At 70.4% G+C, this 461,373-nt stretch carries 397 protein-coding genes, 1 tRNA gene, 24 pseudogenes and 2 riboswitches (2 of these 424 running past the window's edge); of the genes and pseudogenes, 261 read left to right on the top strand and 161 right to left on the bottom strand.

All coding sequences use genetic code 11. From position 1 onward, the window contains the following. Both snpA and OG758_RS08910 read right to left on the bottom strand, forming a co-directional pair. Positions 1–58, bottom strand: the 5' end (the start) of a protein-coding gene (gene snpA / locus OG758_RS08915; protein ID WP_326709482.1) for a snapalysin. 626 nt of this gene lie to the left of the window's left edge; 58 of the gene's 684 nt are visible here — the first part of the coding sequence; it begins with the start codon at positions 56–58; the stop codon falls past the left edge of the window. 892 nt (positions 59–950) lie between these two features. After that, positions 951–2,270, bottom strand: coding sequence for an RNA-guided endonuclease InsQ/TnpB family protein (locus OG758_RS08910; protein WP_326709481.1), 1,320 nt, complete (start codon positions 2,268–2,270; stop codon positions 951–953). Between the two features lie 26 nt (positions 2,271–2,296). On the opposite strand from OG758_RS08910, the gene tnpA (OG758_RS08905) reads away from it, so the two are divergent. After that, a complete protein-coding gene (tnpA, locus tag OG758_RS08905) occupies positions 2,297–2,728 on the top strand; it encodes an IS200/IS605 family transposase (protein WP_326715846.1) in 432 nt (143 codons plus the stop codon). Between the two features lie 530 nt (positions 2,729–3,258). Further along, a complete protein-coding gene (locus OG758_RS08900) occupies positions 3,259–3,663 on the top strand; it encodes a helix-turn-helix domain-containing protein (protein ID WP_326709480.1) in 405 nt (134 codons plus the stop codon). Between the two features lie 18 nt (positions 3,664–3,681). Here the strand turns inward: OG758_RS08900 and OG758_RS08895 are convergent, their stop codons facing one another. The 7 genes from OG758_RS08895 to OG758_RS08865 all read right to left on the bottom strand — a co-directional run bounded on the left by OG758_RS08895 (position 3,682) and on the right by OG758_RS08865 (position 7,790). Continuing rightward, the gene (locus OG758_RS08895) at positions 3,682–3,924 is read right to left on the bottom strand and encodes a hypothetical protein (RefSeq protein WP_326709479.1); all 243 of its coding nucleotides are present in this window, start codon (positions 3,922–3,924) and stop codon (positions 3,682–3,684) included. A gap of 13 nt (positions 3,925–3,937) precedes the next feature. Then, positions 3,938–4,207, bottom strand: a complete 270-nt coding sequence (locus OG758_RS08890) for an IS3 family transposase (RefSeq protein ID WP_326709478.1) — start codon at positions 4,205–4,207, stop codon at positions 3,938–3,940. A 20-nt stretch (positions 4,208–4,227) separates the two neighbouring features. Continuing rightward, positions 4,228–4,530: a helix-turn-helix domain-containing protein gene (locus tag OG758_RS08885; protein WP_326709477.1), complete on the bottom strand. Its 303-nt coding sequence runs from the start codon at positions 4,528–4,530 to the stop codon at positions 4,228–4,230. A 95-nt stretch (positions 4,531–4,625) separates the two neighbouring features. Then, on the bottom strand, positions 4,626–5,303 hold the full coding sequence (locus tag OG758_RS08880) for a hypothetical protein (protein ID WP_326709476.1): 678 nt from the start codon (positions 5,301–5,303) through the stop codon (positions 4,626–4,628). A 95-nt stretch (positions 5,304–5,398) separates the two neighbouring features. Continuing rightward, positions 5,399–7,264 (bottom strand): hypothetical protein, encoded by a 1,866-nt coding sequence (locus tag OG758_RS08875; protein WP_326709475.1) that lies wholly within the window; start codon positions 7,262–7,264, stop codon positions 5,399–5,401. A gap of 67 nt (positions 7,265–7,331) precedes the next feature. Continuing rightward, complete coding sequence (locus OG758_RS08870; RefSeq protein WP_266557025.1) at positions 7,332–7,544, bottom strand: hypothetical protein; 213 nt, start codon at positions 7,542–7,544, stop codon at positions 7,332–7,334. 30 nt (positions 7,545–7,574) lie between these two features. Continuing rightward, positions 7,575–7,790, bottom strand: a complete 216-nt coding sequence (locus OG758_RS08865) for a hypothetical protein (RefSeq protein ID WP_326709474.1) — start codon at positions 7,788–7,790, stop codon at positions 7,575–7,577. Between the two features lie 276 nt (positions 7,791–8,066). Here OG758_RS08865 and OG758_RS08860 point away from each other — a divergent pair, with 276 nt between their 5' ends. Beyond that, positions 8,067–8,390 carry a hypothetical protein gene (locus OG758_RS08860; RefSeq protein WP_326709473.1) on the top strand — a complete coding sequence of 108 codons (324 nt, stop codon included), beginning with the start codon at positions 8,067–8,069 and terminating at the stop codon, positions 8,388–8,390. Positions 8,391–8,785: 395 nt separating this feature from the next. Then, positions 8,786–9,103 (top strand): hypothetical protein, encoded by a 318-nt coding sequence (locus OG758_RS08855; RefSeq protein ID WP_326709472.1) that lies wholly within the window; start codon positions 8,786–8,788, stop codon positions 9,101–9,103. Between the two features lie 91 nt (positions 9,104–9,194). Here OG758_RS08855 and OG758_RS08850 read toward each other — a convergent pair whose 3' ends face one another. From OG758_RS08850 to OG758_RS08840, 3 genes are all read right to left on the bottom strand, one after another. Beyond that, positions 9,195–9,455, bottom strand: a complete 261-nt coding sequence (locus OG758_RS08850) for a hypothetical protein (protein WP_326709471.1) — start codon at positions 9,453–9,455, stop codon at positions 9,195–9,197. A 135-nt stretch (positions 9,456–9,590) separates the two neighbouring features. After that, positions 9,591–9,971 carry a helix-turn-helix domain-containing protein gene (locus tag OG758_RS08845; protein WP_326709470.1) on the bottom strand — a complete coding sequence of 127 codons (381 nt, stop codon included), beginning with the start codon at positions 9,969–9,971 and terminating at the stop codon, positions 9,591–9,593. Positions 9,972–10,335: 364 nt separating this feature from the next. Next, positions 10,336–10,497, bottom strand: a complete 162-nt coding sequence (locus tag OG758_RS08840; protein WP_326709469.1) for a hypothetical protein — start codon at positions 10,495–10,497, stop codon at positions 10,336–10,338. 920 nt (positions 10,498–11,417) lie between these two features. On the opposite strand from OG758_RS08840, the gene OG758_RS08835 reads away from it, so the two are divergent. Continuing rightward, entirely contained in the window at positions 11,418–13,571 is a 2,154-nt protein-coding gene (locus tag OG758_RS08835; RefSeq protein ID WP_326709468.1) for a SpoIIE family protein phosphatase, read from the top strand. A gap of 43 nt (positions 13,572–13,614) precedes the next feature. On the opposite strand, the gene OG758_RS08830 is transcribed toward OG758_RS08835, so the two are convergent. Continuing rightward, positions 13,615–14,208 (bottom strand): TetR/AcrR family transcriptional regulator, encoded by a 594-nt coding sequence (locus tag OG758_RS08830; RefSeq protein ID WP_326709467.1) that lies wholly within the window; start codon positions 14,206–14,208, stop codon positions 13,615–13,617. Positions 14,209–14,304: 96 nt separating this feature from the next. Between OG758_RS08830 and OG758_RS08825 the strand changes: the two genes are divergently transcribed. From OG758_RS08825 to OG758_RS08810, 4 genes and pseudogenes are all read left to right on the top strand, one after another. Next, positions 14,305–15,249, top strand: coding sequence for an alpha/beta fold hydrolase (locus OG758_RS08825; RefSeq protein WP_326709466.1), 945 nt, complete (start codon positions 14,305–14,307; stop codon positions 15,247–15,249). Positions 15,250–15,475: 226 nt separating this feature from the next. Further along, a pseudogene (locus tag OG758_RS08820) lies at positions 15,476–15,658 on the top strand (IS5/IS1182 family transposase); the annotation flags it as partial. A 98-nt stretch (positions 15,659–15,756) separates the two neighbouring features. After that, a complete protein-coding gene (locus tag OG758_RS08815) occupies positions 15,757–16,158 on the top strand; it encodes a VOC family protein (RefSeq protein WP_326709465.1) in 402 nt (133 codons plus the stop codon). A 155-nt stretch (positions 16,159–16,313) separates the two neighbouring features. Next, a pseudogene (locus OG758_RS08810) lies at positions 16,314–16,613 on the top strand (transposase); the annotation flags it as partial. A 101-nt stretch (positions 16,614–16,714) separates the two neighbouring features. Here the strand turns inward: OG758_RS08810 and OG758_RS08805 are convergent. Further along, a pseudogene (locus OG758_RS08805) lies at positions 16,715–17,062 on the bottom strand (IS982 family transposase); the annotation flags it as partial. A 191-nt stretch (positions 17,063–17,253) separates the two neighbouring features. Between OG758_RS08805 and OG758_RS08800 the strand changes: the two are divergent. From OG758_RS08800 to OG758_RS08780, 6 genes and pseudogenes are all read left to right on the top strand, one after another. Further along, a complete protein-coding gene (locus tag OG758_RS08800; RefSeq protein ID WP_326709464.1) occupies positions 17,254–18,576 on the top strand; it encodes an MFS transporter in 1,323 nt (440 codons plus the stop codon). A 68-nt stretch (positions 18,577–18,644) separates the two neighbouring features. Beyond that, positions 18,645–19,238: a TetR/AcrR family transcriptional regulator gene (locus tag OG758_RS08795; RefSeq protein ID WP_326709463.1), complete on the top strand. Its 594-nt coding sequence runs from the start codon at positions 18,645–18,647 to the stop codon at positions 19,236–19,238. Positions 19,239–19,494: 256 nt separating this feature from the next. After that, positions 19,495–19,593, top strand: a pseudogene (locus tag OG758_RS48870) (IS982 family transposase); the annotation flags it as partial. A gap of 284 nt (positions 19,594–19,877) precedes the next feature. After that, the gene (locus OG758_RS08790; protein ID WP_326709462.1) at positions 19,878–20,639 is read left to right on the top strand and encodes a DeoR/GlpR family DNA-binding transcription regulator; all 762 of its coding nucleotides are present in this window, start codon (positions 19,878–19,880) and stop codon (positions 20,637–20,639) included. An 89-nt stretch (positions 20,640–20,728) separates the two neighbouring features. Further along, positions 20,729–21,676, top strand: coding sequence for a 1-phosphofructokinase (gene pfkB / locus OG758_RS08785; RefSeq protein ID WP_326709461.1), 948 nt, complete (start codon positions 20,729–20,731; stop codon positions 21,674–21,676). Positions 21,677–21,824: 148 nt separating this feature from the next. After that, positions 21,825–23,888: a fructose-specific PTS transporter subunit EIIC gene (locus OG758_RS08780; protein ID WP_326709460.1), complete on the top strand. Its 2,064-nt coding sequence runs from the start codon at positions 21,825–21,827 to the stop codon at positions 23,886–23,888. A gap of 739 nt (positions 23,889–24,627) precedes the next feature. Here the strand turns inward: OG758_RS08780 and OG758_RS08775 are convergent. Continuing rightward, the gene (locus tag OG758_RS08775; RefSeq protein ID WP_326709459.1) at positions 24,628–25,203 is read right to left on the bottom strand and encodes a hypothetical protein; all 576 of its coding nucleotides are present in this window, start codon (positions 25,201–25,203) and stop codon (positions 24,628–24,630) included. A 206-nt stretch (positions 25,204–25,409) separates the two neighbouring features. Beyond that, positions 25,410–25,631 carry a hypothetical protein gene (locus OG758_RS08770; protein WP_326709458.1) on the bottom strand — a complete coding sequence of 74 codons (222 nt, stop codon included), beginning with the start codon at positions 25,629–25,631 and terminating at the stop codon, positions 25,410–25,412. Between the two features lie 347 nt (positions 25,632–25,978). Between OG758_RS08770 and OG758_RS08765 the strand changes: the two genes are divergently transcribed. Further along, positions 25,979–26,395, top strand: coding sequence for a hypothetical protein (locus OG758_RS08765; protein ID WP_326709457.1), 417 nt, complete (start codon positions 25,979–25,981; stop codon positions 26,393–26,395). 378 nt (positions 26,396–26,773) lie between these two features. On the opposite strand, the gene OG758_RS08760 is transcribed toward OG758_RS08765, so the two are convergent. Further along, on the bottom strand, positions 26,774–27,253 hold the full coding sequence (locus tag OG758_RS08760) for a hypothetical protein (RefSeq protein ID WP_326709456.1): 480 nt from the start codon (positions 27,251–27,253) through the stop codon (positions 26,774–26,776). 937 nt (positions 27,254–28,190) lie between these two features. Between OG758_RS08760 and OG758_RS08755 the strand changes: the two genes are divergently transcribed. Then, on the top strand, positions 28,191–28,751 hold the full coding sequence (locus OG758_RS08755; protein ID WP_326709455.1) for an SMI1/KNR4 family protein: 561 nt from the start codon (positions 28,191–28,193) through the stop codon (positions 28,749–28,751). Positions 28,752–29,075: 324 nt separating this feature from the next. Continuing rightward, the gene (locus OG758_RS08750) at positions 29,076–29,534 is read left to right on the top strand and encodes a hypothetical protein (protein ID WP_326709454.1); all 459 of its coding nucleotides are present in this window, start codon (positions 29,076–29,078) and stop codon (positions 29,532–29,534) included. A 544-nt stretch (positions 29,535–30,078) separates the two neighbouring features. On the opposite strand, the gene OG758_RS08745 is transcribed toward OG758_RS08750, so the two are convergent. Next, entirely contained in the window at positions 30,079–30,435 is a 357-nt protein-coding gene (locus OG758_RS08745) for a hypothetical protein (RefSeq protein WP_326709453.1), read from the bottom strand. Between the two features lie 296 nt (positions 30,436–30,731). Here OG758_RS08745 and OG758_RS08740 point away from each other — a divergent pair, with 296 nt between their 5' ends. The 10 genes and pseudogenes from OG758_RS08740 to OG758_RS08695 all read left to right on the top strand — a co-directional run bounded on the left by OG758_RS08740 (position 30,732) and on the right by OG758_RS08695 (position 43,577). Next, positions 30,732–31,187 (top strand): MarR family winged helix-turn-helix transcriptional regulator, encoded by a 456-nt coding sequence (locus tag OG758_RS08740; RefSeq protein ID WP_326709452.1) that lies wholly within the window; start codon positions 30,732–30,734, stop codon positions 31,185–31,187. Further along, on the top strand, positions 31,180–33,744 hold the full coding sequence (locus tag OG758_RS08735) for an MFS transporter (protein ID WP_326709451.1): 2,565 nt from the start codon (positions 31,180–31,182) through the stop codon (positions 33,742–33,744). The genes OG758_RS08740 and OG758_RS08735 overlap by 8 nt, the downstream gene beginning before the upstream one ends. A 458-nt stretch (positions 33,745–34,202) precedes the next feature. After that, entirely contained in the window at positions 34,203–34,742 is a 540-nt protein-coding gene (locus OG758_RS08730; RefSeq protein WP_326709450.1) for a GNAT family N-acetyltransferase, read from the top strand. A gap of 464 nt (positions 34,743–35,206) precedes the next feature. After that, the gene (locus OG758_RS08725) at positions 35,207–37,576 is read left to right on the top strand and encodes an ATP-binding SpoIIE family protein phosphatase (protein WP_326709449.1); all 2,370 of its coding nucleotides are present in this window, start codon (positions 35,207–35,209) and stop codon (positions 37,574–37,576) included. 833 nt (positions 37,577–38,409) lie between these two features. Continuing rightward, entirely contained in the window at positions 38,410–39,672 is a 1,263-nt protein-coding gene (locus OG758_RS08720; RefSeq protein ID WP_326709448.1) for an MFS transporter, read from the top strand. Beyond that, positions 39,660–39,845: a hypothetical protein gene (locus OG758_RS08715; protein ID WP_326709447.1), complete on the top strand. Its 186-nt coding sequence runs from the start codon at positions 39,660–39,662 to the stop codon at positions 39,843–39,845. The genes OG758_RS08720 and OG758_RS08715 overlap by 13 nt, the downstream gene beginning before the upstream one ends. Before the next feature lie 12 nt (positions 39,846–39,857). Further along, a pseudogene (locus OG758_RS08710) lies at positions 39,858–40,220 on the top strand (aromatic amino acid lyase); the annotation flags it as partial. 708 nt (positions 40,221–40,928) lie between these two features. Next, positions 40,929–41,264, top strand: coding sequence for a hypothetical protein (locus tag OG758_RS08705; RefSeq protein WP_326709446.1), 336 nt, complete (start codon positions 40,929–40,931; stop codon positions 41,262–41,264). Between the two features lie 496 nt (positions 41,265–41,760). Further along, positions 41,761–42,411: a peptidoglycan recognition protein family protein gene (locus OG758_RS08700; RefSeq protein WP_326709445.1), complete on the top strand. Its 651-nt coding sequence runs from the start codon at positions 41,761–41,763 to the stop codon at positions 42,409–42,411. A gap of 725 nt (positions 42,412–43,136) precedes the next feature. Further along, the gene (locus OG758_RS08695; RefSeq protein ID WP_078644858.1) at positions 43,137–43,577 is read left to right on the top strand and encodes a VOC family protein; all 441 of its coding nucleotides are present in this window, start codon (positions 43,137–43,139) and stop codon (positions 43,575–43,577) included. Positions 43,578–43,724: 147 nt separating this feature from the next. Here OG758_RS08695 and OG758_RS08690 read toward each other — a convergent pair whose 3' ends face one another. Together OG758_RS08690 and OG758_RS08685 are read right to left on the bottom strand one after the other, a co-directional pair. Continuing rightward, on the bottom strand, positions 43,725–44,168 hold the full coding sequence (locus tag OG758_RS08690) for a hypothetical protein (protein WP_326709444.1): 444 nt from the start codon (positions 44,166–44,168) through the stop codon (positions 43,725–43,727). Positions 44,169–44,227: 59 nt separating this feature from the next. Continuing rightward, positions 44,228–44,738, bottom strand: a pseudogene (locus tag OG758_RS08685) (DUF1152 domain-containing protein); the annotation flags it as partial. Between the two features lie 652 nt (positions 44,739–45,390). Here OG758_RS08685 and OG758_RS08680 point away from each other — a divergent pair. Next, positions 45,391–45,834 (top strand): hypothetical protein, encoded by a 444-nt coding sequence (locus OG758_RS08680; protein WP_326709443.1) that lies wholly within the window; start codon positions 45,391–45,393, stop codon positions 45,832–45,834. Between the two features lie 447 nt (positions 45,835–46,281). Here the strand turns inward: OG758_RS08680 and OG758_RS08675 are convergent, their stop codons facing one another. Beyond that, on the bottom strand, positions 46,282–46,911 hold the full coding sequence (locus tag OG758_RS08675; protein WP_326709442.1) for a DUF4291 domain-containing protein: 630 nt from the start codon (positions 46,909–46,911) through the stop codon (positions 46,282–46,284). 7 nt (positions 46,912–46,918) lie between these two features. Beyond that, positions 46,919–47,144 (bottom strand): annotated as a pseudogene (locus tag OG758_RS08670) (transposase); the annotation flags it as partial. A gap of 836 nt (positions 47,145–47,980) precedes the next feature. Here OG758_RS08670 and OG758_RS08665 point away from each other — a divergent pair. The 4 genes from OG758_RS08665 to OG758_RS08650 all read left to right on the top strand — a co-directional run bounded on the left by OG758_RS08665 (position 47,981) and on the right by OG758_RS08650 (position 53,739). Further along, positions 47,981–48,724, top strand: coding sequence for a CAP domain-containing protein (locus OG758_RS08665; RefSeq protein WP_326709441.1), 744 nt, complete (start codon positions 47,981–47,983; stop codon positions 48,722–48,724). A gap of 742 nt (positions 48,725–49,466) precedes the next feature. Then, positions 49,467–50,903 (top strand): hypothetical protein, encoded by a 1,437-nt coding sequence (locus tag OG758_RS08660; RefSeq protein ID WP_326709440.1) that lies wholly within the window; start codon positions 49,467–49,469, stop codon positions 50,901–50,903. Positions 50,904–51,041: 138 nt separating this feature from the next. Continuing rightward, positions 51,042–52,325, top strand: a complete 1,284-nt coding sequence (locus OG758_RS08655; protein WP_326709439.1) for an AAA family ATPase — start codon at positions 51,042–51,044, stop codon at positions 52,323–52,325. 109 nt (positions 52,326–52,434) lie between these two features. Then, on the top strand, positions 52,435–53,739 hold the full coding sequence (locus tag OG758_RS08650; RefSeq protein WP_326709438.1) for a vWA domain-containing protein: 1,305 nt from the start codon (positions 52,435–52,437) through the stop codon (positions 53,737–53,739). A gap of 148 nt (positions 53,740–53,887) precedes the next feature. Here the strand turns inward: OG758_RS08650 and OG758_RS08645 are convergent, their stop codons facing one another. After that, entirely contained in the window at positions 53,888–54,499 is a 612-nt protein-coding gene (locus OG758_RS08645) for a muconolactone Delta-isomerase family protein (protein WP_326709437.1), read from the bottom strand. Between the two features lie 915 nt (positions 54,500–55,414). On the opposite strand from OG758_RS08645, the gene OG758_RS08640 reads away from it, so the two are divergent. Next, the gene (locus OG758_RS08640) at positions 55,415–55,858 is read left to right on the top strand and encodes a VOC family protein (RefSeq protein WP_326709436.1); all 444 of its coding nucleotides are present in this window, start codon (positions 55,415–55,417) and stop codon (positions 55,856–55,858) included. A gap of 331 nt (positions 55,859–56,189) precedes the next feature. Here OG758_RS08640 and OG758_RS08635 read toward each other — a convergent pair whose 3' ends face one another. Further along, on the bottom strand, positions 56,190–57,422 hold the full coding sequence (locus OG758_RS08635; RefSeq protein WP_326709435.1) for an FAD-dependent oxidoreductase: 1,233 nt from the start codon (positions 57,420–57,422) through the stop codon (positions 56,190–56,192). Between the two features lie 105 nt (positions 57,423–57,527). Here OG758_RS08635 and OG758_RS08630 point away from each other — a divergent pair, with 105 nt between their 5' ends. Next, positions 57,528–58,754, top strand: a complete 1,227-nt coding sequence (locus OG758_RS08630; protein ID WP_326709434.1) for a cytochrome P450 family protein — start codon at positions 57,528–57,530, stop codon at positions 58,752–58,754. A 394-nt stretch (positions 58,755–59,148) separates the two neighbouring features. Here the strand turns inward: OG758_RS08630 and OG758_RS08625 are convergent, their stop codons facing one another. Continuing rightward, positions 59,149–59,319 carry a hypothetical protein gene (locus tag OG758_RS08625; protein WP_326709433.1) on the bottom strand — a complete coding sequence of 57 codons (171 nt, stop codon included), beginning with the start codon at positions 59,317–59,319 and terminating at the stop codon, positions 59,149–59,151. A 289-nt stretch (positions 59,320–59,608) separates the two neighbouring features. Beyond that, positions 59,609–60,700: a PP2C family protein-serine/threonine phosphatase gene (locus tag OG758_RS08620; protein ID WP_326709432.1), complete on the bottom strand. Its 1,092-nt coding sequence runs from the start codon at positions 60,698–60,700 to the stop codon at positions 59,609–59,611. Positions 60,701–61,099: 399 nt separating this feature from the next. On the opposite strand from OG758_RS08620, the gene OG758_RS08615 reads away from it, so the two are divergent. Together OG758_RS08615 and OG758_RS08610 are read left to right on the top strand one after the other, a co-directional pair. Then, positions 61,100–63,520, top strand: coding sequence for a SpoIIE family protein phosphatase (locus OG758_RS08615; protein WP_326709431.1), 2,421 nt, complete (start codon positions 61,100–61,102; stop codon positions 63,518–63,520). Between the two features lie 83 nt (positions 63,521–63,603). Further along, positions 63,604–63,830 (top strand): annotated as a pseudogene (locus OG758_RS08610) (zinc ribbon domain-containing protein); the annotation flags it as partial. Between the two features lie 39 nt (positions 63,831–63,869). Here OG758_RS08610 and OG758_RS08605 read toward each other — a convergent pair. Beyond that, positions 63,870–64,043: a hypothetical protein gene (locus tag OG758_RS08605; protein ID WP_326709430.1), complete on the bottom strand. Its 174-nt coding sequence runs from the start codon at positions 64,041–64,043 to the stop codon at positions 63,870–63,872. Positions 64,044–64,194: 151 nt separating this feature from the next. Between OG758_RS08605 and OG758_RS08600 the strand changes: the two genes are divergently transcribed. Next, on the top strand, positions 64,195–64,560 hold the full coding sequence (locus tag OG758_RS08600; protein ID WP_326709429.1) for an NAD(P)H-binding protein: 366 nt from the start codon (positions 64,195–64,197) through the stop codon (positions 64,558–64,560). 2 nt (positions 64,561–64,562) lie between these two features. Here OG758_RS08600 and OG758_RS08595 read toward each other — a convergent pair whose 3' ends face one another. Beyond that, a complete protein-coding gene (locus tag OG758_RS08595; protein WP_326708051.1) occupies positions 64,563–65,567 on the bottom strand; it encodes an IS3 family transposase in 1,005 nt (334 codons plus the stop codon). 20 nt (positions 65,568–65,587) lie between these two features. Further along, complete coding sequence (locus OG758_RS08590) at positions 65,588–65,971, bottom strand: hypothetical protein (RefSeq protein ID WP_326708052.1); 384 nt, start codon at positions 65,969–65,971, stop codon at positions 65,588–65,590. A gap of 151 nt (positions 65,972–66,122) precedes the next feature. Between OG758_RS08590 and OG758_RS08585 the strand changes: the two genes are divergently transcribed. The 3 genes from OG758_RS08585 to OG758_RS08575 all read left to right on the top strand — a co-directional run bounded on the left by OG758_RS08585 (position 66,123) and on the right by OG758_RS08575 (position 68,754). Continuing rightward, a complete protein-coding gene (locus tag OG758_RS08585; RefSeq protein WP_326709428.1) occupies positions 66,123–66,806 on the top strand; it encodes an NAD-dependent epimerase in 684 nt (227 codons plus the stop codon). Between the two features lie 158 nt (positions 66,807–66,964). Next, a complete protein-coding gene (locus tag OG758_RS48865; protein WP_442810413.1) occupies positions 66,965–67,414 on the top strand; it encodes an SMI1/KNR4 family protein in 450 nt (149 codons plus the stop codon). Positions 67,415–67,638: 224 nt separating this feature from the next. Beyond that, complete coding sequence (locus OG758_RS08575) at positions 67,639–68,754, top strand: PP2C family protein-serine/threonine phosphatase (RefSeq protein WP_326709426.1); 1,116 nt, start codon at positions 67,639–67,641, stop codon at positions 68,752–68,754. 130 nt (positions 68,755–68,884) lie between these two features. Here OG758_RS08575 and OG758_RS08570 read toward each other — a convergent pair. The 3 genes and pseudogenes from OG758_RS08570 to OG758_RS08560 form a co-directional block, all read right to left on the bottom strand. Further along, positions 68,885–69,016: pseudogene (locus tag OG758_RS08570) on the bottom strand (SDR family oxidoreductase); the annotation flags it as partial. Between the two features lie 168 nt (positions 69,017–69,184). Continuing rightward, positions 69,185–71,389 (bottom strand): FUSC family protein, encoded by a 2,205-nt coding sequence (locus tag OG758_RS08565; protein ID WP_326709425.1) that lies wholly within the window; start codon positions 71,387–71,389, stop codon positions 69,185–69,187. 45 nt (positions 71,390–71,434) lie between these two features. After that, positions 71,435–71,566 (bottom strand): hypothetical protein, encoded by a 132-nt coding sequence (locus tag OG758_RS08560; protein WP_326709424.1) that lies wholly within the window; start codon positions 71,564–71,566, stop codon positions 71,435–71,437. 490 nt (positions 71,567–72,056) lie between these two features. Here OG758_RS08560 and OG758_RS08555 point away from each other — a divergent pair, with 490 nt between their 5' ends. Further along, positions 72,057–72,554, top strand: a complete 498-nt coding sequence (locus OG758_RS08555) for a cupin domain-containing protein (RefSeq protein WP_227298589.1) — start codon at positions 72,057–72,059, stop codon at positions 72,552–72,554. 22 nt (positions 72,555–72,576) lie between these two features. On the opposite strand, the pseudogene OG758_RS08550 reads toward OG758_RS08555, so the two are convergent. Together OG758_RS08550 and OG758_RS08545 are read right to left on the bottom strand one after the other, a co-directional pair. Then, positions 72,577–73,014, bottom strand: a pseudogene (locus OG758_RS08550) (carbohydrate ABC transporter permease); the annotation flags it as partial. 156 nt (positions 73,015–73,170) lie between these two features. Beyond that, on the bottom strand, positions 73,171–73,944 hold the full coding sequence (locus tag OG758_RS08545) for a polysaccharide deacetylase family protein (RefSeq protein WP_326709423.1): 774 nt from the start codon (positions 73,942–73,944) through the stop codon (positions 73,171–73,173). A gap of 536 nt (positions 73,945–74,480) precedes the next feature. Between OG758_RS08545 and OG758_RS08540 the strand changes: the two genes are divergently transcribed. From OG758_RS08540 to OG758_RS08530, 3 genes are all read left to right on the top strand, one after another. Then, positions 74,481–75,803, top strand: a complete 1,323-nt coding sequence (locus OG758_RS08540) for an MFS transporter (protein ID WP_326709422.1) — start codon at positions 74,481–74,483, stop codon at positions 75,801–75,803. 762 nt (positions 75,804–76,565) lie between these two features. Next, positions 76,566–77,393 (top strand): hypothetical protein, encoded by an 828-nt coding sequence (locus tag OG758_RS08535; RefSeq protein ID WP_326709421.1) that lies wholly within the window; start codon positions 76,566–76,568, stop codon positions 77,391–77,393. 192 nt (positions 77,394–77,585) lie between these two features. Further along, complete coding sequence (locus OG758_RS08530) at positions 77,586–78,608, top strand: DNA-directed RNA polymerase subunit alpha (RefSeq protein WP_266556766.1); 1,023 nt, start codon at positions 77,586–77,588, stop codon at positions 78,606–78,608. Between the two features lie 530 nt (positions 78,609–79,138). On the opposite strand, the gene OG758_RS08525 is transcribed toward OG758_RS08530, so the two are convergent. Further along, positions 79,139–79,993: an alpha/beta fold hydrolase gene (locus OG758_RS08525; RefSeq protein ID WP_326709420.1), complete on the bottom strand. Its 855-nt coding sequence runs from the start codon at positions 79,991–79,993 to the stop codon at positions 79,139–79,141. A 425-nt stretch (positions 79,994–80,418) separates the two neighbouring features. Here OG758_RS08525 and OG758_RS08520 point away from each other — a divergent pair, with 425 nt between their 5' ends. Further along, positions 80,419–81,477 (top strand): zinc-dependent alcohol dehydrogenase family protein, encoded by a 1,059-nt coding sequence (locus OG758_RS08520; protein ID WP_326709419.1) that lies wholly within the window; start codon positions 80,419–80,421, stop codon positions 81,475–81,477. Positions 81,478–82,232: 755 nt separating this feature from the next. On the opposite strand, the gene OG758_RS08515 is transcribed toward OG758_RS08520, so the two are convergent. Further along, positions 82,233–82,592 (bottom strand): hypothetical protein, encoded by a 360-nt coding sequence (locus OG758_RS08515; RefSeq protein ID WP_326709418.1) that lies wholly within the window; start codon positions 82,590–82,592, stop codon positions 82,233–82,235. A gap of 111 nt (positions 82,593–82,703) precedes the next feature. Here OG758_RS08515 and OG758_RS08510 point away from each other — a divergent pair, with 111 nt between their 5' ends. The 6 genes from OG758_RS08510 (at position 82,704) to OG758_RS08485 (ending at position 87,988) form a co-directional block, all read left to right on the top strand. After that, the gene (locus OG758_RS08510) at positions 82,704–83,795 is read left to right on the top strand and encodes a PP2C family protein-serine/threonine phosphatase (RefSeq protein WP_326709417.1); all 1,092 of its coding nucleotides are present in this window, start codon (positions 82,704–82,706) and stop codon (positions 83,793–83,795) included. 72 nt (positions 83,796–83,867) lie between these two features. Continuing rightward, a complete protein-coding gene (locus OG758_RS08505) occupies positions 83,868–84,239 on the top strand; it encodes a YkvA family protein (RefSeq protein ID WP_326709416.1) in 372 nt (123 codons plus the stop codon). Then, the gene (locus OG758_RS08500) at positions 84,236–85,579 is read left to right on the top strand and encodes an NUDIX domain-containing protein (RefSeq protein WP_326709415.1); all 1,344 of its coding nucleotides are present in this window, start codon (positions 84,236–84,238) and stop codon (positions 85,577–85,579) included. Before OG758_RS08505 ends, OG758_RS08500 begins: the two co-directional genes overlap by 4 nt. A 28-nt stretch (positions 85,580–85,607) precedes the next feature. Next, a complete protein-coding gene (locus OG758_RS08495; RefSeq protein ID WP_326709414.1) occupies positions 85,608–86,816 on the top strand; it encodes a bifunctional class I SAM-dependent methyltransferase/NUDIX hydrolase in 1,209 nt (402 codons plus the stop codon). Beyond that, entirely contained in the window at positions 86,813–86,938 is a 126-nt protein-coding gene (locus OG758_RS08490) for a hypothetical protein (RefSeq protein ID WP_326709413.1), read from the top strand. Before OG758_RS08495 ends, OG758_RS08490 begins: the two co-directional genes overlap by 4 nt. Before the next feature lie 762 nt (positions 86,939–87,700). Next, entirely contained in the window at positions 87,701–87,988 is a 288-nt protein-coding gene (locus OG758_RS08485) for an enolase C-terminal domain-like protein (protein WP_326709412.1), read from the top strand. A 16-nt stretch (positions 87,989–88,004) separates the two neighbouring features. On the opposite strand, the gene OG758_RS08480 is transcribed toward OG758_RS08485, so the two are convergent. Continuing rightward, positions 88,005–88,889 (bottom strand): LysR family transcriptional regulator, encoded by an 885-nt coding sequence (locus tag OG758_RS08480; protein WP_326709411.1) that lies wholly within the window; start codon positions 88,887–88,889, stop codon positions 88,005–88,007. Positions 88,890–88,972: 83 nt separating this feature from the next. Between OG758_RS08480 and OG758_RS08475 the strand changes: the two genes are divergently transcribed. From OG758_RS08475 to OG758_RS08455, 5 genes and pseudogenes are all read left to right on the top strand, one after another. Further along, positions 88,973–90,178 (top strand): thiolase family protein, encoded by a 1,206-nt coding sequence (locus tag OG758_RS08475; RefSeq protein WP_326709410.1) that lies wholly within the window; start codon positions 88,973–88,975, stop codon positions 90,176–90,178. Further along, positions 90,175–90,846, top strand: a complete 672-nt coding sequence (locus OG758_RS08470) for a 3-oxoacid CoA-transferase subunit A (RefSeq protein WP_326709409.1) — start codon at positions 90,175–90,177, stop codon at positions 90,844–90,846. The genes OG758_RS08475 and OG758_RS08470 overlap by 4 nt, the downstream gene beginning before the upstream one ends. Then, the gene (locus OG758_RS08465) at positions 90,843–91,517 is read left to right on the top strand and encodes a 3-oxoacid CoA-transferase subunit B (protein WP_326709408.1); all 675 of its coding nucleotides are present in this window, start codon (positions 90,843–90,845) and stop codon (positions 91,515–91,517) included. Before OG758_RS08470 ends, OG758_RS08465 begins: the two co-directional genes overlap by 4 nt. After that, positions 91,489–91,839 (top strand): annotated as a pseudogene (locus OG758_RS08460) (aldehyde dehydrogenase family protein); the annotation flags it as partial. The gene OG758_RS08465 and the pseudogene OG758_RS08460, both read left to right, overlap by 29 nt. 59 nt (positions 91,840–91,898) lie before the next feature. Continuing rightward, positions 91,899–92,162 (top strand): hypothetical protein, encoded by a 264-nt coding sequence (locus tag OG758_RS08455; protein ID WP_326716293.1) that lies wholly within the window; start codon positions 91,899–91,901, stop codon positions 92,160–92,162. 203 nt (positions 92,163–92,365) lie between these two features. Here the strand turns inward: OG758_RS08455 and OG758_RS08450 are convergent, their stop codons facing one another. Next, positions 92,366–93,412 (bottom strand): NAD(P)-dependent alcohol dehydrogenase, encoded by a 1,047-nt coding sequence (locus OG758_RS08450; RefSeq protein WP_326709407.1) that lies wholly within the window; start codon positions 93,410–93,412, stop codon positions 92,366–92,368. Between the two features lie 100 nt (positions 93,413–93,512). Between OG758_RS08450 and OG758_RS08445 the strand changes: the two genes are divergently transcribed. The 7 genes from OG758_RS08445 to OG758_RS08410 all read left to right on the top strand — a co-directional run bounded on the left by OG758_RS08445 (position 93,513) and on the right by OG758_RS08410 (position 103,099). Next, positions 93,513–94,313 carry an SDR family NAD(P)-dependent oxidoreductase gene (locus tag OG758_RS08445; protein WP_326709406.1) on the top strand — a complete coding sequence of 267 codons (801 nt, stop codon included), beginning with the start codon at positions 93,513–93,515 and terminating at the stop codon, positions 94,311–94,313. A 161-nt stretch (positions 94,314–94,474) separates the two neighbouring features. After that, the gene (locus OG758_RS08440; RefSeq protein ID WP_326709405.1) at positions 94,475–95,401 is read left to right on the top strand and encodes a branched-chain amino acid ABC transporter permease; all 927 of its coding nucleotides are present in this window, start codon (positions 94,475–94,477) and stop codon (positions 95,399–95,401) included. 11 nt (positions 95,402–95,412) lie between these two features. Beyond that, positions 95,413–97,911, top strand: coding sequence for an ATP-binding cassette domain-containing protein (locus OG758_RS08435; RefSeq protein ID WP_326709404.1), 2,499 nt, complete (start codon positions 95,413–95,415; stop codon positions 97,909–97,911). Positions 97,912–97,953: 42 nt separating this feature from the next. Continuing rightward, positions 97,954–99,291, top strand: coding sequence for an FAD-dependent oxidoreductase (locus tag OG758_RS08430; RefSeq protein WP_326709403.1), 1,338 nt, complete (start codon positions 97,954–97,956; stop codon positions 99,289–99,291). A gap of 32 nt (positions 99,292–99,323) precedes the next feature. Then, entirely contained in the window at positions 99,324–99,944 is a 621-nt protein-coding gene (locus OG758_RS48860) for an aldehyde dehydrogenase family protein (protein ID WP_442810270.1), read from the top strand. A gap of 45 nt (positions 99,945–99,989) precedes the next feature. Then, positions 99,990–101,129, top strand: coding sequence for an acyl-CoA dehydrogenase family protein (locus OG758_RS08415; protein WP_326709402.1), 1,140 nt, complete (start codon positions 99,990–99,992; stop codon positions 101,127–101,129). Between the two features lie 17 nt (positions 101,130–101,146). Beyond that, positions 101,147–103,099 (top strand): oxidoreductase, encoded by a 1,953-nt coding sequence (locus OG758_RS08410; protein WP_326709401.1) that lies wholly within the window; start codon positions 101,147–101,149, stop codon positions 103,097–103,099. Positions 103,100–103,354: 255 nt separating this feature from the next. On the opposite strand, the gene OG758_RS08405 is transcribed toward OG758_RS08410, so the two are convergent. The 3 genes from OG758_RS08405 to icmF form a co-directional block, all read right to left on the bottom strand. Continuing rightward, positions 103,355–104,218, bottom strand: coding sequence for a 3-hydroxybutyryl-CoA dehydrogenase (locus OG758_RS08405; RefSeq protein WP_326709400.1), 864 nt, complete (start codon positions 104,216–104,218; stop codon positions 103,355–103,357). A gap of 35 nt (positions 104,219–104,253) precedes the next feature. Then, a complete protein-coding gene (locus tag OG758_RS08400; protein WP_326709399.1) occupies positions 104,254–105,936 on the bottom strand; it encodes an AMP-binding protein in 1,683 nt (560 codons plus the stop codon). Between the two features lie 82 nt (positions 105,937–106,018). Continuing rightward, a complete protein-coding gene (icmF, locus tag OG758_RS08395) occupies positions 106,019–109,246 on the bottom strand; it encodes a fused isobutyryl-CoA mutase/GTPase IcmF (protein WP_326709398.1) in 3,228 nt (1,075 codons plus the stop codon). A 175-nt stretch (positions 109,247–109,421) separates the two neighbouring features. Here icmF and OG758_RS08390 point away from each other — a divergent pair, with 175 nt between their 5' ends. The 18 genes from OG758_RS08390 (at position 109,422) to OG758_RS08305 (ending at position 125,978) form a co-directional block, all read left to right on the top strand. Continuing rightward, positions 109,422–110,477: an alcohol dehydrogenase catalytic domain-containing protein gene (locus OG758_RS08390; protein ID WP_326709397.1), complete on the top strand. Its 1,056-nt coding sequence runs from the start codon at positions 109,422–109,424 to the stop codon at positions 110,475–110,477. Between the two features lie 117 nt (positions 110,478–110,594). Continuing rightward, positions 110,595–111,383: an enoyl-CoA hydratase/isomerase family protein gene (locus OG758_RS08385; protein ID WP_326709396.1), complete on the top strand. Its 789-nt coding sequence runs from the start codon at positions 110,595–110,597 to the stop codon at positions 111,381–111,383. A gap of 5 nt (positions 111,384–111,388) precedes the next feature. Beyond that, positions 111,389–111,769 carry a Zn-ribbon domain-containing OB-fold protein gene (locus OG758_RS08380; RefSeq protein ID WP_326709395.1) on the top strand — a complete coding sequence of 127 codons (381 nt, stop codon included), beginning with the start codon at positions 111,389–111,391 and terminating at the stop codon, positions 111,767–111,769. Then, positions 111,766–112,911, top strand: coding sequence for a thiolase family protein (locus OG758_RS08375; RefSeq protein WP_326709394.1), 1,146 nt, complete (start codon positions 111,766–111,768; stop codon positions 112,909–112,911). The genes OG758_RS08380 and OG758_RS08375 overlap by 4 nt, the downstream gene beginning before the upstream one ends. Before the next feature lie 21 nt (positions 112,912–112,932). Continuing rightward, positions 112,933–114,135: an acyl-CoA dehydrogenase family protein gene (locus OG758_RS08370; protein WP_326709393.1), complete on the top strand. Its 1,203-nt coding sequence runs from the start codon at positions 112,933–112,935 to the stop codon at positions 114,133–114,135. After that, on the top strand, positions 114,132–115,106 hold the full coding sequence (locus tag OG758_RS08365) for a phosphotransferase family protein (RefSeq protein ID WP_326709392.1): 975 nt from the start codon (positions 114,132–114,134) through the stop codon (positions 115,104–115,106). Before OG758_RS08370 ends, OG758_RS08365 begins: the two co-directional genes overlap by 4 nt. Before the next feature lie 76 nt (positions 115,107–115,182). Beyond that, positions 115,183–116,424 (top strand): acyl-CoA dehydrogenase family protein, encoded by a 1,242-nt coding sequence (locus OG758_RS08360; protein ID WP_326709391.1) that lies wholly within the window; start codon positions 115,183–115,185, stop codon positions 116,422–116,424. Then, the gene (locus OG758_RS08355) at positions 116,421–117,197 is read left to right on the top strand and encodes an SDR family oxidoreductase (protein ID WP_326709390.1); all 777 of its coding nucleotides are present in this window, start codon (positions 116,421–116,423) and stop codon (positions 117,195–117,197) included. Before OG758_RS08360 ends, OG758_RS08355 begins: the two co-directional genes overlap by 4 nt. Then, a complete protein-coding gene (locus tag OG758_RS08350) occupies positions 117,194–117,967 on the top strand; it encodes an SDR family NAD(P)-dependent oxidoreductase (protein WP_326709389.1) in 774 nt (257 codons plus the stop codon). Before OG758_RS08355 ends, OG758_RS08350 begins: the two co-directional genes overlap by 4 nt. Next, positions 117,964–118,767: an enoyl-CoA hydratase-related protein gene (locus tag OG758_RS08345; RefSeq protein ID WP_326709388.1), complete on the top strand. Its 804-nt coding sequence runs from the start codon at positions 117,964–117,966 to the stop codon at positions 118,765–118,767. The genes OG758_RS08350 and OG758_RS08345 overlap by 4 nt, the downstream gene beginning before the upstream one ends. 29 nt (positions 118,768–118,796) lie before the next feature. Continuing rightward, positions 118,797–119,945: an acetyl-CoA C-acetyltransferase gene (locus OG758_RS08340; RefSeq protein ID WP_326709387.1), complete on the top strand. Its 1,149-nt coding sequence runs from the start codon at positions 118,797–118,799 to the stop codon at positions 119,943–119,945. A 78-nt stretch (positions 119,946–120,023) separates the two neighbouring features. Continuing rightward, on the top strand, positions 120,024–120,644 hold the full coding sequence (locus OG758_RS08335) for a TetR/AcrR family transcriptional regulator (RefSeq protein WP_326709386.1): 621 nt from the start codon (positions 120,024–120,026) through the stop codon (positions 120,642–120,644). A 177-nt stretch (positions 120,645–120,821) separates the two neighbouring features. Then, positions 120,822–122,012 (top strand): ABC transporter substrate-binding protein, encoded by a 1,191-nt coding sequence (locus tag OG758_RS08330; RefSeq protein ID WP_326709385.1) that lies wholly within the window; start codon positions 120,822–120,824, stop codon positions 122,010–122,012. Positions 122,013–122,067: 55 nt separating this feature from the next. Then, positions 122,068–122,427 carry a nuclear transport factor 2 family protein gene (locus tag OG758_RS08325; protein ID WP_326709384.1) on the top strand — a complete coding sequence of 120 codons (360 nt, stop codon included), beginning with the start codon at positions 122,068–122,070 and terminating at the stop codon, positions 122,425–122,427. 24 nt (positions 122,428–122,451) lie between these two features. Continuing rightward, positions 122,452–122,850, top strand: a complete 399-nt coding sequence (locus OG758_RS08320; protein WP_326709383.1) for a hypothetical protein — start codon at positions 122,452–122,454, stop codon at positions 122,848–122,850. A gap of 45 nt (positions 122,851–122,895) precedes the next feature. Further along, positions 122,896–123,216, top strand: coding sequence for an EthD family reductase (locus tag OG758_RS08315; protein WP_326709382.1), 321 nt, complete (start codon positions 122,896–122,898; stop codon positions 123,214–123,216). Positions 123,217–123,283: 67 nt separating this feature from the next. Beyond that, positions 123,284–124,771 carry a class I adenylate-forming enzyme family protein gene (locus tag OG758_RS08310; RefSeq protein WP_326709381.1) on the top strand — a complete coding sequence of 496 codons (1,488 nt, stop codon included), beginning with the start codon at positions 123,284–123,286 and terminating at the stop codon, positions 124,769–124,771. 166 nt (positions 124,772–124,937) lie between these two features. Continuing rightward, positions 124,938–125,978 (top strand): MBL fold metallo-hydrolase, encoded by a 1,041-nt coding sequence (locus tag OG758_RS08305; RefSeq protein ID WP_326709380.1) that lies wholly within the window; start codon positions 124,938–124,940, stop codon positions 125,976–125,978. 64 nt (positions 125,979–126,042) lie between these two features. On the opposite strand, the gene OG758_RS08300 is transcribed toward OG758_RS08305, so the two are convergent. Genes OG758_RS08300 through OG758_RS08290 form a run of 3 tightly spaced genes read right to left on the bottom strand, consistent with a single transcriptional unit; the run spans position 126,043 to position 129,061 of the window. Next, on the bottom strand, positions 126,043–126,801 hold the full coding sequence (locus OG758_RS08300; protein WP_326715845.1) for an SDR family NAD(P)-dependent oxidoreductase: 759 nt from the start codon (positions 126,799–126,801) through the stop codon (positions 126,043–126,045). A 29-nt stretch (positions 126,802–126,830) separates the two neighbouring features. Next, on the bottom strand, positions 126,831–127,859 hold the full coding sequence (locus tag OG758_RS08295; RefSeq protein WP_326709379.1) for a phosphotransferase family protein: 1,029 nt from the start codon (positions 127,857–127,859) through the stop codon (positions 126,831–126,833). Continuing rightward, entirely contained in the window at positions 127,856–129,061 is a 1,206-nt protein-coding gene (locus OG758_RS08290) for an acyl-CoA dehydrogenase family protein (RefSeq protein WP_326709378.1), read from the bottom strand. The genes OG758_RS08295 and OG758_RS08290 overlap by 4 nt, the downstream gene beginning before the upstream one ends. A gap of 138 nt (positions 129,062–129,199) precedes the next feature. On the opposite strand from OG758_RS08290, the gene OG758_RS08285 reads away from it, so the two are divergent. Next, the gene (locus OG758_RS08285) at positions 129,200–129,862 is read left to right on the top strand and encodes a TetR/AcrR family transcriptional regulator (protein WP_326709377.1); all 663 of its coding nucleotides are present in this window, start codon (positions 129,200–129,202) and stop codon (positions 129,860–129,862) included. Positions 129,863–129,896: 34 nt separating this feature from the next. Here OG758_RS08285 and OG758_RS08280 read toward each other — a convergent pair whose 3' ends face one another. Further along, positions 129,897–130,364 carry a winged helix-turn-helix transcriptional regulator gene (locus OG758_RS08280; protein WP_326709376.1) on the bottom strand — a complete coding sequence of 156 codons (468 nt, stop codon included), beginning with the start codon at positions 130,362–130,364 and terminating at the stop codon, positions 129,897–129,899. Positions 130,365–130,456: 92 nt separating this feature from the next. Between OG758_RS08280 and OG758_RS08275 the strand changes: the two genes are divergently transcribed. Beyond that, on the top strand, positions 130,457–130,951 hold the full coding sequence (locus OG758_RS08275) for a PaaI family thioesterase (protein WP_326709375.1): 495 nt from the start codon (positions 130,457–130,459) through the stop codon (positions 130,949–130,951). Between the two features lie 376 nt (positions 130,952–131,327). Here the strand turns inward: OG758_RS08275 and OG758_RS08270 are convergent, their stop codons facing one another. Beyond that, positions 131,328–131,831 (bottom strand): MarR family winged helix-turn-helix transcriptional regulator, encoded by a 504-nt coding sequence (locus OG758_RS08270; RefSeq protein ID WP_326709374.1) that lies wholly within the window; start codon positions 131,829–131,831, stop codon positions 131,328–131,330. A gap of 128 nt (positions 131,832–131,959) precedes the next feature. On the opposite strand from OG758_RS08270, the gene OG758_RS08265 reads away from it, so the two are divergent. Further along, positions 131,960–132,475: a YceI family protein gene (locus OG758_RS08265; protein WP_326709373.1), complete on the top strand. Its 516-nt coding sequence runs from the start codon at positions 131,960–131,962 to the stop codon at positions 132,473–132,475. 560 nt (positions 132,476–133,035) lie between these two features. Here OG758_RS08265 and OG758_RS08260 read toward each other — a convergent pair. The 4 genes and pseudogenes from OG758_RS08260 to OG758_RS08245 form a co-directional block, all read right to left on the bottom strand. Beyond that, the gene (locus tag OG758_RS08260) at positions 133,036–134,133 is read right to left on the bottom strand and encodes a hybrid-cluster NAD(P)-dependent oxidoreductase (protein WP_326709372.1); all 1,098 of its coding nucleotides are present in this window, start codon (positions 134,131–134,133) and stop codon (positions 133,036–133,038) included. Continuing rightward, positions 134,124–135,401: an aromatic ring-hydroxylating oxygenase subunit alpha gene (locus OG758_RS08255; protein WP_326709371.1), complete on the bottom strand. Its 1,278-nt coding sequence runs from the start codon at positions 135,399–135,401 to the stop codon at positions 134,124–134,126. The genes OG758_RS08260 and OG758_RS08255 overlap by 10 nt, the downstream gene beginning before the upstream one ends. Before the next feature lie 29 nt (positions 135,402–135,430). Next, on the bottom strand, positions 135,431–137,476 hold the full coding sequence (locus OG758_RS08250; protein WP_326709370.1) for an NADH:flavin oxidoreductase: 2,046 nt from the start codon (positions 137,474–137,476) through the stop codon (positions 135,431–135,433). A gap of 150 nt (positions 137,477–137,626) precedes the next feature. Then, positions 137,627–138,531: pseudogene (locus OG758_RS08245) on the bottom strand (LysR family transcriptional regulator). Positions 138,532–138,814: 283 nt separating this feature from the next. Here OG758_RS08245 and OG758_RS08240 point away from each other — a divergent pair. Next, the gene (locus tag OG758_RS08240; protein ID WP_326709369.1) at positions 138,815–139,798 is read left to right on the top strand and encodes a DUF1259 domain-containing protein; all 984 of its coding nucleotides are present in this window, start codon (positions 138,815–138,817) and stop codon (positions 139,796–139,798) included. Between the two features lie 156 nt (positions 139,799–139,954). Here the strand turns inward: OG758_RS08240 and OG758_RS08235 are convergent, their stop codons facing one another. From OG758_RS08235 to OG758_RS08225, 3 genes are all read right to left on the bottom strand, one after another. Continuing rightward, positions 139,955–140,770 carry an SAM-dependent methyltransferase gene (locus tag OG758_RS08235; protein ID WP_326709368.1) on the bottom strand — a complete coding sequence of 272 codons (816 nt, stop codon included), beginning with the start codon at positions 140,768–140,770 and terminating at the stop codon, positions 139,955–139,957. 85 nt (positions 140,771–140,855) lie between these two features. After that, the gene (locus OG758_RS08230; protein ID WP_372563290.1) at positions 140,856–141,074 is read right to left on the bottom strand and encodes a DUF397 domain-containing protein; all 219 of its coding nucleotides are present in this window, start codon (positions 141,072–141,074) and stop codon (positions 140,856–140,858) included. Positions 141,075–141,103: 29 nt separating this feature from the next. Next, entirely contained in the window at positions 141,104–141,970 is an 867-nt protein-coding gene (locus tag OG758_RS08225) for a helix-turn-helix domain-containing protein (RefSeq protein ID WP_326709367.1), read from the bottom strand. 369 nt (positions 141,971–142,339) lie between these two features. Between OG758_RS08225 and OG758_RS08220 the strand changes: the two genes are divergently transcribed. The 5 genes and pseudogenes from OG758_RS08220 (at position 142,340) to OG758_RS08200 (ending at position 147,099) form a co-directional block, all read left to right on the top strand. Then, the gene (locus tag OG758_RS08220) at positions 142,340–142,744 is read left to right on the top strand and encodes an ATP-binding protein (protein WP_326709366.1); all 405 of its coding nucleotides are present in this window, start codon (positions 142,340–142,342) and stop codon (positions 142,742–142,744) included. A gap of 205 nt (positions 142,745–142,949) precedes the next feature. Next, the gene (locus tag OG758_RS08215) at positions 142,950–143,333 is read left to right on the top strand and encodes a hypothetical protein (RefSeq protein WP_326709365.1); all 384 of its coding nucleotides are present in this window, start codon (positions 142,950–142,952) and stop codon (positions 143,331–143,333) included. A 27-nt stretch (positions 143,334–143,360) separates the two neighbouring features. Continuing rightward, a pseudogene (locus tag OG758_RS08210) lies at positions 143,361–143,492 on the top strand (IS5/IS1182 family transposase); the annotation flags it as partial. Between the two features lie 451 nt (positions 143,493–143,943). Next, entirely contained in the window at positions 143,944–145,494 is a 1,551-nt protein-coding gene (locus OG758_RS08205) for an alpha/beta fold hydrolase (RefSeq protein WP_326709364.1), read from the top strand. A 12-nt stretch (positions 145,495–145,506) separates the two neighbouring features. Further along, entirely contained in the window at positions 145,507–147,099 is a 1,593-nt protein-coding gene (locus OG758_RS08200) for an alpha/beta hydrolase (RefSeq protein ID WP_326709363.1), read from the top strand. Positions 147,100–147,279: 180 nt separating this feature from the next. Here OG758_RS08200 and OG758_RS08195 read toward each other — a convergent pair whose 3' ends face one another. Both OG758_RS08195 and OG758_RS08190 read right to left on the bottom strand, forming a co-directional pair. Continuing rightward, positions 147,280–148,911 (bottom strand): phosphodiester glycosidase family protein, encoded by a 1,632-nt coding sequence (locus OG758_RS08195; protein WP_326709362.1) that lies wholly within the window; start codon positions 148,909–148,911, stop codon positions 147,280–147,282. Between the two features lie 416 nt (positions 148,912–149,327). Next, on the bottom strand, positions 149,328–149,510 hold the full coding sequence (locus OG758_RS08190) for a hypothetical protein (protein WP_326709361.1): 183 nt from the start codon (positions 149,508–149,510) through the stop codon (positions 149,328–149,330). Positions 149,511–149,633: 123 nt separating this feature from the next. On the opposite strand from OG758_RS08190, the gene OG758_RS08185 reads away from it, so the two are divergent. After that, a complete protein-coding gene (locus OG758_RS08185) occupies positions 149,634–150,791 on the top strand; it encodes an RNA-guided endonuclease InsQ/TnpB family protein (RefSeq protein ID WP_382099626.1) in 1,158 nt (385 codons plus the stop codon). Between the two features lie 562 nt (positions 150,792–151,353). Continuing rightward, positions 151,354–152,721, top strand: coding sequence for a group II intron reverse transcriptase/maturase (ltrA, locus tag OG758_RS08180; RefSeq protein WP_326709360.1), 1,368 nt, complete (start codon positions 151,354–151,356; stop codon positions 152,719–152,721). Between the two features lie 76 nt (positions 152,722–152,797). Here ltrA and OG758_RS08175 read toward each other — a convergent pair whose 3' ends face one another. Both OG758_RS08175 and OG758_RS08170 read right to left on the bottom strand, forming a co-directional pair. Further along, positions 152,798–154,102 carry an ArsB/NhaD family transporter gene (locus tag OG758_RS08175; RefSeq protein ID WP_326709359.1) on the bottom strand — a complete coding sequence of 435 codons (1,305 nt, stop codon included), beginning with the start codon at positions 154,100–154,102 and terminating at the stop codon, positions 152,798–152,800. After that, positions 154,099–154,326, bottom strand: coding sequence for a hypothetical protein (locus OG758_RS08170; RefSeq protein WP_326709358.1), 228 nt, complete (start codon positions 154,324–154,326; stop codon positions 154,099–154,101). Before OG758_RS08170 ends, OG758_RS08175 begins: the two co-directional genes overlap by 4 nt. Before the next feature lie 695 nt (positions 154,327–155,021). Between OG758_RS08170 and OG758_RS08165 the strand changes: the two genes are divergently transcribed. The 4 genes from OG758_RS08165 to OG758_RS08150 all read left to right on the top strand — a co-directional run bounded on the left by OG758_RS08165 (position 155,022) and on the right by OG758_RS08150 (position 163,408). Next, a complete protein-coding gene (locus OG758_RS08165; protein WP_326709357.1) occupies positions 155,022–155,456 on the top strand; it encodes a hypothetical protein in 435 nt (144 codons plus the stop codon). 143 nt (positions 155,457–155,599) lie between these two features. Continuing rightward, positions 155,600–157,642, top strand: a complete 2,043-nt coding sequence (locus OG758_RS08160) for a flotillin family protein (protein WP_326709356.1) — start codon at positions 155,600–155,602, stop codon at positions 157,640–157,642. Between the two features lie 97 nt (positions 157,643–157,739). Next, entirely contained in the window at positions 157,740–162,593 is a 4,854-nt protein-coding gene (locus tag OG758_RS08155) for a DNA repair ATPase (RefSeq protein WP_326709355.1), read from the top strand. Between the two features lie 164 nt (positions 162,594–162,757). Beyond that, complete coding sequence (locus OG758_RS08150; RefSeq protein ID WP_326709354.1) at positions 162,758–163,408, top strand: DUF6226 family protein; 651 nt, start codon at positions 162,758–162,760, stop codon at positions 163,406–163,408. A 33-nt stretch (positions 163,409–163,441) separates the two neighbouring features. Here the strand turns inward: OG758_RS08150 and OG758_RS08145 are convergent, their stop codons facing one another. Further along, a complete protein-coding gene (locus OG758_RS08145) occupies positions 163,442–165,025 on the bottom strand; it encodes a long-chain-fatty-acid--CoA ligase (RefSeq protein ID WP_326709353.1) in 1,584 nt (527 codons plus the stop codon). Positions 165,026–165,248: 223 nt separating this feature from the next. Here OG758_RS08145 and OG758_RS08140 point away from each other — a divergent pair, with 223 nt between their 5' ends. Then, positions 165,249–166,412 carry a TetR/AcrR family transcriptional regulator gene (locus tag OG758_RS08140; protein ID WP_326709352.1) on the top strand — a complete coding sequence of 388 codons (1,164 nt, stop codon included), beginning with the start codon at positions 165,249–165,251 and terminating at the stop codon, positions 166,410–166,412. Between the two features lie 170 nt (positions 166,413–166,582). Here the strand turns inward: OG758_RS08140 and OG758_RS08135 are convergent, their stop codons facing one another. Next, positions 166,583–167,791, bottom strand: coding sequence for an oxygenase MpaB family protein (locus tag OG758_RS08135; protein ID WP_326709351.1), 1,209 nt, complete (start codon positions 167,789–167,791; stop codon positions 166,583–166,585). Between the two features lie 266 nt (positions 167,792–168,057). Here OG758_RS08135 and OG758_RS08130 point away from each other — a divergent pair, with 266 nt between their 5' ends. From OG758_RS08130 to OG758_RS08120, 3 genes are all read left to right on the top strand, one after another. Then, entirely contained in the window at positions 168,058–169,797 is a 1,740-nt protein-coding gene (locus tag OG758_RS08130; protein WP_382061897.1) for a succinic semialdehyde dehydrogenase, read from the top strand. Between the two features lie 152 nt (positions 169,798–169,949). Then, positions 169,950–171,113, top strand: a complete 1,164-nt coding sequence (locus tag OG758_RS08125) for an acyl-CoA dehydrogenase family protein (protein WP_326709349.1) — start codon at positions 169,950–169,952, stop codon at positions 171,111–171,113. 448 nt (positions 171,114–171,561) lie between these two features. Then, positions 171,562–172,506, top strand: a complete 945-nt coding sequence (locus tag OG758_RS08120; RefSeq protein ID WP_326709348.1) for a TauD/TfdA dioxygenase family protein — start codon at positions 171,562–171,564, stop codon at positions 172,504–172,506. A gap of 43 nt (positions 172,507–172,549) precedes the next feature. On the opposite strand, the gene OG758_RS08115 is transcribed toward OG758_RS08120, so the two are convergent. From OG758_RS08115 to OG758_RS08100, 4 genes are all read right to left on the bottom strand, one after another. Continuing rightward, the gene (locus OG758_RS08115; protein ID WP_326709347.1) at positions 172,550–173,983 is read right to left on the bottom strand and encodes an amino acid permease; all 1,434 of its coding nucleotides are present in this window, start codon (positions 173,981–173,983) and stop codon (positions 172,550–172,552) included. Positions 173,984–174,146: 163 nt separating this feature from the next. Then, complete coding sequence (locus OG758_RS08110) at positions 174,147–175,292, bottom strand: aminotransferase class V-fold PLP-dependent enzyme (protein WP_326709346.1); 1,146 nt, start codon at positions 175,290–175,292, stop codon at positions 174,147–174,149. Between the two features lie 145 nt (positions 175,293–175,437). Further along, the gene (locus OG758_RS08105; RefSeq protein WP_326709345.1) at positions 175,438–175,974 is read right to left on the bottom strand and encodes a helix-turn-helix domain-containing protein; all 537 of its coding nucleotides are present in this window, start codon (positions 175,972–175,974) and stop codon (positions 175,438–175,440) included. 92 nt (positions 175,975–176,066) lie between these two features. Beyond that, a complete protein-coding gene (locus OG758_RS08100) occupies positions 176,067–176,624 on the bottom strand; it encodes a TetR/AcrR family transcriptional regulator (RefSeq protein WP_326709344.1) in 558 nt (185 codons plus the stop codon). 89 nt (positions 176,625–176,713) lie between these two features. Here OG758_RS08100 and OG758_RS08095 point away from each other — a divergent pair, with 89 nt between their 5' ends. The 3 genes from OG758_RS08095 (at position 176,714) to OG758_RS08085 (ending at position 178,833) form a co-directional block, all read left to right on the top strand. Further along, positions 176,714–178,093, top strand: a complete 1,380-nt coding sequence (locus tag OG758_RS08095; protein ID WP_326709343.1) for a carboxypeptidase regulatory-like domain-containing protein — start codon at positions 176,714–176,716, stop codon at positions 178,091–178,093. A gap of 55 nt (positions 178,094–178,148) precedes the next feature. Continuing rightward, positions 178,149–178,496: a hypothetical protein gene (locus OG758_RS08090; protein ID WP_326709342.1), complete on the top strand. Its 348-nt coding sequence runs from the start codon at positions 178,149–178,151 to the stop codon at positions 178,494–178,496. 82 nt (positions 178,497–178,578) lie between these two features. Beyond that, the gene (locus OG758_RS08085) at positions 178,579–178,833 is read left to right on the top strand and encodes a LapA family protein (RefSeq protein ID WP_326709341.1); all 255 of its coding nucleotides are present in this window, start codon (positions 178,579–178,581) and stop codon (positions 178,831–178,833) included. A gap of 126 nt (positions 178,834–178,959) precedes the next feature. On the opposite strand, the gene OG758_RS08080 is transcribed toward OG758_RS08085, so the two are convergent. Then, on the bottom strand, positions 178,960–179,337 hold the full coding sequence (locus tag OG758_RS08080; RefSeq protein ID WP_326709340.1) for an amphi-Trp domain-containing protein: 378 nt from the start codon (positions 179,335–179,337) through the stop codon (positions 178,960–178,962). A 397-nt stretch (positions 179,338–179,734) separates the two neighbouring features. On the opposite strand from OG758_RS08080, the gene OG758_RS08075 reads away from it, so the two are divergent. The 6 genes and pseudogenes from OG758_RS08075 to OG758_RS08050 all read left to right on the top strand — a co-directional run bounded on the left by OG758_RS08075 (position 179,735) and on the right by OG758_RS08050 (position 184,906). Beyond that, complete coding sequence (locus OG758_RS08075) at positions 179,735–180,061, top strand: carboxymuconolactone decarboxylase family protein (protein WP_326709339.1); 327 nt, start codon at positions 179,735–179,737, stop codon at positions 180,059–180,061. Positions 180,062–180,218: 157 nt separating this feature from the next. Beyond that, positions 180,219–180,566 (top strand): annotated as a pseudogene (locus OG758_RS08070) (DUF2252 family protein); the annotation flags it as partial. Between the two features lie 641 nt (positions 180,567–181,207). Then, positions 181,208–182,542 (top strand): PP2C family protein-serine/threonine phosphatase, encoded by a 1,335-nt coding sequence (locus OG758_RS08065; protein ID WP_326709338.1) that lies wholly within the window; start codon positions 181,208–181,210, stop codon positions 182,540–182,542. 103 nt (positions 182,543–182,645) lie between these two features. After that, positions 182,646–183,701: an MASE1 domain-containing protein gene (locus OG758_RS08060; RefSeq protein WP_326709337.1), complete on the top strand. Its 1,056-nt coding sequence runs from the start codon at positions 182,646–182,648 to the stop codon at positions 183,699–183,701. A 246-nt stretch (positions 183,702–183,947) separates the two neighbouring features. Then, a complete protein-coding gene (locus OG758_RS08055; protein WP_326709336.1) occupies positions 183,948–184,610 on the top strand; it encodes a histidine phosphatase family protein in 663 nt (220 codons plus the stop codon). A gap of 35 nt (positions 184,611–184,645) precedes the next feature. Next, entirely contained in the window at positions 184,646–184,906 is a 261-nt protein-coding gene (locus OG758_RS08050; RefSeq protein ID WP_382061888.1) for a GMC oxidoreductase, read from the top strand. A 97-nt stretch (positions 184,907–185,003) separates the two neighbouring features. On the opposite strand, the gene OG758_RS08045 is transcribed toward OG758_RS08050, so the two are convergent. Further along, complete coding sequence (locus OG758_RS08045) at positions 185,004–185,345, bottom strand: hypothetical protein (protein WP_326709335.1); 342 nt, start codon at positions 185,343–185,345, stop codon at positions 185,004–185,006. Positions 185,346–185,904: 559 nt separating this feature from the next. Between OG758_RS08045 and OG758_RS08040 the strand changes: the two are divergent. Next, a pseudogene (locus OG758_RS08040) lies at positions 185,905–186,795 on the top strand (RNA-guided endonuclease InsQ/TnpB family protein); the annotation flags it as partial. Between the two features lie 31 nt (positions 186,796–186,826). On the opposite strand, the gene OG758_RS08035 reads toward OG758_RS08040, so the two are convergent. Then, a protein-coding gene (locus tag OG758_RS08035; protein ID WP_326709334.1) for an IS3 family transposase occupies positions 186,827–188,007 on the bottom strand; the annotation gives its coding sequence in 2 pieces (ribosomal slippage) (positions 186,827–187,740 and positions 187,740–188,007; 1,182 coding nt in all). A 43-nt stretch (positions 188,008–188,050) separates the two neighbouring features. Here OG758_RS08035 and OG758_RS08030 point away from each other — a divergent pair. The 7 genes from OG758_RS08030 (at position 188,051) to OG758_RS08000 (ending at position 195,183) form a co-directional block, all read left to right on the top strand. Beyond that, positions 188,051–188,383, top strand: a complete 333-nt coding sequence (locus OG758_RS08030; protein WP_326709333.1) for an RNA-guided endonuclease InsQ/TnpB family protein — start codon at positions 188,051–188,053, stop codon at positions 188,381–188,383. A gap of 29 nt (positions 188,384–188,412) precedes the next feature. Further along, complete coding sequence (locus OG758_RS08025) at positions 188,413–188,553, top strand: hypothetical protein (RefSeq protein WP_326709332.1); 141 nt, start codon at positions 188,413–188,415, stop codon at positions 188,551–188,553. Between the two features lie 215 nt (positions 188,554–188,768). Further along, on the top strand, positions 188,769–189,794 hold the full coding sequence (locus tag OG758_RS08020; RefSeq protein WP_382060510.1) for a LacI family DNA-binding transcriptional regulator: 1,026 nt from the start codon (positions 188,769–188,771) through the stop codon (positions 189,792–189,794). A 253-nt stretch (positions 189,795–190,047) separates the two neighbouring features. Further along, positions 190,048–191,382 carry an MFS transporter gene (locus tag OG758_RS08015; RefSeq protein WP_326709330.1) on the top strand — a complete coding sequence of 445 codons (1,335 nt, stop codon included), beginning with the start codon at positions 190,048–190,050 and terminating at the stop codon, positions 191,380–191,382. Between the two features lie 134 nt (positions 191,383–191,516). Further along, positions 191,517–193,301: a glycoside hydrolase family 3 protein gene (locus OG758_RS08010; RefSeq protein WP_326709329.1), complete on the top strand. Its 1,785-nt coding sequence runs from the start codon at positions 191,517–191,519 to the stop codon at positions 193,299–193,301. Between the two features lie 90 nt (positions 193,302–193,391). Beyond that, the gene (locus OG758_RS08005; protein WP_326709328.1) at positions 193,392–193,559 is read left to right on the top strand and encodes a hypothetical protein; all 168 of its coding nucleotides are present in this window, start codon (positions 193,392–193,394) and stop codon (positions 193,557–193,559) included. A gap of 58 nt (positions 193,560–193,617) precedes the next feature. Then, on the top strand, positions 193,618–195,183 hold the full coding sequence (locus tag OG758_RS08000) for a carboxylesterase/lipase family protein (RefSeq protein ID WP_326709327.1): 1,566 nt from the start codon (positions 193,618–193,620) through the stop codon (positions 195,181–195,183). Between the two features lie 60 nt (positions 195,184–195,243). Here the strand turns inward: OG758_RS08000 and OG758_RS07995 are convergent, their stop codons facing one another. Continuing rightward, entirely contained in the window at positions 195,244–195,393 is a 150-nt protein-coding gene (locus tag OG758_RS07995; protein WP_326709326.1) for a hypothetical protein, read from the bottom strand. On the opposite strand from OG758_RS07995, the gene OG758_RS07990 reads away from it, so the two are divergent. Together OG758_RS07990 and OG758_RS07985 are read left to right on the top strand one after the other, a co-directional pair. Next, positions 195,392–195,808, top strand: a complete 417-nt coding sequence (locus OG758_RS07990; protein ID WP_326709325.1) for a hypothetical protein — start codon at positions 195,392–195,394, stop codon at positions 195,806–195,808. The genes OG758_RS07995 and OG758_RS07990 overlap by 2 nt on opposite strands. After that, a complete protein-coding gene (locus OG758_RS07985) occupies positions 195,805–197,250 on the top strand; it encodes a glyceraldehyde-3-phosphate dehydrogenase (RefSeq protein ID WP_326709324.1) in 1,446 nt (481 codons plus the stop codon). The genes OG758_RS07990 and OG758_RS07985 overlap by 4 nt, the downstream gene beginning before the upstream one ends. A 75-nt stretch (positions 197,251–197,325) precedes the next feature. Here the strand turns inward: OG758_RS07985 and OG758_RS07980 are convergent, their stop codons facing one another. Further along, positions 197,326–198,684 carry an aminopeptidase P family protein gene (locus OG758_RS07980; protein WP_326715843.1) on the bottom strand — a complete coding sequence of 453 codons (1,359 nt, stop codon included), beginning with the start codon at positions 198,682–198,684 and terminating at the stop codon, positions 197,326–197,328. A gap of 236 nt (positions 198,685–198,920) precedes the next feature. On the opposite strand from OG758_RS07980, the gene OG758_RS07975 reads away from it, so the two are divergent. The 7 genes from OG758_RS07975 to OG758_RS07945 all read left to right on the top strand — a co-directional run bounded on the left by OG758_RS07975 (position 198,921) and on the right by OG758_RS07945 (position 205,576). Continuing rightward, positions 198,921–200,087: an NAD(P)/FAD-dependent oxidoreductase gene (locus OG758_RS07975; protein ID WP_326709323.1), complete on the top strand. Its 1,167-nt coding sequence runs from the start codon at positions 198,921–198,923 to the stop codon at positions 200,085–200,087. After that, complete coding sequence (locus OG758_RS07970; protein ID WP_326709322.1) at positions 200,084–200,416, top strand: (2Fe-2S)-binding protein; 333 nt, start codon at positions 200,084–200,086, stop codon at positions 200,414–200,416. Before OG758_RS07975 ends, OG758_RS07970 begins: the two co-directional genes overlap by 4 nt. After that, positions 200,413–201,849: an FAD-dependent oxidoreductase gene (locus tag OG758_RS07965; protein WP_326709321.1), complete on the top strand. Its 1,437-nt coding sequence runs from the start codon at positions 200,413–200,415 to the stop codon at positions 201,847–201,849. Before OG758_RS07970 ends, OG758_RS07965 begins: the two co-directional genes overlap by 4 nt. A 145-nt stretch (positions 201,850–201,994) precedes the next feature. Then, positions 201,995–202,891 (top strand): dihydrodipicolinate synthase family protein, encoded by an 897-nt coding sequence (locus OG758_RS07960; RefSeq protein WP_326709320.1) that lies wholly within the window; start codon positions 201,995–201,997, stop codon positions 202,889–202,891. A 59-nt stretch (positions 202,892–202,950) separates the two neighbouring features. Further along, on the top strand, positions 202,951–203,952 hold the full coding sequence (locus tag OG758_RS07955; protein ID WP_326709319.1) for a proline racemase family protein: 1,002 nt from the start codon (positions 202,951–202,953) through the stop codon (positions 203,950–203,952). A gap of 115 nt (positions 203,953–204,067) precedes the next feature. After that, positions 204,068–204,751 (top strand): GntR family transcriptional regulator, encoded by a 684-nt coding sequence (locus OG758_RS07950; RefSeq protein ID WP_326709318.1) that lies wholly within the window; start codon positions 204,068–204,070, stop codon positions 204,749–204,751. A gap of 141 nt (positions 204,752–204,892) precedes the next feature. Further along, positions 204,893–205,576 carry a DUF6629 family protein gene (locus OG758_RS07945; protein WP_326709317.1) on the top strand — a complete coding sequence of 228 codons (684 nt, stop codon included), beginning with the start codon at positions 204,893–204,895 and terminating at the stop codon, positions 205,574–205,576. On the opposite strand, the gene OG758_RS07940 is transcribed toward OG758_RS07945, so the two are convergent. Both OG758_RS07940 and OG758_RS07935 read right to left on the bottom strand, forming a co-directional pair. Beyond that, positions 205,518–207,314, bottom strand: a complete 1,797-nt coding sequence (locus OG758_RS07940) for an acyl-CoA dehydrogenase (RefSeq protein ID WP_326709316.1) — start codon at positions 207,312–207,314, stop codon at positions 205,518–205,520. The genes OG758_RS07945 and OG758_RS07940 overlap by 59 nt on opposite strands. 861 nt (positions 207,315–208,175) lie before the next feature. Beyond that, on the bottom strand, positions 208,176–209,027 hold the full coding sequence (locus OG758_RS07935) for a LysR family transcriptional regulator (protein WP_326709315.1): 852 nt from the start codon (positions 209,025–209,027) through the stop codon (positions 208,176–208,178). A 95-nt stretch (positions 209,028–209,122) separates the two neighbouring features. Between OG758_RS07935 and OG758_RS07930 the strand changes: the two genes are divergently transcribed. Beyond that, positions 209,123–209,854: an SDR family oxidoreductase gene (locus OG758_RS07930; RefSeq protein ID WP_326709314.1), complete on the top strand. Its 732-nt coding sequence runs from the start codon at positions 209,123–209,125 to the stop codon at positions 209,852–209,854. A gap of 251 nt (positions 209,855–210,105) precedes the next feature. On the opposite strand, the pseudogene OG758_RS48855 reads toward OG758_RS07930, so the two are convergent. Both OG758_RS48855 and OG758_RS07925 read right to left on the bottom strand, forming a co-directional pair. Further along, positions 210,106–210,369, bottom strand: a pseudogene (locus tag OG758_RS48855) (zinc finger domain-containing protein); the annotation flags it as partial. Positions 210,370–210,492: 123 nt separating this feature from the next. Further along, positions 210,493–211,535 (bottom strand): annotated as a pseudogene (locus OG758_RS07925) (NAD(P)-dependent alcohol dehydrogenase). Positions 211,536–211,630: 95 nt separating this feature from the next. On the opposite strand from OG758_RS07925, the gene OG758_RS07920 reads away from it, so the two are divergent. Then, the gene (locus tag OG758_RS07920) at positions 211,631–212,239 is read left to right on the top strand and encodes a TetR family transcriptional regulator (protein WP_326709313.1); all 609 of its coding nucleotides are present in this window, start codon (positions 211,631–211,633) and stop codon (positions 212,237–212,239) included. 69 nt (positions 212,240–212,308) lie between these two features. On the opposite strand, the gene OG758_RS07915 is transcribed toward OG758_RS07920, so the two are convergent. Together OG758_RS07915 and OG758_RS07910 are read right to left on the bottom strand one after the other, a co-directional pair. Continuing rightward, on the bottom strand, positions 212,309–212,608 hold the full coding sequence (locus OG758_RS07915) for a Tn3 family transposase (RefSeq protein WP_382060512.1): 300 nt from the start codon (positions 212,606–212,608) through the stop codon (positions 212,309–212,311). A gap of 122 nt (positions 212,609–212,730) precedes the next feature. Next, positions 212,731–213,273, bottom strand: coding sequence for a MarR family winged helix-turn-helix transcriptional regulator (locus tag OG758_RS07910; protein ID WP_326709311.1), 543 nt, complete (start codon positions 213,271–213,273; stop codon positions 212,731–212,733). A gap of 39 nt (positions 213,274–213,312) precedes the next feature. Here OG758_RS07910 and OG758_RS07905 point away from each other — a divergent pair, with 39 nt between their 5' ends. Beyond that, positions 213,313–214,227: a DMT family transporter gene (locus OG758_RS07905; protein WP_326709310.1), complete on the top strand. Its 915-nt coding sequence runs from the start codon at positions 213,313–213,315 to the stop codon at positions 214,225–214,227. A gap of 9 nt (positions 214,228–214,236) precedes the next feature. Here OG758_RS07905 and OG758_RS07900 read toward each other — a convergent pair whose 3' ends face one another. Both OG758_RS07900 and OG758_RS07895 read right to left on the bottom strand, forming a co-directional pair. Continuing rightward, entirely contained in the window at positions 214,237–214,713 is a 477-nt protein-coding gene (locus tag OG758_RS07900) for a thioesterase family protein (protein WP_326709309.1), read from the bottom strand. After that, entirely contained in the window at positions 214,710–215,678 is a 969-nt protein-coding gene (locus OG758_RS07895) for a 3-hydroxyacyl-CoA dehydrogenase NAD-binding domain-containing protein (protein ID WP_326709308.1), read from the bottom strand. The genes OG758_RS07900 and OG758_RS07895 overlap by 4 nt, the downstream gene beginning before the upstream one ends. Before the next feature lie 152 nt (positions 215,679–215,830). Between OG758_RS07895 and OG758_RS07890 the strand changes: the two genes are divergently transcribed. Next, positions 215,831–217,024 (top strand): RNA-guided endonuclease InsQ/TnpB family protein, encoded by a 1,194-nt coding sequence (locus tag OG758_RS07890; RefSeq protein ID WP_326708626.1) that lies wholly within the window; start codon positions 215,831–215,833, stop codon positions 217,022–217,024. 34 nt (positions 217,025–217,058) lie between these two features. Here the strand turns inward: OG758_RS07890 and OG758_RS07885 are convergent, their stop codons facing one another. The 4 genes from OG758_RS07885 to OG758_RS07870 form a co-directional block, all read right to left on the bottom strand. After that, the gene (locus OG758_RS07885; RefSeq protein ID WP_326709307.1) at positions 217,059–217,973 is read right to left on the bottom strand and encodes a 3-keto-5-aminohexanoate cleavage protein; all 915 of its coding nucleotides are present in this window, start codon (positions 217,971–217,973) and stop codon (positions 217,059–217,061) included. A 61-nt stretch (positions 217,974–218,034) separates the two neighbouring features. Beyond that, positions 218,035–218,892, bottom strand: a complete 858-nt coding sequence (locus OG758_RS07880; protein WP_326709306.1) for a TetR/AcrR family transcriptional regulator — start codon at positions 218,890–218,892, stop codon at positions 218,035–218,037. Positions 218,893–219,008: 116 nt separating this feature from the next. Next, positions 219,009–221,027 carry an endo-beta-N-acetylglucosaminidase gene (locus OG758_RS07875; protein ID WP_326709305.1) on the bottom strand — a complete coding sequence of 673 codons (2,019 nt, stop codon included), beginning with the start codon at positions 221,025–221,027 and terminating at the stop codon, positions 219,009–219,011. A gap of 47 nt (positions 221,028–221,074) precedes the next feature. Continuing rightward, positions 221,075–222,316 (bottom strand): glycoside hydrolase 5 family protein, encoded by a 1,242-nt coding sequence (locus OG758_RS07870; protein WP_326709304.1) that lies wholly within the window; start codon positions 222,314–222,316, stop codon positions 221,075–221,077. 198 nt (positions 222,317–222,514) lie between these two features. Here OG758_RS07870 and OG758_RS07865 point away from each other — a divergent pair, with 198 nt between their 5' ends. From OG758_RS07865 to OG758_RS07830, 8 genes are all read left to right on the top strand, one after another. Next, complete coding sequence (locus OG758_RS07865; RefSeq protein ID WP_326709303.1) at positions 222,515–223,564, top strand: LacI family DNA-binding transcriptional regulator; 1,050 nt, start codon at positions 222,515–222,517, stop codon at positions 223,562–223,564. A gap of 95 nt (positions 223,565–223,659) precedes the next feature. Then, the gene (locus OG758_RS07860) at positions 223,660–225,345 is read left to right on the top strand and encodes an ABC transporter substrate-binding protein (protein WP_326709302.1); all 1,686 of its coding nucleotides are present in this window, start codon (positions 223,660–223,662) and stop codon (positions 225,343–225,345) included. 7 nt (positions 225,346–225,352) lie between these two features. Then, complete coding sequence (locus OG758_RS07855; protein ID WP_326709301.1) at positions 225,353–226,429, top strand: ABC transporter permease; 1,077 nt, start codon at positions 225,353–225,355, stop codon at positions 226,427–226,429. Next, positions 226,426–227,418 (top strand): ABC transporter permease, encoded by a 993-nt coding sequence (locus OG758_RS07850; protein ID WP_326709300.1) that lies wholly within the window; start codon positions 226,426–226,428, stop codon positions 227,416–227,418. The genes OG758_RS07855 and OG758_RS07850 overlap by 4 nt, the downstream gene beginning before the upstream one ends. Beyond that, a complete protein-coding gene (locus OG758_RS07845; RefSeq protein ID WP_326709299.1) occupies positions 227,415–228,491 on the top strand; it encodes an ABC transporter ATP-binding protein in 1,077 nt (358 codons plus the stop codon). The genes OG758_RS07850 and OG758_RS07845 overlap by 4 nt, the downstream gene beginning before the upstream one ends. Continuing rightward, positions 228,475–229,494, top strand: a complete 1,020-nt coding sequence (locus OG758_RS07840) for an ABC transporter ATP-binding protein (protein ID WP_326709298.1) — start codon at positions 228,475–228,477, stop codon at positions 229,492–229,494. The genes OG758_RS07845 and OG758_RS07840 overlap by 17 nt, the downstream gene beginning before the upstream one ends. Further along, a complete protein-coding gene (locus tag OG758_RS07835) occupies positions 229,494–230,753 on the top strand; it encodes an alpha-L-fucosidase (protein ID WP_326715842.1) in 1,260 nt (419 codons plus the stop codon). The genes OG758_RS07840 and OG758_RS07835 overlap by 1 nt, the downstream gene beginning before the upstream one ends. 67 nt (positions 230,754–230,820) lie before the next feature. After that, positions 230,821–233,205 (top strand): beta-N-acetylglucosaminidase domain-containing protein, encoded by a 2,385-nt coding sequence (locus tag OG758_RS07830; RefSeq protein WP_326709297.1) that lies wholly within the window; start codon positions 230,821–230,823, stop codon positions 233,203–233,205. Between the two features lie 54 nt (positions 233,206–233,259). Here OG758_RS07830 and OG758_RS07825 read toward each other — a convergent pair whose 3' ends face one another. After that, positions 233,260–234,501 (bottom strand): RNA-guided endonuclease InsQ/TnpB family protein, encoded by a 1,242-nt coding sequence (locus tag OG758_RS07825; protein ID WP_382060506.1) that lies wholly within the window; start codon positions 234,499–234,501, stop codon positions 233,260–233,262. 77 nt (positions 234,502–234,578) lie between these two features. Next, the gene (locus OG758_RS07820; protein WP_326716292.1) at positions 234,579–234,812 is read right to left on the bottom strand and encodes a hypothetical protein; all 234 of its coding nucleotides are present in this window, start codon (positions 234,810–234,812) and stop codon (positions 234,579–234,581) included. Between OG758_RS07820 and OG758_RS07815 the strand changes: the two are divergent. Further along, positions 234,745–234,932: pseudogene (locus tag OG758_RS07815) on the top strand (IS200/IS605 family transposase); the annotation flags it as partial. The gene OG758_RS07820 and the pseudogene OG758_RS07815 overlap by 68 nt on opposite strands. A gap of 102 nt (positions 234,933–235,034) precedes the next feature. On the opposite strand, the gene OG758_RS07810 reads toward OG758_RS07815, so the two are convergent. Next, positions 235,035–237,983 (bottom strand): NACHT domain-containing protein, encoded by a 2,949-nt coding sequence (locus tag OG758_RS07810; RefSeq protein ID WP_326709295.1) that lies wholly within the window; start codon positions 237,981–237,983, stop codon positions 235,035–235,037. A gap of 158 nt (positions 237,984–238,141) precedes the next feature. On the opposite strand from OG758_RS07810, the gene OG758_RS07805 reads away from it, so the two are divergent. Beyond that, positions 238,142–239,896 (top strand): sensor histidine kinase, encoded by a 1,755-nt coding sequence (locus OG758_RS07805; protein WP_326709294.1) that lies wholly within the window; start codon positions 238,142–238,144, stop codon positions 239,894–239,896. Continuing rightward, positions 239,893–240,531: a response regulator gene (locus OG758_RS07800; RefSeq protein ID WP_425573593.1), complete on the top strand. Its 639-nt coding sequence runs from the start codon at positions 239,893–239,895 to the stop codon at positions 240,529–240,531. The genes OG758_RS07805 and OG758_RS07800 overlap by 4 nt, the downstream gene beginning before the upstream one ends. 215 nt (positions 240,532–240,746) lie before the next feature. On the opposite strand, the gene OG758_RS07795 is transcribed toward OG758_RS07800, so the two are convergent. After that, the gene (locus tag OG758_RS07795) at positions 240,747–241,859 is read right to left on the bottom strand and encodes a cobalt-precorrin-5B (C(1))-methyltransferase (protein WP_326709292.1); all 1,113 of its coding nucleotides are present in this window, start codon (positions 241,857–241,859) and stop codon (positions 240,747–240,749) included. A 17-nt stretch (positions 241,860–241,876) separates the two neighbouring features. Here OG758_RS07795 and OG758_RS07790 point away from each other — a divergent pair, with 17 nt between their 5' ends. Then, positions 241,877–242,638, top strand: a complete 762-nt coding sequence (locus tag OG758_RS07790) for a cobalt-precorrin-6A reductase (RefSeq protein WP_326709291.1) — start codon at positions 241,877–241,879, stop codon at positions 242,636–242,638. A gap of 63 nt (positions 242,639–242,701) precedes the next feature. Here OG758_RS07790 and OG758_RS07785 read toward each other — a convergent pair whose 3' ends face one another. Further along, positions 242,702–243,343: a precorrin-8X methylmutase gene (locus OG758_RS07785; protein WP_100592895.1), complete on the bottom strand. Its 642-nt coding sequence runs from the start codon at positions 243,341–243,343 to the stop codon at positions 242,702–242,704. A gap of 100 nt (positions 243,344–243,443) precedes the next feature. On the opposite strand from OG758_RS07785, the gene OG758_RS07780 reads away from it, so the two are divergent. The 3 genes from OG758_RS07780 (at position 243,444) to OG758_RS07770 (ending at position 247,072) form a co-directional block, all read left to right on the top strand. Then, positions 243,444–244,631, top strand: a complete 1,188-nt coding sequence (locus tag OG758_RS07780) for a thiolase family protein (protein ID WP_326709290.1) — start codon at positions 243,444–243,446, stop codon at positions 244,629–244,631. Positions 244,632–244,708: 77 nt separating this feature from the next. After that, the gene (locus OG758_RS07775; RefSeq protein WP_326709289.1) at positions 244,709–246,229 is read left to right on the top strand and encodes a long-chain-fatty-acid--CoA ligase; all 1,521 of its coding nucleotides are present in this window, start codon (positions 244,709–244,711) and stop codon (positions 246,227–246,229) included. 87 nt (positions 246,230–246,316) lie between these two features. After that, entirely contained in the window at positions 246,317–247,072 is a 756-nt protein-coding gene (locus OG758_RS07770; RefSeq protein WP_326709288.1) for a sulfite exporter TauE/SafE family protein, read from the top strand. Positions 247,073–247,079: 7 nt separating this feature from the next. On the opposite strand, the gene OG758_RS07765 is transcribed toward OG758_RS07770, so the two are convergent. Further along, positions 247,080–249,152: an MDR family MFS transporter gene (locus OG758_RS07765; protein WP_326709287.1), complete on the bottom strand. Its 2,073-nt coding sequence runs from the start codon at positions 249,150–249,152 to the stop codon at positions 247,080–247,082. Positions 249,153–249,361: 209 nt separating this feature from the next. After that, on the bottom strand, positions 249,362–249,871 hold the full coding sequence (locus tag OG758_RS07760) for a DUF309 domain-containing protein (protein WP_326709286.1): 510 nt from the start codon (positions 249,869–249,871) through the stop codon (positions 249,362–249,364). 147 nt (positions 249,872–250,018) lie between these two features. On the opposite strand from OG758_RS07760, the gene OG758_RS07755 reads away from it, so the two are divergent. Next, positions 250,019–250,092, top strand: a tRNA-Pro gene (locus OG758_RS07755). An 83-nt stretch (positions 250,093–250,175) separates the two neighbouring features. Here OG758_RS07755 and OG758_RS07750 read toward each other — a convergent pair. Beyond that, positions 250,176–251,696, bottom strand: a complete 1,521-nt coding sequence (locus OG758_RS07750) for an amino acid permease (RefSeq protein ID WP_326709285.1) — start codon at positions 251,694–251,696, stop codon at positions 250,176–250,178. A 131-nt stretch (positions 251,697–251,827) separates the two neighbouring features. Between OG758_RS07750 and OG758_RS07745 the strand changes: the two genes are divergently transcribed. From OG758_RS07745 to OG758_RS07725, 5 genes are all read left to right on the top strand, one after another. Continuing rightward, positions 251,828–253,300, top strand: a complete 1,473-nt coding sequence (locus OG758_RS07745; RefSeq protein WP_326709284.1) for an FGGY family carbohydrate kinase — start codon at positions 251,828–251,830, stop codon at positions 253,298–253,300. Further along, entirely contained in the window at positions 253,297–254,739 is a 1,443-nt protein-coding gene (locus tag OG758_RS07740; protein ID WP_326709283.1) for an FAD-dependent oxidoreductase, read from the top strand. Before OG758_RS07745 ends, OG758_RS07740 begins: the two co-directional genes overlap by 4 nt. Next, positions 254,736–255,995 (top strand): NAD(P)/FAD-dependent oxidoreductase, encoded by a 1,260-nt coding sequence (locus tag OG758_RS07735; RefSeq protein ID WP_326709282.1) that lies wholly within the window; start codon positions 254,736–254,738, stop codon positions 255,993–255,995. Before OG758_RS07740 ends, OG758_RS07735 begins: the two co-directional genes overlap by 4 nt. A 210-nt stretch (positions 255,996–256,205) precedes the next feature. Next, complete coding sequence (locus OG758_RS07730; RefSeq protein ID WP_326709281.1) at positions 256,206–257,288, top strand: LamG-like jellyroll fold domain-containing protein; 1,083 nt, start codon at positions 256,206–256,208, stop codon at positions 257,286–257,288. Positions 257,289–257,341: 53 nt separating this feature from the next. Further along, the gene (locus OG758_RS07725) at positions 257,342–259,465 is read left to right on the top strand and encodes a PQQ-dependent sugar dehydrogenase (protein ID WP_326709280.1); all 2,124 of its coding nucleotides are present in this window, start codon (positions 257,342–257,344) and stop codon (positions 259,463–259,465) included. A gap of 76 nt (positions 259,466–259,541) precedes the next feature. Here the strand turns inward: OG758_RS07725 and OG758_RS07720 are convergent, their stop codons facing one another. The 8 genes from OG758_RS07720 to OG758_RS07685 form a co-directional block, all read right to left on the bottom strand. Then, positions 259,542–260,615 carry a mechanosensitive ion channel family protein gene (locus OG758_RS07720; RefSeq protein ID WP_326709279.1) on the bottom strand — a complete coding sequence of 358 codons (1,074 nt, stop codon included), beginning with the start codon at positions 260,613–260,615 and terminating at the stop codon, positions 259,542–259,544. A gap of 234 nt (positions 260,616–260,849) precedes the next feature. Continuing rightward, positions 260,850–261,365, bottom strand: a complete 516-nt coding sequence (locus tag OG758_RS07715; RefSeq protein ID WP_326709278.1) for an NUDIX domain-containing protein — start codon at positions 261,363–261,365, stop codon at positions 260,850–260,852. 29 nt (positions 261,366–261,394) lie between these two features. After that, the gene (locus OG758_RS07710; RefSeq protein WP_326709277.1) at positions 261,395–262,405 is read right to left on the bottom strand and encodes a Gfo/Idh/MocA family protein; all 1,011 of its coding nucleotides are present in this window, start codon (positions 262,403–262,405) and stop codon (positions 261,395–261,397) included. Then, a complete protein-coding gene (locus OG758_RS07705; protein ID WP_326709276.1) occupies positions 262,402–263,418 on the bottom strand; it encodes a Gfo/Idh/MocA family protein in 1,017 nt (338 codons plus the stop codon). The genes OG758_RS07710 and OG758_RS07705 overlap by 4 nt, the downstream gene beginning before the upstream one ends. Before the next feature lie 42 nt (positions 263,419–263,460). Continuing rightward, complete coding sequence (locus OG758_RS07700; protein WP_326709275.1) at positions 263,461–264,294, bottom strand: carbohydrate ABC transporter permease; 834 nt, start codon at positions 264,292–264,294, stop codon at positions 263,461–263,463. Next, positions 264,287–265,255 carry a carbohydrate ABC transporter permease gene (locus tag OG758_RS07695; protein WP_326709274.1) on the bottom strand — a complete coding sequence of 323 codons (969 nt, stop codon included), beginning with the start codon at positions 265,253–265,255 and terminating at the stop codon, positions 264,287–264,289. The genes OG758_RS07700 and OG758_RS07695 overlap by 8 nt, the downstream gene beginning before the upstream one ends. Then, positions 265,255–266,526 (bottom strand): ABC transporter substrate-binding protein, encoded by a 1,272-nt coding sequence (locus OG758_RS07690; RefSeq protein ID WP_326709273.1) that lies wholly within the window; start codon positions 266,524–266,526, stop codon positions 265,255–265,257. Before OG758_RS07690 ends, OG758_RS07695 begins: the two co-directional genes overlap by 1 nt. A gap of 37 nt (positions 266,527–266,563) precedes the next feature. Then, positions 266,564–267,715 (bottom strand): ROK family transcriptional regulator, encoded by a 1,152-nt coding sequence (locus OG758_RS07685; protein WP_326709272.1) that lies wholly within the window; start codon positions 267,713–267,715, stop codon positions 266,564–266,566. 236 nt (positions 267,716–267,951) lie between these two features. Here OG758_RS07685 and OG758_RS07680 point away from each other — a divergent pair, with 236 nt between their 5' ends. Together OG758_RS07680 and OG758_RS07675 are read left to right on the top strand one after the other, a co-directional pair. Further along, positions 267,952–269,211 carry an aspartate aminotransferase family protein gene (locus tag OG758_RS07680; RefSeq protein ID WP_266556419.1) on the top strand — a complete coding sequence of 420 codons (1,260 nt, stop codon included), beginning with the start codon at positions 267,952–267,954 and terminating at the stop codon, positions 269,209–269,211. Positions 269,212–269,231: 20 nt separating this feature from the next. Further along, positions 269,232–270,707, top strand: coding sequence for an NAD-dependent succinate-semialdehyde dehydrogenase (locus OG758_RS07675; protein ID WP_326709271.1), 1,476 nt, complete (start codon positions 269,232–269,234; stop codon positions 270,705–270,707). Positions 270,708–270,731: 24 nt separating this feature from the next. On the opposite strand, the gene OG758_RS07670 is transcribed toward OG758_RS07675, so the two are convergent. Both OG758_RS07670 and OG758_RS07665 read right to left on the bottom strand, forming a co-directional pair. Next, positions 270,732–272,006, bottom strand: coding sequence for a hypothetical protein (locus OG758_RS07670; protein ID WP_326709270.1), 1,275 nt, complete (start codon positions 272,004–272,006; stop codon positions 270,732–270,734). Continuing rightward, entirely contained in the window at positions 272,003–273,193 is a 1,191-nt protein-coding gene (locus OG758_RS07665) for a hypothetical protein (RefSeq protein ID WP_326709269.1), read from the bottom strand. The genes OG758_RS07670 and OG758_RS07665 overlap by 4 nt, the downstream gene beginning before the upstream one ends. A 346-nt stretch (positions 273,194–273,539) precedes the next feature. On the opposite strand from OG758_RS07665, the gene OG758_RS07660 reads away from it, so the two are divergent. Next, complete coding sequence (locus tag OG758_RS07660; protein WP_326709268.1) at positions 273,540–274,451, top strand: YceI family protein; 912 nt, start codon at positions 273,540–273,542, stop codon at positions 274,449–274,451. A gap of 678 nt (positions 274,452–275,129) precedes the next feature. Next, complete coding sequence (locus OG758_RS07655; RefSeq protein ID WP_326709267.1) at positions 275,130–275,384, top strand: hypothetical protein; 255 nt, start codon at positions 275,130–275,132, stop codon at positions 275,382–275,384. 289 nt (positions 275,385–275,673) lie between these two features. On the opposite strand, the gene OG758_RS07650 is transcribed toward OG758_RS07655, so the two are convergent. The 5 genes from OG758_RS07650 to OG758_RS07630 form a co-directional block, all read right to left on the bottom strand. Beyond that, positions 275,674–276,111, bottom strand: coding sequence for a hypothetical protein (locus OG758_RS07650; protein ID WP_326709266.1), 438 nt, complete (start codon positions 276,109–276,111; stop codon positions 275,674–275,676). A 19-nt stretch (positions 276,112–276,130) separates the two neighbouring features. Further along, complete coding sequence (locus tag OG758_RS07645; protein ID WP_326709265.1) at positions 276,131–277,750, bottom strand: restriction endonuclease fold toxin-2 domain-containing protein; 1,620 nt, start codon at positions 277,748–277,750, stop codon at positions 276,131–276,133. A gap of 161 nt (positions 277,751–277,911) precedes the next feature. After that, positions 277,912–278,811 carry a hypothetical protein gene (locus OG758_RS07640; protein ID WP_326709264.1) on the bottom strand — a complete coding sequence of 300 codons (900 nt, stop codon included), beginning with the start codon at positions 278,809–278,811 and terminating at the stop codon, positions 277,912–277,914. Continuing rightward, positions 278,808–279,818, bottom strand: coding sequence for an SPFH domain-containing protein (locus OG758_RS07635; protein ID WP_326709263.1), 1,011 nt, complete (start codon positions 279,816–279,818; stop codon positions 278,808–278,810). The genes OG758_RS07640 and OG758_RS07635 overlap by 4 nt, the downstream gene beginning before the upstream one ends. 97 nt (positions 279,819–279,915) lie before the next feature. Then, on the bottom strand, positions 279,916–280,728 hold the full coding sequence (locus OG758_RS07630) for an SAM-dependent methyltransferase (RefSeq protein WP_326709262.1): 813 nt from the start codon (positions 280,726–280,728) through the stop codon (positions 279,916–279,918). A gap of 154 nt (positions 280,729–280,882) precedes the next feature. Here OG758_RS07630 and OG758_RS07625 point away from each other — a divergent pair, with 154 nt between their 5' ends. Both OG758_RS07625 and OG758_RS07620 read left to right on the top strand, forming a co-directional pair. After that, positions 280,883–281,803: a GNAT family N-acetyltransferase gene (locus OG758_RS07625; protein ID WP_326709261.1), complete on the top strand. Its 921-nt coding sequence runs from the start codon at positions 280,883–280,885 to the stop codon at positions 281,801–281,803. Between the two features lie 168 nt (positions 281,804–281,971). Beyond that, positions 281,972–283,027: a metallophosphoesterase family protein gene (locus tag OG758_RS07620; RefSeq protein WP_326709260.1), complete on the top strand. Its 1,056-nt coding sequence runs from the start codon at positions 281,972–281,974 to the stop codon at positions 283,025–283,027. 30 nt (positions 283,028–283,057) lie between these two features. Here OG758_RS07620 and OG758_RS07615 read toward each other — a convergent pair whose 3' ends face one another. After that, positions 283,058–283,822 (bottom strand): crotonase/enoyl-CoA hydratase family protein, encoded by a 765-nt coding sequence (locus OG758_RS07615; protein WP_326709259.1) that lies wholly within the window; start codon positions 283,820–283,822, stop codon positions 283,058–283,060. Positions 283,823–283,956: 134 nt separating this feature from the next. Here OG758_RS07615 and OG758_RS07610 point away from each other — a divergent pair, with 134 nt between their 5' ends. After that, the gene (locus tag OG758_RS07610) at positions 283,957–285,840 is read left to right on the top strand and encodes an ABC transporter ATP-binding protein (protein WP_326709258.1); all 1,884 of its coding nucleotides are present in this window, start codon (positions 283,957–283,959) and stop codon (positions 285,838–285,840) included. 78 nt (positions 285,841–285,918) lie between these two features. Here the strand turns inward: OG758_RS07610 and argG are convergent, their stop codons facing one another. After that, positions 285,919–287,367, bottom strand: a complete 1,449-nt coding sequence (gene argG / locus OG758_RS07605) for an argininosuccinate synthase (RefSeq protein WP_326709257.1) — start codon at positions 287,365–287,367, stop codon at positions 285,919–285,921. Positions 287,368–287,494: 127 nt separating this feature from the next. After that, complete coding sequence (locus OG758_RS07600) at positions 287,495–288,088, bottom strand: dihydrofolate reductase family protein (RefSeq protein WP_326709256.1); 594 nt, start codon at positions 288,086–288,088, stop codon at positions 287,495–287,497. A gap of 314 nt (positions 288,089–288,402) precedes the next feature. Here OG758_RS07600 and OG758_RS07595 point away from each other — a divergent pair, with 314 nt between their 5' ends. Then, complete coding sequence (locus OG758_RS07595) at positions 288,403–289,689, top strand: MFS transporter (protein WP_326715841.1); 1,287 nt, start codon at positions 288,403–288,405, stop codon at positions 289,687–289,689. A 69-nt stretch (positions 289,690–289,758) separates the two neighbouring features. Here OG758_RS07595 and OG758_RS07590 read toward each other — a convergent pair whose 3' ends face one another. Further along, a complete protein-coding gene (locus OG758_RS07590; RefSeq protein ID WP_326709255.1) occupies positions 289,759–292,476 on the bottom strand; it encodes a molybdopterin-dependent oxidoreductase in 2,718 nt (905 codons plus the stop codon). Beyond that, positions 292,473–293,300 (bottom strand): FAD binding domain-containing protein, encoded by an 828-nt coding sequence (locus OG758_RS07585; RefSeq protein ID WP_326709254.1) that lies wholly within the window; start codon positions 293,298–293,300, stop codon positions 292,473–292,475. The genes OG758_RS07590 and OG758_RS07585 overlap by 4 nt, the downstream gene beginning before the upstream one ends. Before the next feature lie 100 nt (positions 293,301–293,400). Between OG758_RS07585 and OG758_RS07580 the strand changes: the two genes are divergently transcribed. Next, a complete protein-coding gene (locus tag OG758_RS07580) occupies positions 293,401–294,366 on the top strand; it encodes an antibiotic biosynthesis monooxygenase (RefSeq protein ID WP_326709253.1) in 966 nt (321 codons plus the stop codon). Positions 294,367–294,413: 47 nt separating this feature from the next. Here the strand turns inward: OG758_RS07580 and OG758_RS07575 are convergent, their stop codons facing one another. Beyond that, positions 294,414–294,719 carry an acyl-CoA dehydrogenase family protein gene (locus tag OG758_RS07575; protein ID WP_326709252.1) on the bottom strand — a complete coding sequence of 102 codons (306 nt, stop codon included), beginning with the start codon at positions 294,717–294,719 and terminating at the stop codon, positions 294,414–294,416. A 20-nt stretch (positions 294,720–294,739) separates the two neighbouring features. On the opposite strand from OG758_RS07575, the gene OG758_RS07570 reads away from it, so the two are divergent. From OG758_RS07570 to OG758_RS07530, 9 genes are all read left to right on the top strand, one after another. Further along, complete coding sequence (locus OG758_RS07570; RefSeq protein WP_326709251.1) at positions 294,740–297,130, top strand: ATP-binding SpoIIE family protein phosphatase; 2,391 nt, start codon at positions 294,740–294,742, stop codon at positions 297,128–297,130. 393 nt (positions 297,131–297,523) lie between these two features. Next, the gene (locus OG758_RS07565; RefSeq protein WP_326709250.1) at positions 297,524–297,895 is read left to right on the top strand and encodes a hypothetical protein; all 372 of its coding nucleotides are present in this window, start codon (positions 297,524–297,526) and stop codon (positions 297,893–297,895) included. Between the two features lie 11 nt (positions 297,896–297,906). Continuing rightward, positions 297,907–299,490, top strand: a complete 1,584-nt coding sequence (locus tag OG758_RS07560; RefSeq protein WP_326709249.1) for a peptidoglycan-binding protein — start codon at positions 297,907–297,909, stop codon at positions 299,488–299,490. A gap of 13 nt (positions 299,491–299,503) precedes the next feature. Beyond that, a complete protein-coding gene (locus OG758_RS07555) occupies positions 299,504–299,992 on the top strand; it encodes a protease inhibitor I42 family protein (RefSeq protein ID WP_326709248.1) in 489 nt (162 codons plus the stop codon). A gap of 19 nt (positions 299,993–300,011) precedes the next feature. Continuing rightward, on the top strand, positions 300,012–300,452 hold the full coding sequence (locus tag OG758_RS07550; RefSeq protein WP_326709247.1) for a hypothetical protein: 441 nt from the start codon (positions 300,012–300,014) through the stop codon (positions 300,450–300,452). Positions 300,453–300,751: 299 nt separating this feature from the next. Next, on the top strand, positions 300,752–301,180 hold the full coding sequence (gene panD / locus OG758_RS07545) for an aspartate 1-decarboxylase (RefSeq protein WP_116506146.1): 429 nt from the start codon (positions 300,752–300,754) through the stop codon (positions 301,178–301,180). Positions 301,181–301,210: 30 nt separating this feature from the next. Then, positions 301,211–301,567: a GNAT family N-acetyltransferase gene (locus tag OG758_RS07540; RefSeq protein ID WP_326709246.1), complete on the top strand. Its 357-nt coding sequence runs from the start codon at positions 301,211–301,213 to the stop codon at positions 301,565–301,567. A 4-nt stretch (positions 301,568–301,571) separates the two neighbouring features. Beyond that, entirely contained in the window at positions 301,572–302,222 is a 651-nt protein-coding gene (locus OG758_RS07535) for an aspartate/glutamate racemase family protein (RefSeq protein WP_326709245.1), read from the top strand. A 48-nt stretch (positions 302,223–302,270) separates the two neighbouring features. Continuing rightward, positions 302,271–302,729, top strand: a complete 459-nt coding sequence (locus OG758_RS07530) for a nitroreductase family deazaflavin-dependent oxidoreductase (RefSeq protein WP_100592938.1) — start codon at positions 302,271–302,273, stop codon at positions 302,727–302,729. 346 nt (positions 302,730–303,075) lie between these two features. On the opposite strand, the gene gndA is transcribed toward OG758_RS07530, so the two are convergent. Then, positions 303,076–304,515, bottom strand: coding sequence for an NADP-dependent phosphogluconate dehydrogenase (gndA, locus tag OG758_RS07525; protein ID WP_326709244.1), 1,440 nt, complete (start codon positions 304,513–304,515; stop codon positions 303,076–303,078). A gap of 145 nt (positions 304,516–304,660) precedes the next feature. Between gndA and OG758_RS07520 the strand changes: the two genes are divergently transcribed. Together OG758_RS07520 and OG758_RS07515 are read left to right on the top strand one after the other, a co-directional pair. Continuing rightward, the gene (locus tag OG758_RS07520) at positions 304,661–305,632 is read left to right on the top strand and encodes an acetylxylan esterase (RefSeq protein ID WP_326709243.1); all 972 of its coding nucleotides are present in this window, start codon (positions 304,661–304,663) and stop codon (positions 305,630–305,632) included. A gap of 131 nt (positions 305,633–305,763) precedes the next feature. Next, positions 305,764–306,984 (top strand): transglycosylase family protein, encoded by a 1,221-nt coding sequence (locus OG758_RS07515; RefSeq protein WP_326709242.1) that lies wholly within the window; start codon positions 305,764–305,766, stop codon positions 306,982–306,984. On the opposite strand, the gene OG758_RS07510 is transcribed toward OG758_RS07515, so the two are convergent. Further along, positions 306,974–308,005, bottom strand: a complete 1,032-nt coding sequence (locus OG758_RS07510; RefSeq protein WP_326709241.1) for a DMT family transporter — start codon at positions 308,003–308,005, stop codon at positions 306,974–306,976. The two genes, OG758_RS07515 and OG758_RS07510, sit on opposite strands and share 11 nt — an antisense overlap. Before the next feature lie 221 nt (positions 308,006–308,226). Between OG758_RS07510 and OG758_RS07505 the strand changes: the two genes are divergently transcribed. Then, positions 308,227–308,967: a (2Fe-2S)-binding protein gene (locus tag OG758_RS07505; RefSeq protein WP_406428606.1), complete on the top strand. Its 741-nt coding sequence runs from the start codon at positions 308,227–308,229 to the stop codon at positions 308,965–308,967. A gap of 35 nt (positions 308,968–309,002) precedes the next feature. Here the strand turns inward: OG758_RS07505 and tnpB are convergent, their stop codons facing one another. Together tnpB and OG758_RS07490 are read right to left on the bottom strand one after the other, a co-directional pair. Then, positions 309,003–310,460 (bottom strand): IS607 family element RNA-guided endonuclease TnpB, encoded by a 1,458-nt coding sequence (gene tnpB, locus OG758_RS07500; RefSeq protein WP_326709240.1) that lies wholly within the window; start codon positions 310,458–310,460, stop codon positions 309,003–309,005. Continuing rightward, the gene (locus tag OG758_RS07490; protein ID WP_382746520.1) at positions 310,457–310,993 is read right to left on the bottom strand and encodes an RNA-guided endonuclease InsQ/TnpB family protein; all 537 of its coding nucleotides are present in this window, start codon (positions 310,991–310,993) and stop codon (positions 310,457–310,459) included. Before OG758_RS07490 ends, tnpB begins: the two co-directional genes overlap by 4 nt. Before the next feature lie 159 nt (positions 310,994–311,152). Between OG758_RS07490 and glgA the strand changes: the two genes are divergently transcribed. The 7 genes from glgA (at position 311,153) to OG758_RS07455 (ending at position 324,442) form a co-directional block, all read left to right on the top strand. After that, a complete protein-coding gene (glgA, locus tag OG758_RS07485; RefSeq protein ID WP_326709239.1) occupies positions 311,153–312,316 on the top strand; it encodes a glycogen synthase in 1,164 nt (387 codons plus the stop codon). Between the two features lie 69 nt (positions 312,317–312,385). After that, positions 312,386–313,606, top strand: coding sequence for a glucose-1-phosphate adenylyltransferase (gene glgC / locus OG758_RS07480; RefSeq protein ID WP_326709238.1), 1,221 nt, complete (start codon positions 312,386–312,388; stop codon positions 313,604–313,606). A gap of 153 nt (positions 313,607–313,759) precedes the next feature. Then, positions 313,760–316,105: a GH92 family glycosyl hydrolase gene (locus tag OG758_RS07475; RefSeq protein WP_326709237.1), complete on the top strand. Its 2,346-nt coding sequence runs from the start codon at positions 313,760–313,762 to the stop codon at positions 316,103–316,105. Between the two features lie 158 nt (positions 316,106–316,263). Further along, complete coding sequence (locus OG758_RS07470) at positions 316,264–317,670, top strand: wax ester/triacylglycerol synthase family O-acyltransferase (RefSeq protein ID WP_326709236.1); 1,407 nt, start codon at positions 316,264–316,266, stop codon at positions 317,668–317,670. A gap of 304 nt (positions 317,671–317,974) precedes the next feature. Further along, positions 317,975–321,634, top strand: coding sequence for a S8 family peptidase (locus tag OG758_RS07465; RefSeq protein ID WP_326709235.1), 3,660 nt, complete (start codon positions 317,975–317,977; stop codon positions 321,632–321,634). A 46-nt stretch (positions 321,635–321,680) separates the two neighbouring features. Beyond that, on the top strand, positions 321,681–322,640 hold the full coding sequence (locus OG758_RS07460; RefSeq protein ID WP_326709234.1) for a TrmB family transcriptional regulator: 960 nt from the start codon (positions 321,681–321,683) through the stop codon (positions 322,638–322,640). Between the two features lie 296 nt (positions 322,641–322,936). Next, positions 322,937–324,442, top strand: a complete 1,506-nt coding sequence (locus OG758_RS07455; RefSeq protein ID WP_326715839.1) for an SDR family NAD(P)-dependent oxidoreductase — start codon at positions 322,937–322,939, stop codon at positions 324,440–324,442. Positions 324,443–324,446: 4 nt separating this feature from the next. Here OG758_RS07455 and OG758_RS07450 read toward each other — a convergent pair whose 3' ends face one another. Together OG758_RS07450 and OG758_RS07445 are read right to left on the bottom strand one after the other, a co-directional pair. After that, positions 324,447–325,268, bottom strand: a complete 822-nt coding sequence (locus tag OG758_RS07450) for an SDR family oxidoreductase (RefSeq protein ID WP_326709233.1) — start codon at positions 325,266–325,268, stop codon at positions 324,447–324,449. A 39-nt stretch (positions 325,269–325,307) separates the two neighbouring features. Next, a complete protein-coding gene (locus OG758_RS07445) occupies positions 325,308–325,889 on the bottom strand; it encodes an inositol oxygenase family protein (protein WP_326709232.1) in 582 nt (193 codons plus the stop codon). 168 nt (positions 325,890–326,057) lie between these two features. Between OG758_RS07445 and crcB (OG758_RS07440) the strand changes: the two genes are divergently transcribed. The 10 genes from crcB (OG758_RS07440) to OG758_RS07395 all read left to right on the top strand — a co-directional run bounded on the left by crcB (OG758_RS07440) (position 326,058) and on the right by OG758_RS07395 (position 336,514). Continuing rightward, complete coding sequence (crcB, locus tag OG758_RS07440; RefSeq protein ID WP_326709231.1) at positions 326,058–326,543, top strand: fluoride efflux transporter CrcB; 486 nt, start codon at positions 326,058–326,060, stop codon at positions 326,541–326,543. Continuing rightward, positions 326,540–326,896 (top strand): DUF190 domain-containing protein, encoded by a 357-nt coding sequence (locus OG758_RS07435; RefSeq protein WP_326709230.1) that lies wholly within the window; start codon positions 326,540–326,542, stop codon positions 326,894–326,896. The genes crcB (OG758_RS07440) and OG758_RS07435 overlap by 4 nt, the downstream gene beginning before the upstream one ends. After that, positions 326,893–327,267: a fluoride efflux transporter CrcB gene (crcB, locus tag OG758_RS07430; RefSeq protein ID WP_326709229.1), complete on the top strand. Its 375-nt coding sequence runs from the start codon at positions 326,893–326,895 to the stop codon at positions 327,265–327,267. Before OG758_RS07435 ends, crcB (OG758_RS07430) begins: the two co-directional genes overlap by 4 nt. 114 nt (positions 327,268–327,381) lie before the next feature. Next, on the top strand, positions 327,382–328,158 hold the full coding sequence (locus OG758_RS07425) for a DUF4142 domain-containing protein (protein WP_326709228.1): 777 nt from the start codon (positions 327,382–327,384) through the stop codon (positions 328,156–328,158). Between the two features lie 321 nt (positions 328,159–328,479). Continuing rightward, complete coding sequence (locus OG758_RS07420; RefSeq protein ID WP_326709227.1) at positions 328,480–328,653, top strand: hypothetical protein; 174 nt, start codon at positions 328,480–328,482, stop codon at positions 328,651–328,653. Positions 328,654–328,768: 115 nt separating this feature from the next. Continuing rightward, positions 328,769–329,188 carry a GNAT family N-acetyltransferase gene (locus tag OG758_RS07415; protein ID WP_326715838.1) on the top strand — a complete coding sequence of 140 codons (420 nt, stop codon included), beginning with the start codon at positions 328,769–328,771 and terminating at the stop codon, positions 329,186–329,188. A gap of 246 nt (positions 329,189–329,434) precedes the next feature. Beyond that, the gene (locus OG758_RS07410; protein WP_326709226.1) at positions 329,435–331,798 is read left to right on the top strand and encodes an alpha-L-fucosidase; all 2,364 of its coding nucleotides are present in this window, start codon (positions 329,435–329,437) and stop codon (positions 331,796–331,798) included. 178 nt (positions 331,799–331,976) lie between these two features. Further along, positions 331,977–333,863: a family 20 glycosylhydrolase gene (locus tag OG758_RS07405; RefSeq protein ID WP_326709225.1), complete on the top strand. Its 1,887-nt coding sequence runs from the start codon at positions 331,977–331,979 to the stop codon at positions 333,861–333,863. A 33-nt stretch (positions 333,864–333,896) separates the two neighbouring features. Next, positions 333,897–335,462 carry an alpha-L-fucosidase gene (locus OG758_RS07400; protein WP_326709224.1) on the top strand — a complete coding sequence of 522 codons (1,566 nt, stop codon included), beginning with the start codon at positions 333,897–333,899 and terminating at the stop codon, positions 335,460–335,462. A gap of 98 nt (positions 335,463–335,560) precedes the next feature. Then, entirely contained in the window at positions 335,561–336,514 is a 954-nt protein-coding gene (locus OG758_RS07395; RefSeq protein ID WP_326709223.1) for a formylglycine-generating enzyme family protein, read from the top strand. Positions 336,515–336,521: 7 nt separating this feature from the next. Here the strand turns inward: OG758_RS07395 and OG758_RS07390 are convergent, their stop codons facing one another. Next, complete coding sequence (locus OG758_RS07390; protein ID WP_326709222.1) at positions 336,522–338,174, bottom strand: amidohydrolase; 1,653 nt, start codon at positions 338,172–338,174, stop codon at positions 336,522–336,524. 37 nt (positions 338,175–338,211) lie between these two features. Continuing rightward, entirely contained in the window at positions 338,212–339,690 is a 1,479-nt protein-coding gene (locus tag OG758_RS07385; protein WP_326709221.1) for an APC family permease, read from the bottom strand. 119 nt (positions 339,691–339,809) lie between these two features. Between OG758_RS07385 and OG758_RS07380 the strand changes: the two genes are divergently transcribed. Beyond that, a complete protein-coding gene (locus OG758_RS07380; protein WP_326709220.1) occupies positions 339,810–340,502 on the top strand; it encodes a TetR/AcrR family transcriptional regulator in 693 nt (230 codons plus the stop codon). A gap of 22 nt (positions 340,503–340,524) precedes the next feature. On the opposite strand, the gene OG758_RS07375 is transcribed toward OG758_RS07380, so the two are convergent. Then, on the bottom strand, positions 340,525–341,235 hold the full coding sequence (locus OG758_RS07375) for a FadR/GntR family transcriptional regulator (RefSeq protein WP_266677864.1): 711 nt from the start codon (positions 341,233–341,235) through the stop codon (positions 340,525–340,527). A 179-nt stretch (positions 341,236–341,414) separates the two neighbouring features. Here OG758_RS07375 and OG758_RS07370 point away from each other — a divergent pair, with 179 nt between their 5' ends. Genes OG758_RS07370 through OG758_RS07335 form a run of 8 tightly spaced genes read left to right on the top strand, consistent with a single transcriptional unit; the run spans position 341,415 to position 349,351 of the window. Continuing rightward, positions 341,415–342,491 carry a sugar ABC transporter substrate-binding protein gene (locus OG758_RS07370; protein ID WP_227298884.1) on the top strand — a complete coding sequence of 359 codons (1,077 nt, stop codon included), beginning with the start codon at positions 341,415–341,417 and terminating at the stop codon, positions 342,489–342,491. Further along, positions 342,488–344,017, top strand: coding sequence for a sugar ABC transporter ATP-binding protein (locus tag OG758_RS07365; RefSeq protein WP_326709219.1), 1,530 nt, complete (start codon positions 342,488–342,490; stop codon positions 344,015–344,017). The genes OG758_RS07370 and OG758_RS07365 overlap by 4 nt, the downstream gene beginning before the upstream one ends. Beyond that, the gene (locus OG758_RS07360; RefSeq protein WP_326709218.1) at positions 344,010–345,044 is read left to right on the top strand and encodes an ABC transporter permease; all 1,035 of its coding nucleotides are present in this window, start codon (positions 344,010–344,012) and stop codon (positions 345,042–345,044) included. The genes OG758_RS07365 and OG758_RS07360 overlap by 8 nt, the downstream gene beginning before the upstream one ends. Before the next feature lie 27 nt (positions 345,045–345,071). After that, a complete protein-coding gene (locus OG758_RS07355; protein WP_326709217.1) occupies positions 345,072–346,427 on the top strand; it encodes an L-fuconate dehydratase in 1,356 nt (451 codons plus the stop codon). 14 nt (positions 346,428–346,441) lie between these two features. Further along, the gene (locus tag OG758_RS07350; RefSeq protein ID WP_326715837.1) at positions 346,442–347,197 is read left to right on the top strand and encodes an SDR family NAD(P)-dependent oxidoreductase; all 756 of its coding nucleotides are present in this window, start codon (positions 346,442–346,444) and stop codon (positions 347,195–347,197) included. Between the two features lie 5 nt (positions 347,198–347,202). After that, the gene (locus tag OG758_RS07345; protein WP_326709216.1) at positions 347,203–348,198 is read left to right on the top strand and encodes an aldo/keto reductase; all 996 of its coding nucleotides are present in this window, start codon (positions 347,203–347,205) and stop codon (positions 348,196–348,198) included. Next, on the top strand, positions 348,195–348,506 hold the full coding sequence (locus OG758_RS07340; protein ID WP_326709215.1) for an L-rhamnose mutarotase: 312 nt from the start codon (positions 348,195–348,197) through the stop codon (positions 348,504–348,506). Before OG758_RS07345 ends, OG758_RS07340 begins: the two co-directional genes overlap by 4 nt. Continuing rightward, positions 348,506–349,351 carry an amidohydrolase family protein gene (locus tag OG758_RS07335; RefSeq protein ID WP_326709214.1) on the top strand — a complete coding sequence of 282 codons (846 nt, stop codon included), beginning with the start codon at positions 348,506–348,508 and terminating at the stop codon, positions 349,349–349,351. Before OG758_RS07340 ends, OG758_RS07335 begins: the two co-directional genes overlap by 1 nt. Here the strand turns inward: OG758_RS07335 and OG758_RS07330 are convergent. Next, positions 349,339–350,769 (bottom strand): lipase maturation factor family protein, encoded by a 1,431-nt coding sequence (locus tag OG758_RS07330; RefSeq protein WP_326709213.1) that lies wholly within the window; start codon positions 350,767–350,769, stop codon positions 349,339–349,341. The two genes, OG758_RS07335 and OG758_RS07330, sit on opposite strands and share 13 nt — an antisense overlap. Positions 350,770–350,887: 118 nt before the next feature. On the opposite strand from OG758_RS07330, the gene OG758_RS07325 reads away from it, so the two are divergent. The 3 genes from OG758_RS07325 (at position 350,888) to OG758_RS07315 (ending at position 355,157) form a co-directional block, all read left to right on the top strand. Further along, positions 350,888–352,015 carry a DUF6777 domain-containing protein gene (locus OG758_RS07325; protein ID WP_326709212.1) on the top strand — a complete coding sequence of 376 codons (1,128 nt, stop codon included), beginning with the start codon at positions 350,888–350,890 and terminating at the stop codon, positions 352,013–352,015. A gap of 126 nt (positions 352,016–352,141) precedes the next feature. After that, a complete protein-coding gene (locus OG758_RS07320) occupies positions 352,142–354,238 on the top strand; it encodes a SpoIIE family protein phosphatase (protein WP_326709211.1) in 2,097 nt (698 codons plus the stop codon). A 58-nt stretch (positions 354,239–354,296) separates the two neighbouring features. After that, positions 354,297–355,157, top strand: a complete 861-nt coding sequence (locus OG758_RS07315; RefSeq protein ID WP_326709210.1) for an Fpg/Nei family DNA glycosylase — start codon at positions 354,297–354,299, stop codon at positions 355,155–355,157. Between the two features lie 45 nt (positions 355,158–355,202). Here the strand turns inward: OG758_RS07315 and OG758_RS07310 are convergent, their stop codons facing one another. Continuing rightward, positions 355,203–355,853 (bottom strand): zf-HC2 domain-containing protein, encoded by a 651-nt coding sequence (locus tag OG758_RS07310; RefSeq protein WP_326709209.1) that lies wholly within the window; start codon positions 355,851–355,853, stop codon positions 355,203–355,205. A 139-nt stretch (positions 355,854–355,992) separates the two neighbouring features. Here OG758_RS07310 and OG758_RS07305 point away from each other — a divergent pair, with 139 nt between their 5' ends. The 4 genes from OG758_RS07305 to OG758_RS07290 all read left to right on the top strand — a co-directional run bounded on the left by OG758_RS07305 (position 355,993) and on the right by OG758_RS07290 (position 359,938). Then, entirely contained in the window at positions 355,993–356,742 is a 750-nt protein-coding gene (locus tag OG758_RS07305) for a LytR/AlgR family response regulator transcription factor (RefSeq protein ID WP_326709208.1), read from the top strand. 114 nt (positions 356,743–356,856) lie between these two features. Further along, positions 356,857–357,204: a hypothetical protein gene (locus OG758_RS07300; RefSeq protein ID WP_326715836.1), complete on the top strand. Its 348-nt coding sequence runs from the start codon at positions 356,857–356,859 to the stop codon at positions 357,202–357,204. After that, positions 357,201–358,736: a sodium/solute symporter gene (locus OG758_RS07295; protein ID WP_326709207.1), complete on the top strand. Its 1,536-nt coding sequence runs from the start codon at positions 357,201–357,203 to the stop codon at positions 358,734–358,736. Before OG758_RS07300 ends, OG758_RS07295 begins: the two co-directional genes overlap by 4 nt. Next, entirely contained in the window at positions 358,733–359,938 is a 1,206-nt protein-coding gene (locus OG758_RS07290) for a sensor histidine kinase (protein ID WP_326709206.1), read from the top strand. Before OG758_RS07295 ends, OG758_RS07290 begins: the two co-directional genes overlap by 4 nt. A gap of 23 nt (positions 359,939–359,961) precedes the next feature. Here OG758_RS07290 and OG758_RS07285 read toward each other — a convergent pair whose 3' ends face one another. After that, the gene (locus OG758_RS07285) at positions 359,962–360,480 is read right to left on the bottom strand and encodes a hypothetical protein (RefSeq protein WP_326709205.1); all 519 of its coding nucleotides are present in this window, start codon (positions 360,478–360,480) and stop codon (positions 359,962–359,964) included. 145 nt (positions 360,481–360,625) lie between these two features. Then, the gene (locus OG758_RS07280; protein WP_382607840.1) at positions 360,626–361,180 is read right to left on the bottom strand and encodes a sigma-70 family RNA polymerase sigma factor; all 555 of its coding nucleotides are present in this window, start codon (positions 361,178–361,180) and stop codon (positions 360,626–360,628) included. Between the two features lie 225 nt (positions 361,181–361,405). On the opposite strand from OG758_RS07280, the gene OG758_RS07275 reads away from it, so the two are divergent. Continuing rightward, the gene (locus tag OG758_RS07275) at positions 361,406–362,647 is read left to right on the top strand and encodes a CapA family protein (protein ID WP_326709204.1); all 1,242 of its coding nucleotides are present in this window, start codon (positions 361,406–361,408) and stop codon (positions 362,645–362,647) included. Between the two features lie 18 nt (positions 362,648–362,665). Here the strand turns inward: OG758_RS07275 and OG758_RS07270 are convergent, their stop codons facing one another. The 3 genes from OG758_RS07270 to OG758_RS07260 all read right to left on the bottom strand — a co-directional run bounded on the left by OG758_RS07270 (position 362,666) and on the right by OG758_RS07260 (position 364,958). Continuing rightward, positions 362,666–364,105 carry an amino acid permease gene (locus OG758_RS07270; protein WP_326709203.1) on the bottom strand — a complete coding sequence of 480 codons (1,440 nt, stop codon included), beginning with the start codon at positions 364,103–364,105 and terminating at the stop codon, positions 362,666–362,668. Between the two features lie 110 nt (positions 364,106–364,215). Continuing rightward, positions 364,216–364,677, bottom strand: a complete 462-nt coding sequence (locus OG758_RS07265; RefSeq protein ID WP_326709202.1) for a universal stress protein — start codon at positions 364,675–364,677, stop codon at positions 364,216–364,218. Further along, entirely contained in the window at positions 364,674–364,958 is a 285-nt protein-coding gene (locus OG758_RS07260) for a hypothetical protein (RefSeq protein WP_326709201.1), read from the bottom strand. The genes OG758_RS07265 and OG758_RS07260 overlap by 4 nt, the downstream gene beginning before the upstream one ends. 51 nt (positions 364,959–365,009) lie before the next feature. Here OG758_RS07260 and OG758_RS07255 point away from each other — a divergent pair. After that, positions 365,010–365,210, top strand: a pseudogene (locus tag OG758_RS07255) (polysaccharide deacetylase family protein); the annotation flags it as partial. 32 nt (positions 365,211–365,242) lie between these two features. Here OG758_RS07255 and OG758_RS07250 read toward each other — a convergent pair. Together OG758_RS07250 and OG758_RS07245 are read right to left on the bottom strand one after the other, a co-directional pair. Continuing rightward, positions 365,243–365,905 carry a class F sortase gene (locus OG758_RS07250; RefSeq protein WP_326709200.1) on the bottom strand — a complete coding sequence of 221 codons (663 nt, stop codon included), beginning with the start codon at positions 365,903–365,905 and terminating at the stop codon, positions 365,243–365,245. Between the two features lie 277 nt (positions 365,906–366,182). Next, positions 366,183–366,428 carry a hypothetical protein gene (locus OG758_RS07245; RefSeq protein ID WP_326709199.1) on the bottom strand — a complete coding sequence of 82 codons (246 nt, stop codon included), beginning with the start codon at positions 366,426–366,428 and terminating at the stop codon, positions 366,183–366,185. A 65-nt stretch (positions 366,429–366,493) separates the two neighbouring features. On the opposite strand from OG758_RS07245, the gene OG758_RS07240 reads away from it, so the two are divergent. After that, positions 366,494–366,706: a DNA-binding protein gene (locus tag OG758_RS07240; RefSeq protein WP_326709198.1), complete on the top strand. Its 213-nt coding sequence runs from the start codon at positions 366,494–366,496 to the stop codon at positions 366,704–366,706. Positions 366,707–366,733: 27 nt separating this feature from the next. Here OG758_RS07240 and OG758_RS07235 read toward each other — a convergent pair whose 3' ends face one another. Together OG758_RS07235 and OG758_RS07230 are read right to left on the bottom strand one after the other, a co-directional pair. Then, entirely contained in the window at positions 366,734–367,498 is a 765-nt protein-coding gene (locus tag OG758_RS07235; protein ID WP_326709197.1) for a bestrophin-like domain, read from the bottom strand. 16 nt (positions 367,499–367,514) lie between these two features. After that, entirely contained in the window at positions 367,515–368,036 is a 522-nt protein-coding gene (locus tag OG758_RS07230) for a hypothetical protein (protein ID WP_326709196.1), read from the bottom strand. Between the two features lie 261 nt (positions 368,037–368,297). Here OG758_RS07230 and OG758_RS07225 point away from each other — a divergent pair, with 261 nt between their 5' ends. The 4 genes from OG758_RS07225 (at position 368,298) to OG758_RS07210 (ending at position 373,193) form a co-directional block, all read left to right on the top strand. Then, entirely contained in the window at positions 368,298–369,251 is a 954-nt protein-coding gene (locus OG758_RS07225) for an SCO0930 family lipoprotein (RefSeq protein WP_326709195.1), read from the top strand. 255 nt (positions 369,252–369,506) lie between these two features. Next, positions 369,507–370,319, top strand: coding sequence for an SAM-dependent methyltransferase (locus OG758_RS07220; protein ID WP_326709194.1), 813 nt, complete (start codon positions 369,507–369,509; stop codon positions 370,317–370,319). Then, positions 370,316–372,460, top strand: a complete 2,145-nt coding sequence (locus tag OG758_RS07215; protein WP_326709193.1) for a putative bifunctional diguanylate cyclase/phosphodiesterase — start codon at positions 370,316–370,318, stop codon at positions 372,458–372,460. Before OG758_RS07220 ends, OG758_RS07215 begins: the two co-directional genes overlap by 4 nt. 7 nt (positions 372,461–372,467) lie before the next feature. Beyond that, positions 372,468–373,193, top strand: coding sequence for a VOC family protein (locus OG758_RS07210; protein ID WP_326709192.1), 726 nt, complete (start codon positions 372,468–372,470; stop codon positions 373,191–373,193). Positions 373,194–373,352: 159 nt separating this feature from the next. Here OG758_RS07210 and OG758_RS07205 read toward each other — a convergent pair whose 3' ends face one another. Continuing rightward, the gene (locus OG758_RS07205) at positions 373,353–374,234 is read right to left on the bottom strand and encodes a LysR family transcriptional regulator (RefSeq protein WP_116513166.1); all 882 of its coding nucleotides are present in this window, start codon (positions 374,232–374,234) and stop codon (positions 373,353–373,355) included. Between the two features lie 131 nt (positions 374,235–374,365). Between OG758_RS07205 and OG758_RS07200 the strand changes: the two genes are divergently transcribed. The 5 genes from OG758_RS07200 to OG758_RS07180 all read left to right on the top strand — a co-directional run bounded on the left by OG758_RS07200 (position 374,366) and on the right by OG758_RS07180 (position 379,508). After that, complete coding sequence (locus tag OG758_RS07200) at positions 374,366–375,037, top strand: succinate dehydrogenase (RefSeq protein WP_326709191.1); 672 nt, start codon at positions 374,366–374,368, stop codon at positions 375,035–375,037. A gap of 3 nt (positions 375,038–375,040) precedes the next feature. Continuing rightward, positions 375,041–376,999: a fumarate reductase/succinate dehydrogenase flavoprotein subunit gene (locus OG758_RS07195; RefSeq protein WP_326709190.1), complete on the top strand. Its 1,959-nt coding sequence runs from the start codon at positions 375,041–375,043 to the stop codon at positions 376,997–376,999. Further along, positions 376,996–377,742 (top strand): succinate dehydrogenase/fumarate reductase iron-sulfur subunit, encoded by a 747-nt coding sequence (locus OG758_RS07190; protein ID WP_116506030.1) that lies wholly within the window; start codon positions 376,996–376,998, stop codon positions 377,740–377,742. Before OG758_RS07195 ends, OG758_RS07190 begins: the two co-directional genes overlap by 4 nt. Positions 377,743–377,943: 201 nt before the next feature. After that, complete coding sequence (locus OG758_RS07185) at positions 377,944–378,717, top strand: GNAT family N-acetyltransferase (RefSeq protein ID WP_326709189.1); 774 nt, start codon at positions 377,944–377,946, stop codon at positions 378,715–378,717. Further along, positions 378,717–379,508 carry a lysophospholipid acyltransferase family protein gene (locus OG758_RS07180; protein ID WP_326709188.1) on the top strand — a complete coding sequence of 264 codons (792 nt, stop codon included), beginning with the start codon at positions 378,717–378,719 and terminating at the stop codon, positions 379,506–379,508. Before OG758_RS07185 ends, OG758_RS07180 begins: the two co-directional genes overlap by 1 nt. A gap of 76 nt (positions 379,509–379,584) precedes the next feature. Here the strand turns inward: OG758_RS07180 and OG758_RS07175 are convergent, their stop codons facing one another. Next, complete coding sequence (locus OG758_RS07175; protein ID WP_326709187.1) at positions 379,585–381,969, bottom strand: excinuclease ABC subunit UvrA; 2,385 nt, start codon at positions 381,967–381,969, stop codon at positions 379,585–379,587. Positions 381,970–382,039: 70 nt separating this feature from the next. Further along, on the bottom strand, positions 382,040–383,047 hold the full coding sequence (locus OG758_RS07170; protein ID WP_326709186.1) for an LLM class flavin-dependent oxidoreductase: 1,008 nt from the start codon (positions 383,045–383,047) through the stop codon (positions 382,040–382,042). A gap of 78 nt (positions 383,048–383,125) precedes the next feature. Here OG758_RS07170 and OG758_RS07165 point away from each other — a divergent pair, with 78 nt between their 5' ends. Next, the gene (locus OG758_RS07165; protein ID WP_326715834.1) at positions 383,126–383,614 is read left to right on the top strand and encodes a phosphatase domain-containing protein; all 489 of its coding nucleotides are present in this window, start codon (positions 383,126–383,128) and stop codon (positions 383,612–383,614) included. 54 nt (positions 383,615–383,668) lie between these two features. On the opposite strand, the gene OG758_RS07160 is transcribed toward OG758_RS07165, so the two are convergent. Then, positions 383,669–383,884: a dodecin gene (locus OG758_RS07160; RefSeq protein ID WP_326709185.1), complete on the bottom strand. Its 216-nt coding sequence runs from the start codon at positions 383,882–383,884 to the stop codon at positions 383,669–383,671. Positions 383,885–384,097: 213 nt separating this feature from the next. Here OG758_RS07160 and OG758_RS07155 point away from each other — a divergent pair, with 213 nt between their 5' ends. Further along, positions 384,098–385,402: an extracellular solute-binding protein gene (locus OG758_RS07155; RefSeq protein ID WP_326709184.1), complete on the top strand. Its 1,305-nt coding sequence runs from the start codon at positions 384,098–384,100 to the stop codon at positions 385,400–385,402. 27 nt (positions 385,403–385,429) lie between these two features. On the opposite strand, the gene egtD is transcribed toward OG758_RS07155, so the two are convergent. From egtD to egtA, 4 genes are read right to left on the bottom strand one after another with little or no spacing between them, the layout of a single operon-like run. Then, on the bottom strand, positions 385,430–386,392 hold the full coding sequence (gene egtD / locus OG758_RS07150) for an L-histidine N(alpha)-methyltransferase (protein WP_326709183.1): 963 nt from the start codon (positions 386,390–386,392) through the stop codon (positions 385,430–385,432). Next, positions 386,389–387,144 (bottom strand): ergothioneine biosynthesis protein EgtC, encoded by a 756-nt coding sequence (gene egtC, locus OG758_RS07145; protein WP_326709182.1) that lies wholly within the window; start codon positions 387,142–387,144, stop codon positions 386,389–386,391. Before egtC ends, egtD begins: the two co-directional genes overlap by 4 nt. Then, on the bottom strand, positions 387,144–388,478 hold the full coding sequence (gene egtB, locus OG758_RS07140) for an ergothioneine biosynthesis protein EgtB (RefSeq protein WP_326709181.1): 1,335 nt from the start codon (positions 388,476–388,478) through the stop codon (positions 387,144–387,146). Before egtB ends, egtC begins: the two co-directional genes overlap by 1 nt. Beyond that, positions 388,475–389,767: an ergothioneine biosynthesis glutamate--cysteine ligase EgtA gene (gene egtA, locus OG758_RS07135; RefSeq protein WP_326709180.1), complete on the bottom strand. Its 1,293-nt coding sequence runs from the start codon at positions 389,765–389,767 to the stop codon at positions 388,475–388,477. Before egtA ends, egtB begins: the two co-directional genes overlap by 4 nt. 216 nt (positions 389,768–389,983) lie before the next feature. Between egtA and OG758_RS07130 the strand changes: the two are divergent. After that, positions 389,984–390,355: pseudogene (locus OG758_RS07130) on the top strand (TIGR02452 family protein); the annotation flags it as partial. A gap of 110 nt (positions 390,356–390,465) precedes the next feature. On the opposite strand, the pseudogene tnpA (OG758_RS48850) reads toward OG758_RS07130, so the two are convergent. Then, positions 390,466–390,745, bottom strand: a pseudogene (gene tnpA / locus OG758_RS48850) (IS200/IS605 family transposase); the annotation flags it as partial. A gap of 48 nt (positions 390,746–390,793) precedes the next feature. On the opposite strand from tnpA (OG758_RS48850), the gene OG758_RS07120 reads away from it, so the two are divergent. Together OG758_RS07120 and OG758_RS07115 are read left to right on the top strand one after the other, a co-directional pair. After that, on the top strand, positions 390,794–392,113 hold the full coding sequence (locus OG758_RS07120) for an RNA-guided endonuclease InsQ/TnpB family protein (protein ID WP_326709178.1): 1,320 nt from the start codon (positions 390,794–390,796) through the stop codon (positions 392,111–392,113). 34 nt (positions 392,114–392,147) lie between these two features. After that, positions 392,148–392,633, top strand: a pseudogene (locus OG758_RS07115) (TIGR02452 family protein); the annotation flags it as partial. Here the strand turns inward: OG758_RS07115 and OG758_RS07110 are convergent. Together OG758_RS07110 and OG758_RS07105 are read right to left on the bottom strand one after the other, a co-directional pair. Beyond that, positions 392,608–393,066: a type II toxin-antitoxin system PemK/MazF family toxin gene (locus OG758_RS07110; RefSeq protein WP_326709177.1), complete on the bottom strand. Its 459-nt coding sequence runs from the start codon at positions 393,064–393,066 to the stop codon at positions 392,608–392,610. The pseudogene OG758_RS07115 and the gene OG758_RS07110 overlap by 26 nt on opposite strands. A gap of 519 nt (positions 393,067–393,585) precedes the next feature. Further along, a complete protein-coding gene (locus tag OG758_RS07105; protein WP_326709176.1) occupies positions 393,586–395,007 on the bottom strand; it encodes an amidase in 1,422 nt (473 codons plus the stop codon). A 146-nt stretch (positions 395,008–395,153) separates the two neighbouring features. Between OG758_RS07105 and OG758_RS07100 the strand changes: the two genes are divergently transcribed. Together OG758_RS07100 and OG758_RS07095 are read left to right on the top strand one after the other, a co-directional pair. Beyond that, entirely contained in the window at positions 395,154–396,197 is a 1,044-nt protein-coding gene (locus tag OG758_RS07100; RefSeq protein WP_326709175.1) for a LacI family DNA-binding transcriptional regulator, read from the top strand. A 113-nt stretch (positions 396,198–396,310) separates the two neighbouring features. Beyond that, complete coding sequence (locus OG758_RS07095; protein WP_326709174.1) at positions 396,311–397,747, top strand: aldehyde dehydrogenase family protein; 1,437 nt, start codon at positions 396,311–396,313, stop codon at positions 397,745–397,747. A 129-nt stretch (positions 397,748–397,876) separates the two neighbouring features. Here OG758_RS07095 and trxA read toward each other — a convergent pair whose 3' ends face one another. Next, positions 397,877–398,281: a thioredoxin gene (gene trxA, locus OG758_RS07090; RefSeq protein ID WP_326709173.1), complete on the bottom strand. Its 405-nt coding sequence runs from the start codon at positions 398,279–398,281 to the stop codon at positions 397,877–397,879. A gap of 127 nt (positions 398,282–398,408) precedes the next feature. Between trxA and OG758_RS07085 the strand changes: the two genes are divergently transcribed. Next, positions 398,409–399,833: a dihydrolipoyl dehydrogenase family protein gene (locus tag OG758_RS07085; protein ID WP_326709172.1), complete on the top strand. Its 1,425-nt coding sequence runs from the start codon at positions 398,409–398,411 to the stop codon at positions 399,831–399,833. Positions 399,834–399,906: 73 nt separating this feature from the next. Here OG758_RS07085 and metE read toward each other — a convergent pair whose 3' ends face one another. Further along, complete coding sequence (gene metE, locus OG758_RS07080) at positions 399,907–402,225, bottom strand: 5-methyltetrahydropteroyltriglutamate--homocysteine S-methyltransferase (protein ID WP_326709171.1); 2,319 nt, start codon at positions 402,223–402,225, stop codon at positions 399,907–399,909. Between the two features lie 166 nt (positions 402,226–402,391). Further along, positions 402,392–402,615, bottom strand: a riboswitch (cobalamin riboswitch). A 103-nt stretch (positions 402,616–402,718) separates the two neighbouring features. Then, positions 402,719–402,916, top strand: a riboswitch (cobalamin riboswitch). 146 nt (positions 402,917–403,062) lie between these two features. Here metE and OG758_RS07075 point away from each other — a divergent pair. The 6 genes from OG758_RS07075 (at position 403,063) to OG758_RS07050 (ending at position 407,720) form a co-directional block, all read left to right on the top strand. Next, a complete protein-coding gene (locus tag OG758_RS07075; RefSeq protein WP_326715833.1) occupies positions 403,063–404,058 on the top strand; it encodes an ABC transporter substrate-binding protein in 996 nt (331 codons plus the stop codon). Next, positions 404,055–405,149 carry a FecCD family ABC transporter permease gene (locus OG758_RS07070; protein WP_326709170.1) on the top strand — a complete coding sequence of 365 codons (1,095 nt, stop codon included), beginning with the start codon at positions 404,055–404,057 and terminating at the stop codon, positions 405,147–405,149. Before OG758_RS07075 ends, OG758_RS07070 begins: the two co-directional genes overlap by 4 nt. An 11-nt stretch (positions 405,150–405,160) precedes the next feature. After that, positions 405,161–405,955: an ABC transporter ATP-binding protein gene (locus OG758_RS07065; protein WP_326709169.1), complete on the top strand. Its 795-nt coding sequence runs from the start codon at positions 405,161–405,163 to the stop codon at positions 405,953–405,955. Positions 405,956–406,227: 272 nt separating this feature from the next. Next, positions 406,228–406,449: a CbtB domain-containing protein gene (locus tag OG758_RS07060; RefSeq protein WP_266677960.1), complete on the top strand. Its 222-nt coding sequence runs from the start codon at positions 406,228–406,230 to the stop codon at positions 406,447–406,449. A gap of 20 nt (positions 406,450–406,469) precedes the next feature. Then, positions 406,470–407,228 carry a CbtA family protein gene (locus OG758_RS07055; protein ID WP_326709168.1) on the top strand — a complete coding sequence of 253 codons (759 nt, stop codon included), beginning with the start codon at positions 406,470–406,472 and terminating at the stop codon, positions 407,226–407,228. Between the two features lie 99 nt (positions 407,229–407,327). Beyond that, positions 407,328–407,720 carry a hypothetical protein gene (locus OG758_RS07050; protein ID WP_326709167.1) on the top strand — a complete coding sequence of 131 codons (393 nt, stop codon included), beginning with the start codon at positions 407,328–407,330 and terminating at the stop codon, positions 407,718–407,720. 22 nt (positions 407,721–407,742) lie between these two features. Here the strand turns inward: OG758_RS07050 and OG758_RS07045 are convergent, their stop codons facing one another. The 3 genes from OG758_RS07045 to OG758_RS07035 all read right to left on the bottom strand — a co-directional run bounded on the left by OG758_RS07045 (position 407,743) and on the right by OG758_RS07035 (position 410,074). Further along, positions 407,743–408,333, bottom strand: coding sequence for a histidine phosphatase family protein (locus OG758_RS07045; protein WP_326709166.1), 591 nt, complete (start codon positions 408,331–408,333; stop codon positions 407,743–407,745). A 76-nt stretch (positions 408,334–408,409) separates the two neighbouring features. Beyond that, positions 408,410–409,594 carry a methyltransferase gene (locus OG758_RS07040; RefSeq protein ID WP_326709165.1) on the bottom strand — a complete coding sequence of 395 codons (1,185 nt, stop codon included), beginning with the start codon at positions 409,592–409,594 and terminating at the stop codon, positions 408,410–408,412. A 129-nt stretch (positions 409,595–409,723) separates the two neighbouring features. After that, positions 409,724–410,074, bottom strand: coding sequence for a tetratricopeptide repeat protein (locus tag OG758_RS07035; protein WP_266743169.1), 351 nt, complete (start codon positions 410,072–410,074; stop codon positions 409,724–409,726). A 124-nt stretch (positions 410,075–410,198) separates the two neighbouring features. Between OG758_RS07035 and OG758_RS07030 the strand changes: the two genes are divergently transcribed. After that, positions 410,199–411,164, top strand: a complete 966-nt coding sequence (locus OG758_RS07030; protein ID WP_326709164.1) for a pirin family protein — start codon at positions 410,199–410,201, stop codon at positions 411,162–411,164. Positions 411,165–411,233: 69 nt separating this feature from the next. Here OG758_RS07030 and OG758_RS07025 read toward each other — a convergent pair whose 3' ends face one another. Then, positions 411,234–411,407 carry a hypothetical protein gene (locus OG758_RS07025; protein ID WP_326709163.1) on the bottom strand — a complete coding sequence of 58 codons (174 nt, stop codon included), beginning with the start codon at positions 411,405–411,407 and terminating at the stop codon, positions 411,234–411,236. A gap of 75 nt (positions 411,408–411,482) precedes the next feature. On the opposite strand from OG758_RS07025, the gene OG758_RS07020 reads away from it, so the two are divergent. From OG758_RS07020 to OG758_RS07010, 3 genes are all read left to right on the top strand, one after another. Beyond that, a complete protein-coding gene (locus OG758_RS07020) occupies positions 411,483–412,334 on the top strand; it encodes an acyl-CoA thioesterase (protein ID WP_326709162.1) in 852 nt (283 codons plus the stop codon). A gap of 201 nt (positions 412,335–412,535) precedes the next feature. Beyond that, a complete protein-coding gene (locus OG758_RS07015) occupies positions 412,536–414,080 on the top strand; it encodes a long-chain-fatty-acid--CoA ligase (protein WP_326709161.1) in 1,545 nt (514 codons plus the stop codon). A gap of 182 nt (positions 414,081–414,262) precedes the next feature. Next, on the top strand, positions 414,263–416,317 hold the full coding sequence (locus OG758_RS07010; RefSeq protein ID WP_326709160.1) for a SpoIIE family protein phosphatase: 2,055 nt from the start codon (positions 414,263–414,265) through the stop codon (positions 416,315–416,317). Between the two features lie 22 nt (positions 416,318–416,339). Here the strand turns inward: OG758_RS07010 and OG758_RS07005 are convergent, their stop codons facing one another. Both OG758_RS07005 and OG758_RS07000 read right to left on the bottom strand, forming a co-directional pair. After that, a complete protein-coding gene (locus OG758_RS07005; RefSeq protein WP_326709159.1) occupies positions 416,340–417,038 on the bottom strand; it encodes a FadR/GntR family transcriptional regulator in 699 nt (232 codons plus the stop codon). A 64-nt stretch (positions 417,039–417,102) separates the two neighbouring features. Next, positions 417,103–419,070, bottom strand: coding sequence for a hypothetical protein (locus tag OG758_RS07000; protein WP_326709158.1), 1,968 nt, complete (start codon positions 419,068–419,070; stop codon positions 417,103–417,105). A 143-nt stretch (positions 419,071–419,213) separates the two neighbouring features. Here OG758_RS07000 and OG758_RS06995 point away from each other — a divergent pair, with 143 nt between their 5' ends. Then, positions 419,214–419,981, top strand: coding sequence for an SDR family NAD(P)-dependent oxidoreductase (locus OG758_RS06995; protein ID WP_326709157.1), 768 nt, complete (start codon positions 419,214–419,216; stop codon positions 419,979–419,981). A 41-nt stretch (positions 419,982–420,022) separates the two neighbouring features. Here the strand turns inward: OG758_RS06995 and OG758_RS06990 are convergent, their stop codons facing one another. Both OG758_RS06990 and OG758_RS06985 read right to left on the bottom strand, forming a co-directional pair. Then, positions 420,023–421,510: an arylsulfatase gene (locus tag OG758_RS06990; RefSeq protein WP_326709156.1), complete on the bottom strand. Its 1,488-nt coding sequence runs from the start codon at positions 421,508–421,510 to the stop codon at positions 420,023–420,025. 157 nt (positions 421,511–421,667) lie between these two features. Beyond that, positions 421,668–421,793, bottom strand: coding sequence for a hypothetical protein (locus OG758_RS06985; RefSeq protein WP_326709155.1), 126 nt, complete (start codon positions 421,791–421,793; stop codon positions 421,668–421,670). A gap of 85 nt (positions 421,794–421,878) precedes the next feature. On the opposite strand from OG758_RS06985, the gene OG758_RS06980 reads away from it, so the two are divergent. The 3 genes from OG758_RS06980 to sph all read left to right on the top strand — a co-directional run bounded on the left by OG758_RS06980 (position 421,879) and on the right by sph (position 425,013). Continuing rightward, positions 421,879–422,421 (top strand): FABP family protein, encoded by a 543-nt coding sequence (locus tag OG758_RS06980; protein ID WP_326709154.1) that lies wholly within the window; start codon positions 421,879–421,881, stop codon positions 422,419–422,421. A gap of 244 nt (positions 422,422–422,665) precedes the next feature. Next, positions 422,666–423,829, top strand: coding sequence for an RNA-guided endonuclease InsQ/TnpB family protein (locus OG758_RS06975; protein WP_326709153.1), 1,164 nt, complete (start codon positions 422,666–422,668; stop codon positions 423,827–423,829). A 197-nt stretch (positions 423,830–424,026) separates the two neighbouring features. Next, positions 424,027–425,013, top strand: coding sequence for a sphingomyelin phosphodiesterase (gene sph, locus OG758_RS06970; protein ID WP_326709152.1), 987 nt, complete (start codon positions 424,027–424,029; stop codon positions 425,011–425,013). A gap of 25 nt (positions 425,014–425,038) precedes the next feature. On the opposite strand, the gene OG758_RS06965 is transcribed toward sph, so the two are convergent. Beyond that, the gene (locus tag OG758_RS06965) at positions 425,039–425,407 is read right to left on the bottom strand and encodes a hypothetical protein (RefSeq protein WP_326709151.1); all 369 of its coding nucleotides are present in this window, start codon (positions 425,405–425,407) and stop codon (positions 425,039–425,041) included. 356 nt (positions 425,408–425,763) lie between these two features. Between OG758_RS06965 and OG758_RS06960 the strand changes: the two genes are divergently transcribed. The 4 genes from OG758_RS06960 to OG758_RS06945 all read left to right on the top strand — a co-directional run bounded on the left by OG758_RS06960 (position 425,764) and on the right by OG758_RS06945 (position 428,898). Continuing rightward, positions 425,764–426,468, top strand: a complete 705-nt coding sequence (locus tag OG758_RS06960; protein ID WP_326709150.1) for a CDGSH iron-sulfur domain-containing protein — start codon at positions 425,764–425,766, stop codon at positions 426,466–426,468. Positions 426,469–426,554: 86 nt separating this feature from the next. Next, positions 426,555–427,271: an ABC transporter permease gene (locus OG758_RS06955; protein ID WP_326709149.1), complete on the top strand. Its 717-nt coding sequence runs from the start codon at positions 426,555–426,557 to the stop codon at positions 427,269–427,271. Continuing rightward, a complete protein-coding gene (locus OG758_RS06950) occupies positions 427,268–427,939 on the top strand; it encodes an ABC transporter permease (RefSeq protein ID WP_326709148.1) in 672 nt (223 codons plus the stop codon). The genes OG758_RS06955 and OG758_RS06950 overlap by 4 nt, the downstream gene beginning before the upstream one ends. Further along, positions 427,939–428,898, top strand: a complete 960-nt coding sequence (locus OG758_RS06945) for an ABC transporter substrate-binding protein (protein ID WP_326709147.1) — start codon at positions 427,939–427,941, stop codon at positions 428,896–428,898. Before OG758_RS06950 ends, OG758_RS06945 begins: the two co-directional genes overlap by 1 nt. 23 nt (positions 428,899–428,921) lie before the next feature. Here OG758_RS06945 and OG758_RS06940 read toward each other — a convergent pair whose 3' ends face one another. The 9 genes from OG758_RS06940 to OG758_RS06900 all read right to left on the bottom strand — a co-directional run bounded on the left by OG758_RS06940 (position 428,922) and on the right by OG758_RS06900 (position 443,873). Continuing rightward, entirely contained in the window at positions 428,922–430,085 is a 1,164-nt protein-coding gene (locus OG758_RS06940) for an ABC transporter ATP-binding protein (protein ID WP_326709146.1), read from the bottom strand. 22 nt (positions 430,086–430,107) lie between these two features. Beyond that, positions 430,108–430,764, bottom strand: a complete 657-nt coding sequence (locus OG758_RS06935; protein ID WP_326709145.1) for a LutC/YkgG family protein — start codon at positions 430,762–430,764, stop codon at positions 430,108–430,110. After that, on the bottom strand, positions 430,761–432,239 hold the full coding sequence (locus OG758_RS06930) for a LutB/LldF family L-lactate oxidation iron-sulfur protein (RefSeq protein WP_326709144.1): 1,479 nt from the start codon (positions 432,237–432,239) through the stop codon (positions 430,761–430,763). Before OG758_RS06930 ends, OG758_RS06935 begins: the two co-directional genes overlap by 4 nt. Further along, on the bottom strand, positions 432,236–432,991 hold the full coding sequence (locus OG758_RS06925) for a (Fe-S)-binding protein (RefSeq protein ID WP_326709143.1): 756 nt from the start codon (positions 432,989–432,991) through the stop codon (positions 432,236–432,238). The genes OG758_RS06930 and OG758_RS06925 overlap by 4 nt, the downstream gene beginning before the upstream one ends. A gap of 74 nt (positions 432,992–433,065) precedes the next feature. Further along, positions 433,066–434,547, bottom strand: a complete 1,482-nt coding sequence (locus OG758_RS06920; RefSeq protein WP_326709142.1) for a rhamnulokinase — start codon at positions 434,545–434,547, stop codon at positions 433,066–433,068. Positions 434,548–434,555: 8 nt separating this feature from the next. Further along, positions 434,556–436,598, bottom strand: coding sequence for a bifunctional aldolase/short-chain dehydrogenase (locus tag OG758_RS06915; protein ID WP_326715832.1), 2,043 nt, complete (start codon positions 436,596–436,598; stop codon positions 434,556–434,558). Between the two features lie 5 nt (positions 436,599–436,603). Next, positions 436,604–437,803 carry an L-rhamnose isomerase gene (gene rhaI / locus OG758_RS06910; protein ID WP_326709141.1) on the bottom strand — a complete coding sequence of 400 codons (1,200 nt, stop codon included), beginning with the start codon at positions 437,801–437,803 and terminating at the stop codon, positions 436,604–436,606. A 139-nt stretch (positions 437,804–437,942) separates the two neighbouring features. After that, positions 437,943–440,573 carry an alpha-L-rhamnosidase-related protein gene (locus OG758_RS06905; protein ID WP_326709140.1) on the bottom strand — a complete coding sequence of 877 codons (2,631 nt, stop codon included), beginning with the start codon at positions 440,571–440,573 and terminating at the stop codon, positions 437,943–437,945. Positions 440,574–440,657: 84 nt separating this feature from the next. Next, on the bottom strand, positions 440,658–443,873 hold the full coding sequence (locus OG758_RS06900; protein WP_326709139.1) for an alpha-L-rhamnosidase: 3,216 nt from the start codon (positions 443,871–443,873) through the stop codon (positions 440,658–440,660). Positions 443,874–444,086: 213 nt separating this feature from the next. On the opposite strand from OG758_RS06900, the gene OG758_RS06895 reads away from it, so the two are divergent. The 8 genes from OG758_RS06895 (at position 444,087) to OG758_RS06860 (ending at position 453,020) form a co-directional block, all read left to right on the top strand. Beyond that, positions 444,087–445,583 (top strand): sugar ABC transporter ATP-binding protein, encoded by a 1,497-nt coding sequence (locus OG758_RS06895; protein WP_326709138.1) that lies wholly within the window; start codon positions 444,087–444,089, stop codon positions 445,581–445,583. A 40-nt stretch (positions 445,584–445,623) separates the two neighbouring features. Further along, entirely contained in the window at positions 445,624–446,664 is a 1,041-nt protein-coding gene (locus OG758_RS06890; RefSeq protein WP_326709137.1) for an ABC transporter permease, read from the top strand. After that, a complete protein-coding gene (locus OG758_RS06885; RefSeq protein ID WP_326709136.1) occupies positions 446,657–447,646 on the top strand; it encodes an ABC transporter permease in 990 nt (329 codons plus the stop codon). Before OG758_RS06890 ends, OG758_RS06885 begins: the two co-directional genes overlap by 8 nt. 28 nt (positions 447,647–447,674) lie before the next feature. Further along, positions 447,675–448,757, top strand: a complete 1,083-nt coding sequence (gene rhaS / locus OG758_RS06880) for a rhamnose ABC transporter substrate-binding protein (protein ID WP_326709135.1) — start codon at positions 447,675–447,677, stop codon at positions 448,755–448,757. 101 nt (positions 448,758–448,858) lie between these two features. Beyond that, a complete protein-coding gene (locus OG758_RS06875) occupies positions 448,859–449,881 on the top strand; it encodes a LacI family DNA-binding transcriptional regulator (RefSeq protein WP_326709134.1) in 1,023 nt (340 codons plus the stop codon). A 59-nt stretch (positions 449,882–449,940) separates the two neighbouring features. Next, positions 449,941–451,245: an alpha/beta fold hydrolase gene (locus tag OG758_RS06870; protein ID WP_326709133.1), complete on the top strand. Its 1,305-nt coding sequence runs from the start codon at positions 449,941–449,943 to the stop codon at positions 451,243–451,245. An 86-nt stretch (positions 451,246–451,331) separates the two neighbouring features. Continuing rightward, on the top strand, positions 451,332–452,090 hold the full coding sequence (locus OG758_RS06865; RefSeq protein WP_326709132.1) for a PIG-L deacetylase family protein: 759 nt from the start codon (positions 451,332–451,334) through the stop codon (positions 452,088–452,090). A 60-nt stretch (positions 452,091–452,150) separates the two neighbouring features. Beyond that, a complete protein-coding gene (locus OG758_RS06860) occupies positions 452,151–453,020 on the top strand; it encodes an enoyl-CoA hydratase/isomerase family protein (protein WP_326709131.1) in 870 nt (289 codons plus the stop codon). Positions 453,021–453,113: 93 nt separating this feature from the next. Here OG758_RS06860 and OG758_RS06855 read toward each other — a convergent pair whose 3' ends face one another. Then, positions 453,114–454,049, bottom strand: a complete 936-nt coding sequence (locus OG758_RS06855) for an SDR family oxidoreductase (protein WP_326709130.1) — start codon at positions 454,047–454,049, stop codon at positions 453,114–453,116. A gap of 183 nt (positions 454,050–454,232) precedes the next feature. Here OG758_RS06855 and OG758_RS06850 point away from each other — a divergent pair, with 183 nt between their 5' ends. The 9 genes and pseudogenes from OG758_RS06850 to galE all read left to right on the top strand — a co-directional run. Beyond that, complete coding sequence (locus OG758_RS06850) at positions 454,233–455,207, top strand: NADPH:quinone oxidoreductase family protein (protein ID WP_326709129.1); 975 nt, start codon at positions 454,233–454,235, stop codon at positions 455,205–455,207. Further along, positions 455,204–456,391 (top strand): acyl-CoA dehydrogenase family protein, encoded by a 1,188-nt coding sequence (locus tag OG758_RS06845; RefSeq protein WP_326709128.1) that lies wholly within the window; start codon positions 455,204–455,206, stop codon positions 456,389–456,391. Before OG758_RS06850 ends, OG758_RS06845 begins: the two co-directional genes overlap by 4 nt. Beyond that, entirely contained in the window at positions 456,388–457,479 is a 1,092-nt protein-coding gene (locus OG758_RS06840; RefSeq protein WP_326709127.1) for an acyl-CoA dehydrogenase family protein, read from the top strand. The genes OG758_RS06845 and OG758_RS06840 overlap by 4 nt, the downstream gene beginning before the upstream one ends. 105 nt (positions 457,480–457,584) lie before the next feature. After that, positions 457,585–457,866, top strand: a pseudogene (locus OG758_RS06835) (ABC transporter substrate-binding protein); the annotation flags it as partial. Between the two features lie 227 nt (positions 457,867–458,093). Next, a pseudogene (locus OG758_RS06830) lies at positions 458,094–458,213 on the top strand (ABC transporter ATP-binding protein); the annotation flags it as partial. A gap of 164 nt (positions 458,214–458,377) precedes the next feature. Further along, positions 458,378–459,235 carry a phosphatidylinositol-specific phospholipase C/glycerophosphodiester phosphodiesterase family protein gene (locus tag OG758_RS06825; RefSeq protein ID WP_326709126.1) on the top strand — a complete coding sequence of 286 codons (858 nt, stop codon included), beginning with the start codon at positions 458,378–458,380 and terminating at the stop codon, positions 459,233–459,235. Between the two features lie 116 nt (positions 459,236–459,351). After that, positions 459,352–459,546 carry a hypothetical protein gene (locus OG758_RS06820; protein ID WP_266556035.1) on the top strand — a complete coding sequence of 65 codons (195 nt, stop codon included), beginning with the start codon at positions 459,352–459,354 and terminating at the stop codon, positions 459,544–459,546. Between the two features lie 100 nt (positions 459,547–459,646). After that, positions 459,647–461,218 carry a hypothetical protein gene (locus OG758_RS06815; RefSeq protein WP_326709125.1) on the top strand — a complete coding sequence of 524 codons (1,572 nt, stop codon included), beginning with the start codon at positions 459,647–459,649 and terminating at the stop codon, positions 461,216–461,218. An 80-nt stretch (positions 461,219–461,298) separates the two neighbouring features. Then, positions 461,299–461,373, top strand: partial view of a UDP-glucose 4-epimerase GalE gene (gene galE / locus OG758_RS06810; protein WP_326709124.1) — the start only. It continues 921 nt past the right edge of the window; the window shows 75 of its 996 coding nt (coding positions 1–75); it begins with the start codon at positions 461,299–461,301; its stop codon lies off the right edge, out of view.

Here is a 461,373-nt window from a genome sequence, read left to right as displayed (position 1 = left end):
CCAGACCCAGGCCGAGAGCGAGGGCGACGAACCTCGCGGATGTTCGAGACGACTTCATACGGGGGGGCTCCTACTCGCTCGGTGACGCCGAGCGCCCGGTGCGTGGTCGACTCTGCGTGAACACGGGTTCCGAACTGCGGCGACGTCCTGTGGGTCGTCATTCTTAGAACGGCTCGACAGGGCGCACAAGGGGTCCCGCCACTACGTCGCCTCGTAGGTCCCGGGACCTCGCCAGGGCTGTGTGCGGGTGTTCGGTGCGCATATGGCGGCGAGAGGGGAAGCTGTCGCGGCGTCAGAAGCGTTACGCCATGGGGCAACGGGCGTGCGGGACGGCCAGGCGGAATCCCGGGACGCGCGGCGGGATCCAAATTGGTGTCAATACGGACAAATGCACAGATGCCCCTCATGCCACATCTACTATGCGTGCCGGTTGGCTGGCGGAGCTCTGTGACTGATGTCATAGATTGTGGGCTTCCGTTTCTTTCGCGCCCCATCGGCCCCGGGGCACCCCCAGAGAGTCACCCTCGGCGCTGGGCGGCGTCCCTCACCGCTGAGCCGCCGCCGGCGTTCCTCGACCTCGCCGCCCTCTGCTGCGTCTCGCACCGAATGACATCCCATTGACACCCCACACAGGCGTGCGCGTCGCCGCGGCGGGGAGAGCCAGGTGGGCAGACATCCAAATGAGTGGGGATGCCTCGTGTTCGCATGGGAGAAGTAGGCCGGAGCACTGGCCAGGCGCGCCGAAAGTCGTACAGGCGACGGTCAGTTGACGGACGCGGTTGGAGGGGGCCTTGCGGCCGTTGCCTGCGCAGTGCTGCGGGGCGGATTCAGTGCTGCCCGGGGCCCGCGCGTCTGGTTGAGCACTCGCTGAACCTCGTGCACCGGTATTCCGTACCCAAGGGCATTGAAGTGCTCTCCTCCCTTCGCAGGCTCAGGAAGGAGATTCCTGCTTACCTTGCGGCAGCGGGCTTGACGCCACGGGTGCGCCTGACGACTGCCCTCCCGGCAGCCGGGATCGTCACGAGGCCGATCCGGTACAGGTGCAAGACGTTCCGGGCCGCGTTCCAGTCGGCATTCGCCGACCATCCGCAGTCCGGGTTCTTGCATACGAACGTGGCCTGGTCTTCGCGGCTGCCGGGCGTGATGAATCCGCACGCGGAGCAGCGCAGGGAGGTGTTCGGGGCGGGGACCTTGACCAGGGTTCCGCCGTTTCGGGCGGTTTTGTACGTCAGCAGTGTCACGGTGCGGCCCCACGCCTCTTGGCTGATGGAACGGTTCAGGCCGGACTTCTGCGCGACGTTCTTCCCCGGGTTCTCGATGGTTCCCTTGGCGGACTTGACCATGTTCGTGATCTGCAACTGCTCCACCACGACCGTGCCGTACTGCTTGGCGATGGCGGTGGTGGTCTTGTGCTGCCAGTCGGTTGCTCGGCGCGTGGCTCTTGCGCGGAGCTGCTTGATCTGGTCGTAGGTGGCGTGCAGCCGGTTGGAGCTGCGCTCTTTCGGCTTGCGGAAGCTCTTGCGGTGCGCGGCGCGCTGTTCCAGGCGGAGCAGTTTGGCCTTCTCATCCGGGTTCAGCCACTTGTCCCGGTCGGCGGTGCCGTCCGGGAGTCGGGGCGGCCGGTCGTGGTCCTGGTGGTTGCCGTCGGACAGCGCAAGCGGCAGGTTCACCCCGGCGTCGATACCGACCTCGGGACCCTGGTGGGGCTCCGGCTTGGACTCAAGGGTCTGGATACGGAAGGCGATGTGCCATCCGAGCCCGTCTTTGACCAGCCGTGCCCCGGTGATCCGGTTCTCCTTGTTGGCGAGCTTGCCGACGGGGAGATCCTTGGTCCAGCGGAACCGGACACGGCCCACCTTGGGGATGTTGACCATGCCCCACCGTCGGTGTACTCGCTTGATCTGCAAGTCCCGGCCCTGCGGGATGTCCACCGACAATGCCGTGCGGAAGCGGGCCTTGAAGTTCGGCTCGTCCGCACGCCCGTCCCAGCAGTTCCGCCACGCCTGGAAGTACGTCTTGAGTACCGCCTGCGCGGCCTGCGCGGGCAGCACCGCGTACCAGTCGATCTCCTTGCGGGCCTGCCGCAACGCCTGATCCATGCGCGTCAGAGCGCGCTGACACTTCGGCGTCATCTGCCACAGGTCGTGGAGCTGATTCCACATCGCGCGTGCCGCGTGCGCCTGGTCATCCATGAGCCGGACCTGTGCAGGCGTCAGCGCCAGCCGGGCGCGGTGCCCGAACTGCCGCTTCTCCCACACGAGTTCACCCATGACAATCACCCTACTACAGTTGGCTTATTTCACCACGATGGAACCCGAATCCTGACGTGCGCACCGGCCGTCACGTCGTCTACAACCTGCACGTCCACTTGGTATTCGTCACCAAGTATCGGCGTAAGGCATTCACCGACGCCATGCTGACGCGCACCGAGGAGATCATGCGCGACGTCTGCACCGACTTCGAGGCCGAACTCAAGCAGTTCAACGGCGAGCAGGACCATGTGCATCTGCTCGTGCACTATCCGCCCAAGGTCCAGCTCTCCAAACTGGTCAACTCCCTCAAGGGCGTCAGCTCCCGCAGGCTCCGCCAGGAATACGACAGCCACGTCCGCCGCTACCTGTGGGGCGGACACTTCTGGTCCGGCTCCTACTTCGCCGGATCCTGCGGCGGCGCACCGCTGACCCTCGTCAAGCAGTACATCGAAAACCAGCAGCGCCCCACCAGCTGAGGACAACACTGCGGACCCGTGCGAACGTGCGGGTCAGAGCAGCCCTGAGATGACCTTCACCCCCGCCGTAAACGGCGGAGCACTGGCCAAGATCAAAGGTAGAGGCAAAGAAGTGGCGCAGACAGTGCGGGGTGTGCAGGGGGTGCCGTCGGGATGGACGAGCCCTGCGTCCCTGAGCGCTTTACGGAAGTGCCAGGCGTACGTCGTGGTCCAGGGAAGTGGTGTTCGGGTTCGATCTGATCCGGGGGTCTGCTCCGGCGTCGGGAAGATGCTGTGCGGCTCGTACTGTCCAGGGTGAAAAAATCAGTGACGCGGAGTCAGCCCGGATCGCCGTCCACCAGCCCTACGTCTCTCTGCAGGAACCCCACCCCTGGTCTGTGGCTTTGACCCGGTGCGCTGCCTGGGAGCGGCTCACATCGCTTCCCGGTTCACGGATATACCTCTCTCGCGTGATCGTCCCCACACGCACCGACATAGACTCGATCTCGCGCGAACGTGTCAGCTTGTCGCTAGCAGGAAGAATCGATGTCGTGGCCAACGCACTACAGGAATTGGTGAAGAGCCGGCTGGAGCAGCAGGGCTGGTCCTACGGCGACGTGGCCCGGCGCGGCGGCATCCCGCGATCCACCGTCCACCACCTGGCGACCGTCACGCACGTGGCCCGTATGCCGCAGCAAGCCACCCTCGAAGGCCTGGCCCGGGGACTGGAACTGCCCCTGGACTCGGTACGCAGAGCCGCCGCCGAGGCCTGCGGTATCCATCTCTACTTCGAGGACCCCGCCGACACGGCGTCCGACCCGGAGATCGCCACCCTCATCGCCAGCGTCCAGCGCCTGTCCGATGCCGACCGCCGCCACGTCACCGCACTCGTCGAGTCCCTCCTGCGTAGCACCCCTGACCCCGATGCCCCGGCAGACTCCGGCTCCGGCGACTGATGGGCGGTGTCGGGCCGTTCACCGCCCGGCTCCGAGGATCCGCAGCCATCTGATCACGGTGGCCACCGTCTGGTAGTCGAGCTCGGCGATCCGGGTGACGGCGGGGAGGTCGGTCATCCGTACCGTGAGACAGGCTGCGTCCAGGGCACAGTGCAGCATCACCTGGTGCGCCTGAGTGGCCGGCAGGTCCCCTTCCATGCGCATCTGGGGGCGCAGCAGCGAGGAGATGGGCAGCGGGGGCGTGGGGTGTTCCAGTGTCATGTTCCGGTTCCTTTCAGGAAGGGGTGCCGTCGCCGGCGCGCCCCCGGATACCGGCCCGGCGTATGAGGAGTTCTACCGTCCCGTGGCTGACGGCGATTCCGTATGTCTGGGTGAGTTCGTGGTGGATGCGCCGGTATCCGTGGGTGGCGCCGGAGGCTGCGTGGAGGGTGGTGATGATTTCGGTGAGCCAGGTGTGACGGATCGAGCGGGCGGAGGGACGGCGGGCGCGCCAGGTGAAGTAGCCGGACTCGGTCACTCCGAGAGCCCGGGTGGCGGTGCGCACGGGCAGCCCTTCGCCGGCCATCACGTGAACTGCCTCGAATCGCCTTTTGGGGACACCACATCGCACAGCAGCTCGGTCGCGCGCCGGAGGGCGGCGAGCTCGGACTCCAGTTCGGCGATTCGCCGGCGTGCGGCCCTGAGGTCCATGCCCGTGGAGGGCTTGGGCCCTCCTCTGCTGAGGTGCGGCAGGTACCGGCGCCGCCACTGGTAGACCGTCTGGTCGCTGAGGCCGAGAGCGACGGCGACCTTCTTCACGGGCTCGCCGTCGGCTAGTAGATCCAGGGCCTTGCGGCGCAGTTCGGGCGGGTATCGCATGGGTTGCATGGGTGTCATCCGTGGGGGGGGTCGGCCCCCGGGTCCGGGAGAGCAGGCCCGGGCCCGGGGAGGCGGTGGGCTCCGTGGGTACGGAGCGCGGGGGGCTAGTCGATGTGACGCCGGAGGGTGACGGTGGGCCGCAAGCCCAGCGAGTTGACGGTCTCGCCGCGCGGCGCGGCCGCCACCGCCTGCTGGAGAAGGTTCACGACCTCGGCGGCCAGGGCGTCGGAGTGGCTCTTGACGACGTCGATCGGCTCGCGACTGCGTTCCAGCGCGGCCAGCCGCCCTTCGTACCCGGCGAGTTTGTTTCTGGTCGACGAGCTCAGAGTGAACCGGTACGGGGTCGAGACGATGAACTGGTAGGCGCCGGCGAAGGTCTCGCAGCCCTCGCAGTGGTCGTTGATGGCCTTGCTGGTGTTCGAGGCGTTGAGGCCCGCGACCCCGTTCGTGGTGACGACCTGGAAGGACAGTGCGATCGACCGGCAGGGCGCGTCGATCGAGCAACCGACGGAGCGGGCGATCGCCCGGTTGCGTACGCCGGCGCCCACGACCGTGCCCAGCTGATGGATCGTGAACTCCTCGTCGTGGTCGACGCGGTGTCTGGGGTTGGCCAGGGACCGTGCCTCGTCCACGGCGATGCCGACGCCACTGGTAATGCGGGATCCGGTTGCCGCACCCGCTGGGGTCACGGTCGCGAGGCCGGTCAGGCAGACGGTGGTCAGCATGCCTAGGCGCATGGCCGTGCGGCTGACTGTGCCGGTGCGTGGCTTACGGTGGCTCACTGAAGTTCTCCTTTTGCGGGTGTATGGGCGGCACGGGGGCCGGGGAGGTTCACCGGGGTTCACGGCTGTTCATCGGGGGTTCTGGGTTCCCGGGATCACCAGGTGGAGGGGTCGGGGAAGCTCTCGGTGGGCAGCGGCGGGGAGGGGTTTGTCGAGGGCGGGGCTGACGGCGAGGTGCTCGGCGTACCGGCCGAGGGGCTGGGGCCGGACGGCGTCGGACTCTGCCTGCGGGTCGGGGGCGGGCTCGACGTGGTCTTCTTGGGTGTCGGGGCGGCCGTTTTGGTCTCGTCCTCGGCTGAGGGGGAACCGCTCGCCGTGCCGGCCTCGTCGGACGGACTGGCATCGGGTGTCGGCGAGAGCAGGCTCGTCTCCGGCGACGGGTCGGTGAGGACGGGGGAGTCCGGCCGGGTGTCGTCCTGCGGCGCCTCGTCCGAGGCCGACGGCGTTGCCGCCGCGCGGAGCGTGGGCACGCCGGGCTGGAGGATGGGGATGATGGGCGGCCGCGGCGGCAGCGGCTTGGGCGTCACCCCGCCCATCCATGCCGCGCCGAGCGCGGTGGCCGCGGCCAGTACGCCGGCGCAGATGACGAAGCGCAGCCGAAGGTTTCCCTCGGTGGCGCGGAGGGTTGCCCGCACGAGCCGCCCGGTCAGGCGCACGGTGAGATACCCCGCGCCGGCCAGGGGGCACAGGATCATGAACCCTCCGACGACGCCGACGAGTCCGGCCGCGATCTGTCCGTCGGCGAAGGCGAACCACGTTCCGGTCGCCTGCTCGACCAGCGAACGCAGCCCGGTTTCGAGCAGGCGCGGGAGGTTCCACAGGACGTAACCGAGCTCGGCGATGATCAGCGGCACCATGGTCAGCACCCAGACGGTCACGATGACCCGTGCGGAGCGCTTGAGGCCGGCCACCTCCGGGGTGACCGGCCGGCCCGGCAGCATGCTCAGGAGGATGGGTTTGATCTTGCCGTAGAGGTCGGGGATTCCTGCGAGGTCACCGAGGATGTAGTAGCCGTCCAGCCGGACCGCCGGCATCAGCTGTTCGAGGATCTCGAAGTGCACCAGGTAGACCGCGCCGAGGAAGAAGGGCTGGCCGGTGAGGAGGTAGGCGCCGGCCAGCCCTAGTAGGAAGACGACGTTGAAATAGACCCCGCCCAGGTCGGTGCGGATCCGGCCGGCCCGGTTGATGCGGTAGACGTCGGTGACGTCGGTGTACATGGAGGGCCAGATCAGGAAGAGGCCGAACCCGATGCTTCCGGGTCGCGCGCCCCCGTACCGGCAGGCCGAGGCGTGACCGAACTCGTGGAACACGAGCGAGGCTACGATCAGCGCGAAGACGGCCAGCATCAGGATGGGTTGCTCGAGCACCTGGAGCACCGGCTGCATTGCTCCGTGGAAGCCGAACAGCCAGACGTCCAGCACGATGACGGCCGCCAGTACCAGGGCCACCACCGCGGGCCGGTGAAGCCAGGCCAGTGCCTTGGCGATACGGGCGACCTGCCGCTCACGGAAGATCACCCGGTGGCCCTTGAGGACCAGGAGGAGGTCGGACCGGGGACCGGCGACGACCTGCTCGTCCGCCTGCCCGAACGGGACGGTGAGGCCGAGCGGTTGGAGCTTGTGCTCCACGAGGTAGTGGATGTTGTCGGCGCTGAGCTCGCGCCCGAAGCGGCCGCTGACCCGGTGGGAGATGCTCTCGGTGTCGCGTACGCCGTCGATGGCTTCGACGACGAGATAGAGCAGCGGGGAGAGCTGGATCACCTGTCCGTCCTCCCGGCGGACCAGATACTTGCGCTCCGTGAAGCCGGATCCCTGGTACTCGCCCAGGCGTTGAAGCCCTGCGCCGAGTCGCGGGACGGGGAAGCGCGGTTCCTCGTACACGTCCCCGGGAAACGTTTTGTCTGCGTCCCGGACCACCGTCCCCATGGGAGCGGGGTCATGGGCCCCCTGACCCTTGGCCATCGTCCTGCCCTCCCTCCCCGGTGCGGACCGCGTCGCCACGACCACGGTCCGCACGCGTCGGGTGCCGCTACTGGCTGATGTTGATGGTCTGGTTGGCCTCGGAGGCGGCGATGGCCTCGGGGGAGTTGAGGTTCGCCGCGAGCGAGTTGTTGTGGGCGTCGACGTAGGCGACGTGCCGCGTCACGTTGGTCGTCTTGACGAAGTTGAACTTCAGCCGGCCCAGGGCCTCACGGCCGGGCAGCAGTTCCGCGGACTCATCGTTGAGCTGTTCGTTGTTCATGGTGAAACCTCTTTCGGGATAAGGGGTGGGTTACTGGTGGACGTTGATGGTCTGGTTGCCCGCGGACTGGGCGATGGCCTCGGGGGAGCAGGCGTTCAGCGCGTACGAGTTGTTCTGGGCCTGGACGTAGGCGACGTGCCGCGTCACGTTCGTCGTCTTGACGAAGTTGAACTTCAGCCGGCCCAGGGCCTCACGGCCGGGCAGCAGCTCTGCGGATTCCGCGTCCAGCTCACGCATGCCGAGCATGGTGGTTCCTTTACTGAATGGGCATGGACGGTCACATACGATCTCGGACGTCCATCCATGCCGGACGATCTGTCTGACGAGATTGGACAGTAGACCGTTCAAGAACCTCGGACAACCACTTCCCGCACATCGCCCCCCACCGGACACATCGCCTATCAAGGGAAACGGCAGGCGGGAGGGCATATGACCGGATACAAACCCCACCCGACACGCGTCGAGCTCGTCACCCGATTGGCTCAACTCGGGGCCATTCGGCCCATGTTGCACCGCCCCACCATGACTATCCTCTCGACCCTCAAGACGGGTGAACCGCCCGAAACCTCCGCGAGAGGGGTGCACGTGCTTGTCGTCCAAGGAGTGTCCGCGACCGCCGTCGTACGGGGCAGGACGGGGGAACCGGTGGTCCTGCTCTCCGGCGAACTCCCCGAGGCCCTCACCCCTGCCGCCCTCGACGAACTGTTGAACCTGGCCGCTGCGGTGCTCGATGCGGAGGAACTACGGCTGTTCCGGAGCTGCCTGTCCGCACTGCACTGCGGCGAGAAACTCGACGAACGCCGTATCGAGGTCAGCGGAGCCGTCCTCACCGTCTACCGAAGCTGACCGCGCTGAACCGACTGCGCACAACGCGGGGCGAATACCCTGCGTCAGATTTCCGTTTCCGCAGGGCAGAACTCCCCGCTCATGAAAACGACAGAGAATTCTTCAATGCATACCCCGGGGCGGTCCAGGAGACTTTTTGATATTTCACGGCGGCTCGCAACACGACCACGACACACGGGAGTTGCTTCACCCTGAAGAGTGCTTCAGGCCGCCGCGGAAGCGAGACCGGAAATACCCGGTAAGCAAAGCTCAGAGCACGTTTTGGACGCCACGAAACCCTGCGCAGATTGTGCTCCGGCAAGTCGTCCATAGCCGGTTGGATGAATGGGTGAGGGCCGTTGCCGAGTAATGTCTGGCACGCCATCCGGCAATTCATCGAAACAAGGAGAAACACGGTGAGAAAACTGGCACGCGCCACCGCGACGGCCGCCCTGACCATCGCAGCGGTTGCCATCCCCCTGACGGGCACGGCCATGGCCTCCACCGCGACGGCCGCCCCGGCCCAAGCCCACCGGCTCCTGCACAAGGCGGCCTCCCACAACAACGGCTGGTGTGGGGACTACCGGTACAACAACCGGCACCACCGCGGGCACTACTGGAGCCGGTGGGACGACAACTGCGGCTACCGCAACGACTGGAGGGGCTACCGCCACGTCAACTACCGCGGCTACAGCGACTACAACGACTACAGGAACTGTGACCGCGACTTCTGATCCGGTCTGATCGGGCGGCACCCGATGTGGGGTGCACCCAATGCGGGGCTCCCGGGAGCAACTCCCGGGAGCCCCGCGGCCGTGTCCGGAATCAACTCCGGTAGACGGTCAGGACGGCTCCGCCCACCTCGATACGGCGTTCGTCGAGTTTCTCGCCGCAGTGCAGCGCGGACAGGCAGCTCCGGAACAGCCGCAGTTCCTCCGCATCGAGCACCGCGGCTGCCAGGTTCAGCAGTTCGTCGAGGGCGGCACGGGTGAGGGCCTCGGGGAGTTCGCCGGAGAGCAGGACCACCGGTTCCCCCGTCCTGCCCCGTACGACGGCGGTCGCGGACACCCCACGGACGACAAGCACGTAGACCCCCTCTCCCTCCCTGGAGGATTCGGGCGGTTCAACGCGGCCCGTGCGACGAGAGGATAGCCCCAATGGAACGATTTTTACGGCGATCTGACGGTTCGGCACGCAATGGACGCCCGTGCGGCGAAACCCCTAGCGGGGGCCGCCGGGGGTGCTGCGCAGGAGGGACTCGACGAGTGCGGTGACGTGGCGGCGGTCGGCATCGGACAGGCGCTGGACGCTGGCGATGAGGGTGGCGATCTCCGGGTCGGACGCCGTGTCGGCGGGGTCCTCGAAGTAGAGATGGATACCGCAGGCCTCGGCGGCGGCTCTGCGTACCGAGTCCAGGGGCAGTTCCAGTCCCCGGGCCAGGCCTTCGAGGGTGGCTTGCTGCGGCATGCGGGCCACGTGCGTGACGGTCGCCAGGTGGTGGACGGTGGATCGCGGGATGCCGCCGCGCCGGGCCACGTCGCCGTAGGACCAGCCCTGCTGCTCCAGCCGGCTCTTCACCAATTCCTGTAGTGCGTTGGCCACGACATCGATTCTTCCTGCTAGCAAGGCGGTTGAGCAAACACTCTTGAACGGCTTGCCATCAGGTGCTACGGGGACTGTGTCCAATCTCGTTGGACACTGCCCGGAGGCACCACGACCGCTGGGTTCAACGCTTCGCGGCCTGCTCCGTCACGCCCGACGCCCTCGCTTCGCTGCCGGCCGCGTCATGTCCGTCGCCCCCGCAGCAGTCCCTGCCTCACCCGCTCTTGGTACTTCCTCCCGCAACGCCAGCCGCATCCGCCCCGGTCAACCGCCGATACGCCGGCGCGCCCGAGAATCGGGCCGCGGCCCGGCGCCGCGCCGCGCGCGAAGGTCGCCCACTCCCGCACCGGAGTCCGGTCTTCGATCAGGACTGCGGCACCGCCCGCCCCGTGACGCGCCGGACATCGCCCAGCAGGACGAGCCAGACGACCTCCGCCGGGCGAGCCGGCCGGAAGGGGACCGACGAGGCCATCTGCGCCTCGATCTGTGCGGCCTTCTCCCGCGCCCGGGCCAGATCCGATGTCACTGACCGGAGACGGCTTCAGACCGAGAGAGTCGGACAGTTCGCCGAGCGCACCGAAACGCAGACCGCGTGCGACCATCCCGCGACCGCCCTTGGACTCACGGAGAGGAGCGTGTCGATGAGGGGCCAGGGGCCGACGCTCCTTCAGCCCGGTGGGGTACGGCGGTGCGCGCCGGCGTGGATCACCGGGGTAGTTGGCGGCGGTGGTGACGGCGACACCGGCCTTCGGGAAGTGGATCGCCGAGAGTGAAGGGCGGTCGTTCCTCGATATCGAGCGCGAGGTGTTGGGCGAGCTCGTGGCGATGGCCGCCGGTGCGACGTGATCAGCGCAGAGATGGATCAACCCGGTGACGCCGCTCGCGGCACTGGCGGCGGATGCGGCGGGCGAGGACCGGGGCGGCCCGGGCGAGCCGGACGTTGAGCTGCCCTGTGCGGCATGCTCCGGCTGGTCCCCCTGTGTGCTGGGGCGGCGGCGGTCCGTGATGTGGCGACTTCGAGTGCCTCTACAGCATGACGGGCGTATTGTCCACATATGTGCGACGTTCGGTATGGCTGGCGCGACACACCATCGGTACCGGCAGGTCGTGGCCGACGTTCGTGCCAGGTACATCGGCGGGTGGCCTGGCCGGCGCGGCGCCGTTGGAGGAAGGGTGCAGAGGCCCGGCAGGCGGTGGGGCTCGGTGGTGCGGAGTTGCCGGAACGGGTACACGTCGTCGCGCAGCGGGGGAGTGACCTTCTCTCGGCGGGCGGCTGCCATTGCGTAGCTGTGCCGGGGAGACCTGGGCCGATCGGGCTGCTCGTGCGCGGGGCGGTGACCGGCCGACGGGCGGGCCGGGGCGGCCGGGCACGGTTCGGTGCGGGCGTCGGCATCAGCGCTGACGCCGCCCGGAATCGTGACGAGTGCGTGAGGGGACCTCGCTGCGGTGTCATCGAGGGAGGGTGAGAACGTGCGGGAGGCGGCGTTCACCCCCGAGGCCGGCTCCGGCCTGGAATTGCTGGAGCCCGCTCTGGTCCGGGTCGTGCAGGAGACCGGTGCGTCTGTGGGCGCGGTGTATTTGCTGCCGTCGGGCGAGACGGTACTGCGGATGGCATTGCTGACGGGGATTCCGCTGCAGATCGTCGCGCCGTGGGCAGAGGTGAGGCTGGCCGCCCAGATCCCGGTGGCTGATGCCGTACGCGAGCGGCGCGTGGTGTGGGTCGGTAGCAGTGAAGAGATGGCGCGCCGCTACCCGAGGCCCGCGCTCGTGTTGCCGTACCACTTTGCGGCAGCGGCGGCCCCGGTCACTACAGGCGATACCGATCGGGGTGGACTGGTGCTGCTCTGGCCCGGTTCACATCCGCCGGAGCTGTCCCAGGGCGAGCGTGATGCGATCGGTGTCTTCTGCCGTCACGCCGCTCTGCTCCTGCAGCGGGCCGCCGACAGTGGCCGCCCGGTGCTGCCCGGAGCCGAGCCGCGGGTGCTGCCGCCGCACCGCTCCTACGCTCCTTGTCCGGGCGAGGCAATGGCCGCGGTCGACTTTGCCGAGCGTCTCCCCGGGGGCTGCTGCGCGCTGGACCTGGAAGGCCGGATCTCCTTCGTCACCACTGCCGCTGCAGAACTGGTCGGAGCGGATATCCCCGATCTGCTGGGCGCGCTCCCCTCACAGGCGCTGCCCTGGCTGGATGACCCGGTCTTCGAAGACTGTTACCGATCCGCGGTGTTCAGCCGCCGGACCGCGTCCTTCACCGCCCGGCGCCCGCCGGATCGGTGGCTGTCCTTCCAGCTCCATCCGAATGCCTCCGGCGTCAGCGTCCGTATCACTCCTGCCCCCACAGCCCCTGCCGAGGACACCCCGGATACGCAGCTCGCCGCGTCGCCGGCCACGCCAAGCCGAGCACGGGAGCTCTACCACCTGCTGCACCTGGCCGCCATGCTCACCGAAGCCGTCGGCGTGCAGGACGTCGTCGACCGGGTCCCCCGCCAGATCATGCCCGCCTTCGGTGTCCAGGCCCTCGCGCTGATGACCGCGCAGGAGGGCCGCCTGCAGATCATCGGCCACCGCGGCTACACCACCGAACTCATGGACCGCTTCGACCTCGCCCCCCTGACCTCACACACCCCCGCGGTACGCGTCCTGGTGACGGGTGTTCCTGCCTTCTTCGCCACCTTCGCGGACCTGAAACGCGCCTATCCCCCCGCCGTGCTCCAGGACGGCATGGCTGCCTGGGCGTTCCTGCCTTTGACTGCCTCCGGGCGCACCGTCGGCTCGATGGTGCTCGCCTACGACCGGCCTCACTCCTTCACCACAGAGGAACGCGCCATCCTCACCTCAATCGCCGGGCTGGTCGCCCAGGCCCTGGAACGCGCCCGCCTCTACGACGCCCAGTACCAACTCGCCCACAGCCTGCAGGCCGCCCTGCTGCCCCACGACCTGCCCCCGATCCCCGGCCTGGACCTGGCCGCCCGCTATCTCCCGACCACGCACGGCGTGGACATCGGCGGCGACTTCTACGACCTCATCCGCCTCGACGAAACGAACGCCGCCGCTGCCATCGGCGACGTCCAGGGCCACAACGTCAATGCCGCCGCCCTTATGGGCCAGGTTCGCACCGCAGTCCACGCCACCGCCGGCGCATCCCCCGGCGACGTCCTCGCCCGCACCAACCGCCTGCTCACTGACCTCGACCCGGGCATGTTCACCAGCTGCCTCTACATCCACCTCGACCTGGCACACCACCGTGCCCGCCTGGCCACCGCCGGTCACCCCCCACCACTCCTGCTCCACCCCGACGGGCACACCGAGGTCCTCGACCTGCCGCCCGGGCTCGTACTCGGCATCGATCCAACCGCCGACTACGAGACCGCCGAGATCCCCTTGCCACCCGGCACCGTGCTTGCTCTCTACACCGACGGACTCGTCGAAACCTCCGGCGTGGACATCGAGGACGCCATCGCTGACCTCGCCGTGCATCTCGCACGAGCCCCGGGCGAAACCGCGGAGACCCTCGCCGACAACCTCGTCCACTACGCCACGCAGTGCGCACCCCGCAACGACGACATCGCACTGCTCGTCATCAACGTGCAACAGACCGGCTGATGACACAAAACAGCCCACTGCCCTCTTCTACGCAGCGATACCCCTAGACCCGGGGAGCGCGCAACGCCTGCGAGAGCGCGCTCATGCTGATGTCGACGATCGTGTGGAGCTGCTTCTGACTCGCCCCGGCCCTGCTCATCACGGCCAGTGACTGGTTGACCGCCGCGATGTGAACGGCGAAGTTGTCGGCGTCGCTGTCAGTCAACTTCGCGGCGATCAAGGCGGTCCGCAGCCGCGCACGCTGAAGGCCCAGGGCTTCGATCGCGCGCGTGGCAATGTCGGGGCTCAGTACCGGTAGCGCCATCGCGGTTTGGGCGACCAGGCATCCGTCCGGCACGTCGGGGTCGGCGATGCGCCTCAGTGTGACTTCGAAGAACGCCTGTACTGCCCGCAGTGGATCTTCGGACGCACCTGCAAGGGCCTGGTCGTACCTGTCTCCGTACCGCCTGGCGTAGCGGTCCAGGCAACGAGAGAAAAGCGATTCCTTGTCGCCGAGTGAGGAGTAAATGGAGCTGCGGTTCAGTCCGGTCGCCCTGGAGAGATCGTCGAGAGATGTGTCGGCGTATCCGGCTCGCCAGAACTGGACCATCGCCGCATCGAGCGCGACGTCCACGTCGAACTGCTTCTTCCCGGCCATCGCGCACGCACCTCGTTCTTGAGCTTGAGTCAAGCCGTTGTGGCCTCGCTCATCATATCTTGAACTGAATGGTTCAAGATGCGTTAGGGTTCAGGCATGACTGACGCTGCGACCGCCGCGAACCGCTCTTCGGGCCAGAATCCAATCTCCGGGTTGCCGCTGCACGACCTTGCGGGCTTCACTCACCGCTGGGTCGACGCAGACGGCATCCGACTTCATGCCGTGGAAGGCGGTCAGCCGACCGGCCCTACCGTCGTCCTGCTCGCCGGATTCCCGCAGACCTGGTGGGCTTGGCGCAAGGCTGCGCCGGCCCTTGCCGAGCGATTCCACGTGATCGCAATCGACCTGCCAGGACAAGGCCACTCCGACCGCCCACAAGACAGCTACGACACGCATACCGTCGCTTCGCGCATCCAGGCCGCGGTCACTGCGCTCAACGTGCAGAAGTACTGGCTCGTCGCCCACGACATCGGGGCCTGGGTCGCCTTCTCGCTAGCTCTGAACTACGAAGAGCGCCTGCACGGTGTCGCTCTGCTTGACGCCGGCATTCCCGGCATCAGCCTCCCGGACGCCATCCCGACGGATCCCGACCGGGCATGGAAGACCTGGCACTTCGCGTTCCACCTGGTGCCAGATCTTCCCGAGACGCTGCTCGCCGGTCGTGAGCGTGACTACGTTGACTGGTTTTTGAAGGTCAAAGCACTGTCCCCGAACACATTCGACAGTGCCGAGATCGACCATTACGCCGCCGCTGTCGCTGCAGAAGGCGGTCTCCGAGCGTCTCTCGCCTACTACCGCGACGCCGCGGAATCAGCACGCAAGAATCATGACGCTCTCGGACGACAGCACTTGACCGTCCCGGTCCTGGGAATCTCCAGCTCTCACGGCTCGATCCCCGACATGGCCGCTTCCATCAGCCCGTGGGCAGACAACGCGACCGGTGTCGTCATCCCACATTCGGGACACTTCATTCCTGACGAGCAACCCGCCGCATTTGTGGACGCGTTGACTGCGTTCATCGCTCACGAGCGTCTCGGGTAGTTCGAGCTTCACCATCACCAGATCCTCGGCACCCACCACAGGCCGCCAACGAACCGACATCGAACTCTCCGCGCTGACCGGGCAATGTCTCGACCGCCGGATCGTCGACCGCGACATCCTCAACACCGAACTCTCGGCCTGGAAGAACGCCACCAACGCCGGCCAACGTCAGGTGGACCGAGGCAGGTGCCCGTTCCAACTGTTGACCCGTCACGTCATTCAGAGGGAGGAGTCCGGCGCGAAGGCCACCGTCGGCGAGACCATGACGACAGCCGACGGCGGCTATCCAGGCGCGGGGCTCGTGATGCCCCACCGCCGCAAAGGCGAAGACCCGCCCGTCTGGAAACAGGCCCACAACAAGACCCACAAACAGGTCCGCGCCCGCGTCGGGCACGTCTTCGCCCGCTTGCACAACCTGTCCCTCACCGGATAGGCCCCGGTCCGCTCGCGAGGAGATCCCTACCGCCCCCTATGCAGGGCGCAACCACTCGTAGATTCTTTGTAGCCGTGACCCACACGACAAGCGAAACCACGTGGCCCGGAAAGATCAGTGCCATCACCCTGTTCGTAGAGGACCTGGAGGCCACGAAGCGGTTCTACCGTGACGTGTTCCGCCTGCCGGTGACCTTCGAGAACGACAACTCGGCCGTGTTCAGCTTCGGGAACACCATCATCAACCTGCTGCAATCCACCGCGGCACACGAACTGATCGGCCCCGCGCGCGTCGCCAACCCGGACGCCGGCTCCCGTCTGCAGCTCACCCTCCCCGTGGACGACGTGGACGCGATGTGCAAGGACCTGACCGCCCGCGGCGTGACGCTGCTGAACGGTCCGATGGACCGACCCTGGGGGATACGGACTGCCAGCTTCTGCGATCCGGGCGGCCACATCTGGGAGATCGCGCATTGACCGCGACAGCGGACACTGAGATCTAGGCACTCCTGACCTCTCTGGACACACAGCGCCGCCCTGCCCTCGGCAGACTCGACGGCTCGACACGGAGGCACTGCGGCGGTCCGTGCTGCCGTCCGGATGGAGCTGCCTGGGGCTCGTCCAGCACCTCGATGGCTGGTGGGAGCCGCAACGACGTCACGCAGTTGCTGCCCCTGCTCGACAAGATCCCCGCCATCGGCCGGCCACGGCATCGGCCCGAGCTGCTCTTCGCCGACCGCGGCTACGACCACGGCACATACCGGCGCCTGGTGCGGGCACGTGGCATCCGCCCCGTGATCGCCGAACGCGGTCAGCCGCACGGCACCGGTCTGGGAGTCTTCCGCTGGGGCGTCGAGCGGGCGATCTCCTGGCTGCACGGCTTCCGCCGCCTGCGCATCCGCTGGGAACGACGCGACGACATCCACGAGGCCCTTCCTCAGCCTCGCCACCTGCCTCATCACCCACCGCCACGTCCAACGCCTTTGTCAGGTCCTCTTCGCCGGCTGGCTCAGGAACACCGGAGCGATCCAGGGTTCAGCGGAGTCTCGCGCTCGCCTGCCTTGGCGCCGGTCGGCGCGAACGCGACGGGAAGCCCCTGGAGGGTGCACACCAGGTGCGGCCGCAGCCCCCAAGAGAACCGGCTGTGACTGGCGCAGTACCCGTACTCGGCCCACCCGGCCAGGTCGGAGCGTTTCGCGGTCCCGGGGGAGCGGCCGCATTCGGCCGGTGTGGAGTCGACGATCCACACGTCGTCGTTCCGCACCGAGGTGTCGGCGGCCGGCAGTCGGGTGACCCGGCGGAGCAGTTCGGCGCTCTTGCGCAGCCGCTTGTTGTAGCCGGGCTGCTTGGGCAGGTACGGGACGAGATGCCGCAGGTGGGAACGCGGCTCACCTGGGCGGCTTCGGAGCGGTAGGCCCGGCCTCGCGGGCCCGAAGCCCGCCGTGAGCCCGCGAGCCCGTGAACCCGCCCCGAGCGACGCTCACCTCTCCCGCTTGACGTGAGTAGACCTGTCTGTCTAATCTAATCGCAATTAGACAGACAGGTCTACTCGTGCTTCGGACGGGAATGGTCATGACGAATCTCTCGGTCGTCCCGGTGTCCAATCCGGCGCGTACCTCGGATGCGGCGCCCGCCGGAGTCGGATCCGCTTCCGGATCCGACTCCGCTGCCGTATCCGCGCGGGGCCGGCGGCTGCCGCCGACCGTGGCGCTGTACGTGCTCGCCTCGATCACCATCTCGTTCCTGGCGGCCTCCAGCGCGCCCACCCCGCTCTATGCGGTCTACCAGGCCGAATGGGGCTTCGACCCGATCGCCACCACCGTGGTCTTCGGCGTCTACGCGGTGGCCGTGCTGCTCGGGCTGCTCACCATGGGCAAGCTCTCCGACCACGTCGGCAGGCGGCCGGTGCTGTTGGCCGCACTGGCGGCGCAGGCCACCTCGATGGTCGTGTTCGCCACCGCCGACGGCGTGTCGGGGCTGATGGTCGCCCGGATCGTCCAGGGACTGTCGACCGGCGCCGCGCTCGGCGCGATCGGGGCGGGGATGATGGACATCGACCGGCCGCGCGGCACGATCACCAACGCGGTCGTCCCGGGCATCGGCACGGCGACCGGCGCGCTGGTCTCCGGCCTCGTCGTCCAGTTCCTGCCCGCCCCCACGCATCTGGTCTTCCTCGGGCTGATGGCGGTCTTCGTCCTCCAGGCCGTCGCCGTCGCACTGATGGCGGAGACGGTGACCCGCAAGCCGGGGGCGCTGGCCAGCCTGGCGCCGGAGATCAAGCTGCCGCGCGCCGTACGCCGCCCGATGCTGGTGGCCGCACCGGTGCTGTTCGCCGTCTGGGCGCTGGCCGGGCTGTACGGGTCGCTCGGCCCGTCCCTCGCGCGGGAGTTGACCGGTTCCAGGTCCGAAGTCCTCGGCGGACTGAGCCTGTTCGTGCTCGCCGGGGTCGCCGCCGTCTCGGTGCTGGTCCTGCGGAAAGCGGCCACCCGGACGGTGATGCTCACCGGCATCCTCGCGCTGATCGCCGGGGTGGCCCTCACCCTCGTCTCGATCCGTGACTCCTCCTCCACCGGCTTCTTCGTCGGCACCGCCATCGCGGGCGTCGGCTTCGGCAGCGGGTTCCAGGGCGGCATCCGTACGGTGATGCCGCTGGCCCGGCCGCACGAGAGTTCCGGGGTGCTGTCGCTGCTCTTCGTCGTCTCCTACCTGGGCATGGGGGTGCCCGCAGTGATCGCCGGGTTCCTCGTCGTCCACGCGGGCGGACTGACCGCCACCGCGCAGGAGTACGGCGTCGCCGTGATCGTCCTCGCGGCGTTCGCGCTGATCGGGCTGCTGCGCGGCGGCCGGGACGGGGCGGCGGTCCTGCCGGTCGAGCGGGTCGGCGCCAACGCCTGAGGGGTGGCCTCCGGCCGGGACTCGGCCGGAGCATAATGTAGACAGATCTGTCTGAAGGAGTGACCGTCATGGCGAGTGTCCAGAGCACCGCGAAGCCGTCGGCGCGTGAGCGCCTGCTCGCCGCCGCGAACGAGCTGTTCTACGCCGAGGGCGTGCAGAGCGTCGGGATCGACCGGGTCATCGAGCACGCGGGCGTGGCCAAGGCGTCGCTGTACAACACCTTCGGCGGCAAGGAGCAGCTCGTCCGGGCCTACCTCGACCACCGGCACGCGGCCACCGCCGACCGGATCACGCGGGCCGTCGCGGAGCGCGACACGCCCCGCGAGCAGATGCTGGCGGTCTTCGAGTCCCAGGGGCGGCAGTTCGACCGGCCCGACTTCCGCGGCTGCGCCTTCATCCGCGCCGGCGCCGAGGCCAGCCCCGACGGGCTGGTCCATGAAGCGGCGGACACCTTCCGCGGCTGGATGCGCGAACTCTTCACCCGCCTCGCCGCCGAGGCCGGCGCCGCTGACCCCGACGCCCTGGGCCGCCAGCTCCAACTCCTCTACGACGGCGCCGGCATCTCCGCCCTGATGGACCACGACTCCACGGTGGCCGCGACCTCCCGCGCGGCGGCGACCGCCCTGATCGCGGCGGCGACGGGCGCATCCGTAGAGGCATGAGCGGCGCTTGGAACGCACACGGGCCGGGGCGGCGAGCGTGAACCACGCAGTGCGCCAGGGCTACTGACGCGGCGACGGGAGAGCGACCCGGGCCAACGCACCGGGACGCCGGCTCCGGTCGGGCCCGATCCGCGGACGGTACGCCGCAGCCCGCTCGGCCGACGTCTGACCACTGGTTTCCCGACGCAGCACCACTAGATGATCGATACCAATGGATCGGCCGCGCGCGTGGGGCGAGGGCGGTCAACGTCACTGTGTGAAGACGGAGTTGGGCAATCTCGCGACCGCACTCCATGCGAAGACGGATGACCCGCTGAAGGCGTCTCCGCATCTCGCGCCCTGGCGGCCGGTCGTGTCAGCCGCTACCTCGCCGGCCTCCGACGCGCATCGCTCATCCTCTGGCTGCGTGAACCGTGATCGTTTTGGCAGACACGCCCTGGGAGGCCGGGCCCTTCGCCGTACCTCCTCGCGGAGATCCGCCTGTCGGGCCGCGGAGAACCGCCTGTCGCACCCGTGATCAAAGTCCGATTGTGTCTGCGACATGCCCGAACCTGTTCACTTTCTGGAAATCCAGCCGTAGCCTCAGATTGAAACCACAGACTCGGGCACAACCGGGTGAGACGTCGGAGGCAGACGGACATGTACGCACCAGAGCGGCAGCAGGAGATCCTCCGTCTCGCGCGTGATGGCGGACGCGTGGACGTGCTGTCACTCGCCGAGGAGTTCCAGGTCACCGCGGAGACCATCCGCCGCGACCTCAAGACCCTGGACAGGGCCGGTCTCGTACGGCGGGTGCACGGCGGTGCCATACCGGCCGGGCGGCTCGACTTCGAGCCCGACGTCGCCGAGCGCGAGGGCACCGCGGCCGACGAGAAGGACCGCATCGCCCGGCTCGCGCTCGCCGAGCTCCCCGAGGACGGCACCGTGATCCTCGACGCGGGCACCACCGTCGCCCGCCTCGCCGCGGCGCTGCCCCTGGAGGCCACGCTCACCGTCGTCACCCACGGCCTGCCCGTCGCGGCCCGCCTCGCCGACCACCCCGGCATCCAGCTGCACCTCGTCGGGGGCCGCGTCCGCCACCGCACTCGCGCCGCCGTCGACGCCTGGGCCCTGCGCGCGTACGGGGAGATTCGCGCGGACGTCCTCTTCCTCGCGGCCAACGGGTTCTCCGCCGAACACGGCCTGACCACCCCCGACCTCGCCGAGGCCGCCGTGAAGCGTGCGGCCGTCGGCGCCGCCCGCCGGGTCGTGCTGCTCGCCGACTCCGCCAAGTACGGGCAGGAGCACTTCGCCCGCTTCGGCGACCTGGGCGATGTGGACGTGCTGATCACCGACAGCGGCCTCAGCGACGGAGACGCGGCCGCGATCGAGAAGGGCGGCACGGAAGTGGTCCGCGCATGAGCCCCACGACACCGGCCCCGGAAGCGGCCACGACACCGGCCCCGGCCCCGGCACCCCCCACGCAAGCCACCACGGAAGACGCACGCGGCATGATCCTCACCGTTACCCCCAACCCTTCCCTGGACCGCACCTACGAGGTCCCCGCGCTCGACCGGGGCGAGGTCCTGCGCGCCACCGGCGAGCGCATGGACCCGGGCGGCAAGGGCGTCAACGTCTCGCGGGCCGTCGCCGCCGCCGGCGCCCCCACGCTCGCCGTGCTTCCGCTGGGCGGCGCGCCCGGCGCCCTCGTGGCCGAGCTCCTCGACGCCCAGGGGATCAGCGTCGACCCCGTCCCCGTAGCCGGACAGACCCGGTCCAACATCGCGCTCGCCGAGCCGGACGGAACGCTGACGAAGATCAACGCGCCCGGCCCCGAACTCACCCCGGAAGAAGCCGAGTCACTGCTCACCGTCGTCGGCGAGCGCTCCACGGGCGCCGACTGGATCGCCTGCTGCGGCAGCCTCCCGCGCGGCCTCGCCCCGTCCTGGTACGCCGAGCTGGTCGCCCGCGCCCACGCGGCCGGCGCCCGGATCGCGCTCGATACCTCCGGCCCGGCCCTCCTCGCGGCCCTGCGCGAACGGCCCGACGTCGTCAAGCCGAACGCGGAGGAGCTCGCCGAGGCAGTCGGCCGTCCGCTCGTCACCGTCGGCGACGCGGTCAAGGCGGCCGAGGAGCTGCGGGACCTCGGCGCACGCGCCGTCCTCGCCTCCCTCGGCGCGGACGGGCAGCTGCTCGTGGACGGCTCGGGCGCCTGGTTCGCCACCGCCCCGGTCGATACCGTCCGCAGCAATGTCGGCGCGGGCGACTCGTCCCTGGCCGGCTTCCTCATCGCGGGCGGCACCGGCCCGCGGGCGCTGGCCTCGGCCGTCGCCCACGGCGCCGCTGCGGTCCAGCTCCCGGGCAGCGCGATGCCGACCCCGGCCGACCTGGACCCGGACGCGGTGACCCTCACGGCGGACGTCCCGCTGGACCGCGTCCTGAAGGAGCCCGCGCCATGACGGCCTGCGCCCCACCCCTCAATACGCCCCATCCGGTCGCCTCTGACCTGATCACTCCCCACGCTCCCTTCCGGAGCCGCCGTCCCCGCGGCGAAACCCCCGTCCCCACCCCCGCCGCCAAGGCGATACGAGTGCGAAGGAACCCGCGATGAGCGAGATGATCACCGCGGACCTGGTCGATCTCGACCTGTCCGCCAGCACCAAAGAGGCGGCGGCCCGCGCCCTCGCCGAAAGGATGATCGCCCAGGGCCGGGTGACCGACCTGGCCGGCTTCCTGGCCGACGTCGCGGCCCGCGAGGCGCAGATGCCGACCGGCCTCGACGGCGGCATCGGCATCCCGCACTGCCGCAGCGAGCACGTCACCGAGCCGACCCTCGCCTTCGGCCGCAGCGCCGTCGGGATCGACTTCGGGGCGCCGGACGGCCCGGCCGACCTGATCTTCCTCATCGCCGCGCCCGCCGGAGCGGACGACGCCCACCTCACCATCCTGTCCTCGCTGGCACGGCAGTTGATGGACGAGGACTTCAAGGCGGCGCTGCGCACGGCGACCGACGCGGGGGCCACGGCGGCGCTGATCCGCGGGGACGAACCCGAGCCCACGCCCGAGTCCACCACTGAGCCGGAGTCCACGCCCGAGCCCACCACCGAGCCGGAGTCCACTACCGAGCCGGAGCCCAGGCCCGAGCCCGAGACCGCTCCAGCGGCCCCCGCCGCGAAGTTCAAGATCGTCGCCGTCACCTCCTGCCCCACCGGCATCGCCCACACCTACATGGCGGCCGAGTCCTTGGAGAAGGCGGGCCGGGACGTGGGCGACGTGGAAGTGCTGGTCGAGACACAGGGCTCGGCCGGGTTCACCCGCCTCGCCCCAGAAGCCATCGCGGGAGCGGACGGCGTGATCTTCGCGCACGACGTGCCCGTACGGGAGAAGGACCGCTTCGCCGGGAAGCCCACCGTCGACGTCGGCGTGAAGGCCGGCATCAACCGGCCCGCCGAACTCATCGGCGAGGTACGCGAGAAGGCCGCCCGCGGCGAGACGACCTCGGGCGCAGCGTCCACCACCCCCGTTGACCGGGCCGGTGACGCCGGCGACGGCTACGGCACCAAGCTGCGCAAGTGGCTGATGAGCGGCGTCAGTTACATGGTCCCCTTCGTCGCGGCCGGCGGTCTCCTCATCGCCCTCGGCTTCGCGATCGGCGGCTACACCATCAACAAGGCGCCGTCCGTCGCCGAGCACTTCGTGTGGACCCAGACCGACAGCTGGGCCGCGCTGCTCTTCCAGGTCGGCTCCGTCGCCTTCGCGTTCCTCGTCCCGGTCCTCGCGGGCTTCATCGCGTACGGGATGGCCGACCGGCCGGGGCTCGTGCCCGGGTTCGTCGGCGGTTCGATCGCGCTCACCATCAACGCCGGCTTCCTCGGCGGCCTCGCCGCCGGTCTCATCGCCGGCGGCGTCGTGATGGCGATCCAGAAGGTGAACGTACCCCCCGTGCTGCGCGGGATCATGCCGGTGGTCGTCATCCCGCTGATCTCCTCCGCGGTGGTCGGCTTCCTGATGTTCCTCGTCATCGGCAAGCCCATCGCCTCCCTCCAGCGCGCCCTGACGGACTGGCTGAACTCCCTGTCCGGCGCCAACGCGATCATCCTCGGCGTCATCCTCGGCCTGATGATGTGCTTCGACCTGGGCGGCCCACTGAACAAGGTCGCGTACGCCTTCGCGGTCGGCGGCCTCGCGAACCCCACCGAGGGCTCGCTCAAGGTCATGGCCGCGGTGATGGCTGCCGGCATGGTCCCGCCCCTGGCCATGGCCCTCGCGACGACCGTGCGCGGCCGGCTCTTCACCAAGACCGAGCGCGAGAACGGCAAGGCGGCCTGGGTTCTGGGCGCCTCGTTCATCACGGAGGGCGCGATCCCGTTCGCCGCGGCGGACCCGCTGCGCGTCATCCCCGCTTCGATGGCGGGCGGCGCGGTCACCGGCGCCCTGTCGATGGCCTTCGGCTGTACCCTGCGCGCCCCGCACGGCGGCATCTTCGTGGTCCCGCTGATCGGCAACCCGTTCCTCTACCTCATCGCGATCGCCGCCGGTGTCTGTGTGTCGACGGCTCTGGTCGTGATCCTGAAGGGGATGCGGAAGCCCGCCCCCGAGGGCGGGGCGGACGGGGCGGGCGACGTGCCGGCGCAGAAGGGTGAGGAGCCGAAGATACCGGTGGCCGCCTGACAGGAGATTCCGGTGACCATCTGAGCAGATGCTGGTGGCCACCTGACAGTTCGGCGCTGAGCTGGCCTTCCCCGTGGAAGGTCAGCTCAGGAAGGTGAAGCGGCCACCGCGCGTAGACCGTCCGGCACGTAAGCGGCACGGCGGCGCCGAAGGAGGCCGAGAACGACCAAGGCCCAGGTTTCCCGGATTCGCCCGGTCGACCTGGCCCTCAGTCGTGGCGAGCGCGGACGGTTTCGAACCGCCGACATCTATCTTGTAAGGGCGGACGTGATCCGAAGCGAATGCCCCCAGGTCACTCCGGCTGTAACGGCAGCCCAGGTGAACGGCGCGTCTCGACTGTGCCGAGCCGCCATTGACCGTGGCTGACCGCACGATGTGGCACGGCTGTGGCACGGGGACTTCTTCGTCCCGAAGCAACTGGGACAGCCTGCCGACCTTGGTCCGGTGCTTGTCTGACCTGCTGCGGTGGTACGTACGTGTTCGTGCTCGTCCGCCGCTGTCTGCCTGCGTTGTCACGCAGTTAGACACTCAACGCTGTCGCTCACGTTGAACGCAATCATCTCGTCGCTGGCCTCGTCCAGTGGTCTCGGCTCTGGGTTGCGTCCGAACCATCGTGAACGGGGCTGAATGAGACGGAAACTGAGACGGGCTAGGCCCGAGGACCGAGGCACCCAACGAGCAAGGATGAGGTCTGGTCGGCCGACTGGCGGCCTGGAGCGGTCGCCTGAAGCACCGATCCTCAGAACTTGCCTCCCACCAGGACCGTGCGATGGTCACCCAGCACGCGTGCGAAGCGTTCGAGGAAGCCGGGGCTGAACTCGGGCCAGTCCCAGAACTCGAATCCCAGATAGCCGAACGCGTAGTAGTCGTTGTCCCAGGTCCACGCGGTCAGGTCACCAGCTCGACTACAGCGTGGACAGGTGACGGCAGCTTGGCCCGAGTCGCGCCAGGTGCCGATGGCCTTGTTGAAGGGATCCCAGGCGTCCTCGATCGCGTCCCACTCATCGGTATACAGATCCACGCGGGCGGCGCAGTGAGGGCAGGCGGCGTACATGGCATCGCCCTGCCCGCCGTGGAAGACGGTTCGGCCTGTCTCGACCTTGAGTCCGTCGCTCGGCTCCCAGTCGACTTGCTCGACCGCCTTGGCCCAGAGCGGACCCGGTGGGTGTCCGAGCGGGGCGCCGAGAACGCAGTCGGTGCGCTCGGCGCGGACTATCCCTTCCGCGACGAGCCAGTCAAGGCCGCGGGCTGCCAGTGCCGTTGCGTCGGCCGGCGTGGCCTGGAGGTCGACGATGGTTTGGAAGTAGTTTCCCATGAGGAGGGAGAGTACGAGGCGCCACCGACAGCCAGCAGTTGAAGGCCTGAGCGGACATCTGAGGACCTGAGCTTGAGAAGCTCGGGTGATCTAGGGGCATTTGGCCGCTGAACTGCGACGGAGCAGCCTGGGCGCCCTCGGCGCGATGTCTGATTGTCCGCGACTCCCCGGGGCTTCCTGCCTAACCTGGCACGGGTCTGGCACGTTCAGTGCTGGTCCAGCCACTCGTCGAGAATAGTGAACCAGTCCTTGCCGCTTACCTCGGCGGCGGCATCCATGTCCTCAACGCCGTATCTGGCGCGCAACCAATCGCGCCTGCGTTGGTCGAGGAGTTCGCGTCGGGCTCGTTCTTGCCGTGCGTTCGCTTCTTCCGTCTGTCGCCTTGGTTCAGCGTCCCGCGCCTTCGATCGGACGGTGCTTTGGCTCATTCTCGTCAGCACTCCAGCACAGTCTGCGCCGAAGTAGGAAAGGTGCCCCTGAGGCTTACCGTCTAGGTCAGGCGAAGCCAAGATGATCGCTTCCTTGAGCGTCGCTCCGCACCTGTCACAGGTGGCCTCATGGTTTGGCGAAGCCCTTGATGTGGTACTCCGTCATGTCCCGCCCTGTCTCGTGCTGTTGACCGAGGCCAGTGTGCCGGGCGTGGAAGGCACTGGCTAGTGAAGCAGGTGCCGCGTAGAGACGTGCGCACACGAGGTCGGCGGAGTATCAATGGGCGAGTCAACACCCTAGTGCCGCATCAGGCAACGTTCGCCCTGCCGATGGCTACTCTGACGATGTGGCCGATGAAGAGGACAGTGGGAGCGGCTCGATCCGACGTCCCTCGTGGGACCACCCGGTAGTGGCCACCGTCGCGGCGGAACTGGGCGGCCTTGCTGTCTCCGGGTTGGTCGCTCTGGTGGGGTGGCCGTTCGGGTGGCTGCCCGACACTGGTTTCGTCCTCATCGTGACGGGCTTTATCGCGTTCGAGCCTGCGGCTGAGTTGTACCGCGGGGCGGGCCCGCCGCGTCGGCTTGCTGTTGTCGCCGCTCTCCTTGCGCTGGCAACGGTGAGCCTGCTCGTGGCTGCAGCAGTGAACTGGGCCTTTCCTGCGCTGGCTGATCCGGGCGTCGGTATCCTCGTCGGCTACCTTGTTGCGTTGCCCATCGCCGTGGCTGTGTTGGCTTGGTTCCTCACCAGGGCGAACAATGCCTGATGCGGCACTAGCTATCTTGAAAACCGTCGTGACGCGAGCCACCGTGGGTTCAAATCCCACACCCACCGCAGTGATCGAAGGCCCTGATCAGCATCATCGGTCGGGGCCTTCATCGTGCCTACTGTCCGCCGGTGACCGTGATTCCCCGTGAGTTCCCGGTCTATCGGGCAGGGAAGGCACGGCCGCTCGCAGGCTTTGAGGTTGGTCCGCATCCTTATCAGGTCGATCACGAGGGGCTGAGGACATCCAACCGGGTCTGCCGCCTTGAGCGATCGTCCAGTGAGGTCCGGCCCCGATCGCCGCTGTTCGCGCTTGTTGGTGTCAACCGCTGGTGTCAGCCACCGTATGCGGTCTTGACAAGCTGCGCGGCGGTGAGGCTCAGTCCCCGGAAGCGCCGAAGAAGCCGACGTGGGTAGGTTGGCTGTCGGTGTAAAGGACCACATAGACGCCGGTCCAGCGCATCCGGTGTTCGCCGAGCAAGGTCGTGTCCTCGTCCACGGGACGCCTGGTGGACATGGCCTCATACGCCTGAGCCATCGCGTCTTCGTACTGCTGCACGGTCGGGCGCTCCGTGCCGAAGTGGTGTACAAGTCGGGCAGTGGGCAGCGGGCGGAGCGTGAAGTAGTCCGTCTCCCGCTGCTGCGGGGGCTCGGTCGTCTCGACTAGGCGCTGCACGTCCAGAATCGAATGAGTACCCTCCTCACCCATGAACTCCTCATCGGCATAGAGCTCCTCACGGCTCCCGTACTCGTCGCCGTCGCCGTACAACTCCTCAAAGGCCTCGTCGTGCAGGGCCTCTAGCGTCGCTTCGAGGCTTCCTCTGTAGGGAGTGACGTAGCCCCACCCGCTGGCACCCATGACTCGCCCCTTTTTCTGTAGCCGTCGCCTAGTGGGGCCTCACGGTAGCGCCCAGCTCTGACAGTCGATCGGCAACGCGGGCGATCCGCCAGCCCATCACCCTCCCCCGGCTCCCATCCCGTCCGCCTTCGGCCCACACACTGTGGAGCGGGCGTGGTTCATGGCGTCCAGGTGGAGCGTGCCACTGTACGAACGACCTTGACGTCCTGGGCCGCGACTGCTCGGCTCTGCTTGGGGCGATGGCGGTCGGGATGGGAGCCCACGACGCTCGCCACGACCCGGTCGGCACTCGCGAACGGCGCCCCATCCATCCCGGAGTCTGAGCGCCCCCGCCGGAGGCACATCTTTGGCCCGCGGCTGACTTTCTACCTGCGCCCGCTTGCACGCAGCGCGCCGCCGGGCGCGGCCAGCTGGGGCGAAGACAGGAGGCAGGCCGTGCCGCAGAGACGGCACGCGCCCGCGCCGTGCGCGGACCTTGATGAAGTAGAGAAAGTTCCACCGCGCCACCGGTTCGCAGACCCCGGCCAGGTATCTAGCAGGCCTAGCCGTCGATCGAGGACTGCCGGTGCCGATCGCGTTCCGAACCTGGTGGGCGCGGACGGTTTCGAACCGCCGACATCTGCCTTGTAAGGGCAGGGGTGAGTGAGGAGCCTGGTGCGCAGGCCACCCCGGCTCCGGAGAGCCCGCGGGTCGTCGCCCCATCTCCGCTGAGGCGAACCGTGATTGACCGCTCCATGTGGCACGACTGTGGCACGCACTGTGCGACCAGGCGCTTAGGACGGGCTGGGGGCTTCGAGAGAGGCCCGTCTCTTGTTCCCCGTTCGATCTGGTGCCGATGTGGTGCGGTGCTGGTGCGCCCCTCGGCGGCACTGTCAGTGCGCGTCACTAAGGTCACCGTCACTGACAACTGAGCAGAGAACCACCAGGGGGAACTTTCATGGCAAACGAGATCGCGGCGGATGTTGTGGGCGCGTGGGATGAGATCGAACGGTGGTACGAGGCCCAGGGTGCTGCGCATCTGATCCTGCCTCCGGCTTCCGGCGAGCAGATCGCCGCCCTTGAGGCCACGCTCGGTGTCGAGCTACCGGGGGCGGTCACGGCCTCGCTGCGGCGACACAACGGATCGACGGACGGGGGCTGGCCCACGGGCACGCTGTTGTCCTGTGACGGCATCCTGCAAGAAGTGAGTGTGTGGCGAGACCTCCTGACCAGCGGCGACTTTGACGACCTCAAGGACTTCGTTGCGGACGGCGAGGCGCTTAAGGTCGGTTGGTGGCAGATCGGTTGGGTCTCGCTCGATGCAGACGGCGGGGGAAACGGCGCGGTGCTGGACCTGTCGCCGGGGCCTGGTGGAAGGATCGGCCAGGTCATCGACATGGACCACGAAGCAGGGCCGAGCGGGCCCATAGCGAGTGACTTCGTCGGATACCTGACAGGTGTGGCGGCTCGGTTGGACGACTTCTCAGTGATCGACGGACAGTACGTCGAGGAACAGTAGACGGCGCGCCCTATGCACCTTGGCCCAGCCCTGGCGCGGGATGACCTCGTGAACTCTGCTGTACTGCCTCATCTTTATCAGGTCGATCACAGAAGACCGTCGACGTCGGTCAACCGAGCCTGCGCCTCGGCCGATCGTCCACTGATGTCCGGCGTCGACCGCTGCTTTTCATGTTTGTTGGTGTCAGCCTCTGGTGTCAGCCGCAGCACGCAGCCTTGACAAGCACGGCCATTCTCTCGGGCGGGCCTGGAGCACCAGTTTGGGAGTCTATTGGTTGAGGGCCCCGGAGCTCAGCATGTCTGCCTTGGCTGACAGCATGGCGACATGGAGATCATCCCCGGCCGTGGTGTCGACCTCGTCAAGATCGGCGACCACCGCTCGCACGTCGAAGAGCGCACCGGACTGCCACATCACGGACCCGGCGGCGAGCGCGCGGTCTACAACACCACGCCGATGCTGGTGATCACCTATGCGGCAGACAGCACAGTCGAGCTCGTTGAAATCAAGTACAGCGGCGAGGGAGGGAATGCCGAAGCCCAGCTCGACGGGTTCCAGCTGACCCATCGTTTTCTCGATGACGTCGTATCCGATCTCCATGCTCGGGGGTACACCAGCACCCCCTCCGACATCGGTCACGACTTCCACGCCGGCTTCAGCGTGTGGTCCATGCACTCCCTGTGGGCACCCGACCTCGATCCAGCGGCCAGCGAGGACGATGAGCGCGCCGTCGCAGAAGGTGTCTCCGTGGCGCCGTACGCCTACTTCTGTGGGGAGAAGGAGTGAACCCAGATAGCTGCAGGTGCCGCTGAACGGGGTAGTTGGCGATCACGCGATTGAACACCTCAACCCACTACCCTCCCCAGCTCCCATCCCGTCCGCCGTCGACCCACACACCGTGGAGCGGGCGTGGTTGATGGCGTCCAGGTGGAGCGCGTCACTGTACGAACGACTGTGAGGATCGGTCATGGCACCGTTCGGCAGCCTGACCCACCGAACGATTGACGCTTCGGGCTGTCCTTTCCAGGAATCGTCGGCGGTCTGGGCGGTGCCGCTCTGCACGCGGCCGGTCGAGCGCCTGTGACCTCATAGCGCCCGGCCAAAGCTCCCATCACAGTCTTGTCCTGACGCCCGACCGGCCCGTGCGATCCCTCGCGCATCGCACGGAAGCGTGGAGGAGGCGATCCGGGCGGTGCATGAGCAGTGTCTGCGCCGGTCGCGGATCGCCATGGCCTCGCGGGAGCGGTTGATCCACCAGTACGTGCGGGAGGGGTTCGCGGAACGGGAGGTGATCGGGTTCGCGGCCTAGCCGAAGCCCGTCAGTCGTCCGTCATTCGAAGCCCGCCAGCAGGAGTCCGTCGGTCAGGACGCGGGCCAGCGCGCCCGGGGTGGAGTCGGGTGCGGGGGCGACGGAGACCTCCGCTGCGATGGTGCCGATGACCGCGCCGTAGCTGTGCACGAGGACCGTGCACAGCGTCGACAGCTGCCGCGCACGGTGCACGCCCGTGGCCGAGTCGGGCGTGAACCGGGCGCTCAGATCGGCGACGAGGACATCGGGCAGCAGTACCTTGGCCCTGGCGAGCGCGAGCGCGCTGTCGTGCGGGTGCGAGACCACACGGGCCTCCGCCACGCTCTCGGCCTGGGCTGTGAGTGCGGGAGTCCGGTCGGGGGAGTCGAGTACGAGCACGGTCAGCGGCAGACCATGATCGCCTCCAACGGAGAGCTTCTCGAGTCGGCCCCTTCGCTCCCGGCGCATGAGGCCGCCACATGCGCCGGGTCGTGCATCCGAAGCCCCGTACCGGACGCCGTTCCGGGCCCTCTACACTCACTTGGTAGCTACAAGCAATAAAATGTGAGCGGAAGAAGGGGCGGGCAATGGGCAAGGGGACGGTCCATGACCGCGCAGCGGGGGAGCACAGGGCAACCGGGGACACCGGGGTCGCGAGTGCCGAGGAGGCGGGGGCAGGACTGGGGAGCCAGATTGTGCGCTTCACCCGGCTGGTCGCGGCACGCAGGAACCAGGCCAAGCTGGAGCAGGGCGCGGGTGAGCGCGTCCTGCTGGCCCGGCTCCTGCGGGACGGGGAGCAGCGGGCCACCGATCTGGCCGCCGAGACCTTCCTCGATCTGTCGACGGTCAGCCGTCAGGTCCGCTCGATGGTGGAGCGCGGCCTGATCGAGCGGCGGCCCGATCCGGAGGACCGGCGCGGCACGCTGCTGTACGCGACCGAGTCCGGCAGGGCGGTGTATGAGAAGTACCGGCAGCAGCGCGACGAGCAGCTGGCGGAGCTCCTCGGCCCCTGGCCCCCCGAGGACCGGTATCAGCTGATCCGGCTGATGACACGCCTGAACGACGACCTGGTAGCGAATCAACAGAAACGCCACGGCGACGGGACGCAGCCCGAAGCCGGGGCGCAGCAGGGAGCAAGCAAGCATGAGTGAGGCCGTGTCGGCGCCGCGCCGAGACACCGCAAAGCACACGGAGGCGACACCCGCCTCCTCCGGCGGTGGCCTGAGCCATCGTCAGATCCTGACCATTCTGAGCGGTCTGATGCTGGGCATGTTCCTGGCCGCGCTCGACCAGACCATCGTCTCCACCTCGATCCGCACCATCGCGGACGACCTGCACGGCCTCAGCCAGCAGGCGTGGGCGACGACGGCGTACCTGATCACCTCGACGATCGCGACGCCTCTCTACGGCAAGCTGTCCGACCTGCACGGCCGCAAGCCCTACTTCCTGGGCGCGATCACCGTCTTCATCGTCGGCTCGGCGGCGTGCACGTTCTCGACGTCGATGACCGAACTCGCCGCGTTCCGAGCCTTGCAGGGCATCGGCGCCGGCGGCCTGATGTCCCTCGCCCTGGCGATCATCGGCGACATCGTGCCGCCCCGCGAACGGGCCCGCTACCAGGGCTACATGCTCGCCACCTTCGCCACCTCCAGCGTCGCGGGGCCGCTCATCGGCGGCTTCCTCGCCGGCCAGGACAGCATCCTGGGCGTCGTCGGCTGGCGCTGGGTGTTCCTGGTGAACGTGCCGATCGGCATCATCGCGCTGTTCGTCGTCGCCAAGGTCCTCAACATCCCGCACACCCGCCGCGACCGGCGGATCGACTGGTGGGGCGCGTTCACCATCGCGCTCGGCGTCGTGCCGCTGCTCCTGGTGGCCGAGCAGGGCCGCGAGTGGGGCTGGGACTCGACGAAGTCCCTTTCCTGCTACGGCATCGGCGTCGTCGGCATCATCTCCTGGATCCTCGTCGAGCGCCGGATGGGCGACGACGCGCTGATCCCGATGCGCCTGTTCCGCAACGCGATCTTCAGCAAGACCAGCCTGCTGTCCGTCCTCATCGGCGCGGGCATGTTCGGCGGGATGCTGATGATCCCGCAGTACCTGCAGATCGTGAAGGGCGCGAGCCCCACCAAGTCCGGTCTCGAGATGCTGCCGCTGATGCTCGGCATGATCATCGCGTCCATCGTCTCCGGCCAGATCACCGCGAAGACCGGCCGGTACAAGATCTTCCCGACCATCGGCACCGTCCTCATGGTCACGGCGCTGCTGCTCTTCCACTTCAAGGTCCAGTGGGACACCCCGCTGTGGCAGAGCATGATCTACATGCTCGTCTTCGGCCTCGGCCTCGGCGGCTGCATGCAGACCCTGGTGCTCGCCGTGCAGAACGCCGTGCCGCCGCAGGACATGGGCGTGGCCACCGCGTCGTCCACGTTCTTCCGGCAGATGGGCGCCACCGCCGGTACGGCCATCTTCCTGTCGGTGCTGTTCTCGAACGTCGGCGACAAGATCTCCTCGGCGTTCAAGTCGGCCGCGGGGACGCCTCAGTTCCAGGCCGCGCTGCACGACCCGGCGGTTCTGTCCGACCCGGCCAACAAGCCGGTCCTCGACATGCTGCAGCACCCCGGCGCGGGCGGCGGCTCGGACGTACTGAGCGACTCGTCGTTCATCCAGCACCTGGACCCGCGCCTGTCGGAGCCCTTCAAGCAGGGCTTCGCCGACTCCATGCACGTGGTGTTCCTGATCGCGGCGGGTGTGATCGCGGTCGCGTTCCTCATGGTCCTGTGGACCAAGGAGGTCCCGCTGCGCAAGATGTCGGGCCTGGAGGCGCGGGCGGCCGAGGAGAACGGCACCGCTTCGGATGCCGCCGCCGAGACGCCCGTGACGGCGATGGCCGACACGGCGGAGGCAGTGGAGGCGGCCCCGGTCGCCTCGCTCGCCACCGCTCTCGCGGACGAACTTGCCTCGGGTGTCCGCGGCCACATCCGCGACGTCGTGGGATCGCCCGTGGCGGGCGCCGTGGTCACGCTGATCGACCTGCGCGGCAGCCAGCTCGGCCGTACGACGACGCAGGCGGACGGCCGTTACGCGGTCGCCGCGCCCGCCGAGGGAACGTACGTCCTGATCGCCTCCGGCGGCGCCCGGCAGCCGCAGGCCACCACCATCACGGTGGCCGACGGTCCGGTCGACTTCGACCTGGTGCTCTCCGGCGGGGCCGGCCTGACCGGCACGGTCCTGGCCACCCCCGGCGACCGGCCGCTGCCCGGCGCCCTGGTCATCGCGACCGACGTGCGCGGCGAGGTCGTCGCCTCCGCAGCGGCCGACCACACGGGCGAGTTCGGCATCGTCGACCTGACCCCCGGCGGCTACACCCTCGTGGTCAGCGCACCCGGACACCGCCCGGCGGCCCTGCCGGCCGCGGTGGCTGGCGGCGCCGCCAACCGCTACGAGATCCGCCTCGCCCCTGGCGCCCACGTCCACGGCACCGTCCGTAACCGCGCGGGCCACCCGGTCGACGACGCCCGGGTCACGCTCCTCGACGCGGCGGGCAACACGGTCGCCACGACGGTCACCGGAGCACACGGCGCCTACGCGTTCAACGACCTGGACACCGGCGACTACACCGTGATCGCCAGCGGGTACGCGCCCCAGGCCGTGCCGCTGCTGGTGAGCGGCGAGGGCGAGAAGGAGGCGGACGTGAATCTGGGGCACTGACCGACGCAGGTGTCCCTGAAAGCCCAAGAGGCAGTAGGGCCTGGGGCCCGCCGTCCTGCGGCGTCGAGAATCGCGAGGTCGGTCCTCCCGCCCGGCACCGCCCACTCTCGGGCAACCACGTGGCCGGACAGCTGACGTCCAGTACCCAGGAGAGACGGGATTCTGGCGGTGGCGGTGGCGGTGGCGGTGGCGGTGGCGGTGGCGGTGGCGGGGCCGATGCCGGGCAGCGCGGCGAGCGGTTGCGGTCGTAGGTGGGAGGCCACCGCGCCTTCGGGGGCGATCAGGCTGCGGAAAGCGGTCCTTGATCACCAAAATGCGGATCTTGGCCGTTCCTGGTGATTGGCGGATGGATCGGATCGGGCCTGCACGGCCCCGTTGGTGTGTGTGGGGCCCGGGCCGGTGGGTTGATCGGTCCGCGAGCCTTGATCGCTGCCGAGCCTGCTGATTGGGTGACCGGTATGACTGAGCTCGGAGACGTCGCCTGGCCGCCTGCCCCGATCAGGACCGAGCGGCTCGTGCTCCGTGAGCCCGAGGCCCGGGACCGTGCGGCGTTCATCGAGCTGCTCGCCTCGCCAGAGGTGCACACCTACCTCGGCGGCCCCCGGCCGCGTGACGAGCTCGAACGCGAGATGTCCGGGGTGCCCGCACGGTGGCCCGGGAGCTTCGTCGTTGATCTCGACGGGTCGATGATCGGCCAGATCCTGCTCAGGAGAGCAACGGAGCACCGTCGCCCGGCTGCCGCGGGGAAGGCCGATCTCGGCTACCTGTTCCTGCCGCGGGCGTGGGGATCCGGGTACGCCGCCGAGGCGTGCGCGGCGGCACTCGACTGGTTCGACGGCGTCCTTCCCGGCGAGCCGGTGGTGCTCACCACCCAGACCGCCAACGTCGGCTCGATGCGTCTCGCGGCAAAGCTGGGATTCACCGAGGTGGAGCGGTTCCAGGCCTGGGACGCCGAGCAGTGGCTCGGCATGCGGTCACCGGGCACGCCGTCCGCTTGAGCTCGTGCTCGACAGTGCAGATCCGCAACTCGACGGCACTGCCAGGACGGAGCCCAGCGCTGTCGACACTCGTGGACGAAGCCGCGTTGTGACCCCGCCGACCGGCAGGTTCGGCGGGATTGCGTCCATGGAGATGGGTACGGGTTCGACCTGTCCAGGCATGCCAGGACGATGCTAGGGAGACTCTGGCGCACATGTAGGTGACCCGGTGAGCTGCGGCCCACGAGCTCGCTGACGCAGTATTTCGTGGTCACGAAGCGCAACCCGCCGGAGTTCCCGGCGGACGCGATTGCGCTGTACCGGTCGCGCTCGGGGGCAATGATCAGGGCGGTTGCGGCTTCACCGCCGCAGCATTCTCCGGCCCCCGATGCGACAATGTGTGCGTAGGTCGTGCCCGTGGATGGGATGACGCTATGGGCTTCAGGAGTGAAGCGGGCGGCGGAGATCCGCTCAGACCATTCGACATGGCAACTGCGGCTTTGCTGATGGTGGACAGCCACGGCGTCATCGCGGGCTGGAACCAGGCCGCTCAGGATCTCCTCGGGTACACCGCGGCCGACGTGCTGGGGCACTCCGTGACAACCCTGCTCGTCGACGAGGGCGATGTGCCTGCCGTGCAGTCATGGCTGCTGGGGGCGGAGAACGGCTGGGAGGGCCTCCTCGCAGCCCTCCACCGCGAGGGGCGTCCCGTAGAACTCGCGGTTCGTGCATGCCGGCTTCACGCGCTCGGTGGGCATCGCGAGTGGCTCGTCGCCTTGCGGGACGCCGCAGCGCTGCGCGACAACGAGTGGCGTGAGGATGTCGCGTGGAGCCTGCTGCAGCAGTCCCCGCTGGGTGTCGCCGTGCTCGACACGAACCTCCGGTACGAGTGGGTGAACCTCGCGATGGCTCACCTGGACGAGGAGGTGAGCGGTGCCGCCACCAGTCCGGCCGCCGGTGCGGAACCATCGCCGATCGTCGCACGCCAGGCCAAGCAGGTACTGAAGTCAGGGCAGGCACCGGTGGCTCTGGAGAACATAGCGCCGGTCCGGCTGGCCGGCCGGGAAGACGGCGGTCATGTCAGGCTCCGCTCCTCCTTTCCCTTGAGCGGCGCTGACGGCGACCTGCTCGGGGTCTGCCACGCCGTCCTCGATTTCCAGGGTCAGGACCCGGCGCGCGAACGGCTGACACTGCTCAACACGGCCAGTGAGCACATCGGCACCACCCTGGACTTGGACCGTACGGTGCGCGAACTTGCCGAGGTCGTGGTGCCCAACGTCGCGGACTTCGTGGCAGTTGACCTGCTCGAAAGTGTCCATACACCGATGGATCTCACTCCGAGATCCGCCGAGTGCTCTGACACCCTGTGCCGGGTGGCCCACCTCTCGATCCAGGAAGATCTCCCAGAAGTGAGTGTCGGGATCGGCACGACGCCCAATTACCCCAAGGAGTCACCCCAACGACGCTCCCTGGCCAATGGACAGCCAATCCGCGAGGAGGTTCGCCCGTCGACGCCTTGGCTCGCGAAAGACCCACTGCGCTGGACAAGGCTGATCCGGCTGGGCGTGCACACGCAGCTGGTGGTGCCGGTGCGGGCACGCGGCATCAATATGGGCGTCATCACCCTGCTGCGCTGGAAGAATCCCCGCCCGTTCGACGAGGACGACCTCCTCCTCGTCGAAGACCTGGTGGGCCGGGCCGCCTTGTGCGTCGACAACGCCAGGCGTTACACACGCCAGCAGCAGGCAGCGCTGACCTTGCAGAAGAGCCTGCTGCCGCAGGACCTGCCCGATCTCACCGCCGTCGAAGCCGCCTACCGGTACCTGCCGGCTGACGCCGAAGTGGGCGTCGGCGGTGACTGGTTCGATGTCATTCCGCTCTCCGGTGCCCGAGTGGCGCTCGTGGTCGGCGATGTCGTCGGACACGGCATCCACGCCGCGGCCAGCATGGCACGCCTCCGGGCGGCCGTTCAGACCCTCGCGGACCTTGATCTTCCCCCGGACGAGCTGCTGACCAAAGTCGACGACCTCGTGGTGCGTCTCTCCGACGAGGCGGAAGCCACATCCGACGGGCCCGTCGTTATCGGCGCGAGCTGTGTCTATGCCATCTACGACCCGATCGCCCGCACCGTCACCATGGCCCGTGCCGGACATCCCACCCCCGCGATCGCGCACCTCGACGCGCCGGTCGAGTTCCCCGACGTCCCCGCAGGGCCGCCGCTGGGGCTGGGTGGCTTGCCCTTCGAGTCGGCAGAGATCCCGGTCGAGGAGGGAAGCATCATCGCGCTGTACACCGACGGGCTGATCGAAGCGAGCGACCGCGATATCGATGTCGGATTCGAGCGCCTGTGCTTCGCCCTTGCTCACCCTGACCGACCGTTGGACGAGATCTGCGACACCATGGTCAGAATCCTGCTGCCCGATCGTCCCTCTGACGACGTTGCCTTCCTCATTGCACGTACCCGCGCACTGAGTTCTGACTGCGTTGCCGCTTGGGACGTGCCCGCCGAGCCGTCCGCCGTCCACGAGGCGCGTGAGAGGTCTGTCAGTCAACTGCAGGTCTGGGGCATGCAAGCGGCCGCCTTCACCACCGAGCTGATCGTCAGCGAACTCGTCACCAACGCCATCAGGCACGCCTCCGGCCCCATCAGCCTGCGGCTCATCCGCGAACACACTTTGATCTGTGAGGTATCGGACACCAGCAGCACGTCTCCGCACATGCGGCGCGCTTCGATCACGGAGGAGGGAGGCCGCGGACTGTTCCTGGTCGCGGGGGTGGCCCAGCGCTGGGGGACCCGCTACACAGCCGATGGCAAGACGATATGGGCCGAACAGCCGCTGCCCGCCTCTGTCTGAAAGCCGCGATGCGAGCGCCCGTCTTCTGAGGTCTGGGTGTGTCAGGCATCGTGTGGGGCTTGTAAAGTCATCGCCGCAGGTCGGGACGGTGGAGCGTTCTCGGCTCGGACCATGTCCGGCTACTGCCGCTCGCACTCCCGTCTCTGCTGGGGCCTGAATCCGGACCTCGTGTGCACCCGGCCGGCCCGTCACCTGGGTGCCAGCTGGCAATCACCCGCTACGGCACCCGGGCCGAAGGTCCAGGAAGTCGACGCGTAGCCAGCCTCCCGGCCGCGCCTCACACTCCTCGGGGGGAAGGCCACGAAACCGCGGTCTGCGAGCATGGTCAGAATGGGATACGCCGACGACCTGGGGATCCCTCGGCCGGGGCTGATCGTCGCGGGCGGGCACCGGGCCGGGGCGGGCGGCGAGGCGGAGCAGGATGTCGATGGCCCCGGCGCCCACCGCCGGCCAAGGACTGGAACCGGAACAAGGGCCCGGTGTCGTTGCCGTCATCACTCGGTCTGACCTGCCCCGGGGCGGGGCGGGGCGGGGCGGGGCGGGGCGGCGCGTATCGCGAACCGTGCACAGGAATCGGAGCGGAGCTTCGGGACGTGCGGGAGGCGTGCGTGTCCTTGCAGTTTCTTTTCATTCAACCATTGATTCATTGAAATTAATCATTCATTCTGACGTCTGGCGTCGCTTCGGATCTCCGTCATCGCCGCCGCGCACCGTGCCTCCCACCACCCCAGGAGACAGCCTTGAGCTCTGCCGTGCACACTCCGCCCTCTGGCGGGATGCAGACGCCCCAGCGAGAACGCGCCGCGGAACCGTTCACCAGGTTCCACCTCCGAGTGACCGCCACCACCTTCGGCGCCAACTTCTCGGACGGCTACGCCTTGGGCGTCATCGGCGCGGCCCTGCCGATCCTGGACACCACGATGGGCCTGTCCGGCGCGTGGTCAGGGCTGCTCGGCGCCTCCGCGCTGATCGGACTCTTCCTGGGAAGCGTCCTGCTCGGCAGCGTGGCTGACAGGATCGGCCGACAGCGGCTCTACCTGTACAACTTCATCCTCATCACGATCGCTTCGGCGCTCCAGATGTGGACCACCGATCCGGCCGCGCTGTTCGCGCTGCGCCTGCTCATCGGCTTCGGCCTCGGCGCCGACTACGCGGTCGGCCCGACCCTGCTCTCGGAGTTCGCGCCGCAGCGACTGCGCGGACTACTGCTCGGCTCGCTCACTGTTCTGTGGACCGTGGGCTACGTGGCCGCCAACATCTTCGGCGCCCTGATCCCCGCCACCGACCAAGCCGCGCATCTGTTGCTCGCCAGCGGTTCACTGCCCGCGCTCCTGGTCCTGGTGCTGCGCATCGGCATCCCCGAGTCACCGAGCTGGCTGGCCACCCAGGGCCGGTACACCGAGGCCGCCGAGATCCGCCGCAGGTTCCTCAAGCAGGACATCGACCCGCAGGCCGCGCCGCCCACCCCGGCGGAGCCCACCCCCACCGTCCGCTACCGGGAGCTGTTCGCCCCAGGACAGGCCACCAAAACCTGGTTCGGGATCATCTTCTACAGCGCCCAGGTGCTGCCCTACTTCGCGATCTACACCTTCACCGCGCAGATCCTCGGCACCCTCAACATCGGCGACACGACCGCGCAGAACATCGTCATCGACGTGGCCCTGCTCCTCGGCGGTGTCCTCGGCCTGTGGCCGATGTTGCGCATGGGCCGGCGCCCGTTCACCGTGCACAGCTTCCTGGTCCTGGCCGTCGCGCTCGGCGCCATGGCGGTACTCAGCGACGCCGGCAGCTGGGCCCTGATGATCCCGTTCGTCGCCTACACGTTCGTGATGGCAGGTGCCTCCAACATCACCCAGGTGTACCCGGCCGAGCTGTTCCCGACTGCGCTGCGCGCCTCCGGCGTCGGTCTGCTCAATGGCAGCAGCCGGATCGCCTCCGCACTCGGCACCTTCCTGCTCCCGGTCAGCCTGGACGCCCTCGGGATCGGCTGGACCATGGGCTGGATGACGCTTGTCCTCCTCGTCGGCTGGGCGGTGAGCCTCGCCTGGGCGCCGGAGACCCGAGACACCCTGACCGCCGAGGAATGGCACCACTGACGGACCGCACCACCCTGCTCGTCCTGGAGGGCACCGGCCTTACTGTCGCCGATGTCACCACGGTCGCCCACGGCCGGGCCGGCGTCACCGTCGCCCGGCCGGCCCGGGACCGGGTCGCCGCGGCCCGCGAGAGCGCCCAGCGGATCGCCGCCCGCAGGCCCGTCCACGGCTAGACAACCGGCGTCCGCGCCAACCAGACGGCCGCTGTCCCCACGGGCGCGGGCGAGGACACCTTCGGCATGCGCCTGCTCCGCAGCCACAGCGGCGCCCTCGGCCCGCTCGCCCCGGACGACGAAGTGCGGGCCATGCTCAGGGTCCGCCTCAACCAACTGCTCGCCGGTGGCACCGCGATCGACGCTGCCGCCCTTGAAGCCCTCGCCCAGGCGCTGTCCGGCGGCCACATCCCGACGGTGCACGAACTCGGCGCCCTCGCACCGGTGACCTCAGCGCCCTCGCCGAACTGGGTCTGCCCCTCGCCGGCGAGCTGCCCTGGTGCGGGCCGGGACCGGCCCGACCCGGCCCCGGCGCCCCTCACTCTGACCCGCTGAGACGCCCTCCCTCTCATCTCCAGCAGCGCCCTGACCATCGGCCGGTCGGCGCTTGCCGCCACCCGCCTGGCCACGTCTTTGACCAGGTGCCGCTGATCGCGGCGCTCACCCTGACCGCGCTTCAGGGCTCGCGTGAGCCGTACGCCGCCGTGGTCAGTCCGCATCCAGCGTGCCGGCGCCCAGCTCGCGTTGCTCCCTCCCTATGCCCTTGCACCAACCAGTCGGGGTCTTTCGCTCATGGGCGGACCGTGCAGCTGGCCACCGACAGGGCTGCTCCGCGATCGCGCACGACTCCGGAGGCTCTTTGGGTCTGTGGCGTCGCTGCTGGTCACAGGGTCGTTTCTGCGTACTCGATGGCTGCCTGTCCGCGGATAGTCCGCGGGCACTGATGTCTGCCTGCATGTGCCGGACCGGTGCTGTGGGGCGAGTCGGGGCTGCTGCTGGTGGTGGAGGTGCTCGCGGAGAGGCGGGTCGTCTGGGAGCGCGAACTCGGCCAGATCGTGAGGTGCAAGGTCACCCTGGTGGACGGGGGCCACCCGTACGCGCGCGTGACGCCGACACGCCCGCGTCGGTTCCCGTTTCAACGATTTTTCGCTACATAAGGCGCCTTTGATGGCGAGTCGGACGTAACGGTGAATTGCGGGCGTGAACATGAAGGTGTCCGACCCAGGCAGGCGCATCAGGTACCTGCCGTGAAAGGAGCATGGAATGCAAGTTTCCCGTTTGGCCGCCGCGCTGGGCATCGCGGGCGCCATTTTGGTGGGCGGCGCCACTGGCGCCAGCGCCGCCGCCGCGCCTTCGGTGGTTTCTCAGGCCACGCACGACCGTGGAAACGACCACGGTGACGACTACGGGCGCGGCGACCACGACGGCCGTTGGGGTCACCACCGCGGCGACCACGACGGCCGTTGGGGTCACCACCGTGACGGCCGCTGGGGTCACCACCGCGACAGCCGCTGGGGTCACCACCGCGACAGCCGCTGGGGTCACCACCGCGGCGACCGTGACGACCGCTGGGGTCACGACCGCTACGACCACCGCTGACCGTCCTTCCCGGGGTGCCCTTCCGCTGTTGGGGGAGGGCACCCCTTCCGCGTCCTCCGCATGCCTTCGGCCGCATCGACACCCGCGGCTGGCCGAGATCCACAATCCCTGGTGGATCAGCGCGTGGCGTCAGATGCGGTGCTGAGCGTCGAAACGCTCGCTCGACTGCCGTAACCCGGCGCGCGCAGCGGACCTTCGCCCGCAAAGCTGTTGGGCGTACGTGCTCCATCCGTCCTGTCGGGGAGACAAAGAAGGTTTTCCTGTGCGTCTGCATCGAATAGCACTGTGGGTCATGGTCCCCATGGCAGTTCCTCTCGTGGTGGCACCGGCCGGAATGACGAAGGCCGCCGCCATCAGTGGAACGAAGTCGGAATCCCTTCCATCGGCGCGGCGGGCCGAAGCGGTTACGGAGCCGGCTGGCACTTTCGCTCGGACCTTCCCGTCCCTCGGGGCGGCGCCCGTGCTATTCCCTCACACAGCACATCGACCCGTCATCGTGTCGCGTTCGCAGTGGGGGGCCGACGAGACCAAGCGCGACCCCCATGCCCACTACGCGCAAGGGGTTGCAGCGATCTTCATCCACCACACCGACACCCCCAACAACTACAGGTGCGCGGACGTCCCGCGTACTTTGCGCAATCTGTACACGGGCCAGACCCGTGACAGGAATTGGGGAGACCTCGGCTACAACTTCCTCGTCGACAAATGCGGCAACATCTACGAAGGCCGCGCCGGCGGTACCGACCGCCCGGTCATCGGCTCCCACGCCATCGGGTTCAACCAGGGCACCGTGGGGATCGCGGCGATCGGCACATTCGGACCAGGGACGCCGGTGCCGGCCGCCATGGAACGCGGGATCGCGGCCCTCGCCGCCTGGAAACTCGGCTTGCGCGGCGTCGACCCCACCAGCAAGGTGCGGCTGACATCCACGAATGACAAGAGCCGTTACACCAAGGGAACTTCGGCCACATTCAACGCGATCTCCGGCCATCGCGACGGCTTTGCCACCGACTGCCCCGGGGAGGCGTTGTTCGCCCGGCTCCCCGCGATCCGCCACCTCGCCGCCCATCTCCAGGGCAGGTCTGCACGGACACCCTTCGGTGCCGACCCCGCCGGTGACCTTGCGGGCCCTGCATCAGGGCAGTAGTTGACCGCCGGGCGCATCCTGTGCCGGGGCGGTGCCACGTCCCCTACTCCCCGGCCACACCACAAAGGGTCCGGCATCGAGCGGCCGGACCTTTGAGTGGGGTTGCCGGCGGTTCTGGCCCTGGCCGCGTCGTTCACCCTGGCCGCGTCGTGTCGAAGAAGTGGTGACCCGGCCTGGTGGCCTGCGCCTTTCCGGCGGAGCACGGCTCTGACCTGCTGTTGAGGAGCCGTGGGTAGTTGTCATCGTTAGTCATCGCTGAGCACCCTTCCACGGCCCGGAGACGGCCCCGCCGGCACCTTCAAATCCCTCCTCAACCCACCACCCTCCCCGGCTCCCATCCCGTCCGCCGTCGACCCACATACCGTGGAGCGGGCGTGGTTGATGGCGTCCAGGTGGAGCGCGCCACTGCACGAACGACCGCGACGCCAGGGGCCGCGTCTACTCGGTTCTGCCTGGGTCGACGGTGGACGGGACGGGAGACGGAGCCCAGGTGGGCATGCTTGATCTGATCGATACCTCGCACAGCGCAGCAACCACGGCGTGGGCCTTCGTGGGTGTCATTCTCATCGTGCTGGCGGAGGGTTGGTACATCCGGATGAAGCTCACCTGAGGCGCGATGACTTTCGAAGTTCGGCGGTCTGTGGATGTCGAGAACGTGTCACCGGCTCCGTCCCAGGCACGTCAGCGGCCACCACCGGCCGCACGAGGAAGAAGGAGAAACCAGCATGGCGATTCAGCGGATGGACAACGTCGGCATCGTCGTCGAGGACATGGATGCCGCCATCGCGTTCTTCGTGGAACTCGGTATGGAGCTGGAGGGCAGGGCGGAGGTCGAGGGCCTCGTCGCCGACCAGTGCACCGGACTCGACGGCGTCCGCTGTGACATCGCGATGGTCCGGACCCCGGACGGTCACAGCCGGCTCGAGCTGGCGAAGTACCGCAGCCCCGCGGTGATCAGCGCCGGGCCGCGCAACCGGCCGCACAACATTCTGGGCACGCACCGCGTCATGTTCGCCGTCGACGACATCGAGGACACCGTTGCCCGTCTGCGCCCTCACGGCGCCGAACTCGTCGGCGAGATCGCCCGGTTCGAGGACAGCTATCTGCTCTGCTACCTCCGCGGCCCGGAGGGCATCATCGTCGGACTGGCCGAGCAACTGCGCTGAGAAAGAGGAACCGATCCTGGATGAGAAAACGATCCGTATCTTCCACGGCCAAGAGCTGATCACCACCGTCCCGCGAGTCACCTGGAAGGAGGTGTTCGTCCGCAAGTCCGGCGAACACAACCGCCGGAAGATCGTGTGATTGCCGCGTCAGCAAGGCTCGGAGGTCTGCGGGTACAGCCAGTTGGCCAGCCGAGCGCGGGCTTCCTGCGCGATGACCGGCCACCGGTCATCGACCAATCGCGCCACCGCCGACCGCGGCGAGTGGGGATGGCCTGCCACGAGCCTCCGCACGGCGTCATGCGGATCGTCGGCCAACTGTTCGAGCAGCTCGGGCGGGCAGCGGCGCTTGCTGGCCACCCGGTCTCGGACCCGCCAGTCCGGATCCTTGATCAGCTCGGCCAGGATCTCCGACGGCACCGTCCTGTTATGCGCGGCCCAGAAACGCATGTCGGGATGGTTGCGCACCAGGTCCCACCAGACGTGCAGCGGGAGAGTCGCCCACGCCGAGCGGTTGTACTCCTCCGGGTCCTCGCTTTCCCGCAGCCGGATGAACTCCTCCACGGAGGTGATCTCAGAAAAACGGTCCGCCATGGCAGCCAGTAAGCCACGATGTTCAGGCCAGACGTCAAGCATCACCTGATGCCGAACCGTCAAGCCTCACCCGAGACCCCGAGACCCGACACTTCGGCTGGGATGCGCCGCAGCGGGGCTTCGTACTGCTCCGGTCGGCTGCTGAGCAGTAGGGCTCTGAGGTCCTGGCGCTGCTTGCCGTTGAGGCCGAAAGCTTCGGTGAGTCTGCGGAATGTCGTGTGGGCGATGCCGCGGGCGCGGGCCTGAACCTCGAACTGGTCGAGTTGACGGAACACGGCTTCCGGGTCGAGCTTCTGTTCTGCTTGGCTGCTGAGCCAACTGGCCTTGTTGCGTTCGTAGTCGATCTCCGAGTATCCGCAGACTTCCCGGCTGTGTTGCTCTGCCTCGGTGGGTCTCCGTTGCGAGGACGGCGCGTGCGCGCTCGTTGCGGTTGAGAGCCTCGTCCAGGTCCGCTTCGTGGACGGTGGGGCCTTCGTCGGTGAGTGAGACTGGAAGGCCGGCGTCTCTGACCTCGCAGCGGCCGCGTACTCCGCTGGTGCTCGGCGTGCTGTCGGCTGTAGTTGCAGCCGGAGGCGCTCTTGGCTGGGGCGCGCGGGGCAGTCGGTCTGGAGGGCGGGGGGTGGACTTCCTCGACGCGGTCGCGCTTGGTGTACATGTCCCAGTAGAGCGCGGCGGGGTCGGCCGGGTCGACGACCGGGAACGCGGCCGTCGACTCCGATGCGCCAGCCGTCTCTGCCGCCTCGCTGCCACCGATGAACTCCTGGCGAGGTCGCCCGCGGCCTCACAACAAGAGAGGCAGCGCGGCCGTCCCGCGTGGCGGGTCGGCAGGGGCGGGGTACTTCTCAGTACCAGTCTGTGGCGGCTGTGAACCAACCGGCTGCCCCCAGACCTCTAGTTGTTTCCAGCTGTCGCGAGAAGCTTCCCGTCGAACTATCGAGCCCCTGTGTCCGGACGGCAGGTTGTACGCGAGGGGGTAAGCGCAGGATTGAATTCCTCGAGTCGGTGTCACCAGTGTCCCAAGTGTCCATGATGGGGATATTGGCGCCGCGTGTATTCCGCATCCCGGTAACCGAAGCTCACGTTCTCCTCAGGCCGCCAACCGCATCAAGGGGGTTAAGCACAGCGCGACGCTGTACACCCCCAACCGAATCGGCTGGTACATCTGGGAGACCTACTGATGCCCCGGCGGCTCCTCGCGAGGCTGGCCCTTCTGCCTGCAGTCATGCTGCCGCTCGTAGTTGCCTGCTCGCCCGACCACCAAGATTCCGGTGAAACCTCTGAACCGGCTGCCCCCAGCAAGTCCGAATCCGCCACGCCCGCACGGGAATCGGTGAAGTCCCCGCCCGAGTTGGACGGGACCGAGACTGTCGCCGGCCGCCAAAGCGGGACTCGTGGAGGACGGATCCTCGAGTACCGAAAGGGTCAGAAGGGGCAAGACCTCATCGATGCCGTGCGATGCCAAGGCAAGGGGGAGATCAAGGTCTCCCTGAATCCGGTGAAGGTCGGCTTCTCGCTGAAGTGCGTCGATGGTGAAGTCACCACCAACTACAACCAGGTTGGTGTCACCGGAGTGGAGAAGAAGGGCACGGTCTCGGTCCAAGCACCGTCAACGGTGCGCTGGGCACTGACAATTGGTCGCGGTGAGCCGCCGGAAGGCGCGAGGTAGGGCAGCCTGCCCTAGCAGAGCAAGTGACGAGATTCTGGCGCGATCACCGTCCTGCCTCATCCCAGGGATCGGGCGGGCGGTGATCAGCATGCTCGGGTGCCGGCGACCGTGGCGTGCCGTGTGGCCCTCATAGCCTGAGGACCCGCCGCCAGGAGGGCCTGGGGGAAGCTGCTCTGCCTGCGGCCGGCGTGCTCGTGACGACGTGCAGCACGTTGCGTCACCTCCGGCGTGGGCCCCTCAGACGTCGAAGGGCGGGGTGCCGCTGCCCCTGATGCCGAGAACACCTCGGATCCGTTGGTGACGATGAAGTCGCCTTCGCGTGCGTCCTCGGTCCGAAGTGCGAGGCATTCCGCCAGCCTGATCATCCACAGCAGCAGATTCCTTCACGCAGAGCCGCACCTGATGGAGGTAGACAGTCAAAGAGGACATTTCAACCGGTGATTGGACTCAGTGGCGTAGGTGATCCAGGAGTCCGTCGGGCACGGGGTAGGGGGGTTCGTGGGGAAGAAGTTGCTGGGCGGTGTCCAGATCGCCGCCCCGAACATGCCCATGGATCTCGTGCGCGAGGCCAGTTATGTCGGTGATGGAAACCGTCCACTCGTCTGCGTAGCGGTGTGCGGCTTCGCCGACGAGGCCGAGCTGCAGCGCGCGGTAGGGGAGGGGCTGCAGATGCACATCGCGCTCGGGGTCCCATTGGACACGAGCCGACGCCCGCTTCAACTGGCGCTTCCAGGTTGCCCGGTCGGAGTGCAGTCCGCGCTCGTAGTGGGAGAGGCACGCGTGCTCCAGCGCCCATTCGAAGCCTTCGCGGGTGATCTCGACTGCGAGTACGGTTTCCTGCCCTTCCTTGGCTCCCCATCCGCAGCGGTACATCATCCAGAGGGAGGACGGCTTGATCCACGTCATCCGATCTCGCTGCCAGGCCGTCGGGAAGCGGCCCTCTCGGGCTGCGGGCAGGCCGAGCTCTGGCCTGTATGCCTGGTAGACGGTGACTGTGGAGTCGGTGTAGTGGGCGCGGATCCGGTGCTTGAGTTCTGCCACGGTGACAGCGTGCGGACACTGCTCGATGCGCGCCATCGAATTACCTGGGCACCGGGTCGACGTCGATGCCGAGAGCGGCGCCGTGGTCGATTGCTTTGGTGCGGTAGCCGGAGTCGGCCCATGCCTTGGTCGCGCGGGGGTTGGTGGTGGCGATGTGAGACGTCAGGTGTACGCGCCGACGTTGTCGGAGACGCTCGCCGCGGTGACCCAGACGGCCAGGAGCAGGCCGAGGGGGTGTCCACCCCGATATGGCGCTTGCGGCCTGCGAGCGCGACGGCGTCCCGCACGCTGCGCACGGCCGACGCGGCGGCCGTGGCACGGGAAGTCGATGATGCCGGTGGCCTGGCTCGACCGCTGCCGGTCCTGTTTCCTCGTCACCGCCAAACCTGGTGGTGGGAGGCGGATCGGAAACGCCGGGCAAGGCAGCGCGCTGTGCTGGGCAGATCTGTGGTCCGCCGGTGACGCCGCTGTGGTGTACCGAGTCATGGTGGTATGTAAGGATTCACGGCGACGTCGCAGAGCCGCCGCCGCGCTACCACCGCCAGGCGTTGAAGTCCTGGGCCCCGTCGCATCTTCGACACCTGCCCCGACAAGAACGATGTGTATGTGTGCTTCAACCGGAACTCGGCGGAGCGGCCATCGTGGACTCCGCGGGATTCGCGCCGGTGGCAGTCGCGTCGGGCCGGACGGTGAGCACCCGGCGTCCCGTGACATAAGCCACACACTGTTTTGGCTCTCGGGTCGTCGAATAGTAGATCGAGGCTTGACGGCATAGCACGTTTTATCCGTCTTGATGCAGGAATACCCCGAGCCAGATCGAGCGGCATCCGACCCGCTCAACACATTCGCCCGTTCGAGGCGCGAACAACGGCTTCTGACGGACCAACGGACCTTTTCGCCATTCCGGGGGCCGGACCAGCACGCCTGCGCGCCCGTTTCAAGAGCCCTCCATGGCTACGGGCCGAGGTAGTACTGCCGCTTGTTGCCGCACCCCGACAGCAGTTCTAAGAATGTCGGCCGCAAGGCGTCTCCGCGGCCCAGGTGCAGGGACTGGGCAGAGCCGGACCCTCTGGGGGCGCTCCGCGATCACCGAGCGAGGTCACGCATGAGGAAGCACCGCAGGAAGTCGCACCACCGGCCGATAGCCATCGCTGTCATCGCCATAGGAGCCGTGGGTGTGCCCTCCGCCGCCATGGCCTGCATGGACACTCAGGTTGATGCGGGCGGTCGCCCCTCCGGCCACTGGGAGCACGTGAGCTCCCACCAGCGGTGGACGGGCTCGTCCTGGGGTCATGGGCCGACTGCGGGAGCGTCGAAGAGCCCCACTGCGACTACCAGCGCACCGAAGACCACCGCGTCCCCCAGCGCACCGAAGACCACCGCGTCCCCCAGCGCACCGAAGACCACCGCGTCCCCCAGCGCACCGAAGACCACCGCGTCCCCCAGCGCACCTGCTACGACCGCATCGGCATCCGGGGACACGGCCCGCGTACTGACGCTCGTCAACAACGAGCGCAGCAAGGCCGGATGTTCCCCGCTGACCATGAACGCGAAGCTGACCAAGGCCGCTCAGGACCACAGCAAGGACATGGCATCCCACCGGAACATGTCCCACACGGGGTCCGACGGGTCGTCGCCCGGCGACCGGATCACGCGTGCCGGTTACACCTGGAGCTCCTACGGCGAGAACGTCGCCTACGGCTACTCCACGCCCGAGAAGGTCATGGCGGGCTGGATGTCCAGCCCTGGCCACAAGCGCAACATCCTCGACTGTTCGTTCAAGGAGATCGGCATCGGCCTCGCGGGCCCCAACAGCTACTGGACTCAGGACTTCGGCACGGCCCGATAGGGACGGACACTGCGGGGATGGTGCGCATCCTCCATCGGGGTGAGGCCCCGACGGTTCGCCGGCCGGGGCCTTCACTATTGGCGCAATTCCATGCGGGTGGGCGACCGTCGCCGCTTGTCATGGCGCAGATGGGCCGGGCAACCTGGCGGCCCAGCAGCGGGGCTCCCCGGGTCGGCGTCAGGAGGCGCCGCTCGGGCCCCGGGGCGAGCGGCCGCTGGAGGCTCTGGAGCCGCAACTCAAGCGGGAATACCGGGCGTTGATGCGGCGTCTCGACATGGAGAGCGCCTAGTCGGAGCGCGCCGACGCAGCCGTAGTGGCCGCCGCCGAATCGTGATCGAGAGGGCGGCCTTCAATGTTCCCTGGGGCGTGGTGGTCGCAGTGTGGTTGCACGTCGTCCATGGGGCCGGCCGGCGGCGGTGCTGAAGGCGAGCAGGGCGGGGTTGCACAGTCGGTGGAGGGTTTCGCGGAGACTGTTGATGTGATCGCGTGGTGGTTGCGGCCATGCCGGCCGACGCGGACGATCTTTGAACTTCTCGGCGCTGGTGAAGGTGCGATCGATGGAGTCATCCGCTTCGCGGGCCTCGCTCTGTGTGCGGCGCTCGGTACGTATGTAGAGGGCCGGACCGCGGACGGGCGGTTCGAAAGGGGACTGACAGATGGTCGTCGGTGTGGTTACGATGCCCGCGATGAACACCTTCTTCTCATTGAGATCGGGGGAATCGTCCGCGCAAGGTGAGTGCTGATGGCACATCACTTCACGCAGGAGATTCCGGCCCACCTGTTGATGTGGCAGCGCGTACGCGAGTACGCCGTGCCACCGTCCATGATCGAGACCGCGACCGCGCGCCGTGCGGCCGGTGACTGGGCGGGGGCCTGTGCCGCCGCCCGGATCGACGTCGACCTCGATCTGCGCGCCGTGCGCGACCGCCACGGCACCGATATCGCCACCCGCATCCGTGCGGATCTGCGCAGGCTCGCGCCCGATCTGCTCCGATGGCACATGCCCAGGATCGCCCCCGACGGGCGCCTGAGGCCCGGCCTCACCATCTCCTTGGCCCGTTACGGGAGGTGCGGCGAAACGCCGCCGCACCTCGTGGTGCGGACACCGCCCGCCCACGCGGACGCCGGACAGCGGATGTCGCTGGACGTGTGGGAGGGGCCGGCGAACGACCGTCCCGCGAACCCTCCGTACCTCCATCCGCATCCAGACCGGCGATTCCGGCTCGATCTGCACCGGCATCTCTGGGATTCGGGACGGAGCGGCGAACTGGCGCGGCGCCAAGGTGCGCCGTCCGCGGCGCCTCCCGGCTGGCCACATAACTCCTCCTGGGCGGTGGGCAGTTGGGTCGCGGAGGCGGAGTTGCTGTTGCGGGCCGAGGGGCGCTCTCGTGGGGCCTTCACCGTACGGCTCGGTGCGCGCAGTCGTGCCGTGCTCGAACTCGTCGCCCCCGACGACAGCCACGCGCCGACGTTCCGGCCGCTGCGGGAGACACTGCCCCCGCAGGAAGTCGCGGTGCTGCCCATGCTGCCTGAGGCGGCGGCCAGGGTTCTTCCGGATCTGGAACTGCTGCGTGCCGGGCTGATCGCCGTCGGGCGGCTGCATCCGCTCGTGGCCCCGGCGGTGGAGGGAGACGGCCCAGAGACCGTGAATGGCCGCGCCCCCGAGCCCGGCGACCCGCACCGGGTGGAGTGCCGGGGCGAGGTCCACCGCATCGCGCTGCGCGACGGAGTGCTGAGCGCGGTCGATCACGACCCGGACCAACTCCGCCGAGAGGAGTTGCTGGTGGCGCTCGGCGGTCCGGCGCTGCCCTGCCTGCGTGCCATCGACGCGGTGCACCGCAACCCTGAGGCACTTCCCGCCGTACGGGAACGGCTCCGCCACGGTGACGTCACCGGTGCGCTCGCCGTGGTCGAGGGGCTGCTCGGTCCCGGTGCGGTGCTGCGCGACGGGCCGCTCAGAGAGGAACTGGAGTCGGCCGCGGTCCGCCGCATCGACCACGGGCTCTTCCGCGCGGGGCTGGCCGACGTACCCGCCGGCCCCGGCGAACCACGGGGCGGGCACGCCTCGGGCGCGCGACACACGGAAGCGGGCCACCGACCCCGGCTCGGCCGCGATACATCCCTTGCGGTGCGCCGCAAGCGTGACAGCCGGGGCCGGCCTCGCACCGGTCAGATCTGACCGCTCTCACTCGTCAGCCGACTCGTCGACGTCCCTTTCCCACACGGCGCGTTGCGCCCCGCACGCCCGCACGCCCGCACGCCCGCACGCCATCCGGAACCGGCACGCCCGTTCCCCTCTCACACCCAGGTGATGCCCATGACTTCCAGCACGCTCCTGCCCACCTTTGCTCCCGCCCTCGCACCCTCCGATACTGATACGGACCTGGCCATCGCCGGCCATCTCCTGTCCCTCCTGCGGACGACCACCACCGAGCCGCGCCCCGACGAACAGCTCGAAGCACTCACCCTGGCCGTCGCCGCCGACCTGCCCGTGCTGCTCTGGGGCGAGCCGGGCATCGGCAAGACCGCGGCCCTGACGCAGCTCGCCACCTCGCTCGACCTGCCGCTCACGACGGTGATCGCCAGCGTCCACGAGCCGTCCGACTTCTCCGGGCTGCCCATCGTCGGCGACGACCCGGCCGTGCAGGGCGTGCCGATGGCGCCACCGCAGTGGGCCGTCGAACTCGTACGCGCCGGTCGGGGGCTGCTCTTCCTGGACGAACTCTCCACCGCCACCCCAGCCGTCCAGGCCGCACTGCTCCGCGTAGTCCTGGAACGGCGGGTCGGAGCGCTCCAACTCCCGCCAGACGTACGGATCGTGGCCGCCGCCAACCCGCGCGCCTCGGCAGCGGACGGGTGGGAGCTGAGCCCGCCGCTCGCCAACCGTTTCGTGCACCTGAACTGGGTGCACGACCGGGACGTGGTGGTACGCGGCCTCGGCGGGGTCTGGCCCCGGGCGGAGCTGCCCCGGCTCGCACCGGAGCGGCTGCCGGAGTCCGTGGCCTTCGCCCGGCACGCGGTCTGCGGATTCCTGAAGGCCCGGCCGACGCTGATCCACCGGCTGCCGACCTCCGAGACGCGGCGCGGCGGTGCGTGGCCGTCGCCCCGGAGCTGGGAGGCCGCCCTGACCCTGCTCGCCTTCGGTACGGCGGCCTCCGTCTCCCGCGACGTCCTCGCGCTGCTGGTGCGGGGCGCGGTGGGGGACGGGCCTGGGCTCGAACTCCTCGCCCACCTCGACCGGATGGACCTGCCGGACCCGGAGTCGCTGCTCGCCGACCCGGCCGCCGCTGAGCTGCCGGAGCGGGGCGATCTGCGGCAGGCGGCGCTGGAAGCGGTGGTGGCCGCCGTCGGGGCACGGCCGGAGCGGCACCGGTGGGAGGCGGGCTGGGCCGTGCTGGTCAGGGCCATGGAGACCGGAGCCCCGGACCTCCTGGTCGCCCCGGCGACGGCGCTGGCCGGGCTGCGACGAGACGACTGGGAGGTGCCGGAGGCGGTGGAACGGCTGGCCGGCGTTGTCGGACTCGCCCGCACTGCGGACCGTTCGGTGGAACGGGTCGCGGCAGCGGCCGACGCCCGCCGCGCGACGGGGGCGCGCCGATGACGGGGGCGCGCCGATGACGGCTGCCGCGAACCACCCCGGACCGCGCCCGCTTCCCCGACCGGCGACGGCTGCCGCGCAGCGCCCGGGACCACGCCCACTGCCGCGCCCCATGTCCTCGCCTGCGCCCCCGCGCCCGGTGCGGGCGGCACCGCCGGAGCGACCGGACCGCCACGGAGGGTCCGGCGACCGGCGCAAACTTCCTCTGGACTGGGAGAAGTTGCTGGCCGCCCGGCTGCACGCGGTGAAGGTCCGCCCCTACCTGGCCGACGCGCTTTTCGCGCTGCATGTGGTGGAGGACCGTGCGGTGCCGACGATGGCGGTCGACGCGCACTGGCGCTGCTACGTGTCGCCGGGATTCGTGGCCCGCACACCGCTGGAGGAACTGGCGGGCGTCTGGGTGCACGAGGTCTCCCATCTGCTCCGTGACCACCACGGGCGCGGCGAGCGGTATGCGCGGGAGCACGAGGAGACCGGGCCGGGCGAGCGGCTGCGTCGGAACATCGCCGCCGACTTCGAGATCAACGACGACATCTACGGCGACGGACTGCCCCGGCCCTTCGGGGCGGTCGTGCCGTCGCTGTTGCGACTGCCTGACGGTCTGCTGATGGAGGAGTACCTGCGGACGGCCTCGATGTCCGGCCTCGCCGCGGAACTGGCCTGGCTGGACTGCGGCAGTGGTGCCGACGGGCACGACCGGTCGTGGGAGCTGGGGCCTGACGGGGCGAACGGACTCACCCGGCAGCAGCGGGACGCGGTTCGCTTCCGGGTCGCGGAGGGCATCAAGGGCCGGCCCGGTGACGCGCCGGAAGGGTGGCGGCGGTGGGCGGACGAGGCGTTCCAACCGCCGCAGCCGTGGCGGCAGTTGCTGGGCGCGGCGGTCCGTTCGGCGGCGGGTGCGCCCGGAGTGGGGGAGAACCACAGCTACCGGCGTCCGTCCCGCCGCTCGTCGAGCGTCCCCGGCGTGGTGCTGCCGAGCCTTCGCCGTACGCCGCCCCGCGTCTGCGTCGTCATCGACACCTCCGGGTCGGTGAGCGACGCCGAGCTGGGCAGCGCGCTCCTCGAGGTCGCGGCGATCTCGCGGGCCGTCGGCGGGCGGCGCGACCTGGTGTCGGTGATCTCCTGCGACGCGGCGGCCGGCGTCGCCGTCCCGCTCTGCCGTGCCGAGAGCCTCGAGCTGCTCGGCGGCGGCGGAACCGATCTGCGCTCCGGTTTCGCCCGGGCGCTGCGCTCCCGGCCCCGCCCCGACGTGATCGTCGCCCTGACCGACGGGCAGACGGCGTGGCCCTCCGGGCAGCCGACCTGCCGCACGGTCGTCGGTCTGTTCCCCCGACCCGCCCGCGCCACGCGCGAGGACGACCCCGACTACGTCCCGGACACTCCGCCGTCCTGGGCGCGCGTCGTCACCCTCGGTTGAGGAAGGCCGCAGGCGCCTGGCCCAGGCCCGGCCTTGCGCTGACCTTTCGAGGAGTACGACCCGGCCGGAGTGTGACCGACCGAGCTGGTAGCCCTGTGGGAGAACTGCCTGTCGCTCCTTTCCGCACGCCGAAGGGACACGACGGTCATCAGCTCCTGACCAGCCCTGACCCCGGATCATTCGGGTGTTCGCTCAGCGGCGTCGTCTCCATCGAGAGCCAGGGTGCCAAGGGCAGCGAATCCAGGACCGACTGCATCTCGGCGGGGTCCCGGGCGCGCCACAGGCCAAGCGCACGGCCCTCGCCGGGCGTCTGCCACAGCCGCACCAGGTGCCCTTTCCCGGCCAGTTCCTTCGCCCGGACTGCCTCCGCCGCGGTGGCGTCCGCCGGCGCCTGGGACGAGGCGCCCTGGCGCGCAGCCGGGGCGAAGGTGACCAGGAACTCCCTGGCGGCGCCCGATTCGCCGGTCGAGGCCGGTCCCGGATCGTTCGGGTGCTGCGTCAGGGGTGTGACCTCGTCACTGCGCCAGACGCGCAGCGGCATGGAAGCGAGGACATCCTCCAGCCTTTCGGCGTCCAATGCGGCGAACAGGCCGAGGGTGCGCCACTCACCGGGCTGCAGGGGCGGGCGCCACAACCGGAGCAGCTGCCCCTTCTCGGCGAGCCTGCGGGAGTTCGCGGCCTCGCGAGTGCGGATGTCGTCGACTTCCTCCTGTGCGGTTCCCTCAGGGACGTGGGTGGTCATCGTGACGAGGTATTCCATGGCGGATGCTCCACTCAGCCGGTGCTGCGGTGCGAGTCGGACGGTGGCTGGTACGGATAGTGCTGGGAACGGTCACCGGCGTCCCAGGCAGCGCGCAGACAAGGACCGTCCGGATCTCAGTTGGGGCGGATCTCGCGGGTGACCTGGCGCAGGTCACGTCGCAGCTCTTCGATCGGAGGTTCTCCCCGGCACGAGTTGCCGTTGTCGACCAGTCCGGCTTGAGCACGAGGGCTGTGCGGGACCATCGAGTCGTGATGGGTTCGGGGTGCTCCTCCATCTCCAGATCCTCGAGTTTTATGTCCACCATCGACCGCTCCGCCGTCCCGGGCCCGTTCCGGCTCGCATCCGGCGCCGCAGCACCACGGAACCGCCGCCTGAATCCACCGTCCCGCACCAGGCGGTCGATCGCATCCCGTTGCAAGCTCCGGTCACCGTCCCTGGCGAGCACGGCGCCGTCGTCTTCGGACGCTCGCACCGGATCAGGCACACGGGGTCGGGGCGGACGAGGAGCATGTCATCGGCCAGGAGGGCACCAACGGGGCAAAGGGATCGACTTGCCGTTCGGACCGCTGACCACGGTGGACCCCAGGGCCGGGTACGCCTGACGTTGCTTTGAGGCAAGAGTGGCACTGCTGTGGCGGAGCAGTATCGTGGAGGAGTCTCTGCGGTGCGCCGTCTCCGCCGGTTTGGTGCGAAAACCGTGCGTCGGTGGCGGCCGACCCGCATTTGTCCCGGGCACGGTTGAGCACGTGAAGCCTCTTGTCCATCCCGTGGCAGGGCTTCACAACGACACTGCTGCGGTGTTCGAACAACCCTCACCAGGTGTTGCACAGGCGGACCCCCTGCGCGCCAGAGCGCGGAAGTCGTGGTGACCGGCGGCGTGCACAACTGCCAGAAGGGCAGGAGGGCTCCACCATGGACATGAAACTCGAAGTCGTAGTGATCCCGGTCTCCGATGTCGACCGGTCAAAGGGCTTCTACACGTCGCTGGGTTGGCGGCTGGATGCCGACTTCGTTGCCGGTGACGGCTTCCGCGTGGTGCAACTGACACCGCCGGGGTCTCCCTGCTCGGTGATCTTCGGCAACGAGGTCAGCTCGGCCGTGCCGGGCTCTGCCGAGGGCCTCTATCTCGTGGTCTCGGACGTCGAGGAGGCACGAGCGGAGCTGGCACGGAACGGGGTTGAGGTAAGTGAGGTCTTCCACGACTCGGGCGGAGTGTTCCACCATGCAGGCAGCGAGGACCGGGTGCCCGGTCCGGATCCCGAGCGGCGCAGTTACGCGTCGTTCGCCTCGTTCACGGACCCGGACGGCAACGGCTGGATGCTGCAGGAAATCACCGAGCGGCTTCCCGGCCGGTGATGCCGTCTTGTTTGCCGCTGGCCGGCATCTGACGGGAGAGAAGCCGATGCCCGTGACATGCGCTTCGGCGGACGAACTGGCCCAGGCCCTCGTGCGTGCGGAACAGGCACCCGGGCGGTACGAGGAGGGGATCGGGCACGGTGATCTGAACTGGCGGTTTGAGGTTCCCCAGTTGCTCGGGAGTTGCTGATTGGGCTGCACCCCCGGACAACCGACCGCCAAGTGCACCGGCCCGTCCCCGCCCGGCTGGTGGCACGCTGCCGCTGAGCGCAATGCCCACTAACACCTCAGAAGATCACTCCTGGAACCGGCCCTAGCAGTGCGCCGCAGCTCACCGCACGGACTCGACGGGCGGACGCTCGCGCACGGCGCCGTAGCCGATGAAGTACGCCGGAACGCGCTTGAGCCACGCTGAGGTGGTGAGCAGGTCGCTCATCCGCTCCGCCCGCCTGGCATTGCCGAAAGGCGGGCGTCCCGCGAGTACGGGCGCGATGACCCTCGCGTGAGCGAACCGCTGCAGTGCCTGCGTCGCCGCCGTGGTCGGCCACCGGCGCCGCTGGACGCCGCGTACGTCCCGCAGGCCGACCACACCCCTGCTCAGCGGTTCGACGAGATACCGCGCGGCGGCCACTGCGTCCTCGACGGCGAGGTTGATGCCGATGCCGAAGACAGGTGACATCGCGTGCGCCGCGTCGCCGATGCACAGCAGTCCCGGGCGGTGCCAGCGCCGGAGACGGTCGAGCCGCACGTCGAGCATCTTCACCTCGTCCCATGACCGCAGCGCATGTGCCCGGTTCGCGATCCAGGGTACGGCGGCCGAGAAGTCGGCCATGAACCGCTCGAGACCGGCGGCGCGGCGCTCGGCATCGGTCCCCTTGGGGATCAGCGCGGCGCACTGCCAGTACTCCCCGCGGTCGATCATCGCGGTGAGGAGCCGGTCGCCGGCGCCTCCCACGAGCCCGTGCGGGTCGCCTTCCCGCCGTGGCAGCCGGAACCACCAGGCGTCCATGGGGCAGGTGAACTGCCGGAGCCGAAGTTCGGGCCGGGAGCGGGCCAGCGAGCCCCGACCGTCGCAGGCCACCGTGAGGGTGGCACGCAGTTCGCCGGTTCGGCCGTCGGGCGTGCGGTACCGCACCCCGGTGATCCGTCCGTGCTCCACCACGAACGACGTCGCCTCGGTGTTCATCCGCACGGAGAAGGACGGCTCTTTTCGGGCCTCGTCGGCGAGGAGGTTCAGCAGGTCCCATTGCGGCACCATCGCCACGTAGTTGTACGGGCCCGGCAGCGCGCTGATGTCCGAGACGGTGATCAGCGAACCGTCCGTGCCGAGCGGCAGCTGGACCGTGGTCACCCGGCGTTGCTGCAGACGGGCGAAGCGTTCGGCGAGACCGAGATCGTCCAGCAGCGCCAGGGTCGAGGGATGCACGGTGTCGCCGCGGAAATCGCGCAGAAAGTCCCCGTGTTTCTCCAGGACCGTGACGTCCACGCCGGCGCGGGCCAGCAGCAGGCCGAGGACCATTCCCGCGGGGCCGCCGCCCACCACGCAGCACGTTGTCCGCTCCATCGCAGCCCTTCCCTTCGGTGACATCCACGATCTGACTCAATGGGGCATATACCCTCAAAAATGACAACTTTGCCGTATGGGTTCGTGACGCCCCCTGGAGGCCTGATGAGCCAGCAGCCGGTCCTTTTGCCTTATGCCGATCCGGCCTTCACGGCGGATCCCTTCCCGCTCTACCGGCAGCTGCGCGAGGACGGCCCGGTACGGCGCGCCGTCCTCGCCGGTGGCCTCGAGGCATGGCTGGTCACACGCTATGAAGACTGCCTCGCAGCCCTCTCCGACTCACGGCTGAGCAGCGACGTCCGCGATGCCTCGGACCCCCGGCTCCTCGAGCGGCTGCCCGCCACGGAGCGCGAGTCGATGCTGCGCACCATGCTCCGCTCCGATCCGCCCGACCACACCCGCCTGCGCCGCCTGGTCTCCAAGGCGTTCACCGCCCGCAGGGTGGCCGAGCTGCGGCCACGCGTCCAGGAGATCACCGACGGGTTGCTCGACGCGATCGTGCCCGCAGGCAAGGCCGAACTCGTCGAGGACTTCGCGCTGCCGCTCCCCGTCACCGTGATCAGCGAACTGCTCGGAGTGCCCGTCGCCGACCGGGACGACTTCCAGCGGTGGACCGACGACATGGTCCTTCGAGGGGCCGAGCCGCCGGACCCGGTCCGGATCGACCGAGCGTGGCGGCAGATGCGCTCGTACCTGACCGGACTCCTTCAGGACAAGCGAGCCCGGCCCGGAGACGACCTGCTCAGCGCGCTGATCGCCACCCGGGACGAGGAACATCGGCTGGACGAGGACGAGCTGATCGCCATGGCTTTCCTGCTGCTGGTCGCCGGATACATCACCACGGTCAACCTGATCGGCAGCGGTATCGCCGCGCTGCTCGCCCACCCTGACCAGCTGCAGATACTGCGCGACGATCCGGAACTGCTGCCCGGTGCCATCGAGGAGTTCCTGCGCTACGACGGACCGGTCAACCCCGGCATCGCCCGGTTCGCGCGCGAGGACGTCGCCATCGCGGGAGTGGCGATCCCGCGGGGCGCGACCGTACTGGTCGCCTCCGCCATCGCCGACCGCGACCCGGCGCAGTTCCCGGACTCCGACCGCCTGGACATCACCCGGCAGGACAACGCGCACCTCGCCTTCGGGCACGGCATCCACTACTGCCTGGGGGCGCCACTGGCCCGGCTCGAGGGCCAGATCGCCCTGGGAACCGCACTGCGTCGCCTGCCTCACCTCAGCCTGGCCGTGCCGCCCAGCGAACTGAGATGGCGCTCGGGTGGTCTGCGCGGCCCCCAACAGCTGCCCGTCACGTTCACCCCTGACGCCTCCAGCTGACTGCACCACACGGTGGTCTTCGTGTCCCACCGATCACGGCAGATGGCTGCTCGTTACACATGTGTTCTGCGCCCGCCCAGTCGCTTATGCGGCCACCGAGAGGGGGCATCTCGCATCTCGCGGAGCGCCGCGCACATGCGGGTGTGCCATGGCGGGCGGGGGGACGCCGCCCTTGCGGCCGCAGACTGCCATCGCCGCCACACTGCACTCGGCGGCAAGGCCCCCGTCGGCCGTGTGAACACCCCTGCGGGACTCTGCACCCAGGAGTCCGGCGAACAGCGGCAGAACGAGCGCCACAGCCGAAGCCGCCGCGACAGGCGGCGTCTTCGGGACGGCCGTCCGGGCAGAGCTGCAGTTTGCCGGGCCCGGCAACGCCCAGCCCGGCAGGCTGGGGTCAAGTGTTCTTGATGTCGTCCACGCGCTCGCCCTCCGCCTGGGACGGCTCGGTCCTGGGGACGTCCGGGTGCTGGGCTGCACGTTCAGCCAGCTCGTCGCGCTCGCCCTCGGCTTGGGAGGGCGTGTGAGAGTACAGCCAGGTGTCGTAATCCGAGGCTTCGGACTTCATGGCGGGCCTCCCTTGGTCGCTCATCTCCCATGCTCCTCCGTCGACCCCAGCAGGGCGAGACCAGCCAGTACTGCATCTCGCGTCCCGAGCCGATGAAGCTGCCGGATGCGCAGCCCAGCCGATCCCCGGTGGTGCTGAAATTCGCCGAACGGCGCACATTCCTCACCGGGCACTCCGGCCCGGTCTTTTTGCGGGTGCTCCGCATCGGATGCGATTCCTCCCGGGGTTCCTCGCAAGAGCACGCTGAACCTTGAGTGCTGCCGTCGGCCGTTGGTTCGGCCTCCGTGGCTCAGGGGTTACCCAGGCGTACGGCGAGGGCGGCGATGTCGTCGTCAAGGCGTCCTTTGCTGTGGCGGAGGAGGTCGTGGTGAAGAGCCGTGAGCAGTTGGCGTGGCGGTGTCGGGGGCTGTCGGCGCATCCAGGCTGCCAGCGGGAAGAACTCGCCGTCGCGGGCGCGGGCCTCGGCGATCCCGTCCGTATAGAGGAGCAGCAGGTCACCGGGGGCGAAGTCGAAGGTGTCGATGGTGTAGTGATCGCCGATCAGCTCCGCGAGGTTGAGCAGTGGCGAGGGGGTGGCGGATTCGAGGACACGGAGATTCCTGGGGTTCAGGAGCAGCGGCGGGGGGTGTCCGCAGTTGAGGATGTCGATACGTCTGCCCTCGTGCGGGATCTCGGCGAGAAGGGCGGTGGCGAAGCGCTCCATCGGCCCGTCGGGGGGAAAGGCGGCGCTGTAACGGGTGCAGCTGGCGTCCAGTCTGCGGGCGACGTCGACCATGTCGGTCTCTGCGTAGGCCGCTTCCCGGAAGGCGTTGACGATCGCCGCGGCCGCCCCTACTGCCTGCAAGCCCTTGCCCCGGACGTCCCCGATGAGCAGCCTGATTCCGTTAGGCGTGTCGACCACCTCGTAGAAGTCGCCGCCGATGCTGGCCTCCGCCGCGGCCGCGAGGTACAGCGACTCGATCTCGACGTTCCCGAAGCGGCGTGGCATAGGGCTCAGCACCACCTGTTGCGCCACGTCGGCGACGAGCCGTACCTGGAGGAGGGTGCGCTCCCGCTGGAGCCGGACATGGCTTCCGTACGCGGCGGCCACGGTGACCGCGATGATCCCTGCGGCCGTCCACCACGTTCCCAGATCGGGGAAGACAAGGCTGAGGCCGATCATCAGAAAGAGGCAGACCGTCCCGAGCAGGACGGTGGGAAGGACCGGCCACATGGCGGCGGCCAGGGCTGGCGCCGCGGGCAGGAGGCGGCTGAAGGCCAATTGCGGCGGAGTGGTGTAGGCCAGGCTGGCGATGACGACGGTCAGGATGACCGGCGACAGCCGCACAAGCCTCCCCCGGCCGTAGCGCCGACGGAGCCGCAGGCGTCCAGAGTCGATCACACATCCAAGACTATCTGCACAATAAGGGCATAGCGCTCCTGTCCCTCCTACACGACAGTCGATGAGCGCCCCCATGGCCCGCGCCACTCAACCTTTGCTGTCACTGATCAGCCTTTGCCGGCAATCACGCCGTCTGCCGGTGCAGGCAGGCTGACGAGATCAGGACCTTCGGAAAGAAGCCGAAGCAGTCACGCACGGTGTTGGGCCGGATCGCGGCGTCCTACATGATCTCGGCAGCTGCACTCGCGCAGCGAACCACCGCAGGAGCAACGACGCGCGACAGCCAACGTCGGCCGTGACCCGCTTCTCGGGGCGTGTGCGTGGTGCCATCCGCGCCAACTGTGGCATGTGTGGCATGCGTGTCGTCCGGCCCTGTGGCAGCGTGGAAAGCGACCAGCCATGGACGTACAGGAACGGCCCGCATGGACGGACGGACCGGCGTGGCGCCGTCCGCTCGGGCTCGTGCGCTCGCGGCTGCGGGTGCACAGCATCGCGGGGCAGGTATTCCTGCTGCAGGTCGCAGTCGTGGTGCTCCTGATCGCCGCGGCGCTGTCGGCGCTCGTCCTCCAGGCCCGGTCCTACAGCACAACCGACGCCGGGCACCGCACCCGTACCGCGGCCATTGCGCTCGCGGGGTCTCCAGGTATGGCGAAAGCCCTGGCCGGCCCCCATCCGACGGCGACGCTGCAGCCCATCGCCGAACGGACCCGCAAGATCGCGGGCTTCGACTACGTCGTGATCACCGACCCGCACGGGATCCGATACACCTCGCCCATCCCGGGCCTCATCGGCAAGCACATCTACGGCCCGTACCAGCGAGCCCGGAACGGCCCGTACACCAGCAGCTTCACCAACCCTCTGGCGCACATCGTGGACACCACCGCGCCCGTCCGCAGCCCGGGCGGCCAGATCGCCGGGTACGTCTCGGTGGGCATCACCGTCGCGCGGGTGAACCAGGGGGTGATCGGCCAGCTCCCGGTCGTGTTCGGTGGCGCGGCGGTCGCACTCTGCCTGGGCATGGGCGGAGCAGTGCTGGTCCGGCGGCGACTGCACCGCCAGACGCACGGCCTGGGCCCGGCCGGGATGACGCACATGTACGAAGAGGCCGACCGGGCGCGGGCCCGCCTGCAGCTCCTGTACGACGCCGGCGGGCGGGTCGGCACCACGCTGGACGTGAAACGGACCGTGCAGGAGCTGGCGGACGTGGCCGTCCCCCGCTTCGCGGATTTCGTCACCGTCGAGCTGGCCGACCCCGTACTGAACGGCGACGAGCCGTCCCCGGGCACGGGCACGGCCAGGGGCCCGGCGCTCCGCCGCGCCGCGGTGAGCGGCGTCCGGGGCGACGCGCCGCTCTACCCGATGGGATCGGTGGTCAGTTTCCTGCCGACCACACCCGAAGGCATGGGCCTGGTGACCGGCCATCCCGCCCTCGCCGCCGATCTACGCCAGGCCCGCGCCTGGCACGAGCGCGACCCGGAAAACTCCGACAAGGTCCTCGCCTACGGCATCCACTCGCTGCTTTCCGCGCCCCTGCGTGCGCGCGGCCTGAACCTCGGCATTGTCAACTTCTGGCGCGCTGGATCCTCCGAGCCGTTCGGGGACGACGACCTCTCCTTCGCCGAGGAGGTGGTCGCCCGCGCCGGAATCTCCGTGGACAACGCCCGCCGCTACACCCGCGAGCACACGATGGCCGAGGAGCTCCAGCGCAGCCTGCTGCCACGCGGCCTGCCCGAACAGAGCGCCCTGGACGCGGCCTCCCGCTACTGCCCGGTATGGCAGGGAGTGGGCGGGGACTGGTTCGACGTCATCCCGCTCCCCGGGTTCCGGGTCGCGCTGGTCGTCGGTGACGTCGTCGGCCACGGGCTGCACGCGGCGGCCACCATGGGCCGCCTGCGGACCGCGGTCCACAACTTCTCCACCCTCGACCTGGCACCCGACGAGCTGATCGCTCGCCTAGACGACCTCGTCACCAGCCTCGACCAGCCAGGTACGAACGACGAGCAGGCCACAGAAGTCACCGGAGCCACCTGCCTCTACGCGATCTACGATCCGGTCTCCGGGCGCTGCACCATGGCACGAGCGGGCCACCCCGCGCCCGCTCTCGTGCGCCCTGACGGCGGCGTGGACTTCGCCGACCTGCCCGCGGGGCCGCCACTCGGCGTGAGCGGTCTGCCGTTCGAGGCGGTGGAACTGCAACTGGAGGCCGGAACCGGACTCGTCCTCTACACCAACGGGCTCATCTACAACCGCGAGCGCGACGTAGAAGAAGGGCTCGCCGCCCTGCGCGCCACTCTGCGGGACGCGACCGGCGACTCTCCGGAAGGCATGTGTGACGCGGTCTTTCATGCGCTGGTTCCACCGCGGCCGAGGGACGACGTCGCCCTTCTCATCGGGCGCACGCGCCTGTTCGCGTCCGACCAGGTCGCCGAGTGGGAGGTTCCCAGCGATCCGTCCGCCGTCTCGCAAATCCGGTCCGAGTGCGTCGGGCAGCTCTCGGACTGGGGGCTGGAGAGCCTCGCCTTCACCACCGAGCTGATCCTCAGCGAGCTCATCACCAACGCGATTCGCCACGGCAGCCCGCCGGTCCGCGTCCGCATGCTGCGCGACGGGGGCCTGGTCTGCGAGGTCTCCGATCACAGCAGCACCTCACCGCACCTGCGGTACGCCGCCACGACGGACGAGGGCGGCCGCGGGCTGTTCCTGGTCGCTCAACTGGCCAAGCGGTGGGGGACCAGGTACACGGCCCTGGACAAGGTCATCTGGGCCGAGCAGTCGCTCACCGTCACGCCCGACCAGCTGCGGGACGCACTGATCTCTTGACTTGCACCTCCGGCTGAAGCCCGAGAATTCTGGCCTTCTCGATCGTGGCTGTGCCGCTACGCGGCACGGGGTTCGGTCGAGAATCCGTGAAACTGAGCTCCTCCTGCGGCACCTTGGCTGACAAGATGCCGCTCAGCGTCCGTATGTGGACATGTGGCTGCGGTACGAGGCATGACCGGGCCGCGAACGCAGCGAAGAACCTTCTGGCCGCGGGGCGGTTGCAGCCTGCGGAGCTGGTGCAAGACCTCAACGGAGTCCTCCGGGCGAGCAGTCGGCGATGAAACAGGAAATCTCACGGCGCGAGCCGTAAGACTTCCCTCCCTTCAGGGAAGGGAGGGTCATGAGTTTGTCAGCGCTTGAAGGAGTCCTTGGTCCCCTCCTTCGCGCCCCGCATCTTGCCCCGCGCTTCGAGGGCGGCACCCTTTGCAGCGAGGGCATCCTTGTGCACCGCGTGGGCTGCCTTTCGTACGGCCTTTCCGACAACCTGTTCGGCCTTTGCCTTGGCTTTCTCTCCGGCACTCATCTCAGCCTCCGCACTCACTGGTTGAGTGCCCCCTGGTCGGCCGGACCAGTCACGCGGAAGCCATGGATCACTACCGGTCACACCCCGACCGCGTACTCGACCTGCCCACGGCCGCAAGCTGAGACCGCTCACACCCTGCTAGGCAAGTTCGTTGCATGATGAAAACCTTGCGGTCATGAAGATCCTTTTTATCGGTGGAACCGTCTTCCTGGGCCGTGCGCTCGTCGACGAGGCGCTGCGACGTGGTCACGAGGTGACGTTGTTCAACCGCGGACGGGCGGGCCCGACGCCTTCGGGCGCGGAGGCGGTCCAGGGCGACCGAGGGGACGAAGCCGCCCTGCGCGCGCTGGCGGAAGGGCGGACCTGGGACTGTGTGATCGACACCTGCGGGTTTGAGCCCCGTGTCGTGCAGCGTTCGGTCCGGGCGCTGACCGGCCACGTGGACGTGTATGCCTTCGTCTCGTCCTTCCATGCCTACTCGGACCGGAAGATTTCAAGTCCAGTGAGACGGTCGTGACGCTATGAGGTTTGTGGTGCGGGTTCCTGGCGTTTGGCCGGGTCGTTGATCCAGGCGGTCTGGGGTATCTCGGGTGGTCGGGGGCGGCGGCCGAAGCGTTCGGGGTGGCGGGCGTATGCCTCGGCGAGGGTGACCGCGCGCTGGTCGCGGACCTCTTCGGCGGTTCCGAAGTGGACGGAGGCGGGGGTGTGCCAGCCGATGCCCGAGTGCCGGTGCTCGTGGTTGTAGTACGCGATGAACGCGTCGAACCACTCGCGGGCGTGGGCCAGCGAATCGAACCGTTCGGGGTAGTCCGCCATGTACTTCGTGGTCTTGAACTGGGCTTCGCTGTAAGGGTTGTCGTTGGAGACCTTCGGCCGCGAGTGCGACCGCGTCACGCCCAGATCGATCAGCAGCTGGGAGACCTTCTTGCTCGTCATCGAGGTGCCGCGGTCCGCGTGCACGGTCTGGGGCACGATGCCGTTGCGGGCGATGGTCTCGCGGATCAACTCCTCGGCCCGCACGGCCGATTCGGCCCGCTCGACGGTGTGGCCGACGATGTACCGGCTGAAGATGTCGATGATCACGTAGGCGTGATACCAGATGCCCTTGACCGGTCCGGACGCCTTGGTGATGTCCCAGGTGAACACCTGCGAGGGCCCGGTGGCGACCAGCTCGGGCACTGCCTTGGCGGGATGGGTGGCCTGTCTTCGGCGCTCGCCGGACTGATCCTGCTCGCGCAGGATCCGGTACATCGTCGAGACGGAGCAGTGATAGCGCCCGGCATCCAGCTCGCGGGCCCAGATCTGCGCGGGCGCCAGCTCGGCGTACTCGTCGCCGTTCATCAACTCCAGTACCGCGGCCCGCTCTTGGGCCGTCAGGGCCGACGGCTGCACCTGCGGGGCGCGTGCTCTGCGTGGTGGCGGGGGCCGGAGCCGGCGGTAGTGCGTGGCGCGGGAGCGGCCGGTCAGCCGACAGGTGGCCGTGATGCCCAGCTGAGCCTCGACGCCGGTGAACGCCTCGTCCACGACAGGGTCGGCGGCGGGCTTCAGTCCGCGCTCTCGGAGAGCATGTCCAAGAGCGCGGAAGCTTTTCCCATGACTTCCAGCGCGGCCTTGTTCCGGGCCAGTTCCTTCTCCAGCCGTTCCACCTGGCGGCGCAGCTTCTCGTTGTCTGCCTCGGCGGCCGACTTCTTCGGACGGGCCGGGCTGGTGCGCTTGTCGACCAGCTTTTCCAGGGCCCCGGCGTCCCGCGCAGCCCGCCATTCCTTGACATGCGAGTGGTACAGGCGCTCGCGGCGCAGGACCGCGCCCTTCTCGTTCCTGGGTGCGGCGTCGTACTCGGCCACGATCCGCAGCTTGTACTCCGGGCTGAAGGAACGGCGCTTTGGCCTGGGAGCCGGGTCGGATCCGGCGGGCTTGGTGCTGGTCATGAGGGGGTGGTTCTCCTGTCGTGCCCTCTCAGGCTAACCCGCCGAAGCGGAACGTCTCACCCAAGGCTGACAGAGAGGGGACTGGCCGGCCACAGGGGTGGACGAGTCCTCGCCTCGCCACGCCTGCGCTTCGGACGCCTCGCCGGACGACGTGCCCTATAACGCGCTCAAGGCCGGATGCGAACGGGCGGTCGAGGAGGGCTTCCCCGCACGTGCCCTGATCGTCAATCCCGGGATCATCTTCGGTCCCGGAGAGAACGTCGGGCGCCTGCCGTGGTGGCTGGAGACCGTCGCGCATGGTGGCCGTGTGCTGGCTCCGGGGTCCCCGGACCGCGCGGTGCAGCTGATCGACGCCCGTGACATCGCCGACTTCATGCTCGACCGGCTCGCCGAGGGTGGCACCGGCCGATATCTGACCACCGGTGTCCGGGGGAACACCACCATGGGTGAACTGCTGGGTGCCTGTGTCGATGCCACCGGTGCCGGGACCGAACTCGTCTGGGCGGACGAGCAGTTCCTCGAGGATCATGGCGTGGCCCCGTGGACCGAGGTACCACTGTGGGCCCCTGACATTCCCGAGATGGCCGGCATCTGGGCCTCTTCTTCGGCCAAGGCCCTGGCCGAAGGTCTGCGCTGCCGCCCGGTCGCCGAGACCGTGGCGGACACCTGGCGAGCGCTCAGCGAGGGCGGCTGTCCGCGGCCCAAGTACCTGCAGGGGAAGACTCCTGTCGGTTTGTCCGAGGACAAGCACGATACTGTCCTCGCCGCGTGGGACGACCGCAGGTCGCAGGCCACGGCGCAACAACGGCTTCCAGATGCGTCTGCACGGCAGTGACGGCGATGGAACCAACATCTTCACCATCTGGAACCGCAGGCGGTGGCGGAAGGCCTGACAGATGACTCCCGACCTGACCCGGCTCACCGAGCTGCTGCCGCGGCCTCAGGACAGCGGCCAGGTTCCGGACTGGAACGCCGCCGAAAGCACCCTGCAGACTGCGCTGCCCACGGGACTACAAGCGGCTCATCGAAACCTATGGAGGCGGCGGCTTCATCGACGGCTACCTGCTGCTCCTGGAGCCGGGGTGCCGCAATGACGTCTACGACCTGATCAAGATCACGGCGGAACGCGAGGAGGCCAACGACTCCCTGTGGCAGTACGAAGACAAGCCGGCCGGCCTTGAGGCCGAGGACAGCCGCCTGATCTGCTGGGCAACCACGGACAACGGCGAGTACCTGTACTGGCTCGTGCAGCAGGGCGACGACCCCGACACCCGCCCCGTTCTGGTCAACGACGAGTCCGGCGAGGACTGGGAACGATACGACGTGACCGTGACCCGCTTCCTTTTCGGCGAACTCGGCGGACAGATCCGCTCACAGATCCTGTGGGATCAGTTCCCGCAGCCTGAACACGGGTTCCGCACCGCCCGGGAGATGGCGGGCTGACGGCCGCGGACCTGAGGCGGAGGAACTGGCCGGGATGCTCACCGCTGTGCTTGCCGGAAACCCCATCCATGCAGCTCACGTCGCATGGTTGCCGGTGTTGTCGCCGATGGCGACGACCTCGGGCGCGTGTGCGTGTCAGTCTGCCTCCGCAGAGCGACCGGCACGTGATCGCGCCGTCGATGTCCGCTGATGCGAACGGGGCGGGCGCGGTGTAGAGAGGAGTCATGGCGCAGCGATCTGAAGGGCTTCGCCGGCCGGAGCGTACGAGCCGGGCGCTGGTCGCCATCCCGGTCGCGTGGATCGTCGCGGTGTCCGTGATCGACATACTCGCGCCGCCCGACATTCATCTGGGGCCGCTGCTCGTCGCAGCCCCGGCAATCACTCCGTCGTTCGGCGGTCCCCGGACCGTGGGACTGGTGGCGGCACTGGCGGTGATCGCGCAGACGGTCATCGGGCTGCTGCGCGATTCCGACACGTTGCTCTCGTCCAACCACCAGGCACAGATCATCGCCCTGATCCTGGTGGGAATTTGCCTCGTCATCTTCTGCGTGGTGCGGGACCGCCGGGCGAAAGAGCTGATGCAGGTGCGGTACGTGTCCGAGACCGCCCAGCGTGTGGTCCTGCCTGCGCTGCCCGGGCAGCTCGGACCGCTGCGGGCCGCCTCCCTCTATCTCGCCGCGGAGGCCGAGGCCCGGATCGGCGGAGATCTGTTCGCGGCGGCACGTACCACCTCCGGTACGCGGCTGATGATCGGCGACGTGCGGGGGAAGGGGCTGACCGCGGTCAATGACGCAGCCCTGCTGCTCGGAGCGTTCCGCGGCGCTGCTCACCGCCAGGCGAGCCTGGGCGAGCTGGTGTACTACCTCGACCGGAGCGTGTGCTGGGACCTGATGGAGCCGGGCGAGACGAGCCGCTACGGAGAAACGTTCATCACCGCCACGATCCTGGACATTCCCGACCATGGCGGCCGGGTCCAGATGATCTCCTGCGGTCACCCGCCGCCGATCGTCCTCCGTGCCGGCCGGCCGACGACCATGGACGCCAGCCGTCCCGCACCCCCCTTGGGCCTCGGCGAACTGTCGCGTTCGCGCTACCGCGTCGACAGTTTTCCGTTCGAGCCGGGAGATTTTCTGCTGCTGTACACGGACGGCGTCACCGAGGCCCGCGACTCCACCGGCACCTTCTACCCGCTCGCCGAGCGCATCACAGGCTGGACCGGGAACGACCCCGACGCCTTCCTCAACCGCCTCCGCCGCGACCTGCTGCGCTACGTCGGCGGACGGCTGAACGACGACGCCGCCATGATCGCCATTGAACGCCCTGCCGAACCCCGTGCCTGATCACTGGGTGCCTTCGACTCACGGCTGCACGCTCGGGGAGCGCGGTTCGGCCCCGGCGGGCGGTCACCGTGCGGCCTCGATGCCCAGGGCGCGGCGCCGCTCGCCGGTCTCGGAGCTGGTGTGACCCGTGTCAGGCGAGGAACCCGCCGTCGACTGCCAGGTGGGCGCCGGTGACGTACAAGGCGTCGTCGGAGGGCAGGAAGGCGACTGCCGTGGCGATCTCCTCGGCGGCGCCGATCCGGCCGAGGGGGATCCCCGTCGCCGTGACCTGGCCACGCCGGTTGGCGAGGTTGGAACCAGACGGGTTACGGGCGCCCCCCCCGGCCGGGAGTCCTTGGCGGAAGAGGGCCTGGTGCTTGTCGAGGACGCCGGAGGTGCCAACACGACGACCAGGATTTCAACGTGCCACCGCCAACCCTGCACGAGTTCGTCAGGGGCCGGGGGACGCGGTTGTGGCCTCCCCAGTGATCCGCTCCAGATCTGTCATCAGTGCGTCCAGCCACGAGACGGCCGCGTAGTACACCCGCGGCGCGCCCGGCGGCTCCACCTCGAAATCGTCGAGGTCGGGGTCCCGCAGCGGCACCGGGTCCTGCGGGGTGTCGCCGCTCGGATCGAGCCGCGCCGACACCAGCAGCATCCGCCCGGCCACCCGGTCCCCGAGGCGGGACACGGCCGCCGTCGGCCCCAGCTCCAGGGGCGGTGCGACGGTCCGCTCGGGCGGCACCAGAAGCCGGTCGGCTCCCCACAGGGTGTGGTGGGCGGCCATCAAGGTCGCCTGCCAGTCCTGCGGGCTGTCCTGGCCGGCGGGTTCATGGGGGCCTGTCGAGCCCTGCGGATCCTGGCCGGGGTGACCGGCGGCCAGGCCCCTCGGCTCGCTCTGGAACTGCGCGTACGCCGCCTCCGCCATGACCAGCGAGTGCATCAGCGAGCGGTGGCCCGGCGCGGCGGTCACCGGCGCCCGCACCCCGCCGGCGGCCAGCTGGGCGGTGGTCGCCACCACGTTCTCCGCCGCACCGCGCAGCAGTACCGCCATCGACCGCCGCAGTTCGTCCTGGGCACCCCGCGGCCAGGCGAGCAGCCCGAAGACAGCGCCGATCGCGCTGCCGGTCAGCACGGCCAGCAGCCGGAACTCGGCAAGCTGCCAGGTCGCGGGCGCCAGCTGGGCGAACGCCAGGGCGACCACCAGCGTGAACAGCGCCTGGGCCCAGCCCACGCCCTTGACGGGCCCCAGCGTGAACGCGAACAGCATCAGCGGCGGCAGCACCGCCGCGTACACGGCGATATTGGTCCCGACCAGCGTGAACAGCCCGGCCACGATCAGCGCGCCGATCAGGGTCCCGGTCAGTGCCACCCGCACCGTCGACCGGGTCTGCCGCACGGTGGTCCGGGTCAGAGTCAAGGTCGCGAGCAGTACCCAGAAGCCGTGCGGCAGCGTGTCCACCCCCGCGATCACCCGGGCCGCGGCGAGGGCCATGCTGATCCGTACCGCGTTCTGGAAGCACACCGACCGGGCGCTCGCGTGCCCCGCCATCCGCCTCCACCACAGCTGCGGCGCGCGCTTTTGGGCGTACCAGAACCGGCCCGGGGCCGCCTGTGCCGCGCCTGCCCGGCCCCGTACGGCGATGGCTGCCGCCGTCGACATCGCCAGTGCCGCGTCCGCGAGCTCCAGCATCGCCGCGTGCCGCCGCAGCGCGGCCGGCGAGGCGCCCGCGTCCGGACCGGCCGCCATGGCGGTACGGGCCCGCAGCAACTCGGCGTGCGCGTCCCCGGCGTCGGGAGCCCGGCCCCGCAGGCGGTCTGCCGTCTCGAGGGCCGTGTCCCGCACCGCGCGCAGTACGGCGGGCCCGAGCCCGGACTCGGCCGGCCCGGGATTCGGCTGCGGGGGAGCGGTCAGCCTCGCGAGCAGGGTGCGGGTGGCCAGGCCGGTGTGCGTCAGGCCCCGGTCCCGCACGCTCGGCCCGGCCGGCCGCTCGGCCTCGGGCACCTGCGAGGACCGCAGCGCGGTACTGGCGGCCTGGGCCTCCTGCAGCGTCCGGTCGGTGATCGCGTACGGAGGTTCGGTCAGCTCCTCGGCACACCGGCGGGCGCAGTCGGCGGCCCGCGCGGCCAGCTCCCGATAGGGGACGGTGGGCGGGTCCGGCAGCAGGAACCTCTCCGCGAGCACGAGGAACACGATGCCCACCGCGGCCCCGGCCAGCCGGGAGCCGAGCGAGCCGGGGTCGTAGGGCGGGAACGAAGGCAGGATGTACATCAGCTGGAGCCCGGGCGCGGCCCCCGCGGGGCGCGGGCCGCCCACAGCGGAGAAGGCCAGCGCGAAGCCGATCACCAGCATCCCCGTCGTGGCGGTCCAGGTCTGCACGGACAGGTAGGTGCCGATGGTGATCAGCACCAGGCTGACCGGCAGCAGCCGCGCCACCACCGCGGCACGCTGCCGGCCTGTACCGGGGATGTGGGACAGTCCCGCGAGTGACACCGCGGCGAACAGCGCGTAGATCGCCGCCTCGGCCGAGCCGAAGCCGTACAGGAACAGGTAGAAGCCGGCGCCGGCGGCCACAGTGACCCGCGCGGAGCGGCGGGCCGCCGCCCGGTAGGCGGCGGGCAGTCGGACCCGGGGAACGCCACCGGTACCACCCATGCCACCAGGATCACCCCGAGCCGTGCGGGCCGCCTGCCCGGGAGGTCAGTCGACCTGGAACTCGCCCATCCGGCTCGAGCCGTCGGCGCTCTCGATCGTCGTCCTGACGATGTCGGGCGTACGGCTGACGAGCGGCCGCATCGTCTGCAGGGCGGCCCGGGCGCGCTCGCCCGGCACCTGTCAGCGCAGTTGCGCCGCCACCGGCTGGTGACCCCGGGCTCCCCTCTTGGCCTGGCACCGGCGTCTCGTTCTGTGGACGTTGCGGCAGAAGCCGGCGCGGACCGGTCGGCCTTCCATGTCCCGAGTTGATCCTGTGCCTTGTCCGGGAGAACCCGGCCTGGGGGTCCACGCGCGTCCAGGGCGGGCTGCGCCGCCTCGGGTAGCGGGTCGGTGCCTCGGCGCCGGGCCCGGGCCGATGGCCTCCTGGCCGTGGAACCGGGCCCATCGACGCGGTGACCCGGCGGGAGAGTGCGGCCACGGAAACGCCGGTGTCGACCGGCGAGGGTGAAACGCCCGGTGAGCATTGCCCAGCCCATGAACGCGGCCGATTGACCCATGAATTGGGCCACGAAATGCACCTCATGACAGGTCTATCTGCTCAATAAAGTTGTGTTCACAAGGCGCCGGGAGAGCCCGAAGCCGCAGCTCAAAGGCAGGAACAACCATCATGAACGCGCAGACCGCACCCAAGGCCGTTCTCACCCGTGCCGCCACCGCCGAGACCACTGCGGACCCCAGCAGCGTGATGACACTGCTCGCGGACCACGGCACGGACGGCAGCGCCCTCACCAGCTACCGCTCCACCTTCGCCAAGGGCGCGGTCGGTGCTCCCGCGCACTTTCACACCAAGGCGTCCGAGCTGTTCTTTGTCCTGGACGGCGCCTTGCGCGTGCTGATCGATGACGAGGTCAAGGTTTTGGAGAAGGGCGACTTCCTCCTGGTGCCGCCGCACACTCCGCACGCCTTCGCTGCGGCCCCGGGCCGCGAGGCGGATGTGCTGTTCGTCTTCAGCCCGGGCATGCCGCGCTTCGACTACCTGCGCCTGCTGGGCCGTGTGATGCGCGGCGAGGCCGGTTTCGAGGAGATCAAGAACTCTTCGGAGCTGTACGACAACCACTACGTCGACAGCCCTGTCTGGCAGGCCGCCCTTCAGGACGCCAAGTAACTCTGCGCGGCTGCTCAGCCCTTCAGGCCCGACGACGTGATCCCTCCCGAAGCGGCCGCTGCCCGATCCCGAACACCGCCGCTGCCACCGCCGGGATCATCGACAGTACAACTCCCGTGAGGACTAGGGAGATTGACCCGGTCCGAGGTCGCCCTGCAGGGAGCCAGGCCCAGCGGCATCGGGAGGTTCTGGCTGCTCGTCTCCAGGACGAGCAGCCGGAAGAAGTCGTTCCAGTGGTGGTTGAAGGCCCGCACTCCGACGATCCCGAGGCCCGGTGTCGCCGGCGGCGCGTGGACCGAGCGGAGGATCCGCCAAGACCCGGCCCCGTCGATCATCGAGTCCTCGCTCAGTTCCTTCGGCATCGTCATGAAGCACTGCCGCATCAGGGACGTGCCGAACCGGTCGGCACCGCGGGCACGATCAGCGCGAGGAGGGTGTCGGTCAGGCCCACACCCTTCAGGAATGCCAGAGGGTCATCACCGCGGTCCGGGTCGCGTCGCCCGGCCCTGCCCTTGCCGAGAACCCCATGGGCTTCTCCGGGGGATGACGTCGGCGGCGTTGCCACTGCCGACTGCGTGCGGACATCGCCCGGGGCGCGCCGAGCCAGGGTCGAGGCTCAGCGCACTGGGAAGCCGAAGGAGTAGCCCTGTTCCTTGAGCCGGGGGAGAGCGCGGCGCAGGGCCTCGACGGTCTGGGCGCGGTCGCCGCCCGCGTCGTGGAAGAGGATCGTCGGTCCGTTGGGCAGTTCCCGCTCGACGGTGGCGACGATGGTGTCCGTACCCGGACGCTCGAAGTCCTTGCTGTCCACGTTCCAGCCCAGCGGGCGCATGCCCCGGGAAGCGGCGAGCTTGCGGCTGTAGGGGGTGAAGGCTCCACCGGGTGCCCGGTAGTACATCGGCCGTACGCCCCCGGAGGCCTTGGTGATCATGCGTTCGGCGTCGAGGATCTGCTGCGACTGGTAGGCCTCGGACTTCTTGTCCATGGCGGTGTCGTGCGACACCGAGTGGTCGCACAACCGGTGCCCGGCCGCGACGACCTTCTTCACGAGGTCCGGGTGCGCCTGGGCCTGCGGGCCCACCATGCAGAATGTGGCCTTCACCTCGTACTCCCGCAGTACGTCGAGCACTTGAGGGGTCCACTCGGGGTCGGGACCGTCGTCGATGGTGATGTTGATGCCGCGGGTCCCCGCGTCCGAGGCGTGTGCGATGGTCACCGCGGTCGGTCTCACGTCACTGCCCGGTGTGGCCGGGGCCGTCGCCTCCGGTGACGAGCCGTCCGCCTCACCGGCCTGTGCGGTCCACACCGAGGCACCGGTGGCGAGCAGCGTCACCCCGAGCGCGGCCCCGACCAATTTGCTGTTCCAGCCCCGCCCGTTACCCCGCCGCGCCATGTCCGTCCCCTTCACGCAGTGCCCCACCGGTCCCGATCACCTTGCGATCACTGGGCAGGACGAGACACACGGGCGCACGGATGCATCCGTTACCGATCACGGACAAGTCCGGGAAGGTTCGCGGACAACTCCTGCGGCCCGGCAGCAAAACAGGAAGCCACAGCACCGGCGGCGTCATTGCGTCGTTTGTGTTGTGTTCTTTGGAGGGGGTCCGCCTCAACGGGCCTGTCGGGTCGCACCAGTTGAGCGTTCCGCACCCTCCGACGTGTAGCCGATCGAGATGGGCGCCTCGCACTTCACTCCGGGGGATCTGACGGCGTCCGCCACGACTGCCGGCTCGTCCCGCGTGACGAGGTCGAGCTGCGGGTGAACCACCGTCAGATGGGCGTCGGCGGCGACCGCAGGCCGACCGGGGAGAGGCAGGGCAGTAACGGGAACGTCCGCTTCCTTGACATGCCCCTGACTCAAGAGCACTCTCGCGGAAGCCTCCCCCGCCCCGCACAGGTCGGCTCGACCGCAGAAGACAGGAATTCGCCGTGGGCACGAGCACCGGACAGACGGCTGCCACGCGCAGCCACCGCAACCGCGCTGTCGTCGCCAGCACGGTGGGCACCGCCATCGAGTGGTACGACTTCTTTCTCTACGGGACGGCCGCGGCGCTCGTCTTCCCGCACCTGTTCTTCCCTGGCCAGTCCGACTACACCGGCGTTCTCGCCTCCTTCGCCACGCAGTTCGTCGGCTTCGCCGCCCGCCCCGTCGGCGCCGCGATCTTCGGACACTTCGGCGACCGGGTCGGCCGCAAGTCCACTCTCGTCATCACCCTCCTGCTGATGGGCGTGAGCACCGTTCTCATCGGCTGCCTGCCCACGTACGACTCGATCGGCCTCGCCGCGCCGATCCTGCTCGTCGTCCTGCGCGTCGTGCAGGGCATCGGCGTCGGCGGCGAGTGGGGCGGCTCGGTGCTGCTCGCCATGGAGTGGGGTCCGAGGAAACGCCGTGGCCTGATGGCCAGTTGGCCGCAGATGGGCGTGCCGCTCGGGCTGCTCGCCTCGACCGGCATGGTCCGCTGGATGACCTCGGCGACCGGCGGCGACTTCGAGACCTGGGGCTGGCGGATCCCCTTCCTGGCCAGCGCCGTCCTCATTGCGATCGGCCTGTACGTACGGCTGCGGGTCGTGGAGAGCCCCGACTTCAGCGCGGTCAAGAACGCGCAGGCCGTGGTCCGCCTGCCGGTGTGGGACGTGCTGCGCCACCAGTGGCGCGAGGTCCTCACTGCGGCGTTCGTACGCCTCTCCGAGCAGGCCCCGTTCTACCTCTTCATCACCTTCGTGCTCGCCTACGGGACCGAACACCTCGGCCTCGCCCGCAGCGACCTGCTCGACGACACGCTCGTCGCGGCCGCCGTCGGGCTCGTCTCCATCCCGCTCTTCGGCCATCTCTCCGACCGGATCGGGCGCCGCCTCGTGTACGGGATCGGGATCGCCTGCGTCGCCGCGTTCGCGTTCCCGTACTTCGCGCTGCTGAACACCGGTTCGTCGGGGCTGGTGCTGTTGGCGATCGTGCTGTCTCTCGTCTTCCACGATGTGCAGTACGGCCCTCAGGCCGCGCTCATCGCGGAGGGCTTCGGCACGCAGGTCCGCTACAGCGGCGCCGGCCTCGGCTACCAGCTCGCTTCGGTCATCGCAGGCGGACCGGCACCGCTGATCGCCGCGGCGATCCTGGAGGACACCGGGTCGAGCGTCGGCATCAGCGTCTACATCGTGGCCTGCTGCGTGCTCTCCTTCGTGGCGCTGCTGTTCATACCGCGGCGCGCGGACTCCGACCTGACGGTGGGGGAGCCGGCGCGGCAGGAGGTGTGACCCGCGGGCCCGGCGCACCGCGCCGCGGAGCCGCGGTCTCGGAAAGGTGGCACTCCCGCGGTAGGCGGGTGGGAGCAATTGCTCAGCACGCAGGTCCTCGTCATGGGACAAGCGCGGGCGCGACAGGTCCTGGGCCGTTTACCAGCTCCACCACGACCAGCGCCGGCCCCATCAGGCCCGCAATCAACTACCGCCCGACGCTCAGCAACAGCCCGCCGTAGTGCACAGCCTCGGTACCGCAGACTGCTGCGCAAACGGATCCTCGGCGGCCTCATCAACGAGTACAGCTACGCGGCCTGACCTGCGCCGACGACCCTTCGAGCGGCACAGCGGTGATCAGCAGGCCGAACCAGGCGTACGAAGGTACTGTGAGGAATACGCCCGCGACGCCCAGAGCGGCGGCGCGCGGCAGTGCCGGTGCGGTAGACGAGCACCGCCAGGGGCAGGCCTACCCCTACCGCGAGGCCGAGTCCTTCGAGGACGAGCACGGCATGATCCACCGTGACATCCCGAACATTCGGCCCGTTTCCGGACAGGAAGTCAAGAAGTCCACGGCGCGTTCTAACCGCCGAACGGACGTCCGAACGTCACGTATTGGTCAGTCCTGACGGGACACAACATTCTGCACGGGTTGTGAGTGGGTGACCTCGCGCCCTCGCTACCCCGTGGCAAGTGCCCGCTGCGAGGTCTCCCGAGCGGTGCAACCGGTCCGGCATAGGCTTTTGTGCAGCCACCCGTCCTGATTCCGCGGAGGTACGCCCCATGGTCGCAGGCCCTGGCAGTGCCACATCGGGCAAGACCCGATTCGACGACATCTACAACGAGCCCGATCCTCGCGCCTACGTCCGCCGACTCGCCCCGTTGGAGTACGAGATACCGCACCATGGCCAGGATGTCTTCCGGCGCACCCGCACCGACCGGTCCGCGGCCGGCGGCACCGACGACCCCGTCACCGTCCTCGACCTCTGCTGCTCGTACGGCTTCAACGCCGCTCTTCTCAACCACGACGTCACGCTGGCCGAGTTGTACGCGCACTACACCAGCCCCGAGGTCGACGCCTTTACGCCCACCGAACTCATCGAACACGACAAGAAGTTCTACGCCTCACGGCGCCGCGTGGACGCGTCCCCGGTCATCGGGCTCGACTCCGCCGACAATGCCGTCCAGTACGCCCTGGCCGTCGGTCTGCTCGACGAGGCCTATGGCGAGAACCTGGAACACCACCCGCCCAGCCCGCGGTTGCGGCGCGCCGTGGCGGACACCGGACTGATCACGGTCACCGGAGGTGTCGGCTACATCACACGCCGCACCTTCCGGGCGCTGCTGGGGTGCCGGCAGGAGCCGATCTGGGTCAGCGCGTTCGTCCTGCGCACCGTCCCCTACCGGCCCGTGATCCCGGAATTGGAAGCCCACGGCCTGACCACCACGACCGACTCCGCACGAAGTTACCCTCAGCGGCTGTTCACGAGCGCGGCGGAACAGCGTTGCGCCGTCGAGCAGGTGCTCCGTGCCGGCGACGATCCCACTGGACTGGAAGCAGAAGGCCGGTACTACACCCGGCTGTACGAGTCCCGGCCGCCCTCCGTATGAGTGATGCCCTGGAGTAGGAGCAGCTGATTGTCGGACTCCACTCCCGTGAGGATGGGCCCGCCGACTGGCCTGCAGACGGGCGGAGTCGGGCGGTTCGGTGTCTTCGGAGGCCGTATGGCTCGTATCGCCCGTACTCTTCGTGGTGTCCACGGTGTCACATAGCGGGCGCCAAACCACTGGAGGCAATACCTCGTGCTGATTGCTCAGCGTCCGTCCCTGACCGAAGAGGTCGTCGACGAGTTCCGTTCCCGGTTCGTGATCGAGCCGCTGGAGCCGGGCTTCGGTTATACCCTCGGCAACTCCCTGCGCCGGACCCTTCTCTCCTCGATCCCGGGTGCGGCGGTCACGTCCATCCGTATCGACGGTGTCCTGCACGAGTTCACCACCGTGCCGGGCGTCAAGGAAGACGTCACCGATCTCATCCTGAACATCAAGCAGCTGGTCGTCTCCTCGGAGCAGGACGAGCCGGTCGTGATGTACCTGCGCAAGCAGGGCCCGGGTCTGGTCACCGCCGCCGACATCGCGCCTCCGGCCGGTGTCGAGGTGCACAACCCCGACCTCGTCCTGGCCACGCTCAACGGCAAGGGCAAGCTGGAGATGGAGCTGACCGTCGAGCGCGGTCGCGGCTACGTCTCCGCCGTCCAGAACAAGCAGGTCGGTCAGGAGATCGGGCGCATCCCGGTCGACTCGATCTACTCGCCGGTCCTGAAGGTCACGTACAAGGTCGAGGCGACCCGTGTCGAGCAGCGCACCGACTTCGACAAGCTGATCGTCGACGTCGAGACGAAGCAGGCCATGCGTCCGCGTGACGCCATGGCGTCGGCCGGTAAGACCCTGGTGGAGCTGTTCGGTCTCGCCCGCGAGCTGAACATCGACGCCGAGGGCATCGACATGGGCCCGTCCCCCACGGACGCCGCCCTGGCCGCCGATCTGGTACTGCCGATCGAGGAGCTCGACCTCACCGTCCGTTCGTACAACTGCCTGAAGCGCGAGGGAGTCCACTCCGTGGGTGAGCTCGTCGCCCGCTCTGAGGCGGACCTCCTGGACATTCGTAACTTCGGTGCGAAGTCGATCGACGAGGTCAAGGCGAAGCTGGCCGGCATGGGTCTGGGCCTCAAGGACAGCCCGCCCGGATTCGACCCGACCGCCGCTGCCGACGCCTACGGCGCGGAGGACGACGGGGACGCCGGATTCGTGGAGACCGAGCAGTACTGAACACTGCGCTGGGCAGGTCACGGGGGAGCCGGGAGGGTAGAGGAGCCGGGTGAGCGGTGCGGCGGTGTCCGCGGGCCCGGCGCCTTGGGACATCGCGTGCTGCGCGATCCCTAGGGCACCCGGGCAGTTCACTGCAGACCTCACCGGCTCGCCCTGCTCGAGGCGGCCGTGGGTCCGTTGACTCTGTGGCAACGGACCCACGGCGGGCCGTCCTACGGCAGCGAGCCCGATCGGCCAGGACCTCAGTCCTGCGGATGCCGCAGCGGCACGACCCCCCACTCCGGCCGCTGCGATCGAGGAGACGGCCCATGTGCTCGACCGTGCGCAGGAACCACCGGCCGGTCGGCGACCGTCAGACGCCGGAACCTGCGCGAGAGATGGGCGTCGAAGGCGATGCGCTTCGTGCAGGGTGCGCAGCCAGACGTGAGCCGGATCGTCGGTGCGCGGGACCTTGACCGGGGGCCGGCTGCACGGCCGGAGTGTCGATGCGGCCCCCGCCCGCGCGATCCGCATGCTCTGCGGCGCGCTGCCTAGCCGGCGAGGAAGTCGCGAAGCGCCGCCGCGATCTCCTCGGCATGGGTTTCCAGGGCGAAGTGACCGGTGTCGAGGAAACGAACGTCGGCCTCGGGGATGTCGCGGGTGAAGGCTTCGGCCCCGGCCGGCAGGAAGAACGGATCGTTTTTGCCCCACACCGCGAGCAGTCGCGGTTTACTCGTCCGGAAGTACTCCTGGAACGTGGGGTACAGGGCGACGTTGCTCGCGTAGTCGAGGAACAGGTCGAGCTGGATCTCGTGCGCGCCCTCGCGTGCGAGGTAGTAGTTGTCCAGGCCGTAGCCGTCCGGGCTTACGCGCGTCTCGTCGGGAACGCCGTGCTGGTACTGCCAGACCGTCGTCTCCGGCTGTACGAGCATCCGGATCGCCTCCCGGTTGGCTGCCGAGGGCTCCTTCCAGTACGCCTGCACCGGATTCCAGGCCTCGCTCAGTCCGTCCTCGTAGGCGTTGCCGTTCTGCGAGACGATCGCGCTGATCCGCTCGGGGTGGCGGGTGGCGATCCGGAATCCGACCGGTGCGCCGTAGTCGAACACGTACAGCGCGAAGCGATCGAGGCCCAGTACCTCCGTCAGACGGTCGATGACATCGGTGATGTGTTCGAAGGTGTAGTCGAAGTCGTCTCCCGCGGGCATGTCCGACCTGCCGAAACCGGGCAGGTCAGGAGCGACGATGTGGAATTGGTCGGCGAGCAGGGGGATCAGCTCGCGGAACATGTGACTCGACGACGGGAAGCCGTGCAGCAGGAGCAACGTCGGTGCGTCCGCAGCGCCCGCTTCCCGGTAGAACACATTGAGGCCGTCCACGTCGGCCGTGCGGTAGGCAATGTCAACCATGACCTTCACCCTTCTCTTCCGAGGCGTCCGACGGGGCGTCAGTATCCGCCGCAGCCTCTTGGATCAATTCGATGCGTAACTGCACGTCACCGTGCCGCTATCGCAAGATTCGCTTGACCACCGGCCTGAAGTCCGGTGCACTGCGAATGAATACCGTCAGCTGACCCTTTCATTGAAAGCCCGGCGCGTCGGTGCAGCTCGTCTGACCTCGCGAGCCTCGGGTCGAGGGCAAGCCTGCTTCCGACATGACAGCCCTCGCGAAGGAGCGCAGGCTAGGGGAGTGGAGGGGTGACACCTGGCGATCGATCAGGCGAGGCGAGCCGTGCATATGGCGTCGAGACCCGCCGGAGGTTGCGTCGTTCCTGCCCAGAACGGCCGCCGAGTTCGTCGGGTGCTGAGAGAAAAGGTCACTCATGCCGCAATCCATGCGCGCGCTCGTAGCCGGAGAGGTCGGCGAGCCGAACGATGTCCTTCGGCTGGAATCCCGGCCTGTTCCCACGCCAGAAAGCGGCCAGGCGTTGATCCGTGTGAAGGCGACTCCGATTCACGCCAGCGATCTGCACGTGTTGCGTGGTCGCTACGGATTCTCCGCCGAGTTTCCCACTGTCGGGGGTCACATGGAATGCGTGGGCCGTATTGAGGCCCTGGGTCCGGATACCGAGGGACTGGAGATCGGCGAGCGTGTGGTGGTCGTTGCTGTCCCGGCCGTACCCGGGCCGCGTGTGGCCGGCACCTGGCAGGAATACCTTGTTGCCGATGTACATAGACTTCTGTCGGTCCCTGATCGTCTGAGCGACTCCAGCGCCTGTCAACTCACTGTCAATCCGTTCACTGCGCTGCTCCTGGTGACTCGCGAACTCGATGTACAGCCGGGCGAGTGGCTGTTGCAGACGGCGGCGGGCTCCACCGTCGGCCGACTCGTCATTCAGCTGGCCAGGCATCTGGGTATTCGCACAATCAATGTGGTGCGGCGGCGCGATGCCGTCGAGGAGATCAAGGCGCTTGGTGGCGACGAGGTCATTTGCACTGAGGACGAGGACCTGGTGCAGCGTGTGACTGAGATTGCAGGACCGGCCGGCGTGCGCAAGGCCATCGACTGTGTCGCGGGACACGTAGGTGCCCAGGTGTCCCAGGCATTGGCTCCGGGAGGAGAGGTCGTGGTCTACGGCGCGCTCTCCACCCATCGGCAGACTGACCCGGCGGCGCTGACGATTCCGCTGCAGGCGCGCTCGGTCATCTACGAGACCAAAGTGGTCCGTGGCTTCTGGCTGAACCGCTGGTTCGGCACTGTCTCACCTACGGATGCGTTGCGTGCGCTGTCCGAGGTTCGCAGCCTCGTCGCTGATGAAGTGCTGAGCATCCCCCAAGGCAAGCCGTTCCCGTTCGAACGCTTCGCTGAAGCCGTCTCGTTCGCCGAAACACCCGCTCATGGCGCCAAACCGCTCCTCGTCTTCGAAGACGGCCGGGACCAAGACGACGAGTAGGACGCGGTATTTGGATAGCCATAGCCTGCGGCGGAGGTGCAGAGGAGCGTCTGATCCGTACCTCCAACAGGAAGGGTCAACGCGAGCCACACCGGGCCGCTGCGAGGCCCCTCAAGGGCGTCACCGGACGAGTGACGGGTGACGGGTGACGGTTGTTGGGGTTTGCGGTACGGCACTGCTGCACAAGTGGTGGGGCCGTCCTTCAGCGGGATGTCGCTCTTTCCTGCTTGTCTATCGCGGCGGCAAGTGCAAGGAGCGCCTCAACCTGGGCCATCCGTACGCGGGTCTCGGCGGAGAGCCGCCCCCTCTCCCCTCGCTCAGCTGCTTCGAGCAACTCCTGAGCCTTGTGCGCATGCGCGGCATAGTCGGCCACGAGAGACCCCCTTCTCGTCGAGACGTCCACCGTAGCGATCACTCCGGGGCGTTGGAATCTCATGGCCCGAGTTGAGTCAAACGGTCACTTCGACGAGGGGAGGCTCACTGGCCTGGCCGCGGGATCTGAACCTGTGGCCTCATCCTCAGCATGTCGATCGCAGGGATCCCCCGACCTCCAGCAACTTCCGTCGTGACCTGCTGCGCCCGCCGCTGAGGTTCGGCGCTGATCGGGCCCCGTTCACGCTTGCCGGGTGTCAGCGGCTGATGTCAGGAACCGGGGCGCCCCTGACAGACGCGGCCACCATCGAACGCCGGCCTTCCTGCCCGATCCGGTGAAGGCGCGGCGGCAGAGGCCGCTCCAGGTCGCAAGGTCTCGTGCGTCAGGCGATGGCCTGTTCGACGAGGGTCACGGTGGCTCGCGGGTCGGCGGTCTCAAAGACCAGGCGGCTGTACGGGGCGCCCTCGGCGAGTTCGATGACGACCGCGTCGGCCGGCTTTCGCACCGCCCAAAAGGCAAGGTCACCGTGTCGGCGGAATCGCCCGGCCGTGACGATGCCAGGCACATGGGTGCCTCCGATCTTGGCCCCCTTGCGCTCATGGGCGATACCCGGGTCGTGTGTGGCGCCCCGTACCTGGGTGAGCGGCACTTCCATCCGGCTCTTGAGGGCCCACAGTTTGTCGAGGCCCGTCAGTTCGACCGTCAGCATGCGGCGTGCGCAGTCGACGGTGATCAGAGCCATGCCGACTCGACGCCGCCCGTGTGACCGCCCCGCCCCGGCGTTCTCGTCGCATGAGCTCTCCGCCGCGCCCGCCGGGATGCGGCGCGCGCCCGCTGCCGCCAACGTGGGGGAGTGGTGCAGCAGAACAAGGCTCAGTGGATTCCCGTCGGCGTGATCGCGCTGGCCGTAGTGATCGACCTGGTGACCCCGACCGAGGTGACATCGGCCCCGCTCATCATGGCGGCACCCGTCGCCGCCGCCCCGCTCCTGACGCTGCCCGGCATCATCTGGGTGGGCCTCACATCGATGGCCGCCCATGCGGGACTGGCCTGGGTGGACGGTACCTTCGGCTGGCACCGAGGTCTGGCCAACCAGTTCACCCTGTTGGCCGTGACCCTGCTGGCCATCTTCATCAACCGCACGCTGAAGAGCCAGAACGTCCGGACACGGCGCGCTCAGCACGTCGCGGCCGTCGCCCAGCGCGCTGTGCTGCCCAGACCGCCGGCGCGCCTGGGCGACCTGCACATTGCCGCCCGGTATGTGCCCGCCGAGGACGAGGCCATGATCGGCGGCGATCTGTACGTCGTACAGGACACCCCGTACGGCACACGAGTCCTCGTCGGTGACGTACGGGGCAAGGGCCTGGGCGCCGTGAGCGCGGTCTGCGTCGATCTCGGCGCGTTCAGGCACGCCGCGGACGAGGCCGAGGACCTCACACAGCTAGTGCGCTCGCTGGAGCAGGCACTGCTGCGTGAGGGAGGGCGGCGCGGCGGCCTCGAACAGGAGGAGGGATTCACCACCGCCCTGATCGCGGAGTTCCCCGCAGACCTCAGCGCCGTACGCATCGTCAACCGAGGCCATCCGCCGCCCCTGCTCCTCGACGCACAGGGCTCGGCCACCGTCCTCGAACCGTCTCAGGAAGTGCCTCCGCTGGGGATGGGGGCGCTGGGCAGCTGGTCCGCACCGGTCGACACCTTTTCGTTCCCGCCCGGCGCGACACTCCTGTGCTACACGGACGGCATCACCGAGTCACGGGACGCCGAAGGCACCTTCTACGACGCTGCGGCGCGCCTGCCCGTTCTGCTCCGCCACCGCGCCCGGTCCGGCGAGCACCCCACACCGGCGCAGGTCCTCGACATGCTGATCCACGACGTACGGCGCCACACGGGCGGCCGGCCCCAGGACGACCAGGCGCTCCTTGCACTGCGCCGCTCAGCGCTCTGACCGCATCCCCGCATCAGGGAGAGAGCTTTCCGTGCCCTGTGGCGCGCCCGCTCAGCGGGTACACGATGAGGCATGGACACCAAAGCCTGGCTCATCCTCGCCGCAGCCGTCGTGCTGCTCACCATGGGCGTCGCCGCAGTTCTCCTGGTGCGAGTGATCCGGGCGAGGAGACTGCTCCTCGACGCGAGAATCCCACTCGGCAACAAGGCGCTGGTCTGGGCCGCCGTGATCTACACGGTGTCACCGATCGACCTGCTGCCGGACCCCGTCTACCTCGACGACATTGGATTCCTGCTGCTGGCCCTGCGCTCCGTGCACGTCGCGGCGCGAAACGCATACCCGCTGGTGGCAGGTCGGCCTGCGGTGCGACACCTGGCAGGCCGCCAAGCGTTTGGCCATCAACCACCTGGCGCCGCTGCTGGTCGCGGCCGAGGAGAGAGGTGACGTCGACCGGCGAACTTGCCGCACATCTGTCCTCATCCGGCTACACCGTGGACGCCGTCGACTGGTCCGAAACCGCCCTGGTCGAGGCCCGCACCCGCCACGGTGACGCTGCTCGTTGGCTCCGTCTCGACATCGAGGGCGACCACGCAGCCTCGCTGAGCGCCGACGGCTATGACCTGATCACCCTGCGATTCGTCGCTCCGTTCCTCACCTACCGCGACCGCACCCTGGACGTGCTGGGCCATCGGCTGCGGCCGGGCGGTGCCCTCGTGCTCATCACTCCGCTCGCCGCCGACACCCCCGCTGAGCGGCGCGGGATCGCCCTGGCCGAAGACGAGCTTGCACGCCTGCGGAGTCGCTGGGCGGCTGCGGAGCGGCACGATGCCGACGGGCTGGTCTTCCTCGTCCTGCGCGGGCCGCGCCAGGACGAGGCCGCACCGCACGCCGCGGCACAGCGCAACCCGTCGTGTGCGTACAACGGAGAAGAAGCAGCCGCCCGGCGCGAGCATCACTTCCACCTCACGGACCGGTACTACGGGCAGGTGGAGTCGGGACGCAAGACGATCGAGGTTCGCGTCGCCACCCCGCAGAAGGCGGCCGCCAAGGTCGGGGACACCATCGTCTTCCACGACCGGGACAACGAGCGGGAAGTCGACGTCATCGTGAAGCGAATCACCTCCTACGCCTCGTTCGAGGACCTGCTCGGCGCGGAGGATGCCGACCGCATCGACCCGGACGGTCCGCGCGAGGAACTCCTGCTCACCCTTCGCGCCATCTACCCGTCGGCCAAGGAAGTGCTCGGTCCCCTCGCCTTCGAATTCGACCACAGCCCCGCGCGGCCCGGCCGCCCCATGCCGATGACACCCACGCAGTACGCGCAGACCGTCCCCCACCACACGGTGTACGGCTGCCTGTACGTCCGCGACGAACACGACCGTCCAGTACAGCTGCGCTCGGTCTACGGATCCCGGCTCTGGCAGTTCCCGGGCGGCAACCTCGACGCGCAAGGCGAAGACCCGCTCCAGACCGCCCGGCGCGAAGCCGTCGAAGAGACCGGTCTCGAGATCGGCCTGGAGGCGCCGAGGCTGCTCCTCACGCACTTTCTGCCCGCCGGACCGCGCATGCCACTGAACAAGGTGGGTCTCATCTTCGACGGAGGCCGGCTGACCGCGGACCAGCTTCGCCGGATCCGCCTCGACCCCGCCGAACACGACATGTGGGCCGCCCACGACCTCGCCGATTGGCAGGAGTTGATGGCGCCACGGGACTTCGCCCGTCTCGACGCCGTCGAACATGCCAGGCGCGGAGAGGGCCCCGCCTACCTCATCACACACACCTGACCCGCATCCCGCCCACCGAGGAGGCACCGTGCCCAGCGAGGACATCAACGCCCAAGCCTGGAAGATCTATGGCCAGCGCCAACTGACCCGCGCCTACACACCACCCGTCCCCGTCCAGATGTCCTGGACGCCCTGGCCCTGGGAGGGGGTCGGACCAGGGGCTGAAGTCCTCGGCGACATCACCGGCCGCCGCGTCCTGGACATCGGCTCCGGGGCCGGCCACCACGCTGTGCATCTCGCGAGAGCCCACGGCGCTCGCGTCACCGGAATCGAGCTGTCCCCGACCCAGCACGAACGCGCCGTCTCCACCCACGCGGACGTTCAGGACGTGGAATTCACACAGGGAGACGTGGCCGCATACCTCGCCGAGGCCGAGCCGTTCGACGCGGCGTACGCCATCGGCACCCTGGCCTACATCGACCCACACAGGGCACTGCCCGCCCTGCGCAACGGACTGCGTGCCGGTGCGCCACTGATCCTCTCGCTCCTGCACACCGACTTGCACGGACGCGGCCCGTCCACGCAGGTGGCACCGCGCGAGCAGATGATCCTTTTGCGCGACGACCCGCCCCTGCCGACCCAGATGTGGGTCCTGGCGCCGCAGCTGTGGGAGGACCTGCTCACCGAGTACGGCTTCAGGGTCGAGTCCATCGACCTGCTGCACCATCCTGACGACAACGCCCTGGTCATCCAGCAGCTCATCCGCGCCCGCCGCCTGCCCGCCCGGCCGACGCAGAGTTCCAGCCGCCCCCGGAGCAGCAGACCTCCGGTGGCGCACGCGGCCGTCGGTGTCGGAGCCATCCTCCTCAGCGAGCAGGGAATCCTGCTGGGCCGCCACCGTCGCGGCACCGTGGAACTGCCCGGTGGAACCGTCGAGGCCGGCGAGTCCTTCGAAGCCGCCGTGGTCCGCGAACTCGGCGAGGAAACCGGTCTGATTGCCCGCCCTGGTGACGTCACGCTCCTGGGCAGCCTCCTCGACCACGTCGACGGCGTCCTGCGGGTCACCGTCGGCGCACTCGTCCTCACGTGGCGGGGACAGCCGGCCACGCAGCCGAACGAAAGCGTCGGTGACTGGGCCTGGCACCCTCTTGATCGGCTTCCTGACGGCCTTTTCGTGTGCAGCGCCCAGATCCTCACAGCCTGGCGTCCTGACCTGCCCATCGACCACACACACGCGCACTTCACGCCTTTCGCCCACGACACACCGGCCACGACAACGGTGGACGGCCCGGCGTGAGAGCAGTTGCAGACTCCAGTCTGTGGCGCCACCGCGACTTCCGCCTCTACTGGACGAGCCAGGCCGGCGACGTGCTGGGCTCCTCACTCAGCTCGGTCGCCGTCCCCTGGTCGCGATCGTGACTCTGCACGCCACGACGTGGGAGGCCGCCGTCCTCGCGGCCGTGCAGAAGACGCCGCCCCTGCTGTTCTCGCTGCCGGCCGGTGCCTGGCGCGATCGCGTGCGCGTCTGCACATCACCAGTGTCACCGCGCATCCGACGCGGGAGTGGACCTTGCCCATGGCGGATATCGGGGGCATGCGCGGCAACGGGCAGCCAGGGCAACCTCACCCGTGCCTTCCGCCGGTGGCACCGCCAGACGCCCAGCCGGTGGGGCCGGGAGGAACTCGCCAAACAGCTGCCGTCTCCTGGATGCGAGTAGTGGTGCGTAATCCGGGTGCCGTCAATCAGCCGTCACGATTACAGTGAGCGTCGTTCAGGTGCGCAGGTTGCGGCTACTTCTCCTGTCACGAGAGCAACGCGGGTTCGAATCCCGTCGCCGGCCCCGACCGGTGTCGTCTAGCGGCCCAAGACACTACGTCGCCGCCACCGACCTTGATCTCTGAACACCTACGACGCGAGCCGTCCGCGACGGGGGAACCAGGCGGGCGGCTCGCGTCGCGTCACGGCTGGTCACCCGAACTTGACGGGCTCCGTCAGGCCGTAGCCCCTGCCGGCATGCCGTATCCCGGCACGTGTGGAGCCGCGGGTCCGCGCCGTCCATGACGACGCCGACATGGACGGCCTCGAGGGGTGGCGGGCTGTCGTGCTCGGCCAAGTGACGGGCGTAGCCGGTGTGCAGCAGGAGGATGTCGCCGGGTTCGACGTGCGCGCGGTCGGCGTCCATGACGGCGGCGGGCGTGCTGGACCAGTGCGAGGCGCTGGGCGCGGAGGCGGTGATCGGCAATCAGATCGATGGCCAGGTCGGCACCTTGTGCGCGGTCGCCTTCGGTGCCGCTCACCGAGCCACGACCCGCAGGGCAGGCGAGCTCTCCAACTACCTGGACGTGGCCCACGACTTGCTCGCTGAGCCTCTGGTGATCGAGGGCGGCACGCTGCGCGTGCGGGAAGGTGCGGGCCCTGGTTTGGTCATCGATCCCGCAAAGCTCGAGCACTACCGTCTGGACCGCTGATGCGGCGTCCCCATCTTCAGCCCGCCACGCACTGTTCGATCACCGAGGCGACCTGCTCGGCGGCGGGGGAGTTGCGGTGGGCCCGACGGGCCAGGGCGAGGGTGACGGACTCCGGTTCCGCAAGCGGCACGTAGGTCACGCCGTCGAGGCTGAGACTCTGCACCGACTGCGGCACCAGGGCGACACCGTGCCCGGCCGCGACGAACACGACCAGTGTGGCCGTCTCGCCGACCTCGACGAGTGAGGCGGGCTGGAAACCGGCCCGCTCGCACGCGGACAGCACCCGGTCGTACATCGAGGACCGGGACTGCGAGGGGTGGATGACGAACGGTTCGTCGGCCAGGGCCGCCAGAGCGACGCGTGGGCGGCCCGCCAGTGGGTGGTGCGAGGGCAGCACGGCCACCAAGGGCTCGGACCGCAGCGGTGTGATGCGGAGGTCCGCGTCGGCGACCGCGCCCCGGACGACCGCGAGGTCGTACGTTCCGGATTTGAGGCCCTCGACGAGTTCAGGGGTGAGGAGCTCGCCGCGCAGGTCCATGGTGACCCCGGGCAACTGTGCCCGCACCGTGCGGGCGACCCGCGGCAGCACGTCGTAGGTGGCCGTGCCGATGAAGCCCACGCAGACCCGCCCCGCGTGGCCGGTCGCCAGCTCCCGCATGTGGACGCGGGCGCGCTCCTCCTCCGCGACGAGGGCGCGCGCGTAGTCGGTGAGCTGCCGGCCGGCCTCCGTCGGTTCGACGCGGCGGGTGGAGCGGTTGAACAAGGGGATGCCCAGTTCGCGCTCCAGCTGCTTGATCTGCTGGGACAGGGCCGGCTGCGCCACGTGCAGCCGGGCTGCCGCGCGCCCGAAGTGACACTCCTCGGTCAGCGCGAGGAAGTACCGGAGCTGACGAAGTTCCATGACGACATCTTATAAAGACGCCTTATCAATCCATGCTTACTAGGTCTTGGACGTGATGAACCAGCCGGTCCTACCGTGAGTGCGTGACCGACAGTTACCTGTATGCAGCAGCGAGAACCCCCTTCGGACGGTTCTCGGGGGCCCTCGCGAACGTCCGGCCCGACGACCTCGCGGCGCTGGCCATCAGCGGGACCCTGGCCAAGACACCCGCGCTCGACCCGGCGGAGATCGGCGACGTGGTCTGGGGGAACGCCAACGGCGCCGGTGAGGACAACCGGAATGTCGGAAGGATGGCCGTACTCCTGGCGGGACTGCCGACGACGGTGCCTGCCACGACCGTGAACCGTCTGTGCGGGTCCTCCCTGGACGCCGCCATCATCGCCTCCCGCGCCATCGAGACCGGCGACGCCGACATCGTGCTCACCGGCGGGGTCGAGTCGATGACCCGGGCCCCCTGGGTCCTGCCAAAGACCACGCGGGCGTTCCCCGCCGGTGACGTGACGGCCGTGTCCACCACGCTCGGCTGGCGACTGGTCAACGAGCGCATGCCCAAGGAGTGGACCGTCTCCCTGGGCGAGGCGAACGAACAGCTCGCCGACCGCTTCGACGTCGCCCGCGAGCGCCAGGACGCCTTCGCCGCCCGCTCCCACAACCTCGCCGACGACGCCTGGAACGCGGGTTTCTACGACGAGCTGGTCGTGCCCGTCGCCGTGGACGCCAAGGGCACCACCCTCGACCGGGACGAGGGCATCCGCCCCGGCTCCACGGCCGAGAAGCTCGCCGGGCTCAAGCCCGTCTTCCGCCCCGACGGTGTCATCACGGCCGGCAACGCCTCCCCGTTGAGTGACGGCGCCTCGGCCGTCCTGCTGGGCTCGGGTGCCGCCGCCGCACGGATCGGCACCGACCCGGTCGCCCGTGTCGCCGGACGAGGAGTGTCCGCACTCGACCCGCAGCTGTTCGGATACGCCCCCGTGGAGGCGGCGAACCGGGCGCTGAAGAGCGCGGGGATCGCATGGTCCGACGTCGCCGCCGTCGAGCTGAACGAGGCGTTCGCCGTGCAGTCGCTGGCGTGCGTGGACGCCTGGGAGGTGGACCCGGACATCGTCAACGCCAAGGGCGGCGCGATCGCCCTGGGCCATCCTTTGGGCGCGTCCGGCGGACGCCTCCTCGGCACCCTGGCCCACCGGCTGCGCGAGTCCGGCGAGCGGTGGGGCGTCGCGGCCATCTGCATCGGAGTCGGCCAGGCGCTCGCCGTGGTCCTGGAGAACGTCACGGGGAGTAGCCGATGACCACGCAGATGTGTGCCGACGCGGACGAGGCGGTGGCAGGGATCGAGGATGGCTCCACCGTGCTGGTCGGCGGGTTCGGCATGGCCGGGATGCCGGTCGACCTGATCGACGCTCTTATCCGCCAGGGGGCCAAGGGCCTCACCGTGGTCTCCAACAACGCCGGCAACGGCGACACCGGGCTCGCCGCGCTGCTGGCCAAGGGACGGGTCCGCAAGGTGATCTGTTCCTTCCCGCGCCAGTCGGACTCATGGGTGTTCGACGAGCTGTACCGCGCGGGCAGGATCGAGCTGGAGGTGGTCCCGCAGGGCAACCTCGCGGAGCGCATGAGGGCGGCGGGGGCCGGCATCGGCGCCTTCTTCTGCCCCACAGGTGTCGGCACCCTGCTCGCCGAGGGCAAGGAGACCCGTGAGATCGACGGCCGCACCCATGTGCTGGAGTACCCGATCAAGGGCGACGTCGCGCTGATCGGCGCCTATCGCGCCGACCGGATGGGCAACCTTGTCTACCGCAAGACCGCCCGCAACTTCGGGCCGGTCATGGCCACTGCGGCGACCACGGTGATCGCTCAGGTCCGCGAGATCGTGGACACCGGCGCGCTCGATCCCGAAACCGTCGTGACCCCGAGCATCTTTGTCGACCGAGTGGTGCAGGAGGCGGGGCGCGCATGAACCCGACGAGCCGAGTACTGAAGAACGAGCAAGGCCCGCTGAGCAAGCACGACATCGCCGCCCTCATCGCGCGCGACATCCCCCAGGGCGCCTTCGTCAACCTGGGCATCGGCCAGCCGACCCTCGTCGCCGACCATCTGTCCGCCGACTCCGGCGTGGTGCTCCACACCGAGAACGGCATGCTCAACATGGGACCCGCCGCGCAGCAGGGTCAGGCCGACCCCGACCTGACCAACGCGGGCAAGGTACCCGTCACCGAGCTGCCCGGGGCCGCGTACTTCCACCACGCCGACTCCTTCGCCATGATGCGCGGCGGCCATCTGGACATCTGCGTCCTCGGCGCGTTCCAGGTCTCCGCCGGTGGCGACCTGGCCAACTGGCACACGGGCGCACCCGACGCCATCCCCGCCGTCGGCGGGGCCATGGACCTGGCGATCGGGGCCAAGAAGGTGTGCGTGATGATGACGCTCTTCACCAAGGACGGCACGCCCAAGCTGGTGCCCGAGTGCAGCTACCCGCTCACCGGCCTCGGCTGCGTCGACCGCGTCTACACCGACCTCGCGGTGTTCGACATCTCCCCGCAAGGAGTCCGCGTCGCCCGGACCTTCGGCATCACTCACGACGAACTCGCCGCTCGCCTGGATGTACCCCTGCTCGCCGCCGAGCAGTGAGGCCAGAGGGCGGGCATCACGGAACGGCGACCAGCACATGTTCGCGTCGACCCGGTCATGGGCTTGGGCGATGTCCTGCAGCTCGCGCGCCGGGGGACCGCTGGCCGAGCACATACAGATACAGCTGGTCCACTTCACCGGATCCGTCGAAGCCGGCCGGAACGTCGGCGCAGGCACCGGCGAGCGACTGCACCGAGCAGTGCTCGAACTCGGCGGCAAGGACCCCGTCGTCGTCGATGCGGGCGTCGACCCCCGGGCGGCAGCGGCAGCCGTCGCGTTCGGCGCCTTCATCAACACCGGTCAGATCTGTACGTCCATGGAGCGCATCTACGCCGCCGCCCTCCTCCGCCGGTGTTCCGGTAGGCCCCCGACTACGCCGACATGCGCCCCGACCGCGGGATGCTCGCGCTGTACCGGGCCAACGCCGAAGCCCTCGGCCGCACCTTCCCCGACCTGCCGGGCGGCGGGGTGGTCGGGGCAGCCACCGACATGGGCAACGTCTCCCACATCGTGCCCACCATCCATCCCATGCTCGGCCTCGACTGCGCACCCGCGGTCAACCACCAGCCCGAGTTCACCGCCGCGTGCGTCACTACGGCCGCCGACCTCGCGGCCGCGACTGGAGGAGGACTGTCGGCGCCGTGAAGTGGCGTTGACAGTCCTCCAGACCGAACAGGAACTGATCGACTTCACCCGGGAGGATCTCGCCTCGTACAAGAAGCCCCGCCGGGTCCACTTCGTCGATGTCTTCCGCTGTAGCCCCAGCGGGAAGATCCTCACGCGCGAACTCGGACTCCGAGCCGCCGTCAGGAAAACCTCAAAGATCCGCAGCTGCGCCGAACGAGCTGTCAGCCGGACATCACCAGCACCGCCCTCCCCCTGATCAGCCCGCGCCGAAGCCGGACCATGGCCTCGGGCGCCGAGCGCAGCGGGAGTTGTTCCGTTTCCACGTGCAGGGCGCCCGCGCGGGCCAGGGCGATGACCTCGACCAGTTCCTGGCGCGTGCCCCAGAACGGGAGTGAGAGGCGGACGCCCGGCGGCAGGAAGCCCGGTTTGCGGACGGTGAGCTGACCGCCGCCGCTGCCCACGATCGCCAACTCACCGCCGGGGCGCAGGACTTGGGTGGCAAGTTCCAGCGTCGGCTGTGCCCCCGCGAAGTCGAGCACGGCGTCCACGCCGACCCCGCCGGTCGCCTTCCGCAGTGCGGCGGCGGTGTCGGAGTCCATCGGGATGCTCAGGTGCGCGCCGGAGCGGTCCGCGAGAGCGAGGGCCTCGGGGCGTAGGTCGACGGCGAGGACGCGGCTCGGGGTGGTCGCGCGCAGGATCTGGACGGCCAGGTGCCCGAGCCCGCCGACTCCGATGACTACGGCCGTGGTGCCCGCGCCGAGCGCGTTCCGCACGCCGGCGACGGCGTGATAGGAGGTCAGGCCGGCGTCGGAGAGCGGCGCGGCCTGGTCGGCCGGAAGGTCGCCGATCGGCACCAGGTGGCGGGCGGTGGGGACGAGTACGTACTCGGCCATTCCTCCGTCGCGGCCGAGTCCCGCCCCGTGCCAGTCGAGACTGCCGCGCCGGTCGCAGTAGTTGTCCTGCCCGGCGGCGCATCGCGTACAGGTGCCGCAGCCCCACGGGCCGTGGACCACGACGCGCTCGCCCGGTGCCGGGCCGCCGCCCGCGCCGGGGCCGAGGGCCGCGACATGTCCGGCGATCTCATGACCGAGCGTGAACGGCACCCGGTACGGGAGCGTGCCCGGGGCGGCGTCGAGGACATGGATGTCGGAGTGGCAGAGCCCCGCGGCCTCCACCCGTACCAGGACCTCTCCCGCTCCGGGTACCGGGCGGTCGACCTCGGTGAGTTCCGGTTCCCGTCCCCAGGCCTTCAGCCGTAGCGCCTTCATCTTCACCGTCCAGGGTCTTGTCAGCTCGGTGGCCGTGACGATAACAGAGATGAAGTCAGTTCAGTAGCGATCGATGGTTGACGTGAGGAAGGGTCGGATTATGAGCGAGGTTGTGCGGCAGGGGCGGTTCACGGACAAGGTGGCCTTGGTGACAGGGGCCGGTTCGGGCATGGGGGCCGCGATCGCGCGGCAGCTGGCGGCGGAGGGGGCGCGGTACGTGGTGGTGGCCGACCTGAACGGCGAGGCCGTCAAGGCCGTCGCCGCCGAACTGCCCGCCGCGGCGGCGGTCGGGCTCGACGTGGCCGACGCGGCCGCGGTCGACGGCGCCGTCGCGGACGTGGTGCGCGAACACGGTCGGCTCGACGTGGTCGTGCACGCCGCCGGGGTCGACGACCCGCAGGCCAAACAGCTCATCGCGGACGCACTGGTCGAGGGGCGTCCGCCAGAGGTCACCGATCGGCTGGACGACGCCTCCTGGCGGCGCGTCATGCGGGTCAACCTCGACGGGACGTTCCATGTGTTGCGTGCCTCGGTGCGGGCGATGCGGCCGGCCGGATCCGGCGCCATCGTCGTCATCGGGTCGTCGTCGGCCTTCGATGCCCCGGTCGGCTACCCCCACTACGCCGCGTCCAAGGCGGGGGTGCACGCACTGAGCCAGGCCGTGGCCAAGGAGGTCATCGCCTCCGGGATCCGGGTCAACGTGGTCGCGCCGGGCCCGACCGAGACGGGCATGGCCGCGCGCACGCCGAAGGCGCTGCGCAACGGCTTCGCCGATCCGCGGGTGCGCCCCTACGCGACGCCCGAGGAGATCGGCGACATCGCCCTGTTCCTGGCGAGTGACGCCTCGGCGAACCTGGTCGGGGCGGTGCTGCTCGCCAACGGCGGCCGCTTCACAGCCTGATCGCCGTTCCGTCGCATCCGGGACCGACCCGTCTCTGGGGCCGGTCCCGGACGCGGGTACGGGGCGTCCGGACGTCCGGCGCGCGCGAAATCAAATCGTGCACGGGTCTTGCCCGGCCGCGGCTGAATGTTTACGGTCCATGAATTGAGTTCAGTTCGTACTTGCTCGTTGGTGCTGAGGCGCCGGACACGGGCGTATGGCACGAGGAGACGGTCGACGTGGATCAGTTCCTGCTCGTCCTGGTGAGCGGTCTCGCCAGTGGCGCGGTGTACGGCCTGATGGGGCTCGGTCTTGTGATCATCTATCGGGCGACGGACGTGGTGAACTTCGCCCTCGCCAGCCTGGCGACGATCGGGCTGTACGCGGCGCTGACCCTGTACGACAGGGGACTGCCGCTCATCCTGGCCGCCGGAGCGGCGATCGCCGTCACGGCGGCGGTCGGCCTGGCCGCCCGCGAGACGGTCATCAGGCCACTGGCCCACGGGGAGCTGCTCTCGGCGCTGGTGATGACCATGGCGGTCTCCCTCATCGCGGAGAGCGTCATCAGCACGATCTGGGGCGACCAGCCACAGCTCTTCCCGAGCCTGGTGGACGGGTCCGTCTCGTTCGGCGACGCGGCGATTCCGACGCAGAGCCTGCTGACCATCGGCGTGGCGGCCGTCGCCATGGCGCTCGTGGCGTACCTCTTCGGACGGACCACCATCGGCTCAGCCATGCGGGCCGTCGCCGAGTCCGCCGACACCGCGCAGATCCTCGGCCTCGGCACACAGCGCATCGCCCGAGTCGCCTGGGCGCTGGGCCTCGGGCTCGGTGCGCTGGCCGCGATCCTCTACGCACCCCGCGCCGGCCTGCTGCCCACGGTGCTCAGCGCCCCTCTGTTCCGCGCCTTCGCCGGAATCTTCCTCGGTGGCCTGACCAGCATGTACGGCGCCGTCATCGGCGGGCTGACCGTCGGGGTTCTCGACAACCTGGCCGCGAGCTATGTGTCGGCCGGCTACCGGGACACGTTCGTGTTCTCGTTCACCATCGTCGTGCTGCTGATCCGCCCGCAGGGGCTGTTCGGCGTGCGCGCGTTCCAGCGGGTCTGAGGGAGCGCTCCATGTCCGTCTTCAGTCGTTCCAACCTCTTCAGGGCGGGGCTCGGGCCACTCGCCGCGGCCGCCCTCATCCTCGTCCTGCACAGCGGGGCCATCCCGCCCTACCAGGCCTACTCCGTGGGGCTCGCCGGTGTCTACACGATCCTCGTGCTCTCGGTGAACCTGCTCGCCGGCTGGGCCGGTATCTGGTCGATCGCCCATCCGGCCTTCTTCGCCCTGGGCGCCTACTTCGCCGCGTACGGCAGCTCGCACGGCTGGTCGCTGGAGGTCGTCGTGCTCGGGGCAGCCGGGTGCGCCGCGGCTTTCGGGGCCTTCCTCGGAGGCGCGGGCGCACGGTTCTCCATGCTGTATCTGGCCCTGCTGACCCTCGCGTTCACCATGGTGTCGCTGGAGGTGATGGGCCAGTGGACCGGCGTCACCGGCGGCGACCAGGGCATCCCGATGGAGAAGCTGCACAGTGCCCTGGGGCTCGGCACGCTCGCCAGCGCCGGGACGCAGGCCCAGTACATCGCCGTGGGCGCGGCCGGAGTCGCCCTCGCCGTCGGCGCCCTGGCCCGGCCGAGCGCCCTGCGGATGCGCCTGGTCGCCGCCAAGTCCCATCCATTGGCCGCCCGTTCCGTCGGCATCGCCCCCGAGGCCCAGTCGGCGCTGGCCTTCGGCGTCAGCGCCGTGTTCGCCGCACTGGCGGGCGTGCTGCTTGCCCTGGTCGTCGGGTTCGTCAGCCCCGAACCCTTCTCGCTGGCCCTGGCGATCTCGCTGATCGCCGCGTGCGTCCTCGGCGGCGCGGGGGCGCTGCTCGGCGCGGTGGTCGGCGGCGCGTATCTGACCTGGGCGCCCACCGCCGCCGAGAGCGTCGGCGTCCCCCAGCCGATCCTTCAGGGGGTCGTGCTCATCGCGGCCCTGCTGTTCCTGCCCGGCGGGGTGGTGCCCTTCCTCGGGCGCGCACTGCGGCGGCTGTCGGCGCGCACTACCGCGCAGCCGCCCACTCCCGTCGAGGCGACCGAAGAGGCGCCGTCCGTGCCCGCACCCGCGCCGACCGCCCCCGAGCTGCTGCGTGTCGACGACGTGGGGGTCTCCTTCGGCGGCGTGAAGGCACTCGAAGGCGCGTCGATGACCGTGCGGGCCGGAGAGACCGTCGCCATCATCGGTCCCAACGGCGCGGGTAAGACAACACTGTTGAACGTCCTGTCCGGGCTCGTCGGCGGCGGCCGGGTCACAGGTGACGCGCAGTACGCGGGCAAGCCCCTGCTCAACAGCCGGTCCACGGCGCGGCGCGGCCTCGGCATAGGACGGACCTTCCAGCACGCCGAGACCTTCCCGGAACTGACCGTCGCCGAGAACATCCTGTGCACCCACCGCCGCGTCACCGCGCAGCACCGGGCCAAGGCCGCCGAACTCCTGCAGAGCGTCGGACTCGCTCCCTTCGCCGACCGCCGCCCCGCCGAGCTGCCGTTCGGACTGCACAAGCGCCTCGACCTGGCCAGAGCCCTCGCCGAGGAACCCGAACTGCTGGTCCTCGACGAGCCGTTCGGCGGGCTCGACGCCGCAGAACGCACCTTGCTCGCCAGGCAGATCGTGCGCCAGCAGCAGCGCGGCACCGCTGTCGTGATCATCGACCACGTCCTCGACGACCTGTTCGCCGTCGCCCACCGGGTCGTCGCCTTCGACTTCGGCCGCCCCGTCGGCGAGGGCCTGCCCGGCACGATCCTGGACGACCCCCGGGTCCGCTCCTCCTACCTCGGCGAAGGCGGCGACCGGGTCGAACTCCCACGCCGCGACAGCCTCAAGCGGACCGCCGTACACCTCACCGCAATCGACCACTCCTACGGCGGCGTCACCGCGCTGCGCGGCATCGACCTGGCTGTCGCCCAAGGCGCCGTGCTCGGCGTCGTCGGCGCCAACGGCGCGGGCAAGAGCACCCTGGGCCAGATCCTGCACGGCACGCTCGCCCCCACCGAAGGCCGGCGCACGGTCGACGGGGAGCTGCGCAGCGCGCTCGTGCCGGAGGGCCGCGCCCTGTTCAAGACACTCTCGCTGCGGGAGAACCTGGAGGTCGCCGCCTACGCCGCGGGCATCAAGGGCGCGGATCTGCGCACCCGCCTCGAGCAGACCGGCGAATGGCTGCCACCCCGGCTGCGCGAGCGCATGGGGATGCCCGCCGCCGGACTGTCCGGCGGCGAACAGCAGATCCTCGCCATCGCCCGCGCCCTGATGGCGCGCCCCGACCTGCTGATCGTCGACGAGCCGGCGCTCGGCCTGTCACCGGCCATGGTCACCGAGGTGTACGCCCGCCTCGGCCGTCTCGCCCACGAGGGCATGACGGTCGTCCTGCTGGAACAGTCCCTCACCCGCGCCGTGTCCGCCTCCCACGAGGTCGTCGTCCTGCACGACGGCCGCGTCGCCGCCCAGGGCGAGCCCGCCGACCCCGAGTTCCTCGCCCAGGCCGAACAGGCCTACTTCGACGGCGAGGAGGACGCCCCCATGGCCGCCGCGCAGGGCTGAACCGAACGAGCGCCAACAGATTTCCTGACGAGGAGAACCACCGTGCAACCTCAAGGTGTCGACCTGCTCGTGATCGGAGCGGGCATGGCCGGACTGACCGCCGCCGCCCGAGCGGTCCGCGACGGTCTGTCCGTCGCCGTCGTCGAGATCGCCACGGACGTCGGCGGCTCCGCGCGCTTCGCGGGCTACGCCTGGACCGCCCCCGACCACGCGACCATGGACCAACACAATCCGCGCGGCGACCACGCGCTCAAGCGCGCCCTCGTGGACCGGTTCGCCGACGGCATCGAATGGATCAGGTCCATCGGCGTCGAGGCCAAGGACGCCCAGCCCATCCTCAGCTTCGGCCGCGGCCACCAGTTCGACACCAACCACTACGTCGACACCTGCCGCCGGCTGATCGTGGACGGCGGCGGCACCCTGCTCCTGGAGACGGAGACCGAGCAACTCCTCGTCAAGGACGGGTCCGTGGTCGGCGCGGACGTGCGCGGCGCCGACGGTGAGCACCGCCGTATACGTGCCACGACCACCCTCGTCGCCACCGGCGGCCACCAGGGCGACACGGACCTGCGCACCGCGCATGTGCACCCGCACGCCGACCGTATGCAACTGCGCTCCAACCCCCACAGCCGGGGCGGCGGCCACCGGCTCGCGACCGGGATCGGCGCGGCCACCGGCGGCGAGAACGCCGGGTTCTACGGGCACCTCATCCCGAGCGGCATCCCCTTCGCCGACCCGGCCGACTTCGTCGACATGTCGCTCTACTACAGCGAGCACGCCCTCCTGCTCAATCTACGCAGCGAGCGGTTCGCCGACGAGACGCTCGGCGACCACCTCACCGCCATGGCCCTCCTCGACCAGCCCGAGAGCCGCGGACTCCTCATCGCCGACGCCCGGGTGTTCCGCGACTGGATCGTCGGCTCGTACGTCGAAGGCGCGGTCGCCGTCGACAAGTTCGCCCTCGCGAGCAGGCGCGGCGGACGCGTCGGACTCGCCGGGGACCTCGACGAACTCGCCTACCTGCCCGAGGAGTGGGGCTACGACGGCGAGGCCGTCCGCAACGCCGTCAAGCTCTTCAACGAGCAGGTCACGGCGGAGCCGGGGCCCACGCCGGGCCGTGAACTCGACCGACTTCCGCTCGCCGAGCCGCCGTACTACGTCATCGAGACCGTGCCGGCCATCACCTTCCCCTTCCACGGCCTGCGCATCGACGACCACGCCCGCGTCCTGGGTGAGGACGGCCTCCCACTGCGCGGACTGCTCGCCGCCGGATCGGACACCGGCGGCCTGTGGCACCGCGCCTACGCGGGCGGCCTCGCCTCGGCCCTCGTCTTCGGACTCACGGCCGCGCGGACCGCCGCCGGGTCGGCACACCACTGATCGACCGGACTCCATCCGCGCGGGAGGGCAGCATGAGCACCAGTGGAACCACCACCACCATCGACCACAATGCCTTCTTCATCGACGGCTCGTGGCGGCCCGCCGACGGCACCGACCACTTCGACGTGATCCCGCCGCGTTCCGAGCGGCGCGTCGGACGGGTCCCCGCCGCGTCCGAGGCCGACATAGACGCGGCGCTCGCGGCGGCCCGGCGGGCGTTCGACAAAGGGGAATGGCCCCGGCCGACCCCGGCGCAGCGGGCCCACCACCTCACCCGCCTCGCCGACGGCATCGAGCGCCGCGCCGAACTCGCCGAGCCGATCAACGACGCCGTGCGCATCGCCAACGACAGCGAACTGGGCCTGGACCGTTCCGTGTTCACGGCAGACGCGGCGAACACAGCGCACGGCTTCGAGGTCGCCCGGCGCGTACGCACCGGCACGTTCTCCGTCAACACCTTCGCGGCGGACCTGGGCTGGCCCTTCGGCGGCTTCAAGAAGTCGGGGCTCGGCAGGGAGCACGACCCCGGCGCCGTCGAGGAGTTCCTGCTGACGAAGACGGTCTCGACCGATCCGGGTGCGGGGCTGTCTGCCGAGGTCACCCAGGGCGTTTCCCTCGGAACCGGCCCCGGCACCTACGGCCCCGTCAAGTGAGCCGCGTCCACTGAGCCCCGCCCACACGAGCACGCTGGAGACCCCATGCACCATCTGCACCCCGACATCGACCCCCGGCTCCTGTCCGAGACCGAGGAGCAACGGGAACTGCGCACTGTTCTGCGCGCCTTCTTCACCGAGGTCAGCGGACCCGAGGACGTCCGCAAGCACATGACAGGGCCGCGCGGACACGACGAGACGCTGTGGGCGCGGCTCGCGGGCGAGATCGGCGTCCAGGGCCTCGCGATCCCCGAGGAGTACGGCGGATCGGGCTTCACCTTCGCCGAACTCGCCGTCGCCATGGAGGAGTCCGGGCGCGCCCTGTGCAGCACACCGCTGCTGCCCACGGTGGGCCTCGCCGCGCCCGCCCTGCTCGCGAGCGGTGACCGGCAGGCATGTGAGCGCTATCTGCCGCACATCGCGAACGGCACCCTCACCGCGACCGTCGCCGGCCTCCACGACGACGAGCCCGGCATCGTCGCCGGGCCCGCGCGCGAGGGCACGGTGCTGCGCGGCGCGGCGGACTTCGTGCTCGACGGCGCGGGCGCGGACCTCGTTCTCGTACGGGCTCAAACACCCGACGGGCCACGGCTGTTCGCCGTCGAACCGGACCCCGACACGTGCGTGCGCACCCCGCACCGCGTCCTTGACGAGACGCGCCGCCAGGCGCGGGTGGAGTTCCGGGGCGCGCCCGCGACGCCGGTGGGGGAGTCCGACGAAGCGGCGGCGTTCCTCGACACGGGGCGGGCAGCCCTCGCCGCCGAACAGGTCGGCGGCAGCGGCCACGCACTGGACGCCACCGTCGAATTCGTCGCGCAGCGCCACCAGTTCGGGCGGCCCATCGGGTCGTTCCAGGCCGTCAAGCACCGGCTGGCCGATGTGCTGGTCGCCCTGGAGGCGGCCCGCTCGGCGTCCGCGTACGCGACCGCCTGCGTCGCCCTCGGCTCACACCGGCTGCCGGTGGCCGCCGCTGCCGCCGCCACGGTCTGCTCCGAGACCTTCCGCCTGGCCACGGCCGAGTACGTCCAGCTGCACGGCGGGATCGGCTTCACGTGGGAGCACAACGCGCACCTGTACGTGCGTCGCGCACGCAGCGGCGCCGTGCTGCTGGGCACGCCCGCCGGACACCGCGCACGCCTCGCCGCGCTCATCGGCCTCGCCCCGAACACCGCCACCGCCGCCTGAGCCGAGGGGAGAGACACGTGACCGCACCGCACACCCCTGCCCTCGCCACGCCCTTCACGCTCGGCGGGCACACCCTGCGCAACCGCCTCGTCGCCACCGCCCATGCCACCGCGGCCGTCGCCGATGGCGCTCCGACCGAAGCCGACGCGGCCTACTGGCGGCGCCTCGCACAAGGCGGCGCCTCCATGGTCATCACCGGCGGCACCGCCGTAGCCCCGGAGTCGACCCTGCCGCAGCGCTATCTCACCGAGGCCTGGCGCCCCGAGATCAAGGAAGCCGTGCGCCGCCGCGCCGAGGCCATCATCGAAGGCGGCGCCGTAGCCATCGCCCAACTCGTCCATCTGGGCCGCGAGACCCTCGGCGCGGGGACGTACTACGCGCCGGTCTCCGCCGCCGCCGTCCGCTCCCCGCGCGAGGCGAGCGCCCCCCACGCGCTGAGCACCGAGGAAGTACGCCGTGTCGTCGACGCCTTCCGTGTCTCCGCCGGCAACAGCGTGCAGGCCGGCTTCCACGGCGTCGAACTGCACGCCGGACACGGCTATCTGCTCGCCCAGTTCCTCTCCCGCGTCAACAACACCCGCGACGACGAGTACGGTGACCCGATCGCCCTCCTCGCCCAGGTGATCGACGCCATCCGCACCGAGATCGGCGAACACCCCATCGGCGTACGGGTGTCGGTGGAGCCCGGCGCGGACTCCGGGCTCGGTCTCGACGACCTCGTCGAGCTGCTGCCGCGCCTGAGCGCCGCCGTGCCGTTCACCTACGTCAATGTCACCACAGGCGTCCGCAACACCTACGTGCCCGGCATGGCCACCACCCGCCCGCCGCTGCTCGAGTCCGTGGCCCGGCTGCGCGCCGCGGTCGGGGTGCCGCTGCTGGTCAGCCAGGGCTTCCGGTCCGCGGTGGACATCGAGCGGGCGCTCGGCTCGGGCGCCGATCTGGTCGGCTCGGCCCGGCCGTTCATGGCCGACCCCGACTTCGCCCGCAAAGTCGTTGCCGGGGACGAGCGCTCGGTGCGCCCCTGCACGGGCTGCAACGAGGGCTGCCGGACCTTCGAGCCCACCGGATCGTGCTCGGTCAACCCCGCGCTCGGCCCACCGGAATCCGCGACCCGCCGCCCGGCCGTACCCCTTCTGCTCACCCGGCCCGGCTCGCGCCGCGGCCCCGTCGCCGTCCTCGGCGCGGGCCCCGCCGGCATGGAGTGCGCGATGACGCTCGCACGCGGCGGCGCCGAGGTAGTCCTCCACGACCCGGCCCGGGAGCCCGGAGGGCAGGCACGCCTGGCCGCCCTCGGCGCGCACCGCACCGGCTGGCAGAAAATCGTCGACCACCAGCGCGACCAGCTCGCCGACCTCGGCGTCCGCGTCCTGCTGGGGACCACCCTGACCCCCGCCGACCTGGCCGGGTACTCCCGGATCGTGCTCGCCACCGGCGCCCGAGAGGCGCCCGTGCCCGTACCGGGGGAGCTGCGGATCCTCAGCAGCACCGACTTCCTCCACCGGCACGCGGACGTGGTGCCGCAGGCGCCCAGGGTCGCCGTCCTCGACGACGGATTCGGCTGGTGGCAGGGGATCAGCGCCGCGGAGAGCGCGCTGGCGGCCGGGGCCCGCGAGGTCACGGTCATCACGCCCGGCAACGGCTTCGCCACCGGCCTGTCGCCCGAGAACCGCACCCAGTTGATGAACCGGCTCACCGGAGCGCCGCTGCGCGTCGTCCCCCTGACCGCCGTCACGGCCACGACGCCCGACGGAGTGCGGCTGCGGAACGTGATGGACGGCCACGAGTCGCGTCTCGCCGCGGACGTTCTCGTGACCGTCGGCGAAAGGCTCCCGTACCGCCCGGACATCACCCCGGCCGACGGCCAGAGCGTCCACGCGGTCGGCGACTGCGTCGTACCGCGTCGCATCGCCCACGCCATCGCGGAGGGCCGCGCCGTGGCCGAGGAGCTCGCGGCGGCTGTGTCCGCCTGAACAGAACCGCGCTCAGGACCGCAAAGACGACCGCACAGACACCCTCAAGAAGAGAAGAGGCTGCCTGCGCGGCAAGGTCATCGGCGGCTGCTCGTCCGGCAACGGGGAAGTGCCGGACATCCCGGCGGAGCCGACCAACACCACTGTGATGATGACGCCGAGGGCGCCGCGGACGAACTGGGCGCAGGGCCTGACCGTTGACACATGCGAGAGGGTCGGCCGCTGGAATCCAGTGGCCGGCCCTCTCCCGCGGACTCAGCCCTCGTACACGTAGAACCCGCGCCCGCTCTTACGCCCCAGGTGTCCCGCCGCCACCATCCGCCGCAGCAGCGGGGGAGCCGCGTACAGCGGCTCCTTGAACTCCCCGTACAGCGACTCCGCGACGGCCTGCGCCGTGTCAAGACCGATCAGGTCGAGCAGCCGCAGCGGCCCCATCGGATGGGCGCAGCCCAGCTCCATGCCGCGGTCGACGTCCTCGGCGCGGGCCGTGCCGGACTCCACCATGCGGATCGCGGCGAGCAGGTACGGCACAAGGAGGGCGTTCACCACGAAGCCCGAACGGTCGGGCGCCTGGATGACTTCCTTCCCCAGTCCCTCGACGGCGAAGTCGCGGGCACGCGCCACGGTGCCGGCGTCGGTGGTCAGCGCGGGCACGACTTCGACCAACTGCTGCACGGGGACGGGGTTGAAGAAGTGCAGCCCCACGACATGGGAGGCCCGGCCGGTGGCCACGGCGAGGTCGACGACGGGAATCGAGGAGGTGTTCGTGGCGAGAACGGCGTCGGGGTCGACGAGCACCTTGTCCAGCTGCCGGAACACCTCGGTCTTCACCTCCCGGTTCTCGGCGACGACCTCGATGACGAACTGACGGTCGGCCAGCTCGCCGAGGTCGTGGGTGAACGACAGCCGGTCCAGGGCCTGTTCGCGCTCGGCCTCCGTGAGCTTGCCGCGGCGCAGTCCGCGGTCCAGGGACGCGACGACACGGGCGCGGCCCGCGGCGGCGAGCTCGGGGCTCGACTCGGCGACGGTCACGTCGAGACCGCGCAGTGCTGCGACCTCGGCAATGCCGGAGCCCATGAGGCCGCAGCCGACGACGCCGAGACGGGAGACGACAGACATGAGGGTCCTTTCTGGAGGGGATGGGGAGGCGGCCGTCACCGTTCGTGGACGGCGAGGACGGTCATGTCCGCCACGGCACGCGCGGGTTGAGTGCGGTCGCGCAGCCACTCCCGGAGGGCGAACTTCTTGATCTTTCCGCTCGTCGTGTACGGCAGGGCGTCGACGAGGAACAGGCTCTCGGGGATCTTCTGCGCGGCCACCTCACCGGCGGTCAGGTGCTCGCCGATGTCCTTGAGCGTCAGCTCCTGTCCCTCGCCCGTCGTCACGACGAACGCGCAGGCCCGCTCGCCCGTGCGGGCATCGGGGCCGGCGACGACGGCGACCTCGGCGACGGCGGGATGCTCCGCCATGAGACTCTCCACCTCACGCACGCTGATCTTCTCGCCGGAGCGGTTGACGACATCCTTGATACGGCCCTCGATGTGGAGGGCGCCGTGCTCGTCGAACCGCGCCAGATCGCCGCTGCGGAACCAGCCGTCCGGGGTGAACGCGTCCTCGTTCAGCCGGTCGTCGAGGTAGCCGAGGCAGGTGTCGGGGCCGCGCCAGTGCACCTCGCCGAGGACGCCCTGCGGCGCCGGGGCGTCCGAGCCGTCCGCGACCACGACCTCGGTAGGGGCGAGGGGCACACCGTCGGTGCGGGTGCGGATCCCGGCCGGGGCCCACCGGTTGGCCGCGGTCACGGACGGGCCCTCGGTCGCCCCGTACATCCGGGTCACGACGCCGAGCCGGGCCGCGGCCCGGCGGGCCAGTTCGTCGGGGATGTCCGCGCCGCCGCAGACGAGGTAGCGGATCGTCGGTGCCGTCACGTCCGCGGCCTCGGCGGCGTCGAGCAGATCGGTGAGGAAGGGCGTGGAGAAGATCGCGAAGCTCGCCCCCTCGCCGGTGATCCGGCGCAGTGCCGACGCCGGGTCCCACCGGTCCTGGAGGACCACGGGGGCACCGAGCAGGAAGGGCAGCACCAGGGCGCAGTTCACCCCGGTGACATGGGTGACCGGGGACGGGTTGAAGATCACGTCGCGTTCGTTCAGCGCGAACCTGTCGATCAGCGCGGAGTTCTCGAAGACCACGGTGTTGTGGCTGTGCAGGACGCCCTTGGGAGCCGCGGTCGTCCCTGAGGTGTACAGCAGCAGACAGACCTGATCGGGATCCGGTTCGGACAGTGCGCCCACCGTCGCTTCGGGGTCGGGCCCGGCCGAGCCCATGAAGGTCTCCCAGGAGATCGCGGCCGGTTCCTCTGTGCCGTCCCCGCCCACGACCACCACGTCCCGCAGCTCGGGGAGGTCGTCGCGCAGGCGCCGGTAGAGGTCCGGATAGTCGAAGCCCCGGTAGCGGCCGGGCACGAACGCGATCCTGGTCCGCGCCTGGCCGAGGATGAAGCGGAGCTCGCTGCCCCGGTAGATGGGCACGATCGGATTGGCGACGGCGCCCACCTTCATGACCGCCTGGAAGAGCACCACGGCCTCGGCCCGGTTGGGCAGCTGGAACGACACGACGTCGTCCTGGCCGATTCCGCGCGCGTGCAGGGCGGCGGCCAGCGCCGTCGCCTGCCGGTCGACGTCGGCGAACGTCATGCGGTGCGCACCGTCGACCACGGCGAGCGCGTCCGGCCACAGGGCGGCGGCCCGGCGCAGATACCGGGCTACCGGGCGGTCTCGCCATGCCCCGACCGCACGGTAGTGGGCGGCGCGCTCGGCCGTGGGCGGATAGGTGGGCCACATCGGGAGGTCTCCTCGGCTGTCGCTGGTCGCTGGTCGCTGGTCGCTGGTCGCTGGTCGCTGGTTCGTTGTCGGCCGGCGGGTGTCAGACATTGCGCCGGTAGGCGCCGCCGACCTCGAAGAACGCCTCGGTGATCTGCTGGAGCGAGCACACCCGCGCCGCGTCCATCAGGACGGCGAAGACGTTCTCGCCGCTGGTCGCCGTGTACCTCAGGGCAGCGAGCGCCTCGCGGGCGGCGTCCTCGTGGCGGGCCTGGAAGTCGTGGACCCGGGCGAGCTGGGAGCGCTTCTCCTGCTCGGTGGCGCGGGCCAGTTCGACGACGGCCGCCGCCTGCCCTTCCCCGTCGGCATGCGGAGGACGGAAGGTGTTCACACCGATGATCGGCAGTGAACCGTCGTGCTTTCGCTCCTCGTACAGCATCGACTCGTCCTGGATACGGCCCCGTTGATAGCCCGTCTCCATCGCGCCGAGGACCCCGCCGCGCTCGCTGATCCGCTCGAACTCGATCAGCACGGCCTCCTCGAGGAGGTCGGTCAGCTCGTCGATGACGTACGAGCCCTGGAGCGGGTTCTCGTTCATCGCGAGGCCCCACTCGCGGTTGATGATCAGCTGGATGGCGAGCGCGCGCCGCACCGACTCCTCTGAGGGGGTGGTGACCGCCTCGTCGTAGGCGTTGGTGTGCAGGCTGTTGCAGTTGTCGTAGAGCGCGATGAGCGCCTGCAGTGTGGTGCGGATGTCGTTGAAGTCCATCTCCTGGGCGTGCAGCGAGCGGCCCGAGGTCTGTACGTGGTACTTCAGTTTCTGGCTGCGCTCGTTCGCTCCGTACCGGTCGCGCATCGCCACCGCCCAGATGCGGCGGGCCACCCGGCCGAGCACCGAGTACTCCGGGTCCATGCCGTTGGAGAAGAAGAACGACAGGTTCGGCGCGAAGTCGTCCACGTCCATGCCGCGCGCCAGATACGACTCGACGTAGGTGAACCCGTTGGCGAGCGTGAACGCGAGCTGGCTGATGGAGTTCGCCCCCGCCTCCGCGATGTGGTAGCCGGAGATGGAGACCGAGTAGAAGTTCCGCACGTCCTGCTCGATGAACCACTCCTGGATGTCGCCCATCATGCGCAGGCTGAACTCCGTGGAGAACAGGCAGGTGTTCTGTCCCTGGTCCTCCTTGAGGATGTCGGCCTGGACGGTGCCGCGCACCTGGCTCAGCACCTCGGCCCGGATCTCCCGCGCCTGCCCGTCGTCGGGCGCGCGGCCGTGCTCGGCGGCGAAGGCGTCGAGCCTCTGGTCGATCGCGGTGTTGAGGAAGAAGGCGAGGATCGTCGGCGCGGGACCGTTGATCGTCATGGACACCGAGGTGGTCGGCTCGGTCAGGTCGAAGCCGTCGTACAGCGCCTTCATGTCCTCCAGCGTCGCCACCGAGACACCGGACGTGCCGACCTTGCCGTAGATGTCGGGGCGCAGGCCGGGGTCGCGCCCGTAGAGAGTGACCGAGTCGAAGGCCGTGGAAAGGCGGGTCGCCGCGCCGCCCTGGGAGAGCAGCTTGAAACGGCGGTTGGTACGGAAGGGATCTCCCTCGCCCGCGAACATCCGGGCCGGGTCCTCGCCGTCGCGCTTGAAGGGGAACACACCGGCCGTGAACGGGAACGAGCCCGGCAGGTTCTCCTCGCGCAGAAACCGCACCAGCTCCCCGTGATCGGTCGTCCGCGGCAGCGCCACCCGGGGAATGCGGCTGCCCGACAGCGATTCGCGGACCAGCGGGGTACGTATCTCACGCCCGCGCACGGTGAACGCCAACTCGTCCCCGGAATACGCCTGTACGGTCTGCGGCCACTGCTCAAGGGCCTGCCGCACGTCGTCGCCGAGCGCCCCGCACGCCTCGACGAGCAGCCGCTCCACCGCGTCGGCCGGTGCAGGCAGGGCCGCCAACTCATCGCGGACAGCTGTCAGTTGCTGGACCCGGCGGGCGGCCCGCGCCTGGTCGTCGGTGCCCGCATGGTACGTACGCACCGACTCGGCGATGTCGGCCAGATAGCGCGCCCGGGAAGGCGGCACGATCTGCGCGGCCCCGCTGGAATGCCGTACCGACACCTCGGGCAGCACCCCCGGGCGCAGCGCCAGGCCGTGCTCCCCGAGCAGGCCCCGCAGGTGCTGGTACAGCGCCGTGACCCCGTCGTCGTGGAACGTCGCGGCGCTGGTGCCGAACACCGGCATCTCCTCGGGCCGCGAACCGAACGCCTCGCGGTTGCGGACGAGCTGGCGGCCCACGTCACGCAGCGCGTCGGCCGCGCCCCGGCGCTCGAACTTGTTGATGGCGACGACGTCCGCGAAGTCGAGCATGTCGATCTTCTCCAGCTGCGACGCCGCCCCGAACTCCGGCGTCATCACGTACAAGGACACATCCGCGAAGGGCACGATCGCGGCGTCACCCTGCCCGATGCCGGGCGTCTCGACCACGATCAGGTCGTATCCGGCAGCCTTGCAGGCGGTGATCGACTCGCCGAGCCCCTCGGGCAGTTCGCTCGTGCCGCGGGTGGCGAGGGAGCGGAAGAAGACGCGGTCGCCGTCGAGGGAGTTCATCCGGATGCGGTCGCCGAGCAGGGCCCCGCCGCCGCGCCGCCGCGTCGGGTCCACGGCCAGCACCGCCACGCGCGGCGCATCGCCCTGGTCGATACGGATCCTGCGGACCAGCTCGTCGGTGAGTGAGGACTTGCCCGAGCCGCCGGTGCCGGTGATGCCCAGGACCGGTACCTGGCGCGCCGAGGCCGCCTTCTCCAGACGGCGCAGCTCGGGGGCCGGCAGCGTCCCGGCCGCGGCGGAGGACAACACGCGTGCCAGAGCCGGGCGTTCACCCTCAAGAACCCGCACGATGTCTGCGGGCTCCTCCAGCCACGGAGCGCGGTCGCAGTCCTCGATCATCGACCGGATCATGCCGACGAGGCCGAGGCGCTGACCGTCCTGCGGCGAGAAGATGCGCACGCCGGCCGCCGCGAGCCGTTCGATCTCCTGCGGCACGATCACGCCTCCGCCGCCGCCGAACACCCGCACGTGCCCGGCGCCGCGCTCCCGCAACAGCTCGACCAGATACTCGAAGTACTCGATGTGGCCGCCCTGGTAGGAGCTGACGGCGACGCCCTGGGCGTCCTCCTCGAGCGCGGCGTCCACCACCTCGCTCACCGAGCGGTTGTGTCCGAGGTGGATCACCTCCGCGCCCTGGGCCTGAAGGATGCGCCGCATGATGTTGATCGAGGCGTCGTGCCCGTCGAAGAGGCTGGAAGCGGTCACGAAGCGGACGGGATGCTGAGCGCGGGGCATGTGCACTCCTGACTGCCCCCGGTCCGCGGGGGCTGGGGCGGGTACTCGCAGAGACCTCCCCATACTGAACTGAAGTAGGTACCGGACTCAAGACAATCATTGAAGTCAGTTCAGTTCAGTGACACTCTCGGGTGGTCGCAACGAGGCGATTCCAGCGTGATCCCCGGGAGGAACGATGCTCGCCGCCAGGCTGTACGGAACCAAGGACCTGCGGATCGAGGAGATGCCCGAACCCGAGCCGGGACCCGGCGAGGTGAAGATCCGCGTGGCGTACGCGGGCATCTGCGGCACCGACGTGCACGAGTACTTCGAGATGCCGCGCGCCACGCACGAACCCAACCCGCTGACCGGCGCAACCCTGCCGCAGACGCTCGGTCACGAGTTCGCCGGGACGGTCGTCGGGTGCGGCGCGGACGTGGACCGCGTCGCGGCGGGCGACCGTGTCTGTGTACGGCCGATCCGCACGTGCGGGGTGTGCCCGCGCTGCACGTCAGGGCTGTCCCACCTGTGCACCGCCCTCGCGGCGATCGGCGTGACCTCGCCCGGCGGCGGACTCGCCGAGTACGTGGTCGTGCCGGCAGCTTCCGCGCACCGGCTGCCCGACGCCGTCCCGCTGGAACAGGGTGCCCTGGTCGAACCGATGGCCGTGGGGCTGAACGCGATCGAGCGGGCCGGTGTCCGCGCCGGTGGCAGCGCTCTGGTCATGGGGGCCGGCGCGGTCGGTATGGGCGCTCTGTTCGCGCTCAAGGCGCACGGCGTCGACGACGTGCTCGTGGCGGAGCCCTCGGCGTCGCGCCGCGCGGCGGCCGCCCGGCACGGCGCCCGCGTGCTCGATCCCGGCGTGGACGACGTGGTCGAGGCGGTGATGGCCCACACCGGAGGCAAGGGAGTGGACGCCGCCATCGAATGCGCGGGGCGGCCGGAGGTGCTGGACGCCGCCATCCGCTCGGTGGCCGCCCGGGCGCCGGTCGTGCTGGTCGCCCTCTACTCGGGCCCGGTCGCCATCGACGCCTCCGTCGTGCGCCTGGCCGAACTCGCCCTGCTCGGCTGCGAGGCGTACCCCGACGGTGTCTTCGAGCGCGTCATCGAACACATGGCCGCCGGGCACTACCCGACGGACGGCTGGATCGACCACATCCCCCTCGCTGACGCCGTCGAGGGGCTGCACGACGTGCGGGACGCGCGGCGGGTCAAGGTTCTCGTCGACATCCCGGCGGACGGCGGGAGCTGACCCGCGGACGGCTTGGCCGGCATCCGCTGAACCAATCTCGAAGTAGGGCTTGACAGTGGATCAACGGCTCACCAGACTCGTAATGAATTCAGTTCAGTTTGAAGCGGAGGAACAGAGATGGCAGTGGAAGACGAGATCCAGTTCGAGCGTGACGGCCATGTCGCTCGCGTCTGGCTCAACCGCCCGTGGAAGAAGAACTGCGTCACGGTGCCGATCCTCGACCGGCTGGACGAGATCATCACCGAGGTCGACGAGGACCCCGAGCTGCGGGTCCTGGTCTTCCGCGGGCGCGGCGGCACCTTCTGCTCGGGCTTCGACCTCGACAGCCTCAAGGCCGACTTCGTCGGCAAGTCGAACGCCATCGACGTCGCGGTCAAGTCCGCGAAGGTGTGCGACCGGCTCTACTCGATGAAGACCCCCTCGGTCGCGGTCCTGGAGGGCCATGTCACCGCCGGCGGTTTCGAGATCATGATCTCCTGCGACTTCGCGATCGCCGCCGACGACGCCAAGATCGGCGACTTCCACATCCGCCGCGCGCTGTTCGGCGGAGCGGGCCCGATCTACCGCGTGCCGCGCATGATCGGCATCCGCAAGACCAAGGAGCTGATGCTCACCGGCAAGCTGCTCTCCGGCGTCGAGGCCACCGAGTTCGGCCTGATCAACGACCACGCGCCGGCCGAGAAGCTGGACGAGACGGTCGAGGAGTTCATCTCCCACCTCACCGACAAGAGCCCGTTCACGATGTGGCTCACCAAGATGACGATCGACCGCAGCCTCGACGCCGACACCCAGTCGCTGATGGTGATGGAGCACCTCGCCGTGGGCGTCGCCCTCAACTCCGAGGACGCCAACGAAGGGGTCTCGGCGTTCCTGGAGAAGCGCGAGCCCAAGTGGCAGGGGCGCTGAGCCGGATGACCACGCATCCGCGGAGTCCGGCCACCGGGCTCCAAGGCGCACGCTGCCGCGGCTGCTCGGTCGCGGTCTACCCCGCGGACGCGGCGTGCCCGCGCTGCGGGGGACCGGCCGAGCCGGCCGTCCTCAAGAGCGCGGGCACGCTGTGGACCTGGACCGTGCAGCGGTACGCGCCCAAGTCCCCGCCCTACCAGCCCCCGCCCGGCGGCTTCGAGCCGTTCGCGGTCGGCTACGTCGAACTGGACGAAGGCGTCCGCGTGGCCGCCGTACTGGAGGTCGACGACCTCGACGCGATCCGGATCGGCATGCCGCTCACGCTGCGTGCCGGTGACGGCGTGCCACGGGCCCGGCCCACGACAGCAGCGGAGGAGAGCTCATGACCGCGGACGTGCTGATCTGCGGAGCCGCACGGACCGCGTTCGGCCGGTCGGAGTCGAGCGGCCGGCAGCTGGCCGTCAGCGCGGTGAAGTCCGCGCTGCGGGACGCCGGAATCGAATGGCCTCGGGTGCGCGCCGCGTTCGGCGGTAGCGACAGCGCCGGGCTCGCCGACACCCTGGTGGCCCAACTCGGCCTGATCGGCGTCCCGTTCGTGAACGTCAAGAACGGCTGCGCCACCGGAGGCAGCGCGCTGATCTCCGCCGTGAACGCCATCCGCTCCGGCATGGCCGACGTCGTCCTCGCCGTCGGCTTCGACAAGCACCCGCGCGGCGCCTTCGACCCGAGGCCCGAGGACTGGGGCCTGGGCGCGGAGTACGGCAGCGACGGACTGATGGTCACCACGCAGTTCTTCGGCATGAAGATCCGCCGCTACATGCACGACCACGGCATCACCCCGCACACCCTCGCCAGGGTGGCCGAAAAGGCCTACAGGAATGGTGAGCTGACCCCGGAGGCGTGGCGCCGCAAACAGGTGTCCGCCGCGGAGATCCTCGACTCCGGCATGGTCAGCGACCCCCTGACCCGCTACATGTTCTGCTCCCCGGGAGCGGGCGCCGCCGCACTCGTGCTGTGCTCGCCCGAGGTCGCCCGCACCCTTGAGGGCCCGTCCGTCGGCCTGCGTGCGGCGGCCCTGCGCACCCGGCAGTTCGGCTCGTTCGAGGTGTTCAGCCCGTCGGTCGCCGGGGGCGAGCCGACCAGCGTCAGTCGCGCCGCCTCGGCCGCCGCCTTCGAGGAGGCCGGGATCGGCCCCGGTGACATCGACGTATGCCAGTTGCAGGACACCGAGAGCGGCGCCGAGGTCATGCACATGGCCGAGTGCGGGCTGTGCGAGGACGGCGAGCAGGAACGCCTGATCGCCGAAGGTGCCACCGAGATCGGCGGCGCGCTGCCGGTCAACACCGACGGCGGCTGCATCGCCAACGGGGAACCCATCGGGGCGTCCGGCCTTCGCCAGGTCTACGAGGTCGTCCAGCAACTGCGCGGCCGGGCCGGTGACCGTCAGGTACCCGGCGAACCCCGCACCGGCTTCACCCATGTGTACGGCGCGCCGGGCGTCAGCGCCTGCACGGTCCTGTCCCGCTGATCGCAGGAGGTGCACGAAAAGATGAACGGCATCCCGGAACCGGAGGAGTTCCGCGCCGACGCCCGGCGCTGGCTCGCCGGCGTCGCCGCGCCGCGCGCCGCCGCCGGGGAGTGGGGCAGCGGCCCCGACTCCGTGGCGGTCTTCGAGAACTGGACCGAGGAGCAGGAGCGCGCGCACACCCGCCGCACCCAGGAGTGGGAGCGGACCCGCTACGACCAGGGCTGGGGCGCCCTCAACTGGCAGGCAGCGTACGGGGGTCGGGGCCTGCCCGCGTACTACGACCAGCTCTACCGCGCCGAGGAAGCCGCCTTCGACGTACCCCACCGCACCGAGATCTTCCCCGTGACGCAGCAGCTCGTCGCCCCCGCGATCGGCATCTGGGGCACCGAGGAACAGAAGGCCCGCTGGCTGCGGCCCATGCTGCGCACCGACGAACTGGCCTGCCAGCTCTTCTCCGAGACCGAGGCAGGCTCCGACCTCGCCGGGGTGCGCACGAAGGCGGTGCGCGACGGCGAGAACTGGGTGCTGACCGGACACAAGGTGTGGACCTCCGGCGCCACCGTCGCGACCTGGGGCGTCGCCGTGTGCCGCACCGACCCCGACGTACGCAAGCACGCCGGCATCACCGTCTTCCTGGTCCGCATGGACGCGCCCGGCGTGACCGTACGGCCCATCCGGCAGATGACCGGCGGCGCCAGCTTCAACGAGGTCTACCTCGACGGTGTGACCGTCCCGGACACCGACCGGCTCGGACCGGTCGGCGAGGGCTGGCGGGTCACTCTCAGCGTCCTTGCCGCCGAACGCCTCGACTCCGGCAACCTCGGCCTGGACAACGCCGACCGCGCGGTCGAACTGGCCGGGCATCTGCCCCGCCCGCTCACCGGCGCCGAACAGGAGCGGGCCGCCGACCTCTGCCTCCGCGCACTCGTGCAGCGGCTCATTGGGCTGCGCGTCACCGGCGCCCTCGCCGCCGGACGCGAACCCGGCGCGGAGGCCTCGGTCGGCAAGCTGTACGCCACCGAGACCATGCGGCGCACCAGCGACCTCGTCTCCGAACTGCTCGGCCCGTCCCTCGTCGCGGACACCGGGGAGTGGGGAACGTACGCCTGGACCGAGCATCTGCTGGGCGCGCCCGGCTACAGCATCGCGGGCGGCACCGACGAGATCCAGCACAACATCCTCGCCGAGCGCGTGCTCGGCCTGCCCAAGGAGCCCGTCCGATGAGCACGTCCATCCAGGAGACGGAGCTGGCCCACCGAGTCGCCGCCGCGCTCACCGGAATCCAACCCGGAGTGGCTGTAGGGGAGTTGAGGACCCTTCCGGGCGGACACTCCGGGCTGACGTACTCGGTCACGGCCGGGGACGGGAGGTACGTCGTCAAGGCGGTGCCACCGGGGCAGCGGGCCGTCGGCCGCAACGACGTGCTGCGCCAGGCGCGGGTCCTGTCCGCGCTCGCCGGGTCCCCGGTGCCCGTGCCGGGAGTCGCCGCCGTGGACGAGGCCCAACCCGCCTGGTTCGCCATGGACTTCGCCGCGGGAGAGGCGCTGGAGCCCGTACTCGACGACCCGGAGGTGCCCCCGGCGACCGCGCGCGCCCGCATGCTGGAGATCGCCCACGTACTGCGGCGCCTGCACGAAACCGACGTCGACGCACCTGGCCTCGACGCGCCGCCGCCGCTCGGCGCCGCAGGAGAGCTCGAGCGGTGGAGCCGCACCCTGCATGCCGTACCCGCCGAACTGCGGTCAGGCGGCGAAGAGTTGCTCGCCCGCCTCACCGAGGACGTGCCCGCCGATCTGCCGTCCGTGCTGCTGCACGGCGACTTCCGGCTCGGCAATGTGCTGTGCGTCGAGGAACGCGCGGTCGCCGTCGTGGACTGGGAGATCTGGAGCGTCGGCGATCCCCGTATCGACCTCGGGTGGTTCCTGCTCTTCGCCGACCACCGCAACTTCCCCGACCTGGGGCGAGCCGTCACAGGACTGCCCACCGAGGACGAGCTGCTCGCCGCCTACCTCGACGGCGCACCGGCGCTGCCCGCCATGGGCTGGTTCCGTGCCCTCGGCCGCATGAAGATGGCCGCGATCATGGGCCACAACCTGCGCCGGCACCGCGAGGGCAAGCACCACGACCCGGACCAGGAGCGACTGCCGCCCACCATCGCCGCGATGATCAGCACCGCGCGCGACCTCCTCGGCTGAGCCGCCCCGGCCGCCGACCACACACGTCACGACACCGGTGCCCACGCCGACCAGGCACCGGTGGACAGGAGCCATCGTGGATTTCGGATTCTCGCCCCGCGCGAGTGAACTCCAGCACCGCATGCGGTCGTTCATGCAGGAGCACGTACTCCCCGCCGAGGCCGTCTACGACCGGCAGATCGCCGAGGCCGGCGACCCGCACGCGCTGCCGCCGGTGATGACGCAGCTGAAGGAGAAGGCCCGCGCCGAGGGCCTGTGGAACCTCTTCATGGCGCACGGCGACTGGGGCGCCGGACTCACCAACCTCGAATACGCGCCGCTCATGGAACTGGCGGGCCGCTCCATCATGGGCCCCGAGGTGTTCAACTGCTCGGCACCCGACACCGGCAACATGGAACTCCTCGCGCTGTACGGCACGCCCGAACAGCAGGAGCGGTGGCTCAGGCCCCTGTTGGAGGCCGAGATCCGGTCGTGCTTCGCCATGACCGAACCCGAGGTCGCCAGCTCCGACGCACGCAACATCCGTACGCGCATCACCCGCGACGGCGACCACTACGTCGTCAACGGCCGCAAGTGGTACACCTCCGGGATCCTCGACCCCGACTGCCGGCTCATCATCCTGATGGGCAAGTCCGACCCCGACGCGCCCACCTACCGCCAGCAGAGCATGGTGCTCATCCCGCGCGACACCCCGGGCGTGACCGTCGTGCGCGACCTGCCCATGTTCGGCTACACCGACCGGTGCGGACACGGCGAGGTGCTCTTCGAGAACGTCCGCGTGCCCGCCGACCACATCCTCGGCGGCGAGGGCGAAGGCTTCGCCCTCGCCCAAGGACGCCTCGGTCCCGGACGCATGCACTACGCGATGCGCGCCGTGGGCTTCGCCGAGCGCGCCCTCCAGCTCATGTGCGAGCGGACCACCGAACGCATCGCCTTCGGCGGACCGCTCGCCGGCCAGGGCGTGGTGCGCGAGTGGATCGCCCGCAGCCGCATCGAGATCGAGCAACTGCGCCTCCTTGTCCTCAAGTCGGCGTGGCTGATGGACACCGTCGGCAACGCCGCCGCCCGCATGGAAGTCGCCGCGATCAAGGTCGCGGCCCTTGAGGTCGCCCACAAGGTCGTCGACCGGGCCGTCCAGGCGCACGGCGCCGCCGGCGTCAGCGACGACACCGTGCTCGCCCGGCTGTACGCCATCACGCGGGCGCTGCGCATCGCCGACGGCCCCGACGAAGTACACCTGCGGACCGTCGCACGGCAGGAACTCGCCAAGTACCGGAAGACCGACCAGAAGACCGACACGAAGGCAGGAGCGGCGTGAGCACCGACATCCTCGACGGCAGGGTCGCCGTCATCACCGGCGGATCCCGCGGTATCGGCCTGGGCATCGCCACCGCCTACCGGACGGCGGGCGCCCACGTCGTGATCGCGGCCCGCAAGGCCGCCGGACTCGCCGAGGCGCGCGAGGAGTTGCTGCGCGTGAAGGGCGACGGCGACGTCCACACCGTCGTCGCCAACGCGGGCGAACCCGACCAGGCCGAGGCCTGCGTCGACGAGACCATGACGCGCTTCGGCCGCCTGGACATCCTGGTCAACAACGCGGCGACCAACCCGTACAACGGAGACCTGCTCGACCTGGACCTGCCGCGCGCGGAGAAGACCGTACGCGTCAACCAGTACGGCATGATCGCCTGGACCCGGGCCGCGTGGCGCGCCTGGATCGCCGAGCACGGGGGAGCGGTGATCAACATCGCCTCCGTCGGCGGGCTCATCGTCGATCCCCACATCGGCTACTACAACGCCACCAAGGCCGCCATGCTCCACATGACGCGGCAGCTCGCCTACGAACTCGGCCCGCGGGCCCGCGTGAACGCCATCGCCCCCGGACTGATCAAGACCGAACTGGCGCGCGCCGTATGGGAGGTGCGCGAGCCGATCCTCACCGCCAGGCTGCCCATGCGCCGCCTCGGCACGGTCGAGGACGTGGCGAACGCGGCGCTGTTCCTGGCGTCCGACGCCTCCTCGTGGATGACCGGCCAGACGCTGGTGCTCGACGGCGGCGCCACCGCCCTGCCCATCGGGGTGGACGAGTGAGCACGCCGCGGCCCGCCGCCGAACTGTTCTCCCTGGAAGGCCGGACGGCGATCGTCACCGGCGCCTCCGCCGGGCTCGGCGCACGCTTCGCCGCTGTCCTCGCGCAGGCCGGCGCCACCGTGTTCGCCGCCGCCCGCCGCATCGACCGGCTCAAGGAACTCGCCGACACCGACGCCCGTATCCACCCCGTCGCCTGCGACGTCGCGACGGAGGCCGACCGCGAGCGGCTGGCCGAGACCGCTCTGGCCGCCACCGGCCGCATCGACATCCTGGTCAACAACGCGGCCGTCTCCGGCGAGACACGTGCCGAGGACGAGTCCCCGGACGCCTTCGCCGACGTGCTGGGCGTCAACCTCACCGCGCCGTTCCACCTGTCCCGGCTCACCGCCGAAGCACCCGGCCCGCCCGGTGGCCGGAGCATCATCAACGTCTCCTCGATCCTCGGTCTGGTCTCCGCCTCGCCCCTCGGCGGGGCGAGCTACTCGGCCTCCAAGGCCGGACTCATCGGCCTGACCCGCGAGTTGGCCGGTCAGTGGGGCAGCGGCGGGACCCGCGTCAACGCGCTCGCCCCCGGCTGGTTCCGCACCGAGATGACCGCGGAACTCTTCGCGGACGAGCGCTCGAGCCGCTGGGTCGGGCGCAACACCCTGCTGGGCCGCGGCGGCGACGGCCATGAACTCGACGGCGCACTCCTGTTCCTCGCCTCGGACGCCTCCACGTACTGCACCGGGCAGGTCCTGACCGTCGACGGCGGATGGACGGCACGATGAGCGTCGGAATCGACATCAGCGACGACGGACTCGCCCGCGTCACCCTGCGGCGCGGCGACGCGGGCAACGCCATCGGCCTGGCGACGGCACGGGGACTGCTGGACGCCGCACTGGCCTGCCAACGGGTCGCAGTGCGGGCCGTGTTGCTGACGGGAGAGGGCAGGTCCTTCTGCGTCGGCGGCGATCTCCGGGAGTTCGCGCGGCTCGACGGCGCGGCGCTGGAGGAGCACCTCATCGCGGTGACGGACGCGCTGCACGAGGCACTGCGGATCTTCGCCCGCCTCGACGCGCCCATGGTGGCCGCCGTGCAGGGCGCCGTCGCGGGCGCGGGCATCGGGCTCGCCGCCGCCGCGGATGTGACGCTCGCCGCGGACAACGCCTCGTTCACCGCCGCGTACACCGGCATCGGGTACTCGCCGGACGCCGGGGTCAGCTGGTTCCTGCCGCGCCTCGTCGGGCCCAAGCGCGCGCTCGACCTGCTGCTGACGAACCGCCGGATACCGGCAGCCGAAGCCGAGGCGATCGGGCTCGTCAGCCGCACCGTCGCTGCCGATCTGCTGACCGAGGAGGCGGCGCGCACCGCCGAGGCCCTGCACCGCGGACCCACCGCAGCGTTCGGCGCCACCCGCCGGCTCGTCGCCGCCGGGCTGACCTCGGACCTCGGCCCTCATCTGGACCGCGAGGCCGGTGCGCTCGCCGCCGCGGCCGCCTCGGCCGAGGGCCGTGAGGGCGTCGCCGCCTTCCTCGGCAAGCGGGCGCCGGACTTCGCCCGCGCCCCGTCCCTGACCTCCGGAACCTGATCCCGTCCCCCAACCCCATGGAGCCCACCATGTCGGAAGCCTTCATCGTCGGAGCCGTCCGTACCCCCGTCGGCCGCCGCAAGGGCGCGCTCAGCGGCGTCCACCCCGCCGACCTCGGCGCCCATGTGCTGCGCGCGCTCCTGGAGCGGACCGGCGTCGACCCGGGAGCGGTCGACGACGTGTACTTCGGCTGCGTCGGCCAGATCGGCGCCCAGACCGGAAACGTCGCACGCACCGCGTGGCTCTCTGCGGGGCTGCCGCAGCACGTCCCCGGCACCACCATCGACCGCCAGTGCGGTTCCTCCCAGCAGGCCGTTCACTTCGCCGCCCAGGCGGTCGGCTCCGGCGCCGCCGACCTGGTGGTCGCGGGCGGGGTGGAAGTCATGAGCCTCGTGCCCATCGCCAGTCCGATGTTCGTCGGTGAACAGGCCGGTATGGGCAGCCCGTACGCGGGCAACGGCTGGCGCGAACACTTCGGCGAGCAGGAGGTGTCGCAGTTCCGCGGGGCCGAGCTGATAGCCGAGAAGTGGGGGATCTCCCGCGACGACATGGAGCAGTTCGCCCTCCACAGCCATCAGCGGGCACTGGCCTCGCAGGCGGCCGGGGACTTCGACGACGAGATCACCCCGGCCTTCGGGCTCACCGCGGACGAGGGCCCGCGCGCCGACACCACGCTGGAAAAGATGGCGGGCCTGAAGACCCTGACCGAGGACGGCCGGCTCACCGCGGCCGTCTCCAGCCAGATCTCCGACGGGGCCGCCGCCCTGCTGATCGCCTCCGAGGAGGCCGTAGAGCGCCACGGCCTGACGCCGCTCGCACGGGTGCACAGCATGGCCGTGGTCGGCTCCGACCCGATCCACATGCTGACCGGCCCGATCCCCGCCACCGAGAAGGTCCTGGACAAGGCGGGCCTTGCGATGGACCGGATCGACCTGGTCGAGATCAACGAGGCCTTCGCCTCCGTGGTCCTCGCCTGGCAGAAGGAACTCGGCGCCGCGCACGAGCAGATCAACGCCTTCGGCGGGGCGATCGCCCTCGGCCATCCCCTCGGTGCCACCGGCGCCCGGCTCATGACGACACTCGTCCACCAGCTGCGCAGGACCGGCGGCCGCTATGGTCTGCAGACGATGTGCGAGGGCGGCGGCATGGCCAATGCGACCGTCCTCGAACGCATCTAGGCATTCGGTTGGCAACTGAGTTCAACTTGGGTTTACTCTCGGTACGGACACGCTGAGTGACGGCCAGGAGAGAGAGTCATGACCAGGATCCTTGAACCGGAGGCGGGACCGCGGTCCAAGCGCGCGGCCATCCTCGCGGCGGCCGTGGACTGTTTCGGCGAGACGGGTTTCGAGGCCACGAAGTGGTCGACCGTGGCGGAGCGGGTCGGCATCGGCCAGACCGCGCTCTACCACTACTTCGAGTCGAAGACGCACTGCCTGCTCACCATCATGCGGCTCGAGCTGCAGCGCTCCCACGACCGGTTCGTCGACGCGACCGAGAGCACGGACGACCCGGTGGAGGCGCTGCGCGCCGGCGTCCGTGCCGCGTACGACGTCTCGGAGCACGAGGTGCTGCAGATGCGCATCCTGCAGAACCACATGGATCTCCTGTCCGGGGCCCGCAAGTCCAAGCGCGAGGAGGCGGAGCGGATCGCCGCCCGCCAGCTCGTCCAGGTCGTCGAACGGGACTGGACCAACCTGCTGGTGCGGGGGATGTCCCAGGGTGCCTTCCCGCTGCGGGACGCCCAGTTGCTCGGGGCGAGCGTGCTCGGCCTGATCGTCAGCGTGTGGCGGTGGTACCGGCCGGCCGGGCCGACGCCGCTGTCGGAGATCGGCGAGTTGATCGAGGGTGCCTGCGTGCGGATGATCGCCTCCTGACGGATCGATCCGCCGCGCACACATCCAGTGACCGATCCCCTGACGGGTCTCCCGTCAGGGGATCTTTTCGTGCCCGGCCCCGTGACAGCGGTGACAGACCATTGCCAGGCGTGTTTCCGCAGCATTAAAATCAACTTGAACTGAACTCAGGTTGAGTTTTTGAGTTGAGGAGGGGTCATGCGACGACGCGCGACACGCACGTTCATCGCCGCACTCGCCGCCGTGCTCGCCCTGACGGCGAACGCCTGCGGCACCAAGAGCCCCTCGGCAGGGGACGACAAGGTCATCAAAATAGGCGCCTGGTACCCGCTCACGGGCGCCCTGGCCTCGTTCGGAATCCCCGAACGGGCGGGCGCCGACGCATACTTCAAGTCGGTCAACGCACGCGGCGGGATCAACGGGCGCACCATCGACTGGGTCGTCAAGGACAACGCCAACGATCCGCAGCAGACCGTCCAGATCGCCCGCCGGCTCGTGGACCAGGACGGGGTCGTGGCGATCGTCGCGACCAACGGCACCTCCCAGACCCAGGCCACCTTCCCCTTCGTGCTCGAGCAGAAGAAGGTGCCGGTCCTCAACACACTGGGCGGCGATGCCTCCTGGTACGAGCCCGCCCGCGACGGGCTGTTCGGTCTGCAGACGCTGTACGAGGACCAGGCGGCCGCGCTCGGGGACTGGGTGACGCGGGACGGGGCGAAAAAGGTACTCGTCGTGCACAGTGACCCGGCAGCGTTCGTGAACGTGGCCAAGGTGATCGGCCCCGCCGCCCGCAAGACCGATCCGTCGGTCCAGGTGAAGCGGCTGTCGGTGAAATACCAGACCACCGACTACAGCCCGGTGATCAGCAAGGTCAAGGCCGCGAAGCCCGACGCCGTCGTCGTGATCCTGACCGCCGCCGAGACCGCCTCCTACCTCAAAGAGGCGAGGCTGCAGGGCGTCACCGCCCCCGTGTACGGCTACGCGCCCGTGGCGGCACAGGCCACGCTCACGCTGGGGGGCAGGGCGACCGAAGGCCTCAAAGCGCTCCAGCTGGTCAAGTCACCGAACGACGACGACCCGGCCATCAAGGAGTTCCGTACGGCGATGCAGAAGTACGAGCGAGGGCAGCCCGCCGACTTCATCACCCTGTGGGGCTGGGAAGCGGCCAAGGCCTTCGTCGAGATCGCCAAGACCATCGACGGGCCCGTCACCAGCGCGTCACTGACGCGGGCCTACCGCACCGCACGCCACGTCGACACGGGCGTGGGCCCGGTCCTCAACTACGGCGCCGGTCGGCACCTCGGCACACGAGACCTGCAGAAGGTCGTCGTCAGGAACGGCCGCTGGGAGTCGCAGGGCGACTTCTTCACCCCGCCCACCCGGGATTGACCGCCGCCCGCGCGGAGCGCGTCGTCCACACCTCTCATCCCCGTGAAAGGACACCATGACCAGCGTCTTGCCCACCTACATGGCACGTATGGACAGTGACGACCCCGCGCGGGCGCTCGAACTCCTCGTACCGGAATTCCGCTTTCACATCGCCTTGCCGGGCCGCGAGGCGACGGGACGGTCCAAGGACGAATTCGCCGCCTACATCGCGGGCCGCAACGCCGTCGAACGGGTGCACAAGATTCTCCGGCACAGCTGTGACGGCGATCTGGAGACCGTGTACGGCATGGTGATCGAGTCCGGGAAGGCGGTCGGTTCCTTCCTGTCGGCCGCCGTGGTCACGCCCGACGGGCACATGGCCCGCTACCAGTCGTACTTCACCACCACGTACGACCTCATCGATCTGCCGGAATAGACAGCAGCACAAAGGGAAGCGCACATGACCGAGACCTCCACAGCCGCCGGGACCACCGCGGCCCCCGCCCCCTTCCTCACCGCCTGGTTCGAGATCCTCGACAGCGACGAGCCCCACCGGATTCTCGACCTGATCAGCGACGATTTCTCCCTGTCCATCCTGTTCTCCACCGGCGACGGCAACGCCACGGACTTCGCGGGCGACCGCGCCGCCCTGGTCGGCTATCTGCAGCAGCGGGAGCGGGGTACGCGCACCCACCACCGGCTCTCCGCGACCACCCTCGGCCAGGACGAGCTCTTCCTCGGCGAGGTGCGGCGCGGCGAGGTTCCCGAGGCGAGCTTCGTCGCCGCCGGTCGGGTGAACACGGACGGCCGGCTGGAGCGGCTGCTGATCGGCCGGTCCTCGCAGATCCGTTTCGAGTAGCCACAAACCGTTTCCGATGTCACCGGCCTTGTACGAAGGAGCGTCATGTACAACCTCGTCCTGCTGGCAGCGAAGCCCCCGGAGTGGACGCACGACCAGTTCATCGACTGGTGGCGCGGCGACCACGCGGAGCTGACGTACAAGCTGCCCGGTCTGCGCTCCTGGCGGCACACCGACATCGACCAGGCGCTGGAGAAGCGCTCCGAGGGCTGGGACGGGATGTCCGTCCTCGGATTCGACTCCCCGGAGGACGTGAAGAGGGCCCTCGCCAGCCCCGAATGGGCGGACGCCGTCGCGCAGGTCGGGGACATGAAGGGCCGGCGCATCGCGGTGATGGGGTTCGAGAAGGAGTTGTTCACCGGCTGAGGCCCCACCGGCCTTGCGCACAGCAACGTTCGACACCGGGTTCGGCACAGCGTAGCGAGGAAGCGGGATGCGACAGGTAGTGCGGGAGTTCCGACAGAGGGCCGAGCAGGCCGACTTCTTGGCCGTCGTCGATGACGAAGGCAGGCACACGGCACGTGAGTTGCTCGCCGAGGCGGACCGGCTCAGCCGCGCGATGTCCGCCGACGGGGCGGGCGGCACGGTCATGCTCCAGGCCGACAACTCATGGCGCACCGTGGCCGGCGCCCTCGCGGTGGGCCTGAGCGGCGGCGTCCTCGCGCTGGTCAACCGGCACACGACGACGGCCGAGTTCGCGGCGGCCTTCGAGGACATCCGGCCGGACGCCGTCGTCGCCGAGCCGTCGGCGCGGGCCGACTGGGCGGTGGCCGAACTGATGCCGGGTGCCGGCGACACGGTGCTCGACGGCTGGAGAGTGCACCGCTCCGGTGAACGGCCCGACGCCTCACGCTGGTCGGGCGGTGTCCTGATCGGACTGACCTCCGGGTCGACCGGGCGGCCCAAGGGCGTCGTGCAGTCCGAGAAGGCCCTGACCTACGCGGCCGCCAGCACCATCGAGATCAACGGGCTGCGGCCCGGCGACGCGGTGGCCGCGATCGTGCCGCTGTCATCAACAGCCGCCTACTGCTTCGGCGTTCATCTCTCCCTGGTCCTGGGCGGCCCGCTCGTTCTCACCGCCAGGTGGGACCGGGCTCTCGCGCTGCGGCGGATGGCCGAGAACGGTGTCCGCTGGACCATGTGCGTGCCGACGATGGCCCTGCAGATGGGCGCCGAGGCCGCGGGGTCCGGCATCCTCTCGGGAGTCCGCGCGATCACCGTCGGCGGCGGGCCGATGGACCGCGGTGCGCTGGCCCGCGCCGAGAAGTCCCTGGGCACGAAGATCCTTCGCGTCTTCGGGATGTCCGAGTGCCTCGGGCACACCTCGCCGAGGCCGGACGACCCCGAGGAGACACGGCTCGGCAGGGACGGGCGCCCGTTCCCCGGCACGGACCTGCGCGCGCTCACTCCCGAGGGCGCCGAGGCCGGACCGGAGACGGCCGGCCGGGCGCAGGTGCGCGGCCCCTCCCTCTTCGTCGGGTACGCGCGCGCCGGCCGGGTCGAACCGCCGACGCTGACGCAGGACGGCTACTTCCCCACCGGTGACCTGCTGATGACCCACGAGGACGGCACCGTCACCATCATGGGCCGCGAGAAGGACATCATCATCCGCGGTGGCCGCAACATCGACATCACCGAGATCGAACGGGCGGTCGCGGGCTACCCGCGCGTGGCCAGAGCCTGCGTGGCGGCCGTGCCCGACGAGGTGCTCGGTGAACGCATCGCGCTGCTCGTCGTCACCGAGGACGGCGGCGGCATCGACCTCGCCGAGGTGACCGGCCACCTGGAGAGCATCGGGCTCGCCAAGACCAAGTGGCCCGAATTCGTCTACGGCATCGAGGAGTTGCCCCAGACCAAGGTCGGCAAGCTCGACCGGTCGGCGGCCGGACGCCTGGCACAGCGCCTTCGCGCGGACACCTGACCGGGGCCACCGGTCGTACGCGGCCACGCGGTTCCGTACGGCCGACCGGCCTGACACGCCCAACCCGCTGTACCTGGCCAACGGGCCTCACGCGGCCGAGCGGGCCTCACGCGGCCGATCGGCCGCCCGATCCACAGCGGTACACCAGCCAGCGAGGGAGAGCACCATGACAGCGCGGTTCGATCAGGGCCCGTGGGCCGCGGCCGGAGTTCAGACCGTCCAGCCCGGAGTGCACCGCGTTCCGCTGCCGTTGCCCAACGACGGACTCCACGCCGTCAACGTGTATCTGCTGGAGAACCTGGCCGAGGACGACGGCATCGTCATGATCGACGGCGGCTGGGCGATCCCCGAGGCCCGCAAGGCGCTCGAGGAGGCCATGGCCGCCATCGGCCGTGACGTCACCGACATCAGCCACATCCTCGTCACCCACATTCACCGCGACCACTACACCAACGCCGTGGAGCTCCGCCGCCTGCTGGGTTCGCGCGTCTATCTGGGTGCGGGCGAACGCCCCGGTCTGGAGATGCTAGACCGGCTGCGCAGCGATGTGCCGGCCGGCTCGCTGCGGACCCTGCGCGACGCGGGTGCCGGTGAACTCGCCGACCGTATCGAGAAGTTGGACCACGGCGGCTACGACCCCGCCGTCTGGGAGTCCCCCGACCGCTGGCTGGGCGCCGAGACCGTCGGCTTCGGCGCGGGGGAACTGCGGGTCGTGCCGACCCCCGGACACACCCAGGGACACGTGGTCTTCCTGGACGAACAGCGTGGGCTGCTGTTCTCCGGCGACCACGTCCTGCCGCACATCACCCCGTCCATCGGCTTCGAACTCACCGAGCCGGGCGGCCGTCCGCTCGCCGACTACCTGGACTCGCTGCGGCTGATGACGCGGTACGCGGACGCCCGCCTGCTCCCCGCGCACGGGCCGGTCACCGACAGCGCGCACACCCGCGTCGCCGAACTGCTCACCCACCACGACAACCGCCTCGCACAGAGCCTCAAGGCGCTCGGCGACACCACGCTCGACGCGCACGCCGTGGCCCGCGAACTGGGCTGGACGCGCAGGGAGGTGCCATTCGGCGAACTGAGCGACTTCAACCAGATGCTCGCGATCAACGAGACGGCGGCGCATCTGGACGTCCTGGTGCTGCGGGGACGGATCACCGTGGCGACCGTCGGCGGCGTTCAGCAGTACACGCGCGTGAACTGAGATCCGGTCGGACACAACGAGCGGGGGGCGCGGCAACTGCCGTGCCCCCCATCGCCGTTGACTCTCAGCGAGCCGTCCACCCGCCGTCGACGTACAGCTCGGAACCGGTGACGAAACTCGCGTCGTCCGAAGCGAGGAACGCCACCGCCCCACAGACCTCCTCGGGCCTGCCGAGCCGGCCCATCGGTGTGCCTTCGACCATCGCGGTGTACCGGGGCGTGCCCTGCCACAACTCGCGGGAGTGCGGCGTCTCGATGAACCCGGGGTGGATCGAGTTCACCCGCACCCCGCGCGTCGCCCAGTGCAGCGCGGCGTTCTTCGTCATCAGCCGGACCGCGCCCTTCGCGGCGTGGTACGAGAACTGGCTGCCGAAGCCGCCGACCGTGCCGAAGATCGACGCGATGTTCACGACCGAGCCGCCGCCGGCCCGCTCGATCGCTGGGCCGGCGTGCTTCATACCGAGCCACACACCGGTCTGGGTGACCGCGATGACCTTCTCCCAGGACTCCTGGGTCTCCGTCTCCACGGTGCGCATCGCGGCGATGCCCGCGTTGTTGACGAGCACGGACAGGCCGCCCAGCTCGTCGACCACCTGCGCGACCGTGCCGCGCCACGCCTCTTCGTCGGTGACGTCGAGGGCGAGGCCGAGCGCCCGGGCGCCACCGGCAGTCAGCTCCTTCGCCAGTTCCGCACAGCGTTCGGCGTCCACATCGGTCACCACCACTGCGGCGCCCTCGGCGGCCAGCCGGCGCGCCACGGCGGTGCCGATGCCGCCCGTGGCACCGGTGATCAGGCAGACCCGTCCGGACAGTCGGCTCGACACATGAACTCCTTGGTTGCGTTCGACGGCGGTCATGACAGCAGCTCCGCGCCCGAGCGCAGCAGCGCCGGCACCGCCGAGCCGACGCGCTCGAACCCCGTGCCGACGGTCTGTCCCGCCAGATAGCGGGCGTGGATGCCCTCCGCGATCACGGCGAGTTTGAAGCACCCGAGCGCCTGGTACCAGGCGATGGAGGCGACGTCCCGGCCTGACCGTGCGGCGTACCGCTCGGCCAGTTCGCGGCCGGTGGGGAAGCCGGGGTTGGCGCTCGGGACATGGCTCGTACCGAGGACGGGTTCGCAGACCGGATCCCAGTACATGAGGAGCATCCCGAGGTCGGCGAGCGGGTCGCCGAGCGTGGCCATCTCCCAGTCGACGACCGCCGCGATCCGCCCGAAGTCGCCGGGCGCCAGGATCGTGTTGTCCAGACGGAAGTCGCCGTGTACGACGGCCGGGGCGCCGCTCGCCGGAAGGGAGGCGGCGAGCCGGTCGTGCAGCGCGCCGAGGCCGGGCAGTTCGCGCGTGGCGACCTTGGCCCACTGCCCGCGCCACCGGCGCAGCTGGCGCTCCAGATACCCCTCGGGCCGGCCGAAGTCGCCGAGCCCGGCCTCGGCGGCGTCCACCGCATGCAGCTCCACCAGGGCGTCGACGAGCGCGTCCCCCGCGCGGCGGGCGTCGGCGGCGGGCAGTGCGGCGGCTTCGTCGCCGTCGCGCAGCACGGTGCCCTCGACGAAGTCGACGACGCAGAACGGCGCGCCGATGACCTCGGCGTCCGTGCACGACAGCACCGCGCGGGCGACCGGCACCCCGGTCCCGCCGAGCGCCGCGACGACCCGGTACTCGCGGTGCATGTCGTGCGCGGTCGGCGTCAGCACGCCCAGCGGCGGCCGGCGCAGCACCCAGCGGTGCGTCCCGTCCGTCACCTCGTACGTGAGGTTGGAGCGACCACCGTGCATCAGGCTCAGGCTCAACTCGCCCGCGCACTGGGGCACATGACGCTCGAAGTAGCGCTGCAGGGCGGGCACGTCCACGCCGACCACCGCGGCGCGCGCCGGGCTCAACGAGCGTCCCGCTGCTCGGCCGCGGCCCGCACCGCCCGCTTGGCGATCGCCCAGCGGTGGGTCTCGGACGGGCCGTCGTAGATACGGAAGGGACGCACCTCCCGGTACAGCCGGGACAGTGGGGTGTCCCCCGAGATGCCGAGTGCGCCGCACACCTGCACGGCGCGGTCGACGACGCGGTTGACCGCCTCGGAGACGTACGTCTTGGCGATGGAGGTGTGCTGGGCGGCCGAGCGGCCCTGGTCCAGCTCCCAGCAGGCCCGCCACAGCACGGCGCGGCTGGTCTCGATGTCGATCTCGGAGTCGGCCAACAACTGCTGCACCATGCCGAGTTCGGCCAGGCGGCCGCCGAAGGCCGAGCGCTCCGCAGCCCGCTCTAGGGCGATGTCCTGCGCCCGGCGGGCCACCCCGAGCCAGCGCATGCAGTGCGTCATGCGGGCGGGGCCGAGCCGCACCTGTGCGTACCGGAAGCCTTCGTCCACCGCGCCGAGCACGGCAGTGTCCGGCACTTCGCAGCCTTCGAAGACGACCTCGCTGTGCCCGCCGAAAAGGCCGTGGTCCAGTGTGTCGATGTTCCGGACGATCTTCAGCCCCGGGGTGTCGGCATCGACGAGGAACATCGTCGCGCCGCCCGCGTCGCCCGGGGCGCCGCTGGTGCGGGCCATGCAGATGGCGAACGCCGCCCCGTCGGCGCCGCTGATGAACCACTTGCGGCCGTCGATCCGCCAGCCGCCGTCCGTACGCGTCGCCGTGGTGGCCAGTGCGCGCGGATCGGATCCGGCCCCCGGCGCCGGCTCGGTCATGGCGAAGCAGGAACGCACGTCGCCCGCGGCGAGTGGACGCAGGTACCGCTCCTTCTGCTCCTGGGTGGCCACCACCTCGAGCAGATGCATGTTGCCCTCGTCGGGCGCCGCGCAGTTCAACGCGAGGGGACCCAGCAGCGACCGGCCCGCGGCCTCGAACACGACGGCCTGATCGCGCAGATCGAGCCCGAGGCCGCCGAACTCCTCGCCGACGTGCGGGGCGAACACCCCCGCCGCCCGCGCGGCCTCCTGAAGCCGCCGCCGCAGCGGTTCGGGCCCGGCGTGCACGTCACCGCCACCGCATGTCTGTTCCTCGGGTATCACCACGTCGCGGACGAACTCCGTGGTGCGCCGTGCGATCGCGGCGACCCGCTCGTCGATCTCGAAGCTGATGGACACATCTCACCCCTGATCTTGGCTACTGACCATTAGCCATCAGATGGCCGAACCGGGCGTGATGTCAAGAGAGCGAGCTATAGTGACTGCTCAGCAAGAGCGTCAAGGTCGGCTAACAATCAATAGCTTCATGGGGGTCAAGTGAGCGGATCGCCAGGCGAGACGTACGAGCGTCCGCACCGGCCGCCGCGCCCGGAGGGCGCACCCGCGGCCGACCGCCGGTCGGGGATCCGCGAGGCCGCGTTGCGACTCTTCGCCACCCAGAGCTACCGGTCCACGACCATGACCGACATCGGCGCCGTCGTCGGCATGCGCGGCCCGAGCCTCTACAAGCACGTGGCGTCCAAGCACGAACTGCTGGCCGAGATCATGATCGGCACGATGGAGCAGCTCATCGCCGACAACACGGCGGCCGTCGCGGGCACCGACGACGTACGGGAGCAACTGCGCCGCTCCGTGGAGGCGCACATCCGCTACCACGCCCGCCACCGCCTGGAGGCGTTCGTCGGCAACCGCGAGATCGGCAGCCTCGAACAGCCCGACCAGGACCGGGTGCTCGCCCGCCGCAGCGACTACGAGCGCCGCTTCCGCGAACTGATCGAGCGAGGCATGGCCGAGCGCGCGTTCGGGGTGCAGTCGGCCAGGATCGCCTCGTACTCGATCCTCGACATGGGCATCGGCGTGGCCAGTTGGTTCCGCGAGGGTGGGGAGTTCACCGTCGATCAACTCGCTTACCAGTACGGCGACATCGCACTGCGCATCGTGGGCGTGCGCACCCCGGACGTGCCGGGCGGCGACCAGTAGTACGTCGTCGGGCGGGGGAGTCCGCTGGTGGGCGTCAGGCGCGAGGGCGGGCCGCCGGGCCCGGCCGTGCGGTGACGTCGGCGGGGGACAGGGCGGCGTGCCCCTGCTCGCACTCGACCGCCACGCGCACCGGGGCTCCGCACTCCGCGTGCCGCAGGTCGATGACCGGCCCCTGCCCCTCACTCGTGTATGCCTCGCCCCACTGCTTCAATGCCACCAGGACCGGCCACAGGTCCCAGCCCTTGCGGGTCACCCGGTACTCGTTGCGGGAGCGGCTGCCGGGTTCCTGGTACGGCTCGGCCCTCAGGATGCCGGCGGCGGTCAGCTTCCGCAGACGGTCGCTGAGGAGCGCCTCCGACAGGCCGATGTGGCGGCGGAAGTCGTCGAAGCGGCGGACACCGTTGCAGGCGTCGCGCAGGATCAGCAGCGTCCACTTCTCGCCGACCACGTCGAGCGTGAGCTGGACCGGACAGTTCTCCGTGCTCGTCTCAAGCCACTCCATCCCCCCATCCTAGGACCCTGACTTCATGATTGACAGCCAGATGGTCCGGGGCTAACTTCAAGTTACGAAGTCAGATCGGGAGGAGCGGGGCTGTGGGACGGACGCGTACGTATGAGTGGGAGGACCCCGCGCTCACGGCAGCCGCCGTGGGGCAGTCCTCCGGCCTGGACTTCCTGCGCGAGATGCAGGCAGGACGGCTGCCCGCGGCGCCGGTGAGCGCGACCGTGGACTTCCGCCTCGAAGAGGTGGAGAAGGGGCGAGCGGTGTTCTCGCTGGTCCCCGGGGAGGAGCACTACAACCCCATCGGCAGCGTGCACGGCGGGATCTACGCGACGCTGCTCGACTCGGCGGCCGGCTGCGCCGTCCAGTCGACGCTGCCCCAGGGCGTCGCGTACACCTCGCTCGACCTGACCGTGAAGTTCCTGCGGCGGATCACCGTGGACACCGGCAGGGTTCGCGCCATCGGCACGGTCGTGAGCAGCGGCCGCCAAACCGCCCTCGCGCAGGCCCAGTTGGTCGACGCGACGGACCGCGTACTCGCCCACGCCACGAGTACGTGCATGCTGTTCCCGCTGCCGGCCGCGTGAACCGGGTCGCCTGAGCGTTGCGCCTGAGAGCAGGCGCCAGAGCATGACGTGCGTCGGTTCGGGGAGATGGTTCGAGTCACCACGCGCCCCTCGAGGGCGAGCCTCGTCGAGGCTTGGGTAGGGAGGAACTGCCGCCCTGTCGTGTTGGTGCGTGTTTCGGGTGCAGGAGGTGTCCTTCGGCGTTTGAGGGTCCTGCGGATCGTCGAAGCGCCACGCGGTAGCCGGTCTTGGGGATCAGGCTGATGCGTGAGGCGCTTGAATTCCCTTCGCTGCCCCGTTCAACGTCCTCGAGCCCGCTACGGCGTCTCGGCACGAGACCGGCATGTTGGCACCACGTAACCGACCGGCGGACCCACTCCCGACCCGGCGACCCGTCCTACGGTTCCTCCGGCCGACCGGCGAGGTCCGGCAGCAGGCCGGACATCGCTTTGTGCTGGTCCGGCCCCATGACGTGGGACAGGGCCCGGGTGACCGTCGCGGCGAGGGTGTCCGAGGCCTCCTCCAGGAGGCGGCGGGCCTTGTCGGTGAGGGCAACCTCGATGCCGCGTTTGTCGCCACAGACCGAGCTGCGGGTGACGAGACCGGCGTGCTGGAGGCAGGCGATCTGGTAGGTGAGCCGGGTCTTGGGGCGGCCGAGGAGTTCCGCGATGCGCGTCATGCGTAGGCCCGCCCGGGGCTGTTCGGCGAGCAGGCACAGGATCAGGAACTCGTCGTGAGAGACGTCCAGCCGCTCCTTCACAACCGTGCGCAGTTCCTGCTCCACCGAGCCCATCGCCGCCAGCATCACCATCCAGGCGCGCAGCTCCTTGGGCAGCAGCCCGCCACCCTGCGCGGACGGGCATTCGGGCAGGTCGATGCGGTGCGCCTCGGGGTCGGCCATGGATTCGAGTGTACCTGTCGTTCAATTTTGGACGAGACTGTTGTTCAAAATTGGATGATGAGCTAGCGTGCAGTCATCCAATTTTGAATTACTCGTCCTCGACAAACCCCCGCTCACTGGAGAAGATCATGACCGTCGCCGTCGAAACCGGTGTGTGGCAGCTCGACGCCGCAGCCTCCACCGTCGCCCTGCGTCACAAGACGATGTGGAACCTGGTCACCGTGAAGGGCACCTTCGGTGTCGTCGGCGGCCGCGGGGAGGTGAGTTCCGACGGCTCCGCCATCGGCACGATCACCCTCGACGCCGCCTCCCTCGACACCAAGAACAACAAGCGTGACGAGCATCTGCGCTCGGCAGACTTCTTCGACGCCGCCAACCACCCCGAGATCACCTTCGCTGTTCACAGTGCGAAGGTCCGTACCGCTGACTCCGTCGAGGTGTCCGGTCAGTTGACGGTGCGCGGCATCAGTCGCGCGCAGACCCTCACCGCGCGCCTGGTCGCGGCGGACGGTGAGGCGGTCACGCTGGAGACGGAGTTCACTGTGGACCGCGGCGAGTTCGGCCTCAACTGGAACCAGATGGGCATGATGCGCGGCCTGGCGACGGTCTCCGCCACACTCCGCTTCGTCCACGCGGCGAACTGACGGACCGGCATCTGATCTGTTGGGCTCGCGCGTCGGCACTGTCTGCCGTCAGGTACGAGGCGCAGCCTGCGCCTGCCTCAGGGGAGGTGCTTCTGGCTGTGCGCCTGTGGAGTGTCGCTCTCGGTCAAAGTGCCCCATGTGAGCTTTTCGGGTCGGCTGTACTGTCCAGACCTGTGCCCGAGCGGGCATGACGGACGTGGAGTGGGCGGCGTCCCCGTCCGCGGTCTGGCAGATCCTGCACGCCGCGCGCGTCGACGCCGCCCCGCAATGGTCCGGCCCGATGTGGCGCCGGTTCCTCACCGTCCAGGCCCACGACATCCTCGCAGTCGCCTTCCTCCACCTCGACACCGTCTTGCTCAAGCGTCTGTACGTGCTGGTCTTCATCGAGCACGGCACGAGGCGCGTCCACATCGCCGGCGTCACCCACCCACCCCGCCGCCCAGCGGACCGTCCAGCAGGCCAAGAACCTCGCGATCCGGGAAAGAGAGGTGGGCACCCTGCCCACCCAGCGCAACAGCAACTTCCCGATCACGCCCTTGCGGGGGGGGGGGGGGCGTCGTTCAGGCATCAACCGCCAGATCCTCAAGGGGCGTTGAGCAGCAGAGAAGGATCTTGTTCTGTGCTCTGTCGCGCGGGGAGATGCCGCCGTTGTGCTGCATCTCGACTGCCCCCTTGACCAGCGTGGCCATGCAGGAGCCGCACATTCCCTGGCCGCAGGAGGACGGCAGGGTGATGCCCGATCGCGATGCCGCTTCCAGGAGTGGAGTGGCGGCGTCGCACTCGATGGTCAGCCCGCTGCGGGTGAGTTCCACCGCGAAGGTCGGAGTGTCTGCGGCGGGTGGCGTGCCGGTTGGGGGCGGTGCTTCGAAGGTCTCCTGGTGGTGGTGTTCCGTGGGGAAGCCCGCGTCCGTGAGCATCCGGCGGACGGCGTCCATGTAGGGCGGCGGACCGCAGGTGAAGACTTCCCGGTCGCGGAAGTCGGGGGCGATCTGCCTCAGCACGTCGAGGGTCAGGCGGCCCCGGTGGCCGTTCCAGTGTTCCGTCGGGGCCTCGGCCTCGCAGATATGGGTGACCCGGATGTTCTTTGAGGTGGCCGTGATCCGTTCCAACTCCCGCCGGAAGATGATGTCTTCGGGGGAGTGGGCGCTGTTCACGAAGATGACGTCAGCCGGATCGGCCAGGTCGTAGAGCGTTCTGGTCATTGACATGGCAGGTGTGATGCCGCTTCCGGCGGAGAGGAAGAGGTACTTGTCGGCCGGGTGGCTGTGCATCGAGAACTCGCCGAGTGGGCCCCTGGAGTGGAGTGCCGTACCCGGAGTCAGGTGGTCGTGCAGCCAGTTGGAGACCGTCCCGCCGGGAACGCGCTTGACGGTGATCGAGGCGGTGTGCGGACGGGTCGGCGGGGACGCGATCGTGTAGCAGCGGTGGAACTCGGCTCCGCCGATCTCGAACGTGAACGTGAGGTACTGCCCCGGGGCGTGGCGCAGCGGACGGGGCCCGGCAGGGCCGACAGGCTCGAACGTGAAGGTTTTGACGTCGTGTGTCGTGCTCTCGACCCCTGTGCAGAGCAGTAGTTGTTCCGTGGGCCCGTCTCCTGACGTACGGAGGATTTCGTCCCGCGCTGAGGGGAGGACGTTGTCCGGCTGCTTCACCGCCACAGGTGCTCCCGGAGTCGGGTGACGTACCAGTTGCAGAACGCCTCGACCTGGTACTCCGTCGGGGCGTACGGGCCCGGCTCGTACGCCGGACTGCCCACGCCCTGCTGGGTTCGGGCGACGAGGCGGGCATCCTGCTCGTTCGTCGCCCTCCAGACCTTCATCAGCGTGCCCAGGTCGTAGTCCACGCCTTCCTCGGCGTCCGGATGGACGAGCCACGTCGTGCGAAGGGCCGTCTTGCCGGGGGCGACGGGCAGCACCGAGAAGGTGACCGCGTGGTCGCTGAGGACGTGGAACCAGGCGTTGGGCTGCAGATGCAGCGACAGATGTCCGAGGCGGGCCGTGGGCAGGTCGCCCAGGAGACGCCGGCAGGCGGCCGTGCCGTCCGGGGTGAACGACTCACCGGCGAGGTCGAGCGCGTCGCGCTGGATCCGGAATCCGGAGACACGTGTGTCCAGCTCCTCGATGAGTGCGAACGGGAGGCCGAGCCGGTCGTACGTCGCCCGCAGTTCGGCGTCGGCTCGCAGGTAGCGCTCGTGCGCGGAACGGAGCTGAGGGGGAACGTCGGCCTCGGTGCAGCCGTAGGTGGGGAAGAACGAGCGCAGCAGTTCGGGGTGGCTGTCGCAGTGGTAGCACTCGCGGTTGTTCTCCATGACGAGCTTCCAGTTGCCGTCCTCGACGAGGTCGACCCGCGCCGCCACCTTGGCCTCGCGCAGCCGGTGCGGCAGCAGGTACGGCTCGATGAGGGCGGCGACCTCCGCGAAGTCGGCCGGCGGCTCCTCGGCGACACAGACGAACACGAGTCCGCCGACGCTGCGCATGTGGACCGGTTTCAGCCCGAAGCATCCGGGGTCGAAGTCGGGTGGCTGGGAGGGCGCGTGGCGCAGCGCGCCGTCCGTGCCGTACGTCCACTTGTGGTAGCCGCAGACGAGGTTCCCGACCGACCCTCGCTCCTGGTCGAGAAGGCGGGCGCCTCGGTGTCGGCAGACGTTGTGAAAGGCCCTGAGGTCATCTCCGCCGTGGCGTACGAGAAGGATCGAGTACGGTCCGACGTCCAGGGTGAGGTAGTCGCCGGGTTCGGGCAGCTCGGCGTCCGTCGCCACGAAGAGCCAGTGCTTGGCGAAGACCGCTTCGATGTCGAGGCCGAAGAACTCCTGGCCGGTGTAGAACGCGCCCTCGAGGCTGTGACCTGTGGTCCGTCGGGCCACCAGGTTGTGCGCGGTGCTGTCCTGTGTGGTGCTGCCCTGTGTGGTGGTGACCTGTGCGGTCATGAGCAATCCCCTCTCCGCTGTTGGTTGCTTCACATCGGTAGACACAGCCGCAGGGCGTCCAGGACGGCGGCGTGGATGTTGCGGCTGGTGACGGCATCGCCGATCCGGAAGAGCTGGTAGCTCCCCTCGGGATTGCGTACGACCCGCTGCGGTGCGGTCGCCAGTAGCGCCCGGTGGTTCACCTCGCCGAGGTTGCTCGACCCGGGAAGCAGCTCCCGGTAGAGGTCGTCGTTGGGCAGAGTGCCGTGTTCCACCACCACGTGGTCCACGACGCGTTCCGTCTCGTGCGCGGCGTACTCGCTGCGTAGCGTCGCGGTCAGCCGCCCGTCCTCGGTGCGGCGGACGGACCGCAGTCGGTGGGCCAGTGTGCTGGTCACTCCGTGTTCGGCGAAGACCTGAAGGTAGGCCGGTGCGTTCATGCTTCCGACGTCGGGAGCGAGGGTGCGCTCCGGTGTCACGTACTCCACGGAGATCCCGCGCCGTGCCATCACCTCCACCGCGTCCAGGGCCGGATAGGCGCCGTTGTCGTCGTAGACCAGTACGCGGCCCTGGGGCCGTAGCGCGCCGCTGAGCACGTCCCACGTATCGGAGACCACATCGGCGCCCTCGGGGAGGAAGGTGGTGTTGGGCATGCCGCCGGTGGCGATGAGGACGAGGTCGGGGTGTTCCGCGTGGATGTCCCGCGCTTCGGCGAGCACCCCGCAGCGCAGGTCGACGCCGAGCACCTTGCATTCGGTGACGCGCCAGTCGACGATGCCCAGGAGGTCGCGTCGGCGGGGGTTCGCGGCGGCGATGCGCAGCTGCCCGCCCGGCAGGTCGCCCGCCTCGAACAGGACGACCTCGTGTCCGCGTTCGCCGAGCACCCGCGCCGCTTCCAGGCCCGCGGGGCCGCCCCCGACGACCACTGCCTTCTTGCGGTCGGCCGCGGGCGCGATGGTGTGTGGGAGGTTCAGCTCCCGGCCCGTGGCGGGATTGTGCACGCACTTGGCGTCACCGGAATCGTAGATCGCGTCGAGGCAGTAACTCGCCCCTACGCAGGGGCGGATGCGATCCTCCGTCCCTGCGGCCACCTTGGCGACCAGGTGGGGGTCCGCTATCTGGGCCCGGGTCATGCCGACCAGGTCGAGCAGGCCCTCCCGTACGGCGTGTCGTGCCGTGGCGACGTCGGCGATGCGTCCGGCGTGCATCACGGGGACATCGAGCCTGCGCTTGACCTCGGCGGTGAAGTCCAGGAACGGCGCCGAGGGCGTCCCCATGGACGGGATCGCCTTCGCCAGGGAAGCGTCGCTCTCGATGGTGCCCCGGATGGTGCTGATGAAGTCGATGCCGTCGTCGATGTACAGGCGGGCCGCCGCCAACGCCTCCTCGAAGGTGAGTCCGCCGGGTCGGTCCTCCTCCAGCGACATGCGGATGCCGACGATGAAGTGCGGCCCGACCGCGGCGCGGACCGCGCGAATCACGCGGCGGGGGATAGCAGTTCGGTTCGCCAGGCTTCCCCCGAGGTCGTCCCGCCGCTGGTTCGTCGCAGGCGACAGAAAGCTGTCCAGGAAGTGCCCGTACGCCTGGATCTCCACGCCGTCGAGTCCGCCGTCCTCGCAGCGGGCCGCCGCGTCGGCGTAGTCCCTCACGACGCGGTCCAGGTCCCACGGCTCGGCCTCCTTGGGGAAGGCGCGGTGGGCGGGTTCGCGGAGCGGTGAGGCGGAGAGGACGGGCAGCCAGTCGCCGGCGTAGTTGCTCGTGCGCCGGCCGAGATGGGTGATCTGGCACATGACCGCCGCGCCCGCGTTGTGGACGTCGTCGGTCAGGCGGCGCAGCCACGGCACCACGCCGTCGCGGTAGAGCAGCAGATTGCCGAAGGAGGGCGGGCTGTCCGGCGAGACGACGGCGGAACCGCCGATCATCGTCAGTCCGACGCCGCCCCTGGCCTTCTCCAGGTGATACATCCGATAGCGGTCGCGGGGCAGGCCGTCCTCGGCGAAGGCCGGTTCGTGCGAGGTGCTGACCACCCTGTTGCGCAAGGTGAGTTGCTTGAGGGTGAAGGGCTGGAGCAGGGGGTCCGTTGTCCGCGTGCGCATGGCGCTCCTCGTGAGTAGCGGTGGACACCCCCAGAGTGCAGCGGACGCTGTTCACGGACAATCAAAGGAATACGCGGCTGATCGTGCAAAGTTCTTGCACGGTTGATGGGCGGCCCGAGGTTTACGGCCCCGGCGCCGGGTGGGGCGCGGTCACGGCCGCGGCAGCAGCCCCGCGGCCGTGTCGGTGATGGTCTCCACGGCGCGTCTGAGGACGGGGATGTCCCGGGCCCCGAGGCGGGTGACGGCCATGATGCGGCGGGCCGGTGCCGGCTCACCCTGCAACGGGATGCGTGCCACCGGCCAGTCGTCACGCAGTTGCGCGAGCCGCGGGACCAGGATCACTCCCAGTCCGTGCGTGACCAGCGCGGTTCCGGTGTCCCACTCGTCCGCGTAGTGGGCGATGTCGGGGGTGAAGCCCGCGCTGAGGCAGGCCGCCAGCACCAGCTGGTGGTACGTGGTGCCGGGGTTGCCCAGGATCCACGGTTCCAGAGCCGCGTCGGCGAGCGTGACCCGCTTCTGGTCCACGAGCGGATGGCCCTCCTGGACCACCAGGTCCAACGGGTCGTCCAGCAACGGACGTTGATCGAACCGCTGGTCGGTCATGGGCGGCGAGTCCGCCGTGACCACCAGGAGCGCCAGATCGGCCTCCTCCGAGAGCAACAGGTCGAAGCAGCGGTCGGGCTCGGCCTCGATGATGCGTACCGACAGATGGGGATGGGCGTCGCGCAGAGCGGCGGCAGCAGACGGCTCGCGGCGGTGGAGAATCCGCACAGCGTGATCTGCCCCGTGGGCTCGGTACCGAGGGCGGCCAGCTCGGCCCGGGCCTCCTCCCACTGCGCCCGGAGGCGTTCGGCGTGACGCAGCAGCGTGCGAGCCGCGCTCGTCAGCCGGATCCCCCGGCCCTGCTGGACCACCAGTTCCACGCCCACGTCGGCGGAGAGCTGGCGCAGCTGGTACGAGACGGCCGAAGGCGTGTAATGCAGGACCTGCGCCGCCGCGGTCACCGTGCCGTGCTCGGCGACCATCTGAAGGATGCGGAGCCGGGAGTCAATCATGGGAACAGTCTGCGCGACACGCCTCGGAGTGGTGTCATTCCGCTGCGCTTGACGGAACTGTCCCCAACGCCCCGGACCCCCAAAGGGAGGCTGCGGTCGCTCGGGGCCGCGGTCGCCGCGGGCGCTGACCTCGCTACTGGCTGGGCCCCGTGGCCGCGACCAGCTGGCACCACTCGACGTGCCGTTCGATGATAGTTCGAAAAGCCCATCTGGCCTATATGGGCCCAGTCAATGCCAATAGCACACATTTCTCATGGTTTCATCTCGCCATGGAGGAGATCAGATGATGACTGGAGACAAACAGGCGGTCACTTCCCGGCGACGCGTGCTGGCCGCTGCGGCACTGGCGCCGGTGCTGGCCGGGGCGGGGCCGGCCAGCGCTCGTACAGCGTCCGACGGGACGATGGTCAAGCCGGTGATCACCACCGAGTCGGACTGGGCGCCCGTAGCGAACGTGCTGGGCCGCAGCGGCAACCTGCTGCGAGGGATGACGTACCACACCCCCTACCCCCGCGACGATCTACGCGTCGTCGTCGAGGGCGGCATCGTCATCAAGCCGGAGCTCGCGCTGGGTGCGCACGTGGCCTTCGTCCGCTACGCCGACGGCGGCACGATGTGCATGGGCGATGTGGCGGTCACCGAGAAGGAACTGCAGGGGGTGATCGATGTCTGGCAGGCGAATGGAATCGCGGTGACCGCGCTCCACAAGCATCTGCCCGCCCATCGCCCCGACATGTGGTGGGTCCACGTCCACGGACACGGCCAGGACGAAAAAGAAGAACTGGCCCTGGCGAAGGGCCTGCGCGCGGGATTCGACCGCACCGGCATCCCGCCGGCAACACCGTCCGGCCCGCCGAGCCCCGTCGCCCTGGACGCTGCCGGAATCGACGCCGCGCTGGGCGCCAAGGGTTCCAGCGACGGCGTGGTCTACAAGGCCGTCTTCGCCCGCCGCGAGACGATCTTCGACGGCCATCTGGTCCTGCCCTCCGGTCTGGGCGCGACCAGCGCCTTCATCTTCCAGCCGCTGGGAAACGGCAGGGCAGCGCTCAGCGGCGACTGCGTCATGCTCGCCGAGGAGGTCCAGAACGTACTGGGAGCCCTGCGGCGGGGCGGGATCAAGCTCGTCGAGCTGCACAACCACCACCTGACGGAGAGCCCTCGCCTGTTCTTCACCCACTTCTGGGCCGTGGGCGACGCCGTCGAACTCGCCAAAGCGCTACGCCCCGCAGTGGATGCCACCAACGTGGTACCGACCAGCGGCGTATGACGAGCAGACGGCGGATCGCTGCCCCCACGGCATCCCCGCAGGCCGACTCTCACGATCCACGACCTGCGACAACCCTGTGAGTCCCGAGCTTCCCCGGGTCAACTGCGCTGCGGACGCAGGCGCCCGGCCGACCGGACCGACGGGGCCCGACCCCGGTCAGCGCTTGATGCCTACGCCCGCCAACAGGCTGATCTGGGCGTCCGCGGGCTCCGTCCCGTCGGCGGGAGCGGCGGGACGCCAGCGGTGGCAGCAGACGATGCCGGGTTCGATCAGGTCGAGCCCGTCGAAGAAACGGCGGACGTCGTCGTGCGATCGGAACTGCACCGGAGACCCGGACTTGGTGTAGACCTCCGCGACCTTGTTCCAGGTGACGGGGTCGAAGTCGGGCGTGCAGTGGTTCATGGCGAGGGCGCTGCCGGCCGGGAGCGGGTCGAGCAGCCGGCGGATGATGGCGTACGGGTCGTGCGGGTCGGTGATGAAGTGCATGAGCGCGTTGAGGGAGAGGGCGATGGGCTGGTCGAAGTCCAGGACCCCCGAGGCTTCCACGGCGCTCATGAGCGCATCGGGGTCGGTGGCGTCGGCCTCGATGTAGGCCGTGCGTCCCTGCGTCGTACTGCGCATGAGGCGTTCGGCGTACTTGAGGACGAGGGGGTCGTTGTCGGCGTACACGACGCGGGCATCGACCGCGACGGACTGGGCGACCTGGTGCAGGTTGGGCTCGGTCGGGATGCCCGTGCCGATGTCCAGCCACTGGCGGATGCCGTGCTCCTGCGCCAGCACACGGGTGGCCCGGTGCATGAACGCCCGGTTCTCACGGGCGGTCACGTAGATGCCGGGGTGGGCCTGGGCGGCGACCAGGGCCGCCTCCTTGTCGATCTCGAAGTGGTCCTTGCCGCCGAGGAAGTAGTCGTACATCCGGGCCGAGTGCGCCTTGCTCGTGTCGAGATCCCGGCCGGCCTGCCTGGTGGTCATGCTCTCCCCTTCGGGTGTGTGTCTGTCGGCCCGCAGGCCAAGGACGGGACCGGTGTCGTCGTCCCTACTGCTGCCCGCCGCCGGTTCACCCGGCGGCCAAGTGATCGGCCAGGCCCTCTTTGACCCCACGGACGAACGCGGCGATCTCGTCCGGCGTGTAGATCAGGGCCGGCCCGGCCGGGTCGGTGGACTGCCGAACGGCCACGCGGCCGTCGGCAAGTTGTTTCGTCTCGACGCACTGGCCGCCGTTCGGCCCGCTCCAGGGACGCTCCCAGCCCTGTTCCCCGAGATCGCGGGCCGGCATCCCGTTGTATACGCCCTCGTCGGTGATCGTCACGAGTACTCCTTGCGCATGCGGTTCAAGAGCGCCCTGCTGTCCTCGGAAGATGTCGCCAGCGCCATACGGGAATGCGCCTCGAGATGGGCGACCACGTCCGCGCGCTGGTCCAAGTAGACGGAGGCGGACAGGAGTTCGCTGTAGACGATGTCAGGCAGCTCGGGCTCCTCGAACCGGAAATACGTGAACGGTGCACACGCCCCGACATGCGCACCCGCGGTGAAGGGCACGATGTCGACGCTGATGTGGGCGAGCTCGGACACGTCCAGGAGCCGCTCGATCTGCTCCCGCATCACGTCAGGGCTGCCCACCGTCCGGTGCAGGACGGCTTCCTCCATGACCACCCACAACGTGGGGGCGTCCTCACGATCCAGCAGGCTCTGGCGGTGCAGCCGCAGCTCCACGCGGCGCACGAGCTCCTCCTCGCTGCCGTTCGGCAACCCGCCGCGCAGTACGGCGCGCGCGTAGCCGGGAGTCTGCAGAAGGCCGGTGACGTACTGGGGCTCATAGGTGCGCAGGGTCTTGGCGCCGGTCTCCAGGCTGACGTAGGCGGTGAACCAACTGGGGACGACGTCGCGGTAGGAGTGCCACCAGCCGGGCTCGTTGGCCTGCTCGGCCAGGTCGACGAACTCGTCTATCTCCTGGCGGTCTGCGCCGTAGGTCTCCAGGAGCTTCTCCACGTAGAGAGGCTTCAGCGCGACCTCGGCCTTTTCCAGCCGGCGGATGGTCAGGGTCTTCACGCGAAGTGCTCTTGCCGCGTCCTCCAGCGAGGCACCGGCGCCGAGCCGCATGTCCTGCAGCCGGCGGCCGAGGATCATGCGCAGGACTGTCGGCGCGCTCGTGCTGGAACGGGCTTCACTCACGCCCAACCTCCTGAAGGATCATCAACAACGCCATTCTGGCAGTGACTTGAAGACGACGCCAGGGTGATACTCGACTGCTGAAATTATCAGCGAGTCGGTTGCAGCGTGAACACGATCACGCGCATAGTTGACATGTGAGCGGTCAAGTCACAGCTCTGACGCAGCATCCGGCCCGGACGGGAGACGTGATGCTGATGCCGTCGTCGGCGCCCCACCGCAGGGCGCCTGCCTCGGCGCATGCCTCACACCGCTCGAGCTGCAGCCCGCATCCCCACACCACGCCTGCCCCCCGGAAGGCACTGGAAGGCGACATCCGTGACCCTGCCCACGTCCCCAGCCCCGGCTTTGACCCCCGCCTTAGCCACGACCGTGCCTCGTCGGGAGTACTGGTTCGGCCTGCCTGCCCTGCGCACCAGCGCGAGATCCGCCCGCGACACCGTGCGCGACCGGCTCCGTGCCTGGAAAGTGCCCGGAGACGCACTGTGCGACGCGGTGCTCCTGGTCTCCGAGCTGACCACGAACGCCGTACTCCACACCGACAGCGGTCATGTCCTGTGTGGCCTCACGCTGACCGGCGACGAGCGGTGCCTGCGTATCGAACTCCACGACGACGGCCGCACCCCGGTCCGCCCGCCCGAGCACCGCGCCGGCCCCGGCGACGAGAGCGGGCGAGGGCTGTTTCTCGTCCAGCAACTCGCGGACCGCTGGGGCTCCGCACGCTCGACGCGGGCCGAAGGCAAGGTCGTCTGGGCAGAGTTGACGGCTCACCCCTGACGCCATGGGCGCCGGCCGGCGCCGAATGTGGCGCCCGCCCCGGCAGTGACAGCCCGGATGCAGCGTGGCCAGGCCCGGCCTGCTGCGCGCCGGACGAGTTCCCCGGTCCAACGGCAGAGACCGCGGTCGGCACGGCACGGCCCCGCTACGTCCCCTTCACGCGGCGAGGAACCCCTTCTCCTCGATCCACCTACAGAAGGCGCCCATGACCCCCCACAGCGAAACCGCTCCTTCTGTCGTGCTGTACGTATGCGCCGACCGAGCCCGGGGTGCGCCCGGGTCGGCCACGCAGTGCGCGCAGACAGAAGGCCGCGCGTTCGCCCAGGAGCGCGGACTGGCGATCGCCGAGGTCGTCACCGACACGTACGGTGAGCCCGACCCGGTCCAGCGCAGCGGGTGGCGGCGTGTGAGACAGCTGGCACAGACAGGCCACGTCACCGCGGTACTCGTCCGCTGGCCCAGCGCCATCGCCCCGGAGTGCGCGCACGAACTCCGGCACCGTGAGACCGCCTGGCTCCACGACCACGGCGTGCGCGTCCAGTACACCTGGGCACCCTTGTCTTCGAGGAGCGGCGACGAGGCCCGGTGATCCCGCTCGGCGATGTCCAGATCTTTGATGCACCTGGTCAGTGACAGCAGTCGCCGTCCACTGGCGGTTCTGATAAACCCCGGACAGTGGGGTGACGCCCCACAGCTGATCACGGCCGTGAATCGCATCCGTGTTCCCCGTCCAGCTGGTGGCCGCCCGTGTCACCCCGTGGGGGCTGGCAGAGCTCCTTCGCAAAACCACCGAGGCGGCTTTCAGGATCTCGTTCGCCCGCTTCATTTCGGCCATTCCTCTGCGGAGTTGGTTCAGTACGGTCCACTCGTCGGCACTCCCTCGATCTCGGGCCCACGACGAGCGTCACAGAGGACGGGCTGCCCATCGGTGTCATGTTCCTCCGGCCGCCCCGGCGGTGAGCTGGCGGAAACTGCTGGAGGGCGCGTTCAAGCTGGAAGCCGACCGCCCGTTCCGGCGTATCCGGGACCTCTGACACCGCCGCCGTCCGCCAGGTGATTGCCTCCCGCACGTAGTCGGCGGCTGCCGGAGTGCGCGAGTCCGCACCCCGCGATACCGTCGAAATGCGTGTGTTCCGCCCACACCGCTGCGGCGCTGCCCGGCCGGGCAGCCTTCGACAACGGCAGAGGAACGGAATCCCATGAGACAGCACCGCCTCCACGCGGCGGCTGCCGGGGCCGCTCTGGCCTGTCTGGCGGCGTTCGGCCCGACACAGAGCAATGCCGCCCCACCACTCGCTCACACGGCCGGGCCCAGCCCGGCGGGTCCGGCACGGTTCGTGCCCGGTCCCTGCCCGAAGACGCCCGAGCCGATCGATGCCCTGAGCACGGCACGGTGCGGGCACCTGGAGGTCCCCGAGAACCGCGGCCGACCCGGCGGCCGGACCATCAAGCTGGCCGTGGCGGTCATCAAGGCCGCCTCGGCCAAGCCCTCCGCGGACCCGGTGGTGTTCATGGCGGGCGGCCCCGGCGGCGACACCTTCGACGACATTCCCATCCTGGTCGACTCCGGTCTGAACAAGGACCGCGACTTGATCATCATGGCCCAGCGCGGGAACCTCTACGACCAGCCGAACCTGGCCTGCCCTGAGATCGACCGCTTCAACGCGAAGGCCGTCGGGCTGGGCTACGACTCGGCGTCGGCGCAGCGGCTCATGCTGGACGCGGTGAAGAAATGCCGGGACCGCCTGAAGGGCGACGGGGTCGACCTGAGCTCCTACAACACCACCGAGAACGCCGCGGACTTCGCCGACCTGCGTACGGCACTGGGCATCTCCCGGTGGAACGTCTACGGGTACTCCTACGGATCCGACCTGGCCCTCACCTACCTGCGCCTGCATCCCAAGGGGATCCGCGCGGTGGCGATCGACTCGGTCACACCTCCACAGAGCGCGATCCTGCCGTGGGGCTGGAGCAGCGCCCGTGAGGGGATCGACAACATCCTGGAGGCGTGCGCGGCCGAGCCCCGTTGCAAGAGCCGCTACCCGGACCTCGCCACCACCCTGACGGAGCAGGTACGCAGGCTGGAGGCGAAGCCGCTGACGCTGAATGCCAAGCCGCCGAGCGGGGGAAACCCGGTGAAGGTCGTCCTCGACGGGGGCGCGGTGCTGAACCTGCTGGTCGCCAATGCCGTCAAGGCCAAGGACGTCCCGGCGGCGATCGACGAACTCAGCCACGGACGTCCGGACCGCTTCGCGCGAGCCCGCGCGGCCGACTCGGTCCAGGCCGTCGGCGTGACCGCGCACGGGCTGACGGAATCGGTGGCGTGCGGCGAATGGGCGCCAGGCTCTTCGGAATCCGACGTGCTGAAAGCGGGGCGCCGGGCCTTCCCCGGCTGGCCTGACACGGTCCTGGCCCAGGTGCCGCAGCTGCCCTTCCAGTACGACGTGTGCCGGCTCTGGGATGTTCCGGACCGCGCCGCCGTCCAGCGGGTTGCCACTACCAGCGCGGTGCCGACGCTCCTCGTCTCCGGGACGTTCGACGCTAAGACCGGGGCGAGTTGGGCGAAGGGAGCGGCCCGTACGCTGTCCCGCTCGACCTCCGTGCTCATCCCCGGAATCACTCACTGGGTGGTCCCCCAGTCGCCCTGCGCGCAAAGCGTGCTGGCCTCGTTCCTCGCGCGTCCGACCGCGCCCGACACCGGTTGCGTGGCCGGTCTCACGCCGCAACCGTTCACGATCACCCCGAAGTGACCGGGAGGACAGATGGCTTCCCCTCAGGCGCCCAGCCGTCGGCGCACCGTACGACGGATCCACGCCACCGTGGCCGGTGCGGCGACGGGGCTCCTCGTCACCGGCCTGCTCGCCGCGCCCGCCCATGCGCGGGACGACACCGGAGGGCCGATCGGAACGACCGCCGGCAAGGCGGGCGACGCCCGCTACGAGCCGGGCCCGTGCCCGAAGACGCCCGAACCGATCCCCGAGCTCAAGGGGGCCCGTTGCGGAACGCTCACCGTGCCCGAGAACCGCGCCAAGCCGAACGGTCGACAGATCAAGCTCGGCGTCGCGATCGTGCCGGCGTTGGCCGCCAAGCCCAAAGCCGACCCGATCGTGTGGTTGGCCGGCGGACCCGGCGATGACGCGGTCGGAGAGGCGAAGATGGCCGTCGACGGCGGCCTGAACCGCGACCGGGACGTGATTTTCATGTCCCAGCGGGGCACGTACTCGGCCACCCCGAGGCTCACCTGCCCGAACATCGACAAGTTCAACGCGCGTGCGGTCGGCCTCGTCTACGACGCGCCGTCCACCGAGCGTCTGCACGTCGAGGCCACGAAGGCCTGCCACGACCAACTTGCGGCCCGCGGGAACGACCTCAGCGCCTACAACGACACCGAGAGCGCGGCCGACTACGCGGACCTGCGAGCCGCACTCCGCATCAAGCAGTGGAACCTGTACGGCATCTCGTACGGCACCGACCTGGCGCTCATCTACATGCGCCTGCACCCGGAGGGACTTCGGTCGGTCGGCATCGACGGCATTCTGCCGCCGTCCAAGGCAGGATCGGCCGCTACCTGGAGCAGCGCCCGGCAGGGCTTCGACGGCCTGTTCAAGGCCTGCGCCGACCAGCCCGCGTGCAACCACCGCTATCCGAACCTGCCGGCCACCTTCGACCGCCTCGTGCGTCAGCTGGAGGCCAAGCCGGTCACGACCACCGTCACCGTCCCCGGCCACGCGAAGCCGGTGAAGGTTGTACTGGACGGCGGAGCTCTGGTGAACTGGATGACCTCCGCCACCCACGTGGCACCCCAGGTCCCCCTGGCCCTCGACGAGCTGGCCCACGGCAAGCCGCAGCGGATCGCCCAGCAGTGGGCGGGCGGCAAGCTCAGTCCCCAGGCCGTCGGAAGGGTTGCCCACGGGCTCTCCTACGGCGTCTTCTGCAGCGAGTGGACGCCGTACGAGAGTCAGGAAGCGGCGCTCCGGGGCGGGCAGGAAGCGTTCCCGTCGTTCCCCCACTCGGTACAGGCCCAGGCCCCGCAGCTCACCTTCCTGCGCCCGGACTGCGACGTCTGGAACGTCCCGGCGGCGCCGCGCTCGATCCGGGACGTCACACGCAGCGACATTCCCACGCTCGCTCTCTCGGGCGGGTTCGACTCCCAGACCGGCGCGGACAACGGGCCGTACGTCGCCCGCACACTGAGCAAGGCCAAGGTCGTCACCGTCCCCTACGAACCCCACGTCGTGTTCGCCACGTCGAAGTGTGCGCAGCAGATCACCGTCTCGTTCTTCGACGCCCCGACCGCCCCGAATACCGCATGCCTCAAGGACCTCAAGCCACCCCGGTTCGAGATCGGCCGCTGAAGGCCGAGGGCCGCGCCGTGGTGTCCGGCTCCTCGCCCGGCCTGCTCAGCCGCTGGGATGTGCTTCGGCGTCAGGGTGTGGGCAAGGAGCCGGAGGCGTCGCGGAGTTCGTGCAGCAGGTGGGTGCCGTCCTGTGCCTTCTCTGCCACGGCGATCAGGGGGCAGCTCGTGTGAGCGGCGGTCAGTCGTCGGCCGGAAGGACCTGGATGGTGTCTCCGACCGCGCGTTCGCCGGTGGAGTCCGAGGGCTGGTTGACCACCGAGCCGTTGACGGCCATCGCAGTGGAGCCGCCGCCGTCGAGGTTCAGCGCCTGCACGGCACCGAGCGACTTCATGAACGCGGCGGCCTCCTGGAGCGTGAAGCCCTCGCTGCCGCCCTTCTGCCGCCCGTCGACCGTCACCAGAAGCAGCCTGCCCCGCTTGTCGATACCTGCCATGGTGCGGGGCTGGCGGACGTTGGCCCACGCGTACCCGAACGACGGGTACTCCGGGTCGATGACCCCTTCGGTGGCTGCGTCGATGGCGATGCGCCCGTGCTGAACCAGCGTCGGGGCCGCACTGACGAGGGAGTCGCCACGGTGGAGCTCGACGCGCCTGCCCAGGCTGTCGCGAATGGCCTCGGTCACCTTGATCCGGTGGCCCGGTTCGGCGTGTTCGGTCAGCCAGTCCGCCGCGCGACCGGTGCCCTGCAGCACGTGTGCGTCCGCGGGCACGTGTCCGCCACGTGCGCCGACCGAGGCGACCCGGCCGGACGCGTCGAGTACGACCTGGACACCGGGTCCGGTCGGCAGATCGGCCTGGAAGGCCGGGGTGAACTGCACCATGTCGTCGCCCAGTTGACAGGTCACGTCCTGCCAGGGCAGCTCGCTCGGGGTGGTGCCGGGACGGCCGCAGTCGCGCACCGTGCCGGGCCTGCGATTGATGCCTTGGATCTGGTACGAGTCGTTGCCCGCCCGGGCCGTGACGGTACTGGTCAGGTCGGCGATCCGGGCGCTGCGGCCTCCGTCGCGGATGAGCAGCGCGGCCCGTGAGCCGACCGCCATCGACTCCAGTTCACCCTGGTAGGCGCCGATGCCGGACATGGTGCCCGGCACGCCGTCGGCCGATCCGATCACGAAGAAGCCGCCGTTGACGCCGACCAGCGACTTGAGCTTGGCGGCCACCGACGAGGTGGTCGCGCGGTGTGTGACATTGCCGTCGTGGGTGGCCTCGACGGTTCCGGTGAAGGTCTTCGGGTCGATCACCGCGACGTGGACGTTCTCCCGGTCGGCCGGTTCCTGACTGTCGGCGCCGGTCCAGGAGAGCGTCGGCTGGAAGCCGGCCGCGGTGACCGCCGACGACGTGCTCTTCGCCTCGTTCTGCGTGGCGAAGTTCCCGACCCGGACGCGGTACCCCATCAGCCCGTGGGGACTGTCGGTGTAAGCGGGCCACTGAACGCTCTCCACGCGGGGCCGCAGGCCGGCCGCGGTGAGTTTCTGTGCCGTGCTGTCGGCCCAGTCCCGGGTGGAGACCTCCGCCCAGCTCGCGGGTGCGTCCGGATCGTTCGAGGACCACCGGGTGGACACCGGGGCCTGGACGGTGACCGTCCACGAGTGCGTGACGCCGGGGTGCTGGACGACGCCGGTGCGGACCTCGACCCCGGGAGCGGGAGTCTGCGTCGACCACTGTTCGGTCGCCTTGGTGGGCACGGTGTCGGCCTCCGCGACACCGGGCAGCGGGGACGGGCCCACCACGGCGAGTACGGCGGCCGCAGCGAGTCCGGCGCGGACACGTGAGGAGCGCAGGGCGGCGCCTCGGGCAAGTGCGTGACGCATGAAAATCCACCTCATGACGGGGACGGGGGCGACCGGCATGGGGGAGGGCGTCTCAGCCGCCGGGTGCGCGGGATCGCAATGGTCTACTCCACTTGTCGTGGGTGTCAACGACCGTGCGGTGGACAGTTGATGGCCGATGTCTGCCCTGAATCGAGAACCTGCGTGGGGGAGAGCGCGTCGGGCCCGTAAAGGCCGATGGAGGGCATGCCGGCCGGAGCTGCCCGGCAATCACCGAGGGTGCCCTCCATCACCCTCGACCGGCAGGAACTCACGACAACGCCCCTGCGGGGCCTGACCAGCGGGCAGGGCACGAGGTACTGACACCTGCACCGTTCCCACCCCCACGGCGGCGGAGCGGCCATCCACGCCGCGGGAGCCGTGACCTTGTGGCCGCGGCTCCCGCGGAGCAATGGTGCCTACTTGAGGCTGTAGGCGCGCACCACGGTCTGGTTGACCGTGTTGCCCGCGTCGTCCTTCGCGGTGGCGCGGAGCGACACATGCTCGGCCGACTTCGGCGCCTTGACGTCCACGGTCCACGTGCCGTCAGCCGTCCGGCGCAGGCCGGCCGGGATCCAGCGCGAGCCGCCGTCGTACGACACCTGCAGGGTCGCCCCGTCGACCTTCCCGGCGCCGGTCGTGGAGGGTGTGGACGATCGTGCGGCCCCTACGAATATGGGGGTTTGGCTCCCAGCGTGGTGACATACATCGATACGATCACCCTTGTGAAGGTCGTCGTGCAAGTGAAGCTGATGCCGCAGGCCGAGCAGGCCGCCGCGTTGTCGGTGACGCTGCGCACGGTCAACGAGGCCGCGAACTGGGTGTCGGCGGTGGCGTTCGAGCACGGTGTCCCGCGTGAGTACGAGCTGCGCAAGCACACCTATGGCGAACTGCGGTCGCGAGGGCTGGGGGCGCAGGCCGCCCAGCACATCATCAAGAAGACCCGCGATGCCTACACGACGCTCAGGGCCAACATCCGCGCCGGGAATCTCGGCAAGCCTGGATCGAAGCGCCGTACCAAGGCGGAGTCCAAGCCCATCGCCTTTAGGCCCGAGGCTGCGCAGCCGTATGACGACCGGTGTTTGAGCTGGCAGTACGACGCGCAGACGGTGAGCATCTGGACAACCGCCGGGCGCATCAAGAACGTCCGCTTCGCCTGCTCGCCCGACGCTCTCAAGACGCTTCGGGACCACCGGCAGGGCGAATCGGACCTGATCGAACGCGACGGCGTGTTCTACCTGCTGGCGACGTGCGACGTTCCCGAGGCCGAGCAGTACGAGCCCGGCCATTTCATCGGGGTGGACCTTGGAATCGCCAACATCGCCACCACATCCACCGGCCACAAATCCGCCGGGCGTGGCCTGAACCGTCACCGTAAGCGGCAACTCGACCTGCGTAGGAAACTTCAGGCCAAGGGCACCAAGTCCGCCAAGCGGTTGTTGAAGAAGCGCAACCGGCGTGAACAGCGCCACGCGAAGAACCAGAACCACATCATCGCCAAGACGATCGTGACCGAGGCTGAACGCACCTCGGCCGGAATCTCCCTGGAAGAACTCAGGGGAATCCGGCAGAGGGTACGGCTCCGCAAGCCCCAACGGGTCGCACTGCACTCCTGGGCCTTTGCCCAGCTCGCAGACTTCATCGTCTACAAGGCCCGCAGGGCCGGCGTCCCCGTGGTCTTCGTCGATCCCGCCTGCACCTCGCAGCAGTGCTGCGAGTGCGGCCACATCGACAAGAAGAACCGGGCAAGCCAGGCCCGCTTCACCTGCCGGAACTGCGGGGTCGTTGCCCACGCAGACCGGAACGCTTCCCACAACATCGCCCGCAAGGGCGTAGCTGTGTGGACTGCGGGGCGTGAGTCACGCGTCCCTGCCACCCCATAAGGGTGTCTGGACGGAGGAGCCCACCCAACAGCCAGTCGGGCGCTACCTCCAAGCCCGGTCGTTTCACGACCGGGTAGTTGAGTACGCCGGACATGTCCGGTTGCTAATGGGTGAAAGTCCCTACGAGGAGAGGTGAGACTAACTCGCTAGCCAAAGGCAAGGGCGTCACCGCGAGGTGGGGTCCGGAGGAAGCTGGAGGCAAAACCGGGCACCGATGTACAAGAACCGCGTAGAGGCGGGATGGACTGGGTAAGGCGGCTCAGCACGTCAAAGCCCGTACTCACCAAGAAGGCCATCACGTAGACGCGGCGACGGTCCGGGGAAAGCAACCGTACTTATTCCGGGAGGTCTGTCCGGGTGTCACCTGTAACCGTGCAGCGGCGGAGATCGCGACGACCGGTAGGAGCAATCCCATCGGTTTGCCGGACAGAAGTCAGCAGAGGTCGTAGTACCGAGACGGGTAGGCAGTAGGCCGACAAGGACTCGAGAAGGACCGAACGTTTAGTGGATTGAAGGAAGGGTGCCTGCTCGATCAGGTCACGATGACCGCTGCAAGCCTGCCTTGGCAGATCCCCAGAAAGAAACGCCGGTGCATACGGCTGCCCTGTCTGAGGAGCGCAGTGTCCAGACGGCGCACCACCGGACCGACAATTACCGCGAGCCGCCCCTCTGGGAAACGGTGTTCTCGAAAGAGAACCTGCTCGCGGCGCTCAGGCGCGTTGAAGCGAACCGGGGTGCTCCCGGCATTGATGGGATGACCACGGAGGAGTTGCGGCCGTGGATCGCCCTGAACTGGCCCAAGGTGTGGGCTGAGCTTGACGCGGGGACATACAGGCCCGCTCCCGTTCGTCGGGTGACCATCCCTAAGCCGAACGGCGGGGAGCGGATGCTGGGTGTCCCTCGTGTGTTGGATCGCTTGATCCAGCAGGCAATTGCGCAGGCCCTCGTGCCCGTCTTCGACCCCCACTTCTCCGGGGCGTCGTTCGGGTTCCGTCCGGGCCGCTCGGCACACCAGGCTGTAAAGGTCGGACGCCGAGCGATCGAAGACGGAAATCGTTGGGCAGTGGACCTGGACCTGGACAAGTTCTTCGACCGGGTGAATCACGACGCGCTCATGGCGCGGGTGGCCCGCCGGGTGGAGGACAAGAAGGTCCTGAAGCTGATTCGCCGATACCTGGAGGCCGGAATCATGGCCGAAGGGGAGGTCGTGGCATCGGAGGAAGGGACGCCGCAGGGCTCCCCGCTCTCTCCTTTGCTCTCCAACGTCATGCTGGACGACCTTGACCGCGAACTCTTCGAGCGCGGCCTCCGTTTCCTAAGGTATGCGGACGATGTGATGGTCTTCGTCCGGTCGGAGCGGGCGGCAAACCGCGTCCTCGGGTCGGTCACGACCTTCATCGAGAAGCGGCTGAAGCTGAAGGTGAACCGGGAGAAGTCCAAGGTCTCCTCGGTGTTCAAGGTCTCCCTCCTCGGGTTCGGTTACTACCGGCCTGGCGGCAAAGGCCCGGTGAAGATCCGGATCGACCGGAAGGCGCTCCGCCGTCTGAAGAAGGAAGTCCGGAGGTTCACTTCCAGGTCTTGGGGAGTGTCCATGGAACACCGACTGGAGAAACTGGAAAGGTTCATGACCGGCTGGGTCTCATACTTCAAGCTCGCGGACTCCTCATGGACATTCAGGCAGCTCGACGAATGGACCCGCCGGAGGCTTCGTCAGGTCAGATGGGTCGAGTGGAAGAACGCCAACAACCGAAACCGAATGGTGCGGAAACTTGGATATGTGATCCCGAATGAGATCCGGATCATTGCGGGACGCCGTAAGTGGAAGGCGTCCCGAACCCTCGCGATGTCCATCGCCCTGGATAACGCCTACTGGGACGCTCAGGGCTACAAGTCCTTCAACGGGTTGTGGCAGCGTCTCGGGACCGCCTGAGATCAGCTAGACGAACCGCCGGATGCGGGCCCGCATGTCCGGTGGTGTGGGGGGCGGGCCGGGAGAACCGGTCCGCCTACCCGATCGCGAGTGCGAAGTGGCGCAGCCACACGTATGCCGCGGAGATGGCCACTGTGACGGCGGTGACGATCAGGCCGTACTTGGTGAACTGCCAGAAGGAGATCGGCTGCCGGTTGCGTTCGGCGATGCCGAGGACGACGACGTTGGCGCTCGCGCCGATGGCCGTGGCGTTGCCGCCGAGGTCGGCGCCGAGGGCCAGGGCCCACCACATGACGTGGCCGCCGGAGCCGCCCATGGAGTGGACGAGGTCGGCGGTGATCGGGGCCATGGTGGCGACGTAGGGGATGTTGTCGACGATGCCGGAGAGGACGGCGGAGGAGCCGAGCAGGACCATGGAGCCGCTGAGTTCGTTGCCGCCGATGACGTGGGCCAGGGCCTTGGAGATCTCGCCGATGACGCCGGTCTCGATCAGGCTGCCGATCATGATGAACAGGCCCGCGAAGAAGGCGAGGGTGGGCCACTCGACCTCGGCGAGCACCTCTCCGGTCTCCACCGTGGAAATGGCGACGAGCAGTCCGGCGCCGAGCAGGGCGACGATGCTGGGTTCGTAGTGCAGCACGGGGTGCAGGACGAATCCGGCGACGACGAGCACGAGGACGATCAATCCGTGGACGAGCAGGCGCGGGTTCTTGATGGCTTCGCGTTCCTCCAGGGTCATGATCTCGGCGGCGCGTTCCTCGTCGTAGAGGAAGGACTTCCGGAACATCACGCGGCACACCAGGACGAGGACCACCGTCAGTGCGGCGGAGAGTGGGGCGAGTTGAGTCAGGAAGTCGTTGAAGGTCAGGCCCGCGCGGCTGGCGATGATGATGTTCGGAGGATCGCCGACCAGGGTCGCGGTGCCGCCGATGTTGGAGGCGAAGACCTCGGCGGTCAGGAACGGGGCGGCGGGCAGCGCGAGCCGCTCGCACACCAGGAGCGTGACCGGGGCGATCAGAAGGACCGTGGTGACGTTGTCGAGCAGGGCCGAGGTGAGCGCGGTGATGACGATCAGCATCACCATGACCCGGAAGGGTTTCGCCCGGGCCTTCTTCACGGCCCAGATGGCCAGGTACTCGAACATGCCGGTCTTCTTGAGCACGCCGACGATCATCATCATGCCCATGAGCAGGAAGATGACGTTCCAGTCGATGCCGGATCCGGTCGAGTAGAACGCCGACTTGTCGTCGGTCGCGCCGATCGCCAGCATGACCGCCGCGCCGCCGAGCGCGGCGGCGACCCGATGGATCTTCTCGCTGATGATGAGCGTGTAGGCGCCGATGAAGACGGCGATCGCTGCCCAGCTGTGCCAGTCGTTCACGATCCTCCGATGAGTCGTTCCATCAGGCGGGCCGTCTTGCCGGCGCCCACCGTCGACAGGTCGTCGAGCAGATGCGGGGTGAGCGGCGCGCCGGACACCAACAGGGCGGCGATATCGGCGAGTTCAGCCGGTGACTCGCCCAACGGCTCGGACGTCTCCGTCGCCTGCGGGGGCGTGCGCCGAGCAGGGTGCCCGCAGAGGAGGCCGCGAGGCAGGGGTTGCATGTCGGCAGGGTCGTGCGGGCGGCGGGACCCGACAGGAGGACCGCGATGAGTTGTGCGTCCGAATACCGCGGCCAAAACCATGGCCGGTGCCCCCGATCAGCGAAGAGACTTGTCCCATATCGCCGACCAGACTTCCCGGCACACCGGGCGGAACCTTACAGGTCCTTGACGCGGCACTGACAGTCTCCTGGCGTGCAGTGCAAGGGGGCTTGTGCCTGCCGGGGTCCGGCAGGACCGCAGATGTGGCGGGACCCATCTGCGGTCCGGGGTGAGGTGCGCCATCGAGGACGACGACCCCGAGGTACGGACGCTCTGCACGCTGCGCGAGGGGCATCGCTGACGTGGGATCCGGACGGGTCTGGTGCGCCAGGACCGGCCGGGGCGATCGCGCTGGAAGGGTGGCCGGGGGAGTGGTCGAGGCGCTGGAGGCGCGGTCGCCTCCGTGTACGTGACGGTGCCGTCCTGGGTGGCGTTGCCGCCGGAGCGGCTCAGCCGGGTGGTACCGGGGCGTCGGGTATGTCGGTCACCGGCACTAAAGAGTCGTAAAGACTGCCGGTGTACGGCAATGCGCCGGGCGTCGCGGACGCCTCAGGATGGGTGTGGCAGGAACGGGGGCCAAGCCCTGGTGCCGGGCTTCGCAAGCGAGGCCTGGCGCCAGGGTGGAGCCAAGGGGCGTACCGAACGGGGGTCGGGGGATGGGGGAGTTCCTCGCTGCGGTGGTTGGTTTCCCGGGGCTGCTCTTCACCTCTGCGCTCGTTGTCTCCTGCGGGTTCTGGGTGTTGGTCGCGTCGGGCAGGGTCGAGGCCGGGGCGTTCGACGCGGATGTCGAGCTGGACGCATGGGGGCTCGGGGGAGTGCCCGTTGCCGGCGCAGTGTCGTCGGTGATCGTCGTCGCGTGGCTCGCGACGGTGACCGGTTCGATGCCGGCCGAGCTGGTCGCTCCGGGGGGAATGACGCATGCCGCGCTCGAAGCGGTGCTGCTGATCGGCTCGCCCGTGGTCGGCCGGCGGCTGGCCCGCCGCCTTATGGGCCCGCCTGCCGAGCTGCTGATGAACCCGGCTCGCTCCGACGTGGTGCCGGGGCCACGGCCGGTGGTCGCGAGGGCCCCCTCCATGGCGGCAGGGCCCTGACGGAACAGGGCCGCTGAAGTGCCGGGCGCGGCCCGCCCCACTGTCCTGTTCCGACCCTGGCGGTGCCGCACCGCTGCCCCGGCATGTCTGTCGCCTTCTTCATCCAGGGGCGCCAACCGCCCCTGAAGCCAAAGGACTTCATCATGGATGCCACCACCGTGGGCATCGGCGTGTCCGTCGTCGTTGTCCTGATCGTCCTCGCCGCGCTGCTGCTCGTGTTCACCCGGCTGTTCCGCAAGGTGGAGCAGGGCAAGGCTTTGATCGTCTCGAAGATCCGCAAGGTGGATGTGACGTTCACCGGGCAGGTCGTGCTGCCGGTGCTGCACAAGGCCGAGGTGATGGACATCTCGGTGAAGGCCATCGAGATCACCCGGACCGGCCGGGACGGGCTGATCTGCCAGGACAACATCCGTGCCGACATCCGCATCTCGTTCTTCGTGAAGGTCAACAAGACGGTCGAGGACGTCATCAAGGTCGCTCAGGCCGTGGGCACCCAGCGGGCGAGCGACCAGAAGACGCTGCAGGAGCTGTTCCACGCGAAGTTCTCCGAGGCGCTCAAGACGGTCGGCAAGCAACTGGACTTCACCGATCTGTACACCAAGCGCGAGGAGCTGCGGTTCCGCATCATCGAGGTCATCGGTGTCGACCTGAACGGCTACCACCTCGAAGACGCGGCGATCGACTACCTGGAGCAGACGCCGCTGGCTCAGCTCGACCCGAACAACGTCCTCGACGCGCAGGGCATCCGGAAGATCACCGAGCTGACGACCATCGAGCACGTACGCACGAACGAGTTCCAGCGGACGGAGGAGAAGGAGATCACGCGGCAGAACGTCGATGCCCGCGAGACCATCCTGGAGCTGGAGCGCCGCCAGGCCGACGCCGAGATCAAGCAGAAGCGGGAGATCGACACCGTTCGGGCGCGTGAGGAGGCCGAGACGGCGCGGGTCGTGGAGGAGGAGCGGCTGCGCTCGCAGGGTGCGTTCCTCGTCACGGAGGAGAAGCTCGGTGTACAGCGTGAGAACCAGGCCCGTGAGGTCGCCGTGGCGCAGAAGAACCGCGAGCGGGTCATCGCCGTCGAGAACGAGCGCATAGAGAAGGACCGCCTGCTGGAGGTCATCGCGCGGGAGCGGGAGACGCAGCTGACGAAGATCGCCGCCGACAAGGAGGTCGAGGCGGAGAAGCGGGAGATCGCCGAGGTGGTGCGTGAGCGGGTCGCCGTGGACCGCACGGTGGCCGAGCAGGAGGAGTCGATCAAGAAGCTGCGCGCGGTCGAGGAGGCCGAGCGCGGGCGGCAGGCCGTCATCATCGCGGCGGAGGCCGAGGCGCAGGAGAAGCTCGTCAAGGACATCAAGGCCGCTGAGGCGGCCGAGCAGGCTGCCACCCACCGTGCGGCCGAACAACTCACCCTCGCCGAGGCCGAGTTGAAGTCCGCCGATCTGCAGGCACAGGCCAAGCTCAAGCGTGCCGCGGGCATTCAGGCGGAGAGCGCGGCCGCCGGGCTCGCCGAGGTGCAGGTACGCGGCAAGGAGGCCGAGGTCATCGAGAAGGCCGGCCGTGCCGAGGCGGAGGCCACCGAGGCCAGGATGCGCGCGGAGGCGGAGGGGGCTCGCGCGATGGCGCTGGCCGAGGCGACCGCCATCGCGGAGAAACTGAAGGCGGAGGCAGAGGGCATCAATCAGAAAGCCGTCGCGATGGCCGCCCTGGACGAGGCCTCGCGCGGGCACGAGGAGTACCGGCTGCGCCTGCAGGCCGAGAAGGAGATCCGGCTCGCGGGCCTGGACGTGCAGCGGCAGGTCGCCGAGGCCCAGGCAACGGTGCTTGCGACCGGCCTGGAGAACGCGGACATCAACATCGTCGGCGGCGAGTCCGTCTTCTTCGACCGGCTCGTGTCCTCGATCGCGCTGGGCAAGGGCGTCGACGCCTTCGTCCAGCACTCCGAGACCGCGCAGGCGCTGGCCAAGCCGTGGCTTGACGGTACCGAGAGCTTCACCGAGGACGTATCGAAGATCCTCGGCTCGCTCTCTTCGCCCGTGCAGAACCTCACCGTCTCCGCGCTGCTGATGAAGCTCATGAAGGGCGGTGGCGAGCAGGCCGGGCAGGTGGGTGAACTCCTCGACAAGGCAAACCAGTTGGGCATCGCGAATGTGCCGCTCGCCGACTTGAACGGATCGCGCAGGAACTGATCCGCCCATTGAATCGCGCCCGGGCCCGCGGTACGGGGGTCCGGGCGCGCCCAACCACCCGCACACGTAGCGGCAGAGCCGGAAACGGAGACCGGGCATGGCCACCGGAACGGAACCGCGGACCGGTCTGGACGCGGGCACGTACGAAGTCCTGCGCGACCGACTCGCCCTACAGGCTCGGGAGTTGACCGACCGTGCCGCGGCGCTCAACGACCGCCGCGTCGCCGCGTTCGGCTCCACCGATCTGACGCTCGCCGCGAGCGAGGCCGTGCGCACCGACGAGCCGCGGGTCGCACGCGACGTCGTCGCCGTGGGGGACGTCCTGCTGCTCGGTCTGCGCACCTCGCCCGGCACCCGCACGCCCGACATCGGCGACGTCTTCACCCTGCACGACCGCGACCTGGCCCGGCTGCCCGACGGCGCCGTCGCGGGCCTCCTCGACGACCCCGCGTTCGTGGCGGAGTTCGCCGCTCTCTTCCGCTATTACCGCCAGGCACGCCTCCTTCAACTCCGGGATGTCGACGGCAAGTTGCTCGCCGTATTCCAGGTCGGCGAGAAGCCCGACGACATCCGCGTGCTGCGCTGGGAACACGACGGCCGGGGCGGCGTGCGCTTCCTCGACGCGCGCGGCGAGCGTGATGACGTGCTGCCGCCCGCGCACGGCGTCATCTGGCGGGACGCGACCCGCGAGGACCACGTTCCAGGGCGTCACCCGCACGTCTCCATCGGCGGCGAGGTGTATGTGTCCACGGTCGGCGGCGCCCTGACCGTCAAGGCCGAGGACGACACCGAGACCGGTGACAGTATCCATTCCGAACCGGTCGACGAGCCGCTGCAGTCCCTCGCGGACGCCGACATCGCGCACGCCCGCGTCGGCCCCCTGCTCCTGCTGCGCATCCGCCCGTACAAGGAGGACGCCTGGCGCCACCTGGTCTTCAGCACCCTCACCAAGACCGTCGCACGCCTCGACGGCATCGGCCAGGGCTGCCGTGTCCTCCCCGACGACCAGGGCATCCTCTTTCCCGGCGGCTACTGCCTGGCCACCGGCACGCACAAGACGTTCGACGCGCTCGACACCACGGGCCTGGCCTACGACAGGACGGTGCGCTCGCCGAACGGCGAGGACGTCCTGTACGTCTTCCGCGCCCGGGCCGCGGGCCGCACGCTGCTGCTCCCTTACAACGTGATCCGCAAAGAGGTCGCCGCCCCGCTCACCTGTCGCGGCCACGCCGTCTTCGACGACGGTACCCTCATGCTGCTCCGGTCCGACGAATCCGAAGAGCCGGCACGCGTGCACCCGGTCCAGACGTGGCGCACCCCGTTCACGGCCGACACCTACGCTGCCGAAGCGCCGGGTGACGACGAGACGTTGACCCGCATAGGCAACGCCGATCTCGTGCGGGGCATCTCCGACTGCCTGTCCGTCGCCCGCGCCGTCGCCGGGACCGCGCACGCCCCCACCGCGAACGCCTACGAGGCGCTGGCCGCGTCCTGCGAGCGCGCAGCCGACTCCTACCACTGGCTCGCCGACCCCGAACTCGGGGCCCTGGACGGCCCGTTGGATGCCATGCGGGCCACGGCGCGGCAGGTCCTGACCGAGTACGAGACGGTCCGGACGCTGACCCGGCAGGCCGGCGACGCACTCGCCGACGCGGCCTCGCACATCGCGGGCCTGGTACGCAGGATCCGCGGGGAGGTGCCGCGAAGTGCCCACGAGTGGGTCGGCCGCATCACCGAACTGCGCCGGGCGCAGGGCCGGTTGCTCACCCTCAAGGAGCTCAGGTATGCGGACGTCGACCGCATCGACACCCTCGCCGACGACCTCGCGGGGGATATCGCCGCGGCCGCCACCCGCGCCGTCACCTTCCTCGCGCGCCCGGACGCCTTCGCCGCCCACCATGCCGACATCGAGGAGCTCACCGCCGAGGCCGCTCAGCTGCAGACGGCCGCCGAGGCGACCCCGCTCGCCGCCCGCGTCGCCGACCTCGCCGAGCAGCTGCAGACGGTGACCGACATCGTCTCAGGCCTCGACGTCGGCGAAGCGACCGTGCGCACCGGCATCCTGGAGCGCATCGCCGAAGTCCTCGCCGGCGTCAACCGGGCCCGCGCCACACTCGACGCACGTCGCCGCGAACTGACCGCAAACGAGGGACGCGCCGAGTTCGCCGCCGAGTTCTCGCTGCTCGGCCAGGCCGTCAGCGGCGCCCTCGCCGTCGCCGACACACCGCAGTCCTGCGACGACCACATCGCCCGCCTGCTCCTCCAACTGGAGGGACTGGAAGGCCGGTTCGCCGACTCCGACGACTTCCTCGCCGGCCTCGACGCCAAGCGCACCGAGATCCACGAGGCGTTCGCCGCCCGCAAACAGACCCTCGCCGACGCCCGCGCCCGGCACACCGAACGCCTCGCGGTCTCCGCGCACCGCGTCATGGAGACCGTCACCCGCCGTCTGGCCGCCCTCGCCTCACCCGACGACATCACCACATACCTGGCGTCCGACCCGATGGTCGCCAAGGTCCGCCGCACCATCGACGAACTGCGCGCCCTCGACGACCAGGTCCGCGCCGAAGAACTCGACGGCCGCCTGGCCGTCGCCCGCCGGCACGCCCTGCGCACCCTGCGCGACCGCACCGACCTCTACACCGACGGCGGCAGCACCATCCGCCTCGGCCGTCACCGCTTCCCGGTCAACACCCAGCCGCAGGAACTGACCCTCGTCCCTCACGGGGACGGCATGGCCATCGCCCTGGGCGGCAGCGACTACCGAGCGCCCGTCACCGACCCAGGCTTCGCCGAACTGCGCCCCTACTGGACCCAGTTGCTCCCCTCGGAGAATGACACGGTCTACCGTGCCGAGCACCTCGCCGCCCGCCTGCTCGCCGACCACGGCGCGGACACGCTCCTGGCCGCCGACGACCTGCGGGCCCTGGTGCGGACCGCGGCCGAGAAGTCGTACGACGAAGGCTACGAACGCGGCGTCCACGACCACGACACGACCCTGATCCTCACCGCCCTGCTGCGCCTGCGCTCCGGCGCCGGACTGCTGCGCCACACACCCGCCGCCCGCGCCGCCGCCCAGCAGTTCTGGGCGCTCGGGGCGGACGAGGGCGAGCGCGAGCAGTGGACCCGCCGCGCCGTCTCACTCGCCCGCGCCCGCGACACCTTCGGCCTCGCCCCGGCCATCGCCGACTGGTGTGCCGAACTCGCCGCCCGCATCGGAGACGCCCCGGCCGCCGACTACCTCTTCGAGGAGCTGACGTCCGCACCCGATGGCTTCGTCACCTCGGCCGCCACCCGTACGTTCCTCGACAAGTTCCGCCGTGCCGTGGACAGTCCGGCCTACGAGGCCGACCTCGCCGGTGTCACCGACATCACCGCCCGCCGCTCCCTGGCCGAGGCCTGGCTGTCCTCGTACGCCGCCTCGACAGGAGAGGGGGACACCGACCTCCCCGAGGCCGTCGCCGTCGAGCTCTGCCCCGGCCTCGTCCGCTACGACAACGACGCTCCGCTCACCGCGACCGTCGACGGGCTCCTCGGCACCCACCCGCGCCTGGACGGCCGCCGCCTCACCCTCCGCCTCGACGAACTCCTCGCCCGCACCCGCCAGTTCCGTGAGCAGGTCGTCCCCGGCTTCCGCACCTACCAGTCTCGCCGGGCCGCCCTCGTCGCCGCGGAGCGCGCCGCGCTGTGCCTGGACGAGCACCGCCCGCACGTCCCGCCGTCCTTCGTCCGCAGCCGACTCATCGACGAGGTGTACCTGCCGCTGATCGGCGACAACCTCACCCGTCAACTCGGCACCGCAGGTGGTCTGTTGCTGCTCCTCTCGCCGCCCGGGTACGGCAAGACGACCCTCGTCGAGTACGTCGCCGAACGCCTCGGCATGCTCCTGGTGAAGGTCAACGGACCGGCCCTCGGCCACCAGGTCACCTCCCTCGACCCCGCCCAGGCCCCGAACGCAACGGCACGCCAGGAGGTCGAGAAGATCAACTTCGCCCTCGAGGCCGGCAACAACGTCCTTCTCCACCTCGACGACATCCAGCACACCTCGCCCGAACTCCTCCAGAAGTTCATCGCGCTCTGCGACGCCCAACGCCGCATGGACGGCGTCCGAAACGGCGCATCACGTACGTACGACCTGCGCGGCAAGCGGTTCGCCGTCTGCATGTCCGGCAACCCCTACACCGAGTCCGGTGCCCTCTTCCGCATCCCCGACATGCTCGCCAACCGCGCCGACGTGTGGAACCTCGGCGATGTCCTGACCGGCAGGCAGGACGCTTTCGCCGTCAGCTTCGTCGAGAACGCGCTCACCGCGAACGACCACCTGGCGCCGCTCACCGGCCGCGACCGCGCCGACCTCGACGCCCTCCTCCGCCTCGCCGCCGAAGATCTGTCCTCGGGCTCTCGATCCGGCGCGCGCAGGGGAGGAGGCCCCATCGCCCGCACCGACCGGCTCAGCCGCCCGTTCGCCCCGGCCGAGGCCGAGCGGATCGTCGCTGTGCTGCGCCACCTGCTCACCGCCCGCACGACCGTCTTGACGGTGAACGCCGCCTACATCGCCTCGGCCGCGCAGTCCGAAGACGCCCGCACCGAACCGCCCTTCCAACTCCAGGGCTCCTACCGCGACATGAACAGGATCGCGGCCCGAATCGACCCGGCGATGAACGACGCCGAACTCTCCGCCGTCCTCGACGACCACTACGCGGCCCAGGCCCAGACGCTGACCACGGGCGCCGAGGCCAACCTCCTCAAGCTCGCCGAACTGCGCGGCACCCTCACACCCCGACAGACCGAACGCTGGTCGGAGCTGAAGGCCGCCCACGTCCGAGCCCGCACGCTCGGGGGCGCCGACGGCGACCCTGCCGTCCGCGCGGTCGCCGCGCTGGGACTGGTGGCCGACCGCATCGCTGCCGTCGAGTCCGCGATCACTCGCGTCACCGCTCCCCGTGAGTAGGTTGCCTGCTGTTCTTCGCAGTTCAGCGCCGTACCGGCCGTTTCGCCGAAGGATCTGGCGAGGTCCGTGCTGTCCGGGGGAGGTGTGGTGTCGCGCTCGCCGCTGTCGATGTACCCCAGGTCGGTGGCGACGACCGTCCCGGCTCCGCGCCGTAGGGTGCCGGTATGGATCTGGTGGGGCTTGGCCGGGCTGTCGACGAGGCATTCGCCGTTACCGGGGTGGACACCCCTCCCTGGCCCGATCCACATCCTGATGGCGAAGTGCGGGACGAGGAGTACTCGCGGTGTCCGGCGCCGGAGAAGTACCGCGTTCTCGCTGCCCGGGCCGACGCCTGGACACGGGCGCTGTCCCGGCTCGGGCTGGCCGAGGTGGAGGCGGTCACGGATCCGGCGGCGATCTGGCGGCGACGGCCGGGCGTGGCCGTCAGCGGCGCTGTCCGGCTGCGCCCCGTACGCGCAGACGCCGTATCTCTCGTGTTCGGGTTCTCGGCCATCGACGAGGTTCCCGGGACGGTACTCGTGGTGGGGGCGGGGGAGCCCGCTGTGAGTCTCGAGCAACTTCCGGACTGTGGCTGCGATGCCTGCGACAGCGGTTCCGCCGACCTCCTCGAGGCGGTGGACGACGTAGTGATCGCCGTGGTCACCGGCACGTTCGTGCACGTCGACGCCGGGGAGGGGCGGGAGATCGTGTGTACGGGGGACAGCTGGTCGGCGAGCAACTGGGATGCGTTCGGGACACCGGTCGAGGAGGCGCTTGCCACGGCGCGGGCCGGTCGGTCGCCGTACCGCGTCGTGCGGGGACAAGCCTGGGAGTGATCACCCGCGCGAGGTCACGTCACGCGAAATCGATCACCGTTCACTGACGCCGGCCGCCTCCGCGTCCCGGGTGCGGAGCGAGGACTTGACCACCTTGCCGCCCGCGTTACGGGGAAGCTCCGCCACCAGCACGAGGTCCTTCGGCCACTTGAAAGACGCGAGCTTTCCTTCGAGGAACTCCGTCAGCTCGCGCAGCGACAGGCCGGTTCCCGGGGTGACGGTGACGTAGGCGACCGGCACCTGGCCCCAGCGTTCGTCGGACCTGCCGATCACGGCGACCTCCCGTACGGAAGGGTGCGCGGCGACGGCGTTCTCCAGCTCGGCACAGTAGATGTTCTCGCCGCCGCTGATGATCATGTCCTTCTTGCGGTCGACCACCCAGACGAAGCCCTCGTCGTCCCGCTTGACCAGGTCACCGGAGTGGAACCACCCTCCGTCGAAAGCCTCTGCGGTCTCCTGCGGCTTCCTCCAGTACCCCTGGGTCACCGTGGGCCCGCGGTAGACGATCTCACCGACCTCGCCCACGGCGACGTCGTTCATGTCCGCGTCGACGATGCGGTACTGGATGCCCGGGATCGGCCGACCGACCGAGCCGAGCTTGCGCAGCGCATCCTCCCCGCGGAGCACGCAGGTGATGGGCGAGGTCTCCGTCTGGCCGAACACCGCCACGTTGAGCGCGGCGGGAAACTTCTCGCCCATGGCGCGCAGGGTCGCGTCGCTCGCGGGGGCGGCACCCCAGCTGATGATCCGCAGTTTCAGGTCACGCTTGTCGATGTCGGGCTGGGCGCAGATCAGGTCCCACTGCTGCGGAACGTTGAACACGACGGTGGCGGCTTCGAGTTCATAGGCGTCGAGCACCGCCCGCGGGTCGAAGGCGCCCAGCGGATGGATCACGACCGTGCTTCCGGCCACGAAGTTGGCCACGATCGAACCCAGGCCCGCGATGTGGAAGAAGGGCGCCGTCAGGAAACCGACATCGGAGTCGTCGAACATCTCCATCGCGCGGATGCACGTGATCGCCTGTACCTGCATGTTGCGGTGGGACAGCATCACCCCCTTCGGCCGGCCGGTGGTGCCCGAGGTGTACATGATCAGCGCGGTCGACTCCTCGCTGATGTCGGGCAGTTCCATCGGCTCGTGCGCCGACAGGAACTCCTCGTACGCGGTGCGGCCTTCGGCCTGGACCTCTCCCGATTCGCCGATGACGACGACCGTGCCGATCGACGTGGCGTTGGGCACGGCCTGGAGCAGCGGCAGGAGATGTGCGTCGACGACGATCGCCGAAGGAGCGCAGTCGGTGAGGATGTAGTCGAGTTCCAGCGGCGCGAGCCGGAAGCTGAGCGGCACGGCCATGGCCCCCAGGCTGTTCGCCGCGAACACGCTTTCCACGAACCACGGATGGTTCAGGGTGAGCATGGCCACGCGGTCACCCGCGGCGACGCCTCGGTCGGCGAGCGCGGCGGCCAGTTGCAGCGAACGCCGCGACAACTGCGCCCAGGTCGTGGTCTCCCCGAGATGGCGCAGCGCGGGCTTGTCGGGTCGCATCATCGCGTGGGTGGCCGCCTGGGACATCCAGTGGTGCCGGAAGGACCAGGCGGGCGCCGTGTCGGTCGGCATGGGTGACTCCTCGGGTGTCGTATCGATCGGTGGCCGCTGCGGCATTGTGCCGTTCAATGCCGCGGTCCGAGAAGCGTCGTGACGCATTTTGTTAATGGAAAATCACATGGGTGGCGTCTGTGGACCGCATGTCGCACGGTCCGCACGCGGGTGGCCCCAGCACCTGCTCGACGTGTGATTGACTGGGCCGTATGGCCCCGTCTCCGCATGTGTGTGTGCGTTCATGACCGCCGAGCCGAGCGCGGCAACTCGCCCCCGCAACCGCAGGCAGCTCATCGTCGAGGCGGCAGGCCGGCTCTTCAGTGAGCGCGGCTACCACGCGGCGTCCATGGAGGAGATCGCCGCCGGTGTGGGCATCACCGCCACGGCCCTGTACCGGCACTTCCCGAACAAGTACGCACTGTTCGCCGAGTGCGCGCACGCCATGGTGGACCGGCTCGTCGGCGCGCTCGACGAGATGCCGCCCGAGGCGGCCCCGGCAGACGTGCTCACCGCCCTCATCCGGGTCACCCTCGCGCATCGCGCGTCGGGCGGCGTGTACCGATGGGAGGCCAGGTACCTCGACCGCGAGGATCGCCGGCTCCTCAGAGCGAAGTTCGCGTACGTCGTCGGGCGGGTCACCGAGGCGGTGCGGCGCGAGGAACCGCGGTCCGATGAGCAGTTGCGGGTCGCGGCGGCTCTCGGCGCGATCGGGTCCATCACGATGCATCGCACCTCCATCGCTCAACGTCGGGTCGAGGAACTGCTGTCGGCGTGCGCCCTGCGCGTGATCGCGACCGACCCCGTACCGGCCGTGGGGAGCAGGCGCTCCGTCGAGCTGCCGGCCCTGCCGGTGCCGCGCTCACGGCGCGCGGAGATCCTCGCCGCCGCCGTCCCGCTGTTCGCCCGGGACGGATTCGCCAACGTCACGAACGGTCAGATCGCACAGGCGGTGGGGCTGGCCCCGTCCGCGCTCTACCGCCACTACCCGGGCAAGGTCGACATCCTGGCGGCGGCATGCCTGCAGGCGGCTGGGCTGCTGGCGCAGGCGGTGGACCGGAGCCTGCAGAAAGTGGCCGATCCGCATGACGCCGTCGCGGCGCTGGCGGCGACCTATGTGGCCTACAGCTTCGAGCACACCGCTCTCACGAGCGTCGCCGAAGCCGAGTTCGTCGGCCTGCCGGCCGACCTGCAGCGCCCCTTGGTCCTCGCGCAGCGTGAGCACATCGCCGTCTGGGAGCAGCAGCTGCGAGCGGCGCGTCCGGAGCTGGACCCGCGTCAGGCCCGGGTGCTGGTGCACGCCGGGTTCGGCGTGGTGGTCGAGGCCGGGCGGAGACTGCGATGGCAGGACAGCCCTGACCACCGGGCCGCCGTGACCAGCCTGGTCGCGGGCGCCCTGGGTCTCTGAACAGAAGCCTGGGTCTTTGGGCATAAGCCTGGCTCTCGGGGCCGAGCCTGGGTCTTTCAGCAGAGCCTGGTCTCTGAGCAGAGCCTGGGTTTCTGGGCGGAGGGCGCGCAGGCGCCCGTCCTGTGGCAGGTGTGCCGCGGGACGGGCCTGCGCGCGATCGGTCCCCGTACTCAGGAGCCCGCTCTGTTCCCCGTCGGGATCACGATGGGGGTGGTCGTCCCCGAAGTGCCCTTGTTGAGGAACAGCATGGCCAAGGCGCGTACGAACTGGTCGAAGACGTAGAAGGCGCCGGGCGCGACGGGCGTCAGCCCCTCGCGGAACAGGATGAAGGCCGGCCATGCGGTGCGGATCAGCGCCGCCGAGGCGTAGTCGCGCTTGAGCCCCAGCCAGTCGCCGATCTCGTCGCTGAGGACGTAGCGTACGAACTCGTTGAGGAATCCGCGTGTGACGCCCAGGTCGACCTGTGCGGTCAACCCGAGCAGGTCCTCGGCCAGTTCGATGCCCTCGGTCGTCGGGGCGAGGATCGGTGTGAGCACCTGCCCCGACTGTGCTTCCGCGTCGGCCCACGACTTGGGGATGTACTCGTCCCGCACGCCGAGCAGGTGCAGGGCGACCTGCCAGCTGTGCAGGAAGGCGTCCTGGTCCTGGGCCGAGAACGGAACCTTCCAGTCGAGCAGCTTCCTGCGCACGAAGGTGCCCAGGCTGTGGAAGGTGACCAGGATGTCGGCGTTGCTGATCGGGATGCGCTCGTCCGTGACCGCAGTCCAATGGGGCGACTGCGGCAGCAGGTGACGCACCGCGGCGTGCACCACACGCGTCTTGTTGGCCGTGACCACGAACTGGCCCGTCGGCTCGAAGCCCTTCAGCTGGGCCAGGTCGTAGCCGAACGTGAACGTCTTGGCCGCGCGGTCCTGCATGTTGGCACCGCCCGCGGACCAGTAGACGCTCCTGGCCTCCCTCGGGATCACAGTGCTCATGATCCCGCTGCCGAGCCCGTACAGCAGGAACAGGTACGTGTCCTTGCGCCGGTTGAAGTCGGCGGCGCGAGCCAGCTTGGCGGGGTCCGCCCAGGAGGGAAGCTTGTTGACCTTCTGCAGGTATGCGGTGAGGTCGGCCGGCAGGCCACTGGGCAGCGGGTCGTTGTTGTTCACCCACGACGCCATCGCGGTGTTGACCGCCGGGACATGGCCGTTGTCGATGAGCGAGGCCACCAGCTGGTCCACCTCGTCGTCCCATACGTATTCCGGATCGGTGCCCGTGCCGGTTCCGGCGACCGAACCCGTCGGCGACCACGCCCACGCATGGGTGGTGCTCGTCGCGCTCACGAGGCCCAGCGCGGCACCGAGGGACAGGACTCTTCTGCGGCTGAGATTGTGCATTGACTTGCTCGCCTTCCTGGTAGGACGTGCGGCCCATCTCACCTTGTCTGGCGTGGAGTTGGCGTTGCCAGCACGTTTCAGAGCTTGTTCCAGGATGTGATTTCTGATTAACATAGCGAGGTGCGCTGCCGTCGACAAGGGCATCGACGTGACCGACGAGCCGTCGCCGGCTCAGGCCCCCGGCCCGCCGGATCCGCACCGGGCGGGCCGGACGCGGGGCCACGGCATTCCGGCTCGAACCAGTCCCGTACGACCGAGGAGCCCGCATGACCACGGAGCAGGACCAGATCCCCGCGCCTGACAGTCCAGCGCCCGACAGCTCAGCGCCTGACGGTTCAGCGCCTGACGGTTCAGCGCCTGACGGTCCAGCGCCTGACAGGCCCGTGCCCAACAGTCCCGCGTCTCCCAGCCCTGTGGCGACGAGCTCCCGACCCGCGTGGGTGACGGACGAGTTGATCACGCAGTGGTGCGCGTGGGTGCGTCGCCGGGACGCGTCGCGTCGCGGGCCCGACAGAGCCGAGCCCGTGACCGCGGTCGCACCGTTCGACCTGGCGCCGATCGCGGCCGTTCCCGCATGCGCCCCGGAGGACGTCACGGCGGCTGTGGCCGGTGCCCGGGCGGACCAGCCGGAGTGGGCGGGGACGCCGCTGAGGCGCCGCGGAGATGTGCTACTCGCCTTCCACGACCTGCTGTTGGAACGGCAGGACCAGGTGATCGACCTGATCCAGTGGGAGACAGGCAAGGCGCGGTATCACGCCTGGCAGGAGGTGGCCCAGGTCGCGGCGATCGCCAGACACTACGCGCGGCGTGCCCGGCACTACCTGGCCCCCCACCACGTGCGCGGGATGGTGCCCGGCCTGACGAAGGTCAAGGAGGTGCGGGTGCCGAAGGGTGTCGTCGGCGTCATCTCTCCGTGGAACTACCCCCTCTACCTCGGTGTCGGGGATGTGCTGCCGGCCCTGATGGCCGGCAACGCCGTGGTCTCCAAGGCGGATTCCCAGACCGCGCTGACCATGTTGTGGACTCGTGCCCTGATGGCGGATGCCGGGCTGCCGACCGGTCTGTGGCAGATCGTGGCCGGTCCCGGGGCCGAGGTGGGGACCGCCTTGGTCGACGCCGTCGACTTCGTCTGCTTCACCGGGTCGACCGCCACAGGACGCACCGTCGCGGAGCGCGCCGCGAGGCGACTGGTCGGCGCCTCCCTCGAACTCGGCGGCAAGAACCCGCTGATCGTGCGTGAGGACGCGGACGTGGCCGCCGCGGCGGCCGGCACGGTGGTGGCGGCCTTCGCCAACACCGGCCAGATGTGCATCCATATCGAACGCGTCTATGTGCACGAGAAGGTCTACGACGCCTTCCGTGCCGAGCTCGTCCGGGCGACGCGGGCGCTTCGGCTCGGACAGTCCTACGACTACTCGGTGGACATCGGGTCACTGACGTCGGCCGCGCAGCTCGCGGCCGTCGAGGCACATGTCGACGGCGCGGTGGCCGAGGGAGCGACCGTACTCGCGGGTGGCCGGGCGCGTCCCGACATAGGCCCGCTCTTCTACGAACCGACCGTCCTCGAAGGCGTCACGCCCGGGATGGCCGTGTGCGACGAGGAGACGTTCGGCCCGGTGCTCTCGCTCTACGCCTACGGAGCGGACAGCGAGGCTGTGGGCCTGGCCAATCAAGGAACCTACGGACTGTCGGCGTCGATCTGGTCGAGGGACTCCCGCGAAGCCGGCCGGATGGCGGTGCGGATCCGCGCCGGTTCGGTCAACATCAACGACGGTGCCGCCGCGGCGGCCGGCAGCATCGAGGCCGGGATGGGCGGCATGGGCGAGAGCGGACTCGGCAGGCGCCACGGAGCCGAGGGAATCCTCAAGTACACCGAGAGCCAGACGATCGCCGCACAGCGGCTCCTGCCGCTCGGACCGCCGAAGCCCGGGCAGAGCGCCGTGGAGCGTTTCGTTCGCCGCACCAACGGTCAGCTGGCCCTGCTGCGTCGGCTCGGTCTGCGATGAGCGGCGACACGACGCCCGTGGGGCCGGCCGGGCGCTGAAGCCCGTGCTGGGTCCGACCCGCTGACCGTTCTCCTCACTTCTTCCTTCTTCCGTCCTCGTTCCCCTGCTCTCTTCGTGCCGCATGTACGAGATCAGTTCAGATCGGAGTACTGATGACCAGTGCGATCTTCGGTGAACGGTCGCTCTACGACGACGACCACGAACTCCTGCGAGGAACGGTTCGCGCGTTCGTCGACAAGCACGCCGCGCCGCACGCCGAGCGGTGGAGGGCCGAGGGCAAGGTCGACCGCGAACTCTTCGAGGAGGCTGCCCGGGCCGGCATTCTCGGCTTCAACATCCCTGAGGAGTACGGCGGCGGCGGGATCACCGACTTCCGCTTCAACGCGGTGATCGGCGAGGAGTTCTCCCGCCATCCCGTGTCGGACGGCCTCGCCGGGGTGGGTCTATCCAGCGACATCGTCGTGCCTTACTTCACCGACCTGACCGACGACGAGCAGAAGACCCGCTGGTTGCCGGGCATCGCTGCCGGGACGCTCATCGTCGCGGTTGCGATGACCGAGCCGGGAACCGGGAGCGACCTGGCCGGCATCGCCACCACCGCCGTCCGAGACGGCGACGACTATGTGGTCAACGGCAGCAAGGTCTTCATCTCCAACGGCCAGAACGCCGACCTGGTCGTCACCGCCGTGCGGACCGGCCCGGACCGCCACGGAGGGATCAGCCTGCTGGTCATCGAGGCGGATCGGCCGGGCTTCTCGCGGGGGCGCAACCTGGAGAAGGTCGGCCTGCACGCGCAGGACACCAGCGAGTTGTTCTTCCAGGACCTTCGCGTGCCGGCCGCCAACCTGCTCGGCGAGGAAGGCTCCGGCTTCAAGGCCCTGATGCGCAATCTTCCCCAGGAGCGGATCTCGATCGCCGCCAACGCCGTGGCTTCCATCGAAGGCGTCCTGGAGCGGACCGTGGAGTATGTCAGGGAGCGCAAGGCGTTCGGCCGGTCCATCGGCTCCTTCCAGAACACCCGCTTCCAACTGGCCGACATGGTCACCACCGCCCGCGTGGGCCGCGCCTACATCGACGATCTGCTCACCAGGCACTCCCGCGGCGAACTCGGCGCCGTGGACGCCGCGTCGGCGAAATTCGGGGCCACGGAGAGTTACGTCGACATCGTCGGGCGCTGCCTGCAACTGCACGGCGCCTACGGCTACATGCTCGAGTACCGCATCGCACACGACTACCTCGACTCGCGCATCAGCACCATCTACGGCGGTACTACGGAGATCATGAAGGAGATCGTCGCCCGAGACCTAGGCCTGTAGGATCCGGCGGCCCTTTTCCGAATCCGGCCTGACTCCCCGGGGAGTCAGGCCGCGGGCTCGTGCCGTGCGAGCCAATGAACGCGAAGCCGAGCACTTACTCACGTTCGTGTGCGCAGCGATGCCTTTCTCTTGCGCGGATCTCCCATCATGGACGCGTGGTGTCGGCACGCAGGTCTCTGCGTTAGGGTGACCGACATGCAGACGCACTCGAACTTCCGTGAGGATGAGCCGCAGCACAGCGGCCCCCGCGGTGAGTGCGCGCCTCGCGGATACGGCTTTCTGCGCCGCCGCGGCCGGGTGGGTTCGCCCCCGGCGTCTTCCTGTCGCTGAATCCGCCGTAGGCCGTAGGCCCGCGTATTAGGGCCTGAGCATTCCCGTACCGGTTCCCGGAAACGTCGCGTCGCGCCGTCCGCCGCCGGCCCCTTTTTGAGCTTCGAAGGAGTTCGCCATGTCGCTCACGCATGACGTCGCCCCCGTATCAGCCCTGCGCGACCACCGTATTCCCGCCGACGGCCTGTACGAGGGCACGCGCATCCTGAATCGCCTGCCGGACGGTGTGCGGGAGCGGCCGTACGAGCGTTTCGAACTCGTTCCGCAGGGCCGCGTCATCGGGGCGGAGATCCGCGGCCTCGACCTCTCGCGGCCCTTGTCCATCACGGTGCGGGAGGAGCTGAACCGCGCGTTCCTCGAATGGAAGGTGCTCTTCTTCCGCGGCCAGCACCTGACGTCCGACGCGCAGCGTCAATTCGCCCGTAACTGGGGTGAGTTGGAGACCAATCCGCTGCTCGCCCAAGGTGATGCCGACGACGTGGTCCGCTTCGACAAGTCGGCCGGTGCCGTTCCCACCTACGAGAACGTCTGGCACACGGACGTAACCTTCCGTGAACGCCCGGCCCTGGGTGCCGTGTTGCAGTTGCGGGAGGTGCCGCCGGTGGGAGGCGACACGATGTGGGCGGACATGGCGGCCGCGTACGACAACCTGCCGGTCGGGGTGCGTGAGCGGATCGACGGTGCGAGTGCCGTCCACGACTTCCTTCCGGGCTTCGCGCGCTTCTACCCGCCGGAGCAACTGGCCCCGTTCCAGGAGCAGTTCCCGCCCGTCCAGCACCCCGTGGTGCGTCGTCACCCGGAGACCGGACGCCGGATGCTGTTCGTCAACACCTCCTTCACCACCCGGATCATCGGCCTTGAGCGTCCGGAGAGCGACCACCTGCTCAGGCTGCTCTTCCAGCAGGCTCACGTCCCGGAGTTCCAGGTGCGGTTCCGCTGGCAGGCGGGCGACGTCGCCTTCTGGGACAACCGCGCGACCCAGCACTACGCCGTCAACGACTACGCGCCGTACCCCCGGGTCGCCGAACGCGTGGCGATCGCCGGGGACCGTCCGTTCGCCTGAGCAGGAGTGGAGAGCCGGGTTGCTGACGCTGCCGCGCGAGGCGTCAGCTCGGCCCCGCCTCCGTACCGGACGGCCCATCGGTGAGCAGCGCCTCGTCGTGAGTGCCAGGTGGGCGGGCGTCGGAACTCTCTGGTGGCAGAGTGCTGTCCGGCAGTGGTTCCGCCGTCTCGTAGCGCCGAGCGCCGAAGCGGTACACGACGATGAGCAGCGCGAAGAACGGAAGGCCGGCCTTCCAGGAGTCCTCCAGGCCCTCGATGAACGCGGTGGAGACCAGGATCGCGGCCAGCGCGAGCGCCGCCGCGACGGTGGTGAAGGGAGCGCCGCGCAGCCGGGCCGGGGAGGAGGGGAGGTCGTGGCGGGCGCGGTGGCGGCGGAACATCAGGTGCGTGGCGAGGATGAGGATCCACACGACCAGCGCCCCGAACACCGAGATGCCGAAGAGCAGGACGTACGCCGTGTTCTCGGAGTGGACCGAGAGGATGGCGGCGGCGCCGAGGCCGAGCCCGGAGACGGCAAGCGCCCGGTGAGGGACTCCGCCGCGGCCGACCCGTGCGAACGTCCGTGGCGCGTGCCGGTCCACCGCCAGGGAGTGGATCATGCGGGTGGCCAGGTAGGTGTTGGCGTTGGCGCTGGAGAGCGCCGCGGTCAGGACCACGAAGTTCATGACGCCCGCGGCGGCCGGGATCCCGGCGACGTCGAAGAGCTGGACGAAGGGGCTCGCCGTGACGTCCCCGCCCGCCGCCGTGCGCGACCACGGCACCACGGTGACCACCACCGCCATGGCCAGAACGTAGAAGAGCGCGAGTCGCACGACCATCCGCCGGGCGGCACGCGGGATGTCCCGCACCGGGTTCTCGGACTCGGCGGCGGTCACCGCGATGATCTCGGTGCCGATGTAGCTGAAGATCACGAAGACGAAGGCGGTGCCGAGGCCGTTCAGGCCGTGCGGAAGGAGACCGCCGGGACCTGAGAGGTTCGAGGTGCCGACCGCGGCGTGGCCGGGCAGGCCGAGGAAGACGTAGGCGCAGCCGAGCAGGACGAAGACGCCGATCGCCGTGATCTTGATGCTGGAGAACCAGTACTCCAGGCGGCCGAACACCCCGACGGTCAGCGCGTTCGCCGCCAGGAGCAGCAGTGAGGACGCCACCACCGGTGCCCACAGCGGCAGTTCGGGCCACCAGAAACGGACGTAGATGCCGACGGCGATGACCTCGCCGCCGATCGCGATCACCTGGATCGTCCAGTACGTCCAGCGGATCACGAAGCCGGCCAGCGGGCCGAGATAGTGGCGGCCGATGGTGCCGAACGAGCCGGTCGCCGGGTGTACGGCGGTCATCTCTGCCAGCGCCCAGCCGATCACCAGGGCGATCAACGCGCAGAGCACGTACGCGATCACGGCGGCGGGCCCCGCAGCGGAGATGGCGAGACCCGAACCGAGGAACAGGCCGGTTCCGATGGCGCCGCCCAGACCCATCATGCTGAGCTGACGCCCCGTCAAGGACCGTCTCAGGCCCCGGTCTTGGCCGTCGGCACCGGGGCTTCGATGCGGGCCAGTGGTGGGGGAGGGAGCGGCCGTTGGGCTGCTTCCGGCATCGTCGGGCATGTCACTCGCTCCGTGGGGTGCGGTGTTCCTGGACGTGCTACTGGGCGCGTATCTCGCCGAGCGCGTCGATCAGTGCGTCGACGTCGGACGGGGTGTTGTAGTAGTGGAAGGAGATGCGGAGCAGGGTGCCGCGCGGGCTGGTGACGATGCGGCGCTCGGCGAGCTCGGCAGCGAGCGCGTCCGGGGCGGGGTCGGTGATCGCCACCTGTGGGCCGCGCAGCTCCGGGTCGGCGGGCGAGGCCGGCGTCTCGCCGATCTCGGTCAGGCGTGTGTGGGCGTACGTGGTGAGCGCGCCGACGTGCGCCTCGATGTCCTTCGGGTCGACGTCGGCGAGGGTGCGGAGTCCGGCCGCGGCCGCGTACGCGGAGGGGATCGACGGGGTGCCGGTCTCGAAGCGGCGCGCGGTGTCCGGGAAGTCGAGGGAGCGCGGGTCGAAGCCGAAGGGGTCAACTCGCCCGAACCAGCCGGTGAGTTGAGGGTCCACGTCGTCGCGCAGGCCGCCGCGCACGTAGAGGAACGCGATGCCGGGGACGCCGAGCAGATACTTCAGCGCACCGCACACCAGGTAGTCGCAGTCCAACTCCCGTACGTCCACCGGGAGTACGCCCAGTCCCTGGTACGCGTCGACAAACACCCGCGCGCCGACCGCATGTGCCGCGCGAACCGTCTCGGCCACCGGCAGCCGGGCGCCGTTGCGGTAGGAGACCAGCGGAACGGAGACCAGGTTGGTCGAGTCGTCGATCGCGGCGGTGTAGTCCTCCGCGGGGACGATCCCTTCCCGCTCCGGGACATGGCGCACCCGGGCGCCGCGTCGCTCCTGCGCCAGCCAGACGTGGGCGATGGACGGGAACTCCATGTCCGTGGTGACCAGGCCGGGGCGGCGCGACCAGTCCAGCGTGGACGCCACCTGGTAAGCGCCTTCGGAGGCGCAGCCGACCACCGCGATCTCGTCCGGCTGCGCGCCGATGTGGGCGGCGAACGCGGCGCGGGCGGCGTCCACTTGGGCCATCCATGCGCCCCAGGGCGCGCCCTGGCTGCGCATGGACCACTGGAACTCCTGTAGCGCCGTCAGTACGTGCTCGGAGGCTGCACCCTGGCTGCAACTGGCCAGGTGGACCGTGTCCCTGAGGGAGGGGAATCGGGCACGGAAACGCTCGGTGGCGTCGAGGGGCGCGATGGACACGGGCGGCTCGCATTTCAATCACGGTGAAATTGTTCAGTGCCGGTGATCGAAGCAGCCGAGTCAGGTGCCCGTCAATGGGTGGGTGGCCGGCCATCGATTTGGGGACGGCCGTCAACTTGTGAGGATCACCTGCTCGTTGTGAGGGTCACCGGCTCGGCGGTGTCACGCTCACCAGGAACCGTGCGGGCTCGCTGCCCTCATTGACGTAGCGGTGCGGGACGCGGGAGTCGAAGGTGCAGCTGTCCCCGGGCCCCAGTTCGTGACGGCTCTCGCCTGCCTCGACGACCAGGCTGCCGCTCAGCACCACCACGCACTCCTCCGAGGGGTGGCTGTAGCGCTCCTCCGAGGACGCCCCGCCCGGCTCCAGTGCGCCCTCAAGTACTTCGAGGCGTGCTGAGCCGGCCGAGACACGTGTGTACTCGACCCCGCCCTGCGGCGAACGCACCAGGATCCGGCGGTCGCGCCGCACCAGGGCGACGTCGTCCGGATCGTCCTGCCGGAACAGGTCGAAGAGGGGGAGCCCGAGGGCGCTGGAGAGCCTGCGCAGCGTCTCCAGGCTGGGATCGGTCAGGCCGCGTTCGACCTGACTGACCAGACCGGTCGACACCCCGGCGTGCGAGGCCAGGTCCCGTACGGTCATCTTGCGGGACTGGCGCAGCTCGCGTATCCGGTTGCCGATCACGCGGTGAGGGTAGCCCAGGCGCGTTCTCGCGGGCGGAACGGTGCCTCGCCCTCCCGATTCTCCCGCGGTCCGCGCCACGATGGTGCTCCGGTTCACCGCCTCGGCTCGACCACCGACTCGATGAGATGGAAGGCCGCGGCGTCGGTGCGGGCCGCGTCATCCGTCACCAGGCGGTCCTGGCACAGGCCTCGTAGGCCGGAGACGAGGAGAGTCGCCCGTTCGCGGGCCACCTTTCTCGGGTGGCCCAGGCGCCCGACGGCGTCCGCGATCGGGCCGATCATGACCTCGACGGTCTCGCGGGCCAGCTCTCCGTACTCGTCCGGGTCGGTCGCGGCCAGACTCAGGAGCTGGAGCAGTATCCGGATGGGTCCGGCCTGCTCGCCCACTGTGATCGCCTTCCACAGTGCCCGGGCCGACCGGCGCAGGTCCGCCGCGTCCTCGACCGTGTCGAACATCGCGTGGGCATCGGGTCGGCTGGCCGCCAGGGCCCGGGCCAGCAGATTCCCCCGGCTGCCGAAGTAGTAGAGCAGCATGCGCTTCGTCGTGCCGATCTCCTCGGCGAGCGGGCTCAGCGACAGGTCCGCGAGACCGTGGCGCTGCACGTACTCCACCACTTGACCGAGGAGTTCGGCGCGCTTCTCGGTGTTCATAGGACGGGACACATTTTGAACGTACCGCACGGTACATGTATCGTCCAATCGTTGTTTGTGTGCCGATCGGTACATCTATGGATGCGGGAATGGAGCGCGACACGGTGGAGAACGGCACACGACCGCGCGGGGCGGTGGCGAAGGCCCTGGCCGAGGCGGCCTGGTTCCCCGCGGTCCTCTTCCTGGGCGTGATCTTCTTCTTCGCGCCCGCCCTGCACGCCCCCGGGCCGCACCACGTGAAGGTGGTCGTGGCCGGAGGCGCCGAGGCGCACCGGGTCGAAGCGAAGCTGCGCGCGCAGACCGCCGGCGGATTCGACGTCACGGCCGTGACAGATCGACAGCGGGCGCGGCAGGCCGTCCTGGACCGGGATGCCTTCGCGGGCTACGCCGTCGACGGGAGGCACCCGGTGCTCTACGTCGCGAAGGCCAACGGCGCGTCGCTGGAACAGACGATGATCACGTCCTTCAGCAAGGTCGCCGGCACGGCACAGCCGCTCACGGTTCGCGACGTCGCTCCGACCACGGCCAAGGACCCGATGGGCTCGACCGTGCTCTACTTCGGCATCGCATGGAACATCCCCGCCTACATCCTCGCCACGACGTTGCTGCGCGCGGTCACCCTCAACCGTCGCCGCAAGCTGCTGGCCCTGACGGTCGTCGCCGCGGTGTTCAGCACCGTCGGCTACGCGGTGGGGGTCGGCCTGGGCTACCTGAACCCCGAACCGTCCGTGATGGCGGTCGCCTTCCTTCTCACCACGGCGGTGGCCACGACCGCCTCCGGACTCGCGCCCTTCACCGGCCGGTTCCTGCCCGCGGTCGGCATGACGCTCTTCATCGTCATGTCCATCCCCACGAGCGGAGGCGCGGTGCCCGCTCCACTGCTGCCGGAGTTCTATCAGGACGTGCACGCCGTCATGCCCTTGGCGAACGCCATCGACGCGCTGCGCGGCATCTTGTACTTCGGCGGCGCGGGCGTACTCAAGCCGGTCCTCGTGCTGTGCGGCTGGATCGCCGGAGGTGCAGCGCTCCTCGCGCTCGACGCTGGGCGCCACAAGCGTGCCGCGCTTGCGGAAGCGGTCACCGAGCCGCCTGCGGACGACCCCGCTCTCGAGACGCCCGTACCCACCGCACTCCCGGTGCACCGGCACCACTTCGGCGAACCGGTGCCCGCGCTGGCCGGCACGGTCCGCGACGTCGACCAAGAACCGGTGCGCGGCGCGGTGGTGGTCGTTCTGGACAGCAGGGGGCGGCAACTGGTCAGCACTGTCACGGACGAACAGGGACGCTACGCCGTCGCGGGTCTACCCGAAGGGCACCTTGGCATCGTGGCGTCGGCGCCCGGGCGGCACCCTCTGGCCTTCCGCAAGTTGTTGCGGGCGGGCGAGACGGTGGACGCGGACTTCACGCTGCGGGGGCGCGAGGAAGGTGCGGTCGACGCGGAACCCGGCAGGCTCACCGTCTCCGGCTGACTCTCCCGCTGACTGCGAGTGCTCGGAGCGGAGTGAACTGCTTCCCTTGACCTGCATGGTCACTGCGACGCCGGACTCGATCAGCGGGTCGTACCGGCCGCCGGCCCAAGGGCGCACGGAGCGTACGGAAACGGTCCGGTCTTCATCCGGCGCCCCCGTCCGACAGGGATTCCACGCGGGTGATGATGCCGAGGGCGAGCTCGGTGGCCCGGGCCGCGTCGTGGTGCTCGATCGCGGTGTGGCCGAGGCGCGCAAGACCGGGATCTACCGCTCTCTCACCGCAGGCGTGGACATGACCGGGGAGCTGCCGGAGCTCGAGGACAGTACCTATGACATCAGCGTTTCCTGCGGGGTGTGCGGGGTGTTCACGCTGGGACACGTCCCTCCCTCCGGGCTGCGCTGACGGCCGGGAACGGCATCGGCCTGTGATGACACGGCATCGGCCACAAGTCGACCGATCAGCCCAACCATAAGAAAATGAGGTCATGACTCATAGCTCCGCGCAGGGGCATGGCCCGTCAACCGTGACGGTCAAAGGGCGCGCCATGCGGTTGCGCACCATTGGTTTCGTCGTCCTCGCCGCACTGGCCATTTGGTTCATCGCGGCCAATACGGGATCTGTCACGATCAGGTTGTGGATCCCGAACATGACGCTCCCTCTCTGGAGTGTCCTTACCGTCACCCTCATCGTGGGCCTGCTGCTCGGTCTGTACATCGCGCGCCGTCGCGCCCGTCGCTGACGCGGATCCCGCGGACTCGCTCGAAGGAACCGGCGCCGGGAGCGGCCGGCACCGGGTAGCGGCAGCAGAGTGGTGCCGGCCCACCGCGGTAGGAGAGGGATGCCGGAAGGCGGTGCTCGGCACGGCTCAGGACGTTTTCGCAGCCCTCTTGGCAGACCGCTTCGCCCTCTCTCCTCTGTTGGCGCCGGTAGTAATGCGCCTTGATCTGGCGGGCGTGCTCTTTTGCCCTGGGGTCTCCCGTGTGGTCGAGGCCGTCCGCGATGACGCTTTGCGGGCCGACGCGGTCGGCCACTTGAACTCGATCTCCAGCTCGATCTCCCCGTCACCGACCTCGACCTCGATCTCACTGCGGAGGTCGTCGGGGATCCGCAGGCTCAGCGTTCCGGCGCCGAGTTCCAGTTCGGCATCCCCGCCCCTTCTCAGCGCGTCTGCGAATGCGGTGAGCTGGTCAGCCGCCTCGAGGCGTGACAGCGTGCGCTTCTGCTCGAACTTGAGATCTCTCATACGTGTCTCCGATCCCGGCACAGCCCGGAGGCCGGGCTGCATCGCGAGGCGAGAGCGGTGATCACCATCGCCGGCTCCCTCGTGTCGCGGACCCCGCACAACCGCGCGGTCACGCTCGGCTCATCGGGCTCCTTCCAATCTCGGCCCACCCCGATCGCTTCGCACCTCGGGGTGGGCGGCCGGCGGCGCTCGATGGGTAGCTCACGTACGATCTGGGCAGGTCAGAATGGGCACACCGGTCAGGCGTGACGACAAGCGATGGGCCCCGTGCACGGGACCTGCAAGGGTTTTAGAGTTGAGGTGAGCCTGACGCTCCCGGACTCCGTTCGTTCCGCCTCATATCTCCCTCGGGCTCGTGTCTCCCTCCGGCTCGGAACTCACCAGGAGGTCATGCGGTATGTCCACTGCATCCGACACCCCTGTCATGGACACCCTCGCCGCCATGACGGCCGACTCGATCGACCGTTGCGGGCTGGCGCCGGACATGCTCCTTCTCGCGCGTATCGCGGCGCTCGCCGCCTCGGACGCCCCGCCCATCTCCTATGCGGCCCATATCGACCCCGCGCTCAAGACCGGCCTCACCGCAGACCAGGTGCAGGACGTCCTGGTCGCCATCGCGCCCATCGTGGGCACCGCCCGTGTCATGACGGCAGCGGGCAACATCGCCACGGCGCTCGGCATCGCCATCGCCGTCGCGGACGCCGAGACCGGCGCCCTGGGCTGAGAGCAGACGCTCACCCGGGATCGATCGTCCGCGCGAACCGGCATCGGGCGGAAAGCGACGAGTTCGCCCTTCCGCCCGATGCGCCCTGTGTCGGGCGTTCCCACGGCCGCAGGGCCACGCAGGAGGGTCTCCGACGTCCCGGAGCGCGACCACGGCGATGCGTGCGTCATCCCACCTCACCCCCGAAGAACGCGCGGTCCTCGGCAAGGAGGCGCGTCGCCGCTCTCCACGGTCGAGTCACGCCGTGTACAGGCCGTCTCCTGACCGGCTGGACCCGCTGGCGATCCTGGAGGACCAGTCGGCGCCACGGGTTCCTGAACTCGTCCCGATCCGCTACGGCCGCATGATGGAGTCGCCGTTCCGCTTCCACCGGGGCGCCGCCGCGATCAGGGAGTCCGACCTTGCCGACAGCCCGCGCGCGGGACTCACGGCCCAACTGTGCGGGGATGCCCACCTCCTGAACTTCCGTCTTCTCGCCTCATCGGAACGGAAGTTGATCTTTGACTCCACAAGCGCGGTCGGAAGAAGCCGGCCCGCGCGATGAGGAAAGCCCGTACCCGTGACAGCGTCTCTAGAATTCTGTGTTTGCCTGAGTGTTCCGGGCTTTTCGGGCACGGCGTGGCCGTGTGCGGTCGCCTTGGTGGGGTCCGAACCTCGGGGTGAGGGGGTGGTGGGTGGACCTGGGTGGCATGCACGTGGTGGTAGCCGGTCCGCTCGGCATTGCGCGTGCGGTGCCGACAGATTCTGTGTGAGAGCCGCCTTCGGCCGACCGGAAGGCGAGTTCTTTCCTTTGTCAGGGATGCCGCTGCGGAAGGTCCGCGGTGGGCGGTGCGTCTTCAACCTCTGTGATCACGCTTCCGGCGGACCGGTGACACCGGTGGGGACCTGCTCGACCCTGCCCTCAGCCGTACAGCTGTACAGCCGGCACCTGCGTGATGACGCACCGGCGACGCCGTCCTCACGCATTTGAAATAATGACCTCATTGCCCTTTCTGTCACGCAATGCGATGAACTCGACTGCCTAGGGTCCTGCCGGGAGGCCGAAATGCACTCCTCGATCATGTTGGCGGACCAGGCAGCGGTGCGGCGTGACTGCTGCAGCCGGAAGGCGACCGAGACCAGCCGTGCCGTCCCCGGGCGCTCGTGATGGCGAGGATCGAGGGACACGCCCACAGGAGGCAGCCGCATGCGCCCGACCTGCACGCGCGTCTGCGTGCCGAGCTCGGCCGGATCGATGAGCAGTTGCGGTCGCTGCTGGACGCCATGGACCGCATTCAGGGCCTGCTGGACGCCGTGGTGTCCATCAGCCGGGAGGTGGAGCTGCCCGCGGTGCTGAACCGTATCGTCACCACCGCCATGGACCTGGTGGGTGCCCGCTACGGGGCGCTGGGCGTGCTCGACGAGTCCGGGGACCATCTGGAACAGTTCATCGCCGTCGGCCTGTCCGAACAGGAACGCGCTGATCTGGCCGAGACCGGCTTCCCTCGCGGTAAAGGGGTCCTCGGGCACCTGATACGCCACCCGGAGCCCTTGCGCCTGGAGGGCATCCTGTCTCATCCGTCGTCCACCGGGTTCCCGCCCGGTCACCCGCGTATGCGTACCCTGCTCGGTGTCGCGATCAACGTCCGCGGCGAGATCTACGGTGATCTCTACCTCTCCGAGCGGCGTGACGGACAGCCTTTCGACACTCACGACGAGAACGTCGTCGTCGCCCTGGCCGGCGCCGCCGGGATCGCGATCGAGAACGTCCGTCTCTTCGAGCACGTACGGGTCGGAGCCGAGCAGTTCCAGCGGCTTCTCCTGCCGACACTTCCCGACCTGCGGCCATTCACCGCGGCCGCGATCTACCGTCCCGCGGCCGAGCCCAGTCAGCTCGGCGGTGACTGGTACGACGCCATCCCGCTACCCGGCAATGTCCTGGCGGTCGTCATCGGTGACGTGGTCGGGCACGATCTGCGGGCCGCGGCCTCCATGGCCTCCACCCGCAACATGCTGCGCGCTCTGTTGTTCGAACAGAGCAATGCACCCGGTGCAGTCCTCACCCAGCTCGACCGCACTCTGCAAGCCATGACAAGCAGCCCCATCACCACCACGACGCTGGCGCGCATCGAACCGGCCGGACCGGGCTGGCGCCTCCACTGGAGCACCGCCGGCCACGTCCCGCCCCTGCTCATCGTCCCTGGGCGTCGTGCGGAATCCCTGTTCGCCGAGCCGGGTGTGCCCCTCGGGGTCGACACCGAACAACCCCGCCCCGATCACTCCCGGTACCTGCCCCCCGACTCCACGGTCGTCTTCTTCACGGACGGACTGGTCGAACACCCTGCCCACTCCATCGAGGAGAGCCTCGACGAGCTCGCCAGCCTCGCCACCCTGTACGTCGCCCTGCCCCTGCCGGAATTCGTTCAGGCACTGGCCGATCACCACCCCAGCGACGGTCACGACGACATGGCCGTCCTCGCCCTGCGCACCCCGCCCGCCTGACATCGAGACTGCGCCCGACGTCCGGCTCGACAGTGCCGTGGAGGATCCTGGGGAAGCGGCGGATGATGGATCACGGAGGGATGTCGAAGCGGAGGCCGCCCCCATGACTGTCGCCCGGCAGGAACGGCTCCGGCGCGGCGCTGCGGCCGCCCTGGAGATATGCGTCGTGGCCGCCGTCTACTACGGCTCGGCCAAGCTGGGACTGCTGCAGCAACTGGTGCGCGGCCAGGTCACGCCTCTCTGGCCGCCGACCGGAATCGCCGTGGCCAGCCTGCTCCTCCGCGGCCCGCGGGTCTGGCCCGGGATCACGCTCGGTGCGCTCCTGGTCAACGCCACCCTCGGGCCGTCGCTGCCGGCCGTGCTCGCCATCGTGGCGGGCAACACGCTCGCGCCCGTCTGCTCGTACGCACTGCTCCGTCGTGCGGGATTCCGCATCGGACTGTCCCGTTTGAGTGATGTGCTCGCACTGATCTTTCTCGGCGCGATCACCGGGATGCTGGTCAGCGCGACGATCGGCAGCGGGACCCTGGCCCTCGCCGGAGTGGTGGGCGCCCACGGGTTCTGGCCGACATGGTCGGTCTGGTGGACCGGCGACGCGATGGGCGTCCTGGTGGTGACGCCGGTCCTGCTCGTTCTCCGCTCGGCACGCTGGCCGAGGGACGCTCCGCCGTCCCGCTGGGCGGAGGGCTTCCTGCTCCTCGTGGCCACAGCCTGCGTCGGACTCCTCGGGAGCGGCAGCACGCCCCTCATGTTCCTGGGCTTCCCACTGCTGATCTGGGCGGCCTTCCGCTTCCAGCTGGCCGGGGCCGCACCCTGCGCCCTGGCCGTGTCCACCTTCGCGATCGTCGCCGCCGCCCGGGGGTCCGGCCCGTTCGCCGGTCACGATCTGCTCACCAACATGATCACCCTGCAGGCTTTCAACGCTTCCTCCGCGCTGACCGCCCTGCTCGTCGCGGCGGCCGTCAGTGAACGCAACCAGGCCCAGGAGGAGATCTCGCGAGCCTGCGGGTATCTCGCCGGGATGGTGGACAAGATCTCCGCGGGCCGCTACCAGGCGACACTCCCCCTCCGCTACGCCGACGAGAACACGTCGGCAACGAGGACGAGCGGGAAGGGCTCGGCGGACGAACCAGAGGTCCGGCGTGATCAGCCGGGATAGGGAGCACATCACCCAGCAGCTACTGTCCCCACTCGACAAGAGCCACCCCTCGCCCGCGTCGTCGGGCCGACCGTGCGGGACCCCTGGCATGCTCTTCGCCCACCGGGGCTACGACCTCGACCGGGACAGAGTCATCTCCGAAGGCGGCTCGGAGCGTGGGCGTGGGACAGCTTCCCCCTACGGTCGGTCGCAGGTTCAGGTGGGAGGGTGGTGGGACGTGTTCCGTTCCGAGGAGGTAGTTCCCGCATGCGCCTGCTGCTCATACGCCATGGCCAGACCCCGTCCAATCTCAAGCATCTGCTGGACACGGCGGCGCCGGGCCCGGGACTGACGCCTTTGGGGCAGGACCAAGCGGCCGCACTGCCGCAGGCGTTGGCGGGGGAGACGATCGATGCCCTGTACGTGTCCACGCTGCTGCGCACCCAGCTGACGGCCGCCCCTCTGGCCGCCGCGACGGGGCTGGAGGTCCAGGTTCGGGACGGTATCCGGGAGCTGGTTGCCGGAGAGCTGGAGATGCGGGGCGACGACGAGGCTGCCGCCCTGTACCTCTCCACCGCGTTCGCCTGGTCCGCAGGCGACGTGGAACGCCGGATGCCCGGAGGCGAAAACGGCGTGGAGGCCCTGGGGCGCTTCGATTCCGTGGTTGCGGAGGCCGCCAGGTCCGGGGCGGAGACGGTGGCGATGGTCAGCCACGGTGCCGCGATCCGGATGTGGGTGGCCGCGCGGGCGGCCAACGTGGACGTGGCATACGCGTCGAGCCGCGCGCTGGGCAACACAGCCGTCGTCGTCCTGTCCGGCTCGCCCGACCGGGGCTGGCAGACGCTTGTGTGGGAAGGCCGGCCGCTCGGGCCCGAGGGAACCTCACCGCAGGACGGCGGCCCGGCAGGGGAGGCAGTCCCGACAGCCTGAATGAAGGGCCGGGCGGCGGGGTCGGGCCCAAGCACATGACGGGAACCGTCCGGATGGGAGCCGACAACGACGGCACCAGTGTCTGCGACCCGGACGCTCGCGTCTGGGACTTCACCAACCTCTACCTCGCCGGATGCGGTGTCGTCCCGACCGCCCTCGTCTGCAACTCCACGCTCACCGGCGTCGTCACCGCCGTCCGTCCGTGCGGCCCGCGCCGCGGTCGGAAACCTGACCAGCCACTGACGCAGGCGCCGTCTCAGAGCCCCGCTGCGTCCGCCGGACAGTCCCTGTCGTGATCGATGGCGGTTCTGCGGGCCGAGATCCGAGTCGCGTGAAGGCCGGGCCCCCAGCGCTTGCGCCGGGCCCGGCCTTGGCCGCGTCGTGTGGTGGGTGTCAGGTGTGCTCGGCGAGGTCAGTGGTCCGGTCGGGCCGTTGTGCGGGTGCCTGGCCCGGATTCCCGGTGGTGCGCTGCCGGAGTGGTTTGAGCCGGTAGGTGAGCAGGTACAGCACCGTCCCTGCCGCGGCCGCCACGAACATGCTCAGATCGCCCGCACCGGGAAACGCCACCGAGAACGGACCGGTGTAGAGGGTGGACTGCCAGAAGGGTACGGAGGCGGCGACGCCGCCCGCCCAGGCGACGAACCCCCCCCAGTCGAGGATTCTGGAGCGGTCGTAGAGTTCGGCGATCCGGCGCGGGTGGCTGCGTCCTCCCAGGTAGAAGTCGAGCAGCAGCACCGTCGCGAACGGGGCGATGAAGTATGCGGTCAGGTTGAGGAAGACCTTGAACTTGTCCTCGACTCCCGATGCACCCCACAGGCTGATGGCGAACCAGCTCGCCTACGCCCGCCTGGTCCGCACCACACTCGCTCAGCCGGGCCGCATCAGAGAGTCGGACCACGAACACCACCAGGTCCTCGACCTCATCCATCAAGGTGCGGTAGTGCGCTCCCAGTTTGCCGTTGTCGGCGCCGGTGATGATCAGCTCGTGGAACTCGTGGACGAGCTGACCGTAGCGTTCCGCGTCGCCGGCCTGTGCCGCCTCGTCGGCTTCGGTCATGACGGACTTCAGGCCGGTCCGTCTCGGGCACCCGGCCGCGCAGCGCGAGCAGGCGGGCAGCGGCGCCTTCGAGCAGTTCCTTCATCGGGTTCCTCCGTGGATACCCCTGCCTTCAGGCAGGGGAGGAAACGGACTCCTGCGGAGCAGGGCAAGGTGCGGTCATTCGCCCCCAGGGCGAAAGACCGTGCTCTGACCCGCGGGTTTGGACTTGTGCGGCGGTCACACTAGTTTGTGAGCGTGGCCACGACGTGTGTGAAGCGGGCGTTCAAGTACCGCTTCTATCCGACCGATGCGCAGGCGGCCGAGCTATCGCGCACGTTCGGCTGCGTGCGCAAGGTCTACAACCTTGCGCTTGCCGCCCGCACCGAAGCGTGGGCGCGCCAGGAGCGGGTCAACTACAACGCCACGTCGGCCATGTTGACCGCATGGAAGAAGACCGGGGAACTGGCGTTCCTCAACGACGTGTCCTCCGTGCCGCTCCAGCAGTGTCTGCGGCACTTGCAGACAGCGTTCAGTAACTTCTTCGCCAAGCGGGCCAGGTATCCGCGCTTCAAGTCGCGGAAGAAGTCGCGGAAATCTGCCGAGTACACCAGCAGCGGTTTCCGCTTCCGTGACGGTGGCCTGACTCTGGCGAAGATGAACGAACCGCTGGACATCGTGTGGTCGCGCCCGCTGCCCGAGGGGGTGTCCCCGTCCACGGTGACCGTGTCGCAGGACGGCGCGGGGCGCTGGTTCGTCTCCTTGCTGTGCGAGGACCCGGCCGTCAAGCCACTTGCCGCTGCTGATTCGGCCGTGGGAATCGACGTCGGTCTGGATCACCTGCTGACCCTGTCCACCGGGGAGAAGATCGCCAATCCCCGGCACGAACGCAAGGACCGTGCCGCCCTCGCCCAGGCTCAGCGCCGCATGGCGAAGAAGGAGCAGGGTAGTGCGAACCGGGCCAGGGCCCGGCGCAAGGTCGCCAAGATCTACGCGAGGATCACCGACCGTCGCCGAGACCACCTGCACAAACTGACCACTCGTCTCGTTCGTGACAACCAAACGATCGTGATCGAGGATCTGACCGTGCGCAACATGGTCAAGAACCGGAAACTTGCCCGCGCCATCTCGGATGCGGCGTGGTCGGAGGGGCCTTCCCCGTGATCGTGGACACCGGTTGTCATGCGGCGGTGGCCAGCGTAGTTGATCGCTGCTCGTAGGTGATCGGGCTGATCTGGCCGAGGCGGGAGTGCCGTCGGCGGGTGTTGTAGCGGGTCGCCCAGCGGAAGACCGCGAGGCGGGCCTCACGCGCCCCGTTCCACCGCTTCCGCCCCTGTAGCGTCTCGCGCTTCATGGTCGCGTTCAGACTCTCCGCGGCGGCGTTGTCCGCACTCGTGCCGACCGCGCCGCGCGATCTGGTCACGCCCAGCTCCGAGCAGACCTGGGCGAACTCCTTCGACACATATTGCGCCCCGTTGTCGCTGTGAAATATCGCCCCGCGCAGACCGTCCCCGCCGCGGGCCCTCGCTGCGGCCCTGAGCGCGTCGGTGACCAGCGAGGTCCGCATGTGGTCGGCGATCGACCAGCCCGCCAGGCGTTTCGAGCACAGGTCCAACACCGTTGCCAGATAAAGAAATTGGCCGTTGCCGATCGGGAGATAGGTTATGTCGCCCACGTACTTGGTGTTCGGCACCTGGGCAGCAAAGTCCCGCTGGAGCAGGTCCGGCACCGGTGTCGCCGACGGCTCGGGAATGGTGGTGCGGACCTTCTTGCGCAGGTGCAGCCCGACGATGTGGAACTTGCGCATGACGCGCTCGACCCGCTTGTGATTGACCGGCCTCCCGGCATCCTTCAGCTCGGCGGTGACGCGCGGAACCCCATAGGTGCCGTCCGATTCCTGATGGATCCGGTTGATGTGCTCGGCGAGCTCGGCATCCGCCCTCGCCCGGCCGGCCCGCGCCGATGCGCCAGCCAGCCACCGGTAGAAGCCGGACCGCGAGACCGCGAGTATCCGGCACAGCCGCTTGACGCCGAAGGCGTCACGGTGATCCTCGACGAACTGGAAGCGGCTGCTCACCAGCTGGTCTCGGCCGCAAAATACTTCGCGGCCCTCCGCAGGATCTCCCGCTCGAGCTCGAGTTCCTTCACCCGCGCCCGCAGCTGCCGGTTCTCCTTCTCCATCGCGGTGGCCTCCACCGCCCCGGGCCGGGCGGCCTGCCCGGCATCCCGCACCCACGTGCGCAGCGTCTCGTGGTTAACGCCCAGGTCCTTGGCCACCGACGCGTATGTCCCACCCGGGCTCGAGTGGTACAGCGCGACGGCATCGGCCCGGAACTCAGGCGAGTACTTCGACGTCCCCAACGGGAACTCCTGTCCTATGGATCATCACGATCCAATGATCAGGGTGTCCACGCTCAAGGGGAAACGCCCGGACTTCCGGAGCATGCTGGAGTACAAGGCCGCTTGGTACGGGCGGGAAGTGATCGCGGTCGACCGCTTCTTCCCCTCGTCCAAGTTGTGCTCCCACTGCGGCACCTTGCAGGGCACGATGCCGCTCGATGTCCGTACCTGGACGTGTGACTGCGGCACGACCCACGACCGGGACGTGAATGCAGCACGCAATCTTCTGGCCGCCGGGCTGGCGGTGACCGTCTGTGGAGCTGGTGTAAGACCTCAACGGAGTTCTCCGGGCGGGCAGTCGGCGACGAAGCAGAAAACCCCACGGCGCGAGCCGTAGGAATCCCCCTTCTTTTCAGGAGGGGGAGCATGTCAACTGGAAGAGTTCGGCGACCTCCCGGTGGGAGGCTCGCCGAGGACGGCAACGGCGCCGAACGCATGATGCGCGAACACGTCCGCCGCAGCCACCAGGCCCTCCTTTCCGGCTGGGACGCCGCAGAGGAAGCCTGACCGGGACCGTCCGCGCCGCACAGGAGCCGGCGACAGGACGCGGGCGGCGGCTGTTGCTGACACCACGGCGCGGTTCGTCGCCGGGGCCCGATCGAGCGCGGCTCCGGCGGTGTTGAGCGCGGAGGGCGGTGGTCGCCCCGGTGCCGCGTGAGGTGATGTCAGGCGGGATCGATCACCGTCACTGACACCTGTCCCTTCTGCGATGATGGGTAATCATGGCCTCGATGTCCGCGCAGAGCACGGCCGGTACCCCGCCCACGAGCGAGGACGTGGCACGCGCCGCGGGAGTCTCGCGGGCCACCGTCTCGTATGTCCTGAACAACACCCGGGGCGGACGCGTCAGTGAGGCGACCCGGGAGCGGGTGAGGGAAGCGGCCCGGCAGCTGGGTTACGTCCCGCACGCCGTGGCGCGGGCGCTGCGCGCGGGGCGGAGCGGGGTCGTCCTGCTCACCGCCCCCGCTGTGACCGCGGGGCCGTTGTTCGCCCAGTTCTTCGCCGAGCTGCAGTCGGCCCTCTCCGAACTCGGTTACACGGCCGTCCTCTACGGCCCGACGGGGCACCGGGGCGCGGAGGCCGCACGGCGATGGGCCGAGCTGCGGCCCGACGCGGTGCTGTCGCTGATGGACGACAGCCTGGATGAGTACGCTGTCGATGTGCTGCACCGGGCCGGGATCGGGGTCGTGGTCAGCGCCGGGCCGGCGCCTGTGGCCGGCGCGCACGCGCTGGTGGCGGACCAGGTGCAGGTCGGTGCGATGGCCGTGGAGCACCTGGTGGCGGTCGGACGCAGGAACATCGGTGTGATCGTGCCCGCCGACGTGTCGCTGCGCGGGTTCGCCGAGCCCAGGTTCTCCGGTGCTGAGACCGCCGCGCGAGCACACCCTCCCGTCACCGTCGTACGGCAGGAACTCTCTCTCGACGAGGGGGCGGCGGCCCAGTGGGCCGAGCTGGTCGTCGAGACGAGGGCCGACGGGTTGTTCGCCTACAACGACGAGTACGCGTCCGTCGCCGTGCGCGCCCTGCAGGACGCCGGGCTGCGTGTCCCGGAGGACGTCGCGGTGGTGGGTGCGGACGATCTGCTGATCGGCAGACTCCTCCGCCCGAAGCTGACGACCGTCCGCATGGACTTCACGCCCGCACGGGAGATCGCGGCGATGCTGGACCGCCTGATCGGCGCCCCCGACACGCCTGCGGAGACCCGCTCGTACCTCCGAACCGGTCTGGTGATCCGGGAATCCGCCTAGCCAGGGCGGTCGGCAGGGTGACGTGACAGCAGCGTCGCCGCACGCGGCGACCGCGTCGTGGCTGACGGAGACGTTGCTCCGGGTCGATCACTGGCTTCAACTTTTCAACACTTGAGTAGTCCGGAGTCGATGACGAACACAACTCGTGCCGTCAGACCTCTTCCGCTGATTACACGTGTCACCTACTGTCCTCCTCAACGCGCGCCCCCACCGCGTCCGCATTCATCGGCATCGCTCTTCAAGGGGCCTCACCATGACCCATTCACTTCCTGAAAACGCGACGGCGGCCGCCGTCGTCGGCGTCGACACCGAAGCCGCCGCACCCGCGCCTCCCCGGCGCCTCTCGCGGCTCTACGTCACGCTCCCGGCCGCCAACATCGCGCTCTACCTGTTGTGGCTCGGCGTGGGCGGATTCCTGCTGCCCATCCAGGTCGCCCAGATCACCGGCACGAACGACACATCCGCCCTGTCCACCGCCAGCACCACGGGGGCGGTTCTCGCGACGATCGGCAACCCGGTCTTCGGGCAACTTTCCGATCGCACGCGGTCCCGCTTCGGCCGCCGGGCGCCGTGGATCCTTCTCTGTGCGCTGCTCGGCGCACTGGCCCTGACCGCCCAGGCGCACGCGACGAGCATCGCGACGCTCGGCCTGAGCTGGGGTGTCGTGCAGTTCATCATGAACGGTTACCAAGCCGCCCTCACCGCCGCCATGCCCGATCGCGTCCCGGTCGCCCGGTACGGAACCTTCTCCGCGCTGGTCGGTCTGGGAGTGCCCCTCGGTACGATCGCCGCGGCACTGATCATCGGCGGGGTGCCCGGCACGAAGTTCGGCCTGGACGGTGTCATCGGCGGATTCGGCGGCCGGTTCGCCGGTGAGAACGGCTACTACCTGATAGCCGCCGTCATCGTCGTCGCGGCACTCGTGTTCGTCGTCCTGTCCCCGGACCGCGACGCCCGTGACCTGCCGCGCGAGCCGTTCTCACTGAGGGAGTTCCTCGGCGGCTTCTGGGTCAGCCCCCGCCGGCACCCGGACTTCGGCTGGGCCTTCGTCTCCCGACTCGGGGTCATGCTGGGCTACTTCATCGTCCTCACCTACAACCTGTACCTGCTCGCCGACTACATCAAGGTCCCACCCCAGGATCTGCTGCCGACCGTCGGCTTCCTGATGGTCGTCAACGCGCTGTGCACGGTCGCCGCCACCGTCCTGCTCGGACCCCTCGCCGACAGGGTGGGCAGGGTGAAGCCGTTCGTGTTCGCCTCCGGCATCGTCGCGGCACTGGCCCTGTCGCTCCCGATGCTGTGGCCCACACAGGGCGGCATGCTCACGTACAACATCGTCGGCGGCCTTGCGTTCGGCGCCTACATGGCCGTCGACATGGCCCTGATCACCAAGGTCCTGCCGCGCGCGGCCGATGTCGGCAAGGACATGGGCGTCATCAACATCGCCAACGCCGGACCACAGATCCTCGCCCCCACCCTCGCCGGCTGGATCGTCGCTGCCGGCGGCTACGAGGCCTTGTTCCCGGTCGCCGCGGCCGTCTCCCTCGTGGGCGCGCTGGGGGTACTACGCGTCCGGGGCGTTCGCTGAGCCGTCCGGCCCGCAGCGCCGCCCCTTCCGCGTCCGCGCGGTGACCACCGTCCCGGGGCGCCGGCCGCGTGTCCCGATCCGCACCGTGCGCCGAACAACCCCCGGACTCCGTCCCCTTCGCTCTGGAGCCACCCATGACCACCACCGCACCCGCGCCCCGTAACGACGGCCACCCCTATCAGGACCCGTCCCGCCCCGTCGACGAGCGTGTCGAGGACCTCCTGGCCCGCATGACCCTCGCCGAGAAGGCCGGACAGATCTTCCACACCATGCTCCCCCTCCATCCGGACGGACGCCCGGTCGAGCACGGCGACGAGGCGATGGTGCCCACGGACACCACCGGACTGATCCGGACACGTCTCATCAGCCACTTCAACGTCCTGGGCGCAGCGGGCGCCCGGCAGATGGCCGAATGGCACAACGCCCTTCAGGAGATCGCCGCCGGCACCCGCCTCGGCATACCGGTCACGCTCTCCACCGACCCGCGGCACGCCTTCACCGACAACCCGGGTGCGTCCTTCACCGCAGGACCGTTCTCCGCGTGGCCCGAGCCGCTGGGCCTGGCCGCGACCCGCGATCCCGAACTGGTGCATCAGTTCGCCGACACCGTCCGACGCGAGTACCTGGCCGTCGGCCTGCGCGTGGCACTCCACCCGCAGATCGACCTGGCCACCGAGCCGCGCTGGTCCCGCCAGACGGGCACCTTCGGCTCGGACGCCGCCCTGACCGCCGAACTGGTGCAGGCGTACGTCCACGGGCTGCAGGGGGAAGAGGTGGGCGGCCACTCCGTCAGCGCCATGGTCAAGCACTTCCCGGGCGGCGGCCCCCAGAAGGACGGTGAGGACCCGCACTTCCCGCACGGCAAGGAGCAGGTCTATCCCGGCGGAATGCGGGACCACCACCTCCTGCCCTTCCGCGCCGCCATCGCCGCGGGGTGCGCGCAGATCATGCCGTACTACGGCCAGCCGATCGGCACGGACTGGGAAGAGGTGGGCTTCGGCTTCAACCACGGTGTCGTCACCGGGCTGTTGCGCGAGCAGCTGGGTTTCACCGGCATCGTGTGCACCGACTGGGGGCTGCTGACCGACGCCCCGATCCTCGGCGAACTGCACCAGGCGCGCGCCTGGGGAGTGGAACACCTCGGTGTCGCCGAGAGGGCGGCGAAGGCCCTCGACGCCGGAGCCGACCAGTTCGGCGGTGAAGCCTGCCCGGAGGTGATCGTGGAACTGGTCCGCTCGGGCCGCGTCCGTGAGTCCCGCATTGACGCCTCGGTGCGGCGCCTGCTGCGCGACAAGTTCCGTCTGGGACTGTTCGACAGCCCCTTCGTCGATCCCGGGACGGCCGAGGAAACAGTCGGCAACAGTGAGTTCCGCGCGGCCGGCGAGGCCGCACAGCGCCGCTCCCTGACCGTACTGACCAACCACGAGCGGACACTCCCGGTCACCGGGACCCGGCCGAAGCTCTACGTCCGAGGAGTCTCGTCGGACGCGGCGGCCGCCTACGGCGAGGTGGTCGCCGACCCCGCCGCCGCCGAACTGGCGATCCTGCGGCTACGCACGCCGTACGAGCCGCGAGAAGGCAGGTTCGAGGCGTTCTTCCACTCCGGGCGACTCGACTTCCCCGAGGAGGAACTGAGCGACATCGTGCGCCTCTTGGAGTCCGTGCCGACCCTTGTCTGCATCAACTTGGAGCGGCCGGCCGTCATCCCGGAGATCGCCGAGAAGGCGTCCGCGCTGATCGCCGACTACGGCGCGAGTGACACCGCACTGCTGGACGTCGCCTTCGGCCGGGCCGCCGGCCAGGGGCGCCTGCCGTTCGAGCTGCCCCGCTCCATGGCCGCCGTCGCGGCCTCGCGCCCGGACGTACCCAATGACACCCCCGACCCCGTCTTCCCGCACGGACACGGACTGCCCCTCTGACTCCCGGAATCGTTCGGGACCCGCAGACACTCGGTGGCCGGCAACCGCGCCGGCCACCGCCTCCGACGTGAACAAAGGGACACGCCCACCATGCCCACCACCTCCCGCTCCCGCATCGTGCTCGCCACCGCCGCCGGACTCGCGAGCCTCACCGCGACGGCCTACACCCTGCCGCAGGCCACCGGGGCCGCCGTCGACGACGGGAAGAACCTGCGCAAGCTGAAGCACTACGTCGAGCAGGATGCCCCGCGCCCGTAAGCCGGGGCAGATCCCGACTCCTCCACCCCGACGCCGTACAAGACACCAGGAGCAACCGGTGACCGACCACCCCGCGGAGCAGCCCGTCGTCCGCACCGCCCACGGCCCCGTGCGCGGTGAGCGCCGTGAGAGCGGCGTCCGATTCCTCAGCATCCCCTACGCCCGACCCCCCGTCGGTGAACTCCGGTTCGCCGCGCCCGTTCCTCCCGAGCCGTGGGCCGGCGTCCTGGACGCCACCGCCTACGGACCGACCGCACAGCGCCGCCCCCTGGCAGAGGTCACCTTCATCCCTGAGCCGAGCATTCCGGGCGACGGGACGCTCAATCTCAACGTGTTCACCCCGGACCCCTCTTTGGACGCCGGGCTGCCGGTGATGGTGTGGATCCACGGGGGTGGCTTCCTCGCCGGTTCCCAGGCGAGTCCCTGGTACGACGGCGCCGCCTTCAACCGCGACGGGGTGGTCGTCGTCTCGATCGGCTACCGGCTCGGCTTCGACGGCTTCGGATGGATCTCCGACGCACCGCACAACCGCGCCGTCCGCGACTGGTTGCTGGCCCTCGAATGGGTGCGGGACAACATCCGGCGCTTCGGCGGGGACCCCGACCGGGTCACCATCGCCGGTCAGTCGGCGGGCGGCGCGGCCGTACTGACCTTGCTGGGAATGCCCCGGGCGCAGCACCTGTTCCAGCGCGTGCACTGCCTGTCCGGCCCGGTTTCGCAGCTGTCGACGGCCGGGGCGGAACGTGTCGGCCGAAAGGTGGCCGAACTGGGCGGCGTAGAGCCGACCCGATCCGGACTGTCCCAGCTGAGCGAGGAACAGATCCTCGATCTGCAGAAGCAGGTGTCATCCCTGTCAGCGGACACCGACACCGACACCGACACGGATACGGATACGGATACGGATACGGATACGGGCACGGGCGCGGAAGATGCTCTGGCCGGGCTCGCCAGCCTGATCAGCAAAAGCCTGCCCTTTGCTCCGATGGTCGATGGCGACTTGATCCCCCAGGCCCCCCTGGACGCCCTCGCCGCGGGTGTGGGCGCCGACAAGGAGCTCGTACTCGGCGCCACCGACCACGAGTTCACGATGGCGCTGCATCCCATGCGGGACCGACTCGCCACGGCGGCACCGGCCGGGATCCTCACCAGGTGCGGCGTGGACGAGGCCGTCGCCACCGCGTACGTCGCCGATCACCCGGACCTGGACACGGCAGACCTCGTCGGCCAGTACGTCACGGACCACGTCTTCCGTACCGCCGTGGCCCGGGTCGCCCGGGCTCGTGGCACCGCCCCCACCTGGCTGTACCGCTTCGCCTGGCGCTCGCCCGTCCTCGGCCTTGCCACGCACTGCCTCGACGTGCCGTTCCACTTCGACTGCGTCGACGCCGAAGGGGTCACCGCCGTAGCCGGTGCCGAGCCGCCCAAGACGCTTGCCACGGATGTCCACGGCGCGGCGGTCGCGTTCATCCGCGACGGCAGGCCGGGATGGACGCCCCACACCTGCGGCGCCCCCGTCACCCGGGTCTTCGACACCCGGTCTTCCGACACGGGCGACGGCTACGCCGACGTAAGTGCCCTGCTCACTGCCCCCGCGCCAAAGTCCGACGACGCCCGGCTGAAGTAAGTGCGCGCCTGGCTCACCGGGATCCTGGGCGGCGCGGCGGGTGACCGCCGGGCTCCGCGGTCACGGAGAGCAGGCGGAGGCCGGGTGGACACCGGCGCCGGACCAGCCGGACGCGCAGGTGAGCGGTCGGCGGGCAGCCGGGACAACGCCCGAGCGGGCGGCGGACGCGGACGGCACGACGACGCCGGTGGCGCCCTTGGGGCGCCGCATGGTGGTGATCGAGGCGGCAGTGGATGGACTGCCCCGCCGAGCTGCGCACCGCCGCCGAACGCGGAGTGCGAAGCTCTTCCCGGCTCACATCGGGGGCGTCGCCCATCTCAAGTCGCTGCTCGCCGTACTGCCCGGCGCGCGGATCGTGGCGACCGGCGCGGTCACCGTGGAGAACACGGCCGAGTGGCTCGGCGCCGACGCCTTCACCGCCAGCAAGGGTGGCGACATAAGGGGCAAAGCCAACGGGTTGCGCACGCTCCTCGACGGCTGGGCGGCGTCGAGGAGCGTGCCGGGTGCGAGGGGGCTTTCGCTGGGCGGGACCGTCCGAACGATCAACCCGGGGGACCGTTTGAACGATCAAAATGGGGGCGGGTTAGCATATGAGCGCCGCCTAGCTCGAAAGATAAACCTGTGACTGTCAAAGATGACTCGTTCACCAACTGGAAGAACCGCGAGGAGATCGCGGAGTCGATGATCCCGATCATCGGGAAGATGCACAGGGAGAGGGACGTCACCGTCCTGCTCCACAGCCGCTCCTTGGTGAACAAGTCGGTGGTGAGCATCCTCAAGACCCACCGCTTCGCCCGCCAGATCGCCGGCGAGGAACTGTCGGTCACCGAGACGATGCCGTTCCTGCAGGCGCTGGCCGCGCTCGACCTCGGCCCGTCGCAGATCGACATCGGCCTCCTCGCCGAGGCGCACCGGGCCGACGACCGGGGTCTCTCGGTCGAGGAGTTCACCGCCGAGGCCGTCTCCGGCGCCACGGGTGAGAACAAGATCGAGCGCCGCCAGGCGCGTGACGTCGTCCTCTACGGCTTCGGCCGCATCGGCCGCCTCGTCGCCCGCCTGCTCATCGAGAAGGCCGGCTCCGGCAACGGACTGCGGCTGCGCGCCATCGTCGTCCGCGGCGGTGGCGACCAGGACCTCGTGAAGCGTGCCTCGCTGCTGCGCCGCGACTCCATCCACGGCCAGTTCAACGGCACGATCACGGTCGACGAGGCGAACAGCACGATCGTCGCCAACGGCAACGAGATCAAGGTCATCTACGCCAACGACCCGTCCGAGGTCGACTACACGGCGTACGGCATCAACGACGCCATCCTGATCGACAACACCGGCAAGTGGCGTGACCGCGAGGGTCTGTCGAAGCACCTCCGTCCCGGCATCGAGAAGGTCGTCCTGACCGCTCCGGGCAAGGGCGACGTCCCGAACATCGTGCACGGCGTCAACCACGACATGATCAAGCCGGACGAGCAGATCCTGTCCTGCGCGTCCTGCACCACCAACGCGATCGTCCCGCCGCTGAAGGCGATGGACGACGAGTACGGTGTACTGCGCGGCCACGTGGAGACCGTCCACTCGTTCACCAACGACCAGAACCTGCTGGACAATTACCACAAGGCCGACCGTCGCGGCCGTTCCGCACCGCTCAACATGGTCATCACCGAGACCGGCGCCGCCTCCGCCGTCGCCAAGGCGCTGCCCGACCTCAAGGCGCCGATCACCGGCAGCTCGATCCGCGTGCCCGTGCCGGACGTCTCGATCGCGATCCTCAGCCTGCGCCTCGGCCGCGAGACCACCCGCGAGGAAGTCCTCGACTACCTCCGCGACGTCTCGCTGAACTCGCCGCTCAAGCGCCAGATCGACTTCACCACCGCCCCCGACGCGGTCTCCATGGACTTCGTCGGCTCGCGCCACGCCTCCATCGTGGACGCCGGTGCGACCAAGGTCGACGGCGACAACGCGATCCTCTACCTCTGGTACGACAACGAGTTCGGCTACTCGTGCCAGGTCATCCGCGTCGTCCAGCACGTCTCCGGGGTGGAGTACCCGACCTACCCGGTCCCGACCGCGTAAGCCTTGACAGCCCGAGGGGGCCCGGCCGTTTTGACGGCCGGGCCCCCTCGGGCTGTTGTCGCAGCGGCGGGGCCCCTACTGGTCGCCCGCGAGCGTGCGCATCCACGCCTCGACCTCGTCCGCCGACCGCGGCAGACCCGCCGAGAGGTTCTCCGTGCCGTCGGCCGTGACCAGGAGGTCGTCCTCGATCCGCACGCCGATGCCGCGGTACTCCTCCGGCACCGACAGGTCGTCCGGCTGGAAGTACAGGCCGGGCTCGACCGTCAGCACCATGCCGGGCTCCAGCGGACCGCCCACGTACGACTCCGTGCGCGCGGCAGCGCAGTCGTGGACGTCGAGGCCGAGCATGTGGCCGGTGCCCGCCATGGTGAAGCGCCGCTGGAGACCGAGTTCGAAGACCCGCTCCGGGTCACCCTCCAGCAGGCCCCACTCCACGAGCTTGCCCGCCATGTGACGCTGCGCCGCGTCGTGGAAGTCGCGGTAGGCCGCACCCGGCTTCACGGCGGCGATGCCCGCCTCCTGGGCCTCGTACACCGCGTCGTAGATCTTGCGCTGGAGCGGCGTGAAAGTGCCGCTGATCGGGAGCGTGCGCGTCACGTCCGCGGTGTACAGCGTGTGGGTCTCCACGCCCGCGTCGAGGAGCAGGAGTTCACCGGGGCGTACCGGGCCGTCGTTCTGCTCCCAGTGCATGATCGTGGCGTGCTCGCCGGCCGCGCAGATCGAGCCGTAGCCGACGGCGTTGCCCTCCAGGCGGGCGCGGCGGAAGAAGGTGCCCTCGATCCAGCGCTCCGAGGTAGCGATCGCCGTGGCCAGTTCCCGTACGACATCGGTGAATCCGCGCACCGTGGAGTCGACGGCCTTGCGCAGCTCGCCGATCTCCCACTCGTCCTTGACCAGGCGCAGCTCGGACAGCGCCTCCTCCAGTGCGGCGTCGCGCTCCGCCTCCGTCGTCACGGCGGCCTCGAGTGCCGGGTCGTGGCCGCGGACGATACGGGTCGGCGCCTCGGGCGCGGCCGACAGCTCGGTGGCGGCGTCGCGGATGTCGCGGCAGGGCAGGCCGAGGACCAGTTCCGACTCGGCGAGGCTGCGGCGCCGGCCCATCCACAGCTCGGACGTCATGCCGGTCCAGAACTCGTCGCTGTCACGGCTGTCGCGGGGGAGCAGACAGAGGTGGATGTCGTGCCCGTCGCCCTCGCGCGGCTCGAACACGATGGCACTGTCCCGCGCCTGATCGCCCGTCAGATGCACATACGCCGAGTACGGACGGAAGGGGTAGTAGCTGTCGTTCGAGCGGATCTTGAGCTTGCCGGACGGGATCACCAGCCGCTCGCCCGGGAATCGCGCGGACAGGGCGGCGCGGCGACGGGCGGCGTACGGCGCCTGCTGGTCCGGGCGCAGGTCGCGCTGCTCGGTGTCGGCCCAGCCCGTCCGCATCAGGGCGGAGAGCTCGTCGGAGAGGCCCGCGTAGAGGCCGTTCTTGCGCCCCGCGGGCCGGGGTTGGGCCTGGGGCTGAGTCGTGGGCTGTGACGTCGCCTGAGTCGTGGGCTGTGGCCTGGGCTCGGAGGAGGACACGGTGCACCCTTCTGCAGTGTTCCGTAGTGGTTTCGGCTGAGCTGCCTGTCAGCCTAGTGACCCTTGGCGCACTTGGGAACATGTGACATAGTACTGCCGTGACTACGCGGCTGACCTGCGATGTTGTAGTGGTCGGCGCCGGAATGGTGGGCGCCGCCTGCGCCCTCTACGCGGCGCGGGCGGGGCATTCCGTCGCCCTGGTGGACCGGGGCCCCGTGGCCGGAGGCACCACCGGCGCGGGCGAGGGAAACCTGCTCGTCTCCGACAAGGAACCCGGCCCCGAGCTCGAACTCGCCCTGCTTTCCTCCCGATTGTGGTCCGAACTCGCGGCCGAGCCGGGGGTGGCCGAGGCCGTCGAGTTCGAGGCCAAGGGCGGAGTCGTCGTGGCGTCGTCCGCCGAAGGCCTCGCGGCACTGGAGAAGTTCGCAGTGCAGCAGCGCGACGCCGGTGTCGACGCGCGCGCCGTCACGGCCGACGAGCTCTACGGTCTCGAACCGGAACTCGCCCCCGGAATGCCGGGCGGCGTCCACTACCCGCAGGACGCCCAGGTGATGCCCACACTGGCCGCAGCACACCTCGTACGGCTTGCGCGCGCGGCGGGAGCACGGCTGCTGACCGGCGCGCCCGTCACCGAGGTGCTCCGGTCGGCGGACGGTTCCGTACGAGGCGTCCGCACCGGCCGGGGTGAGATCCACGCCCCCGCCGTCGTGAACGCGGCCGGAACCTGGAGCGGCGAGCTGGCCGCACTCGCCGGGGTGCGGCTGCCGGTGCTGCCGCGGCGAGGCTTCGTCCTCGTCACCGAGCCGCTGCCGCGCCTGGTCCGGCACAAGGTCTACGCCGCCGACTACGTGGCCGACGTGGCGAGCGACTCCGCCGCACTGCAGACCTCACCGGTCGTCGAGGGCACCGCGGCCGGTCCCGTGCTGATCGGCGCGAGCCGCGAACGCGTCGGCTTCGACCGCACGTTCTCGTTGCCCGTCGTACGGTCACTCGCGGCGGGGGCGGCACGGCTGTTCCCCTTCCTGGAGAGCGTCCGCGTGATGCGGTCCTACCTGGGATTCCGCCCGTACATGCCGGATCATCTGCCGGCGATCGGCCCGGACGCGCGCGTGCCCGGCCTCTTCCACGCCTGCGGGCACGAGGGCGCCGGCATCGGACTCGCCACGGGTACAGGGCACTTGATCGCCGCAGCGCTCGACGGGGGACGGCCGGACCCCACGCTCGCGCCGTTCCGCCCGGACCGGTTCCCCGAGGAGGCGTCTTGAACAGTAAGCGCACACCCCTGCATCTCGTGAGGGCCGAGCCCGGGCCCGCGTACACCGCCACGTTCGACGGCGCGCAGATCGCGGTGCTGCCCGGGCAGACCGTCGCAGCGGCGCTGTGGTCGGCGGGCGTCACCGCCTGGCGCACCACGCGCGGCACGGGCGAGCCGCGCGGAGTCTTCTGCGGCATCGGAGTCTGCTTCGACTGCCTCGTGACCGTCAACGGCCTCCCCAACCAAAGGGCTTGCCTCGTACGGGCAGAACCCGGCGACGACATCCGCACCCAGCACGGCACGGGCCACGAGCACGTGGCGGGCGAGGAGAAGCTATGAGCCGTAGCCCTTATGAAGGCACCGATGAAGGCGCGGCGGGCTCGCTGGCGGTGATCGGGGCCGGGCCCGCCGGGCTCGCCGCCGCACTCGCCGCGGCCGTCCGCGGGAGCCGCGTGACGCTGATCGACACGGGCGCGCAGGCCGGCGGCCAGTTCTACCGCCAGCCCGCCGAGGAACTCGGCGCCCGCCGCCCGCAGGCCCTCCACCATCAGTGGCGGACCTGGGAGCGGCTGCGGGACGGCCTGGCCGCACAGATCACGACGGGCCGCATCACTCACCTGACGGACCATCATGTGTGGTGCGTGGAACGGCTCGACGAGACATCCGGCTTTCTCGTCCACGCGCTGCACGGCCTGGCCCAGGAAGAGCCGTCCGTGGTGCGTGCGGACGCCGTCATCCTGGCGACCGGCGCCTACGAGAAGGTGCTGCCCTTCCCGGGCTGGACCCTGCCGGGCGTGATCACCGCGGGCGGCGCGCAGGCCATGCTCAAGGGCGGACTCGTGCTCCAGGGGCGTACGGCCGTCGTGGCGGGCACGGGGCCGCTGCTGCTGCCGGTCGCCGCCGGACTGGCCGCGGCCGGTGCGGAGGTCGCCGCGCTCGTCGAGTCGGCCGGGGCGCAGGACGTCGCCCGGCACGCGAGGACGTTCGCCGCCCACCCGGACAAGGTTGTCGAAGCGGCCGGGTACGGGGCTGAACTGATGCGCCGCCGCGTACGGCTGAAGACCCGGCACACCATCGTGGCAGCGCATGGCGACGGTGTGCTCGAAGCCGTCACCGTTGCCGCGCTCGACCGCGACGGACGCGTCGCGGCGGGCTCCGAGCAGGTCATCCGCTGCGACACTCTCGCCGTCGGCCACGGCCTGCTGCCGCACACCGACCTCGCCGAGACGCTCGGCTGCCGTCTCGAAGGGACGGCCGTGGCCGTGGACGACGAGCAGCGCACTGACGTCCACGGAGTGTGGGCCGCGGGCGAGGCCACCGGCGTGGGCGGCGCCGCCCTCTCGCTCGCCGAGGGCCATGTCGCGGGGTGCTCCGCCGCGGCACGCCTCGCGGGGCGCGAACCCGACCCGCGCGCGTGGGAGGCCGCCGCCACGTCCCGTGCGAAGAGCAGGGAGTTCAGCGCCGCCCTCGACGCCGCGTTCGCGCCGCGTGCGCACTGGGCCGAGCAGGTCACCGACGACACCGTCGTATGCCGCTGCGAGGAGGTGCCGGCCTCCGCGATCCGTGAGGCGGTCGGCGAGCTCGGGGCCACGGACGCGCGCACCGTGAAACTGCTGACCCGAGCCGGTATGGGCTGGTGCCAGGGCCGCATGTGCGGACCGGCTGTCGCCGGGCTCACGGGATGCGAACCGGTCCCGTCCAGAAGGCCGTTCGCCCGACCCGTACCGCTCGGAGTGCTCGCTCGGGCGGGGGAGGGCCTGCCCGACGAGTGAGCCCGGACGCCCCTCCGGCGACCGTATCCATCAGGCCGGACATCCATCAGACCGGACATCCATCAGGCCGGACATTCATCAGACCTCGGACCGGACATCCGGATCCATCAGTGCCATGTCACACGCCACAGAGGAGACTCAGCCCATGACCACGTCACAGCGCAGCCCCTGGCACGGCGTCCTCGTAGCCACACCGCTTCCGCTGAACGACGACCTCTCCGTCAACTACGCCAAATTCGCCGAGCATTGTGCCTGGCTCGTCGAGAACGGCTGCGACGGGGTCGTGCCCAACGGCTCGCTCGGCGAGTACCAGGTGCTCACGCCGGAGGAGCGCGCCAAGGTCGTCGAGACGGCCGTCGCCGCGATCGGCGGGCAGCGCGTAATGCCCGGCGTCGCCGCCTACGGCTCCGCCGAGGCCAGTCGCTGGGCCGAGCAGGCCAAGGACGCCGGCTGCGCCTCCGTGATGCTGCTCCCGCCCAACGCCTACCGCGCCGACGAGCGTTCCGTCCTCGCCCACTACGAGGCGGTCGCCGCGGTGGGCCTCCCCGTCGTCGCTTACAACAACCCCATCGACACCAAGGTCGACCTGGTGCCGGAACTGCTCGCGAAACTGCACCACGAGGGGTTCGTCCGCGGGGTCAAGGAGTTCTCGGGAGACGTGCGGAGGGCGTACCGCATCGCCGAACTCGCCCCAGAACTCGACCTGTTGATCGGCGCCGACGACGTCCTGCTCGAACTGGCCCTGGCCGGCGCCAAGGGCTGGGTCGCCGGGTACCCGAACATGCTGCCCGCCGCGTCCGTCGAGCTGTACCGCGCCGCCGTGTCCGGCGACCTCGCCACCGCGACCTCCCTCTACCGGCAGCTCCACCCGCTCCTGCGCTGGGACTCGCGCCCCGAGTTCGTTCAGGCCATCAAGCTGTCCATGGACATGATCGGCCGCCACGGAGGCCCCTGCCGCCCGCCGCGCATGCCTCTTCTGCCGGACCAGGAGAAGGCCGTGCGCGCCGCCACCGAACAGGCGGTCGCCGCTGGCCTCGTCTGAACCACGCGACCGCACTCGCACACGTCCACCGCATCCACTTCCAGGGAGCAGCTTCCGACATGCGCAGCAAACTCGTCCTGCACGCGGTCGACTCGCACACCGAGGGCATGCCGACACGGGTCATCACCGGCGGCATCGGAACCGTCCCCGGCGCCACGATGAACGAACGCCGCCTGTACTTCCGCGAGCACCGCGACGACATCAAACAGCTCCTGATGAACGAGCCGCGGGGGCACGCCGCGATGAGCGGAGCGATCCTCCAGCCGCCGACCAGGCCCGACTGCGACTACGGCGTCATCTACATCGAGGTCTCCGGATACCTCCCGATGTGCGGGCACGGGGCGATCGGCGTCGCCACCGTCCTCGTGGAGACGGGCATGGTCGAGGTCGTCGAACCGGTCACCACCATCCGCCTCGACACACCCGCCGGGCTCGTCGTCGCCGATGTCGCCGTGGAGAACGGCGCGGCGAAGTCCGTCACTCTGCGGAACGTGCCGTCGTTCTCCGTCGGCCTCGACCGCGAGATCACCCTCGCCGACGGACGCACGATCACGTACGACCTGGCCTACGGCGGCAACTTCTACGCGATCCTGCCGCTCGACCGGTTGGGTCTGCCCTTCGAGCGCGCACGCAAGGACGACATCCTCGCGGCGGGTCTCGCGCTGATGGACGCGATCAACGCCAAGGACGAGCCCGTACACCCCGAGGACCCGTCCATCCGCGGCTGCCATCACGTCCACCTGTACGCGCCCGGGGCCACCGCCCGGTACTCCCGGCACGCGATGGCGATCCACCCCGGCTGGTTCGACCGCTCGCCCTGCGGTACGGGAACGAGCGCGCGCATGGCCCAGCTGCACGCCCGCGGTGAACTGCCGTTGCACACGGAGTTCGTGAACGAGTCGTTCATCGGCACACAGTTCACCGGACGGCTGCTCGACACCACCGACGTGGCCGGGATCCCGGCGGTGCTGCCCAGCTTCACGGGCCGCGCGTGGGTGACCGGGACGGCCCAGTATCTGCTCGATCCGGACGACCCCTTTCCGGCGGGATTCGTCCTTTAGCGCCAGTCCCGCAACCCTTGTCCCGCAACACCAGCCCCGTAGCACCCGTCCCGCAGCACTCCACCCGCCACGGGATACTTGTGGAACGTGACATGTCACCTAGGAGGACCACCCCATGGCCGACCGGCGCAGCGCCCCGTCCGCCGCTCCCGCCCTGCCCAGCCTCGGCGGGACGCGCAGCAGCTACCGCGAGCGGGTCGCCGACGCGCTGCGCGCCGCGCTGATCGCCGGTGAGCTGCGGGCGGGCGAGGTGTACTCGGCGCCGACCCTCGCCGTCCGCTTCGGGGTGTCCGCGACCCCGGTGCGCGAGGCCATGCTCGACCTCGCGAAGGAAGGTCTCGTCGACGCGGTGCCGAACAAGGGTTTCCGGGTCACGGCCGTCTCCGAGAAGCAGCTCGACGAGTACAAGCACATCCGCTCGCTGATCGAGGTCCCGACCACGGCGGAACTCGCCACCACCGCCGACCTCGCGGCACTGGAGGCGCTGCGGCCGGTCGCGCGGGAGATCGTCGACGCGGCGGTCGCCGGCGACCTCATCGCGTACGTCGAGGCGGACATCCGCTTCCACCTGGGGCTGCTCGCCCTCTCCGGCAACGAGCACCTGGTCGAGGTGGTCGGCGACCTGCGCAAGCGGTCCCGGCTCTACGGGCTGAACGCGCTGGTCGAGGCGGGCCGCCTGGAGGCGTCGGCCGAGGAGCACCTGGAGATCCTCGACGCCCTGGTCGCCCGCGACGAGGAGGCGGTGCGCGCCGTGATGACCCGCCACCTCGGGCACGTGCGAGGGCTCTGGGCGCAGTAGACCCCGCCGAAGTGATCGGCCGCGTGAGTCCGGCGCTCCCGTGTCGGCGCGGCGGGCTGCGGCCCGTGGCGTCGTAGCGTGGCCGCACTGCGGACGGCGACGGGCGTCGGCGCGCACGACCCGGAACCGTGGTGATGTGGCATGTGCTGGAGCGCGACGGCCGATCTCGTGGCGGGCACCGCGATCGCCGCCGTGGGAGCCGTCTGCGTCGTACGGACGGTCCGCGCGCGACGGCCCCGCGACCTGCCGCTCGCGGCTCTGCCGCTGCTGCTCGGCGCCCATCAGATCGTCGAGTCCGTCCTGTGGCGGTCCGGTGGCGGGACGGGTTCGGCCACCCTCGCCTGGGCCGTGATCGCCCTCCCGGTCCTGGCCTTGTGGGTGCCCGCCGGGGTGGTGTGCGCGGCGCCCCGGCGGGCCCGCGGGCGGCTGCTGATCCCGCTCGCGGCCGGGGCCGTGACCGCGGCGGGACTCGCGTACGCGCTGGCGACCCGCACCGTGACCGCCGAGATCCGCGGGCACACCGTCGGGTACGCCCTTGGCCTGCCGCACGCCGAACTCCTGGTCGCCGGGTACCTCCTGGCCACGGTCGGCTCCCTGCTCCTGTCCGCCGACCGCGGCCTCGTACTCCTCGGTGTGCTGGTCGCGGCGGGCGCGGCGGTGTGTGTCGTGCTGTGGCGGTGGGAGTTCATCTCGACGTGGTGCGCGTTTGCGGCCGTCTGCTCCGTCGCCCTGCTGTGGTGGACGGGCCGGAGCGCCGATCAGCCGGTCAGAAGGCGTCCTCCGCGAGATCGACGGCCGTCCGGTCCAGGGACTCCAGAAGGCTGAACTGCGCATCCGTCTTGGGCAGTTCATGCCGGAAGAAGTATCGGCACGCGCCGCGCTTGCCCTCGTGGACGGCTTCCGTGCCGGACGCCGCCGCGAGCAGCTGCTCCAGCCACATCCAGGCGACGACGACGTGCCCGACGGCTTCGAGGTAGACGCTCGCGTTGGCCAGGGCGGTCTCCGGGTCACCGGTCGACCACAGGCGCTGGGTCACGGCGACCGCACGGCGTACGGCGGTGTCGAGCCGGGCGCCGTACTCGGCAGCTTCTCCGCCCGCTCCGGCCGCGCGGGCGGTCGTCGCGGTGACGCGCTGCACGAGGAGGCGGAGCCCGGCCCCGCCGTCCATGACGACCTTGCGGCCGAGCAGATCGAGTCCGTGGATGCCGTGCGTGCCCTCGTGGATGGGGTTGAGACGGTTGTCGCGGTAGAACTGCTCGACGTTGTACTCGCGTGTGTAGCCGTAGCCCCCGTGGACCTGGATCGCGAGGCTGTTGGCCTCCAGGCACCACTGCGAGGGCCAGCTCTTGGCGATCGGGGTGAGCACGTCGAGCAGCAGCTTGGCCTCCGCGCGGACCTCGGGCGTGGCGCCGGTGTGCTGCTCGTCGAGGAGCCGGCCGCAGTACAGGGTGAGCGCCAACGCCCCCTCCACGTAGGCCTTCTGGGCGAGGAGCATCTTGCGGACGTCGGCGTGCGCGAGGATCGGGACCTGCGGCGCGGCCGGGTCCTTGCCCGCGAGGGGGCGGCCCTGCGGGCGCGTGCGGGCGTAGTCGAGAGCGTGCAGATAGCCCGTGTAGCCGAGGGCGGTGGCGCCCAGGCCGACGCCGATCCGGGCCTCGTTCATCATGTGGAACATGTAGGAGAGCCCGCGGTTCTCCTCGCCGACGAGGTACCCGACGGCGCCCGGCGCGCCGCCCGGCCGGTGGGCGCCCTCACCGAAGTTGAGGAGGGTGTTCGTGGTGCCCCGGTAGCCCATCTTGTGGTTGAGGCCCGCCAGGACCACGTCGTTGCGCTCGCCCGGCGCACCGTCCTCGCGTACCAGGACCTTGGGGACGATGAACAGCGACAGGCCCTTCACACCGGCCGGCCCGTCCGGGGTCCTGGCGAGGACGAGGTGCACGATGTTCTCCGACAGCTCGTGCTCGCCGCCGGAGATCCACATCTTGTTCCCGAAGAGGCGGTACGTCCCGTCCTCCTGCCGCTCGGCCCGCGTGCGCACATCGGCGAGCGACGATCCCGCCTGCGGCTCCGAGAGGCACATCGTGCCCAGGAAGCGGCCCTCCACCATGGGGCGCACGTAGGTGTCGATCTGCTCCTTCGAGCCGTGCGCGAGGACGAGGTTGGCGTTGCCCATCGTGAGGAACGGGTACGCGGCCGTGCCGACGTTCGCGGCCTGGAACCAGGCGAAGCACGCGTCGGCGACCACCGACGGCAGCTGTCCGCCGCCCACCTCGTGGTCCATGGTGCTCGCGATGAGCCCCGACTCCCCGAAGACCCGGAGCGCCTCCTTCACCTCGGGGATGATGTGAACCCGCTCCCCGTCGAAGGTGGGCTCCTGCGTGTCGTTCTTCTTGTTGTGCGGGGCGAAGTGCCGCGTCGCGATCTGCTCGCTCAGCTCGAGCGCCGCGTCGAAGGTCTCTCGGGAGTGGTCCGCGTACCGCTCGCGGGACGTGAGCGCGCAGACATCGAGCCACTCGTACAGCAGGAACTCGAGATCGCGGCGGGACAGCAGCAGGGATGCCATGCGTTTACTCCAGGCGCACTGGTGGTGACGGGCGGTGCCGAACCACGGGGCCGACGGGCCCCGCCCCATCAGCGTACTAAGCAGTCGCTTATTCGGCCAGTGAGTGACGGGGTAACGGCGCCGTGCTGCCCTCGGCAGGGTCCCGCCCGAAGGGGGAATGCCGTCACAGGGGAACCTGCGAGCCGGACAGTTCTGGACGACGGGCAGATCAGGCACCTCGAATTGATCCAGACCGTCGCCGCGCGGATGGGCAACAACTCGTTCCTGATCAAGGGCTGGGCGCTGACCCTGATGGGTGCGCTGCTCGCCTTCGCCGCCGGGAACGAGAGCCGGACGGTGGCGGCCACGGCCTTCGTCCCCATCGTGACGTTCTGCTGCTCGACGGGTATTTCCTGTACAGGGAGTGGCTGTTCAGGAGGCTCTACGGCAAGGTGCGGCGGCCGGGCGGCGGCCTTGAGCCGTTCAGCCTCGAGGCCGGGAGAGGCGCGAGGGTCCGGCGCGAGGGAGGGTGCGGGGGTGTGCTCCGCCTGCTCGGGGGGCGCCGGAACCGGTTCAGGCCCCGCCTTTTAGGGAGGGGAGGATTCAAGGCCCCTGCTCCCTTGTCTCTCGGTCATCTGCAGGGCGTCAGTGCAGCGAGGATGCCGCATGAGGCACTCCATGACGTCAAGTATTCAGGTTTCGCGCGGAGTTGGCTGATCTGTGGCGGGAGCGGCTTGCTGCTGTCGTCGGCCCTGTTCTCGTATAGCTACGGCCAGGTGGCGTGTAGCGCTGAGCAACTACTTGGGGCTGCGGTCTCGCTGTTGAAGGGCGGCGAAGTTGAGCCGGGCCGCGATAGGTGGAAACCAGCCAGGCATGTTGGAACTACTGGAGACGTGGCGCAGCGCGGACAAGGTCGGCGACGGCTCTGGACCGGCTGCGCGGGGGCCAGGCGATGACGGTGGTGACTTTCGGCGCGTCCAGCACGGGCACGGCGGCGAGGTCACCGTGCAGTTGGGCTCGGCACGACTCCGGTGAGACCGCGCAGGCCCGGCCGAGCGCGACGAGCTGCAGCAACTGTGCGTGGTCGCGGACCTGCGGGCCGGGGCCGGGCGGACAGGTGCCGTCGGGGTCGGGCCAGCGTGGCAGAGGCAGGCCCGGCAGCCCGGTGATGTCGGCCATGAGTACATGGGTCCGGACCGTGAGCGGATGCCCGGCCGGCAGGACCACCACCTGGCCCTCCGTGCTGAGCTCCTCGGTGTGGAACCCGGCCGTCGAGTCGAACGGCCGGTGCAGCAGCGCTACGTCGGCCCGGCCCTCGCGCAGGAGTCGTTCCTGCTCGGCCGGGCCGCACAGGATGACATCGACGGGGACTGCGCCGGGTTCGGCGGCGTACGCGTCGAGCAGTTTCGCCAGCAGTTCGCGGGACGCGCTGGCTTTCGCCACCAGGACCAGGCCGGGACGGCCGGTCGCGGAAAGGGCGGCGCGGCGGGTCCGACGCTCGGCGGCGCCGACCGCAGCGAGGGCCGCCCGGCCCTCGACCAACAGCACTGAGCCGGCCTCGGTCAGTTTGACGGTGCGGCTGGTCCGATCCAGCAGCGCTGCCCCGAGCCGGCGTTCGAGTTGCTGGATGGCCCGTGACAAGGGCGGCTGCGCGATCCCGAGTCGCTGCGCTGCGCGCCCGAAGTGCAGCTCTTCGGCGACGGCGACGAAATACCGCAGTTCCCGGGTCTCCATGCAGTCACGCTACCCCGGTTCAATACCCTGTCGGTATCGTTGACCATCGGATCGGTCTTGGACCCCCGGCGGGGTCGGAGGACAGCATGGTCCCTATGAGCGAACGAACGATTGCACTGGTCACCGGTGCGAACAAGGGAATTGGCTACGAGATCGCCGTGGGCTTGGGCGCCCTCGGCTGGAGCGTTGGCGTCGGTGCCCGAGATGATCGGCGCCGTGAGGCAGCGGTGGAGCAACTGCGCGCGGTCGGCGTCGACGCGTTCGACGTACCACTGGACGTGACCGACGACGCGAGCGTGACCGCCGCCGCGCGGCTGATCGAGGAACAGGCGGGGCGCCTCGACGTGCTCGTCAACAACGCGGGTATCGCCGGCGGGATGCCGCAGGAGCCCACCCGGGTCGATCCCGCCACCATCCGGACGGTCGTGGAGACCAACGTGATCGGCGTCATCCGCGTCACCAACGCGATGATGCCTTTGCTGCGCCGCTCTGCCTCGCCGCGGATCGTGAACATGTCCAGCAGTGTCGGCTCCCTCACCCGGCAGTCAGGAACCGCCGCTGAGCTGACGGCTGGTCCGGTGGCCGTGGCGTACGCGCCGTCGAAGACGTTCCTGAATGCCGTCACCCTGCAGTACGCCCGGGAGTTGAGCGGCACGAACATCCTGATCAACATGGGATGCCCCGGCTACGTCGCGACCGAACTCAACGGCTTCCGCGGCGTGCGCACCCCCGAACAGGGCGCGGCGATCGCCATCAAGCTGGCGACCCTGCCCGACGACGGCCCGACCGGCAAGTTCTTCGAAGACGCCGGCGTAGTGCCCTGGTGAAGTTGAAGTGCACGGCGGTCAACTCGCACTCGGGTGCTGATCTTCTCGCTGAAGATCTTGTCCCTGAGGATGTCGTGCTTGCTGAGCGCGTCGAGCTGGGAGCCGAGTTCCTGGCCGAGGGTCGAGCAGCGGGCGTAGCCGATGCGGATGTCCGCGCTCGGCAGGTCCGGGTCGACTGCGGCGGGTACCGGCGTGCCGGGCCGCCACGGCTTTCCGGGACGGCGGTCCGCCGGGGTCGGCACCCGCAGCACCTTCGACAAGCGGGGCACTTTGGTGAACCGGCGGGTGTGGTGGGCGGAGGCGACCGCACCGCCGCGCGAGCGGCAGGGCGAGCCCGGCTGCGCAGCACACATCGGACAGGCGTGCTGCTCGACATCGTCCGCGTCCGACCGCTCGGTCGGGGAAGGCTCTTGAGGGTCCGTTATGACCCCGAATCTTCGCACAATGCAAGTCTCAGAAGGGGATCCGTCCCGCTTTTGGGTGAGAACGGGTTCTGAGCACCGAGCGGAGATCATCGAGGGCCCGGCGGCCCGTTTTCGATCTTGCTCCGACAAAGGGTCGTTTGTGAGAGGGCGGAGTGCCGGGCCATGCTCGGGCCATTGTCCGGCCTGCACGCCATGACTCGGCCAACTGTCTCCTCAGTCCAGGTCGGACATGTCGAGCACGAAGCGGTAGCGGACGTCGTTTCGCCGGAGGCGGTCGAGTGCCGTGTCCACCTGTGACGACGGGAGTACTTCGATGTCGGCGGCGATGCTGTTGTCAGCGCAGAATTGGAGCATCTCGGCTGTCGCCGGGCGGCCTCCGCTGCCCGCGGAGCTGAGCTTCTTGCGGCCGATGAGCAGGTCCGTGGCCTCGACGGTGACGGGGCCCAGGTACCCGAGGAGGCTGAGGGTGCCGTCCATCGCCACCAGCTTCAGATACGGGGCGAGGTCGTGAGGGGCGGAGATGGTGTCGATGACGACGTCGAAGGTGTCGCGTGCCGTGGCCATCTGCTGGGTGTCGGTGGAGGCGATGAGGTCGTGAGCGCCGAGCTTGCGGGCGTCGTCGCGCTTGTCCTGGGTGCGGCTGATGACGGTCGTGGTGGCGCCGAGTGCCACGGCCATCTTGACTGCGAGGTGACCCAGGCCGCCGAGGCCGGCCACGGCGACGCGACTGCCGGGGCCCACGCCGAGGGAGCGCAGGGGTTCCCAGACGGTGACGCCGGCGCACATCAGCGGGGCGGCTGCGGCCGGGTCGAGGCCGGAGGGGAGCGGGTAGGCGAAGGCTTCGCGCACGACGTACTCGCGGGAGTAGCCGCCCAGGGTGGTCGACCCGTCCTGCCGGTCGGTGCCGCCGTAGGTCAGAGTCGGGAAGGAGTGGCAGAAATTCTCCTGTCCGGCTTCACACATGGCGCACACGCCGCAGGAGTCGACGATGTTGCCCACCGCGACGTGGTCGCCGACCGAGAAGGTGGTCACCTCGGGGCCGGTCCCGGTCACCACGCCAGTGAATTCATGACCCCGGGTATCAGGGGCGCTTTCGTGTGCCGGTCGTAGGCGTGCAGGGCGTGCAGGTCGGTGTGGCACACGCCGCAGTAGTCGACCTGCACCGCGATGTCATCCGGGCGCAGGTCACGGCGCTCCAGCGACGCGCGCCGCAGCTCCGTCGGGCCGGCCGCCTGCCATCCGGTGGTCGCTCGCATACGTGACTCCTTAAACAGACTGTTCTGTCTATTGCAGCCTAAACGCGACCGCCCCCCAAAGGCAAACCAACTGTTCTGTTTGGTAGGGTGCGGGCATGCCGGAACAGCCCCAGACCTCGCGAGGCGCCGCGACCTACCAGCGCATCCTGGACGCCGCCACCGAAGAGTTCGCCCAGCACGGCATCGCCGGGGCGCGCATCGAACGCATCGTGACGGCAGCGCGCACCAACAAGGCGCAGCTCTACGCCTACTTCGGCGACAAGGAACGACTTTTCGACGCGATCTTCCTCAGCTCGCTGGAGCGCATCACCAACGTCGTGCCCATCGACGCCGACGATCTCGCGGACTGGGCCGTTCGTCTCTACGACGAATACCTGCGCCGCCCCGACCTCATCCGACTGGCGACCTGGACACGACTGGAGCGTCGGCCTGCCGGACACCTCGTCGAGACCCACCAGCACTACGACGACCGCAAGCTCACGTCCATCGCCGAGGCCCAGGCCGCCGGGCGGGTTCGCGCAGGTGACCCGTTCGACATCATGGCCATGGTCATCGCCATGTCCATGGCCTGGTCACCGGTCAGCAACGTATATGCAGCCAGCAGCCAAGAACCCGATGACGTACATGACCAGCGCCGCGCCCTGCTCCGCGACTGCGTCCAAAGCGCCACCGCGGCCGGCAGAGGCGACGCATCCCCCTCATGACTGCCACCAACACCCCTGGTGACGCTCACGCACGTTGCCTGGGCTCCGGCCAGGACCGGAGCCCAGGTCTCACGCCGGAACTGCGGCTGCTTCCCCCTGCGGGGCGCGCGGGCCGGGTACCGTCGCCCGGGTGGACAGGTCCGGGTCGAGGCGGCTGTTCATATCCAGCTCGAATCTGCCGTACGGATTCACGTGGGTCCAGAACAACGGCGACAGCGCCCGGCGGTCCGCGTCGGTGAGCTTGTCCGCCCATTTCGGATCGGCCAGGACCTCCTGCATCAGCAGCGTGTTGACGTGCACCGGAGCGGACTGGAGCAGGTGTAGCGCGACCATGCTGACCTCCTGGGATTCCCTGTCCGCACCGGCCAGGTCGCCGTCCTTGCAACGAGACGGCCAGGGCCGGGAAACGAGTCAACGGCACTTACGCAGCGCTACACGCCACCTGGCCGTAGCTATACGAGAAACAGGGCCTTGTCGGTGCGGCTCCGATGTCATGCGCCGCGCGGCGGTTCCACGCGGGCCAGCCACGAGGTGAGCAGGGACTCCAGGTGCTCGGTCTCGTCCCGGCCGAGGGCGGCCAAGAGGCGGCGTTCGTTGGCCATGTGCTCGCTGAACGCGTCGTCGATCAGGTCCCGGCCCGCGGGCGTGAGCGCCACCACCCGGCCCCGGCCGTCCCCTGCCGCGCGGCGGCGCGTGACGAGGCCGCCGCGTTCGAGGCGGTCGATCCGCTTCGTCATCGCTCCGGTCGTGACCATGGTGTGCGCGGCCAGCTCGCCGGGGGCCCGCTCGAAGGGCTCGCCGGCGCGGCGCAGCGCGGCCAGGACGTCGAACTCGCCTTCGCTCAGGCCGTATCGCCGGTAGACGAGGCACAACTGCTCGGTGAGCAGCGCGCCCAGGCGGTGCAGGCGGCCGATGACTCCCTGGGGGGTGACGTCGACGTCCGGCCGCTCGCGGGCCCACTCGGCCTGGATGCGGGCGATGTGGTCGAGGGGGCGACCGGGGCGGTGGGGCCCGTGGGACTGTTCCGGGGGCATGACTTCACTATAGCTTCCATGGAAGACATAATCTCTTCCATGGAAGCTACCTTGCGGTGGACGATGGTCACGGCGATCGCGCCCGTGACGTGGGGGACGACCTACTTCGTCACCCACGCCTACCTGCCCGCCGGGAACCCGCTCTACGGGGCCGTGCTCAGAGCCCTCCCGGCCGGGCTGCTGCTCCTGGCGGTCCGGCGCGAGCTGCCCCGCGGATCGTGGTGGTGGAAGTCCCTCGTCCTCGGCGCCCTCAACATGGGCGCCTTCTTCGCCCTGGTCTACGTCGCGGCACAACTCCTGCCGACGAGCACCGCCTCGACGATCATGGCGACGTCCCCGGTGGTCATGATGGCCATCGCCTGGCCGCTGCTCGCCGAACGTCCCAGCCCGACGCACCTCGTGGGTGCCGCCGTCGGGATCGTCGGCGTCTGTCTGATGCTGCTGACCGGGGCCGCGTCGGCCGACCCCCTCGGAGTGCTCGCCTCCGTCGCGGCGATGGGCATGTCGTCCCTCGGCTACATCCTCGCCAAGCGCTGGAGCCACGCGTCCGACGTGCTCGCGTCCACGTCCTGGCAGCTGATCGCCGGAGGCCTCCTGCTGCTGCCGTTCGCCGTGATGGTGGAGGGGGCACCGCCGTCGCTCGACGCGCCGGCCGTCCTGGGCTTCGGCTACGTCACCGTCGTGGCGACGGCGCTCGCGTTCGCCGCCTGGTTCGCGGGCTTGCGCCATCTGCCCGCCGCGACGGTCGGACTCGTCGGGCTGCTCAACCCGGTGACCGGGGTACTCCTGGGCACGCTGGTCGCGGGGGAGTCACTCACCGCGCGCCAGGTCTGCGGCCTGCTGCTGGTCCTCGCCGGCATCCTCATCGGCCGGCGGGCACGCCGCGCCCCGAGAATCCGCGGCGCGGTGACGGTGCCCGCCCCCGCTCCGGAGGTCGGGCACCGTCATGAGTGAACTGCGGACCTACACCTCCGCGATGGACCGACCCGCCCAGTCCGGGGCGGGCTCGGTCAGCTCGGTGAAGCGCTCGCGGACCTCGTCGGGGAACGGCGCCGCGCGCCCCGCCTTCTGGTCGACATGCACGGCGAGCAGCTCCGTCGTGGCGACCGGCCGAGCATCCTCGGCCGGTTCCGTGCCCGGGGCCGCGACGACGTACATCTCGTGGGTGAAGCGGGCCTTCTTGGCGGCGGCGCCCAGGACCCGGCTGCGGACGGCGAGTGTCGCTCCCTCCGGGACGTCGCGCAGATAGCGCAGGTGCGACTCGACCGTGTACAGGGAGCAGCCGGTGGACTCGCGGTACCCGGAGTGCAGGCCCGTCTCGATCATCAGCGCGTCGGTGGCGTGCCCGAAGACGAGGACGTAGAACGCCTCGCTCATATGGCCGTTGTAATCGATCCACTCGGCGCGCACGGTGCTGTGCAGCAGAGGCAGCGGCGTCACTTGCCGGACTCCTTCCCGGCGCCCGGCAGGCGGCCCGTCGCACGCAGCACGTCGATGACGCCCTGGTCGCGTTCGGCCACGAGGTCGGCGATGGTCCGCCCGGCCGCCGCGTCGTCGCAGCCGGCGACCACGGAGTCGTACAGCGCCTTGTCAAGCGCGGGGGCTTCGAGGCGGGTCCACGGCGACTTCAGCGAGGGGCCGAAGTGGTCCAGCATGTGCGCCATGCCGCCCTCGCCGCCCGCGAGCGCGAACGTCAGCATCGGGCCCATGAAGGCCCAGCGCAGGCCGGGACCCTCGGTGATGGAGTCGTCGATCTCCTTCACCGTGGCCTCGCCGTTGGCGACCATGTGCAGGGCCTCGCGCCACAGTGCCTCCTGGAGGCGGTTGGCGATGAAGCCGGGCACCTCGCGGTCCATCGTGATGACGGACTTGCCCGCCACCTCGTAGAAGCGGGAGGCCCACGCCACCGCCTCCGCCGAGGTCCGCTCGCCGCCGACCACCTCGACCAGCGGGATGAGGTACGGCGGGTTGAACGGGTGCCCCACGACGAGGCGGCCCGCACCCTGAGCGTCAGTCTGCATGTCCGTCATCGGATAGCCCGACGTGGACGAGGCGACGACGACTCCGGGCGGAGTCGCGGCGTCCAGGCGGGCCAGCAGATCGCGCTTGAGGTCCAGCTTCTCCGGGGCGCTCTCCTGTACGAACTGGGCGTCCGCCACGGCCTCTTCGAGGGTGACGGTCACCGTGAGGCGGTCCGTGGACGCCCCGTCGGCGAGGCCGAGCTGCGTGAGCGCGGGCCACGCGGCGTCGACGAGGCGGCGCAGCCGCAGCTCCGCGTCGGGCGCCGGGTCCCAGGCCGTGACGTCGTAGCCGCGGGCCAGGAAGTGGGCGACCCAGCCGCCACCGATTACCCCGGCGCCCACACAGGCGACGCGGCGTACATTTTCGGGTTCGGTCGACGTCATCGGGTACCTCCGTGGATGCTCCGCCCTTCGGGGCGGTAAGGAATCGGACTCCTGCGGGGCAGGGCAGCGGGCTGGGATGCGCTGCCAGGGCGGAGCGCAGTGTTCTGACCCGCGGGTTTGAACGTCTCGTGTGGCGACGGTAGTTTGCGAGTGTGACCACGAGCCATGTGAAGCGGGCGTTCAAGTACCGCTTTTATCCGACGGATGCGCAGGCAGCGGAGCTGTCGCGCACGTTCGGATGTGTGCGGAAGGTCTACAACTTGGCGCTTGCCGCTCGGACCGAGGCGTGGGCGCGGCAGGAGCGGGTCAACTACAACCAGAGTTCCGCGATGTTGACGGCGTGGAAGAAGACCGAGGAACTGGCGTATCTGAACGAGGTGTCGTCGGTTCCGCTCCAGCAGGCCTTGCGGCACCTGCAGGTGGCGTTCACGAACTTCTTCGGCAAGCGGGCCAGATACCCGCGCTTCAAGAGCCGGAAGAAGTCGCGGAAGTCCGCCGAGTACACCGCCTCGGCGTTCCGTTTCAGGGACGGTGAGCTGAGTCTCGCGAAGATGAGCGAGTCTCTGCGCATCGTGTGGTCGAGACCGCTGCCGGACGGCGTGAGTCCTTCCACGGTGACCGTGTCGCAGGACGCGGCCGGACGCTGGTTTGTCTCCCTGTTGTGCGACGACCCCGGCATCAAGCACCTGCCGACCACTGATGCCGCCATCGGCATCGATGCCGGTCTCGACCACCTCCTGACCTTCTCGACGGGCGAGAAGATCGCCAACCCCAGGCACGAGCGCCGCGACCGGGTCGCACTTGCGAAAGCTCAGCGCAGGCTGGCGAAGAAGGCCAAAGACTCGGTGAACCGGGCCAAGGCCCGGCGCAAAGTGGCCAAGATCCATGCCCGGATCGCAGACCGCCGACGCGATGCCCTGCACAAGATCACCACTCGGCTCGTGCGTGACAACCAAACGCTCGTGATCGAGGACCTGACCGTGCGCAACATGGTCAAGAACCGGAAACTGGCCCGCGCCATCAGCGATGCCGCGTGGTCTCAGTTCCGGAGCATGCTGGAGTACAAAGCCGCCTGGTACGGGCGTGAGGTGATCGCCATCGACCGGTGGTTCCCCTCCTCGAAACTGTGCTCCTCCTGCGGCGCCTTGGCTGACGAGATGCCACTCAACGTCCGCACGTGGACGTGTGACTGCGGCACAACCCACGACCGGGACGTGAACGCAGCGAAGAACCTTCTGGCCGCCGGGCAGGCGGTTACAGCCTGCGGAGCTGGTGTAAGACCTCAACGGAGTTCTCCGGGCGGGCAGTCGGCGATGAAACAGGAAACCTCACGGCGCGAGCCGTAAGGATCCCCTCCCTTCAGGGAGGGGAACGTCAAGATCAGGCGGTTCCTTCTACGGATCGGCCGCGGGGCTTGAGGCCGAGCTTCTGGCGGGCTTCGTCCGGGGTGGCGACGCGGGCGCCCATCGCCTCGACGATCGTCACGGCGCGCTCGACGAGCTGCGCGTTGGTGGCCTTGACGCCCTTGCCGAGATAGAGGTTGTCCTCCAGGCCGACGCGGACGTGCCCGCCGAGCACGACGGACTGCGCGACCCACGGCATCTGCATCCGGCCCAGTGCGAAGCTCGCCCACTGCGCGCCCTCGGGCAGCATGTTGACCATCGACTGGAGCACGCCCGGGTCGGCGGGCGCGCCCCACGGGATGCCCATGCAGAGTTGGAACACGGTCGGGTCGTCAAGGAGGCCTTCGGCGAGCAGTTGCTTGGCGAACCAGAGGTGACCCGTGTCGAAGATCTCCAACTCGGGCCGTACGCCCAGCTCCTGGATGCGCCGGGCGCCCGCGCGGAGCATGTCCGGGGTGGAGACGTAGAGGTTGCTGCCGTCGCCGAAGTTGAGGGAGCCGCAGTCCAGGGTGCAGATGTCGGGGAGCAGGTCCTCGACGTGCGGGAGCCTTTCGAGGCCGCCGACGAGGTCGGTGCCCGGCAGCTGCCTGAGCGGCTCGTCCGGGTCGATGGCCAGGTCACCGCCCATTCCGGCGGTGAGGTTGATGACGACGTCGGTACCGGTCTCCTTGATGCGCTCGACGACCTCGCGGTACAGCCGTGGGTCGCGCGAGGGCGTTCCGGTCTCGGGGTCGCGTACGTGGATGTGGACCTCGGCGGCGCCCGCGTCCGCGGCCTCCACCGCGGAGCGGGCTATCTGCTCGGGGGTGACCGGTACGTGGGGGCTCTTGCGGACAGTGTCGCCGGCGCCGGTGAGGGCGGCCGTGATGATGACGTCCTGGTTCATGGGCATGCGACATCGCTCCTTGGGCCCGAAGGCCGTTGGGGGCAGGGGGATGTGAGGGAAAGCCAGTTCATCGGGGGGTGGGCGCGGTCAGGGTGCTGTCGACGTACGCGAGCAGCGTCGTGTGCATCGCCTCGGCGTCGGTGCCGGGGGCGCCGGGAGCCGTGGCGAGCACCTGGGTGGCCAGGCCGTCGATCAGGGCGGTGAGGGCGAGTGCTGCCGCCTCCGGGTCGACGGGTCTGAACGAACCCTGTGCGACGCCGCGCCGCACCACGTCGGCGACGGTCTCGCGCCATTGTCGGTAGTACTCGGCGTGTAGTCCGCCGACCGTCGTGGAGCGGGCCGCCTCGGCCCACAGGTCCAGCCACACCGCCCACTGCCTGCGCTGCTGCGCAGTGCGCGGTGTCTGGAGCGCGATGAGCTGGCGCAGCTCGTCGGCGGGGTCCGCCGCGTCGGCGGTGCGCGCCGCCCGATGGGCGGTGTCCTCGTCCATGCACCACCGCACGGCGGCCTCGAGGAGTTCCGCGCGGCCGGGGAAGTGGTAGTGGATGGCGGCCGTGCTGGTCGCGCAGGCCTCGGCGATGTCGGAGACCCGTACGGCGTGGAAGCCGCGCTCGGCGATCAGGCGGACCGTCTCGCGCACGATCTGCGAGGGGCGGCCGCCCTCGACGGGGACGGCGGCGCCCGCCGGTCGGGCCGGGGGCCGGTGCCGCGCGCCGAGCAGCCTGCCCGCGTCCACCTGCCCCTCGTCGGCGATCCGGGCCAGCTCGGCCGCGGTGAAGCGGCGCGTGCCGCTCAGGGACCGGGACAGCTTGGAGGGGTCCATGACGATCCGCCGGGCGAACTCGCGCTGGCTCACCCCGGCGGTGGTGATCACCTCCCGCACTCGGGCGGCGATCTCGTCTCGGTTCTCGTCTCCGTGCTCCACGGTCGACGACTCTAATCACGTGTTGAGCAGATCTCAACGTGTGCCAGAACATCAGTACAGATCAGTCGACGTATTGAGCTGCTGACTGGCTCATCAGTCAACAGCTCAATACGCGCTCAACGGGACCAGTGGGCCTCCGTCGTAGCGGGCGCGCTCCGGGACCCGTCCGGCGCGACCGCCACGAGCCGTAGCCGCGTGACGGTCTCCGACGTGACGGTCTCGGACGTGGCGGGCGCGGGAAGACTCAGGCAGTACACGTCGTCGTAGATCCGGCCGAGCCAGCTCCCGTCGTCGTCGCGCAGCAGGTCGTAGTGGCGGACCCCCTGCCCGGCGAGGCGCCAGGACAGGAAGACATGGACCGACTCCCCGTCCGTGAGCACCTCGTCGACCGTGAAGTCCTCAGGCGGGGCGGGCGGTGTGAACTCGTGGCCGAGCAGGGCCAGTTCACCGATCCGTATCGCGCACCGGGTCGGCCGACGGGACGACACGCGCAGGCCGACGGCCGCGATCGTCCGTCCCCGGAAGGTGCCGAGGCCGTGCGTCGTCGTGTGCCAGTCGGCCGCCGACCCGGCCGCGAGCCAGACGAAGGCGTCGGGCGCGTCCTGGAACAGCAGCCCCACCTCCAGATCGGCGCCGTCCGTGCCGTGCGCGGTCACGGCGAGGCGCTCGGCCCCGGTGACGGTCAGCGCCGTCTTGTAGAGGCGCACCGTCGTCGCGCCGTCCGGCCCGAGCGGACCCGACACGAGCAGCGAGGACCCGCCGTCGTACGCGAGCTCGTGGTCGAAGCCGACCGACAGGGGGGCACCTGCACCCTCTGGACCCGTGCCTTCTGCACCCGTACGTTCCGCACCCGTACGTTCCGCCCGTGTCCAGAACTGCCAGGTCGGCAGCACGTCCTGGACGGAGGCGTTGTGCCAGTCGCCGTCCGCGGCCTGCCGTCCGTCGAGGAAGAAGGCGCGTCCGTGACCGGTGTTGAAGCGGGTGACGAACGGGAACGAGCCGATGACCGACCGCTCGGTGATGTGGTGCGCCACGCCGTCCCACGCCCGGTGGTCGTCCCGGTCGCGTGGCGTCTGCCGGTCGTGGGGGAGGAGGCGGCCGCTGCGGGTGGGGTCCTCGTGCGGCCCCGACCAGTAGCGGCGCTCGCGCCGGAACACCTCGTCCTGGGCGTCCGGGTCGTCGTGGCGAGGGGCCAGCTCCTTCACGAAGTGCGAACCGAACAGCGCCCAGCTCGTGCGCGCCGCTTCCCCCGGCGGGAACAGCAGCCGCGGGTCGTACTCGGGGTCGAAGCCGAACTGCTCGTTCTCCGTGCCGTGGAAGACCGTCGCGTAGGGGTCCCGGCCCAGCTTCAGGGCCGTCGCACGCGACGTCTCGACGCCCTCGGGTGTCATCCAGTAGTTCGCGAAGAAGCTGTCGGACACGTCGAGCCAGGGGGCGTTGTCCGCGTTGAGGTGGTTGAGGTAGTCGAGGTGCCCGTCCGGCGTGATCGTGTCGTACCACTGGAGGTGGAACCCCTCCGGGGCGCGCTCCCGCAGTGAGCGCAGCAGGTCGTGGAGCCGCGTCGCCTGGCCGGGCGGTGTCTCGGCCTCGTGGTTGATGAAGTAGCCGTCGAAGCCGAAGTACGCGGCCATCTCGATCAGCTTGTCCGCCACGGGGAACGAGCCGTCGGGGCGCTGCTCCAGATAGTCCTCGAAGTCGCCGGAGCGCGGCCAGAACCAGCAGCCCAGGCTGCGCACGCCGTTGCGGTGGGCCGCGTCCGTGTAGGCGGGGTGGGGCAGGTTGACCAGGCCGTGCGCGGGGTCGTCCGCGGGTGAGCCGTCGACGGGCAGCCCGTGCCAGGAGCCGTAGAAGTCGGAGTACTGCCAAAAGCGCAGGAGGCGGCGAGCGAACGCGTCGCCGTACTTGCGGGCCGTGAAGAAGGCGTCGTCGTAGTCGTAGGTCAGGTTCATGAGCCGCGGGCCCGTGGCGAGGTCCGGGTGCGCCTGTGTGGCGGGGAAGGGGGCGATGCGTGGTGCGAGCGGGACGCGCGAGCGGAAGTGACGTGCCCAGCGGTCGGTCCCGGGGCTCCAGCTCTTGAGCGCGGCGGCGTCGTAGCCGTGCATGTACGGGCGCACGGAGGAGTGGTCGTCATCCATGAGGCAACTCCAGTGAGGCGGGGAGGGGTTCAAGGGCGGTGCGGGGATCAGGCAACGTTGTCAACGGTCACGACCTCGGTGATCCCGCGCGCCGCGAGATGCCCCGCGTCGTCCGCGAGGTCCGCCAGGACCGTCGTCGGGCGCGCCCCGTCCGCCGTCAGACGTGTGAACGCCTCGAAGACGGGCCCGCCCGGCGCGCACACCGAGCGGTGCGGGGCCCGGTCCTCGTCGCCGGCGTCCACGATCAGGGCCGTCGTGCGCGGAGCGGGCGCGTGCTCGCGCCCCCGCCACTGGGCGGCGATCGCGGACACGGACTTGCCGGCCGGTTTCACCTCGCCGTCGTTCGTCAACAGGCCCAGGGAGTACTCGAGTTCGGGGAAGTCGGCGAGGTCACGGCTGACGTCGTGCGAGCACCACCACGTGACGCCCCACAGATCCGGGCAGTCCAGCGCGGCCTCGACGGTGGCCTCCGTGAACTCGGCCGCGTACTCGGCCGGGATCAGTGGCTGCGGCGCGCCCACCTCCTGGAGCCACACCGGCCGCCGCGCGTCGATCGCCCACGCCTTCGACAGCTCGACCAGATACGCGGCATGCCCGGAGGTCGCCGTGCCGCTGCGGCCGTGGCGCTGCGCGGTGCCGTTGAACACCCACGAGTGCACCGCCGTCATCGCGCCGAGCCGCGCCGCGTGCGCCGGGGTGAACGGCTGGTCGTCCTGGTACCAGGAGGCGTCGTACTCGGCGTGCAGATGCGGCAGCCCCGGCGCCCCCTCCTCGCACGCGGCAAGCACCCGTTCCAGCCAACTCCCGGCCTGCTCGGGGGTGATGCGGTCCGGGTCCGGATGCGGAGGGCCCGCCGCGAACTGCGCGATCTCGTTGCCGATCGTCATTCCCAGGAAGTTCGGCCGGTCGGCGAGCGCGGAGGCGAGCGTCCGGAGATAGTCCTCCTGGGCCGAGACGACGTCCGGATCGGTGAAGATATTGCGGCGGTGCCAGGTCCGCGTCCAGGCGGGCAGGAAGTCGAAACTCGACAGGTGCCCCTGGAGCCCGTCCACGTTGACGTCGAGGCCGCGCTCGCCGGCCGCGTCCGCGAGCGCCACCAGCTGCTCGACCGCCCGCGGTCTGATCAGGGAGCGATTCGGCTGGAAGACGGGCCAGAGCGGGAACACGCGCACATGGTCGAGGCCCAGCGCGGCGATCGCGTCCAGGTCCGCGCGCACGGCGTCGAGGTCGAAGTCGAGCCAGTGGTGGAACCACCCCTGGCTGGGCGTGTAGTTGGCGCCGAAACGCATCGCGGACTCCCGGCTATCGGAATCGAATCCCGGGCAGTCTGCCCTCAACTCCTGGCTCGCATCCACCCTTTGCACAGTTCCAGGAGATTTTTTACGGGCCCCCTTGCCGAGGCGGCTTTAGCGCTTTAGTCTCCACCGAACTCAAGCGCTTTAGCCAGCCGTGCGAACCGTCCGGCGAAGCGGATCCAGGAGCCAGCCATGCGGCGTACCCCCGCCAGACGCCCCACCATCAAGGACATCGCGCTGCGCTCGGGCGTGTCCGAGAGCGCCGTCTCCTTCGCGCTCAACGGCAGGCCCGGCGTCTCGGAAGCCACCCGGGACCGGGTCCGCCGCGTCGCCGACCAGCTGGGCTGGCGGCCCAGCGCCGCGGCCCGCGCCCTGTCGGGCGAGGGCGCGGCCACGGTCGGCCTCGTGCTGGCCCGCCCGGCCAGCACGCTCGGCATCGAGTCGTTCTTCCTCCAGCTCGTCTCCGGCATCCAGGAGGTGCTCGCCAGGCGCCGCCTCGGCCTGCTCTTCCAGGTCGTCGAGGACCTGTCCGCTGAGTGCGACGCGTACCGGCGCTGGTGGGCGGAGCGCCGCGTGGACGGCGTCCTCGTCGTCGACCCTCGTGCGGACGACCCCCGGCCGCCGCTCCTCGACGAACTCGGCCTGCCGGCCGTCGTCATCGGCTCCCTGCCGCCCGGCGACGACGGCACCGGACACCCCGGCATCTCCAACCTGTGGGCCGACGACGCCCGCGCCATGGCGTCCATCGTGAGTCATCTGCACGACCTCGGACACCGCAGGATCGTGCACATCGCGGGCCTGCCCGACCTCGCCCACACCCGGCGTCGCATCCAGTCGCTGCGCACCGAGGCGGAGCGGCGCGGCCTCACCGACGTCCGGTCGATCACCACGGACTACTCGGACACCGAGGGTGCCGAGGTCACCCGCCGGGTCCTCGACTCCGACGCTCCGCCGACGGCGATCGTCTACGACAGCGACGTCCTGGCCGTAGCCGGACTCGCCGTCGCCGCCGGGCGCGGCATCCCCGTACCGGACCGGCTCTCCCTCGTGGCCTGGGACGACTCCGTCCTGTGCCGCACCACGCACCCCGCGCTGACCGCGCTCGTCCGCGACACGACGGCGTTCGGCCGCCGGGCCGCGGAGGAGCTGCTCGCCCTGCTCGACGGCGGACCGGCCCTGCGCGTCGAGGACGAACTGCCCCATCTCGAACAGCGCGGCAGCACCGCCGCCGCGTCGCCCTGAACCGGACCCACCGTTTGCGCCGCCCCCCACACGCAACGCGCACGGACAACGATGTCAACCTTTCGTCCCGGAGGTTTCAGGTCCCCATGAACCCCATGAACCGCACGAACGCCACCGCCCCCACGCCCCGGTCCCGCACCCGCGCGATCAGAACCGGCACCCTCGCGGCCCTCGCCCTCGCCCTCGCGCTCGCCGCGACCGGCTGCTCGGCCACACCGACCGCGTCCGGAGGGGCGGGCGCCTCGTCCCTCACCGCGAACCTGGGCTTCTCGGGCACCACCATCACCAGGAACTTCAACCCCTTCTCCCTGACGGCGTCACAGGGCACCTTCGGCTTCCAGTACGAGGCGCTCTTCGGCTTCAACATCCTCAAGGGTGGCGAGTTCAAGCCGTGGCTCGGCACCAAGTACACGTGGTCCGACGGCGGCAGGAAGATCACCATCGACCTCGACAAGCGCGCCAACTGGTCGGACGGCTCCAAGCTCACCGCCGCCGACGTGGTCTTCACCATGGACTACGTACGGGACAACAAGCTGCCCCCGAGCTGGGCCTTCGACTACAAGAAGGCGACGGCGGCCGACGACCACACGCTCGAGATCACCTTCGACAAGCCCGCCTACTCGAAACTCGACTCCATCGGCGGGATCACCCCCGTACCGAAGAAGGAGTGGCAGGGCAGGAACGGCAAGACGTACACCAACCCGAACCCGGTCGGCTCGGGCCCGTACAAGCTCAGGCAGTACAGCGCCCAGCAGCTCACCTTCCAGGCCCGCGACAACTACTGGAAGCAGAAGAACATCCCGGTCAAGACGGTCAAGGCGCCCGTCATCACCCAGGCCGCCGAGGTGCCCAAGCTGCTCAGCGGTGAGCTGGAGTGGAGCGGCGGGGTCGTGCCCGACGTGCAGAAGCAGTACATCTCCAAGGACCCGAAGAACCACCACGCCTGGTACCCCACCTATGGCGGGCAGTACATGTTCTTCAACCACACGAAGAAGCCGTTCACCGATGTGCATGTACGCCGGGCCCTCTCCCTGGCTGTCGACCGCACTCAGCTGCTCGGCATCACCAACCCGGGCATGTTCAACACGCTCAACCTGACCGGCCTGGACTCCAGGACCCAGGGCAAGTGGATCGACGCCAAGTACAAGGACGCCGAGCAGCCCAAGGCCGAACTCGCCAAGTCTCTGGCCGAGTTCGAGAAGGCCGGTTACACGAGGAAGAACGGCAAGCTGGTCGACGGCAGCGGCAAGCAGCTCTCTTTCACCATCATCGAGGTCTCCACCTGGGGCGACGCCGTCCAGTTCGACAAGGTCGTGGCCAGCCAGCTGGAGAAGGCGGGTGTGAACGTGTCGGTCAAGCCGACCGACGCCTCGCAGCTCGACGTCAAGCGCAAGAAGGGCGACTTCGACGTCGTGATCGGCGGCGCGGTCTACTACTCCACCCCGTACAACTACTTCAAGGACATGCTCTGGAGCGGAAACGCGGGCGTGTGGACCAACTACGGCCACTACAAGAGCGCGAAGGCCGACGCGCTCATCAAGGAGATGGGCGAGACCGGCGACCCGGCCGAGATCAAGAAGATCTCCGCCGAACTCGAGGGAATGATGGTCGACGACGTGCCCGCCGCACCGCTGATCACCATCGGTGTCTCCAGCGAGTACAACAGCAAGAACTGGACCGGCTGGCCGACCGCGAAGAACCCGTACGCGCAGCCCGCGCCCTGGGCCGGCGGGATCGACTCCATGAGCATTCTGCTCAACCTGCGCCCCGCGAAGGGCTGACGACGCCATGACCGTTCCCGCCCTCGGCTCGGTGGACGCCACCGCCGTCGAGCTCCGGCCCGGCCGCCGCCTCAGGAGCGCCAGGCTCGGCACCGCCCGCTACTTCCTGCGGCGACTGGGCTTCTACGCCGTGGCCGCCGCCCTGGCCGTCACCCTCAACTTCCTCATCCCACGCCTGATGCCGGGCGACCCCGCCTCCGCCCTCATCGCGCAGATGCAGCAGAAGCAGACGCTCTCCGGCGACCAGGTGCACGCCATCTACCGGCTGTTCGGGACGCCGGGGGAGCCACTCTGGGACCAGTACGTCACCTATCTGAACCAGGTCCTGCACTTCAACTTCGGTATATCCGTGGCCTATTACCCCACTCCCGTGTGGGAAGTGATCCGCACCGGGCTGCCCTGGACGGTCGGCCTGGTCGGCCTCACCTCCGTCCTGTCCTTCGTCCTCGGCACCGCCGCCGGCGTCGTGTCGGGCTCCCGCGTGGGGTCGCGTTTCGACTCGTTCATGACGCCCGCGTCCATGTTCATGGGGTCGCTGCCGTTCTTCTGGGTCGCCCTCATCCTCGTCCTCGTCTTCGGGGTGCAGCTCAGCTGGCTGCCGACCAGCGGCGGGTACGACGGCGACATGCTGCCCGGCTTCAACGGGCCGTTCCTGGCCAGCGTCCTGCAGCACGGCATCCTTCCGGCGCTCACGATGGTCATGGCATCGGTCGGGGGCTGGCTCGTCGGCATGCGGAACATGATGGTCACGACCGTCTCCGAGGACTATGTGCTGCTCGCCCGCGCCAAGGGACTGTCCAAGGCGCGCGTGATGTTCCAGTACGCCGCCCGCAACGCCGTCCTGCCGAGCGTCGCCGGGTTCGCGCTCACCATCGGGACCGTCGTCAGCGGGCAACTCCTCGTGGAGATCGTCTTCGCCTATCCAGGTGTCGGATACCTCCTCTACCAGGCGGTCTCCAGTGTCGACTACCCGCTGATGCAGGCCCTGTTCCTGATCGTCTCGCTCTCCGTCCTCGCCGCGAACTTCGTCGCGGACTCCGTGTACGGGCTCATCGACCCGCGTGCGAGGGAGACCCGCTCATGAGCGCATCGGTCCGCGGGAGGCACAGCCTGCGCCGCCTGAAACTGCCCCCGAACCCCAAGGTCCGCGTCGGGATCGCGATCTTCGTCTTCTTCGCGCTCCTCGCCCTGCTCGGCCCGTTCGTCGTGCAGAACGTGATGGGTCTCTCGCCCAGCGACGTCGACACCACACGGGCCATGGAACTCCCCTCGGCAGAGCATCTGTTGGGGACCACGGCCACCGGCGAGGACGTCTTCGCGCAGCTCGTCGTCGGCAGCAGGATCTCGCTGCTCGTCGGGCTCGTGGCGGGCGTCATCACCACCACGCTCTCCGTCCTCGTCGGGGTCGCAGGGGGATATCTCGGCGGGCGCGCCGACTCCTTCCTGACCGCCGCCACCAACGTCTGCCTCGTCATCCCCGGCATGCCGCTGCTGATCATCGTGGCGAGCTATGTGCAGGGGCGCGGCGGCTGGCTCACCGTGGCCCTGGTCATCGGGCTCACGGCCTGGCCGTGGGGTGCGCGGCAGAAGCGGGCGCAGACACTGTCGCTCCGCCACCGGGACTTCGTGTCCGCGGCCGAGATGACGGGGGAGAGCAGGTGGGGCGTCATCACCCGCGAGCTGATCCCCTCGCTCGCGCCGATCATCTCCGTGAGCTTCCTGGGCGCGGTCGTCGGCTCGATGTTCGCCGACGCCGGCCTCTCCTTCATGGGGCTCGGCAACATCAACATCACGAGCTGGGGCTCGATGCTGTACTGGGCGCAGAACGCGGGTGCCCTGACCCGGGGCGCCTGGTGGTGGTTCGTGCCACCGGGCGCGTGCATCGCCCTGATCGGGGTCGCCGCGGGCCTGATCAACTTCGGAATCGACGAAATATCCAATCCCCGGCTCCGCAAGCCCTCCAAGGAGGTACGCGCCCGGGCCCGCGCCGCCCGGCTGCAGGCGGCCGCCGGCGGCCCCGCGGCCAAGGCCACGGCCGGGAAGCCCACGCCCGTTCAGGAGGCCGCGTCATGAGCAGCAGCGGCACGCCGCACTCATCGCTCTCGAAGCAGGACACCGTTCGTCGAAGCGAGGACCGCACCCCCCTGCTGACCGTCCGTGGCCTCCACGTCGACTACTTCGACAAGGCGGACCCCGTACACGCCGTGAGCGGCGTCGACCTCGACCTGCGCCGCGGCGAGACCCTCGGCATCGTCGGGGAGAGCGGCTGCGGCAAGTCCACCCTCGTCACCGCCATCACCCGGCTCCAGCGGCCCCCCGCGGTCACGACCGCCGGCTCGGTCGTCTTCCACGGCCACGACGGCACCGAGAGCGTCGACGTCCTGCGCCTGACCGAACGTCAACTGGCCGATCTGCGCTGGGAGAACATCGCGGTCGTCTTCCAGAGTGCGATGAACGCCCTCAACCCCGTCCTGCGCCTGGGCAGTCAGTTCGCCGATGTCCTCCGCCGCCACAGCCGCCTGTCCAAGCGAGAGGCCTGGGAGCGGGCAGGAGAACTGCTCGCCATGGTCGGCATCCCCGCCGACCGGCTGCGCTCGTACGCCCACGAACTGTCCGGCGGCATGCGCCAGCGCGCCACGATCGCCCTCGCCCTCGCCTGCGAGCCCGACCTCGTCGTCATGGACGAGCCGACCACCGCCGTCGACGTCGTCATGCAGCGCCAGATCCTGCGCCAAGTCTCCCGCCTCAAACGGGAGCTGGGCTTCTCGGTCATCTTCATCACGCACGACCTGTCCCTGCTCATCGAGATCGCCGACCGGATCGCCGTCATGTACGCGGGCAAGGTCGTCGAGACGGGACCCGCGCGACAGCTCTACACCGACCCGCAGCACCCGTACACCGAGGCGCTCCGGGGCGCCTTCCCGCCTCTGCACGGGCCGCGCCGCGAGATCACGGGCATCCCCGGCTCCCCGCCCGGCCTGCGCACCCTGCCCGCAGGATGCGCCTTCCACCCGCGCTGCGCCCGCCGCTTCGAACCCTGCGACAAGACGACCCCACCACTCCTCGCCCTCGGCGCCGGCGAGGCCGCCTGTCATCTGCACCAGACCGTACGCGGCGAGGAGGACCACCATGCCCGCACCCGCTGAACCCGTCCTCGAAGCACGAGACGTCGTCAAGAGGTTCCCGCTGCACGGGCCCGGCGGGCACGGCAAGGAGGTGCACGCCGTCGAGCCGACCAGCCTCGCCCTGCACGCCGGCCGCATCACCGCACTCGTCGGCGAGAGCGGCAGCGGCAAGTCCACGCTCGCCCGCATGCTCGCCCTCGCCTACCCGCCCACCGAGGGCGAGATCCGCCTCGACGGCGCCCCCGTCAAGCAGGCCCGCACGGCCCGCGGCAAACGCGCGTACTACCGCCAGGTCCAGATGATCTTCCAGGACCCCTTCTCCTCGCTCAGCCCCGTGCACCGCCTGCGCTACATCCTCAGCCGTCCCCTCCAGCTGCACGGCCACGCCTCCGGGCGCGCGGAGCTCGAACGGCAGATCCTCGACCTCCTCAACCGCGTCAACCTCACCCCCGCCGACCAGTTCATCGACAAGTTCCCGCACGAGTTGTCCGGCGGCCAGCGCCAGCGCGTCGCCATCGCCCGGGCCCTGGCCGCCCGCCCCAAGGTCCTCCTCGGCGACGAGCCCGTCTCGATGCTCGACGTGTCGATCCGCCTCGACATCCTGAACCTCCTCGGCACGCTCCGCGACGACGAGGGCCTCGCGATCCTGTACATCACCCACGACATCGCGGGTGCCCGCTACTTCGCCGACGAGATCAAGGTCCTCTACGCGGGCCAGCTCGTGGAGTCGGGGTCCGCCGACGCCGTCGTGGAACAGCCCCGGCACCCGTACACCCGGCTCCTCCTGGAGTCCGCGCCCGACCCCGAGCGCGACGGAGGGCTGCTGGACGAGCCCGAGGTCGTCGACGACGAGGAGACCCTCGGCGAACCGCCGAGCCTCGTCGATCCGCCGGCGGGCTGCCGCTTCCACCCGCGCTGCCCGCTCGCGAAACCCGTCTGCGCCACGGCGTTCCCGCCGCGCACACATTTCGACGACGGACAGTGGGTGCACTGCTGGAGCTACGACGAGGAGAACTACCGATGATGCAGCCCTGGTTCACGGACGGAAAGCTCGGCATCTTCCTGCACTGGGGGATCTACAGCGTCGACGGCGTCGCCGAGTCCTGGTCCTTCTTCAACGGGCAGGTCCCGTACGACACCTACATGGCACAGCTCGACGGGTTCGAAGCCCAGAAGTGGGACCCCGACGCCTGGGCCGACCTGTTCGTCGAGGCGGGCGCCGCGTACGCGGTCCTCACCGCCAAGCACCACGACGGGGTCGCCCTCTGGGACACGCAGGCGGCCGACCTGTCCGTCGTCAAGCGCACCCCGGCCGCACGCGACCTCATCACCCCCTACGTGGACGCGCTGCGCCGCCGCGGTCTCAAGGTCGGCCTCTACTACTCGCACCTCGACTGGTCCCACCCGGACTACGCCACGGTCCGGCCGGACGGGCAGGACCCCGACGACCGGGGCAACCCCTACTCGATGCCCGCCGTCGGCGAGGAGTCCCCGGAGCGCTGGGACGCCTTCCTCGCCTTCCACCGCGCCCAGGTCCGCGAGCTCCTCGGGCTCTTCCAGCCGGACCTGCTCTGGTTCGACGGCGAGTGGGAGCGCAGCCCCGAACAGTGGCGCATGGCGGAACTCGCCGCACTCATCAAGGAGTTGAGCCCGCACACCGTCGTCAACGGACGCCTCACCGGACACGGCGACTACGCGACACCCGAACAGGGCGTGCCCGTCGAACCGCCGAAGGGCCCCTGGGAGCTCTGCCTCACCGTCAACGACTCCTGGGGCTACCAGCCCCAGGACGACCACCACAAGTCGCCCCGTCAACTGGTCCGCGTCTTCGCCGAGACCGTCGGCGGGGGAGGCAACCTCCTGCTCGCCGTGGGCCCGAAGGCCGACGGCACGATCCCGCCCGAGCAGGCCGAGCGCCTCGAAGCGCTCGGCGAGTGGATCGCCGGACACCGGCCCGCCGTCCGCGACACCGTGCGCGGTCTGCCCCACGGCCACTTCTACGGCCCCTCCACCCTCTCCGCCGACCGACGCACCCTGTACCTGTTCCTCTTCGACCGGCCCAACGAGTACGTCGTCCTGCGCGGCGTGCGCAACACCGTCCGCTCGGCGCGAGTCCTCGGGAGCGGCACGGACGTCCGCCACGAGCGCGTCGGCGGGCTCGGCGAGGTCCCCGGCTGGGAGTACCTGTACGTCGACGACGACCAGCTCGACCCCCTGTGCACGGTCGTCGCCCTCGAACTCGACGGCGAACTCGACCTGTACCGCGAACACACCCGCGACTGACACCCCCGCACTCCACCCCCCTCGACCGACCGACCGACACAGACACCGATCTCGGAGGCAGAGCCCCATGGCAGCCCGAAGAGCCCTGCACGCCTGTTCCGTCGCCACCCTGCTCGTCGCCGCGTCCGCCGCGGCGGTCCAGCCCGTATCGGCGCACGCGACGGACCGGCCCCTGCCCGTCGTCTCGCCGACCCCGCAGCACATGACCCGCGCCGGAGCCGACATCGCCCTCCCTTCGCGCGCCGAACTCGTCGTGGACGACACCACCGACAAGCCGGCCCGCGACCTCCTCACCGCCACCCTGCGCGCCCACGGAGTCCGCCACGTCGACGTCCGCACCAAGGCGTCGGGGCACGCCCCTCTGACCGTGCTCCTCGGCCCGGCCACCCGACCCGACGTGACCAAGGCCCTGCGCGGCACCGACGTCCCCACCCAGGACGAGGGCTACGCCGTGCGCGTGGCGGGACGCACCGTGGCGCTCGGCGGCACCGACGCGACCGGCCAGTTCTACGCGGCCCAGACGTTCAGGCAGCTCGTCACGAAGGGGAAGATCGCCGGGGCGTCCGTCTCCGACTTCCCGTCCATGCGGCTGCGCGGCTCCATCGAGGGCTTCTACGGACCGCCCTGGACGGAGACGGAGCGCCTGGACCAGATGGACTTCCTCGGCGAGGTCAAGTCCAACACCTATGTGTACGCGCCCAAGGACGACCCGTACCACCGCGACAAGTGGCGCGAGCCGTACCCGGCGGACAAGCTCGCCCAGCTCGGCACGCTCGTCGACCGGGCCCGCGCCAACCACGTCCGCTTCACCTTCGCCGTGTCGCCCGGCGGCTCGGTCTGCTACTCGGACCCCGCCGACGTGAAGGCCCTCACCGCGAAACTCCAGGCGCTCTACGACCTGGGCGTGCGCTCCTTCTCGGTGCCGCTCGACGACATCAGCTACACCAAGTGGAACTGCGACGCCGACCAGCAGAAGTTCGGCGCCCCCGGGCGCGGCCCCGCCGCGAAGGCCCAGGTCGGTCTGCTCAACACCGTCCAGCAGGACTTCATCGCCACCCACGACGGCGCCAACCCGCTCCAGATGGTGCCCACCGAGTACGGCGACCTCACCGACACCGCGTACAAGCAGGAGCTCCGCGGGAACCTCGACAAGAACATCGAGGTGATGTGGACCGGCACCGACGTCGTCCCGCCGGAGATCACCAACGACCAGGCGCAGAAGGCGTCCGAGCTGTTCGGGCGCAAGGTGTTCGTCTGGGACAACTACCCGGTCAACGACTTCGGCCGGACCGCGGGACGCCTCCTGCTCGCCCCCTACGACAAGCGCGAGCCCGGCCTGTCCGAGCACCTCAGCGGCCTCGTCTCCAACCCGATGAACCAGGAGGCGGCGAGCAAGCTCGCCGTCTTCACCATGTCCGACTTCTCGTGGAACGACCGCGGCTACGACCGCACCCGCTCCGCCCGTCAGTCCGCGCTGCACCTGGCCGGCGGGGACCCGCGCGTCGCCGACGCCGTACAGACCTTCGTCGACCTCAACCACATGGCACCGACGTTCGGCGCCAAGCCGTGGCAGCCGCAGTCGCCGATACTCAGCGCACAGCTCGAGAAGTTCTGGAAGGCGTACGAGAGCGACCCGAAGGCCGCGATCCGCTCCTTCACGCCGACCGCGACGAACATCGGGCACACCCCGGCCGTCCTCCGCGCCGGCGTGCCCGACCAGCAGTTCCTGCACGACGCCGGGCCCTGGCTGGACTCCACGGCGCTGTGGGGCAAGGCACTCGGGCACGGTCTCGCCGCGCTGAAGGCCATCGACGCCCATGACGCGGACCAGGCGGCCGCCGAGCGCGCCGCGATGGAGAAGGCGGCCGACGCCGCCTCACACATCACCATCGACCCGGCCGAGCACCACCAGCCCGGCCCCGTGAAGATCGCCGACCCGTTCCTCGGCGACTTCGTCAGCCAGGTCCAGGACCTGCACGACGCCTCGAAGGGCCTCAAGCCGCTGCGGCAGCTCGCCCTGAACAAGGACGCCAAGCAGAGCTCGGACTACACCTCGGGCGGCCAGTTCCCGTACGGCGCTGCCAAGGCGGCCGACGGCGACCGCTTCAACTTCTCGACCACCAGCGGCAAGGAGGCACAGCCCTGGTGGCAGGTCGACCTCGGCTCCGTCGCCGACCTGGAGCGCGTCGACGTCTACAACCGCAGCGACTGCTGCGCGGACCGCACCCAGGACTACTACGTCCTGATCTCCGACGAGCCCTTCACCGGCACCCTCGCCGACCAGCTGACCAAACCCGGCGTGTGGTCCCACCACGAGACCGCGCAGGCCGGCGGCCCGACGGCGATCCCGGTGACGGCACACGGCCGCTATGTGCGGGTGTGGCTGGCGAGCGAGAAGCCCGTCGAGCTGAACATGGCGGAGGTCGAGGTGTACGGCAGGGCGCGGACCTGACCTACCGCGTGAACGATTGAAGTGCTCTCCCTCGTAAACAAGGGAGATTCCTGCCTACCTTGCGGTGGCGGGCTTGACGCCGCGAGAACGCCTGACGACTGCCCTCCCGGCAGCCGGGATGAGCCCATGGCCCATCCGGTACAGGTGCAAGACGTTCCGGGCCGCGTTCCAGTCGGCGTTGCCGGACCATCCGCAGCCTACGTTCTTGCACACGAACGTGGCCTGGTCCTCCCGGCTGCCCGGTGTGGTGAACCCACATGCTGAGCAGCGCAGGGAGGTACCAGGCGCGGGAACCTTCTGCAGGGTGCCGCCATAGCGGCCGGACTTGTACGTCAGCATCGTCACGGTGCGGCCCCATGCCTCCTGGCTGATGGAGCGGTTCAGGCCGGACTTCTGTGCGACGTTCTTCCCTGGTTCCTGGATGGTGCCCTTGGCGGACTTGACCATGTTCGTGATGGTGAGTGCTTCGACCACGACGGTGCCGTACTGCCTGGCGATGGTGGTGGTGGTCTTGTGCTGCCAGTCAACAGCGCGGCGCGTGGCTGTTGCGCGCAGCTGCTTGATCTGGTCGTAGGTGTGTTGCAAGCGGCGAGAAGTCTTCGCTCCGCGCCCCCGGTGCTGCTTACGCTGGGCGGCGCGTCGTTCCAGGCCAAGCAGTTTGGACTTCTCCTGCGGGTTTAGCCATTTGTCCCGGTCGGCCTTCCCGCTGGGGAGGCGGGGCGGGCGACCATGGTTTTGGTGGTTGCCGTCGGACAGGGCCAGGGGCAGGTTCACTCCTGCGTCGATCCCGATCTCCGGCCCCTGGTGGGGCTCAGGCTTGGCCTGGCGGGTCTGGACGCGGAAGGCGATGTGCCAGCCGAGCGCGTCCTTGACCAGCCGCGCCCCCGTGATCCGGTTCTCGCTGTCGGCCTGCTTGCCGACCGGGAGGTCTTTGGTCCAGCGGAATCGGACCCGACCGGCCCTGGGGATGTTGACCATGCCCCATCGGCGGTGCACGCGGCGGATGTTCAGGTCCCGGCCCTGGGGAATGTCCACCGACATCACCGTGCGCAAACGGGCCTTGAATTTCGGGGGGTCGGCGCGACCGTCCCAGCAGTTCTTCCACGCCTGGACGTACGTCTTCAGTACCGCCTGCGCGGCCTGGGCAGGGAGCACTCCGAGCCAGTCGATCTCCTTGCGGGCCTGGCGGATCGCCGCATCAGCGGCAGCAAGGGAACGCTTGTCCTTGGGGAGCATCGTCCACCAGTCGTGCAGGCAGTTCCACATGGTGCGGGCCGCGTGCGCCTGGCCGTCCATCAGCCGGATCTGTGCAGGTGTCAGCGCCAGCCGGGCACAATGCCCGAACTGCCGCTTCTCTTCCGCACGTTCCGTAGTCACATGGTCACCATAACCTTGGACCTCGTGTCGCCGAGATGGAACCAGAATCTCGATGTGCGTTCTGGCGTCACGTCATCCACAATCTGCACGTCCATTTGGCCTTTGTCGCCTAGCACCGGCACGGAGCGTTCACGGACGAGCCGGCAAGGTGTGAGGAGACCATCCAAGCTGGTGAACTCCCTCAAGGCCACGTCCTCCAGGTACACCTGTGCGAGGAATTCGACGCGCACGTCCGCCGGTACCTATGGTGCGGCCACTTCTGGGCCGGGTCATACTTCGCCGGAAGCTGCGGCGGGGCACCGCTGACCGTCGTACCCCAGTACATCGAGAACCAACAGCGCCCCGTATGACCAGGCCGGGGCCAACAGCGCAGATCCAGGTTCTCAACTGAGGCCAGAACAGTACTGAGATGCGCTTCACCTACTTCGTAAACGCGGGAGCACTGTGCAAGATCAGAGGTCGATCTCGCGCCGCAGGTCCGCCGGCAGCCGCGCGTCGTCCCGTGCCGCGGCGGTGGCGAGCAGCGCCGTGACGCGATGGACGTGGCTGCCCGGCAGGGCCTCCATGCCGCGCAGCACCCGGCGGTACGTCAACTCCAGCTCGGCGTCGGTCAGTTCCACGCCGCCGCTGAGCAGGAGGTGCAGCAGGTCGTGCGCGAGCGAGGTGGCCGGCTCCCCTTCCGTGGCCACGAACGTGGTCACGGAAGGGCCGAGCCACGCGAACACCGGGTCCATGACGTGCCGCACGAGGGAGTCGTTCGTCCCGCCCGACACCTCCATCTTGTGCCAGATCTCGTCCCAGTAGGGCCGGGACCAGCCGGGCCCGCCGTGCCCGCGCGGGTAGCGGTAGAGCCAGTTCGCGTCGACCGGGTCCGGCGGCGCGGGCGCGCCGTACCGCGGCGCGACGTCGAGCGTGCGGCGGCCGTCGGCGTCCCAGGACCGGCGCAGGGTCATGGAGAGCGCGAAGTCCGTCCACTGCTCCTCGTTGAGCGCCGAGCGCCACAGCAGGGCGTGCCGGTGCCAGGCGCTGACCGGGTTCGCCGAGCCGGGGAACAGCTCGGCGGCCGTGGTGCCGCCCGTCAGCAGCAGGATGACCAGGACGAGGTTGGCGCCGTAGAGGCCGTGCCGCGACGCGACCCTCAGTGTCGCGGGCCGGTAGGCGGGGTGCTGGTCACCGGTGCGGGTCTCGTGCTGGTCGAGTACGCGGATCAGGACACGGCTGAGCCTGTGCCGCTCCGCCGGCTCCATCCGCGCCGCCATCGCGCCGGCGAACCGCAGCATCTGACGCCCGGACAGGGGCGCGTACGAGAGCAGCGCATAGGCCAGGTCGTCGTCCACGCGCTGGTCGCCGAGGGCGAGGGCGGGCCGGTTCTGCACGAGCGCGCTCAGCACGTGCAGCGCGAGCCGCACCGCCAGGTACTCGCCGAACGTGGCGTGCAGGAATTCGTACGTCGCGAGGACGTGGCCGTCGCGCACCGACTGGGCGCGTTGCACGAAGTAGAACCTGCCGAGCGCGACCTCGGCGGCGCCGAGCGGCGTGCGGAAACCGGAGGCCCCGGCGGACGAGCGGCCCAGGAGCGCGGCCAGGTCCTCGTCGAGCTCGGCCGCCGAGACCCACTGACGGCGCCGGTTGAGCAGGGCGAACGCGACCAGGGACAGGCGTTGCATCTCCAGCTCGGCGCGCTCGCGCAGGAGGTCGTCGGACGCCATGTCCCCGCTCGTCTTGCCGACTTCACGGCGCGCGAAGGAGAACAGGAGCTCCTCGTACAGATCGGCCTCGTCCAGCGGCTCCCCGCCGTCGCTCTGCAGGCCGTTGTCCGCCACGTCGTACAGGGCCAGCATCATCAGGAGCAGCGGCTGCGCCGCGAGCGCCGCGTGCCGCGACACCACCTCCCACGACAGCGGGCGCAGGCCCCTTGCCGCGAACCCGGCCGCGTTGGCGTCGTTCCACACCGCGAGCCACTGCTGGATCTGCGCGGCCCGGAACGGTTCGAGGCGCAGCGCCACCATGCCGTCGGGGTAGCGCGCGCGGTCGGCGACGGACGTGCGGCTGGTCACCAGGGCCAGCAGCGGACGGCCCTGTTCCGCCTCGCGCTCCTGGAAGCGGGCCACCCGGACCAGGAAGTCGTTGTGGTGCACGCCGGTCGTCTGCAGCAACTCGTCGAACCCGTCGAGCAGAAGCACCGGGACCGCGCCGCCGGCCGAGCGGACCAGATCGGGCCACGTGACGCGCTCGCCGGTCGCGGCCCGCACCGCCTGCTCGATCTGCTCCTGGAGATCGTCCTCGGCGCGTACGTCGCGCAGCGGCACCCGCACCGGCAGGAATCCGGCCGCGGGGAGCCGCGCCGCGAGCACCCGGGTCAGGACGGACTTGCCCGCGCCGGGCTGCCCGAGCACCAGCAGCGGAGTCCGCTCCTGCCCGGCCGAGGTCAGTGCCCCGGCGAGGTACCGGGTCAGGTCCTCGCGCACCGGGGCCCGCTCCCACCACGCCTCGTCCGCCGGCCCGTGCTGCCCGGCCACCGGCCGCACCCGGAAGTCCGGGTCCAGATACATCTCCTCCAGGGCCGGTACGCGGATGCCGTCGGGCGCCGACGCCGCGTCCAGGACCGGACGGGAGAGTGCCGCCTCGTGGGAGCGGGCCAGGGCGGCCGCGACATCCACGGGCGGCCGCGTGTGCGACGCCGTACCGGCCAGCAGCGCCTCGATTCCCGCGAGGGCCCGCTGCACACCGGCCCGTGTCGCCCGGTGTTCGGTCAGCGTGGCCCAGAACCCGAACTCGGGTGCCTGCTGAGCGAGTTGGACGTACAGGCTGTCGTAGTGGACGCACGCCGCACCCGGCAGGGCACCCGTCAGGGCCCGCTCCGCCGCGTCCCGCCCCGCCGGTGTGAGCGTGTCCCACACCGCGAGGCCCGCCACGAACCGCAGGAAGCGCCCGGACAGAGCCGAGTACCAGTCGAGGAGTTCCCGCGCCGCGTCCTCCGGCGCGAGGTGCGGAGCGGGGAACGGCGCGTCCACCGCGGCGAGGGCCCGCGCGAAACCGGCGTCCGTCTCCCCGGCCCCGACCAGCGACAACTGGTCGCCACGGGTGATGCGCACCGCGTCGAGGGAGAACGGAAGGTCCTGCTCCGTGAGCGCTTCGAACCAGCCGAGGACCACGACGACCGTGTGCGCGGCCCGCAGCAACTCGCCCCGCTCGACCCGCCCGTCCGCCGCCCCGAGCCGCGCCCCGACCCCGCGCACCGCGTCACGGCCGAGCCCCAGGATCCGGCCCCGCGCGTCCGCGATACGGAGGAGTCCGTCGCTCACGCCGCCCGTCGCCACGGCCAGCACCCCGCCGAGCGACCGGTCGAGCGCCGCCAGGCGCGGTGGATCCGCGCCGAGCAGCACCAACGCGTCCGACAACGACAGCAGCCTGCGCGAACCCACCCGAACCCCCCATGGATCATGTGCGGACGACGGCCACTCTGCCAGGACACGAGGTCGGGGTCCATCGACCACGGTGCGTAAGCTGGGCGACACCGCGTGCGCGCTGTTCCCCCGAATGGCTTACCGTGTGGGCCGTGGACAGGCAGGGGAAGCGTGCGGTTCGGCTGCGCCTGACCGGGGCCGCGGCGCTGGCCGCCGTATCGGGATTGGCGGGCTCGTGGGCGTACCTGCGGGCCGGTGGGTCCGCGGGCGACGTGGTGCGGGACCTCTCCGTGGGCTGGGCGTACGCGGCCGCGGGGCTCGTGGCCTGGCGGCGCAGGCCCGCCAACCGGACCGGCCCCCTGATGGTCGCCGAGGGCGTCACCTGGTTCCTCGGAAACCTCCAAGGCACCTCCGTACCCGCCCTGTTCGCGTTCGGCGCCTGGTGGGAGGCGCTGAACATGGCGATCCTCCTGCACCTCATCCTCTGCTTCCCCGAGGGCCGTCTCACCACGGTCCTGACCCGGCGTCTGGTCCAGTTCGCCTACGGTCTCGTCGCGGTCGGCGGTCTGCTGCGCACGCTCCTGTTCGACCCGGGACAGGCCACCGGCGCCACGTACCTCGACTGCGCCGGCTGCGGCCCGAATGCCCTGTTCATCCCGGGTACCCACGACCTCTTCGGCCCCGTCGACACCGTCTACCACGCGCTCGGCTGGGTCATCTCCGCCGGCGCCGCGGTCGCCATCGTGCAGCGCTGGCGGCACGCGTCCGCCGCTCGCAGGCAGGCGTTGCTCCCGGCGTGGATCGGCATCGGCGTCGCCGTCGTGTTCCTGATGTGGGACATGCTCTTCTACGTCGTGCCGTGGTTCGGTGACGCCGGCGACACCGGTGAACAGGCCGTCTATCTGCTCTCCGACCTCGCGCAGGTCGCCGTGCCGTTCGCGTTCCTCGCCGGACTGCTGCGCATGCACCTCCAGCGCGCCGAGGTGAGCGGCCTCGTCATCGAGGTCGGCACCGACCCCGACCCGGCCCGGCTGCGCGAGGCGCTGGCCCGCGTCCTGGGCGACCCGACGCTGCGGCTCGGCCTGTGGCGCGAGGAGCGGCGCGCCTACGTCGACGGCTCGGGGCGCGAGGTGACGGCGGACGGCACCGGCCGCACCCCCGTCGGGGCGGCGGACGGCCGGCCGCTCGCGCTGCTGCACCACGACCCCGCCCTCATGGACGACCCGGAACTCCTCGCGTCCGTCGCCGCCGCGCTGCGCCTTGCCCTCGAGAACGTCTGGCTGCGCTCCCGCGCCAGGGACGTGAGCACGCGGATCGTGGAGGCGGCCGACTCCGAACGCAAGCGCCTGGAGCGGGATCTGCACGACGGGGCGCAGGCCAGGCTGGTCTTCGCCCTGATGGCCCTGCGCCGTGTCGAACGCGGCCTCGCCGACCATCCCGATGCCGCCCTGCGCGAGTCCGTGACCGAGGCGGAGTCGAGCCTCAGGCTCGCCATCGAGGAGTTGCGCGGCCTCGCCCACGGTCTGCATCCGGCGGTCCTCACGCGCGAGGGCCTCGGACCCGCGCTGACGGCGCTGGCCAGGGAGGCGACCCTGCCGGTCGTCGTGGCGGCCGAACCCCGGCGCTACGACGCGGTCGTCGAGTCGACCGCCTACTTCACGGTGTGCGAGGCCCTGTCGAACGCGGCCAAACACGCCGGTGCTCGCGCCGTCAGCGTCTCCGCGACGCACCAGGACGGGCGGCTCGTCATCGAGACCGTCGACGACGGAGTCGGGGGAGCGGACAGCATGCGCGGCAGTGGCCTGCGCGGCCTCGCGGACCGGCTGGCCGCCGTCGACGGAGTGTTGCATGTACACAGTCCCGCCGGTGGCGGGACCAGAATCAGGGCGGAGCTTCCGTGCGGGTGATCGTTGTCGAGGATTCGGCGCTGCTGCGGCAGGGGATCGTACGACTGCTGTCGGACGAGGGTTTCGAGGTGTCAGCGGAGTGCTCCGACACGGTGCCGCTCCTCGCGCTCGTCGCTGAGCACCGACCGGACGCCGTGCTCCTCGACATCCGCATGCCGCCGACGCACACCGACGAGGGTCTGGTCGCCGCGGCCGCGATCCGCGCGGCGCACCCCGGAACGGGCGTGCTGCTGCTGTCCCAGTACGTCGAGACGACCGACACCGTACGGGCCTTGGCGGAGCAGCCCGAGGGCTTCGGCTATCTCCTCAAGGAGCGCGTCGCCGACGTCGACGAACTCGGCGGGGCCCTCAAGCGCGTGGCGTCCGGCGAGACGGTCCTCGACCCGCTCGTCGTGGCCAAGCTCATGAACACCCCCCGCCCCAGAAGTCCGCTCGACGAACTCACCGGCAGAGAGCGGGACGTGCTGGCGCTGATGGCCGAGGGCCACTCGAACGAGGCGATAGCCCAGCGTCTCGTCATCGGCGGCAAAACGGTGGAGACGCACGTACGGAACATCTTCGGCAAGCTGCGCCTGGAGCAGGATCTGCTCGAACACCGGCGCGTGCGCGCGGTGCTGACCTATCTGCGCGCCTGACCCCGCCCGTGCGCGCGGAGTGAAGAGGTCCCGGCTGACCGCTCCGAAGGCGACGTCGTCCCCCGATTTGCCCCCGTGGCTCCCCCGTACGTCGACTGCGGAGCGGTGCCGGTGAACGCAACTCTAGGCAGCTCGCGCGCCCGGGACATCAGGGCCAGCCCTGAGATCCGGAGTAGTTGCTACCGGAACCGGGCCACGGGGGCCGAAGTGTGAGCTCAACGGGGTGCGCAGCGCCCGACCACCGCACCCGCTCGGTCGATGCAGAGTACATCGACCTGAACGGGTGCGCCCCGCAACACCCGCAACGCCTCGTCGCGGGCGGTCGCGGCGACCAGGTCGCCGAGCGGCGGCCACAACTGCAGTGCCGCGAGGCCCGTGTTGGCGTCCGCCACCTCCGCCGCGACCTCCGCACCCGCGCCCGCCTCAGCCGCGAGGCCGGCCAGGAACGACTTGTCGACCTGCGAGCGCGCCGAGTGCAGATCCAGGTGCCCGGCCGCGAGCTTCGACAGCTTGGCGAACCCGCCGCAGATCGTCAGCCGGCCGACGGGATGACGCCGCACGTACTTGAGGACCGCGCCCGCGAAGTCACCCATGTCGAGGAGCGCGTCCTCGGGCAACCCGTACTCGGCGACGACGGTCTTCTCGGACGTCGACCCGGTGCAGCCCGCCACATGCGTGCGCCCGGCGGCCCGCGCCACGTCCACGCCCCGCCGGATCGAGTCGATCCACGCGGAGCAGGAGTACGGCACCACGATGCCCGTCGTCCCCAGTATGGACAGCCCGCCGAGGATCCCGAGCCGCGGATTCCAGGTCGACCGGGCGATCTCCTCACCGTGGTCGACGGACACGGTGATCTCGACGTCACCGCTCCCGCCGTGGCGCTCGGCGACGGCCGCGACGTGGTCCCGCATCATCTGCCGCGGCACGGGGTTGATCGCGGGTTCCCCGACGGCGAGGGGCAGCCCCGGAAGGGTCACCGTGCCGACGCCCGGCCCGGCCCGGAACACGACGCCGGACCCGGCGGGCAGCAGCCGCACCGACGCCCGTACCAGCGCGCCGTGCGTGACGTCCGGGTCGTCGCCCGCGTCCTTCACGATGCCCGCCATGGCGTGCTCGCCGGCCAGCTCCTCGGCCGCCAGCGCGAACGCGGGCGTCTGCCCCTTCGGCAGCGTGATCGTCACCGGGTCGGGGAAGTCCCCGGTCAGGAGCGCGGTGTACGCGGCGGTGGTCGCCCCTGTCGCACAGGCACCGGTCGTCCAGCCGGGCCGCAGACCGGTGTGCTTGAGTTGGGCCCCGCGTCCGCCCTTGGCTCCGCCCGCGTCACTCATGGAGGGACCCCGCACCCGTGCACGTACTGATCCTCGGCGGCACGACCGAGGCCCGGCGCCTCGCGCAGGCCCTGACCGCCGGCCACCCCGGGTGGCGCGTGACGAGCTCGCTGGCCGGCCGCGTCGCCCGGCCCCTGCTGCCCGAGGGCGAGGTGCGGACCGGCGGTTTCGGGGGAGCCGATGGCCTGGCCCGCGCGCTGCGCGAGCTCCAGGTGGACGCGCTCATCGACGCCACCCATCCTTTCGCCGGGACGATCAGTTTCCACGCGGCACAGGCCGCGGCCACCGCCCATGTTCCCCTGCTGGCACTGCGGCGCCCCGGCTGGGTCCCTGTACAGGACGACGACTGGCACCACGTGAACTCCCTGGAGGAGGCGGCGAGGCGTCTGCCGACGCTGGGCCGACGCGCGTTCCTGACGGCCGGCCGCCTGGGTCTGTCGGCCTTTGCGGGCGTCGATGACGTGTTCTGCGTCGTGCGCTCCGTGGATGCTCCTGAGCCGCCTCTGCCGCCCCGGTCGCAAGTGCTGCTCGCCCGTGGGCCGTTCACGCTGGAGGGCGAGCGGGCGGCACTGAGGGAGTACCGCATCGACGTACTGGTGACGAAGGACAGCGGGGGAGAGGCGACGGCCCCGAAACTTGTCGCGGCGCGAGAGGCGCGGATCCCGGTCCTGGTGGTACGACGGCCGGAGGTGCCCGCGGGAGTGACAGTGGTGGGTTCGGTGGCGGAGGCGGTGGAGTGGGCGGGGAGCCCGGGCATATCAAGCCTGTCCGGCGATTGAGGACGAGCCCGAAGGGCGACAGCGAGGGCCCGGGGGCGCCGCCCCCGGGATGTGCGCCCGGACCTATTCCACGGCACAGGCAACCGCGTTGACCGCCGCGGCGGCCATCGCACTGCCACCCCGCCGCCCCCGCACCACCAAGTACTCCAGCCCCAATTCCCCCGCGTGCTCCACCAGCGCGTCCTTCGACTCGACCGCGCCCACGAACCCGACCGGAACCCCGATCACCGCGGCGGGCGGTGCCGCGCCCTCCCGCACCAGTTCCAGGAGCCGGAAGAGCGCAGTGGGCGCATTGCCCACAGCGACGACCGCCCCGCCCATCCGCTCCCGCCACAGTTCCAGCGCCGCGGCGGAGCGTGTCGTGCCGAGCCGTTCGGCGAGCGCGGGGACCGACGGGTCGGACAGCGTGCACACCACGTCGTTGTCCGCGGGCAGCCGCTTCCGGGTGATCCCGCTGGCGACCATGGACACGTCGCACAGGACGGGCGCGCCTCCGCGCAGCGCCTCGCGGGCGCGGACCGCGACGTCCGGCGAGTACGCGAGGTCGCCCGCCAGGTCGACCATCCCGCACGCGTGGATCATCCGGACCGCGACCTGGGCCACCTCCGCGGGCAGCCCGCCCAGATCGGCCTCGGCGCGGATGGTGGCGAAGGACCGGCGGTAGATCTCCGCCCCGGACTTCTCGTACTCGAACGCAGTGCTCACGGCGGGGAGCCTATCCAGCGGTGCCCACTTCACAGGGCGCGGGGCCCGGGTCTATAGTCCAAAACTAGCAGTGCTAATTAACTTCCCTCAGGAGCCGCACGTGCGTCCCGTCCACTTCGCCGCCGCCCGCCGCACCCCGATCGGAAAGCTGCGCGGGTCCCTGTCCACCGTGCGCCCGGACGACCTCGCGGCCGGTGTCATCCGCGGTCTGCTCGCCGGTGTGCCGGACCTCGACCCGGCCCGGATCGACGACGTCTACTGGGGCGCCGCGAACCAGGCCGGCGAGGACAACCGCAACACCGCGCGCATGGCCGCCCTTCTCGCGGGCCTGCCCGAGTCCGTACCCGGCGCGACCGTGAACCGCCTGTGCGCCTCCGGGCTCGAAGCCGTCACCACCGCCGCCCGCACCATCGCCTCCGGCGAGGCCGACGTCGTCCTCGCGGGCGGCTCCGAGTCGATGAGCCGCGCCCCCTTCGTGCTCCAGCGCCCCGACGAGGCGCTCCCGCACAAGATGGAGACGTACGACACACGCCTGGGCTGGCGACTGGTCAACCCGAAGATGAAGGAGCTGCACGGCGTCCTCGCCATGGGGGAGACCGCCGAGGAGGTCGCCGACCGCTACGACGTGCCACGCGAGCGCCAGGACGCCTTCGCGCTGCGCAGCCACCACAACGCCGCCGAGGCCCGCAAGAACGGCCTCTTCGACGCCGAGATCCTCCCTGTCACGCGCCCGGACGGCGTCGTCGTCGAGCAGGACGAGTGCATCCGCCCCGACACCTCCCTGGAGAAGCTCGGCACGCTCAAGCCGGTGTTCCGCAAGGGCGGCACCGTCACCGCGGGCAACGCCTCACCCATGAACGACGGCGCCGCGGGCCTGCTCCTGGTCAGCGAGGACGCTCTGCACGACCTCGGCCTCGAATCCCTCGGCCGGTACGTCGCCGGAGCCTCGGCCGGTGTGCACCCGGACGTCATGGGCATCGGCCCCGTCCCCGCCACGCAGAAGGCGCTCGCCCGCGTCGGCTGGTCCATCGGCGACGTCCAGGAGGCGGAGTTCAACGAGGCGTTCGCCGCCCAGGCCCTCGCCTGCGTCGACGCGCTCGGCATCGACCCGGAACTGGTGAACCCGACGGGCGGCGCCATCGCACTCGGCCACCCGCTCGGCTGCTCCGGCGCCCGCATCCTCACCACCCTGCTCCACCGCATGCGCCGCACCGGCGGCTCGCGCGGCCTCGCCACCATGTGCGTCGGCGTCGGCCAGGGCTCCGCCGTCCTCGTCGAGCGCTCCTGAACGTCCGCTGACGTCCCGCTGAGCTGTACCTGGTCCGGAGCCGCACCAGAAGTCAGTACGAACGGAGCACCACCCTCATGGCAACCCTGTCCCTCGCCGCGATCCTCGCCGAGTCCGCCCGCCGTCACCCGGACAAGGCCGGGCTCGTCGAAGGTGAACTGCGCATCACCTTCAAGGAGTTGTGGCTCCAGGCCCGCAAGCAGGCCGCCGCGCTCATCGCCGTCGGCGTGCGCCCGGGGGACAAGGTGGCGCTGATGGCGCCCAACGTGGCCGAGTTCCCGCGCGCGTACTACGCGGCGCTCGCCGCGGGCGCCGTCGTCGTCCCCGTACACCTGCTCCTGTCCGCCGGGGAGGTCGAGCACGTCCTGCGCGACAGCGGCGCCACGCTGCTCCTGTGTCACCCGGGTCAGGCGAAGACCGGCGGGGCGGCGGCCGGGGCGACCGGCGTGCGCATGCTGACCCTCGGCGAGGGCGGCGACCTGGAGCGGCTCACGCACGACGCCGAACCCCTGCCCACGTACCTCACCCGCGACGCGGACGACCCCGCCGTCGTGTTCTACACCAGCGGCACCACCGGCGTCCCCAAGGGCGCCGTCCTCAGCCACTTCAACCTCGTGATGAACGCGACGGTCAGCGCTTTCGACGGCCACGACGTGCGCTCCGACGACATCGCGCTCGGCGCGCTGCCGCTGTTCCACGCCTTCGGGCAGACCGTCTCCATGAACGCGACGTGGCGCGCCGGCGCCACCCTCGTCCTCCTCCCGCGCTTCGACGCGGCCAAGGCCATCGACCTGATGGTCGCCGAGGGCGTGAACACCTTCCACGGCGTGCCCACCATGTACGTGAAGCTGGTCGCCGCGGCGGCAACTGCCGAGACGCTCCCCATCCTCAAGGTCTGTGTCTCGGGCGGCGCTTCGCTGCCCGTCGCCGTCCTCGAAAGCTTCCAGGACGCCTACGGCGCCACCATCTACGAGGGCTACGGGCTCTCCGAGACCTCCCCGGCCGCCGCCACCAACCAACCGGTCTTCGGCGCGCGCCCGGGCACGATCGGGCACCCCATGTGGGGCGTCGACGTGGAGATCGCCCGCGCCGAGGTCGAGGACCGCGTGGAGCTGCTCCCCGAGGGCGAGCTCGGTGAGGTCGTCGTGCGCGGGCACTGCGTCTTCACCGGGTACCTGGGGCGCCCCGAGGCCACCGCGGAGGCACTCGTCGACGGCTGGTTCCGCACGGGCGACCTCGGCACCAAGGACGAGGACGGTTATCTGCGCATCGTCGACCGCAAGAAGGACGTCATCATCCGCGGCGGCTACAACGTGTACCCGCGCGAGGTCGAGGAGGTCCTGATGCGCCACCCCGGCGTCGCCCAGGTCGCCGTGATCGGCCTGCCCGACCCCGTGCACGGCGAGGAGGTCTGCGCGGTGATCATCCGCAACGAGACCGACGGGAGCACGGCCGGCGCCGACGAGATCGCCGAGTGGTCCAAGGAGCACCTGGGCCGCCACAAGTACCCCCGTCGCATCGAGTTCGCCGACGAGCTGCCGCTCGGCCCGAGCATGAAGGTCCTCAAGCGGGAACTGCGCTCCCAGTACTCCGGCTGACCCCGGGAGCACGCGCGGGGGAGCCGTCCCAGCATGCGGCGCCCCCTGCCGCCGGCCCGATAGATGGGTCTAGCATCTGTCCCCGGTATGTACTCCATAACCCTCTGGGAATTCGCCGCGCTCGCCGCCGCGGCCGTGCTCGTCGGATTCTCGAAAACGGCAGTCAGTGGCGCCAACACGGTCAGCCTCGCCATCTTCGCGGCTGTCCTGCCCGCCCGTGAGTCCACCGGCATCCTGCTGCCCGTCCTCATCGCCGGCGACATCCTCGCCGTACTGACCTACCGCAGACACGCGCACTGGCCCACCCTGTGGCGCCTCTTCCCGGCCGTGGCCGCGGGAGTGGTGCTCGGCACGCTCTTCATGGTGTGGGCCGACGACGCCACGGTGCGTACGTCGATCGGGGCGATCCTGCTCCTGATGGCCGCCGTCACGGTGTGGCGCAGACGCCGGGAGGCCGCTCCGGAGGTCGAGGAGACCGCGAGCCGCGCCGGCCGCGCGAAGGCGCGCTCCTACGGCGTGCTGGGCGGCTTCACCACCATGGTCGCCAACGCCGGTGGGCCCGTCATGTCGATGTACCTGCTGTCGGCGGGCTTCCGGAAGCTCGGCTTCCTGGGCACCTCCGCGTGGTTCTTCCTCATCGTCAACTCGGCCAAGGTGCCGTTCAGCGTGGGCCTCGGCCTGATCAACGGGCGCTCGCTGCTCCTCGACGCGGCACTCGTCCTGTTCGTCGTACCTGGCGCGTTCATCGGCAAGGCCTGCGTGCACCGCATCAACCAGCGGCTGTTCGAGCGGCTTGTGATCGCGGCGACGGTGGTCGGCGGGGTGCAGCTCCTGCTGCGCTGAGCCACCGTCACGACGCGGACAGGACCTTGTCCCTGCTGCGGGACGGCAGGCCGTGCTCCAGGTCCTCGACGAGCAGCCGCTTCGCGATCGCGTCCACGGCGGCCCGCAGGTCCTTGCCCGGTGGCCTGCCGAGGTCGGCCTCCACCTGCCGGCTCATCCAAGCGCCCCATGCGTGACTGATCACGTCCGCCTCGCGCTGCCCCGCCGCCGTCTGCGAGAAGTAGTAGCCGGTGTGCGTCAGATAGCCCTCCTCGACCATGCGGTCGAAGACAGGCACGAGCACCTCGGGCGGCATGCGGCGGCTGGCCGCGATCATGCCGAGGCTCGCGTGCCCCACCATCCGGGTGAAGAACTCCACCTGCATCACGGCCCACGCCCCCGCGGTGTCGAGCCGCGTGTCCGACTCGTCCAGGATGCGCCGGGCGGTGTCCAGGTCCGCCGACTTGACGATGTTGCCGACGGCCCGTTCGAGCAGGATCGCCGAGTCCCCGCCCTGCGGCGACGCGAAGCCCTCGCCCATGTCGGACGACCCCATCCGCGCGCTGTCCCGCAGCTGAACCTGCTTCAGGAACAGCGCCACGACGAAGCCGAGCAGCGCGACCGGGACCGTCCAGAGAAACACGGTGTGCAGCGTGGAGGCGTACGCCTCCACGATCGGCTGACGCGCCGGCGCGGGCAGCCGGTGCAGCCCCTCCGGACTCTGCGCCGCCTTGGCGATCACCGCGGGCCGCGCGGCCCCGGTCGCCGCCGCGGCGGCGACCCCGTCGGCGAGGTTCGTCTTGAGCGTGTTGGCGTAGATGGTGCCGAACACGGCCGTACCGAAGGAGCTGCCGAGCGTACGGAAGAAGGTGACGCCCGAGGTGGCCGTGCCCAGATCCGCGTACTCGACGGTGTTCTGCACGGCGATCGTCAGGACCTGCATGCACAGGCCGATGCCGACGCCGAGCACGAACATGTACAGCGACGCGAGCCAGGCGCTCGTCGAACTGTCCATCAGCGACAGCAAGTACAGCCCTACCGCCATGACCAAGGAGCCCACGATGGGGAACAGCCGGTAGTGGCCGGTCTTGCTGACGACGTTGCCGCTGAACACGGACGCGATGAGCAGACCGATCACCATCGGCAGGGTGCGGACGCCGGAGACCGTGGCCGAGTCGCCGTCGACGTACTGGAGATAGGTCGGCAGGAACGTCAGCGCGCCGAGCATCGCGAAACCCACGATGAAGCTGAGCACGGAGCACACCGTGAACACCGGGTTGCCGAACAGCCGCATCGGCAGCATGGGTTCCTCGGCGCGGGTCTCCGCCCAGCAGAACCCGGCGAGCGCGACAAGGCCCCCCGCGAACAGCCCGATGATGGTGCCCGAACCCCACGCGTACTCGTTCCCGCCCCAGCTCGTCGCCAGGATGAGCGCGCTCGCGCCGACCGCGACGAGCGCGATGCCGAGGTAGTCGATGACAGGACGGACCGCCGACTTCACGACGGGGATCGTGCGGGCCGCGGCGATCACGACGAGGATCGCGATCGGTACGTTGACGTAGAACGCCCAGCGCCAGGTGAGGTGGTCCGTGAACAGGCCGCCGAGCAGCGGACCGATCACGGTCGCGACCCCGAAGACGGCACCGATGGCACCCTGGTACTTGCCCCGCTCCCGCAGCGGGATGACATCGGCGATCAGCGCCATCGCCGTCACCATCAGGCCACCCGCGCCGATGCCCTGTACCGCGCGCCACGCGATGAGCAGCGTCATGTTCGTGGCGAGTCCGCACAGGAACGAACCCGTGATGAAGACGATCGCCGAGACCTGGAAGAGCACCTTGCGCCCGAACAGGTCACCGAACTTGCCGACCAGCACCGTGGCGACGGTCTCCGCGAGGAGGTACGCCGTCACGACCCACGACATGTGCGCGGCGCCGCCCAGATCCGACACGATCGTGGGCAGCGCCGTGCCGACGATCGTCTGGTCGAGCGCGGCGAGCAGCATGCCCAGCATGATCGTCACGAAGACGACGTTGCGGCGCCGCCGGTCGAGTACGGGCGGCTGCGCCGGGGGCTGCACGGTCTCCGTTGTGGTGGTCACCCGGACAGCGTCACATCGGGAACGGGTGCGTGCGTGATCCTGCGGAGCTTTACGGGTGACGGTGGGCGGCGCCGCGTGGGTGTATTGCGGGTCGCGCCCCGCGCCCCGCCGTGCCAGGGGCGGGGGGTGCCGTTTGGCTGCGGGTCGTGGGGGTTGGGCGCGCAGTTCCCCGTGCCCCTTGTGGGGGCCTGGGCGAGAGGCTGTAGGGCCTATGGGTGCAGGCGGGGGGCGTTTGTTGCTGCGTCAATCGTGGGGGCGTTCTGTCGCTCCACCTCTTTGGCCAGTGTTGTTGCCCAGGTTTCCAGGGAAGCCACGTCCATTCCGTACGGTGCGAGCCTGTCCGAGGCCTCGCGCCACGCCGTGAGGCCCGTCGCGCCGCGGCGCAGGAGGCGGGCGCCGCCCGCCGTGTTGCCTCGGGCCGCGTGTGTCAGGCCCACCGCCAGCTGCGCCAGCGCGCGCCACAGGCCGCGTTCCTCGTCGGGACCCGACTTCCACGCGTCCTCGAACACCTCGTGCGCGTGGAACGGCCGGCCCGCGTCGAGCAGCGCCTGCGCCTCCGTGACTGTCTCCTCGGGGGACCGCACCACCCCCTCCGGCTGCCGAGCGACCCCCTCCGCGCCGTACGGCAGCGGACGGCCGAGGCCGTCGCGGGGGCGCGCGTTCCGGGCCCGCCCCTCTTCGTCACGGTCGCGGTCCCGGCCACTGCTCACGTCACTCATGCCTCGATTGTCCCGCGCCGGCACCCGGCCGTCCCGACGCGGTCCAGCCGCCGCCCTCCGGCCCTCGCACCGGCGACGGACCACCCCTGAGCTTGGGGTATTGTTCTTTCTGCGCCGCCAAGCGAAACACCCGCCGGGCGGCGCGACCGGGACGTGGCGCAGCTTGGTAGCGCACTTGACTGGGGGTCAAGGGGTCGCAGGTTCAAATCCTGTCGTCCCGACTTTTCGAAGTCGCAGATCAGGGGCCGTGTCAGAGAAATCTGACACGGCCCCTCGGTCGTTCCCGGGACTCCCCGAACTCCTGTTATCCCGGGGTGTCTTCCTCCGCCGGCGGCGTCCCGTACTTGTCGCGCGCCGCGTACCACCACACCGTCGCCAGGATCAGCACCACGACCAGGGCCGCCGACGCGTAGTTCATCGAGTCGACCGTCACCGGTGACGCCTGTGGCAGGCAGAACAGGATCGTCACGAACGCCACCCACGTCACCGCGATCCAGCCGACCGGTCTGCTCCAGCGTCCCAGGTTCCAGGGGCCGGGAGTGAAGCGGTCGCCCGCCCTCCGGCGCAGCAGGATCGGGATGGCGTACGCGGGCGTGATCCCGATGACGTTGATGGCCGTCACCGCTCCGTACGCCGTCGTGGAGTAGAGGGACGGCAGCGCGATCACGGCGGCGAGGCCCACCGACAGCCATACGGCGGGCACGGGGGTGCGGGTGCGGGCGCTCACCTTGCGCCACAGTGCGGAGCCCGGCAGCGCGTTGTCGCGGCTGAACGCGAACACCATGCGGCTGGTCGCCGCCACCTCGGCGTTGCCGCAGAACAGCTGGGCCACGATCACGATCAGGAGCAGCGCCGTGGCGCCGGACGTGCCGAGGGCGTCGATCATGATCTGCGCGGGCGGCACCCCGGTGGCGCTGTCCTGCGCGCCCGCGTAGTCCTGGATCGCGAACGTCAGCCCGGCCAGGAGCACGAACCCGGCGATCCACGAGACCCACACGGCCCGCACGATGCCGCGCGCGGCGGATACCGAGGCGTTCGACGTCTCCTCCGAGAGATGCGCGGACGCGTCGTAGCCGGAGAACGTGTACTGCGCGAGGAGGAGGCCGATCGCGGCGACGTACAGCGGGTTGTGCCAGCCGGTGTCGTTGACGAACTCGGTGAACACGAAGGAGGGCGAGCGGTGGTGGTCGGGCACGATCGCGAGGACACCCACGATCACGGCCACGCCCGCCAGGTGCCACCACACGCTGATCGAGTTGAGCACGCTGACCAGGCGTACGTCGAAGAGGTTCAGGGCGGCGTGCACGGCGAGGATGGCGAGGAAGATCAGGAAGGTCGATCCCGGTGTCGGGTCGAAGCTGAACCGGAGGTTGAGCAGCGCGCCGGTGAACAGGGCGGCGCCGTAGTCGATTCCGGCGATCGCGCCGAGCAGGCCCAGGAGGTTGAGCCAGCCCGTGTACCAGCCCCAGCGGCGGCCGCCGAGCCGGTCGGCCATGTAGTAGAGGGCCCCGGACGTCGGATACGCGCTGGTGACCTCGGCGAGCGCGAGGGCGACGAGGAGGACGAAGAGGCCGACGCCCGCCCACCCCCACATCATCACGGCCGGACCGCCCGTGCCGAGGCCGAATCCGTAGAGCGTCATGCAGCCGGACAGGACGGAGATCACGGAGAAGCTGATGGCGAAGTTCCCGAAGCCGCCCATGCGGCGGGCCAGGACCGGCTGGTAGCCCAGCTCCCTGAGTCTGGCCTCCTCGTCCGGTGGCTGCCCGGCCGGCCCGGACTCGGCGGCGCTCGACGAGGTGGTGCCTATTTCCGGTGTGGACATGAGCTCCTCTTGTGGGGAGAGAGGCGTGAAGTCGCATGCCTGGTACGGAGACTGACGGATGATCAGTGTAGGGGGCAGACGGAAGGCGGGCACCCTTGACGCTCTCGCGGAGGCTGTAGCAGGCTTCCGCGGTGATCACGAATGCCGGCGGGCCGCGCGAGGGGACCGTCCTCGCCATCGATCAGGGCACATCGGGGACGAAGGCCCTCGTCATCTGCCCGCGCCGCGGCGTGATCGGCTCGGGCGGCGCGCCTGTACGTCCGCGCTACCTCCCGGGCGGCCTCGTCGAGGTCGATCCGGCCGCGCTGCTCGCCTCCGTCGTCGACGCGGGGCGCCGCGCGCTGGCCGCCGCGGGCGAGCCCGTCGGCGCGGTCGGCCTCGCCAATCAGGGAGAGACGGTCCTCGCCTGGGACCCCGCGTCCGGCAGACCGCTCACGGACGCGATCGTCTGGCAGGACCGGCGGGCGGAAGCGCTGTGCACGGAACTCGCCCCGTACGCCGACGAGTTGAGGGACTTTACGGGTCTGCCGCTAGACCCTTACTTCGCCGCCCCGAAGATGGCCTGGATCCGGCGCCATCTCACCCGGGACGGCGTCGTCACCACCAGCGACGCGTGGCTCGTCCACCGGCTGACCGGCGCGTTCGTCACCGACGCCGCCACCGCGGGACGCACGCAGCTCCTCGACCTGGACACCGTCGCGTGGTCGCCGCGCGCCCTGGACATCTTCGGCCTCGGCGGCGAGCGGCTGCCGGACGTCGTCGACGCCGCCGGACCCGTCGGCACGACGAAGGCGTTCGGCCCCGAACTTCCCCTCACCGGGCTCCTCGTGGACCAGCAGGCCGCGCTGCTCGCCCAGGACGTGACCGAGCGGGGAAACGCCAAGTGCACTTATGGAACAGGTGCGTTCCTGCTCGCCCCGACCGGCGACCGCCCGCGCCGCGGCGGCTCGGGGCTGGTCAGCTGCGTGGCCTGGCGGCTGGCCGGGCGGAGCAGCTACTGCCTCGACGGGCAGGTCTACACCGCCGCCTCCGCCGTCCGCTGGCTCACCGGCCTCGGGGTGATCGCGGGGGCCGAGGACATCGACCCGGTCGGATCGGCCGTGCCCGACACGGGCGGCGTGACCTTCGTGCCCGCCCTCGCCGGTCTCGCGGCGCCGTGGTGGCGCGGCGACCTGCGCGGCTCCCTGACGGGTCTCGGCCTGGACACGACCTCCGGCCACCTCGTCCGCGCCCTGTGCGAGGGGATCGCCGCGCAGGTCGTCTCGCTGGCGGACGCCGTCGCCGCCGACCTGGGCGAACCGCTGCGCACCCTCCGCGTGGACGGTGGCCTGACCCGGTCGGCCCTGCTGATGCAGACCCAGGCAGACCTTCTCCAACTGCCCGTGGAGGTCGCAGAGTTGGCCGACGCGACCGCGCTCGGCGTCGGCGTCGTCGCCCGGCTCGGGCTCGATCCGGCGCTCACCGTGCGGGACGCGGTCCCGCGCGGGCGGCCCGCCGCCGTGTACGAGCCGCGCATCGACGCCGCGCACGCCGCCGAACGCCTCGACGGGTTCCGCTCGGCGGTGGCCGCACTCCTCGACCGCGCGCCGACGGGGTCCCCATGACCGTCACCACCAAAGGGCCGCTGTCCCCCACAGGGCAGATGCCGTCCCGGCCCTACGACGTCGCGGTCGTCGGCGCAGGCGTCGTCGGTACCGCCATCGCCCGCGAACTGGCGCGCCACCCACATCTGCGCATCGCTCTCGTGGAGGCGTCCGGCGATGTCGGCGACGGCACCTCCAAAGCCAACACGGCGATCCTGCACACCGGTTTCGACGCCGTGCCCGGCTCCCTGGAGTCCCGCCTGGTCAGGGAAGGGCAGCGACTGCTCGCCACCTACGCGGCCGAGTCCGGAATCCCCGTCGAGCCCGTCGGTGCTCTGCTCGTCGCCTGGGACGACGAACAACTCGACGCGCTGCCGGGCCTGTTGGAGAAGGCCGGACGCAACGGATACGACGCGGCACGCATCATCGACGCCGACGAGACCCGGGCCCGCGAACCGCACCTCGGCCCCGGCGCGCTCGGCGCCCTGGACGTCCCGGGCGAGAGCATCATCTGTCCCTGGACCACCACGCTCGCGTACGCCACCCAAGCGGTGCGGTCCGGTGTCGATCTGCACCTCAACAGCCTTGTGGAGACGGTGAGTCCGGAAGGCGGTGATCACCTTCTGGCCACGTCGCGCGGCGCGCTCCGGGCGCGGTTCCTCGTCAACGCCGCGGGGCTGAACGCCGACGTGCTCGACCGGCTCGTCCTCGGGAGTGGCGACTTCACCGTCACCCCGCGCCGCGGACAGCTCATCATCTTCGACGAACTCGCCCGCGACCTGGTCCGGCACATCCTGCTTCCGGTGCCGACCGCGCTCGGCAAGGGCGTCCTCGTGGCGCCGACCGTCTACGGCAACGTACTGCTCGGCCCGACCGCCGAGGACCTCGACGACAAGGCGGCCACCGGCACGACGGCGGACGGACTCGACGGGCTGCTCTCGAAGGGGCGCCGCATCCTGCCGGCCCTGGTCGACGAGGAGGTCACCGCCGTCTACGCGGGCCTGCGCGCCGCCACCGAGCACGACGACTACCGCATCCGCTGCCACGAGGAGCGGCGCTACGTCACCGTGGGCGGCATCCGCTCGACCGGCCTCACCGCGTCCATGGCGATCGCGGCGCACGTCGCGAGGCTGATCGCCGAGGCGGACCCCGGCCTCGACCTCGAGGAGCCGGTCGAGCCGACCCCCGTCCGGATGCCCAACCTGGGCGAGGCCTTCCCCCGCCCCTACCAGCGCGCCGATCTCATCGCGACCGACCCCGCGTACGGCACCATCGTCTGCCACTGCGAGCGCGTGACCCGCGGCGAGATCAGGGACGCCCTGATCAGCACGGTCCCGCCCGCTTCCCTGGAGGGCCTGCGCCGCAGGACCCGGGCGCGGGGCGGACGGTGTCAGGGGTTCTACTGCGGGGCCGCGGTGCGTGAACTCCATGAGGGGCGGCGCGAATGGGGGCCGGCATGACGCGGCGGCAGCGGAGCGTCGACGTGGTCGTCGTCGGCGCGGGGCCCGCCGGGCTCGCGGCCGCCCGCGGCCTCGCCGACCACGGGGCGGGTGTCGTGGAGGTCCTGGAGCGTGAGGCGGTGGCGGGCGGCGTGCCGCGGCACTGCCACCACCGCGGGTTCGGGCGGTGGGGCGTGACGGGGCCGCAGTACGCGGCCAGGGCCGTCGAGGCCGCGCTCGGCTCCGGCGCACGCGTACGGACGGGGATCACCGCCACCGGATGGGCGGGGCCCCTCACCCTGGACATCACCGGCCCGCACGGGCTCGAACGCATCGCCGCGCGCGCCGTCGTCCTCGCCACCGGGGCACGCGAACGCCCGCGCAGCGCACGCCTCGTACCCGGCACACGGCCCGCCGGAGTGCTCACCACCGGCGAGCTTCAGCAGGCCGTCCACCTGCACGGACAGCGGGTCGGCACCCGCGCGGTCGTCGTCGGCGCCGAACCGGTCGGCTACGCGGCCCTGTCCGCCCTGCGGCGCGCCGGCGTCACCGTCGCTGCGCTCACCACCGAGGAGGCGCGCCACCAACTGGGCCGGGCCCGGGCCGCCGCAGCACGCCTCGGTCATGGCGTGCCCGTACTCACCGGCGCGACCGTGGCCGAACTCCTGGGCAGGGGGCGGGTATCGGGTGTGCGGCTGCGGCATCGTGACGGCCGGCTGACGACCGTCGACTGCGACACCGTGGTGTTCACCGGGGACTTCGTGCCGGACCACGAGCTGGCGCGGCGCGGGGGAGTGGCACTCGACCCCGGGACGCGGGGGCCCGCCGTCGACGGCGCGTTCCGCACCGGCGCCGAGGGCGTCTTCGCCGTGGGAAACGTGCTGCACGCGGTGGAGCCCGCGCTGTGGGCGGCCCGCGAGGGCGCGCTCGCGGCCGACGCCGTGCGCGGGTTCCTGGACGGCTCGGGCCCGGCGCTGGCCGGCCCGGCGATCGAGGTCGCGGCGCCCCTGCGCTGGGTGGCGCCGAACCGGGCGGTCCCGCAGGTGCCGGTGGAAGGCTTCGTCCTGCGGACGTCGGAGGTGCTGACACGGCCCGTGCTCGTCGTCACGCAGGACGGCCGCCGCCTGCACCGCCAATATGTACCGCGCCGTGCGCTCCCCAACCGCACCCTGCACTTGGCGGGTCACTGGGCAGGGAACGTCGACGCCGCCGGCGGCCCCGTCCGGATCACGGTCGGCGGGCTCGGAGGCGCAATCCTCGGAGCGGCTACGGAGTGATGCGCGCCCCTTGCTGACCCGCGCGCCGTTTCCGCCCCAGGGGCGGCCCGCATCGGCTGCTCGGCGGTGCACCTTCGAAAAATGGCCCGGACACGCCCATTGTCAGGGTTGCGGTGAGGGAGTTACATGGTGCCCGCACGTGACGAAAGCGCTTTCTGTCGGTCGGGGGAATCCCGGTCGGCAGCCCCTTCGTTGCCGCTCGGAGGCCGCATGAGACTGCCCCGCACCAGACGTACCGCGATCGCCCGGACCGCCGTCCGCACCGGACTCGAACCACGCGTCCGGCGCACCCGATCCGCCCGGGAGACCCGCCGAACCCGACGTACCGCACTCGCCGCCGTGGCCCTCGCCTCGGTCGCCGTCCTCGCCGCCGCCACGCTTCCCGCGCAGGCGAGCGGCCCCGCCAACCAGGTCCCCGCGCAGGCCAACGGCCCTGCGGGGCACGGCCCGTTGCGCGCCCAGGCCGTGGCCGCCTACGACTTCGGGCACCCCGATCCCGCCGATCCCGCGAGGGAGCGGGACATCGGCCGCTCCCGCACCCCGCTCACGCTCATCAACGGCGGCTCCGCCATGCGCGTGGACGACGAGGCGTACCGCGGCAGCTCTCCCGCCCTCCAGGTGCGTCAGCAGAACCCCGCCACAGCGGGCAACGACGACTGGAAAGCGGGTACTTGGGACGAGGCCGGGGTCGGCTCCCTCGGTGCCTTCAACAGCGCCAAGGCCGCCACCGTCATGGGCTGGTTCAAGATGACGGGCGACAACCCCACCCTCAACTCCAACACCGCCAACCCCACCGACCGCTACGGAGCGATCGGACTCGCCGGGGTGCTCTCCGGCACCAGCGACGGGCACGCCGTACGCGCGCTGCTCGAACTCATCCAGGTGAACGGCGAGTTGAAGCTCGTCGCGCTCGGCCGTCGCCTCGACAGCGGCGCCTCCCAGACCTTCGCCGCCTCCGCCGACTGGCAGAAGGTCCTGCCCCGAGGCGAGTGGGTCCATCTGGCCGCCACCTTCGACTTCCGCGACGGCACGATGGCCCTCTACCGCGACGGCAAGCCCCTCGACGGCTTCTACGTCACGCCGGGCGACCCCTGGGAACTCACCACCACACCGGCGCCGCACCGCGCCTCGCCGACCGACCCGCGCGGCATCAAGATCGGCGGCAGCTTCCCGCAGAACACACGCGAGAACAACGCCTGCGACTGCCGCATGGACGATCTCCTCTTCCTGGACCGTGAAGTGACGGCAGGTCAGGTGAGTGCCGAGTACCGCCGCATGACGAGGGGCCACTGACGCCTCGTACCCCCGCTTCTGCCCAGCCGTACTCGCCATCCGAAGGGACCCGCATGGCAGCACGACGCAAGAACCCAAGACTCTGGGCGGCCTTCGCCGTCACCGCAACTCTGGCGCTCGGCGGGCTCGCCGCGCCCTCGCACGCCGACGAGCCCGCTCCCACCGCCGCGTCCGCGGGCCTCAGCGATCCGATCCCGGAGAAGCCCGCCCAGTCGAGGACCGGCCTGGTCCTCACCGAGTACGCCCAGTTCCCCAAGTCGGAGCCGGTCCCGGCCCCGACGGACCCGCGCCTGATGCGGCACGCCAGGATCAACACCATCAACGAACTCCCCGACGGTTCGGGCCGGATGGCGACCCCGGACCTCAACGGGACGCTCTATCTCACCGACCCCGGCACCGCCGGCAAGGACGCAGGCGGCACCCCGCACCCGTACCTCGACGTGAAGGGCACCTTCCCGAACTTCTTCTCGGGCCGCGGCCTCGGCCAGGGCTTCGGATACGCCGCGTTCCACCCGCAGTTCGCGAAGAACGGCCGCTTCTACACCATCCACACCGAGCTCGCCTCGCAGGTCACCCAGGCCCCCGACTTCAAGCAGGCGGGCACCACCACGTACCACGGCGTCATCACCGAGTGGACCGCCGACGACCCGAAGGCCGCCGTCTTCCACGGCACCCACCGCGAGGTCCTGCGCATCGGCTTCACCGGCCAGGTGCACGGCATCCAGCAGATCGACTTCAACCCGACCGCCAAGCCCCACGACAAGGACTACGGGCTGCTCTACCTCGCCGTCGGCGACGGCGGCCAGGGCGTCGGCAACAGCGAACCCCAGAACATGGCGCTCCCGCACGGCAAGCTCCTGCGCATCGACCCGGCGGGCCGCAACAGCGCGAACGGCAAGTACGGCATCCCGGCCGCCAACCCGTTCGTGTCCACACCGGGCGCCCTCGGCGAGATCTACGCCGTCGGCATGCGCGACCCGCACCGCTTCAGCTGGGACACCGGCGGCAGCCACCGCATGTACCTCGGCCACATAGGCGAGCACGCCATCGAATCGGTGTACGAGGTCAAGGCCGGCGACAACTTCGGCTGGAGCGAACGCGAGGGCCCGTTCCTCTTCGACAAGAAGACCACCGACCCGTGCGCCCGCATCGCGCCCCTGCCCGCCGACGACGCCAAGTACGGCTACACGTACCCCGTCGCCGCGTACGACCACGACCCCGGAGCCGACTGGGACTGCCGCTCCGACGTGGGCCGCGCGATCGCCGGAGGCTTCGTCTACCGGGGCAAGGACGCGCCCGAACTGCGCGGCACGTACATCTTCGGTGACCTCGTCGACGGCCGGATCCTCGCGGCCGACACCCACGACATGCGCCGCGGCGCCGGCCTCGCGCCGCTCAAGTCGCTGATGCTGTACGACCAGGCCACCGGCAAGAAGGTCACCATGCGCGACCTCGCCGGGGACCAGCGCGTCGACCTGCGCTTCGGCACCGACCTCGCCGGTGACCTGTACATCGTCTCCAAGGCGAACGGCAAGGTCTGGAAGGTCACCGGCACCCGCACCTTCGCCGACTGCAAGGTGGGCAACACCCCCACCACGCACACCACCGGCGCGGACAACTGGGCCCCGGTCACCCCCGCCAAGTGGGAGTTCACCCGGCGCGAGACCGTCCTCACCGAGCCGGGCCTCTCCCGCCCCGGCCCGCGCCGCCCCTTCGAGTACGCCGTCCTCACCGCGGGCCCGCGCTACTCGAACGTGACGGTCGAGGCCGAGGTGCGCATCGACACCCCGGTCGACATCACCAACCGGGACGTCATCGTCGTCTGGGACTACAACTCGGACACCCAGTTCCAGTACGCGCACCTGTCCAGCGACAACAGCATCTACCCGCACAACGGCCTGTTCACGGTCAACAACGCGGACCGGCTCCGCATCGACGACCAGTGGAACGGCACCTACGGCGCGCCCCCGGCCATCAAGGACGCCGCCTGGCACAAGGTCCGTCTCACGCACTGCGCGGACACCGGCGAGACGGCCGTCTACATGGACGGCAGCCGCACCCCGCTCATCACGGGCACGGACCCGGTGTTCTCCTCGGGCCGCGTGGGCTTCGGCTCGTTCGACAACAACGGCCGGATCCGGAACCTGAAGGTCACGGGGACGGTGGCGCGCGACTGACCCAGCGGGGTCGGAAGCACGCGAGGGGGAGCCGGTCCGCTGTCCGGACGGACCGGCTCCCCTGACCGCGCCGCCGCTACGGAATGGGCGGTGCGGCCTCGCGCTGGTGCGGAATGGCCACCGCTCCCTGCTGGAGGGCCACCGTCCGCGTGGGCGCCGGGATCCGGATGCCCTCGTCCCGGTACCGGGCGTGCAGGCGCTTGATGAACTCGTGCTTGATCCGGTACTGGTCGCTGAACTCGCCGACGCCCAGGATCACCGTGAAACTGATCCTGGAGTCGCCGAACGTGTGGAAGCGGATGGCCGGTTCGTGTTCGGGGACGGCGCCGGTGATGTCGACCATGACGCTCTCGACGACCTCGGCCGTGACCCGCTCGACATGCTCCAGGTCGCTGTCGTAGCCGACGCCGACCTGGACGAGAAGCGTCATCTGCTGTTCCGGGCGGCTGTAGTTGGTCATGTTGGTCGAGGCGAGCTTGGCGTTCGGGATGATGACCAGGTTGTTGGAGAGCTGACGCACCACGGTGTTGCGCCAGTTGATGTCGACGACGTAGCCCTCCTCGGCGCTGCTGAGCCGGATGTAGTCGCCCGGCTGCACGGTCTTGGAGGCCAGGATGTGCACGCCCGCGAAGAGGTTCGCGAGCGTGTCCTGGAGCGCGAGCGCCACCGCGAGACCGCCCACGCCGAGGGCGGTCAGCAGCGGGGCGATGGAGATGCCCAGCGTCTGCAGGACCACGAGGAAGCCCACCGCGAGCACCACGACCCGCGTGATGTTCACGAAGATGGTCGCCGACCCGGCGACCGCGGACCGCGACTGCGCCACCGACCGCACGAGCCCGGAGATCACCCGGCCCGCGGTGAACGTGGCGACGAGGATCAGCAGCGCCGTCAGCGTCACGGTGACGTTGTGCCGCGTCCGAGTGGTGAGCGGCAGCGCGGAGGCGGCCACAGCGACACCGGCGGCGACCGCCGCCCACGGCACGAGGCTACGCAGCGCGTCCACGATGACGTCGTCGCCGCCCCAGCGCGTCCGGTCCGCGCGCACGCCCAGCCAGCGCAGCATCATGCGCAGGAGCAGACCGGCCGCGAGCCCCGCGGCGACCGCGATCCCGGCCACTATCAGATCGTCGGGCGTCATCGCACGGTTCACCGGCGGCCTCCCGCGCCGTGACCGAGGTCGTCGTACGCCGCTGGGAGCGGCCGTATGTGATGTGTCGTCACCTTGCTACCTGCTTGTCCGTAAGTGGAGCTGCCGCGCCTGCACCGACGCGCCGGGACATCCTGCCGCACGCGCCGGACGCATGCGCGCGGGGGATGGCCCTCACCTGCGCCTACGGGGCAGACGCGGGGCCGGAGCCAACTCCCCGGCCCGCGCTCCCACTCGTCAGCGCGCCGTCCCCGCCCCGCCCTCGCGGCCCAGCGCGACGTACCGCGCGTGCGCCTCCAAGGAGTCCGACACGAACGGGTACTGGCGCATCGCGTTCTTCAGGCCGGCCTCGGTGAGCCAGTCGTGCCAGACGATCTCGGAGGGGAGCGGCGAGACCGGCCCGTCGACGACGGCCTCGTGCACTCCGAGCCAGTACGGGCTGATCTCCCCGCGGCACAGGTACTTGAAGACGAAGCGCACCGGGGCCGTGACCCCGAGTTCCTCCGCGAGCTCGCGGGCCGCCGCGGCCTCGTACGACTCGCCGGCGTCCACACCCCCGCCGATCAGCCAGTTGTACCGCCCGGGAAAGCGGGAGACGTGCGGCGCCCTTCGATGCACGAGGAACCGTCCCGCCGGGTCGCGGCACACGACCGTCGCCACCCGGTGCAGCCACCCCTCACGGACGGCCGCGCCCCGGTCCACGGTGCCGAGTACACGGTCCTGTTCGTCCACGCGGTCCACCAGTTCGCTCATGCGGCCACCATGGCAGAAGCCGCCGGACGTCACCGCACCGGCACCGACCTTCCCTCCCTCGCGGACCGGTACGCCGCCGTGACGATCCGCAGGGAGCGCAGCCCCGATTCGCCGTCCGTCACACTCGTCCCGCCGCCGCTCCCGTACAGGAACGAGTGGAGCATCAGGGCGTCCAGGTTGACGCCGTAGGGAAGTTCGAAAGGCGCGCGGGACGACTCGCTGAAGCCGTGGACCTTCTGGTCGAAGGCGTCCATCTCCAGAGTCGCCCGGTCGCCGATCACCTGCATCTGCAACCCGCCCCAGGCCGGGTGGTGCCGGGGCTGGCTCCAACTGCAGTCGATCGTCGCGACGACGCCGTTCGCGTACTCGACCGTGACGAGCCCCGCGGTGTCCGCGTCCACCTCTCCCTCGTGGAGCACGTTGTTGACCTGCGCGTACACGGTCGTCGCGGGGGACGCCCCGAAGAGGTCGTCCAGGAGGTCCGCGATGTGCACGGTGTGGTCCATCAGGGCGCCGCCGCCGGCCAGTCGGGGGTCGGCGAACCAGCGGCGCCGGGCCGCCGGCAGATAGCCGTTGTTGGCGCCGGACACGGCGAGGACGCCGCCCGCAGCGCCGGAGCGCACCGCGGCGCGGACCGCCGTATACGCCGGGCTGAAACGGACGGGGTGCGCCACCGCCAGCCGCACACCCGCGGCACGGCACGCCTCGACCATCGCCGCGCCGTCCTCCTCCGTCGTCGCGAGGGGCTTCTCGCACAGCACGTCCACACCGTGCGCCGCCGCCAGCTCCACGAGGGGCCGGTGGCGGACGTTCTCCGAGCAGACGACGACCTTGTCGGGGCCCCAGGCGAACAGCTCCTCGTACGAGTCCGCGTAGGCCACCCCGAGCCGGTCGGCGAACTCCCGGCCGCGGACCTCGCCCGGCGCCGCCAGATCCGTGTCCGGGTCGGCCGCCAGGACCTCGACGCCTTCCATCCCGTCGAGCAGGCGGGCGAACCCGCCCGCGTGGACATGCGCGAACGACAGCACTCCGACCTTCACCGGGCCGCCTCCTCGGAGATCTTGAGTTCCACGGGCTCGCCCGTACGGGCCGAGGCGGCCGCCGCTGCCGCGATCCGCACCGCCTCGACGCCGTCGCGGGCCGTCACGCGGGGAGCGGGCCCGCCGTCCACCGCCCCGGCGAACTCGCGCAGCTCCGTCAGGTACGGGCTCTCCGTCATCGGGCTGCCGGGAATGCCCTCGCCGGGCGGGCGCGTGCCCTGGGCGAGAATGCGGAACCCGGGCAGGGCCGTCGAATCGTGCTCCAGGATCCCGTCGGGCCCCGCGACACGGAACGTCGTACGGAACTGGAGGTCGGGCAGGCCCCACACGCCGAGGACGTGGCTGATCGCGCCCGACGCGTGGGTCAGGACCGCCGTGCCTACCGCGACGTCACCGGGTTTCGCGCCCGGCTCCTGGCGGCCGCGCAGCCTCGCGTGGACGCGTACGACCTCGCCCGCGAGCATGCGGGCGAAGTCGAGGTCGTGGATCATCTGGTCCATCAGGATCCCGCCCGACAGGGCCGGGTCGGAGAACCACGGCGCCCACACCGGGTAGGCGCCCGAGCGGGTGAAGCGCAGCACCGCGGGGGTCCCTACGGCGCCGTTGCCGACGGACTCGGCCATCGCCGCGTACGCGGGGAAGTAGCGGACCACGTGCGCGGGGAACAGCAGGACGCCCGCCGCCTCGGCCGCGTCCGCCATCTCGGCGGCCTCGGACGCGGTGAGGGCGAGGGGCTTCTCGCAGATGACGTGCTTGCCGGCGGCGATCGCGTCGAGCGCGAGCTGACGGTGGGTGAAGGTGGGTGTGCAGATGTCGACGACGGAGGAGCGGTCCAGGAGACCGGCCAGGCTGTGCGTGGCCGTCACGCCGGACTCGGCGTACTTCGCGGCGAGCTTCTCCGCGTTCCCGTCCGTGGACAGGATGGTGACGCGTGCGCCCAGCTCGATCCACGCGGGCAGATGGGCCCGGGCGATGCCGCCCGCGCCGATCAGACCCACATCGAGGCGTGTCATGTAGTTCCTTTCTGGAAACGGGGGTTCGGCTCCACGTGCGGCTCAGCCCTTCGTGCCGCTCTGGGCGATGCCCTGCACGAAGTGCCGCTGGAGGAAGAGATAGAGGACGATCATGGGAAGACTCGCGATGAGTGAACCCGCCATCATCACCGGGTAGTTGGTCTCGAACTGGCCCTCCAGGGACGTCAGGCCCGCGCTGATCGGCATCTTCGCCGGATCGGTGTTCACCACGAGCGGCCACAGCAGGTCGTTCCACGACCACATCGCCGTGATCACCGCGAGCGCGGCGAGCGCCGGGCGGATCAGCGGCAGCATGATGGACCAGAAGATCCGGAAGGGCCCGGCGCCGTCGATGCGGGCCGCCTCCTCCAGCTCCCTCGGCAGCGCCATGAAGAACTGCCGCAGGAGGAAGGTCCCGAAGGCGCTGAACATGCCGGGCAGGAAGAGCGCGGGCGTTGTGTTGAGCAGGCCGAGCCGCTGGATGATGTCGTACTGCGGCAGGATCAGCAGCGACGACGGCACGAGCAGCACCGACAGGAACAGCGCGAACAGGACGTTCTTGCCGCGGAACCGCATACGGGCGAAGGCGTACGCGGCGAGCGAGCAGAAGACGAGCTGTCCCGCCGTCCGGCCCACGGTGTTCACGACGCTGTTGCCGAGCATCTCGCCGTACGGCATGGCGGTGAAGACCTCTTTGAAAGCGGCCCAGTTGAGGCGCTCAGGAAAGAAGGTCGTCGGGACGTGCACCGCCTCCGGCAGGGTCTTGAGCGCCGTCAGGAGCTGCCACAGGAACGGGAAGACCATCACCAGGGCGCCCAGCGAGAGCAGTGCGTGCGTGGCGACGGAGCCGGGACGGACCCGGGAGCGCTCAGGCATAGTGCACCCACTTCTTCTGGAGCCGGAACTGGATGTAGGTCAGCGCCGCCGTGAGCAGCATCAGGACGAACGCGAGGGCGGCCGCGGCGCCCTGGTTGTTCTGCTGGAACGCCCACTGGTAAAAGAGGCTCACCACGGACTGCGTGGAGCCGAGGGCCGGGTTCGTGGGGCTCATCATCACGTAGATGAGGTCGAAGAGCTGCAGTGAGTTGATCACGCAGATGACCGCGGCGAAGAAGATGCTGGGGCTCAGGAGCGGCAGGGTGATCCGGAAGAAGCGGCGCACCGGGCCCGCACCGTCCAGCTCCGCGGCCTCGTAGTAGTCCTGCGGGATGGCCTTGATCCCCGCGATGAAGATGATCAAGTAGTAGCCGACGCTCTGCCACACGAGGACGAGCCCGATGGCCCACAGTGCGGACGACGGGTCGGACGCCCAGAAGTGCCGGGAGACGCCGAACCACGACAGCACCTCGTTGAGAAGGCCGAAGTTGCCGTTGTACAGCCAGTTCCAGACCAGGCCGACGGCGACGGGCAGGGTGACGAACGGGATGAAGTACAGGGCGCGGTAGACGCCGACCCCTCGCAGGCCGCGCCGGTCGAGCAGGGCGGCGACGGTGATCGAGACCGGCAGTGTGATCAGGCCGATCGCCCCGTACAGAAGCGTGTTGCCGAGCGCCCGCCACACCGTGACGTCGCGGACGACGCGGGCGTAATTGTCGCCCCCCACCCACGAGTTGCCGCCGAAGGGTCCGAAGGATGTGAAGCTGTAGCCGAACGTCTGGATCATCGGCCAGATGTAGAAGACCAGGAACCCGACGGCGATCGGCGCGATGAAGGCGTAAGCGGCTTTCTGTGTACGGGAGTTGGGGCCGCGTACGCTGCCGTCGCGGCCCGTCTTGGTGCGCGGCCTCCTGATCCGGCCCTCCGCCTCGGCGGCGGCGGTCGAGGGGAAAACAGCCATCACTTGCCCTCCTCGTCGAGCGCCCTGTCCATCTGCCGGCCGAGCGTCCTCGCGGCGGACTCGATGCCGCCCTTGCCGCTGAAGGGCGCGCCGAGCAGCAGATACTCGAGGTCCTCCCACACGGCCGTGTTCCGGGAGCTCGGGTACGGGACCGCGTGGTCGAGCATGTCGATGAAGACCTTGAGGTCGAACTCGGGCATCGACTTGAGCCAGGCGTCCTGCGTCCCGGTGTACGAGGAGATGGTGACGCCGCCCTTCGACTGGATCTCGGCCGCCTCGCGCCGCGCCAGGAAGTCCACGAACTTCCAAGCGGCCTGTTTCTTACGGGACTTGGCGCTCACCACGTTCGCGAGACCGTGGATGACGGTGGCCCGCTCGCGGCCCTTGGGGAGGACGGCGACGCCGCCGTGGTCCTTGATCGCGGGGGTGGCGTGCATGAAGGACGCCATCGCCGACAGGTCGTAGTTCATGGCGACCTGCTCGGACAGATACAGGTTGCGGCCCTTCACGTCCGCCATCGCGCTCTGCGGCGGCGACCAGCCGCGGTCGACGAGATCGGTCCACAAGCGCAGCCCCTCGACGGAGCGCTCGTCGCCGAAGCCGGAGTGCCCGTCGCGCAGGACGTAGCCGCCCGCACCGAAGATCGAGGGATAGAAGTTTTTCTGCCGGTCCATCTCGGCGGCGATCCCGTACACCCGCGTCCGCGGGTTCGTCAGCTCGCGCGCCGCGTCCCGTACGTCGTCCCAGGTCCAGGAGGCGTCCGGGTATCCGACACCGGCCTTGTCGAACAGCGCCTTGTTGTACCAGAGCCCGACCGTGTCGAAGTCCTTCGGAATCCCGTACTGCGTGCCGTCGTACGCGTACAGCCTGACGAGAGCCTCGGGGTGCCGGCCGAGCGGGGTGCGGTCGCGGGCCGCGTACTGGCCGAGCGGCTCCAGAACGCCGTTCGCCGCGTAGAGCTGGATGTTCACGGCGTTCATCCAGAACACGTCGGGCGCGGTCCCGCCGCGCATCGACGTCCTGAGCGTCGTCCAGTACGAGGACCAGGGCGTGAGCTGGATGTCCACGGAGATGCCGGGGTTCTTGGCCTCGAACGCCTTGACGATCTGCTGCATGCCCGCGAGCTGGGCCTGGTCCCAGATGCCGTACGAGATGGTGGTGCGGCCGCGGCCGCCCGACGAGGTGGAACCGGAAGCCCCGCCGCCGTTGTCGCACGCGGCCACGAGGGGCGTGGCCGCGAGCGCACCGGCGAGAAGCGTTCTCCTGCGCATACGCGCCTCCGGAGGGTGAGGGGGGGCGGTGGAGAGGTCAGGGGGCAGGGGACGGGCGCAACGGCCCGGTCCCGTACGGGAGATGGGGGTCGAGAGCGTCGAGCGCGCGGCGTACCGCGCCGAGGGCCACGCCCTCACGGCCGAGCGCGCTGACCGCGATGCGGGGAACGTGCAGCGTCAGCGGCCGCAGCTGCTCCGTGAGCAGCGGCCCGAGTGCCTTACCGACCGGGGCGAGCGCGCCGGAGAGGACCAGGAGCTCGGGGTCCAGGGCGAGAACGAGCGCGGCGATTCCCGGGGCGACCCCGGCGAGGTAGCCGTCGAGCACGCCGCGCGCCTCGCTGTCCCCGGCCCGTACCGCCCGCGCGAGGGCGTCCGTCTCGGACTCGCCCGGGAGCCGCTCGCCGTCCCACGCCAGCCACTTCTCGGCGGCGTCCAGGCCGAGTTGGGGCAGGATGCCCAGCTCGCCCGCGCCGCCGCGGCGCCCCCGGTGCAGCTTGCCGTTGATCATCAGGCCGCAGGAGATGCGCCGTCCGACGAGCACGCAGGCCACGTCGTCCGCGAGCGTCGCCGCGCCCTGCCAGTGCTCGGCGAGCACCGCGAGATTCACGTCGTTCTCGACGAGGATCCGGCACGGGAAGTCGTCGGCGAGGCGCCGCGCGAGATCCAGGTCGGTCCAGTCCGGGACGATCACCGACCGGATCCGGCCCGTGTCGTCGACCATGCCCGGCACGCCGATGCCGATGGCCCAGACGGCGTCGGCCCGCAGACCGTGGTCGGCGATGAAGCGGCGCAGCCGTCCGCGGAGCAGCTCGATACGCTCCGTGCCACTCAACTCCTCGGCGATGTGCTCCCGTTCACGCGCGACGACCTCGCCGTCGAGCCGGGCGAGCACCAGCACGATCTTGCGCAGCCCGATGTCGACACCGACGACATGCCCGGCCTCGGACCGGAAACGCAGCCGACGGGCCGGACGGCCGGGGGCGCGCCCGGCGGACGGAGCGCCGGTCTCGGCGATCCAGCCCTGCGAGACGAGCTCGTCGACCAGCGCCTCGACCGTGGGCCGCGACAGCCCGGTCGCACCCGTCAGCTGGCTGACGGTCTGCGGACTCTCCCTGCGCAGTGCCCGCAGCACGACACCCGTGTTGAGCCCGCGCAACGCCGCAAGGTCATGCCCCCGTGCCCCAGCCATGCCGAACCGCTCCCTCGCATCGGGTTGCGCAGGACTGTTGCATAATCCGACTCCCTTGGGAACCCTGCCGGTTGAGCCGGTTACGCAGAACTCTTGCGCATTGGGTGAGCGGGCCTGCGACGGGTGACGGAGCCGAGAGTCGTTGAGGCCACCCGGGTGACCCGTGACCCCCCGTGGGGCGGATCGTCACAGAAGGCCCATTGACGTCCTTTCGGCTCAGCGTTGAGGGTGGAGGCATGACGCGACTGTCCGAGCATCTGCGCCAGGCCACCCCCGTCGTCGCCGAACGCGGGGAAGGCGTCCATCTCTACGGCACCGACGGCCGCCGCTATCTGGACTTCACCGCCGGAATCGGCGTCACCAGTACCGGCCACTGTCATCCGCGCGTGGTCGCCGCCGCTCAGGAGCAGGTGGCCACCCTCATCCACGGCCAGTACACGACCGTCCTGCACCGGCCCCTTCAGCGCCTCGTCGAGAAGCTGGGATCCGTTCTCCCCGAAGGACTCGACAGCCTCTTCTTCGCCAACTCCGGCAGCGAGGCCGTCGAGGCGGCCATGCGGCTCGCCCGGCAGGCCACCGGCCGGCCCAACATCGTCGTCGCGCACGGCGGCTTCCACGGCCGCACCGTCGCCGCCGCCTCCCTCACCACGTCCGGCACGAAGATCCGTACCGGCTTCGGACCGCTGATGGCGGGCGTCGCCATCACTCCCTTCCCGAACGCCTACCACTACGGCTGGGACGAGGAGACCGCGACGCGGTTCGCGCTGCGCGAGTTCGACCACCTCCTCCAGACCGTCTCCGACCCGGACGACACCGCCGCGATCCTCGTCGAACCCGTCCTCGGCGAAGGCGGCTACGTCCCCGCCAACACCGCCTTCCTGCAAGGCCTCAGGGAGCGCGCCGACCGTCACGGCATCCTGCTCGTCCTCGACGAGGTGCAGACCGGCGTCGGCCGCACCGGACGCTTCTGGGGCCACGACCACTTCGGCGTACGCCCCGACATCCTCATCACCGCGAAGGGCCTCGCCAGCGGCTTCCCGCTCTCCGGGATCGCCGCCCCCGAGGCGCTGATGCACAAGGCGCGGCCCGGCTCGCAGGGCGGCACCTACGGCGGCAACGCCGTCGCCTGCGCCGCCGCCGTCGCCACCCTGGAGGTCGTCGAGGAGGAAGGGCTCGTCGCCAACGCGGCCGCCATGGGCGCCCGCCTGCGCTCCGGCCTGGAGGACGTCGCCGCGAAGACGGAGGCGATCGGCGACGTACGGGGCCTCGGCCTGATGCTCGCCAGCGAGTTCACCACCCCGGACGGGGAACCCGACGCGGCGACCGCCGTACGCGCCCAGCAGGCCGCCGCCGACGAGGGACTGCTGCTCCTGCTCTGCGGACCGTGGGGCAACGTCGTGCGGATGATTCCCGCGCTCGTCGTCGACGAGGGGCAGATCGACGACGGCCTGCGGGCCTGGGCCGCGGCCGTGGAGACCGCGACGGCAACCCGCTGACCAGCGACGGAGGAACCGGTATGACAACGACCCACCCCACGCCCCGAGTCGTCGAGGACGTCCCCAAGCAGCTCCTCATCGGCGGCCGCCTCCAGGACGCGGCCGGGGGCCGCACCTTCCCCGTCGACAACCCGGCCACCGGCGAGAGCCTGTGCCAGGTCGCCGACGCCGGCCCCGACGACGGCCGGCGCGCCGCGGAGGCCGCCGCGGCCGCACAGGAGTCATGGGCCGCCACCGCGCCCCGCGCCCGCAGCGAGATCCTGCGCCGCGCCTACGAGATCATCATCTCCCGCACCGACGACCTCGCGCTCCTCATGACCCTGGAGATGGGCAAGCCCCTCGCGGAGGCGCGCGGCGAGGTCGCGTACGCCGCAGAGTTCTTCCGCTGGTTCTCCGAGGAGGCCGTACGGATCGAGGGCGGATTCGCACCCTCGCCCGACGGCCGCAGCCGCCACCTGATCATGCGCCGGCCCGTCGGCCCCTGTCTGCTCGTCACCCCTTGGAACTTCCCGCTCGCCATGGGCACCCGCAAGATCGGCCCGGCCGTCGCCGCGGGCTGCACCATGGTCCTCAAGCCCGCCCCGCAGACACCCCTGTGCACCCTGGCCCTGGCCGGGATCCTCACCGAGGCGGGCCTGCCCGACGGCGTCCTGAACGTCGTCACGACCACGGACGCCGGCGCCCTCGTCGAACCGATGCTGCGCGGCGGACTCGTCCGCAAGCTGTCCTTCACCGGGTCCACCCAGGTCGGCCGGATCCTCCTGGCCCAGTGCGCCGACACCGTCGTCCGCACCTCGATGGAACTCGGCGGGAACGCACCGCTCATCGTCTTCGACGACGCGGACCTCGACACTGCCGTCGAGGGCGCCATGGTGGCGAAGATGCGCAACATGGGAGAGGCGTGCACGGCCGCGAACCGTATCTTCGTGCACAGCTCCGTCGCCGACGACTTCGCCTCCCGCCTCGCCGCGCGCATGAGCGCCCTCACCGTCGGCCCCGGCACCGAACCCGGGACGAACGTCGGGCCGCTCATCGACGCCGCCGGCCGCGACAAGGTCGACCGGCTCGTACGGGACGCGGTGGACCGGGGCGCGAAGGTCCTCACCGGCGGCGAACTCCCGGACGGGGAAGGATACTTCTACCCGCCGACCGTCCTCGCGCGGGTGCCGCGCGACGCCGGTCTCACCGGGACCGAGATCTTCGGGCCCGTCGCCGCCCTGTTCACGTTCGACGACGAGGACGAGGTGGTGCGCGCCGCCAACGACACCGAATGGGGCCTCGTCAGCTACCTCTTCACCCGCGATCTCGACCGGGCGCTGCGCGTCGGGGAACGCCTGGAGACGGGCATGGTCGGCCTCAACACCGGCCTCGTCTCCAACCCGGCGGCCCCCTTCGGCGGCGTCAAGCAGTCCGGCATCGGCCGGGAGGGAGGCCGGGTCGGCATCGACGAGTTCCTGGAGTACAAGTACCTGGCGATCCCGGCGCCGGGACAGTGACGGCGATGACGGACCGGCGCGTCCTCACAGCCGCTCCAGCGCACGGAAGGCCGTCAGCTCGGCGAGCAACGCCCGGGATGCTGGGGTGAGTTCACGGACGGGCAGCGGTCGTCCGGAGTTGAGGACCCGCAGTACGGCGGCCAGGTCGGCGGCAGGCAGCTCCGTGGCCGCCACATGGCCGCACGCGGAGTACAGCCGCCGCCCGGCGGCCTCGGTCCACAGCACGCGCTCCGTGGCCCGCACGACGTCGTCGTCGCCGAACCTGCCGCGCGGCGCCGGCGGCGGCACGGGCCGGAAACCCCCGGCCGTCCAGTGCCGCAGGGACTGCCGGGCGACCCGCTCCTCCAGCGGTCCGCGCGCGCCCGCCGAACGGAAGTGCGCGAGGGCACGTTCCAGGGGTGCGGGCAGCTCCGACCCCGCCTCGGCGTCGGGCACGAGCAGGCCCTCCTCGCCGGGCGGCGCGGCGCCCGCGGGATCCGGGTCCGGCGTGAGCAGCGTCTCGGGTGTCACGTCGTGCAGCAGGTCGTAGAGTTCGGCCGCCGCATGCCGTCCCTCCCGTACGACGCTCACGCGTACGCCTGTCGACGCCCAGCCGGCGTAGGGCTCGGCGGCGGGGGAGAGATGCGACGGCCAGTACAACAGGTCGCCCGGATCGGCCTCGACGGTGAAGGAGGCGCCCTGGTCCGCCGCACCGAACCGCATCCGCTGCCGCCCGCCCAGCACTAACAGGAACGTCGCGACGCGCTGACCGGGCAGCGCCTCGGCGAGCGGCTGCTCGTACGTGCCGTGGACCAGTGTCGTGAAGGCGCTCTGCGCGGGCTGCCCCACGCGCGCCCAAAGGCCGGCGTAGAAGGCGCGCTCGCGTGCCCACAACGGATGGTGGAACGCGTGAAACGCCTGAAGGGACAGGGAGTACGGCTCGCCGGTGAGCTGCCGGACGAGCCGCTGGTGGTAGCCCGCGAACGAGCCGTCCCTCGGCTGCGGCAGGAAGTCGCCGGGGTCGGTCTGGGGTTCGCCGCCGATCGCGAATCCGGCGTAGGGCGGCACGCTGAAAGGACCTTTGCGGTGGGCCGCGGCGACGGCAGTCTCGAACACCTCGTGGGCGTCGAAGGGGGTGGGCGTGACCGACTTGAACAGCACGGGTTGCCGGTCCCAGTACCTCTCGCCGAATTCCTGCCAGTCGAGCCGGTCGAGCCGGTCGAGCCGGTCGAGCTGCCTCTGCTCGACGGGGGCGGCGGCACGGCTTGCGGACTCGGCGGCGCGGCTCGCGGGCTCGGTGACGCGGGGATCCTCCTTCATGCCGCCCCGTCTCCGTCCACCAGTTCGATGGCGCGAATGCGGTGCAGGTCGGACAGGAGCGGGATCAGTGTCTCCGCGGGCATCCGCGAACTGCGGCCCAACTCCCTTATCGTGAGGGCCACTCCGGGCCGCAGCCGGTTCCTGACGCGTTCGGGTGCGGCCCCCTCGACCGCCAGGGTGTGCCCGTTCGCGGCCCAGACGGCGTGTCCGGGGCCGTCCGGTACTCGGAGAAGCTCGGCCGATGCCCGTACGCGCAGGCCGGGCTCGAGGGGTACGGCCGGTCGTGGCGGGGGCGCCGGTTCGAGCCCCGCCGCCGATCTGCGGGCCGCCCAGGACACGCGCAACTCCCTGGCCGTACCCGGGCCGGCGGCGAGCCCGGCGAACAGCCGCCCGGCGTCGGCGACCGGCCCCGCCGCGCCGATCTCACCGTCCGGGCCGGCCGGGGCAGGGAACGGCAGGACGCCCGGGGTGCCCGCGTAGGCTGGGTTCTCCTGCATACGGTCCGCCAGAAGCCCCCGTACGTGGGTGAGGGCGGCGGCGCGGCGAGCGGGGACGACGATCCGTAACGTGGTGCAGCGGTCAAGGTAGTGATCGAGGTGGCGGCATCCGGCGGGCCAGTACAACAAGTCCCCGGTTCCGGCTGCCAGTTGATACTCGGTTCCGGTGTGCTCGGGCCAGAGCCTGACCGTCATGGTGCCGGCGAGTACCCACGTGAGCGCGAAGGAGCCGGGGCGCGGGGCGGGGGCGTCGCGGCCGGGGCAGCGCTCTCCGAGGGCGAGTTCGGCGGTCACCGGCAGGGTGGGCCAGCCCACCGCCCGCCACAGCCCGGAGACGAGCTCGCGCACGTGGGCCCAGAGCCCGAAGTCCCGCCACAGCGACTGCTGCACGCTCAACAGCCAGCCAGGGCCAGAAAGTTGACGAGCCAGCCGGTCCCGGTACGCGTCCGGGTCGGGGTCGTCACGGCCGGGCAGCAGCGCGCTCGCGTCGCGTAATCGGCCCTGCGCCGCGGTGGCGAAGCGGACGCCGGCCGCGTCCTCGGCGGGCGGTGCGCAGGCGGCGGCGACGACCCGGAACACCTGCTCCGGCCCGAGGCCCGGGGCGAACGGAACCGCGGCAGGCTCCCTGCCCCAGTGTGCTTCGGCGAACCGTTTCCACCTGGCGGAGAGGTCGGGCTCTGTCGCATTCATGGCGTCGAGAATCTGTCAGAGCGCGATCGAGCGAGTCAACGGTTGACCCGCAATCGGCAGACATATGGCGCGGAAGTGGTGCTGCGTCCCAGTGGTTCGCCCTTGCCCGTTCTCCTCCGTCACGCACGGAATCGGCCGAGCGCAGGCGTGGGCGAGTGGTGGGTGAAAGGTGAGGGAAGTGTGGAATCTGAGGCATCCCGGCGGCGGTATGTCGGATTCCCATGTATTCACCACGCAGTTGCCGCCGGTAACCCTTAGCGCCCTTGATCAGCGGAGATCGCAGACATGGGATCGTATGTGCGAGCCCGCTGCGGAGGTTCTGCGGCCGAGTCGGAAGGTGATGTGCATGCCCCTCGCGCTGTTCAGGAGGAGCCGGTCCGGACGTGAATCGCGCGGGGCAGGACTGGTGCACCCCGTGCCGCACGGCGCCGGCGCCTTCAACTGCGAGGTGGCCGACCCCATGGGGCAGCCGATGTCGGGGGCGGATGTCACGGTGACACGGGTCGACAACGGCCGCGTCGTGGGGAAGCTGGTCAGCGACCCGTACGGCCTCGTCTTCCTCACGCTGCCGCCCGGCCGGTACGGCGTCATGATCACGGCCGACGGGCTCCAGCCCCACCAGCAGACGGTCGACGTCGTCGCCGGTGAGACGCTCCCGCTGACCTCGGTGCAGCTGCACATGGGGCGCCCGCCGGAGCTGCCGCAGCCCGGCACCTGGCTGTTCGACCCGCCGCACACCGCGATCCGGTTCATCGCCAAGCACGTCGGCATGGCGCACGTCCACGGCCGGTTCACCCGCTTCGACGGCGGCATCCAGGTCGCGAACGACATGGCGGACTCGCGGGTCGAGGTGCGGATCGACGCGGCGAGCATCACGACGGGCAACAAGACCCGGGACAATCACCTGCGTTCGGCCGACTTCCTCGATGTCGAGCGCTACCCGTACATCCACTTCTCCTCCGACCGCTTCCTGTACCGCGGCGGCACCAAGTGGACGATCCAGGGCGCGCTGACCATGCACGGTGTCAGCCGCACGGTGGAACTGGACACCGGCTATCTCGGCATGGTCAACGGCGGTTACGCGGAAGAGCTGCGCTGCGCGGCCCTCGCCACGGCCGAACTCCACCGGGAGGACTACACGCTGGACTGGCGCAGCATGCTGGCGCGCGGCATCGCCGTGGTCGGTCCCACGGTGAAGCTGGAGCTCGACATCCAGGCGATGTACCACAGCCACGACACACCGACGCCGCCGGAATAGTCACCAGACCTGCGGGTTTGGGCCATTTCGCAAGTCAGAGTTCAGAGTCGGGCGAAGGGTCGCCCCTTGCGACTGCTCGAGAGAGCCGGTCGCCGAGTAGACGCACTGTTGGCTCCACCTCCCCGGGGAGAATCTGGGGAGATCTTTTTGGGAGTCGGCTTCGAACCAGCGGTCCAACGCAGATCTGCCTCGACCGTCGGCCTCCGGCAGTATGTGCGTATAGATCCTGAGCGTGATCGATGCGTCCGCGTCGTCGGCGGGTGAGCCCGTGACGCCTGCGAACGCGAGCGCCGGGACATACCCGCCTACCAGTTCGTGCAGGCGATCGTCGACTGGAGCTGCGGGGTCCTCCTCGCCGACATTGCGATCGTCTGCGACGAGCGCGATGCCGTGAATGAGATCGACCGCGAGATCGCACAGATCGCAGGCCAAGCCCGATGTCTCACCACCGGCGAAAGGCCCCGCGTTGCGTCCGCGTCGCGTGCCCCTGCGGTCAGCCCCTTGCCGTCGCCCTCGACAGCCTCGGACTCCGCTGCCCCGACTGTCAAACCCATTACAGGTGCAGCGAGTTGCTCAACCTGTCCGTCGCCGCAAGGGTCGCGGCGTGAGGCGTTCTGGCAGCAGGTGTGCTCTGCACTTACCTTGGTCTGTACGTGTCACGAGCACCGAGGGGGAGCCTTGAACAAGAAGACCACCGACCTCATCAGCGAAGCGCGCACGCACGCCGACAAGCTCATGAACACCAAGCAGAAGCTGCACCCGGACGAAGCCGTCCGAACCCAAGCACTCGCCAGTCTCGCCCTTGCCCAGAGCAACGTCGAACTCGCCGCGGCCCTCACGCGTCTGACCGACGCGGCAGTCAAGCCAACCGGAGACATCAGGAAACTTATCGCCGGAATCGGTGCCAGCCTGACGACACTCACCAAGCCCTGATCACTGCTGAGACGGCACCCTGGCGGCCCGGTTCATCGCCAGGGTGTGCGCCCACTCTCGATCCAGCAACCCCGCCGACCGCGACCGTGGCCAGCAACTCGACAACGTCCTGCGCCTCCCCCCAGCGTCAACAGAGGAAGCAGTGGGGCCGGCGGCGCGAAGTCGGCAGGGGAAGTGAGGGACTGGGCGGTGATCCCGCTCATGACCGGGCAGCGCGTCGCTTGGCAGCGAGTCACGGCCTGCGCTTGTCAATCGGAGGGGCGCGGCCAGGGCGGACTGTGTGGCAGGTCTATTCGCCGACCACAACCTGGATGTGCTGCTGCAGCTCATCGAGAACCTCGGCCACGCCGCCGGTCCGCGGAACACGCCAGTCGGCCTCGATGCCGCGGGCGTAAGCGAGTTCCGACGTGAATCGAATCAATTCGGGCGAAGGGATACAGCTGTCCCGGAACCAGACGATGAATTTGGCGACCTCGTCAACTGTACTGTCGGCGAGCGCGATAGTGTCTCGCACTTCCGTGTCGGCGAAACCATTGAATTCGACCCCCTGTTCGTCCATTACCCAGAAGGAAAGGCGGGCTGGATACTCTTCTTCCGGCTCATATCCGGCATCGGAGAAGTTTTCGCGGAGCGCTGCACCGAATTCCTGCAGGTCGAGATTCCAGCCGTGAGAATTCTTCGCGGGAGCGTAGAGCAGGAACGAGGTGGCGTACTCGTCGAAATTCACGTACAGATTTCCTTCCGAGCTATGGGGCGTACTGTGAAGTGCCCTTCACGCCCTTCTGGGCCATCAGGGTCTGCCAATAGGACGCGGCGTCCTCATCGTTCGTGATGATCTCCAAGCCGTGGATCTCCTTGTGGTCGGCCATGGCGGTCTTGTATTGTTTCAGCTCGACCTCGTCCAGGCCCTTGAAAAAGGATTGCTTGTTGAACTTCTTCTTACCCTCGGCGTTGTACGTGTCTGCCACCTCATTGAAGGTCTCCGGCTTACGCCAGCAGTCATCCTTGTTCTTCACGTACTTGGAGTCAATCATGTAGCCGTCCGATGGCCGCATCCCGTCGGCGGCTTTGTTCTTCGCTTTATTGGACGATGGTACGGGAATCAGGCGTTCGGGGTACCCTGCCGTGCGCAATTGGTATGCGTTCTCGGGCGCTTTGGGATCGGTTGCCTTACTTCCCAGACCCAAGGGCCGCAACCCATTGACGAATGAGTCGAATTCCTTGCGTTCTGCCGCACTCAACAGGCGCGTCGTGCCTGGCGCAGGCGGAACCGGAGGCGCGTGTGGAATGTTCGCGTCTGGGTCAACATAGGACGCGGGCACGATCCCCGGCGCACCACTGTTGTACGAGGCCAGGACCAGAGGCACCGGTGCCGGCACGGGCAGGGGGATGAACGGCGAGAAGGGCAGGCCGGGTCGGCTGTCCGATCCGCGGGGGAGCTTCACTCGCTTCTCCGCACTGTCCAGAGCGTGTGCGACGTCGCCGAGTCGATGAATCCATGGGTCGTTGAGGACGGCGTCTTTGAGGCCACCGTCATCGCCGTTGCCCCCGAACATCGGCGAGTCCCAAGGGGTGTCGACGTGGAAGAGGTCCAGCTTGTGCTGCTGGATCTTCAGCTTCGCATCATCGACATGATCCGCGTAGCGGTCGCATGCCTTGGCCAGCTGATGGCATGCGGCCACCAGGTTCGCGACTAGAGCCTCATCATGCTGCGCATTGTCGGGCGGTGAGGCGAACCCGACAAACCCTGCAAAGTATTTGCGGAACGAGTCCGCAGCCTCTCCGGAGTGCGCCTTGTCGGCGGTGTGCGCGCAGGCTTGGGCATCTTCCAGGATGCGCAGCATCAGCTTCCCGCCCGCACGCCACGATCCGGCCACGTCTCGAAGCTTCTCCGGGGAGCCACGGAACCGGTCACTCATGCCCCCTGGAGCGTATTGGTCCCAAGCCGAGGTCTCACCGATGACCTCTTCCAGCTCCTGCCCCCGGCCGAGGAAACTCTCCTCGCAGTCCTCATAGGGATCGCCCATGCTGTCGGTCAAGTCGACCTGCTTGCCCAGAATCTTCGAGGCGATCTCGCTCTCTTTGGCCAAGAACTCCCGTGCCGTGTGCATCAGACCCCGTCCGGTCTCGCTCATCACCAGAGTGCTGAAGCCCATCTTGTCCAGCGTCGTAGAGGCGGCCGACTTGTAGACCTTGGCGAACTCATGGCCGGCATCGTCATCGCCTGCCATGCCCTTCTGCCGGGCCAGTTCATGGAACAGGGCGATGGTCGCACTCCGCAGTCCGGGCATCACGTGCTTGACCATCATCATTGAGGCTTTGATCATGCCGCTGCTGATCAGTTGCAAGTCAGCGGGCATCCCCATGGTCGATCTCCTCCCCGATTGCGAACGCAGGATCGTCGCTACTCCGTTCTATCCCATCAAGATCCAACGGTTCCAGGCGGCATCAGGACAGCAGGAGTCACCCCCTGGCCTCAGGGGAGGCGCGGGCTCTCGAACACCGTCAGTAGTCGCCGGGGTGCCGGTCAGGCCACTAGCCGCAGCCGTTCCCGGGCCCGTCCCACTCGCACCGTCTGACCCCAGGTCAGTTCCAGCGCGTCGCTCTCCACGCCGTCGCCGAAGGCGACCAGGCGGTCGGACTCGACCGTGACGCGCAGACGGTCGGCGGGGCCGAGGGAGCCCTGAACCTGGGACGTTCCGGTGGCGGGGGAGGGCCAGGCCTCCCGCACGAACCAGAGCAGCCGGGGCTCCGTCGGGCCCGGCAGCGGCAGTGTGCTCGCGTGCTGTTGCCACAGTGAATGCAGCCAGCCGGTGGCGCCGGTCCCGGTGCCGACCAGGACGCCCGAGGAGGCCTGGGGCTCGGGCGAGTGGGTGTCGTCGTCGGGGCCGATCCGGTAGCGCGCCGTCTGGTGCGACGGTGGACCGAGGTAGATCTCGTTGAGCGCGAGCAGCCGCTGTGTGTCGTCGGCGACCGCCTCCACCATGGTGAGTTCGTCGGCGGATGCCCGGCCGGAAACGGCGGCCGGCAGCAGTTTCGCCGCGTCGGCCGCCCGGTGCCGCACCAGAACCCCCGGATTGCGCCCCGGGTCCGCGTCGATGCCGACGACCGGCTGGCCCGACAGATACTTGGCCGCGTTCGCGACCAGACCGTCCTGCCCGACGACGATCACCACGTCCTCCGGGCCGAACAGGAACCGGTCCAGATCCGCCCGCTCGAGACGGGTCCTGCGCCACGACAGCGGCACGGCCGCCGCGACCTCCGCGAGGGCGCGCGCCGTACGGTGATGGCGCTCGGCCACCTCCTCGACGGAGCGCCCGCGCGAGGAGAGGAAGAAGGCGGCCTGGCCGTGCGTGCCGTGCCGGGCCAGCAACTCCTCGTACTCCGTGGTCCGGTGGACCAGTACGGCGCGCGGGGCGAGCGTCACGGTCGCTCACCCCGGTCGTGGCCGAGCCGGGCGAGCAGGCCCGTGAGTACGTCGGGGGAGAGGGTCAGGTTCTCGATCCGCGGCACGTTCTGTGCCAGTTGCGTGGCGGCGAGGGCGTGCAGGGTCGCGGCGTCGACCTCGGAGTGGACCCGCAGCCACGCCTCCTGCGCATGCGCCCGCGCCTCACCGACCGCGCGCGCCGCCTCCGCCTCGCCGCCGGCCAGGCGCACCGCCCGCGCGGCCTCCGCCTCGGCGCGTACCGCGTCCGCCGCCGCGTTCTCCTCGGCCTCGCGGCGCGCGTTCGTGCCGCGCTGCTCCACCAACTGTTCTTCCTGCCGCGCCAGTTCGATGCGGCTGCCCAGCTCGTTCTCGGCGATGACGCGCTCCCGCTCGACCGCCACCGCGCGCCGCTCGTACGTCGCCCGGTCCGCCTCCTGCTGGATCCGCTCCCTCGCCGGCGTGCGCAGCGCCCGCTCCACCTCGGGTTCGGGGCGCAGCGCCACGACGCGCACGGTGACGACCTCCACGCCGGTGGCGGGCAGCCGGGGTTCGGCGGCGAGGCCCGCCGCGACCCGTTCGCGCACGGCCGTCACACCGTCGGCGAGGGCTTCCGCGAGCGGGGTGCGCGCCAGGACGTCCAGCGCGTGCTGCTGCGCCGTCTCCGTGAGCAGTGCCGACAGCTGCTCCAAGGGTGTGCCTCGCCAGGCGCCGGTGTCCGGGTCGAGCGAGAAGTCGAGCCGGGCGGCGGCGAGCGCGGGGTCGCTGATCCGGTACGTCACCGAGGCCTGCACGGCGACGTCCTGGAAGTCGGCGGTCCGCGCGTGGAACGTGACCGCCAGCTCCCGGTCGTCCACGGGTACTTCGGACAGTGCCGCGCTCAGCGCCCGGAACCAGAAGCTCAGGCCCGTGCCGTCGTGGGCGAGCGCGCCGCGCTTGTGGTGGCGGATGTGGGCGGTGGGCGCGGAGCGCAGGTGGTGCAGTCCGAAGCGTCGCTTGATGTCGGCCATGGCAGAACCCCCTGGTCGTTTTCGTCATGGCGACGATATGGCGCACCATGAATATAGTCAAGGTGACCATAAAGATTTTTTAGGGGGCGGCCCAGGGTTACGGCTTGCGCGCCACCCCCGCGTACAGCGGCACCGGCGAACCGTTCCTGACCTCGTCCACGCCGAGCTCCGCGTGCCAGTCCGGCAGCCACACGATCCCGGGTTCCAGCAGGTCGAGCCCGTCGAAGAAGCGGCCCATCTCCTCGCGCGAGCGCGGCACGAGCGTCACCCCGCCCGCCGCGTACATCGCCACGGCCTCCCGCGTCCGCTCCGGATCGAAGTCCCCGGCGAGCTGCGACAGGACCAGATGGCTCCCCGACGGCAGCGCGTCCACCAGGGTGCGCACGAGGTCGTGGGCGCCGTCCGAGTCCGGGACGAAGTGGAGCAGCGCGATGAGTGACAGCGTCACCGGGCGGTCGAACTCCAGGATGTTCGCCGCGAGTTCAAGGATCTTCTCCGGCTCCCGCACGTCCGCCGAGAGGTACTCGGTGCGGCCCTCCGGGGTGCCACGCAGGAGCGCCCCCGCGTGGGCGAGCACGATCGGGTCGTTGTCCACGTACACGACACGCGCGTCCGGTGCGGCGCCCTGGGCGATGCGGTGGAGGTTGGGCTCGGTCGGGATGCCGCTGCCGATGTCCAGGAACTGGCGCGCCCCGGCCGCGCCTGCCAGATGCCGTGTGGCGCGCTGCATGAACCAACGGTTGTGCTGAGCCGCGTACTTGGACTGCGGTTCGAGCGCCACGATCTGCCGGCCGAGCTCCTCGTCGACCGGATAGTTGTCCTTGCCGCCCAGGAACCAGTCGTAGACCCGTGCGGGATGCGGCTTGCTGGTATCGATCCGGTCGACGGACGGCGGCGTGATCTCCCCCATGCGGCAACTCCCTTGTGAAGAGGCTCAGTTCGGTCAGGTGTCCGATCATCGTGCCTCAGTGGTCGCGGCGGAGGGAGGCGATCGGGAAGGATGGGCCCGGCATGGATCAAGGGCGGCGGACCAGGGTGCGCCGCGCAGGAACGGAGAGGCGACGATGACGCGACCGGACCCCCACACCTCCGGTAACCACCGGACCGCAGGCACCCCCGAGGTGCCCGAGCGACTCGACATCACCCGGGCCACGCTCGACGACTGGGCCGTCATCAGTGGCTGGGCCGCGGAAGAGGGCTGGAACCCGGGCCTCGCAGACGCCCGCAGCTTCTTCGCCCAGGATCCCGACGGCTTCTTCATCGGCCGGGTCGACGGCGAGCCGGCCTCCGCGATCTCCGTGGTCAACTACGGCGACGACTACGCCTTCCTCGGCTTCTACCTCGTACGGTCCGACCTGCGCGGCCGCGGCTACGGCATCGCCACCTGGGAGGCGGGCCTCGCGCACGCGGGAAGCAGGACGGTCGGCCTCGACGGCGTCCCCGCCCAGCAGGACAACTACCGCAAGTCCGGCTTCGAACTGGCGCACACGACCGTCCGTTACGCAGGCGTACCGCAGGCCCCGCGCCCGGCCCCCGGCGACCCCGCACCCGGCACCGTCATTCCCGTCGCCGAGGCGGGCGGCCTCAAGTCCATCGCCCTGTACGACAGTGCCTGCTACCCCGCGGAGCGCCCCCGCTTCCTCGCCTCCTGGCTCGCCGGTGACGGGCATCGCGCGCTCGCCCGCGTCGTCGACGGCCGCGTCACCGGCTACGGCGTCATCCGCCCGGGCCGCGAGACCTTCCGCGTCGGCCCGCTGTTCGCGGACACCCCGCAGGACGCCCGTGCGCTGTTCGACGCCCTGCTCGCCACGGTCGGCCGGGCCCCGGTCGCCGTGGATGTGCCCGAATCCAACCCGGCGGCCGTGGCGCTGGCCGCGGCGTACGGTCTGACCCCCGGGTTCGCCACGGCCCGCATGTACACCGGCCCCGTCCGGCCGTTCGCCCAGGAAAGGATCTTCGGCATCACCACTCTCGAACTGGGCTAAAGGGACATCGAGGCACATCGGCCGCGGCGATATCTCGAAAAGGTAACTGGGCTAGACCAGTCTTAAGGCGTCGGTCACCTCCGGTACGTCGTCAGGCCATCGCGACCCGTAACGCTCGGGGCGACCAACCACCCGGACACGGGGGCAGTCGCTTTGGAGGAAACACCGATGGATCGCAGATCGTTCATGGCCACGACCGGGCGCGCGACGCTCGCGGGCGGCGCGCTCGCCGCGACCGGCTCCCTGGTCTCCGCGCCCGCGGCCGACGCCGCACCCGCCGCCGAGCCCGCGGCCCAGCGCCACGGCGACGGCGGGACCGTGCGGTTCAACATCATCAGCGACATCCAGGGCGACCTGACGGACTTCGGCAAGGCGCTCGACGACCTGCACTCGGTCAACCCCCGCAGCGCGGGCCTCGGCATAGCCGGCGACATCACCCCGCGCGGCTACGACTTCGAGTACGCGGCCGTCCGCCAGACCCTGGACAAGCACCCGCACCCCAAGAACGTGGCGTGGGCCATCGGCAACCATGAGTTCTACGTCCCGAAGTACAGCGACCCGAACACTCTCGCCCAGGCGACCTGGCCCAACGGCACCACGGAGGACTCCCTCTTCCGCAGCTTCTACACGTTCGCGGAGCGGGGCGAGGTCTACTCGGAGACCTCGTTCGGCGGCGTGCCGGTCCTCAGCCTCGGCACCGAGCGCTACTCCCACTACCACGACGCGAAGCTGTGGGACGAGGTGTGGATCAGCGACGAGCAGTTCGCGTGGCTCGATGACCGGCTCGCCTATTGGGCGCGCCGCCGCCGTCCCGTCATGGTCCTGACCCATCACCCGCTGCCCAACACCGTGTCGGGCACGCACAACAAGCTGTACATGAGTGACTACCTCCAGCCCGACCGGCTCCTGTCGATCCTGGGCCGCCACAAGGACGTGTTCCTGTTCTCCGGGCACACGCACTGGGACCTCAACCTGTCCGACTGGGTGGTGCGCCGCGTCGTCCCCGGCACCGGCAACCTCGAAGGGTTCACCGTCGTCAACACCGCCGCCGTGCAGGTCGGTTGGATGGACGACGGCAAGGGTGGCGAGGTCTCGCTCGGCGGCGCCTTCAACCAGGGGCTCCAGGTCGAGGTGGGCCCCCGCTCGGTCGTCATCAAGGCGCGTGACTTCACCACCGGCACGTGGCTGAAGCAGCTGACGGTGCCGCTGCACACCTCCGGCTGATCGTTCGCCGGGGGCGGGCGCGGCGGCGGGTCACGTGTCGGTGAACGACCCGTGCCGCCCCGCCCCCGACGCGAACCGCGCGGCCCCCTTCAGGCTCTCCTCCAGCACGGCTGTCCCGTAACGCAGTTCACCTACCATGGCCACCTCTTCGTCCTGGCCCGCCTGGTCCAGGACGGAGGCGCGGTCGCCGCGCATGCAGGCCTGCGGGAAGTCCGCGATGCGCTCCGCGAGCTCCTCCGCCTCGGCGCGCGCCCGGCCGGGCGGCACAAGGCAGTTGGCGAGCCCTATCGCGTACGCCTCCGGGGCGGGTACCGGGCGGCCCGTCAGGATCAGGTCCATGGCGCGGCTCTCGCCGATGAGCCGCGGCAGACGCACCGTGCCGCCGTCGATGAGGGGTACACCCCAGCGCCGGCAGAACACCCCGAACACGGCGTCCTCCTCGGCGACCCGCAGATCGCACCAGAGCGCCAGTTCGAGACCGCCGGCCACCGCGTGCCCGCTCACGGCGGCGATCACCGGCTTGGACAGCCGCAGGCGGGTCGGGCCCATCGGCCCGTCGCCCTCCTCGGCCACCCGGTTGCCGCGCTCCGTGCCGATGGCCTTGAGGTCGGCGCCCGCGCAGAACGTGCCTCCTTCGCCCCAGAGCACCGCTACGCGTGCGGATTCGTCGGCGTCGAACTCCTTGAAGGCGGCGGCCAGCTCGGCGGCCGTGGGCCCGTCGACCGCGTTGCGGACCTCGGGGCGGGACAGTACGACCGTGGTGACATGCCCTCGGCGCTCGACGCGGACCGGCATCCGGACCCTCCTGAGTGATCGTCACTGGGTGATGCCCAGCCTGGCACGTCGCCCGCGCCCCTCCCAGACGCCCCCACCGAGAATTGAACCCTTCTGTTGACCTCAACTTTGCTTTAGGTCTTACCGTCTACTTCATGAGCATGGAGACCACGGCGTGGACGCAGCTGCACAGCGTCATGAACGCCCAGCAGGACACCCGACCCTTCGCCCCCGCCACCCTGCGCCGCATCGCAGCCTTCGCGCGTCCGCACCGGCGCCGGATCACCCAGTTCGTCGTCCTGAGCGTGGTCACCGCCCTGACCGCCGTGGCGACCCCCGTTCTCGCGGGGCACGTCGTCAACGCCATCGTCGCCGGCAAGCACGAGAACACCGTCATCCGCCTGGCACTCCTCATCGCCGTGATCGCCCTCGCGGAGGCGGGCCTCGGCCTCGTCGCCCGGTGGCTCTCGTCCAATCTCGGCGAGGGTCTGATCCTCGACCTGCGCACCGCCGTCTTCGACCACGTGCAGCGCATGCCTGTGGCCTTCTTCACGAGGACCCGCACCGGCGCCCTCGTCAGCCGGCTCAACAACGACGTGATCGGCGCGCAGAGAGCGTTCAGCAACACGCTCTCCGGCGTGGTCGGCAATGTCGTGACCCTGCTCCTCACCCTCGCCGTCATGCTCACGCTGTCCTGGCAGATCACGCTCCTCGCCCTCGTACTCCTGCCGGTGTTCGTGGTGCCCGCGCGGCGCATGGGTACACGGATGGCCCGGCTCCAGCGCGAGGCGGCCGCGCACAACGCGGCCATGGGAACCCGGATGACCGAGCGGTTCTCGGCGCCCGGCGCCACGCTGATCAAGCTGTTCGGCCGGCCCGGTGACGAGTCCGCCGAGTTCGCCGCCCGCGCATCCCGCGTACGGGACATCGGCGTCCGCACGGCCATGGCGCAGTCCGCGTTCATCACCGCGCTCACCCTCGTCTCGGCCCTCGCCCTCGCGCTCGTCTACGGCCTGGGCGGCTACTTCGCCATCGAAGGCACCCTCGACGCGGGAGCCGTCGTCTCCCTCGCCCTGCTCCTCACCCGCCTCTACGCGCCGCTGACCTCCCTGGCCGGGGCCCGCGTCGAGGTCATGAGCGCCCTCGTCAGCTTCGAGCGCGTCTTCGAGGTGCTCGACCTCAAGCCGCTGATCGACGAGAAGCCGGACGCCCGAGAGGTGCCCGAGGGGCCGGTCGCCGTGGAGTTCGAGGACGTCCGCTTCGGCTACCCGTCCGCCGACAAGGTCTCCCTCGCCTCTCTCGAAGAGGTCGCCTCGCTCGACACCCGCGGGGGCGCCGAGGTCCTGCACGGCATCTCGTTCCGCGCCGAACCCGGCCAGACCGTCGCCCTCGTCGGCACCTCCGGCGCCGGCAAGTCGACCGTCGCCCAGCTCATGCCCCGCCTCTATGACACCGACGAGGGCGCCGTACGCATCGGCGGGATCGACGTCCGCGACCTGACCGCCGTATCCCTGCGCGAGACCCTCGGCATGGTCACCCAGGACGGCCACCTCTTCCACGACAGTGTCCGCGCCAACCTCCTCCTGGCCAGGCCCGGAGCGAGCGAGGACGACCTGTGGGACGTCCTTCGCCGCTCCCGCCTGGAGGACCTGGTCACCTCCCTGCCCGACGGCCTCGACACCGTCGTCGGCGAGCGCGGCTACCGCCTCTCAGGCGGCGAACGCCAGCGCATGACGATCGCCCGCCTCCTCCTCGCCCGGCAGCGCGTCGTCATCCTCGACGAGGCGACCGCCCACCTGGACAACACGTCCGAGGCGGCCGTGCAGGAAGCGCTCGCGGAGGCGCTCGAAGGCCGTACCGCCGTCGTGATCGCCCACCGCCTGTCCACGATCAGGTCGGCCGACCAGATCCTGGTGGTCGAGGACGGCCACATCGTGGAGCGCGGTACCCACGAGACGCTCCTCGCCGAGGACGGCCGGTATGCGGAGCTGTACCGCACACAGTTCGCGAACCCGGCGGACGTGGTGGAAGCCGCGTAGTCGCCTCGAAAGAGCGAGGAGGAGTGGGTGGCCGCAGCGGCCACCCACTCCTCCTCGCTCACGCCCTGCCTGTCGGTGCTAGTCGGTGCCGGACTCCATCGCGGCGCGGTCGAGGAGCTCGTCCTCCTCGGAGACCTCACCGCGGGAAGCGATGATCTCGGCGCCGCCCTCCGGCATCGCGCCGATCAGGCCCGTCGCCGCCGCCTGTGCGGCGCCGATCAGCTCGGGGTGCGTCGTGCCGACGATGCCGAGGCCCGCGTACTGCTCGAGGCGGGCGCGCGAGTCGGCGATGTCGAGGTTGCGCATGGTGAGCTGGCCGATGCGGTCCACCGGGCCGAACGCCGAGTCCTCGGTGCGCTCCATCGACAGCTTGTCCGGGTGGTAGCTGAACGCCGGGCCCGTGGTGTTGAGGATCGAGTAGTCCTCGCCTCGACGCAGCCGCAGCGTCACCTCGCCGGTGACGGCCGAGCCGACCCAGCGCTGCAGCGACTCGCGGACCATCAGCGCCTGCGGGTCCAGCCAGCGGCCCTCGTACATCAGCCGCCCGAGGCGCCGGCCCTCGTTGTGGTACTGGGCGAGGGTGTCCTCGTTGTGGATCGCGTTCACGAGGCGCTCGTACGCGGCGTGCAGCAGCGCCATGCCCGGGGCCTCGTAGATGCCGCGGCTCTTCGCCTCGATGATCCGGTTCTCGATCTGGTCCGACATGCCCATGCCGTGGCGGCCGCCGATCGCGTTCGCCTCCATGACCAGGTCGACGGCGGAGGCGAACGCCTTGCCGTTGATCGTCACCGGGCGGCCCTGCTCGAAGCCGATCGTGACGTCCTCGGCGGCGATCTCCACGGACGGGTCCCAGAACCGCACGCCCATGATGGGCTGGACGGTCTCCACGCCGGTGTCGAGGTGCTCCAGCGTCTTGGCCTCGTGGGTGGCGCCCCAGATGTTGGCGTCGGTCGAGTACGCCTTCTCGGTGCTGTCGCGGTACGGCAGGTCGTGGGAGACCAGCCACTCCGACATCTCCTTGCGGCCGCCCAGCTCCGTCACGAAGTCGGCGTCGAGCCACGGCTTGTAGATGCGCAGATGCGGGTTGGCCAGCAGGCCGTAACGGTAGAACCGCTCGATGTCGTTGCCCTTGAACGTCGAGCCGTCGCCCCAGATCTGGACGTTGTCCTCGAGCATCGCCCGTACCAGGAGGGTGCCGGTGACGGCGCGGCCCAGGGGCGTCGTGTTGAAGTAGGCACGGCCGCCCGAGCGGATGTGGAACGCGCCGCACGCGAGCGCGGCCAGGCCCTCCTCCACCAGTGCCGCACGGCAGTCGACCAGGCGCGCGATCTCGGCACCGTAGGTCTTGGCACGGCCGGGCACCGACGCGATGTCGGGCTCGTCGTACTGGCCGATGTCGGCGGTGTAGGTGCACGGGACGGCACCCTTGTCGCGCATCCACGCGACCGCGACGGAGGTGTCGAGGCCGCCAGAGAAGGCGATGCCGACGCGCTCGCCGGCGGGAAGGGAGGTGAGAACCTTAGACATAGGAAGAGTATGCATCCCAAAGAATGATTATGCAAAGGGGGGTGGTCCCTTTGTGACGCCATCTTCTGTGACGCCTCCTTCATCGTGACCGCGGAGGAGGCGCGGCGCACCGCGGGGCGACCCGGGTTCAGGCCGTGTATCCCTGGGCGTCCCGGACGATCCCGTACGTGAGCGCCGCGAGGCCGTCGCCGACGGTGCGGGTGTCGAGGAGGCGCAGCGGCAGCTCGGCGCCTGTCTCGCCGAAGAGACGCTCGCCGGCCCCCAGCACGACCGGGTGGACGATCAGCCGCAGCTCGTCGGCCAGACCGTGCTCGAGCAGCGTGCGCACGAGCCTGCGGCTGGCATAGACGACGATGTCCCCGTCCAGCTCCTGCTTCAGCTTCGAGACCTCGGCGACCACCTCGCCGTCGAGGACCGTCGAGTTGTTCCACTCGGGGTCGACGAGGGTCGAGGACACGACGTACTTGGGCAGGGCGTTCAGCCGCTCCGCCCACGCGCCGCTCCGGGCCGGCCACCGGGCCGCGAACCACTCGTAGCTCCTCCGGCCGAGCAGCAGCGCCTTCGTGCCGAGCGCCTCGTCGAACTCGACCTTGGTCCACTCCAGCCGGTCCTTGTCCGCCATCCGGTCGAACCAGCCCCCGCGCCCGAAGCCCTCCTCGCCGGTCGGGTCCTGGACGACCCCGTCGAGCGAGACGTTCTCGCTGATCACGATTTTTCCCATGTCGGTCTCCTTCGGTACGGGCTAGTGTCGGGGCGGCGAGCAACCCAAGAGGAGTGAGAAATGCCCGGTCGTACGCGCACGCTTTGACGCTGCAGGCCGTGATCGGCCCGTCATCGCGTGCTGCCCTTGTCGTGTGGCACAGCGAGCTCTCTCCCGCCTGAACCGTCGGTGCGCCTTTTGCGCACCCGGTGGCAGCCTCGTCGTCTGCACTGCAAGGGATCCCTGTGCCCTCCGCGCCCTCTGGTTCCTCTGAGTCCTCAGCGCCCTCCGATTCCTCCGGGGTATCCGCTTCCGGCCGACCTGCTTCCCCAAGCCTGTGGCGGGACCGCGACTTCCGCCGACTCTGGGTGGGCCAGACGGTCTCCCAACTCGGAGAACACACAACACTGGTGGTGCTGCCGCTCTGCGCCGTCCTGACGCTCGACGCCGGCGCCGGCGAGCTGGGCGTCCTGCGCGCCGTGGGGCAGGCGCCGATCCTGCTGCTCTCGCTCCTGGTCGGCGCGTGGGTGGACAGGTGGCGCACCCGCACGGTGATGGTGCTGGCCGACGCGGGCCGCGCGCTGGTCCTGGGCGCCGCCGCCGCGGCAGGGCTCCTCGGCGCGCTCGGCCTGCCCGCGCTGCTCGTGACCGGCTTCTCCGTCGGCGCCCTCTCCGTGTTCTTCGACGTGGCCTACCAGGCATCTCTCGTACGGCTCGTAGAACGCGATCAGCTGGTGCGGGGCAACAGCGCGCTGGAGGGCAGCCGCTCCGCCGCCCAGATCGCCGGCCCCGCACTAGGCGGGGCGCTGGTCTCACTCCTGACGGCGCCGATCGCTGCCGCGTCCGGCGCTCTCCTCTTCGCGCTGTCGTTCCTGTCGATCCGACGGATCCGCCGCGGCGAGTCGGTCCAGGAGCCCACGCAAGAGGGATCGCAGCGTCTCCGGGAGCCCGCTCAACCGCCCTCGCGGCGCCCTCCGCGGGTGTGGCGGCGGATCCGCGAGGGCCTCCGCTTCGTCGTCGGCGACACCTCGCTGCGGGCCGTGTGCCTCGCCTCGGCCGCCTTCCAGTTCTCGCTGGCGGCGACGATGACCGTCTATCTGCTCTTCCTGCCACGGGAACTGCACCTGTCCGGCACGGAGGTCGGTCTCGCGCTCGCGGCCACGGGGCCGGGCGCGCTCCTCGGCTCGCTGCTGGCAGCCCGCCTGCCGGGCCGCTTCGGGCACGGCGTGGTGCTCGTGTCCGCGGCGGCACTCGGCGACGGAGCGTTCCTGTTCGTGCCCGCGCTGCACGGTTCCTCCGCCGGAACGGTTCTCGCCCTCGTCGCGGTCAGCCTCGTGTTCGGGACCTTCGGCCAGCTGGTGAACGTCACCGTGATGGGCGTCCGGCAGGCCCTGACCCCGGACGGGATGCAGGGCCGGGCGGCGGCGACCATCACCTTCGTCGGCATGGGCCTGACCCCGCTCGGCTCGCTGCTCGGCGGTTTCCTCGCGGAGGAATGGGGGCTGCGCGTCAGCCTCGCGGTGACGGCTGCAGGGATGCTGCTGTCCCCGTTGCTGATGGCGCTGTCCCCGCTGGCCCGCCTGGGACGGACGCTTCCGGCCCGCCGGCTTCTTGTGGACTGATGCTGTCGCCGGGTTTCCATGTACGGGGTGCTGACCCGATACCTAGACAAGGCTGGACGAGGGCGAGGCTCAGGCCGTCCGTATCGACCGGTTCTCCTTGAGCCGGCTGTAGATGCGTTCCGGCGTCAGGGGCAGTGCGCGGTAGCGGACACCCGTGGCGTCGTGGAGCGCGTTCGCCAGGGCGGGGGCCACCGGGTTGATGCAGCATTCCGCCATCCCCTTCGACCCCATGGGCCCGAAGGAATCCGCCGACTTCACCAGGAGCAGTTCCGTGCGGGGGACATCGGCGTAGGTGGGGATGCGGTAGTTGCGGAGGTTCGGGTTGGCCATGGTTCCGCCCGCGTCGACCTGGTAGTTCTCGGTCAGCGCGAAGCCGATGCCCTGGGCCACCCCGCCCTCCACCTGACCCCGGACCTGCGCCGGGTTGATGACGACGGCCGCGTCGGTGGCCTGAACGCTGTAGAGGATGCGGATCTCGCCCGTCACCTGGTGCACCGCGATCTTGAACCCCTGCGTGTTGGACACGACGCTTCGGGGCGATCCGTAGGCCTTGCGTGCGGCGGTGAACCGGATGCCGCGCGCGCGGGCCAGCGCGACGAGTTCGGCCAGCGGCACGTGCTGGTCCCCGCAGACGACTTCCCCGTCGCCCAACGAGCACATGACCACGTGGACACCCGTGTGCGCGGCGGCGAATTCGAGGATGCGGTCGCGTACGGCGTTGGCCGCGCGGAGTACGGCGTTGCCCGCCACGAAGAGTCCCGCGCTCGCGAACGCGCCGGTGTCGAATCCCGTGCGGTCGGTGTCCGACTGCACGAGGCGAATGCGCGAAGGCGTCGTCCCCAGTTGGTTGGCCGCGATCTGGACGTGCGCGGTCGACGTGCCCTCGCCGAACTCGACCGTGCCGATGGCCAGTTCGTACACGAGGTCGTCGCCGAGGGTGACCCAGGCCTCGGAGAGGTGCTCGGTAGGGGGCGCGGTCTCGTGCAGGGAACTCGCGACCCCGGACCCCACCAGCCACCCGGGGCCGGGCGGCGGCTCGCTGACCGTACGGGCCATGGCGTGGTCCACGAGATCGACGCACCTGCCGAGCCCGTTCTCGTTGAACATCACGTCGTCGGGGCCGTCGTGCATGGCGACGAGCGGGTCGCCCGGCCGCACGATGTTGCGCCGTCGCAGTTCGAGCGGGTCGAGGTGCAGGGCGCGGGCCAGTTCGTCCATCGCCGATTCCACGGCGAACGCCGGCTGCGTCATCCCGTAACCGCGCAGCGCGCCGCTCGGCACGGTGTTGGTGTAGACGGAGAACCCGTCGAACTTCTTGTTGGGGCAGCGGTAGATCATGATGGCGGCGCCGCCCGCGTACAGGGTCTCGCCGCCGTGGTTGCCGTAGGCGCCCGTGTTCGACACATTGCGGACCTGGACGGCTGTCAGCGTGCCGTCCGCCTTCGCGCCGAGCCTGACCGTCAGCTTCATCGGGTGCCGCGGCGAAGCCGTCGTGAACTCCTCCTCGCGGGTGTACTCGAAGCAGACGGGCCGCCCGGTGTCCAGGGCGGCGAGCGCCGCCAGATCCTCCGAGATGACCTCCTGCTTGCCGCCGAACCCGCCACCGACCCGCTTGCAGAACACGCGGAGCTGATCCGGGCGCAGCGCGAAGAGATGCGCGAGCTTGACCTTCGCGATCGACGGCGACTGCGAACTGGTACGCACGTTCAACCGGCCGTTCTCCACCCAGGCGATCGAGCCGTGGGTCTCGAGATGCGCGTGCTGCACACGCGGCGACGAGTACGTTCCTTCATGGATCACGTCGGCCTCGGCGAACCCCGCGTCGACATCGCCGATGTGCGAATGGATCTCCAGCAGGATGTTGCGGACGGAATCGCGGACGAACGGGTCGTCCGTACCGTGCAGTTGGGGAGCACCGTCGGCCATCGCGGCCTCGGGGTCGAACACCGCCGGCAGCTCCTCGTACTCCACCTCGACCCTTCGGCAGCCCTCTTCCGCCGCGCCGACCGTGTCGGCCACGACCGCGGCGACGCGCTGGCCGACGAAGCGGACTCTGTCGTCGAGGATGTACGTGTCGTCCGGATCGACGAGGTGGTCGGTGTGGATCGCCGTGGAGAACCGCCTGCGCGGCACGTCCTCCCAGGTGTAGACGCGATGCACACCCGGCACCGCCAGCGCGGCGCTCTTGTCGATCGACACGATCCGTGCGTGCGCGTGCGGCGAGTGCACCACCTTGAGGTGCAGCAGGCCCTCGACATCGGTGTCCATCGTGAACTCGGCGCGCCCGGTCACCACTTCATCGCCCGCCGGGGCGCCGACGCTCGTCCCGACGGCCTTTCCCGGCGTGGCGGTCTCGACGCCGGTGACGCCCTTCACGGCGTCCTCGATGGCCCGGTAGCCGGTGCAACGGCAGAGGTTGCCCTTCAGTGCGCGAGGAAGGTCCGCCTTCTGTGCCTCGGTGAAGGTGGCCGATGTCATGATCATCCCTGCGGTGCAGAAGCCGCACTGGAACCCCGGGGCCTCGCGGAACTGCCGCTGCATCGGGTGCAGTTGCCCGGGAGACCCGAGCCCCTCGATCGTGGTCACCTCATGGTTCTCAGCGCGGAAGGCGGGGGTGATGCAGCTGTGCACCGGAGCGCCGTCCAGCCACACCGTGCACGCGCCGCAATCGCCCGCGTCGCATCCCTTCTTGACGCCGTGGTGGCCGAGCGATCGCAGGAAAGTCCGCAGACACTGGCCAGGGCCCGGCTGTTCGTCGAAGTTCTTGCCGTTCACGACGTACGTCATGGCACGTCACCGGCCGACAGCTCGCGTCGAATCTCTTCGGCGAAGTACTTCGTCAGATGGCGGCGGTGATCGGGGGTCCCGTTGGGATCCGCGAACCAGAGGCCGGCGGGGATGGCGTCCAGGCTCTGCCGCAGCGTCGAGGCATCGGGCAGGGCATCGAACGCGAGGCGCACAGGCCGTGTCGTACCGGCGGTGACGGTGAGCAACAGGTCGCTCGTGCCCGGTGTTTGAGTGCCGACGAGGAACACCGTCGAACGGCCGAGACGGGTCAGTGCGAAGCGGCGGTGGGCGGTGCTTTTCCTCAGGGCGTGGGCCGGAATGCCGACGCGCCGCAGGATCTCCCCGGGGCCGAGCACGTTCTGATGGTCGCCGGTCACGAAGTCGAGGGCATCGACGGTGCGCGTGGAACCGTCGGGAGCCCACAGCTCGTACCGTGCCTCCAGCGCGACCGTCAGCGTGATCATGGGCCCGGCAGGCAGGGACAGGCAGATATTGCCGCCCACGGTCGCCGAATTCCACACCTTGAACGAGGACAAGAAAGCTTCGCAGCTTTTCGCGAAAAGAGGGCCCGCGGTCCACTCATCCGGAAAAGCAAAGGAATAAAGATCGCGAATCGTGCATGTCGCGCCGATCTCGAGGCCGGTGCGGCCGGCGACGAGGGGATCCCAGCCCAACGCCGTCAGGTCGACCAGCCGGCGCAGACTCGGCTGCTCCACGGAGAACAGCCAGGTACCGCCCGCAAGCCACGCATCGCCTTCGCGCCAGTCCGCGCCGGGCCGGTCGAGCGGGCGCCGGACGACTTCCGTGATGGTGTTGAGGTCCATGGAGACCGGTCTCTCGCGCGGCAATCGTGCGACGGATATTCCCCGAGCATCGTGAGAATTCAAGTGTCGTTGGAATTCCCTGTGAACTAGACTACGCCGTATGGGTATCCGTGCAAGCGGCAGTGCGACCGTCGTGACCTCCCAGAAGGTGCGGGCCGGACTCGACGAGGAGTACGACCGCTGGCAGGAAAAGGTGAACCGGGCCGTTCGGGACTTCGACGGGTTCAAGGGAACGGAGACCTATCCTCCCGGATCGGGCGAGGATCACGAATGGGTTGTCGTGTTCCGTTTCGCCGGGACGGACCAGCTCACGGCGTGGCTGGACTCCGCCGTCCGCCGCGAGTTGCTCGCCGAAGGCAGCGCCTTGCTGGACGGCCCCCCGACCCAGGAAGTCCTCGCCGGTGGCCATATCGAGGAGCCCGACCGGGAGCAGGGGGTCACGGCCGTCATCTCGCACGACGTGCGGCCGGGCAGGGAGCAGGAATTCGAGCGCTGGCAGGAAAAGGTCCTGAGGGAGCAGGAGAAATATCCGGGCTTCATGGGAACGGAATTCTTCAAGCCCGTCGAGGGAATCCAGGACCACTGGGTGGTCGTTTTCCGTTACGACACGCGTGAACATCTTGACGCCTGGCTGGACTCCAGCACCAGGGAGCGCCTTCTGGAGAAGGGGCGTGACTATTTCGCGTCCTACGAGGTCCGCAAGGTGGGGACGGCGTTCGGCGGCTGGTTCCGGTTCGGCTCGGACGAGGGCGAGGAGGTCCCGCCCAACTGGAAACAGGCCATGACCGTCGTGCTGGCGCTCTATCCCACCGTCATGGTCCTGAATCTGACCGTGGGTCATGAGTTCGACGTCCTGGGCGTCCCCGGATACCTCGGTCTGTTCTTCAGCAACATACTGAGCGTCAGCATTCTGACCTGGCTGCTGATGCCGCTGGTGAACCGGGCCCTGACCTTCTGGCTCCGGCCCGGCCGGACCCGCCACGTACGCGTCGACGTGGCAGGCGCGGCGCTCGTGGCCCTGTGCTGGGCCCTGACCGTCCTCATCTTCGCCCTGACGACGGGCTGACGCCCGCGTCCTTTCCCGCGGACAGGGCCAGGGTGCGGCCTGCCACCTCATCCGGTGAGCTCCTTGCCGAAGGTGTTCCGGGCGGTGATCCACTTGTGGATCTCGTCGGTTCCCTCGTATATCTCGCCGATCTTGCTGTCGCGGTAGATCGCCTCGACCGGTCCCGGCGGACCATCCGCGCTGAACTCGCGAGCGAAGCCGAGGCCGCCGAAGGCCTGGACGGCATGGCGGGCCACGTCGACCGCGAGTGGGGTCCGGCGAGGGATGTTCGACGTCCCCGCGCTCGGGCAGCGGCGGTGACCTGCGGCGAAGCCGTGCCGCGGGGCCGCAGGCGTAGCCTTGAATTCAGACATTTCAGTACTGGGCAGGTCGCATGGCCACGATGCACGCATCATGCGAGACCGGTCATAAGAACCCTTTCGACACGACCACAGCAGCGATGATCGTGCTGGATGCGCAGGGGAGAGTGACTGGCTGGAGTCCTGGAGCCCGCAATCTCTACGGTGCCGACACCCGAGATGTGCTCGGCCGCTCGGTGAGCGAGGTTCTGCCGGATGTTCGGCTCCGGGGCGACACGCTGCAGGGCTTCGGGGCAGCGGGGGCACCGGACCCCGGGGAAGCCCGGACCGAGAGACGTACCGTTCGACGCCCGGACGGGGCGCTGGTGGAGACGGTCTTGCGCATCTTTCCGGTCGAGCAGGACCGGGGGAGGCCCGCCTGGGTCCTGATGGCGGCGGCAAGCGACCGCTATCAGGAGTGGGTGACCGACCAGTCGATGCTGTCCGGACTCTTCACCCAGGCTCCCGTGGGGCTCAGCGTCTACGGCCCTGACGCCCACCTCAACTGGGCCAACGACGTCGTGCAGCAGGTCATGGGCTGGCGCGCCGGTGAATGGGAGGGCCGAGCCAACAGGGTGCTCTATCCGCACGGCACCATCCTGTCCCCTCCTCGCTACCACGAGACGGAGGAGGTACTGGAGGAAGTGCTGCGCACCGGCGAAGCCGTGCTCGACGTCCATTGGCGCGGGCCCACCCCCGCCACCTGCGAGTACTACCGGGTCTACTCGTGCTCGTACTTCCGCCTGCACGACGACGCGGGCCACCCCCTGGGCGTCTGCGAGGCGTCCGTCGATGTCACCGATCGCTACGAGGCACAGACTCGCCTGGCGCTGCTCAGCCGAGCCAGCGGGATCGGTACCACGCTCGACGTCGGGAAAACGGCGGAGGAACTCGCGGGGCTCGTGGTCCCGGATCTCGCCGACTCCGTACGGATCGAGGTCGCGGAGTCGGTCCTGGCCGGAGAAATGGCCCCGTCCTCGGCCTCCGGTGCACCGACGGGGCTACGGCTCATGGCGGAGCGCACCACGAGCGCCCCCTCCGTCGCGCAAAGTGACGCCTTGCTGGGTGTCATCGGCAGTCGGCCGATGAGCGCGCACCAACGCCTGCTGGCCGTGCCCCTGCTCCTGGGCGGCAGCACGCTCGGCACGGTCACCCTCCTGCGGCAGCCGCCCCGTGCACCGTTCACCGAGGAGGACCGCGCCCTCGCCGAAGAACTGGCATCGCGCACCGCGGTGTGCGTGGACAACGCTCGCCGCTACGTCCGCGAGCACACCACGGCGCTGAAACTGCAGCGCGACCTCCTCCCGCGAGAACTACCGCAACCGAGTGGCATCGAGGTCGCGCACCGCTACATCCCCACCACCGGTCCTCTCGGAGTCGGCGGCGACTGGTACGACGTGATTCCGCTGTCGGGCGCCCGCGTCGGGTTGGTGGTCGGTGACGTGGTGGGGCACGGGGTGGACGCCGCGGCCACCATGGGACGGTTGCGCACGAGCGTGAGGGCACTGGCCGCCCTGGACCTGCCGCCGGACGAACTCCTCACCCGGCTCGACGACTTGGTGGGGCAGGCGCGCGTCGGAATACACCGGACGCCGGGCGACGAGGGGACGGACAGGGCGCTCGGGGCGACCTGCCTGTACGCCCTGTACGACCCCACCTCCCGTACCTGCGCCGTGGCCAGCGCGGGCCACCTCCCGCCGGTCGCCACCGGCCGTGCGACAGGCACCCGGCACGCTGAACCGCTCGACCTGCCCACAGGTCCCCCACTGGGCATCGGCGGGCTGCCTTTCGAGAGCGTGGAATTCGAGTTCGCCGAGGGTGCTGTCCTCGCCCTGTTCACCGACGGAATCGTCAAGGTGCGCGGCCGGGACGTGGACGAGGGAGTGGCGGACTTGTGCGGCGCCCTGGACGCCTTTGCCGGGTCCCTGCAGAAAGCGTGCGATGAGGTCGTCTCTCTGTGTGCCCCGGGATCCGCCGATGACGATGCCGCGCTGCTGCTGGTGCGCGTCCACGCCTTTCCCGAGGACAGCGTGGCCTCCTGGGATGTCTCCTCGGACCCGGCCGAGGTGGCCGGAGTCCGCGCACTGGTCCGGGAGAAGCTGGAGGACTGGGGGCTGCACGAGGCGGCGTTCGTCTCAGAGCTGGTCGTGAGCGAACTCGTCACCAACGCCATCCGATACGGCCGGCCCCCTGTCTCCCTGCGCCTGCTTCGGGATGTCGACCGCACACTGATATGTGAGATTTCGGACGGGGGCCACACCTCTCCGAATCTCCGCCACGCCGGCGACGAGGACGAAGGGGGGCGCGGCCTCTTCCTGGTGGCTCAGCTGACGGCCATGTGGGGCACGCGCTACGACCGCCAGGGCAAGACGATCTGGGCCGAGATCGGGCTGGGGCAGGAAGTACCACTGGACGTGTTTCTGTAGCCGTGAGTTCGATCCCTGGTCGGGCAGGAGTCCGAGGAGCCCTTCGCAGTACGGAATCGCGCTCTCGGATCTTCCTCACCTCCCTTTCGCCCCGACGTGACGTGACCGGGATCTCAGGGCGCAGAGCCCCGGAAGAATCCCACAGCGGACGACACCGTGACGGGAGTCCAAGCACCGAAGTGCGTCCGCGAGAGATAGGCCACCCCTTCCCTCGAACGCGCCGCACGCTACGGCGAGTTGCAACCGATCGCCCGGGCCCGGATGAGCGCCCAGGCGCCCGGTGGGGCGGTGATGTGGAGGAGGTGTGCGTGGCGGACGACGCGTGAACCTTCATATAAACAGTGCGTGTTAGCCTGCCCGCGGTCGTGATCGAACGCATACGGGGGAGGCACGGTGGGCTCGGACGGCTACCAGGTCAAGGCAGGTATGACCGGCCAGGCCCAGCAACTCGACGACGCCGGCACGGACATGGACGGCGTCAGCTCGGCCGTCAAGGCCCGCACGAGTTACTCGTACGGCGATGTCGGCGGCGACGACGCCGCGTCGGCGCTGAACGCGTTCGTCAAGGCCTGGGAAGCGGAGGCCAAGACACTGGCGTCGGCGTTGCACGAGCTCGGTGGCAAGGTGCAGTTGGCCAAGAAGACCTACCACGGCACCGACGGCCTGGTGAAGACGCGCGCGGACAGCGTCCCCGTCGGCGGCACGAGCAGCCTCACCGACACATCGACGCAGGGCGGGCGCGCCTCGGCCCTGTCGAGCTACTGAGGAACGGGCCGGTGTCTTTCTTCTCCTCTCCTCTCGACTCCCCTTCCTTCCGCCTCGCGTGGCTCGCCGGGCTGTCCAAGAAGATGCTCGGTGCCGGAAGCAAGAACGACCTCCTCGACCTGATCGACGACGCCCTCTCGGTGCCCGAACCGGGCGGCGACCAGGGCGTGCTGGAGGGCCTGGCAAGTCTCTACCGCGGCCAGGTCGACCCGGTCGGCAGCGTCTTCGACGAGGTCGACCGGGTGGGCCGCAAGGGCCTTCCGGAGGTGTGGGTCGGCGACACGAGCGTCCTCGCCTCCGACGTGGTGAACGCCGCCGGACGGTCCGCGACCCAGATGAGCGAGGCGTTCCAGGGCTGCGCGACGGTGCTGCTGACGTTGGCCGACGCGATCGGCGCCGCGCAGCGCAAGGACGAGCAGGGCCGCGGACAGCTGCTGGAGCAGAAGAAGACGCTCGGCGGCAAGGACGGTTTCTTCGACGACCTGCACGAGAACGACGAGGAGGAGTGGGACCGCAAGAACGCCGCCCACTTCGGCTCCTACGCGGTCGACCTGATGCACACCGCCGTCTCCGACGCGCAGGAGGCCACCCGCGTCGCGGCCCGGGACCTGAACAAGTGGGCCGCCGAGGCACGGGCCGGGAAGATGGAGACCAGCGAACTCACCGCCGTCGACAAGCTGATGCTCGCCGACACCGGCGTCGCGGGCGCCGACACGGAGCTGAACGAGATCCTCACGGCCGGCGACCTGGCGCGCGCGTCGACGCGTATGGACCTGCTGAACCTCGACGACGAGACGGCCATGGAGCGGATGCTCGCGAAGGCGGACAACCCGCAGGAGCGGGCCTACCTGATGAAGGCCCTGGCCGCCGGCCACAGTGTCGCCGAGATCGGGACGTTCCAGGACAAGATCCACGGCAAGGACCCCGACTGGCTGCGCCGGCATCTCACTCCCGTGGTCACCGCCACGGACAGCATGAACGACGAGGGCCTGGCGTCGGACGGCGGTAACAACAACAAGGACGACGTCTCCTTCGACGGCCAGCGGTGGATCCAAGGCGGCGACGGCTCCGAGGGCACCTGCGTGGCCTCGTCCACCGTCACGTCCCGCGCCATGGTCGACCCTCTCTACGCGCTCGACCTCACCGGCGGCCCCGACGGACAGCAGGACGACCCCGACGCCTTCAAGCAGCGCCTGGTGGCCGAACAGCACCGGCTGCACACCGAAGGCGACGGCGGCAAGAACTGGGGCGGCATGGGGTCCGAGGGGCAGGAACGGATCAACGACACCGCCGTCGGCAGCGCCACCGGCAGTGACTACCAACGTCAGGACCTGAACAGCGCCGACGACCGCAGGGCGGTCCTCGCCGACGTCGAGAAGTCGGTGGCGCAGGGGCGGCCGGTGCCGGTCGACGTCTCGGGCAAGGAGGGCGCCCACGCCATGACCATCATCGCCCAGGAGGGTGACATGCTTCAGGTGTACAACCCCTGGGGCACGACCACCTGGGTCAGCGAGGACGACTTCATCAACGGCCACATGGGCAAGGCTTCCACCAGTGATCTCCCCAACGCGTACAGCGTCTATCTTCCGCGGTAGCAGGGGCGGTGCCGTGATCGCGGCGACCGCGCTCCTCGCTCTCGCCACGGGCTGCGGCTCGGGCAGCGACGAACCGGCCGGCGGTTCCACGAGCCACCCCTCGGGCACCACGAGCCACCCGGTGAAGGACACCAGCATCACTGCCGAGCCGGGCGAGCGCTTCACGCTCACCGTCGACCAGAACGCCTCCACCCGCGAGTACTGGTACCTGGTCGACCCCGAGCCCGACAGCTCGGTGCTGATCAGCCGCGGCCAGGACTCCGCGTCGGACTCCGGTGACGAGCCGGTGGCCGGCGCCGGCGGCAGGCTCACCTTCACCTTCGAGGCCAAGGGCAAGGGGACCACCCGATTCACGCTGCTGCACTGCACTTTCACCACCTGCCAGGGCAACACCTCCGCCCGGCCCCCCGAGACCACCGCACCCTCCGCCACCCCGACCACGGGGACGGCCACCCCCTCCCAGGCCCCCGAGCGCATCACCTACACCGTCACCGTCGACTGAGCCGCAGCGGACCAGTCAGATGAGACGAGACACCCGAGGCCCCGCCATGAACGACGACGCCCCGTACCCGCCGGACCGCACGGACGACGAGCTGGCCCGGCTCGACATCACCGTCCTGCTGCGTTACGGCCTCACCGCCGCGCCCGGCACCCGGCGCACCACCCTGTTCGGCGACGGCGCAGCGGCCGCAGCCGTCATCCTCGACCGCCTCGGCACCGAGCCGCGCTCGGTCGCCTTCCTCGCCGACACCGTGCGCGCCGGCGGACTCGCCCGCGCCGCGGAGCTGCCCGAGCCCCTGCCCCACCGGGAGGCGGCCGTCCTCGTACGGGAGTGGCTGCGGGCCGGCACCGAACTCGTGGGCGGGATCGCCGCGGACGACACCGCGGCCGCCTGGCTGCACGCCGTCGCGACCATCATCGAACTGAAGCAGCTGACCCGGGCGCGGGGCCTGAGTACGTGATCTGAGTTGCCGATCCGAGTACGGCGACGGGTGTGGGGCCACCGGGCTTGATGTGTCGTCAACTAGGGCAGCCTCTGATCAGCATCAGTCCCCGCACGTTCCGAGACGGGTGTCCGAACAGGCGCTTGGCCGACGACGTCACAACAGCCTGGTTCGCGCGGAACCGCAGGCAGGAGCCCTCTCCCCGGAGTGAACCGACGTCTCGTCACAATCTTCTGGTCCGACGTGTGCCGGTGTAGAGTGCAGAACGCCCTTGACCTGCAAAAAGGCGGGCAGGGAGCGAATTTCGGGAGTGCTGAATGCTGCGCACCATGTTCAAGTCCAAGATCCACCGCGCCACCGTCACCCAGGCCGACCTGCACTACGTCGGGTCCGTCACCATCGACCGTGACCTTCTCGACGCCGCCGACCTGCTGCCCGGCGAGCTCGTTCACATCGTCGACATCGACAACGGCGCCCGCCTCGAGACGTACGTCATCGAGGGCGAGCGGGGGAGTGGTGTCATCGGGATCAACGGGGCCGCGGCCCATCTCGTGCACCCCGGTGACCTCGTGATCATCATCAGTTACGCTCAGGTCGACGACGCCGAGGCGCGTGCCCTGCGGCCCCAGGTCGTGCACGTGGACCGGGAGAACCGGATCGTGGCCCTGGGCGCCGACCCGTCCGAGCCGGTTCCCGGCGGGGACACGGAGCGCAGCCCTCAGGCGGTGGCGGCCACCAGCGGCTGACCGTCCCGCCGCAGACACGAGGAGACCCCCATGAGTGACATCGAGATCCGCGACGAACGGGACAAGGGTCTCCTCGTGGCCACTGCGGCGGGAGAGCCCGAAGGTGCCGTCTTCGGGTACATCGAGTACTTCGTCCTCGACACGCCCGAGAGAGCCCTCGTGCCTGTGCACACCGTCGTGGAGCACGAGCACGAGGGCCGGGGCATCGCAGGATCGATGGCCCGTGAGCTGTACGCCATCGCCGCCCGCGAGAGCATCGCCGTCGCGCCCCTGTGCCCGTTCGTCGTGGAGTGGGCCGCGCGCCACCCCGGAGAGGCCCCCGTCGCCCCGCCCGAGCTGCTCGACGCCGCGCAGCGCGCGCTCGCCGACGACCCGGCCAAGTGGTGACCGCGTGACCCTCGCTCTCCTGCACACCTCCCCGGTCCACGTCCCCGTCTTCGACGCCCTGCGCGACACCGACCACCCCGGTCTCGCCCTGCGCCACGTCGTGGACGAGGGCCTGCTCGAACGGGCCAGGGCCGCCGGGCCCGACGCCGTCGCGGACGACGTGCGCGTGCTGCTCGAAACCGCCGTGGCCGACGGGGCGGACGCCGTGCTCTGCACGTGCTCGACCATCGGCGGCGTCGCCGAGGCCCAGTCCGCCGCCGTCGGCGTCCCCGTCCTGCGCGTGGACCGGCCGATGGCCGCCGCCGCGGTCGAAGCCGGGCGGGTCGTCGCCGTGGTCGCCACGCTGGAGAACACCCTCGCGCCGACCGTCGCCCTCGTAGAGGAGGAGGCCGCCCGCGCCGGCCGCCCCGTCGCCGTACGCACGGTGCTGGTGGCAGGGGCCTGGGAGCGTTTCGAGGCCGGTGACCGGGACGGGTACCGGGACCTCGTTGCCGCCGCCGTGGACGCCCTCACCGATGTCGACGTCGTCGTGCTCGCCCAGGCCTCCATGGCACCCGCCGCCGACCGGACCACCGCGACGGTCCCTGTCCTCTCCAGCCCCCGCCCCGGCCTGCGCGCGGCGGCGGACAACACGGCCTACGCTGAGCCGAGTTGAACGCGTTGAACCGCATGCGACCGGTTTGAGCTGAACGAGGAGAGTCAGATGGCCCAGGACGAGACCGGCACCGACGTCGTGATCAGCCCCACCGGCTGGGTCGCCGAGCAGGCCCGCCTCTACGAGGAGTCCGGCGGCACCGAGGGCACCACGATCCCCGGCCCGATGAGCGCGCCCTGTCTGCTGCTCGACTACCAGGGGCGTCACTCCGGTAAGTGGCGCCGCACGGTCCTGATCTACGACCGTGACGGCGACGACTACCTGATCGTCGCCTCGAAGGGCGGCGCCGACCAGCACCCCGAGTGGTACCTGAATCTGGAGGCCAACCCGGACGTGCGGCTGCGCGTCGAGACCGAGCGGTTCGCCGCCCGCGCCGAGACCCTCTCCCAGGAGGAGAAGGCCAGGGTGTGGCCCCATCTCGTAGAGATCTTCGCCCCGTACGCGGACTACCAGAAGAAGACCGAGCGGGACATTCCCGTCGTACGCCTCACCCGTATCAAGGGCTGAGCGTCGGCGGGGGCGGTGTGTGGACCCGGCGGGCGTGGGCACGCGTGCCGGGAGACAGTGGCAGGGACCGGCTCGCGCCCCGCCGGAGCGCGGCCGGCCTCCGACCCCCCAGGAGGAATCGATGACGCATCCCTTCCCCGACCCCGTCACCCCGCCGACGCCGGGGCCTGACGTCCCCGATCCCGGGCCGTTCCCGGCCCCGGTCCCGACGCCTCCGTCGCCCGGCCCGGGTCCCACGCCGCGGCCATCGCCGCCCCCGCCGTCCCCGGGCCCGCCGAACCCCGACCCGGCTCCGGCGCCGCCCGAGCCGGAGCCTTCACCCATGTAGCGGCACGGCCCCGCGTGCCTACGCCGACACCTCGGACCGGTCGCCGCCCCACAGCGTGTGGAACGCGCCCTCGCGGTCCGTGCGGCGGTAGGTGTGGGCGCCGAAGAAGTCACGCTGGCCCTGGGTGAGCGCGGCCGGGAGGCGGTCGGCGCGCAGCGCGTCGTAGTACGCGAGCGCGGCGGCGAAGCCGGGCGCCGGGACGCCCTCGACCGTCGCGGCGACCAGGACGGCACGCCAGTCGTCCTGCGCCGCGCCGATCTCCTGCGCGAACGTCTTGTCCGCGAGGAGGCTCGGCAGGTCGGGCCGGGCGTCGTACGCGGCGGTGATCCGGTCGAGGAACGCGGCCCGGATGATGCAGCCACCGCGCCAGATCGAGGCGACAGCGCCCAGGTCGATGTCCCAGTCGTACGCCTCGCTGCCTGCCGTGATCTCGTGGAAGCCCTGCGTGTACGACACGATCTTCGACGCGTACAGGGCCTGCTCGACCCGGTCGGCGAATGCCGCCGCCTCCGGTTCGCTCAGTGCGGTCGGCGTCGGGCCCGCCAGGTCCTTCGAAGCGGCGCGCAGGTCCGCGTGGCCGGACAGCGAGCGCGCGAACACAGCCTCGGCGATGCCCGACACCGGGACGCCCAGGTCGAGGGCGATCTGCACGGTCCAGCGCCCCGTGCCCTTCTGCTCCGCCTCGTCGACGACGACGTCCACGAAGGGCTTGCCCGTTGCCGCGTCCACGTGCGACAGGACTTCGGCCGTGATCTCGATCAGGTACGAGTCGAGCCGGCCCGTGTTCCACTTCCGGAAGATGTCGGCGATCTGAGCGGGGGAGTAGCCCGCCACGTCGCGCAGGAGCTGGTAGGCCTCGCCGATGAGCTGCATGTCGGCGTACTCGATGCCGTTGTGGACCATCTTCACGAAGTGGCCGGCACCGTCCGGGCCGACGTGCGTCACGCACGGGGAGCCGTCCTTGGCCTTCGCGGAGATCTTCTCCAGCATCGGGCCGAGTGCCGCGTACGACTCCTCGCTGCCGCCCGGCATGATGCTCGGCCCGTTCAGGGCGCCCTCCTCGCCACCGGAGACGCCCGTGCCGACGAAGTGGATGCCGCGCTCGCGCAGTTCGCGCTCGCGGCGCCGGGTGTCCGCGAAGTGCGCGTTGCCGCCGTCGACGATCATGTCGCCGGGCTCCAGGAGCGGCGCGAACTCCTGGATCACCGCGTCCGTGGGGTCACCGGCCTTGACCATGATCACCAGGCGGCGCGGCCGTTCCAGTGCCGCCACGAACTCCTCCGCGGTCTCGGTGGGGACGAACTCGCCCTCGCCGCCGAACTCCGCCACGAGGTCGTGCGTGCGGGACGCGGTGCGGTTGTGCAGGGCGACCGTGTAGCCGTTCCTGGCGAAGTTCCGGGCGAGGTTGCGCCCCATGACAGCGAGCCCCGTGACACCGATCTGGGCTGACTTGCTCATGCCTGTCGCTCCTGACGTAGGGAGATGATCGTTCCTGTTCATTTGTAGCGCGGTGAGGCGTACCGTGACGCTGCGACGCTCTCTCGAGCCCTCAGGACTCGCTGCGGAGGTCTCTACGGATGTCTCTACGGAGAAGGAGCTGCCCGTGCCTCATTTCGACCTGCCGCTCGACGAACTGAGGGCCTACCGGCCTGCGTTGACGCGGCCCGAGGACTTCGACGCGTTCTGGGAGAAGACCCTGGCCGAGGCGCGTGAACACGACCTCGACGCGCGCTTCGTCCCGGTCGACGTGCCGCTGTCCGCGGTCGACGTCTTCGATGTTACGTACGCCGGGTTCGGCGGGCATCCGGTCAAGGGCTGGCTCGTCCTGCCCGCGGGGACGACCGGGCCGCTGCCCGCCGTCGTCGAGTACATCGGCTACGGAGGCGGGCGCGGCCTGCCGCACACGAACCTGATGTGGGCCGCGGCCGGCTTCGCGCACTTCGTCATGGACACCCGCGGCCAGGGGTCCGGCGGCCGGGTGGGCGACACCCCCGACCCGGTCGGCAGCGGACCCGCGCACTCCGGCTTCATGACGCGCGGCATCGAGGACCCGCACGAGTACTTCTACCGGCGCGTCTACACCGACGCCGTGCGCGCCGTCGAGGCGGCCCGTTCGCACCCCCTGGTCGACGCGTCGCGCGTGGCGGCCCTCGGCGGCAGCCAGGGCGGCGGCATCACGATCGCGGTCGGCGGCCTCGCGCCCGACCTCGTCGCCATCGCGCCCGACGTGCCGTTCCTGTGCCAGTTCCCCCGCTCGGCCACCCTCACCGAACGCCACCCGTACCGCGAGATAGCCCTGTATCTGAAGGCGCACATCGGTGCCGACGAGCAGGTCTTCCACACGCTGTCGTACTTCGACGGCGTGCACTTCGCGGCGCGCGGCACCGCGCCCGCCCTCTTCTCCGTGGCGCTGGAAGACCAGACCTGCCCGCCCTCCACGGTCTTCGCGGCGTTCAACTCCTATGCCGGCCAGGACAAGACGATCAAGGTGTACACCTTCAACGACCACGAGGGCGGCGGGCCCTTCCACCAGGCCGCCCAACTCGACTGGTTGCCGGCGAGGTTGCGCGGCTGATACGCGAACTACGCCTGGGGAACGCCCCCTTGGCCCCTCTTGACTGGCCGTGTCACCCCTGTGCGGGTCTTGTCATGACAGTGCCGGAGCGGCAAACTTGCCGCTTCTGACGTGTGTCTGAGGGGGCTTCCATGGCCGTACGCGGTCGGCATCGCCGGTATCAGCCGAACCGGATCAACCGGGCGTCGCTCACCGTCACCGCGGGCAGCGCGGGCATGGCGATCCCTCTCATCGGCGCGGGCGTGGCGCACGCCGCCGACGCGAACACCTGGAACAAGGTCGCGGCCTGCGAGTCGAGCGGCAACTGGAGCATCAACTCCGGCAACGGCTACTTCGGCGGACTCCAGTTCACGCAGTCGACCTGGGAGGCGTACGGCGGCACCGCCTACGCCGCGCGCGCCGACCGCGCCACCAGCGACCAGCAGATCGCCGTCGCCGAGAAGGTCCTCGACGGGCAGGGACCCGGCGCCTGGCCGGTCTGCTCGGCCCGCGTCGGCCTCACCCGCGGCGGCGACACTCCGGGACCGCACACCGAAACCGTCCGGCAGAAGCCCCAGCGGACAGTGAAGGACGTCAAGCCCGAGGTCACACCCCAGTCGACGGCGGGCACCGCCCAGATGTACACGGTGGTCGGCGGCGACACCCTTTCCGGCATCGCCGACGCCCGCGAAGTGCCGGGCGGCTGGCGGAAGTTGTACGAGGCGAACCGCCGCACCATCGGCTCGGACCCCGACCTCATCCTGCCGGGACAGCGGCTCGCCCTGCACCCGGCGGCGAAGCCGGGCGGCCCGGCCGCCCCGCAGAAGCGCGAACGGCAGGCCGAGAAGCCCACCGAGAAGCACGAGAAAACCGACAGGAAGAGCGACCAGAAACGGGACACCGCCCCCGCGAAGAAGACCGGTACGGCCACCGCCACCCGGCCGCGGACCGAGAAGCCTGCCGCGTCCCAGGACGTCACCGCCCCCGTCTCGGCGAGCCTCGGCACCCCGTACCACGCGGCGGGTTCCTCCTGGTCGAAGGGCTACCACACGGGCGTCGACTTCGCCGTGTCCACCGGCACCACCGTCAAGGCCATCGCCGCGGGCCACGTCGTCTCCGCGGGCTGGGGCGGCTCGTACGGCTACGAGGTCGTGATCCGGCACGCCGACGGCAAGTACAGCCAGTACGGCCATCTCTCGGCGCTCAGCGTGAAGGCGGGACAGCGGGTCGTGGCCGGCCAGCGCATCGCGCGCTCCGGCTCCACGGGCAACAGCACGGGCCCGCATCTGCACTTCGAGGTGCGGACGGGGCCCGGCTTCGGTTCCGACATCGACCCGCTGGCGTATCTGCGGGCACACGGCGTCAGGATTTGATGCGCTCGTCGCGAGGGCTGTACCACTCGTCATAGGGCCCGGCCTTGCCCTTCCGACCCCGCGGGCCGGCCTCCCGCGCGGGCGCCCCGACGCGCCGGACCAGCGGCTCGCCGTCGGTGACGGCGCGCGGTGACGTCGGCGTGGGCTGAGAGGGCAGCGCTGCGACGACCGACTCGGCCACCGCCTTGCGCGACCCGCTGATCCGCTCCGTCGTCAGCAGGATCAGGCCGCCCGCGGCGACGACACCGCACGCGAGCGCGAGGACGGTGCCCGTCGTGCCGTATCGGAACGTTTCGCCGAACAGAGTGAGACCGACCGCCGCCGCGACCACCGGGTTCACGACGGTCACCGTGGCGAGCGGAGCCGCGAGGCCCGCGCCGCGGTACGACGCCTGGGACAGGAGCATGCCGGACGTGGCGAGCGCCGCTATCACCAGGAAGCTCGAGAACTGGGCGAACGTCCCGTCCTCCGTCCACTCCACCGCCACGGACTTCGTGAACACCGAAGCGATACCGAACGCGACACCGGCCCCGCCCGCGAGCAGGATGCTCCGCACGACGGGGTGCCGGTGCACGGCATGGGCGAGCGTCATCAGAGCGAGGACCGTACCGGCCGTCACGAGAGCGACCATCAGCCGCTCCGTGCCTTCGAGAGACTGCTCGGACGCCGACCCCGTGAGAGAGAGCAGACCGGCGAGACCCACCGCGGCCATGATCGCGCCACGCCAGGCGGTGGCCCCCGCCTTGCGGTGCACGAAGAGCGCCGCCATCGGCAGCGCGAACACGATCGTCAGCGCGCCCAGAGGCTGCACCAGACTCAGCGGACCATACGCCAGAGCCACCACGTGCAGAAGCGCGCCCAGACCGTTGAGCGCCACCGCGCACCACCACGCCGGACGGCGCAGCGGCGCGTACGCGTGCTGGGGCGTGGAGACCGCGACCCGCTCCTGGAGGATCGCGCCGCCCGCGTAAGCGACCGCGGAGACGAGGGAGAGGAGCACGGCCAGCGTGAGTGCGCTCATCGGCCGCACCTCACAGTGCGGCAGCGCATCCCGTGGCGCGGCGAACGGTCGGTTTCCATACCTCTACGATCTCTCTTTCCGACGCCCACGTCGTCGTACCTGAGCACGCATTGGGTCCTACTGCCGATGGAGTACGACCCGCCCCCGGTCCTCCACCCGATGGGGGACACGAGGTGCACCCCACCCGTGACCTGCGGACGCCTACTTGCTGTACTGAAGCCGTGACAGCCCACATCGACCTGCGCGAACTCGGCTCCCTCGGCGGATTCTTCGCTCTGCGCGACAAGAAGGACGAGGAGAGTGACCTACCGACGCTGCGGCGCGCCTATCAGAGCGACGCACCGATCCGCGACCCTCTCGCGTACCGCGTCGACAAGGTCGCGCGGGCACTCTCCGTACCCGAACCACGCGTCGCCGTGTCCATCGCCCAACTCGGACTCGCGGCGCGCCTGTGGTCGCTGACACTCGGCAGCGCCGCCCTCTTCGGACGCGTCCCCGACCTCGACCCCGCCCTGCTGCACTGGAACCCCGACGCCAGCGCGCCCGACGACCTGTTCCTCGCCGGTACCCGGCAGCTCCCCGCCGACAGCACACACATCGCCGAGCTCGTACTCGACCGCCACCTGGCACCGCTCTCAGCCGCACTGCGCGCCCGCTACCGCGTCTCGGCCCCACTGCTGCGCGGAAACGCCGGATCCGCACTCGCCGGCGCGGCCCGCGAAATCAGCCGCTGGGCGCGCCGCGCGGGGCGCCCCGACGTCGCCACCCGCGCCCGCCTCCTGACCACGGAACTCTTCGAGGACCCCCGCCTCGCCGCGACCGGCACCCGCACCGGCACCGCCTTCCGCCGCACGAGCTGCTGCCTCATCTACCGCACCCCGGGCGGCGGCCTCTGCGGCGACTGCTGCTTCGAGGGGCCGCCGCAGCACTCTTCCGTTGCTCAGAGCCTCGGTAGCTCATAGCATTCCGGGTATTGCGGCCCGGAAGGTCCGTCTCGTCACCAGAGCGTGAGTGCTTCGGCTTGGGTACGGTCTCTCGTTTCCGTCTGCCGTTGGTGCGGCAGGGTTGCGCCACCTGCCCGCCCGCCCGTGGCCTTGCGGCTGCGGGCGGTTGCGCGAGTCTTACGGTCGGCTCCACGAGGCTTCGACGCCGCCGGGGCGGTGTCCTGGTCTCCGGCCACTCCGGTACCAGATACTGCGGCTGCCGCGAGGGCTGCCAGGTTGAGCGCGGCGTTTACGTCCCGGTCGATGACCAGACCGCACCCGTCGCACTCATAAGTTCGCACGTGCAGCGGCAGCTTGACTTTCACTGCGCCGCACTCGGAACAGGTCTTCGAGGAGGGGTACCAGCGGCCCGCGACCACGAGGCGGGTGGCGTGGCGCTGGCGGGTCTTGTAGTCGATCTGGTGGCGGATCCGACCGAATCCGGCATCGGCGATCCGGCGGGCCAGGCGCCGGTTGCGGAGCATCCCGGCGACGTTGAGGTCCTCGACCACGATGGTCCCGTACTCGGCCGCGACGCTCGTGGTGAGTTTGTGCAGGGCGTCTTCGCGCAGGTTCGCTACGCGGTGGTGGACCTTGTTCCGCTGGGCGTTGGCCTTCTCCCACCGCTTCGAGGGCCCCTGTCCGGTGCGTCGGTCGGGGCCCTGGCGTCGGGAGACGACACGGCAGGCGCGGCGTAGCTGCTTGCGTGCCCGGTTGTAGTGCCCAGGGTTGGCGACAGCACGGATCTCGCCGGTGCTGTCGGCCATGACAGCCAGGGTCTTCACGCCGAGATCGATCCCGACCGCCGCCTCCGGCCGGGTGACCCGGGCGAGGTCCTGCTTCACCTCTACCTGGACGGAGACGAACCAGCGCCCCCGCTCGTGCCGCACCGTTGCGGACAGAACCCTGGCCTTTTCGGCCTGGAGGCGGGTGAGGAGTTTGACGGTGGGCTCACAGGTGCGGATCGTGCCCAGCCTCGGCAGCGTGACGTGCCGGCCGTCGGCATCGACGCGGATCGTGCCGGTGGTGAACCGGCAGGCCAGGCGCGCCTTCCGCTTCGACTTGAACCGCGGCGCACCCATCTTTTGGCCGTGGCGCTTGCCCTGCTTGGACTTGGCGTAGTTGTCGAACGCGGCCGACGCGTTGGCCAGCCCGGTGGAGTACGCCTCCTTGGAGTTCTCTGCCCACCAGTGCGCGAATCTGGGGTCGGTGTGCTTGGCCGCGTTGAATGCCTTGCGCAGCGACGGCAACGACCACGGCCGCCACTGCGTCAGCCCGGCCTCGGGCACGCCGTACGTCTCCTCGGCCTTGCGCTGCCACCACGAGGCGCTCACCCAGCCCACAGCCCAGTTGTACGCGGCACGTGCGGCGCCACAGTGCGAACGCATCGCCACCTGCTGTGCGGCGTTCGGGTCCAGAGCGAAGCGGTACGCCTTGACCACGAACCCGGGCTGCGGCCGGAACTTGTTCACCCGTCGGCCTCACCCGTCGCCACGGCCACCGCACGGGCGGCCCGGCTCTTCGCCGCCCGCCGCCCGTACAGGCGCGCGCACATCGACGTCAGCACTTCGGTGACCTCGCGCACCAGGGCATCGGCCTGTTCGGTGGGGTCCAGGACAACCAGGCGACGCCCAGACGCGGACAAGGAGGCGGTGTACTCGGCGGACTTCCGCGACTTCTTGCGGCTTTTGAAGCGCGGATATTGGGCCGGCTTGCCGAAGAAGTGGGCAAACGCTCCTTGCAGGTGCCGCAGCGCCTGCTGAAGCGGAACCGACGACACCTCGTTCAGATACGCCAGTTCCTCGGTCTTCTTCCACGCCGTCAGCATCGCGGAAGTCTGGCTGTAGTTGACCCGCTCCTGCCGCGCCCACGCCTCGGTCCGAGCGGCAAGCGCCATGTTGTAGACCTTCCGCACGCATCCAAACGTGCGCGACAGCTCCGCTGCCTGCGCATCCGTCGGATAGAAGCGGTACTTGAACGCCCGCTTCACATGGCTCGTGGTCACACTCGCAAACTACCTTCGCCACACGAGACGTTCAAACCCGCGGGTCAAAGCAATGCGATCCACCTTGGCGCCGAAGCCCAGCCCGTTGCCCGTTGCCCTGCTCCACAGAAATCCGATTCCTTTCCGCCCTGAAGGGCAGAGTATCCACGGAGGTATCCGATGAGAGTGGGGCTGCTGACCCGGGAGTACCCGCCGGACGTCTACGGCGGCGCGGGCGTCCATGTCGAGTTCCTCGCAAGGGAGTTACGCTCCCTCGTCGACCTCGATGTGCACACCTGGGGCGAGGGCGGAGCCGAGGGGCTGCGCCGGCACCGCGCCTGGCAGGCGCTCGACGGGGCGAACGACGCCCTGCGCACCTTCTCCGTGGACCTGTCCATCGCCGCCGCGCTCGAAGGCCGCGAACTCGTCCACTCCCACACCTGGTACGCCAATCTGGCGGGACACATGGGCAAGTTGCTCCACGGCGTCCCGCACATCGTGACCGCGCACTCGCTCGAACCGCTGCGCCCCTGGAAGGCCGAGCAACTCGGGGGCGGATACGCTCTGTCGAGCTGGGCCGAGCGCACCGCCGTGGAGGCGGCCGACGCGGTCATCGCCGTCTCCGGAGCCATGCGCGACGACATTCTGGCCTGCTATCCGGCGATCGATCCGGCGAGGGTCCGCGTCGTCCACAACGGCATCGACTCCGCCCTCTACCGTCCCGATCCCGCCACGGACGTCCTCGCCCGCATCGGTGTCGACCAGGAGCGCCCGTACATTGTCTTCGTCGGACGCATCACGCGGCAGAAGGGTGTTCCCCATCTTTTGAGGGCGGCGAAGGAGTTGGACCCGTCGGCGCAGCTGGTCCTGTGCGCAGGGGCCCCCGACACTCCTGCCATCGGGCGTGAATTCCGCACCCTGGTGGACGAGTTGCGCACCCTGAGGAACGGTGTCCACTGGATCCCGCAGATGCTGCCGCGCACCGAGGTGGTCCAACTCCTGACTCACGCGAGGGCGTTCGTCTGTCCTTCGGTGTACGAGCCCCTCGGCATCGTGAACCTGGAGGCGATGGCGTGCGGCACCGCTGTCGTGGCCTCCGCTGTCGGTGGCATCCCTGAGGTCGTCGCCGACGGGGCGACCGGCCTCCTCGTGCCCTATGAGGAGCGGGATCCGCGGGCGTTCGAGAGCGGGCTCGCGCAGGCCCTGAACCGGCTGGTGGCCGACCCTGCGGAGGCGTCGCGGATGGGTGCCGCCGGGCGTGAGCGCTCGGAGCGTGAGTTCGGCTGGGACACCGTGGCCCGGCGCACGGTCGATGTGTACGACGCGATCCTCAAGGCGAAGTAGTCCGTCGAGAAGGTGAAGTAGTCCGTCAACAAGGCCAATTGGATCCTCAAGGTGAAGCTGGGGGCTGGGATGCGCGGTGGACCTTCGGTGCTCGGGATCGTACTGGCGGGCGGGGAGGGCAAGCGCCTGCTGCCACTCACCGCCGACCGGGCGAAACCTGCGGTCACCTTCGGCGGCACGTACCGCCTCGTCGACTTCGTCCTGTCGAACCTCGTCAACGCGGACATCCTGCGCATCTGTGTCCTGACGCAGTACAAGTCGCACTCGCTCGACCGGCATGTGACGACGACCTGGCGCATGTCGAGCTTGCTCGGCAACTATGTCACGCCCGTCCCGGCCCAGCAGCGTCTCGGTCCGCGCTGGTACCTCGGCAGCGCGGACGCCATTCTCCAGTCCTTGAATCTGGTCCACGACGAACAGCCCGACTACATCGCGGTGTTCGGGGCCGACCATGTCTATCGCATGGATCCGCGCCAGATGCTCCAGCAGCACATCGAGAGCGGCGCGGGTGTCACGGTGGCGGGCATCCGTGTACCTCGCGCGGACGCCTCGTCGTTCGGGATCATCACGCCGGCCGGTGACGGCACGCGCGTGGACCGCTTTCTGGAGAAGCCGGCCGACCCGCCCGGCATCCCCGGCTCCCCGCATCAGGTGTTCGCCTCCATGGGCAACTACGTCTTCACCACGAAGACCCTCATCGACGCGTTGCAGCAGGACTCCGAGATGCCCGACTCCGTTCATGACATGGGCGGTTCGATCCTTCCGATGCTCACCGAGCGCGGCGTCGCCCAGCTCTACGATTTCGACGGCAACCACGTCCCCGGGGAGACGCCCCACGAGCACGGCTACTGGCGGGACGTCGGCACCCTCGACGCGTACTACGAGGCCCACCTCGACCTGCTCTCGGACAAGCCCGCCTTCAACCTCGACAACCGGCGCTGGCCCATCTACACACACCCCGGGCAGCTGCCGCCCGCCAAGTTCTGCGCGGGCGGCATCGCGGGCCAGTCGATCGTCAGCCCGGGCTGCGTCATCCGCGGCCAGGTCACCCGCTCCGTCCTGTCCCCGGGTGTCACCGTCGAGGAGGGGGCCGTCGTCCAGGGCTCGGTCCTGCACGACAACGTCCGGATCGGCAGGGGTGCCGTGGTGCGCGGAGCCGTACTCGACAAGAACGTGGACGTCCCGCCGGGCGCGACCATCGGCGTCAACCCGGAGCGGGACGCCGAGCTGTACACCGTGTCGAAGGGCGGGGTGATCGCGCTGGGCAAGGGCCGGCAGGTCGTGGGCTGACGGTTCCTGACATCTCGTCGGCGGGTGCCCTGTGCCGTGCCTCGGCCGCAGGCTCCCGCTGTCGTGTCCCTTGACGAGTACACGCAAGCGACAGAAGAATGATCGCGCTGCGCTTTGACAACGTTGTCTAGAACTCGAGGAGGCGGTCTCGCCATGAGATGGACCCAACGGCTGCGCGGAGCGGGGACGGCGGTGGCGGCGGCCGCGCTCCTGGGCGGTGCGCTCGCCGTGCCCTCGGCCCAGGCGGCCGCGGCCTCCGACGAGGGCCGGCTCACCGATCTGGTCAATCCGTTCATCGGTACCGAGAACGAGGGCAACACCTACCCGGGCGCCGCCGTGCCCTTCGGCATGGTGCAGTTCTCGCCGGACACGGGGCACAACACGGGTTACGACTACTCCGAGAACCACATCCGCGGCTTCTCCACCGTGCATCTGTCCGGCGTCGGCTGCGGCCTCGGCGGCGATCTGCCCGTGCTGCCCACGACCGGCGACATCACGTCGACCGACTACGGGAAGTACGCGGCCGAGTTCAGCCACGACGACGAGAAGGCGAGCCCGGGCTCGTACAAGGTTGGCCTGAAGACGGGTATAGAGGCCGAGCTGACCGCGACGAAGCGGACGGGCGTGCAGCGCTACACGTTCCCCGCCACCGACAAGGCCAACGTCCTCATCAACGCCGGCCAGTCGCTGCACAAGACCCTGAACACCAAGGTCGAGATACTCGACAACCGCACCGTCCGCACGGCCATCACGGGCAGTGGCTTCTGCCAGGACACCAAGCCGTACACGGTGTACACGATCACCCGCTTCGACCGGCCGTTCAAGACCTCGGGCACGTGGAAGGGCGACGCGGTCACCGAGGGCTCGAAGGAGTCGACGGCCGGCGGTGAGCGCAGCGGCGCGTTCGTGCGCTTCGACACCTCCAAGGACCGCAGCGTCGAGGCGACCACGGCGATCTCGTACGTCGACGCGAAGGGCGCGGCGCTCAACCTCCGTTCCGAGGGCGGCCGTTCGTACGACCGCGTCGAGCACGCCGCGCAGGCCGCGTGGGAGGACCGGCTCGACGACGTCAAGGCGCAGGGCGGCAGCGACACGCTCCGCCGCACCTTCTACTCGTCCCTGTACCGCTCGTTCCTCGCGCCGAACATCGGCAGCGACGTAGACGGCCGCTACACCGGCTGGGACCAGAAGATCCACCGGGCCAAGGGCTACACGTACTACCAGAACTGGTCCCTGTGGGACACCTACCGCACGCAGGCGCAGCTCCTGTCGCTGCTCGCGCCGCGTGAGTCCCGCGACATGGCGATCTCCGTCATCAAGATCGACGAGGAGAGCGGCTGGCTGCCCAAGTGGGGCTACGGCACGGTCGAGACGAACATCATGACGGGTGACCCGGTCACCCCGTTCCTCACGAACGCCTATCAGCAGGGGCTGCTCAAGGGGTATGAGGAGCAGGCGTACCGCGCGCTGAAGAAGAACGCCGACGGGGTCCCGCCCGCCGACTCCGCGCCGGTCGGCCGTGAGGCCAACAAGGAGTACATCGCGGACGGCTTCGCGCCGTACATCAAGGACCGCGCGCATGTGAAGCCGGGCGATTCCGACTACGACCACGGCGCCTCCGCGACCCTGGAATACGCGCTGTCCGACGCGATGCTCGGGCAGATGGCGAAGGACCTGGGGCACAAGGACGACGCGGCGCGGTACACGCAGCGGGCGCAGAACTACCGGAAGATCTTCGACAGTTCGACCGGCTTCTTCCGGGCGCGGGACGCGGCGGGTACCTTCACCGGCCCGGCGGACCCCGCCAAGAGCGAGGGCTTCCACGAGGGCACGTCCTGGCAGTACCAGTGGCTCGTCCCGCAGGACCTGCCCGGCATGGTCGGCCTGATCGGCGGCACCGAGGCGGCCAACGACCGCCTCGACTCGTTCTTCGCGTACGACCAGCTGGTGCAGGACCCCGCGAAGACCGCCCGTGAGGTGTGGGTCAACGGTCCGTACGACTACTACAACGCGGACAAGTACAACCCGCAGAACGAGCCCGACCTGATAGCGCCCTACACGTACCTCTCGACCGGCCAGCCCTGGAAGACGACCGACGTCGTGCACGCGGCGCTCACGCTCTTCACGGACGCCCCGACCGGCATGACCGGAAACGACGACCTCGGGACCATGTCCGCCTGGAACGTCCTGTCGTCGATCGGAATCTTCCCGGTCCAGCCCGGCACGGACACCTGGGGCCTGTCGACCCCGGTCTTCGAACGGGTGGACGTGACCCTCGACCGGCGCTACTACCCGAAGGGCCGCCTCACGGTGAAGGCTCCGGGGACGTCGGACTCGGCGCGGTACATCCAGTCGGCGCACACCGATGGAACCGCTTTGGGTAAGACGTATCTGACGACGGACGACATCCGCGGGCTGCGGGAGCTGTCCTTCACGGTCGGCGACAGGCCCTCCACCTGGGGCACCTCCGCAGACGCGGCGCCGCCCGCGCTGAAGTAGCGGCACCACACGCCCCACCGGCACCACGAGACCCGCCCCTTCATTGATGGGGCGGGTCTTAATCTGTTGTTTACTGTGTGTAGCTTGATCGTACTTGACCGTAATCACCGGAGAGCGGTTGACTGCTTTCCCCAGTCGTCGACGCGAGAGCGGCCCCAGTGAACTCTCAGCAGTCCCAGCACTCTCGGCCCGCGCCGAGCCCGGACCTCCTCGCGCCACTCGACCTGGCGTTCTGGAACATCGAAACCGCCGAACACCCGATGCACCTGGGCGCGTTGGGGGTGTTCGCCGCGGGGTCGCCGGGTGACGCCCAGCACGCGGTGGAGCTCCTCGCCGCCCGCGCCCCCGCCGTCCCCGGACTGCGGATGCGTATCCAAGGGGTGCGGATCCCCGTGGGCGGCGCGGCGCGCGTGCCCGTACCCGACTTCGACCCGCTCGACCACGTACGGCTCAACGAGCCCACCGCGGACTTCCACGCGGCGGCCGGTGCCCTGATGGAGCGGCCGCTCGACCGGGCAAGGCCTCCGTGGGAGGCACATGTCCTGCCGGGTGCGGACGGCGCCTCGTTCGCCGTCCTGTTCAAGTTCCACCACGCGCTGGCCGACGGGCTGCGGGCGCTGACGCTCGCCGCCGGGGTGATGGACCCGATGGACCTGCCCGTCTCCCGGGCGGCGCCCCCCGCCGAGGCACCCGGCGGGTTCCGGCTGCCGTTCCCCGGCATGCGTGACCTCCGGCTCGGCGACCTCGACCCGCGCAAACTGCCCGGCCTCCTGCGGGACAGTGCCTCCAGCGCCGTCACGGCCCTCGACATCGGCACCTCCGTCGTCCGCGCCACCTGGGACGTGCACACCTCGGCCGCCTTCTCCTCGAACGCCACCGGCACCCGCCGCACGGAGGGCGTCGTCCTGGAACTCGACGATGTGCACCGGGTCCGCAAGACGGTCGGAGGCACCGTCAACGACGTCCTCATCGCCGTCGTGGCCGGGGCTCTGCGGCGCTGGCTCGACGAGCGCGGCAACGGCAGCGAAGGGGTGCGCCCGCGGGCCCTGATCCCCGTCTCGCGGCGCCGTCCCCGTACGGCCCACCCCCAGGGCAACCGGCTCTCCGGCTACCTGGTGAAGCTGCCGGTCGACGAGGGTGATCCGCTGGCCCGGCTGCGCTCGGTCCGTACGGCCATGGACCACAACAAGGACGCGGGCCCGCAGCGCGGCGCGGGCGCCGTGGCGCTGCTCGCCGACCATGTGCCGCCGCTGGGCCACCTGATCGGCGGGCCCGTCGTCGCCCAGGCGGCCAGGCTCCTGTTCGACATCCTGGTCACGAGCGTGCCGCTGCCGAGCCTCGGCCTGCGGCTCGGCGGCTGCCCGCTCACCGAGGTCTACCCGCTCGCTCCGCTGGCCCAGGGCCAGTCCCTCGCCGTGGCCGTGTCCACGTACCGGGGGCGTGTGCACTACGGCCTGGTCGCCGACGCCGCCGCGGTCCCCGACCTGGACGTGCTCGCGACCGGCATCCGCGAGGAACTCGCGGCCCTTGTGCGGGCCTGCGAGGTGGAGGAGCGGCCCGTCTGACAGGGGTGGGCCGCCCGTCGCGTGGCGGCTTGGCGCCACGGCGCCTTTCCGCCCGCTCCGGGCGCCCCGCACGGGCCTCCGCGCTGGAATCCTTCCGTCCATCCGACCAGGTGGACAAGGGAGTTGGACAGTGCCCTCTTCGTGGCAAGTGCCCTCTGCGCGGCCCCCGATACACAGCTCGACAGAAAGACCCGGCTCCGCAGAAAGACCCGGCTCGGCAGACGGACCCGGCTCCACGGCCGGTTCGCCACGCGGCGCGAAGCGGTCCGCACGGCGCGGCAGATGGTCGGCGGCGGGCGCCTCGGTGCTCGCCGCCCTGCTCGTCGGCGCGGCGATACCCGCGACCGCCGCCGGGGACGCGCCCGTCTTCGCCGACCCGGGCGCCCAGGCGACCCCGACCGGCGGCCGCACCGTCACTCTCCTCACTGGTGACGTCGTCACCTACAGCGGCAGCGGCAACTCGCTGCAGATCGAGCGGATCGTGCCCGGCGAGGGGCGCGAGGGCATGGGCTTCACGCGCCACCACGTCGACGGGCACGAGTACGCCGTACCGATCGACGCCGCCGAGCAGATCGAGCGCGGTCACGTCGACCAGCGGCTCTTCGACGTGACCGAGCTCGTGGCGTCGGGATACGGCGACGGGGACACGAGCGCACTGCGCCTTGTCGTCGGCGACGCGCCGTCCGTCGCGGGCGGGCCCCGGGCGCCCGAGCACGCGCGCGTGGCCGACCGGTTCGACACCGCGCGGGCCGCCGTGCTCTCTGTGCCGAAGAAGAACGCGGGTGCCGTCTGGGAGCAGCTCGCCACCACCTCGTCCGCCGCCCGCTCCGCCGGCATCGGCAAGGTGTGGCTCGACGGCCGGGTGAAGGCCAGCCTCGACGAGTCCGTGCCGCAGATCGGCGCCGACGAGGCCCACCGGCGCGGCGCCACCGGCAAGGGCGTCAAGGTCGCGGTCCTGGACACCGGCTACGACAAGGGACACCCCGACCTCAAGGGCCGGGTGGTCGCCGAACAGGACTTCACCGAGGACGGTGAGGGCGTCCAGGACCACCAGGGCCACGGCACCCACGTCTCGTCGATCGTCGCCGGGACGGGCGCGGCGTCGAGCGGCCGGTACGCGGGCGTCGCCCCCGGCGCCGACCTCGTCGAGGGCAAGGTCCTCGACAACAGCGGCCGCGGCTACGACTCCTGGATCATCGCCGGCATGGAGTGGGCGGCCGACCAGGGCGCCGGCATCGTCTCCATGAGCCTCGGCGCGGACCGCGCTTCGGACGGAACCGACGCGATGTCCGCAGCCGTCGACCGCATCTCCCGCGAGCACGGCACCCTCTTCGTCATCGCCGCGGGCAACACCGGCGACCGCACGATCGGCGCGCCCGGCGCCGCGGACGAAGCGCTCACCGTCGGCTCCGTCACCAAGTCCGGGGCCCTGTCGTCCTTCTCGTCGCGCGGCCCGCGCGAGGGCCGCTGGGCGGTCAAGCCGGAGATCGCCGCGCCGGGCAGCTCCATCGTCGCGGCCCGCGCCGCCGGTACCCTCGGCGACGCCGCGGTCAGCTCCTCGTACGCGTCCCTGTCCGGCACGTCGATGGCGACGCCCCATGTCGCGGGCGCGGCGGCGCTGCTCAAGCAGAAGCACCCGTCCTGGACCGGACAGCAGCTGAAGTCGGCCCTGGTCGGCGCGGCGGCCGACGTGCGGGGCACCACCGTCGACGAGACGGGCGGCGGGCTCGTCGACGTACCGGCGTCCCTGGATGCCAAGGTGACGGCCGCACCCGCCACGCTCGCGGCCCGCGCGTCAGGCAGTGACGAGACCCGCGAGATCACCTGGACGAACACCACCGGCAAAGCGGTCCGCCTCCACGTCACCTCCGACAGCAACCTGATGAAGCCCGGTCAGGAAAGCGTCACCGTCCCGGCGCGCGGCACCGCCACCACCACGGTGCGCCTCGCCCTCGCGCAAGCGGGCGCGGGTGCCTCGCTCGGCGGGCACGTCGTCGCCGACTGGCCCGGCAAGGGACACGTGAGCGTCCCCGTGTCCGTGACGGCCGACGACGAGTCCGGAGTCCTCACCCTCACCGGGCCCGCCCCGCGCGAGGGCGCCGAAGACACCTCGACCACCGTCGTCGTCCAGAACGAAAAGACCGGCGATTCCCTGCTCACCGGCGTCAGCGGCACCGGATCTCGCAACGCGACGCTCCCGCGCGGCAGTTACCGACTCCTCGTCAGCACCTGGGAGTACGACAAGGTCGGCAGGACCGTCGTGGGCCTGACCGCGATCCACTCCGTCCGGCGCGTCACCCTCGGCGAGAACGCCACCGTGCGGCTGTCGACCGACGGCGCGAAGCCCGTACGCATGGGCGTCGACGACGCGGGAGTGCGCACCACCACCAGCGGCGCGACCGGCCTCGTCTCCTCGCTCGGCGGCGCCGACACCGGCCTCGTCGCCACCAGCGCCGCGGGACCGTACGCGGTGCAGGTGGTGCCGACCCCCGAGGGGGAGACCTACGACGGACTGATGCTGTTCGGCGGCACGTCCTGGCAGCAGCGTGAGATCGACGCGCACGAACCCGGCGGAAAGCCCCAGGACCTCGGGCTCCAGCTGTCGCAGTACAGCATCTACCGCTGGACGGGCAGCGTCACCGGCAAGGTGACCGACATCGGCGGCGGCACGGACGAGGAGCTCGCCGGCAAGGACCTCAAGGGCGCGATCGTGCTGTGGCAGCCCACGAAGTCCTCGCCCTCGGTCAACAACCCGATCTACCAGAAGCTCACAGACGCGGGCGTCGCCCTGATCCTGTACCAGGGCTACGGCCTGTCGGTGTACAAGCCGACGCCGATCGCCGCCGTGAACGCGGAGTCGATGCCGTTGCTGAAGGACCGGCTCGCCCAGGGCCCGCTGACGCTGACCGTCGACGGCGTCGACACCTCCCCGACCGCGTACTTCCTCTTCCACAAGAGCGACGGCGCGATCCCCGCTGGCGCCGACTGGTACGACCGCCGGGCGGACCTCGCCCGCATCCGCACCACCGAGCGCACCCACGGATACCCGGGCGACCCCAAGGGCCTGTACGCCTGGACGACCTGGCACGGCTTGCGGCTCGTGCAGCAGATGGCGCGCTACCGGGTGCCCGCCGCGCAGGACGTCTACGTCACACCGGGCGTGCCGTGGACCACGGCGACCTTCCACTACCAGTACGACGTCGGCGACGCCGTGTTCCCGCTGGGCACCCTGCTGACCGCGCCTACCGTGTACGAAGCGGGCCGCACCTACGCCGACGACTGGATGTCGGCGCCCTTCAACCCGGCGCCCGGCGACAGCTCCGTCGTGCGGGACGGCGACAAACTACGGGTCGCGTTCCCGGTGTTCTCCGACGCGGCCGGGCACCAGTCCGAGTACGCGCCCCAGGCCGACCAGGGAACCACGGTCCTCGCCGCCGACGACGGCACCGTCGTCGACAGGAACGACCGCCCGGGCCAGGCCGTGTTCGACCTGCCGCGCGGCGACCGCTGGTACCGCCTCACCATCGACGCCCAGCGGGACGGCGGCGACCCTGTCACCTGGCAGCTCGGCACCCGCGTCACCAGCGAGTGGCGTCTGCGCTCGGGCCACGCGGCACACGCCACGCCCGCCCGGCTCGTCGACCTCGACTACGACCTGCCGCTCAGCGGCACCAACTCGGTAGGAGCGAAGGACGACTTGACATACACGGTCGGCGCCGCGAAGGGGGACAGGCCCGTCACCTCGCTCAAGGTCTGGTACGCCACCGACGGCGCCACCTGGCACCGGGCCACCGCGGTGCGCGGTGACGCAGGGCGCTGGAAGGTGACGGTCCCGGCCGCCGGTACGGCCAAGGTGTCGCTGCGCACCACAGCCACCGACACCTCCGGGGCCGCACTCACCGAAACCCTGACCGACGCCTACAACTCGGGCTGCCCCGACATGTGGTGCGACGAGCAGGGCTGATTTCGGCCCTTGATCAGGACCGGGCCCGTTGAGCGATGATCGGTGCATGACCGACGCACCAGGATCGCTCGGCGGGCTCGGCCTCGACGCCGACGAGGAGAAGCTCTACCGGCGCCTCGTCGAAGAGGGGCCCGCGGACGCGGGACCCGACCCGGCCGCCACCCGGCTCCGCGCCCTCGGACTCGCCGATGAGGCCGACGGTCTGCTCACGGCCGTATCACCCCAACTCGCCCTCACCGAACTGGTGCTGACCCAGGAGCGCGCCGTACTCCAGGCCAGGGCAGGGGTCGAGGAGCTCACCGAGATCTTCCGCAGGCGCACCGCGACCGCCGGCCCGGCCCTCGAAGTGGTGCGGGGACGCGAGCGCGTCGGGCGCCTCATCCAGCACCGGCTGCGCGGGGCCCGCGGCGACGTCCGCTTCTTCGCCAAGCCGCCCTTCGCCGTCATCGGCGTCCAGGACACCAGCGACGCCGACGAGGCGGACCTCAGCCGGCGCGGCGTCCGCGAACGTCTGGTCATCGAGCGCGCCGTCCTCAACGAACCCGGGGCTCCCCAGGAGATCCGGGCCTCCCTCGACCGGGGCCAGGAGATCCGGTTCACACCCGAGCTGCCCTGCAAGCTGCTCATCACCGACGACGACCTCGCCGTCGTCCAGCTCGACGCGAGCGGGGGCGACCGGGACGGGGTCCTGCTGGTACGCCCCGGCGGGCTGCTCACCTCCCTCATCACACTCTTCGAGCTGCAGTGGGAGCGTGCGGTGCGGCTGCGCGAGGACGGCGCGGGCCGGCTCACGCCGAGCCCCGCCACGGCCGACGAACTCCCCGACGAGGAGGACCGCAGACTGCTCGCCCTGCTGCTCGCCGGGCACACGGACGCCTCCGCCGCCCACCACACGGGCCTCGGCCGCCGCACCGTGCAGCGCCGCATCCGCCGCCTGATGGACCTGGCGGGCACCGACTCGCGCATCCAGCTGGGGTGGTACGCGCGGGACAGGGGGTGGCTGTAGGGGGGCAAGGAGTGTGGTCAGGGCGGCGGGCGCGATGTCCGCCGCCTTAGGGATCACGTGTCTTCCGTCACCCGGGCGTCGCGCCCTGGTCGTGGCCCTTTCGGGTTCGCCCCTGCGTGAGCGGCCGTACCGGACCAAGATCCAGGACCGGCGTTCCCGGCCCGGTCCTGGAGCGGGATAAACTGCCCACTTGGCGGAATGTCGACAGCAGGTTGTAAGGTTCCGCCTTTTGAGAGCATCCGCGGTCACTCACAGCACGCCGCGGTCCGAGTGACGCGAGGAACGCAGCGGTGACGATGACAGAGGACAGCCAGACGGGCGCCATGAACGCCATGGTGGTGTCGCAGGAGTCGTTCGGCCCCGGGATCGACCCCGAGCGGCTCGCCGTCTGCCTGAGCGTGCTCGACGAACTCGACAAGCTGGACGTCGACCACCCCGACGCGATCCAGGTCCGGCGGGCCACGGCCGGTGTCTACCGGACCGTGAAGCAGCGCCGCCGCCAGGAGCGCCGCGCCGCGAAGACCGCCCACGACAAGGCCGTCACCGAGGCGACCGCGACCGGCTCCGCCGAGCGCATCGACGACGAGACCGAGGGCCTCCTGCCGTCCTCGCAGGTCCAGGAGGGCAGGCTCGCGGGGATACTCCAGCGTCCCCGCTCCTGCTACACCTGCAAGGCCCGGTACGTCGAGGTCGACTACTTCTACCACCAGCTCTGTCCCGAGTGCGCCGCCGTGAACCGCGCCAAGCGCGACATCCGCGCCGACCTCTCCGGCAAGCGCGCCCTGCTCACCGGCGGCCGCGCCAAGATCGGCATGTACATCGCGCTGCGCCTGCTGCGTGACGGCGCGCACACGACGATCACGACGCGGTTCCCCAAGGACGCCATCCGCCGCTTCAAGGCGATGGACGACTCCGCGGACTGGATGGACCGCCTCGAGGTCGTCGGCATCGACCTGCGGGACCCGGCCCAGGCCGTGGCCCTGGCCGAGCAGGTCGCCGAGCAGGGCCCGCTGGACATCCTCATCAACAACGCGACGCAGACCGTACGCCGGCTGCCCTCCGCGTACGCCGCCCTCGTCGAGGGCGAGAGCGCCCCGCTGCCGGCCGGTGAGCTGCCCGCCCACCACGTCATCGGCGCGTTCAACTCCGGCGCGGTCGACGGCCTGACCGCGCTGCCCGCCGGTATCTCCGGCCTCGACGCCCAGAAGGTCGCCGATCTCGCCCTGGTCGCGGGCAACGCCAGCGTCGCCCGGCACCGCGACGGCAGCGCCATCGACGCGGGCGGCCTCGTCCCGGACGTCGTCGACAGCAACACATGGGTGCAGACGATCGAGCAGATCTCCCCGGTGGAGCTCCTCGAGACCCAGCTGTGCAACTACACGGCGCCGTTCATCCTGATCAGCGCGCTGCGCCCGGCCATGGCCGACGCCGCGAAGAAGGCGTCGAGCGGACGCGCCTACGTCGTGAACGTCTCGGCGATGGAAGGCGTCTTCGGCCGCGGCTACAAGGGCGCGGGCCACCCGAACACGAACGCAGCGAAGGCCGCCATGAACATGGTGACGCGGACCAGCGCCCAGGAGATGTTCCAGAGCGACGGCATCCTCATGACCTCGGTCGACACGGGCTGGATCACCGACGAGCGCCCGCACTACGACAAGCTGCGCCTCGCCGACGAGGGCTTCCACGCCCCCCTGGACCTGATCGACGGCGCGGCCCGCGTCTACGACCCGGTCGTCCGCGGCGAGGCCGGTGAGGACCTGTACGGCGTCTTCCTGAAGGACTACGCGCCCGGCAAGTGGTAGACCCTCATCGAGTGTCCGGCAGCCGGTGACGGAGCTGCTGGTGGACGGCATCGGTCAGGCCCGGCGACGCGGCTCTGACCCTGGTTCCGCCGTCCACCAGCAAGTCGGCTCCCGTCACCCAGGCCGCCTCGTCCGACACCAGCCAGCGCACCGCCCGGGCCACGTCCTCCGGCTCCCCGATCCGGCCCAGCGGCAGCCCCCTCGCCACGGACTCCTCGGCGTGCTCCCACACGAAGCGCGCCATCTCCGTGCGGACGAGTCCGGGCGAGACGGAGTTGACCCGCACCGACGGGGCCAGTTCACCCGCGAGCTGCTGCGTCAGGTGCAGCAGCGCCGCCTTGCTGGTGCCGTAGGCGCCCACGCGGGGGCCGACGTGCCCGGCGCCCTCGGTGCAGATGTTCACCACGGCCCCGCCGTGCTCCGACATCCAGGCCCGCCAGGCGCACTGCACCAGCCGCAGCGGCGCCTCCACGTTGACCGTGAACGCCGCGCGCCAGGCCTCCGGATCCGCCTCCATCAGCGGCCCGTACGGTTCGTTGGTGGCGGCGTTGTTCACCAGGATGTCGAGACGGCCGTACGCGTCGAGGGCCCGCTCCGTCAGCTCCCACAGATGCGCGGGATCCGCGACGGACCCGGCCAGTCCCGTGGCCTCGGCGCCGCTCTTCGTCAGCGCGGCGACGGTCTCGCGGACCGCTCCCGGATCACGCGCCGTCACACACACCCGCGCCCCGGCACCCGCGAGCGCCACGGCGACGGCCCGGCCGATGCCCCGCGACCCCCCGGTCACGACGGCGACCCTGCCTTCCAGCGAGAGCTCCGAAGTCATGGGGCGTACGGTCTCATGACGGGGCGTCAGCCCGACATGTCAACTACGTAGGGATGGTGTGAAGTTGCTGGACCGATACCCGTGCGCCACCAGCTCCACCACCGGCCGCCAGTCCTCCATGACCCCGGCGTCGAGACCCACCACCTTGCCCGCGTCGTCCGCCTGACGCAGCGTCACCGCGTCGTCGGCCAGCGGGTCATGGGCGAACGCCGCAGCCTCCTCGGGCGTCATCGGCCCGCCCTGCGTCTCCAGCGTCAGCGCGCTCTGCGGCGACAGGCCGCGCGCCGGGTCCGATGTCGCCAGGTAACGCTTGGCCGGGACGTGCAGCTGCACCAGGCGCGCGACCCGCTCCCCGAGCAGCCCCCGCACCGCGGCCGCCGCCGTGTCCGCGTGGCCCGCGTCGTCGCCGGGGTGCAGCAGGTGGCCTATGTCGTGGACGAGCCCCGCGAGCTGGAGCTCCTTGTCGCTGGGGTGGCCGCGGCGCAGGAGCGCGGCGGTCTGCAGCGCGTGGTCGTGCAGGTCGACGGGGTCGCCGCTGCGGTCGGGGGTGTCCCACGCGCCGCGGCAGGCGTGCAGCAGATCCATCAGCTCGTCGACGCTGCGCAGCTCGACCCGTGTCATGTGGCTCCTCCCTGGGACCCGTATGGCGGTGTTCCGGCAGGACACCATGGCCATCTTTCGCCGGGGACAACGGGACATTAACGGCGCGTCCGGACCGGCGATAGGGTGACCGCAGACAGTGATCTTCAGTGGGGCGCGGCGCCGGGGCCGAGGAGGAGACGGGTAGGGATGACAGGTGGGCAGTCCCCGGCGGTGGACGAACCCCGCGATCCGGACGTCGATCTGCGCGTGCCGGCCCAGAGGCGCGCGGGCCTGCGGGCGCAGGGCCCGATCGTGGCGGTCGTCTCGCTCGGCGGCGCCGTAGGTGCCTGTGCCCGCTACGGCGCCGCGCTCCTGTGGCCCACGTCGCCCGGGGCGTTTCCCTGGACGACGATGTGGGTGAACGCGCTCGGCTGTTTCGTGATCGGTGTCTTCATGGTGATCATCACCGATGTGTGGGCGGCGCACCGCCTGGTGCGGCCGTTCTTCGGCACCGGCGTCCTGGGCGGCTTCACCACGTTCTCGACGTACGCGGTGGACATCCAGCACCTGGTGGACGGCGGCCGGGTCCGCACGGGCCTGGTCTATCTCGCAGCGACGCTCGGGGCGGCGCTCGCCGCCGTAGGGCTCGGAGTGGCGCTGACGCGCCGCCTACTGGCGTGGAGGAAGCGATGACGCGACTGACCGGGCGTGCCCTGCGCCTGACCGTCTTCGTCGGTGAGAACCACACGTGGCACCGCAAGCCCGTGTACAGCGAGATCGTGCACCGGGCGCACAAGGCGGGCCTCGCGGGGGCGAGCGTCTTCCGCGGCATCGAGGGGTTCGGGGCGTCGTCCCTGATCCACACCTCGCGGCTGCTCTCGCTCAGCGAGGACCTGCCCGTGGCCGTCGTGATCGTCGACACCGAGGCGCGGATCCGGGAGTTCCTGCCGGAGCTGGACGAGCTGGTGTCACAGGGCCTGGTCATGCTCGACGACTGCGAGGTCATCCGCTACGTGGGCCGGGAGAAGGGCGGAACGCGGGCGTGAACTGGCTCCTCGTGATCGCCGGCGCGATGGTCGGCGCGCCCCTGCGCTATCTCACCGACCGGGCCGTGCAGACCCGCCACGACAGCGTCTTCCCGTGGGGGACGTTCACGGTGAACGTCTGCGGCAGCCTCGTGCTCGGCCTGCTCACCGGCGCCGTCGCCGCGGGCGCCGCCTCGTCGGGGGTGCAGCTGCTCATCGGCACGGGCCTGTGCGGGGCGCTGACCACGTACTCGACGTTCTCGTACGAGACCCTCCGCCTGAGTCAGGACGGGGCGCGGCTCTTCGCCGTGGCCAATGTGGCCGCGAGCGTCGCCGCCGGTCTCGGCGCCGCCTTCGCGGGGGTCGCACTCGCCGACGCCCTCTGGGGGTAGGCCAAAAAAAGGGGGCGCGAAAGTCTGAACGCCACGTCCGTCACGTCCGTACCCTCCCGTACCAACAAGTAGCTCGCCCTCGCGGCGAGTTGACGCCGGTATCGGGAGGATTGCTTGCGACGCATCAACGGGACCGCGCTCATCTTCGCCGCCCTGGTCGCCACCCTGGGCGCACTCGCCTTTCCGATCTGGTCGTACGCCGACCGCTCGGGCACCGGGCCGGCCAACCTGAACGCGGGCAGCGTGGCCACCCAGTGGGGCCCCCTGTCGGCCACCGACCGGGACTTCCTGGTCAAGGTGCGGCTCGCCGGGCTCTGGGAGATACCGGCCGGCCAGCAGGCCATGGAGCGGGCGCCGACGCAGGCGATCAGGATGGCGGGCGACCACCTCGTCGTCGGCCACACCGACCTGGACAAGCGTGTCCGCTCGGTCGCGGGCCGGCTCGGCGTGGAGCTGCCGAACCAGCCCAACCCGCAGCAGCAGGGGTGGCTCAACCAGCTGACCGCCGCGAGCGGCAAGGACTACGAGAACAAGTTCGCCAACCTGCTGCGCGACTCCCACGGCAAGGTCTTCGCCCTGATCGCCCAGGTCCGCCACACCACCCGCAACACCCTTGTCCGCGAGCTCGCCACCGACGCCAACCAGACCGTCCTCGATCACATCACGATGCTGGAGAACACGGGCGACGTGGACTTCGACGCCATCGCGAACGAGGCCGCCGGTGCCGCCACCGCCAGCCCCACCGGACCGCCGCCCCCAGGAGGCGTGCTGCCACCCGCTCCGAACCCCGCCGAGCCCTCCGGTTCGCCCGATGTGACCTCCCAGCCGTCGGCCGAGTCGACCGACGATCCGGGGCGATCGATCAACACGGCCCGGCCGGACCCCACGTAGTCGTCGCCCAGTCGGGTGTCATATCGCCGGTGGCCGGATGAATCCCCGGCGACCCCCGGACGTCTCTCTGGTTTCGGCCCCATCGAGCGGGACCCTGCTCATATGGTTACTCTGTCTGTAGCCGACGGACAGCACAACGTGGTCCAACCAGCACCCGTGGTCCGTCGCGGGACGGCCCCATCCAGGGTCGCCCATGCAGAAAACCGGCGCCACCGCGCCCGAACCGGTAACGAAACCAGGCCCGACCGGGCGCCGGACGCCCGACGGGAACGCCGGGCGGGACGCGCCGGACAGGGTTACCCGACACACAAGGAGTGCGCGGTGACACCAGAGAAGACGGATCGCGAACAGCGCCCACGGGAACGCACGGAGCGCGCGGGGCGGCGGCCAGAGAAGCTGGGCAGCCTCGACGTCTGGGCCCGCTCGGCCCCGATCAGACTCGCGGGCTACGAGGACGACCTGGCGGAGCCCCATATCCTCCCGAGCGTGGACTGACCGGCCCCCCGGCCCCGTATCCGTCCCTGACCGGCGGCGTGCCAGACTCACGTACATGCTGATCAGGGACGCGGAGGACAAGGACTGGGCGCAGATCTGGCCGTTCTGACGGCAGATCGTCGGATCCCGCGAGACGTACGCCTGGGACCCGAACGCCTCCGAGGCGCAGGCCCGGACCCTGTGGATGGGTCCGGGCAAGCGTGCGTATGTGGCCGAGGTGGACGGCGCTGTCGTCGGCTCGGCCTACGTCGCGCCGAACTACGGCGGTCCCGCCGCCGGCATCGCCAATGCGGGCTTCATGGTCGACCCCGCCCAAGGCGGCCGCGGCTTCGGCCGCGCCCTCGCCGAGCACGTCCTGGAGCGCGCGAAGGCCGACGGCTACCGCGGCATGGTGTTCAACGCGGTCGTCGAGACCAACCCCGCCGTCGGCCTGTGGACCTCCCTCGGCTTCACGATCCTGGGCACGGTCCCGGACGCGTACGAGCACGCCCGGCACGGCCGGGTGGGGCTGCACATCATGTACCGCGCGCTGTGACGCGGCGGCCACCGACGGTGGCAGATCCCCGGAAACCGGCTTCGCTCCTTCTTCGCAGGCGCTGACAGGCGGCCGTTTTCGGACATTCGTCGCGGGTGCCGCTCTGGGCCGGGTGCCGATGAGCGGTCATCGGATCACTCTCTCAACTATCGCCTCTGCGTGGCCCATTGACGCGCTCAAGGACCCCCACCATCATCAGACCTCCGATGAATGCCCAGCCTTGAGCCGCATCAGGGAGTGCTGAGTATGAGTTCGTACCCAAGACGCCAGGTCCTCGGGACGGCCGCAGCGGTGGCAGCCGCGGCCGCAGTGCCGCTCGCCGCCGCCGGACCGGCGGCCGCGTCCGACGCGGCGGCCACCGCCCGGACGGCGTCCGCGGACGCCGTCTGGGGGCCCGTCCCCGATCCGGTGCCGGTTCCGCTCGACGCCCACTTCGACAACGACGGCGTCGATACCTCGGCCGCCCGCGGAGGCGACTTCGACGGCAGCGGCTACACCTTCCCCGGCGAGGAACTGCCCGCAGGACCCGTCGAACTCGACGGGATCGCCTACGTCTTCCCGTCGTCGGCGGCGGGCGCGAAGAACAACATCGTGGCCATGGGCCAGCGCGTCGACCTCCCCAAGGGCCGCTATCTGTCCGCAATGTTCCTGACCGCCGGCAGCTACGGCAACGCGTCCGGCAGCGCGACCGTCCACTACGCCGACGGCTCCACCGCGAGCGCCGGACTCGGCGGCGCGGACTGGTACTCCTCCGGCGGCCCGCTCTCCGCCGCCTACCGCTACAAGCCCGACGGCACCAAGGACACCAGCCGCGTCGGCATCGGCACCAGCGAGATACCCCTCGACCCGCAGCGCGAGGCCGTCGCGATCACCCTGCCGAAGCTCAACCCGGCCGAGGCCAACAAGACCGCCCTGCACGTCTTCGGGCTCTCGCTCCAGCCGGCCGCGCAGGGCCGGGCGCTTGCGCTGCGCGACGCGCACTCCACGTCCTCGCTCCTGGAGTCGACCGGCGCGCAGAGCGTAGAGGCGACCGTCGTGAACGCGGGCACCGTCGGCATCGTCACCGCCGACGCCCTCACCGTCAGCGTCGACGTGCCCGGCGCGCGCACCGTCGAGCCCGCCCGCGTCACACGCCTCGCCCCCGGTGAGCAGGCCCGCGTCCGCGTCGGCATCCGCAACCGCGCGGGCACCGCGCCCGGCACCGTCCAGGACGGCAAGGTCGTCGCCACCGGGCGCGGACACCAGGCCGCGGCCAGCTCCAGGAAGCTCACGCTCGGCGTGCCCGACTACGAGCCGACCGACGCGTCGCTCTCCGGCCACCAGGCCCCGTACTGGTTCCACTCCGCGAAGTTCGGCATCTTCATCCACTGGGGCGTCTACTCGGTGCCCGCGTGGGCGCCGGTCGGCAAGCAGTACGCCGAGTGGTACTGGGACCAGATGCAGGACCCGAACAACCCGACGTACGCCCACCACAAGGCCACGTACGGCGAGGACTTCGCGTACGACGACTTCATCCCGATGTTCACCGCGAAGAAGTGGGACCCGCGCGCGTGGGTCGAGCTGTTCCGGGACGCCGGCGCCCAGTACCACGTCCTCACCTCCAAGCACCACGAGGGCTTCGCGCTCTGGGACACCAAGCTGTCGGACCGCAACGCCGTGAAGATGGGCCCCAAGCGGGACATCATCAAGGAGCTCTTCGACGCGTCCCGCCGCTACACACCCGAACTGCATCGCGGCCTGTACTTCTCGATGCCCGAGTGGTTCAACCCGGACAACCCGTGGATGGGGCACGCCCCGCGCAACCCGTACACGCTGGAGCCCGTCCCCTACACCGGCTACACGTCCGGCAAGGACTACGTGAAGGGCTTCCAGGCCCCGCAGATGCTGGAGCTGATCCACGACTACGACCCGCAGCTCCTGTGGTGCGACATCGGCGGCGTCAACGACTCGCACAACGTCCTCGCCGAGTTCTTCAACCACGGCAAGAACCGCCCGAAGCCCTACGAGGTCGCCGTCAACAACCGCTCCGGGATCGGCTTCCACGACTTCACGACACCCGAGTACACGACGTACGACAACACCGTCGTCGCGAAGTGGGAGTCGAGCCGCGGACTCGACCCGTACAGCTACGGCTACAACGCCGAGACCCCCGACGACCGCTACATGAGCACCGAAGAGGTCGTGCACAGCCTCGTCGACATCGTGTCGAAGAACGGCAACTTCCTCCTCGACATCGGGCCGCGCGCCGACGGCACCATCCCCGAGATCATGCAGACCCGGCTGCGCGAGACGGGCCACTGGCTCAAGACCAACGGCGAGGCCATCTACGACACCACCTACTGGTCGCGGATGGCGCAGCTCGGCGAAGACCTGCGGTTCACGGTCAGGCCGAACAAGGCGTTCTACATCCACTCGCTCGCCGAGCCGGGCGCCACGCTCACCGTCGAGGCCGCGGTGCCGGTCAGGGCCGGGGACAAGGTCACGATGCTCGGCTACGACCGGCCGCTGAACTGGCGTACCAAGGGCGGGTCGTTCGTCGTGGACGTGCCGGCGGCGGCACGCGCGGCGGGCGAGCACGTGTGGGTGTTCAAGGTGGAGTGGAAGGGCTGAGAGGTGCCCGGGTGAACCCGTGAGTGAGTAGCGGGGGGCGGCGGACCGGGGGTCCGCCGCCCCCCTGCGTTCGGTAGCTCAGCCGACTGATTCATCCGATGAGTTTTGCGAGATGTCCAAGTGGTCGCCGGGAACGATCCATTGACACCCCGCCGGAGGGCTTGAATCATCGGACCTCATGACGGATCTGAGCTCCACGATCGCACCCCGGCGACGCAGACACCGACTGATCGGCACCGTCGCGGCGTTCCTGCTGCTTGCGGCACCGGCCCCCCTGGCGCGGGCGGCACCCCAGGACCCCGTGCCCCGGACCCTGCCGAGCCTCACCAACTGGACGCCAGGACAAGGTACTTACTCCTACGGTCCCGGCGCCCGCCTGGTCGCGCACGACGCCGCCTCTCGCCGCGTCGCCACCACGCTCGCCGATGACCTGCACGCCGCGGGCAAGGGCACCGTGCCGGTCACCGGCGGTCCGTCCCGTACCGGCGACATCGTGGTCGATGTCGAGCCGTCACGGAGCGGGTCCCTGGGCGCCGAGGGCTACGAACTCCGCGCCGCACAGCGGCTCGAGATCACCGGAGCGGCCGAGGCCGGAGCCTTCTACGGCACCCGCACCCTCCTCCAGCTCCTCGCCCAGGGCGACCAGGTGCCGGCCGGACGCACCGTCGACGTGCCCCGCTACAAGGAACGCGGCGTCGGCGTCTGCGCCTGCTACGTGCACATCTCCACGGACTGGATGGAGAACTTGGTGCGCGACATGGCGTACCACAAGCTCAACCAGCTGCTCGTCGAGCTGAAGGTGAAGAGCGACCGGCACCCCGAGGCCAACACCTGGGGCTACTACACCAGGAGCGAGATACGCCGCCTCGTCGCGCTCGGCGAGAAGTACCACGTCACCATCATTCCGGAGATCAACTCCCCGGGTCACATGGACCCCTGGATCGAGAACCGCCCCGACCTCCAGCTCACCGACTCCGACGGCAAGCCGCAGCCGTCCCGCCTCGACATCACCGCACCCGCGGCCTTCGACTACTACAAGAGCCTCATCGACGAGTACGGCGAGGTGTTCCCCGCCAAGTGGTGGCACATGGGCGCCGACGAGTACATGCTCGGCTCGGACTTCGCCAAGTACCCGCAGATCGCCGCGTACGCGAAGAAGAAGTACGGCGAGAACGCCACGCCCCAGGACGCGTTCATCGACTTCGTCAACCGCGTCGGCGAGTACGCCGCGAGCAAGGGCAAGCGGCTGCGTATCTGGAACGACGGCCTCACCGGCGCCAACACCGTCCCCGTGACGGCCGGCACGACCGTCGAGCACTGGCTCGGCGTCAAGGTGAAGCCCAGTGAACTGATCGCGCAGGGCTACCCCGTGATGAACTCCGCCTACTCTCTCTACCTCATACGCGGCGGCTTCCACACGGACACGCGGAAGCTCTACGACGAGCAGTGGGACCCGCGCAGCTTCGAGGGTGAGAAGCTCGCCTCGCGCGAAGGCATCACCGGCGCCAAGATCAGCCTGTGGCCCGACAACGGGCGCGGAGAGACAGAGAACGAGGTCGCCGCAGCGGCCCGGCTGCCCCTGAGCCATCTCGCGCAGGCGACATGGAGCGACCCGCACCCCGACGCGACGTACGCCGGCTTCACCGCGCGGGCCGAGGACGTCGGCACGGCACCGGGACAGCGGGTCCTGACGCAGCCGCCCCTCGCCGACGGCGCGTACACCCTCGCCGACACACGCCACCGCACGCAGGCGGCCGGCTTCGCGCTCACCCGCACCCCGGACGGCTATCTGACCCTCAAGTCCACCGCGACCGGCAACTGCCTGGAGACCCGCAGCGGAAAGCTCACCCTCAACGTGCCGCTGCAGCCCGGCTCGGCGGTCACGCAGGAGACCTGCGACGCGAAGAACACCCTTCAGCGCTGGCAGGTGACCCGCTCCGGCGGTGGCTACGTGCTCACCAACGCCCTCACACGCATGACCCTGAACGCGACACCCGACGGACGTCTCGTGCAGAACCCGCCCGACCAGCAGACCCCGACCGTCTGGACGCTGACCCAGCGCTGAACCGGCGCCGCCCCGAAGGGACCCCACCCGCAGATGACCGTCAGCAGACGACTCTTCATGACCGCCGCCGTGGCCACGGCCGTGGCCGCGTCGAGCAACTCCCTCGCCCTGGCCGCCCCGGCAGCGACCGCAACCACGGCGGCAGAACCCCACTACCGCATCCCCATCAGCACCGCGGACTCCCCAGAGGAAATGGTCGCCAAGGCCTCACAGGTCCGCCCGACGGCCCGTCAGATCGCCTGGCAGAGCCTGGAGAAGACCGCCTTCCTGCACTTCGGCGTGAACACCTTCACCGGCCTCGAATGGGGCACCGGCGACGAGGACCCGAACGTCTTCCAGCCGACGGGCCTCGACACCGACCAGTGGGCACGCGCGCTGCGCGACGGCGGATTCAAACTCGCCATCCTCACGGTCAAGCACCACGACGGCTTCGTCCTCTACCCGTCCCGCTACACCAAGCACGATGTCGCGTCGAGCAGTTGGCGCGACGGCCGGGGCGACGTGCTGCGCTCCTTCGCCGACTCCATGCGCAAGTACGGCATCAAGGTCGGCGTCTACATCTCGCCCGCGGACGAGAACCAGTACCTCGACGGCGTCTACGCCAACGGCAGCAAGCGGTCCGCCCGCACCATCCCCACGCTCGTCGACGGCGACGACCGGGCAGGCGACGACCCGCGCACGTTCACCCTCGACGCGACCGACTACGGCGCCCACATGCTCAACCAGCTCTACGAGGTGCTCACCGAGTACGGGCCCGTCGACGAGGTGTGGTTCGACGGCGCGCAGGGCCGCATCCCACCGGAGAAGGTGGAGACGTACGACTGGGACAGCTGGTACGCGGTGATCCGCGCGCTCGCCCCCGGCGCCACCATGGCCGTGCGCGGACCGGATGTGCGCTGGGTGGGCAACGAGGGCGGACTGGCCCGCGAGGACGAGTGGAGCGTCGTCCCGGTCAAGGACTCGGGCAACGGAAGCGTCGACTACGCCCTGCGGTACGACGCGCCGGACCAGGGCAGCCGTGACGCGCTCGCGCAGTCGCGCTCCGTGGCCCAGTACCTCCAGTGGTGGCCCGCCGAGTGCGACGTGTCCATCAGGCCCGGCTGGTTCTACCACGCGGACCAACAGCCCAAGAGCGTCGACCAGTTGGCCGACATCTGGTTCCGGTCCGTGGGCCGCAACTCCGTGCTGCTGCTCAACATCCCGCCGGACACGGACGGCCTGCTGCCCTCGGCGGACGTGGCGCGGCTCAAGGAGTTCCGCGAGCGCATCGACCGCGAACTGCCCGTGGACCTGGCCCACAGCGCCCGTGTGCGCGACGACGGCGAGGGCACCCGCACCGTCGACCTGCGCACCGCCCGGGAGGTGGACCGGATCCGGCTCGCCGAGGACATCCGGCACGGCCAGCAGGTGGAGCAGTTCGTCGTGGAGGCGAAGTCCGGCGGAGCCTGGACCGAGGTGGCGCGGGCCGGAACGATCGGCGCGAGCCGCGTCCTGGTCCTGCCCGCGCCCGTGACGGCCCGCGAGTGGCGCCTGCGGATCACGCAGACCCGCACCGGCCCGCACATCGCCCGGTTCGGCCTCTACCGCTCCCGGGTCTGAGCGCGGGGAACGGGACGTGGGGTGGCCCGCCGGACGCGGGCCGCCCCACGCGTGCGAGGATCGGCCGCATCGGTCGAGTGCGTGTACGAGGGGGAACCATGACTGCGGAAGACGTGACCCCGAAGGCCTGCTGCGCCGCGCGCCGTGAAGGCGGCGGCGATCCGCAGCCCGTGCCCCTCGTCCCGACGGTCCGGCGCGCTTCCGGCAAGGGCATGGTGACCCTGCCCGGCGGGACGTTCCGCATGGGCAACGAGGACGACCGGGCCAACCCCGGCGACGGCGAGGGTCCGGTCCGCGAGGTCACCGTCGGCCGCTTCCGGATCGACGAACACGCGGTCACGAACGCCCAGTTCGCGACGTTCGTGAAGGACACCGGCTTCGTGACCGCCGCCGAGCGGTTCGGCTGGTCGTACGTCTTCGCCGGTTTCCTCGACCCGCGCCTCGCCCGCGCGACGCCCGCCCCCGCCGGCACCCCCTGGTGGCGGGGTGTCGAGGGCGCGACCTGGCGCGCGCCCGAGGGACCCGGCTCCGGGATCGGCAACCGGTCGCGGCACCCTGTGATCCACGTCAGCTGGGACGACGCGAGCGCCTACGCCGCCTGGGCCGGCAAGCGGCTGCCCACCGAGGCCGAGTGGGAGTACGCGGCCCGCGGCGGCCTCGACCAGGCCCGCTACCCGTGGGGCGACGAGCTGACCCCGCGCGGCCACTGGCGCTGCAACATCTGGCAGGGCGAGTTCCCCGTCGTGAACACGGGCGAGGACGGCCACACCGGCACGGCGCCCGTCGATGCCTACCGGCCCAACGCCTACGGCCTCCACAACACCGTCGGCAACGTGTGGGAGTGGGTCGCCGACCGGTTCACCACCGACCACCCGGCGGCGCCGCTCACCGATCCGCGCGGCCCCGCCGAGGGCGACACACGTGTGATGCGCGGCGGCTCGTACATGTGCCACGACTCGTACTGCAACCGCTACCGCGTGGCCGCGCGTACCGCCAACACACCGGACTCCAGCAGCGGGAACTGCGGTTTCCGGTGTGCGGCGGACGTGTAGGAACCGGTCACCCGGCGGCGTACACCCGCTCGCCGCCCACGAACGTCTCCAGGACATGCGTCGCGCCGATCTCCTCCGTGGGCGCCGCGAACGGGTCGCGGTCGAGGACCACCAGGTCGGCGAGGCGCCCCGCCGTGATCGAGCCGGTCACGTCGTCCAGGTGGTTCACGTACGCGCTGCCCGCGGTGTACGCCGTGAGCGCCGCGTCCAGGCCGATCCGCTGCTCCGGCAGGAACACGGGGGTGCCGGGCGCCGCGTCGGGCAGGACGCGGTTGACCGCGACGTGGATGGCCTCGATCGGGTCCGGGCTGCTCACCGGCCAGTCGCTGCCCGCCGCGAGCGTCGCCCCCGAACGCTGAAGATCGCCGAACGGGTACTGCCACGCGCTGCGCTCGGGGCCGAGGAACGGGATCGTCAGGTCGTCCATCTGCGGCTCGTGCGCCGCCCACAGCGCCTGCATGTTCGCCGTCGCGCCCAGCTCCCTGAACCGGCCGATGTCGTCGGGGTGGACCACCTGGAGATGGGCGAGGTGCGGGCGGGTGTCGGTGCGCCCGTTGGCGGTGCGCGCCGCCTCGACGGCGTCGAGTGCCTCGCGCACCGCCCGGTCGCCGAGGGCGTGGAAGTGCACCTGGAAGCCGCGTGCGTCCAGCTCGGTCACGTACTTCTGGAGGTCGAGGGGCGGGACGAAGCTGATGCCGCTGTTGTCGGAGGCGCAGCCGCAGCCGTCCAGGTAGGGGCCGAGGAGGGCCGCCGTGCCGTTCTCCGCCACGCCGTCCTGCATGATCTTCACCGTGGTGCAGCGCAGCCGTCCGCGCGTGCCGGCCGTGCGGCGCGCCACGAGCTCGTCGATCTGCTCGGTGCCGCGCGAACGGTCCCACCACAGCGAGCCGACCACCCGCGCGGTGAGGCGCCCGTCCGCGGCGGTCGCGAGATAGGCGTCCGTGGGGTCGGTGAGGTTGGCGTGCTCGCCGAGGAGGGCGTCCTGCCACGCGGTGACGCCGAGGGAGTGCATCAACGCCTGGGCCCGCAGCAGGCCCGTGATCCTCTGCTCCAGCGTGACGGGCGGCAGCAGCCGTCCGATCAGGTTCGCCGCGCCCTCCTGGAGCATGCCGGTCGGTGCCCCGTCGGCGTCGCGCTCGATGCGGCCGTCGGCGGGGTCGGGGGTGCGGGCGTCGATCCCGGCGGCCTGCAGGGCGCGGGAGTTGACCCAGGCGCCGTGGTGATCGCGGTTGACGAGGTAGGCCGGGCGGTCGGGCACGAGGGCGTCGAGCTCGGCGGCCGTGGGCAGGCCGCCGGGGAATGCCTCCATCGACCAGCCGCCGCCGGTGATCCACTCGGTGTCGGGGTGCGCCTGAGCGTACGCGGAGATGCGGCGCCGGTACTCGTCGAGGGTCGTCGCGCCGCTGAGGTCGCACTGGCCGAGTTCCAGGCCGCCGCCGACGGGATGTGCGTGCGCGTCCTGGAAGCCGGGGATGAGCAACTTTCCCTTCAGGTCCACCACTTCGGTGGCCGGGCCGACGAGTTGGCGTACCTCGTCGTGGCCCACGGCGACGATCCGCTCGCCGCGTACGGCCACGGAGGTCGCGCGCGAGCGGGCGGGGGAGAAGGTGTGGACCGGGCCGCCGGTGAAGACGAGATCGGCGGGGGCGGTGTCGGGCATGGGACGTGACTCCTTGGAGTGAGGGGACAGGGGCTGGTCAGGAACGTTCGGCGGTCAGGGGGACCGGCTCGGGAGTGGTGACACCGCCCTTGACGAAGTACGGGGAGCGGCGCACGTACTTGGCGTACGCGGCCATCACCAGGCCGGACGCGACGATGGCGACCGGTACCGACAGCATGAACCACCCGTTGTCCGGGCTGAGTTCGAAGCTGTCGCTCATCGTCACGTACGAGCGGGCGAGGTAGACGCCGATCCCGAGGAGCGCGATGCCGCTGACCCCGGGGGCCACGACCGCGCGCAGCGCACCGGACAGCGGACCGTGCAGGGCGGCGCGGAAGCGGACCGCGCAGGCGAGCGCCGTCAGGCCGTAGTACAGGGCGACGACCAGGCCGATGGAGTTGACGGCGGCGAGGATCATCTCGTTGAGCTTGGGGATGGCCAGCGCGAGCACGGAGACCGCGGCGGAGATCGACATGATGAGGACCGTGCCGAGGGCCGGGGATTCGTAACGCGGGCTGACGCGGGTCCATACCTGGCCCATCGTGCGGTCGCGGCCCATGGCGAGGAGGCCGCGGGCCGTCGGGATGACGCTCGACTGGAGCGAGGCCACCGCGGAGAACATCAGCGCGAGCAGCGGCAGCGTCGCCCACGGCTCGTCGGCCAGTTTCGCGCCCAGATACGTGAGGCCCTGCGGGCCCTGGGCGACCAGCTCCGGCAGGCTCATCTCGCGCTGGAAGGCCACGGCTCCGTAGAGGAACATCGCGAGCATCGTGAACAGCGCGATGAAGCCGCCCCGGCCCGCGTCCCGCACGTTCTTCGTCTCCTCGGTGACGCTGAACGCCGCGTCCCAGCCCCAGAAGAAGAACACCGCGAGGACGAGGCCCTGCGCGAAGGCCGTGCCGTCGTGGATCGCGAAGGGGTTCAGCCACGACCACTGGAAGGCGTGGCCGCCCGAGATCAGGGCCCAGCCGCAGAAGGCCAGCAGGACCGCGTACTCGAAGACGAGCAGCCAGGTCTGGAGCCGGGTGGCCTTGCGGACGCCGGTGATCGCCGTGTACGTCACGACGGCCAGGACCAGGAGGCCGACCACGGTGCTCAGGGCCGTCGAGTTCGGGTCCAGCGTGAGTCCGAGGGCGTGGTGCCAGCCGGCCTTGTTCGCGAACTGGAGGAAGACCGACCCGGTCACGGCGCTGGTGTACGCCATGAAGATGACTGTGCCGATCAGGGTGACCCAGCCCGTGATGAAGCCGGGCCACGGGCCGAGCGACTTGCCGACCCACACATAGCCGCTGCCCATGTTCGGCTCGGAGCGGTTGAGGCGGGCGTACGCGGAGGCGATGCCCAGGATCGGAAGGAACGCCACGAGCAGGATCGCCGGGGCCTGGAGGCCCACCGTCGCGGCGAGCGCACCCATGCCGATTCCGATGCTGGTGGTGGCCGCGGTGCTGGACGCGGCGATGGCGACGCCGTCGACGACACCGAGGGAACGGCGCAGGCCAGGGGGTTCGCTGCTCATTCGGACACTCCTGAAACCGGAGGAGGGGAGGGAGGCTGCGATCAAACAGGCCTTGTCAATGTTGCGTCAATGGTGTTGACATAAGGCGAACGGGCAGCGCGGACGGAAGGGGATTCGGTATGACCGAAGGGCGGATTCCGGTGGAGCGGCGGCGCCGCAAGCCGACCAAGTCGGGGGTGCTGCTCTCCGCCGACCTGATCGTCGACTGCGCCCTGCGCCTGGTCGGCCAGCACGGGCCCGACGCGCTGAGCGTGCGCAGACTGGGCGCCGCGCTCGGCTGCGACCCGAGTGCGGTCTACCGCTACTTCCACAACACGGACGACCTGCTCCTGGCCGTCGCCGACCGGATCATCGGCGAGAGCATGGCCGGCTTCGCACGGAGCGACGACTGGGTCGCGGACCTGCGGACCATGGCGCGACGGATCCACCGCGCCTACAGCGAGCACCCGCGGATCGCCGCCATGGCCGCGTACCGCGTGACGCGTCGGATCAACGAGGTCAAGGCGGTGGAGACGGGAATCGGGCTGCTGCGGAGCGCGGGCTTCGACGCGGCAACGGCCGTGCGGTACTACGCGGCGTTCGTCGACACGGCGCTGGGGCACGCGGCCCTGGACGCCTCCCATCTGGCGCTGCCGCCCGAGCGGCGCGCCCAGGACCACAGCGCCTGGACGGACACGTACCAGTCGCTCCCGGCGGACACGTACCCCCAACTCGACGCCGTGCGCGCGCACTTGCCCCTGATGGCGGAGAGCTCCTTCGAGACGGCCCTGGGGCTCCTGCTCTCGGCGCTGGCAGCACAGGCGCCGCGCTGACTCTCCTTCTTGCGGGGGGTGGTCAGGTCGGTTCGGCGTCGAGCTGGCTGCGCATCCAGGCCTCGACCTCGCCCACATGGGCCGCCGCCGCGGCGCGCGCCGCCTCCGGGTCGCGGGCGACCAGCGCGCGGTGGATACGGGCGTGCTCGCGGCCCGTGCGCTCGAAGGCGCCCTCTTCCTGGTAGCCGCGCCACACGCGGGCCCGGAACGTCCGTGACGACAGTCCCTCCAGGATCGCGGCCATCGTGTCATTGCCCGCGGCCGTGGCGATCACCCGGTGGAACGCGAGGTCGTGGGAGAGGATCTCCTCGGGGTCGTCCGTCGCCGCCATCGCCGCCAAGTGCAGCTCCACTTCGGCGAGTTGCTCGGGTGTGATGCGCGCGGCCGCCAGCGCGGTCGCGGTCGACTCGAGCACGCGGCGCACCTCCATCAGCTCCACAAGCCGCGCGCCGCGCGAGAGGTCCGCGACGACGCCGAACGTCTCCAGGAGATCCCCGGCGTTCAACTGCGTGACGTAGATGCCGGATCCGTGCCGCGCCTCCAGGACGCCGAGGACCGTCAGCGCCCTGATCGCCTCACGCATGGAGCTGCGCGAGATGCCGAGCTGGGTGGCCAGATCGCGCTCCGTCGGCAGCCGCTGGCCCGGCTCGAGCAGTCCCTCGCCGATCATCGCCTTGATCTGCTCGATGGCCCGCTGCGTCACGGTGCCCTTCTGCGGGGCGGTCTGTTCCACGGACGCTCCTCAATATGCCGGATGCGCCGCAGTCTAGCCAGAGATGTGGTCGGACCACTACGGCCTGAAACACGGAAAAGTTGGCGCCGAGGGGTGTTGTGGCCGCCAAGTGGTCTGATAAATATTTCCGCCATCAGGTACCAGAAGTCGCTCGATCTCGCTCGATGAGGAGCCGTCAGATGGCCGGCAGAACAGTGCGCAAGCGGAACAGGTCGCGGATCGTGGGCGCGGCGGCGGTCGCCGCTTGCGCCGCCCTGGTGCTCTCCGCCTGCGGCAGCACGAAGGACGACGTCGCCTCCGGCGGCAAGGGCGGCGGTGACGGAAAGGGCAAGGTCGGGGTCATCCTGCCCCTGCTCACCTCGCCGTTCTGGCAGTCGTACAACGACTACGTGCCGAAGATGGCGAAGTCCGAGAGCGTGGACGCGCTCAAGACCGTCAACTCCAACAGTGACCCCTCGCAGCAGATCACGGACATCAACAACCAGCTCAACCAGGGCGTCAAGGGTCTCGTCGTCGCGCCCCTCGACAGCGCCGCGATCTCCGCCGGCCTCGACCAGGCCGAGCGCAAGGGCGTCCCCGTCGTCGCCGTGGACGTCGCGCCCGAGAAGGGCAAGGTCGCCATGGTCGTACGCGCCAACAACGTCGCGTACGGCGAGAAGGCCTGCGAGTACCTCGGCCAGCAGGTCAAGACCGGCAAGGTCGTCCAGATCATGGGTGACCTCGCCTCCGTGAACGGCCGCGAGCGCTCGCAGGCCTTCCGCGACTGCGTCAAGAAGAAGTACCCGGACCTCAAGGTCCTGGAGATCCCCGCCAAGTGGGAGTCCGACACCGCCGCGTCCAAGCTGGACACCCTCCTCAACGCCAACCCCGACATCAAGGGCATCTACATGCAGGCGGGCGGCGTCTACCTCGCGCCCACCCTGCAGACCCTCAAGTCCAAGGGCCTGCTGAAGAAGACCGGCGAGAAGGGCCACATCACGATCGTCTCGAACGACGGCATCCCGCAGGAGTTCGCCGCGATCCGCAAGGGCCAGATCGACGCGACCGTCTCCCAGCCCGCCGACGCCTACGCCAAGTACGGCATGTACTACATCAAGGCGGCGATGCAGGGGAAGACGTTCAAGCCCGGTCCCACCGACCACGACTCGGAGATCGTCAAGCTGCCCAGCGGCATCCTCGAGGACCAGCTGCCCGCGCCGCTCGTCACCAAGGACAACGTCGACGACCCGAAGCTCTGGGGAAACACGGTCAAATGAGCACCTCGACGACAACCACGCCGGCGGTCAGGCCGCTGGTCGAGGCGTCGGGCATCGCCAAGCGGTACGGTCCCACCGTCGCCCTGCAGGACGGTCGCCTGACCGTCCTGCCCGGCGAGTCCCACGCCCTCGTGGGCCGCAACGGCGCCGGGAAGTCCACCCTGGTCACGGTCCTCACCGGCCTCCAGGCACCGGACGCGGGCACCCTCCTGTTCGACGGCGAGCCCGCGCCCCCGCTCAGCGACCGCGACGCCTGGCGCGCCAAGGTTGCCTGCGTCTACCAGAAGCCGACCGTCGTACCCGAACTCACGGTCGCCGAGAACCTCTTCATCAACCGGCAGCCCGGCAGCCGCCGCGGCTTCTTCTCCTGGCGCAAGCTCCAGGAGGAGGCCGCGCAGGTCCTCGGCACCTGGGACATCCATGTCGACCCCGAGGCCCGCACCGCCGACCTCAAGGTCGAGGACCGCCAAATGGTGGAGATCGCCAGGGCGTTGAGCGGCGGCGCCCGTTTCATCGTTCTCGACGAGCCCACCGCACAGCTCGACAACCGCGAGATCGAGCGCCTCTTCACCCGCATGCGGGCCCTCCAGGAATCCGGCGTCACGTTCCTGTTCATCTCGCACCACCTCCAGGAGGTGTACGAGGTCTGCCAGACGGTCACCGTGCTGCGCGACGCCCGCTGGATCACCACGGCACCCGTCGCGGAACTGCCGCGCGCCGCACTGGTGGAGGCCATGGCCGGCGAGGTCATCGCCGAGGAGCGCGCGGCCGCCCGCGCCGCCGTGGAACACGAGCCCGACGCCACCGTCCTCCTCGACGCGCGCGGCCTCACCTCGGAGGCGTACCACGACGTCGACCTGACCATCCGCAGCGGCGAGGTCGTCGGGCTCGCCGGATCCAGCGGCAGCGGCAAGATCCAGCTCGCCGAGGCGTTCGCCGGACTGCACACGCCGACCGCCGGAACGGCCCGACTCGACGGCAGGAATCTGCCGTTCGGTGATGTCGGCGCCGCGCTCGCGGCGGGCGTCGGCTGCGTGCCGCGCGACCGGCACGACCAGGGACTCGTCACCGGCATGACCATCGGCGACAACGCCACCATGAGCGTCCTCGGGCGCCTGGGCCGCTACGGCTTCGTCGGCACCGACCGCAAGCGCCGCTTCGCCGCCGACCTCATCGACCGCCTCGACATCCATGCGGAGGGCCCCGACCAGCCCGTGTCCGACCTCTCCGGCGGCAACGCCCAGAAGGTCGTCATGGCCCGTGCCCTCGCCTCCGACCCCCGCCTTCTCGTCCTCATCAACCCCACCGCGGGCGTCGACGTGAAGTCCAAGGAGTCCCTGCTGTCCCGCATGGACAGCGCCCGCGAGGACGGCACCGCGGTCCTCGTCGTCTCCGACGAGCTCGACGACCTGCGCCGCTGCGACCGGGTCCTCGTCCTCTTCCACGGGAAGGTCGTCGCCGAGCACGCGGCCGGCTGGAACGACCACGAGCTGATCGCCTCCATCGAAGGAGTGGACCATGGCTGACATCAAGGCCCCGTCGGCCTCACCAGCCACCCCCGTACGGCTGCCCGGCAAAGGGTCCGCGAAGACCGTCCTGCTGCGCCGGGCCCGCGAACTCGCCCTCGTACCGGCCCTGTTGCTGCTGATGGTGCTCGGAGCGGTCGTCAACGACTCGTTCCTCACCGAACGCAACCTGATCTCCATCCTCGGCGCGTCCGCAGCCCTCGCGATGGTCGTGCTCGCAGAGTCGCTCGTCCTGATCACGGGCAAGTTCGACCTGTCCCTGGAGTCGGTGGTCGGCATCGCGCCCGCCGTCGGCGCCCTGCTCGTCCTGCCGGTCTCCCAGTCCGGATTCGGCACCGAGTTCCCGACCGTGCTCGCGCTGCTCGCGATCCTCGTCGTGGGCGCGGTGATCGGGGCCTTCAACGGCATCCTCGTCGTGAAGTTCAAGCTCAACGCCTTCATCGTGACGCTGGCGATGCTGATCGTCCTGCGCGGACTGCTCGTCGGCGCGACCAAGGGCAAGACGCTGTTCGGGATGCCCGACGCGTTCTTCTCCCTCGCCACCACGACGTTCCTGCGCATCCCGATGTCGGTGTGGCTGGCCGCCGTCGCCTTCGGCGTGGTGGGCCTCATCCTGAAGTACCACCGGATCGGCCGCGCCATGTACGCGATCGGCGGCAACGCCGACGCCGCACGCGCGGCGGGAATCCGCGTCGAGCGCGTGATGCTCGGTGTGTTCGTCGCCGCGGGCGTCCTCGCCTCGGTCGGCGGGATCATGCAGACCGGCTACGTCGGCGCGATCAGCGCCAACCAGGGCAACAACATGATCTTCACCGTGTTCGCGGCGGCGGTCATCGGCGGCATCAGCCTCGACGGAGGCAAGGGCACCATGTTCGGCGCCCTCACCGGCGTCCTGCTGCTCGGTGTCGTCCAGAACCTGCTGACCCTCGCCCAGGTTCCGTCGTTCTGGATCCAGGCCATCTACGGCGGAATCATCCTCCTCGCCCTGATGATCGCCCGTGTGACGACCGGCCGCGCCCAGGACTGACCCCCGCCTCAGCAAGAAAGGCCACCCGTGTCTCCAACTGCCGCCCGAATCATCGCGGTTGACACTTTCGACATCCGGTTCCCGACCTCCAGGGAGCTGGACGGATCCGACGCCATGAACCCGGACCCCGACTACTCCGCCGCCTACGTCGTGCTCCGCACCGACGCCGCCGACGGAGTCGAGGGGCACGGATTCACGTTCACCATCGGTCGTGGCAACGATGTCCAGGTCGCAGCGATCGACGCCCTGCGGCACCATGTCGTCGGCCGGGGGGTCGACGAACTGTGCGCCGACCCGGGGACGTTGAACCGCGACCTGATCGGCGACAGCCAGCTCCGCTGGCTCGGCCCCGAGAAGGGCGTGATGCACATGGCGATCGGTGCCGTCGTCAACGCCGTGTGGGACCTGGCGGCCAAGCGCGCCCGCAAGCCGCTGTGGCAGTTCCTGGCCGACGCGACGCCCGAGTGGCTCGTCTCGCAGATCGACTTCCGCTACATCGCCGACGCGCTCACCCCCGACGACGCCCTCGCGCTCCTCAGATCGGGCCGTGAGGGCGCGGCGGAACGCGAGAGCACCCTGCGCTTGCGCGGCTTCCCCGGCTACACCACCTCACCCGGCTGGCTCGGCTACTCCGACGAGAAGCTCGGCCGCCTCGCCCGGCAGGCCGTCGCCGACGGTTTCCGGCAGATCAAGCTGAAGGTCGGCGCTGACCTCGCCGACGACATCCGGCGCTGCCGCACCGCCCGCTCGGTGATCGGCCCGGACATCCGCATGGCGATCGACGCCAACCAGCGGTGGAACGTCGGCGAGGCCATCGAGTGGACCAAGGCGCTCGCCGAGTTCGACCCGTACTGGGTGGAGGAGCCCACCAGCCCCGACGACGTCCTCGGTCACGCCGCGATCCGCAGGGCCGTCGCGCCCGTGAAGGTCGCCACCGGCGAGCACGTCCAGAACCGCATCATCTTCAAGCAGCTCCTCCAGGCCGGCGCCATCGACATCCTGCAGATCGACGCGGCCCGCGTCGGCGGCGTCAACGAGAACCTCGCCATCCTGCTGCTCGCCGCCAAGTTCGGCGTCCCCGTGTGCCCGCACGCGGGCGGCGTCGGCCTGTGCGAACTCGTCCAGCACCTCTCGATGTTCGACTACATCGCCGTCGCGGGCACCACGCAGGACCGCGTCATCGAGTACGTCGACCATCTGCACGGCCACTTCATCGACCCCGTCGTGATGCGCGACGGCCATTACACGGCGCCCACCGCGCCCGGCTTCTCCGCCGCGATGCGGCCCGAGTCCATCGCGGAGTACACCTACCCCGACGGCTCTTTCTGGGCCGCCGACCTCGCCCGGCAGGGCGCCACCGACCAGAAGGGTGCAGCGGCATGACCGACGCCAGCGACGTGCAGGACTTCGCGGGGCTCAAGGCCCTCGTCACCGGCGGAGCGTCCGGGATCGGCCGGGCCACCGCCGAACTCCTCGCCGCCCGCGGCGCCGGCGTCGCCGTGCTCGACCTCGACCCGGGCAGCGTCGACAAGCCGCTGCGCGGCTACACCGCCGACGTCGGCGACGACGCCTCCGTCCGCGCCGCCGTGGCCGCCGCCGTGGCTGACCTCGGCGGCCTCGACGTCCTCGTCAACAACGCGGGCATCGGCGCCCAGGGCACCGTCGAGGACAACGACGACGACCAGTGGCACCGCGTCCTCGACGTCAACGTCCTCGGCATCGTCCGCACCACGCGCGCAGCCCTGCCCCACCTGAGGGACTCCGAGCACGCGGCGATCGTCAACACCTGCTCCATCGCCGCGACGGCCGGCCTCCCGCAGCGCGCCCTGTACTCGGCGTCGAAGGGCGCCGTGTACTCCCTGACGCTCGCCATGGCCGCCGACCACGTCCGCGAAGGGGTACGCGTCAACTGCGTCAACCCGGGGACCGTGGACACCCCATGGGTCGGCAGGCTGCTGTCCGCCGCCCCCGACCCGGCCGCCGAGCGCGCGGCCCTCGCATCCCGTCAGCCCACGGGCCGCCTCGTCTCCGCCGCCGAAGTCGCGGGCGCCGTCGCGTACTTGGCCAGCCCGCTGTCCGGTGCCACCACCGGCACCGCCCTGGCCGTCGACGGCGGGATGCAGGGTCTGCGGCTGCGCCCCGCGGGCCAGTGACCGCCATGCGTACCCGCACCCTGGGCCGCAGCGGCGTCGAGGTCACCGAGCTGTCCTTCGGCGCCGCCGGTATCGGCAACCTGTACGCGCCCGTCACCGACGAGGAGGCCCGGGCCGCTGTCGACGCGGCCTGGGACGCGGACATCCGCTACTTCGACACGGCGCCGCACTACGGCATCGGCCTGTCCGAGCGGCGCCTCGGCGAGGCACTCGCGGCCCGGGACCGGTCGGCGTACACCGTCTCCACGAAGGCGGGACGCCTCCTCGTAGCGGCCGGGGAGAGCGGGGGCGACGACCTGGAGAACGGGTTCGCCGTGCCCGCCACGCACCGCCGCGTCTGGGACTTCAGCGCGGACGGGGTGCGCCGCTCCCTGGAGGACAGCCTGACGCGGCTGGGCCTCGACCGCGTCGACATCGTCTACCTGCACGACCCGGACGACCACGGTGAGCAGGCGTTCCGCGAGGCCTACCCGGCCCTTGAGCGGTTGCGCGCCGAGGGCGTCGTCGGGGCGATCGGAGCCGGCATGAACCAGGCCGCGATGCTCACCCGGTTCGTCCGCGACACCGATGTGGACACCGTCCTGTGCGCGGGCCGCTACACCCTCCTCGACCAGGGGGCGCTGACGGAACTGCTGCCCGAGGCGCAGGCGCGCGGCACGTCGGTCGTCGTCGGCGGCGTGTTCAACTCCGGCCTCCTCGCCGACCCGCGGCCCGGCGCGACGTACGACTACGCGGCGGCGCCCCGCGAAGTCCTCGATCGTGCCTACCGGTTGAAGGACGTGGCGCAGCGGCACGGCATCAGCCTGCGGGCGGCCGCGCTCGCCTTCCCGTTCGGTCATCCGGCGGTGGCGAGTGTCCTGGTCGGCACCCGCTCGCCGCACGAAGTCCGCGACACCGCACAGCAGTTCACCGTCGCCGTACCGGCCGCGTTCTGGAAGGACGCCCGCGCCGGGGGACTCCTTGCCGACCACGTCCCCGTACCCGGAGAGGAGCACCCGTGAGAATCGCCCTGCACACCAAGGTCCGCGCCGACCGCGTCGAGGCGTACGAGGCCGCCCACCGCGAGGTCCCGGCCGAACTCCGGAAGGCCATCCGCGCGGCCGGTGCCACGTCGTGGACCATCTGGCGCAGCGGGACCGACCTGTTCCACGTCCTGGAGTGCGAGGACTACGCCCGCATGCTCGCCGAACTGGACAAGCTGCCGGTGAACATCGCCTGGCAGGCCCGCATGGCCGAACTCCTCGATGTCGTCCACGACTACTCGGCCGACGGCGCCGACGCGGGCCTGCCCGTCGTCTGGGAGCTGTGATGCCCGCGATCGTCGACGCGCACCACCACGTCTGGGACCTCTCCGTGCGCGACCAGGACTGGATCACCGGTGAGCAACTCGCCCCGATCCGGCGGGACTTCACACTGGGCGACCTGGCACCCCTGGCGCGCAAGTCCGGTGTCACGGCCACCGTCCTCGTGCAGACCGTCACCGTCGAGGAGGAGACCCCGGAGTTCCTCGCCCTCGCGCACGACAGCGAACTCGTCGCCGGAGTGGTCGGCTGGGCCGACCTCACGCGCCCGGACATCGGCGACGCCCTGGCCCGGCTCGCCGAACTCCCGGGCGGACGTTACCTGAAGGGCATCCGCCACCAGGTCCAAGGGGAACCCGACCCCGAGTGGCTGCTGCGGCCCGACGTGCGCCGAGGCCTCGAGGCCGTCGCCGACGCCGGTCTGGTCTACGACCTGGTGGTGCTGCCGAACCAGCTCCCCGCCTGCGCGGCGGCGGCCGCCGCTCTGCCCGGCCTCACCTTCGTCCTCGACCACTGCGGCAAGCCGCCCATCGCGTCGGGCGTCACCGAGCCGTGGGCCGACGACGTGCGCGTGCTGGCGGCCCTCCCCAACACGGTCTGCAAACTCTCCGGCCTGGTCACCGAGGCCGACTGGGAGACCTGGACGCCGGGGGCGCTTCGGCCGTACGCCGACACGGTGCTGGATGCGTTCGGGCCCGACCGCGTGATGTTCGGCTCGGACTGGCCGGTGTGCAATCTGGCGGCGACCTACGAGCAAGTCATGGAAGCAGCACATGAGTTGACGGGTTCGCTGACCACCCCTGAGCGTGACGCGGTCTTCGGCGGCACGGCGACCCGCGTCTACCGGTTCTGAATCCGGGAGGCGGCAAGCCGCGTCGGCCTCAGGAACTCGCGTACGTACGTCCGCTCCCAGCAGGCACCTGTCGCCCGCAGCTCGCGCCATGTGGTGAAGCGGTAGCGGTAGAGCCGGGCCCGGACGTACGTGGGCGGGGCGTCGGCGGGGAACGGGGAGCGGCGCAGGAGCCGCAGCGTGTCGCGGTCGCCGGTGAGGAGGCGCTCGATGAGGCCTCCGAACCAGGATTCCGCGTACATGGGGGAGAGTGCGGCGAACCACATCAGCCAGTCGAGCCGCAGATGGTAGGGGGCGAACTGGCGTGGCCAGCGCCCGGGATCGCCCGGCTTTCCCCTGAACTCGTAGACCAGCCAGGAGGATTCCTCGCGCGGCACCGGGTCGGCCGTGCCCTCGATGACGATCTCGTGCCGGATGCGCCCGACGGAACCGAAGGCTCCGTACGCGTTGACGAGGTGCAGGGAATCGTAGGAGCGGTTCATGGACTGGCGCCGGGACAGCAGGTTGCGTGCCGGGCGGTAGCTCAGCGCGACGACGAGTGCGGTGACGGCGATGACGACGCACTCGTACCAGAGCGGGGCGGCGGCCAGGTGCGGCGGCTCGCGCAGGAGGGAGAAGTCCACCGCCGTCACGGCGAGCACGATCGTCAGCCAGTTCAGCCACGAGAAGTTGCCCGACAGGACCAGCCACAGCTGGGTGAGGATCATCAGGCAGGCCGCGCCCGTCGCGATCGGCTGCGGGGTGAACAGGAACACGGGCACGACGAGTTGGGTCACGTGGTTGGCCCCGGCCTCGACGCGGTGCAGGGGGCGCGGGAGCCGGTGGAAGAACCAGCTCAGCGGGCCCGGCATCGGCTGTGTCTCATGGTGGTAGTAGAGGCACGTCAGCTTCCGCCAGCACTCGTCGCCGCGCATTTTGATCATGCCCGCGCCGAATTCGATGCGGAAGAGGACCCAGCGCAGGAGCACCAGTACGAGCACGGGTGGCGCCACCCGTTCGTTGCCGAGGAACACGGCGAGGAAGCCCACCTCCAGCAGGAGTGACTCCCAGCCGAACGCGTACCAGGTCTGCCCGACGTTCACGATCGACAGATAGAGCACCCATGGCACCACCCACAGCGCCATGGCTGCCCACAGGGGCACCAGGTCGGCGAGGCCCGCGACGAGTGCGGCCGACACCGCGGCCCCGCCCCATGCGACGCCGGCGAAGAACCGGTCCGAGTAGTACGCCCTGAACAGCGTCGGCGTCTGCCGCCACGGCATCAGCGCCAGATAGCGCGGAACCGGCAGCATGCCGCGCTCGCCGATCAGAGCCCGGAACTGCAGCGCCGCCCCGACGAAGGCCACGAGATACAGCGCGGCCAGACCGCGCTGGAAGATCAGGCGGCCGAGCCAGTACCCCGGCGAGCTGAACCACTCCACCTCTCCAGTGTGACGGAGGGTGAGCGCACGCGCGTGCGGGATCGCATTGCGCTTGCGAGATGCCCGATTTCGCCGCAAACAATGGAGCAAAGTGCCCATCTGTAGGCGGGAGAACACGGTGCGCTCACCCACCAGGACCTTTGTCGCTGCCCTGGCGATATCCGCCGCGCTCCTGGTCGCCGGATGCTCGGGGGACAGCGGCAACAACGCGTCGGCCGACAAGGGGGAGCTCTTCCTCCAGCCCGTGGCCGGGACGGGCCCCGACCCGTTCACCGACTCCACCGCCAAGACCACCGAGACCCCCGCGCCCGTCACCCGAACGCCGCAGCCGCCGTCACCGAGTGGCACCGCCTCCGCGAGCACGCAGGGCATGCACCCCGTCGACGGCGCGACCCCCGGCCTCTACGGCGGCACGCAGTCCGTCGGAAGCTGCGACGTCGAGAAGCAGGTCACCTTCCTCACCGAGGACCCGACCAAGGAACGCGCCTTCGCCGCCGCCGAAGGCATCTCCGCGGCCTCCGTCCCCGGCTTCCTGCGCGGTCTCACGCCGGTCGTCCTGCGCGCCGACACGCGTGTCACCAACCACGGCTACCGCTCCGGAGAGGCGACGAGCTACCAGGCCGTGCTCCAGGCCGGCACCGCCGTCCTCGTCGACGACCGCGGGATGCCCCGGGTGCGGTGCGCGTGCGGCAACCCGCTGGGCCCGCCCGTCGCATTCAAGGGGACGCCGAACACCCAGGGACAGCAGTGGTCCGGGTACCGGCCCGCTCAGGTCGTGGTCGTCACCCCGGCACCGAAGGTCATCACGAACATCGTCATCGTGAACATCACGAACAACACGTGGGTCGAGCGGAAGGTCGGTGACGACGGGCAGCACGACAAGCGCGTACCGCCGCCCCCGATGCCGAAGCCCCACCCCTCCGGCAGCTCCGCGTCGCCCCCGACGTCGCCCCCGTCGTCGTCCGCGTCGCCGAGCCCGAGCAGCAGCACCGGCCCGCCGGACTCCTCCAGCAGCGCCAGCCCCCCGTCGTCACAGCCGCCCTCCTCGGAGAAGTCGGCGCCGGCCTCCGAGCCCGCGAGCCCGCCGACCAGCGCGCCCGGCGACACCGAACCCCCCACGGACTCGCCTCCCGGCGACGGATCCAGCGACCTCGGCCCGGACACCGTCCCCGACAGCCCCGACCGGCCCGACGGCAGCGGGCTCATCCCCGACGTGCCGTCCGTCGCGAACGTCTCCGACAGCTGACGGGCCCCATCCCGGCGTAGCGCCGCCGCACCGACGGCCCCGGCGCGCTCCGGGGTGAGCCCAGGCCCGTCCGGAGTACGCCGTGCCCCGCATGCGAGTGATTCGCGCTGCGCCTAGCGTGGCCCCATGGAAGCCGCCGGTACGGGGGGCGGGGAGCCGATCGACTGCACGCACTGCGGCAGGGCGACAGGGGGCGCCGCCTGCTGCTTCCTCGCCGAGTTCGGGGACCACCTGGGCATCGGCAGCTTCGACTGGGACCTCGACACCGGCCTGATGCACATGGACGCCAAGGCCCACGAGATCTTCGACGTACGCCCCGACGAGTACGAGGGTCGGCCCGAGTCGCTCGACATCCGCATCCCCCCGACCGAGGCCACCCGCCTCGACGAAATCGTCTCCACGGCCCTCAAGAGCAGCAACGAGAACTACGGCGCCTACTTCCGCATCAAATGCCGAGACGGCAGGATGCGCTGGACGCACACCCAGGGCTACATCAGGCGCGACGACATCGGCCGCCCGCGCCGCATCATCGGCATCGTCCGCGACGCCACCCAGGAACTCAGCGACAGCTCGGCCCGCCGCGAACAGGACGCCCTGCGCCGCCGCCAGACCAGCGTCGTCCAGGGCACCACCGCCGCCCTCGCGCACGCCCGCACCGTCCAGGACGTCATCGACGTCCTCAAGGACAGCCACGGCCTCCAGCACCTCGGCGCGACCAGCCTCGTCATGGGCCTCGTCAGGGCGGGCCGCATCCACCTGGTCGCCGACGGCCCCGAAGGAAGCTTCGTGCCCGGCACCAAGGTCACGCGGATCGACGAGCCGTACCCCATGGGCGACGTCGTACGCACCCTCGCGCCCCGCTTCATCGAGTCCCCCGACGACTTCGCCCGGTCCTACCCGCTGCTGTGGCCGCACATCACCCAGCTCGAGATCACGGCCGCGGCCTACCTGCCGCTCATCGCGCAGGCCCGACCCATTGGTGCGCTCGGCCTGCTCTACACCGACAAGCGCGGCTTCACCGAGGACGAGCGCAACGTCCTCGTCGCCCTCGGCAGCAGCATCGCCCAGAGCCTCCAGCGCGCGATGTTCTACGAGCAGGAGAAGGACCTCGCCCAGGGCCTCCAGCAGGCCATGCTGCCCCGCACCATTCCCGCGGTCTCGGGCGCCGACATCGCCGTCCGCTACCGCTCGGCCGCCCTCGGCCGCGACATCGGAGGCGACTGGTACGACGTGATCCCGCTGCCCGGCGGACGCGTCGGCGCCGTCATCGGCGACGTCCAGGGACACGACACCCACGCCGCCGCCGTCATGGGACAGTTGCGCATCGTGCTGCGCGCGTACGCCGCCGAGGGGCACACGCCCGCCACCGTCATGGCCCGCGCCTCCGTCTTCCTCCACGAACTCGACACCGAGCGGTTCGCGACCTGCCTGTACGCGGAGGCCGACCTGTCGACCGGGGTCGTCCAGCTCGTGCGCGCCGGACACCTGGACCCGCTGCTGCGCCTCACCGACGGAACCTGCCGCAGACTGCCCGTCGACGGCGGCCTGCCGCTCGGCCTCTCCGCCGAGTTCGGCCGGCTCGAATACCCGGTCGGGACCGTCGAACTCGACCCGGGCCAGGCACTGATCCTGTGCACCGACGGCCTCGTCGAGCAGCCGGGCGCCGACCTCGACGACGGACTGCAGGCCCTCACGGCCCTCGTCGGCAGCGGCCCCCACGACCTCGGCGACCTCGGCGACCTGCTGTGCGAGAGCGTCGACGAACGCGGCGGTGACGACGACGTCGCCCTGCTCCTGCTGCGCCGGCGCGGCATCGGCGCGCCCCAGTCGGGCGGCCGCCTCCAGCAACACGTCGCGCCGAACGACCCCGAGGCCCTGAGAGAGGCCCGGCACATGATCAGGGCCGCCGTCCGGGCCTGGGGCGCCGGCGGGCGCGAGGATGAGATCGAGCTCGTCGCCGACGAGATGATCACCAACGCGCTGATGCACACCGACGGCCCCGCGATCGTCACCCTCCGCGTGATCACTGCGTCCGACCGCAGGCTGCGCGTCGACGTCGAGGACACCTCCAGCGCGCTCCCGCGCCGCCGCGAGGCGGGCGAGGACGGCGTCTCGGGGCGCGGCCTGCTCCTCGTGGACCGGCTCGCGGACGTGTGGGGCGTGGAGGCGCGGGGGAGCGGCAAGTGCGTGTGGTGCGAGTTCGTGGTGCCGGCCAGGGACTGACCACGGGCACCATGACGGCTCACCTGGCGCTGTCGGTGCCCGGTGGCACTCTGGACGTATGCCGGAACTTCCCGAGGTCGAAGCGCTGACGGACTTCCTCACCGAGCATCTGGTGGGGCACGAGATCGTCCGCGTCCTGCCCGTCGCCGTGAGCGTCCTGAAGACGTACGACCCGCCGCCCGCCGCCCTGGAGGGCCGCACGGTCACGGGCGTGACGCGGCACGGCAAGTTCCTCGACCTCGACGCTGACGGGCTTCACCTCGTCACACACCTCGCCCGCGCAGGCTGGCTCCACTGGAGGGACCGGCTCCCCGACGGCCCGCCGCGCCCCGGCAAGGGACCGCTCGCCCTGCGCGTCGCCCTGGAGGACGGCGAGGGCTTCGACCTCACCGAGGCGGGCACCCAGAAGAGCCTCGCGGCGTACGTCGTCCGTGACCCGGCCGATGTCCCCGGCATCGCGAGGCTCGGCCCCGACCCGCTCGCCGACGGCTTCGACGAGGCGCGCTTCGCCGCTCTCCTGGACGGCGAGCGGCGGCAGATCAAGGGGGCGCTGCGCGACCAGAGCCTCGTCGCGGGCATCGGGAACGCCTACAGCGACGAGATCCTGCACGCCGCGAAGATGTCCCCCTTCAAGCTCGCGTCGAGCCTGACCGCCGACGACGTGTCCGTCCTCTACAAGGCCTTGCGGGACACGCTGGCCGAGGCCGTCGAGCGCTCCCGCGGCGTCGCGGCCGGGCGGCTCAAGGCCGAGAAGAAGAGCGGGCTGCGGGTGCACGGCAGAGCGGGCGAGAAGTGCCCGGTGTGCGGCGACACGATCCGTGAGGTGTCCTTCCACGACTCGTCGCTCCAGTACTGCGCGACCTGCCAGACGGGCGGCAAGCCGCTCGCGGACCGCAGGATGTCGAAGCTCCTGAAGTGAACGCCCTTGGGGGCGCTGCCCGAAGTCGCGTGCCAGGGAGGGGGTTCACCGCATAGGGATGGTCACCAGACGCGTTCCGTCCGTGGTCCGCACCTCGAAGCGGGCGATCTCCCGAGGGTGGAGCGCCACCGCGCTCTGCGTCGTGGTCGCCGCGGCGTCATGGGCCCGCGCGGCCCAGGTCGTCACCGTCTGCCGTGAACCGTCCTTGCCGACGGCCACCAGCTCGCACACGCGGGGCCCGCGCGCGTCACGGACCTCGATCCCCACCGCGGTGCCCCACTCGCGGCCGGACGCCGTCACCGACGCCGACACCCCGGTCCGCGCGTCCCGCGCGTCCAGCCGCACGGCGCCGTCGCCGGATCCGCCCAGGACCACAACACCCGGCCCCGCCACGGCGAGCACGACCGCCGCCGCCATCGCACACAGCCACCGCCTGCGCCCCGCCCGGCGCACCCGCTCCATCCGCGACACCAGTCCGTCCAGAAGCACGGGACCCGCCTCGGTCACGGTCTCCACGGCCTGCGGCGTCGCCCGCGCGTACAGCGCCAGTGCCGCCGTAGTGGACCCGAACTCCCCGACCCGCGCCACGCACCGCGGACACTGCCCGAGATGGTCCTCGAAGCGGAACCGGTCCGCCTCGTCGAGGACGCCCAGCGCGTAGGCGCCGACGTCGCGATGCCGATCCAGGGACCTCATGCCGTTCCTCGCGTCGTACGTGTCTGACCTCTGAGCGGACGGTGTGTGCCGCTCGCCCTCCCGTACGCAACCGGCCGCCGAATCACTCAAGTCCCACCAGGATTGGCCACCACTGGACAACCACCTACACTCCAACCGCATGCTGCGCGTACTGGCCGTCGACGACGAGGAACCCGCACTCGCCGAGCTGCTCTACCTGTTGCGGGCCGACCCGCGGGTGCGCGCAGCCGAGGGCGCCACCGACGCGAACGAGGCACTGCGCCGCATCGGCCGCGCCCTGGACGCGGGAGGCGACGACGCCAACGCCATCGACGTGCTCTTCCTCGACATCCAGATGGCCGGGCTCACAGGCCTCGACGTGGCGCGGCTCCTCGCGGGGTTCGCCAGGCCGCCGATGATCGTCTTCGTCACCGCGCACGAGGACTTCGCCGTGCAGGCCTTCGACCTGAAGGCCGTCGACTACGTCCTCAAGCCCGTGCGAAGGGAGCGCCTCGCGGAGGCCGTGCGGCGCGTCGCCGAACAGGCCGCCGTCGCCAGGCCCGCGGTGGACCTCTCCGCCGACCGGATCCCCGTCGAACTCGGCGGCGTCACCCGCCTCGTGGCCATCGCCGACATCGCGTACGCCGAGGCCCAGGGCGACTACGCGCGCCTGCACACCGCTGACGCCAGCCACCTTGTGCGCATACCGCTGACCACTCTGGAGGAGCGCTGGCAGCCGTACGGGTTCGTCCGGATCCACCGCAGCCATCTCGTCGCCCTGCACCGCATCGACGAACTCCGCCTCGACGGCGGAGGCATGAGCGTGCGGATAGGCGACGCCGAACTCGCGGTGAGCCGCCGCCATGCGAGCCGGGTGCGCGAACTGCTCATGCGGCGCGCGGGCGGCTGACCGGAAACCGCGTGACCTGGGCCGATACCGGTCGACCCCTTCCGCTCGGCCTGCACCCCCGCCTACACTCCGGCCGTGTCCGCCAGCGCTGAGCCCGCACCCCGCCGCGAGGTCGTGACCGGCGAGCCGCGCGCGGTGCGCCGGCTGCCCGGCCACCACACCCAGTGGGAGATCGACGAACAGACGACGCTGGGCGCGGCCTACGTCCGCTCCCTGATGCGCAGTCAACTCCGCACCGGGCTCACCGCGTTCGCGGTCCTCGCCCTGCCCGTGGTGACCCTGCCCCTCTTCTTCGACGCCCTTCGCAACACCACCGTCGTCTGGATCGTCCTCGGCTTCGGCTGCTACCCGGTCCTCGTCCTCATCGCCTGGTGGTACGTGCGCCGGGCCGAGCGCAACGAACGCGACTTCGCGCGCCTCGTGCACGGCCGGGCCGTCCGCGACCGCCACGGGGCGCCGTGAACGAGGCGTACGCGATATCGGCCGTGACCGTGGTCGTCCTGGCCACGGTCCTCATCGGCGGTTTCGGCCTGCGCATCTCCCGCACCACCTCCGACTTCTACGTCGCCTCGCGCACGGTGGGCCCCGGCCTCAACGCCGCCGCGATCAGCGGCGAGTACCTCTCCGCGGCCTCCTTCCTCGGCGTCGCCGGACTGCTGCTCGTGCACGGCCCCGACATGCTCTGGTATCCCGTCGGGTACACCGCCGGATACCTCGTCCTGCTCGTGTTCGTCGCGGCCCCGCTGCGCCGCTCCGGCGCCTACACGCTGCCCGACTTCGCCGAGGGCCGCCTGGAGTCCCGCAGCGTCCGCAGGGTCGTCAGCATGCTCGTGGTCGGCGCGGGCTGGCTCTACCTCGTGCCCCAACTCCAGGGCGCGGGGCTCACGTTGCAGATCCTCACGGGGGCGCCGCGCTGGTTCGGCGGGGCGCTCGTCGCGGCTGTCGTCGTCCTCGCGGTCGCCGCGGGCGGCATGCGTTCCATCACCTTCGTACAGGCCTTCCAGTACTGGCTGAAGCTGACCGCGCTGCTCGTACCCGCGTTCTTCCTGGTCCTCGCCTGGCACGGCGATGGCGGCGCCCCTCCGCCCGCGGACGGCCTGCCCTGGTCCGGCGCGGGCTCCGGGCAGCCGCTCGCCACCAGCCGCGCGGACCACCCGCTGTACGCGACGTACGGCCTCATCGTCGCCACGTTCCTCGGCACGATGGGCCTGCCGCACGTCGTCGTCCGCTTCTACACGAGCCCGAACGGCCGCGCGGCCCGCCGCACCACGGTCGCCGTGCTCGCCCTCATCGGGCTCTTCTACTGCCTGCCGCCGGTCTACGGCTGGCTCGGCAGCCTGTACGCGCCCGAACTGAGCGCCACCCAGGACGCCGACGCGGCCGTCCTGCTCCTGCCGGGGCGGGCCGTCGGCGGGCTCGGCGGGGACCTGCTCGGGGCGCTCGTGGCGGGCGGCGCCTTCGCCGCGTTCCTGTCGACCGCCTCGGGCCTGACGATGGCCGTCGCGGGCGTGCTCAGCCAGGACGTCCTGCCGGCCCGCGGCGTACGGCACTTCCGCCTGGCGACACTCCTCGCGATGACCGTGCCGCTGGGCGGAGCGCTCCTGGTCAGCGGGGTGCCGGTGGCGGACGCCGTAGGGATGGCGTTCGCGGTGTCGGCGTCCTCGTTCTGCCCGCTGCTCGTCCTCGGCATCTGGTGGCGACGGCTCACCCCGCCCGGCGCGCGGGCCGGACTGCTCCTCGGCGGCGGCTCCGCGCTCGTCGCGGTCACCCTGACCGTCGCCGGCGTCGTGCAAGGCGGCTGGCTGCACACGCTGCTTGCCTGGCCCGCCGTGTGGTCGGTGCCGGTCGGCTTCCTCGCCATGGTCCTCGTGTCGCTCGCCACCCAGGACTCCGTGCCGCCGCACACCAGCGCCACGATGACGCGACTGCACCTCCCGGAGTCGCTCAGCGCGCGCGGGACGATCACCACGGGTGAGCCGGGAGCCCGGCCGTGACCGCCACCGCCGTGCTCCTCGCCCTGTGCCCGCTCCTCCTCGCGGGAGGCTTCGTCCTCGGCCGGCGCACCGCGCACCCCGGGGGCCGCAGCGACGTGGGTACGCCGGTGGAGCGGGCCACCTTCGACACCCTGCACACCGCCTCGCTCGCCGCGCCGCCGCTGCGGGCCGGGCTCACCGAGGAGTCGGCGCGCAGGTCGGCCCGCAGGCTGCGCACGCTCCTCGGCACCGACGCGCTCTGCCTCACCAACCGCACCGCCGTCCTCGCCTGGGACGGCGCGGGGGACCCGCACGGCAAGCAGGTCTTGGGGCATCTCGAAGGGCTGCTCGACACCGGGCGCAGCGCCGCGTTCGGCTGCGGATGCGGCGTCGTCGACTGCCCGCTGCGCTGGGCCGTAGCCGCCCCCATCGTCACCGACGGACGCGTGCTCGGCGCCCTCGTCGCCTACGCGCCCCGTGAGTCGGCGGTCCTCGCCCGGGCCGCCGACGAGGTCGCCCGCTGGATCTCCGTACAGCTGGAGCTGGCCGAACTCGACCGCTCCCGCACCCGGCTCATCGAGGCGGAGATCAAGGCGCTGCGCGCGCAGATCTCGCCGCACTTCATCTTCAACTCGCTCGCCGCCATCGCCTCGTTCGTCCGCACCGACCCCGCGCGGGCCCGTGAACTCCTTCTGGAATTCGCCGACTTCACCCGCTACTCGTTCCGCCTTCACGGCGACTTCACCACGCTCGCCGACGAGTTGCACTCCATCGACCAGTATCTGGCCCTGGTCCGGGCCCGGTTCGGCGACCGGCTCTCGGTCACGCTCCAGATCGCGCCCGAGGTGCTGCCGGTGGCGCTGCCCTTCCTGTGCCTCCAGCCCCTCGTCGAGAACGCCGTGAAACACGGCCTGGAGGGCGCCGTCACCCGCAGCCGCATCACGATCGGCGCCCGGGACGCGGGCGCCGAGGCGGAGGTCGTCATCGAGGACGACGGGGTCGGCATGGACCCCGGCGAGCTGCGCGCGATCCTGCGCGGCGAGGGCGGCACCTCGACCGGGATCGGCCTGTCGAACGTCGACGAGCGGCTCAGGCAGGTGTTCGGCGACGATTACGGCCTCGTCATCGAGACCGGCGCCGGCGCGGGCATGAAGATCACCGTGCGGATTCCCAAGTACCGTGCGGGCGTGCACTCTTCAGGCGTCGAGGTCGAGGTCGAGTAGCGGGCGCGGAGGCCGCAGGGGCCTCAGAACAGATGGATCGCCAGATGGCCCAGCGGCAGCCCGAGCTGCCACGCCGGTGTCCACACCTGCGGCCCGTCGTCCCCCTCGCCGGGCAGCGGCCCGCGGCCCGGCACGGAGTCCAGATCGGGAGCCAGCAGCTCCGTCTCCTCCAGCCACCGCCACGCCGCCTCGGCCAGTTCGAGGTCCGGCGAAGGTCTGTTCTCATCGAGCGCCTGCGCGGCGAGGCGCGCCATGTGCTCCCGCACCCAGTACTGCCACGGCTGGTCGTACGCCGTCAGCGACAGCCAGGTCTCCAGCTGGGACACGACCCGGATGCCGGACAGCTCGCCGTCCGTGTCTGACAGGAAGATCGTCAGTGCGAGTGCGTCGCGCCCGGCCCGGAACTCGAAGGACGTGGGCGGCATCAGATCACCGGTGCGCAGCAGCTCATCGGCGATGTACTCGGCGTACAACCACGCCATAGGCACCCTCAGTTCGCCGCCGCCGGCGCCCGATGTGCCTTCCTTGCTCCCGTGCAACATCCCTTCCTGCCTTCCTCCGGTCCGTGCGCTCCGCCGGCCCCGGGCCCTCGCGTCCGAACCGGGCAGGGGAGGACAGCCGATTACTCAATCGAGGACCGGGGCACCGGGCAAGGCGCTTTACGGAGGCTTGACCTGCCGTCCGGTTTCAATGCGGGCCGGCCGTGTTCGCCTCATAGCCCGGGAGCACCCTGCGCAGTGCGCGCAGCGCGTAGTACGCGCGGGATTTCACGGTACCGGGCGGGATCCCGAGCGCCGCGGCCGCCTCGGCCACGGAGGCGCCCCGGAAGTACACGTGGAGGAGCACCGCCCGGTGCTCCGGGCTGAGCGTCGCCACGGCCTCGCGGACGTCGAGCGCGGCCGCCGAGCGCTCCGCGTGGTCGGCGCAGACCCGTGCGCTCTCCAGGACGGTGCCGCCGATCTCCGGGGGCCGGGCGAGCCGCGCGCGCCGGGCGTCTATGGCGAGCCTGCGGCCGACGGTGAACAGCCACGGCCGCACGGACTCGTAGTCGGCGCGCAGCGCCTCCGGATGCTGCCAGGCGCGTAGGAACGTCTCCTGGACCAGGTCTTCCGCCCGCTGCCGGTCGCCGTCGCACAGTCGCAGGAGGAAGGAGAGAAGCGGCCTGCCGTGCTCGCGCTGGAGCTCGGCCAGCACATGTTCTGCCGTGTGGTCGGGTCCTTCGGTCTTCATGGCGGTCGTCATGGCCGTATGGCAGCGCAGCGCGCGGCTCGCGCCCAGAGCGTGGGCAGCGGTCTGCGACGGGCGGTCGATGCGGTCGGCGAGCGGTGCGGTGAACGGGGCCGACTGCCTCGGAACGTGACGCCGTTCCGGGGACTGCGGCGGTATGGGGCCTTGACTCGGCCTGGTGCTCGTACGTCTATGCCTATGTCGAAAATCACCTTATGCACCGAATCGGGAGCTTGATCGATGACGCACCGCAGACGCGGCACAAGGCACACGGGACACACCCGGCGCACGCATCGCGCACGGCACGCACGGCACGGCGCGGTGGTCCTGGCCGCCACGCTGATCGCGGCGGGCGCGGGCTGCTCCGCTCCCGAGGAGGGCGCCCACCGCGCGGCCTCCCACGGCACCGGCGCCCCGGCGCCGTCGGCCGCCGGCGGCGCCACCGACGGGCAGCGCGGCTTCACGCTGGTCGCCTCCGGCGACGTACTGCCCCACGCGTCGATCATCGAGCAGGCGAAGACCGACGCGAGCGGTGACGGTTACGACTTCGCGCCGATGCTGTCCGCCGTGCAGCCGGTCATCTCCAAGGCGGATCTGGCGATCTGCCACATGGAGACGATCTACGGCGCGGGCGGCCACTACACCGGCTCCCCGACCTTCAAGTCCCCGCCCGAGGTCGCCAAGGGGCTGCGCGACACGGGCTACGACGCCTGTTCCACGGCCTCGAGCCACGCCCTCGACGACGGCGCCGCCGGTATCGACCGCACCCTCGGCGCCATGGACCGCGCGGGCATCAGCCACACCGGCTCGGCCCGCACCGCCGCCGAGGGCGGCAGCCCCGCGTGGCTGCGCGCCGGTGGCGCCAAGGTCGCCCACCTCGCGTACACGTACGACACGAACGGCCTCCCGCTGCCCAAAGGGCGGCCGTGGGCCGTGAATGTGATCGACCGTCAGAGGATCGTCAAAGACGCGCGGGCGGCCCGGAAGGCGGGCGCGGACGTGGTCGTCCTCTCCCTGCACTGGGGCACCGAGTGGCAGGAGGAGCCGGACGAGGACCAGTTGCGGCTCGGCGACCAGCTCACCGCGTCGCGCACGGACGGCCGCCCCGACATCGACCTGATCCTCGGCACGCACGCGCACGTCCCGCAGGCGTACGAGAAGGTCAACGGCACCTGGGTGGTCTACGGCCTGGGCGACCAGATCGCCGGCGAGATGTTCAACGCCGACGGCGCGCAGGACGCGCGCGGCAACGAGGGCACCATCGGCCGCTTCACCTTCGCGCCGCCGGAGCGGCCCGGCGGGCGCTGGGAGGTGCGCAAGGCCGAGTTCATCCCGCAGTGGTTCAACCTCGGCTCGAAGCGCGTGATCAACGTCAACCAGTCCATCCACGACGGCCTCGGCCTGACCGACGTCCGCGACCGGATCAGTCAGGCCGTCCTCAGCCGCGGTGCGGCCAAGGACGGCCTGACGATGGGCCGGTAGGCGATGGGCAGGTAACGCTCAGGACATCGTCGGCGGGTCCGCCTTCGCCAGCTCCGACCTCTTGTACGAGTAGCTGAAGTAGATGACGAGCCCGACGGCGAACCACACGGCGAACCGCACCCAGGTCTGCCACTGCAGGAAGGTGATGAGCCAGATCGAGAAGACGACCCCCAGCGCAGGCACCACCGGCATGGCGGGCGTACGGAACGTGCGGGGAAGGTCGGGCTGCTTGTAGCGCAGCACGATCACCGCGATGCACACCACGACGAACGCCAGCAGGATGCCGATGTTGGTCAGCTCAGCCGCCTCCCCGATCGGCAGGAACCCGGCGATGACGGCCGACGCGCACCCGACGATCCAGGTCACGCGCGTCGGCACGTGCCGGGTCGGATGGGTCTTCGCGAACCACTTGGGGAGCAGCCCGTCACGGCTCATCGAGAACCACACACGGGTGACGCCCAGCATGAACGTGAACATCACCGTGAGGATGCCGATGATCGCGCCCACCGCGATGACATCCGCGAGACCGCTCAGGCCCACCGACTTGAACGCCGTCGAGAAGCCGCTCTCCGGGTCGATGTCCTTGTAGTTCTGCATCCCGGTCAGGACCAGGCAGGCCAGCACGTACAGGACCATCGAGATCGCGAGCGAGTAGAGGATCGCCTTCGGCATGTGGTGCTGCGCGTCCTTGGACTCCTCGGCCGCCGTCGACATGGCGTCGTACCCGAAGACCGCGAAGAAGACGGTGGCCGCGCCCGTGAACGCGCCGCTGACGCCGAACGGGAAGAACGGCGTGTAGTTGCCCGTATTGATGTGGAAGAAGCCCACGGCGATGACGACCAGCACCACCAGGACCTTCAGGACCACCACGACGGTCTCGAAGCGCGCCGCGTTCTTGATGCCGAGCGTCAGCAGATACGCGATGAGCAGGCACAGCAGCGCGGCGAACAGGTCGACCTTGTGGCCGTCCCCCGTGCCCGGCGCGCCCAGCATCCAGTGCGGCAGGTCGAGCCCCATGTCGCCGAGCAGGAAGCCGAAGTAGCCCGAGATGCCGATGGCGACGACCGCGACGATCGCCGTGTACTCGAGGAGCAGGTCCCAGCCGATGAACCAGCCGACCAGCTCGCCCAGGACCGCGTACCCGTACGTGTAGGCGGACCCCGCCTTCGGGATGAGGCCGGCGAACTCCGCGTACGACAGCGCGGCGGCGGCGCTCGCGACGCCCGCGATGAGGAACGAGATCAGGACCGCGGGCCCCGCCGTACCGTTGGCGACCGTGCCCGCGAGGGTGAAGATGCCGGCGCCGATGATGCCGCCGACGCCGATCGCGGTGAGCTGCCACAGCCCGAGGGTGCGGGTGAGCTGCTGCGCGCCGCCGCCCTCGGTCTCCTCGATCTGTTCGATGGGTTTGCGGCGCAGCACGCCCTGTCCCGTCCGAAGTCCTCTGAGACCGGCCATGGGCTCCACCTCTTCGCGGACGGCAGTGGGCTGACGGGCGATCATGATGGCCCAGCCGCTGCGGCTAAGGAAGAAGTCACGCCCCACGCGGTGTGAGGGTTAGGGGGTGGTTACGGGACTACGGTGACGGGCCAGCGCCCGGCCTTCACCAGCCGGATCGCGACCGATCCGACGATGCGGTGTCCCGCCTGCTCGGACGCGCCGACGACCACGGCGTCCGCCTTCAGCTCGTCGGCGGCGGTGACCAGGCCGTTGTAGGGGTCGCCGCGGAAGGTGTGGAACTCCCAGCGCACCTCGAATATGTCCTTCACCCGCTCCGCCGCCTCCCTGATCTCGGCGATCAGACCCTCGGCGATCTCGTCCGTGGTGTCGGCCACGGGGACGCCGAGCGCGGCGCCGGCGGCCATGACGGGCTGGATGTAGACGACGGCGAGGAGAGCGCGCTGACGGCGCGCGAGGCCCCCTGCGTAGGACGCGGCGCGCAGCGAGGAGTCGGAGCCGTCCACCCCGACCACGATCACCTTGGGGCCGTCCGTACCGCGTTCGAACTGGTGTGGCTGCTCTGCGTTCACAGCGGTGAGGCTAGCGGAAACCCCAGGTCCCGTAGGCACTGGGGCGAGCCCGTCCGTACGGGCGCGCCGCGGGCGGTGCTGGTCCCATCGGGTGCTTTCGGGAGGCGGCGCGGCGTCGGAATGCGGCCCGCGACGGGCCCCGTGCGACGCATTAGCCATGAAACCCGATCAGAACAATTCAGGGCGGCGGGCCCTGTTCCGCGGCGCGGCGCTCGTCGGATCGTGTCGTCGATGATCTCGCAGATCCGCTCGATCTCGGAGCGCATCGCCACGCGCGACATTTTGGTCAGGAGGGGGTGCGTCCAGGTGTGGTTGCCGACGATGTGCCCGTCGTCGCGTGGACCGTCGACATCGACGACCGGGCGGAGCCGGGCACCCGCTCCATCGTCCGGGCGGTCCGGGCCGGGGCGGCCCCCGGCGTGGTGGTCCTCAGTCATGACGCGGGCGGCAACCGCTCCCAGAGTGTTGTCGCCCTGCGCATCTATCTGCCGGAACTCCTCGACTCGGGCTACCGCATCACGGTGCCCCGGCGCCGAGGGGCTGAGGCGGGATTTCGCCCGCCGGGTCAGCGGACCTCGACCATGCGGGCGAAGACGACGACATTCCCGTCGTAGCCGTTCTGCTCGGAGAATCCGCCGCCGCACGTGATCACCCTCAGTTCGGGCGCTCCCGTACTGCCGTAGACGCGATTACCCGGGAAATTCGCCTTCTCGAAGACCTTGATGCCGTAGATCTCGAACACGGCGGTCTTCTGGTCCTTGCGCACGACCTGGACGCGATTTCCCTTTTTGAGCGAGCCGAGGCCGTAGAAGACCGCGGGCCCCTGCTGGTTGTCGACATGGCCGACGATGACAGCGGTGCCCTTCTCGCCCGGAGTCACGCCACCGGTGAACCAGCCCGCGAGATTCGGGTCCTCGGGCGGCGGGGCGTCCACCCAGCCGTCCGGATCGACCCCTACGGGGATGACCGGGGCATCCACCTGGATCGCCGGGATCCGCACCCGGTCCGCCACGGAGTACGGCAATGGCTTCGGCGCCTTCGCGCCGGGACCGGACGGGGCGCGGAGATCCTCTGCCGCCGCCGAAGCGGGCTGCGGGGGGCCGAGGTCGAATTCGCCCGATCCATTGCGGATCAGCGCGATTCCGGTGAGCAGAACCAGCGCGATCACGCCCCATGGCGCGCGCTTCCTCTGCTGACCCTCCTCGTCGGCCGGCTGGGACGAAGACATTCGTTCACCCCTCTCGACGCGGCGGCGAGACCGCGACAGTTGCGCTCACGAAAACGCTAAGCGCGGCGCTCGCGGCGGGCGACAGCGCAGGAGCGAACGGGTGGCGGCCAGGAATGCGGTGTGCCATACGAGTCCGTTCCGTCAAAAATTCCTGACAGCCCGTGACCTGCGGCAATATCAGCTCGTACGGAATTCCGCCGGCGATGCCCGAAACGCTGGCTACTGGCCCGGACGGCCGCGATCCGCGTAGGGCGAACGGGGCAACGGTGTACGCCGGTCAGGCGACAGGTGACGGCTCGTCGGGTCCCATCGTGTGCCATACGTGCGGGCCCGCGCCGCGCCACTCGACCAGATGGGGATCGTCGAGCGTCATGTCGGACTCGCCGAGCCCGGCTGAGCGCAGCAGCCGGATCAGGTCCTGATCGCTGTGCGCGAGCCCGACGGCCCGCCCCCGCACGGTGACGTGCCGCCCGCCCTCGGGTGCGGGAGGGTGGACGACGATGGGGGTGTGCCAGGCAGTCATGGCACCAGAGTGCGTCGCCGGGGCGCCGGGCGCAGCCCGCGCCCCGCTGGGAGAGGCAGGCAGTGATGACGGACGGCACGGCAGCCACCGGTTTTCCGCGCGGGATCGGCGCTCCGGCGCTGCGGGCGCTGAACGGGGCCGGATACACGGAACTCGCCCAGCTCGCGGACGTGCCCGTGAACGAGCTGAAGGCGCTGCACGGGATGGGACCCAAGGCGCTGCGGGTCCTCGGCGAGGCGCTGGCCGAGCAGGGGCTGGCGCTGGGCGGGCCGCGCTGACCCGGAGGTGGGCGCGGCCCGCCGGTCTCATGCCCCGGCGTGCGGGAACAGCATGAGGAACGGTTCCACAGTGGCCGCGACCCCGCGGCTGTAGGGCGCGTCGAGGTCCCAGACCAGGAAGAGCAGGAACGCGATCAGCGCCGAGAAGAGCCCGGCGAGGATCAGTTCGCGTGCCGTCCGGCGGATCTGGAGGGCGAAGACCATGCCGATCGTGACGAGCCCTCCCGTGATGAGGCCGAACCACACGACGCCCGGCATGGTGGCGCCGGTGGAGTCCGCGCGCGCGTTGCGGGCGTCGTCCGCGGCGGTGATCTGGTCGAGCAGCGGTTGGTAGGCCTGCGCCTCGAAGTCGGTCTTCGGCTGGTAGTCGGTGACGTCGTGGCGCACCTTGTCGAGGAGCCGGGTGCCCTCGGCGGTGAGATGGCCCTGGTTCTTCATCGTGCGCCACTCGGTGGTGACGACATGGCTGACATAGGTGTCGACATCCGCGCGGATGCGGGTCCTGACCTCCGTCGGGTAGACGCGGACGCGTTCATGGACCTCGTGCAGGGCCTGCGCCTCGTTGCGTACGTGGTCCTGGGCGGCGCTGCGGCCCTCCCAGACACCCGCGATGGCGAGGCCCAGGACGATCGCGTACACCACGCCGATCATCATCGTCATGTACTCGATGACGTCCGGGGTCTCGCTCGGGTCGTCGTCGTCACCGATCCTGCGCTGCTGAAGGACGGTCACGGCGAGCACGACCGCGCACGCGGCCACCATCGCGAGGGTGAGAACAAGCCATTCCGACATCGGGACCTCCGGGCGGTCAGCGCGGGCGCAGGGCGGCTACGGCGAGCACCGCGGGCGCGGTGATGAGCAGGGTGAGCGAGACCAGGGAAGGCCCGCCGCTCGGCGGCGCCTTGCGGGGCGCGGGGCGGTAAGCGGGGTAACTCACCGGTGTCGGCGAGGGCTTGGGGCGCACCGTCGGCTTCGGCGCGGGCGGCGGCGGTGCCTTCACGGGTGGCGGCGGAGGCGGAGGCGGAGGCGGTGGCGGAGGTGGAGGTGGTGGTGGTGGAGGAGGCGGTGGTGGGGGCGGGGGCTTGGGGGGCGGGGGCGGTGCGGGCTTGCGCGGCGGTGGCTTGACGGGGCCCGCCCGGCAGACGACGCCGTCCCCGGCGTGGGCTACGGCGTCGCCGCCCTTGCCGATGGAGGCGTACGCGCAGTTGTCGGCCGGGGTCAGTGCGGCCGCTGTGGCGCCGGCCGCGGGCGAGCCCATCAGCCAGGCCAGCGCGAGCACCGCCACCACCCGTGTGACCAGGGTCGACCTGGCCCCTCTGGATCCGTACACGACGGAGATCATGGGCGGCGGGAGGCGCCGCCACGCCACGGCCGCCGAGGATTGGTCCGAAGGTGGGGAGATGGGGGGCGCCAGGTTTGCCCGCGGCCACGGGAGCGCACGCGTGGCCCGCACCGGATGCGTCCCGCGCCCCCTCGCCAGAAAGAAATTTCCGGCCGCGTTGAACACATCCGTCGTCACCGCGCGTACCTAGGGCCATGTGCGGCCTCTTCCGGGATCGCACAACACCCAAGCAAACAGCGGGAGTTGGCAATGAACACCTGGCGGAACGCCTCACTCGTAGCGACCGCTGCGGCCCTGCTGGCGCTGACGACGGCGTGCGGTCAGGACCAGGGCTACCAGTCGCAGGGCGGCCAGACCGTGGGCAAGGCCGCCCCGGCGCAGGGCGGTTACGGCAACGGCGACGCGTACGGCAGCGGGGACGGCTACGGGGACGCGAAGGACGCGGGGGCGACCAAGGCGAAGCCGGCCGGGCAGCTCGCCACCTGGGACAGCAAGAAACTCGGCGAGGTCCTCACGGACAGCGCGGGCTTCACGATGTACCGCTTCGACAAGGACACCGCGCAGCCGCCCAAGTCGAACTGTGACGACGCCTGCCTCAAGGCCTGGCCCGTGGTGCCCGCGGACGGCGCCAAGGCCGCGCCCGGCGTCGACCAGTCGCTGCTCGGCGAGGTCACCGCGGCCGACGGCACCAAGCAGCTCACGATCGACGGCTGGCCCATGTACCGGTACGCCATGGACACCAAGCCGGGCGATGCGAAGGGGCAGGGCGTAGGGGGCGTCTGGTACGCCGCCGGGCCCGACGGCAAGAAGGCGAGCCCCGCCGCCGCGCTCCCCGCCGACCTGGCCGGTCTGTCCACACGCAAGGACCCGAAGCTCGGTGAGATCGTCGTCGACAAGAACGGAATGACCGTCTACCGCTTCCTCAAGGACTCGGCCTGGCCCATCAAGTCGAACTGTGTCGACACCTGCGCGGAGAACTGGCCCGCCGTCGCGCCCGTGGCGAAGAACGACACCAAGGGCATCCTCAAGAAGGGCTTCATGACGTACAACCGCCCCGACGGCGGCAAGCAGCAGACGATCAACTGCTGGCCGGTCTACACCTACTCCGGCGACAAGAAGCCCGGAGACACCAATGGGCAGGGCGTGGGCGGCACTTGGTACGCCGCTTCGCCCGAGGGAAAGCCCGTGGGAGCGCCCAAGTAGGCGCACCGCGTAGAGTCTGCGACGGATTTGGCGAATCGCCGGTCTGTTCCTCCCGTGATCACGCGGAGGGAACAGGCCGGTTCTTTTCCGTTGTAACCGAGAGGGTTTCGGGGTGATTTCGGATCATTGTCATTCGGCACTTGCCGGAGGCAGTGACCGAGAACGGACGGTCAATTTCCGTTTTGACTCGCTCCATTGGCGGGCGATCAGTAGCCTCAGCTCGAACACCGGCTCGCCTACGCCTTGGAGACATTGATGGAGCGTCCCGCCTGGGCCCCCCAGGGCATCGACATCTCGGTGCCCAGCGTGTCCCGGATCTACGACTACTACCTGGGCGGTTCGCACAACTTCGAGGTGGACCGGGAGGCGGCCCGCAAGGCTATGGAGTTCATGCCGGGGCTCCCGAAGATCATGCAGGCGAATCGTGCCTTCATGCGCCGGGCGGTGCGTTACGCGGTCCAGGAGGGCGTCACCCAGTTCCTGGACATCGGATCCGGGATCCCCACTTTCGGCAACGTCCACGAGGTGGCCCAGGCGGCCGACCCCGAAGCGCGCGTCGTGTACGTCGACCACGACCCGGTCGCCGTCGCGCACAGCCGGGCCGTCCTCGACGGCAACGACCGCGCGGCTGTCGTGACCGCCGACCTGCGCAAGCCCCGGGAGGTCCTCGCGGCACCCGAGGTCGGTGAACTCCTCGACCTGGACAGGCCGGTGGCCCTGCTCCTCGTCGCCGTCCTGCACTTCGTCGAGGACGCCGACGACCCGCAGAGCGCCGTCGCCGAACTGCGGGACGCCCTCGCGCCCGGCAGCCTCCTGATCGTCACGCACGCCGCGTACGAGGGCATCCCCGTGCCCGCCGCGCGCGCCGCCGGCACGGTCGACGTGTACAAGAACATCCGCAACCCGCTGATCATGCGCTCGCGCGAGGAGATCGCGCGGTTCTTCGAGGGATACGAGATGGTGGAACCCGGACTCGTGCAGATGCCCGACTGGCGGCCGGAGAGCGCGCCCGCGGACGAGGATCCATATGCCTTCTCGGGCTGCGCCGGCGTGGGGCGCAAGGCGTGAGCGGCGAACCGGACGGGCCCGAGGACAGACTCCGCAGATTCGCCACCATCTGGAGCCGGGCGATCTTCCCGGTGACGGCGACCTCCCTCACCAGGGTCGAGTTCGAGAAGGAACTCATGCCGCTCGCACGGCGGTTGCGGGACGCGCTCGGCGAGCGGACCCTGGACGCGCCCGCGGCCCAGGCCGTCGGCGCGGCCCTGATCGGCGTGCACTGCACCGACCCCGAGGCGCTCACCCGCACCCTCGACGTCGTCGACGCCTACCTCGTCCTGTACTGCCGCCCCGACGAGGACCGGCGCGAGGACGAGCTGCGGGCCCGCTGCGCACGGCTCCAGCACGCCGTCGCGGCGGGCTTCGCCCAGGCCCTGCGCGAGCGGACCCTCGTCGAGCAGGAAGCCATCTCCCGGGCGGCCCTGAGCGCGCGCAGCGCGGTCGCCGAGGCCCTTCACGCGAGCGAGGCCCGGTTCCGCGCGGTGTTCCACGGCGCGGCCATCGGCATCGGCATAGCCGACCTCGAGGGCACGGTCCTGGAGGCCAACGACGCGCTGGTGCGCATGTTCGGCGGCGCCGAGAACCTGGTGCGCGGCCGCAACGTCGTCGACTGGACCCACCCCGACGACGCCCCGCACGTGTGGCGCCTGTACGAGGAGCTGGTGCGCGGCGAGCGCGAGCACTACCGCGTGGAGAAGGCGTTCTACCGCCCCGACGGCACCGCCCTGTGGACGAACCTGACCGTCTCCCTCCTGCGGGACGCCGACGGAGTGCCGCAGTACCAGCTGGCACTGGTGGAGGACACCACCGAGCGCCGCCTCCTGAACCTGCGGCTGCGCTACGAGGCCACCCACGACGCGCTCACCGGGCTCCCCAACAGGACGCTGTTCTTCGAGCGCCTGGAGAAGGCGCTCGCGGCCGGCGACGGCATGCGCTTCGGCCTGTGCTACCTCGACCTCGACGGCTTCAAGACCATCAACGACAGCCTCGGTCACGCGGCGGGCGACCGGCTCCTCGTCGAGGTCGCCGACCGGCTCCAGGGCTGCGCCACCGCGCCCGGCGAGATGGTGGCGAGGCTCGGCGGCGACGAGTTCGTCGCGCTGACCACCGGCCGTGACACCGCGGCCGAGGTCGACGACCTCGCCGGACGCATCATGCACGCGCTGGCCGCGCCCATCCGTATCGACGGGCGCGAGCTGACCGTGCGCGGCTCCATCGGCATCGTGGAGGGGCCCGCGGCGGGCGAGCGCAGTCCCGCGGAGGTGCTGCGCAGCGCCGACATCACCATGTACCGGGCCAAGTCGGCGGGCGGCAACCGCTACGAGCTCGCCGACCCCGAGGCCGACGCGCGTGCCATCACCCGCCACGGCCTCACGAACGCACTGCCCGCGGCCCTGGAGCGCGCCGAGTTCTTCATCGAGTACCAGCCGCTCGTGCACCTCGGCGACGGCAGCGTGCGCGGCGCCGAGGCGCTCGTGCGGTGGCTGCATCCGCAGCACGGTGTGCTCGGGCCCGACCAGTTCATCCCGCTCGCCGAGGACACCGGCCTCATCGTGCCGCTCGGGCGCTGGGTCCTGGAGGAGTCCGTGCGCCAGGCCCGGGTCTGGCAGGAGCGTTACGAGGACGCCGGGCCCCTGCGCATCAACGTGAACCTGTCCCCGATGCAGCTCACCCACCCGGGTCTCGTCTCCGACACCGTCGACATCCTGGAGCGCTTCGGACTCGAACCCGGCGCGCTCTGCCTCGAGGTGACCGAGTCGGCCCTGATCGGCGCCGACGACGATCTCCTCAAGCCGCTGCGGCGGCTCGCCGAGATGGGCGTGGACATCGCGCTCGACGACTTCGGTACGGGCTACTCGAACCTCGCGAACCTGCGCCGGCTCCCGGTGAGCGTCCTCAAGCTGGACCGCTCCTTCACGCAGGGCATGCAGCGGTTCCCCGCCGACCCCGTCGACCTGAAGATCGTCGAGGGCATCGTCGGGCTCGCGCACAGCCTCGACCTCTCGGTCACCGTGGAGGGCGTGGAGACGGGCGCGCAGGCCGAGCAGCTGCGCGACCTGGGCTGCGACACCGCGCAGGGCTGGTACTACGCCCGCCCGGGCCCGCCGGACCGCCTGCACGAACTCGCCCTGTGCGACGCGACGGGGTGAGCGCCTGGTGATCCGCTGGGTGTACGCCTTCATCGACCGGCCGGAGGCGCACTTCGGGGCGGCCTGCGACTTCTGGACGCGGGTCACGGGGACGCGGCTGTCCGCGCCCCGCGGCGACCGCGACGAGTTCGCGACGCTGCTGCCGGACGACTCGGCGGATCCGTACCTGAAGGCGCAGGCGGTCACCGGCGTCGGGGGCGCGCACCTGGACTTCGCGGTGGACGACCTCGCTCGGACGGCGGGCCTGGCACGCCGCCTCGGCGCGACGCCCGTCCACACGGAGGACGGCCTGGAGGTCCTGCGCTCACCCGGCGGCCAGCCGTTCTGCCTGGTCCCGTGGTCCGGCGAGCACCGGTGCCCCGCCCCCGTCACGGCCCCCGACGGGTCGACGAGCCGCCTGGACCAGGTGTGCGTCGACCTGGCCCCGGCGGTGTACGAGGCGGAGATCGACTTCTGGACGTCCTTCACGGGATGGACCTCGGCGCCGGGCACGCTCCCGGAATTCCACACGGTCCGCCCCCCGGCGGAACTCCCGGTACGAATCCTGCTCCAACGCCTCACGGACGCCCGCCCGACAGGCGCCCACCTGGACCTGGCCTGCGCAGACATCGAGGCAACGCGCACCTGGCACGAATCACTGGGCGCGACGCTCCGGTCAAGGGGCGCACACTGGCTGGTCCTGGAAGACCCATCCGCAACGACGTACTGCGTGACGTCCAGACCTCCCAAGTAACCAAAAGCGCCCCCTCGGCTCCCACGACCCGGGGCGCGGGGAACGGCGCAAAGAACGACCACATGCCGCACCCGTAACCCAGCCCTCCACGATCAGGTGCGCGGGGAACTGCGCAACCCCCCAAAGGCGACCCGCACACCATCACCCGGCAACAACGTGTCACCGCTCCAGCAGCATCCGCTGGAGCTCCCGCGCGGCCCGAGGCGGAGCCACATCGCTGCGATGGGCCAGCGCGATGGTCCGGTGCAGCCCGGGACGGGCCAGCGGAGTCACCCGCAGATCGGCCCCCACGCGCGTCGCGACCATATGCGGCACGACGGCCACCCCGAGCCCCGCCCGCACGAACCCCAGCACCGCGTCCATCTCTCCGCCCTCCACCGCGAAATCCGGCTCGAACCCCTCCGCCCGGCACGCGGCAACGGTCAGTTCCCGCAGGTCATAGCCGTGCCGGAACATCACAAGCCGCTCGCCCTCAAGGTCCGAAATGCGCACGGACCGCCCCCGTCCGGGCCGCGGCGCATCCGGCGACGACACGACCACCAGATCCTCCCGCAGCAGCTCCACGGTCGTCAGCGCGGGCGCCGGCGCGGGCAGCGGGAGCACCACGAGCGCCAGATCCAGCGCGCCGCGCGCGAGTTCGCGTACGAGGTCGTGGGAGCCGCCCTCCTCGATCATCAGGCGGATGCCGGGATACCGGTCGTGGAAGGTGCGCAGCACATCGGGCAGCAGGCCGGTGCACAGTGAGGGCGTGGCGCCGAGCCGCACCCGGCCGCTCTTGAGCTGCGCCAGCTCGTGCACCTCCTGCCGGGCCGTGTCCGCGTCGGCGAGGATGCGGCGGGCCAGCGGAAGGAGCGCCTCGCCCGCGTCGGTGAGCGTGATGTTCCCGCGGGCGCGCAGGAAGAGATCCGCGCCCAGCTCCCGCTCCAGGGACCGGATCTGCTGGGACAGCGACGGCTGGGCGACATGGACCACTTCGGCGGCCCGCGTGAAGTGCCGGGTCTCGGCGACCGCGACAAAGTACTGGAGCTGCTGGAACTGCATGACCCCCACAGTAATCGCTCGATAGTCTGTGCCTATGGAAATGAGCTGGACCATGTCTTGGACCGATCGGGTCCTTCGGCTCTAGCGTGCGTGGCATGGTTCTGGCAACACGGACGGACCGACGGCCGTCCATGACGCGTACGCTCTGGGACTCGTCCGTCGGCAAGAAGACAGTGATGGCCCTGAGCGGCCTGATCATGCTGCTTTACTTGGTCGTCCACATGATCGGCAACCTGAAGATCTTCTTCGGGTCGGGCGAGTTCAACCACTACGCCCACTGGCTGCGCACCGTCGGTGAGCCGTTCATGCACTACGAGTGGACGTTGTGGCTCATCCGCGTCGTGCTCGTGGTCGCCGTCGTCGCGCACGCCACGTCCGCGTACCAGCTGAGCCGCCGCGACATCAAGGCCCGTCCGGCCAAGTACGTGCACAAGAAGGCCCGTTCGAGCTACGCCACGCGCACCATGCGCTGGGGCGGCATCATCCTCGCGCTGTTCATCGTGTGGCACATCCTCGACCTGACGACCGGCACCGTGCACCCGGGAGGCTTCCAGTCGGGCCACCCGTACCAGAACGTGATCGACACCTTCTCCACCTGGTACGGCAACGTCGTCTACATCGTCGCGATGCTCGCACTCGGCCTGCACGTCCAGCACGGCTTCTGGAGCGCGGCGCAGACCCTCGGCGTGGGCAGCGCGACCCGCGACCGCGTCCTGAAGACCATCGCCAATGTTCTCGCGCTGCTGCTCACGGCCGGCTTCATCGCCGTACCCGTGGGCGTGATGACCGGAGTGGTGAGCTGACCCATGAATTCCTACGCGGAGTACGCGACCGGTGAGCCGGTCGTCGACACCAAGGCCCCCGAGGGCCCCGTCAACGAGCGCTGGGACACCCGCCGCTTCGAGGCGAAGCTGGTCAACCCTGCCAACCGCCGCAAGCACACCGTGATCGTGGTCGGCACCGGCCTGGCCGGCGGCTCCGCGGGCGCCACGCTCGCCGAACAGGGCTACCACGTCGTCCAGTTCTGCTACCAGGACTCCCCGCGCCGCGCCCACTCGATCGCCGCGCAGGGCGGCATCAACGCCGCGAAGAACTACCGCAACGACGGCGACTCCGTCCACCGCCTGTTCTACGACACGGTCAAGGGCGGCGACTTCCGCGCCCGCGAGTCGAACGTCCACCGCCTCGCGCAGATCTCCGTCGAGATCATCGACCAGTGCGTCGCGCAGGGCGTCCCGTTCGCCCGCGAGTACGGCGGCCTGCTCGACACCCGCTCCTTCGGCGGGGTCCAGGTCTCCCGTACGTTCTACGCCCGCGGCCAGACGGGCCAGCAGCTCCTCCTCGGCGCGTACCAGGCGCTGTCCCGGCAGATCGCCGCCGGGAACATCGAGATGCACGCCCGTACCGAGATGCTCGACGTGATCGTCGTCGACGGCAAGGCGCGCGGCATCGTCGCCCGCGACCTGATCACCGGGAAGATCGACACGTACTTCGCCGACGCCGTCGTCCTCGCGTCCGGCGGCTACGGCAACGTCTTCTACCTGTCGACGAACGCCATGAACTCCAACGCGACCGCCGTGTGGCGGGCGCACCGGCGCGGCGCCTACTTCGCCAACCCGTGCTTCACCCAGATCCACCCCACCTGCATCCCGCGCACCGGCGACCACCAGTCGAAGCTGACGTTGATGAGCGAGTCGCTGCGCAACGACGGCCGGATCTGGGTGCCCAAGGCCAAGGGCGACGACCGCCCGCCGAACGAGATCCCCGAGGACGAGCGCGACTACTACCTCGAGCGCATCTACCCGTCCTTCGGCAACCTCGTGCCCCGCGACATCGCCTCGCGCGCCGCGAAGAACGTGTGCGACGAGGGCAGGGGCGTGGGCCCCGGCGGCCAGGGCGTGTACCTGGACTTCGCCGACGCGATCAGCCGCATGGGCAGGAAGGCCGTCGAGGAGAAGTACGGCAACCTCTTCGACATGTACGCGCGGATCACCGCGGAGAACCCGTACGAGGTGCCCATGCGCATCTACCCCGCCGTGCACTACACGATGGGCGGCCTGTGGGTCGACTACGACCTCCAGACCACGATCCCGGGCCTGTTCGCGGTCGGCGAGGCCAACTTCTCCGACCACGGTGCCAACCGCCTGGGCGCGAGCGCGCTCATGCAGGGTCTGGCCGACGGCTACTTCGTGCTTCCGTCGACCATCAACGACTATCTCGCACGCAACCCGCACCGCTCCGCCGAAGGCGCCTTGAGCGCCGAACACCCCGTCGTCCAGGAGGTGCTGGCCGAGACCGAGGACCGGATCAACCTCCTCCTCGCCGTCGACGGCGACCGCACCCCCGACTCCTTTCACCGTGAACTCGGCGAAGTCATGTGGGAGTTCTGCGGCATGGCCCGTACGGAAGAAGGCCTGCGCAAGGCCCTCGACCGGATCCCGCAGATCCGCGAGGAGTTCTGGCGGCGCATCAAGGTGCCGGGCACCGGCGAGGAGTTCAACCAGTCGCTGGAGAAGGCCAACCGCATCGTCGACTACCTGGAGCTCGCCGAGCTCATGTGCCTCGACGCCCTGCACCGGGCCGAGTCCTGCGGCGGCCACTTCCGCGAGGAGTCCCAGACCCCGGACGGGGAGGCCGCCCGCCGCGACGAGGAGTTCTCCTACGCGGCCGCCTGGGAGTTCACCGCCACCGGCGACGCCCCCGTCCTGCACAAGGAAGACCTCGTCTTCGAGTACGTCCACCCCACTCAGCGGAGCTACGCATGAAGCTCACCCTGCGCGTCTGGCGCCAGAAGAACGCCGACGCCGAAGGCGCCATGTCCACGTACGACGTGGACGGAATCTCCCAGGACATGTCGTTCCTGGAGATGCTCGACACGCTCAACGAGGAGCTCATCCTCAAGGGCGACGACCCCGTCGCGTTCGACCACGACTGCCGTGAGGGCATCTGCGGGGCCTGCTCGCTCGTCATCAACGGCGACGCGCACGGCCCCGAGCGGACCACGACCTGCCAGCTCCACATGCGGTCGTTCCAGGACGGCGACACCATCGACATCGAGCCGTGGCGCGCCTCCGCCTTCCCCGTGGTGAAGGACCTCGTCGTCGACCGCACCGCCTTCGACCGGATCATCCAGGCCGGCGGCTACATCAGCGCGCCGACCGGGGCGGCGCCCGAGGCGCACGCAACACCCGTGCCCAAGCCCGACGCGGACTTCGCGTTCGAGCACGCCGAGTGCATCGGCTGCGGCGCGTGCGTGGCGGCCTGCCCGAACGGCTCCGCGATGCTGTTCACCTCGGCGAAGGTCAACCACCTCAACGTGCTGCCGCAGGGCGCGCCCGAGCGCGAGACCCGCGTACTCGACATGGTCGGGCAGATGGACGCCGAGGGCTTCGGCGGCTGCACGCTGACCGGCGAGTGCGCGACGGCGTGCCCGAAGGGGATCCCGCTGCCGTCGATCGCCGCCATGAACAAGGAGTGGCTGCGGGCGACCCGCAAGGTCAGCCGCTGATCCACACGATGGCGTCCCGCGAGAAGCGCGGGGTGGGCGGGACCGGGAGTGGTGCTCGACCCCCGGTCCCGTCTGGTTGTCCGGCCCGCCCCGGGCATTCAGCATCCGCACACGCGGACAAGGCATGCTCGACACGTACACGCCAACCGGCGTCGGAAGAACTGAGTCACCAGCCGTCAGGCCCGTGACCAGGAGTGAGCCATGCCCGGCGCCATCACCGTCCCCCGCCCCGCCCGTCCCGCCACACCCACCCGCTACACCGTCGGTCTCGCCCGCGACGAGGAGGACCTCCGGGCCGCTCAGCGACTGCGCCACGACGTCTTCGCCGGGGAGCTCGGTGCTCTGCTCCGCACGCCCCGACCGGGCCTCGACATGGACGCGTTCGACGCCCATTGCGACCACCTTCTCGTCCGCGAGGAGTACAGCGGCCAGGTCGTCGGCACGTACCGGATGCTGCCGCCCGAGCGCGCCGCGACGGCCGGGCGGCTCTACTCCGAGGGCGAGTTCGACCTCACGTCGCTCGACCCGATCCGGTCGGGACTCGTCGAGGTCGGCCGCTCCTGTGTGCACCCCGACCACCGCGACGGCGCCGTCATCGGGCTGATCTGGGCAGGCATCGCCCGCTACATGACCGATCGCGGCCACGACTGGCTGGCGGGCTGCTGCTCGATCCCGCTCGCCGACGGCGGCGCCGTCGCGGCCGCCACCTGGGACCGGGTGGCGGCCAGGCATCTCGCGCCGGAGCAGTACCGGGTCCACCCGCACCGGGAGTGGATCGCCGACGGCGTCCCGCGCCCCGCGGGCCGCACCGACCTGCCGCCCCTGTTGCGCGGCTATGTGCGGCTCGGTGCGTGGGTGTGCGGCCGGCCGGCGCACGACCCCGACTTCGGTGTGGCCGATCTGTACGTGCTGCTGTCGATGAGCCGGATGAACCCCCGCTACCTGAAGCACTTCCTCTCCCTGGTCCCGGCGTGATGAGCGTCTGGCAGCCGACGGCGCCCTGTTCCATCGGGGCCTGCGTACGGGGTGGGAGCACGGCGCTGGCGTCGCCCAGGGCGGTGCTGCGGATCACGGCGCTGGTGGCGCTGCTGCTGGTGGGCGTCGTCCTCCTGCCGGTGGGGCGGCGGTTGCCCGCCGCCTGGGTGCGGCTCTACTGCCGGGTGATGGTGCGCGCCGCAGGGGTGCGAATGCGCCTGAGCGGCAGTGCCCCGCAGTCCGGCGGCGTGCTGCTGGTGGCCAATCACATCTCCTGGATGGACATCCCGCTCCTCGCCGCCGTCCGGCCCGCCCGGATGCTGGCGAAGAAGGAGATCCGGCAGTGGCCGGTGGCGGGCGCGCTGGTGGCCGGAAGCGGGGCGATCTTCATCGACCGCGACCGGTTGCGGGCACTGCCGGGGACAGTGACGCAGCTGGCGGCGGCGCTCCGGGCCGGGGGTGCGGTGGGTGTCTTCCCCGAAGGCAGCACCTGGTGCGGCCGAGCCCAGGGCACCTTCCGAAGGGCTGCCTTCCAGGCGGCACTCGACGCGGGTGCGCCGGTGCAGCCGGTGCGGCTGCGCTACCTCCTCCCGGACGGCACGGTCAGCACGGCACCCGCGTTCGTCGGCGACGACACCTTGGCCGCGGGCGTGTGGCGGGTGGCGTCCACCCGCCGGATCGTGGTCGAGGTGGAGGTCGGGGCGCTGATCCCGGCCGACAGCCATCCGGACCGGCGTTCGCTCGCCAGGGCGGCGCAGCTGACCGGGGAACGCGCGGCCGGACACCCGTGAGGACGCGTGCGCGGTGGAGTTCGTGACCGCCCTACCGCGCACGCCGACCGGGAAGCCGGCCAAGGGCAGGCTCCGGTCAGCCGGTCAGTTGCCGCGCCAGATAGGGGGCCGTGCGGCTGTCGGGCGCGTCGGCCACGGAGCGCGGCCGGCCCGCGACGACGACCTGCCCGCCCTCGTCGCCGCCCCCGGGGCCCATGTCGACGACCCAGTCGGCGCCGGCCACCACCGCCATGTCGTGCTCGACGACCACGACCGTGTGGCCCGCGTCGACCAGGCCGTGCAGCTGCCGCAGCAGCACCTCCACGTCGGCCGGATGCAGGCCGGTCGTCGGCTCGTCGAGGAGATACAGGGTGTGGCCGCGCCGCACCCGCTGCAACTCGCTGGCCAGCTTGATGCGTTGGGCCTCTCCGCCGGAGAGCTCGGTGGCCGGCTGGCCGAGCCGGAGGTAGCCGAGCCCCACGTCCGACAGCGTGCGCAGGCTGCGCAGTACGGGCCGCGCCGCGTCGTCGTCCGCCGCCGTGAAGAACGCGGCCGCGGCCTCCACGGTGAGGTCGAGCACCTCCGCGATGTTCCGTCCCCGGTAGGTCACTTGGAGTGTCTCGGGGTTGTAGCGCGCGCCCGCGCAGTCCGGGCACGGTGCGTACGTGCTGGGCAGGAAGAGGAGTTCGACACTCACGAAGCCCTCGCCCTGACACGTCTCGCAGCGTCCGCCCGCCACGTTGAATGAGAACCGGCCCACCCCGTATCCGCGCGCCCGCGCCTCCCCGGTGCCCGCGAAGACCTTCCGCACGACGTCGAACAGGCCTGTGTACGTGGCCAGGTTGGAGCGCGGCGTGCGCCCGATCGGCTTCTGGTCCACAACCACGAGCCGCCCGACCCCGTCGAGCTCCTCCGAGATCTCGCCGATCAGCGTCGACTTGCCGGACCCGGAGACTCCCGTGACAGCCGTGAACGCGCTCAGCGGGAACTCCGCGCTCACGTCCCGCAGATTGTGCCGGGTCACCGGACCGACCTTCAACCAGCCCTGGGGCTGGCGGACCTGGCGCTCGGGCGCGGGGGAGTCGTCGAACAGGAAGCGGGCCGTCGCCGAGTCCGCGACGTCGCGGAGGGCATCGACCGGGCCGCTGTGCAGCACCTGCCCGCCGTGCTCCCCGGCCTGGGGGCCCACGTCGACCAGCCAGTCCGCGCGGCGCATCACGTCCAGGTGATGCTCGACCACGAACACCGAGTTCCCCGCCGACTTCAGCCGGTCAAGGACGGTCAGCAGTGATTCCGTGTCCGCCGGATGCAGCCCCGCCGACGGCTCGTCGAGCACGTACACGACACCGAACAGTCCGGACCTCAACTGTGTTGCCAGGCGCAGGCGTTGTAGTTCTCCCGCCGAGAGTGTCGGGGTCGGCCGGTCGAGACCGAGATAGCCGAGGCCGAGTTCGGTGACCGTCGCGATCCGCGCCCGCAAATCGTCCGTGAGGACCCGGGCCGTCTCGGAGGCGTCCTCGCCCCGGGCGAGGATCCCGGCCAGCTCCGCCAGCGGCAGCCGGGCCAGCTCGGCGATCGTGCGGCCCTCGAACGTCACCGCCAGCGCCTCCGCCCGCAGTCGGGCACCCCCGCACGCGGGGCACGGCGCGCTGTCCAGGAACTTCTCCGCCTTCGCGCGCAGCGTCTGGCTCTTCGAGTCGGAGAACGTCTTCAGCACATAGTGGTTCGCGCTCATGTACGTGCCCTGGTACGGGCGTTGGATACGATCCGCGTCCCGCACCGGGTGCACCGTGACGACCGGCTGCTCGTCCGTGAACAAGATCCAGTCGCGGTCCGCCTGGGCCAACTCCCGCCAGGGAAGGTCCACTTCATAACCGAGCGCGTCGAGGATGTCGCGCAGGTTCTTGCCCTGCCAGGCGCCCGGCCAGGCGGCGATCGCGCCCTCGCGGATCGACAGCGACGGGTCGGGGACGAGGAGTTCCTCGGTGGTGCGGTGCACCCGGCCCAGGCCGTGGCACTTCGGGCAGGCGCCCGCCGCCGTGTTCGGCGAGAACGCGTCCGAGTCGAGCCGCTCGGCGCCCTCAGGATAGGTGCCCGCGCGCGAGAACAGCATCCTCAGCGAGTTCGACAGCGTGGTCACCGTGCCGACCGATGACCGGGACGTCGGCGCCGAACGGCTCTGCTGGAGCGACACCGCGGGCGGCAGCCCCGTGATCGCCGCGACCTTGGGGGCGCCGATCTGGTGGATGAGGCGGCGCGCGTACGGAGCGACCGACTCGAAGTAGCGGCGCTGCGCCTCCGCGTAGATCGTGCCGAACGCCAGCGACGACTTCCCCGAGCCGGACACCCCCGTGAACACCGCGAGGACGTCGCGGGGGATGTCCACGTCGACCCCGCGCAGATTGTGCTCGCGGGCCCCGCGCACCCGCACGAAGCCGTCGTGGCGGGGGTCGGGCGGGGCGGTGTCGGACACGGGGGGCATGCGATGCGGCTCCAGGTCGTACGGCGGTCGGGGCCCGGGCCGGGCAGCGGCCGGGGCAAACCCCACGATTCTAGGCCGCGGTCAGGTGCGCGACCCGGGCCAGCCTCCGGTACGACTCCAGCAGCCCCTCGCGGTCGTACGTACTGGTCGTGACCAGCACCTCCTGCGCCCCACTGTCCTTGATCACGGTCTCCAGTCCGTTGGCGACCTGGTGCTCCGTGCCCGCGATGTGGCCCTGCAGCCCGGACTCGTACAGCTCGCGCTCCTTGGCGGTCATCTCCAGGGTCGCGACGCGCTCGGCGGGCGGCAGCGGCGGGAACGTGCCGTGGGTGCGCGAGTACGCCATCGACCAGGCCTCGGGCATCAGCAGCCTGCGGGCCTCCGGCTCGCTGCCGGCCACGGCGACGGTCCCGGAGACCACCACGTACGGCTCATCGGCCCAGGCCGAGGGGCGGAACTCGGCGCGGTAGCGGTCGATGCCGCGCAGCATCTTCTCCCGGCTGCGGAAGTCGCCGATCACCATGGGCAGGCCCGCGCGGGCGGCGATCGAGGCGCCCTCGCCCATCGCGAGCACGAACGGCGGCACCGTAAGGCCCTCCGCCGGGCGGGCATGGACGCGCGTGGCCGACGTGCCGGTGAAGAACGCGAGGAGTTCGTCGAGCTGGTCCGCGAAGTCACCGGCGTCGTCCTTGTCCCGGCCCAGCGCCCTTCGGACACCGTCCGTGAACCCGACGGAACGGCCCAGGCCCATGTCGATACGACCCGGGAACAGCGACTCCAGCACCCCGAACTGCTCGGCCACCACCAGGGGTTGGTGGTTGGGCAGCATCACGCCGCCGGTGCCGACGCGGATGGTGCGCGTTGCCGCGGCGACCGCCGCCGCGAGCACGGTGGGCGCGGAGCCCGCGACGCCGGGCACGCCGTGGTGCTCGGAGACCCAGACCCGGTGGTAGCCCAGGCGCTCCAGGTCCTGGGCGAGCGCGACGGTGTCGCGCAGCGCGTCCGGGCCGGTGTGGCCCTCGCGGGTGCGGGACCGGTCCAGGACGGAGAAGCGGGTCGTTTCGATCACGGTGCTCACGTCCTGGTTCAACGTCGTGGTGCCGTGAGGATTCCCGCACCCTTCGTCCGGGCCTTCCTTAGGCTGGGACCCATGCCCATGGCCCAGGACATACGACCCCTCGCAGTCTTCGACCTCGACAACACCCTTGCCGACACGGCCCACCGCCAGCGCTTCCTGGAGCGCACCCCGCGCGACTGGTCGGCCTTCTTCGCGGCCGCGCCCGACGATCCGCCGCTCGCGCGCGGCGTCGAGCTGGCGCTGGAGAGCGCCCGCGAGTGCGAGGTCGTCTACCTCACGGGCAGGCCGGAGCGGTGCCGCGCCGACACCGTGGCCTGGCTCGCCGGACAGGGGCTGCCCGAAGGGCGCGTCTGGATGCGCCGGAACGACGACCGCAGGCCCGCGCGCCGCACCAAACTGGAGACGCTGCGCACGCTCTCCCGCGGCCGCGAGGTCCGCATGCTGGTCGACGACGACGAACTCGTGTGCGACGAGGCCGAACGGGCGGGCTTCACCGTCGTACGCGCCCGGTGGGCGAGCGGGTCCGAGGCGCTGAAGGACGCCCAGGAGCGAGAGGGCCGGACCTGAGCGGACCCGGCACGCGGGTTCGGGGCCGGACCTGAGCGGACCCGGGAGGCACGTTCAGGACTCGTCCTCCAGCCGGAAGCCGACCTTCAGGCCGACCTGGTAGTGCTCGATCTGCCCGTTCTCGATGTGGCCGCGTACCTGGCACACCTCGAACCAGTCCAGGCCGCGCAGCGTCTGCGAGGCGCGGGTGATGCCGTTGCGGATGGCCTGGTCGACTCCCTCGTGGGAGGTGCCGACGATCTCTGTGACCCGGTACGTGTGATCGGACATGAAGGCCTCCTCGGCCCGTGCGGTGGACGTCTCTCCACGGTGCCTCAGGTCACCGCGGACCGCGAGCGAGAGGGCGGATGTTCGACTTACCGGCCGTCACCCCCTTGACCGTTCGATTGGTCCATACCAAAATCCAGCCACACCCGTGCGAGCGTCACGCTCATCCCCCACGTCGGGCCGCCCTTCCCTGTCCGCAGGCAGAAAGTGACCCACGTGAAGTACCGCCGCACCGCCGCGTCCCTCATCCCCCTCGCCCTCGTATCCGCCTCGCTGCTCACGGGCTGCGCCTATCTGCCGGGCGGGGGCGACGAGCAGCGCACGGTGACCGTCTGGCTGATGAAGGACAGCGCGTCGGACGCGTTCCTGAAGCGGTTCACGAAGAGCTTCGAGGACAAGAACCCCGGCCTGCGCCTCGACATCCGTATCCAGGAGTGGACCGGCATCGGCGAGAAGGTGAGCGCGGCCCTGAGCCAGGCGAAGGGCGACCCGGCGAGCGAGGACGCGGCGGACGGACCGGTCCCCGACGTCATCGAGGTCGGCAACACCCAGGTCCCCCAGTACGTCGACGAGGGCGGACTGCTCGACCTCAGTCTGGAGTCCGCGCGCGACTTCGGCATGGAGGACTGGCTGCCCGGACTCGCCGAGCCCGGCATGTTCCTCTCACGCCAGTACGGCATCCCCTGGTACGCGGCCAACCGGGTGGTGATCTACAACAAGGACCTGTTCGCGAAGGCGGGCATCAAGCGGACACCCCGCACCCGCGCCGAGTGGCTCGACGTCACGCGGCGCTTGAACGCCCACGGTGACCAGGGCATCTACCTCGCCGGCCAGGACTGGTACACGCTCGCCGGATTCATCTGGGACGAGGGCGGCGACCTCGCCACGGAGGACGGCGGGATCTGGGAGGGCAGCCTCCAGACACCGGCGGCGCTGCGCGGCATGGAGTTCTACCGGCAGCTCCAGGCGCTCGGCCGCGGCCCCAAGGACGCCGATGAGGAACACCCGCCGCAGTCGGGCGAGTTCGCGAAGGGCGACGTCGGCCAGATCGTCGCCGTGCCGGGCGTCGCCCAGGCCGTCGAGCAGCAGAACCCCGAACTCAAGGGAAAGCTCGGCTACTTCCCGATCCCGGGCAAGACGGCGGCCAAGCCGGGATCCGTCTTCACCGGCGGCTCCGACCTGGTCGTGCCCGAGAACACCGACGACCGCGACGGAGCCGTCGCGGTCGTCAAGGCCCTGGCCGGCGAGAAGTGGCAGAAGGACCTCGCCAGGACCATGAACTACGTGCCCAACAAGACGACGCTGAGCGACGCCGTCGCCGACGAGCCGGGCGTGGCCGCGATGGCGGCGGGCGCCGCACGCGGCCGGGCCACGCCCGTGTCCCCGCTGTGGGCGAAGGTCGAGGCCGACAACCCGATCAAGGCGTACATGTCGAAGGTGCTCGCCGGGGCCGCCCCGGCCGAGGAGGCCCGGGCGGCTTCCCGCCGCATCACCAAGGAACTGGACGCCAGCGGGCCGTGACCCGGCCGCCGCCGGCCTCCCCGGCCGTCAGTCGACGCGGCTCAGGGAGAGCGCGAAGCGGTTCTGCGCGTCCGTCCACCAGTGCGTCATGCGCAGCCCCGCGCCCGCCAGTTCGGCCCGCACGCCCTCCTCGCGGAACTTCGCCGAGATCTCCGTGCGGATCTCCTCCCCGTCCTCGAAGTCGACCGCGAGGCCGAGCGCCGGGATCTTGACGGTCTGCGCGGCCGTGGAGCGCAGCCGCATCTCGATCCACTCGTTGTCCGCGTCCCACAGGGCGACGTGCTCGAAGGCGCCCGGATCGAAGTCGGCGCCCAGGTCACGGTTGATGACGCCGAGCACGTTCTTGTTGAACGCGGCCGTCACGCCCGCCGCGTCGTCGTACGCCGCGACGAGGACCGACTCGTCCTTCACCAGGTCCGTGCCGAGCAACAGCATGTCCCCGGGCCGCAGCAGGGCGCGTACGGCGGTCAGGAACGTGGCGCGCTCGGCCGGCAGGAGGTTGCCGATGGTGCCGCCGAGGAAGGCGGCCAGGCGCGGCCCCGGGGCGTCCGGCAAGGTGAGCGCCAGCGTGAAGTCGGCGATCAGCGCATGGATGCGCAGCCCGGGGCGTTCGGCGCCGAGCGCCTCGGCGGCGCCCCGCAGCGCGCTCTCGCTGACGTCCACGGGGATGTATGTCTCCAGGTCCGGCAGGTCGTCGAGCAGATGGCGGGTCTTGTCCGACGAACCGGAGCCCAGCTCGACGAGGGTGCGGGCGCCCGTGGCGTCGGCGATCTCCTGCGAGCGGGCCAGCAGGATCTCCCGCTCGGCGCGCGTCGGGTAGTACTCGGGCAGGGTCGTGATCTCGTCGAACAGCTCGCTGCCGCGCGCGTCGTAGAACCACTTGGGCGGCAGCGTCTTGGGCGTGCCGGTGAGGCCGCTGAGGACATCGGCGCGCAGGGCGGCGCCGGTGGCGTCCTCGGGCAGGGTGCGGGTCAGCTGGTACGGGCTCACGCGGTGGGCTCCTTGAGCGGGGTCAGCAGGACGTCGGTGCGGCTCGCGGCGAGCAGGGTGCGGTCCGGCACCTCGCGCCAGTGCGGATCGTCGTCGTAGGGCTCGGAGGCGACGACGGTACGGCGGCCGGGTTCGGTGAGATACCAGAGGCTGTCGCCCCAGGCGGTCGCGGTGATCGTCTCGCCGTCGGTCAGCAGGAGGTTGAGGCGGGATCCCGGGGCGGCCTCGGCGACCTCCAGGACGGTGTCGGCGAGGGCCTGCCCCTGGTCGTCGCCCGAGCGCAGCCGGTACAGCAGCAGCGCCCACACGAACGCCGAGTCGCAGCGGGCCTCCAGGGACAGCAGGTCGACGGGCGGCACCGCTGTGGTCAGCGGGGCGAGCGAGCGCGGCCAGCCGGTCACCGCGCCGTTGTGGGAGAACAGCCACGGGCCGCAGGCGAACGGTGCCGCCGCGGCCTCACCGTCCGCGCCGCCGAGCGTGGCGTCGCGGACCGCGGCGAGCACGGCCCCCGAGCGCACGACCCGCGCGAGGTCGGCGAACGACTGGTCGCCCCAGATGGGCCCGGCCCTGCGGTAGCGCGCGGGCACCGGGTCCCCGTCCGCGTACCAGCCCACGCCGAAGCCGTCGGCGTTCACGGTCCCGTGCCGCTGACGGCGCGGCTCCCAGGACTGGCGCAGCAAGCTGTGGGGCGGCGTCACGAGCACGTCGCCGAGTGGCGCCGCAGGGCCCAGGTAGGCCAGTTGCCGGCACATCAGGCACCCTCCCCGTCGCGCGCGGTGCGGAACCCGGCGAAGATCTGCCGGCGCACCGGGTAGTCCCAGTTGCGGAACGTGCCGCGGCAGGCCACCGCGTCCACGGCGAACGAGCCGCCGCGCAGCACCTTGTGGTCCGGGCCGAAGAACACCTCCGAGTACTCCCGGTACGGGAAGGCCACGAACCCCGGGTACGGCAGGAAGTCGCTCGACGTCCACTCCCACACGTCGCCGATCAACTGCCGTACGCCCAGCGGCGATTCCCCCGCCGGATAGCTGCCCGCCGGGGCCGGGCGCAGGTGGCGCTGGCCGAGGTTGGCGCGCTCCGGCGTCGGGTCCGCGTCGCCCCACGGGTAGCGCATCGACCGCCCGGACGCGGGATCGAAGCGGGCCGCCTTCTCCCACTCGGCCTCGCTGGGCAGGCGCCGGCCCGCCCAGCGCGCGTACGCGTCGGCCTCGTACCAGCTGACGTGCACGACGGGCTCGTCCGGCGGGACCACCTCGGTCACCCCGAAGCGGCGCCGCAGCCACTGCCCGGCCTCACGCCGCCAGAACAGCGGGGACCGCAGACCGTTGTCCCGCACCAGGGCCCAGCCCTCGGGCGTCCACCAGCGGGAGTTGTCGTAGCCGCCGTCGTCCATGAAGGCCAGATACGCGCCGTTCGTGACCGGCGCCGTGTCGATGTGGAACGGCGGGACGAGGCGCGCGTGCGCGGGACGCTCGTTGTCCAGCGACCACGGCTCGGTGGTCGTCCCCATCGTGAACGGGCCGCCGGGCACCAGGACTTCGGACGGTCCGCGGAACGCCGGCGAGACGGGGTCGGGATCCGGGGCCGTCAGGGCCGGAGCGCCCGCCCGGAGCTGATGGGTGATCAGCATCGTCTCGTCGTGCTGCTGTTCGTGCTGGGCGATCATCCCGAACGCGAACCCCGCCTCGGTGAGCCGGGTGCCGTGGAACGGCGTGCTCTCCAGGACGTCGAGCGCGCGCCCCCGCACCTCGGCCGCGTAACCGCGGGCCTCCTTGGGTGCGAGCAGCGGCAGCTTCGGCCGCTCGGAGCGCGGGTGCTCGAAGGCGTCGTACAACGGGTCGATCTCCGGGCGCATCGCCTCACGGCCCGCGACCGCGCGCAGGAGCCACTGCTCCTCCTGGTTGCCGATGTGCGCCAGGTCCCACACCAGCGGCGACATCAACGGCGAGTGCTGTGCGGTCAGTTCGGGCCCCTCGACGCAGCTCGTGAGCAGCGTCGTGCGGTCCCGCGCGGTGAGCAGCGCGGTCCGCGCGCGCTCCCGCAGTGCCTCGGGGTCCGGGGCGGTGTCTTCGCTCTGTGCGGTCATGAGGTGACGGTCCTCCCGGGGGCGGGGGCATCGATGTGGTCGAGCACGTCGTCGGCGGGGCACCGGCCGCGCACGACATAGCGGTCCATGAAGGCGGAGACGGTGGCCAGCACCCCGGGGGATGCGCCGAGCCTCGGCAGCGCGTCGAGCGCCGCCGCGAAACAGGTCACGGCCGCCTCGGCGAGCTCGGGGTCCGAAGGGCCGAGCCGCGCCGCGTCGCGCCACAGTTGATTGTGCGGCGCGGGCAGCGGGCCCGCCCGTTCGGACAGCGGCTTCACGGTGCGGTACGCGGTCTCGGCGGCCTCCGGGTCGTCGAACAGCGCGGTCGTCACGGCGAGCGGCACGATCCAGCCGTCGTCGCCGGGCTGGGCGTCGATCATGCGCAGTTCGAGGTGGCCGCGCGGGCGCACCGGCGGAAAGAGGGTGGAGATGTGGTAATCGACGTCACCGCGCGTGGCGGGCCGCGGCCCACCGGTACGCAGCCACGTCCGCAGCGACATGCCGTCCGGCACGTCCCACGGGCCGCTGTCCTTGCGGACGCACAACACCGGCGCGTCCAGGACATGCCGGACCCAGGCCTCGCGCGGCTCCGCGTCGAGGGGTGGTGCCCCGGACCGGCCGGGGTCGATCTCCTCCCATACGGCCTGGCGGGTGGAGCGCCAGCCGGTCGGACGCCCCCACAGCATCGGTGAGTTGGCGAACGCCGAGACCAGGACGGCGCCCAGCAGATGCGAGAGCCGCCAGCGCCTGCCGTGGCCGAGCGGCCCCGGCTCCTCGTACCCGGCGTCGAGGCAGACCTGCACGGACGCCGACGAGCACATCATGGCGCGGCCCGCCGGCCCGGCCCGGTCGAGCCAGGTCTCCATGGCGTCGTAGCGCGGCTCGTGGAGCAGCCGCCGCGGCGGGCGCCAGGGATCGGTGCCGAGCCCGGTCAGCGCGAACCCATGGGCGGCGAGCGCGGTGCGGACCGCTGTCAGATCGGCCGAGACGGCCGAGACGCAGTCCATGAGCGATGCGGCGGGCAGGGAGCTGAGCTCCAGCTGACCGCCGGGTTCTACGGTGAGCGCCGAGCTGAGGGGCAGGGCGCCCAGTGCGGCGTACGCCGCGTCGAGCCGTTCGGGTGGCAGGGGGAGCCGCGGCCTGCGCGGCTCGTGGACGAGCCATTCCACTTCGACACCCACCGTGCGAGGCGGTCCGGTCTTGAAGCAGATCCCGCGGACCAGCGCCTCGACGTCGGCCTCGGTGACCAGGGCCGCCGCGCCGAGCTCCGTACAGTCTCCTTCGGGCATGTTCAGGATCCTCCTGATCTGTACGCCTTCATAGTCCCCGGTAGGGGCCAAGCCGTCGACTCGACGGGGATGGGCCGGGCCGGGGCAGTGCTCGTACCACCCAAAACCCTCGCGGCGAATCGCACAAGAGTGCCCCTCGGAGAGTGAAAATCTGTTGCTCGTGGTGTCGCCCGGCGCACATCATGCGTTCATGAGATCGACCACGGGGGAGCGGGCGTGAGCGCCCGGCTGCGGGGGATCGCGCAGCAGACGGAGGGCATCGTCGCGGCGGGGCGGTACACGGCGCCGGGCGGCGCGGTCGTGCCGATCGCGGACGCGGTGGCGGCCGCGCGGGACGCGACACGGACGTACGGACCGGCTCCGGTCGAGGTGCCCGAGCCGGGCCGGCCCGCGCAGACGGCCGTCGAAGTCACCGGCGAGTCCAGCCTGGAGGCCGCGCGCCGCCTGGTCACCGCCGGGCAGAACCCCGTCGCCGTCCTGAACTTCGCCTCGGCACGCAACCCCGGCGGCGGCTATCTCAACGGCGCGCAGGCCCAGGAGGAAGCCCTGTGCCGGGCCTCGGCCCTGTACACGTGCCTGCTGCGGGCCGCGACTTCTACCTTTTGATCTTGGTCAGTGCTCCGGCGTTTACGCCGGGGGTGAAGGCCGTCTCAGGACTGCGCTGACTCGCGGGTGAGCACGGGTCGGCACTGTTCACCTCAGCCTGCGGGGCACTTCTGGTTCTCGATGTACTGGCGTACGACGGTCGGGGGCGCACCGTCACAGCTTCTGGCGAAGTAGGAGCGGACCAGGAGTGGCCGCCCCACAGGTAGCGGCGGATGTGCGCGTCGTACTCCTGGCGCAGACGCCTGGAGGAGACGGAGTTGATCAGCTTGGAGAGCTGGGCCTCGGGCTGTAGTGCGCGAGCGGGTGCACGTGGTCCTCCTCGCTGTTGAACTGCTTCAGTTTGGCCTCGAAGTCCGTGCACACCTCTCGCATGCGGATTCCATCACGGTGACATAGACAAACTGTAGGATCGTGATCACCGTGGGTGAACTCGGTTTGGAGAAGCGGCAGTTCGGGCATCGTGCCCGACTGGCGCTGTCGGCTGCCGAGCATCTCCTCGTCGACGAGCAGGCGCACGCCGCGCGCACGGTGTGGAACTGCCTGCACGCGTGGTGGCAGATGATGCCGAGGCACATGCGGACTCTGGCGAACGCGGACGCCGCGATACGCCAGGCCCGCAAAGAGATCGATTTCCTCGCCGTCCTTCCTGCGCAGGCCGCGCAAGCGGTGCTCAAGACGTACTTCCAGGCCTGGAAGAACTTCTGGGACGGCCGCGTTGACGCTCCGAACTTCAAGGGCCGGTTCCGGTCCGTGATGAGCGTGGACATCCCGCAGGGCCGTGACCTCCAGATCAAGCGGGTACACCGCCGCTGGGGCATGGCCAACATCCCCAAGGTCGGCCGTGTCCGCTTCCGCTGGACCAAAGACCTCCCGGTGGGCAACAAGGCGAACGCCGACGACCGGATCACCGGGGCACGGCTGGTCAAGGACCACCTGGGATGGCACATCGCCTTCCGCGTGCAGAGCTTCGAAGCCAAGCCCGCATCCCACCAGGGGGCGCAGGTCGGAATCGACGCCGGGGTGAACCTGCCACTCGCCCTCTCGGACGGCAACCACCAGGACCACGGGCGTGCGCCTCGCCTCCCGGATGGCAGCGCCGACCGTGACAAGTGGCTGAACACCGAGGAAAAGGGCAAGCTCCTGCGCCTTGAGCGCCGGGCCGCCCAGCGCAAGACACACCGCAAGCCTGGCGAGCGCACCAGCCGCCGCCTGCACCACACCTATGACCAGATCCGGGGGTTGCGCGCAAAAGCCACGCGACGACACCAGGACTGGCAGCACAAGACGACCACCGCCCTCGCCCAGAAGTACGGCGTCATGGTGGTCGAAGCACTCACCATCACGAACATGGTCAAGTCCGCTCGGGGCACCATCGCCGAGCCGGGGACAGGCGTCGCCCAGAAGGCCGGACTCAACCGCTCCATCAGCCAGGAGGCATGGGGCAGGACGGTCACGATGCTGACGTACAAGGCCGGCCGGTACGGCGGCACCCTGCAGAAGGTGCCCGCCGCGAACACCTCGCGACGCTGTTCCGTCTGCGGCTTCATCACGCCCGGCAGCCGGGAGGACCAGGCCACGTTCGTATGCAAGAACCCGGACTGCGGATGGTCGGGCAACGCCGACCACAACGCGGCCCGGAACATCTTGCACCTGTACCGGATGGGCCACGCGCTCATCCCGGCTGCCGGGAGGGCAGTCGTCAGGCGTGACAAGCGCGTCAAGCCCGCCACCGCAAGGTAGACGGGAATCTCCTTCCTGAGCTTGCGAAGGGAGGAGAGCACTTCAAGACCACCACCGCGAGAACCGCGACGCCTTTTACACGGACCGCGTCATTCACTCGCCGGGCGTCCCCGTCTTCCGCGACGACCGCGGACGGCTGCTCGACGAGCCGTACGCCGTCGGCTTCCTCACCTCGCCCGCGCCGAACGCGGGCGTCATCCGCCGCCACACCCCGGAGCGGGCAGGGGAGATAGCGGGTGCTCTCGCGTCACGGGCGGAGCGGGTCCTGGAGACGGCCGCGGCCCACGGCTACCGGCGCCTCGTGCTCGGTGCCTGGGGCTGCGGGGTCTTCCAGAACGACCCGGCTCAGGTCGCCGCCGCGTTCCGGACGCTCCTCGGCGAGGGCGGCCGGTTCGCGGGCCGTTTCGACCACATCGTGTTCGGCGTCCTGGATCGCACGCCGGACGCGCGGACCAGGACGGCCTTCGAGCGGGCCTTCGAGGCCCTGCCGGCGGTCAGCGCCAGCCGTACCGCTCCCTGAGGCGCAGCACCACGAGGTTGAACCGCATCCGGTCCAGGGCGCAGGCCTCACGCCGCATGCCCCGCTCGTGGACCCGCAGGACACGGTCGATCGCCACCCACGAGTCGCGGCCCGCGGCGTCCCACGGCCCGCTGCCGATCGGCACCCACTCCCTGTCCTGGTCGTGCCGCTTGCTCGACAGTTGTACGGCGAGCAGCGTGCCGGCGGCCTCCCTGGCGACGACGAGCACGGGGCGGTCCTTGCCGCGGCCGTCGTTCTCTTCGAACGGCACCCACGTCCAGACGATCTCACCGGGATCGGGGTCGCCGTCATGGGCGGGTGCGTACTCGGTGCGCACCCGGCCCACCTCGCGCGGCGCGGCCTCGACGGTGGCGGTGGCGCCGGCACGGCCGGGGTGCTCGTGGGCATGCGGGTCATCGATGAAGGCAGTCACGCGGGTCACGTTAGGGCCTGACCGGCCCAACCGGCAGAGCGGGCCCGGCCGGTGAGACACAGGGTTGGCGTATGAAGAGCCCCATTCCCGCCCGAGCCTTACATCGCATACGCCCGGGCCCCTGTCCCTCCTCGCGCTCACGGGTGCCATCATCCTTGCGCTGTGCGGCGCCGCCCTCGCCCCCGTTCGGGGCGACGCCGCGCCCCCGCCCGCACCGTCTCGGCCTGGCTTCCGTACTGGGACCAGGAAGGCGTGAAAGCGGCCGCCGGACTGGCGGTATCGGCCTGCGGAGCGAAGGTGGGACCAGAACCCGTTCTGGCGGAACGCGAAGAAGCAGGAAGCCACGGAATCCCGGCAGGAAGCGGTGCCGCGTAGCGGTACCGCAACCCGTGGGACGGCCAGAATCCTCGGGCTTCAGTCCGAGGAGCATGTCATGGGGTGCACCACACGGTGCTGTGGGCCCTCGACTTCGAGGACCCGGGCCTGTGGGCGGTGCTCGCCCGTGGTGCCTGAGCCGCTTCAGGAGCCGGTGCTCGGCCCCTGGTGATTTTCGGGCCACTTCTCGAACCACCGCTGATCTGCTTCGAGTTGGGCCGCCAGTGAGATGAGCCGCGGCTCGCTGTTCGCCGGGCCGAGCAACTGCGCGCCGACGGGGAGCCCGTCGCCGGTGAAGCCCGCGGGTACGTTCACGCCGGGCCAGCCGAGGACGTTCCACGGCCACGCGTACGGGCACGCCGCGATCATCGCCCGGTCGGTGCGCCAGCCGTTGAGTGACGCCATCGCGCCGATACGGGGCGGGGGAGTGGCCGTCGTCGGCGCGAGGACCACGTCGTACGTGCCGAAGACCGCGCCGACCCGGCGTTGGAGCGAGACCTCGGCGCGCCGGGCGAGCCGCAGCGGAGCACCGTCGAGGACCCGCCCCATGCGGGCGGATTCCCGGGTCCGCGCGTCGAGCAGGGCGGGGTCGGGAACGTCGCGCAACCGGTCCGCGACGCCTGCCGTGGCGCGCGGCACGAACGCGAGGCCGATCTGCCCGTAGCGCGGGTCGGCCTCCTCCACGTCGTGCCCGAGCGCGGCGAGCCGTTCCGCCAGCGCGACCACCCGGGCCCGTACAACGGGGTCCAGGCGCTTGGGAGTTGCGGTGAACGGCATGCGCAGGGAGAGCGCGACGCGCAGTTTGCCCGGCTCGTCGAGTGCCGCCTGCGCCGCCGCGATCCGCGGCGGACGGTGCAGGTCGCCGGCGTGCGAACCGCTCGCCGCGTCCAGGAGCAGCGCCGCGTCCTCGACGGTCCTGCCGAGCGTGCCGTTCACGGTGATCCCGTGGAAGGACTCCGCCCAGGGCCACGTGGAGATCCGGCCGCGCTGCGGCTTGATGCCGACGAGGTGCGTCCACGCGGCGGGGATACGGACACTGCCCGCCCCGTCCGAGCCGAGCGCGGCCGGCACGATCCCCGCGGCGACGGCCGCCGCCGATCCGCCCGACGAACCCCCCGGCGTGTGCCCGCGATTCCACGGGTTGCGGGTGTCGCCGAACGCGGGCCCCTCGGTGAACGGCCACTGCCCCAGCTCGCACGTGTTCGTCTTGCCGATGACGATCGCGCCGGCCGCGCGCAGACGGCGTACGGCCTCCGCGTCCTCGGTCTTCGGCGGGAAGTCACCGGGGCAGCCGAACGCGGTCGGCTCGCCCGCCACGTCCATGTCGTCCTTCACTGCCAGCGGCACCCCGAGCAGCGGCCGGCGTCCGCCCGCCGCGCGTTCGCGGTCCGCGGCGTCCGCCTCGGCGAGTGCGGCCTCCCCGCGGACCGTGCGGAACGCGTTCAGGGCAGGCTGCGTCGCCTCGATGCGCTCCAGGGCCTCCTCGACCAGGACGCGCGACGACACGTCCCCGTCGGTGAGCGCGCGGGCGGTCGCGGCGAGCCCGGCGGCACGGTCGGACGCCATGCGGACACCTCCTAGTACAGGACTCCGGAGCTCCGGAGCTTCGGAACGTCGAACGGCTGGGTGCACGCACGCTAGCGGCCGTGGGCCCCCACCGGTATGCCCGGCCGGGAACACGGCCGTACCCGTCTGGAAGGATGCGGTGCGTCATGGTGCAGATACCGAAGCAGCAGTCCGCCCGCACATCACGGGAGTCCGCCGCGCCGAGCCCGGCGCCGACGAGCGCCGACGTCGCCCGCCTCGCCGGGGTCTCGCGCGCCACCGTCAGCTACGTCCTGAACAACACCAGCGCCGTCAGAATCAGTGAACCCACCCGGCGCCGCGTCCACGAGGCCGCGAAGGAGCTCGGCTACGTGCCGCACGCGGCGGCCCGCAGCCTGCGCGCCGGACACACCCGCATCGTCCTGATGCCCTCCCCGAGCGTCCCCGCCGGCCCGCTCTACAACGCGTTCTTCAACGACCTCCAGTGGGCGCTGAGCCGCCTCGACTACACGGTCGTGCAGTACGGCAGCGTCAGTCTGCGCGGCGACGACGCGGCGCGCGCCTGGGCCGAGCTGCGTCCGGTCGCCGTCCTCACACCCCCTGACCTGGGTGCCGAGGGCGTCGAGGTGCTCCGCCGCTCCGGCGCCAGGGCCGTCATCACGCTCGGCCCGGAGCGCGCCGAGGGCGCCCACGCGCTGCTCATGGACCATCGTGAGGTCGGCCGGAGCGCGGGCGCCCACCTCGTCGAACGTGGCCGGCGCCGCATCGGCGTCGTCCTGCCGACGGAGCACGGCCTCGACCACTTCGCGCGGCCGCGCCTCGACGGCGTACGGGACGCGGTCCTCGGCACCGGCGCCGAGGTCTTCGAGCTGCCTCTCGCGTACGACGAGGAGTCGGCCGGCCAACTGGTTCCGGAGATCGGTGAGTTGGGGCTCGATGCCGTGTTCGCGTACAACGACGAGTACGCGATGCTCCTGATGCGGGCGCTCCAGGACGCGGGCGTCGGGATCCCGGAGGAGACTGCTGTCGTCGGGGCCGACGACCTCATGCTCGGGCGGCTGCTGCGGCCCCGGCTGAGCACGGTCCGTATCGAGTTGCCGTCCGGGCAGGAGCTCGCCGCGCTCGTCGACCGCCTGGTACGCGACCCGGGCGTCGTCACCGAGTCGCACGACATGCTCCGGGCCCGCGTCGTGGCCCGGGAGTCGAGCTGACGGCCGGGGTCGCGAGTGGCCCACGCGACTAGGATGTTGCGTGCTCAACAACATGGGTCGGCGCACCGCCCCGCGCGCCGCCCCGGAGATCAGTGACCGATCGGAGATCCGGCATGTCCCTGCTCGACCCGAAGACCTGGCAGGCCCGCCCGCTGTCGGGCGATGAGCATGTGGTCACGGAGCCCGCCACGGGGGAGCGCCTCGCCACCGTCACGCTCGCCTCCCCGGACGACGTCCGCGCCGCGGCGAGGGCCGGAGCGGCGGCCCAGGGCGATTGGGCCCGGCAGCCCCACTTCGCGCGCGCCGCCGTCCTGCGCCGCGCGGGCGACCTGTTCACCGAGCACGCCGACGAGCTGCGCACCTGGCTCGTGCGCGAGTCGGGATCCATCCCGGGCAAGGCCGACTTCGAGCTGCACGTCGCCGCCCAGGAGTGCTACGAGGCCGCCGCCCTCGCGTCCCGGCCCACCGGCCAGGTCCTGCCCAGCGAGGCGCCCCGCCTTTCGTACACGCGCCGCGTCCCGGCCGGTGTCGTCGGCGTCATCGCCCCGTTCAACGCCCCGCTCATCCTCTCCATCCGCTCCGTCGCCCCGGCCCTCGCGCTCGGCAACGCCGTCGTCCTCAAGCCGGACCCCCGCACGGCGGTCTGCGGCGGGCTCGCCCTGGCGGCCGTCCTCGCCGCCGCGGGCCTGCCGCAGGACGTCCTCCACGTGCTGCCCGGCGGGGCGGACGCGGGCCAGGCGCTCGTCGCCGACCCGGACATTCCCGTCATCTCCTTCACCGGCTCCACCGGTGCGGGCCGGGCCGTCGGTGAGGCCGCGGGGCGCCACCTCAAGCGGGCGCACCTGGAACTGGGCGGGAACTCCGCCCTGATCGTCCTGGCGGACGCGGACCTCGACGCCGTCATCTCCACCGCGGCCTGGGGCTCCTTCTTCCACCAGGGCCAGATCTGCATGACGACCGGCCGCCACCTCGTCCACGCCTCGCTGTACGAGGAGTACGTCGAACGCCTCGCCGCGAAGGCCGAGTCCCTCGCCGTCGGCGACCCGCACCGCGACCAGGTCCACCTCGGCCCCGTCATCGACGCGGCCCAACTCGCCAAGATCCACGGCCTGGTGCAGGCCAGCACGGCCGCGGGGGCGAAGCTCGCCGCGGGCGGCACGCACCGCGATCTCTTCTACCGGCCGACGGTCCTCGCGGGCGTCGACGACAGCACCCCCGCGTACGCCGAGGAGGTCTTCGGCCCCGTCGCACCCGTGCGGTCCTTCACCGACACCGACGAGGCGGCCGCGCTGGCCGCCGCGAGCCCGTACGGCCTCTCCCTCGGCATCGTCACCCGCGACCCCGCGCGCGGCCTCGACCTCGCCGAGCGCATCCCCACCGGCATCGTCCACATCAACGACCAGACGGTGAACGACGAGGCGGTCGCCCCGTTCGGCGGGGTCGCGGCGTCCGGCACGGGCGCCCGCTTCGGCGGCGAGGCGAACATCGATGCGTTCACCGAGACCCGGTGGACGACGGTGCGCGGCGACGTGGCGGGCTATCCGTTCTGACCCCGCGCACGAGCCCCGTTTCGCCCCCGCGCACGACCTCCGTTCCGAACCCCCGCACGCGAGCGTGAAACGGCCGCCGGGCCCGTACGGAGAGTACGGGCCCGGCGGCCGTCGGTATGGGGGGTGGCGTCAGGCCTGCTCGCCGCCCGCGCCGTCCTCGCCGGCCTTGGCCTGCTGCTCGGCGATCGACTGGCGCACCTCGTCCATGTCCAGCTTCCTGGCCTGGCCGATCACGTCGTCCAGGGCTTCCTGCGGAAGCGCCCCGGGCTGGGCGAACACGGCGACCTGGTCACGGACGATCATCAGCGTCGGGATCGACTGGATACCGAACGCCGACGCGAGCTCCGGCTGGGCCTCCGTGTCGATCTTCCCGAAGACCAGGTCCGGGTTGGCTTCCGCAGCCTTCTCGTAGACGGGCGCGAACTGCTTGCACGGCCCGCACCACGACGCCCAGAAATCGATCAGCACGAACCCGTTGTCCGTGACCGTCTGGTCGAAGTTCTCCTTGGTGAGCTCCACGGTGGTGCTGCTCATGATGTGCCCTCTTCCTGCTTCCTGGTTGCGGTGCTGAAGCCGCTGTTCACAACGGTCCCGGTAACGGACGTATTCCGCGCGCGTACCCGTGTGGCCCCGGCGCACACCTGCGACCACACTGGGGCCCATGACGGATGAGAACACATACGACGTGGTGGTTCTGGGCGCCGGGCCGGTCGGGGAGAACGTCGCGGACCGGGCGCGCGCGGCGGGCCTCAGTGCCGCGGTGGTGGAGAGCGAACTGGTCGGGGGCGAGTGCTCCTACTGGGCGTGCATGCCGAGCAAGGCCCTGCTGCGCCCGGTCATCGCCCAGGCCGACGCGAGGCGCCTGCCGGGCCTGCGGGAGTCCGTGCAGGGTCCTCTGGAGGCGGCCGCTGTCCTCGCTCGCCGTGATGAGTACACCTCACACTGGAAGGACGACGGCCAGGTGAGCTGGCTGGAGTCCATCGGCGCCGACCTCTACCGGGGCAAGGGGCGCCTCACGGGCCCCCGCCGGGTCACCGTCAACGGGCCCGACGGCACCGAGCACGTCCTCACGGCCCGCCACGCCGTCGCGGTCTGCACGGGCACGCGCGCCGCGCTCCCCGACCTCCCCGGCCTGGCCGACGTCGAGCCGTGGACGAGCCGCGAGGCCACCAGCGCGCAGAAGGTGCCGGGCCGTCTCGTCGTCGTGGGCGGTGGAGTCGTCGCCGCGGAGATGGCCACGGCCTGGCAGGCCCTCGGCTCGCAGGTCACGATGCTCGTACGGGGATCGGGGCTGCTGTCCCGGATGGAACCCTTCGCCGGCGAGCTGGTCACGCAGGCCCTCGTCGAGGCGGGCGCGCAGGTGCGGACCGGCGTCTCCGTCAAGGGAGTCACCAGGGAGGGCGGCACCGTCGTCACGACCCTGGACGACGGCTCGACCCTGGAGTCCGAAGAGATCCTCTTCGCCACGGGCCGCGCGCCCCGCACGGACGACATCGGCCTGGAGACCGTCGGCCTCGAGCCCGGCTCGTGGCTCCCCGTCGACGACAGCCTCCGCGTCGAGGGCAGCACCTGGCTGTACGCGGTCGGGGACGTGAACCATCGCGCGCTCCTCACCCACCAGGGCAAGTACCAGGCCCGTATCGCGGGCGCGGCCATCGCCGCCCGCGCCCAGGGAGTCCCGCTCCTGGAGACGGACCGCTGGGGCGCCCACGCGGCGACCGCCGACCACTCCGCCGTCCCGCAGGTCGTCTTCACCGACCCCGAGGCGGGCTCGGCGGGGCTCACCCTCGCGGAGGCCGAGGCGGCGGGCCACCGCGTCCGCGCCGTCGACTACGACATCGCCTCCGTGGCGGGCGCCGGCCTGTACGGCGACGGCTACCGCGGCCGCGCCCGCATGATCGTCGACCTCGACCGCGAGATCCTCCTGGGAGTCACCTTCGTCGGTCCGGGCGTCGGCGAACTCGTCCACTCGGCCACGGTCGCCGTGGCGGGCGAGGTCCCGATCGACCGCCTGTGGCACGCGGTCCCGTCCTATCCGACGGTGAGCGAGGTGTGGCTGAGGCTGCTGGAGACGTACCGCGGCTGAGGGATGTCCCTCTCTGCGCGTGGCTGTCCGGGCGAGACACGATGCCCCCCGCCCGGACAGTCTCATCCCGGCGTCAGGACGCGGAGAGTTCCCCGCGGACCGTGCGGGCCGCCGCGACCAGGTTCTCCAGGGAGGCGCGGGTCTCGGGCCAGCCACGGGTCTTCAGCCCGCAGTCGGGGTTGACCCACAGCCGCTCGGCGGGGATCGCCTCAAGTCCCTTGCGCAGCAGGGCCGCCGCCTCGCCGGCGCCGGGCACGCGCGGCGAGTGGATGTCGTACACGCCGGGTCCGGCCTCGCGCGGGTAGCCGTGGGCGGCCAGTTCGCGCGCGACCTGCATGTGCGACCGGGCCGCCTCGAGGCTGATCACATCGGCGTCGAGGTCGTCGATGGCCCGCACGATGTCCCCGAACTCGGCATAGCACATGTGCGTGTGGACCTGAGTGTCCGGCCGGACCCCGCTCGTCGTGAGCCGGAACGCCTCCGTCGCCCACGCGAGGTAGGCGGCGTGGTCGGCGGCGCGCAGCGGGAGGGTCTCGCGCAAGGCGGGCTCGTCGACCTGGATCACCGAAGTTCCGGCCGCCTCAAGGTCGTTCACCTCGTCCCGCAGGGCGAGCGCGACCTGACGAGCGGTGTCGGCGAGCGGCTGGTCGTCACGGACGAAGGACCACGCGAGCATGGTGACGGGGCCGGTGAGCATGCCCTTGACCGGGCGGCCCGTGAGCGACTGGGCGTACGTCGTCCAGCGCACCGTCATCGGCTCGGGGCGCGAGATGTCACCGGCGAGGATCGGCGGACGGACATAACGGGTTCCATAGGACTGCACCCAGCCGTGTTGGGTGGCCAGATAGCCGGTGAGCTGCTCGGCGAAGTACTGCACCATGTCGTTGCGTTCGGGCTCGCCGTGCACCAGGACGTCGAGGCCGGCCTTCTCCTGGAAAGCGATCACCTCCTGGATCTCGGCCCTGACGCGCTCCTCGTACGCGGCCGCGTCGATCCGTCCGGCCCGCAGTCCCGCCCGTGCGGTGCGCAGCTCCGCCGTCTGCGGGAACGAACCGATGGTCGTCGTCGGCAGGAGGGGGAGGCCGAGGCTGCCCCGCTGTGCCGCCGCGCGTTCCGCGTACGGCTGCGCGCGGCGGGCGTCCGCCGCCGTGACCGACGCGGTGCGGGCGCGTACGGCCGGGTCGCGGGTGAGGGCGGACGTGGTCCGGGAGGCCAGGTCCGCGCGGTTGGCGGCGAGTTGGGCCGAGATCGTGTCGGTGCCCTGCGTCAGACCGCGTGCGAGGGTGGCGATCTCGGCGGTCTTCTGGCGGGCGAAGGCGAGCCAGCGCAGGATCTGAGGCTCGATGTCACGCTCGAGAGCCGTGTCGACGGGCACGTGCAGCAGCGAGCAGGAGGCCGCCACGTCGACCCGGTCGGCGAGGCCGAGCAGGGTGCCGAGCGTGGCCAGCGACTTCTCCAGGTCGTCGACCCAGATGTTGCGGCCGTTGACGACCCCCGCGACCAGGCGCTTGCCGGGCAGCCCGCCGACGGCGGCAAGGGCGTCCAGGTTGGCGGCGGCCCTCTCGGTGAAGTCGAGCGCGAGCCCCTCCACCGGCGCCCCGGCCAGGACGGGCAGGGCCTCGCCGAGCCGGTCGAAGTACGAGGCCACCAGCATCTTGGGCCGGTCGGTGAGGGCGCCGAGGTCGCGGTAGGCGCGCCCGGCGGCGTTCAGTTCGGCCGGCGTGCGGTCCTGGACGAGGGCGGGTTCGTCCAGCTGCACCCACTCCGCGCCCGCCTCGCGCAGATCGGCGAGGACTTCGGCGTAGACCGGCAGCAGACGGTCGAGCAGGGTCAGCGGCTCGAAGTCGGCGGCCACCCCGGGCGCGGGCTTGGCCAGCAGCAGATAGGTGACCGGGCCGACGAGCACGGGCCGGGCCTGCAGACCCAGGGCGAGGGCCTCCTTGAGCTCGGCGACCTGCTTGGTGGAGTCGGCCGTGAACACCGTCCCGGGGCCCAACTCCGGCACCAGGTAGTGATAGTTGGTGTCGAACCACTTCGTCATCTCCAGCGGTGCCACGTCCTGCGTGCCGCGCGCCATGGCGAAGTAGCCGTCCAGCGCGTCGGCCTCGACGGCGGAGCGGTGCCGCTCGGGGATCGCGCCGACCATGACGGTGGCGTCCAGGACGTGGTCGTAGAACGAGAAGTCACCGGTGGGGACTTCGCCGATGCCCGCGTCGGCCAGTTCGTGCCAGTTCGCGCGGCGCAGGCCGGCGGCGGTCGAGCGGAGGGTGTCGGCGCCGACACGGCCCTTCCAGTAGCCCTCGATCGCCTTCTTGAGTTCGCGGGCGGGGCCCTGGCGCGGGTAGCCGTGCACGGTGGCCCGTGCTGCCGCGGCTGAGGACTTGGTGGTCACGGAGATCTCCTTCGCGAGATGAATCCCTGAGATCCCGGAGACGGGGCGAGAGCGCGAAGGGTGACACGGACCGGACGGTGCGGGCGCGTACGGCAGGGCACGCGCGCCCGTTCGGTGTGTACGCCGACCCGCCCTCGAGGTCACCGGGATATCCGCGCACGAATGGTTCACGCACGGGCAACGGGCAGGTCTTCGGACTCGCGGGCACGTCCACCCGATGTCGGGCGGACACCTACTGGCCGTCGCTTCCCAGCCCGATCCATCGGGCCAGTGCGTGTGACGGCGGTCGTTCCAGCTCACCGCTGCGGGGCAGTCCCGGATTCCCACCGGGTTCCCTCTTACGACGCTCCCGTCTGGCGGACGGGGCGAACCAGCTGCACCGGTCACCCTACGCACGCGGGACGGTCCGGCGCGAGCCCGCCCCGCACCGCGGACACCGGGCGAGAAGGGGCCGCCGTCTGGATTCGGGTGCCGTGGTAGCTTTCCAAGGCCAGTCGAACTCATGCCCGTCTGCCCCGCATTGCGCGGACTTGGACAGGTATGTGTCAGGGAATCCGGTGCGAATCCGGAGCTGACGCGCAGCGGTGAGGGTGACGGGCGGAGCATCGGCCACTGGACCGCACGCGGCCCGGGAAGGCGCCCCGTCCGCGTGATCCCGAGTCCGAAGACCTGCTGGCAGCCTTCGCGGGCTCCGGTCGGGGCGGCGGGGGAGACCGTGCGACCGGGCTCCGCGCTTGAGCCCTCGACATCGAGGAAGTCCCTGTGCCCTTCGCGCACCCCGTCACACGCCGTGGCTCCGCCCGCCTCATACCCCGTGCCGCGCTCACTCTCGCCGGGATGCTCGTCCTGGCCGCCTGCGGCGGGAGCGGCGAATCCGCCCGCACGCCCGCGGCTCAGGAGAGCACCGCCGGCCATCCCGTCGTACTCGACAACTGCGGTACGCGGGTCGAGGTGAAAGCGGCGCCCGAGCGTGCCGTCTCTCTCGACCAGGGCTCGACCGAGATCATGCTCGCGCTCGGCCTCGGCGACCGCATGGCCGGCACGGGGACCTGGACGGACCCCGTGATGAAGGGACTGGAGAAGGAGAACGCGAAGGTCGAGCGGCTCGCCGACCGTTATCCGTCCTTCGAGAAGGTCCTGGACACCGAACCCGACTTCGTCGCCGCCTCGTTCGGCGCCACGCTGAGCAAGGGCGGAGTGGCGCCACGCGACCAGTTCGCGAAGCTGGGCGTACCGGCGTACCTCTCGCCCTCCGACTGTGTCGGCAAGGACAACAGCGGCGGCGGTGACGGCGCCCGCACCAAGACCCTCGGCATGCAGACCGTCTACGGCGAAATCCGCGACCTCGCCGCCGTCTTCGACGTACGCGAACGGGGCGAGCGGCTCGTCTCCGCACTCAAGGCCCGCGTGAAGAAGGCGACCAGCGGCATCGACGCCTCCCGGACGACCCTCCTGTACTGGTTCGCCAACTCCGACTCCCCCTACATGGCGGGCTGTTGCGGAGCGCCCGGCGTCATCACCCGTGAGGTGGGGGCGAAGAACGTCTTCGACGACACCCGCGACGAATGGCCCCAGATCAGCTGGGAAACGGTCGCCGACCGGGACCCGGATGTCCTCGTCATCGGCGATCTCACGCGCCGCTCGCAGACCGCCGAATCCGCCGCGAAGAAGATCGAGTTCCTCGAGTCCAACGCCGTGACCAAGAACATGACAGCCGTGAAGAAGAAGCGGTACGTGCTGCTCAGCGGGCAGGCCATGAACCCGACGATCCGAACGGTGGAGGGTGTGGAGCAAGTCGCCGCGAAACTGCGGGCGTTCGGCCTCGCCGGATGAGCGTGGAAGCGCCGGCCCCACCCCCCGGGGCGCCCCCTGAGGCGGTGCCGTCATCCGCCACCGGGAAGCGGCTTCATGCGGTGCGTGGCGTGCTCGCCTGGCCATCCGGTTTCGCGGTGCTCATCGTGTCCGTCGCCCTGGCCATCACCATCGGCCCGGCCGACATCGGGATGACCGATGTCTGGTCGGCCGTGGCCGCCCACCTCGGCCTGGGCGAACCGCAGTTGACCCCCATCCGCGACGGCATCGTGTGGAACCTGCGGCTGCCGCGCACGCTGCTGGCCGCCGTGTGCGGCGCGGGGCTCGCGGTGTGCGGCGCCGTGATGCAGTCGCTGCTGCGCAATCCGCTCGCCGACCCCTTCGTCCTGGGCGTCTCCTCCGGCGCCTCGACCGGCGCGGTCCTGGTCGTCGTACTCGGCGTCGGCGGCGGCGCCCTGTCGGTCTCGGGCGGCGCCTTCCTCGGCGCGGTCGTCTCCTTCGCGCTGGTACTGGTGCTCAGCCAGGCTCTCGGCGGCTCCACCGACCGTGTGGTGCTGTCCGGGGTGGCCGCCATGCAACTGTTCTCCGCGCTCACCTCCGTCGTCGTACTGACCGCGGCGGATGCCGAGACGACGCGCGGCGTCCTGTTCTGGCTGCTCGGCTCGCTCGGCGGGGCGGGCTGGACCGACGTCCGGATGTGCCTGACGCTGCTCGTGGCGGCGCTCGTGATCTGCGTCGCACACGCTCGTACGCTCGACGCCTTCGCGTTCGGGCAGGACGCCGCCGCGTCGCTCGGCGTGAACGTGGCCCGCACCCGCCTGGTCCTGCTGTGCACGACCGCCCTGCTCACGGCGGCGCTGGTCAGCTCGGCCGGCGCGATCGGCTTCGTCGGCCTGGTGCTGCCGCATGCGGCGCGGGCCCTGGCGGGTCCGGGGCACGCCCGGCTGCTGCCGGTGACGGCGCTGGCAGGCGCGGTCTTCCTCGTGTGGGTGGACACGCTCGCCCGCACCGTCCTCGACCCGCAGGAGGTACCGGTCGGCGTGGTGACCTCGCTGATCGGCGTACCGGCCTTCGTCCTCGTCCTGTACCGCACCCGGAGTCTGCGCCGATGACCGTTCCGACCATGCGCACGACCACGGCCGACGGGCTGCGGGCCGACCGGGTCCGCCGTGAAACCGGCGGACACCTCATCCTGGACGGCGTGAGCGTGCACCCGGCGCCCGGAGGTATCACGGGCCTCATCGGACCCAACGGCTCGGGCAAGACCACGCTCCTGCGCCTGCTCGCGGGCCTCATCACCCCCCAGGCCGGAGCGGTGACCCTGGACGGCTCACCGCTGAGCACCGTCGGCCGCAGGGACTTCGCGCGACGCGTCGCCGTGGTCGAGCAACAGGCCGACACTCAGGTCGAGTTGACGGTCGAGGACGTCGTACGTCTGGGCCGTGTCCCGCACCGCAGGGCATGGATGCCACCGTCGGCGCAGGACGAGGAGGCCGTACGTTCCGCGCTCGCCCGCACCGATCTCACCGACCGGGCGCACCGGCACTGGCACACCCTCTCCGGCGGCGAGCGCCAGCGCGTCCAGATCGCCCGTGCCCTCGCGCAGCGGCCACGCGAACTCCTCCTGGACGAACCGACCAACCACCTCGACATCCAGCACCAGTTGGACCTCCTCGACCTGCTCACACAACTCCGGCTCACCAGCGTCATCGCCCTGCACGACCTCAACCTGGCCGCTATGTACTGCGACCAGCTCGTCGTGCTCCGTCAGGGGTGTGTGATCGCGGCCGGCACCCCCTGTGACGTACTCACCGAAGAGCTCATAGCGCGGGTCTACGGAGTGCGCGCGACCGTTTTCCCGGCCGCCGAGCCGGGGGAGCGCCCGTACATCCGATTCCTGAGGGCGTCCGCTCCCTGAGACGGCACTGCATACCGCACACCAGGTCTCCTGGCAGCGACCATGAGCAAGATCACGGCGAAGGGCCCGGTCTTGGCCGTGCGCCCCTTACGCGGTACGGTCTGACCGATATTGACGACGGCAACGCGGAAGCCGGTGGGAATCCGGCACGGTCGCGCCACTGTGAGACGAGCCACTCGCCCGGACGGGCGGGGACCTCGCGAGTCAGACCCGCAGCTGTCGTACTTGTGCACCACCGAGATGGGACGCGAACTCCCAGAGGAGGTCCTGCCATGGCGCAGACCGTCGCTCAGCCGACAGCCACCACCCCCGTTCTTCCCGCAGCCCTGCCCCTGAAGGCGATTGCCCCTTGGGCGGCCTTCTTCGGCATCCTGATGCTGGTCCTGCTCTACTTCGTCGGCGCCGAACAGGGCGCCACCGCCGTAGTCTCCGGCGAGAGCGTTCATGAATGGGTGCACGACGCCCGCCACCTGCTCGGCTTCCCCTGCCACTGACGAGGGACGCCGCAAAGCTCATGAACTCCGCAACAGTGAGAAACCTCCTCGTACGGGGCATGCTCGCCGGCCTGGGCGCCGGTCTGCTCGCCCTGGTCGTCGCCTACCTCCTCGGGGAACCCAGCGTCGACAGCGCCATCGGCTACGAGGAGGCCCACGCACCCGCGCACCACCACGAGGTCGAACTCGTCAGCCGCAGCATGCAGTCCACCGCGGGCCTCGCCACCGGCATCCTGCTCTACGGCGTCGCCTTCGGCGGCATAGCCGCCCTCGCGTACTGCTTCGCGCTCGGCCGCGTCGGCCGCTTCACCCCGCGGGCCACGGCCCTCCTGCTCTCCGGCACGGCCCTGCTCGCCGTGTACGTCGTGCCGTTCCTGAAGTACCCCGCCAACCCGCCGTCCGTCGGCGATCCCGGCACCATCAGCAAGCGCACGACGCTGTACTTCCTGATGATGCTGCTCAGCGTGCTCCTCGCCGTCGCCGCAGTGATCATCGGGAAACGGCTCGCTCCCCGCCTGGGCACCTGGTACGCCACCGTGGCGGCGGTCGCGTGCTTCGTCCTCGCGATCGGGCTCGCGTACGCGTTCCTGCCGGTCGTCAACGAGGTACCGAAGGACTTCCCCGCAGCGCTGCTGTGGCGGTTCCGCACCTCGGCCCTCGCCATCCAGCTCACTCTGTGGACCGGATTCGGCCTGATCTTCGGCGAGTTGGCGCAGCGCCAGCTCGCCCCGCGCACCGGGGCGGTCCCGTCCGGCAACGCAACTCCCGTACCCCACTGAGAGAACCGCGCCACAAGACCCAGGCAGGCGATCAAGCGCAGAGGGCCGCCGGAACCATCCGGTCGGCCCTCTCGCTTTCTTCCGAGGGCGGAGACCCGCGTGGCCAGACACCCCCAACCGCGCCACATCACACTCGGCGGCCGCGAGGCGGTCGCGCTGACCCTGGAGGAGTACGAGCAACTGATCGCCAGCAGACGGCAGATCGGCGGCCAGAGTGCCCGTGTACGCGTCCTGGCGCAGCGGGCGAAGGAGAGCGAGGAGCTGCTGCGGGAGATCGAGGCACTGGTCGGCTGCCCGTCGCACGGCTGCCACGGCCTGCGGGACCGGAGAGGGAACGAGGGCCGGGGCGGCGAGGCGGGCGAACCCGCGGGAGCGAAGGACACCGACTGTCTGCGGTGTGCACTCGCGGCACTGCTCCTGCGGCATCGGGAGTCAACGGGCGGTCCGCCGGGGGCGGTCGGCGAGGAATGCTGCTCACCGTCGAGCCAGTAGGGGGCGAGGCGTCCGGTGCGGGTCAGCTCCCGGCGCCGTCCTCCGTCGGGCCCAGCGTCCGCCCGAGCCGAAGGTTCCAGCGCCCGGAGCGCCCGCTGGCATCGGTCGCCGTCAGGGGCGGTACGTCGAGCCGCCAGAACGCCGACACGGGCGCGTCGAGGATCTTGACGGCCACGGCCCGCACAACCTCCGGCTCCACCACGGCGAGCGTCCGTCCGTCGAACTCCGCCGACGCGTCCAGCCAGCGCGCGACCCGTTCGCACAGGGCACGTACGGACTCCCCGCCGTGCGGCGCGGCGCCGAGGTCGGAGAGCCAGAGCGCGATGCCGGCCGGGTCCTCCGCGCTGACCTCGTCGAGCGTCAGGCCCCGCCAACGGCCCACGTCGAGCCCGGCCAGCTCCGGCGCCTCGACGCCATCGAGGCCGAGGGCCTTCGCCGTCTCCCGGCAGCGCACGGTGGGGGACACCGACAGTCGGTCGGCTGGGGGAAGGGCGCCGGCCGCCGCCCGCGCACGTGCCGCGGCGCTCGTGTCGAGCGAGCATCCGTCGTCGAACCGGGCCTCCCGCAGAGCCCGGCTCGTGGCGGCAGAGATCAAGGTGACGCGGCTGGTCACGGGTTGAGCCCCCTACTTGGTGTGTGGGGCGACGCGCCAGGCCCGCGCGTCCACCCCCTCGTGACGCTCGGCGCGCCTACGAACGCGACTCGTGCTCCTTCTTGACGGCGCGCAGGACCACGAACTTCGGGTCGCTGGCGATGAGTTCACTGTTGCCGAACAGTCGCCGCAGCTTCACGTGGTAGCCGAGGTGGCGGTTGCCGATGACCCACAGCTCACCTCCCGGCCGCAGAGCGTCCCGCGCGTCGGAGAACATGCGCATGGCCGTGGCGGCGGTCGTCGCCTGGTGGGAGTGGAACGGCGGATTGTTGAGGACGAGGTCCGCGCTGCCCGCGGGGAGCTCCGCGAGCCCGTCGCCCACGAGGAACTCCGCCCTCGCCTCGGGGTGTTCAGAGGGGTCGACGTTCGCCCGGTAGGTCGCCTCGGCCGACGCGACCGCCTGGAACGACTCGTCCGTGAACACGATCTCCGCGCGCGGGTTCTCCAGCGCCATGGCCGTACCGACGACGCCGTTGCCGCAGCCCAGGTCCACGACGCGCTCGGTGCCCTCGCTGCGGGGCAGGTGCTGGAGCAGGAACCGGGTGCCGATGTCGAGGCGCTCCGCGCAGAACACACCGGCGTGGTTGGTGACGGTCCGGCCCGACACGGGGCCGACGCCGTCGGGCAGAGAGTACGTGTGCGGCCACGGGTTCCGTGGCCGGGCGAGCGCCGGGTACGGCGTCGTGAAGATGAGCCGCGCCTTCTTCTCGGCGAGGGACGTGTGGGTCGGGCCGATGATCCGCTCGAACAGCTTCAGTGTCGAGGTGTGGATCTCCTTGACCATGCCGGTCCCGATCACCACGGTGTCGTTGTGGACGGCGGGCGCGATGCGGTGCAGCTGGTCCTCGAGGAGCGCCAGGCTTTTGGGGACGCGTACGAGCAGCACGTCCACGCGCTCCGGCGGGGTGTCCTGGGTGGTCAGCAGGCGTACCGCGTTCTCGTCGAAGCCGGCCCGGTCGAGGTTGGCGCGGGTCGCGCGCTGCCCGAGGTACGAGTCGGAGATCGCGGTCGGCCGGTCGCAGTGCCCGGCCAGGGCCGTGGCGAGGGCGCCCCACCGGTCGCCGATCACGACCACCGGCCCCGACAGATCGGCGGCGCTGTCGGCGAGATGCCGCAGCATGTACTCGTCCGCGGCATCCCATGCGCGCAGCGTGTCGCGGGGATCCTCGGGGAAGCGGGCGAGGTCGAACTCGCCCCATGACGTCTCGAAACGGTTGCTCATCGTCCCGCCAGGCTAGCGGAGGCGCAGATCAGCGGGGCCGGGGGCGGGGCCGTAGCTTGGCCGCATCGGGGCCGACCGGCCCAGCGGTCGGCCCCTGCCGTACGCCTCAGGCGCCCGCTGCCGTACAGCTCAGGCGTCGCCGAAGTCGCCCGCGAAGGCGGCCGCCATCCGCAGATGCGGTCCGGCCTCCTCGTGACGGCCCTGGCGCTCCAGGGTGCGGCCCAGCATCAGACGGGCGTAGTGCTCGACCGGATCACGCTCGACGACCGTGCGCAGCTCGGCCTCGGCGCGGCCCAGCTGGGCCGAGTGGTAGTACGCGCGAGCCAGCAGCAGCCGCGCCGCCACCTGCTCGGGGATCTCGGCGACCAGGTCGTCGAGGATCTGCGCCGCGAGCGTGTACTCCTTGGCGTCGAAGAACTTCCGCGCGCGCTCCCAGCGCTCCGCCGGGGTGCCCTGCGTGTAGTAGTTGGTCGTGTTCACCACTGGTGCCTCCTCGACCGCTGTCAACGGCACGGACCCGGCGCATATTCCGTCCTGGTGAGCGCGCGGGTCCACCCGTACGCGTGCCTGACGGGACGGCCTGGACGGGGCTAGGTTGTGAGCCATGAGCAATCTTGATCGCGAGGCGGAGCCGACCATGTGCGGCGGCCGGGGCTTCGTCGTGGCGGAGCCCGTACGTGAACTCCTCTCCCCCCGGCGCGTGAAGCTAGGCGAGTCCACCGAGGTCCGCAGGCTGCTTCCGAACCTCGGACGCCGCATGGTCGGCGCCTGGGCCTTCGTCGATCACTACGGGCCCGACGACATCGCCGACGAACCCGGCATGCAGGTGCCGCCCCACCCCCACATGGGCCTGCAGACGGTGAGCTGGCTGCACGAGGGGGAGGTCCTGCACCGCGACTCCACGGGCAGCCTCCAGACGATCAGGCCCCGAGAGCTGGGACTCATGACGTCCGGGCGTGCCATCAGCCACTCGGAGGAGAGCCCGCGCCCGCACGCCCGCCTTCTGCACGGCGCGCAGCTGTGGGTCGCCCTGCCGGACAGCCACCGCCACACGGAACCCCGCTTCGAGCACCACGCCGACCTGCCCAAGGTCACGGCCCCCGGCCTGAGCGCGACCCTGATCCTCGGCGAGCTCGACGGCGCCGTGTCGCCCGGCACGACGTACACGCCCATCGTCGGAGCGGACCTCAGCCTCACGCGCGGCGCGGATCTCAGCGTCCCGCTCGAGCCGGACTTCGAGTACGCGGTCCTGTCCATGGCGGGCGAGGCTCACGTCGACGGCGTCCCGGTCATGCCCGGCTCCATGCTCTACCTGGGCTGCGGCCGTACCGAACTCCCCCTGCGCGCCGAGTCGGACGCGTCCCTCATGCTCCTCGGCGGCGAGCCGTTCGACGAGGAGCTGATCATGTGGTGGAACTTCATCGGCAGATCGCAGGACGACATCACCCAGGCCCGGGAGGACTGGATGACCGGGTCGAGATTCGGGGAGGTGAAGGGGTATGACGGAGGGCCGCTGGCCGCCCCCGAACTCCCTGCTGTGCCGCTCAGGCCCCGGGGAAGAGTGCGCTGAGCGGGCTTTGCCGACGGCTATGACTCGGAGCGCGGGGTTGCGAGTGTCGTCGTGGAAGATGACGTGGCGTCAGTTCTCGCGCTGGAATTGCTGGGCGGTCATGTCGATGTGCTCGGCCATGAGGGTCTGGGCGTCGGTGGGTTCGCCGGCGGTGATGGCTTCGGTGACGGCTTCGTGCTGACTGGCGGCCACCTGGAGGCAGTCGCCGACGAGTCCGGCCAGCCCTGGCACCCTGCTCGCCACGTCCCTGTCGGGACGTGGCGGCCGTGCTGATCATGGAGGGTGGACAGGCAGGTGGATGGCCTGCACACTTAACGAATGATCGGCGGAGTTCTGGACCAGGCGCAGCCCTTCGGCCCCCTCGGCAAGGGCGAGCGCCTTGCCCTGGAGGACGTCGGGTCGGGCGTCTTCGAGGGGTACTGCCATGGTGGGCGCGCGCAGGAGCGCGCCTATGGAGGAGCGGTCGTGGGCCAGGCCCTGGCCGCGGCGTACCGCACCGTCGAGGACGACCGCTCCGTGCACTCCCTGCACGCCTACTTCCTGCGCGCCGTCACGCCCGAACGTCCTACGAGATACGCGTCCGACGTGGTCCGGGACGGGCGCAGCTACTCCGTGCGCCAGGTGACCGCCACACAGGGCGGCAAGGAGGCGCTCACGATGAGCGTGTCCTTCAAACTGCCGCAGCCGGAGGGGAGTCGGCGGCAGCCCGGCATGCCGGACGTCCCGGGCCCCGAAGGCCTCGACGACGGATTCGCGTTCCGACCGGCGACGCATCCGCTGCGTACGGCGGTGGAGTGCCGGCAGGTGCCGGACGCCGTCGGTCCGGACGAGGGGCAGATCGAACGCTTCGCCTGGTTCCGCACGGTCGGCGCGCTCCCCGACGACCCCGCGCTGCATGCCTGCGCCCTCGCGTACATCTCCGACGCGCCGCTCGCCCCCACGGCCCTCGTGCCGTACGGCGAACCGCGGCCGGTCGGTGTCGTCCTCGCCTCGCTGGACCACGCCATGTGGTTCCACCGCCCGTTCCGTGCCGACGAGTGGCTCCTGTACGCCTGCCGCAGCCGCCTGGCGGGCGACGGGCGCACCCTGGCGTACGGCGAGTTCTGGGACCGGCACGGGCGGCTCGTCGCGTCGGTGGTCCAGGAGGCGCTGCTGCGGACTCGGGAGTAGTCCTGGTCCGCGTCACGGGCGAGTGCCTTCGGCTGCCGCCTCGACTGCTCGATCCACAGGGCCCCGAGTGCGCCGTCAACCGGACGGCGCCCGCTTGAGTGCGTCTGACGCATTGACGCCGTGCCGCGGGGCCGCGATGCTCACGGTCCGCGCCTGTCCTGTGACCACTCGCCGAAGCCGACGCCGATGGAGGACTCCCGCATGGGCCCGTTCCTGCCCGACGCCGTACGACAGCACGCCGCGCTCACCCCTGGCGCCCCCGCCGTGACAGAAGGTTCCCGGACGCTGACCTACGCCGAGCTCGACCGGCGCGGCAACCGTGTAGCGCAGGCACTCCTCGCCGCGGGCCTGCCCCAGGGCACCCGCGTCGGCTATCTCGTCCGCCCCGGAGTCCTCTCGGCCGAGCTCCTGGTGGGCTGCGCCAAGGCGGGGTTCGTCGCCACCCCGCTGAACTGGCGCCTTGCCGAGCACGAACTGGTCGCGGTCGCCCAGGACGCCGAACTCGGCATCGTCCTGACCCAGACCGAATTCCTGCCCGGAGCGCGTGCGGTGGGTTCCGCGCTGCCCGGCATCACCCTCGTCACCGAGAGCGGGGCCGACGCGGGTGAGTACACGTACGAGAAGTGGCTGGCCGCGACCGGTGACGCCGATCCGGGGGCCGGGAGCGAGGACGCGGTCTTCCTCCAGCTGTACACCTCCGGCACCACCGGGCAGCCCAAAGGCGTCCAGCTCACGCTGAACAACTGCAGCGCGGGCGAAGCCCAGTTGCGCGAGATGGGCTGGACGACCGCGTCCGTCTCGTTGAACGTCATGCCCGTCTTCCACATCGCCGGTACCGGCTGGCTCGTGAACGCGCTCGCCGCGGGCGCCCACACGGTGCTGGTCCCCGACCTCGTGCCGTCCGCCGTGGTCGAGCTCATGGAGCGCCACCGGGTCACGCACGCGTTCTTCGTGCCCGCCATACTCCACCTCCTCACGACGCTGCCCGACATCCACGAACGCGACTTCTCCGCGCTCCAGTTGATCGTCTACGGGGCCTCGCCCATCACGCCCGCCCTGCTGCGCCGCTCGATGGAGATCTTCGGCTGCGGCTTCTACCAGAAATACGGTCTGACCGAGACGACCGGTTCCGCCGTGCGGCTGCTGCCCGAGGACCACGTGGTGGAGGGACCGCGCTCAGCGCTCCTGCGTTCGGCGGGCAACGTGTGGCCCGACGTCGAGGTGGCCATCGCCGACCCGGTCACCGGTGGTCATGTGGCGCCGGGAGTGGTGGGTGAGATCCTCACCCGCTCCCACCACGTCACGCCGGGCTACTGGAAGCGGCCCGAGGGGAACGAGGCGCTGTTCACCGCCGACGGCTGGCTCAGGACCGGCGACGCGGGCTATCTCGACAAGGACGGCTACCTGTTCATCACCGACCGGATGAAAGACCTGGTGATCACGGGCGGCGAGAACGTGTACCCGGTCGAGGTCGAGTCCGTGCTCGCCGAGCACCCTGCGGTCCTGGACGTCGCTGTCTTCGGCACTCCCGACGAGAAGTGGGGCGAGGCCGTCACCGCCGCCGTCGTGCTGCGGCCGGGGGTGGATCCGGCCACCGCGCAGGGCCTCATCGACTTCACGCGCGAGCGCATCGCCTCGTACAAGAAGCCGCGGATCGTCCACTTCGTGGAGGAGCTGCCCCGCAACCCCAGCGGCAAGATCCTGAAGCGGGTCCTGCGCCAGGAACTCGCCCGTCGCGTCGATTGAACGACCGTTAAGCCAGGGGGCGGGGCGGGCCTGTGGGATCCGGCCCGGAAATGCGTGACAAAGGCCCCAAAGCTATGCTCGGAGGGTTCCCGTCGTTGACGGCACGGGCCTGGACGGAGCGCGGGAGGCGACCGGCCCGGCCGGCTGGCCGGGGTCCCGGCTCACTTCTCCGGAGCGAACGCATGGCAGGACGGCGCAGGGCGGAGATCGGCCTGGGGGAGCGCCTTGCCCTGAACCGCGTGGGCACCTTCGAGTGGGACCTGTCGGAGGGGACCTTCCAGCTCGACGCGGCGGGCCTCGCCGTGTACGACATCGGGCCCGACGAGTACGACGGCCGGCCCGAATCCCTGCTGTCGCGCGTCGCGCCCGAGGAGGGCGCCCGGACGGGCGCCGCCGCGATGTCGGCGATCCACGCGGGACGCTCCTCCTACGGTGCCTACTTCCGCGTACGGCGCCGCGACGGCCGGGAGCAGTGGACCCATCTGCGGGGCCGGATCCTCAGGGACGAGGACGGCACACCCCGGCACGTGGTCGGCATCGTGCGCGACGCCGACCAGGACCGTGCCCAGCTCGCCATGACCAGCCCCGCACAGCTCGCGGGGTGGCAGCGGATGACCACCGTCCTCCAGGGCACCGCCGACGCCCTGTCCCGGGCTGTGACGGTGGCCGACGTGATCGCCGTCCTCACCGGCGAGGGCGGGCTCGAACTCTTCGGGGCCGACGGACTCATCCTCGGCCTCGTCGAGGGCGACGTTCTCCAACTCATCGCCCTGGCAGGCGAGTCGACGTCCGAGCTCGACGAACTCAAGCTGCGCCGCCTCGACGAGTCGCTGCCCCTCGCCGAGGCGGTGTTCACCCAGCGCCCGCGCTTCGTGACCTCTCTGCGCGAACTCGCCGACACCTTCCCGCGTCTCGGCCCGTACCTCGAAGGCCTTGAGCTGGACGCCGCCGCGTTCCTGCCGCTGGTCGCCCAGGCCCGCTCCGTCGGGGGCCTCGCGCTGCTGTACCGGGCGCGCGAGGAGTTCACGGCCGAGGACCGCGACCTGTGCCTCGGCCTCGCGGGCATCGTCGCCCAGTCCCTCCAGCGGGCCATCCTCTTCGACGGTGAACGCGACTTCGCCACCGGCCTCCAGTCGACCATGCTGCCCCAGCACATCCCCAAGTTCCCGGGCGTCGAGATCGCCGCCCGCTACCACGCCGCGGGCAGCGGCCGGCAGGTGGGCGGCGACTGGTACGACGTGATCCCGCTGCCCCGACGAAGGATCGGCATCGTCGTCGGTGACGTCGAGGGGCACGACACCCAGGCCGCCGCCGTCATGGGCCAGTTGCGCATCGCGCTGCGCGCCTTCGCGGGCGAGGGTCACCCGCCGTCCACGGTCATCGCGCGTGCCTCGCGCTTCCTCGCCGAGCTCGACACCGACCGCTTCGCCACGTGCACGTACGCCCAGGTCGACCCCGCCACCGGAGACGTACGGGCCATCAGGGCCGGCCACATGGAACCGGTGCTCCGGCACACGGACGGCCGCGTCAGCACCCCGCCGGTGCGCGGCGGGCTCCCGCTGGGCCTGGCCACGGAGTTGGAGCAGGAGGAGTACCCCGAGACACGGCTCGACCTGCTGCCCGGCGAGGCGATCGTCCTGTTCACCGACGGCCTCGTGGAGCATCCGGGGCACGACATCGCGATAGGCGTGAAGGCCCTGACCGAGGCGGTACGCAAGGGGCCCGTCCAGGCGCGCGCCATCGCCGAGCATCTGTCGGAGCGGGTGTCGCAGATCAGGCCGACCGCCGATGACGTGGCGCTGCTCGTCCTGCGCCGGGACCTCGACCCGGGCACCCCGCTCGCGCCGCGCATCCACCAGTACCTCCACCCCGCGGACCCCCAGGGGCTCGCCGAGACCCGCACAGCGCTGCGAAGGGCCCTGGAGGACTGGGGATTCGGCGCGGTGGCGGACGACGTGGAGGTCGCCGCCGGTGAGCTGATGGTGAACGCGCTTCTGCACACGGAGGGCGGTGCCGTCATCACCCTCGAAGTGCTGCCGGGCCCGGCCCGGCGCGTCCGGCTCTGGGCCAAGGACAGGTCGAGCGTGTTCCCGCGCCGCCGCACACCGGGCGAGGCCGCGACGTCGGGTCGCGGGCTGCTGCTCGTCGACGCGGTCGCGGACTCCTGGGGCGTCGAACCGCGGGGCGAAGGGAAGGCCGTGTGGTGTGAGTTCACGGAGCCACCCGGCGGTACGTGAGACACCAGGTGTACGGCCGTGCCTAGGACACGGCGAGATCCTCGCCGGTCTCGTCGAGGTGGGCCGCCATGGCGGCGACCGCTTCCTGCGGTGCGCCCGATGCGATGGCGGCCAGGATCCGCCGGTGGGCTGTGATGGTCGCCCGCTGGCTGTCGCCCCGGCGGGACCGCCCCTCGTAGCTGGCGAGCCGGTGTGCCGTGAGGATGTCCGACAGCGATTCCAGGACGAGTTCCAGCATGCCGTTCCCGGCCATACGGGCGATCTCGTGGTGGAAGGCGAGGTCGAGGGCCACGAAACGGTCGCGGTCCTCGACGGCGTCCTCCATCTCGTCGAGCAGGGTGCCGGCCGCGTCCGTCGAGGCCTCGCCGGACGCGACCCGGGCCGCCGCTCGGGATGCCAGCGCTCCCTCGATCGCGCCGCGCGCGTCCAGGACATCGGCGACCTCCAATGACTGCTGGCGCAGCCGGAATTGGAGGATCTGGCCGAACACCCGCGCCGAGGGGACGTTGACCCTGGCCGGCCGGCCCTGGCTCGACACGAGGATCTCGCGGGCGGACAGCACCCGGATCGCCTCGCGCACCGCGAGCCGGTTGACCCCGAACCTGGCCGCGAGTTCGCCCTCCGAGGGCACGTCGTCGCCGGGCTCGAGCCCCGACTCCTCGATCAGGTCGACGATCTCGCCGGCAACCTGATCGAACAGTGTGGTGCGGCGCACTGCCACGTGGGAACTCCTTCGGGGGATGTGCCGGGCGGGCCCCAGCGTACCGTCGGCGTCACGCCGGGAATCACGCGTGTGCGCTGCTCAGCACCACGTACTCCCACTGCCCGAGCGGGCGCGGCAGCAGCGGGCGGCCGTCGCGCCAGGCCGCGGTGAGGCGTTCGCCCCGGGCGGTCACCTGGACCACCGAGCGCGGTTCCGGCATGCCCTGCGGCAGCCGGAGCCGGAAGTCGTCGGCCTCGTCCGGCGACGCGTTCCACACCACGACGCGCCAGTCCGTGCCGTCCGTCAGCGCCTGTGTGACGAGCCACGGACGGCCCGTCGCCCGCGCGTGCTCGCTCTGGGACAGCCAGTCGAGTACGGCGCCCAACTGGGCTTCGCGCTGCGCGTTCATCAAGGTCATCCCGGGGGTGTGCGCGGGCCAGGGCGTGACGGCGACCCGGCCGCCCAGCGCGTTCTCGTACAGGACGAGTCCGCTGCCTCTCTCGCGGTCGAGCTGGTCGCGGACGATGCTGGCGACGCGCGCGTCCGGCGCAGGGTCGAACGCGACCACGGTGGAGCGGTCGTAGCTCTCGGTGTCCAGGGAGATCGCGCAGCCGGGGCGCAGGGAGAACTCGGGGTCGGTGCAGATCTCGCGGGCGTGCCCCTCGGGGGACTGCCGAGCCCCTGTCACGCCGATCAGCGGGCCGTAGCCGCGCTCGAAGAGGATCCGGGCCGCCACCGAGTCGAGCAGGAGCCCTTGGCTGAGCCACGCGCGCAGTTCGGCGTCATCGAAGGCCCAAGTCGCCTCCCCCGAAAGGGCGTTGACGCTCGCTCCGCCCCGGGCTGTGACGGCGTGGCCCGCGGCGCCGAGCAGTCCGGCCCATGAGCCGTGCGGGACGACGAGGGACTGCCAGCCCGCACGCTCCGTGTGGGTGCGCCTGCCGGTGCGCTCCGACCAGGGCAGCCCGACGCCGACCGTACGGAAGGACTTGGGGAACGTCTCCGAGAGCCAGTCGAAGGTGTCCCGCCAGTTCGCGAGGAAGGTGGCGCGGCGGGGTTCGTCGTCGGGGTGGTTGCCGAGGAAGTCGTAGAGGCTGATCGCGAGGCCGTCGCTGCCGAGGATGTGGGCCAGGGACATCTGCGCGCCCGTCTGGCGGAAGGACTTGTTCCACTGCCCGTAGGGCCAGCACTCGATCTCGGGGAAGCTGCGCAGGCCGGCGGGCTGTACCGCGCGCTGCATGTCCAACTGCTGGATCGCATGCGGCAGTTCGGGTCCGGCGCCGTCGGAGTAGCCCCAGAAGTGCGGGCGGTGCACCGTGGGAAGGTCGAGCCAGGCCTGCCAGTCGCGGCCCTCGGCGGCGTGGGAGTCCGTGCGCGACGACATGAGGCCGAGCCGGTCCCCGAGTATCTCCCGCCAGGACGCGAGGAGTTCGCGCTGGGTGGTGTCCCAGAAGTCGAGCCACCGCTCCCGCCAGGGATGCGGGTCGCCGGGCGCGGTGCAGGCCGCGACCAGTTCCTCCCGTGTCACCGTGATCCCGGTGCGGCGGGCGAACTCGGCCAGGTGGAGCGGGCAGAAGCAGCCGCCCCAGTCGAGCGGGCGGTGGTTGTGCAGCCGGATGTCGTCCTCGATCCACACCGTGTCGACGTCCTCGGCGGCGTAGAGACGCAGGGTCTGCGCGAAGTACGCGCGCCAGGCCGGGTCCAGCGGGCACACCTGCACGGCGGCGGCCGTCCCGTGCTGGTCGGTCATCGTCTGCCACGTCTGGCCGGGCTCGAGGGAGCGGGCCCAGTCGCTGTGGCCCACGGTGTGGCCGGGGTTGAGGCTCACGGCGACGCCTTCGGCGCGGAGCCGGGTGCGCCACGGCCGCGTGGCCGCCAGCCAGTGCGCGACGCGGTCGAGGCTCTCGTGGCCGTCGTTGAACTCCAGGCCGAAGAGGAATACGCAGATCTCCTCGGCCCGCGCCACCCGCGCCAGGGCCAGCAGCCTGTCGCCGGCCTGCTTCGGATCGTCGGCCGGATCCACCTGGAGGCGGAGCACATAGCGTGAGGTCACTCGTTCGCACCTTCGGTCTCGGGGCCCGGCCGGGGGGCGTGGCGCGGGGCGACGCCCAGCCTCGCCACTTAGCAGCTAGGCTGTCAAGGGTTGGGTGGGAGCCGGGTGAGCGTCCAATCGAGCGGAGCGAACGAGGAGTGGCGATGAGGCGGTTGGCGGACCGGGTGGTCCTGGTGACGGGCGGGGCGCGCGGCATCGGCCGGGCGGTCGTCGAGACGGCCGTGCGCGAGCAAGCGGCCGTGGCATTCCTCGACCTGGACGAGGAGGCCGGAGCGGCGCTGCGCGACGAACTCACCGGCAGAGGCGCCCGCGTGGCCTTCCGCCGGGTCGACGTCACGGACGGGCAGTCGGTCGCCGACGCCGTGAACGACGTGGCCGACGCGCTCGGACCGGTCGACATCCTGGTCAACAACGCCGGGCGCAACGTCTACGCCGACCCGGTCGCGATGACCGAGGCCGAGTGGGACCAGGTCTTCGACGTCGACCTGAAGGCGGCCTTCCTGTGCGCGAAGCACACCCTGCCGTCGATGATCGAGCGGGGCAGCGGGGCGATCGTGAACATCGCGTCCCTGCACGCCAAGCTGACCTGCGCCGGCATGTACCCGTACGCGGCGGCCAAGTCCGGCCTCGTCGGGCTGACCCGCTCGATGGCCCTGGAGGTCGCGCCTCACGGCGTACGGGTCAACGCGGTCAGCCCCGGTTACATCAGGACGGCCCTGGTCGACGAGTACTTCGACCAGAACCCGGACCGGGACGCCGAGCGCAAGGCGCTCGACGTCCATCCGCTGGGCCGGATCGGCACCCCCGAAGAGGTCGCCGAAGTGGTCTGCTTCCTCGCGTCCGACGCGGCGTCCTTCGTCACCGGGGCGGAGTGGGCCGTGGACGGCGGACTCGGAGCGCGGTTCGCCTGATCTCCGCTACTGGGGAGCCGCCGTGATCGGTCGGCCGGGGATCAGCCGGCCCCGGCCGCGGCGGCGATGCGCTCCCGGGTGTGCCGCAGCTCGGTGACCACCGGCCGGCCCGTCACCAGTTCCCCGCCGTCCACGAAGCCCTCCTCGCGGTCGCGCAGCGCGTCGATCAGCCGTCCGCGCCAGCGCTCCAGCAGCGCGGCGTGCTCGGGCCGCCGCGCCAGGTTCACCAACTCCTTCGGATCCTCGACGAGGTCGAAGAGCTGCTCGTGCCCGTCACCCGACATCCACAGATACTTGTGCCGCCCGTCGGTCACCCACTGCAGCGACTGCCCCAGATAGGTGTGCTCGCCGTGCAGATACTCCCGCCAGTCGTCCGGCCGTTCACCGCGCAGGAACGGCAGCAGGCTGCGCCCGTCGACACTGTCCGGCACCGGAAGTCCAGCCGCCTCCAGCAGCGTCGGCATCACGTCGCGCAGTTCCACGACCTCGTCGGCCACCGAACCGCCCGCCCCGCCGCGCATCGACGGCGCGAGGTTCATCAGGATCGGTACCCGCGCCGAGCCCTCGAAGCCGAGTCCCTTACGGAACATGTGGTGGTCGCCCATCATCTCGCCGTGGTCCGACACGAAGCAGAACATCGTGTCGTCACCGAGACCCGCCTCGACCAGCGCCTCACGGAACCGCTTGATCTGCAGGTCGATATGCGCCATGTGCCCGTAGTAGCCAGCCCGCGCCCGGTGGACCAGACGCGGATCGATCACGCCGACGGCGGCCTCGTGATAGCCGTCCTTGCGGTACGGCGCATAGTCGTCGACCCAGTCACCGACCACGGGTTCGTACGGGTCGAGCGCCATGTACTGGTCGAAGGCCCACTCGGGCGGGTCGTACGGATGGTGCGGCCGGTGGAACGACAGGTAGAGGAAGAACGGCTTGGTGGGGTCCCGGCGCGGCAGCCACTCGATCGCCTCGGTCACCGCCCACGTCGTCGGATGCAGCGCCTCGGGCTTGTCCCAGGGACGCGCGACGATGGAGTTGCAACTGACGCCGTGGTCCGCGTAGTCGGCGGCCGGCGTCATCCCCGGCTGGCGACGCAGCCAGGGCACGTAGTCGTCGAAGAACTCGAAGTTACGGCTGTGACGCCCGCGCGCGTAGTGCAGATAGCCGTCGTGCAGCCGCACGTCGTCGAAGCCGAGTCGGGCGCGCTCCGGGAAGACGTGCATCTTGCCGACAGCCTGCGTCTGGTAGCCGCCGCGCCGGAACTCGCCCGGCAGCGTCACCGGGTGGACCTGCTCGAAGGGCACCCCCTCGCGGTAGCCGACCCGGCCGTGCCGCTCCTGCGACTGGCCGGTGAAGAGGGCCACGCGGGCGGGGACACAGGTCGGCGTAGCTGAGTAGGCGCGGTCGAAACGCACGCCTTCGCCCGCGAGTTCGTCCAGGTGAGGGGTGTGGACGTCGGGGTGGCCCGCGGCGGAGAGACAGTCGCCCCTCCACTGGTCCACGCAGATCAGTACGACATTGGGCTGGCGCAAGAGGGGCTCCGGGTCCGGGAATCCCGTCGGCCCCGGTCACCGCCGACGGGTGGGCGACGGAGACGATCATGCCTGGAGCGAGCCGACCCGAACAGGGTGCGCGGGCGATTACGTCGAGCGGGAACAGTCGACTTGGCGACAAGGAGCCTTGACTCGTTCAACGGCGCGGCGACATGTCCGCGGCGGCAGCCCGGCTCCGGTACTCCGTCGGCGTGATGTCGTACGCGGTACGGAACGCGCGGCTGAAGTCGGCCGCGCGGGGGAAGCCCCACGTCGACGACAAACGTCCGATGGACAGGTCCGGGCCACATCCGGGGCGACGCCCTAGGCTTCGAGAGGCACAGGCCACGACCTCAGGAGCGCGCACCGTGTACGACCCCGCACCGACCCACCCGTACCCCGACGCCACCAGCCCGGACCAGGCCCCCGCCCCGCACCCGCTGCTGGCGCCCGTGCTGGGCCTGCTGGGCACCTGGCGTGGCCGCGGACAGGGCGGATACCCCACGCTCGACGGGGACTTCACGTACGCGCAGGAGGTCGTCCTCAGCCATGACGGCCGGCCGTTCCTGCGTTTCGAGGCCCGTGCCTGGCTCCTCGACGCCGACGGTGCGCCGCTGCGGCCGTCGGCCCGGGAGAGCGGCTGGTGGCGGCTCCAGCCCGAGGGCCGGGTGGAGGCGCTGATCACGCAGCCGACCGGCATCGCGGAGATCGCCGTCGGTACCGCGGACGGCAACACGGTCGACCTCTCCACCGACCAGGTGGCGCTCACCCCCACGGCCAAAGAGGTCAAGGCCACGCGCCGCCGCTACGCGCTGACCGACGACGGCACGCTCACGTTCACCCACGACCTCGAGGCCGTCGGCATGCCGCTCCAGCACCACCTGTCGGCACGGTTGCGGCGCGAGGCCTAACTCACGGGCCTCTCGGATCAACGGCCTTCGCCGGCAAGGGACTTCGGGCAAGGGCATTGAGCGTGCTCTTGCGAGGAACCCCGGGGGTTCACCCCCCAGGAGGAATCGCATCCTGTGGTGGCGATGCGCAGCATCGCCGCGGCAACGGGCGCGGAGCGCACGCAAGAAACCGGGCCGCAGCGCCCGGTGAGGAATGTGCGCTGTTCGAATGCCGTTACGTCAGGCGGCGGGTAGCGTCACGGTCGTGAAGTTGACCGTGCAGGTGAAACTCCTGCCGACGCCCTTGCAGGCGGCGGCGCTTGAGGAAACTCTGCGCGCCTGCAATCAGGCCGCCACCTGGGTCTCTCAGGTGGCGTTCGAGAAGGACATCAAGCGCAACTTCCCCCTGCGCGAGCACACCTACACGGCGGTCAAGGACCGGTGGGGGCTCGGCGCTCAAGCGGCCCAGCACGTCATCAAGAAGACCTGCGATGCCTACCGCACGTTGAGGGCGAACCTGACGGCAGGAAACCTCGGTAGGCCCTCCTCCAAGTGCTACCGGCGGGCCGTCGAGAAACCGATCGTCTTCCGCCGGGAGGGCGCGCAGCCGTATGACGACCGGATGCTGTCCTGGCAGCACACGGAGCGTACGGTGTCGATCTGGACCCTGTCGGGCCGGATGAAGCAAGTGGCGTTCACCGCCGCCCCCGAACATTTGGCCCTCCTGGCCTTGTACCGCAAGGGCGAGTCCGATCTGTTGTTTCGCGACGGCATGTGGTTCCTGACTGCCACCTGCGAGGTTCCCGAGGCCGAACTCAACACCAGCGTCACGGAGTTTCTGGGGGTCGATCTGGGGATCGTGAACATCGCGACCACTTCGGACGGTCAGATCATGGCCGGGCGCCGGCTGAATCGCGGGCGTCTGCGCGAACGCACCTTGCGGCAGAAACTCCAGAGGAAGAACACCCCGTCCGCCAAACGGCGCCTGAAGAAGCGGCGTCGTAAGGAGGCGCGGCGGGTGCGGGACATCAACCACAAGATCGCGAAGCATGTGGTGGCCGAGGCAGAACGCACCGGTCGCGGAATCGCTCTGGAAGACCTCACGGGCATCCGCGCACGGGTACGGCTTCGCAAGCCCCAACGGGCCACCCTCCATTCCTGGGCGTTCGCCCAGCTCGGAGCGTTCATCGCGTACAAGGCCCGCAGGGCAGGCGTCCCCGTGGTCTTCGTCGATCCCGCCTACACCTCGCAGCAGTGCTGCGAGTGCGGCCACATCGACAAGAAGAACCGGGCAAGCCAGGCCCTGTTCACCTGCCGGAACTGCGGGGTCGTTGCCCACGCAGACCGGAACGCTTCCCACAACATCGCCCGCAAGGGCGTAGCTGTGTGGACTGCGGGGCGTGAGTCACGCGTCCCTGCCACCCCATAAGGGTGTCTGAACGGAGGAGCCCACCCAACAGCCAGTTGGGCACTACCTCCAAACCCGGTCCTTCAGGGCCGGGTCAAGTTGACGTGAAGGGATTGGCAGAAAGTGGCCACCCGGTGGTTACCCGGAAGTAACTGTGGCTGCTTTGATGTGGCGTGCTCACGTCCCTCACAGCATCCCCACAAGAAACGGGAGGCCACGTGTCCCGCGTTGCCCGCCGCACGACCGGTTCCGCCCTCGCCGTCACCCTCGCCGCCGCCTCCGCGGTCCTGACCGCCCCGCAGGCGTCGGCGACGACATCGGCCGATACGCCGAGGCTCAAGGTCCTGACGTACAACACGTTCCTGATGAGTACGAACCTCTACCCCAACTGGGGTCAGGCGCACCGGGCGGCGGCCATCCCGGCCGCGCCGTTCTTCCAGGGCAACGACGTCGTTGTACTCCAGGAGGCGTTCGACAACACCACGTCGGACGCGCTGAAGAGCAACGCGGCGGCGCAGTACCCGTACCAGACCCCCGTCGTGGGGCGGTCCAAGGACGGCTGGGACGCCACCGGCGGCTCCTACTCGTCGACGACGCCCGAGGACGGCGGCGTGACGCTGCTCAGCAAGTGGCCGATCGTGCACAAGGAGCAGTACATCTACAAGGACGCGTGCGGCTCCGACTGGTGGTCCAACAAGGGCTTCGTCTACGCCGTCCTCGACGTGAACGGCGCGAAGGTGCACGTGGTCGGGACGCACACCCAGTCCACCGACTCCGGGTGCGGGGCCGGAGAGGCGGTCAAGGACCGCAGCCTCCAGTTCAAGACCATCAAGTCGTTCCTGGACGCCAAGCACATCCCGGCCGGCGAGCAGGTCATGGTGGCGGGCGACCTCAACGTCGACTCGCACGGCGGGGAGTACGCCTCCATGCTCGCCGACGGCGGATTCGTCGGGGCCGACTCGCGGACGGGGCACCCGTACTCGTTCGACACCGGGACCAACTCGATCGCGAGCTACCGCTACCCGGGCGAGCCTAAGGAGGACCTGGACTACGTCCTGCACGTCCAGGGCCACGCGCGGCCGGCCGGCTGGGTCAACAACGTGGTCGAGGAGACCACCGCGCCCTGGACCGTGAGCAGTTGGGGCACGAGCTACACGTACACCAACCTGTCGGACCACTATCCGCTCGAGGCCGGACGCCAGTGACCGGCGCCCGGCGCCGGGAGCAGGGTCAGAACGCGTCCGCGAGAACCGCGAGGCCCGCGATCAGGCCGACGTAGGCGAGCACGGCCAGGGCGCACACGAACAGCAGCAGCCAGCCGACCACGATGCCGAGGAGCGCCGTCCCGCGCCCCTCGCCGTCGAGGCGACGCCCGCGGAAGCGGCCGACGTGGCCGGCCGGGACGGCGATCAGGGCGCTCAACACGGCCATGCCGACGAAGATGCCGGGGTTCAGCCAGGCGATGCCGGTGTAGAAGTTGGCGAGCGACGTGACGCCGAAGCCCGCGAAGGAGATGCTCACCTTCGCGGGCCGGTTCCTGCCACCGAGGCCGTGCCCGGACCCCGTCCGCGCCTGTGTGCCCTGCGAGCCGCTGCTCACGGTCCGCCCCCTGTGCTCGTGTCTGATGCCAGGCGTGAATCCTACGGGGGCGCCGTGACAGGGCCGCCTCATACCCAGGGCGGCGGCCCCTCCGGGATGAGCTCGTGGACGTCGAAGAGGACCGCGGCCTCGACCCCAAGCACGGAGCCGGCCATGCGGGCCGCCCACGTCAGGAAGGGCCTCGGATCGAAGACCCTCTCGCCGTGGCCCTTCGTGTACTCAGCTGATGGCCCTCCGTCCACCCGAGCGGCAGAGGCCGCGTGGCCGCGAGCGCGGGCCGTTTCCTGTGGCGCCCGGCGACCCCCTCCGCAAGGCTGGGAAGAGGGGGCCGCCGCACGGATCAGGAAGGGCCCCTCATGCCGGACGCGCAGGACCCCGCCCCGCACTCCGCCTCGGCGCCGGGCGTACGCGTCTCGGAGAACGGGCCGTACCTCGTCACCGGCGGAGTCCCCCTCATCCAGCTGGTCATCGTCACCGACGCGCGGGGCCAGTCCGTCGAGTGGTGGCAGCAGCGCACGTACGACACCGAGGAGACGTACGAGCTGTGCCGCTGCGGGCAGTCCGCGAACAAGCCGTTCTGCGACCGCAGTCATGAGCGGGCCGGGTTCGACGGCACCGAGACCGCGAGCCGGCTGCCCTATCTGGAGCAGGCCGACGAGCAGGACGGACCCGAGCTCATCCTCACGGACGCCCAGCCCCTGTGCGCCTTCGCACGGTTCTGCGACGCGGACGGGCAGGTGTGGAACCTCGTCGAGGAGAAGGGCACCGCCGACGTCGTGGAACGGGAGACAGGCGACTGTCCCTCAGGGCGCCTCGTCGCTTGGAATCTCGCCGGGCGGCGCCCCGTCGAGCCCGAACTCCCGCCGTCCATCGGCATCATCGAGGACCCGCAGGAGGGCGTCAGCGGAGGGATCTGGGTGCGGGGCGGCATCCCGGTGACCGCCGCCGACGGCACGCCGTACGAGGTACGCAACCGCGTGACCCTGTGCCGCTGCGGAGCCTCACGCAACAAGCCGTTCTGCGACGGCACCCACGCGTCGATCGGCTTCAAGGACACCTGACCGCACCGCGCTCCGGCACTCGCGGCCGTACGCCGTACGGGTCATCCCAGCGCGCCGTCGTCCGCACCTGCCACTGGAATGGACGAGTGCCCCCATGGAGCGGACCCCTCACCCCGAGCCCCGGCAGCGCGCCGCCCGACGACTGTCTGGCGCGCAACGACTGGATCTGCGGCGAGTACCTGAGCACCCGCCGTCACATCCTCCTCGACGCGGTCGTCCAGCACCTCCAGCTCACTGCGCTCGCCGTCCTGATCGCGCTGGTGCTCGCCGTGCCGCTGGCTGTCGTCGCGCGCCGCTGGACCCTGGCGTCGGGCCCGGTCCTCGCCCTGACGACGATCCTCTACACGATCCCGTCGCTCGCCATGTTCTCGCTGCTGCTTCCCGCATACGGCCTGTCCGCGTCCCTCGTCGTCGCGGGACTCGTCCTGTACTCGCTCACCCTCCTCGTGAGGAACATCCTCGCGGGCCTGCGCGCGGTCCCCGAAGACACCCGGCAGGCCGCGCGCGGTATGGGATACGGGCCGGTCAGGCTGCTGCTCACGGTGGAGCTGCCCCTCGCCCTGCCGGCCGCGATGGCGGGCCTGCGCATCGCCATGGTCTCCGCCGTCTCCCTCGTCACGGTGGGCGCCATCGTCGGCTACGGAGGCCTCGGCAACCTCATCTACGCGGGCATGAACACGTTCTTCAAGGCCCAGGTCCTCACCGCGTCCGTGCTGTGCGTCGTCATCGCGGTCGCCGCCGACCTGCTGCTGCTCGGCGTACAGCGGATCCTCACTCCCTGGACGAGGGCGAGCCACGCGTGAAGACCCTCACCGACGCCTGGGACTGGCTCGCCGACGCCTCGCACTGGTCCGGCGACGACGGCATCTGGCACCGGCTCGCCCAGCACCTCGTCCTCACCGTCGTCTGCCTCGTCATCAGCTGCCTGATCGCCCTGCCCGTCGCGCTCGTCCTCGGTCACCTCGGCAAGGGCGGCGCGCTCGCCGTGAACATCTCCAACGTCGGCCGCGCCGTCCCCACCTTCGCGGTCCTCGTGCTGCTCCTGCTCACCCCGCTCGGCAAGTTCGGAGAGGGGCCCACGGTCGTCGCCCTGGTCCTTTTCGCGGTCCCGCCGCTGCTCACGAACGCCTACGTCGGGATGCGCGGAGTCGACCGTGACATCGTCCAGGCCGCTCGCGGCATGGGGATGACGGGACGGCAGATGCTGTTCCAGGTCGAGGTGCCCCTCGCCCTGCCGATGATCATGAACGGAGTGCGGATCGCCGCGGTTCAGCTCGTCGCCACCGCGACGATCGCGGCCCTCGCGGGCGGCGGCGGCCTCGGCCGGATCATCACCGCCGGATTCAACCTGGCGAGCACCCCGCAGGTCGTCGCGGGCGCCGTCCTCGTCGCCCTCTTCGCGCTGCTCGTCGAGGGCGCCTTCGAGCTCGCCGAACGATTCGCGCCCGCCCTGGCCCGGAAGACGGCCTGATGGCGGCCTTACGACGACGGGCCGCAGCAGCAGCCGTACTCCTGCCGCTCCTCCTGGTCGGCGCCTGCGGCGGCGGACCCTCCCTGGAGAACCAGGGCGCGGTCACCGCCCCGCCCGGCGACAGCAAGCACCTCACCATCGGCACGGCCGGCTTCACCGAGAGCGACCTGCTCGCCCAGATGTACGCCCTGCTCCTGAAGCAGGCCGGCTACAGCACCAAGATCCTGTCCGTGGCCAACCGCGAACTGTACGAACCCGCCCTGGAATCCGGCCAGATCGATGTCGTGCCCGAGTACGCGGCGACCTTCGCCGACTGGCTCAATGCCAAGACGAACGGCGCCAAGGCCCCGCCCGTCGGATCGCCCGACCTCGACGCCACCATGAAGGCCCTGCGCGGCCTCGCCGCCCCCCGCGGACTCGCCGTCCTCGACCCCGGCAAGGCCGTCGACCAGAACGCCTTCGCCGTGACCACCGCCTACGCGAAGCAGCACCGCCTCAAGACCCTCAGCGACCTCGGCGCGTCCGGCCTGAAGGTACGCCTCGCCGCGGGCGACGAATGCGTCCAACGGCCGTACTGCGAGCCGGGCCTGAAGAAGACGTACGGCATCGACGTCACCGGCGTCGACCCCAAGGGCGTCGGCACCACCCAGTCGAAGAAGGCGGTGCAGGACGGCAAGGACCAGATGATGCTCACCACGACGACCGACGCGACCCTGTCCGACTTCGGCCTCGTGCTGCTCGCCGACGACAGGCATCTGCAGAACGCCGACTACATCGTGCCGGTGGTCAACCGGGCGCGGGCGGGCAGCGCGCGCGTCGCCGACGTCCTCGGCGCGCTGAACTCCGTACTGACCACGCAGGACCTGGCGTCCATGAACCAGCAGGTGGACAGCTGGCGCAGGCTCCCGGAGGACGTGGCGCGCTCGTACCTGGAGTCGAAGGGTCTGCTCAAGACCTGAACTTTTATGAGGGGGTGCGTCGGTCACGCGTCGGCGACCGAGTCGAAACTCACCTCGTCCCGCGCCACGCCCTGGGCGTCCGCGTCCACCGAGCGGCGCAGCGCCTCGTGGAGCTTCGCCGGGGTCAGCACGCCGAGGAAGCGGGCGCCGTCGAGGACCGCGACCCAGCCCGCGTCGTGCTGGAGCATCACGCCGAACGCCTGCTTGAGCGGGGCGCCGACGGGCACCCAGGCGTTCATGCGGTGGGCCAGGTCGCCGACCAGCCCTTTCTCGCCCGCGAGCGACAACTCGTCGATGCCGACCCAGCCGTGCAGATCGCCGTCCGCATCGAGGACGACGGCCCAGCGCGCGTCATCGTCACGCAGCCGCGCGGCGGCCTGCCGGGCGGGATCGCCGGCGCGGGCCACAGCGGGCTGGTCCAGGTCGTCCGGCTCGATCTCCGTCACGGAGAGCCGCTTCAGACCGCGGTCGGCACCGACGAACTCGGCGACATACGGCGTCGCGGGCGTGCCGAGCACCGCACCCGGAGTGTCGAACTGTTCGATCCGGCCCTCCCCGTACACCGCGATCCGGTCGCCCAGCCTGACGGCCTCCTCGATGTCGTGCGTGACCAGGAGAACGGTCTTGCGCACGGCGGCCTGCATCCGCAGGAACTCGTCCTGCAACTGCTCGCGGACCACCGGGTCGACGGCGCCGAACGGCTCGTCCATCAGGAGCACCGGCGGGTCGGCGGCGAGCGCGCGGGCCACTCCGACGCGCTGGCGCTGGCCTCCCGACAACTGCTCCGGGTAGCGGGAGCCGTACTGCTTCGGGTCGAGTCCGACCAGGTCGAGCAGTTCGGCGGCCCGGGCGCGCGCCGTGGACTTCTTCCAGCCGATCAGCGCGGGCACGGTCGCCGTGTTGTCGAGGATCGTGCGGTGCGGAAAGAGGCCGACCTGCTGGATGACGTATCCGATGCGGCGGCGCAGCTTGACCGGGTCGACCTTCGAGATGTCCTCGCCGTCGACGAAGATCCGGCCGGACGTGGGCTCGATGAGGCGGTTGACCATCATCATCGTGGTGGTCTTCCCGCAGCCCGACGGGCCGACCAGGGTGACCAGTTCGCCCTCGCCGACCTCGAAGGACAGATCGTCCACGGCCGTCGTGCCGTCCGCGTACCGCTTGGTGACTTGGTCGAACCGGATCATTCCCTCACGCTAACCGCGACGGTCACTCCCCGCTCACCAGCACCACCTCCAGGGTGCGCGGGCCGTGCACGCCCTCGACCCGGTCGAGTTCGATGTCACTGGTGGCGGACGGACCGGAGATCCACGTCAGGGGCCGCGTCGGGTTGAGCCGCTCCAGGGCCTGCGGGACGGAGGAGACGACCTGGTCCGGGACGCGCACGACGCAGATGTGGTGATCGGGGATCAGCGTGATGCGGCGGCGGCCCTGGTCGGGCGAGCCGTCGAGCACGATGGTGCCGGTCTCGGCGACGGCGACCGCGCAACCGGTGACCACGCTCCCCACCTTGTCCAAGTCGTGTGTGGTGCTCACGGCACGGTCGTGCACCCGGGTGGGATCGGCAGCGGACATCCACTCGGGCGGCAGGCCCGGGGGCACGAGCACGTACTGCGGTCCCCGCGCGGCGAGCAGCCTCATGATCAGGTACGGGAGCTCCTCCTCGTCCTGGCAACGGTGCACGATCGCCCGGTAGTCCGCCAGGTTCTCGGCGAGCAGGTCGACGGTCTCCTCGGTGGTCCGGGAGCCGTGCTCGCGCCGGTACCCCCGGTCCACGGCCGTCTCGTACGACGCCTGTGCATCGCCCCGGGGCGCTTCGCCGAGCGCGCGCCGGACCCGGCCCAGGATGATGTCCCTGCTGCTCACTTGCCGCTCTCCTTCTTGCCGTGCGTGCGCTGCCACCAGTCCCTGAACGGCTCCGTCGGCACCTGCGGCAGATCCCGTGTCGCGCTCCAGGCCCGGCCGGGACCGGGGAGCGTACGGGGATGGAAGCGGCGCGTGCGCGAGGCCACGCGCTGGCCCGCGCGCAGCGCGCCGGGGTGGACGAACGCCCAGCCGGCGGCGCGCATGGCCGCCCGTTCCGCCGCATGGCCCTTCGCCGGTTTCAGGACCACCCTGTTGCCCTGCCGGGTGGCCGGTCCGCCCTGCACGACCCGCTCGCGCAGGTGGACGAGGACTTCGGGGATGTCGATGGCGACGGGGCAGACTTCGTAGCAGGCGCCGCAGAGGCTGGAGGCGTAGGGAAGCGAGGCGTCGATCTCGCTTGCCGTTCCCCGGAGTTGGGGGCTGAGGATGGCGCCGATGGGGCCGGGGTAGACGGAGCCGTAGGCGTGGCCGCCGGCCCTTTCGTAGACGGGGCATACGTTGAGGCAGGCGGAGCAGCGGATGCAGCGCAGGGCCTGGCGGCCGACCTCGTCGGCGAGGGTGTCGGTGCGGCCGTTGTCGATCAGGACGAGGTGGAAGGCCTGGGGACCGTCGGTGTCGGTGGTGCCGGTCCACATCGACGTGTAGGGGTTCATGCGCTCGGCCGTCGAGGAGCGCGGCAGCGTCTGCAGGAAGACTTCGAGGTCGCGCCAGGTGGGGATGATCTTCTCGATGCCGACGACGGAGATGAGTGTCTCGGGCAGGGTGAGGCACATGCGGCCGTTGCCCTCGGACTCGACGACGACGAGGGTGCCGGTCTCGGCGACCATGAAGTTGGCGCCGGAGATGCCGACCTTGGCGCGCAGGAACTTCTCGCGCAGGTGGAGGCGGGCGGCTTCGGCGAGTTCGGCGGGGGTGTCGGTGAGGCCTTCGGGGGCGGGGCGGCCCCACTGGCCCATCTCCTTGGTGAAGATGTCGCGGATCTCGCCGCGGTTGCGGTGGATGGCCGGGACGAGGATGTGGGAGGGGCGGTCGTGGCCGAGTTGCACGATGAGTTCGGCGAGGTCGGTCTCGTAGGCGGCGATCCCGGCTTCTTCGAGTGCTTCGTTGAGCCCGATCTCCTGGGTGGCCATGGACTTGACCTTGACCACTTCGGTCTCGCCGGTCTCCTTGACCAGGCGGGTCACGATCCGGTTGGCCTCGTCGGCGTCGGCGGCCCAGTGGACGATGCCGCCCGCCGCGGTGACGGCCTCCTCCAACTGTACGAGGTAGGTGTCGAGATGGCGGAGGGTGTGGTCCTTGATCTGTTTGCCGGCCTCGCGCAGCAGGGCCCAGTCGTCGAGCTCGGCGACCGCGCGGGCCCGCTTGTCGCGGATGGTGTGTGTGGCGTGTTTCAGGTTGGCGCGCAGGGTCGTGTTCCGTACGGCGTCGTGAGCGGCCTTGGGGAAGGCGGGCATGCCGACGAACGTGCCACTCATGACAGGGGCTCCTTTTCCGTACTCGCCAGGATCTCCGCGATGTGGACGGGGCGCATCGCGGTGTGCAGGCGGGACATCGTGCCGCCGAGGTGCATCAGGCAGGAGTTGTCCGCCGCGCACAGGACGTCGGCGCCGGTCGAGCCGGCGTTGCGGACCTTGTCCTCGCCCATGGCCGCCGAGACATCGGAGTTCTTGACGGCGAAGGTGCCGCCGAAGCCGCAGCACTCCTGGGCTCCCGGCAACTCCTTGAGTTCAAGTCCCTTGACCGCCTTGAGCAGTTGGTAAGGCCGGTCGCCGAGCCCGAGGGAGCGCAGGCCGTGGCACGTCGGGTGGTAGGTGACGGTGTGCGGGTAGTACGCGCCCACGTCCGTCACACCGAGCACGTCCACGAGGAACTCGGTGAGCTCGTACGTCTTCGGCACGACCGGCGCGAGAGCGGCCGCGAGCCCGTCGCCGCGGCCCTCCGCGCGGGCCCGCTCGCCCATGCGCGGGTACAGCTCGCGTACCATCGCCCCGCACGACCCCGACGGCGTCACGATCGCGTCGTATTCACCGAATACATCGGAGAACTTCCGGGCGAGCGGCTCCGCCTCATGGCGATAGCCGGTGTTGTAGTGCGCCTGGCCGCAACAGGTCTGCCCCATCGGGAAGTCGATGTCGACACCCAGTCTGGTCAGCAGTTTCACCACCGCACGGCCGGTGTCCGGATAGAGCGTGTCGTTGACACACGTCAGGAACAGTGCGACGCGCATCGCGGCCCCTTCGTATCGATCATCGGATGAGTGCAGGGTACGCGGCAGGCGGCCCGGAGGGGAGACACCTGGCGTCACCGTTCGGCGAGGCGCCGCTCGGCGGCCCGCCACGCGGTGTGGTCCCCCCGCGGCTCGTACCGGGTCAGGGGCTGGGTGCAGGCGAGGAGTTCGCGCATCGCCGCCCGGTCGTCGCCGACCAGGCCGTGGGCGCGCGCCTGCACGAGTACGTTGCCCAGGGCCGCCGCCTCGGCGGGGCCCGCCACGACCGGGAGACCGCACGCGTCGGCGGTCAGCTGGCACAGCAGCGCGTTACGGGCGCCGCCGCCCACGATGTGCACGACGTCGACCGGGTGGTCGGCCAGGCGTGCCGCGTCGGCTATCGCCCGCCGGTGCGCGAGCGCCAGGGAGTCGAGGATGCACCGGGTCGTCTCGGCCCGGGTGCGCGGCACGGGCTGGCCCGTGGTCCGGCAGGCCTCCGCGATGCGCTCGGGCATCCGGCCCGGGGCGAGGAACACGGCGTCAGCCGCGTCCACCACCGACCGCAGCGGCGCAGCGTCCCCCGCCTCCCGCAGCAGCGCCCCGAGTTCGGGATCCCCCCAGACGCGCAGGCACTCCTGGAGCAGCCACAGGCCCATGATGTTGCGCAGATAACGGACCGTGTCGTCCAGGCCCAGTTCGTTCGTGAAGTTCGCGGTGCGGCTCGCCTCGCTCAGGACGGGGGCGTCGAGTTCGAGACCGGCCAGCGACCAGGTGCCGGTGCAGATGTAGGCGAACCGCTCGCCGGGAGCGGTCGGGACGGCGGCCACCGCGGACGCCGTGTCGTGCGAGCCGACGGCCGTCACCGGAACCGGATCCGTCAGCCCCGTCTCCTCCAGCACCTCCGGCAGCAACTGCCCCGCCGGGTCCCCGGGCCGCCGCAGCGGCGGGAAGAGCCCGAGATCGACCCCGAGGCGCTCGGCGACCGAGGACGCCCAGTCACCGGTGCGCGGGTCTATCAGCTGGGTGGTGGAGGCATTGGTCACCTCCGTGCCCAGCTCGCCGGTCAGCCAGTACGAGATCAGATCGGGGATCAGCAACAGGCGCCGCGCAGCCGCAAGTTGGGCGGATCCCTGTGCCGCCACGAGCTGGTAGAGGGTGTTGAACGGCGCGTACTGCAAGCCTGTCGCCGTGTACAGCTCCGCCGCCGGCACGCTCGCCCACACCTTCTCCGCCACGCCCTCGGTACGCCCGTCGCGGTAGTGCACGGGGTGGCCGAGCAGCGCGCCGTCCGCGTCGAGGAGGCCGTAGTCCACGGCCCAGCTGTCGATGCCGACGGACGCGATCCGCTCGCCCGCCGTGGCGCCGGCGGCGCGCAGCCCGTCCAGCACGCCCGTGTACAGGCCGAGCACGTCCCAGCGCAGCCCTTCCGGAAGTCGCACCGGACGGTTGAGGAAGCGGTGGGCCTCCGCCAGGGCGAGGGTGCCGGGACCGACCCGGCCCACCATGACGCGCCCGCTGGAGGCGCCCAGGTCGACCGCGGCGAACGCGCCCGTCCGGGCGGGAACCGGATTCGCCATGGCCGCGCTCATCGCAGGAAGGCCGCGGCGACGCCGGCGTCCACCGGTATGTGTAGCCCCGTCGTGTGCGTGAGGTCCCCGCCCGTCAGGGCGAACACCGCGTTGGCGACGTGCTCGGGCAGTACCTCGCGCTTGAGGATGGTCCGCTGCGCGTAGAACTCGCCGAGCTTGTCCTCCTCGATCCCGTACGTCGCCGCGCGCTGCGCGCCCCAGCCGCCCGCGAAGATCCCGGAGCCGCGCACCACACCGTCCGGATTCACGCCGTTGACCCGGATGCCGTACTCGCCCAACTCGGCTGCCAGGAGGCGGACTTGATGCGCCTGGTCGGCCTTGGTCGCGGAGTACGCGATGTTGTTCGGGCCCGCGAACACCGCGTTCTTCGAGGCGATGTACACGATGTCGCCGCCGAGCCCCTGCGCCCGCATGACACGGGCGGCCTCGCGCGACACGAGGAAGGAGCCGCGCGCCATGATGTCGTGCTGGAGGTCCCAGTCCCGGGCCGTCGTCTCCAGGAGCGGCTTCGAGATGGAGATGCCGGCGTTGTTCACCACGAGGTCGACCCCGCCGAACGCCAGGACCGCCGCCCCGAACGCGTCGACGATCTGCTCCTCCGAGGTCACATCGACCGTGACGGCCACCGCCTTGTCGGGACCGCCCAACTCCTCGGCCGCGGCTGCCGCGTTGTCCCCGTTCAGATCCGCGACCACCACGCACGCGCCCTCCGCCACGAGCCTGCGGGCGATCGCCTTCCCGATCCCGCTGCCCGCGCCCGTCACGAGCGCGACCCGGGTGGCGAGCGGCCTGGGCTTCGGCATCCGCCGGAGCTTGGCCTCCTCCAGGGACCAGTACTCGATGCGGAACTTCTCCGACTCCTCGATCGGCGCGTAGGCCGACACCGCCTCGGCGCCGCGCATCACATTGATCGCGTTGACGTAGAACTCGCCCGCGACGCGCGCCGTCTGCTTGTCCTTGCCGAAGCTGAACATGCCGACCCCGGGGACGAGCACGATCGCCGGATCGGCGCCCCGCATCGCCGGCGAGTCCGGGCCCGCGTGCCGCGCGTAGTAGGCCGCGTACTCCTCGCGGTACTCGGCGTGCAGCTGCCTCAGGCGCGCGACCGCCTCGTCCAGGGGAGCCGTCGGCGGCAGGTCGAGGACCAGGGGCCTGACCTTCGTGCGGAGGAAGTGGTCGGGGCAGGACGTGCCGAGGGCCGCGAGGCGCGGGTGCTCGGTGCGCGACAGGAAGTCGAGCACGACGTCCGAGTCGTCGAAGTGGCCCACCTGGGGCCGGTCCTGGGAGGCGAGGGCCCTGATGAACGGGGCGAGGGCGGCGGCCCGCTCCCGGCGGCCGGCCGGTCCGGCGCCGGTGTACCCCGCGAGCAGCGGGCCGAACGGCTCGGCCCTGCCCCGCTCGGCGAGGAACGCCTCCGCGGTACGGATGATGTACAGGGAACGCTGCTCGCACTCCTGTGCCGTGTCGCCCCACGCCGTGATGCCGTGACCGCCGAGGACGCAGCCGATCGCCCGCGGGTTGGCCTGCTTGACCGCCGCGATGTCCAGGCCGAGCTGGAAGCCGGGCCTACGCCACGGCACCCACACCACCGCGTCGCCGAAGCACTCGGCGGTCAGCTTCTCGCCATCCGCGGCGCAGGCGAGCGCGATCCCGGAGTCGGGGTGCAGATGGTCCAAGTGCGCCGCGTCCACCAGGCCGTGCATCGCGGTGTCGATGGAGGGCGCGGCGCCGCCCCTGCCGTTTAGGCAGTAGTCGAACGCGGCGACCATCTCGTCCTCGCGCTCCACCCCCGGATACACGCCCTCCAGGGCGCGCAGCCGGTCCAGGCGCAGGGCGGCGAGCCCGTCGGCCGTGAGCGTCCCCAGGTCGCCGCCCGAGCCCTTGACCCACATCAGCTCGACGTCACCACCCGTCACCGGGTCGGTCGACGTGCCCTTCGCCGAGGTGTTGCCCCCCGCGTAGTTCGTATTGCGCGGATCCGCGCCCAACCGGTGTGAACGGGCCAGGAGTTCGCTCACGCACGCGTGCTGCTCCGTCATGTCGCTCATGCCCCCCATCCGGCCTGTACGCCTCCGACGCGGTCCTTCACGATCCGCTCCTGCCATCCTGACCGCCGGTAGGCCCCCATGGGATCCGGGTCGAGCCCCAGCTCTTCCCTGACTTCCTCCAGTAGGGGACGTACGTCCGTGTTGTACGCGTCCATCAGCACCCCGTTGGCCGCCAGTACATCGCCCTCCCGCTGGGCCGCGGAGAGCGCCTCGGCGTCGATGAGCAGCGCCTTGGCCGTGGCCTCCTGGACGTTCATCACCGAGCGGATGATCGCGGGGATCTTGGCCTCGATGTTGTGGCACTGGTCGAGCATGAACGCGATCCCGGAGTCGGCCTCCAGACCGCCGCCCCGCCGCACCTCGTACAGGATCCGGAACAGCTGGAAGGGGTCCGCCGCGCCGACCATCAGGTCGTCGTCCGCGTAGAAGCGCGAGTTGAAGTCGAATGCGCCGAGGCGTTCCTCCCGCAGCAGGAACGCGACGATGAACTCGATGTTGGTGCCCGGCGCGTGATGCCCGGTGTCCACACACACCTGCGCCTTCTCGCCGAGCTTGAGGCAGTGCGCGTACGACGTTCCCCAGTCCGGCACGTCGGTGGCGTAGAAGGCGGGCTCGAAGAGCTTGTACTCGAGCACCATGCGCTGGTCGTCGCCCAGCCGGTCGTACACGGTCCGCAGCGCCTCGGCGAGCCGGTCCTGGCGGTCCCGGAGGTCGTCCTGGCCGGGGTAGTTGGTGCCGTCGGAGAACCACAGCTTCAGATCGCGCGAGCCGGTGGCGTCCATGATGTCGACGCACTCCAGGAGGTGGCCGACGGCCTTGCGGCGCACCGCGGGGTCCGGGTTGGTGACGCTGCCCAGCTTGTAGTCGTCGTCCTGGAAGACGTTGGAGTTGACCGCGCCCAGCTTCACACCGCGCTCCTCGGCGTACGCGGCGAGCTTCGCGTATCCCTCGGGTCCGCCCTCGACGCGGTCCCACGGTATGTGCAGCGCCACGGTCGGCGCGGCCCCTGTGAACGCGTGGACCTGCGCGGCGTCGTCGAGCTTCTCCCGCGGGGCGCGGGGCACGCCGGCCTGGGCGAACACCTTGAAGCGGGTGCCCGAGTTCCCGTAAGCCCAGGACGGTGTCTCGATCGACTGGCGCTTCAGGACGGCCTTGGCGGCCACTGTCCGCGCCTCGTGTGCTGTGGACCCGGTCATGTCTCTCCTGTGAACGAACGATCGTTGTGAAACGATTCAAAGCCTGACGCTAAAGGGCCGTGCGGGGCGTGTCAACGGCCCCGCACGGCCTTGTCGGTGACGGCACCCGCGGCCCGATCTCTCAGGCCGCAGGCGCAGTTCAGCCTTCGCGCGTCAGCGTGAAGCGGTGGGTGCCCGGCGCGAGACCGGAGACCGTCACGCGTCCGGAGTCCAGGCTCACCCCGGACGCAGCGGATCTGCCGTCCCGCCAGAGCGTCCGCCCGCCCGAGCGCACCGTCGCGCCCCGGCCGTCCGTGGGCAGCGCGACGATCCCCCGAGTGCCCCGCGGCGCATGCACGGTCAACGTGAACGTGCCGCCCGCACGCTCCCACTCCACACCCAACGGCCCATGAGGTGTGGGCAGTTCTCCCCGGGCCCAGCGCACCGAGCCGGTGAAGGGACGCACCTCCCAGGCGGCGTACCCCGGCGACGTCGGCTTCGCGCCGAGCAGCTGATGGGTGAGCGCGGGCAGCACTCCCGTGGACCACCCGTGCGCCATGCTCGTGTAGGCGCCCTCGTACAGCGAGCCGTTCGGACCGATGCCCTCCCAGTGCGTGATGCCGGGGTCGTGGCTCTCCATCCACCCGTAGGTGCGCTTGATCTGGTCGATCGCCGAGTCGGCGAGGCCGCTCTCGAAGCGCGCCACGAACTCCGGGTACGAGGTGAAGGCGTACATCCGCTGGGAGGCGCCACCGAAGAGGGTGTCGTTGTCCATGAAGGCGTTGCCGTACCGGAGTTTCGTCGTCGCGTCCAGGTGGGCGAGCGCCGACGCCGCCCGCTCCGCGTCCGCGACGCCCGACGTGATGGCGATCGCGTTGCCGTCCTGCGCGTGCCGGACGGCGCCGGTCGCGGAGTCCAGATAGGCGCCCGCCGCCTCGTCCCACAGATGCGTGTTGACCGCCTGGGCGACCTTGTCCGCCCGCTCCCGCCACCGCCCCGCGTCCGCGTCATGACCCACGAGCTCCGCGATACGGGCCGCGTCCCTCAGGGCCTGCACATAGTTGGCGTTGTAGTACGTGATCCGGCCCGTGCGCCCGAGGAACGCGTAATCCCCGTACCCCGACGTGCCGTTGAGGCCCTTGCTCAGCAGGCCCGCGTCGTCCGTCACGCTCGGGTACCACGTGTCGAGGACCTTGACGAGCTGCGGGTAGTAGCGCTCGGCGTAGTCCTTGTCGCCGGTGTACAGGACGTAGTCCCAGCTGCACGTCACCCACCACAGCGGGTAGTCGAACAGCGGGAGCGTGTACTGGTTGATGGAGGCCGGCGGGATCCAGCCGTCGGCCCGCTGGTGCTCGGCGAGGTCCGCCAGCACGTTGCGCGCGGCCTCGGCCGCGTCGTCGTGCGTGAGATAGAGGGTGCGCCCCGCCACCGCCACGTCACCGACGTACGGATCCCGGTCCCGCTTCGCGCCGTCGTGCAGGACGAGCTTCCCGTCGAGCGACGAGCTGAAGGCGCCCCGCGGGTCCACGTCGTCCTCGCGGAAGGTGTCGACGACCAGCTCGTTCGTGTACGAGGCGCCGTACCAGTAGCGGTTCAGCTCCTCGTCGGAGCACAGGAACCAGCCGCGGTACGAATCCGGTGTGCCGAGATACGCCGTGAAGTCGAGCGACACCGCGTCCACGGCGACGGTCCCCCACGGCTGTGCGGCGGGCGCGTCGGACGGCAGCGCGTCCAGCGTGATCTTGAGATAGCGGAAGCCGTGCAGGCCGTCCGCGTACACCTTGTCGCCGCCCGAGGCGTAGCCCTTCTTGTCCGTCCACGTGGCGCCGCGCGCGGGCACGGCGTACTGGTCCGTTCCCTTCGAGGCGCCGCCCGCCTGGTCGTTGCGGGTGAAGTCGGAGCGGTCGGTGAGGAACTGGAGCGTCTCGGAGAAGGCGAGACGCACCCCGGGGTTGTTGCCGGACGCCGAGGCGAAGGCGACCTTCGGGTAGCCGACGACGACCTTGCCGAAGTCGAGCGTCACGCTCGGGGCCACGACCGGGTCGACGGCCTCGGGCCAGACCTCGTTGATCCGTGTGAACACGCCCTGCCCGAGGTCCTGGGCCGAGGTGACCGTGATCCGCACCCGCGCGGTGGACACCGGCGCGTCGAAGCGGATGGCGCGCTGCACCGCGCTGTTGCCGGTGACGGCGGCGACCTTCCGCCAGTCCGAGTCCACCCAGGCGTCCACCGTGAAGTCCGTGGGAACACCGTCCGTGTCGGACACCACGGTCAGGCCCGCGAGCGTGAGCGCTTCGGGCGCCGTCACCGTCAGGGTGTCGGGGAAGGCGCGCTCGGTGTCGTCGTTCCAGAAGGTGTCGAGGTCGCCGTCGACGGCGTGCTGCGCGTCGTACGTGCGCGGTTGGCCGTCTCCTCCGTTGTTGCCGGCGTGGGTGGTGGAGCCCTCCGCGGTGGTGCCGTCGGGCCAGCGCGGTGGCGCGGGAGGCTCGGGGCGGCGCAGGACGGTGACCTGGCCGCCGGGCTTGAGGAGCGCGTCGGGACGCGTCACGTCACCGGCCGACCGGACGATCCGTACCGGCCGCACCGTACGACTGGACGGCGCCTGGACGTAGCGGTGCCAGGCCTCATCCGCGACCGGCCCGGCGGCCGGTCCCTGAACCGGCGCCGCTGCCGCGGCCGTTCCCGAGCCCAGGAGGGGCAGCCCGGCCGCGGCCAGCACCGCCCCGCCCACACCCGCTCCGAGCACGGCGCGCCGGTCGGGCCCCTGCGCTGTCTGCACGTCATCCGTCACGTCTGTGCGCCTCCGTCCGCCCGCGCCGGGGCGGGGCAGGAGTGAATCGATTTAGGCATGGGCTCATCTCGGCCTCGTGGTCCGTCAGTTGGAGAAGCGGTGGGTGCCGGACGCCGTGGCGAAGACGGCACAGCCGTCGTCCATGCGGAGGAACTCCGCGGCTCCGTGGGCCACTTGGGCCGCGTCGGACGCGGGGATCCACACCTCGGCGGTCGTGTTGGCCGGCACGGTGAGGGTGAGCCGGAAGTCTCCCGAGTCCATCGACCACTTGGTGCTGATCGGCCCCTGGACGGAGTCGTAGCGCCCCTCCGCCCGCGTGATCCCGCCCCCGGGCCGTGGTCGCACGAGGATCTTGCGGAAGCCCGGCTCGGCCGGTGCGATACCGGCGATGTTCGCGTACATCCACTCGCCGACCGAGCCGTACGCGTAGTGGTTGAACGAGTTCATCCCGGCGTCCTGGAAGCTGCCGTCCGGCTTGATGGAGTCCCAGCGCTCCCACATCGTCGTCGCGCCCTTGTCGATCTGGTAGCCCCAGCTGGGGAAGGACCGCTGGACGAGCAGCCGGTAGGCGACGTCGGTGTGACCGGCCGCGGTGAGGACCGGCAGCAGGCGCGGCGTGCCGAGGAACCCCGTCGACAGGTGCCAGTCCTTCGCCTTGACGAGAGCGACGAGACGGTCGGCGGCAGGGCCCCGGTCGCTCTCCGCCAGCAGGTCCATCGACAGCGCGAGCACGTACGCGGTCTGCGTGTCGCCCTTCACCTTGCCGCCGTCCGAGACGTACGCCGCGCGGAACGCGTCACGCACACTGCCGAACAGCGACGTGTACGGCGCCGGGTCCTTGCCGAGTGCCTTCGCCGCCCGGGCCACGAGGTCGGCGGCGTGGGCGAAGTAGGCCGTTCCGATGACGTCCTTGGGCGTCTCGTCCTGGAGGTTGAGCCAGTCCCCGAAGCCCTCGGCCGGGCGCAGGAAACCGCTGCTGTGCTTCTCCAGGTAGTCGAGCCACTTCAGCATCGACGGCCACGACTGTTCGAGGACGCGTGTGTCGCCGTACGCCTGGTACAGCGCCCACGGGACGGTCACGCCCGCGTCGCCCCAGCCCGCGACGCCGTCGCCGACGCCGGGCATGTCGGGGGCCACGTTCGTGAACGCGCCCTCGTCGCTCTGGCCGTCGCGCAGGTCGCCCAGCCACTTGGTGAGGAAGCGGGCCGACTCCATGTTGTAGGCGGCCGTCGGCGCGAAGACGTTGATGTCGCCGGTCCAGCCGAGCCGCTCGTCGCGCGCCGGGGTGTCGGTGGGGATCGAGACGAAGTTGCCGCGCTGCCCCCAAGTGATGTTCTGGTGCAGCTGGTTGAGCATCGGCACGTTCGTCGAGAAGTCCATCGTGAAGGGCGCCGACGTATGGATGACCCGCCCCACGACGGCGTTGAGCGGCGGCTTGCCGGGGTAGCCGGTCACCTCGACGTAGCGGAAGCCGTGGAAGGTGAAGCGCGGCTCGTACGTCTCCTTGCCACCGCCCTTGAGGGTGTACGTGTCGGTGGCCTTCGCCGTCCGGAGGTTGGCGGTGTAGATCGTGCCGTCCGGGTTGAGGACCTCGGCGTGCCGCAGCCGGACGGTGGTGCCGGCCTTCCCGGCGACGGTGAGGCGGACCGCACCGACCATGTTCTGGCCGAGGTCGTAGACGAACACGCCGGGCTTCGGCTCGGTCATCTTCCGTGCGGGCAGCTCGCGTTCGAGGCGGGTGGGGCCGCCCGCCTCCGCCACCAGGACGGCGCTCACCTTGTCGACGGCGGTGGCCGCGACCCAGCCGGAGTCGTCGAACCCGGCGCGCGTCCAGCCCTCGGTCTCCAGGCGCGCGTCGTACGCCTCGCCCGCCATCAGGTCGGCCTCGGTGACGGGCCCGGTCGAGGCGCGCCAGTCGGTGCCGGACAACACCCGCTCGGTCGATCCGTCGTTGTACGTGACCTCCAACTGGGCCAGGAACGCGGGCCGTTCGCCGTACTGATGCGGACCGAACCAGGCGATGTTCCCGGCGTACCAGCCCGCGGCGACCGTCGCCCCGAGCGCGTTGGCCCCGGACTTCACCAGCTCGGTCACGTCGTAGGTCTGGTACTGGACGCGCTTGCGGTAGTCCGTCCAGCCCGGCGCGAGCCGGTCCTCGCCGACCCGCTCGCCGTTGATGTGGGCCTCGTACAGGCCGAGCGCCGACGCGTAGAGGCGCGCCCGCGCGACCGACCGGCCCTTGAGCCGGAACTCGTGGCGCAGCTGGGCGGCGGGGGAGTGCGACGGCGCGACCTTGCCCCAGGGGCCCGAGCCCCACTTGGCGAGGGCCTTCGCCGCCTTCCACGAAGTGTCGTCGAACCCGGCCGACTTCCAGTCGCCGGAGGGCTCCTGGTCGGCGGCCTTCCAGTCGGTGCCGGTGACGAAGGTCTTCACCCCGTCGGCCGTCGTCAGCTCCAGGAGGCCGAGCAGGCCGGCGGGGCTGTCCGTGGCGTTGACGGCGGAGACGGCCAACGTTGATGCACCGGTACGTAGTTGGGCGGTCACGTCGACGACGGCCGGTCGGCGCCAGTTCTCCGCCGGGCCGTCCGGGTCGGCGTGCGCCACCTCGGTGCCGTTCACGTACGCGGTGTAGCCGTCGTCGGCGGTCATCACCAGGCGGGCCCGGGTGAGGCCTTCCGGGATGTCGGCGCGGCCGCGGAAGTAGCGGGTTCCCGCCGGGGCGACGGTGGCCGGGTCGCCCTCGGGGAACCAGATCCAGGAGGCGTCGTCGAGCGCGGGCGTCCCGATCAGCGCCGCGGGCGCGCCGATCCACCGGGCGGACCAGTCGGACGCGGCGGTCAGGCCGGTCTCCCACCAGGACGGCTCGCTCCACTGGGAGGCGCGGCCCGCGGTGTCCCAGACCCGGACCGACCAGTGGTAGCGGGTGCGCGCGGCCAGGGCGGGGCCCGCGTAGGGGACGAGGGTGGACTCGGGGGACGCGACCTTGCCGCTGTCCCACACGTTGGGGTCGGTCAGGCGGCTCGCGGTGGTGGCGACCCGTATCTGATAGGCGCTCTGGGCCCGGCCCGGTTCGTCCGACTCCAGCGGCCAACTCAGCCTGGGGTGCGGTACGTCGAGGCCGAGCGGGTGGCTCACATACTCGACGGTGGGTGCGCTCACCCGCACGGACTTCGCGGCCCGGGCCCCTCCGGCGGCTCCCGAGGCGGGGGCGGCCTGCGCGGCTCCCGGTGCGGCGGATGCGATGGCCGTCCCCAGGGCGGCTGTCGCGGTCGTGCTGAGCAGTCGTCTTCTGCTGATCACACTCGGCTCCATACGACTCGGCTATGAATCGTTTCAGGACGGGAAGTTAAAGTGACGAGAGTGACCTGTCAAGGGTTTGCCGCAGCACTACAAAGGGTCGAGAGATTTCCAAGTCCCCACCATTGACGCCGCTGTTGGTGCGGGACTAGCTTCCGTGCAATCTGTTTGAAACCTTTCATAGTCAGCTCCTCAGACCCGATCGGTGCCCTTCACATGAGAGAGCCCCCCGTCCTGGCCGTAGAGGGACTCGACAAGTCCTTCGGTGCCGTGCGCGCCCTCCACGGCGTGTCCCTGCAGCTCCACGCCGGAGAGGCGCACGCCCTCGCCGGAGAGAACGGCGCGGGGAAGTCCACCCTCATCAAGACCCTCGCCGGGGTCCACCGGCCCGACGCCGGCACCGTGCTCATCGACGGCGAGCCCGTCACCCTGCACGGACCCGCCGACGCCCGTGACGCCGGGATCGCGGTCATCTACCAGGAGCCCACGCTCTTTCCGGACCTCTCCGTCGCCGAGAACATCTTCATGGGGCGCCAGCCCCGCCGCTCCCTCGGCCGGATCGACCACAAGGCGGTCAACGCCGCGGCCGCCGCGCTCTTCGCGCGCCTCGGCGTCGACCTCGACCCCGAGCAGCCCGCGCGCGGCCTGTCCATCGCCGACCAGCAGATCGTGGAGATCGCCAAGGCGCTCTCCTTCGACGCCCGGGTCCTGATCATGGACGAGCCGACCGCCGCGCTCACCGGCAGCGAAGTGGCCCGCCTCTTCGCCGTGGTGCGCACCCTGCGCGAACAGGGCTCCGCCATCCTCTTCATCTCCCACCGCCTGGAGGAGATCTTCGGGCTCTGCCAGCGCGTCACGACACTGCGCGACGGCGCCCTGATCGCGAGCGAACCCGTCGAGGGCCTCACGGAGGACGACCTCGTACGCCGCATGGTCGGCCGCGACCTCGACGAGCTCTACCCCAAGCAGGCCACCGACATCGGCGCGGTCGCCCTGAGCGTGCGCCGGCTGACCCGCGAAGGCGTCTTCACCGACGTGTCGTTCGACGTGCGGCGCGGCGAGATCGTCGGCCTCGCGGGGCTCGTCGGGGCCGGCCGCAGCGAGGTCGCCCGTGCGGTCTTCGGCATCGACCGCCGGGACGCGGGCACCGTCGAGGTCGACGGCCGCGCGCTCGTCAACGGCGCCCCCAGCACCGCCATGGCCGCCGGACTCGCCCTCGTGCCCGAGGACCGCCGCGCCCAGGGCCTCGTGATGGGCATGTCGATCGAACGCAACATCGGGCTCACGGGGCTGCGCACGACCGCGCGGGCCGGGCTCATGGACCGCAGGGCCGAGCGCAGCCGCTCACTGGACTGGGCCGTGAAGCTCCAGGTCAAGTACGCGCGGATCGCCGACGCGGTCGGCACCCTGTCCGGCGGCAACCAGCAGAAGGTCGTCCTCGCGAAGTGGCTCGCCACCGGCCCCCGCGTGCTGATCGTCGACGAGCCGACGCGCGGCATCGACGTCGGCACCAAGGCCGAGGTGCACCGACTGCTGTCCGGACTCGCCGCGGACGGCGTCGCGGTGCTGATGATCTCGTCCGACCTGCCGGAGATCCTCGGCATGGCGGACCGCGTACTCGTCATGCACGAGGGCCGTCTCACGGCGGAGATCCCGCGCACCGAGGCGACGGAGGAGTCCGTGATGGCGGCGGCGACAGGGAGGGTGGCGTGATGCGTGGCCCGAGCGAAGCGACCCCCGGAAGGAGGACCCCATGACCGTCACCGCGCAGCCGCCCGCGCCCGCAGTCGATCCCGACAAGGCCGGCGGTACCCGGCTCGTCGACCGGGTGTTCAAGATGCGTGAACTCGCCATCCTGCTGGTCTTCCTGGTGATGATCGCCGTCACCCAGGCCGGCAACAGCGAGTTCCTCTCGGAGCAGGGCATCAAGGACCTGCTCCTCAACGCCACCATCCTCGTCCTCGTCGCCACCGGGCAGGCGCTGGTCGTCATCACGCGGAACGTCGACCTGTCCGTCGGCTCGACGCTCGGCATCAGCGCCTTCGCCGCCGGCGACTTCCTCCACGGAGGCGGCAACTCCCTCGTCGCGATCGTGCTCGCCGTCGCCCTCGGCGTCGGCTGCGGGCTCCTCAACGGCGCCCTCGTCAGCCTCGGCCAGGTACCGGCCCTCGTCGTCACCCTCGGCACGCTCTACGTCATCCGCGGCATCGACTCCATCTGGGTCGGCTCACGGCAGATCACCGCGTCCGATCTTCCGGGCGGATACGTCGACTTCGGCTCCGGAGGCATCTCCGCGGTGCCGTATCTCGCGTTGATCGCCCTCGCCGTCCTGATCGCGGTGGCGTACTACCTGCGTCACTTCGGCGGCGGGCGCGAGCTGTACGCGCTCGGCTCCAACCCGGAGGCCGCGCGCCTCGCGGGCATCCCCGTGCGCCGGCGGATCCTCGCCGCGTACACCGCGTGCGGAGCACTCGCAGGGCTCGCGGGCGCCCTGTACCTGGCCCGCTTCGGCAACGTCGACTCCGCCACCGGCAACGGCTACGAACTCACCGTCGTCAGCGCCGTCGTGGTCGGCGGCGTCGCCTTCACCGGCGGCTCCGGCAGCGTCTACGGCGCCGCGCTCGGCGCCCTCCTGCTGACGTCCATCAACAGCGTGCTGCCCGCCCTGGGTGTCAGCTCGGTGTGGGTGCTCGCGATCAACGGCGTCCTGCTGGTCCTCGCCATCGCCGTCGACCGGGTCGTCGCCCTGCGCGTCGCCGAGGCACTGAAGAAGAGGAACGCCCGCCATGCCTGATCTCCCCCTCGCCCGCGCCGTGCGGTGGGACACCGTGGTGGGCGCCCTCCTGGTGGTGCTCCTCCTGGCGTCGTTCACGGTCGTCGACGGGTTCGGCAACGCGCTCAACCTGTCGTTCCTGCTCGGCAACACCCTGCCCATCGCGCTGATCGCGCTCCCGATGACCCTCCTGGTGGTCGCCGGCGAGATCGACCTCTCCGTCGCCTCGACGGCCGGCCTGTCCGGGGCCGTGATGGGCTCCCTGTGGAACGCGGGCATGGCCATCGAGACGATCATCCCGCTGTGCCTCGTCCTCGGAGTCCTCTGCGGGCTCGTCAACGGCCTCCTGGTGACCCGCCTCGGCCTGCCCTCCCTGGCCGTCACGATCGGCACCATGGCCGCCTACCGTGGCATCGCCCAGATCATCCTCGGCTCGGACGCGGTCACCGACTTCCCCACGCAGTACCTGGACTTCGCGGCGGGACGCATCGGCGAGACCTTCCTGCCGTACGCGTTCCTGCCCTTCCTGGCGCTGCTCGCGATCGCGGTCGTGATCCTGCACGCGACGCCGTTCGGACGCTCCCTCTTCGCGATCGGCGCCAACGAGGAGGCGGCGCGCTTCGCCGGGATCCGCGTCCGGCGGCACAAGCTGTGGCTGTTCGTCGCCACCGGACTCATGGCCTCCCTGACCGGCGTGTTCTGGGCCCTGCACTACGCCAGCGCCCGCTACGACAACGCCACCGGGCTCGAACTCTCCGTCGTCGCCGCCGTGCTGCTCGGCGGCATCGACTTCGACGGCGGCAGGGGCACGCTCGGCGGCGCGATCGCCGGAGTGTTCCTGCTCGGCGCCCTCCAGAACGCGATGAGCCTGCTCAACGTCTCCGCCCAGTCGCAGATCGTCGTCACCGGCATCCTGCTGGTCGTCTCCGTGCTCGGACCCCGCGTCGCCCGGCAGATCGGGACCGCCCGAGCGGGCCGCCAGGCCACCACCCCCTCGCACTGACCTCCGTACCGCCCGAAAGGGGCCCACGATGTCCGCACCCGCACTCCGCCGAGCCTGCCTGGCGCTCGCCGCCGTCACCTCCCTCGCGCTCGCCGCCACCGCGTGCGGCGGCACCACCAAGGACTCGGCGAAGGACGACGAAGCAGGCACGTCCTCCCACGCCAAGGCCGACCCGGGAGCCGCGACCAAGAAGGGCTTGAAGGTCGCCTTCCTGCCCAAGCAGGTCAACAACCCGTACTTCACCACCGCCGACAAGGGCGGCGAGAAGGCCGTCACCGAGCTCGGCTCGACGTACAAGGAGACCGGCCCCAACAGCGCCACCGACACCAGCGGGCAGGTCAGTTACGTCAACACGCTCACCCAGCAGCAGGTCGACGCGATGGCTGTGTCCGCGCAGGACCCCGGCGCGCTGTGCACCGCCCTCAAGCAGGCCATGAAGAACGGCATCAAGGTCGTCACGTACGACTCGGACACCAAGCCCGAGTGCCGCAACGCCTTCGTCTCGCAGGCCAGTGCCGAGGCGCTCGGCCGCACCCAGGTCCAGCTCCTGGGCGAACAGACCGGCTACAAGGGCGAGATCGCGATTTTGTCCGCCGCGCAGACCGCGACGAACCAGAACACCTGGATCGACTTCATGAAGGACGAGCTGAAGAAGCCCAAGTACAAGGACATGAAGCTGGTGAAGGTCGCGTACGGCAACGACGACGCCCAGCAGTCCTTCCAGCAGACCCAGGGCCTCCTCCAGGAACACCCCAAGCTCGCCGGGATCATCTCCCCGACCACCGTCGGCATCAAGGCCGCCGCCCAGTACCTGTCCGGCTCCAAGTACAAGGGCAAGGTCGCCCTGACCGGCCTCGGTACCCCCAACGACATGCGCAAGTACGTCAAGAACGGCACCGTCGAGGGCTTCGAGCTGTGGGACCCGGCCAAGCTCGGCGAGCTCGCCGCCCGCACCGCTGTCGCACTGTCCTCCGGGCAGATCACCGGCAAGGAGGGCGAGACCTTCAAGGCCGGCGCCATGGGTAGCTTCACCCTCGGCAAGGACGGTGTGATCGACCTCGGCAAGCCCACCGTCTTCGACCGGAAGAACATCGACGACTACCACTTCTGAGGCCGCCGTCCTCCGAGCCCCCCGTCCCCACAGCCACCAGCGCACTCACGGGTAATCTGAATCATTCCCGTCGCTCATCGCCCCATGGAGGTCCCCGCCCGATGGCTCAGTCGGTGGGTATCAAGGACGTCGCCCGCGTCGCCGGAGTCTCCGTCGGCACGGTCTCGAACGTCATCAACCGCCCGGACTCCGTCGCCTCCGACACCAGGGCCAGGGTGCTGGCCGCCATCGACCGGCTCGGCTACGTACGCAGCGAGTCGGCGCGCCAGCTGCGCGCCGGCCGCAGCCGCATCATGGGGCTGCTCGTCCTCGACATGGGCAACCCGTTCTTCGTGGACGTCGCGCGCGGCGCCGAGCGTGCCGCGCGCGAGGCCGGGCTCGGCGTCATGGTGTGCAACAGCGCGCAGGACCCCTCCGAGGAGGCCGAGTACCTCTCCCTGTTCGCCGAGCAGCGCGTGCGGGGCGTGCTCCTCACCCCGGCCGAGGCGAGCGGCCGCAACATCGAGAGCTTCCGCCGGCACGGCATCCCGTTCGTGCTCGTCGACCGCGTCGCCGAGGGCACCTCGGAGTGCTCGGTGTCCGTGGACGACGTCACCGGCGGCGCGCTCGCCGTGCGCCACCTCGTCGACGCCGGACACCGCAGCATCGCCTACGTCAGCGGCCCGCCCGCGCTCAACCAGGTCAAGGACCGCCGCACCGGCGCCCTCCAGGCCCTGGCCGAGGCGGGCCTCCCGGCCGGAGCGCTGCGCGAACTGCCCACGGAGCGGCTCGACGTCGCGGCGGGACGCGACGCCGGGGCCCGCCTGCTCGGCCTCGCCGATCGCCCCACCGCCGTGTTCTGCGCCAACGACCTGCTCGCCCTCGGCGTCCTCCAGGCGATGTACGCGGCCGGTGTACGGGTCCCCGAGGACATCGCGATCGTCGGCTACGACGACATCGAGTTCGCGTCGGCCGCCACCGTGCCCCTGACCTCCGTGCGCCAGCCCGCCGTCACCATGGGAGCCATGGCCGCCGAACTCCTCCTGGAGGAGACGGAACCCGCGAGCGGCGAACCCCACCGCCACCGCAGGGTCGTCCTCCAGCCCGAGCTGGTCGTACGGGGGTCGAGTCTGGGCTCGCGCTGACATGTGCTGAACTGAGCGGACACTACACACCGCATTCCGTACGCCGCTCAGGAGCTTCCTTGACGACCGCCACATACCGCCAGCCCGGTGTCGTCCTCACCGACCGCCGCTTCTCCGTGCCGCTCGACCACGACCACCCCGAGGGCGAGAGCATCGAGCTGTTCGCCCGCGAGGCGGTGGCCATCGGCAAGGAACACGCGAACCTGCCGTGGCTCCTCTACCTCCAGGGCGGCCCCGGATTCGGCGCCAACCGGTTCTCCGGCAAGCAGGCCTGGCTCGACCGGGCGCTCCAGGACCACCGGGTGCTCCTCCTCGACCAGCGCGGCACAGGCAGCTCCACCCCGGCCAACCGGCAGACGCTCCCGCTGCGCGGCGGCCCGCGCGAACAGGCCGACTACCTCGCGCACTTCCGCGCCGACTCGATCGTCCGCGACTGCGAGGCCATCCGCGACGAGGTGACCGGCGGCGCCCCCTGGACCGTTCTCGGCCAGAGCTTCGGCGGGTTCTGCGCAACCCACTACCTGTCGACGGCCCCCGAGGGCCTCACCGCCGCTGTCATCACCGGCGGCCTGCCCACGCTCGACGGCCACGCGGACGACGTCTACCGCGCCGCGTATCCGCGCATCGAACGCAAGGTCGCCGCCCACTACGCGCGCTACCCGCAGGACGTCGAACGCGCCCGCCGCATCGCCGAGTACCTCGCCGAACACGAGCCCGTACTGAACGGCGGCTACCGGCTGACCGTCGAGGCGTTCCAGTCCCTGGGCATCCTGCTCGGCGGGACCGGCGGCAGCGACCGCCTGCACTACCTCCTCGAGGACGCCTTCGTCCGCACGCCCGCCGGCGTCGAACTGTCCGACGCATTCCAGGAGGACGTACAGGCCACGCTCTCCTACGCCGGACACCCGCTGTACGCGCTCGTGCACGAGGCCATCTACGGACAGGACGCCCGGCCCACGAACTGGTCGGCCGAGCGCGTACGCGGCGAATTCCCCCAGTTCGACGCCGCCAAGACCCTCGCCGGTGACGGGCCCCTGCTCTTCACGGGCGAGTCCGTACACCCATGGATGTTCGACTGCGACCCGGCCCTGCGCCCCCTGCGCGAGACCGCGGAACTCCTCGCCGCCCGCACCGACTGGGCCCCGCTCTACGACCCCGCGCGCCTGGCCGCCAACGAGGTGCCGGCCGTCGCCGCCGTCTACCACGACGACATGTACGTCGACACGGCCCACGCCCTGCGCACGGCCCGCGCCGTCAAGGGCCTGCGCACATGGGTCACCGACGAGTTCGAGCACGACGGTCTGCGGGCCGGAGCGCCGCGCGTCCTCGACCGGCTGCTCGCGATGGTGCGCGGAGACGTCTGAGAGGGCACGGGCGGGGGAGGCGAGACGGCTTTCCCCGCCCGGCGAACACCCCCACATCGCGGACGCCGCCGCATTAGGGTGCGGCCATGACCGAGCCGAAGATCCAGACCGCCGCCCCCGACCAGTTCCTGCCCATGCCCGAGGACTGGCAGCGTGCCCTCGCCGTCGTGGCACACCCGGACGACCTCGAATACGGCTGCTCCGCGGCGATCGCCGGCTGGACCGACGGCGGACGCGAGGTCGCGTACGTCCTCGCCACCCGCGGAGAGGCGGGCATCGACACCCTCGAACCCGCCAAGTGCGCGCCCCTGCGCGAGCAGGAGCAGCGTGCGAGCGCCGCCGTCGTAGGCGTGGACACCGTCGAGTTCCTCGACCACAAGGACGGCGTCGTCGAGTACGGGACCGCGCTGCGCCGCGACATCGCCGCCGCGATCCGCAGGCACCGGCCCGAACTGGTCATCACGCTCAACCACCGTGACACGTGGGGCGGCGTCGCCTGGAACACCCCCGACCATGTCGCCGTCGGCCGCGCCACCCTCGACGCGGCGGCGGACGCCGGCAACCGCTGGATCTTCCCCGAACTGACCGAGCAGGGCCTTGAGCCGTGGAACGGCGTGCGCTGGGTCGCCGTCGCGGGCTCGTCGTCGCCCACGCACGCGGTCGACGCGACGCCCGGTATCGAACGGGCCGTGCACTCCCTGCTCGAACACCGCACGTACATCGAGGTGTTGACGGACGAGGACCCCGAGGCTTACTGCCGCTCGTTCCTCACCGGCAATGTCGAGGCCATGGCGGAGCGCTTCGGCGGCACACCGGCCGTTCCGTTCGAACTCTTCAGTCGGTAGGCCCCGTCACCTACTCTGCGCCTCCTGATGACACGTCAGGTAGGTGAGAGTGGAGGCGGGATGATCGACACGACGAGCAACGAACTTCCCGACGAAGGCGAGGGCGAAGGCGGGGGTGGGGGTGACGGTGGGCGGCGGCTCCGGCTGCACGTCGAGGAGGGCGGCATCGGCGTCCTCACCCTGTGCCGGCCGGAGAAGCTGAACGCCTGGAGCTGGGAGTCGAGCCGTCAACTCGGCCTGCTCGCCGACCGGATCCGCTTCGACGACACGATCCGGGTGGTGCTGCTGCGGGCCGAGGGGCGGGCCTTCTGCGCGGGCATCGACATCAAGGCGCCCGGCGGCTGGATCACCGGGCGCTCCGGGGCCGAGCGCACGCGCAACTACTACGAAGGCATCCGCTGGGTCCATGAGCGGTTCCGCGCGTTCGCCGGCCTGTCGCAGCCCGTCGTCGCGGCCGTCCAGGGCTACTGCCTCGGTGTCGGGTTCGAGCTGGCGCTGATGGCCGATGTGCGGATCGCGGCCGACGACGCGGTGTTCGCGCTGCCGGAGACACGGCTCGGGGTCGCCGTCGACGCGGGCGGCGATCTGCGGATCGCGCGCGAGGCGGGCGCGGGCTGGGCCAAGTTCCTCGCGCTGACGGGCCGCCGTATCGACGCGGGGACGGCGCACCGGCTGAATCTAGTCCAACAGGTCACGGGACCAGGCGAGTTGGAGGGAGCCGCTCACTCGGTCGCCGCGGAGATCGCGGCCAACGCGCCGCTCGCCGTGCAGTCCGTCAAGCGGGACATCGACGCCTTCGCGGACGCGGGCCTGGGGGCCGCGCTCGACCGAGTGGCGATGAGCGCGGCGCTCACGCTCACGTCGGAGGACATCAGGGAGGGGTACACGGCGAAGGCGGAGCGGCGCGAGCCGCGGTTCGACGGGAAGTAGGGCTTGGACGGGAAGTAGGGCTTGGACGGGAAGTAGGGCTTGGACGGGAAGTAGGGCTAGGACGGGATGTAGAGCTGGCTTGAGGGCAGCCCTTCACGGTCCCTCCCGGAACGGCCCCTTCCCCATCTGTTCCCGCACGGTCACCACGGGCGGGCTCACCAGTCCGCGCCGCTGCCAGTTCGCCCCGTCCACGACGAGTGTGTGGCCGCTGATGAAGCGGGCGTAGGGGGAGGCGAGGAAGGTGGCGGCCCAGCCCAGCTCGCGGGGCGCGCCGACGCGCAGGGCGGGCTGCTGGGCGTCATGCTCACCGTGACCCGCCTCCAGGCTGAGGTTGGCGCGGATGTCCCCCGTCATGTCCTCGTGCGGCATGAGGCCCGGCACGAGTCCGTTGACCTGGATCCCGTACGGGCCCCACTCCACGGCCAGCGTCTCCACCAGGTTCTTCACACCCGCCTTGGCCGCCGCGCTGTGGGCGAAGCCCGGGCCGCCCGTCCACGCGTAGGAGGCGCCGACGGCGATCACCGCGCCCGGCGTGCCGGCCGCGAGGTGTCTGCGGCCGAACTCGCGGGTCATGTAGAAGGTGCCGTTGAGGGTGATGTCGACGACGGTGCGCCAGGCGTTCGGGCTCATGTCCTCCGCGGGTACGGGGAAGTTGGCGGCCGCGTTGTTGACGAGGACGTCGGGGGCCCGCCCGTGGGCAGCCTCCGCCGCGTCGAAGACCTCGGCGATGCGGTCAGGGTCCCTGATGTCGCAGACGGCGGCCGTCACCGTGCCGCCGTCACGGCTCACGCGCGCCAGTTCCTCCAGTGCGGGCTCCAGGTGTGCGGCCCTGCGGCTCACGATGATCACGTCCGCGCCGAGCCGCGCGAACTCGGAGGCGACGGCCTTCCCGAGTCCGGTCCCGCCACCGGTGACCAGGACCAGGCTTCCCCGGTACGTTCCCTGGGGGAGCGCCGTCGTGCCGGCCGGGGGAGGGGCGGGCAGCCCCCGCGGGGCCGTCGGGCGGGCGGGGCCGGTCGAGTCCGTCATGCGGTATCGATACCGCGCGGACGCCGAAAGCTCCATGCCCGCGACGTTGCCTGCGACATCGTCGGGGCCAAGCCCGCGACGGCGTGCGCGAAAAAGGGTCCCCGGCCTGTTCCCAGATATCCAAGCGACCGCTTAGTATGCGAGCGAGCCCGGTAAGACGAAGCAGTCCCGTGGAGGCCCCGCATGCAGGCATGGCAAGTGCACCGGAACGGCGAGCCGAGCGAGGTGATGGAGCTCGCCGACGTCGAGCGGCCCGTCCCCGGGGACGGGCAGGTCCTGCTCAGGGTGCGCGCGGCGAACATCAACTTCCCGGACGCGCTGATGTGCCGGGGCCAGTACCAGGTGCGTCCGCCGATGCCGTTCACGCCCGGCGTGGAGATCTGCGGCGAGACCGAGGACGGCCGGCGCGTCCTGGCCAACCCCGCGCTGCCGCACGGCGGCTTCGCCGAGTACGCCGTGGCGGACGCCGCCGCCCTGCTGCCCGCGCCCGACACGCTCGACGACGCCGAGGCCGCGGCCCTGCACATCGGCTACCAGACCGGCTGGTTCGGCCTGCACCGCAGGGCGCACCTCCAGGCGGGCGAGACGCTCCTCGTACACGCGGCGGCCGGCGGCGTCGGCAGCGCCGCAGTCCAGCTCGGAAAGGCCGCCGGCGCCACCGTCATCGGCGTCGTCGGGGGCGAGGGGAAGGCGAAGGCGGCCCGCGACCTCGGCTGCGACGTCGTCATCGACCGCCGCGCGCAGGACGTCATCGCCGCCGTGAAGGAGGCCACCGGCGGCCGGGGCGCCGACGTCATCTACGACCCGGTCGGCGGCGAGGCGTACACGCAGTCCACGAAGGTCGTCGCCTTCGAGGGCCGGATCGTCGTCGTCGGGTTCGCGAGCGGCACGATCCCCAGCCCCGCCCTCAATCACGCCCTGGTGAAGAACTACGCGATCCTCGGCCTGCACTGGGGCCTGTACAACACCAAGGACCCGAAGCTGGTCGCCCACTGCCACGAGCAGCTCACCGAGCTCGCGGCGCGCGGCGCGATCAAGCCGCTGATCAGTGAGCGCGTGCCGCTGAGCGGCGCGGCAGCGGCCGTGCAGCGCGTCGCGGACGGCGTCACCACCGGCCGCGTCGCCGTGGTGCCCGGGCGCGAGGGGGCGGGCGCATGACCGACGCCGCCGAACTGCGCCGCCGCACCCAGGAGTTGCTGGCCGCGTATCCGCCCGCGACCACGGACCGTACCGACTTCCTGAAGGCCCGCTTCGACGCCGGTCTTTCGTGGGTGCACTACCCGCGGGGCCTCGGCGGGCTCGGTCTGCCGCGCTCGCTCCAGGCCGTCGTGGACGCCGAACTCGCCGCGGCGGACGCCCCGGACAACGATCCGCGTCGCATCGGCATCGGCCTCGGCATGGCCGCCCCGACGGTGCTCGGCTTCGGCACCGACGAGCAGAAGCAGCGCTTCCTGCGCCCGCTGTGGATCGGCGAGGAGGTGTGGTGCCAGCTGTTCAGCGAGCCCGGCGCTGGCTCCGATCTCGCGGCACTCGGCACCCGCGCCGTGCGCGACGAGGCCACCGGCGACTGGGTGATCAACGGCCAGAAGGTGTGGACGTCCGGCGCCCACACCGCCCGCTGGGCCATCCTCATCGCCCGTACCGACCCGGACGTGCCCAAGCACCGCGGCATCACGTACTTCATCTGTGACATGACCGATCCCGGTGTCGAAGTGCGGCCGCTGCGCCAGATCACCGGCGAGGCCGAGTTCAACGAGGTGTTCCTCACCGACGTGCGCATCCCGGACGCACACCGCCTCGGCGAGATCGGCGACGGCTGGAAGGTCGCGCAGACCACGCTGATGAACGAGCGTGTGTCGATCGGCGGCTCCCGCATCCCGCGCGAGGGCGGCATGATCTCCGCGGTCGCGAAGACGTGGCGCGAGCGCCCCGAGCTGCGCACCCACGATCTGCACCAGCGGCTCCTGAAGGTGTGGGTCGAGGCCGAGGTCGCCCGCCTCACCGGCGAGCGCCTGCGCCAGCAGCTGGCCGCGGGTCAGCCCGGCCCCGAGGGCTCCGGCATGAAGCTCGGCTTCGCCCGGCTCAACCAGGAGATCAGCGGCCTGGAGATCGAACTCCTCGGCGAGGAGGGCCTGTTGTACGGCGACTGGACCATGCGCCGGCCTGCCGTCGTGGACTTCCTGGCCCGTGACGCCGGATACCGCTATCTGCGCGCCAAGGGCAACAGCATCGAGGGCGGGACGAGCGAGGTCCTGCTCAACATCGTCGCCGAACGCGTCCTCGGGCTGCCGTCCGAGCCGCGCACCGACAAGGACGTCGCCTGGAAGGACCTCGCGCGATGAGCGATCTGCTGTACACGGAGGAGGAAGAGGCGCTGCGGTCCGCCGTGCGCGGCCTCCTCACCGCCCACTGCGACGCCGCGTCGGTGCTCGCCCGGGTCGAGACGGACGAGCCGCACGACCGTGCGCTGTGGAAGTCGCTCGCCGAGGGGATGGGGCTCGCGGGCCTGCTGATCCCCGAGGAGCTCGGCGGGCAGGGCGCGACGCACCGTGAAGTGGCCGTGGTCCTGGAGGAGTTGGGGCGCTGCGTCGCCGCCGTTCCCTATCTCGCCAGCGCTGTCGTCGCGACCGAGGCGCTCCTCGACTGCGCGGGCGACGAGGCTTCCGCGCTGCTCGGCGCGCTCGCGTCGGGCCGCACGGTGGGCGTGCTCGCCGTGCCCCTGCCGGCCGCGCCCGGTCAGGCCTTCAGCGGCGTACGCGAGGAGGGTAGCCGGCTGGAGGGGCGGGTCACCGGCGTGGCCGACGCGGCGGCGGCCGATGTGCTCCTGGTGCCGACGAGCAGTGGTCTGTACGCGGTCGACGTGACCGATGACGGCGTCACTGTCGAGGCGCGGACGTCCCTCGACCCCACCCGGCCCGTGGCCACAGTGATCTTCGCCGGTGCACGCGCGCGTGTGCTGACCGACAACGCCGTTCCGGCCGTCCGCCGCGCGCTGCGGGCCGGAGCGGGGCTTCTCGCGTCCGAGCAACTCGGCCTCGCCGAGTGGTGCTTGACCGAAACGGTCCGCTACACGCGTGAGCGCCACCAGTTCAACCGGCCCGTCGGCTCGTTCCAGGCGCTCAAGCACCGGCTCGCCCAGGTGTGGCTGGAGGTCGTCGGCGTCCGCGCCGCGGCGCGCAGCGCGGCGGACACCCTCGCCGCCGGGAGCGACGACGCCGATGTCGCGGTGGCCGTCGCCCAGGCGTACGCCGGACCCGCGGCCGTCCATGCGGCGGAGGAGGCGCTCCAGTTGCACGGCGGCATCGGCATGACCTGGGAGCACCCCGTCCACCTCTACCTCAAGCGGGCCAAGGCCGACTCGATCGCCCTGGGTTCCGCGGGCAGGCACCGGGAGGAGCTGGCCGAGCTGGTCGACCTCCGGGCGCCCTGACACCGGGCCTGACGCCCGGCCTGACACCGGGTTTTACCTTCCCTTGACGAGAGGGCATTATTGCGACTCATTCGCAATAAGAGTTCATCTTCAATAGGGGCGGGCATGGTGGTCAGGCCGGCACGAGGTGCGACAGCGGTGGCGGCGGTCGCCGCAGCGGCGGTCGCCGCATTGTCGGTGACCGCCGCGGCCTGTTCGGCGCCCGGCGGCTCGGGCGGGGGCGGCAAGGGGCGGGCAGGGTCGAGTGCGGTCGTGGGCATCGTTTACGAACCGGACATGCTCAGCCCGCTCCTGGGCTAAGGCAAGGACGGCAACTCCAAGATCTTCGACGGGCTGCTCACCCACGACGCGCACATGGAGCTGAAGCCCGCGCTCGCCGCCGCGCTCGGCAGGGCCGGCTCGACGCGGTGGCGCAAGGCCACCGGGGAGCCGGTCGTCTTCCGCCCGGAGGCGGCCCAGCCCTTCGACGACCGCTGCCTGTCCTGGCAGTACGACGCCCGCACGGTCCCTGTAGACCCTGGAGGGGCGCCTCAAAGGACTGCGCTACACATGGCCTGGTACGACAACGCGAAGGTCGACAAGGCACTCGACGCGGCCCGCAGGACCGACGACCGCGACAGGCGCGAGGGCGCGCGGGACTGCTGGCCGTGGGTCACGACCGGCGCCTGCTGGAGCGCTGGTGCGGCCGGACGGTGGAGTGGGACGCGCTGGGCCCCGCCGGAGACGGCAGATGAGCGAGGACAGGGCCGGCCCCCGCCCGGCAGCCCGCCGTTCACCCTGAGCAGGCAGGTGAACGCGGCATGCAGGTCCGGCCAACTCCCTCCCCGGGCATGCCCATTGACACCTACGGGACCTCATACTCGCTGAGGCCCCGTACGGCACTCCCCGGGAGGAACGCATGCCCCACCTCACCCGCCGCAGAGCCCTCACCACCCTCGCCGCGGCGGTCACCGCGACCGTCGCCGTGCCCGGGTACGCGCAGGCGACCGAGCGGGGACGCGGCCCCCGACCCCTGCTGCGCGCCCACGCGCACAACGACTACGAGCACCCCCGGCCTCTCCTCGACGCCCTCGACCACCGCTTCGCCAGCGTCGAGGCGGACATCTACCTCGTCGAAGGTCAGCTCCTCGTCTCCCATGACCCGGTCGACCTCGACCCGAAGCGCACCCTCGCGGCGCTCTACCTGGAACCGCTGGCAGCCCGCGTCGGGGCCAACCACGGCTCCGTGTACCGGGGTTACCGCACACCGCTCCAGCTCCTCGTCGACATCAAGACCGAGGGCGCGGCCACCTACCTCGAACTCGACCGCCAACTGCGCGGCTACCGCCACCTGTTCACCACATTCGCGCACGGCTGGGTCCGCACCGGCGCGGTGACCGCCGTGATCTCCGGGGACCGCGCCGCCCGCGAGCCCATGGAGCAGCAGCGGGTGCGCAGCGCGTTCTACGACGGCCGCCTCACCGACCTCGGCGGCGCCGCGCCCGCCTCCTTCGCCCCGCTCATCAGTGACAACTGGGCGAACAACTTCACCTGGCAGGGCGCGGGACCCATCCCGGCCGCCGAGCGCGAGAAGCTGCGCTCCCTCGTGTCGGCCGCCCACCAGGAGGGCCGCCGCGTCCGTTTCTGGGCCACGCCCGACGTGGCGGGACCGGAGCGCGACGCGGTGTGGGGCGAACTGCTCGCCGCCGGCGCGGACCACCTCAACACGGACGACCTCGCGGGGCTCGAAGCGTTCCTCGACGCCCACGAGAAGTAGGCGTCCACCGCCACATCACCCGTTCGGCGGACACGTCACTCGCCCGGGCGCAGCCTCCGCTACGCCACACTTGCGGCCGAAAGCCGCGGTGTTGGCGTGGCGGAGGAGGTTCGGCGATGTCCCTGTCGATTTCGGTCGTGCTGCTGCTTCTGATCCTGGCGGTGGTCTTCCTGCGCAACGGCGCGATGAAGATCTCGCACGCGATGGTCTGCGTGCTGCTGGGATTCCTGCTGGCCGGCACGAGTATGGCGCCCACGCTGCAGAACGGCCTGACGGCGACGGCGGGGATCGTGAGCGGCCTGCATCCGTGATCGTTCCACGGCCATCCACGCGGTGAGTGATCGTTTCGTGTTCATGAACAACACCCTTATGTGCATGGACACTTCAAGGGTGTGGCCCTAGCTTCGCGCCATGACGAGCAGAGCCTTGAGCCGTGCCCTCGCCCTGACCATGACGATCGCCGCGGCCGGGGTCGCGTACCCCGCGCAGGCCGACGACATCCCCAAGGCGCCCGGTCACCGGCTCGTCGAGCAGTACGCGGGCGCACCCGCCGAGGCGCGTCCCGTGCCGGGGCAGGCGCCGCCGCAGCACCCGTATCTCGCGGCGAACGGCCGCAGCGGCATGCACGCGGACGCGGCCGGCAGCGGCACGTACCCCTGGAGCGGACCGCTGGGGAACACGCCGACGGCGAGCAGCGAGAAGATGGCCGCGCTCGGCGGCGAATGCGCCACGGTGACCTTCGACAAGGACGGCCGCATCGTCACCGTCTGCGGTACCTTCACCGGCTTCCTCGTGAAACTGCTCGACCCGCGCACCCTCAAGACCCTCGCCGAGTACAAGCTCCCGCAGCGCCCGTCCACCGTCGAGGCCATCACCCGGCTCGACTTCTCGAAGATCTTCAAGGACACCTCGGGCGGCGCCTACTCGTACCTCGACAACGAGGACCGGCTCGTCCTCGCCGACTCCCGACATCACATCATCAGACTCGCACACGAGCAGGCGGCGGACGGTAGTTGGAACTTCCGCGTGACCGACGACTGGGACCTGACGGGACAGGTGCCGCACGACTGCGTGAGCTGGACGAACCTCTACCCGAGCGGCACGTGCGACCCGGTGACCTCGGTGATGCCCGACTGGCAGGGTCGCATCTGGTGGGTGACACGGCAGGGGCGCGTCGGCACGGTCGATCCGGCCGACGGCACCATCAAGTCCGTCCAGCTGCCGGGGGAGGAGATCCAGAACTCCTTCTCCGTGGCGAAGGACGGCGTCTCGATCGTCTCCGACCATGCGCTCTACAGCTTCGAAGCGGCGGCGGACGGCACTCCCAAGGCCGTGTGGCGCCAGTCGTACGACCGCGGCACGGGCACCAAGCCCGGCTCGGTGAACCAGGGTTCGGGCACCACGCCCGACCTGTTCGGCGCGGGCGAGGACTACGTCGCGATCACCGACAACGCGGACGACCGCATGAACATCCTGGTCTACCGCCGAGGCCGCGACGTCCCCGACGACCGGCGTCTCGTCTGCAAGGTCCCCGTCTTCGGCTCCGGCGCCTCCACGACCGACAACTCCCTGATCAGCTACGGCAGCAGCCTCGTCGTCGAGAACAACTACGGCTACGAGAACATCACCTCGCTCACCTTCGGGCGTTCCGTGGTCGGCGGGGTCACCCGCGTCGACGTGCGCAAGGACGGCTCGGGCTGCGACACGCTGTGGGAGAGCAAGGACCGTTCCCCCTCCACGGTCCCCAAACTCTCCACCGCGAACGGCCTTCTGTACTTCTATACGAAGGACCCCAACTCCCTGGGCATAGACGCCTGGTACCTCACGGCGGTCGACTTCCGCACGGGCGAGCCCCGCTGGAAGCAACTGGCGGGCACGGGAATCGCCTACGACAACAACTGGGCCCCGGTCACACTCGGTCCGGACGGCACGGCGTACGTGGGAGTCTTCAATGGATTGGTGGCGGTACGAGACGGTAAATGAAAGGCGCGGCGCGCTCCGAGTAGGCTTCTCTCAACAGAATCCAACAGAACCGAACGCATCGGTCGACGGAGGAGCTCGCTGTGAAGGTATTGATCGCCGGAGGCGCCGGATTCATCGGAAGCACGATCGCCTCGGCCTGCCTGGACACCGGGATC

This window comes from Streptomyces sp. NBC_01474 (assembly GCF_035918215.1).
In the GTDB taxonomy this organism is placed as follows: Bacteria; Actinomycetota; Actinomycetes; order Streptomycetales; family Streptomycetaceae; genus Streptomyces; species Streptomyces aureus.
This window is presented reverse-complemented; position numbering and strand designations above follow the sequence as displayed.

Excerpts from the sequence above, each read along its gene's own strand:
- OG758_RS08910 (WP_326709481.1), bottom strand. The coding sequence starts at position 2,270 with ATGGGTGAACTCGTGTGGGAGAAGCGGCAGTTCGGGCACCGCGCCCGG.
- OG758_RS08895 (WP_326709479.1), bottom strand. The coding sequence starts at position 3,924 with ATGACACTGGAACACCCCACGCCCCCGCTGCCCATCTCCTCGCTGCTG.
- OG758_RS08885 (WP_326709477.1), bottom strand. The coding sequence starts at position 4,530 with ATGCAACCCATGCGATACCCGCCCGAACTGCGCCGCAAGGCCCTGGAT.
- OG758_RS08875 (WP_326709475.1), bottom strand. The coding sequence starts at position 7,264 with ATGGCCAAGGGTCAGGGGGCCCATGACCCCGCTCCCATGGGGACGGTG.
- OG758_RS08870 (WP_266557025.1), bottom strand. The coding sequence starts at position 7,544 with ATGAACAACGAACAGCTCAACGATGAGTCCGCGGAACTGCTGCCCGGC.
- OG758_RS08865 (WP_326709474.1), bottom strand. The coding sequence starts at position 7,790 with ATGCTCGGCATGCGTGAGCTGGACGCGGAATCCGCAGAGCTGCTGCCC.
- OG758_RS08860 (WP_326709473.1), top strand. The coding sequence starts at position 8,067 with ATGACTATCCTCTCGACCCTCAAGACGGGTGAACCGCCCGAAACCTCC.
- OG758_RS08830 (WP_326709467.1), bottom strand. The coding sequence starts at position 14,208 with ATGGCCGGGAAGAAGCAGTTCGACGTGGACGTCGCGCTCGATGCGGCG.
- OG758_RS08825 (WP_326709466.1), top strand. The coding sequence starts at position 14,305 with ATGACTGACGCTGCGACCGCCGCGAACCGCTCTTCGGGCCAGAATCCA.
- OG758_RS08800 (WP_326709464.1), top strand. The coding sequence starts at position 17,254 with ATGACGAATCTCTCGGTCGTCCCGGTGTCCAATCCGGCGCGTACCTCG.
- OG758_RS08795 (WP_326709463.1), top strand. The coding sequence starts at position 18,645 with ATGGCGAGTGTCCAGAGCACCGCGAAGCCGTCGGCGCGTGAGCGCCTG.
- OG758_RS08790 (WP_326709462.1), top strand. The coding sequence starts at position 19,878 with ATGTACGCACCAGAGCGGCAGCAGGAGATCCTCCGTCTCGCGCGTGAT.
- pfkB (WP_326709461.1), top strand. The coding sequence starts at position 20,729 with ATGATCCTCACCGTTACCCCCAACCCTTCCCTGGACCGCACCTACGAG.
- OG758_RS08780 (WP_326709460.1), top strand. The coding sequence starts at position 21,825 with ATGAGCGAGATGATCACCGCGGACCTGGTCGATCTCGACCTGTCCGCC.
- OG758_RS08775 (WP_326709459.1), bottom strand. The coding sequence starts at position 25,203 with ATGGGAAACTACTTCCAAACCATCGTCGACCTCCAGGCCACGCCGGCC.
- OG758_RS08770 (WP_326709458.1), bottom strand. The coding sequence starts at position 25,631 with ATGAGCCAAAGCACCGTCCGATCGAAGGCGCGGGACGCTGAACCAAGG.
- OG758_RS08760 (WP_326709456.1), bottom strand. The coding sequence starts at position 27,253 with ATGGGTGCCAGCGGGTGGGGCTACGTCACTCCCTACAGAGGAAGCCTC.
- OG758_RS08755 (WP_326709455.1), top strand. The coding sequence starts at position 28,191 with ATGGCAAACGAGATCGCGGCGGATGTTGTGGGCGCGTGGGATGAGATC.
- OG758_RS08750 (WP_326709454.1), top strand. The coding sequence starts at position 29,076 with ATGGAGATCATCCCCGGCCGTGGTGTCGACCTCGTCAAGATCGGCGAC.
- OG758_RS08735 (WP_326709451.1), top strand. The coding sequence starts at position 31,180 with ATGAGTGAGGCCGTGTCGGCGCCGCGCCGAGACACCGCAAAGCACACG.
- OG758_RS08730 (WP_326709450.1), top strand. The coding sequence starts at position 34,203 with ATGACTGAGCTCGGAGACGTCGCCTGGCCGCCTGCCCCGATCAGGACC.
- OG758_RS08725 (WP_326709449.1), top strand. The coding sequence starts at position 35,207 with ATGGCAACTGCGGCTTTGCTGATGGTGGACAGCCACGGCGTCATCGCG.
- OG758_RS08715 (WP_326709447.1), top strand. The coding sequence starts at position 39,660 with ATGGCACCACTGACGGACCGCACCACCCTGCTCGTCCTGGAGGGCACC.
- OG758_RS08705 (WP_326709446.1), top strand. The coding sequence starts at position 40,929 with ATGCAAGTTTCCCGTTTGGCCGCCGCGCTGGGCATCGCGGGCGCCATT.
- OG758_RS08695 (WP_078644858.1), top strand. The coding sequence starts at position 43,137 with ATGGCGATTCAGCGGATGGACAACGTCGGCATCGTCGTCGAGGACATG.
- OG758_RS08690 (WP_326709444.1), bottom strand. The coding sequence starts at position 44,168 with ATGGCGGACCGTTTTTCTGAGATCACCTCCGTGGAGGAGTTCATCCGG.
- OG758_RS08680 (WP_326709443.1), top strand. The coding sequence starts at position 45,391 with ATGCTGCCGCTCGTAGTTGCCTGCTCGCCCGACCACCAAGATTCCGGT.
- OG758_RS08675 (WP_326709442.1), bottom strand. The coding sequence starts at position 46,911 with ATGGCGCGCATCGAGCAGTGTCCGCACGCTGTCACCGTGGCAGAACTC.
- OG758_RS08665 (WP_326709441.1), top strand. The coding sequence starts at position 47,981 with ATGAGGAAGCACCGCAGGAAGTCGCACCACCGGCCGATAGCCATCGCT.
- OG758_RS08660 (WP_326709440.1), top strand. The coding sequence starts at position 49,467 with ATGGCACATCACTTCACGCAGGAGATTCCGGCCCACCTGTTGATGTGG.
- OG758_RS08655 (WP_326709439.1), top strand. The coding sequence starts at position 51,042 with ATGACTTCCAGCACGCTCCTGCCCACCTTTGCTCCCGCCCTCGCACCC.
- OG758_RS08650 (WP_326709438.1), top strand. The coding sequence starts at position 52,435 with ATGTCCTCGCCTGCGCCCCCGCGCCCGGTGCGGGCGGCACCGCCGGAG.
- OG758_RS08645 (WP_326709437.1), bottom strand. The coding sequence starts at position 54,499 with ATGGAATACCTCGTCACGATGACCACCCACGTCCCTGAGGGAACCGCA.
- OG758_RS08640 (WP_326709436.1), top strand. The coding sequence starts at position 55,415 with ATGGACATGAAACTCGAAGTCGTAGTGATCCCGGTCTCCGATGTCGAC.
- OG758_RS08635 (WP_326709435.1), bottom strand. The coding sequence starts at position 57,422 with ATGGAGCGGACAACGTGCTGCGTGGTGGGCGGCGGCCCCGCGGGAATG.
- OG758_RS08630 (WP_326709434.1), top strand. The coding sequence starts at position 57,528 with ATGAGCCAGCAGCCGGTCCTTTTGCCTTATGCCGATCCGGCCTTCACG.
- OG758_RS08625 (WP_326709433.1), bottom strand. The coding sequence starts at position 59,319 with ATGAAGTCCGAAGCCTCGGATTACGACACCTGGCTGTACTCTCACACG.
- OG758_RS08615 (WP_326709431.1), top strand. The coding sequence starts at position 61,100 with ATGGACGTACAGGAACGGCCCGCATGGACGGACGGACCGGCGTGGCGC.
- OG758_RS08605 (WP_326709430.1), bottom strand. The coding sequence starts at position 64,043 with ATGAGTGCCGGAGAGAAAGCCAAGGCAAAGGCCGAACAGGTTGTCGGA.
- OG758_RS08590 (WP_326708052.1), bottom strand. The coding sequence starts at position 65,971 with ATGACCAGCACCAAGCCCGCCGGATCCGACCCGGCTCCCAGGCCAAAG.
- OG758_RS08575 (WP_326709426.1), top strand. The coding sequence starts at position 67,639 with ATGGCGCAGCGATCTGAAGGGCTTCGCCGGCCGGAGCGTACGAGCCGG.
- OG758_RS08565 (WP_326709425.1), bottom strand. The coding sequence starts at position 71,389 with ATGGGTGGTACCGGTGGCGTTCCCCGGGTCCGACTGCCCGCCGCCTAC.
- OG758_RS08555 (WP_227298589.1), top strand. The coding sequence starts at position 72,057 with ATGAACGCGCAGACCGCACCCAAGGCCGTTCTCACCCGTGCCGCCACC.
- OG758_RS08545 (WP_326709423.1), bottom strand. The coding sequence starts at position 73,944 with ATGGCGCGGCGGGGTAACGGGCGGGGCTGGAACAGCAAATTGGTCGGG.
- OG758_RS08535 (WP_326709421.1), top strand. The coding sequence starts at position 76,566 with ATGGTCGCAGGCCCTGGCAGTGCCACATCGGGCAAGACCCGATTCGAC.
- OG758_RS08525 (WP_326709420.1), bottom strand. The coding sequence starts at position 79,993 with ATGGTTGACATTGCCTACCGCACGGCCGACGTGGACGGCCTCAATGTG.
- OG758_RS08520 (WP_326709419.1), top strand. The coding sequence starts at position 80,419 with ATGCGCGCGCTCGTAGCCGGAGAGGTCGGCGAGCCGAACGATGTCCTT.
- OG758_RS08515 (WP_326709418.1), bottom strand. The coding sequence starts at position 82,592 with ATGGCTCTGATCACCGTCGACTGCGCACGCCGCATGCTGACGGTCGAA.
- OG758_RS08505 (WP_326709416.1), top strand. The coding sequence starts at position 83,868 with ATGGACACCAAAGCCTGGCTCATCCTCGCCGCAGCCGTCGTGCTGCTC.
- OG758_RS08485 (WP_326709412.1), top strand. The coding sequence starts at position 87,701 with ATGACGGCGGCGGGCGTGCTGGACCAGTGCGAGGCGCTGGGCGCGGAG.
- OG758_RS08480 (WP_326709411.1), bottom strand. The coding sequence starts at position 88,889 with ATGGAACTTCGTCAGCTCCGGTACTTCCTCGCGCTGACCGAGGAGTGT.
- OG758_RS08470 (WP_326709409.1), top strand. The coding sequence starts at position 90,175 with ATGACCACGCAGATGTGTGCCGACGCGGACGAGGCGGTGGCAGGGATC.
- OG758_RS08465 (WP_326709408.1), top strand. The coding sequence starts at position 90,843 with ATGAACCCGACGAGCCGAGTACTGAAGAACGAGCAAGGCCCGCTGAGC.
- OG758_RS08455 (WP_326716293.1), top strand. The coding sequence starts at position 91,899 with ATGCGCCCCGACCGCGGGATGCTCGCGCTGTACCGGGCCAACGCCGAA.
- OG758_RS08450 (WP_326709407.1), bottom strand. The coding sequence starts at position 93,412 with ATGAAGGCGCTACGGCTGAAGGCCTGGGGACGGGAACCGGAACTCACC.
- OG758_RS08445 (WP_326709406.1), top strand. The coding sequence starts at position 93,513 with ATGAGCGAGGTTGTGCGGCAGGGGCGGTTCACGGACAAGGTGGCCTTG.
- OG758_RS08435 (WP_326709404.1), top strand. The coding sequence starts at position 95,413 with ATGTCCGTCTTCAGTCGTTCCAACCTCTTCAGGGCGGGGCTCGGGCCA.
- OG758_RS48860 (WP_442810270.1), top strand. The coding sequence starts at position 99,324 with ATGAGCACCAGTGGAACCACCACCACCATCGACCACAATGCCTTCTTC.
- OG758_RS08415 (WP_326709402.1), top strand. The coding sequence starts at position 99,990 with ATGCACCATCTGCACCCCGACATCGACCCCCGGCTCCTGTCCGAGACC.
- OG758_RS08405 (WP_326709400.1), bottom strand. The coding sequence starts at position 104,218 with ATGTCTGTCGTCTCCCGTCTCGGCGTCGTCGGCTGCGGCCTCATGGGC.
- OG758_RS08400 (WP_326709399.1), bottom strand. The coding sequence starts at position 105,936 with ATGTGGCCCACCTATCCGCCCACGGCCGAGCGCGCCGCCCACTACCGT.
- icmF (WP_326709398.1), bottom strand. The coding sequence starts at position 109,246 with ATGCCCCGCGCTCAGCATCCCGTCCGCTTCGTGACCGCTTCCAGCCTC.
- OG758_RS08390 (WP_326709397.1), top strand. The coding sequence starts at position 109,422 with ATGCTCGCCGCCAGGCTGTACGGAACCAAGGACCTGCGGATCGAGGAG.
- OG758_RS08385 (WP_326709396.1), top strand. The coding sequence starts at position 110,595 with ATGGCAGTGGAAGACGAGATCCAGTTCGAGCGTGACGGCCATGTCGCT.
- OG758_RS08380 (WP_326709395.1), top strand. The coding sequence starts at position 111,389 with ATGACCACGCATCCGCGGAGTCCGGCCACCGGGCTCCAAGGCGCACGC.
- OG758_RS08375 (WP_326709394.1), top strand. The coding sequence starts at position 111,766 with ATGACCGCGGACGTGCTGATCTGCGGAGCCGCACGGACCGCGTTCGGC.
- OG758_RS08370 (WP_326709393.1), top strand. The coding sequence starts at position 112,933 with ATGAACGGCATCCCGGAACCGGAGGAGTTCCGCGCCGACGCCCGGCGC.
- OG758_RS08365 (WP_326709392.1), top strand. The coding sequence starts at position 114,132 with ATGAGCACGTCCATCCAGGAGACGGAGCTGGCCCACCGAGTCGCCGCC.
- OG758_RS08345 (WP_326709388.1), top strand. The coding sequence starts at position 117,964 with ATGAGCGTCGGAATCGACATCAGCGACGACGGACTCGCCCGCGTCACC.
- OG758_RS08340 (WP_326709387.1), top strand. The coding sequence starts at position 118,797 with ATGTCGGAAGCCTTCATCGTCGGAGCCGTCCGTACCCCCGTCGGCCGC.
- OG758_RS08335 (WP_326709386.1), top strand. The coding sequence starts at position 120,024 with ATGACCAGGATCCTTGAACCGGAGGCGGGACCGCGGTCCAAGCGCGCG.
- OG758_RS08330 (WP_326709385.1), top strand. The coding sequence starts at position 120,822 with ATGCGACGACGCGCGACACGCACGTTCATCGCCGCACTCGCCGCCGTG.
- OG758_RS08325 (WP_326709384.1), top strand. The coding sequence starts at position 122,068 with ATGACCAGCGTCTTGCCCACCTACATGGCACGTATGGACAGTGACGAC.
- OG758_RS08320 (WP_326709383.1), top strand. The coding sequence starts at position 122,452 with ATGACCGAGACCTCCACAGCCGCCGGGACCACCGCGGCCCCCGCCCCC.
- OG758_RS08315 (WP_326709382.1), top strand. The coding sequence starts at position 122,896 with ATGTACAACCTCGTCCTGCTGGCAGCGAAGCCCCCGGAGTGGACGCAC.
- OG758_RS08310 (WP_326709381.1), top strand. The coding sequence starts at position 123,284 with ATGCGACAGGTAGTGCGGGAGTTCCGACAGAGGGCCGAGCAGGCCGAC.
- OG758_RS08305 (WP_326709380.1), top strand. The coding sequence starts at position 124,938 with ATGACAGCGCGGTTCGATCAGGGCCCGTGGGCCGCGGCCGGAGTTCAG.
- OG758_RS08280 (WP_326709376.1), bottom strand. The coding sequence starts at position 130,364 with ATGGAGTGGCTTGAGACGAGCACGGAGAACTGTCCGGTCCAGCTCACG.
- OG758_RS08270 (WP_326709374.1), bottom strand. The coding sequence starts at position 131,831 with ATGGCCGACCCCGAGGCGCACCGCATCGACCTGCCCGAATGCCCGTCC.
- OG758_RS08265 (WP_326709373.1), top strand. The coding sequence starts at position 131,960 with ATGACCGTCGCCGTCGAAACCGGTGTGTGGCAGCTCGACGCCGCAGCC.
- OG758_RS08255 (WP_326709371.1), bottom strand. The coding sequence starts at position 135,401 with ATGACCGCACAGGTCACCACCACACAGGGCAGCACCACACAGGACAGC.
- OG758_RS08250 (WP_326709370.1), bottom strand. The coding sequence starts at position 137,476 with ATGCGCACGCGGACAACGGACCCCCTGCTCCAGCCCTTCACCCTCAAG.
- OG758_RS08240 (WP_326709369.1), top strand. The coding sequence starts at position 138,815 with ATGATGACTGGAGACAAACAGGCGGTCACTTCCCGGCGACGCGTGCTG.
- OG758_RS08235 (WP_326709368.1), bottom strand. The coding sequence starts at position 140,770 with ATGACCACCAGGCAGGCCGGCCGGGATCTCGACACGAGCAAGGCGCAC.
- OG758_RS08230 (WP_372563290.1), bottom strand. The coding sequence starts at position 141,074 with ATGCCGGCCCGCGATCTCGGGGAACAGGGCTGGGAGCGTCCCTGGAGC.
- OG758_RS08215 (WP_326709365.1), top strand. The coding sequence starts at position 142,950 with ATGACCCCCCACAGCGAAACCGCTCCTTCTGTCGTGCTGTACGTATGC.
- OG758_RS08205 (WP_326709364.1), top strand. The coding sequence starts at position 143,944 with ATGAGACAGCACCGCCTCCACGCGGCGGCTGCCGGGGCCGCTCTGGCC.
- OG758_RS08200 (WP_326709363.1), top strand. The coding sequence starts at position 145,507 with ATGGCTTCCCCTCAGGCGCCCAGCCGTCGGCGCACCGTACGACGGATC.
- OG758_RS08195 (WP_326709362.1), bottom strand. The coding sequence starts at position 148,911 with ATGCGTCACGCACTTGCCCGAGGCGCCGCCCTGCGCTCCTCACGTGTC.
- OG758_RS08170 (WP_326709358.1), bottom strand. The coding sequence starts at position 154,326 with ATGCAACCCCTGCCTCGCGGCCTCCTCTGCGGGCACCCTGCTCGGCGC.
- OG758_RS08165 (WP_326709357.1), top strand. The coding sequence starts at position 155,022 with ATGGGGGAGTTCCTCGCTGCGGTGGTTGGTTTCCCGGGGCTGCTCTTC.
- OG758_RS08160 (WP_326709356.1), top strand. The coding sequence starts at position 155,600 with ATGGATGCCACCACCGTGGGCATCGGCGTGTCCGTCGTCGTTGTCCTG.
- OG758_RS08155 (WP_326709355.1), top strand. The coding sequence starts at position 157,740 with ATGGCCACCGGAACGGAACCGCGGACCGGTCTGGACGCGGGCACGTAC.
- OG758_RS08150 (WP_326709354.1), top strand. The coding sequence starts at position 162,758 with ATGGATCTGGTGGGGCTTGGCCGGGCTGTCGACGAGGCATTCGCCGTT.
- OG758_RS08145 (WP_326709353.1), bottom strand. The coding sequence starts at position 165,025 with ATGCCGACCGACACGGCGCCCGCCTGGTCCTTCCGGCACCACTGGATG.
- OG758_RS08140 (WP_326709352.1), top strand. The coding sequence starts at position 165,249 with ATGACCGCCGAGCCGAGCGCGGCAACTCGCCCCCGCAACCGCAGGCAG.
- OG758_RS08135 (WP_326709351.1), bottom strand. The coding sequence starts at position 167,791 with ATGCACAATCTCAGCCGCAGAAGAGTCCTGTCCCTCGGTGCCGCGCTG.
- OG758_RS08130 (WP_382061897.1), top strand. The coding sequence starts at position 168,058 with ATGACCACGGAGCAGGACCAGATCCCCGCGCCTGACAGTCCAGCGCCC.
- OG758_RS08125 (WP_326709349.1), top strand. The coding sequence starts at position 169,950 with ATGACCAGTGCGATCTTCGGTGAACGGTCGCTCTACGACGACGACCAC.
- OG758_RS08120 (WP_326709348.1), top strand. The coding sequence starts at position 171,562 with ATGTCGCTCACGCATGACGTCGCCCCCGTATCAGCCCTGCGCGACCAC.
- OG758_RS08115 (WP_326709347.1), bottom strand. The coding sequence starts at position 173,983 with ATGATGGGTCTGGGCGGCGCCATCGGAACCGGCCTGTTCCTCGGTTCG.
- OG758_RS08100 (WP_326709344.1), bottom strand. The coding sequence starts at position 176,624 with ATGAACACCGAGAAGCGCGCCGAACTCCTCGGTCAAGTGGTGGAGTAC.
- OG758_RS08095 (WP_326709343.1), top strand. The coding sequence starts at position 176,714 with ATGGAGCGCGACACGGTGGAGAACGGCACACGACCGCGCGGGGCGGTG.
- OG758_RS08090 (WP_326709342.1), top strand. The coding sequence starts at position 178,149 with ATGGTCACTGCGACGCCGGACTCGATCAGCGGGTCGTACCGGCCGCCG.
- OG758_RS08085 (WP_326709341.1), top strand. The coding sequence starts at position 178,579 with ATGACTCATAGCTCCGCGCAGGGGCATGGCCCGTCAACCGTGACGGTC.
- OG758_RS08080 (WP_326709340.1), bottom strand. The coding sequence starts at position 179,337 with ATGAGAGATCTCAAGTTCGAGCAGAAGCGCACGCTGTCACGCCTCGAG.
- OG758_RS08075 (WP_326709339.1), top strand. The coding sequence starts at position 179,735 with ATGTCCACTGCATCCGACACCCCTGTCATGGACACCCTCGCCGCCATG.
- OG758_RS08065 (WP_326709338.1), top strand. The coding sequence starts at position 181,208 with ATGGCGAGGATCGAGGGACACGCCCACAGGAGGCAGCCGCATGCGCCC.
- OG758_RS08060 (WP_326709337.1), top strand. The coding sequence starts at position 182,646 with ATGACTGTCGCCCGGCAGGAACGGCTCCGGCGCGGCGCTGCGGCCGCC.
- OG758_RS08055 (WP_326709336.1), top strand. The coding sequence starts at position 183,948 with ATGCGCCTGCTGCTCATACGCCATGGCCAGACCCCGTCCAATCTCAAG.
- OG758_RS08050 (WP_382061888.1), top strand. The coding sequence starts at position 184,646 with ATGACGGGAACCGTCCGGATGGGAGCCGACAACGACGGCACCAGTGTC.
- OG758_RS08025 (WP_326709332.1), top strand. The coding sequence starts at position 188,413 with ATGTCAACTGGAAGAGTTCGGCGACCTCCCGGTGGGAGGCTCGCCGAG.
- OG758_RS08020 (WP_382060510.1), top strand. The coding sequence starts at position 188,769 with ATGGCCTCGATGTCCGCGCAGAGCACGGCCGGTACCCCGCCCACGAGC.
- OG758_RS08015 (WP_326709330.1), top strand. The coding sequence starts at position 190,048 with ATGACCCATTCACTTCCTGAAAACGCGACGGCGGCCGCCGTCGTCGGC.
- OG758_RS08010 (WP_326709329.1), top strand. The coding sequence starts at position 191,517 with ATGACCACCACCGCACCCGCGCCCCGTAACGACGGCCACCCCTATCAG.
- OG758_RS08005 (WP_326709328.1), top strand. The coding sequence starts at position 193,392 with ATGCCCACCACCTCCCGCTCCCGCATCGTGCTCGCCACCGCCGCCGGA.
- OG758_RS07990 (WP_326709325.1), top strand. The coding sequence starts at position 195,392 with ATGGTGGTGATCGAGGCGGCAGTGGATGGACTGCCCCGCCGAGCTGCG.
- OG758_RS07995 (WP_326709326.1), bottom strand. The coding sequence starts at position 195,393 with ATGCGGCGCCCCAAGGGCGCCACCGGCGTCGTCGTGCCGTCCGCGTCC.
- OG758_RS07980 (WP_326715843.1), bottom strand. The coding sequence starts at position 198,684 with ATGCGGACGGGCTGGGCCGACACCGAGCAGCGCGACCTGCGCCCGGAC.
- OG758_RS07965 (WP_326709321.1), top strand. The coding sequence starts at position 200,413 with ATGAGCCGTAGCCCTTATGAAGGCACCGATGAAGGCGCGGCGGGCTCG.
- OG758_RS07960 (WP_326709320.1), top strand. The coding sequence starts at position 201,995 with ATGACCACGTCACAGCGCAGCCCCTGGCACGGCGTCCTCGTAGCCACA.
- OG758_RS07955 (WP_326709319.1), top strand. The coding sequence starts at position 202,951 with ATGCGCAGCAAACTCGTCCTGCACGCGGTCGACTCGCACACCGAGGGC.
- OG758_RS07950 (WP_326709318.1), top strand. The coding sequence starts at position 204,068 with ATGGCCGACCGGCGCAGCGCCCCGTCCGCCGCTCCCGCCCTGCCCAGC.
- OG758_RS07945 (WP_326709317.1), top strand. The coding sequence starts at position 204,893 with ATGTGCTGGAGCGCGACGGCCGATCTCGTGGCGGGCACCGCGATCGCC.
- OG758_RS07940 (WP_326709316.1), bottom strand. The coding sequence starts at position 207,314 with ATGGCATCCCTGCTGCTGTCCCGCCGCGATCTCGAGTTCCTGCTGTAC.
- OG758_RS07935 (WP_326709315.1), bottom strand. The coding sequence starts at position 209,027 with ATGGAGACCCGGGAACTGCGGTATTTCGTCGCCGTCGCCGAAGAGCTG.
- OG758_RS07930 (WP_326709314.1), top strand. The coding sequence starts at position 209,123 with ATGAGCGAACGAACGATTGCACTGGTCACCGGTGCGAACAAGGGAATT.
- OG758_RS07920 (WP_326709313.1), top strand. The coding sequence starts at position 211,631 with ATGCCGGAACAGCCCCAGACCTCGCGAGGCGCCGCGACCTACCAGCGC.
- OG758_RS07910 (WP_326709311.1), bottom strand. The coding sequence starts at position 213,273 with ATGCCCCCGGAACAGTCCCACGGGCCCCACCGCCCCGGTCGCCCCCTC.
- OG758_RS07905 (WP_326709310.1), top strand. The coding sequence starts at position 213,313 with ATGGAAGCTACCTTGCGGTGGACGATGGTCACGGCGATCGCGCCCGTG.
- OG758_RS07895 (WP_326709308.1), bottom strand. The coding sequence starts at position 215,678 with ATGACGTCGACCGAACCCGAAAATGTACGCCGCGTCGCCTGTGTGGGC.
- OG758_RS07885 (WP_326709307.1), bottom strand. The coding sequence starts at position 217,973 with ATGCCCATGAACCAGGACGTCATCATCACGGCCGCCCTCACCGGCGCC.
- OG758_RS07875 (WP_326709305.1), bottom strand. The coding sequence starts at position 221,027 with ATGGATGACGACCACTCCTCCGTGCGCCCGTACATGCACGGCTACGAC.
- OG758_RS07870 (WP_326709304.1), bottom strand. The coding sequence starts at position 222,316 with ATGCGTTTCGGCGCCAACTACACGCCCAGCCAGGGGTGGTTCCACCAC.
- OG758_RS07865 (WP_326709303.1), top strand. The coding sequence starts at position 222,515 with ATGCGGCGTACCCCCGCCAGACGCCCCACCATCAAGGACATCGCGCTG.
- OG758_RS07860 (WP_326709302.1), top strand. The coding sequence starts at position 223,660 with ATGAACCGCACGAACGCCACCGCCCCCACGCCCCGGTCCCGCACCCGC.
- OG758_RS07855 (WP_326709301.1), top strand. The coding sequence starts at position 225,353 with ATGACCGTTCCCGCCCTCGGCTCGGTGGACGCCACCGCCGTCGAGCTC.
- OG758_RS07850 (WP_326709300.1), top strand. The coding sequence starts at position 226,426 with ATGAGCGCATCGGTCCGCGGGAGGCACAGCCTGCGCCGCCTGAAACTG.
- OG758_RS07845 (WP_326709299.1), top strand. The coding sequence starts at position 227,415 with ATGAGCAGCAGCGGCACGCCGCACTCATCGCTCTCGAAGCAGGACACC.
- OG758_RS07840 (WP_326709298.1), top strand. The coding sequence starts at position 228,475 with ATGCCCGCACCCGCTGAACCCGTCCTCGAAGCACGAGACGTCGTCAAG.
- OG758_RS07835 (WP_326715842.1), top strand. The coding sequence starts at position 229,494 with ATGCAGCCCTGGTTCACGGACGGAAAGCTCGGCATCTTCCTGCACTGG.
- OG758_RS07830 (WP_326709297.1), top strand. The coding sequence starts at position 230,821 with ATGGCAGCCCGAAGAGCCCTGCACGCCTGTTCCGTCGCCACCCTGCTC.
- OG758_RS07825 (WP_382060506.1), bottom strand. The coding sequence starts at position 234,501 with ATGGACGGCCAGGCGCACGCGGCCCGCACCATGTGGAACTGCCTGCAC.
- OG758_RS07795 (WP_326709292.1), bottom strand. The coding sequence starts at position 241,859 with ATGAGTGACGCGGGCGGAGCCAAGGGCGGACGCGGGGCCCAACTCAAG.
- OG758_RS07775 (WP_326709289.1), top strand. The coding sequence starts at position 244,709 with ATGGCAACCCTGTCCCTCGCCGCGATCCTCGCCGAGTCCGCCCGCCGT.
- OG758_RS07770 (WP_326709288.1), top strand. The coding sequence starts at position 246,317 with ATGTACTCCATAACCCTCTGGGAATTCGCCGCGCTCGCCGCCGCGGCC.
- OG758_RS07760 (WP_326709286.1), bottom strand. The coding sequence starts at position 249,871 with ATGAGTGACGTGAGCAGTGGCCGGGACCGCGACCGTGACGAAGAGGGG.
- OG758_RS07750 (WP_326709285.1), bottom strand. The coding sequence starts at position 251,696 with ATGTCCACACCGGAAATAGGCACCACCTCGTCGAGCGCCGCCGAGTCC.
- OG758_RS07740 (WP_326709283.1), top strand. The coding sequence starts at position 253,297 with ATGACCGTCACCACCAAAGGGCCGCTGTCCCCCACAGGGCAGATGCCG.
- OG758_RS07735 (WP_326709282.1), top strand. The coding sequence starts at position 254,736 with ATGACGCGGCGGCAGCGGAGCGTCGACGTGGTCGTCGTCGGCGCGGGG.
- OG758_RS07730 (WP_326709281.1), top strand. The coding sequence starts at position 256,206 with ATGAGACTGCCCCGCACCAGACGTACCGCGATCGCCCGGACCGCCGTC.
- OG758_RS07725 (WP_326709280.1), top strand. The coding sequence starts at position 257,342 with ATGGCAGCACGACGCAAGAACCCAAGACTCTGGGCGGCCTTCGCCGTC.
- OG758_RS07715 (WP_326709278.1), bottom strand. The coding sequence starts at position 261,365 with ATGAGCGAACTGGTGGACCGCGTGGACGAACAGGACCGTGTACTCGGC.
- OG758_RS07705 (WP_326709276.1), bottom strand. The coding sequence starts at position 263,418 with ATGACACGCCTCGATGTGGGTCTGATCGGCGCGGGCGGCATCGCCCGG.
- OG758_RS07700 (WP_326709275.1), bottom strand. The coding sequence starts at position 264,294 with ATGCCTGAGCGCTCCCGGGTCCGTCCCGGCTCCGTCGCCACGCACGCA.
- OG758_RS07695 (WP_326709274.1), bottom strand. The coding sequence starts at position 265,255 with ATGGCTGTTTTCCCCTCGACCGCCGCCGCCGAGGCGGAGGGCCGGATC.
- OG758_RS07690 (WP_326709273.1), bottom strand. The coding sequence starts at position 266,526 with ATGCGCAGGAGAACGCTTCTCGCCGGTGCGCTCGCGGCCACGCCCCTC.
- OG758_RS07685 (WP_326709272.1), bottom strand. The coding sequence starts at position 267,715 with ATGGCTGGGGCACGGGGGCATGACCTTGCGGCGTTGCGCGGGCTCAAC.
- OG758_RS07680 (WP_266556419.1), top strand. The coding sequence starts at position 267,952 with ATGACGCGACTGTCCGAGCATCTGCGCCAGGCCACCCCCGTCGTCGCC.
- OG758_RS07675 (WP_326709271.1), top strand. The coding sequence starts at position 269,232 with ATGACAACGACCCACCCCACGCCCCGAGTCGTCGAGGACGTCCCCAAG.
- OG758_RS07670 (WP_326709270.1), bottom strand. The coding sequence starts at position 272,006 with ATGAAGGAGGATCCCCGCGTCACCGAGCCCGCGAGCCGCGCCGCCGAG.
- OG758_RS07665 (WP_326709269.1), bottom strand. The coding sequence starts at position 273,193 with ATGAATGCGACAGAGCCCGACCTCTCCGCCAGGTGGAAACGGTTCGCC.
- OG758_RS07660 (WP_326709268.1), top strand. The coding sequence starts at position 273,540 with ATGCCCCTCGCGCTGTTCAGGAGGAGCCGGTCCGGACGTGAATCGCGC.
- OG758_RS07645 (WP_326709265.1), bottom strand. The coding sequence starts at position 277,750 with ATGGGGATGCCCGCTGACTTGCAACTGATCAGCAGCGGCATGATCAAA.
- OG758_RS07635 (WP_326709263.1), bottom strand. The coding sequence starts at position 279,818 with ATGGCCGACATCAAGCGACGCTTCGGACTGCACCACCTGCGCTCCGCG.
- OG758_RS07630 (WP_326709262.1), bottom strand. The coding sequence starts at position 280,728 with ATGGGGGAGATCACGCCGCCGTCCGTCGACCGGATCGATACCAGCAAG.
- OG758_RS07625 (WP_326709261.1), top strand. The coding sequence starts at position 280,883 with ATGACGCGACCGGACCCCCACACCTCCGGTAACCACCGGACCGCAGGC.
- OG758_RS07620 (WP_326709260.1), top strand. The coding sequence starts at position 281,972 with ATGGATCGCAGATCGTTCATGGCCACGACCGGGCGCGCGACGCTCGCG.
- OG758_RS07615 (WP_326709259.1), bottom strand. The coding sequence starts at position 283,822 with ATGCCGGTCCGCGTCGAGCGCCGAGGGCATGTCACCACGGTCGTACTG.
- OG758_RS07610 (WP_326709258.1), top strand. The coding sequence starts at position 283,957 with ATGAGCATGGAGACCACGGCGTGGACGCAGCTGCACAGCGTCATGAAC.
- argG (WP_326709257.1), bottom strand. The coding sequence starts at position 287,367 with ATGTCTAAGGTTCTCACCTCCCTTCCCGCCGGCGAGCGCGTCGGCATC.
- OG758_RS07600 (WP_326709256.1), bottom strand. The coding sequence starts at position 288,088 with ATGGGAAAAATCGTGATCAGCGAGAACGTCTCGCTCGACGGGGTCGTC.
- OG758_RS07590 (WP_326709255.1), bottom strand. The coding sequence starts at position 292,476 with ATGACGTACGTCGTGAACGGCAAGAACTTCGACGAACAGCCGGGCCCT.
- OG758_RS07585 (WP_326709254.1), bottom strand. The coding sequence starts at position 293,300 with ATGGACCTCAACACCATCACGGAAGTCGTCCGGCGCCCGCTCGACCGG.
- OG758_RS07580 (WP_326709253.1), top strand. The coding sequence starts at position 293,401 with ATGGGTATCCGTGCAAGCGGCAGTGCGACCGTCGTGACCTCCCAGAAG.
- OG758_RS07575 (WP_326709252.1), bottom strand. The coding sequence starts at position 294,719 with ATGTCTGAATTCAAGGCTACGCCTGCGGCCCCGCGGCACGGCTTCGCC.
- OG758_RS07570 (WP_326709251.1), top strand. The coding sequence starts at position 294,740 with ATGGCCACGATGCACGCATCATGCGAGACCGGTCATAAGAACCCTTTC.
- OG758_RS07550 (WP_326709247.1), top strand. The coding sequence starts at position 300,012 with ATGAGACGAGACACCCGAGGCCCCGCCATGAACGACGACGCCCCGTAC.
- panD (WP_116506146.1), top strand. The coding sequence starts at position 300,752 with ATGCTGCGCACCATGTTCAAGTCCAAGATCCACCGCGCCACCGTCACC.
- OG758_RS07540 (WP_326709246.1), top strand. The coding sequence starts at position 301,211 with ATGAGTGACATCGAGATCCGCGACGAACGGGACAAGGGTCTCCTCGTG.
- OG758_RS07530 (WP_100592938.1), top strand. The coding sequence starts at position 302,271 with ATGGCCCAGGACGAGACCGGCACCGACGTCGTGATCAGCCCCACCGGC.
- gndA (WP_326709244.1), bottom strand. The coding sequence starts at position 304,515 with ATGAGCAAGTCAGCCCAGATCGGTGTCACGGGGCTCGCTGTCATGGGG.
- OG758_RS07515 (WP_326709242.1), top strand. The coding sequence starts at position 305,764 with ATGGCCGTACGCGGTCGGCATCGCCGGTATCAGCCGAACCGGATCAAC.
- OG758_RS07510 (WP_326709241.1), bottom strand. The coding sequence starts at position 308,005 with ATGAGCGCACTCACGCTGGCCGTGCTCCTCTCCCTCGTCTCCGCGGTC.
- glgA (WP_326709239.1), top strand. The coding sequence starts at position 311,153 with ATGAGAGTGGGGCTGCTGACCCGGGAGTACCCGCCGGACGTCTACGGC.
- glgC (WP_326709238.1), top strand. The coding sequence starts at position 312,386 with ATGCGCGGTGGACCTTCGGTGCTCGGGATCGTACTGGCGGGCGGGGAG.
- OG758_RS07475 (WP_326709237.1), top strand. The coding sequence starts at position 313,760 with ATGAGATGGACCCAACGGCTGCGCGGAGCGGGGACGGCGGTGGCGGCG.
- OG758_RS07460 (WP_326709234.1), top strand. The coding sequence starts at position 321,681 with ATGACCGACGCACCAGGATCGCTCGGCGGGCTCGGCCTCGACGCCGAC.
- OG758_RS07455 (WP_326715839.1), top strand. The coding sequence starts at position 322,937 with ATGACAGAGGACAGCCAGACGGGCGCCATGAACGCCATGGTGGTGTCG.
- OG758_RS07450 (WP_326709233.1), bottom strand. The coding sequence starts at position 325,268 with ATGACTTCGGAGCTCTCGCTGGAAGGCAGGGTCGCCGTCGTGACCGGG.
- OG758_RS07445 (WP_326709232.1), bottom strand. The coding sequence starts at position 325,889 with ATGACACGGGTCGAGCTGCGCAGCGTCGACGAGCTGATGGATCTGCTG.
- crcB (WP_326709231.1), top strand. The coding sequence starts at position 326,058 with ATGACAGGTGGGCAGTCCCCGGCGGTGGACGAACCCCGCGATCCGGAC.
- OG758_RS07435 (WP_326709230.1), top strand. The coding sequence starts at position 326,540 with ATGACGCGACTGACCGGGCGTGCCCTGCGCCTGACCGTCTTCGTCGGT.
- OG758_RS07410 (WP_326709226.1), top strand. The coding sequence starts at position 329,435 with ATGAGTTCGTACCCAAGACGCCAGGTCCTCGGGACGGCCGCAGCGGTG.
- OG758_RS07405 (WP_326709225.1), top strand. The coding sequence starts at position 331,977 with ATGACGGATCTGAGCTCCACGATCGCACCCCGGCGACGCAGACACCGA.
- OG758_RS07400 (WP_326709224.1), top strand. The coding sequence starts at position 333,897 with ATGACCGTCAGCAGACGACTCTTCATGACCGCCGCCGTGGCCACGGCC.
- OG758_RS07395 (WP_326709223.1), top strand. The coding sequence starts at position 335,561 with ATGACTGCGGAAGACGTGACCCCGAAGGCCTGCTGCGCCGCGCGCCGT.
- OG758_RS07390 (WP_326709222.1), bottom strand. The coding sequence starts at position 338,174 with ATGCCCGACACCGCCCCCGCCGATCTCGTCTTCACCGGCGGCCCGGTC.
- OG758_RS07385 (WP_326709221.1), bottom strand. The coding sequence starts at position 339,690 with ATGAGCAGCGAACCCCCTGGCCTGCGCCGTTCCCTCGGTGTCGTCGAC.
- OG758_RS07380 (WP_326709220.1), top strand. The coding sequence starts at position 339,810 with ATGACCGAAGGGCGGATTCCGGTGGAGCGGCGGCGCCGCAAGCCGACC.
- OG758_RS07370 (WP_227298884.1), top strand. The coding sequence starts at position 341,415 with ATGGCCGGCAGAACAGTGCGCAAGCGGAACAGGTCGCGGATCGTGGGC.
- OG758_RS07365 (WP_326709219.1), top strand. The coding sequence starts at position 342,488 with ATGAGCACCTCGACGACAACCACGCCGGCGGTCAGGCCGCTGGTCGAG.
- OG758_RS07360 (WP_326709218.1), top strand. The coding sequence starts at position 344,010 with ATGGCTGACATCAAGGCCCCGTCGGCCTCACCAGCCACCCCCGTACGG.
- OG758_RS07345 (WP_326709216.1), top strand. The coding sequence starts at position 347,203 with ATGCGTACCCGCACCCTGGGCCGCAGCGGCGTCGAGGTCACCGAGCTG.
- OG758_RS07335 (WP_326709214.1), top strand. The coding sequence starts at position 348,506 with ATGCCCGCGATCGTCGACGCGCACCACCACGTCTGGGACCTCTCCGTG.
- OG758_RS07320 (WP_326709211.1), top strand. The coding sequence starts at position 352,142 with ATGGAAGCCGCCGGTACGGGGGGCGGGGAGCCGATCGACTGCACGCAC.
- OG758_RS07315 (WP_326709210.1), top strand. The coding sequence starts at position 354,297 with ATGCCGGAACTTCCCGAGGTCGAAGCGCTGACGGACTTCCTCACCGAG.
- OG758_RS07310 (WP_326709209.1), bottom strand. The coding sequence starts at position 355,853 with ATGAGGTCCCTGGATCGGCATCGCGACGTCGGCGCCTACGCGCTGGGC.
- OG758_RS07305 (WP_326709208.1), top strand. The coding sequence starts at position 355,993 with ATGCTGCGCGTACTGGCCGTCGACGACGAGGAACCCGCACTCGCCGAG.
- OG758_RS07285 (WP_326709205.1), bottom strand. The coding sequence starts at position 360,480 with ATGTTGCACGGGAGCAAGGAAGGCACATCGGGCGCCGGCGGCGGCGAA.
- OG758_RS07280 (WP_382607840.1), bottom strand. The coding sequence starts at position 361,180 with ATGACGACCGCCATGAAGACCGAAGGACCCGACCACACGGCAGAACAT.
- OG758_RS07275 (WP_326709204.1), top strand. The coding sequence starts at position 361,406 with ATGACGCACCGCAGACGCGGCACAAGGCACACGGGACACACCCGGCGC.
- OG758_RS07270 (WP_326709203.1), bottom strand. The coding sequence starts at position 364,105 with ATGGCCGGTCTCAGAGGACTTCGGACGGGACAGGGCGTGCTGCGCCGC.
- OG758_RS07260 (WP_326709201.1), bottom strand. The coding sequence starts at position 364,958 with ATGTCGCGCGTGGCGATGCGCTCCGAGATCGAGCGGATCTGCGAGATC.
- OG758_RS07250 (WP_326709200.1), bottom strand. The coding sequence starts at position 365,905 with ATGTCTTCGTCCCAGCCGGCCGACGAGGAGGGTCAGCAGAGGAAGCGC.
- OG758_RS07245 (WP_326709199.1), bottom strand. The coding sequence starts at position 366,428 with ATGACTGCCTGGCACACCCCCATCGTCGTCCACCCTCCCGCACCCGAG.
- OG758_RS07240 (WP_326709198.1), top strand. The coding sequence starts at position 366,494 with ATGACGGACGGCACGGCAGCCACCGGTTTTCCGCGCGGGATCGGCGCT.
- OG758_RS07235 (WP_326709197.1), bottom strand. The coding sequence starts at position 367,498 with ATGTCGGAATGGCTTGTTCTCACCCTCGCGATGGTGGCCGCGTGCGCG.
- OG758_RS07225 (WP_326709195.1), top strand. The coding sequence starts at position 368,298 with ATGAACACCTGGCGGAACGCCTCACTCGTAGCGACCGCTGCGGCCCTG.
- OG758_RS07220 (WP_326709194.1), top strand. The coding sequence starts at position 369,507 with ATGGAGCGTCCCGCCTGGGCCCCCCAGGGCATCGACATCTCGGTGCCC.
- OG758_RS07205 (WP_116513166.1), bottom strand. The coding sequence starts at position 374,234 with ATGCAGTTCCAGCAGCTCCAGTACTTTGTCGCGGTCGCCGAGACCCGG.
- OG758_RS07200 (WP_326709191.1), top strand. The coding sequence starts at position 374,366 with ATGACGCGTACGCTCTGGGACTCGTCCGTCGGCAAGAAGACAGTGATG.
- OG758_RS07195 (WP_326709190.1), top strand. The coding sequence starts at position 375,041 with ATGAATTCCTACGCGGAGTACGCGACCGGTGAGCCGGTCGTCGACACC.
- OG758_RS07190 (WP_116506030.1), top strand. The coding sequence starts at position 376,996 with ATGAAGCTCACCCTGCGCGTCTGGCGCCAGAAGAACGCCGACGCCGAA.
- OG758_RS07185 (WP_326709189.1), top strand. The coding sequence starts at position 377,944 with ATGCCCGGCGCCATCACCGTCCCCCGCCCCGCCCGTCCCGCCACACCC.
- OG758_RS07180 (WP_326709188.1), top strand. The coding sequence starts at position 378,717 with ATGAGCGTCTGGCAGCCGACGGCGCCCTGTTCCATCGGGGCCTGCGTA.
- OG758_RS07175 (WP_326709187.1), bottom strand. The coding sequence starts at position 381,969 with ATGCCCCCCGTGTCCGACACCGCCCCGCCCGACCCCCGCCACGACGGC.
- OG758_RS07165 (WP_326715834.1), top strand. The coding sequence starts at position 383,126 with ATGGCCCAGGACATACGACCCCTCGCAGTCTTCGACCTCGACAACACC.
- OG758_RS07160 (WP_326709185.1), bottom strand. The coding sequence starts at position 383,884 with ATGTCCGATCACACGTACCGGGTCACAGAGATCGTCGGCACCTCCCAC.
- egtC (WP_326709182.1), bottom strand. The coding sequence starts at position 387,144 with ATGTGCCGGCAACTGGCCTACCTGGGCCCTGCGGCGCCACTCGGCGAC.
- egtB (WP_326709181.1), bottom strand. The coding sequence starts at position 388,478 with ATGACCGCACAGAGCGAAGACACCGCCCCGGACCCCGAGGCACTGCGG.
- egtA (WP_326709180.1), bottom strand. The coding sequence starts at position 389,767 with ATGCCCGAAGGAGACTGTACGGAGCTCGGCGCGGCGGCCCTGGTCACC.
- OG758_RS07105 (WP_326709176.1), bottom strand. The coding sequence starts at position 395,007 with ATGGCGTCCGACCGTGCCGCCGGGCTCGCCGCGACCGCCCGCGCGCTC.
- OG758_RS07100 (WP_326709175.1), top strand. The coding sequence starts at position 395,154 with ATGGTGCAGATACCGAAGCAGCAGTCCGCCCGCACATCACGGGAGTCC.
- OG758_RS07095 (WP_326709174.1), top strand. The coding sequence starts at position 396,311 with ATGTCCCTGCTCGACCCGAAGACCTGGCAGGCCCGCCCGCTGTCGGGC.
- trxA (WP_326709173.1), bottom strand. The coding sequence starts at position 398,281 with ATGAGCAGCACCACCGTGGAGCTCACCAAGGAGAACTTCGACCAGACG.
- OG758_RS07085 (WP_326709172.1), top strand. The coding sequence starts at position 398,409 with ATGACGGATGAGAACACATACGACGTGGTGGTTCTGGGCGCCGGGCCG.
- OG758_RS07075 (WP_326715833.1), top strand. The coding sequence starts at position 403,063 with ATGCTCGTCCTGGCCGCCTGCGGCGGGAGCGGCGAATCCGCCCGCACG.
- OG758_RS07070 (WP_326709170.1), top strand. The coding sequence starts at position 404,055 with ATGAGCGTGGAAGCGCCGGCCCCACCCCCCGGGGCGCCCCCTGAGGCG.
- OG758_RS07065 (WP_326709169.1), top strand. The coding sequence starts at position 405,161 with ATGCGCACGACCACGGCCGACGGGCTGCGGGCCGACCGGGTCCGCCGT.
- OG758_RS07060 (WP_266677960.1), top strand. The coding sequence starts at position 406,228 with ATGGCGCAGACCGTCGCTCAGCCGACAGCCACCACCCCCGTTCTTCCC.
- OG758_RS07055 (WP_326709168.1), top strand. The coding sequence starts at position 406,470 with ATGAACTCCGCAACAGTGAGAAACCTCCTCGTACGGGGCATGCTCGCC.
- OG758_RS07040 (WP_326709165.1), bottom strand. The coding sequence starts at position 409,594 with ATGAGCAACCGTTTCGAGACGTCATGGGGCGAGTTCGACCTCGCCCGC.
- OG758_RS07030 (WP_326709164.1), top strand. The coding sequence starts at position 410,199 with ATGAGCAATCTTGATCGCGAGGCGGAGCCGACCATGTGCGGCGGCCGG.
- OG758_RS07020 (WP_326709162.1), top strand. The coding sequence starts at position 411,483 with ATGATCGGCGGAGTTCTGGACCAGGCGCAGCCCTTCGGCCCCCTCGGC.
- OG758_RS07015 (WP_326709161.1), top strand. The coding sequence starts at position 412,536 with ATGGGCCCGTTCCTGCCCGACGCCGTACGACAGCACGCCGCGCTCACC.
- OG758_RS07010 (WP_326709160.1), top strand. The coding sequence starts at position 414,263 with ATGGCAGGACGGCGCAGGGCGGAGATCGGCCTGGGGGAGCGCCTTGCC.
- OG758_RS06995 (WP_326709157.1), top strand. The coding sequence starts at position 419,214 with ATGAGGCGGTTGGCGGACCGGGTGGTCCTGGTGACGGGCGGGGCGCGC.
- OG758_RS06960 (WP_326709150.1), top strand. The coding sequence starts at position 425,764 with ATGCCGGACGCGCAGGACCCCGCCCCGCACTCCGCCTCGGCGCCGGGC.
- OG758_RS06945 (WP_326709147.1), top strand. The coding sequence starts at position 427,939 with ATGGCGGCCTTACGACGACGGGCCGCAGCAGCAGCCGTACTCCTGCCG.
- OG758_RS06940 (WP_326709146.1), bottom strand. The coding sequence starts at position 430,085 with ATGATCCGGTTCGACCAAGTCACCAAGCGGTACGCGGACGGCACGACG.
- OG758_RS06930 (WP_326709144.1), bottom strand. The coding sequence starts at position 432,239 with ATGAGTGGCACGTTCGTCGGCATGCCCGCCTTCCCCAAGGCCGCTCAC.
- OG758_RS06925 (WP_326709143.1), bottom strand. The coding sequence starts at position 432,991 with ATGCGCGTCGCACTGTTCCTGACGTGTGTCAACGACACGCTCTATCCG.
- OG758_RS06920 (WP_326709142.1), bottom strand. The coding sequence starts at position 434,547 with ATGGCGAATCCGGTTCCCGCCCGGACGGGCGCGTTCGCCGCGGTCGAC.
- OG758_RS06915 (WP_326715832.1), bottom strand. The coding sequence starts at position 436,598 with ATGACGGAGCAGCACGCGTGCGTGAGCGAACTCCTGGCCCGTTCACAC.
- rhaI (WP_326709141.1), bottom strand. The coding sequence starts at position 437,803 with ATGACCGGGTCCACAGCACACGAGGCGCGGACAGTGGCCGCCAAGGCC.
- OG758_RS06895 (WP_326709138.1), top strand. The coding sequence starts at position 444,087 with ATGAGAGAGCCCCCCGTCCTGGCCGTAGAGGGACTCGACAAGTCCTTC.
- OG758_RS06890 (WP_326709137.1), top strand. The coding sequence starts at position 445,624 with ATGACCGTCACCGCGCAGCCGCCCGCGCCCGCAGTCGATCCCGACAAG.
- OG758_RS06885 (WP_326709136.1), top strand. The coding sequence starts at position 446,657 with ATGCCTGATCTCCCCCTCGCCCGCGCCGTGCGGTGGGACACCGTGGTG.
- rhaS (WP_326709135.1), top strand. The coding sequence starts at position 447,675 with ATGTCCGCACCCGCACTCCGCCGAGCCTGCCTGGCGCTCGCCGCCGTC.
- OG758_RS06875 (WP_326709134.1), top strand. The coding sequence starts at position 448,859 with ATGGCTCAGTCGGTGGGTATCAAGGACGTCGCCCGCGTCGCCGGAGTC.
- OG758_RS06865 (WP_326709132.1), top strand. The coding sequence starts at position 451,332 with ATGACCGAGCCGAAGATCCAGACCGCCGCCCCCGACCAGTTCCTGCCC.
- OG758_RS06860 (WP_326709131.1), top strand. The coding sequence starts at position 452,151 with ATGATCGACACGACGAGCAACGAACTTCCCGACGAAGGCGAGGGCGAA.
- OG758_RS06855 (WP_326709130.1), bottom strand. The coding sequence starts at position 454,049 with ATGACGGACTCGACCGGCCCCGCCCGCCCGACGGCCCCGCGGGGGCTG.
- OG758_RS06850 (WP_326709129.1), top strand. The coding sequence starts at position 454,233 with ATGCAGGCATGGCAAGTGCACCGGAACGGCGAGCCGAGCGAGGTGATG.
- OG758_RS06845 (WP_326709128.1), top strand. The coding sequence starts at position 455,204 with ATGACCGACGCCGCCGAACTGCGCCGCCGCACCCAGGAGTTGCTGGCC.
- OG758_RS06840 (WP_326709127.1), top strand. The coding sequence starts at position 456,388 with ATGAGCGATCTGCTGTACACGGAGGAGGAAGAGGCGCTGCGGTCCGCC.
- OG758_RS06825 (WP_326709126.1), top strand. The coding sequence starts at position 458,378 with ATGCCCCACCTCACCCGCCGCAGAGCCCTCACCACCCTCGCCGCGGCG.
- OG758_RS06820 (WP_266556035.1), top strand. The coding sequence starts at position 459,352 with ATGTCCCTGTCGATTTCGGTCGTGCTGCTGCTTCTGATCCTGGCGGTG.
- OG758_RS06815 (WP_326709125.1), top strand. The coding sequence starts at position 459,647 with ATGACGAGCAGAGCCTTGAGCCGTGCCCTCGCCCTGACCATGACGATC.